This is a genomic window from Paenibacillus sp. SJS-P3, assembly GCF_056711585.1.
Genome location: NZ_CM160043.1, coordinates 4,265,686 through 4,727,058 on the forward strand (window position 1 = coordinate 4,265,686; position 461,373 = coordinate 4,727,058).

390 protein-coding genes, 1 tRNA gene, 5 pseudogenes and 4 riboswitches (2 of these 400 cut by a window edge) are annotated in these 461,373 nt (G+C 58.8%); of the genes and pseudogenes, 102 read left to right on the forward strand and 294 right to left on the reverse strand.

Annotated features, from left to right (window positions below):
* From AC06G8_RS19625 to AC06G8_RS19675, 11 genes and pseudogenes are all read right to left on the reverse strand, one after another.
* On the reverse strand, positions 1 to 1,502 hold the 5' portion of the coding sequence (locus AC06G8_RS19625; RefSeq protein WP_480283637.1) for a transglutaminase-like domain-containing protein. 1,483 nt of this gene lie to the left of the window's left edge; only the first 1,502 of its 2,985 coding nucleotides appear in the window; its start codon is at positions 1,500 to 1,502; the stop codon falls past the left edge of the window.
* Positions 1,489 to 2,967: a DUF58 domain-containing protein gene (locus AC06G8_RS19630; RefSeq protein WP_480283638.1), complete on the reverse strand. Its 1,479-nt coding sequence runs from the start codon at positions 2,965 to 2,967 to the stop codon at positions 1,489 to 1,491. Before AC06G8_RS19630 ends, AC06G8_RS19625 begins: the two co-directional genes overlap by 14 nt.
* A complete protein-coding gene (locus tag AC06G8_RS19635; RefSeq protein ID WP_480283639.1) occupies positions 2,964 to 3,992 on the reverse strand; it encodes an AAA family ATPase in 1,029 nt (342 codons plus the stop codon). Before AC06G8_RS19635 ends, AC06G8_RS19630 begins: the two co-directional genes overlap by 4 nt.
* A gap of 350 nt (positions 3,993 to 4,342) precedes the next feature.
* A complete protein-coding gene (locus AC06G8_RS19640; RefSeq protein ID WP_480283640.1) occupies positions 4,343 to 4,654 on the reverse strand; it encodes a peptidase G2 autoproteolytic cleavage domain-containing protein in 312 nt (103 codons plus the stop codon).
* A 16-nt stretch (positions 4,655 to 4,670) separates the two neighbouring features.
* Positions 4,671 to 5,072 carry a peptidase G2 autoproteolytic cleavage domain-containing protein gene (locus AC06G8_RS19645; protein WP_480283641.1) on the reverse strand — a complete coding sequence of 134 codons (402 nt, stop codon included), beginning with the start codon at positions 5,070 to 5,072 and terminating at the stop codon, positions 4,671 to 4,673.
* Between the two features lie 394 nt (positions 5,073 to 5,466).
* Positions 5,467 to 7,152 (reverse strand): polysaccharide deacetylase family protein, encoded by a 1,686-nt coding sequence (locus AC06G8_RS19650; RefSeq protein ID WP_480283642.1) that lies wholly within the window; start codon positions 7,150 to 7,152, stop codon positions 5,467 to 5,469.
* A gap of 108 nt (positions 7,153 to 7,260) precedes the next feature.
* Positions 7,261 to 8,211 (reverse strand): glycerophosphodiester phosphodiesterase, encoded by a 951-nt coding sequence (locus AC06G8_RS19655; protein WP_480283643.1) that lies wholly within the window; start codon positions 8,209 to 8,211, stop codon positions 7,261 to 7,263.
* A 157-nt stretch (positions 8,212 to 8,368) separates the two neighbouring features.
* Positions 8,369 to 8,851 (reverse strand): thioredoxin-dependent thiol peroxidase, encoded by a 483-nt coding sequence (gene bcp, locus AC06G8_RS19660; protein ID WP_447662761.1) that lies wholly within the window; start codon positions 8,849 to 8,851, stop codon positions 8,369 to 8,371.
* 97 nt (positions 8,852 to 8,948) lie between these two features.
* Entirely contained in the window at positions 8,949 to 9,749 is an 801-nt protein-coding gene (locus tag AC06G8_RS19665; RefSeq protein ID WP_447662762.1) for an ABC transporter permease, read from the reverse strand.
* A gap of 3 nt (positions 9,750 to 9,752) precedes the next feature.
* Positions 9,753 to 10,547 (reverse strand): ABC transporter permease, encoded by a 795-nt coding sequence (locus AC06G8_RS19670; protein WP_447662763.1) that lies wholly within the window; start codon positions 10,545 to 10,547, stop codon positions 9,753 to 9,755.
* A 280-nt stretch (positions 10,548 to 10,827) separates the two neighbouring features.
* A pseudogene (locus AC06G8_RS19675) lies at positions 10,828 to 11,865 on the reverse strand (ABC transporter ATP-binding protein); the annotation flags it as partial.
* A 322-nt stretch (positions 11,866 to 12,187) separates the two neighbouring features.
* Here AC06G8_RS19675 and AC06G8_RS19680 point away from each other — a divergent pair.
* Together AC06G8_RS19680 and AC06G8_RS19685 are read left to right on the forward strand one after the other, a co-directional pair.
* Entirely contained in the window at positions 12,188 to 13,261 is a 1,074-nt protein-coding gene (locus AC06G8_RS19680; protein WP_447662764.1) for an LCP family protein, read from the forward strand.
* Between the two features lie 392 nt (positions 13,262 to 13,653).
* A complete protein-coding gene (locus AC06G8_RS19685) occupies positions 13,654 to 15,000 on the forward strand; it encodes a glutamate-1-semialdehyde 2,1-aminomutase (protein ID WP_447662765.1) in 1,347 nt (448 codons plus the stop codon).
* A 1,430-nt stretch (positions 15,001 to 16,430) separates the two neighbouring features.
* Here AC06G8_RS19685 and AC06G8_RS19690 read toward each other — a convergent pair.
* Entirely contained in the window at positions 16,431 to 17,057 is a 627-nt protein-coding gene (locus AC06G8_RS19690; RefSeq protein ID WP_480283644.1) for a uridine kinase family protein, read from the reverse strand.
* Positions 17,058 to 17,581: 524 nt separating this feature from the next.
* Between AC06G8_RS19690 and AC06G8_RS19695 the strand changes: the two genes are divergently transcribed.
* Positions 17,582 to 17,959 (forward strand): DUF948 domain-containing protein, encoded by a 378-nt coding sequence (locus AC06G8_RS19695; RefSeq protein ID WP_447662767.1) that lies wholly within the window; start codon positions 17,582 to 17,584, stop codon positions 17,957 to 17,959.
* A 14-nt stretch (positions 17,960 to 17,973) separates the two neighbouring features.
* Complete coding sequence (locus tag AC06G8_RS19700; RefSeq protein ID WP_480283645.1) at positions 17,974 to 18,147, forward strand: hypothetical protein; 174 nt, start codon at positions 17,974 to 17,976, stop codon at positions 18,145 to 18,147.
* A 117-nt stretch (positions 18,148 to 18,264) separates the two neighbouring features.
* Here AC06G8_RS19700 and AC06G8_RS19705 read toward each other — a convergent pair whose 3' ends face one another.
* The 8 genes from AC06G8_RS19705 to AC06G8_RS19740 all read right to left on the reverse strand — a co-directional run bounded on the left by AC06G8_RS19705 (position 18,265) and on the right by AC06G8_RS19740 (position 27,387).
* Entirely contained in the window at positions 18,265 to 19,317 is a 1,053-nt protein-coding gene (locus AC06G8_RS19705) for an anti-sigma factor (protein WP_480283646.1), read from the reverse strand.
* Positions 19,295 to 19,807, reverse strand: a complete 513-nt coding sequence (locus tag AC06G8_RS19710; RefSeq protein ID WP_480283647.1) for an RNA polymerase sigma factor — start codon at positions 19,805 to 19,807, stop codon at positions 19,295 to 19,297. The genes AC06G8_RS19705 and AC06G8_RS19710 overlap by 23 nt, the downstream gene beginning before the upstream one ends.
* Before the next feature lie 220 nt (positions 19,808 to 20,027).
* Positions 20,028 to 20,729 carry an ECF transporter S component gene (locus tag AC06G8_RS19715; RefSeq protein ID WP_480283648.1) on the reverse strand — a complete coding sequence of 234 codons (702 nt, stop codon included), beginning with the start codon at positions 20,727 to 20,729 and terminating at the stop codon, positions 20,028 to 20,030.
* Positions 20,726 to 22,399 (reverse strand): ABC transporter ATP-binding protein, encoded by a 1,674-nt coding sequence (locus AC06G8_RS19720; RefSeq protein ID WP_480283649.1) that lies wholly within the window; start codon positions 22,397 to 22,399, stop codon positions 20,726 to 20,728. Before AC06G8_RS19720 ends, AC06G8_RS19715 begins: the two co-directional genes overlap by 4 nt.
* The gene (locus AC06G8_RS19725) at positions 22,372 to 23,265 is read right to left on the reverse strand and encodes an energy-coupling factor transporter transmembrane component T (protein ID WP_480283650.1); all 894 of its coding nucleotides are present in this window, start codon (positions 23,263 to 23,265) and stop codon (positions 22,372 to 22,374) included. Before AC06G8_RS19725 ends, AC06G8_RS19720 begins: the two co-directional genes overlap by 28 nt.
* Positions 23,258 to 24,244 (reverse strand): DUF4430 domain-containing protein, encoded by a 987-nt coding sequence (locus AC06G8_RS19730; RefSeq protein WP_480283651.1) that lies wholly within the window; start codon positions 24,242 to 24,244, stop codon positions 23,258 to 23,260. Before AC06G8_RS19730 ends, AC06G8_RS19725 begins: the two co-directional genes overlap by 8 nt.
* 162 nt (positions 24,245 to 24,406) lie before the next feature.
* Positions 24,407 to 24,604, reverse strand: a riboswitch (cobalamin riboswitch).
* A gap of 205 nt (positions 24,605 to 24,809) precedes the next feature.
* Complete coding sequence (locus AC06G8_RS19735; protein WP_480283652.1) at positions 24,810 to 26,672, reverse strand: LTA synthase family protein; 1,863 nt, start codon at positions 26,670 to 26,672, stop codon at positions 24,810 to 24,812.
* A 346-nt stretch (positions 26,673 to 27,018) separates the two neighbouring features.
* Complete coding sequence (locus AC06G8_RS19740; RefSeq protein WP_447662774.1) at positions 27,019 to 27,387, reverse strand: c-type cytochrome; 369 nt, start codon at positions 27,385 to 27,387, stop codon at positions 27,019 to 27,021.
* A gap of 205 nt (positions 27,388 to 27,592) precedes the next feature.
* Between AC06G8_RS19740 and tatC the strand changes: the two genes are divergently transcribed.
* Both tatC and AC06G8_RS19750 read left to right on the forward strand, forming a co-directional pair.
* Entirely contained in the window at positions 27,593 to 28,321 is a 729-nt protein-coding gene (gene tatC / locus AC06G8_RS19745; protein WP_480283653.1) for a twin-arginine translocase subunit TatC, read from the forward strand.
* A 52-nt stretch (positions 28,322 to 28,373) separates the two neighbouring features.
* Positions 28,374 to 28,568 (forward strand): twin-arginine translocase TatA/TatE family subunit, encoded by a 195-nt coding sequence (locus AC06G8_RS19750; protein ID WP_048744779.1) that lies wholly within the window; start codon positions 28,374 to 28,376, stop codon positions 28,566 to 28,568.
* A 433-nt stretch (positions 28,569 to 29,001) separates the two neighbouring features.
* On the opposite strand, the gene AC06G8_RS19755 is transcribed toward AC06G8_RS19750, so the two are convergent.
* Positions 29,002 to 30,720, reverse strand: a complete 1,719-nt coding sequence (locus tag AC06G8_RS19755; RefSeq protein ID WP_447662776.1) for a GMC family oxidoreductase — start codon at positions 30,718 to 30,720, stop codon at positions 29,002 to 29,004.
* An 18-nt stretch (positions 30,721 to 30,738) separates the two neighbouring features.
* Entirely contained in the window at positions 30,739 to 31,533 is a 795-nt protein-coding gene (locus AC06G8_RS19760; RefSeq protein WP_480283654.1) for a gluconate 2-dehydrogenase subunit 3 family protein, read from the reverse strand.
* Positions 31,534 to 31,663: 130 nt separating this feature from the next.
* Between AC06G8_RS19760 and AC06G8_RS19765 the strand changes: the two genes are divergently transcribed.
* A complete protein-coding gene (locus AC06G8_RS19765) occupies positions 31,664 to 32,728 on the forward strand; it encodes a hypothetical protein (protein ID WP_480283655.1) in 1,065 nt (354 codons plus the stop codon).
* A gap of 70 nt (positions 32,729 to 32,798) precedes the next feature.
* On the opposite strand, the gene AC06G8_RS19770 is transcribed toward AC06G8_RS19765, so the two are convergent.
* Positions 32,799 to 33,548: a MerR family transcriptional regulator gene (locus AC06G8_RS19770; protein WP_480283656.1), complete on the reverse strand. Its 750-nt coding sequence runs from the start codon at positions 33,546 to 33,548 to the stop codon at positions 32,799 to 32,801.
* A gap of 205 nt (positions 33,549 to 33,753) precedes the next feature.
* Between AC06G8_RS19770 and AC06G8_RS19775 the strand changes: the two genes are divergently transcribed.
* A complete protein-coding gene (locus AC06G8_RS19775; protein WP_480285470.1) occupies positions 33,754 to 34,260 on the forward strand; it encodes a PCYCGC motif-containing (lipo)protein in 507 nt (168 codons plus the stop codon).
* A gap of 133 nt (positions 34,261 to 34,393) precedes the next feature.
* On the opposite strand, the gene AC06G8_RS19780 is transcribed toward AC06G8_RS19775, so the two are convergent.
* The 7 genes and pseudogenes from AC06G8_RS19780 to AC06G8_RS19810 form a co-directional block, all read right to left on the reverse strand.
* Complete coding sequence (locus AC06G8_RS19780) at positions 34,394 to 34,981, reverse strand: YjgB family protein (RefSeq protein WP_447662780.1); 588 nt, start codon at positions 34,979 to 34,981, stop codon at positions 34,394 to 34,396.
* 294 nt (positions 34,982 to 35,275) lie between these two features.
* On the reverse strand, positions 35,276 to 36,946 hold the full coding sequence (locus tag AC06G8_RS19785) for a cellulase family glycosylhydrolase (protein ID WP_480283657.1): 1,671 nt from the start codon (positions 36,944 to 36,946) through the stop codon (positions 35,276 to 35,278).
* 178 nt (positions 36,947 to 37,124) lie between these two features.
* Complete coding sequence (locus AC06G8_RS19790) at positions 37,125 to 38,687, reverse strand: response regulator (RefSeq protein ID WP_480283658.1); 1,563 nt, start codon at positions 38,685 to 38,687, stop codon at positions 37,125 to 37,127.
* A gap of 40 nt (positions 38,688 to 38,727) precedes the next feature.
* Positions 38,728 to 40,575 (reverse strand): annotated as a pseudogene (locus tag AC06G8_RS19795) (sensor histidine kinase); the annotation flags it as partial.
* Positions 40,576 to 40,683: 108 nt separating this feature from the next.
* Complete coding sequence (locus AC06G8_RS19800) at positions 40,684 to 42,384, reverse strand: type 2 periplasmic-binding domain-containing protein (RefSeq protein WP_480283659.1); 1,701 nt, start codon at positions 42,382 to 42,384, stop codon at positions 40,684 to 40,686.
* Positions 42,385 to 42,468: 84 nt separating this feature from the next.
* Positions 42,469 to 43,356, reverse strand: coding sequence for a carbohydrate ABC transporter permease (locus AC06G8_RS19805; protein ID WP_447662785.1), 888 nt, complete (start codon positions 43,354 to 43,356; stop codon positions 42,469 to 42,471).
* 19 nt (positions 43,357 to 43,375) lie between these two features.
* Positions 43,376 to 44,293, reverse strand: coding sequence for an ABC transporter permease (locus AC06G8_RS19810; protein ID WP_447663092.1), 918 nt, complete (start codon positions 44,291 to 44,293; stop codon positions 43,376 to 43,378).
* Between the two features lie 354 nt (positions 44,294 to 44,647).
* On the opposite strand from AC06G8_RS19810, the gene AC06G8_RS19815 reads away from it, so the two are divergent.
* Complete coding sequence (locus tag AC06G8_RS19815; protein WP_447662786.1) at positions 44,648 to 45,262, forward strand: TetR/AcrR family transcriptional regulator; 615 nt, start codon at positions 44,648 to 44,650, stop codon at positions 45,260 to 45,262.
* A gap of 95 nt (positions 45,263 to 45,357) precedes the next feature.
* Positions 45,358 to 47,775, forward strand: coding sequence for an MMPL family transporter (locus AC06G8_RS19820; protein WP_480283660.1), 2,418 nt, complete (start codon positions 45,358 to 45,360; stop codon positions 47,773 to 47,775).
* A 225-nt stretch (positions 47,776 to 48,000) separates the two neighbouring features.
* Here AC06G8_RS19820 and udk read toward each other — a convergent pair whose 3' ends face one another.
* On the reverse strand, positions 48,001 to 48,624 hold the full coding sequence (gene udk / locus AC06G8_RS19825; RefSeq protein WP_447662788.1) for a uridine kinase: 624 nt from the start codon (positions 48,622 to 48,624) through the stop codon (positions 48,001 to 48,003).
* Between the two features lie 374 nt (positions 48,625 to 48,998).
* Positions 48,999 to 50,072 (reverse strand): DctP family TRAP transporter solute-binding subunit, encoded by a 1,074-nt coding sequence (locus AC06G8_RS19830; RefSeq protein WP_480283661.1) that lies wholly within the window; start codon positions 50,070 to 50,072, stop codon positions 48,999 to 49,001.
* Positions 50,073 to 50,297: 225 nt separating this feature from the next.
* On the opposite strand from AC06G8_RS19830, the gene AC06G8_RS19835 reads away from it, so the two are divergent.
* The 4 genes from AC06G8_RS19835 to AC06G8_RS19850 all read left to right on the forward strand — a co-directional run bounded on the left by AC06G8_RS19835 (position 50,298) and on the right by AC06G8_RS19850 (position 55,719).
* Positions 50,298 to 51,920 carry an ATP-binding protein gene (locus AC06G8_RS19835; protein ID WP_447662790.1) on the forward strand — a complete coding sequence of 541 codons (1,623 nt, stop codon included), beginning with the start codon at positions 50,298 to 50,300 and terminating at the stop codon, positions 51,918 to 51,920.
* Entirely contained in the window at positions 51,913 to 52,614 is a 702-nt protein-coding gene (locus AC06G8_RS19840; RefSeq protein WP_480285471.1) for a response regulator, read from the forward strand. Before AC06G8_RS19835 ends, AC06G8_RS19840 begins: the two co-directional genes overlap by 8 nt.
* Before the next feature lie 316 nt (positions 52,615 to 52,930).
* On the forward strand, positions 52,931 to 54,376 hold the full coding sequence (locus AC06G8_RS19845) for an NAD-dependent malic enzyme (protein WP_480283662.1): 1,446 nt from the start codon (positions 52,931 to 52,933) through the stop codon (positions 54,374 to 54,376).
* A gap of 56 nt (positions 54,377 to 54,432) precedes the next feature.
* Positions 54,433 to 55,719, forward strand: coding sequence for a dicarboxylate/amino acid:cation symporter (locus AC06G8_RS19850; RefSeq protein WP_447662792.1), 1,287 nt, complete (start codon positions 54,433 to 54,435; stop codon positions 55,717 to 55,719).
* Positions 55,720 to 55,805: 86 nt separating this feature from the next.
* Here AC06G8_RS19850 and AC06G8_RS19855 read toward each other — a convergent pair whose 3' ends face one another.
* The 13 genes from AC06G8_RS19855 to AC06G8_RS19915 form a co-directional block, all read right to left on the reverse strand.
* Positions 55,806 to 55,970: a hypothetical protein gene (locus tag AC06G8_RS19855; RefSeq protein ID WP_480283663.1), complete on the reverse strand. Its 165-nt coding sequence runs from the start codon at positions 55,968 to 55,970 to the stop codon at positions 55,806 to 55,808.
* 213 nt (positions 55,971 to 56,183) lie between these two features.
* Positions 56,184 to 57,803: a DHA2 family efflux MFS transporter permease subunit gene (locus AC06G8_RS19860; protein WP_447662794.1), complete on the reverse strand. Its 1,620-nt coding sequence runs from the start codon at positions 57,801 to 57,803 to the stop codon at positions 56,184 to 56,186.
* A 31-nt stretch (positions 57,804 to 57,834) separates the two neighbouring features.
* On the reverse strand, positions 57,835 to 58,254 hold the full coding sequence (locus AC06G8_RS19865; RefSeq protein WP_480283664.1) for a MarR family winged helix-turn-helix transcriptional regulator: 420 nt from the start codon (positions 58,252 to 58,254) through the stop codon (positions 57,835 to 57,837).
* A gap of 181 nt (positions 58,255 to 58,435) precedes the next feature.
* Positions 58,436 to 58,723, reverse strand: a complete 288-nt coding sequence (locus AC06G8_RS19870; protein ID WP_480283665.1) for a hypothetical protein — start codon at positions 58,721 to 58,723, stop codon at positions 58,436 to 58,438.
* A gap of 324 nt (positions 58,724 to 59,047) precedes the next feature.
* Positions 59,048 to 59,746, reverse strand: coding sequence for a sulfite oxidase-like oxidoreductase (locus AC06G8_RS19875; protein ID WP_480283666.1), 699 nt, complete (start codon positions 59,744 to 59,746; stop codon positions 59,048 to 59,050).
* A complete protein-coding gene (locus AC06G8_RS19880) occupies positions 59,746 to 59,979 on the reverse strand; it encodes a hypothetical protein (RefSeq protein ID WP_447662798.1) in 234 nt (77 codons plus the stop codon). Before AC06G8_RS19880 ends, AC06G8_RS19875 begins: the two co-directional genes overlap by 1 nt.
* A gap of 182 nt (positions 59,980 to 60,161) precedes the next feature.
* Complete coding sequence (locus AC06G8_RS19885; RefSeq protein WP_480283667.1) at positions 60,162 to 61,211, reverse strand: hypothetical protein; 1,050 nt, start codon at positions 61,209 to 61,211, stop codon at positions 60,162 to 60,164.
* 167 nt (positions 61,212 to 61,378) lie between these two features.
* A complete protein-coding gene (locus tag AC06G8_RS19890) occupies positions 61,379 to 62,206 on the reverse strand; it encodes an inositol monophosphatase family protein (protein ID WP_480283668.1) in 828 nt (275 codons plus the stop codon).
* 136 nt (positions 62,207 to 62,342) lie between these two features.
* On the reverse strand, positions 62,343 to 63,164 hold the full coding sequence (locus AC06G8_RS19895) for a sulfite exporter TauE/SafE family protein (RefSeq protein WP_447662801.1): 822 nt from the start codon (positions 63,162 to 63,164) through the stop codon (positions 62,343 to 62,345).
* 109 nt (positions 63,165 to 63,273) lie between these two features.
* Positions 63,274 to 64,293: a UV DNA damage repair endonuclease UvsE gene (uvsE, locus tag AC06G8_RS19900; RefSeq protein ID WP_480283669.1), complete on the reverse strand. Its 1,020-nt coding sequence runs from the start codon at positions 64,291 to 64,293 to the stop codon at positions 63,274 to 63,276.
* Positions 64,290 to 64,607: a hypothetical protein gene (locus AC06G8_RS19905; RefSeq protein ID WP_447662803.1), complete on the reverse strand. Its 318-nt coding sequence runs from the start codon at positions 64,605 to 64,607 to the stop codon at positions 64,290 to 64,292. The genes uvsE and AC06G8_RS19905 overlap by 4 nt, the downstream gene beginning before the upstream one ends.
* Before the next feature lie 129 nt (positions 64,608 to 64,736).
* A complete protein-coding gene (locus AC06G8_RS19910; protein ID WP_447662804.1) occupies positions 64,737 to 65,870 on the reverse strand; it encodes a D-alanine--D-alanine ligase in 1,134 nt (377 codons plus the stop codon).
* A gap of 68 nt (positions 65,871 to 65,938) precedes the next feature.
* Positions 65,939 to 67,057 carry an amidase domain-containing protein gene (locus AC06G8_RS19915; RefSeq protein ID WP_480283670.1) on the reverse strand — a complete coding sequence of 373 codons (1,119 nt, stop codon included), beginning with the start codon at positions 67,055 to 67,057 and terminating at the stop codon, positions 65,939 to 65,941.
* A gap of 214 nt (positions 67,058 to 67,271) precedes the next feature.
* Positions 67,272 to 67,461: riboswitch (cyclic di-AMP (ydaO/yuaA leader) on the forward strand.
* Positions 67,462 to 67,466: 5 nt separating this feature from the next.
* On the opposite strand from AC06G8_RS19915, the gene AC06G8_RS19920 reads away from it, so the two are divergent.
* On the forward strand, positions 67,467 to 68,090 hold the full coding sequence (locus AC06G8_RS19920) for a hypothetical protein (protein ID WP_447662806.1): 624 nt from the start codon (positions 67,467 to 67,469) through the stop codon (positions 68,088 to 68,090).
* Between the two features lie 227 nt (positions 68,091 to 68,317).
* On the opposite strand, the gene AC06G8_RS19925 is transcribed toward AC06G8_RS19920, so the two are convergent.
* Positions 68,318 to 69,679, reverse strand: a complete 1,362-nt coding sequence (locus AC06G8_RS19925; protein WP_447662807.1) for a dicarboxylate/amino acid:cation symporter — start codon at positions 69,677 to 69,679, stop codon at positions 68,318 to 68,320.
* Positions 69,680 to 69,934: 255 nt separating this feature from the next.
* Complete coding sequence (locus AC06G8_RS19930; protein WP_447662808.1) at positions 69,935 to 70,702, reverse strand: IclR family transcriptional regulator; 768 nt, start codon at positions 70,700 to 70,702, stop codon at positions 69,935 to 69,937.
* A 446-nt stretch (positions 70,703 to 71,148) separates the two neighbouring features.
* On the opposite strand from AC06G8_RS19930, the gene AC06G8_RS19935 reads away from it, so the two are divergent.
* Positions 71,149 to 72,171: an alpha/beta hydrolase gene (locus tag AC06G8_RS19935; RefSeq protein ID WP_480283671.1), complete on the forward strand. Its 1,023-nt coding sequence runs from the start codon at positions 71,149 to 71,151 to the stop codon at positions 72,169 to 72,171.
* 138 nt (positions 72,172 to 72,309) lie between these two features.
* A complete protein-coding gene (locus AC06G8_RS19940; protein ID WP_480283672.1) occupies positions 72,310 to 73,512 on the forward strand; it encodes a Fe-Mn family superoxide dismutase in 1,203 nt (400 codons plus the stop codon).
* A 190-nt stretch (positions 73,513 to 73,702) separates the two neighbouring features.
* On the opposite strand, the gene folE is transcribed toward AC06G8_RS19940, so the two are convergent.
* From folE to AC06G8_RS19975, 7 genes are all read right to left on the reverse strand, one after another.
* Positions 73,703 to 74,296, reverse strand: coding sequence for a GTP cyclohydrolase I FolE (folE, locus tag AC06G8_RS19945; RefSeq protein WP_480283673.1), 594 nt, complete (start codon positions 74,294 to 74,296; stop codon positions 73,703 to 73,705).
* A gap of 35 nt (positions 74,297 to 74,331) precedes the next feature.
* Positions 74,332 to 74,601 (reverse strand): YneF family protein, encoded by a 270-nt coding sequence (locus AC06G8_RS19950; RefSeq protein ID WP_021881158.1) that lies wholly within the window; start codon positions 74,599 to 74,601, stop codon positions 74,332 to 74,334.
* Between the two features lie 95 nt (positions 74,602 to 74,696).
* Complete coding sequence (queG, locus tag AC06G8_RS19955) at positions 74,697 to 75,893, reverse strand: tRNA epoxyqueuosine(34) reductase QueG (RefSeq protein ID WP_480283674.1); 1,197 nt, start codon at positions 75,891 to 75,893, stop codon at positions 74,697 to 74,699.
* A gap of 37 nt (positions 75,894 to 75,930) precedes the next feature.
* The gene (gene rnhA / locus AC06G8_RS19960) at positions 75,931 to 76,383 is read right to left on the reverse strand and encodes a ribonuclease HI (RefSeq protein ID WP_480283675.1); all 453 of its coding nucleotides are present in this window, start codon (positions 76,381 to 76,383) and stop codon (positions 75,931 to 75,933) included.
* A 49-nt stretch (positions 76,384 to 76,432) separates the two neighbouring features.
* Positions 76,433 to 77,065, reverse strand: coding sequence for a signal peptidase I (gene lepB, locus AC06G8_RS19965; RefSeq protein ID WP_480283676.1), 633 nt, complete (start codon positions 77,063 to 77,065; stop codon positions 76,433 to 76,435).
* Complete coding sequence (locus AC06G8_RS19970; protein WP_447662814.1) at positions 77,062 to 77,631, reverse strand: DUF402 domain-containing protein; 570 nt, start codon at positions 77,629 to 77,631, stop codon at positions 77,062 to 77,064. The genes lepB and AC06G8_RS19970 overlap by 4 nt, the downstream gene beginning before the upstream one ends.
* 141 nt (positions 77,632 to 77,772) lie before the next feature.
* Positions 77,773 to 78,195 carry a GNAT family N-acetyltransferase gene (locus tag AC06G8_RS19975; RefSeq protein WP_447662815.1) on the reverse strand — a complete coding sequence of 141 codons (423 nt, stop codon included), beginning with the start codon at positions 78,193 to 78,195 and terminating at the stop codon, positions 77,773 to 77,775.
* 462 nt (positions 78,196 to 78,657) lie between these two features.
* On the opposite strand from AC06G8_RS19975, the gene AC06G8_RS19980 reads away from it, so the two are divergent.
* Positions 78,658 to 79,272: a superoxide dismutase gene (locus tag AC06G8_RS19980; protein WP_447662816.1), complete on the forward strand. Its 615-nt coding sequence runs from the start codon at positions 78,658 to 78,660 to the stop codon at positions 79,270 to 79,272.
* A gap of 224 nt (positions 79,273 to 79,496) precedes the next feature.
* Entirely contained in the window at positions 79,497 to 80,609 is a 1,113-nt protein-coding gene (locus AC06G8_RS19985) for a hypothetical protein (protein WP_480283677.1), read from the forward strand.
* Positions 80,610 to 80,795: 186 nt separating this feature from the next.
* Here the strand turns inward: AC06G8_RS19985 and htpG are convergent, their stop codons facing one another.
* The 4 genes from htpG to galU (AC06G8_RS20005) all read right to left on the reverse strand — a co-directional run bounded on the left by htpG (position 80,796) and on the right by galU (AC06G8_RS20005) (position 86,499).
* Positions 80,796 to 82,676, reverse strand: coding sequence for a molecular chaperone HtpG (gene htpG / locus AC06G8_RS19990; protein WP_480283678.1), 1,881 nt, complete (start codon positions 82,674 to 82,676; stop codon positions 80,796 to 80,798).
* Positions 82,677 to 82,887: 211 nt separating this feature from the next.
* The gene (locus AC06G8_RS19995; protein ID WP_480283679.1) at positions 82,888 to 84,033 is read right to left on the reverse strand and encodes a S1C family serine protease; all 1,146 of its coding nucleotides are present in this window, start codon (positions 84,031 to 84,033) and stop codon (positions 82,888 to 82,890) included.
* A 31-nt stretch (positions 84,034 to 84,064) separates the two neighbouring features.
* Positions 84,065 to 85,462, reverse strand: a complete 1,398-nt coding sequence (locus AC06G8_RS20000) for a hypothetical protein (protein WP_480283680.1) — start codon at positions 85,460 to 85,462, stop codon at positions 84,065 to 84,067.
* Between the two features lie 161 nt (positions 85,463 to 85,623).
* Positions 85,624 to 86,499: a UTP--glucose-1-phosphate uridylyltransferase GalU gene (gene galU, locus AC06G8_RS20005; protein WP_083436264.1), complete on the reverse strand. Its 876-nt coding sequence runs from the start codon at positions 86,497 to 86,499 to the stop codon at positions 85,624 to 85,626.
* 231 nt (positions 86,500 to 86,730) lie between these two features.
* Between galU (AC06G8_RS20005) and AC06G8_RS20010 the strand changes: the two genes are divergently transcribed.
* From AC06G8_RS20010 to AC06G8_RS20020, 3 genes are all read left to right on the forward strand, one after another.
* Positions 86,731 to 86,880 (forward strand): YjbQ family protein, encoded by a 150-nt coding sequence (locus AC06G8_RS20010; RefSeq protein WP_447662821.1) that lies wholly within the window; start codon positions 86,731 to 86,733, stop codon positions 86,878 to 86,880.
* A 187-nt stretch (positions 86,881 to 87,067) separates the two neighbouring features.
* Positions 87,068 to 88,606, forward strand: coding sequence for an MDR family MFS transporter (locus tag AC06G8_RS20015; RefSeq protein ID WP_480283681.1), 1,539 nt, complete (start codon positions 87,068 to 87,070; stop codon positions 88,604 to 88,606).
* 157 nt (positions 88,607 to 88,763) lie between these two features.
* On the forward strand, positions 88,764 to 89,225 hold the full coding sequence (locus AC06G8_RS20020) for a Dps family protein (protein WP_480283682.1): 462 nt from the start codon (positions 88,764 to 88,766) through the stop codon (positions 89,223 to 89,225).
* Positions 89,226 to 89,506: 281 nt separating this feature from the next.
* Here the strand turns inward: AC06G8_RS20020 and AC06G8_RS20025 are convergent, their stop codons facing one another.
* From AC06G8_RS20025 to AC06G8_RS20035, 3 genes are all read right to left on the reverse strand, one after another.
* Positions 89,507 to 90,097: a ribonuclease H-like YkuK family protein gene (locus AC06G8_RS20025; protein ID WP_076357921.1), complete on the reverse strand. Its 591-nt coding sequence runs from the start codon at positions 90,095 to 90,097 to the stop codon at positions 89,507 to 89,509.
* Between the two features lie 354 nt (positions 90,098 to 90,451).
* On the reverse strand, positions 90,452 to 91,102 hold the full coding sequence (locus AC06G8_RS20030; RefSeq protein WP_480283683.1) for a fumarylacetoacetate hydrolase family protein: 651 nt from the start codon (positions 91,100 to 91,102) through the stop codon (positions 90,452 to 90,454).
* A 6-nt stretch (positions 91,103 to 91,108) separates the two neighbouring features.
* On the reverse strand, positions 91,109 to 93,049 hold the full coding sequence (locus AC06G8_RS20035; protein WP_480283684.1) for an ABC-F family ATP-binding cassette domain-containing protein: 1,941 nt from the start codon (positions 93,047 to 93,049) through the stop codon (positions 91,109 to 91,111).
* Between the two features lie 318 nt (positions 93,050 to 93,367).
* Between AC06G8_RS20035 and AC06G8_RS20040 the strand changes: the two genes are divergently transcribed.
* The 3 genes from AC06G8_RS20040 to AC06G8_RS20050 are packed head-to-tail and all read left to right on the forward strand — an operon-like array spanning position 93,368 to position 95,390.
* Complete coding sequence (locus AC06G8_RS20040; protein WP_480283685.1) at positions 93,368 to 93,721, forward strand: hypothetical protein; 354 nt, start codon at positions 93,368 to 93,370, stop codon at positions 93,719 to 93,721.
* A 2-nt stretch (positions 93,722 to 93,723) separates the two neighbouring features.
* Positions 93,724 to 94,773 (forward strand): FAD:protein FMN transferase, encoded by a 1,050-nt coding sequence (locus AC06G8_RS20045; protein WP_480283686.1) that lies wholly within the window; start codon positions 93,724 to 93,726, stop codon positions 94,771 to 94,773.
* Positions 94,770 to 95,390, forward strand: a complete 621-nt coding sequence (locus AC06G8_RS20050) for a ferric reductase-like transmembrane domain-containing protein (protein WP_480283687.1) — start codon at positions 94,770 to 94,772, stop codon at positions 95,388 to 95,390. The genes AC06G8_RS20045 and AC06G8_RS20050 overlap by 4 nt, the downstream gene beginning before the upstream one ends.
* A 430-nt stretch (positions 95,391 to 95,820) precedes the next feature.
* Here the strand turns inward: AC06G8_RS20050 and fumC are convergent, their stop codons facing one another.
* The 14 genes from fumC to yicI form a co-directional block, all read right to left on the reverse strand.
* Positions 95,821 to 97,206 carry a class II fumarate hydratase gene (fumC, locus tag AC06G8_RS20055; protein WP_480283688.1) on the reverse strand — a complete coding sequence of 462 codons (1,386 nt, stop codon included), beginning with the start codon at positions 97,204 to 97,206 and terminating at the stop codon, positions 95,821 to 95,823.
* A 102-nt stretch (positions 97,207 to 97,308) separates the two neighbouring features.
* A complete protein-coding gene (locus AC06G8_RS20060; RefSeq protein ID WP_447662832.1) occupies positions 97,309 to 97,977 on the reverse strand; it encodes a bifunctional 2-keto-4-hydroxyglutarate aldolase/2-keto-3-deoxy-6-phosphogluconate aldolase in 669 nt (222 codons plus the stop codon).
* Between the two features lie 406 nt (positions 97,978 to 98,383).
* On the reverse strand, positions 98,384 to 99,130 hold the full coding sequence (gene map / locus AC06G8_RS20065) for a type I methionyl aminopeptidase (RefSeq protein ID WP_480283689.1): 747 nt from the start codon (positions 99,128 to 99,130) through the stop codon (positions 98,384 to 98,386).
* A gap of 162 nt (positions 99,131 to 99,292) precedes the next feature.
* On the reverse strand, positions 99,293 to 99,481 hold the full coding sequence (locus AC06G8_RS20070; RefSeq protein ID WP_447662834.1) for a hypothetical protein: 189 nt from the start codon (positions 99,479 to 99,481) through the stop codon (positions 99,293 to 99,295).
* A 159-nt stretch (positions 99,482 to 99,640) separates the two neighbouring features.
* Positions 99,641 to 99,838: a hypothetical protein gene (locus AC06G8_RS20075; RefSeq protein WP_447662835.1), complete on the reverse strand. Its 198-nt coding sequence runs from the start codon at positions 99,836 to 99,838 to the stop codon at positions 99,641 to 99,643.
* Positions 99,839 to 100,222: 384 nt separating this feature from the next.
* A complete protein-coding gene (locus AC06G8_RS20080; protein ID WP_480283690.1) occupies positions 100,223 to 103,819 on the reverse strand; it encodes a chemotaxis protein CheB in 3,597 nt (1,198 codons plus the stop codon).
* 509 nt (positions 103,820 to 104,328) lie between these two features.
* Positions 104,329 to 105,003 (reverse strand): SOS response-associated peptidase, encoded by a 675-nt coding sequence (locus AC06G8_RS20085; RefSeq protein WP_447662837.1) that lies wholly within the window; start codon positions 105,001 to 105,003, stop codon positions 104,329 to 104,331.
* 266 nt (positions 105,004 to 105,269) lie between these two features.
* The gene (locus tag AC06G8_RS20090) at positions 105,270 to 106,124 is read right to left on the reverse strand and encodes a helix-turn-helix domain-containing protein (RefSeq protein ID WP_480283691.1); all 855 of its coding nucleotides are present in this window, start codon (positions 106,122 to 106,124) and stop codon (positions 105,270 to 105,272) included.
* Positions 106,125 to 106,312: 188 nt separating this feature from the next.
* Complete coding sequence (locus AC06G8_RS20095; RefSeq protein ID WP_480283692.1) at positions 106,313 to 107,932, reverse strand: response regulator transcription factor; 1,620 nt, start codon at positions 107,930 to 107,932, stop codon at positions 106,313 to 106,315.
* 3 nt (positions 107,933 to 107,935) lie between these two features.
* Complete coding sequence (locus AC06G8_RS20100; RefSeq protein ID WP_480283693.1) at positions 107,936 to 109,732, reverse strand: sensor histidine kinase; 1,797 nt, start codon at positions 109,730 to 109,732, stop codon at positions 107,936 to 107,938.
* A gap of 237 nt (positions 109,733 to 109,969) precedes the next feature.
* Positions 109,970 to 111,709, reverse strand: a complete 1,740-nt coding sequence (locus AC06G8_RS20105) for an ABC transporter substrate-binding protein (protein ID WP_480285472.1) — start codon at positions 111,707 to 111,709, stop codon at positions 109,970 to 109,972.
* 184 nt (positions 111,710 to 111,893) lie between these two features.
* Complete coding sequence (locus tag AC06G8_RS20110; protein ID WP_480283694.1) at positions 111,894 to 112,796, reverse strand: carbohydrate ABC transporter permease; 903 nt, start codon at positions 112,794 to 112,796, stop codon at positions 111,894 to 111,896.
* A gap of 14 nt (positions 112,797 to 112,810) precedes the next feature.
* On the reverse strand, positions 112,811 to 113,791 hold the full coding sequence (locus AC06G8_RS20115) for an ABC transporter permease (protein WP_480285473.1): 981 nt from the start codon (positions 113,789 to 113,791) through the stop codon (positions 112,811 to 112,813).
* Between the two features lie 427 nt (positions 113,792 to 114,218).
* Positions 114,219 to 116,618: an alpha-xylosidase gene (yicI, locus tag AC06G8_RS20120; protein ID WP_480283695.1), complete on the reverse strand. Its 2,400-nt coding sequence runs from the start codon at positions 116,616 to 116,618 to the stop codon at positions 114,219 to 114,221.
* Between the two features lie 142 nt (positions 116,619 to 116,760).
* Between yicI and AC06G8_RS20125 the strand changes: the two genes are divergently transcribed.
* Together AC06G8_RS20125 and AC06G8_RS20130 are read left to right on the forward strand one after the other, a co-directional pair.
* A complete protein-coding gene (locus tag AC06G8_RS20125) occupies positions 116,761 to 117,675 on the forward strand; it encodes a helix-turn-helix domain-containing protein (RefSeq protein WP_480283696.1) in 915 nt (304 codons plus the stop codon).
* Between the two features lie 128 nt (positions 117,676 to 117,803).
* A complete protein-coding gene (locus AC06G8_RS20130; protein WP_447662844.1) occupies positions 117,804 to 118,094 on the forward strand; it encodes a DUF3817 domain-containing protein in 291 nt (96 codons plus the stop codon).
* Between the two features lie 157 nt (positions 118,095 to 118,251).
* Here AC06G8_RS20130 and AC06G8_RS20135 read toward each other — a convergent pair whose 3' ends face one another.
* On the reverse strand, positions 118,252 to 119,064 hold the full coding sequence (locus tag AC06G8_RS20135) for an ABC transporter permease subunit (protein ID WP_480283697.1): 813 nt from the start codon (positions 119,062 to 119,064) through the stop codon (positions 118,252 to 118,254).
* Positions 119,061 to 119,951, reverse strand: coding sequence for an ABC transporter ATP-binding protein (locus tag AC06G8_RS20140; RefSeq protein WP_480283698.1), 891 nt, complete (start codon positions 119,949 to 119,951; stop codon positions 119,061 to 119,063). The genes AC06G8_RS20135 and AC06G8_RS20140 overlap by 4 nt, the downstream gene beginning before the upstream one ends.
* 141 nt (positions 119,952 to 120,092) lie before the next feature.
* On the opposite strand from AC06G8_RS20140, the gene AC06G8_RS20145 reads away from it, so the two are divergent.
* The gene (locus AC06G8_RS20145) at positions 120,093 to 120,707 is read left to right on the forward strand and encodes a TetR/AcrR family transcriptional regulator (protein WP_480283699.1); all 615 of its coding nucleotides are present in this window, start codon (positions 120,093 to 120,095) and stop codon (positions 120,705 to 120,707) included.
* A gap of 114 nt (positions 120,708 to 120,821) precedes the next feature.
* Here the strand turns inward: AC06G8_RS20145 and AC06G8_RS20150 are convergent, their stop codons facing one another.
* Together AC06G8_RS20150 and AC06G8_RS20155 are read right to left on the reverse strand one after the other, a co-directional pair.
* Positions 120,822 to 123,845: a glycoside hydrolase family 3 C-terminal domain-containing protein gene (locus tag AC06G8_RS20150; protein WP_480285474.1), complete on the reverse strand. Its 3,024-nt coding sequence runs from the start codon at positions 123,843 to 123,845 to the stop codon at positions 120,822 to 120,824.
* 729 nt (positions 123,846 to 124,574) lie between these two features.
* Positions 124,575 to 125,915, reverse strand: a complete 1,341-nt coding sequence (locus AC06G8_RS20155; protein ID WP_480283700.1) for a serine hydrolase domain-containing protein — start codon at positions 125,913 to 125,915, stop codon at positions 124,575 to 124,577.
* A gap of 704 nt (positions 125,916 to 126,619) precedes the next feature.
* Here AC06G8_RS20155 and rsgA point away from each other — a divergent pair.
* Together rsgA and AC06G8_RS20165 are read left to right on the forward strand one after the other, a co-directional pair.
* Positions 126,620 to 127,786, forward strand: a complete 1,167-nt coding sequence (gene rsgA, locus AC06G8_RS20160) for a ribosome small subunit-dependent GTPase A (RefSeq protein ID WP_480285475.1) — start codon at positions 126,620 to 126,622, stop codon at positions 127,784 to 127,786.
* A 338-nt stretch (positions 127,787 to 128,124) separates the two neighbouring features.
* Positions 128,125 to 128,508 carry a VOC family protein gene (locus AC06G8_RS20165; RefSeq protein WP_480283701.1) on the forward strand — a complete coding sequence of 128 codons (384 nt, stop codon included), beginning with the start codon at positions 128,125 to 128,127 and terminating at the stop codon, positions 128,506 to 128,508.
* 294 nt (positions 128,509 to 128,802) lie between these two features.
* Here AC06G8_RS20165 and AC06G8_RS20170 read toward each other — a convergent pair whose 3' ends face one another.
* From AC06G8_RS20170 to AC06G8_RS20190, 5 genes are all read right to left on the reverse strand, one after another.
* Positions 128,803 to 129,438, reverse strand: coding sequence for a deoxynucleoside kinase (locus AC06G8_RS20170; protein ID WP_447662850.1), 636 nt, complete (start codon positions 129,436 to 129,438; stop codon positions 128,803 to 128,805).
* Position 129,439: 1 nt separating this feature from the next.
* Positions 129,440 to 130,060: a deoxynucleoside kinase gene (locus AC06G8_RS20175; protein WP_480283702.1), complete on the reverse strand. Its 621-nt coding sequence runs from the start codon at positions 130,058 to 130,060 to the stop codon at positions 129,440 to 129,442.
* Between the two features lie 234 nt (positions 130,061 to 130,294).
* The gene (locus tag AC06G8_RS20180) at positions 130,295 to 130,786 is read right to left on the reverse strand and encodes an N-acetyltransferase family protein (RefSeq protein ID WP_480283703.1); all 492 of its coding nucleotides are present in this window, start codon (positions 130,784 to 130,786) and stop codon (positions 130,295 to 130,297) included.
* On the reverse strand, positions 130,783 to 131,562 hold the full coding sequence (locus AC06G8_RS20185) for a kanamycin nucleotidyltransferase C-terminal domain-containing protein (RefSeq protein WP_480283704.1): 780 nt from the start codon (positions 131,560 to 131,562) through the stop codon (positions 130,783 to 130,785). Before AC06G8_RS20185 ends, AC06G8_RS20180 begins: the two co-directional genes overlap by 4 nt.
* A 419-nt stretch (positions 131,563 to 131,981) precedes the next feature.
* Positions 131,982 to 132,521: a hypothetical protein gene (locus AC06G8_RS20190; RefSeq protein ID WP_480283705.1), complete on the reverse strand. Its 540-nt coding sequence runs from the start codon at positions 132,519 to 132,521 to the stop codon at positions 131,982 to 131,984.
* A gap of 336 nt (positions 132,522 to 132,857) precedes the next feature.
* On the opposite strand from AC06G8_RS20190, the gene ilvA reads away from it, so the two are divergent.
* Together ilvA and AC06G8_RS20200 are read left to right on the forward strand one after the other, a co-directional pair.
* Positions 132,858 to 134,168 carry a threonine ammonia-lyase IlvA gene (gene ilvA / locus AC06G8_RS20195; RefSeq protein WP_447662855.1) on the forward strand — a complete coding sequence of 437 codons (1,311 nt, stop codon included), beginning with the start codon at positions 132,858 to 132,860 and terminating at the stop codon, positions 134,166 to 134,168.
* Positions 134,169 to 134,344: 176 nt separating this feature from the next.
* Complete coding sequence (locus tag AC06G8_RS20200; RefSeq protein ID WP_480283706.1) at positions 134,345 to 134,851, forward strand: hypothetical protein; 507 nt, start codon at positions 134,345 to 134,347, stop codon at positions 134,849 to 134,851.
* Between the two features lie 868 nt (positions 134,852 to 135,719).
* Here the strand turns inward: AC06G8_RS20200 and AC06G8_RS20205 are convergent.
* The 8 genes from AC06G8_RS20205 to AC06G8_RS20240 all read right to left on the reverse strand — a co-directional run bounded on the left by AC06G8_RS20205 (position 135,720) and on the right by AC06G8_RS20240 (position 145,119).
* Positions 135,720 to 136,517 (reverse strand): pyruvate, water dikinase regulatory protein, encoded by a 798-nt coding sequence (locus tag AC06G8_RS20205; protein ID WP_480285476.1) that lies wholly within the window; start codon positions 136,515 to 136,517, stop codon positions 135,720 to 135,722.
* A 47-nt stretch (positions 136,518 to 136,564) separates the two neighbouring features.
* Positions 136,565 to 137,233: a helix-turn-helix transcriptional regulator gene (locus AC06G8_RS20210; RefSeq protein ID WP_447662857.1), complete on the reverse strand. Its 669-nt coding sequence runs from the start codon at positions 137,231 to 137,233 to the stop codon at positions 136,565 to 136,567.
* A gap of 556 nt (positions 137,234 to 137,789) precedes the next feature.
* On the reverse strand, positions 137,790 to 140,537 hold the full coding sequence (gene ppdK / locus AC06G8_RS20215) for a pyruvate, phosphate dikinase (RefSeq protein ID WP_480283707.1): 2,748 nt from the start codon (positions 140,535 to 140,537) through the stop codon (positions 137,790 to 137,792).
* A 4-nt stretch (positions 140,538 to 140,541) separates the two neighbouring features.
* On the reverse strand, positions 140,542 to 140,721 hold the full coding sequence (locus AC06G8_RS20220) for a GapA-binding peptide SR1P (protein WP_447662859.1): 180 nt from the start codon (positions 140,719 to 140,721) through the stop codon (positions 140,542 to 140,544).
* 27 nt (positions 140,722 to 140,748) lie between these two features.
* Positions 140,749 to 141,804, reverse strand: a complete 1,056-nt coding sequence (gene gap / locus AC06G8_RS20225) for a type I glyceraldehyde-3-phosphate dehydrogenase (protein ID WP_480283708.1) — start codon at positions 141,802 to 141,804, stop codon at positions 140,749 to 140,751.
* Positions 141,805 to 142,001: 197 nt separating this feature from the next.
* On the reverse strand, positions 142,002 to 142,982 hold the full coding sequence (glpX, locus tag AC06G8_RS20230) for a class II fructose-bisphosphatase (protein ID WP_447662861.1): 981 nt from the start codon (positions 142,980 to 142,982) through the stop codon (positions 142,002 to 142,004).
* Between the two features lie 788 nt (positions 142,983 to 143,770).
* Positions 143,771 to 143,971: a hypothetical protein gene (locus tag AC06G8_RS20235; protein WP_480283709.1), complete on the reverse strand. Its 201-nt coding sequence runs from the start codon at positions 143,969 to 143,971 to the stop codon at positions 143,771 to 143,773.
* Between the two features lie 173 nt (positions 143,972 to 144,144).
* The gene (locus AC06G8_RS20240) at positions 144,145 to 145,119 is read right to left on the reverse strand and encodes an aldo/keto reductase (protein WP_447662863.1); all 975 of its coding nucleotides are present in this window, start codon (positions 145,117 to 145,119) and stop codon (positions 144,145 to 144,147) included.
* Between the two features lie 250 nt (positions 145,120 to 145,369).
* On the opposite strand from AC06G8_RS20240, the gene AC06G8_RS20245 reads away from it, so the two are divergent.
* The 5 genes from AC06G8_RS20245 to AC06G8_RS20265 all read left to right on the forward strand — a co-directional run bounded on the left by AC06G8_RS20245 (position 145,370) and on the right by AC06G8_RS20265 (position 149,154).
* Entirely contained in the window at positions 145,370 to 146,527 is a 1,158-nt protein-coding gene (locus AC06G8_RS20245) for an MGDG synthase family glycosyltransferase (RefSeq protein ID WP_447663103.1), read from the forward strand.
* 41 nt (positions 146,528 to 146,568) lie between these two features.
* Positions 146,569 to 147,765, forward strand: a complete 1,197-nt coding sequence (locus tag AC06G8_RS20250) for an MFS transporter (protein ID WP_480283710.1) — start codon at positions 146,569 to 146,571, stop codon at positions 147,763 to 147,765.
* A 17-nt stretch (positions 147,766 to 147,782) separates the two neighbouring features.
* On the forward strand, positions 147,783 to 148,382 hold the full coding sequence (locus tag AC06G8_RS20255) for a TVP38/TMEM64 family protein (RefSeq protein WP_480283711.1): 600 nt from the start codon (positions 147,783 to 147,785) through the stop codon (positions 148,380 to 148,382).
* A 301-nt stretch (positions 148,383 to 148,683) separates the two neighbouring features.
* Positions 148,684 to 148,827: a hypothetical protein gene (locus AC06G8_RS20260; RefSeq protein WP_447662866.1), complete on the forward strand. Its 144-nt coding sequence runs from the start codon at positions 148,684 to 148,686 to the stop codon at positions 148,825 to 148,827.
* A gap of 30 nt (positions 148,828 to 148,857) precedes the next feature.
* Complete coding sequence (locus AC06G8_RS20265) at positions 148,858 to 149,154, forward strand: hypothetical protein (protein WP_021879326.1); 297 nt, start codon at positions 148,858 to 148,860, stop codon at positions 149,152 to 149,154.
* A gap of 82 nt (positions 149,155 to 149,236) precedes the next feature.
* Here AC06G8_RS20265 and AC06G8_RS20270 read toward each other — a convergent pair whose 3' ends face one another.
* Positions 149,237 to 150,322, reverse strand: a complete 1,086-nt coding sequence (locus AC06G8_RS20270; RefSeq protein WP_447662868.1) for an FUSC family protein — start codon at positions 150,320 to 150,322, stop codon at positions 149,237 to 149,239.
* A gap of 293 nt (positions 150,323 to 150,615) precedes the next feature.
* Entirely contained in the window at positions 150,616 to 152,400 is a 1,785-nt protein-coding gene (locus AC06G8_RS20275; RefSeq protein WP_480283712.1) for an ATP-binding protein, read from the reverse strand.
* A gap of 162 nt (positions 152,401 to 152,562) precedes the next feature.
* Here AC06G8_RS20275 and AC06G8_RS20280 point away from each other — a divergent pair, with 162 nt between their 5' ends.
* Positions 152,563 to 153,228, forward strand: a complete 666-nt coding sequence (locus AC06G8_RS20280; RefSeq protein ID WP_480283713.1) for an NUDIX hydrolase — start codon at positions 152,563 to 152,565, stop codon at positions 153,226 to 153,228.
* 71 nt (positions 153,229 to 153,299) lie between these two features.
* On the opposite strand, the gene AC06G8_RS20285 is transcribed toward AC06G8_RS20280, so the two are convergent.
* Both AC06G8_RS20285 and AC06G8_RS20290 read right to left on the reverse strand, forming a co-directional pair.
* Positions 153,300 to 154,106 (reverse strand): hypothetical protein, encoded by an 807-nt coding sequence (locus tag AC06G8_RS20285; RefSeq protein ID WP_480283714.1) that lies wholly within the window; start codon positions 154,104 to 154,106, stop codon positions 153,300 to 153,302.
* Positions 154,107 to 154,214: 108 nt separating this feature from the next.
* The gene (locus AC06G8_RS20290) at positions 154,215 to 154,718 is read right to left on the reverse strand and encodes a metallophosphoesterase family protein (RefSeq protein ID WP_447662872.1); all 504 of its coding nucleotides are present in this window, start codon (positions 154,716 to 154,718) and stop codon (positions 154,215 to 154,217) included.
* Positions 154,719 to 154,930: 212 nt separating this feature from the next.
* Between AC06G8_RS20290 and AC06G8_RS20295 the strand changes: the two genes are divergently transcribed.
* The 3 genes from AC06G8_RS20295 to AC06G8_RS20305 all read left to right on the forward strand — a co-directional run bounded on the left by AC06G8_RS20295 (position 154,931) and on the right by AC06G8_RS20305 (position 158,616).
* Positions 154,931 to 156,226: an AAA family ATPase gene (locus tag AC06G8_RS20295; protein ID WP_447662873.1), complete on the forward strand. Its 1,296-nt coding sequence runs from the start codon at positions 154,931 to 154,933 to the stop codon at positions 156,224 to 156,226.
* A 24-nt stretch (positions 156,227 to 156,250) separates the two neighbouring features.
* Complete coding sequence (locus tag AC06G8_RS20300; protein ID WP_480283715.1) at positions 156,251 to 158,002, forward strand: vWA domain-containing protein; 1,752 nt, start codon at positions 156,251 to 156,253, stop codon at positions 158,000 to 158,002.
* Positions 158,003 to 158,355: 353 nt separating this feature from the next.
* Positions 158,356 to 158,616 carry a YkgJ family cysteine cluster protein gene (locus AC06G8_RS20305; protein ID WP_447662875.1) on the forward strand — a complete coding sequence of 87 codons (261 nt, stop codon included), beginning with the start codon at positions 158,356 to 158,358 and terminating at the stop codon, positions 158,614 to 158,616.
* A 100-nt stretch (positions 158,617 to 158,716) separates the two neighbouring features.
* Here AC06G8_RS20305 and AC06G8_RS20310 read toward each other — a convergent pair.
* Positions 158,717 to 158,792, reverse strand: a tRNA-Thr gene (locus AC06G8_RS20310).
* 265 nt (positions 158,793 to 159,057) lie between these two features.
* Here AC06G8_RS20310 and AC06G8_RS20315 point away from each other — a divergent pair.
* Entirely contained in the window at positions 159,058 to 159,492 is a 435-nt protein-coding gene (locus AC06G8_RS20315; RefSeq protein ID WP_447662876.1) for a universal stress protein, read from the forward strand.
* Between the two features lie 168 nt (positions 159,493 to 159,660).
* Here the strand turns inward: AC06G8_RS20315 and AC06G8_RS20320 are convergent, their stop codons facing one another.
* Positions 159,661 to 161,193, reverse strand: coding sequence for an ATP-binding protein (locus AC06G8_RS20320; protein ID WP_480283716.1), 1,533 nt, complete (start codon positions 161,191 to 161,193; stop codon positions 159,661 to 159,663).
* Between the two features lie 217 nt (positions 161,194 to 161,410).
* On the opposite strand from AC06G8_RS20320, the gene AC06G8_RS20325 reads away from it, so the two are divergent.
* Positions 161,411 to 161,629, forward strand: coding sequence for a hypothetical protein (locus AC06G8_RS20325; RefSeq protein ID WP_048746503.1), 219 nt, complete (start codon positions 161,411 to 161,413; stop codon positions 161,627 to 161,629).
* Between the two features lie 193 nt (positions 161,630 to 161,822).
* On the opposite strand, the gene mgrA is transcribed toward AC06G8_RS20325, so the two are convergent.
* Both mgrA and AC06G8_RS20335 read right to left on the reverse strand, forming a co-directional pair.
* Complete coding sequence (mgrA, locus tag AC06G8_RS20330) at positions 161,823 to 162,821, reverse strand: L-glyceraldehyde 3-phosphate reductase (protein WP_480283717.1); 999 nt, start codon at positions 162,819 to 162,821, stop codon at positions 161,823 to 161,825.
* A gap of 115 nt (positions 162,822 to 162,936) precedes the next feature.
* Positions 162,937 to 164,379, reverse strand: coding sequence for an HD-GYP domain-containing protein (locus AC06G8_RS20335; RefSeq protein ID WP_480283718.1), 1,443 nt, complete (start codon positions 164,377 to 164,379; stop codon positions 162,937 to 162,939).
* Between the two features lie 255 nt (positions 164,380 to 164,634).
* Between AC06G8_RS20335 and AC06G8_RS20340 the strand changes: the two genes are divergently transcribed.
* Positions 164,635 to 165,510, forward strand: coding sequence for an aldose epimerase family protein (locus AC06G8_RS20340; RefSeq protein WP_480283719.1), 876 nt, complete (start codon positions 164,635 to 164,637; stop codon positions 165,508 to 165,510).
* A 125-nt stretch (positions 165,511 to 165,635) separates the two neighbouring features.
* Here AC06G8_RS20340 and AC06G8_RS20345 read toward each other — a convergent pair whose 3' ends face one another.
* Positions 165,636 to 166,193 carry a GNAT family N-acetyltransferase gene (locus AC06G8_RS20345; RefSeq protein WP_447662881.1) on the reverse strand — a complete coding sequence of 186 codons (558 nt, stop codon included), beginning with the start codon at positions 166,191 to 166,193 and terminating at the stop codon, positions 165,636 to 165,638.
* 227 nt (positions 166,194 to 166,420) lie between these two features.
* Between AC06G8_RS20345 and AC06G8_RS20350 the strand changes: the two genes are divergently transcribed.
* Together AC06G8_RS20350 and AC06G8_RS20355 are read left to right on the forward strand one after the other, a co-directional pair.
* Positions 166,421 to 167,611, forward strand: coding sequence for a winged helix-turn-helix domain-containing protein (locus AC06G8_RS20350; protein WP_480283720.1), 1,191 nt, complete (start codon positions 166,421 to 166,423; stop codon positions 167,609 to 167,611).
* A gap of 130 nt (positions 167,612 to 167,741) precedes the next feature.
* Positions 167,742 to 169,049, forward strand: coding sequence for an MFS transporter (locus AC06G8_RS20355; protein ID WP_480283721.1), 1,308 nt, complete (start codon positions 167,742 to 167,744; stop codon positions 169,047 to 169,049).
* Between the two features lie 1,150 nt (positions 169,050 to 170,199).
* On the opposite strand, the gene AC06G8_RS20360 is transcribed toward AC06G8_RS20355, so the two are convergent.
* Together AC06G8_RS20360 and AC06G8_RS20365 are read right to left on the reverse strand one after the other, a co-directional pair.
* Complete coding sequence (locus tag AC06G8_RS20360) at positions 170,200 to 171,114, reverse strand: NAD(P)/FAD-dependent oxidoreductase (RefSeq protein WP_480283722.1); 915 nt, start codon at positions 171,112 to 171,114, stop codon at positions 170,200 to 170,202.
* 218 nt (positions 171,115 to 171,332) lie between these two features.
* Positions 171,333 to 172,301 carry a M15 family metallopeptidase gene (locus tag AC06G8_RS20365; protein ID WP_480283723.1) on the reverse strand — a complete coding sequence of 323 codons (969 nt, stop codon included), beginning with the start codon at positions 172,299 to 172,301 and terminating at the stop codon, positions 171,333 to 171,335.
* Between the two features lie 391 nt (positions 172,302 to 172,692).
* Between AC06G8_RS20365 and AC06G8_RS20370 the strand changes: the two genes are divergently transcribed.
* Both AC06G8_RS20370 and AC06G8_RS20375 read left to right on the forward strand, forming a co-directional pair.
* Positions 172,693 to 173,529, forward strand: a complete 837-nt coding sequence (locus AC06G8_RS20370; RefSeq protein WP_480283724.1) for an alpha/beta hydrolase family protein — start codon at positions 172,693 to 172,695, stop codon at positions 173,527 to 173,529.
* 122 nt (positions 173,530 to 173,651) lie between these two features.
* A complete protein-coding gene (locus AC06G8_RS20375) occupies positions 173,652 to 174,950 on the forward strand; it encodes a foldase protein PrsA (RefSeq protein ID WP_480283725.1) in 1,299 nt (432 codons plus the stop codon).
* Between the two features lie 188 nt (positions 174,951 to 175,138).
* Here the strand turns inward: AC06G8_RS20375 and AC06G8_RS20380 are convergent, their stop codons facing one another.
* The 13 genes from AC06G8_RS20380 to AC06G8_RS20440 form a co-directional block, all read right to left on the reverse strand.
* Positions 175,139 to 176,425, reverse strand: a complete 1,287-nt coding sequence (locus tag AC06G8_RS20380; RefSeq protein WP_480283726.1) for a PDZ domain-containing protein — start codon at positions 176,423 to 176,425, stop codon at positions 175,139 to 175,141.
* Between the two features lie 167 nt (positions 176,426 to 176,592).
* On the reverse strand, positions 176,593 to 178,071 hold the full coding sequence (locus tag AC06G8_RS20385; RefSeq protein ID WP_480283727.1) for a S41 family peptidase: 1,479 nt from the start codon (positions 178,069 to 178,071) through the stop codon (positions 176,593 to 176,595).
* Positions 178,072 to 178,457: 386 nt separating this feature from the next.
* Entirely contained in the window at positions 178,458 to 179,633 is a 1,176-nt protein-coding gene (locus AC06G8_RS20390; RefSeq protein WP_480283728.1) for a murein hydrolase activator EnvC family protein, read from the reverse strand.
* 16 nt (positions 179,634 to 179,649) lie between these two features.
* Positions 179,650 to 180,567: a permease-like cell division protein FtsX gene (ftsX, locus tag AC06G8_RS20395; RefSeq protein WP_447662891.1), complete on the reverse strand. Its 918-nt coding sequence runs from the start codon at positions 180,565 to 180,567 to the stop codon at positions 179,650 to 179,652.
* Positions 180,557 to 181,243, reverse strand: a complete 687-nt coding sequence (gene ftsE, locus AC06G8_RS20400; RefSeq protein ID WP_049868334.1) for a cell division ATP-binding protein FtsE — start codon at positions 181,241 to 181,243, stop codon at positions 180,557 to 180,559. The genes ftsX and ftsE overlap by 11 nt, the downstream gene beginning before the upstream one ends.
* Positions 181,244 to 181,564: 321 nt before the next feature.
* Positions 181,565 to 182,938 (reverse strand): DUF4179 domain-containing protein, encoded by a 1,374-nt coding sequence (locus AC06G8_RS20405; protein ID WP_480283729.1) that lies wholly within the window; start codon positions 182,936 to 182,938, stop codon positions 181,565 to 181,567.
* The gene (locus AC06G8_RS20410; RefSeq protein ID WP_480283730.1) at positions 182,928 to 183,536 is read right to left on the reverse strand and encodes a sigma-70 family RNA polymerase sigma factor; all 609 of its coding nucleotides are present in this window, start codon (positions 183,534 to 183,536) and stop codon (positions 182,928 to 182,930) included. The genes AC06G8_RS20405 and AC06G8_RS20410 overlap by 11 nt, the downstream gene beginning before the upstream one ends.
* 317 nt (positions 183,537 to 183,853) lie before the next feature.
* A complete protein-coding gene (locus tag AC06G8_RS20415) occupies positions 183,854 to 185,416 on the reverse strand; it encodes an FAD-dependent oxidoreductase (RefSeq protein WP_480283731.1) in 1,563 nt (520 codons plus the stop codon).
* A gap of 590 nt (positions 185,417 to 186,006) precedes the next feature.
* A complete protein-coding gene (locus AC06G8_RS20420; protein ID WP_480283732.1) occupies positions 186,007 to 187,155 on the reverse strand; it encodes an ABC transporter permease in 1,149 nt (382 codons plus the stop codon).
* Between the two features lies 1 nt (position 187,156).
* Complete coding sequence (locus AC06G8_RS20425) at positions 187,157 to 188,281, reverse strand: ABC transporter permease (RefSeq protein WP_480283733.1); 1,125 nt, start codon at positions 188,279 to 188,281, stop codon at positions 187,157 to 187,159.
* Positions 188,282 to 188,292: 11 nt separating this feature from the next.
* Entirely contained in the window at positions 188,293 to 189,231 is a 939-nt protein-coding gene (locus AC06G8_RS20430) for an ABC transporter ATP-binding protein (protein ID WP_480283734.1), read from the reverse strand.
* Positions 189,232 to 189,390: 159 nt separating this feature from the next.
* Positions 189,391 to 190,515 (reverse strand): sensor histidine kinase, encoded by a 1,125-nt coding sequence (locus AC06G8_RS20435; protein WP_480283735.1) that lies wholly within the window; start codon positions 190,513 to 190,515, stop codon positions 189,391 to 189,393.
* Positions 190,516 to 190,519: 4 nt separating this feature from the next.
* A complete protein-coding gene (locus AC06G8_RS20440; protein WP_447662899.1) occupies positions 190,520 to 191,164 on the reverse strand; it encodes a response regulator in 645 nt (214 codons plus the stop codon).
* 142 nt (positions 191,165 to 191,306) lie between these two features.
* Here AC06G8_RS20440 and AC06G8_RS20445 point away from each other — a divergent pair, with 142 nt between their 5' ends.
* Positions 191,307 to 193,043 (forward strand): VanW family protein, encoded by a 1,737-nt coding sequence (locus tag AC06G8_RS20445; protein ID WP_480283736.1) that lies wholly within the window; start codon positions 191,307 to 191,309, stop codon positions 193,041 to 193,043.
* Positions 193,044 to 193,234: 191 nt separating this feature from the next.
* Here AC06G8_RS20445 and AC06G8_RS20450 read toward each other — a convergent pair whose 3' ends face one another.
* Positions 193,235 to 194,239 (reverse strand): EAL domain-containing protein, encoded by a 1,005-nt coding sequence (locus AC06G8_RS20450; protein WP_480285477.1) that lies wholly within the window; start codon positions 194,237 to 194,239, stop codon positions 193,235 to 193,237.
* Between the two features lie 298 nt (positions 194,240 to 194,537).
* On the opposite strand from AC06G8_RS20450, the gene AC06G8_RS20455 reads away from it, so the two are divergent.
* Positions 194,538 to 196,961 carry an EAL domain-containing protein gene (locus tag AC06G8_RS20455; protein ID WP_480283737.1) on the forward strand — a complete coding sequence of 808 codons (2,424 nt, stop codon included), beginning with the start codon at positions 194,538 to 194,540 and terminating at the stop codon, positions 196,959 to 196,961.
* 29 nt (positions 196,962 to 196,990) lie between these two features.
* Positions 196,991 to 197,359 carry a hypothetical protein gene (locus AC06G8_RS20460; RefSeq protein ID WP_480283738.1) on the forward strand — a complete coding sequence of 123 codons (369 nt, stop codon included), beginning with the start codon at positions 196,991 to 196,993 and terminating at the stop codon, positions 197,357 to 197,359.
* A gap of 19 nt (positions 197,360 to 197,378) precedes the next feature.
* Here the strand turns inward: AC06G8_RS20460 and AC06G8_RS20465 are convergent, their stop codons facing one another.
* The 47 genes from AC06G8_RS20465 to fabZ all read right to left on the reverse strand — a co-directional run bounded on the left by AC06G8_RS20465 (position 197,379) and on the right by fabZ (position 260,564).
* Positions 197,379 to 198,086 (reverse strand): TraX family protein, encoded by a 708-nt coding sequence (locus AC06G8_RS20465; protein WP_480283739.1) that lies wholly within the window; start codon positions 198,084 to 198,086, stop codon positions 197,379 to 197,381.
* Between the two features lie 144 nt (positions 198,087 to 198,230).
* Complete coding sequence (locus tag AC06G8_RS20470) at positions 198,231 to 198,491, reverse strand: hypothetical protein (protein WP_480283740.1); 261 nt, start codon at positions 198,489 to 198,491, stop codon at positions 198,231 to 198,233.
* A 114-nt stretch (positions 198,492 to 198,605) separates the two neighbouring features.
* Complete coding sequence (gene argH, locus AC06G8_RS20475; protein ID WP_480283741.1) at positions 198,606 to 200,021, reverse strand: argininosuccinate lyase; 1,416 nt, start codon at positions 200,019 to 200,021, stop codon at positions 198,606 to 198,608.
* A gap of 182 nt (positions 200,022 to 200,203) precedes the next feature.
* Positions 200,204 to 201,442, reverse strand: coding sequence for an argininosuccinate synthase (locus AC06G8_RS20480; protein ID WP_076358049.1), 1,239 nt, complete (start codon positions 201,440 to 201,442; stop codon positions 200,204 to 200,206).
* An 85-nt stretch (positions 201,443 to 201,527) separates the two neighbouring features.
* Complete coding sequence (gene argF, locus AC06G8_RS20485) at positions 201,528 to 202,502, reverse strand: ornithine carbamoyltransferase (protein WP_480283742.1); 975 nt, start codon at positions 202,500 to 202,502, stop codon at positions 201,528 to 201,530.
* A 99-nt stretch (positions 202,503 to 202,601) separates the two neighbouring features.
* Positions 202,602 to 203,789, reverse strand: a complete 1,188-nt coding sequence (locus AC06G8_RS20490) for an acetylornithine transaminase (protein ID WP_480283743.1) — start codon at positions 203,787 to 203,789, stop codon at positions 202,602 to 202,604.
* Between the two features lie 946 nt (positions 203,790 to 204,735).
* Positions 204,736 to 205,521, reverse strand: a complete 786-nt coding sequence (gene argB, locus AC06G8_RS20495; protein WP_480283744.1) for an acetylglutamate kinase — start codon at positions 205,519 to 205,521, stop codon at positions 204,736 to 204,738.
* 96 nt (positions 205,522 to 205,617) lie between these two features.
* Positions 205,618 to 206,859, reverse strand: coding sequence for a bifunctional ornithine acetyltransferase/N-acetylglutamate synthase (argJ, locus tag AC06G8_RS20500; RefSeq protein ID WP_480283745.1), 1,242 nt, complete (start codon positions 206,857 to 206,859; stop codon positions 205,618 to 205,620).
* A 42-nt stretch (positions 206,860 to 206,901) separates the two neighbouring features.
* Positions 206,902 to 207,951: an N-acetyl-gamma-glutamyl-phosphate reductase gene (argC, locus tag AC06G8_RS20505; protein ID WP_447663106.1), complete on the reverse strand. Its 1,050-nt coding sequence runs from the start codon at positions 207,949 to 207,951 to the stop codon at positions 206,902 to 206,904.
* 198 nt (positions 207,952 to 208,149) lie between these two features.
* A complete protein-coding gene (locus AC06G8_RS20510; protein WP_480283746.1) occupies positions 208,150 to 208,635 on the reverse strand; it encodes a hypothetical protein in 486 nt (161 codons plus the stop codon).
* A gap of 195 nt (positions 208,636 to 208,830) precedes the next feature.
* Positions 208,831 to 209,676 carry a YitT family protein gene (locus tag AC06G8_RS20515; protein ID WP_480285478.1) on the reverse strand — a complete coding sequence of 282 codons (846 nt, stop codon included), beginning with the start codon at positions 209,674 to 209,676 and terminating at the stop codon, positions 208,831 to 208,833.
* 271 nt (positions 209,677 to 209,947) lie between these two features.
* A protein-coding gene (gene prfB, locus AC06G8_RS20520; protein ID WP_480283747.1) for a peptide chain release factor 2 occupies positions 209,948 to 211,064 on the reverse strand; the annotation gives its coding sequence in 2 pieces (ribosomal slippage) (positions 209,948 to 210,991 and positions 210,993 to 211,064; 1,116 coding nt in all).
* Between the two features lie 255 nt (positions 211,065 to 211,319).
* Positions 211,320 to 213,830 carry a preprotein translocase subunit SecA gene (gene secA, locus AC06G8_RS20525; RefSeq protein WP_480283748.1) on the reverse strand — a complete coding sequence of 837 codons (2,511 nt, stop codon included), beginning with the start codon at positions 213,828 to 213,830 and terminating at the stop codon, positions 211,320 to 211,322.
* 305 nt (positions 213,831 to 214,135) lie between these two features.
* Positions 214,136 to 214,684 (reverse strand): ribosome hibernation-promoting factor, HPF/YfiA family, encoded by a 549-nt coding sequence (hpf, locus tag AC06G8_RS20530; RefSeq protein ID WP_480283749.1) that lies wholly within the window; start codon positions 214,682 to 214,684, stop codon positions 214,136 to 214,138.
* Positions 214,685 to 215,023: 339 nt separating this feature from the next.
* Positions 215,024 to 215,221 (reverse strand): cold-shock protein, encoded by a 198-nt coding sequence (locus AC06G8_RS20535; protein WP_028599014.1) that lies wholly within the window; start codon positions 215,219 to 215,221, stop codon positions 215,024 to 215,026.
* Between the two features lie 400 nt (positions 215,222 to 215,621).
* Positions 215,622 to 215,957, reverse strand: a complete 336-nt coding sequence (fliT, locus tag AC06G8_RS20540) for a flagellar protein FliT (RefSeq protein WP_480283750.1) — start codon at positions 215,955 to 215,957, stop codon at positions 215,622 to 215,624.
* Positions 215,950 to 216,342: a flagellar export chaperone FliS gene (gene fliS, locus AC06G8_RS20545; protein WP_480283751.1), complete on the reverse strand. Its 393-nt coding sequence runs from the start codon at positions 216,340 to 216,342 to the stop codon at positions 215,950 to 215,952. The genes fliT and fliS overlap by 8 nt, the downstream gene beginning before the upstream one ends.
* Positions 216,343 to 216,360: 18 nt before the next feature.
* Positions 216,361 to 217,845, reverse strand: a complete 1,485-nt coding sequence (gene fliD / locus AC06G8_RS20550; RefSeq protein WP_480283752.1) for a flagellar filament capping protein FliD — start codon at positions 217,843 to 217,845, stop codon at positions 216,361 to 216,363.
* Positions 217,846 to 217,856: 11 nt separating this feature from the next.
* Complete coding sequence (locus tag AC06G8_RS20555) at positions 217,857 to 218,252, reverse strand: flagellar protein FlaG (RefSeq protein WP_480283753.1); 396 nt, start codon at positions 218,250 to 218,252, stop codon at positions 217,857 to 217,859.
* 222 nt (positions 218,253 to 218,474) lie between these two features.
* Positions 218,475 to 219,821: a flagellin N-terminal helical domain-containing protein gene (locus AC06G8_RS20560; protein WP_480285479.1), complete on the reverse strand. Its 1,347-nt coding sequence runs from the start codon at positions 219,819 to 219,821 to the stop codon at positions 218,475 to 218,477.
* A 155-nt stretch (positions 219,822 to 219,976) separates the two neighbouring features.
* Positions 219,977 to 220,207: a carbon storage regulator CsrA gene (gene csrA / locus AC06G8_RS20565; RefSeq protein ID WP_480283754.1), complete on the reverse strand. Its 231-nt coding sequence runs from the start codon at positions 220,205 to 220,207 to the stop codon at positions 219,977 to 219,979.
* A 1-nt stretch (position 220,208) separates the two neighbouring features.
* The gene (locus AC06G8_RS20570; RefSeq protein ID WP_480283755.1) at positions 220,209 to 220,649 is read right to left on the reverse strand and encodes a flagellar assembly protein FliW; all 441 of its coding nucleotides are present in this window, start codon (positions 220,647 to 220,649) and stop codon (positions 220,209 to 220,211) included.
* A gap of 75 nt (positions 220,650 to 220,724) precedes the next feature.
* A complete protein-coding gene (locus tag AC06G8_RS20575) occupies positions 220,725 to 221,294 on the reverse strand; it encodes a DUF6470 family protein (protein ID WP_480283756.1) in 570 nt (189 codons plus the stop codon).
* Positions 221,295 to 221,309: 15 nt separating this feature from the next.
* Positions 221,310 to 222,230 (reverse strand): flagellar hook-associated protein FlgL, encoded by a 921-nt coding sequence (gene flgL / locus AC06G8_RS20580; RefSeq protein ID WP_480283757.1) that lies wholly within the window; start codon positions 222,228 to 222,230, stop codon positions 221,310 to 221,312.
* 20 nt (positions 222,231 to 222,250) lie between these two features.
* Positions 222,251 to 223,801, reverse strand: a complete 1,551-nt coding sequence (flgK, locus tag AC06G8_RS20585; RefSeq protein ID WP_480283758.1) for a flagellar hook-associated protein FlgK — start codon at positions 223,799 to 223,801, stop codon at positions 222,251 to 222,253.
* A gap of 10 nt (positions 223,802 to 223,811) precedes the next feature.
* Complete coding sequence (locus tag AC06G8_RS20590; RefSeq protein ID WP_480283759.1) at positions 223,812 to 224,306, reverse strand: flagellar protein FlgN; 495 nt, start codon at positions 224,304 to 224,306, stop codon at positions 223,812 to 223,814.
* A 13-nt stretch (positions 224,307 to 224,319) separates the two neighbouring features.
* Positions 224,320 to 224,589 (reverse strand): flagellar biosynthesis anti-sigma factor FlgM, encoded by a 270-nt coding sequence (gene flgM, locus AC06G8_RS20595; protein WP_021881530.1) that lies wholly within the window; start codon positions 224,587 to 224,589, stop codon positions 224,320 to 224,322.
* Between the two features lie 144 nt (positions 224,590 to 224,733).
* Positions 224,734 to 225,147, reverse strand: a complete 414-nt coding sequence (locus AC06G8_RS20600) for a TIGR03826 family flagellar region protein (RefSeq protein WP_480283760.1) — start codon at positions 225,145 to 225,147, stop codon at positions 224,734 to 224,736.
* Between the two features lie 258 nt (positions 225,148 to 225,405).
* On the reverse strand, positions 225,406 to 226,356 hold the full coding sequence (locus tag AC06G8_RS20605) for a ComF family protein (RefSeq protein ID WP_480283761.1): 951 nt from the start codon (positions 226,354 to 226,356) through the stop codon (positions 225,406 to 225,408).
* Positions 226,353 to 228,479 (reverse strand): helicase-related protein, encoded by a 2,127-nt coding sequence (locus AC06G8_RS20610; protein WP_480283762.1) that lies wholly within the window; start codon positions 228,477 to 228,479, stop codon positions 226,353 to 226,355. The genes AC06G8_RS20605 and AC06G8_RS20610 overlap by 4 nt, the downstream gene beginning before the upstream one ends.
* Before the next feature lie 192 nt (positions 228,480 to 228,671).
* A complete protein-coding gene (locus AC06G8_RS20615; RefSeq protein ID WP_480283763.1) occupies positions 228,672 to 229,358 on the reverse strand; it encodes a hypothetical protein in 687 nt (228 codons plus the stop codon).
* Between the two features lie 316 nt (positions 229,359 to 229,674).
* Positions 229,675 to 230,403, reverse strand: a complete 729-nt coding sequence (locus tag AC06G8_RS20620; protein ID WP_021880897.1) for a response regulator — start codon at positions 230,401 to 230,403, stop codon at positions 229,675 to 229,677.
* An 8-nt stretch (positions 230,404 to 230,411) separates the two neighbouring features.
* On the reverse strand, positions 230,412 to 231,578 hold the full coding sequence (locus AC06G8_RS20625; protein ID WP_480285480.1) for a sensor histidine kinase: 1,167 nt from the start codon (positions 231,576 to 231,578) through the stop codon (positions 230,412 to 230,414).
* A gap of 195 nt (positions 231,579 to 231,773) precedes the next feature.
* Positions 231,774 to 234,536 carry a stalk domain-containing protein gene (locus tag AC06G8_RS20630; RefSeq protein ID WP_480283764.1) on the reverse strand — a complete coding sequence of 921 codons (2,763 nt, stop codon included), beginning with the start codon at positions 234,534 to 234,536 and terminating at the stop codon, positions 231,774 to 231,776.
* Positions 234,537 to 234,901: 365 nt separating this feature from the next.
* Positions 234,902 to 239,260, reverse strand: coding sequence for an Ig-like domain-containing protein (locus tag AC06G8_RS20635; protein WP_480283765.1), 4,359 nt, complete (start codon positions 239,258 to 239,260; stop codon positions 234,902 to 234,904).
* 222 nt (positions 239,261 to 239,482) lie between these two features.
* Positions 239,483 to 240,688 carry a methionine adenosyltransferase gene (gene metK / locus AC06G8_RS20640; protein ID WP_447662937.1) on the reverse strand — a complete coding sequence of 402 codons (1,206 nt, stop codon included), beginning with the start codon at positions 240,686 to 240,688 and terminating at the stop codon, positions 239,483 to 239,485.
* Between the two features lie 189 nt (positions 240,689 to 240,877).
* Entirely contained in the window at positions 240,878 to 241,147 is a 270-nt protein-coding gene (locus tag AC06G8_RS20645; protein WP_480283766.1) for an alpha/beta-type small acid-soluble spore protein, read from the reverse strand.
* A 293-nt stretch (positions 241,148 to 241,440) separates the two neighbouring features.
* Positions 241,441 to 242,094 carry a hypothetical protein gene (locus tag AC06G8_RS20650; RefSeq protein ID WP_480283767.1) on the reverse strand — a complete coding sequence of 218 codons (654 nt, stop codon included), beginning with the start codon at positions 242,092 to 242,094 and terminating at the stop codon, positions 241,441 to 241,443.
* Between the two features lie 196 nt (positions 242,095 to 242,290).
* On the reverse strand, positions 242,291 to 244,825 hold the full coding sequence (locus tag AC06G8_RS20655; protein ID WP_480283768.1) for a hypothetical protein: 2,535 nt from the start codon (positions 244,823 to 244,825) through the stop codon (positions 242,291 to 242,293).
* 172 nt (positions 244,826 to 244,997) lie between these two features.
* Positions 244,998 to 247,787 carry an S-layer homology domain-containing protein gene (locus tag AC06G8_RS20660; RefSeq protein ID WP_480283769.1) on the reverse strand — a complete coding sequence of 930 codons (2,790 nt, stop codon included), beginning with the start codon at positions 247,785 to 247,787 and terminating at the stop codon, positions 244,998 to 245,000.
* A 618-nt stretch (positions 247,788 to 248,405) separates the two neighbouring features.
* Positions 248,406 to 252,458 carry an S-layer homology domain-containing protein gene (locus AC06G8_RS20665; protein ID WP_480283770.1) on the reverse strand — a complete coding sequence of 1,351 codons (4,053 nt, stop codon included), beginning with the start codon at positions 252,456 to 252,458 and terminating at the stop codon, positions 248,406 to 248,408.
* A 183-nt stretch (positions 252,459 to 252,641) separates the two neighbouring features.
* The gene (locus tag AC06G8_RS20670; RefSeq protein WP_048745211.1) at positions 252,642 to 253,763 is read right to left on the reverse strand and encodes a glycosyltransferase family 4 protein; all 1,122 of its coding nucleotides are present in this window, start codon (positions 253,761 to 253,763) and stop codon (positions 252,642 to 252,644) included.
* A gap of 123 nt (positions 253,764 to 253,886) precedes the next feature.
* On the reverse strand, positions 253,887 to 254,588 hold the full coding sequence (locus tag AC06G8_RS20675) for a WecB/TagA/CpsF family glycosyltransferase (RefSeq protein ID WP_480285481.1): 702 nt from the start codon (positions 254,586 to 254,588) through the stop codon (positions 253,887 to 253,889).
* 188 nt (positions 254,589 to 254,776) lie between these two features.
* On the reverse strand, positions 254,777 to 255,937 hold the full coding sequence (gene csaB, locus AC06G8_RS20680; protein ID WP_480283771.1) for a polysaccharide pyruvyl transferase CsaB: 1,161 nt from the start codon (positions 255,935 to 255,937) through the stop codon (positions 254,777 to 254,779).
* The gene (locus AC06G8_RS20685) at positions 255,930 to 258,077 is read right to left on the reverse strand and encodes a DUF5693 family protein (protein WP_480283772.1); all 2,148 of its coding nucleotides are present in this window, start codon (positions 258,075 to 258,077) and stop codon (positions 255,930 to 255,932) included. The genes csaB and AC06G8_RS20685 overlap by 8 nt, the downstream gene beginning before the upstream one ends.
* 205 nt (positions 258,078 to 258,282) lie before the next feature.
* On the reverse strand, positions 258,283 to 259,992 hold the full coding sequence (locus tag AC06G8_RS20690; RefSeq protein WP_480283773.1) for a phospho-sugar mutase: 1,710 nt from the start codon (positions 259,990 to 259,992) through the stop codon (positions 258,283 to 258,285).
* Between the two features lie 140 nt (positions 259,993 to 260,132).
* Positions 260,133 to 260,564: a 3-hydroxyacyl-ACP dehydratase FabZ gene (fabZ, locus tag AC06G8_RS20695; RefSeq protein WP_480283774.1), complete on the reverse strand. Its 432-nt coding sequence runs from the start codon at positions 260,562 to 260,564 to the stop codon at positions 260,133 to 260,135.
* Between the two features lie 358 nt (positions 260,565 to 260,922).
* Between fabZ and AC06G8_RS20700 the strand changes: the two genes are divergently transcribed.
* Positions 260,923 to 263,082 carry an Ig-like domain-containing protein gene (locus AC06G8_RS20700; RefSeq protein WP_480283775.1) on the forward strand — a complete coding sequence of 720 codons (2,160 nt, stop codon included), beginning with the start codon at positions 260,923 to 260,925 and terminating at the stop codon, positions 263,080 to 263,082.
* A gap of 121 nt (positions 263,083 to 263,203) precedes the next feature.
* Here the strand turns inward: AC06G8_RS20700 and AC06G8_RS20705 are convergent, their stop codons facing one another.
* From AC06G8_RS20705 to AC06G8_RS20780, 16 genes are all read right to left on the reverse strand, one after another.
* The gene (locus tag AC06G8_RS20705) at positions 263,204 to 263,563 is read right to left on the reverse strand and encodes a DNA-directed RNA polymerase subunit beta (RefSeq protein ID WP_480283776.1); all 360 of its coding nucleotides are present in this window, start codon (positions 263,561 to 263,563) and stop codon (positions 263,204 to 263,206) included.
* 81 nt (positions 263,564 to 263,644) lie between these two features.
* On the reverse strand, positions 263,645 to 264,472 hold the full coding sequence (locus AC06G8_RS20710) for a flagellar hook-basal body protein (protein ID WP_480283777.1): 828 nt from the start codon (positions 264,470 to 264,472) through the stop codon (positions 263,645 to 263,647).
* A 13-nt stretch (positions 264,473 to 264,485) separates the two neighbouring features.
* Entirely contained in the window at positions 264,486 to 265,346 is an 861-nt protein-coding gene (locus tag AC06G8_RS20715) for a flagellar hook-basal body protein (RefSeq protein WP_480283778.1), read from the reverse strand.
* Between the two features lie 158 nt (positions 265,347 to 265,504).
* Positions 265,505 to 266,509: a rod shape-determining protein MreB gene (gene mreB, locus AC06G8_RS20720; protein ID WP_480283779.1), complete on the reverse strand. Its 1,005-nt coding sequence runs from the start codon at positions 266,507 to 266,509 to the stop codon at positions 265,505 to 265,507.
* Between the two features lie 138 nt (positions 266,510 to 266,647).
* Positions 266,648 to 266,932 (reverse strand): sporulation transcriptional regulator SpoIIID, encoded by a 285-nt coding sequence (gene spoIIID / locus AC06G8_RS20725; protein ID WP_447662951.1) that lies wholly within the window; start codon positions 266,930 to 266,932, stop codon positions 266,648 to 266,650.
* Positions 266,933 to 267,206: 274 nt separating this feature from the next.
* A complete protein-coding gene (locus tag AC06G8_RS20730; RefSeq protein ID WP_480283780.1) occupies positions 267,207 to 267,980 on the reverse strand; it encodes a peptidoglycan DD-metalloendopeptidase family protein in 774 nt (257 codons plus the stop codon).
* Positions 267,981 to 268,072: 92 nt separating this feature from the next.
* On the reverse strand, positions 268,073 to 269,275 hold the full coding sequence (gene spoIID / locus AC06G8_RS20735; RefSeq protein ID WP_480283781.1) for a stage II sporulation protein D: 1,203 nt from the start codon (positions 269,273 to 269,275) through the stop codon (positions 268,073 to 268,075).
* A gap of 363 nt (positions 269,276 to 269,638) precedes the next feature.
* On the reverse strand, positions 269,639 to 271,168 hold the full coding sequence (locus tag AC06G8_RS20740) for a sensor histidine kinase (RefSeq protein ID WP_480283782.1): 1,530 nt from the start codon (positions 271,166 to 271,168) through the stop codon (positions 269,639 to 269,641).
* Complete coding sequence (locus AC06G8_RS20745) at positions 271,165 to 271,845, reverse strand: response regulator transcription factor (protein ID WP_447662957.1); 681 nt, start codon at positions 271,843 to 271,845, stop codon at positions 271,165 to 271,167. Before AC06G8_RS20745 ends, AC06G8_RS20740 begins: the two co-directional genes overlap by 4 nt.
* Positions 271,846 to 271,895: 50 nt before the next feature.
* The gene (locus tag AC06G8_RS20750; protein WP_480283783.1) at positions 271,896 to 273,080 is read right to left on the reverse strand and encodes an ABC transporter permease; all 1,185 of its coding nucleotides are present in this window, start codon (positions 273,078 to 273,080) and stop codon (positions 271,896 to 271,898) included.
* Entirely contained in the window at positions 273,031 to 273,858 is an 828-nt protein-coding gene (locus AC06G8_RS20755) for an ABC transporter ATP-binding protein (protein ID WP_480283784.1), read from the reverse strand. The genes AC06G8_RS20750 and AC06G8_RS20755 overlap by 50 nt, the downstream gene beginning before the upstream one ends.
* A complete protein-coding gene (locus AC06G8_RS20760) occupies positions 273,855 to 275,288 on the reverse strand; it encodes an efflux RND transporter periplasmic adaptor subunit (protein WP_480283785.1) in 1,434 nt (477 codons plus the stop codon). The genes AC06G8_RS20755 and AC06G8_RS20760 overlap by 4 nt, the downstream gene beginning before the upstream one ends.
* A 213-nt stretch (positions 275,289 to 275,501) precedes the next feature.
* Positions 275,502 to 276,932 carry a UDP-N-acetylglucosamine 1-carboxyvinyltransferase gene (gene murA / locus AC06G8_RS20765; RefSeq protein WP_480283786.1) on the reverse strand — a complete coding sequence of 477 codons (1,431 nt, stop codon included), beginning with the start codon at positions 276,930 to 276,932 and terminating at the stop codon, positions 275,502 to 275,504.
* 355 nt (positions 276,933 to 277,287) lie between these two features.
* Complete coding sequence (locus AC06G8_RS20770) at positions 277,288 to 277,533, reverse strand: DUF1146 domain-containing protein (RefSeq protein WP_447662962.1); 246 nt, start codon at positions 277,531 to 277,533, stop codon at positions 277,288 to 277,290.
* Positions 277,534 to 277,782: 249 nt separating this feature from the next.
* The gene (locus AC06G8_RS20775; RefSeq protein WP_480283787.1) at positions 277,783 to 279,555 is read right to left on the reverse strand and encodes a S8 family serine peptidase; all 1,773 of its coding nucleotides are present in this window, start codon (positions 279,553 to 279,555) and stop codon (positions 277,783 to 277,785) included.
* Positions 279,556 to 279,807: 252 nt separating this feature from the next.
* Positions 279,808 to 280,281 carry a Dps family protein gene (locus tag AC06G8_RS20780; protein ID WP_447662964.1) on the reverse strand — a complete coding sequence of 158 codons (474 nt, stop codon included), beginning with the start codon at positions 280,279 to 280,281 and terminating at the stop codon, positions 279,808 to 279,810.
* Positions 280,282 to 280,490: 209 nt separating this feature from the next.
* Between AC06G8_RS20780 and AC06G8_RS20785 the strand changes: the two genes are divergently transcribed.
* Together AC06G8_RS20785 and ymzB are read left to right on the forward strand one after the other, a co-directional pair.
* Positions 280,491 to 281,285 (forward strand): YheC/YheD family protein, encoded by a 795-nt coding sequence (locus tag AC06G8_RS20785; RefSeq protein WP_480283788.1) that lies wholly within the window; start codon positions 280,491 to 280,493, stop codon positions 281,283 to 281,285.
* A gap of 215 nt (positions 281,286 to 281,500) precedes the next feature.
* Positions 281,501 to 281,851 (forward strand): protein YmzB, encoded by a 351-nt coding sequence (gene ymzB / locus AC06G8_RS20790; protein WP_447662966.1) that lies wholly within the window; start codon positions 281,501 to 281,503, stop codon positions 281,849 to 281,851.
* A gap of 243 nt (positions 281,852 to 282,094) precedes the next feature.
* Here the strand turns inward: ymzB and AC06G8_RS20795 are convergent, their stop codons facing one another.
* The 17 genes from AC06G8_RS20795 to AC06G8_RS20875 all read right to left on the reverse strand — a co-directional run bounded on the left by AC06G8_RS20795 (position 282,095) and on the right by AC06G8_RS20875 (position 296,534).
* Complete coding sequence (locus AC06G8_RS20795; RefSeq protein ID WP_480283789.1) at positions 282,095 to 282,895, reverse strand: tyrosine-protein phosphatase; 801 nt, start codon at positions 282,893 to 282,895, stop codon at positions 282,095 to 282,097.
* Between the two features lie 386 nt (positions 282,896 to 283,281).
* On the reverse strand, positions 283,282 to 283,680 hold the full coding sequence (locus tag AC06G8_RS20800; RefSeq protein WP_076357782.1) for a F0F1 ATP synthase subunit epsilon: 399 nt from the start codon (positions 283,678 to 283,680) through the stop codon (positions 283,282 to 283,284).
* A gap of 24 nt (positions 283,681 to 283,704) precedes the next feature.
* The gene (gene atpD, locus AC06G8_RS20805; RefSeq protein WP_447662970.1) at positions 283,705 to 285,123 is read right to left on the reverse strand and encodes a F0F1 ATP synthase subunit beta; all 1,419 of its coding nucleotides are present in this window, start codon (positions 285,121 to 285,123) and stop codon (positions 283,705 to 283,707) included.
* A gap of 75 nt (positions 285,124 to 285,198) precedes the next feature.
* The gene (atpG, locus tag AC06G8_RS20810) at positions 285,199 to 286,059 is read right to left on the reverse strand and encodes an ATP synthase F1 subunit gamma (protein WP_480283790.1); all 861 of its coding nucleotides are present in this window, start codon (positions 286,057 to 286,059) and stop codon (positions 285,199 to 285,201) included.
* 74 nt (positions 286,060 to 286,133) lie between these two features.
* On the reverse strand, positions 286,134 to 287,648 hold the full coding sequence (gene atpA / locus AC06G8_RS20815; protein WP_480283791.1) for a F0F1 ATP synthase subunit alpha: 1,515 nt from the start codon (positions 287,646 to 287,648) through the stop codon (positions 286,134 to 286,136).
* A gap of 15 nt (positions 287,649 to 287,663) precedes the next feature.
* Positions 287,664 to 288,212, reverse strand: a complete 549-nt coding sequence (locus tag AC06G8_RS20820; RefSeq protein WP_049868380.1) for a F0F1 ATP synthase subunit delta — start codon at positions 288,210 to 288,212, stop codon at positions 287,664 to 287,666.
* Positions 288,209 to 288,691 (reverse strand): F0F1 ATP synthase subunit B, encoded by a 483-nt coding sequence (atpF, locus tag AC06G8_RS20825; RefSeq protein WP_480283792.1) that lies wholly within the window; start codon positions 288,689 to 288,691, stop codon positions 288,209 to 288,211. Before atpF ends, AC06G8_RS20820 begins: the two co-directional genes overlap by 4 nt.
* A gap of 205 nt (positions 288,692 to 288,896) precedes the next feature.
* Entirely contained in the window at positions 288,897 to 289,112 is a 216-nt protein-coding gene (gene atpE / locus AC06G8_RS20830; RefSeq protein ID WP_251561068.1) for a F0F1 ATP synthase subunit C, read from the reverse strand.
* Positions 289,113 to 289,212: 100 nt separating this feature from the next.
* Positions 289,213 to 289,965 carry a F0F1 ATP synthase subunit A gene (gene atpB / locus AC06G8_RS20835; protein ID WP_480283793.1) on the reverse strand — a complete coding sequence of 251 codons (753 nt, stop codon included), beginning with the start codon at positions 289,963 to 289,965 and terminating at the stop codon, positions 289,213 to 289,215.
* 11 nt (positions 289,966 to 289,976) lie between these two features.
* Entirely contained in the window at positions 289,977 to 290,357 is a 381-nt protein-coding gene (locus tag AC06G8_RS20840) for an ATP synthase subunit I (RefSeq protein WP_480283794.1), read from the reverse strand.
* Entirely contained in the window at positions 290,350 to 290,571 is a 222-nt protein-coding gene (locus AC06G8_RS20845) for an AtpZ/AtpI family protein (protein ID WP_480283795.1), read from the reverse strand. Before AC06G8_RS20845 ends, AC06G8_RS20840 begins: the two co-directional genes overlap by 8 nt.
* A 187-nt stretch (positions 290,572 to 290,758) precedes the next feature.
* Entirely contained in the window at positions 290,759 to 291,904 is a 1,146-nt protein-coding gene (gene wecB, locus AC06G8_RS20850; protein WP_480283796.1) for a non-hydrolyzing UDP-N-acetylglucosamine 2-epimerase, read from the reverse strand.
* A 13-nt stretch (positions 291,905 to 291,917) separates the two neighbouring features.
* The gene (gene upp / locus AC06G8_RS20855; RefSeq protein WP_447662981.1) at positions 291,918 to 292,547 is read right to left on the reverse strand and encodes a uracil phosphoribosyltransferase; all 630 of its coding nucleotides are present in this window, start codon (positions 292,545 to 292,547) and stop codon (positions 291,918 to 291,920) included.
* A 332-nt stretch (positions 292,548 to 292,879) separates the two neighbouring features.
* Complete coding sequence (locus AC06G8_RS20860; RefSeq protein ID WP_447662983.1) at positions 292,880 to 294,127, reverse strand: serine hydroxymethyltransferase; 1,248 nt, start codon at positions 294,125 to 294,127, stop codon at positions 292,880 to 292,882.
* A gap of 215 nt (positions 294,128 to 294,342) precedes the next feature.
* Positions 294,343 to 294,945, reverse strand: a complete 603-nt coding sequence (locus tag AC06G8_RS20865; protein ID WP_480283797.1) for a TIGR01440 family protein — start codon at positions 294,943 to 294,945, stop codon at positions 294,343 to 294,345.
* A gap of 167 nt (positions 294,946 to 295,112) precedes the next feature.
* Positions 295,113 to 295,194: riboswitch (ZMP/ZTP riboswitch) on the reverse strand.
* A 125-nt stretch (positions 295,195 to 295,319) separates the two neighbouring features.
* On the reverse strand, positions 295,320 to 295,916 hold the full coding sequence (locus AC06G8_RS20870) for a low molecular weight protein arginine phosphatase (RefSeq protein WP_480283798.1): 597 nt from the start codon (positions 295,914 to 295,916) through the stop codon (positions 295,320 to 295,322).
* Between the two features lie 51 nt (positions 295,917 to 295,967).
* Positions 295,968 to 296,534, reverse strand: a complete 567-nt coding sequence (locus AC06G8_RS20875) for a manganese efflux pump MntP (protein WP_480283799.1) — start codon at positions 296,532 to 296,534, stop codon at positions 295,968 to 295,970.
* A 29-nt stretch (positions 296,535 to 296,563) separates the two neighbouring features.
* Between AC06G8_RS20875 and AC06G8_RS20880 the strand changes: the two genes are divergently transcribed.
* Positions 296,564 to 296,887 (forward strand): hypothetical protein, encoded by a 324-nt coding sequence (locus AC06G8_RS20880; RefSeq protein ID WP_480283800.1) that lies wholly within the window; start codon positions 296,564 to 296,566, stop codon positions 296,885 to 296,887.
* 329 nt (positions 296,888 to 297,216) lie between these two features.
* Here AC06G8_RS20880 and AC06G8_RS20885 read toward each other — a convergent pair whose 3' ends face one another.
* The 7 genes from AC06G8_RS20885 to AC06G8_RS20915 form a co-directional block, all read right to left on the reverse strand.
* Positions 297,217 to 298,335, reverse strand: coding sequence for an L-threonylcarbamoyladenylate synthase (locus tag AC06G8_RS20885; protein WP_480283801.1), 1,119 nt, complete (start codon positions 298,333 to 298,335; stop codon positions 297,217 to 297,219).
* A gap of 325 nt (positions 298,336 to 298,660) precedes the next feature.
* On the reverse strand, positions 298,661 to 299,431 hold the full coding sequence (spoIIR, locus tag AC06G8_RS20890; protein WP_480283802.1) for a stage II sporulation protein R: 771 nt from the start codon (positions 299,429 to 299,431) through the stop codon (positions 298,661 to 298,663).
* A gap of 417 nt (positions 299,432 to 299,848) precedes the next feature.
* Positions 299,849 to 300,895 (reverse strand): peptide chain release factor N(5)-glutamine methyltransferase, encoded by a 1,047-nt coding sequence (gene prmC / locus AC06G8_RS20895; RefSeq protein WP_480283803.1) that lies wholly within the window; start codon positions 300,893 to 300,895, stop codon positions 299,849 to 299,851.
* 256 nt (positions 300,896 to 301,151) lie between these two features.
* Positions 301,152 to 302,225: a peptide chain release factor 1 gene (gene prfA / locus AC06G8_RS20900; protein WP_076357768.1), complete on the reverse strand. Its 1,074-nt coding sequence runs from the start codon at positions 302,223 to 302,225 to the stop codon at positions 301,152 to 301,154.
* Between the two features lie 219 nt (positions 302,226 to 302,444).
* Entirely contained in the window at positions 302,445 to 303,545 is a 1,101-nt protein-coding gene (ychF, locus tag AC06G8_RS20905) for a redox-regulated ATPase YchF (protein WP_480283804.1), read from the reverse strand.
* A 234-nt stretch (positions 303,546 to 303,779) separates the two neighbouring features.
* Entirely contained in the window at positions 303,780 to 303,980 is a 201-nt protein-coding gene (locus AC06G8_RS20910; RefSeq protein ID WP_076357767.1) for a hypothetical protein, read from the reverse strand.
* A gap of 441 nt (positions 303,981 to 304,421) precedes the next feature.
* Positions 304,422 to 305,393 carry a DUF6612 family protein gene (locus AC06G8_RS20915; protein ID WP_480283805.1) on the reverse strand — a complete coding sequence of 324 codons (972 nt, stop codon included), beginning with the start codon at positions 305,391 to 305,393 and terminating at the stop codon, positions 304,422 to 304,424.
* A gap of 95 nt (positions 305,394 to 305,488) precedes the next feature.
* Between AC06G8_RS20915 and AC06G8_RS20920 the strand changes: the two genes are divergently transcribed.
* Positions 305,489 to 305,632: a hypothetical protein gene (locus AC06G8_RS20920; protein ID WP_021881336.1), complete on the forward strand. Its 144-nt coding sequence runs from the start codon at positions 305,489 to 305,491 to the stop codon at positions 305,630 to 305,632.
* 205 nt (positions 305,633 to 305,837) lie between these two features.
* Here the strand turns inward: AC06G8_RS20920 and AC06G8_RS20925 are convergent, their stop codons facing one another.
* The 5 genes from AC06G8_RS20925 to AC06G8_RS20945 form a co-directional block, all read right to left on the reverse strand.
* Positions 305,838 to 306,305 (reverse strand): hypothetical protein, encoded by a 468-nt coding sequence (locus AC06G8_RS20925; protein ID WP_480283806.1) that lies wholly within the window; start codon positions 306,303 to 306,305, stop codon positions 305,838 to 305,840.
* Positions 306,292 to 307,524, reverse strand: coding sequence for a molybdopterin-dependent oxidoreductase (locus tag AC06G8_RS20930; RefSeq protein WP_480283807.1), 1,233 nt, complete (start codon positions 307,522 to 307,524; stop codon positions 306,292 to 306,294). Before AC06G8_RS20930 ends, AC06G8_RS20925 begins: the two co-directional genes overlap by 14 nt.
* Before the next feature lie 191 nt (positions 307,525 to 307,715).
* Positions 307,716 to 308,981 carry an SGNH/GDSL hydrolase family protein gene (locus tag AC06G8_RS20935; protein ID WP_480283808.1) on the reverse strand — a complete coding sequence of 422 codons (1,266 nt, stop codon included), beginning with the start codon at positions 308,979 to 308,981 and terminating at the stop codon, positions 307,716 to 307,718.
* Positions 308,982 to 309,175: 194 nt separating this feature from the next.
* The gene (locus tag AC06G8_RS20940; RefSeq protein WP_480283809.1) at positions 309,176 to 309,337 is read right to left on the reverse strand and encodes a hypothetical protein; all 162 of its coding nucleotides are present in this window, start codon (positions 309,335 to 309,337) and stop codon (positions 309,176 to 309,178) included.
* 84 nt (positions 309,338 to 309,421) lie between these two features.
* Positions 309,422 to 309,895, reverse strand: coding sequence for a DUF2569 family protein (locus AC06G8_RS20945; RefSeq protein ID WP_480283810.1), 474 nt, complete (start codon positions 309,893 to 309,895; stop codon positions 309,422 to 309,424).
* A 225-nt stretch (positions 309,896 to 310,120) separates the two neighbouring features.
* Positions 310,121 to 310,219: riboswitch (purine riboswitch) on the forward strand.
* Positions 310,220 to 310,267: 48 nt separating this feature from the next.
* On the opposite strand from AC06G8_RS20945, the gene AC06G8_RS20950 reads away from it, so the two are divergent.
* Entirely contained in the window at positions 310,268 to 311,608 is a 1,341-nt protein-coding gene (locus tag AC06G8_RS20950; protein WP_480283811.1) for a 5'-deoxyadenosine deaminase, read from the forward strand.
* 242 nt (positions 311,609 to 311,850) lie between these two features.
* On the opposite strand, the gene trxA is transcribed toward AC06G8_RS20950, so the two are convergent.
* From trxA to AC06G8_RS21010, 12 genes are all read right to left on the reverse strand, one after another.
* Complete coding sequence (gene trxA, locus AC06G8_RS20955) at positions 311,851 to 312,162, reverse strand: thioredoxin (RefSeq protein WP_447663001.1); 312 nt, start codon at positions 312,160 to 312,162, stop codon at positions 311,851 to 311,853.
* A 51-nt stretch (positions 312,163 to 312,213) separates the two neighbouring features.
* Positions 312,214 to 312,639: an Rrf2 family transcriptional regulator gene (locus AC06G8_RS20960; RefSeq protein WP_480283812.1), complete on the reverse strand. Its 426-nt coding sequence runs from the start codon at positions 312,637 to 312,639 to the stop codon at positions 312,214 to 312,216.
* A 116-nt stretch (positions 312,640 to 312,755) separates the two neighbouring features.
* Positions 312,756 to 313,592 carry an aldo/keto reductase gene (locus AC06G8_RS20965; RefSeq protein WP_480283813.1) on the reverse strand — a complete coding sequence of 279 codons (837 nt, stop codon included), beginning with the start codon at positions 313,590 to 313,592 and terminating at the stop codon, positions 312,756 to 312,758.
* A 244-nt stretch (positions 313,593 to 313,836) separates the two neighbouring features.
* Complete coding sequence (locus AC06G8_RS20970) at positions 313,837 to 315,168, reverse strand: ABC transporter substrate-binding protein (protein ID WP_480283814.1); 1,332 nt, start codon at positions 315,166 to 315,168, stop codon at positions 313,837 to 313,839.
* 155 nt (positions 315,169 to 315,323) lie between these two features.
* Entirely contained in the window at positions 315,324 to 316,541 is a 1,218-nt protein-coding gene (locus AC06G8_RS20975) for an AGE family epimerase/isomerase (RefSeq protein ID WP_480283815.1), read from the reverse strand.
* A 37-nt stretch (positions 316,542 to 316,578) separates the two neighbouring features.
* Positions 316,579 to 317,526 carry a glycoside hydrolase family 113 gene (locus AC06G8_RS20980; protein ID WP_480283816.1) on the reverse strand — a complete coding sequence of 316 codons (948 nt, stop codon included), beginning with the start codon at positions 317,524 to 317,526 and terminating at the stop codon, positions 316,579 to 316,581.
* A 1,347-nt stretch (positions 317,527 to 318,873) separates the two neighbouring features.
* On the reverse strand, positions 318,874 to 319,710 hold the full coding sequence (locus AC06G8_RS20985; protein ID WP_447663008.1) for a carbohydrate ABC transporter permease: 837 nt from the start codon (positions 319,708 to 319,710) through the stop codon (positions 318,874 to 318,876).
* 3 nt (positions 319,711 to 319,713) lie between these two features.
* Positions 319,714 to 320,592: a carbohydrate ABC transporter permease gene (locus AC06G8_RS20990; RefSeq protein WP_447663009.1), complete on the reverse strand. Its 879-nt coding sequence runs from the start codon at positions 320,590 to 320,592 to the stop codon at positions 319,714 to 319,716.
* A gap of 369 nt (positions 320,593 to 320,961) precedes the next feature.
* Positions 320,962 to 322,458: a response regulator gene (locus tag AC06G8_RS20995; protein ID WP_480283817.1), complete on the reverse strand. Its 1,497-nt coding sequence runs from the start codon at positions 322,456 to 322,458 to the stop codon at positions 320,962 to 320,964.
* Positions 322,455 to 324,362 (reverse strand): cache domain-containing sensor histidine kinase, encoded by a 1,908-nt coding sequence (locus tag AC06G8_RS21000; protein WP_480283818.1) that lies wholly within the window; start codon positions 324,360 to 324,362, stop codon positions 322,455 to 322,457. The genes AC06G8_RS20995 and AC06G8_RS21000 overlap by 4 nt, the downstream gene beginning before the upstream one ends.
* Complete coding sequence (locus AC06G8_RS21005) at positions 324,359 to 325,432, reverse strand: LacI family DNA-binding transcriptional regulator (RefSeq protein WP_480283819.1); 1,074 nt, start codon at positions 325,430 to 325,432, stop codon at positions 324,359 to 324,361. The genes AC06G8_RS21000 and AC06G8_RS21005 overlap by 4 nt, the downstream gene beginning before the upstream one ends.
* Positions 325,433 to 325,682: 250 nt before the next feature.
* Positions 325,683 to 326,558 (reverse strand): DUF72 domain-containing protein, encoded by an 876-nt coding sequence (locus tag AC06G8_RS21010; RefSeq protein ID WP_480283820.1) that lies wholly within the window; start codon positions 326,556 to 326,558, stop codon positions 325,683 to 325,685.
* 108 nt (positions 326,559 to 326,666) lie between these two features.
* On the opposite strand from AC06G8_RS21010, the gene AC06G8_RS21015 reads away from it, so the two are divergent.
* A complete protein-coding gene (locus AC06G8_RS21015; RefSeq protein ID WP_480283821.1) occupies positions 326,667 to 326,933 on the forward strand; it encodes a hypothetical protein in 267 nt (88 codons plus the stop codon).
* 49 nt (positions 326,934 to 326,982) lie between these two features.
* On the opposite strand, the gene AC06G8_RS21020 is transcribed toward AC06G8_RS21015, so the two are convergent.
* The 6 genes from AC06G8_RS21020 to AC06G8_RS21045 form a co-directional block, all read right to left on the reverse strand.
* Positions 326,983 to 327,705 carry a serine/threonine protein kinase gene (locus tag AC06G8_RS21020; RefSeq protein ID WP_480283822.1) on the reverse strand — a complete coding sequence of 241 codons (723 nt, stop codon included), beginning with the start codon at positions 327,703 to 327,705 and terminating at the stop codon, positions 326,983 to 326,985.
* A 50-nt stretch (positions 327,706 to 327,755) separates the two neighbouring features.
* Complete coding sequence (locus AC06G8_RS21025; protein ID WP_480283823.1) at positions 327,756 to 328,715, reverse strand: glycosyltransferase family 2 protein; 960 nt, start codon at positions 328,713 to 328,715, stop codon at positions 327,756 to 327,758.
* Positions 328,705 to 330,132 (reverse strand): undecaprenyl-phosphate glucose phosphotransferase, encoded by a 1,428-nt coding sequence (locus AC06G8_RS21030; RefSeq protein ID WP_480283824.1) that lies wholly within the window; start codon positions 330,130 to 330,132, stop codon positions 328,705 to 328,707. Before AC06G8_RS21030 ends, AC06G8_RS21025 begins: the two co-directional genes overlap by 11 nt.
* Positions 330,133 to 330,269: 137 nt before the next feature.
* Positions 330,270 to 331,574 (reverse strand): glycosyltransferase, encoded by a 1,305-nt coding sequence (locus AC06G8_RS21035; protein WP_480283825.1) that lies wholly within the window; start codon positions 331,572 to 331,574, stop codon positions 330,270 to 330,272.
* Complete coding sequence (locus AC06G8_RS21040; RefSeq protein WP_480283826.1) at positions 331,575 to 332,921, reverse strand: GH1 family beta-glucosidase; 1,347 nt, start codon at positions 332,919 to 332,921, stop codon at positions 331,575 to 331,577. It abuts the gene before it with no gap.
* Positions 332,922 to 333,080: 159 nt separating this feature from the next.
* Positions 333,081 to 334,478: a glycoside hydrolase family 30 protein gene (locus tag AC06G8_RS21045; RefSeq protein ID WP_480283827.1), complete on the reverse strand. Its 1,398-nt coding sequence runs from the start codon at positions 334,476 to 334,478 to the stop codon at positions 333,081 to 333,083.
* A 232-nt stretch (positions 334,479 to 334,710) separates the two neighbouring features.
* On the opposite strand from AC06G8_RS21045, the pseudogene AC06G8_RS21050 reads away from it, so the two are divergent.
* The 4 genes and pseudogenes from AC06G8_RS21050 to galU (AC06G8_RS21065) form a co-directional block, all read left to right on the forward strand.
* Positions 334,711 to 334,950, forward strand: a pseudogene (locus AC06G8_RS21050) (AraC family ligand binding domain-containing protein); the annotation flags it as partial.
* Positions 334,951 to 334,994: 44 nt separating this feature from the next.
* A complete protein-coding gene (locus tag AC06G8_RS21055) occupies positions 334,995 to 335,477 on the forward strand; it encodes a helix-turn-helix transcriptional regulator (protein WP_480283828.1) in 483 nt (160 codons plus the stop codon).
* A gap of 100 nt (positions 335,478 to 335,577) precedes the next feature.
* Complete coding sequence (locus tag AC06G8_RS21060) at positions 335,578 to 337,110, forward strand: hypothetical protein (RefSeq protein ID WP_480283829.1); 1,533 nt, start codon at positions 335,578 to 335,580, stop codon at positions 337,108 to 337,110.
* A 116-nt stretch (positions 337,111 to 337,226) separates the two neighbouring features.
* Positions 337,227 to 338,114 (forward strand): UTP--glucose-1-phosphate uridylyltransferase GalU, encoded by an 888-nt coding sequence (gene galU / locus AC06G8_RS21065; protein WP_480283830.1) that lies wholly within the window; start codon positions 337,227 to 337,229, stop codon positions 338,112 to 338,114.
* 252 nt (positions 338,115 to 338,366) lie between these two features.
* On the opposite strand, the gene AC06G8_RS21070 is transcribed toward galU (AC06G8_RS21065), so the two are convergent.
* From AC06G8_RS21070 to AC06G8_RS21125, 12 genes and pseudogenes are all read right to left on the reverse strand, one after another.
* On the reverse strand, positions 338,367 to 339,404 hold the full coding sequence (locus AC06G8_RS21070) for an acyltransferase family protein (RefSeq protein ID WP_480283831.1): 1,038 nt from the start codon (positions 339,402 to 339,404) through the stop codon (positions 338,367 to 338,369).
* 84 nt (positions 339,405 to 339,488) lie between these two features.
* Complete coding sequence (gene rfbD, locus AC06G8_RS21075) at positions 339,489 to 340,331, reverse strand: dTDP-4-dehydrorhamnose reductase (protein WP_480285482.1); 843 nt, start codon at positions 340,329 to 340,331, stop codon at positions 339,489 to 339,491.
* A gap of 29 nt (positions 340,332 to 340,360) precedes the next feature.
* Positions 340,361 to 341,392, reverse strand: a complete 1,032-nt coding sequence (rfbB, locus tag AC06G8_RS21080) for a dTDP-glucose 4,6-dehydratase (protein WP_480283832.1) — start codon at positions 341,390 to 341,392, stop codon at positions 340,361 to 340,363.
* A 101-nt stretch (positions 341,393 to 341,493) separates the two neighbouring features.
* On the reverse strand, positions 341,494 to 342,039 hold the full coding sequence (rfbC, locus tag AC06G8_RS21085; RefSeq protein ID WP_480283833.1) for a dTDP-4-dehydrorhamnose 3,5-epimerase: 546 nt from the start codon (positions 342,037 to 342,039) through the stop codon (positions 341,494 to 341,496).
* A gap of 29 nt (positions 342,040 to 342,068) precedes the next feature.
* Complete coding sequence (locus AC06G8_RS21090) at positions 342,069 to 342,812, reverse strand: sugar phosphate nucleotidyltransferase (RefSeq protein WP_480283834.1); 744 nt, start codon at positions 342,810 to 342,812, stop codon at positions 342,069 to 342,071.
* A gap of 2 nt (positions 342,813 to 342,814) precedes the next feature.
* Positions 342,815 to 343,786 carry a glycosyltransferase family 2 protein gene (locus AC06G8_RS21095; protein ID WP_480283835.1) on the reverse strand — a complete coding sequence of 324 codons (972 nt, stop codon included), beginning with the start codon at positions 343,784 to 343,786 and terminating at the stop codon, positions 342,815 to 342,817.
* Complete coding sequence (locus AC06G8_RS21100) at positions 343,783 to 344,715, reverse strand: NAD-dependent epimerase/dehydratase family protein (RefSeq protein ID WP_480283836.1); 933 nt, start codon at positions 344,713 to 344,715, stop codon at positions 343,783 to 343,785. The genes AC06G8_RS21095 and AC06G8_RS21100 overlap by 4 nt, the downstream gene beginning before the upstream one ends.
* On the reverse strand, positions 344,712 to 348,551 hold the full coding sequence (locus AC06G8_RS21105) for a glycosyltransferase (RefSeq protein ID WP_480283837.1): 3,840 nt from the start codon (positions 348,549 to 348,551) through the stop codon (positions 344,712 to 344,714). Before AC06G8_RS21105 ends, AC06G8_RS21100 begins: the two co-directional genes overlap by 4 nt.
* Positions 348,548 to 350,089: a class I SAM-dependent methyltransferase gene (locus AC06G8_RS21110; protein ID WP_480283838.1), complete on the reverse strand. Its 1,542-nt coding sequence runs from the start codon at positions 350,087 to 350,089 to the stop codon at positions 348,548 to 348,550. Before AC06G8_RS21110 ends, AC06G8_RS21105 begins: the two co-directional genes overlap by 4 nt.
* A gap of 14 nt (positions 350,090 to 350,103) precedes the next feature.
* The gene (locus tag AC06G8_RS21115; protein ID WP_480283839.1) at positions 350,104 to 351,321 is read right to left on the reverse strand and encodes an ABC transporter ATP-binding protein; all 1,218 of its coding nucleotides are present in this window, start codon (positions 351,319 to 351,321) and stop codon (positions 350,104 to 350,106) included.
* A gap of 12 nt (positions 351,322 to 351,333) precedes the next feature.
* Entirely contained in the window at positions 351,334 to 352,689 is a 1,356-nt protein-coding gene (locus tag AC06G8_RS21120) for an ABC transporter permease (protein WP_480283840.1), read from the reverse strand.
* A 291-nt stretch (positions 352,690 to 352,980) separates the two neighbouring features.
* Positions 352,981 to 354,338: pseudogene (locus AC06G8_RS21125) on the reverse strand (transposase).
* A 754-nt stretch (positions 354,339 to 355,092) separates the two neighbouring features.
* Here AC06G8_RS21125 and AC06G8_RS21130 point away from each other — a divergent pair.
* The 3 genes from AC06G8_RS21130 (at position 355,093) to AC06G8_RS21140 (ending at position 362,027) form a co-directional block, all read left to right on the forward strand.
* Positions 355,093 to 357,582 (forward strand): S-layer homology domain-containing protein, encoded by a 2,490-nt coding sequence (locus tag AC06G8_RS21130; RefSeq protein ID WP_480283841.1) that lies wholly within the window; start codon positions 355,093 to 355,095, stop codon positions 357,580 to 357,582.
* Between the two features lie 172 nt (positions 357,583 to 357,754).
* A complete protein-coding gene (locus tag AC06G8_RS21135) occupies positions 357,755 to 360,250 on the forward strand; it encodes an O-antigen ligase family protein (RefSeq protein ID WP_480283842.1) in 2,496 nt (831 codons plus the stop codon).
* Positions 360,251 to 360,437: 187 nt separating this feature from the next.
* Positions 360,438 to 362,027, forward strand: a complete 1,590-nt coding sequence (locus AC06G8_RS21140) for an S-layer homology domain-containing protein (protein WP_480283843.1) — start codon at positions 360,438 to 360,440, stop codon at positions 362,025 to 362,027.
* Between the two features lie 157 nt (positions 362,028 to 362,184).
* Here AC06G8_RS21140 and AC06G8_RS21145 read toward each other — a convergent pair whose 3' ends face one another.
* The 5 genes from AC06G8_RS21145 to AC06G8_RS21165 form a co-directional block, all read right to left on the reverse strand.
* Complete coding sequence (locus AC06G8_RS21145) at positions 362,185 to 363,849, reverse strand: glutamine--tRNA ligase/YqeY domain fusion protein (RefSeq protein WP_480283844.1); 1,665 nt, start codon at positions 363,847 to 363,849, stop codon at positions 362,185 to 362,187.
* Between the two features lie 195 nt (positions 363,850 to 364,044).
* Positions 364,045 to 364,581, reverse strand: coding sequence for a glutathione peroxidase (locus AC06G8_RS21150; RefSeq protein ID WP_480283845.1), 537 nt, complete (start codon positions 364,579 to 364,581; stop codon positions 364,045 to 364,047).
* The gene (locus AC06G8_RS21155) at positions 364,568 to 365,077 is read right to left on the reverse strand and encodes a MarR family winged helix-turn-helix transcriptional regulator (RefSeq protein ID WP_447663064.1); all 510 of its coding nucleotides are present in this window, start codon (positions 365,075 to 365,077) and stop codon (positions 364,568 to 364,570) included. The genes AC06G8_RS21150 and AC06G8_RS21155 overlap by 14 nt, the downstream gene beginning before the upstream one ends.
* Before the next feature lie 323 nt (positions 365,078 to 365,400).
* A complete protein-coding gene (locus tag AC06G8_RS21160) occupies positions 365,401 to 365,898 on the reverse strand; it encodes a CcdC family protein (protein ID WP_480283846.1) in 498 nt (165 codons plus the stop codon).
* 229 nt (positions 365,899 to 366,127) lie between these two features.
* Entirely contained in the window at positions 366,128 to 366,661 is a 534-nt protein-coding gene (locus tag AC06G8_RS21165; RefSeq protein ID WP_480285483.1) for a type 1 glutamine amidotransferase domain-containing protein, read from the reverse strand.
* A gap of 327 nt (positions 366,662 to 366,988) precedes the next feature.
* Between AC06G8_RS21165 and AC06G8_RS21170 the strand changes: the two genes are divergently transcribed.
* Entirely contained in the window at positions 366,989 to 368,776 is a 1,788-nt protein-coding gene (locus tag AC06G8_RS21170; RefSeq protein ID WP_480283847.1) for a PdaC/SigV domain-containing protein, read from the forward strand.
* 130 nt (positions 368,777 to 368,906) lie between these two features.
* Here AC06G8_RS21170 and AC06G8_RS21175 read toward each other — a convergent pair whose 3' ends face one another.
* From AC06G8_RS21175 to cls, 5 genes are all read right to left on the reverse strand, one after another.
* Entirely contained in the window at positions 368,907 to 369,368 is a 462-nt protein-coding gene (locus AC06G8_RS21175; protein ID WP_480283848.1) for a DUF2188 domain-containing protein, read from the reverse strand.
* A gap of 32 nt (positions 369,369 to 369,400) precedes the next feature.
* A complete protein-coding gene (locus tag AC06G8_RS21180) occupies positions 369,401 to 369,952 on the reverse strand; it encodes a general stress protein (protein ID WP_447663072.1) in 552 nt (183 codons plus the stop codon).
* A gap of 116 nt (positions 369,953 to 370,068) precedes the next feature.
* Positions 370,069 to 372,156: an ATP-binding protein gene (locus AC06G8_RS21185; protein ID WP_447663073.1), complete on the reverse strand. Its 2,088-nt coding sequence runs from the start codon at positions 372,154 to 372,156 to the stop codon at positions 370,069 to 370,071.
* A 13-nt stretch (positions 372,157 to 372,169) separates the two neighbouring features.
* Positions 372,170 to 373,228, reverse strand: a complete 1,059-nt coding sequence (locus AC06G8_RS21190) for a cobalamin B12-binding domain-containing protein (RefSeq protein ID WP_480283849.1) — start codon at positions 373,226 to 373,228, stop codon at positions 372,170 to 372,172.
* A gap of 101 nt (positions 373,229 to 373,329) precedes the next feature.
* On the reverse strand, positions 373,330 to 374,775 hold the full coding sequence (gene cls / locus AC06G8_RS21195; RefSeq protein ID WP_447663076.1) for a cardiolipin synthase: 1,446 nt from the start codon (positions 374,773 to 374,775) through the stop codon (positions 373,330 to 373,332).
* Positions 374,776 to 375,081: 306 nt separating this feature from the next.
* Here cls and rpiA point away from each other — a divergent pair, with 306 nt between their 5' ends.
* The gene (gene rpiA, locus AC06G8_RS21200) at positions 375,082 to 375,762 is read left to right on the forward strand and encodes a ribose 5-phosphate isomerase A (RefSeq protein WP_480283850.1); all 681 of its coding nucleotides are present in this window, start codon (positions 375,082 to 375,084) and stop codon (positions 375,760 to 375,762) included.
* A gap of 9 nt (positions 375,763 to 375,771) precedes the next feature.
* Positions 375,772 to 376,959, forward strand: a complete 1,188-nt coding sequence (locus AC06G8_RS21205; protein ID WP_480283851.1) for an undecaprenyldiphospho-muramoylpentapeptide beta-N-acetylglucosaminyltransferase — start codon at positions 375,772 to 375,774, stop codon at positions 376,957 to 376,959.
* Positions 376,960 to 377,186: 227 nt separating this feature from the next.
* Here the strand turns inward: AC06G8_RS21205 and AC06G8_RS21210 are convergent, their stop codons facing one another.
* Positions 377,187 to 377,465 carry a hypothetical protein gene (locus tag AC06G8_RS21210; protein WP_480283852.1) on the reverse strand — a complete coding sequence of 93 codons (279 nt, stop codon included), beginning with the start codon at positions 377,463 to 377,465 and terminating at the stop codon, positions 377,187 to 377,189.
* A gap of 448 nt (positions 377,466 to 377,913) precedes the next feature.
* Here AC06G8_RS21210 and AC06G8_RS21215 point away from each other — a divergent pair, with 448 nt between their 5' ends.
* Both AC06G8_RS21215 and AC06G8_RS21220 read left to right on the forward strand, forming a co-directional pair.
* Positions 377,914 to 378,867, forward strand: coding sequence for an L-lactate dehydrogenase (locus AC06G8_RS21215; protein WP_480283853.1), 954 nt, complete (start codon positions 377,914 to 377,916; stop codon positions 378,865 to 378,867).
* Positions 378,868 to 379,001: 134 nt separating this feature from the next.
* The gene (locus AC06G8_RS21220) at positions 379,002 to 380,312 is read left to right on the forward strand and encodes a deoxyguanosinetriphosphate triphosphohydrolase family protein (RefSeq protein ID WP_480283854.1); all 1,311 of its coding nucleotides are present in this window, start codon (positions 379,002 to 379,004) and stop codon (positions 380,310 to 380,312) included.
* A 964-nt stretch (positions 380,313 to 381,276) separates the two neighbouring features.
* Here the strand turns inward: AC06G8_RS21220 and AC06G8_RS21225 are convergent.
* On the reverse strand, positions 381,277 to 383,538 hold the full coding sequence (locus AC06G8_RS21225) for an MMPL family transporter (RefSeq protein ID WP_480283855.1): 2,262 nt from the start codon (positions 383,536 to 383,538) through the stop codon (positions 381,277 to 381,279).
* Between the two features lie 189 nt (positions 383,539 to 383,727).
* Between AC06G8_RS21225 and AC06G8_RS21230 the strand changes: the two genes are divergently transcribed.
* The 6 genes from AC06G8_RS21230 to AC06G8_RS21255 all read left to right on the forward strand — a co-directional run bounded on the left by AC06G8_RS21230 (position 383,728) and on the right by AC06G8_RS21255 (position 393,782).
* The gene (locus AC06G8_RS21230) at positions 383,728 to 384,390 is read left to right on the forward strand and encodes a TetR/AcrR family transcriptional regulator (RefSeq protein WP_480283856.1); all 663 of its coding nucleotides are present in this window, start codon (positions 383,728 to 383,730) and stop codon (positions 384,388 to 384,390) included.
* A gap of 71 nt (positions 384,391 to 384,461) precedes the next feature.
* The gene (locus AC06G8_RS21235) at positions 384,462 to 386,735 is read left to right on the forward strand and encodes an ATP-binding protein (RefSeq protein WP_480283857.1); all 2,274 of its coding nucleotides are present in this window, start codon (positions 384,462 to 384,464) and stop codon (positions 386,733 to 386,735) included.
* A gap of 66 nt (positions 386,736 to 386,801) precedes the next feature.
* The gene (locus AC06G8_RS21240) at positions 386,802 to 388,985 is read left to right on the forward strand and encodes a YhgE/Pip domain-containing protein (protein WP_480283858.1); all 2,184 of its coding nucleotides are present in this window, start codon (positions 386,802 to 386,804) and stop codon (positions 388,983 to 388,985) included.
* 58 nt (positions 388,986 to 389,043) lie between these two features.
* The gene (locus AC06G8_RS21245) at positions 389,044 to 390,825 is read left to right on the forward strand and encodes an ABC transporter ATP-binding protein (RefSeq protein ID WP_480283859.1); all 1,782 of its coding nucleotides are present in this window, start codon (positions 389,044 to 389,046) and stop codon (positions 390,823 to 390,825) included.
* A 116-nt stretch (positions 390,826 to 390,941) separates the two neighbouring features.
* Complete coding sequence (locus AC06G8_RS21250) at positions 390,942 to 392,258, forward strand: MFS transporter (RefSeq protein WP_480283860.1); 1,317 nt, start codon at positions 390,942 to 390,944, stop codon at positions 392,256 to 392,258.
* A 750-nt stretch (positions 392,259 to 393,008) separates the two neighbouring features.
* On the forward strand, positions 393,009 to 393,782 hold the full coding sequence (locus tag AC06G8_RS21255; protein WP_480283861.1) for a carbon-nitrogen hydrolase family protein: 774 nt from the start codon (positions 393,009 to 393,011) through the stop codon (positions 393,780 to 393,782).
* A 186-nt stretch (positions 393,783 to 393,968) separates the two neighbouring features.
* Here the strand turns inward: AC06G8_RS21255 and AC06G8_RS21260 are convergent, their stop codons facing one another.
* A complete protein-coding gene (locus AC06G8_RS21260) occupies positions 393,969 to 394,130 on the reverse strand; it encodes a hypothetical protein (RefSeq protein WP_480283862.1) in 162 nt (53 codons plus the stop codon).
* Between the two features lie 69 nt (positions 394,131 to 394,199).
* Here AC06G8_RS21260 and AC06G8_RS21265 point away from each other — a divergent pair, with 69 nt between their 5' ends.
* Entirely contained in the window at positions 394,200 to 395,270 is a 1,071-nt protein-coding gene (locus tag AC06G8_RS21265) for an LLM class flavin-dependent oxidoreductase (protein ID WP_447663127.1), read from the forward strand.
* A gap of 192 nt (positions 395,271 to 395,462) precedes the next feature.
* Here AC06G8_RS21265 and AC06G8_RS21270 read toward each other — a convergent pair whose 3' ends face one another.
* From AC06G8_RS21270 to AC06G8_RS21300, 7 genes are all read right to left on the reverse strand, one after another.
* Complete coding sequence (locus AC06G8_RS21270; RefSeq protein ID WP_480283863.1) at positions 395,463 to 396,128, reverse strand: hypothetical protein; 666 nt, start codon at positions 396,126 to 396,128, stop codon at positions 395,463 to 395,465.
* A gap of 108 nt (positions 396,129 to 396,236) precedes the next feature.
* Positions 396,237 to 396,956 (reverse strand): DeoR/GlpR family DNA-binding transcription regulator, encoded by a 720-nt coding sequence (locus AC06G8_RS21275; RefSeq protein ID WP_480283864.1) that lies wholly within the window; start codon positions 396,954 to 396,956, stop codon positions 396,237 to 396,239.
* Positions 396,913 to 397,986 carry an oxidoreductase gene (locus tag AC06G8_RS21280; protein ID WP_480283865.1) on the reverse strand — a complete coding sequence of 358 codons (1,074 nt, stop codon included), beginning with the start codon at positions 397,984 to 397,986 and terminating at the stop codon, positions 396,913 to 396,915. Before AC06G8_RS21280 ends, AC06G8_RS21275 begins: the two co-directional genes overlap by 44 nt.
* 472 nt (positions 397,987 to 398,458) lie before the next feature.
* A complete protein-coding gene (locus AC06G8_RS21285; RefSeq protein WP_480283866.1) occupies positions 398,459 to 399,274 on the reverse strand; it encodes a winged helix-turn-helix domain-containing protein in 816 nt (271 codons plus the stop codon).
* A gap of 178 nt (positions 399,275 to 399,452) precedes the next feature.
* Positions 399,453 to 401,192 (reverse strand): ABC transporter ATP-binding protein, encoded by a 1,740-nt coding sequence (locus tag AC06G8_RS21290; protein WP_480285484.1) that lies wholly within the window; start codon positions 401,190 to 401,192, stop codon positions 399,453 to 399,455.
* Between the two features lie 374 nt (positions 401,193 to 401,566).
* Entirely contained in the window at positions 401,567 to 402,331 is a 765-nt protein-coding gene (locus AC06G8_RS21295) for an AAA family ATPase (protein ID WP_480283867.1), read from the reverse strand.
* Positions 402,332 to 402,374: 43 nt separating this feature from the next.
* Complete coding sequence (locus AC06G8_RS21300) at positions 402,375 to 403,658, reverse strand: stalk domain-containing protein (protein WP_480283868.1); 1,284 nt, start codon at positions 403,656 to 403,658, stop codon at positions 402,375 to 402,377.
* A 336-nt stretch (positions 403,659 to 403,994) separates the two neighbouring features.
* On the opposite strand from AC06G8_RS21300, the gene AC06G8_RS21305 reads away from it, so the two are divergent.
* A complete protein-coding gene (locus AC06G8_RS21305) occupies positions 403,995 to 408,851 on the forward strand; it encodes a DEAD/DEAH box helicase (protein ID WP_480283869.1) in 4,857 nt (1,618 codons plus the stop codon).
* Positions 408,852 to 408,976: 125 nt separating this feature from the next.
* The gene (locus AC06G8_RS21310) at positions 408,977 to 409,762 is read left to right on the forward strand and encodes a helix-turn-helix domain-containing protein (protein WP_480283870.1); all 786 of its coding nucleotides are present in this window, start codon (positions 408,977 to 408,979) and stop codon (positions 409,760 to 409,762) included.
* Here the strand turns inward: AC06G8_RS21310 and AC06G8_RS21315 are convergent.
* The 4 genes and pseudogenes from AC06G8_RS21315 to AC06G8_RS21330 form a co-directional block, all read right to left on the reverse strand.
* Positions 409,759 to 410,138 (reverse strand): annotated as a pseudogene (locus tag AC06G8_RS21315) (sulfatase-like hydrolase/transferase); the annotation flags it as partial. The gene AC06G8_RS21310 and the pseudogene AC06G8_RS21315 overlap by 4 nt on opposite strands.
* A gap of 297 nt (positions 410,139 to 410,435) precedes the next feature.
* Positions 410,436 to 412,415, reverse strand: coding sequence for a choice-of-anchor I family protein (locus tag AC06G8_RS21320; protein ID WP_480283871.1), 1,980 nt, complete (start codon positions 412,413 to 412,415; stop codon positions 410,436 to 410,438).
* On the reverse strand, positions 412,379 to 413,158 hold the full coding sequence (locus AC06G8_RS21325; protein WP_480283872.1) for a choice-of-anchor I domain-containing protein: 780 nt from the start codon (positions 413,156 to 413,158) through the stop codon (positions 412,379 to 412,381). The genes AC06G8_RS21320 and AC06G8_RS21325 overlap by 37 nt, the downstream gene beginning before the upstream one ends.
* A gap of 135 nt (positions 413,159 to 413,293) precedes the next feature.
* Positions 413,294 to 413,401, reverse strand: a complete 108-nt coding sequence (locus tag AC06G8_RS21330; RefSeq protein WP_480283873.1) for a helix-turn-helix domain-containing protein — start codon at positions 413,399 to 413,401, stop codon at positions 413,294 to 413,296.
* Between the two features lie 174 nt (positions 413,402 to 413,575).
* On the opposite strand from AC06G8_RS21330, the gene AC06G8_RS21335 reads away from it, so the two are divergent.
* On the forward strand, positions 413,576 to 414,349 hold the full coding sequence (locus AC06G8_RS21335) for an ABC transporter ATP-binding protein (protein ID WP_480283874.1): 774 nt from the start codon (positions 413,576 to 413,578) through the stop codon (positions 414,347 to 414,349).
* Between the two features lie 117 nt (positions 414,350 to 414,466).
* Here AC06G8_RS21335 and AC06G8_RS21340 read toward each other — a convergent pair whose 3' ends face one another.
* Positions 414,467 to 414,595 (reverse strand): hypothetical protein, encoded by a 129-nt coding sequence (locus tag AC06G8_RS21340; protein WP_480283875.1) that lies wholly within the window; start codon positions 414,593 to 414,595, stop codon positions 414,467 to 414,469.
* A gap of 236 nt (positions 414,596 to 414,831) precedes the next feature.
* On the opposite strand from AC06G8_RS21340, the gene AC06G8_RS21345 reads away from it, so the two are divergent.
* Complete coding sequence (locus AC06G8_RS21345; RefSeq protein WP_480283876.1) at positions 414,832 to 415,287, forward strand: hypothetical protein; 456 nt, start codon at positions 414,832 to 414,834, stop codon at positions 415,285 to 415,287.
* Positions 415,288 to 415,317: 30 nt separating this feature from the next.
* Here the strand turns inward: AC06G8_RS21345 and yidC are convergent, their stop codons facing one another.
* Together yidC and AC06G8_RS21355 are read right to left on the reverse strand one after the other, a co-directional pair.
* Complete coding sequence (yidC, locus tag AC06G8_RS21350; RefSeq protein ID WP_480283877.1) at positions 415,318 to 416,469, reverse strand: membrane protein insertase YidC; 1,152 nt, start codon at positions 416,467 to 416,469, stop codon at positions 415,318 to 415,320.
* Positions 416,424 to 416,759 carry a hypothetical protein gene (locus AC06G8_RS21355; RefSeq protein ID WP_480283878.1) on the reverse strand — a complete coding sequence of 112 codons (336 nt, stop codon included), beginning with the start codon at positions 416,757 to 416,759 and terminating at the stop codon, positions 416,424 to 416,426. Before AC06G8_RS21355 ends, yidC begins: the two co-directional genes overlap by 46 nt.
* 164 nt (positions 416,760 to 416,923) lie before the next feature.
* Between AC06G8_RS21355 and AC06G8_RS21360 the strand changes: the two genes are divergently transcribed.
* Together AC06G8_RS21360 and AC06G8_RS21365 are read left to right on the forward strand one after the other, a co-directional pair.
* On the forward strand, positions 416,924 to 417,745 hold the full coding sequence (locus AC06G8_RS21360) for a phosphotransferase (RefSeq protein ID WP_480283879.1): 822 nt from the start codon (positions 416,924 to 416,926) through the stop codon (positions 417,743 to 417,745).
* Positions 417,746 to 417,995: 250 nt separating this feature from the next.
* Positions 417,996 to 418,187: a hypothetical protein gene (locus tag AC06G8_RS21365; protein WP_021882196.1), complete on the forward strand. Its 192-nt coding sequence runs from the start codon at positions 417,996 to 417,998 to the stop codon at positions 418,185 to 418,187.
* Between the two features lie 291 nt (positions 418,188 to 418,478).
* On the opposite strand, the gene AC06G8_RS21370 is transcribed toward AC06G8_RS21365, so the two are convergent.
* Both AC06G8_RS21370 and AC06G8_RS21375 read right to left on the reverse strand, forming a co-directional pair.
* On the reverse strand, positions 418,479 to 420,362 hold the full coding sequence (locus AC06G8_RS21370; RefSeq protein WP_480283880.1) for an ABC transporter ATP-binding protein: 1,884 nt from the start codon (positions 420,360 to 420,362) through the stop codon (positions 418,479 to 418,481).
* Positions 420,359 to 422,146: an ABC transporter ATP-binding protein gene (locus AC06G8_RS21375; protein WP_480283881.1), complete on the reverse strand. Its 1,788-nt coding sequence runs from the start codon at positions 422,144 to 422,146 to the stop codon at positions 420,359 to 420,361. Before AC06G8_RS21375 ends, AC06G8_RS21370 begins: the two co-directional genes overlap by 4 nt.
* Before the next feature lie 191 nt (positions 422,147 to 422,337).
* On the opposite strand from AC06G8_RS21375, the gene AC06G8_RS21380 reads away from it, so the two are divergent.
* Genes AC06G8_RS21380 through AC06G8_RS21390 form a run of 3 tightly spaced genes read left to right on the forward strand, consistent with a single transcriptional unit; the run spans position 422,338 to position 423,368 of the window.
* Positions 422,338 to 422,856, forward strand: coding sequence for a CcdC protein domain-containing protein (locus tag AC06G8_RS21380; protein WP_480283882.1), 519 nt, complete (start codon positions 422,338 to 422,340; stop codon positions 422,854 to 422,856).
* Positions 422,857 to 422,872: 16 nt separating this feature from the next.
* Positions 422,873 to 423,202: a hypothetical protein gene (locus tag AC06G8_RS21385; protein ID WP_480283883.1), complete on the forward strand. Its 330-nt coding sequence runs from the start codon at positions 422,873 to 422,875 to the stop codon at positions 423,200 to 423,202.
* A gap of 22 nt (positions 423,203 to 423,224) precedes the next feature.
* Positions 423,225 to 423,368: a hypothetical protein gene (locus tag AC06G8_RS21390; RefSeq protein ID WP_480283884.1), complete on the forward strand. Its 144-nt coding sequence runs from the start codon at positions 423,225 to 423,227 to the stop codon at positions 423,366 to 423,368.
* A gap of 253 nt (positions 423,369 to 423,621) precedes the next feature.
* Here the strand turns inward: AC06G8_RS21390 and AC06G8_RS21395 are convergent, their stop codons facing one another.
* Both AC06G8_RS21395 and AC06G8_RS21400 read right to left on the reverse strand, forming a co-directional pair.
* Positions 423,622 to 424,584, reverse strand: coding sequence for a transglycosylase SLT domain-containing protein (locus AC06G8_RS21395; RefSeq protein ID WP_480283885.1), 963 nt, complete (start codon positions 424,582 to 424,584; stop codon positions 423,622 to 423,624).
* A gap of 295 nt (positions 424,585 to 424,879) precedes the next feature.
* Positions 424,880 to 425,467 carry a TetR/AcrR family transcriptional regulator gene (locus AC06G8_RS21400; RefSeq protein WP_480283886.1) on the reverse strand — a complete coding sequence of 196 codons (588 nt, stop codon included), beginning with the start codon at positions 425,465 to 425,467 and terminating at the stop codon, positions 424,880 to 424,882.
* 148 nt (positions 425,468 to 425,615) lie between these two features.
* Between AC06G8_RS21400 and AC06G8_RS21405 the strand changes: the two genes are divergently transcribed.
* Positions 425,616 to 426,101 carry a GAF domain-containing protein gene (locus AC06G8_RS21405; protein WP_447663153.1) on the forward strand — a complete coding sequence of 162 codons (486 nt, stop codon included), beginning with the start codon at positions 425,616 to 425,618 and terminating at the stop codon, positions 426,099 to 426,101.
* Positions 426,102 to 426,222: 121 nt separating this feature from the next.
* Here the strand turns inward: AC06G8_RS21405 and AC06G8_RS21410 are convergent, their stop codons facing one another.
* The 3 genes from AC06G8_RS21410 to AC06G8_RS21420 all read right to left on the reverse strand — a co-directional run bounded on the left by AC06G8_RS21410 (position 426,223) and on the right by AC06G8_RS21420 (position 428,190).
* Complete coding sequence (locus AC06G8_RS21410; protein WP_447663154.1) at positions 426,223 to 426,741, reverse strand: DinB family protein; 519 nt, start codon at positions 426,739 to 426,741, stop codon at positions 426,223 to 426,225.
* A 161-nt stretch (positions 426,742 to 426,902) separates the two neighbouring features.
* The gene (locus tag AC06G8_RS21415) at positions 426,903 to 427,589 is read right to left on the reverse strand and encodes a queuosine precursor transporter (RefSeq protein WP_447663155.1); all 687 of its coding nucleotides are present in this window, start codon (positions 427,587 to 427,589) and stop codon (positions 426,903 to 426,905) included.
* A 439-nt stretch (positions 427,590 to 428,028) separates the two neighbouring features.
* Positions 428,029 to 428,190 carry a hypothetical protein gene (locus AC06G8_RS21420; protein WP_480283887.1) on the reverse strand — a complete coding sequence of 54 codons (162 nt, stop codon included), beginning with the start codon at positions 428,188 to 428,190 and terminating at the stop codon, positions 428,029 to 428,031.
* Positions 428,191 to 428,360: 170 nt separating this feature from the next.
* On the opposite strand from AC06G8_RS21420, the gene AC06G8_RS21425 reads away from it, so the two are divergent.
* Complete coding sequence (locus AC06G8_RS21425; RefSeq protein ID WP_447663156.1) at positions 428,361 to 428,837, forward strand: Lrp/AsnC family transcriptional regulator; 477 nt, start codon at positions 428,361 to 428,363, stop codon at positions 428,835 to 428,837.
* A gap of 61 nt (positions 428,838 to 428,898) precedes the next feature.
* On the opposite strand, the gene AC06G8_RS21430 is transcribed toward AC06G8_RS21425, so the two are convergent.
* Positions 428,899 to 430,035, reverse strand: a complete 1,137-nt coding sequence (locus AC06G8_RS21430) for a Leu/Phe/Val dehydrogenase (RefSeq protein WP_480283888.1) — start codon at positions 430,033 to 430,035, stop codon at positions 428,899 to 428,901.
* Between the two features lie 190 nt (positions 430,036 to 430,225).
* On the opposite strand from AC06G8_RS21430, the gene AC06G8_RS21435 reads away from it, so the two are divergent.
* Positions 430,226 to 430,366, forward strand: a complete 141-nt coding sequence (locus tag AC06G8_RS21435; protein WP_021881002.1) for a hypothetical protein — start codon at positions 430,226 to 430,228, stop codon at positions 430,364 to 430,366.
* An 18-nt stretch (positions 430,367 to 430,384) separates the two neighbouring features.
* Here the strand turns inward: AC06G8_RS21435 and AC06G8_RS21440 are convergent, their stop codons facing one another.
* Complete coding sequence (locus AC06G8_RS21440; protein WP_447663158.1) at positions 430,385 to 430,507, reverse strand: hypothetical protein; 123 nt, start codon at positions 430,505 to 430,507, stop codon at positions 430,385 to 430,387.
* A gap of 75 nt (positions 430,508 to 430,582) precedes the next feature.
* On the opposite strand from AC06G8_RS21440, the gene AC06G8_RS21445 reads away from it, so the two are divergent.
* From AC06G8_RS21445 to AC06G8_RS21455, 3 genes are all read left to right on the forward strand, one after another.
* Positions 430,583 to 430,708, forward strand: a complete 126-nt coding sequence (locus AC06G8_RS21445; RefSeq protein ID WP_447663159.1) for a hypothetical protein — start codon at positions 430,583 to 430,585, stop codon at positions 430,706 to 430,708.
* A 179-nt stretch (positions 430,709 to 430,887) separates the two neighbouring features.
* The gene (locus AC06G8_RS21450) at positions 430,888 to 431,019 is read left to right on the forward strand and encodes a hypothetical protein (protein ID WP_447663160.1); all 132 of its coding nucleotides are present in this window, start codon (positions 430,888 to 430,890) and stop codon (positions 431,017 to 431,019) included.
* Between the two features lie 110 nt (positions 431,020 to 431,129).
* On the forward strand, positions 431,130 to 431,270 hold the full coding sequence (locus tag AC06G8_RS21455; RefSeq protein ID WP_447663161.1) for a YjcZ family sporulation protein: 141 nt from the start codon (positions 431,130 to 431,132) through the stop codon (positions 431,268 to 431,270).
* Positions 431,271 to 432,505: 1,235 nt separating this feature from the next.
* Here AC06G8_RS21455 and AC06G8_RS21460 read toward each other — a convergent pair.
* The 6 genes from AC06G8_RS21460 to AC06G8_RS21485 form a co-directional block, all read right to left on the reverse strand.
* Positions 432,506 to 433,792, reverse strand: a complete 1,287-nt coding sequence (locus AC06G8_RS21460) for an MFS transporter (RefSeq protein WP_480283889.1) — start codon at positions 433,790 to 433,792, stop codon at positions 432,506 to 432,508.
* 347 nt (positions 433,793 to 434,139) lie between these two features.
* On the reverse strand, positions 434,140 to 434,313 hold the full coding sequence (locus AC06G8_RS21465; protein WP_447663165.1) for a CsbD family protein: 174 nt from the start codon (positions 434,311 to 434,313) through the stop codon (positions 434,140 to 434,142).
* A 262-nt stretch (positions 434,314 to 434,575) separates the two neighbouring features.
* Positions 434,576 to 435,754 carry an NAD(P)/FAD-dependent oxidoreductase gene (locus tag AC06G8_RS21470; RefSeq protein WP_048747571.1) on the reverse strand — a complete coding sequence of 393 codons (1,179 nt, stop codon included), beginning with the start codon at positions 435,752 to 435,754 and terminating at the stop codon, positions 434,576 to 434,578.
* A 51-nt stretch (positions 435,755 to 435,805) separates the two neighbouring features.
* Positions 435,806 to 436,246: a DUF1641 domain-containing protein gene (locus AC06G8_RS21475; protein WP_048747568.1), complete on the reverse strand. Its 441-nt coding sequence runs from the start codon at positions 436,244 to 436,246 to the stop codon at positions 435,806 to 435,808.
* Positions 436,247 to 436,819: 573 nt separating this feature from the next.
* On the reverse strand, positions 436,820 to 437,311 hold the full coding sequence (locus AC06G8_RS21480) for a hypothetical protein (protein WP_480283890.1): 492 nt from the start codon (positions 437,309 to 437,311) through the stop codon (positions 436,820 to 436,822).
* A 28-nt stretch (positions 437,312 to 437,339) separates the two neighbouring features.
* Complete coding sequence (locus tag AC06G8_RS21485) at positions 437,340 to 438,542, reverse strand: ParM/StbA family protein (protein ID WP_447663167.1); 1,203 nt, start codon at positions 438,540 to 438,542, stop codon at positions 437,340 to 437,342.
* 604 nt (positions 438,543 to 439,146) lie between these two features.
* Between AC06G8_RS21485 and AC06G8_RS21490 the strand changes: the two genes are divergently transcribed.
* Positions 439,147 to 440,430, forward strand: coding sequence for an NAD(P)/FAD-dependent oxidoreductase (locus AC06G8_RS21490; RefSeq protein WP_480283891.1), 1,284 nt, complete (start codon positions 439,147 to 439,149; stop codon positions 440,428 to 440,430).
* Positions 440,431 to 440,523: 93 nt separating this feature from the next.
* On the opposite strand, the gene AC06G8_RS21495 is transcribed toward AC06G8_RS21490, so the two are convergent.
* Positions 440,524 to 441,186, reverse strand: coding sequence for an AAA family ATPase (locus AC06G8_RS21495; RefSeq protein WP_480283892.1), 663 nt, complete (start codon positions 441,184 to 441,186; stop codon positions 440,524 to 440,526).
* A gap of 71 nt (positions 441,187 to 441,257) precedes the next feature.
* Between AC06G8_RS21495 and AC06G8_RS21500 the strand changes: the two genes are divergently transcribed.
* The 3 genes from AC06G8_RS21500 to dat are packed head-to-tail and all read left to right on the forward strand — an operon-like array spanning position 441,258 to position 442,878.
* Positions 441,258 to 441,404 carry a hypothetical protein gene (locus AC06G8_RS21500; RefSeq protein WP_480283893.1) on the forward strand — a complete coding sequence of 49 codons (147 nt, stop codon included), beginning with the start codon at positions 441,258 to 441,260 and terminating at the stop codon, positions 441,402 to 441,404.
* Positions 441,401 to 442,027 (forward strand): nucleotidyltransferase family protein, encoded by a 627-nt coding sequence (locus tag AC06G8_RS21505; RefSeq protein WP_480283894.1) that lies wholly within the window; start codon positions 441,401 to 441,403, stop codon positions 442,025 to 442,027. The genes AC06G8_RS21500 and AC06G8_RS21505 overlap by 4 nt, the downstream gene beginning before the upstream one ends.
* Positions 442,024 to 442,878 (forward strand): D-amino-acid transaminase, encoded by an 855-nt coding sequence (gene dat, locus AC06G8_RS21510; RefSeq protein ID WP_480283895.1) that lies wholly within the window; start codon positions 442,024 to 442,026, stop codon positions 442,876 to 442,878. The genes AC06G8_RS21505 and dat overlap by 4 nt, the downstream gene beginning before the upstream one ends.
* Before the next feature lie 193 nt (positions 442,879 to 443,071).
* Here the strand turns inward: dat and AC06G8_RS21515 are convergent, their stop codons facing one another.
* From AC06G8_RS21515 to AC06G8_RS21550, 8 genes are all read right to left on the reverse strand, one after another.
* A complete protein-coding gene (locus tag AC06G8_RS21515; protein ID WP_480283896.1) occupies positions 443,072 to 443,842 on the reverse strand; it encodes a sporulation protein in 771 nt (256 codons plus the stop codon).
* A 271-nt stretch (positions 443,843 to 444,113) separates the two neighbouring features.
* On the reverse strand, positions 444,114 to 445,628 hold the full coding sequence (locus AC06G8_RS21520; RefSeq protein WP_480283897.1) for a phytoene desaturase family protein: 1,515 nt from the start codon (positions 445,626 to 445,628) through the stop codon (positions 444,114 to 444,116).
* Complete coding sequence (locus AC06G8_RS21525) at positions 445,625 to 446,869, reverse strand: glycosyltransferase family 2 protein (protein WP_480283898.1); 1,245 nt, start codon at positions 446,867 to 446,869, stop codon at positions 445,625 to 445,627. Before AC06G8_RS21525 ends, AC06G8_RS21520 begins: the two co-directional genes overlap by 4 nt.
* Positions 446,845 to 447,624 carry a lysophospholipid acyltransferase family protein gene (locus AC06G8_RS21530; RefSeq protein WP_480283899.1) on the reverse strand — a complete coding sequence of 260 codons (780 nt, stop codon included), beginning with the start codon at positions 447,622 to 447,624 and terminating at the stop codon, positions 446,845 to 446,847. The genes AC06G8_RS21525 and AC06G8_RS21530 overlap by 25 nt, the downstream gene beginning before the upstream one ends.
* Positions 447,608 to 448,654, reverse strand: coding sequence for a carotenoid biosynthesis protein (locus AC06G8_RS21535; RefSeq protein WP_480283900.1), 1,047 nt, complete (start codon positions 448,652 to 448,654; stop codon positions 447,608 to 447,610). Before AC06G8_RS21535 ends, AC06G8_RS21530 begins: the two co-directional genes overlap by 17 nt.
* Positions 448,651 to 449,580 carry a phytoene/squalene synthase family protein gene (locus AC06G8_RS21540; RefSeq protein ID WP_480283901.1) on the reverse strand — a complete coding sequence of 310 codons (930 nt, stop codon included), beginning with the start codon at positions 449,578 to 449,580 and terminating at the stop codon, positions 448,651 to 448,653. Before AC06G8_RS21540 ends, AC06G8_RS21535 begins: the two co-directional genes overlap by 4 nt.
* Positions 449,574 to 451,031, reverse strand: coding sequence for a phytoene desaturase family protein (locus tag AC06G8_RS21545; RefSeq protein ID WP_480283902.1), 1,458 nt, complete (start codon positions 451,029 to 451,031; stop codon positions 449,574 to 449,576). The genes AC06G8_RS21540 and AC06G8_RS21545 overlap by 7 nt, the downstream gene beginning before the upstream one ends.
* Positions 451,028 to 452,566: a phytoene desaturase family protein gene (locus AC06G8_RS21550; protein WP_480283903.1), complete on the reverse strand. Its 1,539-nt coding sequence runs from the start codon at positions 452,564 to 452,566 to the stop codon at positions 451,028 to 451,030. Before AC06G8_RS21550 ends, AC06G8_RS21545 begins: the two co-directional genes overlap by 4 nt.
* A 227-nt stretch (positions 452,567 to 452,793) precedes the next feature.
* On the opposite strand from AC06G8_RS21550, the gene AC06G8_RS21555 reads away from it, so the two are divergent.
* From AC06G8_RS21555 to AC06G8_RS21565, 3 genes are all read left to right on the forward strand, one after another.
* Positions 452,794 to 453,162 (forward strand): AbrB/MazE/SpoVT family DNA-binding domain-containing protein, encoded by a 369-nt coding sequence (locus AC06G8_RS21555; RefSeq protein ID WP_480283904.1) that lies wholly within the window; start codon positions 452,794 to 452,796, stop codon positions 453,160 to 453,162.
* Positions 453,162 to 453,374, forward strand: coding sequence for a type II toxin-antitoxin system PemK/MazF family toxin (locus tag AC06G8_RS21560; RefSeq protein ID WP_480283905.1), 213 nt, complete (start codon positions 453,162 to 453,164; stop codon positions 453,372 to 453,374). The genes AC06G8_RS21555 and AC06G8_RS21560 overlap by 1 nt, the downstream gene beginning before the upstream one ends.
* A gap of 202 nt (positions 453,375 to 453,576) precedes the next feature.
* Positions 453,577 to 454,020 carry a GNAT family N-acetyltransferase gene (locus tag AC06G8_RS21565; protein WP_480283906.1) on the forward strand — a complete coding sequence of 148 codons (444 nt, stop codon included), beginning with the start codon at positions 453,577 to 453,579 and terminating at the stop codon, positions 454,018 to 454,020.
* Between the two features lie 255 nt (positions 454,021 to 454,275).
* On the opposite strand, the gene AC06G8_RS21570 is transcribed toward AC06G8_RS21565, so the two are convergent.
* Positions 454,276 to 456,879: a helicase C-terminal domain-containing protein gene (locus tag AC06G8_RS21570; protein WP_480283907.1), complete on the reverse strand. Its 2,604-nt coding sequence runs from the start codon at positions 456,877 to 456,879 to the stop codon at positions 454,276 to 454,278.
* Positions 456,866 to 457,081 carry a hypothetical protein gene (locus tag AC06G8_RS21575; RefSeq protein WP_480283908.1) on the reverse strand — a complete coding sequence of 72 codons (216 nt, stop codon included), beginning with the start codon at positions 457,079 to 457,081 and terminating at the stop codon, positions 456,866 to 456,868. The genes AC06G8_RS21570 and AC06G8_RS21575 overlap by 14 nt, the downstream gene beginning before the upstream one ends.
* A 79-nt stretch (positions 457,082 to 457,160) precedes the next feature.
* On the opposite strand from AC06G8_RS21575, the gene AC06G8_RS21580 reads away from it, so the two are divergent.
* The 3 genes from AC06G8_RS21580 (at position 457,161) to AC06G8_RS21590 (ending at position 460,324) form a co-directional block, all read left to right on the forward strand.
* Positions 457,161 to 458,000: an alpha/beta fold hydrolase gene (locus AC06G8_RS21580; protein ID WP_480283909.1), complete on the forward strand. Its 840-nt coding sequence runs from the start codon at positions 457,161 to 457,163 to the stop codon at positions 457,998 to 458,000.
* A gap of 204 nt (positions 458,001 to 458,204) precedes the next feature.
* Positions 458,205 to 459,806 (forward strand): histidine kinase N-terminal 7TM domain-containing diguanylate cyclase, encoded by a 1,602-nt coding sequence (locus AC06G8_RS21585; protein WP_480283910.1) that lies wholly within the window; start codon positions 458,205 to 458,207, stop codon positions 459,804 to 459,806.
* Positions 459,807 to 459,955: 149 nt separating this feature from the next.
* Positions 459,956 to 460,324 (forward strand): hypothetical protein, encoded by a 369-nt coding sequence (locus AC06G8_RS21590; protein ID WP_447663188.1) that lies wholly within the window; start codon positions 459,956 to 459,958, stop codon positions 460,322 to 460,324.
* A 52-nt stretch (positions 460,325 to 460,376) separates the two neighbouring features.
* Here AC06G8_RS21590 and AC06G8_RS21595 read toward each other — a convergent pair whose 3' ends face one another.
* Complete coding sequence (locus AC06G8_RS21595; protein WP_447663189.1) at positions 460,377 to 460,544, reverse strand: hypothetical protein; 168 nt, start codon at positions 460,542 to 460,544, stop codon at positions 460,377 to 460,379.
* Positions 460,545 to 460,828: 284 nt separating this feature from the next.
* Positions 460,829 to 461,373: the 3' portion of a hypothetical protein gene (locus tag AC06G8_RS21600; RefSeq protein WP_480283911.1), read on the reverse strand. 409 nt of this gene lie beyond the right edge of the window; only the last 545 of its 954 coding nucleotides appear in the window; its start codon lies off the right edge, out of view; the stop codon is at positions 460,829 to 460,831.

Consider the following 461,373-nt stretch of genomic DNA (forward strand, 5'->3'; position numbering starts at 1 on the left):
GATTGGAGCTGCCCGTAATCCTCCCTCCAGCCGCGGCCTTCATAGACGGACTTGGACTCTCCTCTCCAATAGAGCGGTGCGGGAGAAAGCGCCGTGAAGACTGGCGTCCTGGCCAGCGCGAGAGGCGCCCCCAAGACGGAATCGTCCTGGCTGTAGCCGGAAAAGGCCCCTTGCAGCGTGCCGCTTCCCACGACAAGCCGGGATGCGTTCCCTGCGCCCGCAGCCGCTGCGGAGGCGCCTTCCCGGATGCTGTGCTGGACCTCGAGCGCCCAAGACGCCGGGCCGTACAGGCGCGGCTTGCCGCTGGACAGCAGCAGGGCGCCGCCCAGCACGAGCAGGGCGGCGCCCGCCGCCGCAGCCCACCCGCCCAGCCGGACAGGATGCCCTCCGGACGGGAAGCCCCAAGCCCCGGCCGGAACCGGCGGAGGCGCTTCCCCTGCCCTCCGCCGCAGCCGATGTCCGGTCAGCAGCGCGGAGAGCAGCAGGCCCTCCGCCGCCGCCCGGGCCATGCCCGGCAGCAAGTCGAGGCCCATCCATTGATAGAGCAGGCCGAGATACAAGCCCGTCAGCACGGTCAGGCCCAGTCCCCATTGGCGGATCCAGACCAGTGTCTGGAGCGCGGACAGCAGCGCCGCGAGTCCGGCAAGCAGCAGGAGCGCCTGCGTTGGAGCGGACAGGCCGGAGATGCCCTGTGCGCCCACGCTGCGGATATCATCCGCAATTATGCCAGGCAAGCCGCCGATCCAATCCAGCAAGAGCCGCATGCCTCCGGCCATCCATCCCGCCCCGCCGATCAGCACCGCCGCCCTCAGCAGCGAAGCGGCCCAGCCAGGCAGCAAAATAGCGCCTGCAGCCAAAAAAGCCCCTCCGATAAGCAGCAGGCGCGCCAGCGGAAAGGAACTGTTCCAGCCCGGCAGCTGAGCGAGCGGGAGCAGCCACTCCGCCAGCAATCCAAGCAGCAGCAGGCTGGTGGCAAGACGAAGCGGCAGGCTCAGCGAATGTCCCGACAGATCGCTTCCCGAAGCGGCAGCAGCAATCTTTCCGCTGCCTCCTGCAGGACGGCCGAAATGTGAGCGCGCGCTCGTGCTCTTCAGCGGCTTATTCGCCGGAGCGGCTGTTCCTGCCGCCAGCAAGCCGGTTCCCGTTGGCGCCAGAAAGCCTCCTGCTGCCGGTTGTCCCGGCTGGCTTCCGGACGGAATGCCGCTTCCTGCCCCATGTGCGGCCAGCAAAGGCAAACCCGCATGACCGGCCTTGCCGGTCAGCGGGGCGGCAGGCGTTGCCGCCTTCAACATCAGCTCGGGGAGCGTTCCGCCCCTTGCGCTTTTTCCCTGCCTATCATCAGCTTGCGGAGGATATCCGGCCCCGTGAGCTCTCGATCCTATCCTCGCGCCGGCTCCTTGCTGCATTCCGGCTCCTTGCTGCATCCCGGTTCCTTGCCGCTTTCCCGCTCCTTGCTTTATTCCAGCTCCATGCTGCTTGCCGGCGCCTTTACCTCCCGTCATGGCGGCCACCCTCCTTTCCCTGATGAAGAGCCGGCTTGGCGGCCGGCGAAGATAGAGAGATCCAGGAGACGCGGTATCCTCTGGCTTGCGCCCAGCGCATCCGCTCCCGCATGGCGGCGGAAGGCACCGTCTGCAGCATCGGCACCCTGAATTCAAAGCGGCAGCCGGCCGCTTGGGCCGCCTCCGCCGCATGGCTCCATGCTTCTCCGTCCTGCCAGTCCGGCGTCACCATGACCAGGCTGCACCCGTGGGGCAGCAGCCTGTCCGAGCGCAGCCGGTCGAGCTGCTCCGCCAGCGTACCCATCGATGCCGGGCTGAGCCTCGCGAGCAGACGCGCCGCCGCCTCGACGGCTCCTTTGCCTTGACCGCCGACGCGGACAAGCACCGTGCCTGCCCCGGCTTGCAGCCGGACGGAGCGTCCGCTTCGCCGCTCTTCCAGCATCGCAGCCAGCGCGAGTCCCGCGCTGCGGTCGAGCAGCGCGTCGCCGCCGCCGGCTCCCGAGCCCAGAAGCACGACGGCTACGGCGCCGGGGCCGGCCTCGTCCGTCTTGGTCCGGAGCTCGCGTCCCTTGGCAGCCGCCCGCCAATCGATATGCCGGACGGAGTCTCCCTCCCGGTAAGGCCTCGTGCCTGGGCCGGCGCCGCCGGAACGCCGCTCCCGCCGCCCTTCGCCAGGCTCCTTGCCGCCGATTCCGCCTTGCGGCCTGTCCGCTCCGGCCGGAGGAAGGCTTTCCCGGTCTCCCTCAGGCTGGGGAAGGACGGTGAACTCACCGCCGCATTCCAGCTTCCGCCGGGAAGCGGCCAGTCCGAACGGCTCGACGGCTGTCACCGTCACGGCCCGGAACCGGTAGCAGCCCCGTCCCAGGTTCGCCGCCTCATACTTCAGCGTCCACTCCTTTTTCAGCCAGGGAAGAGACCAGCCAGCCATCGTCAAAGGCTGCGTGAGGCCCGCCGATTCATTGACCAGCTCCTCCCGTACCTGCAGCATCAGCAGCGGCAGCACCCGGCGCCCCCGAATCACAAGGGTCACCTCCAGCGAGCCGTCCTGTCTTCCCGGCACCAGCCGCCGCTCAGCCTGAAGCCCGCTGCCCGCCATCCATAATCCCGGCAAGGCGGCAAGCGCCAGTACGCCCCCAAGCACGGAAGCAGCGAGCCATTCCGCCGCCCCGCCGCGGACAGCTGCTGCGAACATAGCTGCAGCAGCCAGCATGGCAAGAACGGCAAGCGCCAGGCGGCGCGGCTTGATGGACGCAGGCAAGCTTGAAGCAGCCCGGACTGCCATGCTTCCCGCTCCGGGCGCCGCCATGCCGCCTTGCGCCGCAATTCCCGGCGAAGCCGCATAGCCGGCTCCGTTCAATGTCGGGCTTCCGGCGTCATGCATCATTCCGCTCCCCATTCCACCTGCCAGCGGAAGTCCCGCCGCATGCCGTCCCGGCCCTCCCGCTCCGCTGCCGGACGCGCTCACGGCTTTGCCCCCCGGGAACCGGGAACCGGCACGGAGCCCAGAATACGGAACAGCGCGCCTGCCGCGGCTGCCGGATCCGGCTGGCCATATCCGTCCCGGGCGCACAGCCTGTGGGCCAGCACCGCTGCGGCGACCGCCTTCAGATCATCCGGCAGCACGTAATCCCGGCCTGCCGCGTAAGCCATCGCCTGGCCTGCCCGCAGCCAATCCCGCGACGCCCTCGGGCTCGCGCCGAGCGTCAGCTCCGGGGCCATGCGCGTCGCCTGGACGACGCATACGATATAAGCGAGCAGCTCCGGACTGCAATGCACCGTCCGGCTCTCCTCCACCATGGCTTGCCACTGCCGAGCGGAGACGACCGGCCGCAGCAGCTCCGGCTGCCGCTGCTCGCCTGCCGCCATCATTTCCAGCATCCTCACCTCGTCCCGGCTGTCCGGGTAGCCGATCGACAGCCTCATCATGAAGCGGTCCATCTGCGCCTCCGGCAGCGGATGCGTTCCTTCGTCGTCAAGCGGATTCTGGGTAGCGATCAGCAGCCAAGGCTCCAGCAGCCGCCGGGTAGTCCCGTCCACGGTGACGGATCTCTCCTCCATCGCCTCCAGCAGCGCAGACTGCGTTCGAGGCGATGTGCGGTTGATCTCGTCGGCCAGGACGATATTGGCCATGATCGGACCTTCGCGATAGATGAATTCGCCGGCTCTGCCGTCCCATACCGAGCTTCCCGTCACATCCGCCGGCAGCAGGTCCGAAGTGAACTGGATGCGCTGGAAGCGGCCTCCTGTCAGCCGCGCGAGCGCGCGGGCCAGCAGCGTCTTGCCGACTCCCGGCACATCCTCAAGCAAAATATGGCCGCCCGCCAGCATCGCCGCGGCAGCCAGTCCGATCGTCTCCCTCTTGCCGAGCAGCACGCTCTCGGCGCGAGCCTCCAGGCGCGCAATGAGCGCCTGCTTCGGCTCCGGCCACTCCTCCGCCCCGTTCGGACGATGACCGGGCGTCTCCTGCTTCTGCGGTTCCCTGTTCAGCATTTCGATTCCTCCTGCTTTTCCGGATTCTATGAATCTTCCATGCTACCAGTCTCTCCACCGCAAGGAAGAAATAGACCCCGAAGCCTAGGATCGTGGATGATAACGGATCTTTCCCTCTTTCTGCCTGCCAGCTTCAGCTTGCATAACCGGGCTGAACGACGCCGAGCTCACTCTATGGGTTGATAAGTTCGATAAGTTGATGGAGCAATATTTTCAGTCGCTTCGGGAAGCGGAATCGTCTTGGAGCGGCTATGGCTTGAATCCGCCACAACAGCATCGACGCCCTGCCTCAGCTCCAAAGCCGGAACGGAATGAAAAAAAGGCCGGGACCGCCGCCGGTCTTGGCCTTTTTATCGAAACAATACGAGAATCTGATTGTCGCCCGTCCGCCTCATGACCCGGTACCCCGTCTCCGAGCTCGTCGCAATGCCCTGATCGTTCGGCAGGCAGTAGCCGTTGACCATGCAGGAGCCGTCGTACCCCACCAGCAGCCTGCCGAGCAGGCCGACGGACACCCATTCCGCTCTCAGCCTTCTGAGGACATAGCTCCGGGAAGGATCCCCGGCGGGATTGAAGACCGGGTCCGTCAGAATATAGGCGGGACGGATGACGGCGCCGTCCGCGTCCCTCTGCTCGGGAACGGTCACTTCCTGGACCTGCACCCTTCCCATTCATCCTTCACATACTTTCCCTCCGCCGGAGCTCCGCTGCATTTCCGACCATCGTCGGAACCGCGCTGGAGATGCCGATGATGTCGTCGCCGGCGGCCGCCGTCCGGATCCGGTCCCTGTCCAGAGCGATGAAATAACCCGGCTCGATGGCGCTGCCATCGATCGTCTCGTACATTTCGGCATAATCGGCCCCGCCGGAGAAATAGCTGCCGGCGATGTACTTGTTCCGGTAGAGCCCTGCAAGCACGGCGGCCAGCCCAGGCGCGCCCGCAGAGGTTCCATCCGCCACATGCCAGAAATACGTGTATAGCGTCGTCCCATACCGGCCCATGATGTGAGATCCGTTAAGGCTGGCGGTCGTCTGCAGCCCTTCCGCGTGGGGGAAGTCGCCGCTCTCGACCGTCAGCACCCCCCGTAATTTTTGGACGCCTCGGTCATATAGCCTTCCGCATGGGAGAAGTTTCCGGATGCCGTCGTATTGGATCCCGACGGAGCCGAAGTTCTTCCGCATGCGAATAGGTTCCGGAAGCCGTCGTTTCGGAGCCTTCCGAGTGGGAGTTCCCGCCTATCGACGCCGTGGTGTTGCGCTCCGCATGGGAGGCGAAGCCTTCGGCAGCCACACCGCCTTTTCTTTTGACCTCTGCTATTGGCTTCTGCTATTGACCTCTGCTATTGGCTTCTGCTATTGGCTTCTGCTATTTGCCTCTGCTATTGGCTTCTGCTGCTGGCCTCTACGATTTGCCTCTGCTTTTGGCCTCTATTGGCCTTGCAGTTGGCCTCTGCAACGGCTTCTGCGGCTGCTCTTAAGAGGCCGTCTTGCCGGAATCCAGAAGCGCCTCGACCGTCCACACCTCGACAAGCCCGGCCGAGCTGCTCATCTGCACGGCACGCTGGCCAATCAGCTCCAGCAGATCGGTCAGCGGCGCCCGCAGCCTGCCGGCCGGCTGCTGGAACACAAGCTCTTGCGGCAGGCTGCCGCTTGCTCCGTTGCCGGCGATGATGGCGGCGGTGCCTGACGCGGCGTCCCATTGCACCGAGCCTCCGAGCGCTTCAACGACGCGGCGGACCGGTACGGACAGCTTGTTTCCATGCAGCGAATAGTCGCCGTAAGCAAGCTTCAGATCTCCAAGCGGGGTATGAAGGAGAAGATCCGCATCGAGAGTGCCGTACGCCTTTCCATTTCCCGTTTTTCCGCTGCCCGCTGGATTTGCGGGAGGGCTGTGCGGCTGCGCCTGGCCGACAGGAGCCATCGCCGGCACGGAGATTTTGTCCCCGTCGTCTGCGGCCAGCCAGGACTGGCTCGCCCTCAGCTTGCCGCTCTCCGCCGCGAAGGCGGCCGCTTCGCCCGGAAGCGGCGCGGGCCGCTGCCACTTGATCTGCTTCGCCAGCGGGAACAACGGAACGTCGGCGGAAGGGGTGACGGCAGCGAAGCTGTAGCCCTTGTTTTTGTAGTAAGCGATAATGGCAGGAAGAGCCTTGACCGACTCGGCATGGCCGGTGCCGTCATGAAGCAGGATCGTCATCTCATGCTTCAGCGGCGCCGAAGTCGCGCCGGCGATGATTTCCTTGGCCGGCACTCCGACACGCTTGGAGTCGCCGCTGTCTACATTCCAGTCCACCATCCTGTAGCCCGCGTTTTTCATCGCTTCGAAATAACCCGAGTCAAAGTTGCTGTACGTGCCCCCTGGAGCCCGCACCAGATCCGTCGCCACTCCCGCTTCCAGCAGCGCTTTCTCCGTCCGTACCGTCTGTTCGGCATAAACGGCGAAGCTGCCGTAGATCTCGGAGTAGACATGATCGTAGGAATGGTTGCCGATGGAATGTCCGGCCGCCTTGACCTCGCGCACCAGATCCGGACGCTCCTCGACATGGCGGCCGACCATGAAGAAGGTCGCCTTGATTCCATTTTTCTTCAATATATCCAGCACTTGAGGCGTGTAAATGCTCGGTCCGTCGTCGAAGGTCAGGTAGACGGTCGGCTTGGCGGGACGCTCCGCAGCTGCGCTCTTGCCCGTGCCTGCAGCAGGAGCGGGGGCGCTGGTCCCGGCCGTTCCGGCAGCCTCTGCCGCCGCTCCCTGCACGTCCGCTTCAGGCGCCGTGCCGGAGGAATCAACCTGGCCTGCCTGAGCCGCGTCTGCCGTCCCCCCGTCCTGTCCGGCGCCGGAAGCCTGCTTCAATGCTGCGATCAGCTGCTTCTCCGTCATGCCGGACAAGGCGATGCTGTTCCATCCTACGGCCGCTCCGCCTTGATTTCCGGACCCGGCTTGTCCCGCGGCGGCAGACGCGGCTCCGAGCGGAGACGCGTGGCTCTTTGATCGGGCGGCGTCTGTCTGCGCGGCAGGCTGTTCGTAAGCTGCAGCCATCACTGCAGGCGGTTCCGCTGTCAGCGCCCTGTCTGGAGCGAGAGAAGTCCAATCGTTGCCGAACCCCGTCAATCCTGTCAGCAGCGCCGCAGCGGCTGCCATCATTCGAAGCGTACTTTTCCCCATGAATGGATGCACCCTTTCTATGAAAAACGAATCCTCTTTGCTAGATTCTATGAGAGAGGGTCCGGCTCTATGACAAGCTTGTCTCATCCATTCTCCGCCCGGCTGCCGTTACTTCTTCAAGCCCGGCTTCGGCCTTCTCTGCGACCAGAACGACCCCAAAGCCTCCGGATCGTCCGTGAGGATGCCGTCCGCCCCCGCCGCCGCGGCCTTGAGCGCCTGCCGCTTGCTGTCCACCGTCCAGATGAACGTATGCAGGCCGCTGTCGTGGATCATCTTCACCATGAGCGGCTTGGCCAGCTGCTTGCGGATATTGGCGTAATCGGCCCATTCCGCCATGGCATGCAGCGCCGCAGGAGTCAGCTCCTTGTCATCCGCGATCAGCACGCCAAGCGGGATCGACGGCAGCAGGCCGTGGAACTGCTTGAGCGCGGGAATGTGGAACGACTGGATCATGACGGGCTCTTTCTTCCATGGCGGGCCGTTCACCGCGTCCTGCAGGCGGATTTCTCCGTTGATGCCGCAGCGTCTCATCGCTTCCGCTACCGCCTGCACGAGGCCCGGCTGCCGCTCGGCATCCTTCAGCTCGATGAGAAGGCCGATGCGGTTGTAATAGCGCAGCAGCACGTCTTCGAGCAGCGGAATCCGCTGTCCGGCGAAGGGAGGAGAGAACCAGGCTCCGGCGTCCAGCCGATTCAGCTCGTCCGCCGTGCGGAGCGAGGCCATTCCCTTGCCGCCGGTCGTCCGCTCAAGGTTATCGTCGTGCAGCACGAACGGGATCCCGTCTGCGGACAGCTGAACATCCAGCTCGATAAAATCGGCCCCCTGGCGGACAGCTAGATCAAAAGCCGCCATCGTGTTCTCCGGCGCATAAGCCGAAGCTCCCCTGTGCGCGAGAATGAGCGGGCGGGCCGGCGCTTGGGCTGAAGCTGTCCGGACCGGCACCTTCGCTTGGAGGGCGTCTGCGCGCCCAGGCAGCGCCTGCAGAAGAAGCAGCGCCGCGCAGAGGCCGATCCCCATTTTTGCCGCGGCCGGTCCGTTTCTCTTCCATCCGCTCCTCATGCCTTATCCCCCCTGGAGTTCCCTTTATATCTACTATGTCCCAAATAGGTGTCATTTACCACTGCAATACAAAGGCCGCTTTTGCGGCAGACTGGGTCTGCCCGCAAAAGCGGCCGTATAAGTCTTCAAGAACAGAAGCTCCGATTATTCAATCCCTTCAGCCGGGAACCGGGGCAAGGCTTGCAAGCACGTCGGCTGCGTGGCCCTTCACCTTGACGCCCCGCCATTCCTTGACGAGACGGCCTTCCTCGTCGATGAGGAAGGTCGACCGCACAACGCCCATATATTCCCGGCCGTACAGCTTCTTGAGCTGCCAGACGCCATAGGCTTCGCAGGCGGCATGCTCCGGATCCGACAGCAGCGGGAACGTGAGCCCGTGCTTGTCCCGGAACCGATGATGGGACTTGACCGGATCCGGGCTGATGCCGAGGATGGCCGCCCCCTGGCCGTCAAAATCCGGCCAAGCATCGCGGAAATCGCAAGCCTCCTGCGTGCAGCTCGAAGTCAGATCCTTGGGATAGAAATACAGAATGACCTTTCGGCCGCGATATTGGCTCAGGGTTACGGTCTCCTGCTCCGCTCCTGCAGCGGGCAGCGTGAAATCAGGCGCCGGCTGTCCCGGCGCTAGCGTGGCTGACATGATGTTTCCTCCTCGGCGGACTCTCGGCCCTTGGCGTGCGGCATCCGCTCTACCTGCGTCAAGCCTGCCGCCTCATGCAGGCAGGCGGCTCTGAAGGCTATGAGCCTGCGCCCCGGTACCTCTTGACCCCGTGGTTCCATACGGCCATGCCGATCGTCATGAAGACGATGCCGACAACCGGCGTCAGCAGCGCCAGCTGCGATAATCCGTCCCCGTGGTCTCCGAGGAAATACGAAGCCGGGATGACGCCCACGAAGGCGAAAGGAATGAGCCAGGTGAGCAGGAAGCGGATGACTTTATTGTAGATATTGACAGGATAGCGTCCGTAGTTCTGGATATTGAACATCAGCGGCAGAATGCCGGTCGGCGCATCCGAGTAGAACGAGATGGCCGTCAAGGCCGTATAGATGCCTCCATACACGAGCACCGCCCCGAGCACCAGCACGATCATGACCGGAATATCCCACCATTCCAGCGGCAAGCCCAGCTTCAGCCAGCAGGAGATCATGATCGCGATGCCCGCCAGAGAACCGATGAGCGAAGGCGGATCCATATTCTCCAGCGTCACCTGGAACCAGTTGTGGGCTGGACGGGTCAGCACCCGGTCCATCTCGCCTTTGGTAATGTAGCGGTCGCTGAAATTCCACAGATTGAAGAAGGTGCCGAAGATTCCGAACGGGACCATGAAAAAGCCATAGACGAAAATGACTTCCGCCTCGCTCCAGCCGCCGAGCGTCGGCGTATGCTGGAAGACGACCAGGATGAAGATGAGGTTGGCCGCCTGGAAGCTGAGATCCGAAAGCACCTCGATCCAGAAGTCGGCCCGGTAGGTCAGCTTCGTTTTGGCGTAATTCTTGAAGTAGTCCATCAGCAGCGACAAATAGAAACGCAGCTTCATCGCTCAGCCCCCCTGTACGAACAGCCGGGTTCGCGCGGAACGCCATACGAGCGCGATCGGCAGCAGCAAAATGAGGAACCAGAGCAGCTGCAAGCCCAGGACGCCGCCGATCTCGCTGGCGGGAGTCCTTCCCGTGAACACCGAGCTCGGCAGATAGGTGATCGCCTGGAACGGCAGCCATTTCATGGCCCCCTCCAGCCAGCCGGGAAAGAAGCTGATCGGGACGATGACCCCCGAGAACAGATCGACCGCCACCCTCTTCAGCCGCATCATGCCTTCGCTGCTTTCGACGAAGAACGCCGCCAGGCCGGTCAGGATGTTGATCTGCGAGTTGATCAGGAAGCTGAAGAACAGCATGACCAGATACACCGCCCAGATGCCGGGATCGGACGGAAGCTTCACCGGGAACAGCAGGCAGGCCAGAGCCATGCCGGGAATCATGAACAGCAGGAAGCGGAAGATGCCTTCCCCGAAGCCCTGCATCATCTTGACGACCAGATAGTTGTAAGGCCGGATCATCTGGATCGCCACGCTCCCGTCGCGGATTTCGTTGCCGATCTCCCGGTCCAGATTATTGAAATAGAAGGCTCGGGCCATCCAGGACACGGCGACATAAGTGGTCATTTGGCTGACCGTGAATCCGCCAAGCGTTTCCTGCTCCCCGTAGATAGCCCCCCACAGAAAGTAATAGGCCCCGATGTTAATCGCATAAATAATGATGCCGCTGTAATAGTTAACGCGGTAAGCAAGCATCATCAGGAAGCGGATCCGGATCAGGTCCAGATAGGCGCTAGCCACGTTTCACCGGCCCCTTCCCTTCCGCCCCTGCGAGGACAGGCGTTCCGGCATCCGTCTCGGACAAGGCGTCCCCGCCGTCCCGGTCTTCCGGATCAAGGGCGTCACGCCCCGCCGGCTGCAGCGGTCCGGCTGCGGAAGCGGATGCCTCCGCCAGCTGCATGGACGGCGATTCCCCGCCCAAAGCTGCCGCTTCCCCGCTGTCCGTCGAAGCCGTCGCGAGCGGCGAGCCTGCCTCGCCGCCTGCATCGGAACCGTCCAGGGTTTCTACGGCAAGCTCCGCCGCCCTCGCCTTGCCCGGAGACTGGGCATCGCCGGACTGGTAGATTTCGCGCACGATCTCGTCGGTGTTCGTCTCGATAATCTTCATGTCGCGGATTTCCAGGCCGGCGTCGCCGACGACGCGGGCGAGCGCTTCCGACACGTTCACCTCATGCGGCAGCCACATCGCGGCCGTCACATCGTTGTCCAGCCTCCACTCCACGCCTTCCAGCCCGGAGGTCAGCGCCCGCAGACGCTCCGCCTGCACCCTCCCTGCGAATTGGAACACGATCTCGCGTCCGCGGCTCCAGCGGCTCTTCAGCTCTTCCAGGCCGCCGTCATAAATAATACGCCCGTCATCCAGCATAATGACTCTGGAGCAGAGCGCTTCGATATCCTGAAGATCATGGGTCGTGAGCAGAATGGTCGTGCCATGCTCGCGGTTCATCGTTTTCAGGAAATCCCGGATCTCCGTCTTGACGACGATATCGAGCCCGATCGTAGGCTCGTCCAGGAACAGGATGGACGGATTATGCAGCAGGCTGGCGACGATCTCGCAGCGCATCCGCTGGCCGAGGCTCAGCTTGCGCACGGGACGGTTCAGCAGCTCGCCCAGCTGCAGCCGCTCCACCAGTTCATCCAGCCGCTTGCGGTAGTCCGCTTCCGGCACCCGGTAAACCTTGTGCAGCAGCTGGAACGACTCGACGACGCCGATATCCCACCACAGCTGGGACCTTTGGCCGAACACGACGCCGATCCCTCCGACAAACTTCTCCCTATCCTTATGCGGCACATAGCCGTTGACCCTCAAATGGCCTGATGTCGGCACGAGGATGCCGGTAAGCATCTTGATCGTGGTCGATTTCCCAGCCCCGTTCTCTCCGATATATCCACAGATTTCCCCTTGGGGAATCTCGAAGGAGATGTCCTTCACAGCGGCTACCTCACGGTATTCGCGCTTGAATAGATCCTTGAGGGCCCCGGACAGCCCCTCGCGGTTTTTCTGCACGCGGAATTCCTTGCGCAGATCCCGCACCTCTATAGCCGGCTTCTTGCTCATGCGTAGCTCCTCTCGTAATTCCACTCGACATTTCCCGGGAAATTGGGAGTGAATTCCTCTCCCGCGGTTAAAACTTGCGTCCAACCGACCCCGGATTTATAATTTTATGATATGTTACGACAGCCAGGGGAAGCAAGCCGGACAGCATGCCCCAGGATCGGCCAGCAGAGCCCATAACCCGGCGACCGGCTGCATTGGCGCCTTCCAGTACGTCGGACAGGCTCCAATTGCAGCCCGGGGGTTCAATATCCCGACTTTTCTGCCGATTTGTTCCGTTAGAATCCATTTCAGCCTCAACATGCGAAGGGAGTTACACCGCCGAATGGAAAGCAGAAAAAGTCGGCAGCAGGGCTCATCCAAGCCGAAGCCGCCAAAACGAAAGCGACGGACCTGGTTATGGGCGCTCTTCAGCGTCCTGCTTATTATGGCCGCTGCCCTAGCCTATTATATTGTCGACAATGTCAGAGCGCTTGACGAGCTCCAGAAGCCGCCGGACAAGTCCAAGTTCACCCAGTTCGAGAACAATGCCTCGCTGGAGCAGCCTCCCGAGTGGGAAGGCAAGGAGCGCGTGAACATCCTGTTCATGGGAGGAGACGGACGCGAGAACAAGAGCGCGAACGAACCGGCCCGCTCCGATTCCATGATGGTGTTGTCGATCGATCCCGTCACGAAGAAAGCCCATCTATTCTCCCTGCTCCGCGACACGTACGTCAGCATTCCCGGCCACGGCAAAGGCCGCGCCAACGAAGCGATCGTGCAGGGCGGCTACAAGCTGTCGATGCAGATGATCAGCGAGCTGACGGGACTGGAGATCCAGTATTATATTTACACCGAATTCGAAGGCTTCAAATCGCTTGTCGACGCCATCGGCGGCATCGACATCGATGTCGAGAAGAGGATGAAATACACCGACAACGCCGACGGCAACCGTTACGACATCGACCTGCAGAAGGGCTACCAGCATCTGAACGGCGACCAGGCGCTCCAATACGTCCGGTTCCGCCACGATGCGACGAGCGACTTCACCCGCACCGAGCGCCAGCGCAAGTTCCTCAGCGCGGTCGCCGTCAAGATGCAGGATCTCGGCAACATCACCAAGCTGAGCTCGATCATCCGCAGCGTCAGCCCGTATGTCGAAACGAACATGTCGTCCGACGACATGTTCAAGCTCGGCCAGCTCGGCTTCGGCCTCCGCAACGCAGGTACCGCCCAGCTGCCGCCCAGCGATCTGCTGGCCGACGAGAAGATCGGCGGCGCATCCGTGCTCACCGTCCGCAACGAAGCCAAGCTTCGCGACTATGTGCAGGAGGTCCTGACGGAGGATGAATCCCAGCCGGATCCTGCCGCGAATTCCGGCGCGGACAATGCTTCGAATGCCGGGACAGGCAGTCCTTAGCCCGGAAGCTTGCGCAAGCGGCTTGAAGCCAGCCTGGATCGCCCCTTTGCCTGCAAGGCTGGGCGGCGGCAAATCTCCGCCCGACCGTCTGAACTGAAGCCTTGACCCATTAGGGCAGGACCATCCCCCATAGGATGCGTCTTGCCCTCCTTTTCTGACGGCTGCGCGGCAGGCAGCTCCCCTGCTCGATTGCTCGCTTCCTGCCATCCATTGCTTCCAGCCCGCTCTCTCCGCCACTCTTTCGCTGCAGAAGAACGCTATTTCCGACTTTCTAGGGCCGAAGCTGAACGCTGTTTCCGCACGTCTATCGCTGCAGCTGGCCGATTATTCCCAAAGTGTCGATCCGCCCATATCCCCCCTTATCCCAACCCTTATTTTCCAGGAGGCCTATCATGTCCCTTTCAACCGATCCCTTCGCCGTCCCCGGCTCTTCCCGCGCACGCTCAGAGGAGCTGTACGGCGAAGCTCTCCAGCATATCGTCGGCGGCGTCAACAGTCCGAGCCGTTCCTTCAAGGCGGTCGGCGGCGGTGCTCCCGTGTTCATGAAGCGCGCCGAAGGCCCTTATTTCTGGGATGTCGACGGCAATAAATATATCGATTACCTATGTGCTTACGGTCCGATCATTACGGGCCACGCCCATCCGCATATTACAGAAGCGATCAGCCGGGCAGCGGCCAACGGCACGCTCTACGGCACGCCGACGGAGCTTGAAATCAAGCTCGCGCGCATGCTGAAGGACGCCATTCCGTCCATGGACAAGGTCCGCTTCGTCAATTCCGGCACAGAGGCCGTCATGACGACGATCCGTGTCGCCCGGGCATACACAGGGCGCAACAAGATCATCAAGTTCGCCGGCTGTTACCACGGCCACTCCGATCTGGTGCTCGTGGCCGCCGGCTCCGGCCCGTCCACGCTCGGCATTCCGGACAGCGCGGGCATTCCGCAGAGCATCGCCAGCGAAGTCATCACGGTGCCGTTCAATGATATTCCGGCGCTGAAGGCGGCTTTGGAGCGCTGGGGCAGCGAGACGGCCGCCGTCATGGTGGAGCCGATCGTCGGCAACTTCGGCATGGTCATGCCTGAACCCGGCTTCCTCGAAGAGCTGTGCCGCTTGACGCGCGAAGCCGGAGCTCTCGTCATCTATGACGAGGTCATTACGGCGTTCCGCTTCCACTACGGCAGCGCCCAGACCTTCGCCGCATTCCCGGATCACGCCGCCATCGAGCCGGATCTGACCGCGCTGGGCAAAATCATCGGCGGCGGGCTGCCGATAGGCGCTTATGGCGGCCGCAAAATCATCATGGAGCAGGTCGCCCCGCTCGGCCCCGCCTATCAGGCGGGCACGATGGCCGGCAATCCGGCCTCCATCGCCTCCGGCATCGCCTGCCTGGAGGTTCTGCAGGAGCCTGGCGTCTATGAGCGCATGGACCGCCTCGCCGCAGGGCTGGCAGACGGCCTGGCCGATCTTGCGGCTCGCCACGGCATTCCACTGACGGTCAACCGGATCCGCGGCGCTTTCTCCACCCACTTCTGCGACCATCCGGTCACGAATTACGACCAGGCGCAGGATACGGACGGCGAGCAGTTCGCCCGCTTCTTCCGCCTCATGCTGGAGCGCGGCATCTGCCTCGCGCCATCCAAGTACGAAGCCTGGTTCCTGACGACGGCGCATGCGGAAGCCGACATCGCCCGGACTCTGGAGGCGGCGGAGGAATCGTTCGCGGCCATGTCGAGCTAAATATCGGCCATGTCGAGCTAAATATCAGCCATGTCGAGCTAGAAGCCCAAAGCATGCTGCCCAAAAAAGAGCGGTCTTCGAAAGTCATTTTTGACTTCCGGGACCGCTCTTTTATGGTGGAAAATCTGGATTCCGTTTATTTGCTCTTCCGGCTGCTTGAGCAGGCTCTAAGGTTTCGAAATGCACTAGAATAAAAAGTGAACACCCGATAACGGAAAGCCAATAATAACCGTAAATGGAAGTGTTCACATGAGTAAGTGAATTAGACGATTTTTCGTCTTATTCCTTGAATTCAGGGTAACTAGGAAACGAATTAGACGGTTTTTCCGTCTTATTCTTAGAGTTTAGGGTAACTAGGAGCGAATTAGACGGTTTTTCCGCCTTATTCTTTGAGTTTAGGGTAACTAGGAGCGAATTAGACGGTTTTTCCGTCTTATTCTTAGAGTTTAGGGTAACTAGGAGCGAATTAGACGGTTTTTCCGTCTTATTCAATGAGTTTAGGGTAACTAGGAGCGAATTAGACGGTTTTTCCGCCTTATTCCTTGAGTTTAGGGTAAATAGGAACGAATTAGACGGTTTTTCCGCCTTATTCCCTGAGTTTAGGGTAAATAGGAACGAATTAGACGGTTTTTCCGCCTTATTCCCTGAGTTTAGGGTAAACAGGAGCGAATCGTAGATGGAGGTGTTCACTCACATGAGTGAGCAACCGCAGCGGTGCAATCTCCCGCATGTTTAAAGCTATATCCCCTGTCGCGAGGAACGACTTTATCTAGCTAACGTCTGGATCTCTGTACCCATGAAATTGTAGGCTTGGAGCTGGCTCCTCAAATGAAAACGGATCTAGTGCTCGACGCGCTGAAGATGGCTCACGACCCCAAAACGCCCCCGACCGGAACTCTTGCACCACTCGGATCGAGGAAGCTGTGTACACTTCCCACCAATACCGCAGCCAACTCCCTCAGTACAACATGAAGGGCGAATATGAGCCGTGAGGAACTGCTATGACAACGCCAGCATGGGGAGTCTTTTCACAGCTAACCGGAAGCGAATCCACGCTTCTCTTGGGTATCTATCACCTGCTCGTTTGCAGCTGCGTTTAAGCAGATTTCCTAAAATTGTCCGTTACCTACTGTCTACTTTCTTGACGTAGGTCCAAAAGAAGCCTTATTGGCCCTCTTCGGGCTGCATGAGCTGGCTCTAAGGCTCAAAATAAGCCTTATCGGCCTCTTCGGGCTGCATGAGCTGGCTCTAAGGCTCAAAATAAGCCTTATCGGCCCTCTTCGGGCTGCATGAGCTGGCTCTAAGGCTCAAAAGAAGCCTTATTGGCCCTCTCCGGGCTGCATGAGCAGGCTCTAAGGCTCGAAACAAGCCACATTGCTTTTAGGGGTCAGCCTGATCCGTCCGTAGTAGGCATTCTTTCGATACGTGAATCAGGAGAATCCTCGGATTGCGGTGGGTCGGTTCGGAAAGCACGCATTCATTTTTACGCTCAAATGCTGCGCGGGCATCGGCTGAGCCGCCTTGAACCGGATCCATTCCAGCAGCATTTCCCCGCCTCTGGCGGTTGGAAGAGAGCCATTGAGCACGAGATCCGCTTGCCAGCGGGTCGGCTCCACGTAGCCATCATGCCGCGGCCGCACCAGCTCCAAATACTCCCTGACCGTCTCCTCCTGCGTGTACTTGCCGTTCTTGAACTTGCCGAGCCTGCGGGCCAGCCGCTCGTCGGAAGGACAATCGACGAAAATTTTATAATCCAGCCTATCCACCAATTCCTTGATGGCAAACAGCAGAAATCCCTCGATCAGGACGATGTCCTCTTCCTCCAGTGCCTCCCGAAGCTCCCGGCCGACCGCGTCCAGATCCAAGGCGTCCGGATGATTGAAGTCCTCGTACTCTTGGCCGCTGAGCGGGGCGATCGTCCGGGGACGCTGCTCTATGTAGAACTTGTCCATATGGATCACTCGGACGCGGAACTCCGCTAGATTCCCTGCCAAATAGCGGCTCAAGGTCGTTTTCCCGCTGCCCGTACCTCCCGCGATGCCAACGCATAAAGCCATTGCTTTCTCCTCCTGCCGATCTGCACCGTGACTAGCATCCTTCTTGTCTTTGCTCATCCTAACGCTGCTCATCCTGTCGCTGCTCATCCTGTCGTTGCTCTTCCTCAGAAATTTCTATCTTTCTGTTCCTCATCCTGCTGTCCTATCCTGCTGTTCCTCATCCTGCTGTCTTATCCTGCTGTCCTATCCTGCTGTCCTATCCTGCGTCCCTATTCTATAATCCGCCCCTACTATCCTATCCGGCTGATCCTGTTGTCCCATCCTGTTTTCCTGTTCTATACTCCGGCCCAGCCATTCTGTCCTTCTGTCGCCTTCCTCATGCTCTTCCTGACCTCAGGACCTCAGGACCTCCGCCTCGTCTTTCTCTATCCTAAGCCAGAATAGCTGCTAAGAATAGAGCTTTTGCAAGCAGCGCAAAAGCCCGTCTGCGCTCGTTCCTCCGCAACGTATAGGAGCAGCCGGGATCAAGAGAGAGGCATATCTGCCGGGCTTGCACATAGGCTACCTAGTAAGGAGGAGGAGACATGATCATACCGCTGAGCATAGCGGCCAGCGCCGCCGCTTTCGTCGTTCTGGTGTTCTTCGTCATCCGTATTCTCAATAAAGGCATGAGTACTCTCAGCGAGACCAACCGCACCCTCTCGGAAGTCCGCAACGCCATACACGGGCTGACCGACGAATCCAAGATGCTGATCCATACGGCCAATCTGATTACTGCCGACGTCAAAGGCAAAATCCGTACGGTAGAGCCGATCTTCGAATCCGCGCATGATGTCGGAGAAGCGCTTCACAGCGTAACGAGAACCGTCAAGCAGGCAGCTGCCGCGATCGGGGACGTGCTCCACCCTGCGGCGGAGACGGAAGCGCCGAAGAAAAAAGCGATCCAGATCAACTTGAAGTAAAGGGGGGATCCGCGATGCCCACGCTTCTAATTCAGCTTTCCTATCTGGTCATATTCATTTGGGCCGTCATCAGCCTCGTCCAGGATCTGCAGCTGCCGCGCAAAGCCTGGCTGCCCGTCCTGCTCCATCTGGCGGTAGCCATCATCACCTTGAACTGGTTCCTCCACTCCATCAACTATTCGCTTTAGCAGGCAGAACATCTATGCCTCTAATCGTTCACTGGTATACAACAAAAGGTCTAGGACGCTATCGTCCCGGACCTTTTTGCCCTAACGGCGGCTGGCTGGAAATGTCTACCCATCAGCCTAATACCGGTCCGCAATCGTCCCGAATACGGCGGCTTTCAAGTAAGGCTTTCCCTTCAGCGCCTTAAGATGCTCCGCCGTGCCCGTCACGACGACACCCCATATGCGCACATCGCTCGTCTGGGGAGCGGGCTTGTCCTTTCGCAAATAATCGTAAATCCGCTTGTATTCGCCCTCATACTTCCCCTTCTGGTCGAGACCGGCCTGAATCAGCTTCAGGAAATCCTCTTCGGTCGCCGTATTCGTCTCCTTATCGGGGTGTCGGCCAAAGCCATACACGCCGGTCTCGCTGTCCGGAAACGGGCTGACAGAGCTTCCATCCGGCATTTTTTTCGTTTCATACGGGAAGCGGTTCGAGTAGGTGTCCACCCAATACCATACGGGATGGGCATCGGGAGGCAGCATGGCCCTGATTTCCTTGACCGTGTAGGCTTTGTCGAATGAAACGGCAAGCTCGACAAGCTTGTCCGAATCCATGGCCTCCAGCTGCGGGAGCTCGTTCAACGTCCGCGGGTAGGAAATGTCAGGGAGATAGAAGAGCATCTCGCGCTCACCCGTCTGCGGATTGTAAGGGCGCATGTAGTCCAGCTTCGCTTCCTTCATGACCGCATCCTCCAGCCCCAGATTGTACCCTCCCGCCGGCTTGGAGAAATGGCCAAGCACATTGTATTCGTAAGGCTCGGCGCCTTGGACGACCGGCACGCCCTCGAGCAGCTTGTAGGTCTGGATGTCCAGCTTCCCTGTCAGCAGGCCGAAATCCACCCGGTAGCCCCCTTCATACGAATTGGGTCCGCTGATCTGCTTGATCAGGGAAATATCTCGCAGCGCGTTATCCGAGCTTCTGTAAAGCAGCTGAAGATTGGCAATCAACGCTCCTCCCAATACGATGACCGCGACAGACGCGGAGATGACCGCGCTGCGGAGCAGCGATCGCCTTTTCGCTTTGCGCATCAGTCCCGAGAGATCTCCATCTTCCCTCCAACCGTCGTTTTCCTGCCCCGTCTCGCCGCCATCAGGCTCCATTTCGCGATCATTCTTCGTTTCCTCCGTCATGTTCCATCCCTCCGTATAGCTTTTGGAATTGCTTTCGCGCCCGGAACAGATAGGTTTTCACCTTCTCCACGCGAATGCCGAGCAGACCGGCTATTTCCTGATAGCTGAGGTCCAGCTCATACTTCATGATCAGCAGCTGCTTATATACCGGATTCAGCCGGTCCAGCACGCGGTCGATCTCTTCCCGCTTTTCTTTGCGCAGCATGTTCAGCTCCGGGTCTCCTCCGGCATCATCCGCCGGGCTTTCCTCATAAGGAACCATAATGCGTTTCTGCCTGCGGCATATATCGTAATAATGATTCAAAGCAACCTTATACAGCCAAGCTGAAAACTTGTCCGGATGGATGGCGTCCATATGGACAAGCCCCTTGTAGACGGTTTCCTGAACGATATCCTCCGCGAGCGTCCGTTCGGCGCCAAGACGAATCAAATATCCTTGGATTTGCCTTGCTTTCCTACTAAGCGCTTCGCGCATCCTCTGCTCCACCATGCGCCTCCCTTCCTAGCCCTATAACGGATCTCCATGCCCGCTTGTATACAACGCCGCCTTCGATTCCGACATTTTTCCTCCCTTGGCCGGCACTCCAGCTCTTTTCCTTGGCTAAGGAAAAGGAAAAGGCGCAGAGCAGCTTGGCTGCCTTGCGCCTCGGGTCTTCTTGACGAAGGAATAGAAAAAGATCGGGGATTCATAATCCAGACTGTCCGGCATGCTATCCGGCCCGTCCGTTCTCCAGCAGGCCGTATTTTTGTTTGACCCGGCCCAATATTTTCAGCCAGATGCCGGAAAACAGCGTCAGGAAGAACACGTTGGAAAGCGCATGCGCGAGATCGAAATAAAAGCTGGCTGCATAGACCGAGGCGAAGGCCGGCCAGCTCAGCCGGTCGTAAAATCCGAGCAAGGACCACAGATTCATGATCCAGCCGAATAGAAAGCCCCAGCCGAAGCCGAACGCAGCGCGTCCCCAGCGGCTCGCCATGAAGCGGGTATGCCTCAGCAGGCCCGCTGTGAAGCCGATCATGCCCCAGCCGAACATCTGCCACGGCGTCCAAGGGCCCTGTCCGAGCATCAGGTTGGAGGCGACCGCAGCGATGCTTCCGACCAGGAAGCCCGTCTCCGCTCCAAAGACGAGCGCCGCCATGATGACGACGAACGAAACGGGCTGCACGCCCGGCAGCGCCGCGAACGGTACGCGGCTCACCGCAGCGATGGCGCCGAGCATGGCGATCAGCAGCAGCTCCTCGGCGCGCAGCCGCCTGCGCTCGAAGCGGATGAAGAACGGAAGCATGGCCAGCCCAATCATGATGAGGCTGAGCGGCAGATAGAGCTCTCTCCTCGACAGCACGAGCACGAGCAGCGCGGCGATTCCGCCGAAGCTGAGGACGTACAGTCCTTTGCGCAGAGGCCCGCTCATAACGGCACGTCCTCCAGGACGACGGCGTCCGGATAGAGGCTGCCGGCGGCTCGCTGCACGGCAGTCGTATAAAAGTAATTCTCCCGCATGAAAGAGCGGGTATCCTCGGCCGCCGCCATGCGGCCGTCGAACAGCAGCCCGCAGCGGTCCGCATGGGAAGCGGCGAATTCGACATCATGGCTGACCATCAGGATGGTCGTCCCCCGCCTCCGAAGATCGCCGAGCAGCTCGGCAAGCTTTCCCTTGAAGAGCGGATCAAGCCCCTTGGTCGGCTCGTCGAGCAGCAGCAGGCTGGGATTTCCGAGCAGCACGATCAGCAGGGCCAGCCTCTGCTGCTGGCCGCCGCTGAGATCGAACGGATGGCGGGACTGCAGCCCCTCCAGCTCGAACAGCTCCAGCAGCTCCTGGAGACGGCTCTCCCGCTTGTCCAGGCCGAGCCGCTCCAGCCTGTCGTCCAGCTGCGCCCCGATCGTATCGCGAGTGAAGTACAGCAGCGGGTTTTGGGCGACATATCCGATCGAGCCCGCGCGGCGCTTCTTGAGCAGGCTCTCGCCTTCCAGCGACAGGCTGCCCCGCAGCGGCCTGATGACCCCCGCGATGACCTGCAGCAGCGTCGACTTGCCGCTGCCGTTGCTGCCGAACAGGGCGAACAGCTCGCCTTCGCGAATGTCCAGATCAAGCCCTCCGAGCACCATGGGAGCATCCTTCTCATAGGCGAAATAAAGTCCTTTGCCCGTCAGCAGCGGCTTGCCGGGAGGCGCAACAGCCGATGCCGGCTTTCCTTCCGCCATGAACGTTCCGCCACGTTGACCGTCCGCCACGTCATGCTTGCCTGTCCGCGCCTGCAGCCATTGCTTGCCGTCCCTGACCGTCAGCGGCACAGCGCCGTCCTCTTCGCCCCCTCCGCCCTGCAGGTAGAGCCGGGTCGCCGAAGGCAGGAACGCCGCATATTCTCCGTCGCCGGAACGGCTGATCCGGCGGGCGACCTCTCCGGGAGAGCCCGCGTAGGCGACGCGGCCTTCCCTCAGGACGAGAGCCTTCGTCACGAGCGGGAACAGATCCTCGAGCCGGTGCTCGCTGATGATGACCGTGATCGACATTTCTTCGTTTATCCGGGCCAGCAGGCCGATGAATTCCCTCGCAGCGATTGGATCCAGCTGCGCCGTCGGCTCGTCGAGCAGCAGCGCCTTCGGCCGCAGCGACATGACCGACGCCAGGCTGAGCAGCTGCTTCTGGCCGCCGGACAGCTCATGCACTTGCCGATGCAGCCATCCCTCCATGCCGAAGAACGGCACGAGCTCGCCGATCCGGCGCTGGATCTGCTCCGCCGGATAACCGAGGTTCTCCATGGCGAAGACAAGCTCCTGCCAGACCGTGTTCATGACGATCTGGCTGTCGGGATGCTGGCACACCATGCCGATCTCTTCGACAGACCGCCGCGCCGGCAGCTCCTCGATCGACGCTCCGCCATAACGGATGCTGCCTTCCCGCTTGCCCGCCGGCCGCACCTCGTTCTTCAGCTGGCGCAGCAGCGTCGTCTTGCCGCAGCCGGACGGGCCGCATAGGAGGACAAAATCGCCCTCCTCGATATCGACTGAAATATCGTCCAATATCGGAGCGTCGCCGCCCGCATACCGGAAGCTTACATTCTCGATCTGATAATGCGCCAATGCAGACGCTCCTTTCCGTTCATGGCCGGCGGAATCGCCAGAAAGACCGCATAACAGCCCAAGTGGACCCATGCCGTGAGCGATCCGTCCAGCGGCTGAAGCCTGGGAAACACTTCGTAGTCGTGGACGCCGTACAGCCGTCCGATGACGACATTGCTTCCGGCAAGCACGATGAGCCAGAGGAAGGCCCAATCCCGCGTTTCTATCCGGTACCGGACGGCGCTGCTGCGCTTGCCGCTCCCGTACCCGCGCGAGCGCATCGAGGCGGCGGATTGCATCGCCTCCTCCAGCGACCAGGCGACAAGGGTGTGCATCGTCTCCATCCCTTCCCGCATCAGCAGCTTCTTGCGCATGCCGGGGTAGATGTAGCCGAATGCCCGCTGAACGGTCATGATCTGCTTCAGCCTGCGCGTCAGCAGCGGGATGAAGCGGAGCGTCACGGTGACGGCGAACGCCGTTTGGGGCGCAATCGGAGCGGCCAGCAGCAGGAATTTATCCGAGGTGATGACCAGGCTGTACGCAGCAAAGGCGAGCAGGACATTGACCAGAGAGAGAGCGAACAGAGCCCCGTAAACGACGGATTCCTGCGTAACCGGCCGGTCGCGGAAGTAGAACAGAATCGTGGCGCCTCTGCTGGAGAACAAGGGATTGGTGACGAAGATGAATAAAGCCAGGATGGCATAAACCTTCAAGCCGCGCTTCATGGCCTGTCCGCCGTCGAGAGTCAGATGCAGCGCGATGAGCGCCAGCAGCGTCAATCCCGACATGACGGGATCGGTGAACATCATGCAGGAGACGAGCAGCACCAGGAAATAAAGCATCGCCACGGCGGGATGGAGGCCGGCAAACCCCAGCCCCCTAATCATCGGAGCCCTTGCCGCTTCCAGCTCCGTCTCCGTCCGAGGCTCCGACATCCTTGCCGTAATCGGTCGTGTACACCCAGCGGACCTCATCGCCCGGCTTGAGTACCGACGTTCCGGCGCTGCGGCTCGAGAAGATGCCGTTCACGCTGAACAGCCAGCCGCTGCCCGCTCCCTCGTCGAATTCATACAGATTGCCGATTCCGCTCACATAGGCGGCCGCTCCCTTGCCGCTGTAATCGACGACCAATTTCTGGATGCGCGCTACTTTCTTCAGCACATCCAGCACCGTATCGCCTTCCTCGGCCTCGACCCGGGTCGACTTGAGAATGATGCCCGTCTTGGCCGAGCCGGCAACCGATATCGTGACGGCTTGATCCTGCGGCGGCTTGGCGGCCGGCGCGGAAGGCTTCGGCTTGACGGCGGGGGTTGCCGCCGGGGCTGTCGGCTTGGAAACAGGCGATGCAACACCGCTTGTCGCCTTCGGCTTGGATGCGCCCGCTCCCGCATCGGAAGGCGCCGGCTTGGCCGTAGTTGTCGCCGATTCCGTCGGCGCCGGCTTGGCCGTGCCTGCTTCAGAGCCCGGCGTCGCTTGCGGCTGGCCGGAACCGGAAGGCGGCGGGGTTCCCGCTCCTGCCGCTCCTTCTCCCCCGGTCCCGTTCCCGCCCGGCGCAGGCGTTGCCGATGCTGCTGCGCCGCTCGCCTGTGCCGACGCTTCCGGTCCGATGGACGGCTTCGCCGCTGCTCCCGGAGACGGAATGGGGCTTCCCGCAGCCTGCCCTTCCTCGGCCTGCGGCGGGACAAGCCCCTCTGCGGCTCCATCTCCCGAAGCCAGCGCCGCATCGGACTTGCCCGCCAGGGAGGCTTCCTGCCCTCCGGCCGGCTTCGCGAGCGGTCCGGCGCCGTACAGCCATGCGGTGCCTCCCAAAATCATCACTGCGGCGATAATGCCGATCGCTTTATTCAAACTGTTTCTTCCGTTCATTGCCCTGAAGCCTCCTCTATGCCCGAGCGCTCCCCGGAGCGGACAAGCCAAAAAAGACATCTTTCACGTGAAAGATGTCCGAAAGGGATGCCTCGCCGCGGGCAGGCGTACAGGCAAACAGCCGCTGCCCGCAGCTCTCCCTCCCATCCTCGCGGGAAGCTATGATTCAAGCTTTCTATGGCAGGTCTCCTGGCTTCGCTTCATCGCGCCGCCCTTCCTTCCCATCCCGGCAGGGACAGTGGATGCCTCGGGCAGCCGCTCGGCTTCACAGTGGCGGGACCGCGTCGAATTTCCATCGAACTTCCCTATTAAGCCCCGCAGGCGAAATACCCGCGCAGGCACCATAAAAGCAGCTATGCAATTGTAAAAAGTCATCCCTCATTGTAGCAGACTCCGCTTCAAAACACAGTACCCAGTTTGCGGCTCCAAGCGCCGCGACGACCCGGCAGCCGGTTCCCGGATATTCTCCGCCTCCTTCAATGCTTGGCGCACAGCCGCGAAAGAAAGAAAGAAAGAAAGACAGCCATGCTCGTGAGCAAGGCTGTCTTCAAAAATTCCGGCTGAATCAAGGCTCATCCCGCAGCGTCTGGCTGTAGCTGTCGGACAGCTTCAACAGCTCAAGGGTGCGGTTGAATTCATCCTCGGTCGTCTTGCGTCCGCCGGTGTCCTTGCCCACGAGAGGGTAGTTGGTGCCGTCCTCGAACGCATTGCCGGGAACGAACACGTCGGAATCCGTAATGACCGAGCCGGTAGGAAGGAAATGCCGCACCGGCAGCATGTTCGGACGTCCCTTGAGATTCAGCAGGTCGGTGCCGAAGTGGATCTGGTCCGCAAGCGGAATTCCCGCCAGATTCGCCACGGTCGGCATGATGTCGATCTGCCCGCCTGTCTCGGTAATGACGGAAGGTCCCGTAACGCCCGGAGCGTGAAGGATGAACGGAATGTTGAACATGTCGGCATAGCTGTATTCATGGCCGATCATCGCATCGATGGACGTCTTTTCATTCTTGTCGAGCGTATAGACGGGCAGCCCTTGATGGTCGCCGTAAAACATGACCATGCTGTTGTCCCACATCCCGCTGCTCTTCATCTCGTCGATGAATCGGCCAAGCGCTTGATCCGCGAAGTGCTGCGCCTGCAAATAACGCCCAAGCAGCGTGTCGTCCAAGTTGTCCGGCAAATCCAGCGTCATCTTGGATTCCGGGATATTGTACGGATGGTGGGCGCTCATCGTAATGATCTGAGCGTAGAACGGCTTGCCGGATGCGCTCATCTCCTCCAGCTTCGGCATCGTTTTGGAGAAGAGGACGCTGTCCGAGGCGCCGAACGCCACATGATCGCCGTCTCCGAAATAGCTTTTGTCATAAAAATGCTGCCATCCAAGAGCCGGGTACAGCTCGGAGCGGTTCCAGAACTGGACGTCGTTCGTATGGAATGTCGCCGTCTCGTAGCCGATCTTCTGGAGCAGCTTGGGCAGGCTCGGAAGGCCGTTCTTCGGAAGCGCCTGCACCGCCGGCTCATGCGCGGGAACGTACAGCGACGTGTTGACCACATACTCGGCGTCGGAGGTCGTGCCGGAGCCCGCAGAGCTGTAGAAGTTCTTGTAGTAGTAATTCTCATCGGCGAGCTTGTTGATATTCGGCGTGACTTCCCGGCCATCCACCTTGAGCCCGACCAGGAAGTTCTGGAACGATTCCATCTGGATGATGATGACGTTCTTGCCTTTCGCGGCGCCGAAGGCATCCGGATTCGGGCTGGCGGAAATACCCTTGAGCTCGTCGATCGCCGCCTGGGTGACCGGAACCGTCTCGGTCTCCTGCTTGTCGATGCCGTCCGACAGCAGCGTATAGAATTCGTAATTGAGGATGCCCATTTCCTCCGCCTGCTTGCTTTCGTTCATGCTGGCCCGGTTCGGCCAGATATCGAAGACGCAGAGAGCCACGGAAAGGACGAGAATGCCAAGCACCGCGGGCTTCCGGTACGGTAGCAGCCTGCTGGCGTCATATCCGGATTTCTTCTTTATCCGCAGCCGCACATGCAGGAACAGCAGAATGATGATGTCGGCGAAGACGAGCAGATAATAAGGATCCATCAAGGAATACGTGCTTTCCCCGACCTCGGTCACTTTGCCCGCCTGGTTGAGCTGATGGTAGGTGACGATGACGCCGTAATACTTGAAGTACATCAGAACCGCGAAATACAGGAAAGTGAACGCCAGATCCGCCAGAGTGTAATACAGCAGCTTGCGTTTGGAAGCCAGCCACTCAATCAGGCAGAATACGGCCCACATGAACGGAATCTCCGTCAGCAGCATGGTCCAGCTGGGACCGTCTTCGAACACGATATACCAGGCCAGAGCGCTCTTGGCCAGCAGAATAAGGGTAAACAGCAAAAAACGGAGGTTGCCCAGCCGTAAAATGATCTTCATTTCGACATGACTTCCTTACCTGTAGAATAATGGAATGAGAACGTGAAATCGGACGGATTCGCTTCGAACGCCGCCAACGCCATATATCATACATCCGGTTATTTAAGCAGTCAATCAAATCATGGCTCCTTGTCAGGAATCTTTTGGAAATGGGTATAGACCCATAAACTAGGAGGGCATGTCATGAAACAGGGGGCAGAGGCTGGCAAGATCCCGAACTCAAGAGCCGGGTTGGCAAGCAGCGTGCAGCCGCCTCCCGGCTCACAGGTTGCCCCTCGGACCGGCAAATCGGAACGCAAAAAATCCCCGCTCCTCATCTTGAGGCTGCGGGGATTTCCGCGGCTGTTTACTTCTTGGAGGCAAGCCAGTCGGTCAGCGCGGTGATATCCGCGTCGCTGAGCGTTCCTTTGTAGGCCGGCATGCCTCCGCCTCCATTCTCGATCTGATGGCGGATCTTCTCCGCCGACTCGCTGGCGCCGATCTTCTGCAGGTTCGGGCCGACGCCTCCCCCGAGATCAGCCGCATGGCAGCTGATGCAGTTGGACTTGTACACTTCCTCCGCATGAGCGGTCGTCGTGCCGCCATTGCCGGCCGGCGTCGCTTCACCGGCGTTTCCTGTCCCGCCGTTGTTCTTGTTGCCTCCGCCGCAGGCGGCAGCCGCAAGCACGAACAGAGCCAGCACGGCCGCGAGAAGCCATTTTTTCTTAGGATCCATCGGTACATGCCTCCTTCGATTATCCTTTCGGATACAAGTAGAATCCCCGAATTTTCCTTCCTCATGCTTGTTCTTCGCATGCTGCGAATTCCTTTTGTGCATAAGGCTTCCTTCATTCGGAGAATCTATTCCTGTACCTGGAAACCGCCGAGGCAAGAACTGCCATTCTGCCGGCGGCCCGAACCGGTGAAGGAGGTGCTGCCCAATGTCCGCGCAGGAGGAATGGATCCGCCATCTGGAGGAGCTGCGGCGGCGATTGATCGTGGTCGGAGCTTGCTTTGTCACCGCATTTTGCGGCGGCATGTACGCCTCCCCCCATTTGCTGAAGCTGATCCGCTCGCATGCCGGAACAGACGTTCAATGGAATGTGTTCGCCTACACGGATGGATTGTTCGTCTACTTGCGCTGCGCGACGCTTTTCGCCCTCGTGCTCGTGCTGCCGGTCGTTCTGTTCCAGCTGTGGGCTTTCGTGAAGCCCGGGCTCACCGACAGGGAGGCCAAGGGGACGCTGATGTACGTTCCGGCCTCCTTCCTGCTCTTCTTGACGGGTCTGGCCTTCAGCTACTTGGTCGTGTTCCCGATGATGCTGGAGTTCATGCAAAAAATGAACCGGACGGTAGGCGCCGTTGAAACGTACGGCATCGACCGCTACTTCTCTTTCCTGTTCAGCGTCGTGTTCCCGCTCGCGCTTGCTTTCGAGATGCCGCTCGTCATTCTGTTCCTCACCCGGATCGGCATGCTGACTCCGGCCAGGCTCAAGCAGACGCGCAAATACGCCTATCTCGGCCTGGCCGTCGTCGGCTCCTGCATCTCGCCGCCGGATTTCGTCTCCCATCTATCGGTGACGATTCCGCTCGTTGTGCTGTACGAGATCAGCGCGTTCCTGTCTGTCAGGCTCTATAACCGCCGAGCGCAGCCCGTCGCCTCCCCGTGAGGCGCCGAAGGCCCGTGCCGGCTGATATCTGATCGGAAAGGAGACCAACATCATGTTCAACAATATCGGCATTTCCGGGCTGGTCATCATTTTCGCCATTGCCCTGATCGTGTTCGGCCCGGCCAAGCTTCCTCAGCTTGGGCGCGCCTTCGGCGATACGCTGCGCGAGTTCCGCAACTCGACCAAAGGAATCGTCGACGACGATGTCATCGAACCGTCCAAGGAAGAGCGCAAGCAGCTGAACTAGCTTCTTGCTGCGAGCATTTGAATGGGGCTGTCTCAAGCGCCGCTTCGGCGAGAGACAGCCTCTTTGTTATGTTAAGGCTGGTCCTGGCTAAGGGCCGTTTCGGTCCTTATCCACCTCTGCATACCGCTGGAAGCATCATTAAGGCCCGTTTCGGTCCTTATCCACCTCTGCATACCGCTGGAAGCACCATTAAGGCCCGTTTCGGTCCTTATCCACCTCTGCATACCGCTGGAAGCACCATTAAGGGCCGTTTCGGTCCTTAATCCACCTCTGCATACCGCTGGAAGCACCATTAAGGCCCGTTTCGGTCCTTAATCTACCTCTTCATACCGCTGGAAGCACCATCAAGGCCCGTTTTCCGCCTTATCCTGCTTCTGCGTACCGCCATATGCGCAAGGAAAAGGGCCAATCGGTTCGGTTGGCCCTTGAAGTTTTATTTCGCCAGGCTGCCGCCTTTCTTGTGGTATTCCAGTATCCCCTCCGCGGCCCGGTAAGCGAGCGCCCCGACCGTGCCGGTCGGATTGTAGCCCGAGTTCATCGGGAACGAGCTTGCGCCCACGACGAACAGATTGTCGACATCCCAGCTTTGGGAATAGCTGTTCACCGCCGACGTTTCCGGGGAGTCGCCCATCACGACGCCGCCCGTATTATGCGTGGACTGATAGGTCACGATGTCGTACGGCCCCAGTTCCTTGAGCTGTTCGACATGGCTCGCGCCCATCTCCTTGACGATCTCGGCCGATTTGTTGGCCAGGAACACCGCCAGCTCGCGGTCCTGCTCCTCGAAGTCGAACGTGATCCGCACGAGCGGGTCGCCGAACGTGTCCTTGTAGGTCGGATCGAGATCGAGGAAGTGATGGCGGAACGGCATCGACGACCCTTGGCCTCCGACAGACAGCACCCGGTTGGCGTATTTCAGGGAATTCTTCTTGAATTCGGCTCCCCATGCCGGCGTTCCCGAAGGGACCGGGTTGTTCAGGATCGGGCGCTGGCCGGTCTGGCCGATGCTGATGGAGCCGCCGTGGATGAACTTCAGGTCGCTGTGGTCGAAGTTGTCTCCGTTGTAGTTGTCGAGATTGACGCCGAGAGCGCCTGCCCCCGCGAAGTTGTTGAATTCCTCGTTCTCGAAAAATCCCGCCGCGTTGCCCTTAAGGACCTGATAGGCATAGTTGCGGCCGATGACGCCCTTGCCGGTGGCGGGATCGTACGGCTTGCCGATGCCGGACATCAGCATCAAGCGCACATTGTTGAACACATAACTCGTGACGACGACGATGTCCGCCGGCTGCTCGATCTCCTCGCCGGTCGTGACGTCCGTATAGAGCACTCCTGTCGCCTTGCCCCCGGTATGTAAGATTCGGCGAACGTTGGAATGGGTCCTGATTTCGAATTTCCCCGTTTTTTTGGCGACCGGAATGACGGTGACGACAGGGTCCGCCTTGGCTCCGTACTCGCAGCCGAACCGTTCGCAATACCCGCAGTACTGGCAAGCCGCGCGCGACACCCCGTCCGGATTCGTATAGTTTTCCGACAGGTTGGCGGAAGGCTGCATATAGGGATTCAGGTTCAGCTTCTTGGCCGCTTCGATGAATTTCTGCATGGCGGGAGTCTTCTTCATCGGAGGCGTCGGATAAGGATTCGACCGCTTGCCTCCAAGCGGGTTCTCCTCGCCGGACAGCCCGATCAGCTTCTCGAACTTGTCGTAGTAAGGCTCCATCTCGTCGTACGTGACACCCCAATCCTGCAGCGTCATGCCGTCCGGAATTTTCGCCTTTCCGTAGCGCTCGATCGTTTTCGTCCGGATCTGGAAATCATAGGGCAAAAAGCGGAATGTCTGTCCGTTCCAGTGCACGCCGGCGCCGCCCAGCCCGTCGCCGAGCAGGAACGAGCCGTACTGCCGCATCGGCAGCGCCCTTACCTGCTCCTTGCTGCGGAACGTGATCGTTTCCTTGGACAGATCCTGCATCAAATCGTACCTCACGCCGTAGCGAAGCTCGTCATGGACCATGAAATAATCTTCGGTCTTGCGCTCTCTTCCGCGCTCCAGCCCAACGACGCCTAGACCTTGCTTGGTCAGCTCGGAGGCGATGATGCCCCCTGCCCAGCCGACCCCGACGACGACGACGTCGGTTTTGGGTAATTTCCTTGGCATGCTGACAGCTCCTTCCGGCTAATGGATCGCCATATGCTCCTGCAGGCTTTGCGGAGCGATCTTCGTGAAATCCTTCTCGATGATATTGGTGTAGCTCATCTGGTTGCCCGGGTAGTTCCTCATCTTCCAGCCGGCCATGTCGGCATTGCCGCCGTACAGCGGATCGCTGTAGGCGCCCTCGATCGTATTCGCGCGCAGCATATTGAAGAAGCCGCTGGCCGAGATTGTGGTCAGCTTCACCTCGTCGGCCTGGAACGCGGCCAGCACCTGGTCCTGCTGCGCGGGCTCGAGCGAGGCGAAGCCCTTCTGGTATTTCGTCTGGCTGTAATTGTCCATCTCCTGCAGCCCGATGAGATACATGTCCCGCCGCAGCAGCCTGCCCTGATAGCCTTGGACCTTTTCGCCCGCATAGAAAGGCGGGGACATGTAGTCGCGGGAGTTGAAGCCGTAATCGCCGGCGAGCTGATGATCGATGAAGAAGGCGGAGCCCAAGGAAGCGGCTCCGGGCCCGTGGTCGTCCTCGGGATAGATCCGCTCCATAGCGGCTTGCACGATCGCGAACTGGGACTGGGTGAAGAACATGAGCGCGCGGTTGAAGTTTCCGGGTACCTTGGTGGCGGCGGTGGCGGCGGTTCCTACCCCCTCCTTGCCCGTGTTCGCCTCTGCATGCTTGCGGGGAATGAGCGCGCCTACGGCTCCCCCGACGACAAGTCCTCCAAGCGCATACCCGGAACGAATGAGAAACCGCCTTCTTGACGGCTCCTGTACGGGATCCTTCCGGTCCGCGCCGGGGCCCTGCTTGTCTGTGTCCATGCGGATAGATTCCTCCCTGATTGCAAGATGGTAATGTCCGTATTATTTTCCAAGAAGAAAGCATTATACATTTGAAATCAAAAGGATACCCTATTTGCGCTTGTCAATATGCGGATGGAGGTTGCACTTGATGAAAAAAGCGATACGGTTTGCGGCCGCCAGCGTGCTAGTCGGCAGCATGGCGGCGCTGGGCGCATGCGCGGGCCCGGCCAAGGAAAATGGAAAGCAGATGCATGGAGCCGGTCATTCGGCCGTGCGAGGCCTGGAGAAAGCGGGCAATAACACGGTTAGAGGAATCGAAAACGTAGGCCGCGACGTGAGCCATTCGGCTCGCAGCGGCACGCGCGCGCTGGAGCGCACGGGTGAGCGGATTACCGGCTACGGCATGGGCATGGACGGCCACCATCCATACGGAGCTTCTGGGTATGGAATGGCGGACGGCACGACGGAAATTCCGAGCATCGACCGGAACAAAAAAACGACGACTTACGAGCATGCCGGAACGACGCATGGACTCGGAACGTCGACCTACAGCCTCATCGGCAGCTCCGGCCTGCACAGCGGCGGCTTCTCGTCGCATCTGCAATCCCGGCTCAAAGCCGACGGCATCGAAGGCGTGAAGGTATTCGTGTTTGACGACCACGTCATTCTCGCTTCCTCGAAGCGCGGCATGACGTCCGCAAGCTACGATCCGATGCAGAAGAAGCTGCTGAGCGGAACGGCGGGCTTCAGCGGCCACGGAGCCGAGAACACGAAATCCGCGGGCACTTACGGCGCCAAAAGCGTCGATTCCAGCAACCTGGAAGAGGCGAAGGCCAAGCTCAAGGAATATCTCGGCGATCAAGTCGACGTGGACAGCATCGAAAGCTCCCAAGCCATCAAGCTGATCGACAAGCTCCGGAGCCTGCTCGAGCAGAACGGCGCTGCCGGAGGCATGGCGGGAGGCACGGCGGGAGGCGCTGCGGGAGGCACGGCGGGAGGCACGGCGGGAGGCACGGCGGGAGGCACGGCGGGAGGCACGGCGGGAGGCACGGCGGGAGGCGCAGCCGGGACGGAAATGGCTCCCGAGGGGACGGTCAAGGGTACATCGGCAAGCGACAAAGCCGGGCCCATCGCTGTTTCCAACAAAGATGCGGCCAAGGCCGGCGATCTGCTCGGCGAGCTGCTGAAGCTGGTCGGAAAGCAGCAGCGTTAAGTTTCCGCAAAAAGGAAAAAGGCAGCCCGGACCTTGCTCCGGAGCTGCCTTTTCCTTGTTTCCTCATCCTTCAGTTCCCTCCGGCTTCCTCTTCCCGGGCTCGATCTGCGTACGCAGCCATCGCGTCGCGCATGAAGACAGCGAGACCGTCGCCGAACTTGTCGATGTTGGCTGTGAACCGCGCATCGTCGACGTACATCCGGCCGAGTCCCCGGAACATCTCCGGCGTGTACGTGCCGAACGTCTGAAGCACGCGGTACCACTCCCCGACCGCCTCCTGCGCCGGAGCGGAATCCGGCTGCAGATGCCGAACATCCGCCAGCCGGCGATAAACGTCGTTGAAGGCTTCCTGGTCCTGCTTCGTCATGCCCTTCGCTGCCGCCTCCGCCTCGTCAACCTTCCGGTCGCCCCAGCGTTCGCGCGCTTCCTTCTCGTAGGGATTGGACGAGAAATCGAATCCTTCAAACCTTTCCGTGCTGCTCATCTTCATCTCTCCTTCGGCATGCCGCAGCGTCTTGTCGACGGTGCGGATCATGGCATCTAGCCTCCTCCGCTTCTCCAGCAGCATATCCCGGTGCAGCCGCAGCGCTTCGGCTTCCGAGAAGCCCGGATCCTGGAGAATGGACTTGATCTGCTTCAAAGGGAATCCGAGCTCGCGAAAAAACAGGATCTGCTGGAGCATGGCGAGATCGCGGTCGGAATACAGCCGGTAGCCGGACTCCGTCGCTTCCTCCGGATGAAGCAGGCCGATCTCGTCGTAATGATGCAGCGTGCGCACGCTGATGCCGGCCAGCTCCGCTGCTTCCTTCACCTTGAGCATATTCGCGTCTCTCCCTTCTGCCTCAGAATAAGGCCTCACGCTGCGTGAGAGTCAACAGCATCTTCCTATGTTATAGTAAGAAAAAGAAAACGCGGGGACAAGCCAGCCCGCTTGGCGCCAGACAATGCGGGACAAGCCGCTCTGGGCTGGCGTCGGCAGGGCCGCATGCTCGCCTCAAGAGTTCCCGGAAAGGCTGTGCGACATGATGATGGCGTTAGGCGGAAGGATTCGAAGGATAACGCTGCTCGGCTCCCTGTCCCTGCTGCTGCTGACCGCTGCTTGCAGCAGCGGAGGAGCGGACAAGGCCGCGCAATCCGGGGGAGAAGGCCATGCCGGGCATGGAGACGGCGAGGTCCACACGGTCAGCGGCGATCTGCAGGAGACGACGGCATCGGCAGAGACGCTGCCGAAGTTCCTGGACGGACAGCCGGAGCAGGTGCGGCTCGTCTATCAGGCTGCCGGCCAGGCGACGGAGCTGCTGGCGGGTATGCCGTGTTATTGCGGCTGCATGGAAAGCTCCGCCGGACATAAGAGCAACATGAACTGCTTCGTCCATGAAATCAAGGAGGACGGCTCCGTCGTCTGGGACGATCACGGCACCCGCTGCGGCGTCTGCCTGCAGATCGCGGCCCAGTCCATCAGCATGCTGGCCGAAGGAAATACGCCCCAGCAGATCCGCGAGGCCATCGAGGAGCAGTACAAGGCTTCCTGAGCCAAGCAACCGAGCTCATGCAAGGCAGCGCAAAGAGGCTGTCGGGGGAATTACCCGACAGCCTCTTTTTCCATTCGCGGCATTGACGATCGCCCGCGTGAACCTTTCAGCCTATGAAGATTGATGCCAGACCTTATTTCAACGTCTTGGCCTTCAGATTGATATGCGCGCAGTCGGTTCCGTTGATGTTGTTGAAGATGAAGTCGAGCTGGTAATCCCCGCGCACGTAGCTGATCTTCTTCTGCTGCGTCTTGCCCGTCTTGAAAATGACGGATGCGTCGGGCGCTCCCCACTGCTGCACGAGCAGCTTGACCGTAATGCCGCCGATATTCGTCTGGCGCTCCACGTTCGTGCCGAAGTAGCGCATCTCGCGGATTTTGCCCAGCTTGTAGTTGAAGGCGTAGCCGGGTTGTCCCATGTCCGCCGTATACACGTCGAACCCGTCCGAGTCCTTCATCGGCATCATCGGCGCTCCGATCGTCTTGACGACGGTCTGGCGGGTAGTCTTTCCGACCGTGAAGGAGTTGAAATCAGGGAATTGGCCCTTGAGAGCCGGCTTATAAAAGCTGTTCAGCTTGGCTGCGGCCTGGTCATGCGCCGATACGGCAGCGGTCGAAGCGGCTGCATGAGCGGAAGAGTAAGGCAGCGCGGATCCGGATGTTGCCAGGACCCCGGCGGCGAGAACAGCGAAGGCGGTTTTTTTCGTCCATTGCAAGTTCATGTTGAAGACCTCCTGTAGATTGGGGTATGGAATCCTTACCCATTTTAGAGGTAAACTATTTACCTCGTAATGGATTCATATCTACCCGACGTCCCTGACAGGCGATTTGTTGCGCAGATTCTCCCGACAGGCGGACAGGAAATTAATCCCTCCGTTCTTTGAGCCTCCTCCCTTTGCCTAGTCCCTCAATCCGGATTTCCAGACCAAAAAAGCCCGGAAGGCTGCCGAGCAGCCTTCCGGGCTTTCCTTTTGCCATCCCTTTGATTCCGGCCGTCGCCACTCTTTTTCCGCCTCTCAGATCCGCTCGAACAGCAGGGATTCCACCCGCAGGGAGGCTCCCCGAGCCTTGACGACGATCCGATGCGCGCCTTCCTCCAGCGCCGGCAGCTCGGCCTCCTGTACTACCGCGTCCCAGCCTACTGCCGGAGACAGCTCCGCAAGCGGACGCCCGTCCAGCTCGACCGCCGCGGCTCCAGCCGGATCGAGAGCGATCGCGTGGAGCTTCAGCCGATACCTCGCAGCTTCAACCGGGTGCGCCTCGCCCGCCCTATCCGTCTCCGCAGCCCCGGACCCGCCGCGGACGGTAAAGTCATATGCCGCCCATTCGCCATCCTTCAGCTCAAGGCAAAGCCCTCCCTCGGTATCCCAGCGATGCCAGCCCGGCTCCGTCGGAGGCAGCTTGGGCCTGCCGTCGAGATAGCGGATCTCCATTCCGTCTTCCTTGCGGTAGCCGCTCTCCCATTCCTTGGCGCCCGTGCTTCCGAAGCTGCTGCCAGCTCCCTCATAACCGTAATGGATGGCCGGGATGCGGACCGGCAGCCTGCGGAACAATGCGTTGACGACTTCCGGATGATAGTCGCATGCCTCCAGCGGGAGGCCATCCAGGTAAGCGCCTAGAATGGCGCGGGCCTCGGACGCATCCGGCTTCTCTCCTCCGTCCAGATAGGCGCCGAGCTTCTCCCAGCCGACCGGCTTGGCCACCGAGCATGGGGAATTGATCGTGTCCATCTTCTTCCACGTCCAGAAATTCCAGCTGATGCCATGGTCCTCGAACAGCCGGAACGCTCCTGCATACCAGTCCAGGTCGTTCTCGCCGCCCTCTCCCATGAAGATCGGCACGTTCCACTCATCGCGGAATTCGAGGTACTTCCGGATGCTTTCCGTATCCGGGTTGTTCCAGTATTTATGGAATTGATAGAGCACGTTCCCGTCCAGCTTCTCGGTGAAGATCGACCAGTCGGTCGACCAATGGACGCCCTCCAGGATGATCATATGGCGCTCGTCGACCTCGCGGATAGCGGCGATCATGTCCCGATACAGCGGCTCGGCTTCTCCGTTGTATTGTCCGTGATACTCCGGCAGCGGCTCGTTCAAGAGATCGTAGCCCGCCACGATCCACTCGTCGCGGTAGCGCTCGGCCAGCATGCGCCACATGTCGATGGCTGCCTGCCGATGCTCCGGAGAGATATAGAGCTCGGGCAGATCCTTCTCGGAATCGTCGATATTGGCTCCCGTCTGGCCGCCCGGCGCTCCGTGCATGTCCAGAATGACGTACAGCTTCCATTTGCGGCACCAGCCGATGACGTCATCAAGCAGCTTCAGCGCTTCATCATTGTAGCCTTGGGCATTCCGTTCCCCTTCCAGCAGCATCCTCGCATTGAAGGGAACCCGCACGGAGTTGAATCCTTCCATCGCCATCTGCCGGATGTCTGACTCGGCCGTATAGCGTTCATGGTACGTCCGCCAGAAGGCTCGAGACTCCTCTTCCCCGATCAGATCCGACACCATGCGCTCGATGCGCCGCGGCCGGTCGCCGCCCTCGGGCAGCTTCCACATATATCCCTCCGGCAGCAGCCAGCTTCCAAGCCCTGTACCGCGCAGGATCAGATCCTCGCCTCTGCCGTTGACCAGCCGCTTTCCTTCCGCTCTTACCCAGCCTTCCACTTCCTGCTGACGGCTCTCCATTTCCGGTTCCTCCCTGGCATAAAGTAATCGGTTACATATGAAATCAATCGGATCCGTCTTTGTCCCGGCATCTTCAGGAGCGACGGCGAAATGGGTTCAACCGCCGCTGCCAGGTCAGATCCGCACTCAGACTCGTGCTTTTCAGGCGCATGCTTCCCAAGCTTCAGCCGCCGCAAGGTCAGGAGCGTCCCGCACCATGCGTCAGCTGGCGGCTGCGGTACTCCAGCGGGGTGATGCCCTCCACTTCCTTGAACACTCGCGTGAAATGCTTCACGTTGTCGAAGCCCGACATCGTGCTGATCTCGTACACCTTCCGGTCCGAGGTGCCCAGCAGCTCCTTGGCCTTGGCCAGCCGGAGCCTGCGGAGGTACACCGAGAAGCTCTCCCCCGTGTACTCCTTGAATGCCTGGCTGAAATAGGTGTAGTTGAGCGAAATATGATTGGACACCACGGCCATGTTCACGTCGCTGGCGAAATGCTCATGCAAATATTCGACCGCCTTCTGCATATCCTTGCGCTCGCCATGGGCGCCCCGGACGCCGGCGACATATTCGTCGAGGCGCTCCAGCAGCTGTTCCACCAGACGGTAGTAGTCGTCGAAGCGGTCGAAGTTCTCGATATGGCCAGCGCGGCGGTACAGCCTCAGAATCTCGATGGACTCCTCGCCGTAGTGGCGGAAGACGCGGTCGAACACCTCTTCGTTCAGGACGCGGCTGATCGCCTCCAAATAACCGATCTCGCAGCGGCTCACCGTCCGGATATCCAGAATCTGCTGCAGCAGCCGCTTCATCTCCTGCAGCTTGCCCGTTCCGAGAATGTTGGACAGTCTTCGGACAGCCTCGACAGGAACCGGACAGCCGGAGCTTCGGTCGCCAAGCCCGACATACGACAGCAGCTCCGACTCTGGATACAGCAGGAAGTATTTCAATACCTGCCTGGCCTGGCTGTAGGAGCGGCGCAGCTGGGCGATTCCCGAAGCGCGGGAGCTGAGCGCCATTCGGGCCGGAAGCAGCACGTTGCCGGACAGCTGCTCCGACAGCCGCCGCAGCAGTCCCTCGTCGGCCGCCGCAAGGACGAACAGCCCTTCCCGGTCCCGGCAGGCCGTCCAACGATCTCCTTCTCCTCCGAGCGTTTTCCCCGCCCTCACGATCAGGGACAGAGCATCAGCCCCGGCTGATTCCGGCATCTTCACCAAAGCCACGGAGAAGCCCGCCTCCAGCCAGCCGAGTCCGGCGCCAAGCAGCCTGCCGCGAATCTCATCGATGTCGATCCGCTCCTGGGACAGCACGTAGGCAAGCTGGCCGCCAGCATCCTCCTCCTGGCCCGGTGGAGGAGAAAAAGCTGCCGCCGCTTCCCGCTCCCTGCGGCGCTCGGCTTCCTCCTCCAGCCTCCCGAGAGCGGCGAACAGCTCCTCCCGAACGATCGGCTTCAGCAGGTATTCCTTCGCTTGATAGCGTATGGCTGCCCGGGCGTAAGGGAAATCGTCATGTCCGCTCAAAATGATGACTGCCGGAATCGAGGGAAGCTCCTGCATTTTCTCCAGCAGGGCGATGCCGTCCATGACGGGCATGCGGATATCGGTAATCATGATATCGATACTTTCCCTGCCGAGAAGCTCCAGAGCCTCGCGGCCGTTCTCGGCGAAGAAATACGTGAAGTTGCCCGCGGACTGGCGCTCGATCATGGCCTGCAGGCCGAGCCGGATATTTTTCTCGTCGTCGACGATGAGCAGACTTAGCATCAGATGTTCTCCCCCGTGTTAGAATCAGTTGCGGCAGCGTCATGACCACCTTCGTAAAGCTGCCCTCGATGCTCTCGATCCGGATGCCGTACTCCCGGCCATAGCTCATGACGAGCCTATGGTCCACATTCCGCAGCCCGATGCCGCTTCCTTCACGGCTGCCCGTCTGCACGCGGCTCCTCAGCTCCTGGTAATCAGCTTCATCCATTCGCAGCATGCCTGTAAGCATGCGCAGCTTCTCCTCCGGAATGCCCGCTCCCGAATCGGTCACTTCGATGACGCACTCGTTCATCCGGATCGACGCGGAGACGATAACGGTCAGCCTTCCGCTGCCGGAGTCGCTGTTCATTCCATGCTTGACGGCATTCTCCACGATTGGCTGGAGCGACATCTTGAGCACTTCCTGGTCCATGCATTCCGGCGGAATATCCAGCTTGAGCTCGAGCCGGCCGTCATAGCGGACGTTCATGATCGCCATGTAATTCTGGATATGCTGGATCTCGTCCCGCAGCCGCACATGCCCCCTCGTCCATTGGAGGCTGTACCGCATCATGCCGCCGAGCGATGTCAAGGAATCGGATATCGTGTACTGGCCTTCGATTTCCGCCAGCATCTTGAGGTTCTCCAGCGTGTTGTAGAGGAAATGCGAATCGATCTGGTTTTTGAGCGATCGCAGCTCCGCCTCCTTGGAGGCCGCCTGCCGGTTGACCTGGTCGACGATCAGCTCGTTGATCTTCTTCAGCAGCTGCCGGTAATGATGGCCGAGCTCGCCGACCTCGTCGCTGCCCGTCACGGGCACGTCCACGTGGAAGTCGCCGCTGCGCACCTTTTTCATGGAATCCCTCAGGACGCGCAGGCGCTTCAGAATGATCGACTGCATGAAATAGGACAGCAGGCTGAGGACGGCGACGAGCACCACGATCATGATGACGAGGTTGCCGCGCGTTCTCTGGATGTCGGCCAGCGTGTCCGTCCGGTTGACGAGATTGACGAGATGGACGTCCAGCATCGGGATGTACGTGTGCAGCGCCAGATAGGATTGGCCTCCCTCCGAGAAGGCCGAGATGACGTTGGCTTCCGAATCCGTCAGCTTCACATGCTTCAGCAGGCTCTCCGGCGTGCTGCTCCCATAGATCGGCGCTCCCCTGTCGGTGTACAAGACGCCGTTGCGCCCCACCACCAGCAGCCGCGAGGTCGGATCCTGGACGCTGCCGAACGTCTTGTTGAAGAAGTTCTCCAGCTCCATGCTGACTTCCAGGATGCCGTTGTGGGTCGTGTCGTCGGGGTATTTGAATTCCCGGAGAAGGGACACGTACGGAATTTCCACAAAGGGACCGGCAGTCGAATTGGTGAGGACGGAACGGTCCTTTTGCAGCTCCCACCAGACCATGCCCTTCTGCTGCTTGACCGTGTCGTACCAATACTTGGTTTTGATCCGGCTTTCATTGAGGATGACCGGCCAGAACTCATGCACGTACGGATTGTTGTTGAACAGCCGGATGTTGGCGATGCGCGGGTTGTTGAACAGGAAATTCTGGAACATGCTGAACGTCTTGGTCTTGAACTCCAGCAGCCAGGCGGTATCCATATCCTCCTGCGTCTGGAGATAGTCGACCATCTCCCGGTTGGACAAGGCCATCTGGCCCGTCCATTCCATCAGCTCCATATTGTTGCGGATATTCGTCTTCTCGATGTCAAGGATGCTCTCGTTCTTCTTGGTCAGCTCCCGAATCGAGTAGTCGGACACCCCGCGGAGCGTATACCAGGCGAACAGCACCACCGGCACGATAATGATGAGCACGAATGAAGCGATCAGCTTCACCTGCAGGGGCAGACTGCCCGCGTACTCCCGAACTTTTGCCGTCAACTGCCTTCCCGCTCTCGCCATGCTGCCTTCACATCCTGCCTCATGATGGTACAAGCCCGGTCATCCGCCTCGGAAGGAAGCGGACGGCCAGGCTTGATGGTCAACCTTTATCGGCCAGAGCCGGATGAATCATTTGCCGAAGGATTCAAGCTTTTTCAGGTTGGACTCGAATGCGGATTGACGGAAAGCATCGATCGCTTCCTGTTCGTTGCGGTCTTTCAGGTACTTGTTGAAGATCTCGTCGAACTCGGCATCGGACTTCGCCAGCAGCATCTTAGGCAGAGCCTTGCCCCATGCGCGGGCGTTCTTGCTTCCGGCGACGCCTTCCTTGCTCGTAGCTGCCGGGTCGAGGTTGTCGTATTCGGCCATGCTGATCGACTTGCCCTTCGTCCAGTCTTCCATCTGCTTGGAAGGCTCGACGCTAGGAGGCGCCCACTGCAGGTTCATGTTCGTGTCCATGAGCATCCAGTACGTGTACGAAGCGCCGTATTTCTGGTCGAACGCCGTGCGGTCCTTGTTGAGCAGGTCCAGCACTTCCGGCTTGAACTGGTCTTTGCCGTCGATTGTATCATAGGTTACGCCTTTCTCACCAAGATACATATCTTTATTGCCTTCTTCGCTCATCAGGTAGCTGAGGAAAGCGATGGCGCGTTTCTTGTCCTTGACGTTTTTGGAGATCAGCGTGACCGTCCAGCCGGAGATGCCAGGACCGGACAGCGTCGGCTGCTCGCCGGCTGCGTTCTTCGGTCCGTCCACGGCGATGTAGACCATGTTCGGATCCTTCTGGAACAGCTGCGTGTTCTGCGCCGCGAAGTCGGAGCGCTGGTACAGCATCGCGAAGTAGCGGCCTTGGGCGATCTTTTCTTCCATTTGCGGACGCTTGTCGATGAAGATGTCCTTCGCCAGCAGGCCGTCCTGGTTCGCCTGGCGGAATACTTTCAGCCATTTGAGGTATTCCGGATCCTGGCGGCGGTCATACAGCTTGCCGTCCTTCACCTGAGGAATGGCCAGGAAGTTCTGGAGGTAGCCTTCAAGCGAGTAGTTGCCCGTCTCCGTGAATTCATGCAGGCCGAGCGGAATGAGCGGCTGGCCGTTCACATCCGGGAATTTCTCCTTGGCCATTTTAAGCGCATTCAAGAATCCTTCCGGCGTGCTCATATCCGGCTTGCCGAGCGCCTCGTACATATCCTTGCGGACGGCGAAGGTCTGGTTGGACGTGAAGTTCTCTCCATATTTCTCGTAGTCGGCCGGGGACGACGATGCGTTCGGGTAGCCGTATATATTGCCGTCATCCTTCGTATACCAGCCCACCTTGGCCGGGTCCGCAACCTTGAAGAAGTATGGATCGTATTCCTTCGCCAGCTCGTTGAGCGGCAGCACCAGCTTGCCCTCGATCATCTTGCGGACGCCTTCCTCGTACCAGCCGAGCGTGATGAAGTCAGGCAGCGAGCCGGAAGCCATCAGCGTGTTCAGCTTCTCGTTCTCGTTGCCGGCCGGCACGATGAAGTTCAGCTTGACGCCGGTTTTCTTGGTGATGTACTCGGCTGTGGCGTCGCCGCCCCATTTCTTGTTGAACCAGCTGAAGTTCATGTACCAGTCGAACGTGATCGGCGAGGTGTCCTGCTTCCAGGCCGGCTCGTCGCTAGCTGCCGGAGCCGGGGATGTCGATGCTTCCGTGTTGGCTGCCGGTGCCGACGGTGCCGGCGATGCGGATCCGTCAGCTCCCTTGTTGTTGCTGCCGGCATTATTGCTGCCGCCGGAGCAGGCAGCGACGGAGAAGGTCATGGCCAGCGCCAGAAGCGTTGTTGCCACCTTACGCGTAGTTCCCATTGAAAGTTGCCCCTTTTCTATGGTTGATGAGTGCGATCTATATTATCAATCCCGCTCGGCGCGGAACGGATAATCCCGTTGACGTCAGCCCTTGAGGGAACCGACCATGAAGCCTTTGACGAAGTACTTCTGCAGGAACGGATACACGCATACGATCGGCGCGGTCGTGACGACCATCGTCGCCAGCTTCAGCGACTGGCTGGTCACGGTCTGCGTGACCCCGCTCGGCATGGCCCCCAGCATCTGGTTCGAGCTGGACTGGGCGACGACCCGGTACAGGAACGTCTGGATCGGCTGCAGGTCCATATTGTTCATGTAGATCATCCCCGTGAAGTAATCGTTCCACTGGTACACCCCGTGGAACAGGGCGATGGTGACGACGACCGGCATCGAGACCGGAATGACCACCTTCAGGAAGATCGTGAAGTCGTTGGCTCCGTCGATCCTCGCCGCCTCCTCCAGCCCGGCCGGAATTTCCCGGAAGAAGCTGAGGAAGATGATGAGGTCGAAAAAGCTGAACGCCGCCGGAATGATGTAGACAAGGAAGTTGTCCAGCATGTGGAGGTCGCGGATCAGCAGGTAGTATGGAATCAGGCCGCCTCCGAAGAACATCGTGATCGTGCCGATGATCATGTACACATTGCGGCCGATGAGTTCCCTTCGGCTTACGGCATAGGCGACCATTGCCGTGAACAGGACGTGGATGGGAACCCCGAGAAGCGTCTTGGCCACCGTGATGCCCATGGCGGTCATGATGCCCTGGCTGCGGAAGACGGCTCCGAAGCTGTCCAGGCTGAACTGCCGCGGCCACCAGTAGATGCCGCCGCGCATCCCGTCCGCTCCATCATTGAAGGCGTTGACCAGGACATACCAGATCGGATACAGCGTCAGGAAGCAGATGACGAGCATCAGGAAACCGTTGACGATGCCGAAGGCCGTTTCGCCGGGGCTTTGCCTTTTTAGGGTAAACATGGTAGTCACGGACCTCCTCTTAGAACAGCGAGTTGTTGTTGAGCTTCTTGGTGACGAAGTTCGCCCCGACGAGCAGAATGAGGGCGATGACGGACTTGATCAAGTTGACCGCCGTCGAGTAGGAGAAGCGGTTGTCGATCAGGCCGGTCTGGTACACGTAATAATCGATTACCGTACTCGCATCGGCGTTGAGCTGGTTGCGCAGCACGAGAATCTGGTCGAAGTTGGAGTTCAGGACGTTGCCGACCGCCAGGATGAACAGGATCGTGATCGTGCCCATGATGGAGGGCAGCGTGATGTTGCGCATTTTCTGGAACCGCCCCGCTCCGTCGATCGTCGCCGCCTCGTACAGCTCGGGAGACACGCTGCTGATGGCTGCGAGATAGATGATCGCCGACCAGCCGAGCTCCTTCCATATATCCGAGACGATGATGATGGACCAGAAATACTTCGGCTCGGCCAGATAAGTTATAGGTGAATCGATTACATTCAATGACAGCAATATCTTGTTGATGACGCCGACATCGGACAGCCAGGTGGCGAGGATGCCGCCGAGGATGACCCAGCTCAGAAAGTGCGGCAGGTAGGTGATCGTCTGGGTCCATTTCTTGAACAGGACGGACCTGACTTCATTGAGCAATAGGGCAAAAACGATCGGAAGCGGGAATCCTACGATCAGCTTGATCAAGCTGATGCCGAGCGTATTCTTGATGACGGTCAGCAGCATGTCGTCGTTCAGGAATTCCCTGAAATTGTCGAGACCGACCCAAGGCGCCATGGACATCGGGAAAATGATGTCGTATTCCTTGAAGGCAATGATGATTCCGTACATCGGAATGTAGTTGAACACGATCATCCAAGCGACGCCGAGCAGCGCCATGATCTGCAAATACCTTTGGCTGTACAGCCTTCTAAGCCATTTCTGCCCTCTACCCATGCCTGCGGCGGACCTTACGGTCGGGGCCTTCACCTGAGCTTCTGACTTCATTGCCTTGCACCTCCGTTGACTGTCCTCATTGTAAGCGCTTGAATTGAACATGAACAGGTGCCAGATTCTAGGTAAGGTTACTATTTTTCAGGTGGAATCCAGCCGAGAATCGGTTTCCAACCCATCCTTCACCCATTCGTCTGGCGCGATCCCTCTTTCCTCCCTTAATAAAAAAGACATGATTCTGCAACATCTTGCCCATTGTGCATGTTTGCCCGATGGGCAATACTATTTATATACGGTTTCCTCTTGGCGAGCCAGGACCGTCTCAGGAAAGCGAGGTGTGCGCATAAACGCATAGCCATGGACAAACCTACCCTACGGGACTTGAAGAAAGAAGCGACCGCCCACGCTCTGGCAGAATCGGCTTTCGAGCTGGCTCTGGAGCATGGACTGGACGGCTTTGTGGTCGATGATATCGCGCGCCGCGCCGGCTACTCCAGAAGAACGTTTGCGAATTATTTTGCCTGCAAGGAAGAAGCGGTCGTCATGGCGGCCTTCGCCTTCAAAGAGAAGCAAGAACCTATGGATATGCTGAAGACGCTGCCCGAAGGCTCTCATCCGCTCGACGTTCTTTTCCGGCTGATGAAGATGCGGCTTACGGCCGAGCTGATCCGGAAATTGCGTGCTCTCGTATCGCTGTCCAAGCGCTCGCCTACCCTGGAGCCCTATATCCTCAGCCTGCTTCGCCGATTGCAGCTGGAGGCGCAAACGACCTTGAACGGCATCTCTCGCGGAAGATATCCCGACGTCTACTCCCATCTCCTTGCCGGAGCTCTGTACGGAGCCGTTCTCCCTCTGATCGACGGGAGCATTGACGTCCTTCTGCCGGACGAGCCGGAGACCGGCGCGTCTGATGCGGTATCGTTCGAGCATTATTTGGACACGGCCTTCGGTTACTTGCGGGGCGGCTTCTAGTCTCCTTCATTCATCTCGTTCATCCACTTTGTTCACCTTGTTCATCCAGTCCGCGTCCTTCATCTCGTTCAACCAAAAGGAGAGATCTGCTACATATGTCCACTTTTCTTTATCAGGCGGGGAAGTCCGCCTACGACAAGCCATGGCGATTCATCCTGAGCTGGATCGCGATTCTCGGCGTCGTCCTCGCTCTGCTTGGAATCAACGGCATCCACGTCACCTCCGAGATGAAAATCGAAGGCACGGAATCGCAGAAGGTGCTGGATCAGCTGCAAAAGGAGCTGCCGGAGGCATCCGGCGGACAAGCCAGCGTCGTGTTCACCGCCCCCAAAGGCGAACGCCTCGATACACCGGAGCGGTCCGGCCAGATCCAAAAAGCAATCAACGACGTGTATCAGCTCGACTATGTCATCAATCCCGCCGAGCTGGCTGCGCAAGCAGCGGCCGCTGCTTCGGCGCAAGGCCAGGCAGGAGACTCTCCTGCGGCTGATGCCACGGGTGCGGCTGGTGCGGCGGACGCAGCTGGCGGCGGGCAGAGCCAGGCAGGAGACGCCGCCGCCGATACAGGCAGCGGGCAGACTCAGAGCGCCGCGCCCGCCTATGGTCCTATGATGATCGACGGCGCGCCGCTGCCCGGCGTCATGCTGTCCGCCGACGGCAGCGTGGCGATGTTCCAGTTCCAGTTCACCGTGCAGCAGACCTCGCTGCCCAAGTCGGTGACGGACAGCGTGATCGCAGCCATCGATACCGTCGAGCAGAACGGCTCCGGCATCACCGCCCTTCCCAGCGACTCTCTGACGGGCAAGCCTGCCATCGGCTCCACGGAAGCCATCGGCGTAGCGGTTGCCGCCGTCGTCCTGCTGATGACCCTCGGCTCGGTCGTCGCCGCCGGACTGCCGCTGCTGTCCGCCCTGCTCGGAGTAGGGATCAGCGTCGGCGCTGCGTTCGCCTTCTCCAAATTCATCCCGATGACCGATATTACGCCGGTGCTGGCGCTCATGGTCGGCCTGGCCGTCGGCATCGACTACTCGCTGTTCATCGTCAATCGCCAGCGGCGGATGATGCTCGATCAGGGCCTCAGCGCTCGCGAAGCGGCCAGCCGATCCGTCGGCACCGCCGGCAGCGCGGTCTTCTTCGCCGGCTTGACCGTCATCATCGCCTTGTGCGGCATGCTCGTCATCGGCATCGCCTTCCTGTCCGCGATGGCGCTGGTCGCCGCTGCGGCCGTCTTCGTCAACGTCCTGCTCTCCCTGACGCTGCTGCCTGCGCTGCTTGGCCTGATCGGCGAAAAGATCGTCTCGCCCAAGGCGCGTGCAAAAAATGCCGCTTCGTCCAAAAAGCGCCACGGCTTCGCGCATCGCTGGGCTAAAGGAGTCGTCAAGGCCCGTTGGCTCGTCGTGATTGGAGTCGTGGCCGTGCTCGGCGTTGCCGCGATTCCGGTCGCCAAGATGGAGATGGGCATTCCCTCCGGAGCGACCGCCAATCTGGACACCCCCGTCAGGCAGAGCTACGACGCCATCTCCGACGGCTTCGGGGAAGGCTACAACGGCCCGCTCCTTCTGGTCGCGGAGCCTGATTCCGATTCGGGACGCATCACGCCCGAGGGCTTGAACAAGCTGGTCCAAGGGCTTCAAGGCCAGGAGGGCGCCGCTCTCGTCTCTCCGATGGGCATCAACAAGACCGGCGACATCGGCATCATCAGCGTCATCCCGACCACGGGACCGACCGACGCGGCAACCCGGACTCTCGTCCAGGAGCTCCGCGCTCCCGACTCCGCCGTCGCGAAGGAGAACCATGTCACGATCGGCGTCACCGGCTTCACGGCCATCAACATCGACATGTCCTCCAAGCTGGCCGATGTATTCCCAACCTACATCCTCATTATCGTGATTCTGTCGGTGATCATTCTCCTGCTCGTGTTCCGTTCGATCATCGTTCCGATCAAAGCTACGGTCGGCTTCCTGCTCAGCGTGCTGGCCACGTTCGGCATCACCACCGCCGTCTACCAATGGGGCTGGCTACATTCCATCTTCGGCTTCGACACCGGCGGCCCGCTGCTCAGCTTCATGCCGATCATGGTGACCGGCATCCTGTACGGCCTCGCGATGGACTACCAGGTGTTCCTCGTCAGCTCCATGCGGGAATCGTATGTCCACGGACATAAAGGAACGGACAGCGTCATGCACGGCTACGAGCAGTCAAGCCGCGTCGTCGTGGCGGCCGCCGTCATCATGGTGTCCGTATTCGCCGGATTCATCTTCGCGCCGGATATCATGATCAAGCAGATCGGCTTTGCGCTCGCGGCAGGCATCCTGATCGACGCCTTCATCATCCGCATGACGCTCGTGCCCGCCGTCATGGCCATCTTCGGAGACGCGGCCTGGAAGCTTCCGAAGTGGCTCGACCGCATGCTGCCGAACCTCGACGTCGAGGGCGACAAGCTGATCGCCCGGCTGAACGCCAAGGAACAGGCTGCACACCATGCAGCCGTTCAAGGTCATGATCGCATTTGAGGTCGTAAAAAAGACAAAGGCACCTTCTGTAAAAGGACAAAGGCCAACACTCCGGTGTTGGCCTTTGAACCTTTAGGGGGTGCATTTTTAAAGGGCTTAAAAGATCAGGGCATGAAACAAAAAACCGATCGACGAGAATCGGTCTCAGGGCGCAAAAAAGCCTCCCGGCTGGGAGGCTTAAAGGGCAGAGCCGGTTCGCGCCGGCTGCCGGATCAGGCAGGATGATTACTTGCGGCTGCCGTGCAGGTATTTTTCGGTCAGCACCGAGAGCAGCTCGATGCCGACTTCGTTGTGGCCGCCTTCGGGAATGATGATGTCGGCGTACTTCTTGGACGGCTCGATGAACGCTTCATGCATCGGCTTGACCGTATTGAGATACTGATCGTGGATGGAGTGGATCGTCCGGCCCCGCTCCTCGATGTCGCGCAGCACGCGGCGCAGAATGCGGACGTCCGGATCGGTGTCCACGAACACCTTGATATCCAGCAGCTCGCGCAGATTCTCGTCGGAGAGCACATGCAGCCCCTCGATGATGACGATATTGCTCGGCTTCAGCTCGACGGACTTGTCCGTGCGGCGTGCGTGGACCGTGAAGTCGTAGACGGGAGCCTGGGCGCTCAGCCCCTGCTTCAGCGTTTTGAGATTCTCGATGAGCAGCTCGTTGTCGAACGCGAAGGGATGATCGTAATTGATCTTCTCCCTCTCGCTCATGCTGAGCTCCGAGTGATCCTTATAGTAGTTGTCCTGCGAGATGAATGTCACTTTGCCCGGTCCCATCCGGTCGATGACGGAGCGGGCGACGGTCGTTTTGCCCGAGCCTGTGCCGCCGGCGATTCCTATGATAAGCATAAAGCCTTGTTACCCCCCAAATTACATGCAATTCCGTTAGTTTAGCACAGCGGGAGGATTTTTTCATCCGTTGGAAATCATGTTTTGGAGCCTGGGAGCGGTAAGTTCTGGGATTGGACAAATCCGGTGCGATCCGCTTTTCCAACTTTTGATCACACAAGGATAAAGGAGGGGAAAACCTTCCTATTTAAACCCTATTTCTCATCTGGATATTCAATCCGTGCTCCCGCACGGGAAGCGGTCGCACACCTTAAAACTCCTTGTCCCGAGTAGGCTTTCAAACCAAAAAATGTAAACCTCATAAACAAGGATACCATGTCAAATATGACTAAGCCGCTGCCCATTATTTTACTCTAAACCAGCAAGCTGAATTCTCATCCCTCCCCGCCCCCATACTTGCTCCGCAGCCGCCGCACCGCATCCATCAGCTCCCGTCCCGCGAGCTTCTCCGCCTGTCCGTACAGCGGCTCCCACAGAGCCATCCACTCCCGTCGCTCCGGCTCCTGCAGATCGACGATGTTCATCCAGCGGCCGCTCCGCATTTCCGCGAGCTCCTTGCGGCTCATCTCACGCGCGCTCTTGTTGGCCCAGCCGGTCGTCTCCCGCATCGCCTCCTGAATGATGGCCTGCACATCCGGCGGCAGGCTTTCCCAGAAGGAGCGGTTCATCAGCACGGCGTACCCGAGATAGGCGTGGTTGCTGACCGTCATGTATTTCTGCACCTGGTAGAACTTCTTGCTGTAAATATTCGTGATCGTGTTCTCCCCGCCGTCGACGCTGCCGCTCTCGTAAGCCTTGTACACGCTGTTGAACGGAATGTCCGCCGTCGAGGCGCCCAAAGCCCGGAACTGGGCATCAACGATCGGGCCCGGCAGGATGCGGAACTTCATGCCGCTGAAATCCTCGGGATGCGCAAGGGGCTTATCGCTCGCCGTCATCTGCTTGAACCCGTTGCCCCAGAAGGCAAGGCCGATCATGCCCCTGCTCTCCAGCCGCTTGAACAGCAGCGAGCCGACCTCGCCGCTGAATGCCTCCTCCACCGCTTCTTCCGTGCGGAAGGCGAAGGGCAAGTCCATGACGCTCCACTCCGGCATCCGGGTCGACAGATTGGAAAAGGCAGGCGCGATCATCTGCACATCCCCGCGAGCCAGAGCGGCCTGCTCGTCCGGCTCCGTGAACAGCGTTCCGTTCGGGAACAACTGCACCTGCACCTTGCCGCCGGACTTCTCCTCCACCAGATCCGCGAACCGCTGCGCGGCCAGTCCCTTGGGCGTATTCTCCGCCACGACGTAGCTGAACTTGATGACATGCCTGCCGCTGAAGCCCGTCTGCTCGTCGTCCACCGGCAGCGGGCCGGGCAGCTTGTACCCTCCAAGCCAGAACATGGACAGCACGGCAGCCGCCGCCAGCAGCAGACCGCCGCCCCACAGCCTGAACCTTCTGCTCATTCCTCCCCGCCTCCCGTCCTCATTTCGTCCTCATCTCGTCCTCATCTCAGCCTTGTCCTCAGCCCTAATCCACATCTTCATGAACCTCATCTTATCCTACCTGACGGCTGTTGGAGAAGCCCGCCCTCGGTATCGCCGCAGGTTTGCAGGCCTCTTGCTCTGGTGTATGATGAGGGGAAATTGCTTATAGACCCTATTCCATCCCGCAAGGAGACAGGCCCGACCATGCTCAAGCAGCTCAAAATCAACTGGAAAATCGCCCTGCTCTCCTTCGGCGTCGTGCTGTTCGCGCTCATAGCCGGCGGCGGCGTAGCGGTCGGCAGCATCCTCCATCTGCAGGAGGAGGAGCTCGGCAGACGGCTGCTCGTCACAGCCAGGACGGCGGCTCGGCTGCCCGAGATCGCCGCCGGGCTGGAGGAGGAAGCCCGGCAGCCCCAGCTGCGGGAGGCCGCCGAACGGATCGGCATCATCCATGACGCCACCTATGTGGTGGTCATGGACATGCAGCATAAGCGGCTGTCGCATCCGGTACCGGACCGTGTCGGCACCTATTCCCGGGGAACAGACGAAGGGCCGGCATTCGCCGAGCACAGCTATGTCTCCAAGGCGAAGGGCGAGCTCGGAACCGCGCTGCGCGCTTTTGTCCCGGTCATGGACAACTCGCATATGCAGATCGGCACCGTGCTCGCAGGACGCGTCCTCCCCTCTCCCGGAGAGGTCATTCTGCCCTTCGCCGGGCAGATCTCCGCCATTCTGCTGCTGTCGCTGCTGGTCGGCCTCGCCGGCTCATGGGCGCTGGCTAGGCAGATCAAGAAGGATATGTTCGACATGGAGCCGCTGGAGATCGCCCGGCTGCTGGTGGAGCGGGATGCGACCTTCCATGCGATGCACGAGGGCGTCATCGCCATCCACAACGACGAGCGGATCGCCGTCTTCAACGAGCGGGCGCGCCAGATCTTCCATATCGACGGCGAAGTGGTCGGACGTCCTATCCGCGAGGTTCTCCCCGATACCCGGCTGCCGGAGATTCTGGAGCTTGATGCTCCGGTCTACCAGCAGGAAATCTTCATCGGCGGCAAGCATATTGTCAGCAACCGCGTACCGATCCGTGTGCAGGGACATACCGTCGGCGCCGTAGCCATCTTCCAGGACCGGACCGAGGTGGCCCGGATGGCGGAGGAGCTGACTGGGGTAAAGGCGTTCGTGGACACGGTGAGGGTCCAGAACCACGAGTATATGAACCGGCTGCATACGATCGGAGGGCTGATCCAGCTCGGGCAGGGCGAGCAGGCGCTCGACTATCTGTTCCGCATGTCGGGCGAGCGCGAAGAGCTGAACCGGTTCCTCGGCACCCGGTTTTTCCATGACAGCCTGACCGGATTGCTGCTCGGCAAAATCAGCCGCGGCCAGGAGCTCGGCATCGACGTGCAGATCGATCCCCACAGCCGGCTGCAGCGTTTCCCGGAGCATCTCGACCATCATGATTTCGTCGTCCTGCTTGGCAATCTGATCGAGAATGCCTTCGATTCGCTGGCGGAGGCTCCTGAGCCCAGGCGCGTGCTCGTCAGCCTGGAGCAGGACGACGAGCAGCTGTCTCTGCTCGTAGAGGACAACGGCTGCGGCATGGATGAGCATGTCCGCCGCCGCATGTTCGAGCGCGGCTTCAGCACCAAGCCGGGAGACGGCCGGGGCATCGGCATGCATCTGATCGCAGGCATCGCGGAGAAGGGCGGCGGAACGATCCAGGTCGAATCCGCGCCCGGAGCAGGCACGTCCATCACGCTGTTCTTCCCCATGGCGGAGGAGAGGCAGCTGGAAACAGGAAGGAGCGAACATGAAGATGGTTGAAGTCATCCTAATCGAAGACGATCCCATGGTCCGCGAGGTCAACCGGCAGTTCGTGGAATCGGTGGAAGGCTTCCGCGTCGTCGGCACCGCTTCCGGCGGACTGGAAGGCATGGAGCTGATCCGCCGAATGAATCCGGACATGGTCATCCTCGACATTTACATGCCCGGACTGGACGGCATCCAGACGCTTCGGCAGCTGCGCAGCGAAGGCCATGCGGCCGGAGTCATCGTCATCAGCGCCGCCAACGACCGGGACACGATCCGCTCCATGGTGCAGGGCGGAGCGGACGACTACATCATGAAGCCGTTCAAGGCGGAGCGCGTGCGGGAAGCTCTCCTGCGCTGGCTCCAGCGCCGCGAGCAGCTTGGCTCCGGCGGGGAGCTGGATCAGGGCGAGCTGGATCGGTATCTGCACGGCTCAGGCTCGGACCTTGCGGCTTCAGCCCCTCCTTCCAGTACTGGGGACAGCCTTCCCAAGGGGCTCCAGGCAGCGACGCTGGCGCAGATTATCCGCTATCTCGGGCTTCAGCCGGAAGCCGTATCGGCCGAGAGCGTCGCTGAAAACGTTGGCATTGCCCGTGTCACGGCCAGACGGTATTTGGAGCATCTGGCCAAGAGCGGCCAGGTCACCCTCCAGCTTCAATACGGCGTCGGCAGGCCGGTCAACCTTTATTCTCTGAACACAATTCGCTGAACAAAATCTGATATTCATGCGACCCGCAGCCAACCCTGGCTGCGGGTTTTTTATCGTGATGCCATAGCGGCACAGCAGCAAAGTTCCGCTCTCCGCCTTCTCTCTTCCCCTCCTCCACGCCCCATCCCCTTCATGACCATAAAGACCAAAACAACCATTATGACCGTATGCTAGCGCTTTCAAATGAAAGCGGTATCATGAAAACAGAAGTGTGGCGCGAACACTAGAACGAGCTTGCGAGCACATAACGGCCAGTATCCCTGTCACAGAAAGAACCCATGAACCGAACCTTCAGATGCAAAGGATGTGCAGTCCCATGTCCATACCTACAGGCGCTTCAACACCGATCATTCTCCGGCTGGAGCTCAGCCGGGCCACCGCTTCGTTCGCCCAGATCGCCACGGTCATCGGGGATACCGGCGGCGATATCGTCGCGATCGACGTCACGCGCTCCGATTCCGCCTCCACGGTGCGCGACCTGACCGTCAACGTGTACGACCAGAGCCATGCCGACCGGATCGCGTCCGCTGTCGGCCAGCTTCCCGGCGTCCGCGTGCTGCAGGTGTCCGACCAGACGTTCCTGCTTCATATCGGAGGCAAGATCGAGACGACGCCCAAGACGCCGATCAAAAACCGCGACGATCTGTCCCGCGTCTACACGCCCGGAGTCGCTAGAGTATGCATGGCCATCCATGAGAAGCCGTCCCGCGCCCATACGCTGACGATCAAGCGCAACACGATCGCGGTCGTCTCCGACGGCTCCGCCGTGCTCGGCCTCGGCAACATCGGGCCGGAAGCCGCAATGCCGGTCATGGAAGGCAAGGCCGTCCTGTTCAAGCAGTTCGCCGGGGTGGATGCGTTCCCGATCTGCCTGAAAACCCAGGATACCGAAGAAATCATCGCGATCGTCAAGGCTCTCTCCCCGACCTTCGGCGGCATCAATCTGGAGGACATCTCCGCCCCCCGCTGCTTCGAGATCGAGCGGCGCCTGGCCGAGGAGCTCGATATCCCCGTCTTCCATGACGACCAGCACGGCACGGCCGTCGTGCTGCTGGCCGGCTTGCTGAATGCCGTCAAGCTCATCGGCAAGACGCTGCAGTCATGCAAGGTCGTCGTTTGCGGCATCGGCGCCGCCGGCACAGCCTGCTCCAAAATGCTTATGGCCGCCGGCGTCGCCAACATCGTCGGCGTGGACCGCGAAGGCGCCCTTGTCCCCGGTAAGAGCTACGCCAACGAATACTGGCAATGGTATGCCGACAACACGAACCCTGGCCGTCTCGAAGGCAGCCTCTCCGATGTCATTGAAGGCGCGGACATCTTCATCGGCGTCTCCGGGCCCGGCGTGCTGAAGACGGACGACTTGAAAAAAATGGCCGCCGACCCGATCGTCTTCGCGATGGCGAACCCGACTCCTGAGATTCTGCCGGAGGAGGCCGAGCCTTACGTCCGCGTCATGGCGACGGGCCGCTCCGACTATCCGAACCAGATCAACAACGTGCTCTGCTTCCCGGGCATCTTCCGCGGCATCCTCGACTGCCGCGCCTCCCGCGTGACGGAGGAGATGAAGCTGGCCGCCGCCAAGGCGATCGCTTCTGTCGTGACGGACGAGGAGCTGAACGAGCAGTACATCATTCCGAGCGTATTCAACCATCAGGTCGTGGAGAAGGTGCGCGAGGCGGTCATCGAAGCCGCATACGCCTCCGGCGTCGCCCGCAAGGAGACCCCCTCCAAGCCGAAAGCTTCGGCTCCAACGCCTATTTGAAGGGAACCGTCCGTATCCAAGCCTGACAACCGACCAGACAAGAAAGAGGGGTTCCGATGAAAATCAACTTCAGAAACCTGACTGTCCAGGTGCTGACCGCCATCGTGATCGGCATCGCCATCGGGTATTTCTTCCCGAGCTTCGGGGCTTCGCTCAAGGTGCTCGCCGACATCTTCATCAAGCTGATCAAGATGGTCATCACGCCGATCGTGTTCTTCACGATCGTCATCGGCTTCGCGGGCATGGGCAGCATGAAAAAGATCGGCCGGATCGGCGGCAAGGCGCTGCTCTACTTCGAGCTCGTGACCACCTTCGCCATGGCGATCGGCATCGCCATCGCCTACCTGATCCGTCCCGGCGACGGCATCGACACCTCGGGCGTCGGCAGCAAGGCCGACGCGGTCGCCGGCTATGCGCAGCAGGCGTCCGAAACCTCGCATGGCTTCAAGGACTTCCTGCTCGGCATCATTCCCGACAACGCGATCGCCGCGATGGCGAGCGGCCAGATGCTGCCGGTGCTCTTCTTCTCCGTCCTGTTCGGCCTCGCGCTGTCCATGCTCGGCGACAAGGGCCGTCCGGTTACGGAATTTTTCGAGAAGCTGAATGAGATCTTCTTCAAGATCGTCGGCATCATCATGAAGTTCTCCCCGTACGCAGCGGGTGGAGCGATGGCCTATACGATCGGCAAGTTCGGTCTCGGCTCCCTTCTCTCGCTGGGCAAAATGATGCTCGCGACGTACATGACGATGTTCCTGTTCATCATCGTCGTGCTCGGCCTGATCGCCCGCTACTACAAATTCAGCATCTTCGGCCTGATCCGCCACATCAAGGACGAGATCCTGCTCGTGCTCGGCACCTCCTCCTCGGAGTCCGCCCTGCCGCGCCTCATGAACAAGATGGAATCATACGGCTGCTCCAAGCCCGTCGTCGGCCTCGTCGTCCCGACCGGCTATTCCTTCAATCTGGACGGCACCAGCATCTACCTCTCGATGGCGGCGCTCTTCATTGCGCAGGCTTACGGCATCGAGCTGACTCTGCTCCAGATCGTGACCTTCCTCGGCGTGCTCATGCTCACCTCCAAGGGAGCGGCTGGCGTGACCGGCTCCGGCTTCATCACTCTTGCGGCCACCTTGGCCGCACTGCCCGGCACGCCGATCCCGCTTGAAGGCATCGCGCTGCTGATCGGCGTCGACCGCTTCATGTCGGAGGCACGCGCCATCACGAACCTGATCGGCAACTCCGTCGCTACCGTCGTCATCGCCAAGAGCGAAAACCAGTTCCAGCCTCTGAAGGAAGCCAGTCCTGAAATCGACCCTTCGTCCAGCCGCGCCGTCTCTGCCTGAAGCTTGCTCCACGGCTAGTCGGAAGCAACGGTCGATCCGCGCCAAAAACCGCAGCCCCGAGGGGTTGCGGTTTTTGGCATGCTTTTTCATCCGGCAGCCTGCAGCATTTCTATTCGACGATGACTTTTGGGCATCGCGATGCCGAAGCCGCCGCTGCAAGCCTGATCGGCTCTCGTCGGACGGACGACGCCCTTGCGGATGAGCAGGATGCAGACCGCCGATACGAGGAAGCTCGCCGCATTGATGCCCATGACGTTCCGTCTGCTCCAGCGTTCCGGACTTCGCCGGCCATGCGGAACTCGTTTCGTTTCTCGGGCTGGAGGAGCGGCTGGGACAGTAAGGCCGCGCCGGTGCCTGCGCATCAAAAAAGGGAAGCCCTCTGCAACGAGGCTTCCCTTTTTGATCATCGCAAAAAAATCCCCGCGGAAAGGAATTCCGCGGGGACAGCTGTTTACCAGCAACGGTCAATTCGTGCCGGGCTCCGGCTTCGAGCCTGCCTCGGCTGCGACCACGGCATCCTGCGCCTGGTTCGTCGTCCGCAGCGGAAGCTCCTTCAGGAAGAACACCAGCACCAGCGAGATGCAGAGAACGCCTGTGCCGGTCGCGAACACGAGCGACAGCGTGTCTCCGAGCGCGTCGCGGATACGGTCGATCATCTGTACGAAGATGACCCTCGCCTCTTCCGGGAGACTCTTTTCGGTCGCTTCGATCAGCGGCCTGTTCATGAGCGTCTGCGGATTCGCGAACTCGACCATCTTCTTGGCGACTTCCGGATCCAGCTTGCTGAGATCCGGCGCATCCGAGGATGTCAGCGCCTGCTTCAGATGACGGGCCAGGTTGTTGGACATGACCGTTCCCATGACGGCGATGCCGATCGTGCCGCCCAGGTTCCGGAACAGCTGCGAGGAGGCTGTAGCGACGCCAAGCTCCTTGTGGGATACGGCGTTCTGCGTCGCCAGCGAGAATACCGGCATGCCCATCCCGAGGCCGACGCCGAAGATGCACATGCTGAGCACGGCCATCCAGACGCTGTTCATGATGATCATGATGCCCATGCCGATGATCATGATCGGCACGCCGATGAGCGCGTAGCGCTTGTACTTGCCGCTCTTGGAGATGCGCTGGCCGATCAGGGCGCTGGTTACGACCATGAAGATCGACATCGGCATCGTGACATAGCCTGCGTAGGTGGCGGAAATGCCGAGCACGCCCTGAACGAAGAAGCTCAGATAGATCATCGCGCCCATCAGGCCGAAGTTCATGAAGAAGCCGATGATGTTCGATACGGTCACAACGCCGTTCTTGAACAGATGTAGCGGCAGGATCGGATTTTTGGCGCGCCGCTCAATGAAGACGAAGATAACCCCCGATAGGATGGCTCCTCCGATCAGGCTGAGGATTTCAAGCGAGCCCCACTCGTACTTCGTGCCTGCCCAAGAGAAGGCGAGCAGCAGCGGCACGATGGTCGTCGTCATGAACAGGGAGCCGAGATAGTCGACTTTCTCCCCCGGCTTCCGCTCCACCTTCGGGAACAGCATCAGGATCATGACGAAGGCCACGATGCCTAGCGGCAGGAAGATCCAGAACAGCCAGTGCCAATCCATATGGTCGACGAGATAGCCGCCGAGTGTCGGGCCGATGACGCTGGAGAAGCCGAATACGGCTGTCATCAGTCCCATCCATTTGCTCCGCTCCCGCGGAGGGAACAGGTCGCCTACCGCCATGAATGCGGTGGATTGGATGATGCCGGCGCCGATGCCTTGAATACCGCGGTAAATGATGAACTGGAACACATCGCTCGAGGTTCCCGTCAGGAACGCCCCGATAATGAACAACAAGATACCGATCAGTATGAACGGCTTGCGGCCGAACATATCGGACAGCTTGCCGACGAGAATCGTGGCGATGGTGGACGTCAGCAGGTAGATGTTGATCGTCCAGGTGTAGTAGTCCATACCTTCCAGGATGGAGATGATTCTCGGCATCGCTGTACTGGTGATGGTCTGGTTGATGGCAGCGAAGAACATGGCCGCCATGACAGCGATCATGATCGATAGCTTCCGCTTATGGGATAAATGCTCCATGATGTCTCTCTCTTCTCCCTTTAAATGTAGGTTAGGATTCCGATGTCAGCTTCTCCATCAGCTCCGTAATCGTGACGACCTCTTCCGGCGTCAGCCGCGTGAGATAACGGCCAAGCAATTGTTCCCTCACCCGGTGTCCTTCCTCGAGCGCCTCCTTTCCCCTTGGCGTTATCTCCACCAGAACCGATCTGCGATCGACCGTGTCATGGTGCCGAAGCACATAACCGCCGTTCTCGAGACGGTCGATCATAACCGTGACCGCGCTCGGCTTGACCTCCATCTTCTCCGCGATCGCTGCCAGCTTGCATGGACCCTTGAGCTGAACCTGCTTGAGCATGAACATCTGGGGCAACGTCAGCGGGCTGTCCCTGAATGCATCCGCCAGCGCGTTCTGGAGCTTGTGCATGAAGGTCTGTACGGCTTCCTGGAAACGTTTGACCTCTGTCTCCATGATGGCCTCCCCTTTATTAAACAATAATATATTTATACAGTTTAACAATTATAATGTCAAATGAATTTGGATGCCACCTGGACATATCATTCCCAGCTGTGAAACAAATAAAAAGCCTTTCCTTGGCAAAGGAAAAGCTCGCTTTTGGGGCTTGGCCCCGTACTGCGCTCACGGCAGCCGCTTACTTCTGAAGACGGCGCTGTGCGGACATCTGCCAGACCGTCCATTTGAGCCCGGCGAACAGCGCCGCGATCCCCGCGAGCAACGCGGCGGCCGCCGCGATCCACAGAACCGGGCTGCCGTGAACGACGAAGAAGCGGCTGTCGCTGTCGCGATACTGAAAATCATCGGGCACGAAATACATCTCCCTCAGCCAGAACCAAGCGAGATAAGCCAAACCTGCCGCCATCGCGGCCAAAGCGATCGCAGCTCCCTGCCACAGGGATCTTTTCCAGGAAAACACCGGCATGAACAACGGCTCCATTCAGGCATTCAGCCCGTGTAATAGTAATGGAATAAATAGTCAAAATGCTTGAAGACCAAGCCGGTATGGCCGAAATCCAACGCTCCTCCCGAGGCTCGTCTACAGGTTACTTTAGCAGATTAAGGAAAATTTCATAAGAGCTTTATTGGACGGGGCGCGGGCTGCACGAAAAGCAAATGGCCCCGCCTCTTCCGGCTGTCGCTCCAGCAGAGGGTTGCTGCCGGGGCTCCTCCTGGGCTCCATCTATGAACGCAAAGAGAAGACCGGAGGCTCATGCCTCCGGTCTTCTCCATCCCTTGGCGGGAAGCTTCAGTCATAATCCTTGTGGACCCATTCATCCTCCGGCAGCTCGAAGCCGGGCTCGGAATACCGCTGCTCGAGGAAGGGATCAGCCGTGTTGTGGAAGCCGTTGCGCTCCCAGAACCCGGGCCTGTCCTCGGTCATGAATTCGAAGCCGCGCAGCCATTTGGCGCTCTTCCAGAAGTACAGATGAGGCACGACGAGGCGCAGCGGTCCGCCGTGCTTGGCCGTGAGCGGCTCCCCTGCGAACTTGAAGGCCAGCAGGATATCGTCGCCCATAAGATCGGCCAGCGGCATGTTGGTCTCATAATCATGATCGCCGTAGACCATGACATGGCGGGCATCCGGCGAAGGCTCGATTCCGGCGAGGCTAAGAAAATCCCGGAACAGAATGCCTTCCCACTCGGTATCCATCTTGGACCAGCGGGTCACGCAGTGGATATCCCGCGTCACGCTGACGCGGGGCAAAGCCTCGAGCTCCGCGAAGCTGAAGCTTCTCTCTCCGCCTTCTACCGCTCCGGTAACCCGCAGCTCCCACTTGTCCATATCATAGACGGGAATCTCTCCCTCATGGAGAATCGGGAACCGGTCGGTCACCGTCTGCCCCGGGGGCACGCGGTCGCCGTACCGGGCGTCGGGCTTGATCTTGTTCATGATCGCCGCTGCGTTCCGCTTCAGCCGCTCGGCCTTGTCGCTCTCATATGACATCAGACACCCATCCGCCTGCGCTGATTGTTCGGCTTCTTGTTCAGCTGGCTGCGCAGCTCCTTGGCGCCGCCTTGGGCTCCGCCTGCTTGTCCCTGCTTGCCGACCGCCTGGGCTTGCTTCTTCTGCTGCATCTTCAGCTTGGCGGCTTCGGCCAGCGTCATCTTCTTGGGCTGCTCGGCCGCTTCCTGGTCCTGGGCCGCTTCCGCGCCTGCTTGCTCGTGTGCTTCCGTCATGTGTATTCCTCCCATGCGAACTGTCATGTTTTCCTGATTGTAGTGTAGCCTATTTCGGCCTTGAAAGCCATGCGCAAAACAAGTTGACAATCGACCGTCCGCCGCAAGCAGCAAGGAAATCAGTCCTTGTCGAGACAGCCTCATTCGAGGTTTTCCCCATGCGAAGACAGTCTATGCCGCCATCAGGCCCTTATGGATCCGGAAATGTCAGGGTTCCGCTCCATGATGGCCGCAGCAATCTCCTCCAGCCTCGGCAAGTAGGCCAGCGTCCGCCGCGCCCTCAGCTCCAGATCCGCCTGCGAGCGTATTCCGAGGTCTTCCAGAAGCTCGTCGAAATCCGGAGCGAGCGGCTTCAGCAGCTCCGGCGCGTCGGCGGCCAGAATTTTGCGGCAACGGGCGTAAGTAGCGGCGATCCAGAAGGCAGCTTCCCGGTGATTGCCGGCTCGGATCAGCTCCAGGCTGGCCTGGATCGCGATCGGCCTTGCTTCGGGGGTGATGTCGGAGCTGAAGGGGAACGGCGTCCGCGCAGCTGCTGCGGCCGCGTCGAAGGTTCGGGAAAGTCCGGCCAGATGGTGCTCGACGCGCGCCTGCCGCAGCTTGGCGCTGCCCAGCTGCTGAAGCAGCTCGTCATAACAATCGCTCAAGCCGTATTCCTCCAGCACGCCACGCGCCGCCAGATAGCGCAGCCGGATCGTCGGATTGCGAAGAGCCGCGGTCAGAATGACATGGGTCGCGACGCCGGTCGGGAACAGCCAAGCCGTCACGCGGTCATGCCACGGCAGATCCGGCTCCGTCCGACTCAGGCCGTCCTTCACCCTCTGCAGCGCATCCCGGCAGCGCCGCTCGACCCAGAAGCGTTCCGGGAAGCTGCGGACCGTCTCCCGCTGGATGGCGCCAAGCCGTCCCGACGGATCCGCTGACATCCGGCCGTTCCGGAAGCCTCCCGCCAGGTGATAGGAGCCGAGCACCTTGTCCGCCGAATCCAGCTCGCTCCAGGACAGATACGTCACCTCCAGCAAAGCTCCTCCATATAAGAACTTCCCGAGCTTGGGAGGCGCCGCCTCTCCTTCCAGCACGACGAACACATCGATATCGGAGCCGGCAGGCAGCTGGGCCTCCTCCGGCATCGATGCCGTCGATCCTCCCAGATAGGCTCCGACGAATCCTTCTCCAGGCGCTGCCTGCTTCCTGACCCATTCATCCGCCAGCTTCCTCGCATCTCCGATAAGCATTCCCCTCGTCCTCCCTTCTACTCCTGCCGCGCCGTACCGAAAGGAACCTGCCGCACGGCCTCGGTGACAGGGCCGCGCCGCTAGACAAGACAGAGCCGGACCTGCCGCATCTTCCGCATGCAAGGTCCGGCTCTTCCGTATTGATTCTATGCCGCAGGGGTCGGCCTTCAGTCGGCCAGCTCCGCCAGCAGCTCCTCATGGATCCGCCCGTTGGTCGCGGCGACGTCGCGCACGCCGAGATGATACGGCGTCCCGTCGATATCGCCGACGGCTCCCCCCGACTCCTGCACGAGCAGAGCGCCCGCCGCGATGTCCCAGCTGTTCAGCCCGATCTCCCAGAAGCCGCTCAGCCGGCCTGCCGCCACATAAGCGAGATGCAGCGCGGCAGAGCCCGAGGAGCGGATGTTGCGCACCTTCGGCGCGATCCGCTGGAGCTGTTCGAGATTCCGCGGCAGGGCCGCCCTGTGCTCGGCCGGAAAGCCGGTGGCGACGAGGCTGCTCCGCAGCGTTTCCTCTCCCGATACGCTCATCCGCTTCCCGTGCACGTAGGCGCCTTTCCCCTTCTCCGCGATGAACAGCTCGTCGGCCGACGGGTCGTAGACGACGCCCAGGATAATCTCTCCCTTGTGCGCCAGCGCGATGGAGACGACGAAGAACGGGAAGCCGTGCACGAAGTTCGTCGTTCCGTCCACCGGATCCACGATCCAGAGATACTCCGCGTCGCGCACGCTCTCAAGAGCTCTTGTCGACGCTTCCGGCCCCGGCTCCACTCCTTCTTCCCCAAGAAACGAATGGGAAGGGAAATTCATCATGATGAGGCTGCGGATCAGCTTCTCCGAGCCTTTATCCACCTCGGTGACGAGATCATGAGGCGACATCTTCTCGTCGAGCCTCTGATAGTTCCCGAGCTTCGTCTTGATCCACTCGCCCGCCTTGGAGGCACAGTTGATGGCCACGGCGGCAAAACTTTTGCTCCCGACTACCGGTTCGTTCATCCTGCTCACTTCTTTCTGTTTGTCTCTATGGCAATAATCCTCCGGCTGCAGCCGGTTGTCTACCAGGTATACGATCACCATCCGGATTCTGTTGCGCATGGGGATCGGTCGCAGGGCATTCACATCGCGCGCCCGCTCAAAGAGCGGACCAGCCCTGCCAGATGAGCCGCGCGGCCAGCACGAGCAGCGTCGCGCGCAGCAGCCACATGATGCTGCGTCCGCTCATGCGGGTTGCGATCCAGGCGCCGGCCTTGCCCCCCGCCCAGGCTCCCGGAGCGAGGGCGAGCACGAGCAGCCAGTCGATCTCCCCCATGGCGCCATGCACGCCGCTGCCCAGAATGGAGGACAGGAAGATGACGAACATGGACGTCGCCGTCGCCACATGAGGCGGGAAGCGGAACAGAATGACCATGACGGGAACGAACAGCGAGCCTCCTCCGATGCCGAACAATCCCGACACGAGGCCGACGAGCAAGCCGATTCCGAGCAGCAGCGGCAGGCTGTAGCCGTATTCGTACGTCGCGCCTGTGCCGTCGGTCAGCTTGCGGGAGACCGGCCATTCAATTGTAAGCGGATTCATTCGGTCACGCAAGATGAGCAGCACGGCCATAAGCAGCATGAACAGGCCGAAGCTGAGCTGAAAGGCGCCTCCATGGAATCGGGAGGTCAGCGCCGAGCCGAGCATCGCTCCCGGGCCGCTGGCGATGAAGAGCATCCACGCGCTGCGGAAATCCACCTTGCGCTGCTTGGCGTACGTCATCGACGACGCCAGCGCGGTTACGATCAGCACGGCAAGCGAAGTGCCGACGGCAGTCGCCTCCGGAATCGGCGCTCCTGTCAGGCGCTCGCCGAGCAGCAGCAGGACAGGCACGATGATGATGCCGCCGCCAAGACCGACAATGCTGCCGAATATGGAAGCGACAACGCCTGTAAGTACGATCAGAACCCATTCCAGCATAGGTATTCCCTCCTTCGGCATCCTTCAGACGCCGCTTGCGCGGCAAAGGCACGGATCCCCCCTCCGCCGGAGCGGATGGCGATTCGTGCCCGTACCGTGTTCCCCGCCTTCACAAGACTTCGATCGTGCCGCCGTCCAGGACACGGATTCCCTCTCCCGCCGCCTCGAGCCCGCGGAAATGCTCCATCAGCCTCACCAGAGCCTGGTCCTTCGCCTTGGATTCCATCATGCAGTCGAGCAGCTCCACGGAGCCGTTCACGCCGCGCAGGAATTCCAGCAGCGGGCCCGGCTCCACGAAGTCCGCATGTCCTCTCGGATCGCTGAGGCTCTTCGGACTGGAGACGTGGATCTTCGGCGGCAGGCCTGACGGCCCCCCATCCAGTCCAAGCCGCCGCTGCTCCCGGTTCCAGGTGGCGGCGATGCGCGGCCACAGCTCCCCGTACAGAGCTTCCTTCGTCTCGCCGCCGTCGTTGACCGCATGATGATGGATATCCAGCACGACCGGATTGCCGACCTTCTCGGCAATGTCGAGCGTCTCGCGGGCGTTGAACGTCTTGTCGTCGTTCTCCAGCGTCACCCGGCCGCGCAGCCTGGCATCCTGGGCTCCGAATTGCGCGATGAACCGCTCGGCGGAGACGGGCTTGTCCCCGTACGCGCCGCCCACATGGATATTGCATTTGTATTTCTCGTCCAGCCCCATCGCCTCGAGCATCCGCACATGGTACTCCATATCCCTGACCGAGCTCTTCAGCACCTCGGGACGAGGCGTGCTGAACACGCAGAAGTGATCGGGATGGAAGCTGACCCTCATGCCGGTCTCCCGCGCGAAGGCTCCGACCTCGCTGAAGGACGCAGCCAGCGCAGGGTAAGGGTCCCAGTCCGCAAGCGCGTCATGCGTCGCAAGCGGAATGATTTTCGAGGAGAACCGATAGACGTGGATGCCGGCATAGCGGTTGTTGCGCATGATGCGCAGGGCGCTGTGCAGATTTTCCTCGGCGATCCGCTCCAGCTTGCGCAGCGCCGCCTCGCGATCCTCCAGCTTGGAGAAGTTCTTATAGGTCATGGTGCGCGATGATGAAGAGTTCTCCACCAGCAGGCTCATGGCGACGAAGCCGAAGCGGACAATCATCCCCGGCCGCCGAAAAACATTTCATGGGCGAGCGCCGTCTGCACGCGCGACTCTTCCTCCGTCAGCTTGCGGACGAGCTCCATCTCCACCTGCGTCACTTCATCGCCCTGGAAGTTGATCTCCGCAATGGAAGCGAGGATCTTCACGATGGCGATCGCCTGGTTGCCTGGCGTGTAGGCGATGACCTTCTGTCCGGCCGGGAATACCCGGAACCCCGATTTCATCATCTTTCCTTTGCCGTATTCCAGAAGCTCGTACAGCTCCTGCTCCGACTTGAACTTGCATACCGAATTGAATTCCGTTGCGAATCCCATTGTCTTCACCCTCCTGATCGTTACTGCGGCAAGCGCGGCTGCTTGTCCGGATGCTGCGGATGAAAAAACGAGCTTCCCTCCCGCCAAGGCGAAGGAAGCGCGAATGTGTGCGAAACGTATGGAAACCGGTCAGCCGCCGTACTCCAGCTTCTGCTTCTCCGCATGGCGGGAGATCGCCAAGCCGATGAGGCTGTCGAGCAGCTCCTTGTAAGGAACGCCCGATTCCTTCCAGAGCAGCGGGTACATGCTGTAAGGCGTGAAGCCCGGCATCGTGTTCACTTCGTTGATCAGAATCTTGCCGTCGCTCCTGCGAAGGAAGAAGTCGACGCGGGAGAGGCCGGATCCGTCGATGGCCAGATAGGCCCGGATCGCCATCTCGCGCACCGCTTCAGCCGTCTCTTCCGGAAGATCGGCGGGAATGTGCATGACGGATGTGCCGTCCACATACTTGGCGTTGTAATCGTAGAAGTCCGTTCCGCTGACGATCTCGCCGACGACCGATGCGCGCGGCTCGTCATTGCCGAGCACGCCGACTTCGATCTCGCGCCCGTCGATGAACTCCTCGATGACGACCTTGCGGTCGTAACGCAGCGCGAGCTCGATGGCCGCGATGAGCTCCTCCCGGTTGCGGGCTTTGGAGATGCCGACGCTGCTGCCGAGATTGGCGGGCTTGACGAAGCAAGGATAGCCGAGAGCGACCTCCGTTTCCATGACGAAGAACGCGCGGTCCTTCTCCCACTGCGTCCGGTTGAAGTAGCGGTAGACGCATTGCTCGAGCCCCTCGTGGGCGAACACCTTCTTCATGAAAATCTTGTCCATGCCTACTGCCGAAGCAAGGACCCCCGCTCCGACATAAGGAATATTGGCCATTTCCATCAAACCCTGGACCGTGCCGTCCTCGCCGAACGTTCCGTGCAGCAGCGGGAACATGACGTCGATCGTCCCTCCCGGAGCTCCCGCCGAAGCGGCAGCCGCCTGCAGGGCGCCCTCTCCGGCCGCAGCCGTCGCCAGTCCGCCGAATACCGGCGCCAGCGCCATGCCGCCGTCCTCTGCCGGAGACAGCTTCAGCTGCTCGACGCTGTGCGGGGCTTCCAGCAGCACTCCTCCGGAGCGCCATTCGCCTTGGCCCGTAATATAGAAGGGCTGTACCTCGTATTTATCGAAATCGAAGGCGCCCATAACGGCCAGCGCCGTCTGCAGCGATACCTGATGCTCGCCCGACTTGCCTCCGTAGATGAGTCCGACGCGAATTTTGTCTCCCATGTTAGCTCCTCCGGTAACCTTCTTGAATTAGAATGCCAATCGCTGCATGGACCGATGCGGCTCCCGCATCAGAAATAGTCCTGCAGATGATAAAATCGATAGCGCGTCCGGTCCGTCCAGGCGTAGGAATCCTTGTAGTCCCAATAGCGGTGCCGGCTCGGCACGGTGTTGGCGTTGACCAGCGGCATGCCGTCGGCATCGAATGCCGTCACGACTGTCGTATGCTGGAACCGCCCGTCCCCGCCCCAATCGTAGGTGATGACGTCCCCGAGGGACAGCTCGGATGCGCTCTCCACCGTCGTCGCCCGCATGCCCGTGCTGCGCGGGAACGACAGATACAGCTGCAGCGCGTTCGACACCGCCCAGCTGTAGCTCCAGGATTCCTGGCCGCCTGTACGGCCTTTGTACCACCATCCCGATTCTCTTTTACCAGTATAGTTCATCGGTGCTTCGCCTGCAAAGACACATTGCGACACGTAATTCGTGCAGTTGACCTCGAACAGCTCGTAGGCCGGATTCGCTTCGTTCCACCACCGGTCGGCGTAGGCGGCGACCAGCTCGCGCCTGTACTCGACGGCGCGGTCGCGTGTATTCAGGCGGGACAAGACGCCGTAATTAAGGAAAGGGCGCGGCGAGCCCGGACGCTGGATTCCGCTGCCGCCGCCGTCGCCGTAGGAGCGATGCTCGGCCAGCGCGCTGTCCGCCGCGGCGTGGCCGTATCTGGGCCTGCGCTCGCCGACGATCGGCTCCACCCGGGTCAGGCGCCATGCTCCGCCTTCCTCGGCCAGCCACAGTCGCTCCTGCTCGAGACGCTCCTCGGTGTAGGAGCGGCCGCGATGCTCGACATGCCGCTTCACATGCAGCTTCAGGACGACCGACACTTCGGTCGCGGACTCGTTGATCCTCAGCAGCGTCGCTCTCGTCTCGCTCTGCGGCGACAGAATGCCGCGCTCCTCGTCCCTGAGGCGCAGCCGGCGCAGCCTTTCCTCCAGGCGGCGGCGGTGATCCCTGTCTTCCAGCAAGGCTCCGAGCACCTCATGCCTCCGCTCCACTTCGGCTTCGTTGTACCCGTGCACGTATTCCTGCACGGCTCCTCTCCAGCCTTCCAGCGCAGCCTGCTTGCCGGAGGACGGCTGCGAGCGCTGAGCCTCCGATCGTTTGACTCCCCGGGTACCGGTACGCGGCATTCCTTTCCCCATCCCTTCTGGTCGGTATTCGCCCATCATCAAGATGATCTTATGTCTGCTCTCCACTAAAATATGCGGACCCATCCCGGATAGAGCGCTTAAACGCCGTTATCCGGCGTTTCAACGAGAATGCGGCAGATATATATCGAAATTTCAGTCAATATCGAATTTTACAAAACAAGCCCGGCTGGCTTATGATATGATGTACCACTCTATCACCATATTGCTGAATTCCACGTACTGTGGAAGCGGGGGAACCAATACGCGGGCGTCTGTCGACGCTTGCCGGGGTGAATCCGAAAGGAAGAGGCCGGGCTGCCGAAGCCGCGTCTCTTGCCTTTTGGTAGGGCTACTCTCTGGCCCGAATCCGTCAGCTAACCCCGTAAGCGCACAAAGGAGAGATGTCAGGATGTCACTGAAAGACAACCGCGCGGCTTCTTCCGCGCAGGAGGGCTTCATTGCGCCTTCCGTCTGTTCTGCGTCTGCGGTCGAGGCCTTCTTGGCGCCGCCGCCGTTTCCGGGCTTGGACGCGCCGATCGCGCTGGACATGGCGGTCGCGGAGGCTTATTCCCCGCCGGCCCCGGCTGCTGAGACGGCGAACAGGCCGTCCTTCCGTCCCGAGGCGCTTGAAGAAGAGCGCTCAGCATCAAGCCGCCGCATCCGCTGCATCGACTTGTTCATCACCCGCACGGGACCGCTCGTCGATCCCGAGCGCGGAGATTACCGCGTCGTGCTGCATCTGTGCTTCGGCTCCTCCATCCGTCAGGCTTCCGTGCTCATTCCTTACGCCAAGGCGCCGAGAAGCTGGGACGCGTGGAGCCGTTGGTTCCAGCCGTTCGTCGGGGTCCGCTCCGACGAGGCGATGTCCGTGCTCTATTACGACGCGGAATGGATCAGCGACCACAGGGATCGCCTGCTGCGCAAGACGCTGGAGCCGTCCTCCCAGGAAGGCACGCTGTTCCCGGCGACCGCTTTCTGGAGACGCAACGCCCTTATCGAAACATCCGACATCCATATCCGGCTGTCTCTGTAGCCGGATGGCGCTCTGTCCTTCATCCCTTCAAGAGGCATCCCCTATCCGCTTTGCGGCCGGGGGATGCCTCTTGGCCTTTGGCGGCCTTGAGCGGACATTTGGCGCATGATTTGAAAGTGCTGGCCGTATTCACTTACAGAGATCCATCCGCCGTTCAGGAAGCATACATAGACAATAAAAAAGACTGCCAGCCGCAATAACGGCTGGCAGTCTTTCTATTCCGGAATTTATGCGTGGCTCAATTCGAGCTCGTCTTCCTCATCCCGCTCGTAGGACTCCCGATCGAATTCCCCTTCCGATACGGCGACCAGCAGGGTCGACACGGTCGTGCCGGAGGCGTTCAGCGCCGTGCGGCCCATGTCGACGACAGCGTCGATCGCAAGCACCAGGCCCAGTCCTTCCAGAGGCAGGCCAAGCGCGGTAAGCACGACGGTCGTCGAGATGGATGCCGGACCCGGCACTCCGGCGACGCCGATCGACGAGATCATGCTGACCAGCACGATGAGCACGTAATCCGATACGCCCAGCGGCACGTTGTACACCTGGGCGACGAATACCGCCACGACGGCAGGCCATACGCCGCCGCAGCCGTTCATGTTCATCGTCGCGCCCAGCGGAGCGACGAAGCTGGCGATGCGCGGCGATACGCGCAGCCTCTTGGTGATGACCTCAAGGTTGACCGGCAGCGTCGCGTAGCTGCTGCGAGTCGTGAAGGCGACCGCGATCGTCGGATAGATTTTGCGGAGGAACTTGAACGGATTCAGCCTCGCGCCGAAGGTCACCAGCGCTCCGAAGGTCAGGATGAAGTGCAGCAGAAGCGCGATATAAGTCGCGATGATGAGCGTGATAAGCGGCTTGAGCGTCTCTGCGCCGTACTTGGCGGCCATGGAGCCGATCAGCGCGTACACGCCGTACGGCGTCAAGCGGATGATGTACTTGGTCACCTGATTCATGACCTGCTTCAGCGATTCGATGACCTGGCGCACCGGCTCGACCGCTTCCGGCTTGCGGGAGCTGAGATGCACGATCGCCACCGCGACGAAAATGGAGAAGATCAGCACCGGCACGACTTTGCCGTCCGCCATATCCCCGATCGGGTTCGACGGAACCAGGTTCAGGATGACTTCCGAGAAAGTCGGAATGGAACGCGATTCGTAGCCTTCCGGCACGCTTTGGGCGATGCCCGTTCCCGGGTTCGCGACCAGAGCGACGACAAGCCCGATAAGCGCTGCGATCCCGGTCGTAGCCAGGAACAGCAGGATGGTCTTCGTCCCGATCTTGCGCAGCTGCCCGAGATTCGAGATCGAGGTGATGCTTGAAATGACAAGCACGGCGACGAGCGGAATGACGAGCATCTTGATCAGGTTGACATAGATGGACCCGATCGTGCCGATGCTGGTCGCATCCAGCTCAAGGGCGTTCAGCGTAATGCCGACGACCAGCCCGATGCCGAGCGCGATCAGAACGCGATAGCCGAAGCTTACACGGCGGCGTGCCAGATAGACGAGCAGACCGATGACAACGATGGAAACGAGCAAGCTGATCCAGTTCGTTTGTATAGCATGGATCAGATTATTATTTGGGACCAAGCGACTCAACTCCTTATTCCTATCTTTTTACTCTGGAATAGTATATTAGTAATATTATTGTTATATGTCAACTATATTTAACCTCTCGAGCCTCTTCCTTATCATGGAAAAGAAAAAAACGAAGACCTCGAGGTCTCCGGATGTTTGAGCGATCCTATGATTGACAGGGCTTTTCTCCGGCCAGGCGGAATTCCTTCTATCCGCCCGGCTTCTCGACCGGCAGCGCTGCTGGAAAGCGGACCCTGCTCAATCCGATCAGACGGACAGCATGGCGCCCATGCGCTGAGCCGACTGGATGATGAGAGCGGATTGTTCCCGGATGATCTCCGGGGTGAATCGGGCCGAAGGTCCCGAGACGGACAACGCGGCCGCCAGCCGGCCGGACCGGTCGAAGACCGGAGCCGACACAGCGGCGGCGCCCGGCTCCCGCTCCTCTTGGCTCGTCGCGTAGCCCATGCGGCGGATTTCCTCCAGCTGCTCGCGGAACGCAGCCGGATCGAGGCCCGGAGGCATCGCCTCGTCGGACATGAGCCGATCGGCCAAGGACGGCTCCGCAAAGGCGATCAGCACTTTGCTCGAAGCTCCCACATAGAGCGGCAGCCTGAGGCCGACCGGCGCGACTCTGCGGATCGCCTGGTTGCTTTGGACGGCCTGGATGCGGATCCGCTCCCGTCCGTCCTGCACATACAGGCTTACCGTCTCGCCGATCGTGTCGCGAAGCCGTTCCATCTCCGGCAGGCAGATCGCAGCGGGATCGCCGGAGCGCGATATATGCGCGGCGAGCTCCCAGATCTTCATCCCGAGCCGGTACCTCTCCGAGCTGCGGTCGCGCTCCAGGAAGCCCTTGTCCTCCAGCGTCGCCAGCATTCGGTGGACGGTGCTCTTATGGAGGCCGACGCGCTCCGCGATCTCCGTCATCGGCAGATCGCTTTCGGTCGTGAAGCACAGCAATATATCCAGCGCGCGTTCGACAGCTCGCACATTCGACTTGCCTTCATCCGCACGGGCTCCTCTTGGCTCCACGCTCTTCATCTCCTTCCGGCACCGGATGCGATGCCTCTTCATTCCCCGCTTCTGTTGCCGGGATGCTGCTTATCGGTTCACTCCGAACCCGAAACCTCGGGCAGAATGGTTTGTACATCAGTCAGCCGGCCTTGCAAGCGAGCTGTTGATATCGACTGAGAACCGTTATCATTATAGAGAAGCATTTCCCGTACGTTCTATGTTTTTCAGGCCTGTAAGGTTTCATACAATGAAACCGAGATTCTTCTAGTATAACCGCATTCCCGAATTCCGTAAAGAAACAGGCTCTTCTTCCCCTGTCCTCTGCCGCTGCATGCATTGTTTTACAAGCAGATTACAAGAGCTTAACAATTCACCAATATCAATTGACAGCCCGGACCAAAGACACATAAAGTAGTAGTACATCAGATCTATACCGCTTACATTGCAAGGGAGGGGAAGACGATATGAGCAGCACCGCCCTGTCGACGCCGCTTAACCTCGAGGGAAACCGGTCATCCGTCGCTCCCCGCCGGGATACGCGCCGCAACGCGCTGATCGCTTCCGTGTCCGCCCTGGCCGCGCTCGTCCTGCTCGCGGCTGCCGCTTTCCACGGCTACATCGCCTGGATGGTCGCTTATCCTTATGTGGCTCCGGTCTATTCCAATCCCATGGAAGCCAAGCAGCTGAGCTACAACGACATCACTTTTCCCAGCCAGAGCGGCCGTACGACGGTCAGCGGCTGGTATATCCCCGCCGGGTCCGGCCATTCCGTCAAGGAAGCATCCGATCGGACCGTCATCCTCAGCCACGGCTACGGAGCGAACCGCGAAGAAACCTGGGTGCCTATGTATGATTTGGCGAGCCTGCTCCACAGGCTTCATTATAACGTGCTGATGTTCGATTACGGCTATGCCTCCAAGCAATACCGCGCCCCGGCAACGGGAGGCTGGGAGGAGTCCCAGCAGCTGCTCGGCGCCGTGAATTACGCCCGCAGCCACGGCTCCGGCGAGGTCGTCGTCTGGGGCTTCAGCATGGGAGCCGGAACCGCGCTGCAGGCCGCGCTGCAAACGAAGGATATCGACGCCATGATCCTCGACAGCACGTTCGTGCCGAGCCCCGACACGCTGTTCGAGAACGTCCGGCAGATCATCGATCTCCCCCGCTTTCCTTCGCTGCCTCTGATCGAGGCTCTCCTGCCGCTCTGGACAGGGGTGGATTTCAACAAGATTCCCGCCGAGAAGGTCATGAGCACCGATTATGATATTCCCATCTATATGATCCACGGAACGATGGATGTCAAAGCCTCCTATCAATCGGCCGAAACGATCGCGAGCCGGCAGACGAATCCGCTGTCGCGGGAATGGATCGTGAACGGCGGCTATCACGAGATGCTGTTCCGCGAGCATCCCAAGGAATATATCCAGCGCGTCGCCTTGTTTCTCAGCCAGGTCAACCAGTCGCTCGAGAACGAAGGCATGACCGCCTGACCTCATGAACATCCCAAGCTTGTGGCCGGACCCCCGTGGGTCCGGTTTTTTTGGGCTTCAAGCCCGAACATAGCTGTCCCCGAGCCCGAATACATCTAGAAGAGGATGAAAACTACATGCTCGAGGGGGCGGCCACATATGGCGGAAGCGGACCGAAGCGCCAGGCAGCTTAAGCTGCTGGAGGATATCAAGCAATGGAAGATGCAGGAACAAAGCCACGCGGAGCTTATCCGGCTCGTCTCTCCCGGCCTGGAGCCGGCTTACAAGGGATTGCTGCAGCAGTGGGAGCCTCTGTTCCGGCTGACCGGGCAGCAGGCCGAGGAGCTTCTGGGAGAAGAGGCTCGAATAGACGGAGGCGGTCAGAGAAGCGAGGAGGCCGAGCACTCTCTGGCCATGATCGACCAGCGCACCGCAGGCTTGCTGGAGGCATCCGCGCTCCAGAGCAAAACCTTTATCGAGCAGCTGGCGCAAATGCTGCAAGCGAGCCCCGCATTGGCTCGAGATCAGGTTGGGCGCTCCGCCGTCGACCATGCGCTGCGGGAATCCAGCTACTGCCTTGGGAAGGCCGAGGCTTACAGCCAAGCCCGCAGCCGCGCCGACGAAGCTGCCCGCTCCGCCAGCGACGGCTCGGAGAAGGAGCAGCCAGCCTCGGCTACCCGCGATGGCGAGTCAGGCAGACCGCACGCCAAAGGCCATCCGGCCGGGGAGCTGAAGCAGGTTCCCATCGGAGGCCATACGCTTCCGCCGCTCCCGTATGCCTATGATGCCCTGGAGCCGTACATCGACGCGAAGACGATGGAAATCCATCACGACAAGCATCATCGAGCTTACGTCACGGATCTCAACAAGGCGGAGAAAGAGCTTCAGGCTTCCAGGAAGAGCGGGAATTTCGACCTGGTGAAGCACTGGGAGCGCGAGCTCGCTTTCAACGGCGCCGGCCACTATTTGCACACGCTGTTCTGGACCGTCATGTCGCCTCAAGGCGGCGGCCGGCCTGTAGGCGCGATCGGGGATGCCATCGACCATGATTTCGGCGGCTTCGACGCGTTCAAAAAACAGTTCAGCGAGGCTGCCGGCAAAGTCGAGGGCGGCGGCTGGGCGATCCTCGTCTGGAGTCCCCGCAGCCGCAGGCTTGAAATCCTTCAGGCGGAGAAGCATCAGAACCTGTCCCAATGGGACGCCATCCCCCTGCTGCCGCTGGACGTCTGGGAGCATGCCTATTACTTGAAGCATCAGAACAAACGTCCCGATTACGTCAAGGACTGGTGGAACGTCGTCTACTGGCCCTATGTGAACCAGCGCTTCGAAATAGCGAGGACGATTGCCTGGGAGCCATACTGAGCCTGGCGAGTGGCCCCGGCTTGCGGACTGCCCGCCCCTTGCGTCAGCTCCCGATGCCTGGACTTCCGCTAGGATTCCCTGAGCTCCCTCGTCATGCTGAGCTTGATCAGCGAGCCATGTCCGCCTTCGAATGCCGCTGGATGACGCGCAAAAAACCCGCTTGCCTAAGGCAAGCGGGTTCTGCGTGCTGCTATTGCTTCAGCAGCGAGAGGAATTCGGAACGCAGCGCGCTGCTGGTCCGGAACTCTCCCCGCACGCCGGAGGTGATCGTCTTGCTGCCCGGCTTCTTGACGCCCCGGGAGCACATGCACAGATGCTCGCCCTCCACGACGACCATGACGCCCTGCGGCGCCAGCGCATCCATCAGGATGTCGGCGATCTGAGCCGTGATCCGCTCCTGCACCTGCAGCTTGCGGGTGACGGCTTCAACGAGCCGGGCCAGCTTGCTGAGGCCGACGATGTGGCCGTTCGGCAGGTAGCCGATATGGATCTTGCCGAAGAACGGGGCCATATGATGCTCGCACTGGCTGTAATACACGATATCCTTCACGATGACGAGCTCCTCGTGGTTCTCGTCGAACGTGACGCCGAGCACTTCCGCCGGATTGACTTCGTAGCCGGCGAAAATCTCCTCGTACATCCGCGTCACGCGGGCAGGCGTATCCTGCAGCCCTTCGCGCTCCACGTCCTCTCCGACGAGCCTCAGAATCTCGCGGAGATGATATTCGATCTGCTCCCGGTTGCGGGAGACATGGGAATTGCTATAGTCCTTCAAGCCTGCCATAGGCGGGTTTCTTCCCTTCTGGCTTCAGCAGGGGCTTACTTGCGCTTGCCGCCGCGCTGGTTCGGAATGAACTTCTGGTTTTGAGGGGCGCCGGCGCCGCCCTGGTTCTTCATCATCTGCTGGGCGCGCTGCATCTGCTTGCCGTTCAGATTGTAGCCCATCTGCTTGGCCATCTTCTGCAGCATCTCCGGATCGGACTGCATCTTCTCCAGCTGCTTGCGGAGATAGAAGACCCCGATGAAAAATCCGCCGACCCCTCCGACGATAAGGGTAACGATGGGGATGACGTAGTTGTACCATTCCATATTGGCTCACCTATCCTTCATGGGTGTTCATAGACTTGTCCATGATAGCATTATCGGGTATCGCGCGCAATCCGGAAACAGCCGCTGCGGACCGTTCAGGAATGCGGAGATACCGGCTCTTGCCCGGCTTCCAATGCTTCCGCTGAAGCCGTTGCCCGGACGATGACATCCCGCGCTTCCGGATCTTCCTCCGTGCCGAGCGCATCCCGCAGAGCCTGGAGCGCCGCCTCGCCGCCGATGCGGCCGAGCGACCAGGCTGCCGTGCCGCGCAGCACCGGACGGGGATCGTCGCGCAGCACCTTGATCAGGGCGGGCACGGCGCCCTTCTCGCGGAAGTTGCCGAGCGCGATGACCGCGTTGCGCTGGATCGGCTTTTTGCCCCGCCAGGAGGAGGAGTTGGAGCCGTAGCGCTCCTTGTACTCGCGGCCCGAGATGTCCAGCAGCGGCTCCAGCAGGGGCTTGACCTGCTCGGGGTCTGCCTCGAACTCCGGATGGCGCGTGACGTTGATGCCTTTGTTGACGGGGCAGACGATCTGGCAGGTGTCGCAGCCGTACAGCCGGTTGCCGATCTTGCGCATGAGCTCGTCGGAGACCATTTCCTTGGTCTGGGTGACGAAGGACACGCAGCGCTGCGCGTTCAGCTGCCCGGGACCGACAAGCGCGCCCGTCGGGCAAGCGTCGATGCACTTGGTGCAGCTGCCGCAGCTGTCCTCGATCGGGGAGTCCGGCTCCAGCGGCAGGTTGGTGATCATCTCCGCAAGGTAGATCCACGTGCCGTGCTTGCGGTTCATGATGAAGCTGTTCTTGCCGCTCCACCCGATCCCTGCGCGCTCTGCGACCGCCCGGTCCGACAGCTCGCCGGTATCGACCATGGACTCCGCCCGCAGCTCCGGCACCCGCTCCCGCAGCCATTCCTCCAGCCGCGCGAGCCGGCTCCGCAGCACCGTGTGATAATCCTCCCCCCAGGAAGAGCGCGACAGGATTCCTCTTCTCGCCCCCGGCTCCGACTTGGGCGGATCGTGCAGCTTGCTGGGGTAGCCGACCGAGATCGCGATGATCGACAGCGGCTCGTCGAAGAGGAGGGCAGGATCGGTGCGCCGATCGATGTCCTTGGCCTCGAAGCCGGATTCGTACCCGAGCTCCCGGTGCCGGATCAGACGTCCCTTGAGCTCGGTGAACGGCTCGGGTGAAGCGACTCCGATGTCGTCGATGCCGAGGCCGTAAGCGGCTTCCTTCATATCCGCCTTCAGACGGGTCCAAAAGGCCGCATCCCTGATCATTTCCTCCATCATTCTCCCCTCCTTCATCCGTCCGATTCCGGTCCGTCGCTCACACCTTGCCTGACGCCCTCATCGTCTTGATCGCTGCGACGGCAAGCTCGTCGCAGCGGTTGTTCCATTCGTTGTCGCTATGGCCCTTCACCTTGACGTAGGAAACCTCATGGATGCCCATCAGCTCCCACAGGCGCTGCCACAGCTCCTTGTTCTCGACCGGCTGTCCCTTGCTGTTCTTCCAGCCGTTGCGCAGCCAGCCCTTGATCCAGTTGTTCTGGAAGCAGTTCACCACATAGGCCGAGTCGCTGTGTACGGTCGCCTTGCAAGGAACCTTGAGCAGCGACAGCGCTTCGATGACCGCCTGGATCTCCATGCGGTTGTTCGTCGTATGCGGCTCCGCGCCGGATATCTCCTTGCGCTTGTCCCCGTAGAACAGGACGGCTCCCCAGCCGCCCGGACCGGGGTTGCCGGAGCAGGCTCCATCCGTATAGATCGATACTTCTTTCATATAAAGGGCCAACTCCTTCTGCTTGATCCTTCAGCAAAACGCTCCACCGCTACAGCTTGTCGATATGGCCGGCCGGCCAAAGGACGAACTCCGCCCTGCCCCGGACATCATCCTCGTCGACGAGCCCGAAGGCGCGGCTGTCCCGGCTGGCCAGCGGCAGACGGTTGTCTCCCATGACGAACAGCTTGCCCTTGCCGACGGTCAGAAGCGGGAAAATCCCTTCCGTGCGGTCTCCGCCCGCATAGGATTCCTCCAGCTTCTCCCCGTTCAGGTACAAGCTGCCGTCGCGGATCTCGATCACATCGCCGGGCAGTCCGATGACGCGCTTGACGAGATATTCGGAACTTCCGTCCGGCCGCTGCGGATCCCGGATAATCATGACGTCGCCATGTTGCGGAGAAGACATCGACATGGCCATCTTGTTGACCAGCAGCCAATCGCCCTCCGACAAGGTCGGCTGCATGGACTGTCCTTCCACGATCGAGAGGTTGAAGACGAATCGCTGCAGCAAGGCGACCACCGCCAGCGCCAGGACGGCCGTGCGGACAAGCCGAAACAGCTCCCTGGCATGCGAGGCTGCGCCTGCGCGGGCCGGATGCCCGTCAGCGGTCATGCCGACGCCCTCCGGGCTGCCTTCCGCCAGCGGCAGCGCATCCTTCTCCCCGCTCGGCGTCCCTTTCATTCCGGCTCACCCTCCGTGCCGTTCGCTATGCTCGCCCGCCAGGCTTCATAATAGGCCTTTACGACCTCGTCCTCGAAAGGAGGCTGGCCTCCGCGGATCCGATGGGTAACTTCCCGCAGCCCTTCGCTTACTTTGGCGTCGACGACCGGCGGATAGCGATACTCCGCCTTATGCCTTTCGTACTCGTCCCGATCCACGACAGCCAGATCGCCGCCCGCAGTGCGGATCACATCAAGGTCGTAATCGATATAGGTCAGCACATCTCCCGTCAGGTATGGCGGCGATGCCAGATTGCAGTAATAACGGATGCCGAAGTCCTCGATCATCGCGACGACGTTGAACCATTTGCCCGGAATAAAAAAAGAGACCGCTGGAACGCGGCTGACCCACATGGATCCGTCCGCTTCCTTGATCGGCGTCTGGTTGTTGAGGAGCACATGCATCCCCTCCGCGGCGTGCTGCGGCAGAAGCAGCTCTTGCGGCACGATCCAGTTCCGCTGCCATTGCCGGTGCAGATGGCCGTCATGCTTGAAGCTTTTGATGTAACAGCGCCGATAGTTGTTCACTTACGCACTCCCTGACATTCACATCTTACTAATAAGAAAAGCACATCCGGACGTCAAAAGCAATTGACGAAGGATATGCCTCGGGATGACGACCATATTTTGAAAGGAAGGATTGCGGGAAACAAAGCTTGGTTCTTCGGTTCAGCCAGCCACGATGCTCAGCTTCTGGAACGAATGATAGAAATCGGAAGGCTCGAAGCCCAGGGAGCTGTAAAGCGGAAGCACGGGTTCATTGTGCTCGTCCGCCGTAACCATGATCTTGGAAACCTTGCGCTGCTCGAACCGGCCGCGGAGGCTGGAAATGAGGTTCTTGGCGATCCCTTGGCCGCGGTGATCCGGATGAACGGCCACACGGTAATAATAGCCTCGGTTGTTGTCGATCGTTCCGATGATGATGCCAGTCATCTTGTCGCCCGCCGAAGCGATGAGCACAAGATCGCTGTCCCATGAAAGCTGGCGCGTGAGCGCTTCGATTGTCAGCTCGTAACACTCTTCCGACAACACCGACTGCAGCAAGGACGTCACGGCATGGTAGTCTGAAAGCTGGAAAGAACGAAGATGCATGAATGCTTGTCTCCCTTACATTCAATGTCATTGTAAAAGCTAACTCTGATTATACGTCAAAAGTTAACGAAATCCAGCCATTTTGCTCAAAAACCTTAATTAAATTTAACATTGCGCTTACATTCTTATGTAAGCGCTATCCTACAAGCGCTTACATCGCGATTCGGAAAAGTTCATGTGGGTAATGGAATAAATATGCTTTTTCGTGAGAGGATAAGATGCGTTGCCGCTCTGGAGTCGTCTGGCCTGGACAGGCTCCGGAACCGCCAGTTTTTGCACCCCGAAAGACTTCCGCCCCTCTCCCGGAGGCTGGAACGATCTGCCATCGAAGGGATTCCCTCTTTATCGCATCGGATAGAGCGGAATAACGGTCGACTTTTGAAACTAAAATGTTGATTTATTAGGCTGATTGAGGGATAATGAACTTGAATCGCTACATATTATCTGAGGAGGTAATTGATTATGGCACATGAACTTCCAGCACTTCCGTATGCCAACGACGCTCTGGAGCCGCATATCGATGCAATGACGATGGAGATCCACCACGACCGTCACCACAACACGTATGTGACCAACCTGAACGCCGCTCTGGAATCCGCTCCTGAACTGGCAAGTAAGTCCCTTGAGGATCTTATCTCCGACCTGAACAGCGTTCCTGAATCCATCCGCACCGCTGTACGCAACAACGGCGGCGGCCATGCGAACCACAGCCTGTTCTGGACGACGATCGGCCCTAACGCCGGCGGCGCGCCTACAGGCAAGCTGGCAGAAGCGATCGACAGCGAGCTGGGCGGTTTCGAGAAATTCAAGGAAGACTTCGCCAAAGCAGCAACGACGCGCTTCGGCAGCGGCTGGGCTTTCCTCGCAGCCGACAAAGAAGGCAAGCTGAAAGTATACAGCCTTCCAAACCAGGACAGCCCGATCTTCGAAGGCGAAACGCCTTTGCTCGGCCTGGACGTATGGGAGCATGCCTACTACCTGAACTACCAAAACAAACGCCCTGACTACATCAAAGCGTTCTGGAACGTCGTGAACTGGGATGAAGTCGGCAAGCGTTACGAAGCAGCCGTAAAATAAATTTTTTCAATGGAAGACCGGGCTATCGGGCCCGGTCTTTTTTTGTTTTCCGGGATAGCCTTTTTCCTCCGCCCGTCGCTTAAGCTCTGGCACGGGAGGATGCTGGGATTCGGACATATAAGGCGTTCGGGACTTTTTTTTCAAGATTCGCGGAAAGAGGATAGGCATATGCCGCATAGGATAGTGTATTCAAGGCAATGTCCGAAAGGAGCTGCATGTCCGGAATGAACTCTTACTATCCTTACTATGCTCCAGCCTATCCGGCCGCTTATCAGCCCGCCTATCAGCCTGTCCAAGCCGGAGGAGATTGCGGCTGCAGCGGAAGCCAGCGCAGGTTCCATTTCGTGCCGGCCGCTCAGCCGGCCCCCGGCATCTTCCCGCCTCTCTCCGGTTACGACCCAGGGATATTCCCGCCGATTCAAGGGCCGGATCGCGGGATCTTCCCGCCGATTGGCGGCGGCTTCCCCGGCGGACCAGGCTTCCCCGGCGGCGGGCCGGGATTCCCTGGCGGGCCGGGATTCCCCGGCGGCGGCTTCCCTGGCGGGCCGGGCTTTCCCGGGGGGCCGGGATTCCCCGGCGGCGGCTTCCCCGGCGGGCCGGGATTCCCTGGCGGGCCGGGATTCCCCGGCGGCGGCTTCCCCGGCGGACCAGGCTTCCCTGGCGGCGGACCGGGCTTCCCCGGCGGACCGGGCTTTCCCGGGGGGCCGGGCTTCCCTGGCGGCGGCTTCCCCGGCGGGCCGGGCTTCCCTGGCGGCGGACCGGGCTTTCCCGACGGGCCGGGCTTCCCTGGTGGCGGGCCGGGCTTCCCCGGCAGCGGCTTTCCCGGGGGGCCGGGCTTCCCTGGCGGCGGCTTCCCCGGCGGGCCGGGCTTCCCCGGCGGACCAGGCTTCCCTGGCGGTGGACCGGGCTCCCCCGGCGGACCGGGCTTTCCCGGCGGCGGCTTCCCCGGCGGACCAGGCTTCCCTGTACCTTTTACAGGACCCGGTGCCCCCGGCACCAGTCCTACAGGAACGCCCAACATGCCTGCGCCGGTTACCGTCCGTATTGAAGGCGGCGAATCCTTTTCTTACGTGACGGAGGATTACCAAATTCCTTATTATGACGGGATGAGCATTGCCCAGGCTCTCGAATACACCGGTGTCGTCCGAATTTCCCCCGGTGGCGGCGTGCAATCCGTCGGCGGCGTTCGCAACGACATTTCGGACGATATCCGCATCGGCGACAACGTCCAGTATACCCTTCGTCTGAACGGACGGCAGATACCGCATACTCTCCTTACATTCCCCGTTCACCAGAAAGATGTCATCGGCATCGATCTTATCCACATCGGAACCTGAACAGCCGGCTCTTTCATGGCTCGCATCTGATTAATGGAAGCGGCTTTCTGCAGCGAGCGGCAAGCATGCCATAGAGGGATAAACGCGAGTACGTTTCACACATCCTTCTTGCTTAAGGATCATCGTAAATCCAAAAAAAGAGGGCAGCCCCCAAGTCAATGACTTTGGGGGCTGCCTTTTGTGGATTTACACCATGACCTGGCAGATCTGGTTCGTGAACTCCACCGGATCCTCGATCGGCAAGCCCTCGATCAGCATCGCCTGATTGTAGAGCAGAGACGTGAACAAGCCCAGCTTGCTCTTGTCGCTCTCATAGGCTTCCTTCAGCGAGCGGAAGACATCGTGGCCGACGTTCAGCTCCAGCACCTTCTGGGCTTTGACGTCGCCGCTGTTAGGCATCGCCTTCAGGATCTTCTCCATCTCGATCGTCACTTCGCCATCCGTGGCGAAGCAGACCGGATGCTTGCGCAGGCGTCTGGAAGCCCGCACGCCGCTGACCTTGTCGCCGAGAAGCGCCTTCATCTCCTCGAAGAGAGCCTTGTTCTCCTCATCGGCCTTCTCGTCCTCAGCCGTCTTCTCGTCCTCCTCGATGCCGAGATCGCCGCTGGAGACGGAGCGGAATTCCTTCTCCTTGTAGCCGGCAAGCATCTTCACAGCGAACTCGTCGATGTCGTCGGTGAAATACAGGATCTCGAAGCCCTTGTCGAGCACGAGCTCGGTCTGCGGGAGCTTCTCGATGCGCTCGGCCGATTCGCCGGAAGCGTAGTAGATATACTTCTGGTCCTCAGGCATGCGGGATACGTATTCAGCCAAGGTAACAAGCGCCTTGTCCTTGGAGGACGTGAACAGCAGCAGATCCTGCAGCGCGTCCTTATGCATGCCGTAGTCGCTGTAGACGCCGAATTTCAGCTGGCGGCCGAACGACTTGAAGAACTGCTCGTACTTCTCGCGCTCGTCCTTCAGCATGCTCTGCAGAGCGCTCTTGATCTTGGATTCAATGTTCTTGGCGATCAGCTTCAGCTGGCGGTCATGCTGCAGCATCTCGCGGGAGATGTTGAGCGAGAGGCTCTCGGAGTCCACCATGCCCTTGACGAAGCTGAAGTAGTCGGGAAGCAGGTCGGCGCATTTGTTCATGATCAGCACGCCGCTGGAATACAGCTCCAGACCCTTCTCGAACTCCTTGGTGTAATAATCGAACGGGATCGTCTCCGGAATGTACAGGATCGCCTGATAGACGACCGCGCCGTCGGCGCTCACATGCACATGCTTGAGCGGCTTGTCGAAGCCGTAATGCTTCTCGTGGTAGAACGCCTCGTAGTCCTCGGCCGTCAGCTCGCTCTTGTTCTTGCGCCAGATCGGAACCATGCTGTTGACCTGCTGCTCTTCCGTGTACGTCTCGAACTCATCCTCGCTGCCTTCCTTGAGACGGCTGGAGGAAACCTCCATCCGAATCGGATAGCGGATGAAATCGGAGTATTTCTTGATCAGCGCCTTGAGCCGGTAATCGTTCAAATACTCGTCGTAGTTGTCATCCTCGGTATTCGGCTTGATCTCCAAAATGATCTCGGTGCCGACCGAATCCTTGTGCGCGCTCTCGATCGTGTAGCCTTCCGCACCTTCGGAAACCCATTTCCACGCCTCTTGTCCATCCAGCGGCTTCGTGATGACCGTCACGCGGTCGGCGACCATGAAGGCGGAGTAGAAACCGACGCCGAACTGCCCGATGATGTCGCGGCCGTCCTTGGCTTCGTTTTCCTGCTTGAAGGCGAGGGAGCCGCTCTTCGCGATAATGCCGAGATGGCTCTCGAGCTCCTCGCGGTTCATGCCGATGCCGGTGTCCCGAATCGTCAGGGTGCGCGCAGCCTGGTCGGGTATGATTTGGATGAAATAGCTGTCCGGATTGAACGTCAGCTTCTCGTCCGTCAGCGCTTTATAGTAGATTTTATCGATGGCGTCACTGCTGTTGGAGATCAGCTCGCGAAGAAAAATTTCCTTTTGGGTATAGATGGAATTGATCATCATTTCCAAAAGACGTTTGGATTCAGCTTGGAACTGCTTTTTTTCCACTTTGAAATCTCTCCTCTTGGATCGGGTAGATTAGCACTCCGGAATGAAGAGTGCTAAAACTTTATATACCACTCCGCAAATTGGCTTGTCAAGGATTCCCTCTGCTTCTAAGAGGGATCCGATGTTTCAACCGGCTCGACAGAGAGTCCGATATAGGTTGCCCCTGCAAGAGCTCAGCCGCTTGCGCCATAGGCAAGAAGCTCCGCAAAATCTATTCCCCGTCTCCGGTCCCCAGCTCCTTGCCCTTGCCGCTGATCAGCTTGAGCTGATCGTTCTCGTATCCGACTTCGTAGGAAACCTCGAAGCTGCGGGTGGACGTCTTGCCGTCCTGACCATGCTCTTCGGCCGTAATCACGGCTTTGACCACCGCGGAGCGCTCCCCGTCCTTGTCGACCTTGATGCTTTTGATGACGACATTTTTGGTCGGCAGGTAGCCTCGACGGAAATCCTCGTAAGGATCCTGCTTCTTCCAGTTGATTCCCAGCAACGAGTACGCATAGACGTAATCGCCGTTGCTGAGGCTCTCATAGAAACGGGACACAAGATAACCGGCGTAGTCCGTAATGGATTTCTTGCCGGTCAGGGCATTGGTCGCGCTCCCCGGAACGCCGGGCAGCTCCTTCATCGGAGTCTGCGACCATCCCTCGGCCGCGGACAGGATATCGGAGATCGGGATGCTGAAGCCGATTTCTCCGTCCTGCATTTCCGCCGAGTTGATGCCGAGCACCATTCCCGTCCGCTGGTCGATGAGCGGCCCGCCGCTGTTGCCGGGAGCGATCGCGGCCGAGATCTGAACCATGTTCCGGTAGGTGTACGGCTTCATCGAGAACGTGCGTCCAAGCCCGCTGATGATGCCCGGAGTCACGGTATTCTGCAATCCGAGCGGGCTGCCGACGGCAATGATGGCATCCCCGACTTCCACCCGCCCGCTGCGCTCCAGGCGCAGCGGCTCCGTTCCCTCCAGATCGGGCACGCGCACGACGGCAATATCGGTATCCGTGCCGATGCCGATCACCTCTCCCGTCAGTTCACGGGCATCGGAAGTCGTGACTCTCACCGTTCTCGATCCCGCCACGACGTGGGCGTTGGTGATTATATCTCCCTTGGCGTTGTACAGAAATCCCGATCCAAGTCCGCTTTCGCTCTGGATGGTGACGGTTTTTTTCTGGATGCGGAAAATAATGTCCTTCAGCGCGGCTGCGTTGCCTGCAGCCGTTCCCTCCGGCGGCGAAACCGCGAGCAGCGGCTCCATGCCCATCTGGCGGGGAATGTACCCGTGCAGCGCCCAGGCCGTCCCCGCTCCCGCAAGCAGCACGGCTGCTGCCGCAGCGGCCGCAAGGGACTTGCTCAGCCTCATGGCGGTCCCTCCTTTCTTATCCACGCGACAATTAATCGATATACCAAGTCGCGCTAGTAATCGCAACGGACGCCTCGCTCTTGACCGAAGCGTTCTTCTCGGTGAAGGCGGCGCTTCCTCCCGGCTCGATGACCCCGCCGCTCGAAACGGATATCGTGCCGGAGCCGATCTGCACCCCTTCCGAATCCTTCAGGACATAGAAGAGCCGGATGGCGCGGATGCTTCGGGTCGCCTTGCTCTTCAGCCGGCCGGTAATGACGGAGCTGCCTTCCTCGCCTATGGAAACGTTCAGCTCGACGATGTCGAATGCATCCGTCTGATTTTGCCGCTGCTCCAGATTGGCCATCTGCATGGCCGCATTCAGGCGCTTGCGCTCCTGCTCCTCGTATTCTTCCTTCTCTTTGTCGATCCGGGCAGACATATCTTGAAGCTTCGACGTGTTTCCCGCATGGCTGATTGTCTCGTCCACAGCGGCGCGGGCGGCAGAGAAGTCCTTCTTCCTCAGCAGCTGCAGCGCCTGGTTGATGCCCATTTCGACCATGCTGTCCAAAATGCGCTGACGCAGCTCAGGCGCCCCGGGAGCCTGGAGTCCGCGCAGCCTCTGGAGCCTCTCCGCCATTTCCCGGATCGTTCCCAGACCGTCCAGCTCGCTCGATACTTGCTGCACGGCCAGCCTTGCCCCCGCTCCTGCCAGCTTGTCGCGGATCGGATCGAACAGCTCTTCGTGTCGGCTGCTCAGCGTCGCCTGCGCTTGGCGCAGCCCGCTTTCCGCCTTCTCCAGGCTGCCCTGGTCGAGCAGCAGCCCCGCCGCCTTGATATCATCGTCGAGCTTGGCGGCCTGACGGACGATGTCGATATCCTTGGCAATGCCGGGATTGCCGGGCCGGGAAGCCGCAGCGAGCTTCAGCAGCTCCTCGGCGTTCCGGTACTGCCCGGCCTTCGCTTCTTTTTCCGCCTGTACATGCCAGGAACGCACCTTGGCGTTGACCTTCCCGTCATGGACGAAGACGACAAGCACGGCCAGACAGCTGATCAGCATAGCAGCAGCCGGCAGCATCCATATCCGGAAGCAGCCTGCCGCCGGTACGCCCTCCGCAGAGATATCAGGACGTTCGCCCAGAGCCCGCTCAGCCCGCCCGCTTCCTCCGTCCGCCTTGCGGCCGGACTCGCCATCGCGCGACATGCGATTCCATATTTCCTGGGCTTCGCGGTCCTGAAGAGGCTGTGCGCTTGCACCTGCGCCGACATCCTTGATTTTTTCCAGCCATTCCGCCCGTTCGAGGCGGCGCGCCAAAATGGCCGCAGTATGGAGCGGCTTGCCGCAGCGGCTGCAGAACGAAGCTTCGTCGTCCATCGTCGCAAAACCGCAATAAGGACATGCCGTCCGCACTACTCGGCCGCGCTCTCCTTTACTGGTTTCCCTGCTCATCTTCCCAAGCCTCCACCATGTCAACCTGTTCCTATCGGTTTCTCTATCTATTACTAACGGATGAAGTACCGTAAAAGCAATCGAAAACCAAAAAACCGCCCAGACAAATTCCTGTGCCCCGGACGGTTCATGATTCGGATGACTGCCCTGCTAGCGCAAGCCTACAATAACTCCGTCTCCAGCTTGCTTCTCATATAATCACGTACTGCCTGAGACAAATCCTCGCGTTCCAGCGCCATGTCGATCGTTGCCTGTACGAATCCCAGCTTATCACCGACGTCATGCCGGCGTCCCTGGAACTTAAAGGCATGCATCGGCAGCACGGAATTCAGCTTCTGCAAGCTGTCCGTCAGCTGGATCTCGCCGTTCTTGCCCGGCTCAGCTCTTTCGAGCAGGCGGAATACAGCAGGGTCGAGCACGTAACGCCCGACGACAGCCCAATTGGAAGGCGCTTCGCCGGGAGCCGGCTTTTCTACCAGGTTCCGGATGCGGGGAAACATGCCTTCCCCTTCCAGATCCGCGATGCCGTATTTGTGGGTCTGATCCCATGGAACTTCCATGACCGAGACGACCGAAGATCCGGTTTCCCGGTAGAAGTTCATCATCTCGCCCAGGCATGGCTGCGGCGAGCGCAGAATGTCGTCTCCCAGCAGCACCGCAAAAGGCTCGTTGCCGATGAAGCTGCGGGCGCAGAGCACTGCATGGCCGAGGCCAAGCGGCTCCCGCTGGCGGACGTAGACGATGTCGGCCAGCTTGGAAATGCTGCGGACGACCTTCAGCGTCTCCTCGTCGCCTCTTGCTTCCAGCTCGTTCTCCAGCTCGACCGATTTGTCGAAGTGGTCTTCGATCGCACGCTTGCTGCGGCCGCTGACGATCATGATGCTCTCGATGCCGGATGCGGCGGCTTCTTCCACGATATATTGAATGGCCGGCTTGTCGATGAGCGGCATCATTTCCTTTGGCTGGGCTTTCGTTGCGGGCAGGAAACGGGTTCCAAGACCTCCTGCAGGTATGATTGCTTTGCGGATATGAGTCAAGTAGGGTCCAACTCCTTCGTCATGATAGGAACATGGCCGGAACCGGCCAAGAAAATGCGATATGTAAACAATCGTTCAGATTCAATTCCGTTGCTTCCAGTTTACCAATTCTTGTCGGAAGGCGCCAGCGGACGTATGAGAGAGCCGCCAAGGGACACCATTCAGGTATATGCAAGGAGGCGTTCTGCATGATCATAACCGATAATTTAAGCATCTGCAGGCGAAAGCTTGATGAGCGGCATGGCAGAGACGATTCTGCTGCATGTGAAGCAGGCCCGCATCCTTGAAGGACAGGCATTTGTATACTGTATCCATACGACGGCGGGAATAACCATTCCATACGACGGCGGGAATAACTATTCCAGCCATAGCCGATCCTGACGCAACCCCGATGTCCTCGTCCGGCAGGACGCAATCTGTCCCGTGGTTCTGCCAATTCGACCGCCGCGCGAAGAATCCATCCTATCCGGCTTTCTCCGGAATGATTCAGCCCTAAAACAAATCCGTTGCCTTATACTCAAATTTGAATATAATAAGAAAGGATCTTAATTTGCAGGAGAAAGAAGGAATGAATTCCATGTCGGAGACAGGCTCGCGCCAGACCCGATTCGTCGTAGCCGGCCTCATGCTGGCTATTCTGATGTCAGCCATGGACAACACGATCGTCGCTACCGCCATGGGGCGGATCGTCGATGATCTCGGCGGGTACGACCAGTTCGTATGGGTGACATCCGCTTATATGATCGCCCTCATGGCAGGCACGCCGATTTTCGGCAAGCTGTCGGACATGTACGGCCGCAAGCGGTTCTTCATTTTCGGCATCATCGTGTTCCTGCTCGGCTCCGCGCTGTGCGGCACGGCGGGCAGCATTACCCAGCTGAGCGTGTACCGGGCCATCCAGGGCATCGGCGGCGGAGCACTCATGCCGATCGCGTTCACGATCGTATTCGATCTTTTCCCTCCGGAGAAGCGCGGCAAGATGTCCGGACTGTTCGGAGCCGTATTCGGCATCTCGAGCATTTTCGGACCGCTGCTCGGCGCGGTCATCACCGATCATATCGGCTGGGAGTGGGTGTTCTACATCAATATCCCGCTCGGCATTCTCGCTCTGATCTTCATCGGGACCTATTACAAGGAATCCCTCTCCCATTCCAAGCAGCGCATCGACTGGGTTGGCGCGTTCACTCTCGTCGGAGCCATCGTCTGCCTCATGTTCGCCTTGGAGCTGGGAGGCCAGAAATACGCTTGGGATTCCGGCATGATTCTCGGCCTGTTCGCCGGATTCGTCGTGCTGCTGGCGGTGTTCCTGTATACGGAAACGAAAGTCGCCGAGCCGATCATCTCGTTCAAAATGTTCCGCAAGCGGCTGTTTGCCAGCAGCGTGCTGACTTCCTTGTTCTACGGCTCGACTTTCATCATCGCCACGATCTATATTCCGATCTTCATCCAAGGGGTGTACGGCGGCTCGGCGACCAACTCCGGCCTGCTGCTCATGCCGATGATGATCGGCTCCGTCGTCGGCAGCCAGGTCGGCGGCTTCCTGACCACCAAGCTGAGCTTCCGCTCCATCATGATGATATCGGCGGTGTTCTTCCTGGCCGGTGTCGTCTCTCTCGGCTTCATCAGCCCGGATACCGCCCGCTTCGTCGTGACGCTGGAGATGATCCTGCTCGGCTTCGGCGTCGGCTACTCCTTCTCCGTGCTGAACATGGCCGCCATCGACGGCTTCGACATGCGCCAGCGCGGGGCGGCTACCGCTACGACGACGTTCATGCGCTCCCTCGGCATGACGCTCGGCATTACGATCTTCGGCATCATTCAGCGCAACATCTTCACCTCGCGCCTGGAAACCGCGTTCGGAGGCAAGGCGCCGATCGGCGGCGGAGGCGGCGGCAACCAGCAGTTCCTTACGCCTGAAGGCCGCAAGGAAATCCCGGCCGAGGTGCTGAACAAAATCGAAGCCGCGCTCGCGACTTCCATCTCCCACACCTTCCTGTGGGCGCTTATCCCGGCCGTAGCCGCCGTCGTCATGGTCCTGCTCATGCCGGGCACCCGCATGACGATGACCCGCAAGCCTGAGGCCAAGCAAGAGCTCCGCACGGAGTAGCCCCGGCGCGGCCGCGTTTCCCAGCCAGCCAAAAGGGTCCCTGAGAAGGGGCCTTTTTTTATTTCGGCCTCCTTTGGGAGCAGTCCTTGACAGTCGATCGCGAATTCATTATATTTAATACTAGATAATAATTATTATAAATAAGGAGCTGATCTGCATGACCGCCACATCCGCTGCAGCCGTCCCGTCCGTTGCTCAAGTCCTCAATCTCCAACTGGCCAATTGGAGCATCTTGTATGTGAAGCTTCACCAATACCACTGGTATGTGAAAGGCCCCCAATTTTTCACCCTGCACGAGAAGTTCCAGGCTCTCTACGAAGAGGCCGCCATTCATGTCGACGAGCTCGCGGAGCGTCTGCTGGCGGTCGGAGGCAAGCCGCTGGCCAGCATGAAGGCTTATTTGGAGACGGCTACCGTCCAGGAAGCGGCCGGCAGCGAATCCGCCATCGCTATGGTCCGGTCGGTCTCGGCCGACTTCAGGAGCATGATCGGCGAGCTCAAGGAAGGAATGGCCGCCGCTCAAAGCCACCAGGACGAAACGACGGCCGATATGCTGCTGGCCATCCATACGTCGCTGGAGAAGCATGTCTGGATGCTGGATGCCTTCGCAGCCGAATAAACGCGGCCGATGAAATGATGGGTGCCTTCGAAGCCGAATTAGCGCGGCATTGGGTGCCGGATGCCTTCGAAGCCGAATTAGCGCAAAAGCTGCCATGCCTGTCGCCAGTATGAAAAAGCAGGCGTTCGCCGCAGCCAAAGCGGTAAATCAAGTTGAAATCAGCAAAAAAAGGTTCGCGCAGCCATCTCCAGATGGCTTCCGGACCTTTTCGAGCTTTTCTGCCTGATTGTCTTTCCATGCTTCCTTGAGTTCATTTCCCTTCTGCTCTCCATACTCCTGCTTCACATGACGATCCTTGCCGGCCGCTTGGTGTAGCGGTTCGCATAGCTCGAAGCGCAGTAAGCCTCCGGCTTGACGCGGGGCACATAGCTGCCGATCGTCTCCACGCGGGCGATCATCTCCTGGACGTACAGATGGGTCGGATTGAGGCAAGGCTCCGTCCCCGCATCGATATCGATGAACGTCCGGAGCTCGGCTCCCTGGTATACGTAAGGCAGAATCAGATCTTCCATCCCGGGCACGATTCGATGCTCCTCCAGATAAGCGGCCATCTCCTGGGAGAGAGAAGTCTCGAAGGCCAGCTTCTCGCGGATCGAGGCCAGCTCTCTGTTCAGCACGAAGGGCCTGTAGCACGCCCAGGCTCCTTTGCCCACCCGTCTCAGAACGAGGCCCGTAATGAATTTGGTGTGGCTAGGATGAACCTGGGAGTCCGTTCCGATGGCAAAATGATACGCTGCCCGCGGATCCTCCCTTATGAAAGACATCATCCGCTCGGCGACCTCGCCCAAGGTCAGATGCTGCTCCTTGACGTTGTGAAATCGAAGCCTGTTGCGGCAATCATGGGATTCCGGCTGTCTCTTGGACTTCGTCACGCTTGCTCTCACCCGCCCTCGCTGTCTTACCGTCAGCTTATGCTTGGATAGCGGCGCCTATGAACCGGCCCGAGCAGCAGGCGCTCCTCCGTCCGGCGTTGCGGCAAGGCGTCGTCCGGCCTGCAGTGCTGCTCGGCGAGCCGACGCCGGCAATCTCAACCATAGTAGAGGGCTGTCCAATCGCGGGAGCCGGCTGGAATAGGCGCCGTTCCCGGCCTCCCATTGTTTCCTGTCGAGGCCAAGCCGGCTCCCCCTTGCTCGCTGCGTTCGACAGACCGCTGCATCGGATAAAAAAACGGCCGCATCCAAGCCTCGCCGAAACGAGGGCAGGATGCGGCTGTTCGATGCATGCCGTCAAACGAGGGAAATAAGGGAGGAAGCGACCTTCTCCCCGTTCCAGAGGGCGCTCAGCTCCTCGCCGTCCCGAAGCGCGGCGACGCCGGCCGGCGTGCCGGTGAAGATGATGTCTCCCCGGCGCAGGCCGTAACGGCTGCCGATATGCTCCGCGAGCACATCCGGCTTGAAGATCATATCCCGGGCGTTGCCCAGCTGGGCGACCTCGGTGCCGCGCAGCAAGGCGAAGTCGGCGGCCTCCAAGCCGGCCATGCCCGGATAAGGCTGCCACGGGCCGATCGGGGCCGAGTTCCGGAAGCCTTTGGCGGCGAGCCATGGATGGCCTTTCTCCTTGAGCCTGCTCTGCACGTCGCGCAGCGTCAGGTCGAGGCCGAGCGCCATCGCGTCGAACAGCTCGTCGGCTCCGACTCCCGGCTCCCAGTCGCGTCCCGCGCGAAGCACGATCTCCAGCTCGAAATGCACCTCGCCTTCTCCGCCTGGCAGTTCGACGGCGCTTCCGTCCATCGGGATCAGCGAATGGGTCGGCTTGGTGAACACCATCGGGGATTTCGGCACTTCGTTGCCGAGCTCAAGGGCATGCAGCCGGTAGTTGCGGCCGATGCAATAGATGTTGCGTACGGACTCCAGGCTGTAGTCTTCATAGGCACTCATGCAAGGTCAGCTCCTGTTCTTCGCTTTTTGGGCTTCGATTTGTTCCGCAAGCTCGTTCAGATAGGTCCAGCGCTCCATCAATTCCTCCAGCTTCGCCTCCAGGCTCTCCTGGCGGGCCATGAGTTCCTGCAGGCGAACCGAATCGCTTCCCGAGACGCCCATATCCTCTTGGACACGCTCCAGCTCGGATTCCGCCTCCGCGATGCGGCCGTCGATCGCCTCGAAATCCTTCTGCTCCTGGTAAGACATGCGCAGCTTGGATTCCTTGCGCGGAGCTTCGGCCATCCCTCCCGCCTGGGCGGCGGACGGAGATGGAGCAGCCGGCTTGGTGGACGCGTCCTGGGGACTTCCCTTCTTCTGCGCCTGCTCCTCGTAATCCGAATAATTGCCGGTATGCTCGGTGATGGCGCCGTCCTCGAACGCGAAGATCCGGTCCACCGTCCGATCCAGGAAGTACCGGTCATGGGAGACGACCAGCACGACGCCGGGGAAGTCGTCGAGGTAATCCTCGAGCACGCCGAGCGTCGCGATATCGAGATCGTTGGTCGGCTCGTCGAGCAGCAGCACGTTCGGAGCGCCGCTCAGGATGCGCAGCAGCTGCAGGCGGCGCTTCTCCCCGCCCGACAGCTTGGAGATCGGCGACCATTGCATCGCCGGAGGGAACAGGAACCGCTCCAGCAGCTGCCCGGCGCTGATCGTCGTGCCGTCGCCGGTGCGGACCTGCTCCGCCTGCTCGCGGATGTATTCGATGACGCGCATCGACTCGTCCATTTCCTCATGCTCCTGCGAGAAATAACCGAGCTTGACGGTCGGGCCGAGCACGACCTGTCCGCTGTCCGGCTCCATCCGGCCGGCGATCAGCTTCAGCAGCGTCGACTTGCCGCTGCCGTTGCGCCCGATGATGCCGACTCTGTCTTCCGGCACGGCGATGTAGCTGAAGCTTTTGATCAGCGACCGGTCTCCATAACCTTTGCTCACGTCCTCCAGCTCGATGATCTTGCGCCCCAGCCTGGAGGATGCGACGGACAAGTCCAGCTTGCCGGAAGCCTTGCCCGGCCCCGCCTCCTTGAGCGCCTCGAAGCGCTCGATCCGCGCCTTCTGCTTCGTCGAGCGCGCCTTGGCGCCGCGGCGGATCCAGGCGAGCTCGTTGCGCAGCAGATTCTGGCGCTTGGACTCGCTCGCCGCCTCCCGCTCCTCGCGCTCCAGCTTCAGCTCCAGGAACCGGCTGTAGTTGGCCGTATAGAAGAAAGCCCGGCCCTGGTCCAGCTCGACGACGCGGTTGCTGACCCGATCAAGGAAGTAGCGGTCATGCGTCACCATGAGCAGCGCGCCGCGCCGCTTTTGCAGCATGCTTTCCAGCCACGCGACAGACTCGTTGTCGATATGGTTGGTAGGCTCGTCCAGAATGAGCACGTCGGATGGCGACAGCAGCGCGGCGGCCATCGCCACCCGCTTGCGCTGGCCTCCGGACAGCGTGCCGAGCTTCGCCTCGTAGCTCGTTATGCCGAGCTTGGAGAGAGCCGTGCGGGCATCGCTTTCCAGCTGCCAAGCATCCTGCTCGTCCATGGCCGCGTTGGCCCGGAGCAGGCGTTCCTGCAGCGCCGCATCCGAGCTGCTGCGCTCAAGAGCCTCCAGCGCCGCCGCGTAGTCACGCACGGCCCGCAGCTGCGGCGAATCCCCGCTGAGCACATGCTCAAGCACGGTTTCCTCCGGATCGAACTCCAAGTTCTGGAGCAGCATCCGCACGCTGACTCGCGGCGGAATGACGACGCTGCCGCTGTCGGCGGGCTCGATACCCGCAATCGCCTTCAAAAACGTCGACTTCCCTGTTCCATTCACTCCGATGATGCCGATTTTATCGCCGTCGGATATTCCGAAGCTTACGTCTTCAAACAGTTTTTTCTCCCCGTAGGTTTTGGAAAGATGCTCTACCGATAACAGATGCATATCAGGCCCCGACTTTCTTGTTTTCTCGTACTTCCATCATACCACAACTTGGCTGCTGCGCAGCCGCCGTCCGATTCCGGAAGCGGAGGACGGGAAGCCCAAAAGCCGGCTCGGTCCGTACATTCCCCTCGGCCGCCTCCGGTCCAAAGGCCGGCTCCTGTAAGGAAGCTGCGCGGCGAAGCCCTCTCCCTACGCCTTTGCCGAACCCGCGCTTGTTTAGAAAAAATCATTTCCATGTCAGCTCTATCTTCATTTTCTGTTCATTTTGACAAAGTAGGATAAGACGTAAGACGTAATCCTTGAAGCGAGGTGGATTCGATGAAGCGGCGAATCGGCAAATGGAGAAAGTGGCAAATCGGCGCCGGCGGAGCGGCAGCCCTGTTCGTTTTGTTCAGTACCGTGCATAACAGCTCGGCTTTTCAGGAAAAGATCCTGTCCGGGGGAACGACATCCGGCGGTTCGGATTCCACCTTCGCCAATCCGGACAAGCTCATGGAGGATTGGCAATCGGGAAGCCCGGACGGCAGCGGCTCTGCCGATGGATCAGCCGGAAGGCCCGCGGGCAGGCATGGCATGAGAGGCGGCTCCTTCCCGTCCGATGGAGCGGCAGGCGGCGGCTGGAGCCAATCCGACAGCGGCGGGGGCATGGGCTCCCGCTCCGGAGGGTCATGACCATGCCGGCCGAATCCCGAATCACGTTGAGAGCGATGAACACGGACATATCGGCCATTCTCCGCTGGCCTGACGAACGGACTCCCGATACGCCGTCCTATCATGCGCTGGTCGGCCGCTGGTTCCGCGATGTCGAGGCGAGGTTCAGCCGTTTTTTGCCCGGCAGCGAGCTCAGCGCCCTCAACCGGACTGCCGGCTCCTGGCAGTTCGTATCGCCGATGATGGAGGAGGTGCTGTCACTGGCGCTCGAATGCAACCGGCAGACGGGCGGCGCCTTCCACCCCGGCCTGCTCCGCCAACTGCAGCGGGAGGGCTATCGCCGCTCCTTCGAGCATGCTGACACCTTCACCGAAGCCTTCGCGAAAGCGGAAGCCTTCGAATCTGCCAAAGCCTCCGGGCAAGCGGGAATCCACCCGGATACGGGCCGTCATGCCGCAGCTATTGCCGACGCCGAGCCGTTCGAGCTGGACGGACGCATGGGCGCGGTTCGGCTCGCACCCGGCTGCGAGCTCGATCTCGGCGGCATCGTCAAAGGCTGGGCCGCCGACCGGCTCGCCGGCTGGCTGCGCCGGCGGCACGGCTTTCCCGCCGGCATCGTCAACGCCGGAGGAGACCTCAGCGTATGGCAGGAAGACAAGGACGCCCCTTTCTCTACGATCGCCATCGAGGATCCCTGGGACACCGGCAGGGATGCGGCGCGCCTGTCGCTGAAGCACGGAGCCGCAGCAACCTCCTCGACCTTGAAGCGGCGCTGGGGGGAAGACGAATCCGGCCTTCATCATCTCATCGATCCCCTTACCGGGCGCAGCGCGGCCAGCGGCATCGTCCAGGCGACTGTCGCCGGAGCGGAGGCGGCCGAATGCGAAGCCTGGGCCAAAACCTTCTGCATCTGCGGATTGGAAGAAGGCACGGCCCGGATGAAGCTCGGCGCTCCCGGCTGCGAGGCCGCCGTCATCACGGATAAGCGCCAGCTGATCCTGATCCCTTCCCGGAATCCCGGACGCTTCGTCTGGGAGCCCGGCACACTGGCAATCCAGGAGGCGACGATATGATCCAATGGATGGTGGAATGGCCGACTTGGCAGCTGACGAGAATCGCCGGCATCACGGCTTACCTCGCCCTGTTCGGAGGCATGTCGCTGGGCATCTTGTACGGCTATCCCTTTTTGAAGGGAGCGTCGAAAATCTCGGTCTACCGCTGGCACAGCCGGCTGACGGTCGCCGGCACGGCGATCGCCCTGCTCCATGCCGCCGTGCTCGTCATTGATACGTACACGCCGTTCACCTGGGGAGAGCTGCTCATTCCGTTCACTGCGCATGACCATCCTGTTCTGTACGGCATCGGAAGCATCGCCCTGTACGGCATGCTGCTCCTCATCCTCACGACGGATCTGCGCCCTCGCCTCAAGCGGCCTCTATGGCTCGCGATCCATATGCTCGCGTATCCTATGTTCGCCGCCGCCCTGCTGCATGGACTGCTGGCCGGAACGGACAGCTCGCTTGGCGTCGTTCAAGGGATGTACGCCGTGACCGGGGGAGCGACGCTTCTCCTGTTCTGCGGACGCCTCATCCCCCGCAAGCCCGGAGCCCGTGCGGAAGTCCTTCCCGGTCCGCTCAGGCCGGATGGAAGCCGCCGACATCAAGCTTCACGCGACTCCGATGCAAGCTGAGGAAGTTTCAGCAGCCGGACTGCGGCAACAGTTTCGGCTGCACATTTTTCCGTTATTCCTGTCCATTCACTTCGGCTGTGAAACTACCCGTACGCAATCTCTTCCATATCTTCGGCTTCATCCGCACGCTCGCCTCCCATATCCGCATCGGCAGGCGCTGAGCGCCGCGCAAGAAGGTGCTTCGTTTGACCCTATGAAAAAAGGGACTGTCCCCGGTCATTTTCATGACTTACGGGACAGTCCTTTTTGAATTCCTATCGCATCACGCCCGACCCTTGAAAGAAGAGCTTGGAACTGGATATCTGCTCAAATCCATGTATCGGCCCTGATTTGTTTAGGTGTCGAACAATTCCTCATCCTTTTCCCCTATCAAAAAAAAACGCCCCGTCACGTTCCTATGACGGGGCGGAGCCACCTGCCTATTTCTTTCTCAGCGCTTGCCCGTCATCTTCTCCGGACGGACCCACTCGTCGAACTGCTCGGAAGTGAGCAGGCCGCTCTTGATCGCGCTCTCCTTGAGCGTCGTGCCTTCCTTATGCGCCTGCTTGGCGATCTTGGCCGCGTTCTCGTAGCCGATATGCGGGTTGAGCGCCGTCACGAGCATCAAGGACTGATCCAGGTTGTGCTTCAGCGTGTCGAGGTTCGGCTCGATGCCGACGGCGCAATGCTCGTTGAACGAGAGCATGGAGTCGGAGAGCAGCACGACGGATTGCAGGAAGTTGTAGGCGATGACCGGCTTGAACACATTCAGCTCGAAGTTGCCTTGGCTGGCCGCGAAGCCGATCGCCGCATCGTTGCCCATGACCTGGCAGGCGACCATCGTAATGGCTTCGCACTGCGTCGGGTTGACCTTGCCCGGCATGATGGAGCTGCCCGGCTCGTTCTCAGGGATCGTGATCTCGCCGATGCCGCTGCGAGGGCCGCTGGCGAGCCAGCGCACGTCGTTGGCGATCTTCATCAGATCGGCCGCGAGGCCCTTGATCGCGCCATGCACCCAGACGATCTGGTCGTGGGACGTCAGGGAATGGAACTTGTTCGATGCCGTCACGAAGTTATGGCCGGTAATCTCGGCCACCTCGGCTGCCACCTGCACCGCGAAGTCCGGATGCGCGTTGATGCCGGTGCCGACCGCCGTGCCGCCGAGCGCGAGCTCGCGGATGGCGTCGACGCTGCTCGTCAGCATCCAGGACGATTTCTCCAGCATCGCTTCCCAGCCGCTGATTTCCTGGCCGAGCGTGATCGGCGTCGCATCCTGCAGATGCGTGCGGCCGATTTTGACGATGTCGTCGAATTTGACGCTCTTCTCGTGCAAGGTCGCCTTGAGCACCTCGAGCGCCGGCAGCAGGGAGGTCGATACCGCGATGACCGCCGCGATATGCATCGCCGCCGGGAACGTGTCGTTGGAGCTCTGCGAACGGTTCACGTCGTCGTTCGGATGGATGCGCACGGAGGAGCCTTCCGCCTCCAGCAGCTGGTTCGCGCGGCGGGCGATGACCTCGTTGCAGTTCATATTGGTCTGCGTGCCGCTGCCCGTCTGCCATACGACGAGCGGGAACTCCCCGTCATGCTTGCCTTCGAGGATCTCGTCGGCAGCGCGGCAGATCGCGTCGGCTTTCTCCGGCTCGAGAACGCCAAGCTTCCGATTGGCCTGAGCCGCCGCTTTCTTCACATATGTCATCGCTTTGACGACTTCAAGCGGCATCTTCTCCCAGCCGATCTTGAAGTTCTCGCGGCTGCGCTGTGTCTGCGCGCCCCACAGCTTGTCCGCGGGAACCTTGATTTCGCCCATCGTGTCCTTCTCAATCCGGTATTCCATGATTCCATTCCGCCTCTCTCAAGTCGATAAACCGCTTACCTTCACTCACCCATTTTACCCAATCCGAGCGTCTGCCGCCAGCGGGCCTGCCCCGCGGCGCGCTCAGGCCTTGGCGTCCCGGTAGGCTTGGACGTAAGCCTGGGCCTGCCGCTCGATAAGCGAGTAATCCCCCTGCTTGACCGCTTCCTTGGTCAGATCTCCGCCGATGCCGACCGCGACCGCGCCAGCCTTCACCCACAACGCCAGATTGGCCAGCGACACGCCGCCCGTCGGCATGATGTTCGCTTGCGGAAGCGGGCCTTTGACGGCCGTAATCATATCCGGACCGAACGCGCTTCCCGGGAACAGCTTGACGATGTCGACTCCAAGCTCCATCGCGGTCTGGATGTCCCGGATCGTCATCGTTCCCGGCATGACCGGCACCGCATAGCGGTTGCACAGAGTGATCGTGTCGGGATTGACAGCCGGCGCAACGACGAATTCCGCGCCGCTCAGAATGGCCGCGCGGGCCGTCTCCGGATCCAGCACGGTTCCAACGCCGATGATCGCGTAAGTATCCGATGCGGGATCCGCCTTGCTGGAATACTCTGCGGCCAGCTGCTGGATCGCCTGCAGCGCCATCGGCACGGTCATCGTAATCTCGATCGCCTTGATTCCCCCGCGGATGGCATGCCTCGCCATGCGGGCGACCTCCTCCGCCGAATCCGCGCGCAGCACGGCCACGACGCCCGCTTCCGCGATTGCTTGAGTCACTCTCAGTTTGTTAAGCATGTCAGCTTCCTCCCCGATTCTTATGCTCTTAGAGCCTCGGCGGCCGGCCTCGTCATGCTGCCGGCCGTGCGGCGATCGCCGCACGGCTGCTTCCCCGCCTCCGGATCCTACAGCCGCCTGGAACAGGCAACTGTAGGAATCGCTTTCTTCCATTGTCTCACTAGCCCGTCGCCACCGTCAATCATCGAAGCTATCCACAGAAAAGCCTCTTCCAGATGGAAGAGGCCGAATCATTTTTTATCCACAAGGGGACAATCACCATCGAAAAAGCCTTTATGGATCCATATTTTCAGCATTGCAAGCTAACCGGTCAAGTTATCCCTACAACCCTGTGGATATTGTGGATATCAATTGTGCATATGTGCATAGTTTGGGGGATAACTTTTTTCGAGCCCGCATCCCCGCTTTACAAACAAGTAAGGATAACCGGTCCCTGCTCGGTTATTGCCACCGTATGCTCGTATTGCGCCGACCAGGAACGGTCGCTCGTCCGGGCCGTCCAGCCGTCATGGGCAATCCATACTTCCGACCCGCCTGCCGTCAGGATCGGCTCGACGGTCAGCACCATGCCGGGCTGCAGAACCGCTCCGCTGCCGCCTCTGCTGACATGGCTCACCTCCGGCGGCTCGTGGATGGAACGTCCGATCCCATGCCCCGCGAAGCTGGACACGACCGAATGCCCCGTCTCCTTCGCCGACTGGACAACCGCGGCGCCGATGTCGCCGATCCTGCGCCCGACCCGGCATTGGCCGATCCCCCTCAGCATCGCCTGCCGGGCGCCCGCCATAAGCGACTGCACGCCGGGACCGCCCTTTCCGATCGCATAGGTCCAAGCCGAGTCGGCCTTCCAGCCGTCCACATCCGCAACCATGTCGATCGTCACGATATCCCCCTCCTGAAGCGGCTCCGCATCCGGGAATCCGTGGCAGACGACCTCTCCTACCGACGCGCAGGTCGCATAAGGATAGCCTCTGTATCCCTTCTGAGCCGGGTAAGCCCCATGCTCCGCCATCAGCCGTTCAACGAAACGGTCGATCTCAAGCGTCGTGACGCCGGGCGCGATCCGCTTCGCGATCGCATCGTGGCATAACGCGACGACTCGTCCCGCGCGGCGGATCCTGCCGATTTCCTCATCCGATTTCCATTCCGCCATGGCTGATGCCTCCGCTCTTCGTCCAAGATCGCCATCCAAGCTCCCTCGATCTATGCTATTCGGAAGAGCCGCGCCTCATTCCGCAGCCTCATGCCACGCAAAAAAGACCCGGAACTCCGCAGGGGGAGTATCCAGGCCGGGTATATGATAGGCTCGCTTGTTCTAGCTCACGGAGGAATTCATTCTGTCCATTTCATGCTCAACCAGTGACGTCAGCTCATCCTCATATCCGCCGGTGATGCGGTATTTGCGGATGTAATCCTTAACGAACTTCCGCGGATCCTTGGGCTGAAAAATTCTCGTGAGTTCCTTGAGGCTTTCCTTGACTTCATTCTGGCTGTGCTTGGCCATGAAATCTCCTCCTCTAACGCTGGATGTCCATCCGAAACCTCGGATTCGAGAACGTGCAGGTATCCCTATGGTGCAGATACTCCATGGCAGTTAAGCGAATGTTTGTATTTTTCACACTATTATATCACTTCATGCATCAGGTTGGAAGCAAATTCCCATTCATTCCTGCGGAGGGACTTCTTTATCGTTCGGTTCCTCCTGAAATTTCCGGCTGTCCCGCAAGGACGCCTCGGCCTTGCTCAGGCCCTGGTCCGGATTCTGGCGGCGGTACAAGCGCAGGTAGGCAGCGACGCCGACGACAGCTGCCACGACGCCGAATGCAAGCGTCAGAGCCGTCACCCATCCTTCAATCACCATGCCGCCGCCCCCGCTTCTCCAGTAAATGTCATTACGGAAAAGTATATCGGAAAGGAAAGGCGCTTACAACAGCGGCACCCCGTGCCGTTCCCTCATCTCCCTCTGCGGCCGGCGATCGCCGAAACCGCATCAATTCCCCATCCTTCAAGGATTATCGACAGGAACGGACAAGCTTTTCAGTTTTTTTACCCTGCGTGTCCGCCAATCAAACGCTAAATGACGAACGGAATGAAGATCATCGGCTTTGCATCGCTCTCCTTTCCTTCATCCGTCGCCAGAGGGATGGGTTGGCCCATCTTCGAGCGTCTATCCCATTGTATGAGCGGAGGAATGGAAAAAAACCGGAAGACGCGCTTCCGGCTTGGATGACGGCTCTGCCGCGGGTCAGCTGCTGCGGATGATCGGAAGGCCGACGAAGCCCGTCGTTCCTTTACCGAGCTCGCTTTCGTAATACATTTTGCCATGATGGTTCTCGACGATCTTGTACGTCATGACAAGGCCCAGTCCGGTTCCTCTCGCTTTGGTGGAGAAGAACGGCTCGCCCAGCTTGGCCAGCTTCTCCGGAGGGATGCCGGAGCCCTGGTCGATGATTCGGGTCCAGGCCATGTTGTCCTCGCCGACAGAAGCCTTCACCTGAATGATGCCTCCGGAGCCCATGGCTTCGATGCTGTTCTTGATCAGATTGATGAACACCTGCTTCAGCTGGTTGTCCACCCCTTGCACGAGCATGTCGTTCTCCGGCATTTCCAGCTCCAGCTGCACATTGTTCATGGTCGCCTGAGCCTCGATCAGCATCACGACATCCCGGAGCACGGCTCCCAGCGCGACGGGATGGAAGTCGACCGCCTGCGGCTTGGAGAGGACGAGCAGCTCGCTGACGATCTGCTCGATCCGCTCCAGCTCCATCGCCATGATGGAGATGTAATTGCGCCGGTTGTCTTCCTGCATCAGCTTCGTGAACCCTTTGAGAGAGGTGAGCGGATTGCGGATTTCGTGGGCGATGCCGGCCGCCAGCTGGCCGACGGCTCCGAGCATCTCCGACTTGCGGAGCATCTCCTCCGTCGTCTTGCGGTCGGTGATGTTCTCGGAGATCTTCATGTAGTGGATCGTCTCGCCGAGCTTCACGATCGGCACCAGCCTCGCTTGCTCCCAGTAGACCGCTCCATCCTTGCCGATGCCGGCCAGCTCGCCCTCCCAGATCTCGCCGCGCTTGAGCTTTTCCCAGATGTCCGCGAAGCTGCAGCCGCTCGCCTGCCAGTCATCGAGAGACTCCAGATGCCTGCCATAGATGCTCTCCGACGTCTCGCCCGTCAGGTCCTGGAACTGCCTGTTGGCGTAGAGGATGCCTCCTTCAAGGTCGGAGATGACGACGAGGATCGGGCTTTGCTCGATCGCATACGAGAGGCGCAGCAGCTCCTCGTTGGCTTCCTTCAGCTCGGTGATGTCCACCAGCGTGATGATGACGCCTTTGGTCAGATGCTCCAGCGTCCGGTAAGGCATCATCCGCATCTTGTACCAGCGCCCGCTGCGGCTTTTGATTTCCTTCTCCAGCGAACGGAGCGACTGCAGCACCCTGGAGGCGTCCTCCACGAACTGGCCATAGTAGAATTGATGCGAAATATGGTGGAACGGCCGCCCGATGTCCACATCGAGAAGATGGATCTCCTTGGTCACAGCGGGAGTGAAGCGGCGGATGCAGAACTGAGTGTCCAGGAAGATCGTGCCGATCTTGGTGCTGACAAGGAACAGGTCCATGTCGTTGTTCAGCTCCGTCAGCTCCTGGATTTTGAACTGATACTCGGTGTTGATCGTCACCAGCTCTTCATTGACCGCCTGCAGCTCCTCGTTCGTGCTCTGCAGCTCCTCGTTGGAGGCGATCAGCTCCTCGTTCGTGCTCTGCAGCTCTTCATTGGAAGCCTCCAGCTCCTCGATCGCCGACTGGAGCTTGTCCTCGGTAGAGTGGAGCTGCTGCTCCAGCCATACCATCTGCCGGCGGACGCTGTCGTTCAGATCGATGGAAGCGGCCGGAACTTCATCCAGCTCGGGGGCGATCTCCAGGATGATCAGCATGCTGCCGGGGAACGCAGCTCCGCTCTTCGAGAACGGACGCACGGTCACGTTGATCCGCTGTTCTCCCGACGCCGTCTGCACGACCAGATGGCGGAACACGACCTCATCCAGCCCGGAGCGGATCTGCTGGACGGCGGTCATGACCGCGACGGCAAGCCCCGGCTCCAGCATCTTCTGCAGGTTCCATGAAGGCCTGCCTTCCATCGGGGACAGGAACGGCTGCACATTGCCGGTCAAATGCTGGATGTCCAGCTTCTCGTCCACCAGCAGGGAAGGAGGCATATGCTCGTTCACGTATGTACTGTAGAACTGGCTCTGGCGGCGGTTCTCCTGCGCATTCGCCCCAGCCTGCTGCTTGCGCCGCTCCCTCATCTCGCTCGGCGTGGACAGCCTCCTGGCTCCGTCCATGAGCAGCGCAGCGCCGGACGCGCTGCTTTTGCGCTGGCTCTTGTGCCGAAATATGTTCCACTTGCCGTTGGAGGACTCGAACAGATGGTCCTGCCTGCCGACTGTCTCGCTCGGCCCCAGGAACAGAAAGCCACCGGGAGTCAGCGCGAAGTTGAACAGCGACAGCACCTTCTGCTGCATCTCCGGCTGCAGGTAGATGAGCATATTGCGGCAGCTGATGAGATCGAGATTGCTGAACGGCGGATCCTTCGTCAGGTTATGGGGTGCGAACACGATCAGCCGCCTCAGCTCGCGCGTGACCTGATACGTGTCGCCATGGCGGACGAAGTATTTGTCGAGCCTCGCCTTGGACACCGAGGTCCCGATCGACAGCGGATAGACGCCATGGTTGGCGTAATCGATGGACTGCTTGTCCACATCGGTGGCGAAGATGCGGATGCTGAACCGGTTCTGCGCGCCTTCCTGCTCCAGCACTTCGAGGGCGAGCATCCCGATGGAGTACGCCTCCTCGCCCGTCGAGCAGCCGGCCGTCCAGATCCGCAGCTCGGTGCTCTTGTTCTGCAGCTTGGCGCGGACCAGCTTGGGCAGCACCTTTTCCCGGATGATGTCGAACGCTTCGGGATCGCGGAAAAAGTGGGTGACGTGGATGAGCAGATCCTGCCTCAGCGCCAGCACCTCTTCCTCCCTCGTCTCCAGCAGAAGCTCATAGTCGGCCAGAGTTCCCGTCCCTGCCTCGGCCATCCGCTTCTCGATCCTCCGCAGCAGGCTGTTCCTCTTGTAAAAGCTGAAATCGATGTTCGTCCGCTCCCTCACCCTCTCCAAAATCTTGGCGAGCAGCGCCTCCGAATCGTTCAAGGCGGCGGCCTGAACAGCATAGCCGGCGCTAGGAATCAAGGAAGAGGGGAATTTGAGCTTGGATGCGATCTTATCCGGAGCGAGCACGAAATCGACATGTCCGCTGTCAATGGCGCTGCGAGGCATGCCGTCGAACTTCGCCGACTCCTCGTTCTGGGCGAACACGATCCCGCCGCTGCGTTTTACAGCTGAAATGCCCCTCGTTCCGTCCGTACCCGTACCGGACAGCACGACGGCAATCGCCTGCTGGCCCTGATCGGCCGCAAGCGAATGGAAGAAATAGTCGATCGGGTAATGGATCTCGTCGGGATGCGGATCCGAAAGCCATAGATGGTTCTTTTTCAAGGAAAGCGATTTGCGCGGAGGAACGAGATAGATCGTGTTCGGCTCCACCTCCATGCCGTCGCGGGCGAGTTGGATCTCCATCCGCGTATATAAAGAGAGAATCTCGTTCATGAGGCTCTTGTGATCGGGCGACAAATGCTGAATGACGACAAAGGCAAGACCGGTCTCCGGACTTGCCTGCTGGAAGAAATGCTTCAAGCCTTCCAGTCCTCCCGCCGAGGCGCCGATGCCGACGATTCGGACCGGTTCGGCGTTGCAGAGCGGGATTTCGGAATGCTGGCTGTCGGAAGGTATCTTGGTCATGTCGTCCCTCCTTGGTTGAGCGCTTGGACGGAAATGGGGCTGCGAAGGATAAAAGCCGGCCCTATCAGTCGGCCTGTCCGGAGATAAATAGCTTATAGTGTATTCTCCGCAAGACTTCTGTTTCCTCTTGTCCAGCAAAAAGTCCAAATGATTCCGTTTATTCGGCATTAATATCGGATATTCGTCTTTATTTGCGATGGAAAGGCTCGTCCGGCTTGAGGTAAACTTCAACAAGGATTGGATCTTCTGCTATGCAGGCATGAGCCTGGAGGCAATCGTGCGCAGCCTGCTTGAGCTGGATCTTTGGCTCGTCGAGGCCGAGCGGTTGAAAGACTTCCGGCAGCCATCGGAGGACCGGACCAGGCTGAAGCATGCCCTGGCCCGGATCCATCCGTTTTCGGCGTCCGCGGAAGACAAAGAAGGCCGATCTCCCCGGAGATCGGCTTTCTTGTCTATGCTGCCTACGCCTAATGCCTAAGCACCTACCTAATGCCTCTGCATATGCCTGTTCAAGCCATCCGAATTTCCGCGATGCAATCCGCCGCTTCGTACAACTCGTCATCCACGGCGTTGCTGACGGGATAGGCCCGCAGCTGGAAAGGCTCGAGCGGCTGCAGATGCCGGCGCAGGAACGAAAACTCGCGGATCGACGGATTGAGCCAGTCTTCCAGCCCTTCCTCGTCCAGCACGATCGGCATCCGATCCTGCAGCAGGGACAACGGGCCTGATGCCGATACGGTCACGATCGTCGCCGCACGCATCAGCGAACCCTCTGGCGTTCTCCACTCGTCATACAAGCCAGCCATGGCGAACAGCGGCTGTCCCTGGACCATGATCCGCATGGCGCGAGGCTGCTTCGGTCCGTTCTCCTCCGCTCCCCTTTGCCAGCCGTACATTCCGCTGCAAGGAATGATGCAGCGGCCGCTGATCAGCATCTGCTTGAAGCATGGCTTGGATTCCAGCATCGAGACATCGGCATTGACGGCATCCTTGGCCCAGAACGGAAACAGTCCCCATCTGGCATCGTCCATGATTCTCACGCCGTGGCGGTTGTTGCGGATGACAGGGACGTTCTGCGTCGGAGCGATATTGTAGCGCATCGTCGGAATTCGGACGGCATCGCGGATCGCGAACCGGTGTTCAAGCTCCTCGATGTCAGACGTAAGCGAAAAACGCACGCACATAGTTGTTGGCCACCTTCCCGGTTGTTCGTCTCGCTTCCAGTATCTGCAACCGGAGGGAAGTTATGCGCGTGCCGGGAAGGAGATGACGGAAAGGAGATCCCGCAAACCTCTCCTCTCTCTCCTATCGCCTGTGGATGGAGCCGGCGGCCGGTTATCGGCGGCGACGCTCCCGGAGGCCGAAGCCTCTAGGGATATCGATCATTTCAGCCTGCGAATCATGGACAAGGTTGATGGTATGCGGGCTTGATCCTTGGCTTCATTAACAGTCAGGGCGTGAACCGTTTGCGGAAGCGATGCGGCGGTATGCCCGCATGGGCGGCGAACAGCCGCGAGAAATGCGGCGTTTGCCTGAAGCCGCTCTCCTCGGCGACGCGGGCAATCGGCCAGTCGGTCGTCAGCAGCAGCAGCTTGGCCCTGTCCAGCCGGTAATAGAGCAGATATTGCTGCGGAGTGCAGCCGAATGTCTCCACCATGCAGCGGGCGATATAGACGGCGTGGTAGCCGAGCGCGCTGGCCAGCTCCGCGTTCGTGACCGATTCCCGGTAGCTTTCCTTCATATAAGCTGCAGCCTGCTCGGCGACCGCAGAGGCGGATGCCCGGTAGACGCCTGTCCGGCCTGCAGCCTCGAGCTGCCGCAGCAGGTCGAGAAAGCTCATCTGCCGGGTCCAGAAAGCCCCGTGGTCCGGGCTTGACGCCGCCTCGTTCAGCAAGGCGAAGGCTGCGGCGGCAGGCTGGCCGGATATGCCTGCGATCAGCTTGGGCAGCCTGACCGTATGCGTGTAATGGTCCCCGACCAGCGTGGACTCGTCCCCTTCGGCCGTTTCTTCCCACTCCCCTTGGAACTGGAAATGAACCCAGTCGAACTCCGTCTCCCCGGTGCATGCTCCAGCGCCAAGCCGGGGGCGGTCGGGACGCAGAATGAGCACTTGTCCCGCCTCCACCGTCCAGGTGCTGTCTCCTTCTGTCACGGAAAGGGCTCCCCGCCGGACGTGAATCAGCTCGAACATGCCCAGATCGGTCCGGCTCGGGTGCTCCTCTCCCGCATCGTATGACGCTCTCCTGGCCTCGACCAGGAAGGGCAGCGGCGGGCAGCGGAAGGTCAACAGTCTCGTATCAGGCATTTCTTCATCTCTCCCAAATCTCTAGAAAACCGGCAGCCGCTTCCGGCGGCTGCGGCTGTTTGTCCATGGCTTCGGCGCATCTGCCGGATCGGCGTGCGCCAAGGCCGTTGCATCGGCAGAAGCCGGGCACCCTCTGGAGGGGCCCGGCTTCCCGGATGCATCTATTGTAGCAAATCGATCGGACTCCATCAGCTTTCGCCCGGTTTTTTGTAGAAGGAAGGGGATTTTCCCGTGTATTTCTTGAATTTGGCGTGAAAATAATCGACGTTGGCGTAGCCGACCTTCTCCGCGGCCTGGCGCACCTTCATGCCGCCTTCCAGCAAGGCGATCGCCCGCTCGATGCGCAGACGGTCGAGATAGGCGTTGAAGGAGACGCCGGTATGGCTTTTGAACAGCTTGCCTAAGTAGCCGCTGTTGTACCCGAACAGCTCGGCAAGCGTCTCCAGCCTCAGCGGCTCGCCGTAGTGGCGCTCGATGAAGCCGGTCATGCGCCGCAGGACACTGCCGCTGTCCGACGCGTCCAGCGACTGCTGCACGGCGGAGAGTCCGGCGGCCAGCTCCGCGCGCATGGAGCTCCATTTGGCGTGCCGGTAGACGCTCGCCGCGAGGGCGCCGTGGCGCCCATCTGCAGGAGCGCCGCCATGGCGCCCAAGCTCGGCCATGACCAGCGTCATCAGCTCGGCCATCGCCGAGGAGAACGCCGGGCGCGACGCATTCCCGGCCGCCAGCGAGGCCGCCGCCTCGTCCAGTGAGGCGACGATGCCGGACATGCCGCCCGTCTCCACGGCGCGGCTGAGCGCCAGGGCGAGCTCGGCCAGGCGTGCAGCATCATCTTTTCCTTCCGCCGCGCGAGCCGCTGATGATCCGGTATGGCCGGGAGCTCCCGCCGCCGCAAGCATCGCAGGCCGCTCGGTATGGATGCGGCCCGGCTCCAGCAGGAAGCGCAAGGCCATCAGCTCCTGCGCCTCCAGCAGCGAACGCGCGGCTGCCGGCGGCTCCTCCGCGCATGACCCCGCGGCGGCGGTGAAGCCTCCTTCGCCTGCGCTTTCCTCCAGCAGCTTCGCGGCGGACCGCAGCGCCGATTCCCCGCTTGGAATCAGCAGCCCCAGAGAGGTCCCGGCCTCGAAGACCGGTCCAAGCCCTCGGGCTGCGGCTCCCGCCTCCAGCCTCCGCCTGAATTCCGCCTGCTCCAGGCCGTCTTCCTGTCCGGCCTCCGCCAGCAGCACGCGGCCGCCGGGAGCGCCTCCATGGAGCAGCCGCCACAGATCCGCACCGGAGGCGTCCCGCCCGCCGGCTTCTGCATGGACCCCTGGAAGCATGCCGGCTCTTCCGGCATCTGCGGCGATCGACAGCGCCCCCTCCGCATCTCCCGCCAGCAGCGCCAGCAGCGCTTCTTCCCGCCGTTTGGCCGGATCGGCCGCCTTCCCGCGCTCCTCATCCAGCGAGCGGGCGATCCGCGCCGCATACTGCTCCAGCTCATCCTCGTCGACCGGCTTCAGCAGGTAGCCCTCGATGCCGTAGCGGATCGCCTGCTGCGCATAAGAAAAGTCGGCATGGCCGCTCAGCACCATAATCCGGCAGGCGGAATCCTGCCTCCTGATCTCCTCGACCAGCTCGAGGCCGTTCATCTTGGGCATCCGGATGTCGACCAGGATCAGATCCGGGGACAGCTCCCGGTACAGTCGCAGCCCCTCCATGCCGTCCGCCGCCAGCCCGGCGACCCGGAATCCCAGCCGCTCCCATTCGATCAGCGTCTGCATGCCTTCCCGAATCGCCGGCTCGTCATCGACAATCAACAAGCTGTACATCCGCTATCCCTCCTTCATCCGGGGAATGAGGAGCCTGATCTCCGTCCCTTCCCCCTCCTTGCTCTCGAGCCTCAGGCCGCTGCCCGGGCCGTAATTCAGCACCAGCCTCTGATGCACGTTGCGCAGCCCGATCCGATGCCCCTTGTCCTCGCTAGGATCGTCCAGGGCATCCCGGTTGTCCCGCAGCCGCTCCGGCGTCATGCCGACGCCGTTGTCGGCGACGGCCAGCTCCAGGCCTCCGTCCTGCAATCTTCTTCCCGCAATCGATATGCGCCCGCCTTCCCCGATGCCCTCCAAGCCGTGCACGACGGCATTTTCCACCAGAGGCTGCAAAATCAGCGGCGGGATGAGCGTCAGCGACATCTCCTCCTCGACATCGATGACGAATTCCAGGCGGTCCTCGCCGTATCGGAATTTCTGGATTTCCAAGTAGTACCGGACGATCTCCAGCTCCTCGCCGAGAGGAATATGACGCTGCCCGATCTCGATGTTGTTGCGGATCAGCCTTCCGAGCATGCGCACGACGGAAGCGATCTCTTTCTCGCCCTTCATATGGATCCTCATCCGGATCGATTCCAGCGCGTTGAACAGGAAATGCGGGTTGATCTGGCTGGCCATCATCTTGAGCTTGATGTCCCGCTGCCTCACCTCAAGCTCAGTCCGCTGCCGGTGCGAATCCTCCACCTCAGCCATCAGCCCGCGTATGCTCGCCACCATATTGTTGAACTGCCGGGACAGCAGTCCGATCTCGTCGTTGCCCTGGATGTCCGAATACACCTGCAGATCGCCCTTGCCGACCCGGCTCAGGTTGCGGTACAGCACGAGCGTGCGCTTGGTCAGCACCGAGGCCACGATGTAGATGAGCACAAGCGCGATCGCCATGCTCACGGCCAGCACGCCCATGCCGAGGCGGGCGACGCGGTTCGCTTCCCCGACGATGCTCTCCACCGCGAACACGGATACGATGCGCAGCCCGTTGACGCTCGAGGCAGGGTTCAGCTTCTCGATGACGACCCGGTATTCCTCGCCGCCGAAGGTCATGTTGTACGTCCCTTCGGCTTTGCCGCCGAGGCCGGGGAACTCAAGCTCGGACAGGTTCTTGCCGATCCATGAGCCGTTCTTCGCCGCGGCGACCGTGTCCGAAGCGTCCACGATCATCGTATCGTAGGGCTCCTGCCGCAACATCGTGTCGAACAGCTTCGGGTTGACGTCGATGACGAGGACGCCGCTTGTCTTATAAGTAGGAAAGGGGATCAGGCGCACGAGGCTGAGCGATTTCGCTCCTTTCCTCGTCTCGTTGGACGTGTACATCCAATGGATGCCGTCCTTGGCGTTGGCGGCCCGGTACCAGTCCGTCCTGCGGACGGCGTCCGTCAGATGAAGGAACTCCCAATTCTCCAGCAGCGTATCGTTGTCCGCGTACAGCCGGATATAGTCCACCTCGCGGTACAGCTTCACGGCGCTGCGGAAATCGTTGAACTCCCACAGCGCATGCGTAGAGTCGAACACGGTCGCGTACCGGGTATTGACCAGATTGCTCAGGTCCGTGCTGACCATGTAATCGTCCGAGAGCTCCATCGGAATGCGCAGGATGTCCGCTGTCTGCGTGACGATCTTGTCCACGTTGTTCGTCGTCTGCCGCGTCGCCTGCTCAAGCACGTTGTTCCGGTACTGGGCCGTCAGGAAAATGCCCACGATCAGCACCGGGATCAGCACGACGATCAGGAAGGCGATGAACAGCTGGCTCTTGAGCCGAAGGTTGTTGAAGCGGAATCCGATATGCCGGATGACTTGTCTCACTTGCGGATGCCTCTCTTTCGATCCATGAAGAAGATAGTCTTAGACCGTATCGTAAGGCAACCGCTTACAAAGGTAAACGGAAACTTCCGCCGCCGCTCAAGCGGCGCAGGCAGCTGCTCCAGCCCGGCAAGAACGGCTCCTGCATGAATACGAGCCTGGATTCCCCTTCTTCCCGGATAAAAAGACCCGAAGGCAGCCCTCCCCGATTCGGGACGGCTGCCTCGGACGCGGCCGGGATTACTTGGCCGACCACTGCTCCACGCGGTCTTTGACCGCTTGGGTATAGATTTTTTCGATCTTGCTCAGGTTGACGTCGTCCAGCTGCTTCAGCATGGAATCATACACTTTGTCGAAGTCGGCCGGCTTGGCGAGCACCGCTTCCGGAATCTTCTTCCAGATGATGTCCTCCGCCTTCTTGAAGATGACATTGTAGTCTGAATCGGAAGGAGCCGGGATGTTCCAGGCTGCGCCGTAAGGACGCTCCTTGAACTCGCTCTCGTTCGGGAACAAGTCCTTCCACGTCGTCGCGCCGTATGCCTTGAGCGTTTCCTTCTCGGCATTCGTGTAGCCCGCCACGATCTGATCCGGGAAGTTCGTCGTGTAGTAGCTGCCGCTCGGATCCTTCACGCCGTCGCCGTAGTGAGGCCCGAAGACGAAGTACAGCCCGACGCCCGTATTTTTGGTGAAGTTCGTGTTGTCCTCGGTTTTCTGCTTCTGGATATCGGCCGGAATGACGCGGATGCCGTTCTCCACGTTGTACTGCTTGCCTTCGATCCCCCAGTTGCGCAGCACTTGGCCTTCGTCGGAAGCCATCCAGTCGAGGAACTGGATCGCGCGGACGGGATCCTTGCAGTCCTTCGTGATGGCGATGCCGTAACCCGCCATGAAGCCGGTCGGCGCGAAGCTGTGGTCTTTGACATCCGAGGAGATCGTGACCGGGAAGTGGGCGTACGTATACGCTCCGTCATCCTTGCTCTTGACCGCGTTCTCGGCGTCTCCGTAGCCCCATTCCTGGTCGATCAGGCCGAGCACGCGTCCGCTGGCGATCTTGGACTTGTACTGGTCGCTCTTCTGCACGAACGCTTCCTTGTCCAGCAGCCCTTCGTTGAACATCTTGTTCAGCCAGCGGAAGTATTCCTTCTCTTCCGGACGGCGGATATGGAAGGATGCCTCGTACGTGTCCGGATTGATGTAGTATTCGCCGTCGTCGGGCAGGCCCGTAGCGAGGAAGGCCGGGTTGGTGCCGGTAATCATGATGCGCCAGTCGTCCGTGTCCAGCGTGAGTGGAATGGTCGGCTTGCCGTCGGTCGTCGGGTGCTTGGCGTAGTAGGTTTTGAGGGCGTTCTCGTAGTCCTCGAGCGTCTTGATCTCCGGATAGCCGAGCTCCTTCAGCACGCGCTGCTGCAGCTCGAAGCCGCCGCCGGCGTCGAAGTAGGTCTGATCGATGGAGTCGTTGCTCGGAAGCACGTAGATCGACGTGTCTTCTTTGCTGTACTTGAGGCGCTGCATGTATTTGCCGTATACCTTCTTGAGGTTCGGGGCGTGTTTCTCGATGAGGTCGGTGAGGTCGATCAGCGCTCCGGCGTCGACCAGCTTGTCGACGTCGCCCTTGGCGAACACCATGTCGGGGTACTGGCCGCTCGCCGCCATCAGCGAGATTTTGTCCGTCCCTCCGCCGGATACCGCGTACTCGGCCTTGATCGTGACGCCAGTCTTCTCGGTGATGGCTTTGCCGACTTCATCCTGCATGTTGTTCCAGTTCGGGCTGGCGTCGGCTCCGAAGAAGCTGAACGTGACCGGCTTGAGATCCTGCTGGCCGGCATCCGCGTTGGCCGCGCCGCCCTGGGTATTCGAGGACACGGCTGCGTTCGTATTGCCTCCGCCGCTGTTGTTGCTGCCCGAGCAGCCTGCAGTCACGGCGAGCACGCCGGCGAGCACCAGCACAGCCGTCGCTCTTGGTTGTCTCATCTTAAGCATCTTCAAGCTCATAACCTCCCTAGTGGTCTGAAAAAGCCGTCTGGAAAACGATTCGAAGCAAACGCATTCATTTGGCTCTATTTAAAACAGGCTCCCCGAAAGACGATAGGCGCTGCGCGGCCGGCCATTCTTCCCTGTCTTTCGGAAGAGCCGGCCCGCCTTGCAGGGAAGGCCCGGCGAAGCCTTACGCCTTGACGGCTCCAAGGGTCATGCCGCCGACAAAATACCGCTGCAGGAACGGATAGACCGCCAGGATCGGCACCGTCACCACGATCGTGATCGCCATCTTGATCGATTCCGGCGACACCTGGTTCATCAGCTTCGTCATGTCCTCGTTGCTGGTCCGCATGTTCGCTCCGCCCTGCTGCGTGCTCTGGAGCACCTTCATCAGCTCGTACTGCAGCGTCGTCCAGGTTTCGCTAGAGCCGTTGTACAGATAGGTGTCGAGCCAGGCGTTCCACTGCCCGACCGCCAGGAAGAGCGCGATCGTCGCGAGCGCCGGCTTGGCGAGAGGCAGAATGATGCGCCAGTAGATCGTGAAGTCGTTCGCCCCGTCCAGCTTGGCCGACTCCTGCAGCGCGAACGGCAGGCCGTCGATGAAGGAGCGGATGACGAAGACGTTGAACGCCCCTACCATTCCCGGCAGGACGTACACCCAGAAGGTGCCGATCAGATGCAGGTCGCGCATCAGGATGTAGACCGGAATCAGCCCGCCGGAGAAGTACATCGTCAGCGCCAGGAACACCGAGACGAAGCGGCGCGCCTGGAAGTCGGGGCGGCTGAGCGTGAAGGCCAGCATCGAGGCGCTCAGCAGCCCCAGCACGGTGCCGACGAGCGTCCTGAGGATGGAGATTTTAAACCCTTGCATGAGCCCCTCGTAGGCAAAGATCACCTTGTAGTTCTCCAGCGTGAACTGCCGGGGCCAGAGGCTGATGCCGCCCCGGACCGTATCCTGCGAATTGTTCAGCGAGATCGCCAGCACGTTCAGGAAGGGATACAGCGTGACGGTGACGAGCAGCAGCATGATGACAATATTGATGACGTCGAATACCCGTTCGCCGCGGGTGGCGTTGAAAGCCTTGTTCATCGTTGGTCCCCCCTTTACATGATGCTTTCCTTCGTGACCTTCTTCAGCACGCCGTTCGCCAGGAACAGGAGGAAGATGCTCACGACGGAGTTGAAGATGCCGATCGCGGTGCCGAAGGAGAACCTCGCCAGGCTGAGCCCGTAATTGAGGGCGTACAGATCCAGCACCTCCGAGTAATCCTTGACCAGGTTGTTGCCGAGCAGGAACTGCTTCTCGAAGCCGATGCTGATGAGATGCCCGATGCTCATGATGAGCAGCACCGAGATCGTCGTGCGGATGCCCGGCAGCGTAATATGCCACATCTGCCGCAGCCGGTTCGCTCCGTCCACTCTAGAAGCCTCATACAGCTCCGGGTCGATGCCGGCGATGGCCGCAAGATAGATGATCGCGCTCCAGCCGAGCTCCTTCCACAGGTCGGAGGCGGTCACGATGCTCCAGAACCAGCTTCCTTTGGCCATGAACTGAATCGGCTCGTCCGTGATATGCAGCCACATGAGCAGGTTGTTGACGGCTCCGCTGTCGGTCGACAGCATTTTGGTCACGATGCCCGCTACGACGACCCAGGAGACGAAGTGAGGCAGATAAGAGATCGTCTGCACCGTCCGCTTGAACATCCGGCCCTTCACCTCGTTCAGCAGCACCGCGAACAGGATCGGGACGACGAAGCCTACGATCAGGCCCATAAGGCTCATCGCCAAGGTGTTGCGCAGCACGAGGTAGAAGCGCTCGTCGGTGAACAGCTCCTGGAAATGCTTGAAGCCGACCCATTTCTGCTCGCCGAACGACTTGCCCGCCTTGAAATCCTGGAACGCCATCGTCCATCCCCAGAGGGGCATGTAGCTGAACACGAACACCCAGATCACGAACGGAATCGACATGAAATACAAGTACTTCTGGGACTTCATTACTTTCCAGAACCGGGCCGGGCCCGAGCTTGCGGCTAGTGCGGCTCCATCCGGACCGGCGGCAGGATGCTTTTCTGTCAGCGCTTTCACAAGCTCCATCATTCCTTTCTTCCGCGGCATTCCGGGCAGCTGCGCCCGGGCATGTCCACGCTTGCTTGTGTTTCCCTATGCCATCCATGGTAACGCATTCACCCGGGCCTTCCTACCGGAGGGATCGGAGCGAAAATCAGGTCAAAATTAGAGATTTCTGAAAGCGCATTCCTGCTCTTCCGCAAGCATGTCTATGTGCTCGACGGGCAAAAAGGCTCGTCTACTCCTCCCTCGGCCATAAAATGGCGCTGGGCGACGCCGGTAAGCTGTTCGCGGAATAAACGAAAGGCCCTTTAAGTGTGCTGCTGCGCTTAAAGGGCCTTTTTCTCATTCAGGGTCATAGAAGATGAACTCAGGATTCCAATCGATGATCGCTGCGCAGCCGGACTGTTCTTCCGATCGCCGGTCATCGGTCATCGGTCAGCGGTCAGCGCAAGATGATGACGACTGACGCTTCTCCAGCGAAGCCGTCCAGGACGACGGCTCCATCCGCAAGCCGCGCTCCTTCTCCGGCAACCTCTGCGATCTCGCCTGTTCCTCCGTGCAGCGAGAGGCGCAGCGGCTTGCCGGCTCCGCTCGCGCGCAGCTCGAGACGATTGCCCGAGCGGCTGACCTGCGCCATCAGCTGCACCGCTCCGGACGTATCGCATACGACCGCGCTCGCGCTCGCGCCGTCCTCCAGCGCGTACAGCGCCAGCTCTACGGAATCGGCGTAGTCGTAGTCCGGACGGCTGTCGACCGCGCCGAGCGCAAGCAGCGTGTTCGGCCGCACGAGCAGCGGCAGGCTGAGGAAGCCGTGGCGTTCCTTGCGCCAGCGTCCGCCCTCGACGGCTTCGCCGGTGAGCAGCGAGGTCCAGCGGCCTTCCGGCACGTAGTAGCTGACGTCGCCGGACTCCGAGAATACCGGCGCGACCAGCAGCGAGCCGCCGAGCATGTACTGGCGGTCCAGCGTTTCCGCCGCCGGATCTTCCGGGAACTCCAGCAGCATGGCGCGCATGCCGGGCACGCCTTGCTCCTTCGCTTCGACGGCAACGCTGTAGAGGTAAGGCATCAGCTTCATTTTCAGCTTGGTGAACGTCCGCGTCACTTCGACGGATTCCTCGTCATAAGCCCAAGGCACCCGGTACGACGTGCTGCCGTGCAGCCTGCTGTGGGTGGACAGCAGGCCGAACTGCAGCCAGCGCTTGAATACATGCGCCGGGGCGGTGTTCTCGAAGCCTCCGATGTCGTGGCTCCAGAAGCCGAAGCCGCTCAGCCCGAGCGACAGGCCGCCCCGCAGGCTCTCCGCCATCGACTCGTAATCCGCGTAGCAGTCTCCGCCCCAGTGGACCGGGAACTGCTGGCCGCCCGCCGTCGCCGAACGGGCGAATACAGCGGCCTCGCCGCGGCCGAGCTTGCGCTCCAGCGCCTCGAATACGACCTTGTTGTAGAGGAAGGTGTAGTAGTTGTGCATTCCCTCGGGATGGGATCCGTCATGGTAGGCGACATCCGTCGGGATGCGCTCGCCGAAGTCCGTCTTGAAGCTGTCCACGCCCATGTCCATCAGCTCGTCGAGGTACCCGGCGTACCAGGCGCAGGCATCCGGATTCGTGAAGTCGACCAGCGCCATGCCCGGCTGCCACAGATTGGTCTGCCAGACGTCGCCGTTCGGCTTGCGCACCAGGTAGCCCCTGCTCCGCCCTTCCTCGAACAGCCGCGAGCGCTGCCCGATGTACGGGTTGATCCAGACGCAGATCTTGAGCCCCTTCTCCTTGAGGCGCGCCAGCATGCCGGCCGGATCCGGGAATACCCTCTCGTCCCATTTGAAGTCCGTCCAGTGGAATTCCTTCATCCAGAAGCAGTCGAAATGGAAGACCGACAGCGGCAGATCCCGCTCCGCCATGCCGTCCACAAAGGCGTTCACCGTCGCCTCGTCATACTCCGTCGTGAACGAGGTCGACAGCCACAGCCCGAACGTCCAGGCCGGCGGCAGCGCCGGCTTGCCGGTCAGGTCGGTGTAGCGGCCGAGCACCTCCTTCGGCGTCGGTCCGTCGATGACAAAGTATTCCAGCGCTTCGCCGGGAATGCTGAACTGCACCTTCTTCACCTTTTCCGAGGCGACCTCCAGCGAGACCGCGCCCGGATCGTTGATGAACACTCCATAACCTTTGCTCGTCAAGTAAAAAGGAATGTTCTTGTACGCCTGCTCCGAGCTCGTGCCTCCATCCTTGTTCCAGATGTCGACGGCCTGGCCGTTCTTCACGAAGGCAGTGAAGCGCTCGCCGAGCCCGTATACGAGCTCGCCGACCGACAGGTCCAGCTCCTCGCGCATGTAGGCTTCTCCGTCCGGACCCGTCACATGGGCGATCGACTTGAAGCCGCTGCCCGTCAATCGTTCCCCGCTGCGGAAGAACGATACCGAGCACTGCCCGCCCTTGTCGATCCGCACGCTCAGATTCCCGCTCTTCAGCTCCGCGTAGGCGTCCGTCTCCGCGATCTCGGCATGTCCGGCAGCGGCGGCACTGGCTCCTGTTGTATTTTCGGCTCCGGCTTCATGTCCGGCTCCGGTTATAGCTCCTGCCAGATGTCCGCCACGAAGCTCGAAATGCGGCCCCCGGTCGACGGCACCCTCGAAATGCGTCAGCTTGACCCCGATCACTCCCGGCAGCGGGGAGTGGAAGCGGATCGTCAGCAGCTGGGTATTGATCATGCTGCCCCGTCCCCTCAGCGGCGTCGTGGAGGCATACGCCGTCAGCACTCCGTCTTCAGCCCGGCAATCGTGAACCTGCATGGCGCTCTCTACGGAGTAGCCCTCCCGGATCAGCCAGTTTCCGTCCGTGAATTTCACTTCGCATCCATCCTTTATCCTGTGAATTGTAAGCGTTATAATAACAGTATACGGCGGCATTAAGGATGAATCTTGCATATAATCGCGCATGTTATTGCACGATTCTGATATCTTGCCCATGACCTTCAAAGGGGCGGGGAACATGGAAGAGCTCGACCGGAGCTTATTCAAGGAAGAGAACGTCCGGGACGGAGCCGGGAGGCTGTTCGGAAGCTATGAATACCGGTACGGTCCCGGCGAGCATGTCGTCGACGCGCACTGGCATAACGAGATGGAATGGTTCTATGTGGCGGAGGGCGAGGTGCGGTTCCAGGTCGGGGTGGACACGCTCGTGCTCCAGGCCGGCGAGGCTGCGTTCGTGGACGCCGGGGAGCTGCATGCCGGGCATGCCAGCGGCTCCGCAGGCTGCAGCTTCTATGCGCTCGTATTCGATCCCGCCCTGCTGTCCGGGGCTGTCTATGATGCCGTAGAAGAGAAGCTGATCCAGCCGCTGCGGGACCGCTCCGCGACGTTCCCCCGCCGCGCGCTGCCCGATTCCGGGCTCGGAAGCAGCCTGCTGGAGGAGCTCGCGGCCATCCGCAAGGCTTGCCGGGAGCAGAGGCCCGGATACGAAGCCGAGGTGAAGGGCCGGCTGCTGCTCATGCTCGCCGTCCTGCATGCGGACGGGGAAGCGGCGGACCGGCGGATCCGTCACGAAGGTGCCCGCCCGCCCGAGGGCGACGCGCTCAAGGTCGAGCGGCTGAAACGGGTCATCGAGTTTATCCGGGTCCACTACGGCCAGCCGATCCGGATCGCGGAGCTTGCCGCGCTCATCCCGCTCAGCGAAGGCCAGTTCATCCGCTTTTTCCGCGGCATGACCGGCCAGACCCCGATCGGGTACATCAAGGCGTACCGGATCAGGCAGGCCGCGCTGCTGCTCCGGGAGACGGACCGCCGGATTGCCGATATCGCGCTGGAGACCGGCTTCGACAACGTCAGCTACTTCATCCGCTGCTTCCAAGCGGCGATGAAAAGCACGCCGTCGGATTTCCGCCGCCGGCGGGATCCGGCGCGGTAAGCCGCGCTTGCGATGCCTCCCGACCCACAGTTGTCACATTTGCTGCCGATTGGAGCGAAACCAAGCCTCCCTCCGAGCGTGTTACCTAGGGACGACTTACGTCCAAGAAACCGCCTAGGAGGCTCTCTATGCTTACCAATCCCGTCGGTCGCTTCCGTCTCATCAGCCTGCTCGAAGGCTCTTCCTTCCTGATCCTGCTCTTCATCGCCATGCCTCTGAAATATTGGGGAGACTGGCATGCGGGAGTTACGATCGTAGGAGGAGCGCACGGAGCCCTGTTCGTCCTCTATATGTTCGCCCTGCTGCATGCCGTCATCGCCGCCCGCTGGAAGCTGATGCGCGTCGCCGGAGCGGTCGCAGCCGCCTTCATCCCTTTCGGCACGTTCGTGCTGGACTCGCGCATCCGGAAGGACGGCTGACAACCGCCCCCACGCAGAAATGCGAAGAAGCCGCTTGCGGCGCAGCCCGGCTGCGCCTGCAAGCGGCTTGTTCAGATGATGGCGGGCCCATAAATCGGCTGGCTGCAAATGCTGCTCGGATTGCGCCCGCAGAAAGGCTGCCCCGCCAACCGCCCCTTTACAAGGGGAGATCGCGCCGATGGAAGAGCCAGATTGCCGCTGCAAAAGCAACCGCCCCGATCACGGCCAAAATCGGCCAAGCCAAGCCGGGATTCCCCCGGCCGGCGATGACGCCGCTCGGGTCGTATAGAGAGAAATACGTCAGCTTGCGCAGCCATTCGATCTGGCTGCTCAATTTGCCTAGAAAGTCGAAGCTGTACATGCCGAACGTCAGCACGGCCGACAGCCCCGCGGCCCGCTTCTCATCGTTGGCCGAGGAGGAAATGAGGAAGCAGATGCCTCCGGCTGCGAAAAACAGCAGGAATGCCGCCAAGTTCATCCTCGCGAAAGCCGCGCCGCCGAAAGAGGACAAATTCCCGATAAAGAGGACATATCCCGCAAAACCGCTCAGCGTCGCCACGGTCATGATCGCCAGCAATCCCGTCACGAACACGGCTGCCTGGGTCGCCGCCGCACGGGCCCGGGTGACCGGAACGGACAGCAGGTACGCCATCGATCCGCGGTCCACCAGCCGCGCCATCAGCCGGGTCGAGAACGAGACACTGTAAACGGAGAGGATCAGCACCAGCAGCAGGCCATAGAATTCCCCGGAGACAAAAGCCTCTACCGTGCCGAAACCCGCGCTAAGGTTGAGAGCCTCGGCCATGCCTTTCGGCAGGGAGTCGATCATCCCCTCGACAGCCTTGCTGCTGTTGGCGAAGGAGGGGAAGAGCCAGAATATGAGCAGCATGTAGAAGGCCGCGCCGATCGCATAATTGAGCATGCCTTTGCCGTGTGATTTCATCATATGCCTGTAAAGCGCGATGCTCATAGCCCATTCTCCCTCCTGTCGTAGAAGTCCATGAACACATCCTCCAGACTCTGCCTGTGGATCTCCATATTGACGACCCGATAGCGGGACGCCGCAGCCAAAAACCGGTCGTATCCGCCCTGCACGGCCAGCCTGACGCGGCAGCCGCCGAGCAGCTCCGCTCCTGGCCCGGCTTCCTCAGCGAAGGCCCGGGCGTCCGCATCGCTCTCGAAGCCAAGCTCGAACAGCTTGCGCTGCATCGATTGGAGGTCTCGGATATTTTTCACGGCGAGCAGGATGCCGTCCTTGATGATCGCGGCCCGGTCGCAGGTCTGCTCGATTTCCGCGAAGCTGTGGGAAGACATAAGAATGGCGGCTCCTCTCGCTTTCTCCTCCAGCACCAGGTCGATGAACACCTTCTGCATGAGCGGGTCCAGGCCCGAGGTCGGCTCGTCGAGAACGACAACCTCCGGCCGGTGCATGAACGCAGCTACGATGCCGACCTTCTGCTTCATTCCTTTGGACATTTTGCGGATCGGCGTGCGCTCGTCGAACTGGAAGCGTTCAGTCAGCTCTTCCCTTCTCCCCGAATCGTTGACGCCCTGCATATCGGCCATGAAGTCGAGAAAAGAGCGGCCCGTCATCCCTTCGACAAACGAGATCTCCCCGGGCAGATACCCCATCATCCGCTGGACGCGGCCCCGGCCTGCCCAGGCATCCCTTCCTCCTACAGAAGCCGAACCACGATCCGGCTTCATGAATCCCATGATGTGCCGGATCGTGGTCGACTTCCCGGAACCGTTCGGGCCGAGAAAGCCGAATGCCTCTCCTTTCGCTACCGAAAAGGACAGATCGAAAATGCCCTTCCCTCCGGGAAATGTTTTGGACATATGCTCGACGGCCAGCATCGACATCGCCTCCCGCTTCGAATTTATGAAATATGGAAAGACCTAGATTACAAAACTATCCTATTCCTGAAATCGGGATCCGTCAACACTTTTGAACTATGAGTATGCTATAATTTCATTATTCCGAACGGGAGGATCGCCATGAACGGATTCGAAAAGAGAGCTCTTCAAAAAAAAGCGCAAATCGTCCGATCGGCCTTGGAGCTTCTCCGCGGGTCGGATCCCTCCGGGCTGCGCATCGCCGACATCGCCCGGAAAGCCGGCGTCTCCCAGGTCACGATCTACAACTACTACGGGAGCAAGGAAGCCCTCTTGCGCGAAGCGTTCCGGGCCTTCATGCAGGACGCGCTACAGAATTTCGAGGCCTACCTGGCCGAAGAGCATACGCTGAAGGAAAAGATCGAGTACATCCTCCTTCAGAAGAAAGCTTCCCACCGCACATTCGATACGGAAACCCTTAGAAAGCTGTGGAGCCAGGATCCGGAGATGGAGCACTATGTCATGGAAGAATACATGGCCAGAGGCACGGAGCTGGTTGTGAAGCTCGTCGAAGACGGCAAGAAAGCGGGCGAAATATCTTCGGAGGTATCGACTTCAACGATCGTTCTCTACCTGCAGATGTGGTCGCAAATGTGGATCAGCCGCATGGACGAGGTGCTGGCCTATGCCGAGCAGCGCGGCGATGCGGAGACGTTCATCGAGGAGATGGTGAAGCTGTTCTTCTTCGGGATCGGCTCTGCCGGAGCGAAGGCCTGAATGACGGAGAGCTTGTAAAATACATGGCGGCCCCGCCTTCTATAAGCATGACTGGTCAAAGAAAAGGTCGTCCAAGTGAAGTTTGGACGGCCTTTTTATTCATTTGCTTTGCAGCTATGCCAAGCGGAACCGGGACAACCCGATCTTGCCTGTCAGCACGATCGCCATAGCCCGATCCTTCATGCCGGAGGGCAGCGCAGGCAGCTCCGCCCGGCCTTCGATTCGCGTCCAGGCCTGCGGCCCTCCGGTGCGAGGCACCGGGCAGCGGCCGACGAGCAGCCCCTGCGGGCCGTCCAGGCGAAGCTCGATCATGCCGGCTTCGGCTCCGGTGACATGCGCCACGAATACGGCCTCTCCTGCCGGCAGCAGACAGTCGCGGTACAGCAGCCAGCCGCTCCCGCCGGCAGGTGCCGCGCTGTCTCCGCCGTCTGTGCAAGCATCGATGCGGATAGCGCCGCAATCATCGTATTGGACGGCCGGGGTCCACAGGTTCAGACTCCGCGGCGGAATCTCTTCCCCGGCGATGCCCAGCTCCGCCGTGCAGCGGATATCGGCCGAGCTCGCTCCAGCCATCAGCACGCAGCTGCCGCGCTCCAGCGCGAAGCGGCTGCGGGTCACGTCCCACACCTCCAGCTCCCGGCTGTCGAGCGCGAACGGAACCGTCGCCGTCTCTCCCGGCTGCAGCGTCACTCGCTTGAACCCGGCCAGCTTGCGAAGCGGCCGCTTGACGCGGGAGCCTTCCACCCTGACGTACAGCTGGACGACCTCGTCCGCTTCGGACTCACCCGCATTGGTTACCTCAAGCGAGACTTGGACACTCTCTCCGGAAGCGACCGATCGACGGTCGACGGTCAGCTCGCCGTACCGGAATTCGGAATAGGACAGTCCGTGCCCGAACGGATACAGCACCTCGCCCGGCCAGTATTGATACGTGCGTCCCTGTCGGATTACATCGTAATCGAAGAGCGGCGGCAGACCTTCCTCCGACCGGTACCAGGTCATCGGCAGGCGGCCCGCCGGGCTGTAATCCCCGAACAAAGCCCCAGCCACCGCGCTTCCGAGCTCCTGTCCCGCATGGCAGACTTGAAGAATTGAAGGAACGGCTTCCTCCGTCCCTTGCAGCGCGAACGGATAGCTGCTGACGAGCACGACGGCCGTCCGCGGATTGGCGTCCGCGACCGCCCGGATGAGCGCTTGCTGGGATTCCGCCAGCGCCAGGCCCGGACGGTCGGCATCCTCCTTGCCCCCGATGAACGGCTGGTTGCCGACGACGACGACGGCGGCCACCGCGGCCGCTGCAGCCGCTGCAGCCGTCTCCAGACCGCGGCTCACGATCTCGATCGCGAACCGCTCCGGCTCGGACGGCTTCTGCCGCCGCCTCATGCGCTCGGCCCTTGCTGCCTCCTCGGCTGCACCAGGGTTGGCGGCATCGGCAGCGTCGAATGCCTCTGGACCTTCTTGCGAGACCGGCATCAGCCTGCCTTCGGCAGCCATGCCGACCGGCGCGCCGTTCCAGGTCAGCAGCAGAACGCCTTCTTCTTCCTCCCTCACGGAGAATACTTCCTTCACGAACCAGCCGCGTGCTTCTGCAGCCGCAGCTTCCAGCCCTTCTTCCCCTTCCGTGACGAGCAGGCCGCTGGAAAGGGCGCGAAGAGTGAGATTGCCGCAGCCCCAATCCGTCAGCTCGAAGATCTCGGCCGACTCGCTGCTCCCTGCGTCCGCCGTCAAAGCCCGGGCTTGACCGATATAACGGCCGCTCGACAGGCTGCGCAGCCGGATGATGTCGCTCCCCGTTAGAAAGTCCGCTTCGCCCGCAGAGCCGAGCCGTTCGCGGATGCCCGCCAGCGGTGTTACCCGGTATGGCGGGGTGCCGCTGTACCAATCGACGAACGCCTCGTCCGCCAGCGGCCCGATGACCGCGATGGAGCCCTTCGCCGGCAGCGGCAGCAATGGAGCTCCGCCTTGAGCCTCGTTGCGCGGAAGTTCCGGAGTCCCGCCTTGAGCCTCGCTGGACAGCACCGCCGGAGTTCCGCCTTGAGCCTCGTTGCGCAGCAGCGCCGGAGCTCCGCCCGGAGCCTCGTTGCGCAGCAGCACGACCGACTCGCTGGCCGCGCGGCGGGCCAGCGCCGCGTGCTCCGGAGCGCACAGCCGCGATTCCGGCACGTCCGCGTATGGATTTTCCGCATCCCATTCGCCCAGCCGAATCCGCACCGAGAACGTATGGACGAGCGCGCGATCGAGGTCGCCCTCCTCCAGCAGCCCTCGCTCCAGCGCGTCCCGCACAGCCCGGTGCACCGTCTCGGAGTCGTCGGTGATGCTGTCGATGCCGCTGCGGATGGACTGCGCCACCGCCTCGGCATACGAGGCCAGGAAGCCGTGATCGTTCACGGTGCCGAGCACGTCGCCTGCGTCGCTGACGACAAAGCCGTCCATGCCCCATTCGTCCCGAACGATGCCGTTGATGTCCTCGAGCAGATTGCAGGGTATTCCGTTCACGCTGTTGTAAGCCGTCATCATGGAGACCGCTCCGCCCTCGCGGAACGCCGGCTCGAACGCCTTGAGGTAATACTCCCGCTTGTTGCGGGGATCGATGCTCGCGGAGAAGAAGCCGCGCTCCTTCTCGTTGTTGTTGGCGTAGAAATGCTTCAGCGTCGCCGCAGCCCGCAGGTAGAACGGGTCGTCTCCCTGCATGCCCCGTACCAGCGCAGCCGTCAGCTTGCCCGTCAAATAAGGATCCTCTCCATAAGCTTCCTCCGTGCGTCCCCAGCGCGGGTCCCGCTCCATGTCGACCGTAGGAGCCCAGATGGTCAAGCCGTTGCGCTCCGGATCGCGGCCGTAATACACCCTCGCCTCCTCGGAAATGACTTGTCCGATCTCTTTCATGAGCTCGTCATTCCAGGTGGCGGCAAGCCCGATCGGCTGCGGGAACACGGTCGCTTCCCCGAGCCAGGCGATACCGTGCGCCCCCTCGGTTCCATGCTTGTATTTGGCGATGCCGAGGCGCGGAATCTCTTCCTGATACTGGCTCATCAGAGAGATCTTCTCCTCTAGCGTCAGCAGGGCTACGAGGCTCTGCGCCCGCTCCTTGAGCGGCAAGCCAGGGTTAAGAAAGGGATACGCGTACGTTCCGGTGCTCATGGTCGGCAGCTCCTTGTCTCGTCTCGATTTCACTCTGCCCTTCCCGGGCAAAAGAGGACTGAGACTAGCATAAGATCGAACGGCCGCTTCCGGTACCCCGCAAATTGATGGCGTTTTCATGTTGGATTTAGTGCTGAGAGGGATAGAATACCTACCTTCATCCTTGTGCCTTTTCCAGCTTCAATATCGAACGCCTGCACGGCGGCTCGATCCGGATTTTATCGATAATGTGAATGGATTCTATCCCTCCCTTTTTCTGCTATCGGACATAGGTTCCGCTATTCTACTAATTATTGGCCTATTTAAACTTTATCGGACATACGATCCGCTATTCCGTTGTTAATATCATTATAGCAATAGTATTTTGTGAAATAAGGGATCGTATGTCCGATACAGCTGTCCAAATGCGATTTGCGCCGGAATAGCGGATCCTATGTCCGATAAGCGATTCAATTAGGGGTTCGATCGGCGGTTCGATAGACAGTTCGATCGGTACACTCCGATCACCGCTCCGATCGACGGTTCGATCGGCACACTCCGATCAGCGCTCCGATCGACGGTTCGATCGGCACACTCCGATCGGCGCTCCGACAGCGCTCGATCGGCATTCCTATCGGCAGTCCGATTAAAATTCTGTTTCCACTCCAATCAGCACTTTGATCCGGGCGATATTGAACGCTACAGAAAAGAAAAAAGACCGCCAGAATCAGGCGGCCTTGGTACTCTTGCTTACGGGTTCACTTTTTGCACGGAATCCCTTAGCCGCTCGCGCAGATGTTCCGATTCCGGGAACAGGCGGAGGCCGAGCTCAAGAGCTTTCAGCGCTTCGCCGGCATACCCGTTCTCCTCCAGCGGATAGGCGATATAGCTGAAATCGTCGGCCGAGACGGCATACCGTTCCAATCCTTCATCAAGAATCTTCAGGTACTCGTCCCATGCCGCATCGATTCCGCCGGACAAGGCGATGCCGGTCAAATGATGGGCCAGATTGCGCTGGACTTCGCCTGTTCCTTCACCGAGCAGCAGGTCCAGAATGCCTTTCATCAGCACCTTGAGACCGACATAGTCGTCGTTCATCATGAGGGTGACGCCGAAGCCTGCCTCCGGCAAGAGCACCAGATAACTGCGGAAGCCGGTATCTTGCCCGGTATGGGATACGGCTCTGCGTCCGCGGTACGAACCCGTGAACCAGCCGAGGGCGATTCCATCCATCCAATCTCCATAGCCTATGTCGACCCGGGTGCTCCACATCTCCCCTTGGCTGGCTTCCTCAAGCAGACTCTTCCCCTCTGCAGCCTGCTCCGGCCTCAGATAAGCCAGCATGAGCCGGCAGCTGTCTACCGCGTTCATATACAAGGTCGAGCTCGGTCCATGGGCCCGGTGATAAGGAAAAACACGGCTTTTCTGCGGTCCGTAGCGTCCTTCGGAAGCTCCGAGAATATGCGGGGCGGCCAGCTGTGCCGACGGCACCTCCGCCAATAGGAACGTGCTTTCTTCCATCCCGGCAGGCCGCAACACATGCTCCTGCATGTACGCCTCGAAGGACATTCCGCTGACCTTGGCGATGACGTCTCCCAGCAGCTCGAAACCGATATTGCTGTATGCATGCTCCTCCCCGGGATTCCGCTCCAGGCTGCGTGCGGCGAGGCCGCGGATATACCGCTCCAGACTGCCCTCGTCATCCTCCGGCCGGTCCCACTGGAAGTCGTCCTCGTCGGGCATGCCGGAGGTATGACTGAGCAGGTCGCGGATCGTCACCTCGCGTTCCCGGCCGTCGGCGAGCTTGAAGTAAGGGACGTAGCCGCTCGCGGGAGCGTCCAGATTCAATCGGCCTTGCTCCGCCAGCTGCATGACGGCCGTAGCCACCAGCGGCTTGGATACCGATGCCAGGTGAAAAAGAGTGTGCTCGTCCACGGGCTCGCCCGTTCCAGCATCGCGGACTCCGTATCCGCGGGCAAAAACTCCATCTGCGGTGACGATGCCCACCGCAAGTCCGGGCAGCGGCTCCTGCGCCGCAAAGCCGGCCAGCAAAGAGTCCAGGCGCTCCATGGCGCAATCATGTCGACTCATGATGATTCCTCCCATTCATATTCGGTTTTTATAGAGAGTTAGGAACATCGATGAGTCATACCAATGGATTCACGCCCTTCCGTATTGGTTTCATTTTAAACGGTTTCCGGCCAGAATGGCGGGTAGAAAACAGGTAGAGAATGGACTGCGGCCATCCCGTTCCGAAACAACTGTCTGACGCCGCAAGAGCCTTAGCCAGGCTGCTGGTGCTATTCGCCTTTATTTGTTCTCGCCCTTGATAAAAATGACCAAAAAAGGCTATGCTAAAACCACTTATTTCAACAGAGGAGGCCGATGTCAAATGACGACTGCATATGCGACTTACAAGCTGATTGTCCCGACGCCGGTCCCTGACGGAGCAAGCCGACTCTGATCCGCAGCCCGCTTCTGCCATGATGGCAGAGGCGGGCGCCGATCGTCGGCGCCGCAGGAGACCATTGGTCTCCTGCGGTTTTTTAATGCCCGCGGGATCCACAGAGATCGCGGGCCTGTTATAGGCCCGCATGCCATCTTGGCCCGCGGTGCCATGCCTGACAAGGCAAGCCCGCATGTTCGCTGCGGGCTTTTTGCTTTTTCCATCCAACCCACGAAAAGAGGAACCAGCCTTGACCTTAAATGCAAACGAGCCGGACGAGATGAACAACCGGAATAAAACCTGGACAGAAACGGACTATACCCTGCGAAATGAGGAATCTGACTTGAGCCTGAAACCAAATGAATGGAATGAACCAACCGAAACGAAGGATCCGATCGAAGGCCATGGGCTCCGCAGCTACGGCTGGAACGACTCCTGGCAGGAACGGCTGGAGAAGAGCCGGGAGCAAACGGGCATCGCCGGCCTGGAGCCCGCCCGCATCGTCGCCCAGTTCTCCCATCTGTACCGTCTGGCTGCCGAATCCGGCGAGCATCTGGCAGAAGTGACCGGGCGCTACTCGTTCGACGCTTCCCGCAAGACCGACTACCCCGCTGTCGGCGACTGGGTGCTGGCCTCCGTGCCGAAGCCCGGCGACAGCTCCCGCGCCAGCATCCACGCCCTGCTCGAGCGGAGCTCCGCGCTGATCCGCAAGGAAGCCGGGCAGGTGCAGGACGGACAGGTCGTCGCAGCCAACATGGACTATCTGTTCCTCACGACGGCGATGAACCACGATTTCAATCTGCGCCGCATCGAGCGGTATCTGGTGGCGGCCTGGGAAAGCGGCTCGACGCCGGTCGTCCTGCTCACCAAGGCCGATCTCGCCGACGATCCGGATGATCTGGTGCGGCAGGTCGAGGACGCCGCTCCCGGCGTGCCGGTCCACGCCGTCAGCGCGCAGGAGAATGAAGGCCTGGAGCAGCTCCGGCCGTACATGCGGCCGGGGGCGACAATCGCGGTTGCCGGCTCCTCCGGCGTCGGCAAGTCCACGCTGCTCAACTGGCTGGCCGGCAGCGAGGAGCAGCGCGTGCAGGGCGTCAGAGGCGGGGACGACCGGGGACGGCATACGACGACTCACCGCGAGCTGTTCCGGCTCCCCGGCGGCGCGCTGCTGATGGATACCCCCGGCATGCGCGAGCTGCAGCTGTGGGACAGCGAAGGCTCCCCCGACGGCCATGCAGGCGCCTTCTCCGATATCGAGGAGCTCGCCTCCCGCTGCCGCTACACCGACTGCACCCATAGCAAGCGCGAGCAGGGCTGCGCCGTGAAGTCGGCGCTTGCCGACGGCACGCTGGATGCCGGACGGTATGAAAACTATTTGAAAACTGGACGCGAGCTCGCCCGCGTCGCCCGCAAGGAGCAGTCCGCCGCGCGCAAGACGATCACGCCCGCCGAGAACCGGCTGCGCAACAAGCAGGAGCGCCGCAGCGCCAAGAAGGCGACCAGCGATTGGGATTGACCCGCGCCAAGGGAGGAATGACGCTGTCGTACTGACTTTCGCCAATTGAAGCGCCTGACGCTGCGTACTGACTTTCGCCAATTGAAGCGCCTGACGCTGCGTACTGCCTCTCGCCAAAAGTACACACCTGACGCTGCTGTTGGCTGCTCGCCTAGCAACGCCGTCTTAGCCGAGTTTCTTCATGTGGCATGCCTCGGATTGAAGCGCAGCGATCCGTAAGAAACGGTCCCGTCGAAGTCGTGGTATTCTGATCGTACTTGCCGCCCCTTGAAGCCTGGCGCAGCTGAAGCCGGAAGCGGATGCAGGCAGGAATATGAAAGCACGCGGAGGGAATGTCATTGAAAATCTCCCATATACGCTTGTTCGTGCCCAGTGTCCGGGACAGCTTTTTGTTCTACCGGGACATTCTCGGCCTCCAGGTGCTCCACGGCACCGAAAATACTCCTTATGCCGAGTTCCTCACGGGGGACATCCGCCTCGCGCTGGAACCGCCGCTCGCCGGCGACGGGCTGGCGCCGATGGACCGCACGCATGAATTGTGCGCGAGCGACCGGATGGCCGTCATCATCAAGGTGGACGACGTCGACGCGGCATACAGAGAGCTGCGGGGCAAGCAAATCGATTTTGTCAAAGAGCCGCATGATACCCCCGAATGGGGACATCGGGTCGCTTACCTCCGCGATCCGGCCGGCAATTTGATCGAGCTGAACGCAGGGCTCTGAGCGGGCATCTGAGCAAGGCTCTTAGCAGGGCTCTGAGCAGGGCCCTGAGCAGGCATCGGGCTTGGACGGCTTGCCGGCCAGCTCTCCATTCCCGGCCTCTGACGATGAGACCGGCTTTGGGTGGTCCGGCTTCGGATCGGCAGAAAGCCAAAAAAAGCTGTTCCTCGGCCGGACTTCGGCTTTCGGAACAGCTTTTTCGTCATGCATCCACTGTCATCCACTGTCCAATTTCACAGCCTTGGATGGGTTCAACCCGCGTAATGACTGTCACGGCCTTGCAGCAGCAAGCCTCCGTCAGCCGATGATCCTCGCCACCCGCGTCAGGATCTCCTGCGTGGAAGCCTCGTCGTTCACGTCGTACTCGTCGATGTTCAGCCGAAGCACCGGACAGGCGTTGAATTCGCCGATCCACTTGGCGTAGCGGGCATGCATATGCTCCCAGTACGACACCTCGGTCTGTATCTCCATCTCCCGTCCCCGCTCCGCGATCCGCGCCAGAATGGACGGAAGGCTGCCTTCGATATAGATCAGCACATCCGGATGAGGGAAGTACGGCGTCATCACCATCGCCTCGTAAAGGCTCGTATAAGTCTGATAATCCGTTGGGGACATCGTGCCTTGATCGGCGTGCATCTTGGCGAAGATGCCGGTGTCCTCGTAGATGGAGCGGTCCTGCACGAAACCGCCGCCCATCTCGAACATCTTCTTCTGCTCCTTGAAGCGCTCGGCCAGGAAGTAGATCTGCAGATGGAAGCTCCATCTCTCGAAGTCATGGTAGAACTTGTCCAGATAAGGGTTGAAATCGACCTGCTCCAGCGAGGTGCGGAAGCCGAGGCTTCTCGCCAGGGCGGAGGTCAGAGTGGATTTGCCGACCCCGACGGTGCCGGCAACGGTAATGACAGACTTCTCGGGAATGCCGAATGGATTCATTTTATAAGTGCTCCTTTAAACGGGCGACGATCTCGTCGAACTGCCCGCGGTCGGCGACAAAGTCGACCGTATTGCCGTCGATCGGAATGATGACGGTACCCGGCTCGCGCTCCGCCAGGGAAGCCATCGCCGTATCGTAATCCTCGATCAGCTGCTGCAGATAATCGGAGGACATCTCCTCCTCGAACGAACGGCCCCGCTTGGCGATTCTCGCAAGCAGCACATCCAGATCGGCCCGGATGTACAGAATGACGTCCGGCTTGGGCAGATCGTCGGTCAGCACATGATAGATATGGCGGTACTTGTCCTTCTTGATTCCTTTGAGCGTACGCTCGCTGAAGATCAGGTTCTTGTAGATATGATAATCGGCGATGACCTGCTCGCCGGCTTCGAGACGGGGAATGACGGTGTCCTCCAGCTGCTTGTAGCGGTTGCAGAGGAAGAACATCTCCAGCTGGAAGCTCCAATCGTCCATATCCTGATAGAACTTGTCCAGGAACGGATTCTCCTCCACGATTTCCTTGACCAGCGGAAGCTGCCACTCTCCGGCCAGCATCGTGGCGAGCGTCGTCTTGCCGGCTCCGATCGGGCCTTCGACGGCTATATACGGTGCGCGTTTCATCGTTGCTTATATCCCCCTTGATTACGGTCTTACGGTCGATGCACAAAAACAGACTTCCCCATTATATCTGCTGCGAGGCCACAGGAGAACCACTTCCCGCCCAAAATTATTGCCAACTGCTGCAAGTAGAAGAGAAATCAGACAGAGTCCCTCTTCCTATCCCCTGCTGCTCTTCTATCTTCCCCTATTGGGAGCGGGCCCTTATGGCATCCTGCGCCTGCTAGCCGCGAACCGTCAGGATCCGATGATCTTCTGATAGCTCGCAATGTCGAGCCAGCGGCCGAACTTGCGGCCGACCTGCTTGAAATGCGCGCATTTCTCGTAGCCGAGCCGCTCGAACAGGGCGATGCTGCGCTCGTTCTCCGTGCAGACGGTCGCCACCAGCGCATGGAAGCCGAGCTCGGCCGCCTTCTCCTCCAGAGAAGCTACGGCCCGGCTGCCCGTCCCTTTGCCCCGGCGGTCCGGGTCCAGATAAATCGTGATTTCGGCGGTCGTATCGTAGGCCTGCTTGTTTTTGTGCCGGGTCAGCAGGGCGTAGCCGGCATAAACCCCTTCTTCTTCGATGACATAGGTCCGGTAGCGCGGATCGCCGCCCATGACATTGGCGCGCATTTCTTCCAGGCTCAGCGCCTCGGTATGGAACGAGATCGTCGTATTCAGGACATAGTGGTTGTAAGTCTGGAGCACTTGCGGCAGATGCCGCTCTTCGACCGGAGCCATGATCATGAGCCGTTCTCCCCCTTCCACCGGAATGTCTCCGATCGGTAATCGATGCCCATGGTATGGAACCATTCGTTCAAGCCGGTCCACAACCGCTCGCAGCGGGCATGGACCTCCAATACATCCCGCAGGTCGCCGTCCATGATCATAGCCGCCAGCTCCAGGAAGCCGTCCGGACGCGAGGGCATCGCCGAAGCTTCCTCGAAGCTGCTGGCCCTCGTCGTGAAATAACGGCGGTTCGCCAGCCCGATCAGCTTGGCCGCCTGCCAGGAGAGATCGTAAGCCGCGCGGCGCGCATACGCCCCGTCTCCGGTCGAGACGGCGTTGCGGATTTTCCCCATCGTCTCATAGGGCTCCCATACCATGAACTCCCTCATGACCTCGCGGAAGGCGGAGTCGGGAGCGCTTCCGACGGCGAGCCTGGCTTCCTCAAAGAGACGGCCCGGATCGTGAAGGGCTACCACATCGGCGTAGGAGCCCGCCTTGACCGCCCAGCTGTCGTCGACGGAAGAAGCTCCTTGCAGCCAGGCCGATCGCTGCATCGCTCCGATCTCCAGCTTGAAGGGAAGAATGATCTCCTCCTGTCCGGGGAGATCGACGCCGTCCGGCGTCAAAATCCGGATTTCAATATCCGAATAGGGTCCGTCGCTCCCACGGGCCAGCGAGCCGTAAACGCCGACCGCCAACATGCTTCCGCCGTCCCGCTGCAGGACCTCTTCTTTCACCTGATGGATGAACTTCCATTTATCTTCCCTTGAAGTCGCAGCCGGATAAGGCAGCATCGCTTCAACCTCCTTGAACGGACAGCCCTGTTATCGTCCTCTTGCGTTCTTTCCTAATTCGACAAAAGATTCGCTCCCCCCTTCTCCCTTGTCCGTTGTGCAAGACTGAAACCTCCATACACTCTATAGTTATTGCAGCACATTCTATAGTTTGATGGGTGCCGCCCTGAGGCTGGCCTCGGTATTCTGAAATTGGTAAGCGTTTTCATTTATTCTTGAAAGCCAAGGAGGATTCCAGTGAGAAGATCTCTGTCAGCCATCTTGTCCATGCTTATCGCATCCATGCAAAAAAAGCCGTACCGCCATTCATGGCGATACGGCTAAAAGCAAGACAGTTAAGCAAGACAGTTGTCTCCATCCGATGCAGACTTAAAAAATCGGACAGATTCAAGCCCACGACCGAAATAGGCCTCGGCGGCTTAGAGCTGAAGCTTCAGCCCGACAGCGGCGCCATGATCCCGGAACGTTACGGAGCGAATGCCGACAAGAGGCGGCAGCTGGCTGCCTACCGGGATGACGATTTCGTCCAGCATCGTCTCCGGCAGCTCCAGAGAGCGGATGGAAAGCGACTGCGGAGTAAGGATGAGATCGGGACTTCTCCATTCCAGCTTGTAGCCCGCCTTGGCGCCTACCGTCAGCAGGTTTTTGTACTTGGCGCTTATATCCGCAGCCATGCGGTCTCCGTCCAGTTGAATCCGCACGCCCTCGATCTTCAGCTCCGGCCTGACCTGCGGGTTTTCCGCGAGCTGGGCGCGGACAAGATTGGTGATATCCTCCTGGGAGAGAAACACCTCGGCTTTGCCGGATTGGATCATCTCGGCGGCTTTGCTTCTGAAATCAAGCGGAGCGTGGTCCAGCGTCAGCTTCTCCGCCGGCCTGACGTACCAGATCGCCGCTCCTCCCGCCAGCAGCGCCACGACCAGCAGCGAAACAATGAATCCCCATATGATTTTGCGCATTTCAGATGCACCTCCGTTCGGCCGAAACCGTTTTTATCCTGCGCAGGCCTGCTGCGGCCTGTCCTGCCAGCCGCTTGGCTTCCATTGACAAAGGATCGTGCGGGGAGTATAACAAAACTACCCATCGAATGCCGCCAAGCCGCGCCGACGCTGCAAGCGGCGGCAGAGCCTTCGCTCTCGGCCGGCACTCCCTTGCAGGGCTGCGCCTCCAAGACGATCCCAGGATGGACAGGCAGCCGCACAAACGTGATCAGGACACACGTCCCGCACAGGGACGTTTTTTCTTATTTTAGCCCTCCCCCATCATCTTGCCAAACGGAAAGGAAGAGAACGCGTATGAATTCCAGCACGCCCCAGTCCCCCGGTCCGCTGCCCGAAGCGGGCAAAGCCAAGGAGGAAGCGGTACGCATCCCTCTCGAGGAGATCATGCATGCCCAGCTGACGCTGAATGAAGTCATTACCCGCACCCCGCTGCAGCCGAACCGCGTCCTCTCCAGCCGTTACAACTGCAACGTGCTGCTCAAGCGGGAGGATCTGCAGGTCGTGCGCTCGTTCAAAATCCGCGGGGCCTACTACCGCATCCGCACGCTGCCGCCGCAGGACCTGGAGAAGGGCGTCGTCTGCGCCAGCGCGGGCAATCACGCTCAGGGCGTCGCTTACTCCTGTCAGACGCTCGGCATCCGCGGAAAGATTTACATGCCCAGCACGACTCCCCGCCAAAAGGTGACGCAGGTCCAGTTCTTCGGCGGCGACCAGGTCGAGATCGTGCTGACCGGCGACACCTACGACGACGCCTATGACGAAGCGATGAAGGAATGCGCCCGCACCGGAGCCGCCTTCATCCATCCGTTCGACGACCGGGCCATCATCGCGGGCAACGGCACGGTCGGCAAGGAAATCATGGATGCGGCCGAGGCGATGCCGGACTACATCTTCGTCACCGTCGGAGGCGGCGGGCTTGCGGCCGGAGTCGCTTCCTACATCAAGGCGGTCTCGCCCCGCACGCGCATCATCGGCGTCGAGCCCAAGGGCGCGCCTTCCCTTGATGCCTCGCTGCGCAGCGGGCAGGTCACGCCGCTCGACTCCATCGACAAGTTCGTCGACGGAGCCGCCGTCAAGCGGATCGGCGACCTCACCTTCGCGATCTGCCGCGACCTGCTCGACGATGTCGTGCTCGTGCCGGAGGGCAAGGCCTGCACGACGCTGCTGAGCCTGTACAACGAGAACGCCATCGTCGCCGAGCCGGCCGGCGCGCTGCCTGTAGCCGCGCTGGACATGTACCGGGACGAGCTGGAGGGCAAGACGGTCGTCTGCATCATCAGCGGCGGCAACAACGACGTCGACCGGATGCAGGAGATGAAAGAGCGCTCCCTGATGTACGAGGGGCTCAAGCATTATTTCACCGTCAACTTCCCGCAGCGCGCCGGAGCCCTGCGCGAATTCCTCGACGAGGTGCTCGGACCGGACGACGACATCGTGAGATTCGAGTACACCAAGACGCATAACAAGGAGAACGGCCCCGCCCTCGTCGGCATCGAGCTGAAGAACCGCGAGGACTATGGCAGCCTGGTCAGCCGGATGAACGCCAGAGGCTACCAGTTCATGGAGCTCAACAAGGATCCGGTGCTGTTCGATCTGCTCATCTGAGCCTGCTTGAGGCCGGACATGCAAGGCCGCTGCGATTGCGCAGCGGCCTTTTCGGCTTTCTTTGATGTCTTTTCAAGCCCGGGCTTGAGGAGGGTTCTATAAAAGAAGGGCCTGACGCAGCGGCGGCGGATGCGGCACACTGGACTCATCCCATACCTGATCGAGGAGATGATTCCATGAAAAGATTTCCTGCTTCTGCTGCGGCTGCCGGAATTGCTGGAGAGAACACAGCGCGGAGCGGCGCGATGAGAAGTTTTCTTCTCCGCTTGGGCGCGGCGTTTCTGTCCGCTGCAGCGACGGGCATCGTCATGGCGGGCCTGTGGGCAGCAGAATCCCATTCTATTCAAGGAGCCTGGATGCAGCGGCTATTCGGAGCCGTTCTGGTCTTCATCTATGCCCTGCCCTTCCATCTCTTCTACGGCATTCCCGCCTCCTGGGCCATCGGCCGCTTCAGCGCCAGAACTCTCCCCTCCTCCATACGGCTCATCTCGGAACTGCTCCTTCTGTATCCTGCAGCCGGGCTGCTTCCGGCCATCGCCGTCGGGGAGGAGGCACATGGAGTCTACTGGATCTTCGCCGCTTCGGCCCTGCTCTATCGCCTCATGCTTCTCCTGTTGGACATGATTTGGAAAAACCGAAGGCGAATGGCGGCTCTCGCAGCTTTCTGTTTCAAAAGGAATTGAAATCATCATTAAGCTAGATAAGAAACGGTGCGAGAAGAGGTCTTCATCGCATGTTTCCAAATAAACGCGTAAATCAAGCAGACCATGCTGAAATGCATGGGCCTTTGATGAATCGCCTTGGAAACCGAAGGCTTGAATCTACGGCTGCAGTAACATCATCCTGATGGGCGATTCCAATTCACGCATGCCAGGCTTCTTTCCGCTCTTATTCTCCCCCTTCGCTCATTTGGATGGCCCTTCTTGGTTAACCGAATGACCTAATGTTTCCGATGCATGCCGAGCACAAAAACAGTCTTCATTCCAGGAAATCGAGTGAATGTTTAAATCTTATCGGACATACGTTCCGCTATTCGAGCGATTTGGATCGATTTCCAACTTTATCGGACATACGTTCCGCTATTTTGGATTTTACATCTTTATAACAATAGGATTCATATAAATAACGGATCCTATGTCCGATCCACCACCAATAACCTCGATATTCGATAAATAACGGATCTCATGTCCGATCAACTTGTTCCCTTGCTCTGGTTCTGGCTCTGGATCTGGCTCTAGCTCTAGCTCTGGCTTTGCTCTGACTCTTGCTCCTGCTCTTGCTCCTGCTCCTGCTTCTGTTCCTGCTCCTGCTCCTGCTCCTGATCCTGCTCCTGCTCCTAAATGGTAGTCCCTAACGCAATCTCACTCTGTTTTGACGAGTCCTATTCGCTTAAAGGGCTTATGCTTGCAGATCCGCCGTCTCACTCAGGCAGAACAAAAAGCCAAAAAGCCCCCGAAGTTATCTTCGGGGGCTTACCGCTATCCACAAGCTGAATCTCAATCCGTCTACAATGGGATCCGCATCATCAGGCTTGTCGACATTGCTTTAAGGCTAGCTCCGATGCTTGCGCGCATCGAGAATGATGCCGGCCGTCTCCTCAATTGCCCGGTCCGTCACGTCGACGACGAGGCAGCCGAGCCGGCGGAACAGGCTGCGGGCATGCTCCAGCTCCTCAGCCACCCGCTCGAGGCTGGCATAGCTGACGCTGGACGGGAGCCCCATCGTCTTGAGGCGCTCGATGCGGATATTGATCAGCTTTTCCGGGTCCATCGTGAGGCCGACAAAGACGCTGCGCGGAAGCTCGAACAGCTCCTCCGGGGGCTTCACCTCGGGCACAAGCGGATAGTTGGCCACCTTGTAGCCTTTGTGCGCCAAATAGATGCCGAGCGGAGTTTTGGAGGTGCGGGAGACGCCCAGCAGGATGAGATCAGCCTGGTTCCAGCCGGCTATATGTTGCCCGTCGTCGGCTTTGACCGTGTACTCAACGGCTTCGACGCGGTCGAAGTAGGCCTGATCCATCCGGTGCAGGCCGGCTTCTCCCTTCGGCAAGGAATCGAAGGTCTGCACGAACCCTTCCATCGCAGGGCCCATCACATCCACCGCGCGCACGCTCAACCGGACGGACTCCTGGCGAAGCATTTCGCGCAGCTCCGGGAGCACGAGCGTATACACGACGAGGCTGCCGGTCGCGGCAGCGCGCTCCATCAGCTCCCGGACCTCATCCTCCGACTTGATGTTCGCCCAGCGCTCCGTCCGGACCTTCTGCGCCTCGAATTGCCGAATCACGGCCCGCGCGACAGCCTCCGCCGTCTCTCCGGCCGAATCCGATGCGACCATGATCGTTTTCATTTCATCATCCAAGCTTCATCCTGCCCCCTAACCGCCCGTGCCGGGCTTCAGCCTCTCGACGAAGCCTCGTAGAATAGCCGCGTGACCGTTGTTTTCGTAATTCTCCCGATGACCTCAACCTTGTCGGCCGAATCGCCCGCATGCGGCTGGACGACGGGCAGGCCGTCGATCTCGGAAGCAATCATCTTGCCCATGGCGTCACGGACGGTATCGTCGGGCGACACCGTTACGAGGTTGGGATATCTCGTCATGACGAACCCGAGCGGCATGGCGGAAGCCTGCGGGTTGCCCAGGGCAACCTTGAGCAGATCCTTGCGCGAGACAATGCCGGCCAGACAGCCGGATCCATCGATGACGGTCAAGCTCCCTACGTTCTCCAGAAAGAGCGTCACGACGGCGTCGCTCACGGTCGCCGTCTCCCGCAGCGCCACAGGCACGCCCATCACCTCGCGGACCGGCAGCAGCGAAGCGTCGGCTGCGGCGCCAGGCCGGGAGAGGCTCTCCTCGGCCTCGCCGAGAAAGTAGCCTACCTTGGGCTTGGCGTCAAGATGGCCCAGCATGACGAGCAGTCCCAGGTCGGAACGGATCGCCGGGCGGGTGACCCCGAGCAGCTCTGCGATCTGCTCGCCCGTGATCGGAGCGCGCCTGCGCACCGTCTCCACGATTTTCTGTTGCCGGGTTGAAAGTTTGATCGCCGTTCCCTCCGCTCGCTTCATTTCTTTTCTCATTGTAACCGATGCCGATATTTTTTCACACCGGGAGCGTGGAAGGCTGGCTGACGGGGAGCGCCTGGCTTGGCTTGAGCAAGTACCCTGCATCCTGGCTTCGCGCGGCTGTGCCGGCTGTCTTGTTTCTGCCGCCTAATCGGATGGAGATACCTATCTTACCTATAATGCTGTTAGCCTGTATGACCTCGTATTGCTCGTATTGCTCGTATTGCTCGTATTGCTCGTTTTGCTTGTATTGCTTGTATTGCTTGTATGGCCCTATTGCCTTTACTGCCCCTATTACTTCTACTGCCTCTAATGTCTTTATTGCGAGTTTTACCTGGTTTACCTGGTTTACCTGTTTTACCTGTTTACCTGTTTACCTGTTTTACCTGGTTTACCTGTTTTGCCTGTTTGCCTCTACTACGAGTTTTACCTGTTTTGCCTCTATTGCCTCTATTACGAGTATTACCTGGTTTGCATGTTTGCCTCTACTACCTGTTTTGCCTGTTTGCCTATCTACTACGAGTTGCTTGTTTTACCTATTGCCTGTTTGCCTGCTTATCTATATCGCCTGTATGGCCGGTGCTGGCTCCGCTGATCGAATCTCTTTCTTAGATGGTGCCGACTCAGGCACTTCTGCCGACTCCATGGCTCGCGCAGCCTGCGTCTTCTGCGCTTCCTCTGCCGCCAGCGCCGCCTGCGCGGCCGCGATCCGGGCCATCGGAATACGGTAAGGCGAGCAGCTGACGTAATCGAGGCCGATGGAGTGGCAGAAAAAGATGGAATCCCGGTCTCCCCCATGCTCCCCGCAAATGCCGGTCTTGAGCCCAGGACGAGCTTCCCGCCCTGCTTTTGCGGCCATGGCGACCAGCTGCCCCACCCCTTCCGCGTCCAGCACCTGGAATGGATTATGGGGCAGCAGACGCCGCTCGACGTAGTTGGCCAGGAATTTGCCCTCGGCATCGTCGCGGCTGTAGCCGTAGGTCATCTGTGTCAAATCGTTCGTGCCGAAAGAGAAGAAATCTGCATGAGCCGCGATGGAACGAGCAGTCAGCGCCGCCCGCGGCACCTCGATCATCGTGCCGATGGGAATGGGGCAAGCTTGACGCTGCTCTGGCGTGAGCAAGCGGACGATGACCTCTTCGATATCGGCGCGCAGCAGGCTCAGCTCCGCAGCAGTCCCGACGAGCGGCACCATGATCTCCGCCTTCACGTCCACGCCGCGCGCGAGGCAGGCGGCGGCAGCCAGACAGACGGCTTCCGCCTGCATGCGGTAGATTTCCGGATGAACGATGCCGAGCCGGCAGCCTCGCTGCCCCAGCATCGGGTTGCTCTCGCGCAGCGAATCCGACATGCGCAGCAGCCTCTGCAGCCGGCTGCGCTCCGCCTCCTCCGGATCGGCTTCCAGCTTGCGCTGCAGCTCCTCTTTTCCCGGGAGGAACTCATGCAGCGGCGGATCCAGCAGGCGAATCGTCGATGGAAGGCCGTCGATCGCCTCGAATATCGCCTCGAAGTCCTGCTGCTGCATCGGCAGCAGCTCGGCAAGAGCCGCCTCCCGCTCCGCCGTCGTCTCAGCCGCGATCATGCGCTGCATGACCTTCAGTCTCTCGGGGGCGAAAAACATATGCTCCGTTCGGCACAGCCCGATGCCTTCGGCTCCGAAGCCGCGAGCCGTCCGGACATCCTCCGGCGTATCGGCATTGGCGTACACAGCGAGTCTGCGGATTCCGTCGGCCCAGCCGAGCACTTCCAGCAGCTCCTCCGTGGCAGCAGGCTCCCGCAGGGGCACTTTGCCCGCGATGACGCGTCCGGTACCTCCATCGAGAGTGATCCAATCCCCTTCCCGAATGATCTGCCCGCCCGCCTTCATCTGCCTGGCCTCCAGATCGACGGCCATATCCTCGCAGCCGCATACAGCGGGCTTGCCCATGCCTCGCGCGACGACCGCCGCATGGCTTGTCATCCCGCCCCGGCTCGTCAGAATGCCCTCGGCCGCCAGAACGCCGTGAATATCGTCAGGCGTCGTCTCCGGCCGCACGAGAACGACCGGCTTCCCTTCGCGAACCCAGGCGTCGGCGCGGTCTGCATCGAATACAGCCATCCCGATCGCCGCTCCGGGAGATGCCGGCAATCCGCAGGCCAGCGGCTGTACCCCTGCGGATTCATCGATGCCCCGGTGCAGCAGCTGCTCCAGATGAGAGATGTCCATCCTGCGCACCGCTTCCTCTCGGGCAATCCGGCCTTCGCGGACCAGATCGACGGCAATCTTCAAAGCAGCCTGGGCATTGCGCTTGCCCGTCCGGGTCTGGAGCAGGAAGAGGCGTCCGTGTTCGACGGTGAACTCGATGTCCTGCATATCCCCATGGCGCTTCTCCAGCTTGGCGCACCAGCCGGCGAGCTCCTCATATATGCCCGGCATGGCGGCGGCAAGCTCGCTGATCGGCCGCGGCGTCCGCACGCCGGCGACGACATCCTCGCCCTGAGCGTTCACGAGAAACTCCCCGTACAGGCCGGCGTCGCCCGTGGACGGATCGCGGGTGAAGACGACTCCCGTCCCGCAATCCTCTCCCCCGTTGCCGAACACCATGCTCTGTATCGTCACTGCCGTACCTTGCGTATCGGAAATCCGATTGATGCGCCGATAGACCCGGGCCCGCTGATTGTTCCACGAGCGGAACACAGCCTCGACCGCCATTCGCAGCTGCTCCCTCACATCCTGCGGAAAAGGCCTGCCCGACTCTTGCTGAATGCACGCTTTATAGGAGGAAATCAGCTCTTTCCAGGCATCCGCGCCCAGCTGCTGATCCTCCTCGCAGCCTTTCTCCCGCTTCAGCTTCTCCAGCAGCTGCTCGAAGCGCCAGCTGTCCAAGCCGAGCACAACCTCGCCGAACATCTGGATCAGCCGGCGGTAGCAATCGTACGCGAATCGCTCGTTGCCGGTCGATTCGGCCAGCGCCTCCACCGTATCGTCGCTCAGCCCCAGATTGAGAATCGTATCCATCATCCCGGGCATGGAGGCGACCGCGCCCGAGCGCACCGATACGAGCAGGGGATTCATGCGGTCCCCGAATTTCTGCCCGATCTTATTTTCCAGCGCAAGGAGGGCATCCGAGATCTGCGCCCACATTTCTTCGGTCAAATGCTCGCCGAGGCGGAAATAATCCCGGCAAGCCTCGGTCGTCACCGTAAATCCTTGCGGCACCGGAACGCCGGCAGCCGTCATCTCGGCCAGATTGGCCCCTTTCCCTCCGAGCAGCTCCTTCATCCCGATATTTCCTTCTTCGAAAAAATAGGCATACTTGATCGCCATCGCTTTACTCGCTCCCTTCCGGACGGCCGGCTGCCTGCTCGCGGCAATTCAAGGATTCGCACACGCCGTAGAAAGTTTTGACTCCGTTCGTGGGAAGGGTATACATGATTTCATTGCAATGCTTGCACAAAACAAATCCGTATTCGAGCGGGGCTGCGGAAGCGGCTTTCGGCTGAGCGTTCATCCTATCCATCTCCTGTCGTAAATTGGATTACCAGGTGATGCCGGCTTCTTGAGCTTGCTTGCTGCGCGGCTGCCCGCCGCAGCTTCGGGCGATCAGCGCCGCCAGGTCGATGACACGGCAGGCATAGCCCCATTCGTTGTCGTACCAGGCCATGAGCTGGATGCTCCGGTCGCGGACCATCACGCTGAGTCCATCCATGACGGCCGACTTGGAGCAGCCGATATAGTCTGCCGACACAAGCGGCAGCTCGCTGTATCCGACATAGCCGGCCAGCTCGCCTGCGGCTGCATCCCGAAAAACAGCCTTTACTGCCTCTTCGCCGGCATTCGTCTCCAGTCCGAGCTGCAGCTGCAGCAGAGAGACGTCGGCCACCGGCACTCGGACCGCCGTGCCCTGAATGCGGGAGGCCAGCTCCGGCAGCACCTCTTTCAGCGCCTTCGACATGCCCGTCGCGGCCGGCACGATCGAGGAGCCGCAGGCTCGGGCACGGCGCAGGTCGCGATGCGGATTGTCCATAAGGTTCTGGTCGTTCGTGAACGCATGAATGGAAGTCGCCCATCCCTCGCGAACGCCAAAGGCTTCATGAACAACTTTCAGCACAGGCGCCAGGCAGTTCGTCGTGCAGGAGGCGGCGGATACGATCCGATGCTTCATAGGATTGAAATCCGCCTCGTTGACTCCCATAACCGCCGTCAAATCGGCTTCGCCGGGAGAAGTGAGCAGCACTCTGGAAGCGCCTGCGCTTAGATGGAGATCCAGCATCGCTCTTGCCGCAAACGCTCCTGTGGCGTCGATGACAAGCCCGATCTCCAGCTGTCTCCACGGAAGACGGGAAGGGTCCCTCTCCGATACGAGCGCCAGCCGGCTGCCATTGATCAGCAGCTCTTGCTCGCTGACAACGGCGATATCCGCTTTCCAGCGGCCGTGCACCGTGTCGTATTCCAGGAGATGGGCCAGCGTGGCGGCCGTGCAGGTCGTATTGACTGCCCCGAGCTCGATTCCGTCCGTCTCCAGGTCGATCAGGCGCCTGATGCACAGCCTGCCGATTCTTCCGGTTCCGCTGATCGCAACTCTCATTCCCATTCCTCCATTTCCTGCAAATATGATGCCTATTATTTAAATATGACGCCTCATAGGGCATGAAGAGCCCTTCCCGCCGCGTTCAATCCGACGCAGATGATGGAGAGCCGTCCTTCCCGCTGGCTTCTTTAATACGCAAAAATCCCTCGCCGCCGCCGCTTGATAGGCAGATGCTCTAGGCGGAAAACAACCGGATTCGGTCAGACTGCCGCCTCCCGGCCCCCGTCGATGACCTTGAGAGATAAATCATGTCGCGTCTGGATATGGCGAAGCGTGCGGGTTTCGGCGCGCATCACGACCGAGTGGGTCCAAACCGTTCCGTCCGGGCGATAGCGGACTCCGTCGAGGAAGTCTCCCTGCGTGATGCCCGTAGCCGCGAAAATAACGTCGCCGGTCCCTACCATATCGTCCATGCTCAGGACGCGGCTGGCGTCGACGATTCCCATTGCGGCGCAGCGTCCGGCCTGCTCCTCGTCCTCGGGCAGCAGCCTTCCTTGCAGCTCGCCTCCAAGACATCTCAGCGCCGCCGCTGCCAGCACGCCTTCCGGCGCCCCGCCGGAGCCCGCATAGATATCAACGCCGGATTCGGGATAACAAGTCGCCATCGCTCCCGCCACGTCACCGCCAGGCAGCAGTCGAATTCGAACGCCAAGCTTCCGCAGCTCGCTGATCGCCGCTTCGTGCCGTTCCCTGTCGAGGATGGCGACCGTGATCTCGGCAAGCGGCTTGCCAAGCTCCCTGGCCGCTTTGCGCATGGTGACGGACAGCGGGTCAAGCAGGCTGAGCTTGCCCGAGAGCGCGGGTCCGACAGCGAGCTTCTCCATGTACATATCCGGAGCGTGGAGCAGGCTCCCCCTCGGCGCCATCGCCAGCACGGACAAAGCCCCGTTCAAGCCGCGAGCCGCCAGCTCCGTCCCTTCCAGAGGATCGACGGCCACGTCGACTTCCGGACCGCTGCCGCGGCCGACGCTCTCGCCGATGTACAGCATCGGAGCCTCATCCATCTCGCCTTCGCCGATGACCACCGTGCCGCGGACAGGAACCGAACCGAACATCCTCCTCATCGCTTCCGTCGCGCTGAGGTCCGCCTGATTTTTGCTGCCCCTCCCAACCCAGGGCGCCGATGCCAACGCGGCCAGCTCCGTTACGCGCACAACTTCCAATGCCAGTTCCCGTTCCATGTCCTCATCCCTTCTTCTTTCCTTCTGCCAGATCGCATCCGACTCTTTCCGGAATTAATGTATCATATTTTATATATGACGCACAATAGGCTAATTCAGCATCAATAATGACTCCTAATTGAGTCTGGCCTACCATGGAATTATGGGAGGATAGGCTGTTAAGCCTACCCAGGAGATCGCCTCGTTCCTTTGGCAAAAAAATAGACCGCCTGTTTCAAGGCGGCCTAGCGAGATTCTTGTGAATCGATCTGTTCTTTATCCGAAAACCATCATACTCCTATGCGGGTCCTACACAACGATCCGTTATATTCAAAAACTATCCCATCCCAATGCGTTTCGGACATACGATCCGTAAGTTACTCGAAACCTTCAATTGCCTTTGCTTTTCGGACATACGATCCGTAAGTTACTCGAAACCTTCAATTGCGTTTGCGTTTCGGACATACGATCCGTTATTTAGCCGAAAACCATCACATTCCTATGCGGATCGGACATACGATCCGTTATTTGTGAACAATTAGCTATATAACAATATAAACTGTAGAAATAGCGGATCCTATGTCCGATAAATGCGTCCATGAGCGAAAACCTCGAAAATAAGGGATCCTATGTCCGATAGGCTAATGAGGTTGCTTGAGCATGAGCATTCTCAGGGATTGAAGTTGCCGAAACCATCTCTCCCTCTTACCTCTTACCTCTTACCTCTTACCTCTTACCTCTTACCTCTTACCTCTTCTCTCTTCTCTCTTCTCTACATTTCTCTCACTTCCCCTCCCTTTCTCTCCTCATCACTCCTTTTTCTTTTGCTCATCAGTCATTATCCTGTCGGATATGTGTACCATGGGCGCTGTTTCACTTCGCCACCTTTTTCTTCTCACCGTCCTCTCCATCCCATTCCTCTCCTCTCCTCTCCTCTCCTCTCCTCTCCTCTCCTCTCCCTCTCCCTCTCCCTCTCCCTCTCCCTCTCCTTCTCTCTTCTTCTTTTCCATTCCCCTCTCTCCTCCCCCCCCTGCACTCACGCCGCCCCCGCTTAAAAACTCCCCCTAAACACAAAAAGGCCGTCCGCAAGGGACGGCCTGACGGCCTCTGGCCTCTTAAAACGATCTAGTTCTCGCTTCTATATCTTCCATCCACACAAGCACTTGCCTCCGCGAAACGCCTCCTACCAGGCGTATGCGTTTGGAGCTTCCCCGCCCGGTCCGGGGAAGATTTCGTCGATCCGCTGCAGGACGGACTCGTCCAGTTTCAGCTCGACCGCGCGCAGCGAGCGCTCGAACTGCTCCAGCGTCCGCACGCCGATGATCGGAGCCGTCACAGCCGGCTGATGCAGCAGCCAGGCCAGCGACACCAGGTCTTCCGTCTCGCCAAGCTCGTCGCACAGGCGGCCGTACTGCTCCAGCTGGTCCTTGTGCTTCTCCCAGCGCTTGTCGCCGCTGCGCTGGCCGGCGTCGCCGCGGCGGATGTTGCCGGAGAGCAGGCCGCCGTCGAGCGGGCTCCACGGAATGACGCCGATGCCGAGCGCCTTGGCGGCCGGCAGCACCTCGAGCTCCGGCAGGCGGGTCAGCAGGTTGTACTTGTGCTGCTCCGAGACGAGCCCGAGGAAGCCGCGGGCTTTGGCCTCTCCCTGCGCGACCGCGAGATCCCAGCCGGCGAAGTTGCTGGAGCCGACGTAGCCGATCTTGCCTTGGGCGACAGCCGTCTCGAAGGAGCCCCACAGCTCGTCCCAACGGACGCTGCGGTCGATATGATGCATCTGGTACAGCTCGATATGGTCCGTCTGCAGGCGGGTCAGCGAGCCTTCCAGATGGCGGCGGATCTTATAGGCGGACAGTCCGGCTTGCCTGTTGGGGCCGTCATGGCTGTCATGCATGTCGCCGTAGGCTTTCGTCGCGAGCACGGTCCGTTCCCTGCGGCCGCCTCCCTGGGCGAACCAGCGTCCGATGATCTCTTCCGTCCGGCCGGAATTCTCGCCCCAGCCGTAAACATTGGCGGTATCGAAAAAGTTGATTCCGGCATCCAGCGCCGCATCCATGATGGCAAAGGCATCCTTCTCTTCCGTGCCGACGCCGAAATTCATCGTTCCCAGGCACAGGCGGCTGACCTTGAGCCCCGTTCGTCCAAGCGTAGTGTATTCCATCGCTTTCCAACTCCTTTTTCAACAGAAATGAGGATCTATGGCAAGATGGCGGGCAGACTATTCCTTTATACCATAATTTAACGCCGCATATAATCCGCCATGCGAATCAGTCGGAGGCCGTCGTCCGGCAACGCCACATACAACCTCCGGCAAATTTCAAAATCTCCATCTCCTTCTGACCTTACGTTTACAAGAGGCCCGTATACTGGAAGACAGACTTATCCACGCCCCAGGAGGTGCCACCGTGACCATGCAGCACGCAGAGCTTCCGCACCGGCAGCCCAAGCTGATGATCCTGTACGCTTCGTATGGAGAAGGCCATCTTCAAGCCGCTCTGGCCGTGAAGGAATCGCTCGCCCGCAAGGGCAACGACCGGACGGTGCTGATCGATCTGATGGCCGAAGCCCATCCGCTTCTGAATGAAATGACCCGTCTCGCCTACCGATCGAGCTATACGGTCATGCCCGGCTTATACGGCTGGCTCTACGACCGCACCCGGCCGATGAAGCCGGATTCCAGGCTCGCGGCATGGCTGCATTCTTTCGGGCGAAGCAAGCTGCGCCAGGTGCTCCTGCGCGAGCGTCCCGACGCGGTGCTTCATACCTTCCCTTTGTTCGCCGGCCTCGCCCTCAAGCAGACGCTTCTTCCCGGAATGCTCACCGCCGCCGTCGTCACCGACTACGATCTTCACTGCCGCTGGGTGCATCCCGGCATCGACCGCTACTATGTGCCTACCGAGGACTTCGGCCGCGAGCTGAATGCTCTTGGCATCGCCGGCTCGCGCATCTGCGTCAGCGGCATTCCCGTCAAAAAGGGCTTCCGCATGCCGGAGAGCTCCGAGCGGGCAGCGGAGCCGTTCGCCCGCTACGGCCTCGACCCCCGTCTGCCGCTCGTGCTGATCATGGGCGGAGGCAGCGGCGTCATGAGCGGAATCCTCGACGCCTGCAGCCGCCTGCTGCGGATGGACAATCTTCAGATCGCCGTCATCTGCGGACGGAATGAAGCTCTCCGGGCATCGGCTGCCCGAAGGTTCGAGCGGCATCCGGAACGGTCGAGGCTGCATCTGTTCGGCTATGTGGAGACGATGCCCGAGCTCATGCCGCTGGCCTCCTGCCTCGTCACCAAGCCTGGCGGCCTCACGCTGGCCGAAGGCCTTGCCGCCGGGGTTCCGCTGTTCGTCTATCGCCCGGTGCCGGGACAAGAGCTCGGCAACGCCTCCTATCTCGCTTCCAAGGGAGCCGTGGAAATCGTCCGCTCCCCGGCCCGGCTCGCGGAAGAAATCATGAAACTCTTTGCCAGTCCTGAACGTCTTACCGAAAGAAGGTTCGCCAGCTCCTCTCTGGGCCTCCCCGGCGGCGCGGATGCTGTCGCCGAGGATTTGCTCTGGCGTCTGGGCGGGTATACTTAATGGCAACAGGCCTTACCAGCCGAGCAAGGAGGAACCCGTCCATGAATCGATTCCTGAACCGCTCCCTTGGCATCGGAGGAACCGAGCTCCCCCTCTATGCCGTCATTCTTCTGCTCGTGGAATTCGCGCGCGGCGCCGTCCTGATCAGCTTCCTGCCCTTGTACGGCAAGCATGAGCTCGGACTTACGCTGGATGCGGTAGGTGCCGCCATCACGGCGCATTATCTCACCGACACCGTGCTCAAGATGGCCATCGGGTATTTGCTTGACCGGTTCTCCATCCGTTTCGTCGTCATGGCGGGCATGATCGCTTCGGTTACAGGAGTCGTTCTTCTCCCCTTCGCGGACGTTCCCTGGCTGTTCATTCTCGCGGCCGCCATTTACGGAGTCGGGATCTCGCCGATCTGGATCGTCTGCCTGACCCAGGTGACGGAGGAGCGAAGAGCAGCCCAGATGGGTTTTTTATATATGATCTGGCTCGGGGGGCTTGGCGCAGGTCCGATTGTGTGTAATATAGTAATGGACCACAGCAGCCGCGCGGCTTATCTGATGATCCTCTCCAGCGTCGTGCTGGCGTCTGTGCTGTCGCTCTTCATCAGCGGACAGCAGCGCTCGGCCGTCGAGCGGGTGCCGCTGCGGGAGCAGCTGCCCGATATGAAGCAGCGCTTGTCCCAGATCAAGCTGCTGCTTCCGGGCATGGTGCTGCAGACGGCTGGCGCAGGCATGCTCGTGACCGTGCTTCCAACGCTGGCCACCGGCCGACTGGGCCTGACCGGCGCCCAATACTCCCTCCTGCTGACAGCCGGAGGCGTATTCACGCTCGCCGGGCTTGTCCCGTTCGGCAAGCTGTCGGACCGGCTGCGATCGTTCCGCCGCTGGTTTCTCGTCATCGGCTTTTTCGCCGTTGCGGCCGCGCTCTATGCTCTCGCCTACGCTTCGGGCCTATGGCTGTGCATCGTCATCGCCGCTCTGCTGGGCTTGTCCTATGCAGCCGTACTGCCGGCATGGAACGCCTTGCTCGCAGCCTATGTCCCTCCCGGCCAGCAAGGACTCGGCTGGGGTCTGCTCAGCACCGTGGAGGGCATCGGCGGCATGATCGGCCCGGTCCTCGGAGGGCTGATCGCCTCCTGGAGAGGAGAGCCCTTCGTCGTCTGGATCAGCGCCCTGCTGTTCGGACTGATCGGCATCTGCTATTGTCTTCTTCCGCTGGCCGAACCCGGCAAGCTTGATCCCAAATAGAACAGGTTGTGTGAAGCATGAGCATCGTCCAGGACTGGATTCGCGAGATCAAAACCATGAACCCCCAGCAGCTGGAGCATACGCTGCAGCAATTTTCCTCCTATGGCCCTTTGCCGGGAATTGTGCTGCCGCTCGCCGAGGCCTTCCTGCCTTTTTTGCCGCTTTTCCTGTTCATTGCGGCGAACGCCAATATTTACGGATTGGGCTGGGGCTTCCTCTATTCCTGGATCGGCGTCTCTGCGGGCTCCATCTGCGTATTCTGGATCGCCCGCTCTATAGGCGGAGGCCTCGGGATGTGGCTGGAGCGCCGCTTTCCGCGCGTGCGCGTATTCTTCGACTGGCTGGAGCGCCGGGGCTTCACGCCGATCTTCCTGCTCGCCTGCTTCCCGTTCTCCCCTTCGGTGCTCGTCAATATCGCATCGGGCCTCAGCAGCGTCCCGTTCCGCACCTTCTTCGTCGCGGTCGTTCTCGGCAAGGCGGTCATGATCTTCATCATCTCCCTGCTGAGCTTCAATATCGGCGATCTGGCGCCATGGCGCATCGTGCTTGCCGTATGCGTCATTGTCATCATGTGGCTGGGCGGAAAAAGACTCGAAACGCGTTACTTGGCTAAATAAGACAAGCCCTGTCCAGCGGGAGGCCGCTGAAAAGGTGTCGCTGCAGACGGAAATCATTCTTCCGATCGATTTCGCGCCTTACGCTATTTTTTAAGTGGCCTCGTCCGGCGGACGGGGCTTTTTTTGGCGTTCGTTCCGGCTTGCCGCCGCCTTGCGGCAGTCAGGCAAGGAAAGTCCGGCCTCCCTGTCAGGCATCTCTTTGCCGGCTATGGTCGATATTGGCCGCTTCAACGCCGATTAGGGGCCGCTTCGCCTACACACACTGTAAAGGCAAGGCATCTCCCGCGAAAGGAGGATGGCCATGTCCGGCGAACAGCCTTCATTCAAGCAGACCTTCGCGCGCAAAGCCCAGTCGGAAGCAGACCGCACCGGCAAGGGCAAAGCCGCGGCCAGCGCCAAGCAGTCCGATGCGGATGCCGCCGCTGTCCGCAAGCACGGCGTCTAACCAGCATCCTATACACTTAGGAGGGATCGCATGAGCGAGAAGCCTAGCCATAACGAAATGGAGCCGATCTCGGGGGAGCATGTCGAGGTCGACGGCGTTTATACGAACCAGTGGGGCCGTCAGGAAAAGCTGCAGCGCGGCGATGCTTTTCCGGCGGATCCGATGTGGGGAACGACGGAGTGGAAGCTGGCCGAGCTGGAATTCAGCAACCATCATGCCGGCCATACCGATCCGCGTGAAATCCCGCATGACAGCGCGAACGACCCCGAGAACCACTTGCAGCATCCGCGCCGCCACAAGCACAAAGAGCATCGCGGAGACGAATAAGCGACGCGCAAAAGGCGTACCCTCTTGATGGAGGGTACGCCTTTTTTACGGTGCGGGGCCGAGCGGAATCCAAGCCGATGGATCAATTCTTGATCTGCCTCGGCTCTGCTTCTTCGGAGGCGGCAAGCGCCGAACGGCCGTCCTCCGCCTCCCTGTCCCTGCTGTGCACCTGATCGATGATCTTCTCCAGCCGACGGAGATGATAGCCGTATTCGAACAGAGCGGCGGCGACGAACACGAGCCGCCGGTGCTGATCCGGATCCTCCCGCAGGTAATCCGTCAGCTGCTGGGCCAGCCGTGTTCCGGTAATCGCTTCCGAAGGCACGCAGGCATGCGGCTTGATTTTTCCGTCCAGCTTGAGCAGCAGATGCTCGTGGTACTTGGTCAGCTCCTCGATCTGGGCATCCAGCTTGACCGCCCAATCCTCCGCTCCTGGAGAGGCGAAGTAATGCTCCTCCACGACGTCCAGCAGATCGGCTCCCTTGGTGACCGCCTTGATGAGCTGCTTGGAAAGCAGCAGCTGGCGCGCCCGCTCGGCGCGGCTCGAAGCCCGCAGGGAGCGCTCGTCCGCGAGCACCAAGTAGCGTTCGTCCAGCTTGCCGATCGTGCCGTGCAGCTTGGCCTTCTCGTCGTTGTACACCTGCTCTTTCATCTCGTCGGAGATGGAGGTGCGCAGGAGCAGCGACAGCTGCTGGTAGGAGCGGTGCACGTCGCTGTGGAACTGCTTGCGCGGCCTCGGCGGGAAGACGAGCACGTTGACGGCGAACGCCGCCCCCATGCCGGTCAATACCTGGAGGAAACGCTCCACGGCGAACATCCAGCCGGTCGCGTTCGCTTCCATGACAGCCACGACGGTCACGAGCGTCAGCCCCACCGTCGATTCCATTTTCAAGCGGATGCTGACGAGTATGACGGCTATGATGACAATGCCGACCGCGATCGGATTGTTGCCGATCAGCTGCACGGCTCCCAGCGCGATCATTGCGCCGAGCAGATTGGTCTGGAATTGGTCGCTCACCTGCTGCCAGGAGCGGAAAATGGACGGCTGCAAGGTGAATATGGCTGAAACAGCAGCCAGAATCGGAGAGCTGAATTGGAAGAGCTCGCTCAGGTAAATGGCCAGCGCAACGGCAATGCCGGTTTTAACCACTCGGGCCCCGATTGTCATAAGGGTTGAAATCCTCCTTCTCAGGCAGCGAATGGGTATGCTTCTTCACCTCTTATACCCTGTTGCTCCATTGCCTGTAACGTATGCCATGCCCGCTCGTTCTCGATTTCCGAATTCGGGCAACTGCTATATTGTACATTTTTTTCATTTCAATTTATACCTGGCCCCGGCATACCTTTCTTTTTGAAACCAGACCGACGTTCCTTGGATCAAAAAAGAAGCGCCGACCAGGCATGAATCCCGATTCGCGCTCCTATCTGCAGGTCTTGCTCCTCGCTGCTCCGCTTCCGCTGTCACGAGCCCAGGCTGCCCAGCGAGCTTCTTCTCGCAACCGCGCAGTAGGGCAGATAGATCTGGAACGAAGTCCCTTCTCCCAGCTCGCTCGTCACCCGGATCCTTCCCTTGTGGTTGTCCACGATCTTGTAGGACACCATCAGGCCAAGCCCCGTTCCTTTATCCTTGGTCGTATAAAAAGGCTGGCCCATCTTGGACAGCTGCTCCTCGTCGATGCCGGGTCCCTCGTCCTTGACGGTGACGAGCACGTCTTCCTCGCAGAGCTCGGTGGCGATGATGATCTTGCCTCCTTCGGCCATGACCTCGATCGCATTTTTGAGCACGTTGATGAACACTTGCTTCACCTGGGGCTCGACGCCGTATATCCAGAGCGGCTCGGATCCGTAATCGGCCCCGATCTCGATGCCGTACAGGGAAGCCTGAGACTCCAGAAGCAGCACGGTGTCGAGCATGATTTCGCGCACGTCGGTATAATCCATCTCATATACCTGCGGTTTGGACAGCATCAGCAGCTCGCTGACGATGTTCTCGATACGGTTGAGCTCGGATTTCATGATGTCGAAGTAGGGGCTGCCGGACGTGCGGCCGCTTGCGATCAGCTGGAGAAATCCTTTCAGCGAGGTGAGCGGATTGCGGATCTCGTGCGCGATTCCGGCTGCGAGCTGACCGGCCACATAGAGTTTCTCGGAGTTGATCAGAAGCTCTTCGTTTTTCTTGCGCTCGGATATGTCGCGGATGATGACGATCGCCACCTGCTGGCCGGAGAAGGTCGATTCCGAATGGATCAGCTCCGTGCTGATCGGCCTCCCGCCCAATGTGAGCCAGTCCAGCTCGATCGCGACCGCAGGAGCTTGGGGGGACGGCCTGCCTGAAGGCTTGCCTCCGCGCGGGTGGCGGGCCAGATGGCTGCGCAGACGCTCGTGGGAGTCCGGACACAGGAACCGGTAGACCGACTTGCCGACCATATCGGATTCATCCGAAGCTTCGAACATCCTCAGTCCGGAACAGTTCACGAATTCCCACTTGCCTCCGCTGATGACGGCAATCATATCGATGGAATTCTCCACAAGCAGCTTGTAGCGCTCATTGATCAGTCCGTAGCGGCGGTCTGCAACCCAGGCGACGATGCTGAAGCTGAAGATGATGACGGTAGCAAGGGCAAGCAGCAGCCCCATGAACATCAGGTACTGGTCAATCCGGAAGGTCGGCTGCTCCGACGAGCCGCGGCCGTAGGAGAGGGACTCCAGGGCGAGCAGATGGAAGGCGATCGCCCCTGTTCCGAAGATGAAGCTGGCCGGTAAACGGCGTTTTCCCCCATGTTTCATGTAGACCTGCAAGGAAGTGTAGGTGCCGGCCAGCAAGACGGCCAAACCCGCGGCCAGCAGCGATGGACTCAAGTCGAGAAGCCGGACACGATGCATCAAGACGCTCATATAGTGCATGAAAGCGACAGAAGAGGTGATGATCAGGGAAGAAGCGCCCAGTCGAAGCTTGCTCGTCTCCCCGTCTCCAAGCAGCAGAAAGGCGGAATAAGCCGCTCCTCCCAGCAGGAACAATGCCAGGAAGGATTCCGCCGTAATCGATACCAGGTAATGGGAAGCCAGCATGGCGACGAAATGCATGGACCATGCGCCGAGGGCGAATACGGCTGAAGATCCGAGAAACCAGTAATGGCGGAACGGACGGCGGCTGTTCAAATTACCAACCATGCTGAACATCGTATAGGCGGAGAAGACGATGATCGTATAAGCTAAGGGAATGTAGAAGGCATGGTCAGGCTGCATCGTCGAGATCATCCCGTTCTGTATAAGAAATGGGCTGCAAAAAAATGGATTTTTCCTTGAAATTCGACGTACCCGCGAAAAATCCTTTTGGAATGAGGAATCGTCTTTCTGACAATGCCGTTCTATCTGTTCACCGCAGCAGTAGATGAAAGGAATCAACCGATGAAAAAAGAAATGTTCGATATTTACGATGACAGCTGGACCCGCATCGGAACGGCCACCCGCGCCGAAACGCACCGGCTCGGCCTGCGCCACCGCTCCTTCCATTGCTGGCTCGTCCGAGGCTCCGGCGACGGCACCCTCATCCGCTTTCAGAAGCGGCAGGAAAGCAAGGACACCTATCCCGGCTTGTACGATATTACGGCCGCCGGCCATTTGTCCGCAGGGGAAGATATCCGCGATGCCGTCCGCGAGCTGGAGGAAGAGCTTGGAATCTCCGCTGCCTATGAGGATCTGCTGCCGCTCGGCTACTCGGTCGAAAGGTCGGAGGGGATAGCGGGAGGCGTTCCTTTCGTAGATCACGAACGATCGGAGGAGTTCGCCCTTCGCTGCGCCCTCCCCCTTTTAGAGCACCGGCTTCAGCACGAGGAGGTAGCCGGGATCTACGAGGCTCCGGCCGAGGGACTGATCGGCTTGTTCGAAGGCAGGCTGGATGCGCTGTCCGTTCAGGGAGCCGAATGGCCGGAGATCGCAGGCGCGGGAGCGGATAAGGCCATATCCGAATCCGGGCTTGTCCCGGTCACCCGGAAAATACGCCCTGATGACTTCGTTCCTCGTCCGGCCGGTTACTACTCCTCGCTGTTCAGGCGTCTCAGCGAGCTTCCTTGAACCAAAGAGCCTTGCCTTCTCCATCGGGAGCCGGCAAGGCTTTTTGAACAAGGCGCCGCCGGGCAATCACCTTAATGCAGAGCTTTGACAGCTTTGGCGGATTTTGCGGCTTTGGCGGTTTTGCCAGCCCTGGCGGCTTTGCGGGCTGCTCCTGGAGCAGCCTTTCGGGCGGATCCCGTACCTGCTTTGCGGGCTCCTCCGCGCCTGGAAGCTTTCTTGCGGACATTGCCTGCCGGAACGACGCTGCTCAGCAGGCCAGGAATCGGTCCCGGAGCTCCCGGTCCGGGTACTCCGCCTCCGAAGCCGCTCAAGTCAGGCATGCCGGGCATGGTTCCCGTTCCGGGCATTGTTCCCATACCTTGCATGCCGGGCATGAAGCCGGGCTGCGGCGATAGGCCGCCCGGGAATCCGCCCGCCCCCTGGCTCCGTTGCCAGTTGGAGTACCAGTTGTCGATCAGTCCGTGAATCTGGTAGAAGTAGGTCGAGCGGGGAGCGATGTCCAGATCCCGCAGGATAGGCTCGCCCAGCACCTCGGAGCCGGCATCGTGGATGCAGGCGTGGATATGCTCGATGAAGCGCCCCAGATCATCCGCCGTCGCAAAGGATTGCGGCTGGTAGCGGACCCGCATCTCGCCGTTCCCGTCGTAACAGGAGGACATGCGGATGCCTTGCGGAACTTCGCTCCACGGAGCCACCAGCGACATGTCGAGCCCTTGGCCGCGGTACCAGTCGAGCACCTTGCGGATATATTGCCGGTGGAAGTTCAGGAACTTGTCTCCCCATCCAATCGGGGGATTGTCGTTGTTCATGATATGGTTGGCATGATGCCACCGGCGGTGTTCTTCAAGCAGATCGCTTGGAAAATCGGGAATAATCATCGTGGAAGGCCCTCCCTGGTCCATAGGTTGCTACCACAGGATATGCAGCCGCCCTCGGGCTAGTGCCTTCCGCTCCGGTCAGCTCCGGTCAGCTCCGGTCAGCTCCGGTCAGCTCCGGTCGTCGTAATAATGATGCTCCGCGTGCATCCGTCCGCCCGAAATGTTCAGAATGCCGTAAGAGTAGCGGGGCTGGCGCCTCTTCTGGACCGGAGATCCCGGGTTGAACAGCAGCAGGTCTCCCTCCCGCTTGCTGTAAGGGGCATGGGAGTGGCCGAACAGGATCAGGCCGACCCCGTCGTCAGGAAAATTCGACCGCGCCTTCTGCTCCGTCCATCGTCCTTGGCCCAGATCGCCGTGCACGATGCCGATCCGGCAGCCTGCGAGCTCGATCAGCTTGCGCCTGCCGTAGCGGCGTACGAGCTCGGGACCGTCATTGTTGCCCGCCACTCCATCTACCGGCGCGATGTCTTCCAGCAGGCCGGCGACGCGGGGATGCGTCCAGTCTCCGGCATGCAGGATGTAATCCACTCCCCGCAGCCCTTTCACAAGCGCATCCGGCAGCTTGGATGCCGAAGCGCCAAGATGCGTATCCGACACGAGTCCAATCCGCATGAGTCCATCCCCTTTCTTCTCGCAGCTTTGGTTCAAGCTTAGCACAAATAGATTCTGTCCCGATACCTTCAGGAACGGTTTCCGCGCCGGCAGCGATTCGTATTCGGCGGGGCCGCTCTGGTACAATAAGAAGACCGCTACCGCGGCATCCGACAAGAACAAGGGGGATCGAGCAGACCCGCCGCTGCTTCGGCAAGAGGGCTGCATTCGCCATGAGCCATAACATACCCAATAAGCTTCGCGAAGCCGCCGCCCATCTGGAGAACCGCTTCCAGGAACGCGAGGAGCTGATCCGCGTTCTCCTGCTGGCGCTGATGAGCGGCGAACATCTGATGCTGGTCGGGCCTCCAGGCTCCGCCAAGTCCCAGCTCGCCCGGAGCGCTGCCGCCCTGTTCGGCGGCAGCCGCAGCTTCGATTATCTGCTGACCCGGTTCACGACGCCCGACGAGCTGTTCGGCCCCGTCTCCCTGCAGCAGCTCAAGCAGGACCGCTACGTCCGCCAGACGCAGGGTTATCTGCCCGAGGCCCGCTTCGCCTTTCTCGATGAGATCTTCAAGGCGAGCAGCGCCATCCTGAACTCGCTGCTCTCGATTCTGAACGAGCGGATTTTCTACAATGGAGCGGAAGCCAGGGAAGTGCCTCTGCTCTCGCTCATAGCTGCGTCCAACGAGCTGCCGGAGGAGCAGGAAGGGCTCGCCGCCCTCTACGACCGCTTCCTCTTCCGCTACGAAACCCGCTATCTCCAGCAGATCGCCAGCTTCGAGCGGATGTTCCAGGGACCGGATACGCCGCCTCCCGCCCTGCTCGATTCCGGCGATGTCCAGCGCATCCAGGATGCCGCCTCCGGTGTCGCCCTGCCGGAGCCGGTGCTCGTCATGCTGTTCCGGCTCAAGACTTTGATGGAAGAAAAGGAATATATCCTGTCGGACCGCCGCTGGCGCCGGATCGGCCGCACTTGGCAGATAAGCGCCGCAATCCATGGCCGCGATGCCGTCAGCGTCTGGGATACGGTGCTGACTCCGCATCTGCTCTGGGACTTCCCCGAGGACCTCGAGGAGCTGCGGGGCATTTTTGCCGGCGTCTGGCAGGAGCTGCTCGCCAAGGAAATGGACAAGGAGCTGCCATTGGCCTCCTACCGCGACACGCTCCAGAAATGGCTGTCCCGCGAGGAAGAGCTGAGCGGCTTCCAATTCCGCAAGGAGGTCGGGTCTTCCCTCGGCCGCACGCAAGCGGAACGGCTCGCTTCGATGACGGACGAGGCGAGGAGCGAGCTCGAGGAAACAGCCCGTTCCTTGCAGGGACGTCTAGTCGCCTGGCAGGAGAAGGAGAAGCAGCTGCCCGCATGGATCGAGTCGCAATCGGTGTTCATCCTGCATGCCGACGAATATGCTGTCCGCTTCACGCATCTGCGCATCGGAGGAGAGAAGGTTCTCCAGCAGCTCCAGGGGCTGTACCGCACTTTGTTCGACAAGGATATGCCCGGCGTTTCCTATGACTATACCCTTTGACGTCAACCGGAAGGAGGCAGGCCGATGCTGATTCGCAGCGCCAGGGTAGACCGCTATCAGTTCGATGCGTTCGTCCGCTCCTCGCGGACCGCCCGCGAATGGATGAAGGAAGCCGAAAGGCAAGTACCATGGTTCGATCTGGAGCTGTTCGCCGATTTCTTCATGAGCTTTTACCTGGCGGAGCCCGTATTCGAGCATCCCGTCGGAGGCGATCCGTTCCATCGCTGGATGCTTGCCTCCCTGCGGCGGCAGCATTTCTACCGCCTCATCCATCCGCGGACGATCGGCGAAGTGAATGCTTCGTTCAAGACGGCGCTCAAGGCGCTGTCATGGCTGACGGAATCCTACGAGGAGGAGGCGAAGCGGCGGGAAAGGGAGAAAAGGCCGATCCTTTCTGCCGGCGAGCAGGATAAGGGCCCCGGAGGCAGCGAGGCTGCCGGGGAGCTGAAGGAGCGGCTCAGCGAGCGCCAGCTGGAGCAGCTGCAGCTCGTCGGCTACCGGCTGCAGCAGGGCCGGCGCACGGTAGAGGACAAGCAGAGCGAGCAGGACAGCCGCCCGCTGGATCTGGAGGAGCGCCGCGGCTTGCGGCAGCGGGTCGAGGAGCTGCGAGAGGCGATGCGAACCGACTTCCTGCGCCGCGACAAGCTGCGGGCCAAGCTGACGAAGGCCGAAGCCGAGCTGCAGCAGCTGGAACGACGCCTATCCCGCGTCAGTGCCCGCGAGGCGGCAGCCATGCAGCGCATCGAGGATGAGCTCGGCGATTGGCTCGGGCAGTCGCTGCGGGGCTCGCTGGAGCGGGAGAGCAAGGACAGCGGCGACATCTTCGGGCTCATGCAGGCGAGCCAGCGGCTGGCCAACCGGCGCTGGGGAAGCGAGCTCGGCCGCCTGCGGCGCCAGACGTTCGAGGAGTACAGCCGCTGGGTCGAGCAGCTGCAGAGCCGCAAGGATCTGCTCGCTTTTCTGGAGGATGTCGGCCGCAGCGTGCACTCGCTGAAAGCCATGCGCAAGAAAGCCTCATCGCTGCGCGTCCATGAAGCTTACGGAGGACTGGAGCTCGCCGGCGACATCGCCCGCATGCTTCCGGGAGAAGCAAGCCTGCTTGCCGATCCCGACTTCGAGCCCTATTTCCTGATGAAGCTGCTCGATCGCAAGCTGCTGGCCTACTCTCCGGAAGGAGAGGCCGAGGAATCCCAGCGCGGCCCGGTCATATGCATGATGGATACTTCCCATTCGATGCGCGGATCCAAGCTCCGTCTCGTCCAGGTGTTCACGGCCGCGTTCGCCGCATTCGCGCTGGCGGAACGCAGAGACTTCACGCTGCTGCTGTTCGGCGCGAAGGGCGAGGTCATCGAGCATCGCCTCTATCATCAGCGGCCCGACTGGGACCGTTTCTACGGCATGGCTTCCCTCGCTTATGGCGGCGGTACGAACTTCGACGCTCCCCTCGCGAGAGGCATCGACATCGTGGAGCATGTCCGCGGGTTTGCCGCCGCCGATTTCGTCATGCTGACCGACGGTGTCGGAGAGATCACTCCCCCGCTGCGGGAGCGCCTCGCACGGCTCTCCGCACGCAGGAGCGTGCGCCTCCATACGCTGATCGTCGGCTCGGCAAGGCAGCATCTTGCCGCGGAATATGATATCCTGGGAGTCTCTCACCGGGTCCGCTTCGCGCAGGCCTGGGATTCCCGCGATGCCGAAGCAGGGAGCCTCCTGCTCGACGTGTTCGCTGCAGCGGGCGAAGAACAGGAGAGCCGCCGGCGGAAACTGCGCTTATGATCCCAAAATAAAGAGGCCGCGCCTTTCGCGCAGCCTCTGCTTTCTTTTCTTCTCGCAGCCCTTGCCGACCGTCGCCTTGACAGCGTTCAGCGGGTCGCCAGCCATGCCGCGCAGGCCGCCCAAAACGGCAGCGACAGAGCCAGTCCGTTCAACAATCCGGTCAGCAAATGGCCTTCCCGTCGAATCATGAGACATCTCTCCCTGTTTTCCGTAATGGATTCATTATGGCCCTTGCGGCCGCCATTTAGACGGAGCTTGGTTGACTTGTTTTTAACCCGTGAAGCGTTTTCACAAACTTCGTGTCCGGTCTGCCGGGTGATTTGAATCTATTCTATGCAAAGAGGTGACTGGTTATGATCTGCCGAAGCGGCTGCGCCGCCTGCTGCATCGCCCCTTCGATCTCGTCTCCGATTCCAGGCATGCCCCACGGCAAGCCCGCCGGAGTTCCCTGCGTGCAGCTGCTGCCGGATCTGCGCTGCGCCCTGTTCGGCAAGCCCGAGCGGCCCGCCGTATGCGGCGAGCTTCATGCAGCCGCCGATATGTGCGGCGATTCCCGCGACGATGCCCTCGCCTATCTGGAATGGCTTGAAAAAGCGACCGCTCCCGGCGCGTGACGATCGGGAGCTTTTGTCATGAAAAATAAAAAAACGCCGCTCCCGACAGATGTCGAAAACAACGTTTTTGCGAAGGGAATGAATCCTGAAAAGTTGAAAATGGTGCTGATGAAGGGATTCGAACCCCCGACCTACGCATTACGAATGCGTTGCTCTACCAGCTGAGCTACATCAGCAAATCATTGGTTGTCGAGACACCTGCTTGTCCTTGTTTACAACAAGTTTTCGTCAGCGGCGACTTTTATAGAATACGCATTTTCGCGAATATTGTCAAGCATTTGTCGACGCGTTTGTGCGGCTGCACATGTGACGAATTTATGTCCGCCGTTTCCGCTTTGCGAGCCACGGGTAATGTAACGACAAGTAAGACTCGCGCTGCATAAGGATGCTGGAATGGATCCGGACCGGAAGCGAGCATAACAGAACGGAGGCGCATCGAACATGCCCTATTCCAAAATCATTGTCGGATACGACGGCTCGGAGCAGTCCGTCCGTGCCCTGAGATCGGCGCTCGAGCTTTCTTCTACCTTCAAAGCGCTGATTGAAGTCGTCCATGTCTATAATCTGACGCCGATCGTCGTTGGCGAGACGGTCGCAGGCTCGCCGCCCGCGGCAACGGAATCCATGAAGCTCGAGGCCGAGACGGTAGCTGCGGAAGCCCGCACCATCATCTCCTCGGTAACGGATACTCCGATCGAGGTGCTGGTCGCCGAAGGCGATCCCGGCAAGACGATCACGTCGATGGCGGCGGACCGCGGCTCCGATCTTATCGTTGTGGGAAGCCACGGCAAAGGCGGCTTCAAGGAGCTGTTCACGGGCAGCGTCAGCCATTACGTGACCCAGCATGCCAAAGTGCCGGTGCTCATCGTCAAATAGGAATAAGGCCAGGCAAACGTGTTCCATACTAGCTTCTTCAAAGGAAAAATGCGGATAAAAGCGGAAAAGAGCCGGGCGGTTCTTTTCCGCTTTTGCATGCCAATGGCTGCCCATATGCCGCTCAGGATGTAGAATAGTCCCTCGTCTGCGGGGACGAAGGGCTCTCGCTCATATCCGCTGCGGCATATCGCCTTCCTCTCCAGGCCCGGCGAAGCTGCTGTCGGCAGGCATGCGGAAGATGAACGTGCTGCCTTCTCCCTTGTCGCTCTGCAGCTCGAGCATGCCCCCAAGCAGCTTGGACAGCTGCAGGCTGATGGACAAGCCGAGGCCGGTTCCGCCGTATTGGCGGGTAATGCTGCCGTCTTCCTGCTGGAAGGCCTCGAAGATGAGGTTCTGCTTCTCCTTGTCGATGCCGATGCCGGTGTCCTTGACCGCGAACACGATCCAGTCCACGTCGGGCGGAGCCGGCACGGGCTTTCGGGACTTCTCCCTGCTCCGCAAGCGTGCGGACGCGCGGGTTCCGAGCAGATTCTCCTCCAGTGACGGGAGCAGCGCTCTGCGTTCTCCGGACACCTTGAGCTCCACGAACCCGGACTCGGTGAACTTGAACGCGTTCGTCAGCAGATTGCGGAGCACCTGATTGACGCGCAGAGCGTCGGTCAAGAGCAGCTGCGGGGAATCCGGCTCGACCTTGATCCGGAACGGAAGTCCCTTTCGGTCGGCGACCGGCTGGAACTGCGCCTGGACGGAATGCAGCAGCTCGATGGCCGGAACATTCTCCAGGGTAAGCTGCAGCTTGCCGGCTTCGACCTTCGACAGATCGAGGATATCGTCGATCAGATGCAGCAGATCCACTCCCGCTGCTTTTAGGATGCCCGCATAACGCTTGTCCTCTTCGCCGTACGCCTCGTCATCGCTCTCCTGGATCAGCTGCGAGATCAGCAGCATGCTGTTCAGAGGCGTTTTGAGCTCATGCGACATGTTGGCCAGAAATTCCGACTTGTAGCGCGACGAGAGCAGCAGCTGGCGAGCCTTCTCCTCCAGATCCCGCTTGGCTTCCCTCATCTCCTTGGTCTGCCTGCGCAAGATCAGGTTCATATTCTTGAGATCGACCATCCGCTGCTGATCGAGGCTGAAGTCACGGATCATGTACACGAAGAAGGCGCTGAGAAGAAGCGAGAGCAGCAGCGTCAGCGGCGCGTATTCGCTCCAATACACGGACAATGGAAGTACGCCGAGCCAGGAAATATTTATGCAGTTGAGCATGTTGATGGCGAGTATGACCACAACAGCCTTCCGGAAAAATGTCCAGCGGCTCCGGCCGAGGAAGAAGGCGAGCAGCGCTCCGGCGGCGCCCAGGATGAACATGTTGCCCATTCCGGCGAGAGAGGCTGCATTGATGCCGAAAAAAAGCCTGCCCATGCCGATCCCGACCCCGATGGCGATGATCTGCCAAGGCTTGCTGAGAATCAGGACTGCCATGATCAGCGGCACATAACGGAGATCGAACAGAATATGGTCGTTCACCCGAAGGCCGAAAACCATCGTCAGCCAGCCGGATGCGATAAAGATGAAGGAGGCCAGCGCCTCCTGTATGCCGGGCCGCAGCCATTGGAAAGCGGTTTTATAGCCGAGATTGAACAAATAGGCGATCGTGATAAGCAGGCTGATGTTCATGAAGAAAACTTTGGATAGTGCCATGCCAGCCTCCGTCAGTTTCATTTTATGCCTTCATTCTACATCAATTTCGCAGTCTTCATCATCCATCGACTGTCATTTCCCTCCTGACTTCACGCGAATAGCAGGCGCCGAATCGAAACTTGTTGAATAATGTTCCTATTTCGTTCATATTCCTTTAATGCGTTTAATGTAAAATAAGGCAAGGAAAGATAAATTTCACAAGGGGGTGCTGTCCGATATGATGCAGCCGATCACGTTCAAAAACCGTTCTGTCCCCGTCTACTACCCCCCGGGACAGGAGGAAGCGCTGAAGGCGCTCCCGGGCAAGCTGAGGGAGCTTGAGCTCAACTTCGATTTTCGCAAACGATGGAAAGAGATCGCCTCCGTCGAGATGTCGCGCGACGTGGCGATCTTCCAATATCATGACGGAACGAAGCTCTATCTGGAAGTAGGCTAGGCTCTGCCCCTCGGCAGCTTGGTCCGGTCAGTCCTCCAGGCGAGTCCTCCCTGCTCCGGCAGAAGTCGTGGACTTCGTCCGGCCTCTCAACGAATTCGGTACCAGCACAAGCAGGCGCAAGGGAGTCGGTCTCCCTTGCGCCTGCTTGGCGTTCATTCGTGATTGTCCGGACAGGCCGGGTCCGATCCGCGGCTTAAGCCTCGCGGCGCAAAATGCTCTCGATCTTCTCCAGCTCTTCTCCGCTGAATTCCAGGTTGTCGAGCGCGCGGACATTGTCCTCGATCTGCGATACCCGGCTTGCGCCGATGAGAGCGGAGGTGACCCGCCCGCCGCGCAGCGTCCAGGCAAGCGCCATCGCTGCCAGCGACTGGCCGCGCTCCTGGGCAAGAGCGTCCAGCTCGCGGATCTGTGCCAGCCGGCCCTCGGTAATCTGGCTGCCGCTCAAGAATACGCTTGGTCCGCCGGCCCGGGAATCCGCGGGTATGCCCTGCAGATAACGGTCGGACAGCATGCCGCCCGCAAGCGGGGAAAAGACGATCGAGCCGATGCCCTCTTCCTCCAGCACATCCTGAAGCCCGTCCTCGATCCAGCGGTTGAACATGGAGTAGGACGGCTGATGGATCAGGCACGGAGTGCCGAGCTGCTTCAGGATGTACGCCGCTTCCCTGGCCTGCTCGGCGCTGTAGTTCGAGATGCCGGCGTAGAGCGCCTTGCCGGAACGGACCGCATGGTCCAGGGCTAACATCGTTTCTTCGAGCGGCGTATCCGGATCCGGACGGTGGTGATAGAAGATGTCGACGTATTCCAGGCCCATCCGCTTCAGGCTCTGGTCGAGGCTCGAGAGGATGTATTTGCGCGAGCCCCACTCGCCGTAAGGCCCCTCCCACATGTAATAGCCCGCCTTGGTCGAGATCACGAGCTCGTCCCGGTAAGGGGCCAGATCATCCTTCAGCATCCGGCCGAAGTTCACTTCCGCGGAACCTGGCGGAGGCCCGTAATTGTTCGCCAGATCGAAATGGGTGATGCCCAGGTCGAATGCCCTGCGCGCCATTTCCCTGCCGTTCTCGTAGCGGTCGTTCCCTCCGAAGTTATGCCACAGTCCGAGCGATATTGCCGGCAGCTTCAGCCCGCTGCGTCCGACGCGGTTGTACTTCATCGATTCGTACCGCCCGGAATAAGCTTGATATCCCATCGCCTTTGTCCTCCTTGAACCTCTATAATCGCCGTCCTCGATCAGGTTGAATACGGCGTCCAGCTATGCTGCTCATTATACCTCAGAAAGATGGCTTGGCCGATCCTGGACCGGCTCAGACGGTCAGCGTCCGCGGCAGGACGATATGCATGTCGGTAGCCGTTTCCGCGAAAAATCCGGGTTCTTCCTCCGCCAGGCTCAGCCAGGCATCGACGCAAGCCGGATCGAATTGCCGGCTGCGCTGAGCCGAGATGATCCCGAGCGCCTGCTCATGGGTCATCGCCTTGCGGTAGGACCTGGACGAGGTAAGCGCGTCGTACACGTCCGCGACGGCCGTAATGCGCGCCAACAGCGGAATCTCCTTCTCCCGCAGCTGGTCCGGGTAGCCGGTGCCGTCCCACCGTTCATGGTGGGACCGGATGACAGCAAGCTCTTCCCGCATGAAGCCGAGCTTGCGGCACAGCTCGTAGCCGTGCACGGGATGAAGCTCGACGACCGCCCGCTCCTCCTGGGTAAGCACATCGGGCTTGTTCAGGATCGACTGCGGAATCTGCAGCTTGCCCACATCATGGATGATCCCGCCTTGGCCGATCGCCATGAGGTCGGATGAAGCCAGCCCCATGCGCTCGGCCAGCTTCAGGGCATACAGGGCGACCCGATAGTTATGGCCCGCCGTGTAGCCGTCCTTCTCTTCCGTCGCCTGGATCAGTGCCTGGACGCTTGGCGAAATGCATTTCTGCAGCCATTCCTTAGGATCCGAGCGGAACAGGGCTCTCATGGAATCCAGCAAGGAATGGGAGCTGGCATATTGGAGCAGGATGCCCGCCGCCACAGCCAGCAAGGACAGCAGCAGCAGCACATGGTACATCCACCAGCTGAGACGCCACGGCTCGCCAAGAACCATCATGAGCTGACCCACGCCGAGCCAACCGCAGCTGTAGACGATGGAGAGCTGCAGCGGCATCCTGGCGGCCTTGTAGCCTTTCCAATAACTCCTGGCGGCGCTGGCGAGCAGGATAAGCACGATCGCCGTCGATACCGTTCTCGTCGATTCCCTCTCCGACCACCCCGCGAGAATATGGGGATGGTTCATTGCAGAGAAGAAACAAAGCACCAGAATGCCTGTCCAGGCAGGGACGAGCCACCGGTGGAAACGCCCCAGGAACAGGACGAGCGGACGAGCCGCGGTCACGCCGGACAGCGCCAGCCATACGGATGCGATGAGGATGCCCAGCTCCGAGGAAATGCCCTGGACGGAGTTGTGCTCCATGATAAATCCCGGCGTGGCGAGCCCGTGCAGCATGATCAGCGCCGTCATGGAGATGTAGGCCAGCGCCAGGAACGAGACGCCGATGTTGCGCAGCTTCATCCCGGTATAGCCCATCGCCCCCGCAAGCAGCAAGGAGAAGACGGAGACGATCGTCACGATATAAAAATGTCCGACTGGGGAATGCCAATAGATGTCCAGAGTCCCGGACCATCTCAAGGCTTGGAACAGAATCAGGGGCAGCAGTATGAATACAGCAGCCGTAAGCAGCTTCCGGTGAGGAGCGCGCATGGGACTGAAGATCACCTCGTATGACCGCAACGGGACGAATGATGGAATGAAAGCCAGGACTTATGGATGCCTATACAAATAGCGGCCGCTGCATTAATATGGGAAAAATAAGCTTTATGCGTAGCATACCTTATCCTAGAAAGCTTTGAACAGAGTCAATATTCAAATTCTTGACCTTTTGGTCCCTTTTGAAGGACGAACGATGGAAGATGCTGTCTTCTTAAAAAGAATTATTTTCACAGGAGTTGAGACCTATTGTCATATCAATATGAAGTCAAAACATACAAAGAAAAATACGAAATGGTCGAGCTGACGGAGGCGACTACCCGCTCCCGCGTGCTGATCTGTCCGGAACGCGGCGGCATCGCTCTGCAATGCCGGCTGAACGGCTATGAGCTGTTCTATCTCGACGAGGCCACGTTCCTGGATCGAGATGCGAACATACGCGGGGGCAATCCCGTGCTCTTCCCGATCAGCGGCCAGCTGGCCAACGGAGAGTACGAGTGGAACGGCCGCAAATACCGCATGCGCAACCACGGAGTCGCCCGCACCGAAGCTTGGGAAATCGCCGGCATCTCCGATGACCGGGCAGCCACCGTCACCCTCCGCCTGCGCAGCAGCGAGCGGACGCGGGAGCAGTTCCCGTTCGATTTCGAGCTGTTGTTCACGTACACCCTCAAGAACGGCGAGCTGTCCATCTCCCAGCAATACCGCAATTTGTCGGATTCGCCGATGCCGATGTATCCCGGCTTCCATCCCTACTTTGCCGCGGATGCCAAAAACATTTCCTACCGAACGGACGCGACCCGGTACCTGGATTACAACGACGGAGCGGAAAAGCCGTACGAAGGCTCCCTCGATCTCGGGAGCATGAAGGAATCGGCCGCCTTGCTGGATCCGGCGGCTCCGGAGATTGCCTTCAAGCCTTCCGGAAACCTTGCGGTCCGGATGCGCTACAGCAGCAGCTTCCGCTACGTCGTCCTGTGGAGCGTAGAGGACAAGCCGTTCGTCTGCGTGGAGCCCTGGATGGCTCTGAACGGCGAGCTCAACCGCCAGGAGGAGCTCGTGCTCGTCCAGCCGGGCGAAACCGTCGAGGCCGAGCTGGTCATCGGCGCGTCCCATACGCTGTAATACATTGATGCCGCTGCGGCATGGCCGCTGTGCCCGGCCGCTGTGCCCGGCCGCTGTGCCCAAACCAAAAACGGGCCTGTCCCCCTCTCCAAGGGAAATCAGGTCCGTTTTTGGCTGCATGTCCATTATCGGATTTCTTTTTCGTAAAGACAGAAGCCGTTGTCCGATCTGCCCATGAACGTATATCCGAAACCGCTGTAAAAAGCGTTGAGCTTGTCGTTGCTGCCGATGCAGTCGAGCCGTATCGCCGACTTTCCTTCGCAAGCTACGCCCGTCTCCGCCCATGACAGGATGGCCCCGCCGATGCCTTGACCGGCATAGTCGCGGTTGACGGCCAGCCGGTGCAGATACAGATAGGGCTCGTGTCCCTGCTCTCCCCACAGCTCCTTGTCCCACTCGCCGGGCTGCTGAAGCAGGATGACCATTCCGGCAAGCGGCAGCCTCTCCTCCGCCGAGGCTTTCGGGCCTGCCCGGAACAGGAACGCCTCTCCTCTGGCCGCCGCTTCTTCCAAGCCGTGGCTGTCCTCTCCTCGAAGCAAGCCGTTCCACTGCAGGGAGCCGCTGGATTCCAGCCAGCCGGCGATGCCCCGGAGCATGTCCATCGCTTCCGCCGTTCCTTCCGGACGCAGCCTCTCGACCGTCAATCCGCCCGCTTCCGCGCGCATCATCGTGATTCCATTCATAGCGATCCCGTCCCTTCCAGCGGTTTGCCCGCGCTTCCTCATCCAGACCGCATCCTGAGGAAGCATCTTACGCAAGCGGGCCTTGTACTCCCATTGTAGCGCGGCGGCCTCTTCCGCGCGAGCCCCCGGATTCTTCCTGGGCTCCTGTATCCGGCTGCTTCTGCCTATCCTCCGCTTGGATGCGCCTATTGCCATGTCCGCGCCGGATTTCCCCAGGAAATGCTATAATGACCCGAAGGAAAAAAAAGGGGATCGGGATGATGCTGGAATTCAGCGAAAACGGATATACGGTATCCTCTAACGGGGTATCGGTCGAGCTGTTCGCCAAGGAATACGCCCTGCTGCGATTTCTTTACCGCAATCAAGGAAGCGCCTTCAGCCGGGAACAGCTGCTCGATCGGGTATGGCCTCTCGAATATCCGGTCGAGCGCACCGTAGACGACCATATCTATAGGCTCCGCAAAAAGCTGGCTCCAATCGAAGGGCTGGCGATTCGAACCGTGCGCAGCTTCGGCTACTGCCTGACCGTACGTTCCCAGCCGGCGGGAATCCATGCCGTCCCTTCGGCCGGCGACGGAGAGCTGCGGGAGCAGATGCGCGATATTTTCGCCAAATATCACCGCTACGGCCAAGGGGCTTCGATGCTGGCGCTTGCCCGGCAGCAGGATATCCTCGGTTATGAGCTGGACCCGTTCTACTCCGTTTACGTTCATTTCGTCCAGGGAGACGTGCAATGGCTGCTTGACGGAGGAGGTTTGTCTGCTTCCGAACGGGTCTACTGGCTGCTTTTGTTCTACCTGTTCGCCGGGGAGCCCAAGGCCAGCCTGGACTACTGCGAGCGGGTGCTCGCGACGGGGAAGCTTCCTCCTGCCCAGCACCGCGAAATCGAGATGCTCAACATTCTGGATCTGTATACGCTGGCCGGAGCGCCGCACAAGGCTCTTGAGCGGATCGAGCTGACCCGCAGCTTGATTTTGGAGGACCCGGGCTACGAAAGCTTCGAAGCACCGGCGGCCACATCCGGGATGTACGCCCATCTCCTGAGCGGCACGGGCGACCGGGAGCTGCAGGCCATATCCGCAGCCATCGAGCAGCTCCTTGCGGCCAAGCCTTATCTGCGGGAAATCGGCAGCTACTCCATCGTGAGCGGGCTGTGGCGGCTGAGAAAGAACGAGCGGCGCTCCGGCGAAGCGCTGCTCGACGAGGGACTTGGCGTGCTGGAGCTGTCCGGATTCGTCCCGATCCGGCTGTTCGGGCTTTACCGAATCGTCCAATTTTGCAGAAGAACCGCCTTCAAGGGCAGTCCCGAGGTGACACGCAAATACGAGGAGCTGTTCGCGGAGGCGCAAGCCCGCTGCGGACTTCCAGGCCTCATGCCGAACATAGAAGCCGTGCTGAACGACTGCTTGGCGGACTGACATCGGAAGGCTGACGGCACTGGAATCGCAATGGCCTTCAAGACGTTCCTCCTCCTGATATTTCTCTGACAATCCGGCGGTATACTCGGCTCAACAAACGGCTGAAGCCAACGGACAGGGGAAGATCACCATGGGAATTGAAATGCCGATCGATCATAAACGCGTCGAAAAAGGCCTGCTCGGCAACAAGCTGTACAGGCGCACCTTCACCGCTTACGCAGCGGCATCCTTCGGCGACTGGTTCGATATGCTCGCCATTCAAGTGCTGGTCGCCTATCGCTGGGAAGCCGGCCCGCTTATGCTGGCGCTTATTCCCGTCAGCCTGGCGCTGCCGGGCATCCTGCTCGGTTCCGTTGCGGGAGTGGCCGCCGACCGACTGAACAAGCTGCAGCTGATGCGATGGTGCGATTTGCTAACCGCTGCGCTGACCGCCGCCCTGCTGCTCGTTCCGAACATGTTCTGGCTGCTGCCCGTGCTCGGGCTGCGTTCTGCCGTTTCCGCGCTCAATGTGCCTGCCCAGCAGTCCTTGACCCGCAGCCTTGTGCGGGAGGATCAGCTGCTGCAGGCAGCCTCGTTGAACGGCCTCGTCAACCAGAGCTCCAAAATCGCCGGCCCCTTGCTGGGCGGATTGGCCTTGACGGCCCTTTCCCCCGCATGGTGCATCGGATTCAACGTCTGCATGCGGCTATTCTCTTATGCCATGCTTTTGTTGATCAGGAACGATGCCGTTGCCGGTACAGCTGCGGCCGTCAGAGGCTCTGGCCGTAATGGCAGCGAGTCTTCTGAGGGCGGCGAACCGCTGCCGTTCCGCCAGATGTGGAAAGAAGGCTGGAGCTTCATCCTCCGGAACAGGCTGCTGCGCAATACGATGCTGTTCGGCCTGATCGGCGCGTTGTCGATCCAGATCGTCGATTTCCAGTTCGCCAGCCTGTTCCTCGTGCTTGCGCCCGACAAGGAATTCATGCTCGGCTGGCTGGTTGCGGCTGCTGGAGCCGGCGCGGTGGGAGCGATCGCTCTCCTGAACAAGATCGGGCGCAGCCTGGGATACGGCTTGCGTCTCGGCGGAGGATACGCGATGATCGGCGCGTCGATCGGGGGACTGGGCCTCCTGCCTTCCGGCGCCGCTGCGCTGCCGGTCCTTTTGCTCGGCCTGCTCCTCGGAGCCGGCAACGGCATGTTCATCATTGCCTTCAATTATTGCCTTCAGAAGGAGACGCCTCCGCGCATGACCGGCCGGGTGTTCGGCATTCAGAGCATGGTCCTCGGCACGGTCATGATCGCCGCTCCGCTGCTCGGCGGATTCCTGGTCGAGCTGGCCGGCCCTCGGGAAATCTTCGGCCGGTTCGGGGTCGTCATCGCTCTGCTCGGCGCGGCCGGAATCCTTCTCAACCGCTGGCTTTGGCCGGTGGAGCCGGAACGCTTGGATGCGGAGGCCTGATGCCTGAGCCGCTTCGCAGCCGTTGGCCCTGTGAGGGTGAACCACAAATTCGCTTCGCAGCCGGATGGCCCTGTGAGGGTGAACCCAAGTTCGCTTCGCAGCCGGATGGCCCTGTGCAGGTGAACCCAAGTTCGCTTCGCAGCCGGATGGCCCTGTGCAGGTGAACCCAAGTTCGCTTCGCAGCCGGATGGCCCTGTGAGGGTGAACCCAAGTTCGCTTCGCAGCAGGATGGCCCTGTGCAGGTGAACCCAAGTTCGCTTCGCAGCCGGATGGCCCTGTGCAGGTGAACCCAAGTTCGCTTCGCAGCCGGATGGCCCTGTGAGGGTGAACCCAAATTTCGCTTCGCAGCCGGATGGCCCTGTGAGGGTAACCCAAATTTCGCTTCGCAGCCGGATGGCCCTGTGAGGGTGAACCCAAGTTCGCTTCGCAGCCGGATGGCCCTTCCGATCGCTGTTGCCGCCGGATTTCCCGATTCGATGGTTTCAAAGGTGGAAATCCGGCGGCAAAGGCGACCATTCTCATTTCTCCAGGGCCATTCCGGATGCTTCGCTTCCGGGTTCAATCCTCAGGTGCCGTTTCGGAGGCTTCGCTTCCGGCTCAACCCTCAGGAACCTTTCCGGATGCTTCGCTTACGGGCTCAACCCGCAGGAGCCATTTCGGGGGCTTCGCTTTCGGGCTTAACCCCCAGGAGCCATTCCGGAAGCTTCGCCTGCGAGCTTAACCCCTAAGGAGCCATTCCGGAGGCTTCGCTTACGGGCTCAACCCGCAGAAGCCATTTCGGGGGCTTCGCTTCCGGCTCAACCCTCAGGAGCCTTTCCGGGGGCTTCGTTTCCGGGCTCAACCCTCAGAAGTCATTCCGGAGGCTTCGCTTACGGGCTCAACCCTCAGGAGCCACTCCAGATGCTTTGCTTCCGGGTTTAACCCTCAGGAGCCATTCCGGAGGCTTCGCTTCCGGGCTAAACTCCAGGAGCCGTTCCGGACCCCTCGCTCCCGGGCTCAACCTCAAGAAGCCTATATAAGCTTGCGACCAAGCTTCCAGGCAAAGACCAAGCGGCAAGCCAAAAAGATCCCGTCCCGGCAGGAAACGGCATGTTTGCCGCCAATGTCGCCATGGAAGGGATCTTTCTTTTTGAACAGGAACGAAGGCTGCTTATCCGCCCATCCGCATAAAATCGATCTCGGCCAGGTCGCCGATGATGCCGACTGCGGCGCGGGTGCCGCTGGCCGCCGCGACGACGATCTGCGACGGCGAGAACCCCGCCGTATCCCCCGCCGCATAGACGCCGGGGACGCTTGTGCGGCCGGAGCCGTCGGCCGAAACGGAGCCGTATGCGTCATGCGCGCATCCGAGCTGGCTCCCGAGCGGGGTGCCGAGCATCCCGTCCGGCGTGGCGAACCCGCCGCTGCGGGCTATCCGGCTGCCGTCCTCGAAGACGACCTCGCGCAGCATGCCGCCGCTTCCTTCAAGAGCAGCGATCCGAAGGGAGCTGACCTTCACTCCCCGGCTCTCCAGCGCATGCCGCTGCTGCATGGTCAGATTGGACGACCCATGGCTGCATACGAGCAGATCGCGGCTCCACCCGAGCAGAAGTCTGGCCTGCCGGAACAAGCCGGATCCCGTCGACAACGCCAGCAGCGGCTGCCCGCGAAGCTCCCAGCCGTCGCAGTAGGGACAGCTGAACAGGCTTTTGCCGTACATTTCCCGCAGTCCGGGAATATCCGGGAACCGCTCCTGCAATCCCGCGGCGAGCAGCACCGTGCGGGCTGTTGCGGAGCCCCCGGCTGCGGTATAGACACGGAAACCTCCATTCACCTTTTCCACCGACACGACCCGGCTCTTGCTCAGCCGCACCGAGGGATATTGCGCCAGTTCATTGCTGGCGAGGGAGCGGAATTCCGCAGGCGCAATCCCGTCTCTCGTCAGATAGCCGTGGCTGGCCTCCGCAACGGAGTTGCGCGGCTGATGATCGTCGAGCAAAAGGACCGATCTTTGCGAGCGGCCCAGCATCAAGGCGGCGCTCAAGCCCGCAGGCCCGCCGCCGATGATTGCGCAGTCCCAATCCATCCCCCGAGGCCCCCTTCCTTGCTACTCTAACTTTATTAGGAAAATAGCACGCCTAGAAGAGGAACGACCCGGACAAAAAGGCGGAGACAAAAGGCGGAGACAAAAGGCGGAGACAAAAAGCGGAGAAAAAAAGGCGGAGACGAAAACGGGCTCCCCCGCATTTCATCTCCGCCTTGGCGGATGTGCTTCTAACTCCGTGGATGCCTTTGTCCCGGCGCTTACTTCCGTCCCGTAACCGGCACCGCGGCTCCGTAGTACTCCTCCAGCGTGTCGCCGCTTGCAGCAAGCTTGCCGGCCAGTTCCACGCCTACGAAGCGGATATGCCACGGCTCGTATTTATAACCCGTAATGGATTCCTTGCCTTCGGGATAGCGGATGATGAAGCCGTAATCCGCCGCATGCGCCGCCAGCCACTCCGCTTCCGGCGTACCGCCGAAGCAGCTTTCCGCCGCGCATTTGCCGTCCGTCCCGGACATGTCGATCGCAAGTCCGGTCTGGTGCTCGCTATGCCCCGGCCGTGCGCTGTATTTGTCCGCAGCAGCGACTCCGTCTTTTTTGGCATAGTTGTCGAACAGCGTTTTTTGTCTCGTTTCCGAGCGGTAGCCCGAGACCCCGGCAAGCGAGATTCCGTCTTTCTTTGCTCCTGCCACCAGCTTCTCCAGCGCCCCTGCAGCCTCCTTGCGGAGCTTGCGCTTGTCGATCTTCTCGCTGAAGGTGAACGGAATGTCCGGGTAGACGAGGTCATCCGGCACATAGCCCTCCGGCAGGCGGAACTCCTTGTTGATCAAAGCCGCGACCGTATCGGCCTGTGCAGCAACCTGTTCGGACGGCTGCCCGGATACTGCGGTTCCTTGTCCGTCCTTGTCCCCGGCCGGCTTGTCTGTGCTGCCTGTGTTGCCGGCCGGCTTGTCTGTGCCGCCCTTGGAGCCGGATGGATCATTCGTTCCGCCTGCATTGGCTGCGCCCCCTGCATTCGTTGCCGCTCCGCCTCCCACAGCTTCGCTGCCGTTTCCGTCATTTGCTGCCGGCTCCTGCGACGGCGACGGAGAGGCCGTCTGCACATTTCCAGCAGCCTCGTTGACTGCCGCAACCGTTCCCGGAGCGGAGTTGTCGGAGCAGGCTGCTGCCGCCCAAGCGGTAAGGGCAAGCAGAAGCGCTGCTGCAATTCGTTTGTTTCGGTTTTTCATGATCGTCGTTCCCCTTTGCTGTATGAAAGATCCGCCTGCTGGCGGCCTGCTGGCGATATCTTGCAAATCCCCGGAGAGCTCTTCGTCTCCATTGAAGCTTAAAGTTTTGCTGATCTTTGAAGCGGGGTTAACCTTGCGTCCTATATCCGATGTCTGACGGCCAGCCCTGTCCATGATGCACAATGATTGATTGTTAACCTTGTGAACGATCCCGGAGCAGGAAATGTTTCAGCCTCCAGGCCCGTCCTCCATCGTACCAAACCACAGCCGGGGATGGAACAGGTGGCGCAGGCGCTGCTCCAGGAATATGCCGCAAGTTCCATTTGAACGAAACGGCAAGGAAGTTTATGCTTAGTTTTGGAAATGCTATAGCTTGAGAGGAGTATGTTTCATGTCCCATCTATTCGTGTCGCCCTTCGAAATCAGGCTTGGCGACGGCGGCATTATCCGCGGCGAAGTGCGTGCGGCCAAAAAGCCGGGAGATCGCCCGGCCCTGTTCCTGGCCCATGGCTTCAAGGGCTTCAAGGATTGGGCTTTCATGCCCTATGCGGCCGAGAAGCTGGCCGAAGCCGGCTTTGTCGCCATCACCTTCAATTTCTCGCGCAACGGAGTCGGCGAGCAGGATTTCGACGAGCTGTCCAAATTCGGCTACAACACCTACACCCGGGAGCAGGCTGACCTGGAGGAAGTCCTCAAAGCCGCGATCGGAGGCAATCTGCCCCACGCGAGCTTGATCCAGCGGGCCAAGCTCGGCATGATCGGCCACAGCAGAGGCGGAGGCAACGCCCTCATCTTCGCCGCCGAGCATCCGCTCATCCGGGCAGCCGCTACCTGGAACGGCATCGACAGCGCCAACTTGTTCGACGACGCCTTCGAAGCCAAGGCTCGCGAGGAAGGCGTCGCCTACGTGACCAATTCCCGGACGCAGCAGGAAATGCCTGTGCGGCGCGAGTTTTTCGAGGATCTGGACGCCAATAAAGATCGCTTCGACATTCCCGCCCGCCTCGCCGGTCTCCGGATTCCGGTCTTGATGATCCAAGGAAGCGCGGATGCTCCTCGTCTGGTCGAAGGCTTCCGCCGCCTGCAGGAAGCGGCGCCCCATCAGCAAGCGCTCGAGCTGGAAGGAACCGGCCATACGTTCGGCGCCGTTCATCCTTTTGCCGGCACGACGGAGGCTCTGGAGCAGGCTCTGGATGTCACGATTGATTTTTTCAAAACCAATTTGTAGAAATTTCATGTTCCGTTAAGGTAACCCGGCATGGATTTTGCTATTATTCTCGCAGCAAGTACTATGCAGAATCTATTCCATTCACCACTCTTTGAAGGATACAGAAGGGAGTCAATCGTTTCATGGCAGATAAGGACAAGGATCCCAAGGATCATCTCGATCCGGTCGATCCGAAACAGGACGAGCATCTTACGATGGAAGATACGGCAACGAACGAGGGCGTCGAATTCGCTGGCCGCAGCGGCGACGAGCATCGCGAAGAAACGCTCCAAGCCGAGGATATTGTCGAGGAGGAGCGCGCCGAGGAATCCCTGCGCCAGGCCGAGAACGACGCCGAGATCCATACGGCGGATCCCGAGCGCGCGTTCGGATCGGTGCCGGTCACGGAAGGAAGCGTGGTCAACACCTCCGCAGGAGCGGCTGATCTGCCGCTGACGGACGGCAACGGATCGGGTCCTCGCCGCAGCGGGGCCGCTACCGGCTGGATGATTGCTTCGCTCGTGCTGGCAGTCGCGCTCGTCATCGCGCTTGTCAGTCTCTTCAACGGCAACGGCGGCGCAGCATCGGGCGGTACGGTTGCCAGCGTCAACGGCGAGAAGATCTCGAAGGACGAGCTGTACGAGGCGATGGTTCCTTCCGCCGGCACGACTGCTCTGGACAGCCTCATCACGATGAAGCTCGTCGACCAGGAAGCCAGCAACAAGAAGATCGAGGTCACCGAAGATGAAATGGCCAAGGAGCTTGCCGACGTCAAGAAGAACTTCGGCAGCGAAAGCGCGTTTGTGGACGCTCTGAAGCAGGCCGGCTTGTCGGAGGACGTTCTCAACAACCAGCTGCAGATGCAGGTGCAGCTTCGCAAGCTGCTCAAGGATAAAGTCAAGGTAACCGATGCGGATATCCAGAAGTATTACGATGAGAACAAAGCTTCCTTCGCGACCGAAGAGCAGGTGAAGGCCTCCCATATTCTCGTCAAGACGAAGGAAGAAGCCGACGCCATCGAGAAGCAGCTCAAGGACGGCGGCGACTTCGCTGCGATCGCCAAGGAAAAATCGACCGACACAGGCAGCGCGGCCAATGGCGGCGACCTCGGCTACTTCGGCAAAGGCGCCATGGTTCCGGAATTCGAGAAGGCGGCCTTCGACCTCAAGGTCGGCGAAATCTCCGCACCGATCAAATCCGACTACGGCTACCATATCATCAAAGTCATCGACCACAAGCAAGCCTCGACGCCAACGCTGGAAGAGAAAAAAGCGGAGATCACGGAAACGCTTGAATATCAGCAGCTGGGCACCTTGTCCCAGACGCTCATCACCGACCTCCGCGGCAAGGCGACGATTACGAATTCGTTCGAAGAAAATGCTGCCGCCAAGGCAGCAGAAAACAGCGCCGGCACGGAAAACGCGGCAGCGAACAACAGCTAGGCAAGCACGCTGGAAAGCAATAAAAAGGCTTCCGGAGCCATCCATGAGGATGGGCTCCGGAAGCCTTTTTTGATGGCACGCATGCGGACTGAAGGGGCGGCCCGTTCAAAGCTTGATTGCATCGGAGCGGAAGCGGAACGGATTCGCCCCGCTCAAGCCCGATCAGCCTGCGTCCCGGCATGCCGACGCTACATCGTCGTATCCTTGCGGACACGGCGCCGCGCAGCGCGGCTCCGCCTCAGCAGGCCCAGCACGGACACATGCGCCGGAGCAGCATAATAGCCCGCATCCTCATCGGGAGCCAGCAGCACTCCGAGCTGGTGATGTTCGCCGGCGTACCTGGCCCGCTGCAAGAACTTGAGCTGCCCGTCGGCATTGAACACCTCCATCCGGCAAAAGGCGGAGTTCATATGCAGCGCCGCATGCAGATCTTCCTTGGTCCTTACCTTCTGCCCGTTCACCTTGTGGAGCACTTCGCCCGCTTCAAGGCCCATCTCCTCTGCCGGCGTTCCCGGCACGACCCCGAGAATGCACAATCCCCGCTCGTCATGGACGAAGCGCGGCTGACGCTGGCGCTCCCGCATCGATCCCAGCAGGATGAGGGCTTCATGAAGCCCGAGGGAAAGCAGCGCGGCAACCGGTACGAGCGGCTCCGCATATGCGGCCCCGAGCGCGGCCGCAGCCAGCACGGCACTGTAGGCAAGCAGCCGGCGCGACGTAAGGCGGGACTGGAGCTTCGGGAGCTCCGAGCGCGTCAGGTCGGTGAAGCCGATGATGGCCGGCAGCGCGATGACCGTCCAGCCGCCGTCCCATGCGGAGCCGCCGAGCAGAGGCGTCCATGGCAGCGAGGCCGCCGCCGAAGCGGACGGCACCAGCAGAAGCAGGGGCACCGGCCAGTAGCCCTGCAAGGCGTAACCTCCGATCAGCTTCCCGCGCTTGCCCTCGAGGAACAGCGGCGAGGAGAAGCGGGCGCCATCCCGGCGGACGAGCAAAGCCTCGGCCGCATGCAGGCCGGCTACGAGCAGCAGCAGGCCGGGAATGTCGAGATTGTCCAGCGAGAGAGCGGCTCGTCCGAGCCAGCCGCCCGGCCCGTCTGTCAGGCCGAGCAGGCCGCTGAGCCATTGCATCAGCCCGAGCACGCCGACACTGTAAGCAAAACAGAGATATCGGACGCGGACGAGCATGAGCAGGGCGGCCGTCCCCCACAGCCAGAGCGCGGCGGAAGGCGTCAAGCTCATGCCGATGAAGGCTGCGCCGATCGAGAGGGCAGCGCCAGCGATCAGGCCGCTCAAGACGGCGCGGCCGAGCAGCTTGGGCCAGGCATGCAGGCGCACATGGAACAGCTTGCGTTCCGTCCGGGTCTGCCGGATATAAGAGAGGATGATCAGCAGCAGCGCCAAATAATAAAACGGCTGGGACAACAGCCTGACGGCCGCTGTCCCGTAGTGACGGAGTATCTCCAAGGCCGTGTCCACAGCAAGCACCTCATTTTCAAAAGAATGACTCCCAAAGTGTAACATCCAGTCGTATTGTTTTCGACAACGAAAGGCCGAAATCCTCCCCATGGAAGATTTCGGCCTTGATTTGCGCGGCGACTTCGCGGCGGCTGAAAAGGGGGCTTCTTGTGCCCTGCCGCAAGGGCTTATTGCTTCCGGGCTCCCTTGCCGGAGCGGAGCGCCTGCGCCGCAGCCTCCAGCTGGGTGTCGTGGCTGCCGCTGAGCACCCACTCGCGAACAGTCTTCTCCAGCTTTTCCTGCGTAGCCGGATCGGCCGTTCCGGTCTCCTGGAGACCGCATTGCCGCTGGAACGCCTTCACCGCGGCAGCCGTCCCCTCGTTGTAATAACCGTCTGTGCGTCCCGGATTGTATCCCAGGCCGACGAGCATCGCCTGCAGCGTCTTCGTGTCCTCGCTGATGGCATCCCTCCGCGGCTCTCCCGACCGCGACAATCGGGATACCGTATATAAAGCCGGGGGCTTCACCTGAATATCAGGACGGATGCCTTCATGATGAATCCAGACGCCGTCCGGCGTCAGCCATTTGGCGATCGTCATCTTGACGAGCCCGCCTTCCAGGTTGCGGTCATAGCTGACCTGGACCGTTCCTTTGCCGAAGGAAGTCTGGCCGACGAGCACGGCGTCCGCCGACTCCTTCAAGGCGCCCGCCAATATTTCCGATGCGCTGGCGCTTCCCTTGTTGATCAGCACAGCGACGGGATACGGCTTGCCTTTTCCATTGGAGAGGATCTTCTCGGCGCGCTGTCCGCGCTGCTGGACTTGCAGGATCGGCTTTCCTGCCGGGATGAACGGCTCGGATATCTTTTCCACGACCGGCAGAATGCCTCCCGGATTGTTGCGGACGTCGATCACGAGCCCTTTCAGCTTCCGCTTCTCGAGCTTGTTCAGCTCCTCTGCGAAGCGGTCGGCCGTGTTCAGCGAGAACTGCCGAATCTCGATCAAGCCGATGCTCCCTGGAAGCAGGCGGGCTTCCACGGTCTCCACGCCGATCTCGTCCCGCACGACGGTAACGGTCATCGGCTTGCCGCTGCCGGCGCGCTGGATGACGAGGACGGCCTTGGAGCCCTTTGGACCGCGCAGCTTGGCTACCGCCTCCGAGATCGGCAGGCCTCCCAGGCTGATGCCGTTGACGGATAGGATGACATCCTTCGCCTGCAAGCCCGCCCGCTCCGCCGGCGACCCCTTCATCGGCGAGACGACGGTCAGCTTGCCCTCTTCCAGGGACACCTCCGCGCCGACGCCTCCGAACGCCCCTTCCACCGTCTCCGAAAACTGCTTGGCTGTAGGAACATCCATATAGGTGGAGTAAGGATCTCCAAGGGATTCCATCATCCCGCTGAGCGCCCCGCTCACGAGCTTGGCGCGGTCAACGGGCTCATAATACTGCTTCTGGATCAAATCGAGCACCGTATTGATTCTCTGCAGCTCTTCCTTGCTCAGGCCGCTGGACTGCGGTTCCGCGGCTTCCGCCGGCTTGGCCGGCGCATGGACCGGCGCCGGCGCCCGGGCGGCCGCCCCGGCTGCTTGAGGCAGCGCCAGGGCGATCGCCGCCGCCGCGCCCAATGCGGCTGTCCGCCGGACCATCCGCAGTGACAATGACTTCATACCGTTCTCCTCCTCGGTTGCTGTTTCGTTCCAGACCTGCATGAGAATTCTAGTATGCGACAACGGTCCGGGTTTTATTTGGCAGCAGCCGGAAAAGCACAGATCCTCCCCGGCCTGCGGCTTCGAAGCCGAATCATGCACAGAACGTCCAACAGAAGCAGCAGGCAAGCCGCTTCGACACCAGGAAGCAAAAACAGCTTCACGGATCGAAAAGCAAGCCGCTTCCGGCGTCATGCATGTCGGGATGCGTCTGCGACAGGAGCAGATCGCATCGGACCGCAACAAAAAAGCTCCCCGCAAAAGCGGGAAGCCTTCAGACTTCACAATCGTCCATATCGACCGGGAGAGGAGACCCTCGCAAACGGCGGGTCTTCGTCCATTATCCATTATTTCAAATAAGGCAGCGGATTGACCGGCGTTCCGTCCTTGCGCACTTCGAAGTGGAGATGATTGCCGGTCGAGTTGCCGGTCGAACCGACTTCGGCGATGAGCTGGCCGCGCTTCACGGTCTCGCCCTTCTCCACCTTGATGCCGCCATTGCGGATATGCCCGTATATCGTCCACAAGCCGCCGCCATGATCGATGACGACGCAGTTGCCGTATCCGGTCCACCACTGCGCGATGAGAACGACCCCGGATTCAGCCGCGTAGATGCTCGTTCCTTCCGGAGCCGCCATATCCGCGCCGGCATGCAGCTTGCGCTTGCCGGTGATGGGATGGATCCTATAGCCGAACGGCGAACTGAGGCGGTAGCTGGCCTTCAGCGGAACGGCAAGCTTGCCTCCGGTGTAATACGTCTTGAGCGCGTTCTTCTTTTTGATCAGCGCGGATTCCTTGGCCGCCAGGTCCAGCAGAAGCTGCTCCTGCTCCTCGCTGATCTCGCCAAGCTCCTCCAGCTTGTCGTCGTACGTGGCGATCAGCTGCTGCTTCTCCGATTCCTTTTCCGAGAGAACTTGCTGGTAATCGGCTATCTTCGCGTACAGCCCCTTGACCTCGGCGAGCTGGGATTCCACTTCCTTCTTCTTCTCCTCGACCAGCTCCTTGTCGTGCCGGCGCTCCTGCAGGATGACCTTGTCCTGGCTCATCATCGTATGAAGCGAGTCGAGGCGGCTGAGGAAATCCGCGAAGCTCGCCGCATTGAGCAGAACCTCCAGGTAGCTGACCCTGCCGTTCATATATGTCATCAGGATCCGGGACTGCAGGCGGTCATCCTGCTTGCCGATCCGCTTCTCGGCATCGTCGAGCTCCTGTGCCGTCTTCTGCAGATTTTCAGTCGTGTCGCGAACCTCGCTCTGGACCTGGCTGAGGCGAGTGCCGACGGTGTCGATCTCCGTCATGACGGCTTTGAGCGATTCCGCCGTCTGGACCTTCTGCACCTCCACGGTCTTGGCATCCTTCTCGGCCTGGTTGCGGTTATGGGAAGCGGCCTGCATCTGATCGCGGACCTGCTTGATTTCCTTGTTGATCTTGTCCACCTGCGAGGCCGCCTCTCCGCCCGCCGGAAAGACGGTCAGAGCCAGGACAGCCGCAAGACAGGCAAGAATAACCCTGTTCTTCTTCATCTGCGCTTGCATCCTCCTACACTTTCAAATAACGGCGGACCGATAATACGCTGCCCCACACGCCAAGCAGCGTGCCGATGCCGATCGTAAGCAGCGCGATGATCGGAGCGGCCTCCTGTATGGTGACAAGCCTGATGCTCATGAGGCCCAGCTCGAACTCGGACTGCTTGAACAGCTCCTGGTATCCGAGCAGAATGACGGCGGCCGTCAAGGCAGAGGAGAAAAATCCGATGAGCGCGCCTTCAACGAAAAAGGGCCAGCGGATAAACGCATTGGTCGCCCCTACCAGCTTCATGATTCCGATTTCCCGCTGGCGGTTGATGATCGTCGTCTTGATCGTCGTTGCAATGAGGAACATGGCCGTGACAGCCAGTCCCGCGACGAGGATCAGGCCAATGTTGCGCACGGCGTTGGTCACCTTGAACAGCGTCTCCACCTGTCCCTGGCCGTACTTGACCCGCAGGAACGGGGAAGGATCCTGCCCCGCGCCGAGCGCTTCGATCTGGCCGGCGGCGGACGCGATCGTCTGCGGATCGTACACTTCGATGACGAAGGACGCGGGAAGCGGATTGTCCTCGCCCTGATAGTCCTGCAGCAGCTGCTTTCCGTCGCTGCCCATCATCTGGCTCATTTCCTCCAGGTTCTGCTGCTTGGTCCGGAACTCGACGCTCTTGACCTCGGGGATATTGCGGATCTTGGTCTCCAGCGAATCGATCTGCTGCTGCGTCGTGTCGAGCTGCAGGAAGGCGCGGATCTCCACCGTGCTCTCCAGCTGGTCGGCCAGCTTGTTGACGTTGAGCGCGAGCAGGACGAAGACGCTGAGGATGAACAGGGAAATGAAGATCGAGCTGATGGAGGCGAAGCTCATCCAGCCGTTGCGGAAGATGTTCCGCACGCCTTCGCGCATGTGGCGCAGGAGGGTTCTAGCCTTCATAGCCGTAGTCCCCTCTCAGCTGGTCGCGCGCGATGACGCCGTTCTCGATGGCGATGACGCGCTTGCGAAGAGAGTTCACGATCTCGCGGTTATGCGTCGCCATCACGATTGTCGTGCCCCTGAAGTTGATTTCCTCCAGCAGGTTCATGATGCCCCAGCTCGTCTCGGGATCGAGATTGCCCGTCGGCTCGTCGGCCACGATGACGCTGGGATTGTTGACGATCGCGCGGGCGATCGCCACGCGCTGCTGCTCGCCGCCGGAGAGCTGCGCCGGCAAGTGGCCATGCTTGCCGCCGAGGCCGACAAGCTCCAGAACTTCCATCGTGCGCTTCTTCATCAGCTTGCGGGGAGCTTCGATGACCTCCATCGCGAATGAGACGTTCTCGTAGGCGGTAAGCTTCGGAAGGAGGCGGTAATCCTGGAAGATGACGCCGATGTTGCGCCGTACATACGGTATCTTGCGCGGCTTGAGCTTGCCTATATTGAAGCCGTTCACGAAGAGCTGCCCCTTGGTCGGGTACTCTTCCCGGTAGATCAGCTTCATGAACGTGGACTTGCCGGCGCCCGAGGGCCCGACGATGTACACGAAGTCATTGCGGTCGATGACGACCGAGATCCCGCGCAGCGCATGCGCGCCGTTGGGGTAGGTCTTCCAGATGTCCATCATTTCAATCACGGGTGTTCTCACATCCTGTCTGTTTTCCGCTTATGAATGTTCGACAGAAAAGGCGTATTTCCTCTCCTGCAAGAAGGGATTTCCTTAATTTTCACAATTCTCATCTGCATGTCCGGTCCGCAGTTCCGGATTCGACAAGCGTCCCTTCGCCGCCTTGTCGAACAAGGGAGAGAAACTCCCTCTCATTACATCGGTAGATTGGCAACGATTTGTAGATAAATGTCGAAAAAACCTTGTCTGTCCCGCCGAAAAAGAACATCAAAAAGACACGGTGCGCCTGAACGGCGTTCCGTGCCCCGCAATTCCGCTGCTGTCTCGCAGTCAATCCTGATCCCAAACCCCGGACAATGATATCGGGATCCGATACTGGCGCTCGATATAATTTGGATAGTTGCCGATCGGGAACGTGAGCGGCTGCTTGTAGGCGCCCCCTTTGTACTTGAACGCAATAGTCTGGTTCATCTCATCGGAATCAGCGCTAACCGAGGATCCCAGCAGCTTGCCTTCATGCCAGCTTCCGCTCCCGTCCATGAACGATCCGTCCAATAGATTGTAGCTCATGTTGTCGTCCTTGCGGCCCGTATCAAGGTTGAACCGCAGCTGCAGTTCGCCGCCGCTCTCCGTCGATCCCAGCAAGGACACCTTGTCGTCCGGAGCCTTGAGCAGCAAGCCCTTCTCCGTATCGATGACGATCTCATCCTTGCCCTTATCCAGAGCCCGGAACCAGGTTCCCGTCAAATACAGAGCCTGCGGCTTGCGGAAGTAGCTGCTCTGGAAGGTGAAGACCGTCCGGTCGGGATCGTTCGTCCCGGAGCTCATGGAGGGAACGGACCATTCCTTGCCGGTATCGTCCACCAGCTTCATGTCGCCTCCGCCGAAAATCTTCATCGTATTGCTCTTCGCATAGCGCGCTTCGATTTTAATCGTAAGAGGAGAGATGACGGCCCGCTCGAAGATGATCTTCTGTCCGGCGGCTTCCAGCGTATAGTCCATCGGGACGGAGCGGGAATGCCCCGCGAACTTCCCGGTGTCCACCGCGAACGCCACTTTGTACTCCTGGCTGCGGAGCGTGAGCACGACGCCCAGCTTATCCGGCAACGGCTCCTCCTTGCTGAACAGAACGGAGATGTTCTCCATATTCTTGGCTCCGCCCGCTTGGCCCGTGACGTGCCCGGATGAGCCGTAGCCGACTTGCAGCCGCCGGTCCGTCCCGTCAGTCAGACTCAAATCATGCAGCTCGACCTGTTCATCGGGGCGCAGCCCTTCGATGCTGTACAGCAGATTCATCCGGAACTCGTCCGCGACGATGCCTTCCACGGTGAACCTCAGCCCGCCATGCTCATCCGACAGCCCTACCTTCTGCATGTAGTCGTTATCCACCGCGTCCAGGATGGATTGGTCGTTGGCGTACTCCTGGCGGATCGCGTCCACCAGCGAGGCCATTCCCGGAATCTGCCTGACGGCAGACGCGAATGCCGGGGATACGCGGATGGTCACCAGGCAGACGAGGAGCAGGAGGCAAGCGGCCGAAGCGGCATAGATTCTCCGGCTTACCGTCCTTCGCCTTCCCCGCTTCCTTTCCTTGCCGGCCGCAAGTCCCGCCCTAATCGCTGCGTCCGCCCGTCCTGCGAGAACAGGATCAATCCCCCTGTCTTCGGCCAGAACGGACAAATCCGGTTGCTGATCATCCTTCATCCCGCGCCTCCCCCTCTCTCATCCATGCTCTCAGCTTCGCCAGCGCCTTGTTCAGCCAGGTCTTCACCGTGCCCTCCGGCTTCTCCAGCAGCTTGGCGATTTCCGTCAGCGTCATATCGTCGTAATATTTGAGAATGACAACCTGCCTGAGCTTTGGCTCCAGCTCGGCAATGGCCTCCTCCATCCGCAGCCTGTCATCGATTCCAAGCATTCCGAATTCCGCAGCGGGAGCTTCGGGCAGCCTTTCGGCCGGTCTCTGTCTGCGGCGCCGCTTCTGTTCGTCGATGCAGACGTTCATCAGAATCCGGATCAGCCAGGTTTGGAAATAAGCCGGTTCCTTGAGCTTGCCCAGCTTCATGTACGCACGCAAGGTCGTCTCCTGAATGGCTTCCAGCGCCGCTTCCTCGCTGCGCAGGTAGGCAAGGGCGATCCGCAGCAGCCGATCCCGCGAATCGCCCATCAGCTGCAGGAAGGCGCCTTCGTCGCCCGCGCGGGCTTGGGCGGCCAACGCCGCGGAGCCGTCCTTTGCTTGTGCTTCCGACAAGGAAGCGGCCGGTTCAGGAACCTGGCAGGCCGTTGTCGTCGTTTCGTTGTCCAAGCCCTTCCCTCCCCTTCTCCGCATTAGACTTCGAACGCCGTCAAACGGTTTTGGCCGCAGCAAAAAAAGCCGGCCCGAGGCTGGCTTGAGGTACGCAGGACAAGGATGAGACTGCTACTTGAGCCTTATTTTCCAGCAATGCGCTGGCTAAAGCAAATAGGGCTCGTTCCGAGCCCCACTCCTCTCCTATGAAACCGGATGCGCATAAAAAACGAAGAAGCTGCCCCTGGCCATCTCCACGACCCAGGGGACAGCCTCTTGAATTCCCGCCCTCTTCCGAGCATCCGGCCGCCAGGGGCCGGACGCTTGCCCGAAAATCAGCCCTGCTCGACCTCTAGCTGCTTCAGCGGCTGCGTCGCCGGTCCCTCCAGCACGGTGCCGTCATAGCCGAAGCGCGAGCCGTGGCACGGGCAGTCCCAGGAGCGGTCGCCGGAATTCCACTTGCACTCGCAGCCCATATGCGTGCAGGTCGTATCCACGACATGCAGCGCTCCTTGCGAGTCGCGATAGGCGCCGGCGCGCTTGCCCTTGACCTTGACGACGGCGCCCTCGTCCGGCTCCAGCGAATCCGGCGTCCGGGACGGAGCGTCCAGCTTGCCGGAGATAAACTCTCCGGCGACGTTGGCGTTCTGGGCCACGAACGTCTTGAGCGACGGGTCGGCCTTGAAGCGCGAAGGCTTGAACAGCTCCAGATGCTTGCTCTGGCCGTTCGCGACGAGATCGTTCACGATCAGCGCGGCGAGCGTGCCGGTCGTCATTCCCCATTTGTTGTAGCCGGTGGCGATGAGCAGGTTGGGATGCTTGCCCGTGATCGGCCCGATGTAGGGCACTTCGTCGAGGGTGACGAGATCCTGCGCGGACCATCGGTAAGGAATGCTCTTGGCGCCGAGCAGGGAATCTCCGAATTGCTCCAGCGCCTCGAAATGCTGGATCATCGGAATGCCCTGGCCCGTCTTGTGGTTGTCTCCGCCGACGAGCACGACCCGCTTGTCTCCCAGCTGAGCCGAGCGCAGCGAGCGGACGGTGCTGCCCGCGCTGATGTACATGCCGCCCGGGAAAGGCTTCTCCGGCTCGACCGCGACGATGTAGGAGCGCATCGCATGCAGCCGGGAGAAGAACATGCCGCCGCCGTCCGTGAATGGAAAATGCGAGGCCGAAACCGCCCAGCTGCAGGAAATGGTGCCGCCCGCTTCCGTCTCCACCTGCAGGCGCCCGTTGTCGTCATCCTTCACCTTTCCGCTCGCGGTCGTATTCTCGTACACCTTGAGACCGTGGCGCTGCGCTTCGGCCAACAGCTTCTTCAGGTATTGCAGCGGATGGAACTGCGCCTGGCCCGGCAGCTTGATCGCGCCTTTCTCCGACAAACCGTCCAGCGGAAGCTTGTCCGTCCATTCTCCCGGTATGCCGATAGTCTGGTAGGCTTTCCACTCCGTATGCAGCTGCTTCAAGTCGGCATCGTTATCGGCATAAATATAGGCATCCTGAGTTTCCAGACCGCAGTCGATGCCGAGCTCCGCCACGATTTGCGTCATCCATTTCAACGCCTCGTCGTTGGCATCGTAATACTGCTTGGCCTGCTCCTTGCCGAAATGCTGCAGCAGCTTGTCGTAGATCATGCCGTGCTGGGCTGTGATTTTGGCGGTCGTATGTCCGGTCGTTCCGTCCAGAAGCCGGCCCGCCTCCGCAAGCACGACCTTGAGCCCCTGCTTGCTGAGCAGGTAAGCCGCCGTTATCCCCGTGATGCCGCCTCCGATAACGGCCACATCGGCTTCCACGGTGCCGCGCAGAGATTCGAATTGCGGCAGCTCCTCCGTTGCCCTCCACATCGATTCCGGGTAGCGGGGAAGCTTGCTGGATGAAGAAGGATTGCTGTTGTCCATGATTGAACCTCCCATATGCTGGATTTCCTATTTCTGTTATTCCCACAACCTGACGGAATCAAAACCAGGCGTCGAATCTCGGCATCACCCTCCAGGCCCGGCTGCCGCGCTCGCTCGGCGACCTCTCGCTGCTGAAGGACGCGCGCTAACTGGAGCTGGTCGGCCTGGCTCTGCAGCAGGGCAAGCAGACATCCATCGCCACGCATGGCCGGGATTTGATCCAGGAGGCGGACGCTCGCGGGTATGTCCGGCATCCTCTGGCAAGCTCGAGATGCGGTACGGAATCGCCCCGGAGTCGGCGCGGGACTGGAAGGAATCCGGCGTCCCGACCCGGATCTACGTCACGTATGGCGAGGAATGGTACTTGTGCCTGCCACCGGATCGCCGAGCATCCTCCCAACCTGTATGACGCCGTCACCGACATGATCCGGGGCGGGAGCCCCGTATTGGACGTTTACTGAATGCAAAAACAACCGGGGGGATGCCCGCCGGTTGTTTTCGCTTTGCCCTATTGCACCATTTGCACATTTGCCCTATTTGCACCAATTGCCTCATATGCCCTATTTGCCTTGTTTTGGCGGCAAGACTGCCTACACGAACGTTTTCGTGTCGTTGTTGCGGCCGAATTTGTAAGCCGCGACGAGGAAGAACACAAGAGCGAAGGCAGCCAGCACGGCTAGGTTGATCGCGATCCGGCTCGTATCTCCGGTCTGCAGCTCGTCGATCGATTGGAGCACCCAGCGCTGCGGCATGAAGTCGCCGATCTTGCGGATCGTGTCCGGCATGATCGAGATCGGGAAGAAACATCCGGCCAGCAAGCAGCTCGGCGTAATGATGAAGTTCGACATCGCCCCGGATACCGCCGAGTTTTTGGAGAAGGCGACGATGACGAGCGAGAGGCTGACGGAGACGAGGGCGAACAGGATCAGCATGCCCCCGAGCTGGGCGATCGGAAGGCCCGGGTCGACGCCGAAGACGTAGCGGAGCGCGACGAGAGCGACGGCCACCTGCACGACCATGACGGCGATGTTGACCAGGACGTTGGCGAGCACGTACGAGCGGGCGCTGATGGGAGAAGACAGAATGCGGTAATACGTCCGGTCTTCGCGGCTCTTCAGGATGATTTCCGACAGATTGACGGCCGCGGTCATCATGAACAGGATCAGGAACCCGATGGACTGGACCGACATCGCCTTCGTCAGGGATGTATCGGCGACTTGCTGCGTCTCGAGCTTGAACTCTCCGCCGCGGTAATCGGCATACAGCTTGTCGAAGGCCGCCCGGTCCCCGCCGGCTGTGCGGCTTATGGCCGCCGTATTGTCCAGGTATGCGTTCAGCATGCCTTTGATATATGCCGTCACGGTCTGGCCTTTGACGGATTGAATGGCGATTCCTTCCGGCTTGCCTGCCGCCACGCTGTCGGAATAGCCCCTCTCCATAATCAGGCCCGAGTCCAGGTCCGCCGACGCCAGCTTCTTCTTCAGCTCCTCCCGCGTCAGCAGCGTCGTCTTCACATGCTGCAGGCTGCCGACGTAGGCCGCCGTATCGGCGGCGATGACGGCGCTGCCGTCCTCATTGGCGATGCCGACGCGCAGCACCTGCTGTCCCGAGCTGCCGTAGAGCATGATCGAGCCGACGACTCCGATGATCGGCAGCCCCAGGTAGACGAGCAGGCTGCTCCTTTTGCGGAAGGTGTTCTTCAAGGTATGGACGGCCACCCACCATATATCTCTCCACATGTTACAATCCCTCCCGCTTGCTCATCATATAGGCCGAGGCTGCCAGCAGCAGCGCGGCAAGACCGGCGTTGAGCCCGATGGTCTGAAACACTTGGGTGTTGTCGCCGAGGTAGATCATATTGTTCAAGGCCATGTTCGCCCACCGGATCGGGGACAGGCTGGCGGCGATGCCCAGCAGGCTGTTCTTCTCGACCACTCCGATCGGGAAGTACGCGCCGCCGAAGAAGGAGGCCGCCTGCACCGCCAGGGAGATCAGACCGCCCGATGCGCTCGACTTCAGGAGATAGCTGACCGCAAGCCCCAGGCTGGTCGACAGCACGACGACGGAGAGCAGGACGAGCAGGACGAGAGGCAGGTTGTCGCCCCAGTAGGCATGGTAGACGACCTTGCTGAACGTAATGACGACAAGCACGCAGAGCATGTTGACCGCCAGATTGCCGAGCACCTTGCCGGCAAAAATCTCTCCCTTGCGCACCGGAGCGGCCACCAGGCGCGCCGCCGTGCCCTGCCTGATCTCGCTCTTGACGAGGTTGGCCGCCGACATCGCGCCCCACAGGGCGATCATGACGGTCAGCGCGACCGCGTAGTAATCCATCGAGCCCGGCATGCGGTCCAGATCCAGCGACAGCTCCTTCACGTACCCGCCGGAAGGCGCCGGCTGGAACGCGGAGGCAGCCTTGGCCGGATCGGCCGCCGCGATGGCGGCTGCGGCATTGTAGCGGTCGGCATAGGCCGAGAGCATGCCTTGGGTCATGTTGCTCGCGACGGCGTTGCGGTCGCTTCCATACAGCTTGATGCCGCTGTTCGCCACGATTGCATAGTCGTCATAGTTGTTTTTCTCCACTTCCGCCGCCCCGTCCATGCCGGGCTTCAAGTCCGTGAAAGCAAAGCCGGATTTCTCCATCTCCGCCCGGAATCCCGCAAATCCCTGCTGCGCGGCGCCGCTGCTCTGATCCTGCACCAGCACGCGGATCGTATCCATGGAAGCTGTCGTGCTGAACGCATTGGCAAGGGCCGTGCCGAGCACCAGCATCAGGACAAGCGGAAAGGCGAGCATGAAGAACAGCGTGCGCCGGTTCCGGAAGCTCAGGAGCATTTCCTTGAGCGCGATTTTGATCACATTCATCTCGACCCCTCCTATTGGTCCCGCAGGCTGCGGCCCGTCAGCGTCAGGAAGACCGTCTCGAGATTCGGCTCTTCTTCCTGCAATGCCTTCACTTCGGCGCCGCCGTCCATCAGCGACTTCAGAATCCGGTTCAGATTGTCCACGGCCGCGTCGCTCTGAATGCTCAGACGCCCTTCCTTCTCGTTCACCGCGCGCACGCCGGGAATCCGGCTGAGGCTCTGAAGGCTGTAAGCCGAGCCCGGCTTCAGCTCGATCGACAGATCCTTGACATCCGTAATGATCGCCTTGAGCTGCTCCTTGGTGCCGTCCGCGATGATCTTGCCATGGTCGACGATGGCGACCCGGGAGCAGATCTCTTCGACCTCCTCCATGTAGTGGCTCGTGTAGATGACCGTGCAGCCGGATTCGTTGAGCTTCTTCACCGACTCCAGAATGTAGTTCCGGGACTGGGGATCGATGCCGACGGTCGGTTCGTCCATGATGATCAGGCTCGGCTTGTGCGCGATGGCGCAGGCGATGTTCAGCCGGCGCTTCATGCCGCCGGAGAAGGTGGAGGGACGGCTCTTGGCGCGGTCGCCGAGGCCGACGAATTCAAGCGCTTCTTCGGTCCGCTCCTTCAGCAGCTTGCCCCGCAGGCCGTAGAGGCCGGCGAAGAAGGCCACATTCTCATAAGCGGTCATGTCGTCGTAGATAGCCAGATCCTGAGGCACGATGCCCAGGTTCGTCTTGGCGTGGCGGCTATGCTTGCGGCTGTCCTTGCCGAGGATGCGGATCTCTCCCGCGCTCGGCTGCAGCAGCGAGGAGATCATGTTGATCGTCGTGCTCTTGCCCGCTCCGTTGGACCCGAGGAAGCCGAAGATCTCGCCTTCCTTCACGTTCAGAGTCATATTGTCCACCGCGACGAAATTTCCGAATTTTTTGGTCAGACCTTGAATTTCCAACACGTTCATTGATCCCCACTCCGTTTCCCTCATCCATTTGATGCTCTCAGTATAAGAAAAAAGGATGCCCCTATGTCAGTGCATAAGTTCACCCTTCGGATATGAGAAATCTCATGTTCTTGTAGAGGGCAGCCGTCCGGGGGACCATGAATTTCTTCATGTATCCCTTCATTCTCCAGGCTTGTCCCCGGATGGCAGCAGCGTCGTGACGCTGAAGCCGCGGCTGCCGTCCGCGACGACGGTGCCTCCGACCGAAGCCGCCCGCTCCTCCATGCCCTTGAGTCCAAGCCCTTTGACGATCTTGTCCTTGCCCCGCCCGTTGTCCGTCACGACCGCCTTGATGTAGCGCTTCAGCACGCTGACCTCGACATGGACGGCCGTCGCGCCGCTATATTTGAGAGCATTGGTGAGCGATTCCGTCACGTTGTCCTGGATGATCTTCCAATAAAGAGGCCCGATGGACTCCAGATCGCCGCTCCCGCTGACGCCCGCCTGCAGGCCGCTGCTCATCCCGAAGCTCTCGACCTTCTCGCGCAGCCGGCTCATCCCGAGCTGCTCCGTCGGAGGCTTGAGGCGATGCAGCGTCAGCCGGATCTCCTCGATAGCCCCCTTGGAGATGCCGATCGCATTGTCCAGCAGCTGCCCCGCCCGCTCCGGATCCCGCGCCAGGAGCATTTTCGCCGCCTCCATCTGGATGAGGGCGCCGGTCATGGAATGGCCGACGCCGTCATGGATTTCCTGCGACAGCCGGTTGCGCTCCTCCAGCTTGTGCGTGTACTCGGAGTTCCGCTGCAGCTCCTGCCCGTCGCTCAGGCGGCGGGCCAGCCTCTCCTGCTTCATGCGCAGCCGGTCCAGCTCCTCCTCGAGGCCGATGGCCTTCATGAGCTGCGCCGAGTACAGCAGATAATGGAACCAGGCCGCAACGGCTACGAAAACATAGCCGACAAGCAGCCCGTCACGGAGAAAGAGCAGGGGCAGGAGCGATCCCGCCTGCAGCATGGCTCTCCGCCTGCCGTGCAGAAAGGCCAGCTCGCAGGCGCTGAAAGGCAGCAGCAGCACGAACAAGGGGCTGCCGTATGCGCTCGCGGCGAGCACGAACAGGATGACCGCCGCAATGGCGCCGGTTTTGGCGTTGATGTGGCCAAGCAGGCGAACCGACATGCTTAGCGCGATGTAGAGAAGCGCGAGCAGCATGAGCAGCGACGAATGCGCCGCGGTCCCGTCGGCGAAGTAGGCTGATGCCATGATGAAGGCCAGCGCAAGCAGCTTGTTGCCCATCGTCCACAGCTGCATGGCGTCAGGAAAGCTTGCCCGTGAGATAGTAGATCGCGATCTGCGTCCGGTGCTCCAGGGCTGTCTTGTTCAAAATGGAGGTGATGTAGTTGGCGATCGTGCCTTCGGAGATGAACAGCTCGCGGGAAATTTCCTTGTTGGACCGCCCCTTCGCGATCCGGGCCATGACTTCGAGCTCCCGCTCCGTAAACAGGCTGCGGTCGATCGCCGGCTCCGGAGCCGCCGGGGCGGCGGGAGCGGTCAGGCCGGCTCTCAGCTTCTCCAGCACGGCGTCCTGCAGCACGCTGTGGCCGCCATGGACGCTGCGGATCGCAGCCGCGATCTGCTCCGGATCGTTGTTCTTGAGCAGATATCCCTTGGCGCCGCTGCGCACCGCATCGAGAATATAGGCGTCATCGTCGAAAGTCGTCAGGATGAGCGGTTTCGCCTGCGACCCCTCCGAGATGAGCCGGGCGGCTTCCACCCCGTTCATGTTCGGCATCCGCACGTCCAGCAGCGCTACGTCCACCTCATTCGCCTTGCAGTAGTCGACGGCCTGGAGGCCGTCCTCGACCGCGGCGACGATCTCGAACTCGCCGAAGCTGGCGAGGATGATGCGCATTCCTTCCCTGATGAATGAATTGTCGTCGGCAATCAGCACCCTGATCATCGGTATTCCTCCCTATGGCGTCCGGGGCCTGTTTCCACAGGCTTTAAGTGGTAGTTTACCATGAAAAGGAAAGCCGCGAAGAGACTAATTGCCCCAGGCCGGGCATATACATGACGAACGATGCCTGATGGGAGGACTGCCCGTGAAAAGGCTGCATCTGATGCTGATCATTCTCCTTGCCCTGCTGCTCGCCGCTTGCGCCGCATGGGGAGCTCTATGGATATACGGCTCCAAAACGACCGTTCCCTCCGGCACCGCGGCGGGAGGGCTGCCTGTCGGAGGCTTGCCGAGGCAGGAGGCGCTGCGGCTGCTGCAGGCGTACGGAGAAGCGATGGATGGCCGCGCGGTCATCCTGCAGGATGGAGGAGGCCTCGCCTCCTTCAACGCGGACAAGCCCCCGGCCTCAGCCGGCGGGGGCATTGCGGCAAGCCGTATTCCGAACGAAACCGGCAGCGCCGAAGGAATTGCCGGCGGCATCCCTGCGGCCGATGCGCCCGGCAGCCTGGCGGCCGTGGCGTCCCGCAACGCGCCTGGCGGCCTGGAAGCTGAAGCGTCCCGCCACGCCTCCTGGACGCTGCGGGCGCTCGGGTTCCGGCTCCGGCTGGAGGAAGCGGAGGCTGCGATCCGCCGGCTGGCCACAGGCTCCGCATGGAGCCGGGCCAAGTACCGCTGGCATTGGGACCAGCGGCTGCACGCGAAGCTCGAGTCCCGCCGCGGGACGTTCGATGCCGCGCTGCGCCGGGAATGGGGCTTCTACGACGAGCGGCAGCCCGTCGACGCGATGCGGACGATTGCCCCGGATGACCGAGTCGTGTACACGCCGGGGCGGAGCGTCCTCCACCTGGATCTGGACCGGCAGTACGCCCAGGTCAGAGCTTGGGCGATGCTTGGCGGGATTGCCGCGTCAGAGCTGCAGGATTCGCGCCTGCCCTCGGCTCGTTCCCTGACAGGGCTCAAAGGCAAAGCGCTGCTGAAGCAGCTGGGCGTCAGCCCCGTTCTGGAAGGAAGGCTTCAAATGAAAGCGATGCTCCCCAAGGTCACGCTGGCGTCGCTGCGGGAGGAAGGAATCGATCGGCTGATCGCGAGCTTCACGACCGACTACAGCGCCAGCTCCCAGGGAAGGGCGTTCAATGTCTCGGAGACGGCCCGAACTCTGAGCGGCTGGATCATGAAGCCGGGCGACGTCTTCGATTATGGAGAGATCATCCGAATCACGGAGCGCGAGACCGGCTACCGGGAAGCGCCCGTCATTCTGAACGGCCAGCTCGCCCCCGGCATCGGGGGCGGCATCTGCCAGGTGTCCAGCACGCTCTACAATGCCGTGCTGCTGGCCGGCCTCGACATCGTGGAGCGGCGCAACCATTCGCTTCCCGTCTCCTATCTCCCTCTGGGGCGGGACGCTACCTTTGCCGATGGCGTCATCAACTTCCGCTTCCGCAATTCCACCGGCAAGCATATTCTCATCCAGACAAGCTCGGGCGATGGAAAGCTGACGGTCAAGCTGTACGGCACCCTCTCCCCCGACGTCAAGTATGAGATCCGATCCGAGACCGTCCGATCCCTCTCCCCTGCCGTTCAGCTGGAGCCGACCTCGCTGCTTGCTCCCGGCGAGAGCCGGGTTTTGACGCCGGGCAAAAGAGGTTATGTAGTCGATACGTATCGGATCCGTTATGTAAAGGGCAAAGAGACCTCGCGCCTCCGCATTTCCCGGGATACGTACAAAGCCCAGCCGGAAATCGTCGGCATCGGGCGGCAGCCGGAGCGCGCGGCATCCCCGTCACCCGACGGCTTGGACTCCGGTCCGGCAATTGGCGGCACGGACCTGCCGGAAGTTCCATCGGCAGGCTTGCTGGAGGACGGCATCCGGTTGCTGCCATAGCAGCCGATGCCAATGCTCCTCGTCTTCAGCCGATGAGCGCGTGCTTGTCATCGGCGCGGCGGGGATATTGGCCTTCAGCCGATGACGATAGCTGCCGCATGGAGGAGATGGAGGCGTTCGCCTTCAGTCCATGACTGTGCAGTAGTCCATGACTGCGCAGCCGGCCGCTGCGAGGCCAGAATTCCGCGCCTTCAAGCGATGACCGCAGCCGCCGCATCGCTGCCGCCGGGATAATAACGGTCCACCGGGGCCGGCTTGCCGAACAGATAGCCCTGGAACAGCTGGTAGCCATTCCGCTTCAGCCATTCGAAATCTTCTTGCTGCTCGACTCCTTCTGCAAGCGGGACGGCGCCGGCCTGCAAGGCCGCTTCCAGAAACGAAAGCGCGGAGCGCTGCTTGTCCGCATCCTGAGCGACGCCTTGCACATTCTGCATATCCAGCTTCATGTAATGGGGGCTCAGCTCCTCCAACAGATCTGCCGTGCTGTATCCCGCACCCGTATCGTCCAGGGCGCACTGGAATCCCCGCTCGCGGTAGTAGGCCAGAATCCGCTTCAAATGCTCCGTGTCCTCGACCTTGTCCGTCTCCACCACTTCGAAGACGAACAGGGAAGGATCCGCTCCAAGCTTCGCCGCAAGATTCACGGTCGTCCGGAGGCAATATTCGGGAGCGTAGATGGATGTCGGGACAAAATTAATGAAAGCTCTTGTTTTCAAAGGAGCCGCATGCCTGACCGCAGCCATTCGGCAAGCTTTGTCCAGCGCGTACAGACGCCCCCGCTCCCGGGCCGCCTGGAACATTTCGCCCGGGTAGATCAAGGTCCCGTCCTCCCGAATGAACCTCGCCAGGAACTCATAGGCGTACAGCTCCCCGCTCCCGTCGACGATCGGCTGGATATGGCAGATGATCCGCTCCTCTCGGATCAGGTCATCGACCCACTTCGTGCCGGCGATCGAGCCGGCTTCGGCCAAGGGCCTCCATCCTCCTTCGGCAGCAATCCGAAATGTAATCATCTCGGCGTCGGCATGGTCCCGGCAAAAATCCAGCATGCCCGGCAACTCCGTTTCCGATATCCTCAGTATGTTGTCCTCGAAAACCGCGCCTTTTCCTTGACTACTCAGATGATCTGCCGCTTCGCGGACGGCGAGCAGACTTTCCTCTCCGCCGCAGCGAAGCTCGATTCCCAACGGTTCCATCCTGCAGCTTGAGCATTCCACCCTTACCCGCTCCTAATCTTATAATCCAGCCTCGGCCAAGAGGCCAGTCTCCCCAAATTATTTTCATTTCGATAAATATATTCTTTTTCCAGATATATCCGAAAAGGGAATGGCAACTTTTTCTATACCCGTTTCTCCCCATGTTGAAACAATCGAAGAGAAGAAATTTTTTTCCTTCTTCAAAAAAAGCTTACCAACCATCTGCACTTTGCCGTTATATACAAAAAGGAAACCGGCTTGCCGCCGTCCGCCGATTGTCTAAGGAGATCAACCGCCGATGCCTATCCTTCACAGCTCCTATAACATGCCGCTTGCTGTCCTATCCATCCTGATCGCCGTGATCTCATCGTTCACGGTTCTTGATCTTGCCATATTGATCGACAAGGCCAAAAAACGCACGCGCTACATCTGGACCCTTTCCGGCGCCGTCGCGATGGGGCTCGGCATCTGGTCGATGCATTTCGTCGCCATGCTGGCCATGCATCTGCCCGTCCGGGTCACCTATCATCCGATGCTGGTCCTGGTATCCATCGTACCGGCGATATTCGCCTCCGGCCTTGCCTTGATCACCGTGAGCGGCTCGTCTCTTCCTGTCCTGCGCTCATGCTCGGGCGCCGTGCTGATGGGAACCGGGATCGTTTCCATGCATTATATCGGCATGAATGCCATTGTCGTCGAGGCGCATGTGACCTACAACGTCCCTCTGGTAGCGGCATCATGCGCCATCTCCGTCCTGGCTTCCCTGGCCGCCCTTCATCTGATCTTCGCCATCAAGCAGCGCTCCGGCACTCCCGGCGTGTGGAGATTCAAATCCGCCGGAGCGGTCCTGATGGGCCTGGCTGTCGCCGGCATGCACTATACGGGCATGGCTGCCGCTTCCTTCCACCATACGGGCGGCGCTCCCGCCGGCCACCACTCTTCGATGGACAACACGCTTCTCGCTTATGCGATTTTCATCGGCATGCTCGTCATCCTGGGCCTCGTCTTCATCAGCACCTACTTGAACCGGCGCTTCGAATCCCAGTCGATGGAGTCCGAACGCAAATTCAAATCCGTCGTCGAATCCGCCAGCGACGCCATCATCCTCGCCGACAGCCGGACGATCATCCAGTCCTGGAACAAGGGAGCCGAGCGCATCTTCGGCTACTCCGAAGCCGAGGCGGCCGGCAAGCCGCTGGAGATGATCATTCCCGACCGCCTGCGCGACGAGCACCGCAAGGAAATCGCTCCCTATGCTTCGACGCTTGCTCCCGACGGGTCCGGAAGCGTGCTGGAGCTGTCCGGGCTGGGCAAGGACGGAGTGGAATTCCCGATTGAAATGTCTCTGGCATCATGGACCGAAGACGGAAAGAAGTACTTCAGCAGCATTATCCGGGACATCACCGAACGGAAAAAAGCCGAGCAAAAAATCAACCAGATGGTTTATCTCGACGCTCTCACCGGATTGCCCAATCGCCTGCTGCTCGGAGACCGGCTCAAGCAATCGCTTGAATTCGCCAAGGAGACAGGCCACCAGGTCGGCATCCTGTTCATCGACCTGGACCGGTTCAAATATGTCAACGACACGCTCGGACACTCTACAGGCGATCTGCTGCTAATCCAGGTATCGAAGCGGCTGCGGGACTGCGTCGACAGCGGCGATACCGTATCGCGTCTGGGAGGAGACGAGTTCATCATCCTGCTGCCGGGCACGACCTCGGATGAGATCAGCCGCAAAGCCCGCCTCATCGTCAAAAGCTTCACCAAGCCGATCCTGATCTCCGGGAACGAAATGTTCGTCACCCCTTCAATCGGAATCAGCGTGTACCCCGGCGACGGCCAGACCCAGGAGACGCTCATCCAGAACGCCGATACGGCCATGTACCGCGTCAAGGAGCAGGGCAAGAACCACTTCCAGTTCTACACGCCGGAAATGAACGAAGCGGTCACCCACAGGATGAAGCTGGAGCACGGCCTGCGCAAAGGTCTCCAGAGAGGCGAGTTCAAGGTTCACTATCAGCCTCAGGTCGACATCATGTCGGGCATGATCGTCGGTCTCGAGGCGCTCGTCCGCTGGAAGCATCCGCAGTGGGGCCTTATCTCGCCGGCCGATTTCATTCCTCTGGCCGAAGAAACCGGCCTCATCATCCCGATCGGGGAATGGGTGCTGCAGGAATCGTGCCGCCAGAACAAAGCCTGGCAGGACGAGGGCTACGAGCCGATTCGGATCGCCGTCAACATTTCCTCCCGCCAATTCCAGCAGAACGACTTTGCCGAGATGGTCAGCGCGACGCTGGAGGCGACCGGCATGGATCCTCAGTACCTTGAGCTCGAGCTGACCGAAAGCATCGTCCAGAACTCGGAGAAAGCGATCTCGATCATGCACAGGCTCAAAGCGATGGGCATCTGCCTGTCGATCGACGATTTCGGCACCGGCTATTCCTCGCTGAGCTACCTGAAGCTGTTCCCGATCGACAGCCTCAAAATCGATCGCTCCTTCACGCGCAACCTCCTCCAGGATGCCAAGGACGAAGCGCTCGTCCATACGATCATCAACATGGCCCATAACCTCGGGCTCAAGGTCATCGCCGAAGGCGTGGAAACCGACGAGCAGCTGCAGTATTTGCAGCAGCGCCAATGCCATGAAGCCCAAGGGTATTTCTTCAGCCAGCCGATCCCGGCCGAAGAGCTTCCAGGCTTGCTGAATGCGACAAGCGCCTAATTCGGGCGAGCAGGAGCGACCTCGCTTCAATGGAGGGAACTCCCCTGCAGCAAGGATGGAAACCAACCAAAGCCTGCATCCGCAAGACAAAGAGCGCCTGCGTCCGTCGACGCCCGGCGCTCTTTTTTTATGCTGCACTATGCCGGCTCGCGCATCCAGCCGCAGACTTCAGAGCCCCATCTTACCGTGAAGAAAGAGCGCTCAAAGGAATTATGTTCAAACAGGCTTCACTCGGAGTTGCTCCGGTGCTCTTTAGTGCTCCGATACTCTTTGGTGATTGGGTGCTCTTTGGTGATTGGGTGCTCTTTGGTGATTGGGTGCTCTTTGGTGATTGGGTGCTCTTTGGTGATTGGGTGCTCTTTGGTGATTGGGTGCTCTCTGTGCTCGGGTGCCTTTGATGCTCGGGTGCTCGAATGCTCAGCTGCGAAGCATGAAGTCCAATACCGCCAGAGCCGCCAGATGGGCAGGATAGAAAGATCTCCACAGCCAGCGGGGAACTTTCAGCTTGTCGAGCCCCTCGCGCCAGTCTTCTCCATAGGCGAGCAGCAGCGTCGGGGCGATGCTGAACAGCTGAAGCACCCAAGATGATCCATATGCGGCGATGATCGCTACGTTCAGCAGCAGATGCAGCACCACCATCCTCTTCGGCCCTGCATACCGGAAGATCAGGATCAGCAGCAAGCCGTAGGCATTGTAGTCGAAAGGAAGCTCCTGCATGATGATGCAGGCTGCTGCCACCAGGAAGGCCGCGGCAGTCCCGCCGGCAATGCGCCGGCCTCTGCTCGGGCCGCTGCGTTCGCTGCCGGGAATGCCGGCTGGGCGGGCGCTCCATTCGAGTAGGCCATCGAGGGCGAAGATGACGAGCGCCGCGGCAAGCAGAGTAAAGATGACGTTGTAATGGCTCGTTCCGAACGCAAGCATGTAAGGAACCTGCGCGATGGCCGCGAGCAGCGCGAGCCTGCCGATGTATCGTTTTCGGGAGCGGGTCATCAGGCAGCCGACGGCGATTCCATAGGCGTAAATGGGAAATGCGATCCGCCCGACGATGCGCCAGCCTGTGGAGTCGGGGAAGAAAATGACGCCGATATGGTCGATGAGCATCGAGAAAATCGCCAGCAGCTGCATGAACGTCACCTCTTTCTCGAACTAGGCGTGAGTACGGTTAATGACATGGCCTGCCTTTGCTATAGATGATAAAGAATTCAATCCCCAAAATCCACCCCGCCGATGTTAGAGCGCCTCTCCTGTCCTCTCTGACCAATTCTCCCCTTACCGTCCCCCTCTTTCCCCCTCTTTTTCAACCCAAATACCTCCATCTATTTCCTTGTTCTCTTCTCTCCTCTCCTCTCCTCTCCTCTCCTCTCCTCTCCTCTCCTGTCCTCTCCTGTCCTCTCCTGTCCTTTCCTGTCCTATCCTGTCCTCCCCTGTGGATCTCCTCCCTCTCCTCTCTTTCCCTGCCCTTTTCTCTCCTTGCTTTCTCCCTGCCCTCCGCCGAGCCTGTCTTGCCCGCTCCTCTGACCCTAGCCGCACGATGGCTTGTCCTGGAACGACAAGGAGCCCCATCCGCGCAAGGCGGACAGAGCCCTCTTCCCTTCGCTCCGATCGCAAGGCATCGCTTGCGGAGCTGTGCAGGCATGCAGCCTGCTAATTCTGCTTGGCGGAATACGCCTCTACCCAGCCAGCCGTCTCCGCGAGCGCGGCTTCCGCGCGCCCGATGGCGGCTTCGACCTGCGGACGGGCTGTGCCGCCGTAGACGTTGCGCGCATTGACGACCGTCTCCGGCTGCAGCACCTCGTAGATGCGCTCGTCGAACAGCTCCGAGAACCCCTTGAATTCATCCAGCGTAAGATCCAGCAGGAATTTGCCGTTCTCGATGCAGTACAGCACCGTCTTGCCGATCACCTCATGCGCCTGGCGGAAAGGCAGTCCTTTGCCGACTAGGAAATCGGCGATATCGGTCGCGTTGGAGAAGTCCTTGTTGACCGCCTCGCGCATCTGTCTGCCGTTCACCTTCATCGTGGCGATCATCGGGGCGAACAGGCGCAGCGCGCCGGAGAGCGTCTTCACCGTATCGAACATGCCTTCCTTGTCCTCCTGCATGTCCTTGTTGTAGGCGAGCGGCAGCGACTTCAGCACCGTCAGAAGGCCCGTAAGGTTGCCGTACACGCGGCCCGTCTTGCCCCGCACAAGCTCCGGCACGTCCGGATTCTTCTTCTGCGGCATGATGCTGCTGCCCGTACAGAAGGCGTCGTCCAGCTCCACGAAACGGAACTCCGTGCTCGACCAGAGAATCAGCTCCTCCGACAGGCGGGACAGATGCATCATGATCATGGAAGCGTGGGAGAGGAACTCCAGGATGAAATCGCGGTCGCTGACTGCGTCAAGGCTGTTCTCGTATACACGGCCGAAGCCGAGCTGCTCCGCTACGTAATGGCGGTCGATCGGGAACGTCGTACCCGCCAGCGCGCCGGCTCCGAGCGGCAGCGTGTCGATGCGCTTGTAGCTGTCCTGCAGCCGCTCGGCGTCGCGGCCGAACATGCTGACGTAGGCCATCAGATGGTGGGCGAACAGGATCGGCTGGGCGCGCTGCAGATGCGTGTAGCCGGGCACGATCGTGTCCAGGTTCTCCTTGGCCTGGCCGATGAGCGCTTCCTGCAGGCTGAGCAGCAGACCGACGAACTCGACGACGCGCCGGCGCAGGTACAGATGCATGTCCGTCGCCACCTGGTCGTTGCGGCTGCGGCCGGTATGCAGCTTGCCACCTACAGGGCCGATATCGTCGATCAGCGCTTTTTCGATGTTCATATGGATATCTTCGTCGGAGACGCTGTACTCCAGCTCACCCTTGCGGATGCGCTCCAGCACGCGGTTCAGCCCGCTCTTGATCTTCTCGACGTCCTCGGCCGGCAGGATGCCCTGCTTCCCGAGCATCGACACATGCGCCAGGCTGCCGCGCACGTCCTCCTCCGCCAATTCCTTGTCGAACGTAATCGACGCCGTGTATTCCTCGACCAGCTGGTCGGTCTGCTTCGTGAACCTTCCGCCCCACAGTTTGCTCATCGCCCTGCTCCCCCTTCGGATATGACAACGGGCTTGCGCGCCGGACCGGCGCAGCAAGCCCTTATGCTTGTTTTGGATTCATCGCCCGCCCCGCAAAGGCTCAGGCGCGTCGATCGGCTTTCGGCCACATTCAGGCAGCCCTTCGGGCCTGCTTGTCAGGACCGAAATCCTATTTCGCCAGGTCAGTCCTTGCGGCTTTGCTCCACGCCGGAGGAAACCTTCAGGCGCAGCGCGTTCAGCCGGATGAAGCCCGTCGCGTCGCCTTGGTCGTAAGCCTGCGACGGATCGGCCTCCATCGTAGCGATGTCCGGGTTGTACAGGCTGACCGGGCTTTTGACGCCGGCGCCGATGACATTGCCTTTGTACAGCTTGAGGCGGACGGTTCCGCTGACATTCTTCTGGCTTTCATTGACGAGCGCCTGCAGCGCAAGCCGCTCCGGCGCGAACCAGAAGCCGTTGTAGACAAGCGTCGCGTACTTGGCGATGAGCGAGTCGCGCAGATGCATGACGTCGCGGTCCATCGTCAGCGACTCCATTTTGCGGTGGGCGCTGAACAGGATCGTGCCTCCCGGAGTCTCGTATACGCCGCGGCTCTTCATGCCGACGAAACGGTTCTCGACCATGTCGACACGGCCGATGCCATGCTTGCCGCCCAGCTCGTTGAGCTTGTCCATCACCTGCAGCGGGCTCAGCTCTTCGCCGTTGATCGCGGTGCAGTTGCCTTGGTCGAAGGTCAGCTCCACGTATTCGGCCTTGTCCGGGGCGCGCTCCGGAGACACGCTGAGCACGTACATGCCCTCGTTCTCCTCCGAGCTCGGATCGAACCAAGGATCCTCCAGCATGCCGCTCTCGAAGCTGATGTGCAGCAGGTTGCGGTCCATGGAATAAGGCTTCGCTGCGGATGCCTGAACCGGAATGCCGTGCTTCTCGGCGTAAGCGATCATCTCGGCGCGTCCCGGGAACTGCGCCCGGAATTCCTCGCTGCGCCAAGGCGCGATGACCTTGATGTCCGGCGCCAGCGCAGCGGCCGTCAGCTCGAAGCGCACCTGGTCATTGCCTTTGCCCGTCGCGCCGTGGGCGATCGCGGTCGCTCCTTCGGCGCGGGCGATGTCGACCATGCGCTTGGCGATCAGCGGCCGCGCGATGGACGTTCCGAGCAGGTACTGCCCCTCATAGAGAGCTCCGGACTGGAACATCGGATAGATGAAGTCCTTGGCGAACTCGTCCTGCAGGTCGTCGATATAGACCTTGGAGGCGCCGGTCGCCAGAGCTTTTTCCTCCAGGCCGTCGAGTTCTTCCTTCTGGCCGATGTCGGCCGTGAAGGCGATGATTTCCGCGTCATACGTTTCCTTGAGCCACTTCAGGATGACGGATGTATCCAAGCCGCCCGAATAGGCCAGCACGATTTTTTCCTTTGCCATGTCGCTGTTATCGTCCTTTCCCTGTCCCTTCCGGAAGCTTCATGCCATGAGGCAGGCCCGGATCTGGATATAGTCGGAGCCGCCTCTACATGAGTGCGGCCATGATCGCTTTCTGCGCGTGCAGGCGGTTCTCCGCCTCGTCGAATACGATGGAATGCTTGCCGTCGATGACGCCCTCGCTCACCTCTTCGCCGCGGTGCGCGGGCAGGCAGTGCATGAACAGATAGTCGGCCTTGGCATGCTTCGTCAAGTCTTCATTGACCTGATAGCCGGCAAATGCCCGCTCGCGCTCCGCCTGCTCGGCCTCCTGGCCCATGCTCGCCCATACGTCGGTGTAGACGATGTCCGCTCCCTCGATCGCTTCGCGCGGATCGCGGCAGACGTGAATGACGGATCCCGTGCCCGCAGCGACGGCCTGGGTCTGCTTCACGATAGAGGCGTCCGGCTCATAGCCCTCCGGAGTCGCCACACTCATGTGCAGACCGAGCTTGGCCGCGCCCATGAGCAGCGAATGCGCCATATTGTTGCCGTCTCCGATGTAGGCGACCTTGAGGCCTTCCAGCCTGCCCTTATGCTCCAGGGCGGTCTGGTAATCGGCCATGACCTGGCATGGGTGCTCCGAATCGGTCAGGCCGTTGATGACCGGCACGGTGGAAGCGCGCGCCAGCTCGATGACGGTGCGGTGCGCGAACGTGCGGATCATGATGCCGTCCAGATAGCGGGACAGCACCTGCGCCGTGTCCGAGATCGGCTCGCCGCGTCCGATCTGAAGATCGTTGCCGCTCAGGAACAGCGCATGTCCTCCGAGCTGATACATGCCGACTTCAAAGCTGACCCGCGTGCGGGTGGACGCCTTTTCGAAAATCATGCCGAGGGTTTTGCCCTTGAGCTGATGATAGGCCTCTCCGGATTTCTGGACGCGCTTCAGCTCGATCGCCAAATCGATGAGGTAGCGGAGCTCCTCCGGCGTGTAGTCCGCCAGCGCGAGGAAATCGCGCCCTTTGAGGCCTGCCGCCAGCTCCTCGCTGCGGGCTCCGGCCAAGATAAGAGGTTGCTGCATCAATGGAACACCTGCTCTTTCTATGCTCGCCGCCGGTCGTCCGGCGGCGCTTGGATTCGTGGGGATCGGGAACCTGTATCCCTTCTCGTTCCGGGATGTCTAGTTCTGGGATGCCGTGACCGTCTTCTCCTTGAGGACGGCGGCGATGATGCCGACCGCCTGATCGATCTCGTCATTGGAAACGAGCAGGTTCGGCAGCAGGCGGATGACGGTCGGGCCGGCAGGCACGACCAGCAGTCCGCTCTCGTGGATCGTCGCGATCACGTCGGCGACCGGTCCTGCGCATTCGATGCCGATCAGCAGGCCGAGCCCGCGGATCTGCGTCACCCACGGATTGCCGGCGAGCTTCTCGCGCAGCTGTCCGGTCAGGTAGCTGGCCGCGCCTGCCGCGCGGTCATACACTCGGTTGCCGGCGATTTCCTCGACCGTGGCCTTGACGACGGCGGAAGCGATCGGCGTTCCCCCGAAGGTCGTCGCATGGGAGCCCGGAGTGAACGCTTCGCGGAGGAATTCCTTCGCGAGGACGGCGCCTACCGGGAAGCCGCTTCCCAGCCCTTTTGCCGAGGTGAAAATATCCGGCTGCACGCCGTAATGCTCGTGGGCGAACAGCTTGCCCGTGCGTCCCATCCCGGTCTGCACCTCGTCGATGATCAGCAGAATGCCGTTATCCTTGCACAGCTTGACGATGTCGTGCAGGAACTCCGCCCGGACAGGCAGGACGCCGCCCTCGGCTTGGACGAGCTCCAGCATGATCGCAGCGGTCCGTTCGTTCACGGCAGCCTTGAGCGCGCCGAGATCGTCCATCGGCACGGTGGTGAAGCCTTCCGGCAGCGGCAGAAAGCCTTCCTTGACCTTGTCCTGGCCCGTTGCCGTCAGCGTCGCGAGCGTCCGTCCATGGAAGGACTGGGAGAAGGTGATGATCTCGTACCGGTGCTCTCCCTTGATCTTCTGGAAGTACCGGCGGGCCAGCTTGATCGCGCCTTCGTTCGCCTCCGCTCCGGAGTTGCAGAAGAAGACCGCATCCGCGCATGTATGCTTCACGAGCAGCTCCGCTGCCGCTTCCTGCCCCGGAATATGGAACAGATTCGACACATGCCAGACTTCATCCAGCTGCTTCACGAGGGCATCCTTGATCACTTTCGGAGCATGGCCGAGGTTCGTGACGGCGAGGCCGCTCATGAAATCGAGATATTTCTTGCCGGCATCGTCCCAGAGCCAGCTTCCCTCGCCTTTGACGAGCGCGATCGGATATCTTGCGTAGGTTGGAAACAGTGCGCTGTTGCTCATTGCAGATCCACCTCTCCCTATCGTTATATGGACTCGCAGCCGGATGGCTGTTGTTGCGCTGAACCTTGGAGTCGCTTCGCCGCCGGATGGCCCTTGGTGCGTCGAATCCTAGAGTCGCTCCGCCGCCGGATGGCCCTTCCGGCTGTTGAATCCTAGAGTTGCTCCGCTGCCGGATGGCCTTCCTGCTGTTGAATCCTAGAGTCGCTCCGCTGCTGGATGGCCCTTGCGGTTGTTGAATCCTGAATTCGCTCCGCGGCCGGATGGCCCTTCCGATCGCTGTTGCCGCCAGATTTCATGAATAGATGAATTCAATGGTAGAAATCCGGCGGCAAAGGCGACCATTGTCATTTCTCCAGGGCCATTCCGGCCACTCCGCTCCGGGATTCAACCCCAAGGGCCACCCCGAATGCTTCGCTCCAGGCTTCAACCCAAGGTGCCTTCCCGGTTGCTTCGCTCCGGGCTTCAGCACCTAGGCGCCAATTCGGATGCTCCGCTCCGGGAGTCAACCCAAGGGCCACCCCGGGTGCTTCGCTCCGGGATTTAACCCCAAGGCGCCACTCCGGCCGCTTCGCTCCGGGCTTCAGCTCCAAGGCGCCAATTCGGATGCTTCGCTCCGGGTTCTGGCTCCAAGGCGCTACTCCGGATGCTTCGCTCCGGATCAGCCTCAAGCTGCCGCTACAGGCAGGCTCCGCAGGAGCGGATTTCTGACTCTGCTGATGGGGGCCAGCCAGCAGGCAGAGCTTCTTCTTCCATCCGAGCAAGGCGCAAGGACGAAGAAAGACGGAGGGACTCTGAAGAAGCGGAGCGTTCGCATTTGAAGACCGGATTCCCCCATTCATGGGGTAAGTTCAAGGAATTCGGGCTTCAACAGCGATCGGAAGAGCCCTCCGTTTTCGGAGTCTGCTCCATCGGAAGAGCCCTCCGTTTTCGGAGTCCACTTCCCGCTTCAGCATGTGATGACTGTGCCGACGCCGCCCTCGAGGACCGCCCGGCTGAGAATGTCCGGCTCGGTGCCGCTGACAATGGTCACCTCGCGGACATTGCCGTGCAGGCAGGCGAGCGCCGCCCGCACCTTCGGGATCATGCCGCCATAGATTTCGCCGCTGGCGATCATCTCCTCGATATCGGCCGCGCTCACGCTAGGCAGGACCGTCTTGGCTCCATCTACGGAGCGAATGATGCCCGGCACGTCGGTCACGACGATCATCCGCTCCACGCCCAGATGGGAAGCGACGGCTCCAGCCGCCGTATCGGCATTGATGTTGTAACGCTGTCCGGCCGCATCGATGCCGACCGGCGCGATGACCGGGATGTAGCCCATTCCCATCACGCCTTCGATGATTTCCGCGTTGACGTCCGTCACTTCGCCGACATGGCCGACCTTGTCGGCATTGCCGACAGGCCTGGCCTGGATGAGCATGCCGTCGACGCCGGAGAGCCCGAGCGCCCGCGCTCCCGCGCCTTGGATGCGCCTGACGATCTCCTTGTTGATCGTTCCCGAGAGCACCATCTCGACGACGTCGAGCACTTCCTCCGTCGTCCGCCTGAGCCCGTCGACGAACTCGGTCTCGATGCCGAGCTTCTCCAGCGTCCCGGAGATGGCGGGGCCGCCGCCATGCACGATGACCGGCTTCACGCCCTGCTCCTGCAGGTGCCGGAGATCTTCGAAGAACGCGGCGGGAAGAGCCGCAAGCGTGCTTCCCCCGCATTTCATCACAAACCGCTGTTCCATCCGCCTCATGCTCCTTCATCCGCTTCATGCCGCTTATGCTCAAGCCGGTTGAAGCTTTATGCCGCTTATATTTTCGCCTGTTAACGGTTCCTGCTGTTAAGTGCGGTAAGCCGCGTTGATCCTGACGTAGTCATAGGTCAGGTCGCAGCCCCAGGCTACGGCCGCGCCGCCGCCGATATGGAGGTCGACGATGATTTCCACCGTGTCGCCCTTCAAGTATTCCAGCGCCGCTTCTTCGTCGAAGGCGACCGGCCGGGATTCCTTGAGCGTCAGGATCGGTCCGAGCGAAATATCGACGGTATCCGGATCGAGCGGCTCGCCGGCCCGGCCAGCGGCCGCGATGATGCGGCCCCAGTTGGCGTCGGCGCCGAAGACGGCCGACTTCACGAGCGAAGAGCCGACGATCGTCTTCGCGATGGCAGCCGCCGACCGGTCGCTCTGCGCTCCGTTGACGCGGACCTCGACGAGCTTGGTGGCGCCTTCGCCGTCGCGGGCGATCGCCTTGGCCAGCACCTCGCATACATATCTCAGCGCATCGCCGAACGAATTCCAATCCGGATGCAGCGGCGTCAGCTCCTCACCTCCGGCAAGGCCGCTCGCCATCGCGACCAGCATGTCGTTGGTGCTCGTGTCCCCGTCTACCGTAATCATGTTGAAGGTGCGGTCCGTAGCGGTGCTCAGCAGGCTTTGGAGAGCTTCGCTGCCGATATTGGCATCCGTCGTGACGAAGCCGAGCATCGTCGCCATGTTGGGATGGATCATGCCGGAGCCTTTGGCGGCGCCTGCCACATGAATCGTCCTTCCGCCGGCCTCGACGGCAACGCAGATCGATTTTTTCACAAGATCCGTCGTCAGGATCGCCTGGCAGAACTCACCCGCGCTCTGCTCGTCGCCCGCAAGCTGCTGCGGCAGACGGCTGATGCCTTCGCGCACGCGATCCATCTTGAGAAGCTCGCCGATGACGCCGGTAGAGGCCACCGCGATCTGCTCGGCCGGAATTCCGGCCGCTGCCGCGAAGGCGGAGCGCATCTCGTACGCATCGGCCTCGCCTTGCTTGCCCGTGCAGGCATTGGCGTTGCCGCTGTTCACAAGCAGCGCGCGCAGCCGTCCTCCCGCCGCCAGGCTTTCCCGGGTCACCTTGATCGGGGCCGCCTGCACCTTGTTGGTCGTATATACCGCCGCAGCCGCCGCAGGAACCTCGCATACGATCGCTCCCAGATCGTTGCGGCTCGTTTTTTTCAGTCCGCAGTGAAGCCCGCCCGCCCGAAAGCCTGCCGGTGTCGTAACGGAGCCGTCCTCGACGATCGTGAACGCCTTGCCTGCTGTCTCTTGTGTCATCGCGTAAATCGCATCTCCTTCTAGTGGGGTTCCGCCAGGGAATTAAGGATACATCGGGATGAACTGCAGGCCGGCATTCTCTTCCCAGCCCATCATCAGGTTGAGGTTCTGGATCGCTTGGCCGGCTGCGCCTTTGACGAGATTGTCGATGACCGACACGATCGTCACACGTCCCGTGCGGTTGTCGACGGCAAAGCCGATGTCGCAGAAGTTCGAGCCCGCGACTTCCTTCGTCGCCGGCATGACGCCTTCCGGCCGAATGCGCACGAACGGGCGGCCCTCATAGAACTGCCGATACAGCTCGATGAATTCCTGCTCGGTCCGCTTTTCCGCAAGCGTAGCGTACATCGTCGCCATGATGCCCCGCGTCATCGGAACGAGATGGGTCGTGAAGGTGGTGACGATATTCCTGCCTGCCGCATCGGACAGGACGCGCTCGATCTCCGGGATATGCTGATGCTTGTTGACCTTGTAGGCCTTGAAGTTCTCGTTCAGCTCCGAATAATGGGTGCCGAGGCTCGCTCCCCTGCCCGCGCCGGATACGCCGCTCTTGGCGTCGACGATCAGAGTGGACGGATCGATCCAGCCCGCCTTGATAGCCGGCACCGCACCCAGCAGCGTCGCTGTCGGATAGCAGCCCGGATTGGACAGCAGCTCCGCCCCGCGCACCTGTTCTCCGTAGATCTCCGAAAGGCCGAACACCGCCTTCTCCAAGTAGGCCGGGTCTGCCGCCGGCTTGCCGTACCACTGCTCATATACATCCGGCTGAGGCAGGCGGAAGTCTCCCGACAGGTCGATGACCTTCAGCCCTTCCTCCAGCAGCTGCGGCGCCATCCGGCTCGCCACTCCGGCCGGAGCGGCCAGGAAGACGACATCCGCCTTGCTCTTGATCTCTTTGGGGTCTACGCCATCCAGAACCCCGGGGAAAATATCCGACAGATGCGGATATCCGTCCGCAATCGGCGTTCCTGCGCTGGAAGAGGAAATGACCGAACTGACCTCCGCATACGGATGCGCCTGAAGCAGCCGGATCAATTCAACGCCTCCGTAGCCGGTTGAGCCTACAATGGCAGCTCTTATTTTTGTCCCCATCATTCAGCACTCCCCTTCTTCGCCCTGATTCCTGAGAGAAGCCGTCGCAGGCCTCTTATACCTGAATCATTATACGTTTATATTAATAATAATACAACCGGAAATATGACTATCCTTTCCTTCTAGACCCGGCTTCCGCCTTCCTTCAAGAGAGCAAAAAAAGACCGGAAAGAATCCGCGTCTTCTCGGCATGAATGTTCAGTTCCTAACGGACGGCGGCGACAGCAGCAGGCAGAACAGAAGATTGCTTCCGGCAGCTGGAGAGATCCAAATCTCTACGGACTCCTCGCTCGCGCCCGTCCGGTAGAGGACGCTGTTCGGATCGGTTGCCGCTGCTGATCCCAGATGGGAGAACGTGACGACCGATCTGTTGACCAACGCCGAGCCGCGGAACAGGCCTCCGCGCGGATTGAAGGTGAGCAGCGAATGGGGAGCCACGTGCTCCAGAACGATCTTGCACAGCACCCCGTAATTGCCGGAGTTCGTCGCCGGCGGCAGCTTCCGTCGTGTCCGGTAAGCGAGGAGCTGGACATAAACGTACAGCACCAATAGAAAAGCGGCCAGCGTCTCCGTCAGGATGCCTCCTGTCGTCCAAATGAAGGAGGGATACACGGCGCCAATAAAGGCGGCCAGCAAACCGGCCCATCTGCCCGCAAGCATCGCGCCGAGCCGGTACATGAGCACGAGCGTCGCTGCTGAGCAGCGCCTGGATGCAACGGATCCACCGGTACGGATCGTGAACCCGGTAATCCGCCGCCTTGTATTAATTGAATCCGGGAAATAAAAAAACACTTTCCCTAGCAGGCGGCGATTCCGGTTGGATTCAGCCGCTGCTCGGGAAAGTGCTGGATATCGATTCCATTCCTTATATGAGCCGGATTACTCCAGCTTGAACCCGCGCCCCAGCACCTCCGCCGTATGGCTGATGATGACAAAGGCTTCGGGATCGACCGTCTGCACGAGCCGCTTCAGCTCGGAAACCTCGTTCTGGCTGACGACGACCATCAGCACCGTGCGCGCATCCCCCGTGTAGCCTCCATGCGCGTCCAGGCGCGTCAGTCCCCGGTCGAGATCATGCAGCACGGCGTCTGCCAGCTCTTCCGCGCGGGAACTGATGATGAACGCGACCTTGGACAGGGCGAGTCCCGTCTGCACGATGTCGATCGTCTTCGTCGTCACGAACAAGCCGATCAGCGCGTACAGCGCATTCTCCGGCGAGAGGAACACTCCGGCAGCGGCGATGACAAGTCCGTCCAGGCAGGCGACGGACAAGCCGAGCGTAAGCCCCGAGTACCGGTGCAGGATTTGAGCCGCGAGATCCGTGCCGCCGGTAGAGCCGCGTCCTCTGAATACGAGTCCGAGGCCGAGGCCGACGCCGATTCCTCCATAGATCGATCCGAGCAGCGGATTGTCCGTCGGAGCGCCCCAGTGGGCCGTCAGCAGCACGAACAGCGGCATAATGGCAGAGCCGAACAGAGTCTGCAGGGCAAAGCGGCGTCCGAGCAGCAGCAGTCCCGCGAAGAACAGCGGAATATTGAGCGCCCACTGCGTATATGCGGGCGTGATGCCGTATAAATGCTGGATAATGACCGATATCCCCGATACGCCTCCGGAAGCGACCCCGTTGGGGAGCAGGAAGCAGTTGAAGCTGATGGCGATGATAAACGCTCCTGCGAGCAGCAGCAGCGTATTTGTGACGGGATGATTGATGACCGATTTAGTCATGCGGCGGGGCTTGCGGCTTTTGCCGCGTTCCGCGCCTATCTGCTTTTCCCTCGATGACCCTTCGTTCCTGTTGCTCACGAGTTTTCCCCTCTCTATCTCCGCTGGCCGCGTGGAGAGCCCGGTTTCCCAGAAGCCGGCTCCCCCTGCTCTGCCGCGGTAACGCAGAGAATGATTTCATTCCGCGCGAAAAAGAGTTCCACACTGTATACAGTGTCGGAACTCTTCCGTGCTTCTATTCGCTGCGTGCCGAAGCGCCGTTCCTTGCTTGCCCTCAGGCTTCCGGCTGATGCCTGATCTGGTGGCGCAGATAGCCGTTGATGAAAGGATCGAGATCGCCGTCCATGACGGCGCCGACGTTGCCTGTCTCCACCGAGGTGCGATGGTCCTTGACCATGCTGTACGGATGGAAGACATAAGAGCGGATCTGGCTGCCCCAGGCGATCTCCGACTGCTCCCCGCGGATTTCGGCCAGATGCTTCTGCTGCTCCTCGATCTTGCGCTCGTAGAGCTTGGAGCGAAGCATCTTCATCGCCTGCTCGCGGTTCTGGATCTGGGAGCGCTGCGTCTGGCAAGCCACGACGATTCCGCTCGGAAGGTGGGTGATCCGGATCGCCGATTCCGTCTTGTTGACGTGCTGGCCGCCGGCGCCGCTGGAGCGGTACGTGTCGACCTTGAGGTCGTCCGGACGGATCTCGATCTCGATATCATCCTCGATCTCCGGCATGACGTCGCAGGAGACGAAGGAGGTGTGGCGGCGGCCCGAAGCATCGAACGGAGAAATCCGCACGAGCCGGTGAACGCCTTTCTCCGCCTTCAGGTATCCGTATGCATTGTAGCCCTTGATGGAGATGGTGACGCTCTTGATGCCGGCTTCGTCGCCGGGCAAATAGTCCAGCAGCTCCACCTTGTAGCCGTGCTTCTCCGCCCAGCGCGTGTACATGCGGTACAGCATCTGGCCCCAGTCCTGGGACTCCGTGCCGCCGGCTCCCGGATGCAGCTCCAGAATCGCATCCAGCCTGTCATACGGCTGGTTGAGCAGCAGCTGCAGCTCGAAGTCGCCGATCTTGCCCATCAGGTCGGCCACGCCGTCCGTCAGCTCGGCATCGAGAGATTCATCCTCTTCCTCGCCGGCCAGCTCCAGCAGCGTTTCCAGATCCTCCTGCTGGGAAGCGAGCCTGTCGTACAGCTCTACGACGGACTTGACTGCATTCATTTCGGCGATGACCTTCTGCGCCTTCTCGTTGTCGTCCCAGAAATCGGGAGCGGTCATCTTCTCTTCATAGTTGGCTATGATCTCCTGCTTGAGATCTAAGTCAAAGAGACCCCCTGAGAGCTTGGAGCCGCTTTGCCGCCTCACGCAGGTCTTGCTTAACCGTTACGTCGATCATGACAATGCTTCACCTCAAATTTTCGTCTATTCATGACAGGAGCCGGGAGCAGGCGCGTACGACGCGTCTCTCCCGGCCTCTCATGCTGTTGGGACTGCTGGCCGTCAGGCAGTCATCCTGCCTTGCGGTTCACAGCCATCATGCGTTCCAAGTCAGCCTGGACATGTTGCGGACTCAGCTGCTTGCCGTGGCAGAGCCTGAACAGCTGCGGAATCCTTACTTGCCGGGGCAGAGCTTGAACAACTGCGGAGTTCCTTACTTGCCGTGGCAGAGCTTGTATTTCTTGCCGCTGCCGCATGGGCAAGGATCGTTGCGTCCGATGCGCTCCTCGCGCTTGGCCGGACGCTGCTCGCGGCCTTCGCTGCTGCCGCCCATTTCCACGACCTGGCCTTTGACGACTTCCTGGCGCTCCAGGTTCTGCTCGACTTGGGCCTTCATGATGTACTTCGTGACTTCTTCCTGGATGGTGTCGATCATTTCCTTGAACATCTCGAAGCCTTCAAACTGGTACTCGCGAAGCGGGTCCGTGCCGCCGTAAGCGCGAAGATGGATGCCCTGACGCAGCTGGTCCATGGCGTCGATGTGATCCATCCACTTGCTGTCCACGGCGCGCAGCACGATGACCTTCTCGAATTCGCGCATCGTCTCGCTGCCCATGGCTTCCTCGCGCTCGTCGTAGAGCGCCGTCAGCTTGCCGAACAGGAATTCGGACATTTCCTCCGGCTCCTTGCCCCACAGATCTTCCTTCGTGACGGCTCCCTCGTTGAGGAAGGTCGCTTCGGCATAATCCACGATGGCTTGCAGATCCCAGTTCTCCGGAACCTCGTCCTTCGGACAATGGGCTTCGATGATGCGGTCGATGACCGGCTTGACCATATCCATGACGATATCGCGGATGTTCTCCGAGAACAGCACCTCGCGGCGCTGCTTGTAGATGATCTCGCGCTGCTGGTTCATGACGTCGTCATACTGCAGGACGACTTTGCGTGTGTCGAAGTTGTTGCCCTCGACGCGCTTCTGGGCGGATTCGATCGCCTTCGTGATGAGGCGGCTTTCGATCGGCTGGTCTTCCTCGAAGCCGAGACGCTCCATCATGCCCATGATATTTTCCGAGCCGAAGCGGCGCATCAGATCGTCTTCGAGCGACAGGTAGAAGCTCGAGGAGCCCGGATCGCCTTGACGTCCCGCGCGTCCGCGCAGCTGGTTGTCGATGCGGCGGCTCTCATGACGCTCCGTGCCGATGATATGAAGGCCGCCGATGTCATGCACCGTATCGCCGAGCAGGATGTCCGTACCGCGGCCGGCCATGTTCGTCGCGATCGTGACGGAGCCGGCTTGTCCGGCGCGGGAGATGATCTCCGCTTCCTCGGCGTGGTACTTGGCGTTGAGGACCTTGTGCGTGATGCCGCGCTTCTTGAGCATTTCCGACAGCTTCTCTGAGTTCTCGATCGATACCGTGCCGACGAGCACAGGCTGGTTCTTGCCGTGCCGCTCCACGATCTCCTCTACGACCGCCTTGAACTTGCCCATCTCGGTCTTGTAGACCACGTCCGCGCTGTCTTGACGGATCATCGTACGGTTCGTCGGCACTTGCAGCACCTCGAGTCCGTAGATCTTCTTGAACTCTTCTTCCTCCGTCTTGGCCGTACCGGTCATGCCGGCCAGCTTGCGGTACATCCGGAAGTAGTTCTGGAACGTGATCGTCGCGAGCGTCATGCTCTCGTTCTGGACCTTGAGGTCTTCCTTCGCTTCGATGGCCTGGTGGAGGCCGTCGCTGTAGCGGCGTCCGGACATGATCCGGCCCGTGAACTCGTCGACGATAAGCACTTCTTCTTCTTGCACGACATAGTCTACGTCGCGCTTCATGATCGCATGCGCCTTGAGCGCCTGCTGGATATGATGGTTGAGCGTCACGTTCGCATGGTCGAACAGGTTCTCGACGCCGAACGCCTTCTCCGCCTTCTCGACGCCGGCTTCCGTCAGCATGACGGAGCGCAGCTTGATGTCGACGGTGTAGTCGTCTTCATGCTTCAGGCGGCTGACGAACTTGTCCGCCGAATGGTACAGCTCCGTCGACTTGGCCGCTTGTCCCGAAATGATGAGCGGCGTACGGGCCTCATCGATGAGAATGGAGTCCACTTCGTCGATGATGGCGAAGTAGAGCGGCTTCTGAACCATTTGTTCTTTATAGAGGACCATGTTGTCGCGGAGATAGTCGAAGCCGAATTCGTTGTTCGTTCCGTATGTGATGTCGCAGGCATAAGCTTCCTGCTTCTCCTCATGGGAGAGGGAATGCAGGTTGCAGCCGACCGTCATGCCGAGGAACTCGTACAGCGGACGCATGATCTCGCTGTCGCGCGAGGCCAGATAGTCATTGACCGTGACGACATGCACGCCTTTGCCGAGAAGGGCGTTCAAATAAACAGGCAATGTTCCGACCAGCGTTTTGCCCTCGCCTGTTTTCATCTCCGCAATCTTGCCTTCATGCAGCGCCATGCCGCCGATCAGCTGCACATCGAAATGCCGCATGCCGAGAACGCGCTTGCCCGCTTCGCGGACCGTCGCGTAAGCTTCCGGCAGCAGGTCGTCGAGCTCCTCGCCGTTCTCGAGGCGGTCGCGGAATTCCTGAGTCTTGGCCCGCAGCTGCTCATCCGTCAATGCCGCAAACTCCGGCTCGATTCCATTTATCGCTTCGACCGTTCGCAAGAGCCGTTTTACTTCCCGCTCATTCGCGTCGCCGAAAATCTTCTTCACCAGTCCGAGCATGGTTTTCCCCTTTCGTAAACCCACTTTGCCTTAATTTTAACAGTTAGCCGACCCTGTAGCAATGAGAGGCAAATCATTTCCAATAAGTAATGGGGCTTCTTCTTCATTTGGGCGATAAAAAGCTTGCGTACTAAACAAATGACATCTTAGCTGCTCAATATACTTCATCCATTATACGCGCTTACCCGCCTTCTAGTTGCCAGGCAACGGCTGGAATGGACGCAGAAAGCCCTCTCCGGCAAAGGAAAGGGCGAGGTTGGATTCGTTATGGGATGCGACTTCAACGATCGGCCACGAGCTGTGGTTCAGCCCTGCTCGATCAAGCCGTACTTGCCGTCATTGCGGCGATAGACCACGTTCACTTCCTTGGTCTCGATGTTGGAGAAGACATAAAAGCTGTGTCCGACCATATCCATCTGGAGTATGGCTTCCTCTACATCCATCGGCTTCAGTTGGAATTTCTTCATTCGTACAACTTCAAGGTCGTCTTCAGGATCCTGCAGCTGAACAGAGCTCACGTCGTCCTCGCGGAACAGCGTCTTGATGCTTTCATTCTGCCGGAATTTGCGGTTGACCTTCGTTTTGTACTTCCGGATCTGGCGCTCCAGCTTGTCGACGACCGTATCCACCGAGGCGTACATGTCAGGGCTTTTCTCTTCGGCCCGGAGAATGACTCCCGTCATCGGAATCGTCACCTCGACGCCGTGGCGTCCCTTGTGGACAGCCATCGTCACATTGGAGTCTGTGTTGAGGGGGGCATCAAAATACTTTTCCAGTCGGTTCAACTTCTTCTCGACGTAATCGCGCATGGCGTCCGTAACCTGAATGTTTTGACCTCGAATGTTGTAGTTCATTGAGCACTCCTCCTTTGCATGGTCCCATTATAACATGGGTTGCGCTTTCAAATCAAAAGACTTATTGAGCAATTGTGAATATTCTGATTACTATTTATGCTGGCATTGTTCCGCAGATTCGATATTGTTCTTCCTAATTAAATACCGAAGAAAAAACCGGATCCGATTTTCTCCCTCCCTCTTTGATTCGGGTATAGTGTCTTACTAACCGCTTTCAATCGATAAAAATCATGGATTTCCGAAAAAGAAAACAAAAAAAGAGGCCCTGCAATTGCAGGGCCTCGTACAGGCACTTGTCATTCTCGTCAATCATCTATGCATGGCCGATCGGCCGGATGATTACAGTTTGACTACGTTGGCAGCTTGTGGACCGCGAGCGCCTTCTACGATGTCGAACTCGACGGATTGGCCTTCTTCCAGGGTTTTGAAGCCCTCGGATTGGATTGCGGAGAAGTGAACAAATACGTCGCCGCCTTGCTCAGTCTCGATGAATCCGTAGCCTTTTTCTGCATTGAACCATTTCACTTTACCTTGCATTCAGAACATTCCCTTCATCTTCAAATGCTGTGAGACGCCTTGTATGCATAGCCCACATTTTGACTATAGCACCGGATTAAAACAGTTGTCAATAGAATATGAAAGCGGATTCATGTAGAATTATTAGAGAAGTCTGTCTTCATATTAGCGCCTTTTGTCATAACTTATCTAAGATTGTATTTATAAAAGACCTTTTGTAGAATAATCCCATATTTTATATGACCAAGCAGGGTGAAAGGTTCAACACTTCATCCAAAAAGATTTAACAGCTCAAGCGTGGATCTCTCCGGTCTACAAAAGAAATCGAACAACCTTAGTCCCGTGGAGCACCGGACTAAGGCTGCCTGTTGTGCTTCTTTTATACCTGTCTACATGACAGGGGTAACTTCATGGCTCTATCCTATCTTTTTTTATCCATTAAAATAGCATCCGCATCATAAGGATTCTCGTATGCATTCAATTGAACCTTTGCCCTGTTCCTTTGTGCGAGCCATTCGGAGGCTTCGTCAAGACGGCTTTGGATGGCGCCTTGGAAATCCGGATCAAGACCCAGAAGCTGCTTGACCCGTTGCTTCTCTTCTTCTGACGGGTTCCTTCGCGCTGCAGCTTCTACAAGCTGCTCCACCAATTGGCCTCTTTTTTGTACAAAGTCGTACAGTTCCTCGTAGCCATTCGAATTCAGCGCGGGGAGGCAATCTCGCGTAAGCTCCTCCAGTTCCTCAATCAGCTTATCCATTGGTTACCAGCTGCTGGCCGGCCATTTGCCTGTTGGCCTCCGCCCAGGTCTGGCGAAGGTCCGTCAGGTATCCCAGAGCTTCTTCAGCCAGATTTCGGTCTTTCTTTATATTCGCTTCCAGCAGAAGATATTTGATGTACTCGTATAACATCTCCAGTGGCTTGGATATTTCATAGGAAGGATCAAGGCTTACGCTCAGTTCGCTGACGATAGACTGCGCTTTTCCCAGGTTCAGATTAGCATTTTCAATATTTCTCTCTTCAATGCCTTGAATAGCGATCTTAATGAAGCGGATAGCTCCATCATAGAGCGACAATAGAAGCTGCCCTGGTGTCGCGGTCTGCACGGATGACTGTCGGTATTTATCGTAGGCTGCCATATTCATAGCATTAGCCTCCCGCCGTTATTTAAAGTAGTTTGCCAGACTGGATGACTGGGCGTTATAGGAGTTCATGGCCTGTTCCATGGCGCTGAACTGCTTGTAGTATTGGCTCTCCCAAGCGGACATTTTAGAATTAAGGTTGGATATTCGAGTGGTATAATCCTTAAGTTGCTTGCCGATCGCGCTGTCTTCCTTGAGCGTAACATTGAGGCTGGTCGAATATTTGCTGGTACCGGCCTTCTGGACGAACTTGTCCAGGACCGTGTCCATGACTCCCTTGAGCTTGCCGATGATCCCATCCTCCGGCTTGCCGTTTGGGCCTTGAAACAATTCCATCACTTTTTGAGGATCGTTCTGGATGGCTTGCTTGAGCTTTTCATCATCGACATATATTTTTCCGTTCTCGTAATACTGTCCGGCTGTAATTCCCATTTTGCTGAGCTCGCCCATTTGCGAGGAAAGGATGGAACGCATGGAAGCGATTGCGGAGCTTAGAGATTCATCGTTCCGCAGGAGTCCGCTTTTCGCTTTCTCCTCCCATTTCTTGATTTCGTCCTCTTTCATGGATTCTTTTTGCGCATCGGTCAGCGGAAGGAAGTCCCTGTACTTCACTTCTCTGACTTTTTTATTAAAGGTATCGAGAAGCTCATTGTAATCGCTGATCAAGGATTTAATAGTGGCAAGGGCGGTATCTGCATTCACTTCGGTTGAAACATTTGTCGAGGCTCCTTCTGCTGTCGGAGCAAGCAGAGTCAGCTGCACCCCATTGACTACAAAGATGTTGCTGGATTTCTTCATCGATTGGCCATTTATGACTACATTCGCATCATCACCTGGTGATTTCTGAAGAACACCATCTCCAAAAACTTCAAATAAAGATCCGGTATTATCTGCCTTACCTGAAGTTCCATAAATTTTAGCCTGAACAATCAGCTTTCCTGTCGATTCGTCATAGGAGGCTTTAACCTCCGATGAAGCCGTACTGTTTATTTTTGAAAGCATTGAGGAGATGCTGGTATCCGCTTTAAATTCCAGTTCTTCGGAATCATTGATTTTAATCTGATAGACTTTACCTGAATAATCAGCAGCCGCTCCTCCTTTATTGGCAGCCATGACCTGAGCAAGAGTAGACTGGGATGTAATGGACTTCATAGCAGCCGTATTAATCCCGTTCGTTTGAATGGTGGCCTGGGTAGCCAGATTTACCACTTTCACTTCCATCTTGACTCCGTTGGCCATGGCCGTTGCTTCTGCTTTAACAGATGCCGTATCTCCGGTCAGAACCGCCTTCTGGGAATTGAAGGCAGCTGAGATACCATATTTACCAAGTTTATTGGTTTTGAAGTCGACGATTTTGCTGTTAAGCTCCAAAATGCTGTCTCTCTGCCACTGAACCTGCTGCTTGCTCTGATTCAGTTTATCGAGAGGGACACGCTTGGCTGTCATCAATTGCTTGACTAAAGAATCGACATCAATGCCGGAACTTCCGCTGATACGAATGGTCATAATGAACCTCCTTACACTTTGGTATCGATAATGATTCCTGCGAGCTCCATCATTTTGGCTACGAGTTCAAGGGTTTTCTCCTGAGGAACTTCCCGGATGAGATCTCCCGTTTCCTTGTCGATCACTTTCACGAGCAATTGGTGGGTCTTATCGTGGATACTTATATCCAGCATAGTCTCCGGTCCCTGAAGAGATTTGACAGCACGGTCGATATTTTTAATCAGTTGCGCTGAACCAGGAGGTATCGGCACTCCTTGCTGCAGGAGCGCATCCATTTCCTTCACACTCGAAATGGATCCGATCTTGTCTTCGGCGAATTGGAGTGAACCGCCGTCAGTAATTGAAGCAACGTTAGCAGTAGAATTGGTAGAAGCAGCTGAAGCAGATAAGGTCAATTGAACTTTCATCCAGACAACCCCTTAGCGACGTGAATAGTTACCCTTTATATCGGCCCGCTTCCCTCAATCAGTTAGAGACTTCAGACTCAAATCACAAAAACAAGCCCTTCCTTTGTTGTTGTTAAGGGCGCCGGTTTTGATCGTCCGATCGCACGCCCAGATGAGGTGCGCATCGCTCCATAACAAAAAAAGACCCTAGATAGACTAGGGTCTCTTGATCGATCATGAAGATTAACGGAGCAATTGAAGTACGCCTTGTGGCTGTTGGTTAGCTTGTGCAAGCATAGCTTGTGCAGCTTGAGCCAGGATGCTGTTCTTGGTTTGGTTCATCATTTCTTTAGCCATGTCTACGTCGCGTACACGGGACTCAGCAGCCGTCAAGTTCTCGGAAGAAGTGTTCAGGTTGTTGATTGTGTGCTCAAGACGGTTTTGGTAAGCACCAAGTTTTGAACGCTCGCCAGAAACTTTCTCGATAGCGTTGTTGATTGTTGTAATTGCAGTATTAGCGGATGCAGAGTTAGACACATCAACTTGGTTAACTCCCAAAGCTGATGCACGCATGTCACCTACGGATACATACATGTTTTGGCCTTCGTTAGCACCAATTTGGAAATTCAAGCCACCGTTTGCAGTAACCGCTACAGTAGTAGAAGTAGTTGTTGCGCTATTCACCTGTAACTGCAGCCCTTCTTGAGCACCAGATACTATAGTAATTGTATTCCCATCTGCAGTGTAAGTAGCACCACCAGTTATTGTAGCATTTACGCCTTGAACGGTATTAGCAGTTAATTCTAAACCAGCAAAATTACCTGTTGCAGCAGAAATATTCATGTCAGACTTGCTACCAACTGTTGAAGAGGTAAGTTCCAACTTTCCGCCATTGAACGCAGCTTTTACACCAATATTAGCAGCGTTAATTTTATCAAGTACATTCTGACCATTATCAGTAGTTCCGAATGAGAATGTAACCCCATTAACTGTCAATGAACTTGCAGCAGATAATACCCCACTTGCTGTAAAGGTAGCACCAGTAGATAGTGCAGTATCAGCCGTTGCAACAGTAACCGCCGTTATTGCAGCTAACGAACCGACTTTAGTATCACCACTACCACCAATAATACTAACCGCAGAAGAGCCAGTTACAGTTCCTGTTACCGCTGCTCCGCCATCCAACAATTTCTTTGTATTGAACTCAGTAGTGCTACCAATACGATCGATTTCAGCTGTAAGCTGGTTGATCTCTTTTTGAAGCTCGCCACGGTCGGATGCAGTGTTTGTATCATTGGAAGATTGAACTGCCAATTCACGCATACGTTGCAAGATGGAGTGAGTTTCATTCAAAGCGCCTTCAGCTGTTTGAATTAGAGAAATACCATCTTGTCCGTTTTTGGAAGCCATGTCCAAACCACGGATTTGTCCGCGCATTTTTTCGGAGATTGCCAGACCAGCAGCGTCATCGCCTGCACGGTTGATACGAAGGCCAGAAGACAATTTCTCGATGGACTTGCTGGTTGCTGCCGTGTTGGTGGACAACTGACGGTGAGTGTTCAATGCTGCGATGTTGTGATTGATAATCATGATTAATTTCCTCCCTGAAATGGTATGTCCCACATCCATGTGGTCCGCCGCCGCCTTAAGGTCGGCCGCCCTATGGCAACGGCGATATACCTTTTATCGGCAGACCCTATACAAGTTTGTATAGTCCCTTCGTCATAACAGGGAGATTTTTAGCCTTATTTTTTCAGTCTCGCAGCCAGCAGGCCTACTTCATCCATGGAAGGCATGAGAGAGGCTTCAAGATTGCTCTGTTTGATGGCCTCATACACTTCCTTGCGATAGACATCAACCTCCCGAGGAGCAGAGATGCCAAGCTTGACTGTATCTCCTTCCACGCCGACGACAATGATTTCAATATGATCCTGAATAATGATGGCTTCGCCTTTTCGCCGGGACAGCACCAGCATGTCAGACCTCCTCCTTTGCACGGTCGGAAGCAAATAAAGGATGTCTGGCGGAGTATTCGCTGTGATGAAGCACAATCTGTTTTGCAATTCCTGCAGCAGGACTTAAAACAAGTGGGGCTAGTAAGTTGATCGTAGATTCCTCCATTGGGGTCCGGAGAGTCACGATGCCGTACACTCGCACTTGGTCATGCAGGTCAAGCTCGGCTTTATCCGCTTCCGAGAGCTTGAATTCGTAATCGGACAATGCGGAGAACGGGTCCGCCAGCACGAAGGCAAGCTCCTTCTGAGTAAGGGATTGCAGGAGACAAAAATCCGAATCCTCTACCGGAATGACGGCAAAACGCAATTCGTCCTCGAATCCTGGTAGACCTTTGGGGAACAGGTAGATCTGATCAGGCTTGATTTCCAGACAGCCCATGGCCGCCGTATCGATCCGCATCATTATGTTTCCTCCTAATCGATAAAAAAAGCCGCAGGGAAACGCGCTCAAACGACGTTTCTGCAGCTGTTCTCGATTTTATTTTAGCACATCGATCTCCGGAGGGATAAACTGCACTCCGGGGTATTGCTTCATGTATATATCCAGTTTGCCGCGCGCATAGCTGATTTCGGGACGATGAACCTCCACATTCAGCTCGCTGGAAGCCCGGGAGACGGAGATCTCTGGAGGTTTTATCGTAAAGCTTATGTCCACATTATCAATCGAAGCCGGTCCTCTCGTTTCCGGAAATGGGGCCGGCTGGTTATCGGTTCCGATAATATCGGCTATCGTATTGGAAGGATTGTATATAGCAGCCATACGGCTGCCCTGCTCCATTCGATTGGCTATGCCCTCCAAATAGAGTTGCTGGATTCCCGAGTAAATCCGGTTCAGTACGGCTGGCAGGCCACCGCCTGTTATCGCCTCTCGCGCCGCAGTAGAATCTACTTGCAGTTCAGGCGCGAACTGCCGGATGGACAGCTCTCCCGGAGTTGTCTTCATCTGAAGGTCAGCCGGCTTCTGCTCGATTGAATATTGACCCAGGTCGGCATCAATTCCAATAAGAGCTGGAGTCTGTCGGATTTGTACAATTGGGGCTATGCTCATACGCGCACATCCTTCCTACCGCAGGAAATCAACCAGGGAAGGAGTAATTATTTTGGCGCCGGCCGAGAGGGAGGCGTTGTAGATGTTCTCCTGGATCTTGGATTTCATCAGAAGCTCCGCATAATCAGCATCCTCGGTTTTAGACTGGAGCTCCGTCAAGTTGGAGTTTAGATCAGCTAAGCGGTTTTGCATGAGCTCAACGCGGTTCGAGCGCGCGCCAAGCTCGGCGCGGTTCTTCAACAGCGTGTCATGACGACTGTCGATGCCAGCAAGCTCGGAGGAAATCTGACTGTAGTTTCCTGTCTGAAGGGCATCGGAAATACGATTCATAAGAGCAAATAGATTGTCAGGATCGGATGGGCTGCCGAAGATGGAATTGCCTGTTATATTGACCGGAAGCTGGATGCCGTCTCCGACAACATAGCTGACCGGGAAGTTATCCGTCTTCACAAGCGCAGCCGCAGAAGTGTCAACGCTGCCGTCCGCTCCTAGAGGAAGGTCGTACGGCTTGACGTCGTACTGCTGGCCGTTGAACACGTACTTGCCGTTGAGCTGGCTGTTCGCCACGTCCACCAGCTGGCCCTTGAGCTGCTGGACTTCTTGGCTGATGCTGTCCAGCGCCGATTGGGGATTGCTTCCTGTGGAAGCCTGTACAACCAGTTCCCGCAGCCTTTGGACGATCTCTCCGGTCTGTCCCAACACCGTATCGCTGAAATCAAGCCAGGAAACGGCACTGTCAACATTGGACTGATACTGTTCGTTGTATGCAAGCTCAGAACGGTAACGGAGTGCGTAAGTGATTCCGACAGGGTTGTCGGAGGGCTTGTTGATCTGGCGTCCAGTCGACAGCTGGTTCTGCAGCTCGGTCATCCGGCTGTTGTTCCGGTTCAGGTTAAGCAGCAATTGGGAACTCAGCATGTTGTTCGTTACTCTCATCGATGATCTCCTTCCTCGCCTTAGCGGCCTACGGTTCCGGTTCCGTTAATCAACTTGTCCAGCAACTCGTCGAAGGTTGTCATGAACCTCGCGGCGGCATTGTATGCATGCTGGAACTTGAGCAGCTCGCTCATTTCCTCATCCAGCGAGACGCCGCTCACCGATTGCCTGCGCAGGTCCACCTGCGTCAACATCGAATTGGCGTTGTCCGCCTGCCTGGCGGCCTCCTGCGTCTGAACTCCGAGTTGACCGATAACGGCAGCATAGATGGAGTCGAGAGTGTTGCTGGCGCCGTTGCCCATGTCGAACTTGCCGATATTGAGCTGGGACATCAACATCGCCAGAGAGTTGTTTCCTTTTACCAGATCCCCGTTTTCCGTCAATTTCATTGAGGACGCAATCAGGGAAGGATCGGCGGCAATCTTCTGATTTAGGATGATATTTCCTGCCGTGAGCTCGCCCCCGCCCGCCGCTGTAAAAAATGGTTCTCCCGGGAGAGGCTTGCCGTCTGTCCCTGTCTGAAGGGAATATCCGAGCTGATGGAGGCCGTTAATGCCTTTGACGACAACCATCAAATCCGATGCAAGCGTACGGCCAGCGCCGCTGTAAGTGACGCCGTTCAATACCGTGCCCTCCGGAAGGACGGATCCCTTCGGTATCGTGACCTGAGTGTCCCCTTCCGCTATCGTCCGTACAAGTCCGTTGAGCTGATTTTTGTAATCCGCCACATAACCGTCTCTCGACTTGAGCATCCCGTAGACTTCTCCTCCAGTGATGCCTCCGGATGAGTAAGCCTCGCTCAGCCAGGCTCCGTTCACAGGAATGGGATCCGAATAGCCCTCGACCAGGTTCTGCCCGCCGCTGCTGATCGTATAGCCCTGCTCTCCTTGAGTTACGGTGATATTCATGATTTTGGAGAGCTTGTCCGTCAGAAGATCCCGCTGATCACGGAGATCGTTGGCTTTATCTCCCAGACCTTCGATCTTGACGATGGAACGGTTCAGGTCCCTTATAGAAGAGAGATACCCTTGAATCTCCCTCCCTTTCACGTCCACGTTCGCAGTCAAATCGCTTTGCAGATTATCCAGCTGCTTGCTGATTTGATTGAAAGCATCGGTAAGGGCCAACGCATTTTCTTTGACAATTGTTCGGGCGGTGACGTTCTGGGGGTCTTTGCTGAGGTCCGACCATGATTTCCAGAAATTCTGCATCACGGTGCGGATACCCGAATCTGAAGGCTCATTGAAGATGGTCTGGAGCTTGTCCAGGGTTTCCAGCTGGGTGTCCCATCCCGCCTTGGCGGCATTCTCCTCGCGGAACTGCGCGTCAAGGAAAGCTTCGCGAATCCGCTCGATGTTAGAGAACTCAACACCGGTTCCAAGCTGTCCGGGCGTGTTCGAACGGTTGACGCCGAAAGCTTCGATCGGACTGGCGGCCTTCATATTCACGGCCTGGCGAGAATAACCTTCCGTATTGGCGTTGGCGATGTTATGGCCGGTCGTATTCAACGCTGTCGTCTGAGTGAATAGGCTCCTTTTGGCAGTTTCTATAGAGTGAAACGTGGATGCCATATGGTTCCCCCTATCCTTTCGTGTTGAATGTCATGAATTTGCCTTCCCCGTACGAGTTCATCGGGTGCTTGTAGATGTAATCCTGCTCCGGCTCCATCGACAGGAGTTCAATGGAATAGTTGACAAAGGAGACAGCCTGCTCGGCCAACTGCTGATTATGGTCGTTTTTCATTTTCAATTGCTCAAGCTTGACGCTCAAAGCATTCTGGATTTCAGCCAGTCTCTGCTTGTCCTCCGGGTTGCTGATAGTTCGGATCAAATCGGAAAGCCTTCCTGTTCTCAGTCTAAGCTGCAAACGGGAAAAATGAATGTTGACCTGGGTCATCCGCCGTGTTTCGAGCTCCTCAGCGGTCTTTGTCAGCTTGCGCTCTTTCATAAGAATCTTATTAAGAACGTCGAGGTCTCCCTTTACGAGCGCAGGCGTCTTTTCTTCGGCAAGCTCATTCAATTGGGAATAGAGAGCTTGTTGATCCTCCAAGGTGGCGATAATATCTTCAATGCGCATAACGGCTCGCTCCTCAAGAGTTCAAATGATCCCATAGCTTGTCGGCGATCTTGCGGGCGTCTACGCGGTAATTGCCGGAAGCCACTTCGTTCTTCAGCTCCTGGATGCGCTGCTTGCGCTCGGCGCTTTCCGGCTGGCGGCTGGCTAGCATTTCCTTGGCCTCCTCGGAAATTTCCACTTGGTCGGTCTTGCGGGGACGGGCGCTTTCCTGCACCCGGTTCTCGGCGCCTGTCTTCTGATAAGCGCTGACAGGAAGGATCCTGCCGGTTTCATTTATTTTCATTGCCATTCACCTCGTTATTGGGCTTTCTGATCGGCCTTGGCTTCTACACGTATTATCGGCCTGCCCAAAAGCTTTCTGAATAGAGCGGCCGGACTAATTGTCAAGTCCTATATTTATCGTATAAACAAGAATTTCATCCCGTACTCAAGTATGATCTTTGCCCAAATCCTTGCTCTGATAGGCCCTTAAGGCCGAGGTGTTGCGGAGCGATTCCTCTTCAGCCGACTTCATTCGACGCACGTCGTTCTTGAGGCGGGCCCGGCAGGAGTCGCACATATGGTCTTCGCGGATCAAAATTCCGCAGGATTCGCACGGATAACTCAGATTAGGGGAATCGATAAGCGAAATACGGCCTTCCTTGATGAACTTCGTGATCTGCCGGATGCTGACGCCGGTCATGTCGGACAGCTCGTTGATGGCCGTGCCCCGGTTCTTGCGGAGATAGTCGGAGCAGAGCACGTATTCATGATCGATATCCCGGATGCATTGGGGACAAACCTCACGGAAGTTTTTGGCGAACAGCCTGCCGCAGCGCGGGCAATTGTCGAGATTGTTCATCGGATGGGCCAAGCCCCTTTCATTATACTGACTGTGTAGTTCTATTATCGGCGGAGAGCTCGTCACATTGGAGTCCAGGATTTCAGGAATGTATTGGGATTTGTAAAGATCCACCCTTGTATAGAGAATGCGGGAGCTTGCGGAGGTGGAGAAGAGGTGCAAGCGTTTTGCAGGCAACCTCTGCTAGACATGCAAAACAGCTCCGCCGCCTCTCGAGGGCGGGGAGCGATTGCACGGGAGAAAAAAGGGAGGACGCTCTCAAGCCCGCGCCCAAGCAAGGGACCGGATATCGAGCGGTACAGGCGAAGCTGCATGCAGCGCGTTGGCGCAGCCGTCGAGCGTCCCTCCCGTCGTATAAATATCATCCACGATGAGAAGGCTCAGTGGCTGGCTGGAAGGAGGCGGATCGCCCGGCATCGAAGCGCGGCTTAGAGCGGCTGCCCGCAGAAGCGCCTTCGCTTCCGCTGAGGCCGCGAACAAGGACTCGGAAGCTTGCAGACGCTCGCTCCGGGATTTGGAGCTCATTTTGCCCCGTTCCTCCTGGCGCCGGAGCAGGTCAGCCACGGGCAAGCCCGCATGCATGCCGAGCTGATGCGCCAGTCGCTCCGCCTGATTGAAACCGCGTTCGCGCAGCCGTTCCGGACTGACCGGCACATACGTAATCAAATCAAAAGCCGAACGAGAGCTGCCTTGCTCCGCCCGCATGCGGAGGGCATCCGAGGCCAACTGCTCGTAAGCGGGCAGCAGCATGGCGCCGAGCAGGGGGAGCAGCGCTTCGTCTCCTTTGTATTTGTATCTCGCGAGAAGCTCCTTCATGAAGGGATCATAACGGACGGAGCTCCGGTTGCGAAGCAGCCCCCCGTTCGTCCGCCTCGGGCAGTCCCCGCATTGCTCCGGGCGTCCGCACACCGGACAGACCGTCTTCCGGATCCATGGAATGCCTCCCTTGCATGGCCGGCATAGGGAATCCTGCCAGGCTCTAGGGAATGAATCCGGGGGAAGAGACGTCGTCGCATAGATGCCCTGGGAGTTGGGAGCTCCCGGCCGGAAAGGCTTTCCGCACATGATGCAGCGCGCCGGCGCCGGCGAGAGGAGGTCCAGAAGACGGCGCAGCAGCGAGGATACAAAGGACGGCTTCTCTCCTCCCGGCAGGAATGGACCTGTTCTCCCTGCGGTTCCCGCAGCGAGGCGATTGTGCTGCGCCATCATGATCGGCTCCCCGGCTCCGGCCGGCAGGTCGAGCCCGGCCTTCCGAGCGCTCCGCTGCCGGCCAGACGGTTCATCGAATGGATTTGGCGGATAGCGCCCGCCTGCGAACCCGTATATTCCGGCGCCGCGAAATATACCTTGCCTCCGGGGTCATCAGACGATCTGCCCGCTCTGCCTGCGATCTGCACCAGCGATGCTTCCCCGAAAATACGGTCATTGGCGTCCAGGACGAAAACATCGCTCTTCGGAACCGTCACTCCCCTCTCGAGAATAGTTGTGGTGACCAGCAGCCGGATGCCTCGTTCACGGAACCGCAGCACCTTGTCGCCGCGTTCGGGATCCTGGGAATGGGTGCCCGCCACCTCCGTACCGGGAAACCAATCTGCCAGACGGGCAGCCAGGGGCTCCACCTGCCGGATTCGGCTGACGAATACGAAGATCTGGGCATCTCTCGCCAGAGAAATCCGGATTGCCTTCGCCAGGCTGCGGGGAAGGCTCCTCGCTTCGATCAGACGCGCTGCTGGCGGACAGGCAAGACGCTGGGGAACCGGCAGCGCATGGCCGTGGTAGCGAACCGGGACCTTGGCATGCGGCAGCCGGCCGCTTCGGGCGAGCCGCCGGAGAGTCCGGCCGGGAGTCGCCGTGAGCAGGATGACCGGCGCGCCGCGGCGGCAGACGGCTGCGGCGGCACGGGCCAACAGCGGATCGCCCGCATAAGGAAAGGCATCGATCTCGTCCATTACCACAAGATCGAAGGCCTCCCGGAAGCGGAGCAGCTGATGCGTCGTCGCCAGCGTGATGGAGCCGCTCTCCCAACGCTGGGAGCTTCCTCCGTAGAGAGCGATTACCTGCTGATCCGGGAAGGCGCGGCGGACGCGGGGCTCCAGCTCCAGGACGACATCCCGGCGGGGCGCCGCCACCAGCACCCGGCCTCCCCTGGAGAGCACCGACTCCAGCAGCGGAAACACCATCTCCGTCTTGCCTGCTCCGGTCACCGCCCAGATCAGGAATGCCGGAAGAGGGGCAGCCGGGCTGCAAAAGCGGGAACGGAAAGCTCCGGCCAAATCGGACAACAGAGCTGGAACCCTTGCCATCACGGAACTCCTTCGGCCGAGCTCGGATTGTACCCGTTCCGCCGCTGCGGAACCGTCCGAACGAGTGTCCGGGGGGACAGCAGCGATGACAGATGGCCGGGATAATGCCGCTGCAGGCATTGCGCAATGAGCCGAACCGGGCTGATCCGGCCGCTCGATGAACTGCAGCGCGGCTGCGGCCGCGGCGCTCTGCGCGGGGCTCAGCCGCCAGCGGCGCAGCCTGTCCGCCGCTGGCGGCAATGTATGCGGCGGGGCGGGAGCTGCCGCCCGCCGGCTAGGCTGCGGCATGCCAAGCACGAGCAGCCCGCATTCGCGGCTGCGGCCCATGGCGAGGCATGCCTCGCAGTAGGCGCAGCTGCGGCGCCCGCACGACGCGCATTCCGCGCGCCGCAGCTGCGCCTTGCCGCTGCCGCAGCGCCGGCAGCGGAGGGCGGCGAAGCCGCCGGGCCGCCCGCGCCCCGCTGGGGCGGCAACGGCGCTGCCGAGGCGCAGCCGGCCTAGCAGCGCCGCCAGCTGCAGCGCGGCGTCGCAGCTGCCGGCGGCTCCGGCACCGCCGCCGAGCAGCGCATGCGCCTCGCCGCGAAGCAGCGCGCGGCCTTGCAGCGCGGCTGCGGCTGCGCAGGCCGCGCGCGCCAGCTCGGCCGCTCCGCCCGGCGCTGCAGCCGGAGCGGCGGCCAAGTCCGCCTCCCAGCGGACTACCTGCCGCTGTGGAGCCGGCTCCCTTTCTCCGCGCAGGCGTTCCGCTTCGGCTGCGCAGCTTGCCAGCATCTCTGCAGCCGGCCGATGGCCTGTGCTCCTCAAGCCGGCTTCTTCCCACAGCTCCGAAACCCGGACGGCAATATCCAGCGGAAGCATGCCGCATGCCAGCACTTCCTCGGCGCCAGGACGAACATCCTCTCCAGCAGCGCTGCAAGCCTCCCTCCTCCATTTCGCGTTCAATAACCACAGCCGGTCGATCTCTGGAAAGATGGTCAAACCTGTCTGCCAATTCCCTGACGACGATCGGCTGATATATACCGCTGCCTCCATTTGCTCAACCTCCCTGAGGGAACCGCATGCCCGCGGCAGGAGGACGCAAAAAAAGCACACCCCTGCGGCTCGCCGCCGACGGGTGTGCTTCACCTGTTCCGCTCCTAATGAATACAGCATTAGTATAACCGAGCTGCCGCCTCTTGGCTATGCGATCTTTCAGCGACACGACAGCGCAGGCTCCATTCCTTCTCAGAACGGCAGCTTGAACCAATCCTCGGGAAGATCCAGATCCACCAGCACCGGCTGATCCTGCTCTCTCACGATTCCATGGCTGCGCAGGCTCCACAACAGCCTATCGCGTCCGCCTTTTTCGGACCCCCCGAGGGATTGCCGCTTCGAGGAGGCCGAAGCCTCGTCGCTTTCCGTCCATGCCGCTCCAAGCTCACCCTCGTCGCTTCCGGTCCATGCCGATCCAAGCTCACCCGTTTCTTCGCTTCCGATCCATGCTGCTCCAAGCTCACGCACATCGCTTTCGGTCCATACCGATCCAAGCTCACCCGCCTCGCTTCCGACCGTTCCCATCCGGCTTCTCTCCGAATCGGATTCCGGCTGTTCTTCCGTTCTCTCACGATTGTTCCCGCTGTCCATGTCGGAAACGGTCACCAGCCGAATCCCGTCTCGGAAGCGCATAGCGATAAAGGCGGTATCGTCTGTCGAGCCTCGATCCCATACGGTGATCCGGACAGACGTCCCCGTCAGCTTGGAGAACCGGTGAAGCGAACGGATGCATCCTTCCAATCGCAATTCATCGTTCCGGGTCATCAGAATGTAATGCTTATCGGCATGGGGAACCTTGGCCATGACGTAAGAAGCCATATGCACCGCCGCCGCCGCAACACCGTAACAACCAATGACGCCGAGCAAAATATCTATCATGGGCGCTTCTCCTCTCACGCGGCATCGAATCCCTCGAACCCGGCTGGCCTTGAGTCCTGGCCGTTGCCGCGCCCGCGGAACGGCTCGAAGGGGGAATGCCGTGACGGATACTGTACCATATGCCTTTTTCGCTCTGGGCGTTACGGCGGCCGGGATGCATCTGTGATAAAAAAGAAGAATATGCGGGGGCGATCCCGCGAAGCACCGTCCGCCTGGAAAGCGGAAAAGCCAACCCCCCCGGAGAGGCATCTCCGGGGGGGTTGGCTTATTATGTACCGTCCAGGTCAAGCTGCAAGCTCAGGCGGCTTCGCAAGCTTTAGAGAGTCACCCATCCGTATTTGATGGAGTTGATGACAGCCTGGGTGCGATCGTCCACTTCCATCTTCTGCAGAATGCTGGACACATGGTTTTTGACCGTCTTTTCGCTGATGAACAGGAATTCGCCGATCATCTTGTTGCTCTTGCCCTCCGCCATGAGGCGAAGCACTTCCGCTTCGCGGCGCGTAAGCGGATTGTTCTCGCCGGCGACGAACTTCACGCCCGTCTCGCGGCTTGCCGCCGCTCCGGAGTTCGCGCCCATCTCATCGAGGTAAGTCATGCGGCGCAGCTGGTTGATCAGCTTGCCCGTCACCTTCGGATGGATGTAAGCATGTCCCTGCACAACCGAACGGATCGCATTGATCAGCGACTCCGCCTCCATGTCCTTCAGAAGATACCCCGACGCGCCCTTGCGCAGAGTTTCGAACACGTAGCTCTCGTCGTCATGCAGAGAGAGGATGATGACCTTGATATGCGGAAACATGTCCCGGAGCCGCTCCGTTGCCACAACCCCGTTCTCGATCGGCATATTGATGTCCATAAGCACGACTTCCGGCTGGTGCTGATTGCAGAACTCCAGAACCTGAATTCCGTCGCTGCATTCCCCGATCACTTCCAGGTCCTCTTCCATGTTCAGGATGCGCTTCAAGCCTTCCCGGAAAAGCTGGTGATCGTCGGCAATCAGCAATTTGATCTTGCGCTTGCCTCCTGCTGCCTTCAGGTCCATACGTTATGTTACTCCTTTCTTTGATCCACTCCTGTAGGGATATGAATCGTAATCCTGGTGCCTTGGCCGCTGGCGGACTCAAGTTCCATTCTTCCCTCAAGCAGCTCCACTCGCTCCCGCATTCCCATAAGTCCGAAATGCTGATTGATCTTGGCCCTCGATTGAATCAGCTCCGTGTCGAATCCGCTCCCGTTGTCCTGTACCGAGATTTTCACCATTTGCGACTGATAGGTCAGCTCCAGCGAGACGAAGCTCGCGCTCGCATGCTTCAGCGCATTCGTGAACGCCTCCTGGACCAAGCGGTAGATGCCTGCCTCCATGGCGGAGGGAAGCCGGATTTCGCGGCCGATTGTCTCGAACACCGTATGAATTCGTGTTTTTTCCTCAAAATCCTGCACATACTTACGCAAAGTGGGAACAAGTCCTAAATCATCTAATGCCATAGGTCGCAAATTGAATATTATCTTCCGAATTTCTTCCAATCCGGAGCGTACCTGTGCCTTTAAGTCTATTAATTCGTGCTGGACCATTTGGAATTCCTGCTTGGCGAGCATTCTTTCTGCAATTTCCGTCCTAAGCACTAGATTGGCGAGCGACTGCGCAGGACCGTCATGAATCTCGCGCGCGATCCGCTTGCGCTCCTCCTCCTGGGCCAAAATGATTTTGAGGCCGATCAGCTGGCGGTTTTTGGCCGATTCCAGAATACGTGTCACTTGCGTCAGATCGCCGGCAAGGTATTCGAGCACGACATTGATCTGCGAATGGATCGTCTCCGCTCTCTCAACCGAATTCTCGACATTTTTGACCCGCTTCTGCAGATCGTCCCTGCGCGCCTTGAGATAGGTCTCCTTCTCGCGGAAGACCATCAGCTCCAGCTGCAGGCTGGTAGCCTTCTCATAGGCGTTCTTGATGTCTTCTTCCTTATAGCGAACGAAATCCCGGCTTACCTCCGTAAGCCGAATACGCGCAAGGCGGTACTCCATTTCCAGCTTGTCGACCTTGTCGATCGTCTGGATCGTTTCCTGGAGCACCTGATTCAGCTCATGTTCGAGCGTGACCAGTTCCTTGCGCGCGGATTCGCAGATTTCATAGATTTGGTATTTGCTTTCTTCCATGACTTGAATCGCGTTTTTGATAACGCGGTCGATGTCCACAATCCGGTGATCCACAGTCATCACGGCTGCCTTTCTGATGCTGGAGATTCCCGCCGCTCCACAAGTTTCAAGCCGCAAGGGTCCATCGCCTCGAAAGGACGGTGAACGAGTGCGGGGAAACGAGAAGAAGGTATCCGTAAGAGATACCTTCCTTCTCTGATTATGAAAGGGACAGGTCCCCTCTATCATACCACAGCAGTCGTGCTCAGATTTGTATCATTCGACGGTAATCCTCTTGGTTGTTCCGTCCCATTTTACCGTTAGGCCCATCTGCTCAGATACGAGGCGGATAGGGACTAAAGTCCTGCCATTCTGCTCAATCGGCGCGGTGTCAACGGCCACTCGCTTGCCGCTCGAGACGAGTTCTTTGCTGCCGATCACCATTTCCAGCAGCTGGCCTCCCCGCAGCACGGATACGCGTTTAGCGGCCGCTTCGTAGTTCACCGTGCTGCCGAGCGAGCTGGCGACAAAGCGGAGAGGCAGATACGTGGTGCCATCCTTGATATAAGGAGCGGAATCCAGAGCTGTCGTTTTGCCGTCCACCATGGCGGTCTTGCTGCCGGCTTTCATCTCGATCTTCACGGAGGCGGGAGCCGGCAAGGCTGCCGGAGCATCCACCTTCACGTTGTCGAAAGCCATCTGTCCGCTTGCGGCGCGCTCGTCGGCGCCTTCCTTCAGGCTTGCGATATACAAGCGCGTCAGCTTGACCGGATATTTGACGGCTTTTCCGGAATCCGCGAGATTCACCTTCAACGTTCTCCAGCCGCTCCAGTCGACCGTTTTGGCCAGCGTGAGCAGATGAGTCGCTCCTGCGGCATCCGTCAGCTCCGCCCTCGCCCAGTTGAGGCTCGCGTCGCCATAGACGTCGACGCTGATGCCCGAAGGCGTGCCGGCGATCGGAACGCCGCCGCTGCCCATCATCGCGTATGCGGCTCTCGTATCCGTCGATCCTGCGGTGAAATCATAGGACAAGGACAGCGCGCTGGTGGCATTGGAGGCATCAAGTCCGCTCAGGAGGGACGTGCTGCCGGTTACGCCTGCAGTAGAGGAGAACGATGCCGCCGGAGAAGCCGTATCGAAGTCGGCGACTACGCTGCTGCCGCCGCTTTTCGCAAAGGGAAGCACGGCGGAGAAGCCGTCGTATCGGGCGATGGCATATCCGATGGCCGCCCCGTCGGCGACGGACTGAACGGTCAGCTTCTCGCCGTCGCGGGCTGCCGTAAGCCCTTGGAATTCCCATTTCAAGGATTCTGGCGGAACGGTATACTGCTGCCCGCTGCGCAGCGTAGCCGTCACGGGCACGGATACCGTCGCGCCGGCTTCCAGCGAAGCCTGGGCGCTGCCGATGCTCATAGCGGCGATGTCGTCCGCTCCAACCACCGTCACGGGAAGCGTATCCTCAGCCGAGCCCGACTTCACGGTAATGCTGCCTAGTCCCGCCTTCGTCGGGGTGAAGGCGTTGCCGTTCCAGCTGCCGCCGATTTTGGACGAGCTCCACTTGGCGCTGAAGCCGCCCGGCTCCATCGGGTTGTAGTACTGATCATAGGCTTTAAGCGAATAGGTGCTGGACTGGCCCAGGAAGAGCACTCCGGAGCCGCTTGCCTTGATGCCCTTGATTGCGCCTTGAGGCGCGATGCTGAAGACGCCGAGCCCGTTGGAAACCTGCCGCATCGTCGTGCCGTACTCCGTCGGATGGGCAAGCTGCAGGCCGAAGTCGCCGAGCGGACGCGCGACCATCGTCGTCGAGCCGCCGCCGTCCAGGTTGACCCCTTTGTAGACGCCGATGCTGACCATGGCCTGCTGGAGCTCGGCAAGCGTCAAGCCCGAGCTGCTGCCGTTCGTCTCCGACGTGATGATGAAGACAGATTTGCCATCGGCGGAATATCCGACAGCCGTGCGGGAGCGCGCGGAAGTGCCGCTGATCGACGAGACGCTTCGCGAGAACGTCGCCGCCTTGCCGCCGTCCACGAGAATCGTATGCCCGCCGACCATCATCTCGAAGCTGGCAGGATCGGCTTGCTGCTGGGTCGTCAGGGACTGAAGGGAGCAGTTCGCATTCACAGCCGTTCCCGGCTGCAAATGATCGCGCACGAATGCGGCCGCCTTGCCATGCGCCCGCAAAATATATCCGTCTGCCGGAGGCTTGGAGGAGAAGGCTGCGCCTTCCGATATTTGCTGCACGACTCCGTTCTGGACGAGCACTTCCGTAGGCGTCGCATAGCTCGCTCCAGCCGGGCGGTCCGCATCCATCCAGGCGCTCGTATACATGAACAGCGAATCGGAGTGGGAGCTCGTCTTGGCCGGATATTCCGTCGTATAAGAGGACTGGTTGAGTCCCGCCAGCGTGAACGTGGAGCCGTCGGCGGCTGTGACGCTTCCTTGGAACTGGTAGCGGTCGATGACCGGCTTCTTGTCCTTCGTGACGCCGAACATGTACATGCCCGTCAGCTGCATCGGGCTCGTCAGCAGGCTGCCGCCGAGAATTTCCGCGCCCATCGGAGCGCCGTCCGTGGAAGAGGTCTGGAAGTAATCGGCGTTGACGCCGGCAACGGCGCCGGAATTCTTGGCCATGCTCATGACGCTGCCGCGGTCGGTGACGACGCCCTGCGTATTGTTGATGGCGTTCAGCTTGACGTATGGATTGGTCAGATCGACCTTGATGACGTGGATATTGGCCTGCACGGCCTTGCCGCTGCGCGTGCCCTTCCACAGATAGTCGATGCGCTGGGCGCCGGAGGTGACCATCTCCTGGTTCGTGACCGTCAGCTTCGGAGCGCTCTCGGCCGCATAAGCGACGGATGGAGACAGAATGGACGGAGCGCCTGGCAGCGCAGGCGCAAGCGCCAGCAGCGGCTGCACGATGAGGGCAGCGCCGAGCACGGTAACGAGCACCCTGCGGCCGCCGCCGAGCGGGCGAGGATGCTTATATGTAGGGGCCGAAGGGGCATGGACAGCCGTTTGGTTCTTTTCATTGGACATAAAAATTGACAACTCTCCTATCTGGATGGCAATCATTCTGCGAGTCTGAAACTCTGTCATTACGAATGAATAGACTTCCAGAATCGAAAAAAGTTACGACCAAAGAGGGTCTGATAGAATAGTCCTTTCAACCTTTCGACAATGATTGACTTTTTCTATGTTAATAATCTCTTAGAATCGAAGGAAGGAAATACCGTGTCCGCCCTGCGATCAAGAATCTTTGCCCGAAAAAAAGGACCATTCCCGCCGGCATGGTCCTTTTCATGCTTTCCATCGATTTCGGATCGACTCCAGCTTAAGCATGTTCAAGAAAAAGAAGCCGCCCGGCCGCATCCATGATGCCGGCAGGACAGCTCCCGTTCTTTTTACACGTCGATCATGCCGAGGTACAGCAGCATCCTCTTCAGCATGACGGCCGCCTCTGCGCGGGTCGCCTGACCCAGCGGAGCGAACGCGGTGGCGGTTTGGCCGTTCGCGATGCCCGCAAAGACGGCTTTGGCCGCATACGGCTGCGCCCAGGCGCTGATCTTGCCCTTATCCTTGAAATTCGCCAGGTAAGAGGCATTATCCTTGGCCGGAATGATTTTCATCTCGGAGGCTTCGATGGCGCGGACCATCATCGCCGCCATCTCCTGGCGGGAGATGGCCGCATTCGGACGGAATTGCCCTCCGCTTCCCTGCACGATGCCGGCCGCCGAAGCCGCTCCGATATAAGAAGCGGTCGCCGACCCTGACGTTATGTCGCTATAGGCCGAAGCCGAGGCGCGGTCTCCTTTGAGGCCAAGGGCCCTTGCGATGTACTCCGCGAATTCAGCCCTGGTGATGTTGGCTTTGGGCATGAAGGAATTGGCGCTTCTGCCCCTGACGATCGATTTGGATGCCAGAGCGACGATATCGTTCTTCGCCCAATGTCCGTTCACGTCGCTGAGCACGGGCGTGCCTCTCACGACGACGAAGACGCCGCCGGACTTATGCTTGAACGTCACGGACAGCCCGCTGATCCGGGTCGGCACATAGCTGAGCATGGCCGTCTCATCGTCGAGGAACACCGTGGACGCAGATGCCGGCACCAGGCTTGATGCCGTCTGCAAGGTGGTGGAGGCATAACGGCTGAGACCGCTCAGCTTCTTCCGGTCGACCGACGTCGCCGACGTGCCGATGACCGATATGTCGAGGCCGATGACGCTGGAGGCTGCCTGCAAGCCGCCCTTCGTGACGGCATTCTGCAAGCCCCCCGCCAGAGTCGCCGGATTGTCGTCGATCGACAGCAAGAGATAGCCGGTCGGACCTCCTGCATTGAGCAGGGAAGCCGTTTTGGCGAAGTCGATTCCTTGGAGAGGAATCACCGTGGAGATGCCATTGTACTGAAGCTCGAAGGAGGCTGTCGCCGAGGCGGCGAGCACCTGCTGCAGAGCTAAGACCGGCAAGGCGACCATGCCTGCCTTTTGGCCGTCCGGCACCTTGAAGATGACTTTATCCGTACCCGAACCCGCGCTGCGAGCTTTCTGGTAAGCGAGAATCAGACTGTCGCTCAGAACCGAATAACGGCTGGCCGCCCTTCCGGCCGGGGATACGTCCTGATTGACGGTTACGTCCGCCAAGGTCAGCTGGCCGACCGCTGCCGGCTGCGAGCCGCCGGACGAAGAGCCTTCTTGCTGACCTGTAGCATTGGTTGCGGATGCCAACAATAGCGATGCGGCGCTGTCCCCTCCTACCTGTCGCAACGGGTTGTAGGTCGGGGGCGTGTAGGTCACGGTAACTGCCTGTCCCGAAGCCACCGCACGGCTCAGCTTCAGAATGACCGAGGAACCGGCAATGCCGACGCTGTTGACAGGGATGAGCACGCCGTCCGCACGAATGGAATATTGGCTTGGAGCCGGCGCGGATGCCGGGTCCAGAACTCCGGAATATACCAGCGTCAGCGTGTCCCCGTCCGCCCTGCCGGAAAGATAGGTAGGCGTCGTGCTTGCCGTGAACATCGATGCCGGCACGCCGCTGAACGAGTCCGCTTCGTTTCCAGCCAGATCCGCCAAGGCTGGACTGCCCTTGGTGTAGCTGACGGTAAGGCCGAAGGATGCATTCAGGCTGCCGCTCAGCTTGAGCGTCACCTTGCTGCCTTCGATGCTTACTCCTGTGACTCCGATGGAAGACGTCCCGTTCATGACGGCGAAGCGGCTGGATGAAGGCACCTTCGCCGTGTGGAGGCCTTCGTTGTAATTCAGCGTAACGGTATTCCCTCCCGCGATGATGCTGCTGAGCACCGGCTTCGTCGTATCCAGCATGTTCTGGACATAATAGGTGCTGAATGCCCCAAGCGGATTGCCCGCTTGGTCGACGACGGGAGCCGTGCCCGGAGAGTAGTTGACGTATGCGCTCCCCCCGCTCGTGGACGGGCTGCTCAGGCGAAGCAGAAGGGTCGAGCCCGACGCTGCCGCCTCCGTCAGCTGGACATAGGAGCCGTTGACGTAAAGGCCGAACTGGGACAAGGCTCCCGCCTGCAGGGCCTGAACCGGCTTGTTGAGCTGGAGGGTGACGTAGCTTCCGTTCAGAACGCCGCTTGTCACCTTGGGCAGCGAGGAAGTCTCGTCATATTGGATCTCCTTGCCGGTAAAGCCCGATGCGCGGACACCCGACAGGCTCCGGAGCGCGGGCATGCCTTCTCCCGGGATCGAATAAGAGACCGTTATTTTCTGGCCGCTGAGCACCGGGGACCGCAAAATAAGCGTTGCCGTGCTGCCGCTTACTTCGACTCCTGCCAGCTCACGGGCCGCTGGCGAATCGTTGACCGTGACATAAAAGCTTGCCGGGTAAGGAATCGAACCGCTGTCAAGCTCCATGCTGAAGATCAGCTGAATTCTGGTCGAGCTGGCGGCTGCCAAGCTGCTAAGCGAAGGCGTGCCGCTGCCGCTCGCCATCGTCGTGAACTTCCACTGGTATTCGTTCAGAATGCCGCTGAAGCCGTTGCCGGCCAAGTCGGTCACGCTGTTCACGCCGAGCTCCACATACAGCTGCGTCGATCCTGGCAGCGCGGCATCCGGTTTAATGAGAAGAGCATTGGCATTATCTGTTGCGATGGACAGGGAAACCGGATAAGTCTGGGTGGAGCTTCCGCTCCGGTGAAGCAAGGCTTTGGCGCCCGGCGCCAGCCGGATGGCTTCGTTGAATACGAGCCTGAGCGGCGAGACCGTCGACACGGACGTTGCTCCGCTCACCGGAAGCATGGATACGATGGACGGCGGCGTCGAATCCCTGTTGACCGTGAAAGGCCAAGCGCTGCTTCCGCTCAGTCCCGCATATCGGTTGCCGCTCTCGTCCAGGAAGGCTTGGTTGCCGATCTCGACATAATATTTGGTTCCTTCGGAAAACGTGAAGCCCGGATTGATCGTGATGACGTTGCTTCCGAACCCGGACAGCAGCTCCGAGGTAACCGGGATCGTAGCCGCTGCCGCGCCGCTTCCCGCATTCCTTATCGTCACATAGCCGGTTCCCGGGAATACGTTTTTGTCGAAGGTAATCCGCAGCTTGCCGTCCAGCGCGCCAAGGACGCCTCCAGAGGCCGGCTCAAGCTTGACCATGGCAGGCGGCTGCCCTATAGACGGACGGGTCGTGAACGTCCATTCCGCCGCGCTGCCGATGCCTGCGAACAGCATGTCTCCGCTGCGGAAGGCTCCCGGATCGACAAGCACATAGTATGCCGTGCTTCCAGCCAGCTGCCTGTCCAAACCGGTTTCGACCGTTCCGTCCGGCTTGTATGTCATTCCCGACGTGTTCAGGCTTGTGACGGTTACGTTGTCTGCGACGCGTTTCACCGTCACATATTTCGGAGCATTCGGCGTGCTTCCTGACGTCACCGTCTTGTCGAATCTCAGTCTCAGGCCCGTATCCAGCGCAACGCCTGCGGCTCCTGGCGAAGGCTGCTTCTCCACGATGCTGACCGGAGAGCTTCCCGTCGTGAAGCTCCACGAGTAGGCAGCACTCTTGTTGCCTGCGGCATCCTGCACCCAGCCTGCGGGAACATCGATCCGGTATTCTTGTCCGGGAACGAGGACGGAAGGGGGAACGATCGTCAGCGACTGGCTTCCACCGCCCGTAACGGATGGGGACACAGCGCTGACGGACAAGGCATCGCCTGTCGTCCGGTTGACCAGCTGCAGCGAGCCTTCCGATGGAAAGACGATTTCCCCGTAGTTCAGCTGGAGGGTAGAGAATACCGGCACGCTTCCGCCCTGCGGAGCTGCGGCCGCAACGTCGGGCGGAATTGTATCCGGCTCCGCCGCGCTGAAGTTCCATTCCGAGGCGCTCGAAATCCCAGCGAAAGGAGCTCCGTTCGACGCATTCGAAAATACCCCTGCATCCAGCAGCACATAATAGGATTCGCCTGAAGCGAACGGCTTATCCGGCTGGATCGAAACCCGGGTTCCTTCCACCTGGACTCTTCCGTCGTCGGCATTGAACCTTGCCCATTCCGTGTTGTCGGATACTTTGCGGATGCTTATGCCCGCGCTGCCGCTTCCTTTCACGACCGCCTCGTCGAAGGTCATCAGCAATCTCGAGTTGGCAGGCACCCGTACCGCGTCGTCCGCCGGCAGCTTGGCCGACAGCAGCGGTCCCCCCGCCGCGGCAGCTGCTAGCCTCAGCCACCCGCCTGCAGGCAGGCAGGCATTCGCAAGCATGAGCAAGGTCGCTGCGCCAATCATGATCGTTCTGCTTTTTCTTCCAGCCAACTGAATTCACTCCCCGATTTGTAACCCATTGTAGTTTCTTTGTCGGTATCCAAATAAGGAATGTTTAGAATTCACTGGAAGTTGGCATGCTACGGGCAACCATCCTCTACGTCCATATTCAGGTGCCTGCGTGGATCAAGTAGGTTGCTCATCGAGAACTGAACCAATGCTGAAACGCAAAAAACCCCCGCTCAGGCTGAGCGGAGGTGGTCGGAAACACGATTATACCAGAGCAGCTTCCTGCTGAAGCAGAGCGGCTTTGTCGACGCGCTCCCAAGGCAGATCGATGTCCGTACGGCCGAAGTGGCCGTATGCAGCCGTCTTTCCGTAGATCGGACGGCGCAGGTCGAGCATCTTGATGATGCCGGCAGGGCGCAGGTCGAAGTTGGAGCGGATCAGCTCGACGAGCTTTTCCTCTTCCACCTTGCCGGTGCCGTACGTGTCCACGTTGATGGAGACCGGATTGGCTACGCCGATAGCGTAAGCAAGCTGGATCTCGCATTTGTCGGCCAGGCCGGCCGCTACGATGTTCTTCGCCACGTAACGGGCAGCGTATGCCGCGGAACGGTCGACTTTCGTCGGATCCTTGCCGGAGAACGCGCCGCCGCCATGGCGAGCGTAGCCGCCGTAAGTGTCGACGATGATTTTGCGGCCTGTGAGGCCTGCATCGCCTTGAGGTCCGCCGATAACGAAGCGGCCCGTCGGGTTGATGAAATATTTCGTATCTCCATCGATCAGTTCCTGAGGAACAACTGGAGCGATGACATGCTCGCGGATATCTTTTTGGATCTGCTCCAGGGAGATCGCTTCGTCATGCTGCGTCGAGACCACGATCGTATCTACGCGGACCGGCTTGCCGTCCTGGTATTCGATCGTTACTTGCGTTTTGCCGTCCGGACGAAGGTATTCCAGCGTGCCGTTCTTGCGCACTTCCGCCAGACGGCGGGCAATGCGGTGGGACAGCGCGATCGGAAGCGGCATCAGCTCAGGCGTTTCGTTCGTTGCAAAGCCGAACATGAGGCCTTGGTCGCCTGCTCCGATGTCTTCGTTTTCCTGCTGGATGTCTTTGCCTTCGCGGGTTTCGATCGCGGCGTTGACGCCTTGGGCGATATCGGCCGACTGCTCGTTGAGAGAAGTCAGAACCGCGCAGGTGCTGGAGTCAAAGCCGTACTTGGCGCGCGTATATCCAATTTCCTTGATGGTGCGGCGCGCGATTGCGGAGATATCCACGTAGTCGGCACGGCTGCTGATTTCGCCGATGACGAGCACAAGGCCCGTCGCTACGGATACTTCACAGGCAACGCGGGCATAGGGATCCACTTCAAGGAAAGCGTCGAGAACTGCGTCAGAAATCTGGTCGCATATTTTATCGGGATGGCCTTCCGTTACGGATTCCGAAGTAAACAGGTGTCTTCCTTTAAGGGACAAGCTGATCGACCTCCTAGAACCATATAATGAGAAAAGTCCTGAACAAAAAATCAACCTTTTCCCATTGGAAAAGGTCGTTAGACAACTCTTCTAGGACACTATAATAGCGGAACTGTCGCATAGTGTCAATGGACGGCAATCCTTGGAAGTTTTTGGAGAATCTCCTTTGGACTGCGTCCTCATGCGATTTTAGAGTCCATAGAGGGATTGCTCGGCCTTGGCGACGAGACGCTTCGTAATCTCGCCTCCCACCGATCCCGCCTGGCGTGTTGCCAGGGAAGACCAATGCACCGTCGGCTGTGAGCTGTGCCCTGCCTCTCCAAGCTCTCCGGCGAACTCTGTATCCCCTGCTCCGGGAGCTGGAGCGGAGTACAAGCCAAGCTCTCCGGCAATTTCGTATTTCATCTGATTGAGGATTTCCTTGCTTGCAGGCACGACAATGCGGTTGGATCTAGCCATGATCTAAGCACCTCCAGTAGGATTGGATAAGGATGTGCATATAGAATGTCCCCGTCTTGGAGGCGTTAAGCGTCGAACTTATTGTCACCACGGGAAAAAAATAACTATTTGCGAAAAGCCGCAAATAGTTAAAGGGGAATTCGGAGATTACTATCGATTCGAATTGGATTTCAATTCTATCGAATTTCTAAAATTAAGCAATTGTTCAATCTAATTCCAATAGGTCGGCTAAGCCTATCTTTTCAACTGATCCGCTCATATTCCTTAATGCATCCATTTTGAATATGGCATGGCTATGGCTGCATCTTGATTTCATAACTGCCTTTGACCATGACCGTAAGGCCTGTCTTCATGCCCGGAGCGCTCGAAACGCCTCTACCTCCTCGAGGGAAGAGGATCAAGTGGTTTTGCGGCACAGCAGCCCCCGATTTGATGTCGATGCCGTCCGTTACGTCCGCGATGCCGTTGCTGTCCGGGCTGTAGGCGACCGCCTTGCCTGCCCGCACCACCACTTCTGCTCCATCGGCGGCAATCAGCGTTTTGCCTACCGGCACGTTGATGACCTTGATCGCGCCATCGTCCTCCGTGCCGCCATCCGTGCTGCCTCCGCTTGGTGTCGCCGTCGGCTTCGGAGTCGCTGTCGCCGTTGCGGCTGGCGTTGCTGTCTGGGCAGGCGTTGCCGTAGGCGTGCTTCCTCCGGAACCTCCGGAGCCGAGACCCAGCTCGGCCAGCCTTTGGTCCACATAACTCTTCGTGACGACCGGATCTTCAGCCGTACCGGGAACTGCTGCTGCAGACGAACCGGCGGCGCTGGTCGATGCGGCCGCAGATGCGTCTCCTCCGAGTGAGTTGGCCAAGGTGGTCCAGTGCGTCCCCATCCATACGCCGGCCGCAAGCGTCAAGGTCAGCGTTGTCCACTTCAAGCCTTTCGTCCCTTTGTTGCCCATGCCTGTTTTGTCTCCTTCCATCTCTTCTTTTTTATATGTAGTCGTTCGCCTTCGTGCAAGACCCCTTCAATAATCTACCACTCTACTATAATTCAACTTTTATGTCCAGAATTGCTCCTCAGTTGGGGGCCCTTGATGTTTCTTACATTCAAAAAGAACAGCCGCACCGCATTTTGCCGGTACGGCCTAAATACTTCTATTCGCTAATAATGAACCAAGGATATTCTTTTGAAGCAATTCGAATCTGAGAGCCCTGGAATACATCGTATATATTAAGTCTGTATTTGCTGTTGGATTGAAGCTTAGACTGAATATCCGGATCGCTGAAGAAAATCTTGAAGTCGATATCTTGCCCCTCCTTCAGAATATCGTCCGTTGAACCTTGCACTCCGGCACCAATCTGGAAGGTTTTGCTGACCGTAGTTTTGTTGTTGTCTTGATTGACAACCTCAACCACTAGCTTATGGGTTCCCGCAATCGCTTCATATTGAGAATCACGCTGGAGGCTGTACATCGTTTGTAATCTAAGTCCGTCTACCGTGTACAAATCCTTTGCATTGAGGAAGAGAGCAGTCTTTGTCAACGACAGAGTATACCCGCCTATTTTAAGATCCTTCAACGAACTTGCCGTTTCATCCCCCGCAGAGCCTATAAAAGTATATGCTGTCGGTTTTGCCAGGACGGTAGCAGTTGTCGGTGTCGAAGGATTTGCTGTGCCGGTCGAACCGGTGCTGCCCCCGCTTGAAGGCTGCTCAGTCGATGGCGGGGCCACAGATCCGGCAGAGCCTACCGTTTGTCCGAGAACAAGTTGATAGGAATCGCCGCTGAACGCCCGCGGGAGCTGCGCCCATGCTGCGAGAAGCGCTTTTCCTTCTGGACTGATCCGATCCTTCAACTCTGCGAACTGAATAGGTACTGACAGTCCATTCTTATCCACCAGGTAACCGCCAACCGATGCGATTTGCGCCGATCTCGCTTCCTTATTGACGGCCTCCAGCTCCGTGTAGAAAGTCTGGGCGGCATCGGATTTGTAGATTGCTGTCCTCTTAATGGTAATCGATGATTTCTGCCCTGTTCCGTCAATAACATAAGGCGTTCCAATCGTGCTGGTCTTGATCTCCGACAGCTGCTGGCCAGTGAACTGATAAAGCATTTTGCCTGGCTTGTCTGCCGCAGGCTCCGTGCTCACGAAGGAGATCTGCTGAATAGTCGTGCTGTACGGAATTTCGGCAGATACGATTGCTTCAAGTGTAGCTCCTGGAGCCAACGTAACGCTCTGATCAAGCGAAACCGCCTTTTGTTCCGTTCCGATGCGGACACCGTTGACCATGAAGTAACCCCCGAGCGCCGGAATTTGCTTCGCCACGCTGCTGGTGTTGGTAATGCTCATATTCGCTACGAGCATATCGTTGTCCTGGTTCGGCATCCGGTTGATGCTCTTAAGTTGGACACTATAGTCGTTGTAGCTGAAGGCCGAACCCAATCCTCCCTCTTGCGATGCTGCCTGCAGCGAATAAGCACCGATAACATAGGACTTTATTTTTTCCGTTGCGGTCGATTTCATTAGAAGCTGCGAGTCGGCTATTGTTACACTGGAGGGGACATTTCCGCTAAGGCTAAGTGTTTTGGATATCCCTGGAAGCAACGATGCATTTTCTTCTTTTGTATACGTCAGAGCGTAACTGGCTCCTGCCTTCGTCACAAGAAAGAAATCAAAGGCGCCCGCGGCAGCCGAAGAGGTCCCGGTATTGGATAAGCTGAAGTCAATGGATAAAGCTTGGCCTCCCGAGCTTTGATTTAGAAACGCTTGACCAGCTGTTGTTGTCACCGGTTGTCCATCCATGTAGACGACACGAGGCTGTCCTGCTTCGGACGGAGCTTGCGTCTTTAGGGACGGCAGTGAAAATACTCCTGTCGGCAGGCTGACTTTGCTGGCCTCATCATTTATGGACACGACCATCGACAGCGGTTTGGATACAACTGAAGCCGGGATTGTGGATCGAAGCGTGATAACCTTCCGCTCTCTCGGCTGTATAGTCAAGCCTTCCATCCCTACTGCTGAGACATTGTACACGGAAAGGCTCTGGGTTTGGAGGTTGAATACCGTCTTTGATAAATCAATGACCTGCTGACCAACATTTTCCAGAAGATAGTTTATCGTCACATATCCATTTTCTTTATCCTTGGTAATAAAAGCCTGCTTGACGGCACCTTTCAATTTACCACTGCCATAAAGCATCGTTCCTGGCTGGTATGCGGTGATTTGATCCGAAGCTTGGGCCGGGTAGGAAATCTTGCCCAAATTGCGTTCGTAATTAGCTGCAGAGAAATCCCACTTTACGACCTCAAACACCAAGTCATTCAGCTTGGTTGCTGAATCGATGACAGCATAATAAGTTATGTACTGGCTCGTGTTGGCCGGGACGGAGGTTTTCTCCTTATCGCCTTCAATAACTGTGGATTTGAACGATTTTCCCGATTTGCTCTTTACTCTCAGCCAATAATCGGAAAGATCCAGAGACTTGGAGGCTGTATTCGTAATCATAATGGTGTAAGCAAGTACCTTCCCTTTATCCTGCATAAGAAAATGAGCATCCCGTATACTTAACCGACTGGCAGCATTCAAGGATACAGCTTGTCCAGACAGTGTGACGGATTTGGCCGCAGCCGCTTGAGCTTGATGAACCATGAATATACTTTCCCCGCCTTGCAGCATCAGCCCGGCTGCCATAACGCTGGCGACCCCTGACTTGATCCATATCGAACGCCGCACTTTCATTCCTCCTATTGCCATATATGGTTTTAGACGCAGACACTACATCGATTGTTTCGTCGAATGGGTTACAAAGGAAAAATAAAAAGAGCAAGCAGGAAATCCTGCTTGCTCTGAGATGAGGCAGATATTAGCCTACGAGAACTGTTGCAGTTGCCGTAACGCCTGCGGAGTTAACGTAAGTGATCGTTACCGATCCTTTTGCTACGCCATGAACCGTAGTTCCGGATACCGTAGCAATATCTTCATTGCTGGAACCAATTTTAGCGGAAGGAGAAACTTCAACGCCATATTGGTCTTTAACCGTCAGGGCAACCTGTACGTTGCCACCGATAGCTACTTTGTACTCGGATTGCTTGAACTCAGCCGTTTTCGCAACTGGAGCTTCCTCGGAAACCGTTACTTCTTGAGTAGCGATGGATTTGCTGTTGGATTTGTAAGCCGTCAGCGTTACTTTACCAGCTTTTTGACCCGTTACTTGGTTGTCGCTGGATACCGACAGAACCGAAGGATCAGAGCTCGATACGAATGGAGCTGCGTCGGATTTCAGGGCTACTTCTACGCCGCTGGAAGTTTTGCCGACCAATTTAACACCCTTCGTGTACGCTCCAACCGCTTTAGCTGCATATACAGTACCTACGGATTTGATGCTGTACGAGCTGATGTCGGAGGATTCTACGACATCAACCGTGAAGCTGTAGGCTTCTGCGCCAGCCGTCGTGGACGTTACTTTTACAGTAGCGGATCCTGGAGCCAGAGCTACCAGCTTGCCGCCTTCGTATTTCACAACGTCATTGCCATCCGTAACTTCTACGCCGTACGTGTTGGCAGCAGCCGTGTCCGTACCGCCGTAGCTGTCAACGAGAACGATGTTGTCGCCATTGAAAGTAACGGCTGCACCATCTTCAAGCGTCGTTACTACGTCTTTGATGCCGTTAACGCCGACCGTCGAAGCTGCTTTCACAACTTGAACGTTCAGGGTCGTAGGAGCGACAGCTACGTTAGGAATGCTGCTTACAACGTAAGCATAGCCTTCCGATGCGAAGGTAAGCTCCAGCTCGCCTTTAGCGTTGACGTTTTTCGTAACCGGGATGTTGGAAGAGATGTTCAGGGATCCGTTATCCAGGTATTTTTGAAGGTCAGTGCCTTTGATTTCGTTGCCGAATTGATCAGCGGCTACGAACGGGAACACTGCTGCTTTGCCAGCTTGAACGATGCTAGCGGAAGCTCCGATTTGGAAGCTCTTGATGGAGCCTGCACCATTAACGACAACGTTGATGGATTTGGATACGCCAGCTTTAGGGTTGCTGATAACGATCGTAGCCGTGCCAGCAACGCCAGCGTTGAACTTGATGACGCCGTCTTTGTCAACGATCAGCGAGTCGATGATGCGGTAGTCGCTAATGGAGATGAACAGGCCGTCTTTTACAACGTAGTTGCTGTAAACGCCAGCAGTTGCTTCAACTGGTTTCAGGTTGACCGTGCCAGCCGTCAGCTTGATCGTTTGACCAGTTGCGTCTTTCAGCGTCAGAGGAAGCACAAGACCTTTGTCTCCAGCGGAGATGCGGGTTTTGTCTTTAAGCGGTTGAACTTCGCCGAGCTCGATGCTCGTAGCGGAGCTGCCCGTTACGACTTTCAGAGCTTTCGTCGTTGTCAGGCCGCCAGCTGGGTAGACAGCCGATACGTTGATCGTGTCGCCCTCTTGCGTTTTCGTCAGGCTGCCTGCAGCCTGGCCGTCGGTGACGAGGTTGATTTTGCCGTTGGCAACGTTGTAAACCGTACCGCGGGTGCTATTAACAGCCGTGATGTAGTTGTACGTACCGGAAGTAGCCGTGATGTCTTCGTTGAATTGATTGAGGACTTTCACGCCGAGATCGACATTATCGGCCAGTTGAAGAGCTGGAGTTGTGATGTCGATTTTGGAAGCTACGCTTGCAGCGACTTTAACGGTGAACGGAGCATCCGTACCTTTGACCGTTACGGTGTAGTCGCCAGCTGGCAGGTATACAGCGGACAGGACAACGGATTTGTTGTCATCTGCGAATTTAGCCGTAACAGGATAAGAAGTCAGAGTCGATTTCACGCTGAATCCGCCGTCCAGGTACGTTTTTTCCGTAGCGGACAGAGCGCGGTTGAATTTAACCGTGATCGCTTTAGCGCCGGATTGAGCTGCTTCAGTAGCTTTAACAGCTTGAAGCGTAACTTCTACGGAGTAAGTTTTGCCGTTGTACGTAACGTCTACTTTCGTCGCTTGACCAGCTACGAGTGCAGTCGTCAGAGCTTGTTTTACCACTTGACCGTCGGAGAAAGTAACCTCGATGTTCTTCTCGTCGACAGCAACAGCGGATTTAACGGAAACAGCGGATGCGTTGGAAAGTTCATAAGCTGCTTCGAATACTTGGGCGCGGGTAGCTGCTACTTTGTAAGAAGCTTGTTGGTCGATCAGACCAGCTTCGATAGCTGCTGCCACGTAGCCTTTTGCCCATGCGCTTACGGCGCCGGATACGGCAGCGTCGGCTTTAGCAGTCAGGCCAGCGGATTCAACGATGATTTTAGCAACTTGCTCAACCGTTACGTTTTGCGTAGGTCCGAACAGGTTGTTGCCGAGACCGTTAACGATGCCGGCTTTCGTTACAGCGCCGATGTAGCCTTTAGCCCAGTAGTTGGTAGCTACGTCTTTGTATTTCGAGGAAGCAGCGTCTTCGCCAAGGCCTTGAAGCAGCGCTACGACTTTGGAAATTTCTGCACGCGTGATGTTTTTGTCGAGGCCAGCGGAACCGCCTGGATAGCCTTCAACGATACCTGCTGCTTTGAGTGCGTCGAACTTCTGTTGCGTCGTCAGTTCAGCCGCGAATGCGGAGCTTGCGAATACGGAAGTTACGAGTGCGCCTGTAACGACCAGAGATAAACTTTTCTTCATAACCTTTTGTTCTCCTCCTCTAACTTGCTTAAGTAAATGAGAGTGTTCTGTGGAACTATGAGTGCTCTTCTTACTCATCTGTTGTGTCACCCCCTTCCCAGAGTGTGGGAGCCATATAATATAGAAAAAGGTCTGCTTCATGTATAGACACGTGTAGGAACATGCCGCAGAAACTCGTAAAAACAAGTAGAAAAAAATGGAAAGCTGTCAAACCACTAAATCATTATACAATGGCCTGATAGAACCAGTAAAGAGAAACATGTGAATATGTTTCCATATCAATAGAAACCATTCGGCATTGGATATATCCAGCATCACCGCATCGACCCAGGTCACAAGCCTTTGCTCTTTGCGACTCCAGATACTTAAACGCAGGGCTTTCGCAAAAGTTGCGACTTCCGGGAAATTTTTTGAAAATAACCTTGTCTTGCTGTTATGTATTGCCTTTGTTCGTAAGTTTTGGCTGCAAGCCTAGTATAACTTGGATAACCCCTCGTCGTCGACTCGAAACTTTTTCCATCTCTCGATTTTTGTCGAATCCGGATAAGTCTGTCATTTTAGACAGAAGTGCCTGGAAATCCATATTTCCAGGCACATTCCATCCAATTTCATTGAAGATCAATTGATCTTTGGAAGACGTTTCAGGCTGACCAATACTTTACCCAGAATAATGGAGGAATCGGAACGAAGCAGATTCGCTTGCGGTTCGAATACGCTGCCTTTCTTCGGATCGCTGGAATCGACCGGCGAGCCCTGGATATAGCCTTTCTGGTAAATAGCCAGAACCGAAGCTCGGGCGTAGTAGTCGATCTTGCTATAATCCTTGAAAGCCTTTTGGAGTGCTTTCTCGATTTTTGCCGGATCCGTCTCCAGCTTGAGCTTGAGCGCACGGGCGAGGATAACCGAGGCGTCCTCGCGCGTCAGATTCCCCGTAGGCTCGAATACCTTCGGCGCCTTGCCGCGGATATAGCCTTCGTTGAAGGCCGTTTCGATATAGCGGTAATCCCACAGTGCGGTGCTCTCGACTCCCACGTCATTGAAGAGCCGCTTGCTTGGATCGGTATTGTAGTTCAGACGGATGGACATCGCCTTCACCATCATCGTAGCGAATTCGCCGCGCGACGTGTACAGGCTGGCTCCGAACTCGTCGTTGCCGGCGGCATTGATGAAGCCTTTGGCATACATCGCTTCCATATAGTTGCGCGCATACGGATGGGACGTAACGTCCAGATAGGAATATTTCATCTGTCCGACCACGTAATAGCCGAACTCCGAGAACGGCACGGTGACCGTGTGCTTCTTGGTGTCGACGACGCCGCCGAGGTTCACCCATTCCGGCTTCTTCGGATCAAAGTGGAAGACCGTAATGAACGTTCCGTTGGCGTCTACAATGTTGGAATCATAGCTCAGAGTCAGCGTCGCTTCCTTGGATGTAATCAGCTCGCGGTTCGCAGGACGGTCCGTGTAGGAAGGCACGTCGGCGGTCGGATACTGGTACGGGTCGATGCCGTACTTAAGAGGATCATAGACGTTGTCGGTCTGCGGATTGTCCGCAAGTCCCGCATCGATCCAGAACACCTTGCCCGCTTTGTTGAAGTTGGGGGAGAAGGTATTGTCGAACATGTTGCCCAGGCTCTCCAGGATCAGGTCGAAATTGGCTGGAGCCTGCTCGAATTCATGCCTATCGATGACGCCGTCGGTTGGATTGGCGATGCCGAACAGCAGGCGGTTCCCGGTGAATACTTGGTTCTTGAGCTTCGCCGGCACGTTGTAGTCGCGGCGGATGAGCGTCGTCGACTTAGGGAAGGCAAGCGTCAGTTCGCCTTCGAATACTTTGTGGGAGCTCTTCATTTCTTCCATATAGCCGGCGCCCGGAATATTGGTCGGAGCATATGTCACCACGATCGTATCGCTGGTCGTATCGTTGTCGTTGGCGATCGTGAACTTGAGCTTGTTCTCGCCAGCCTTGAGTCCGGACACCATGACCCGATATGCGGTCGTATAATCGATGGTCCCGTCATTGTCGGCGTCGAAGGCGATCTTTTCGGCGACCTGCTTGCCTACCGTTACGGTCTTGGCATTAGGAGCGTCGATGACGATCTCCACGTAGTTCTGGTTGACGATACGCTTGGATGTGAGCGGACGCAGAATCTTGTACGGCAGAGCCGTAGGGTCTACCTCCAGGCGGTAGCTGGCGCGAGCGCCGGCTTCGCCGTTGTTGTAGACATAGAAGTTGTAGACGCTCGATGTGCCGTCCTTGCTGAGGTATTGGTCGGTCAGAACCCATGAAAGGCTCTGCGTCTTCAAGTCATAGGTGACGGTAAGCTTCGGCTGCTTGTCCCCTTGCTTGTCGATGGCCCCGATCGTCTTGTTTTCGTTGAGGACGCTCACTGTCTGCTGGTCCTTCGGCAATGTCGCATCGTTGACGACACGCAGCTCGTTGCTGAGCGTCCAGACAATCGGATTGGACAGCGTACTGCCGTCAATCTTCAAAATATAGTTGGAGCTGGTGTTGTCTTTAACAATGTTTTCAAGATTGCTTTCGGCTTCGTAGATCGTTGTCCCCAAATCAATAAAGTCGAAGGTGCCGTAAATGTTCATGTACGGTTCCTTGGTCGTGTAGACGCTGCCTTGTTTGGGGAAATTAGGGTCATTCGCAAGCGGCGAAACCAATTCGCTGCTGTATGGATAGATGCTGTCCGGAGAGTAAGGAATCTTCGGCAAATTGATTTGTCTCAATAAAATGGTGATGGAATTCTCATAGTTGTTTTTGCCGCCCTTGTATACGAAGCGAAGTGTGAACGCCCCTCCCGCCTTCATAACGGATGCGGCTGTCGCGATGCCGTTTTGGGTAGCAACGAAATTGTTGTCGCTAGCATTTTTAGCGATTTCGATTGGCGTATTGTTGATATACAGAAACATCGTTTGAGCTTTGCCGCCAACCGGACTGTAGCGTATCTCCGACATGTCGTTCAGATTGCCCAACGTCGCATCGAAGTTTTTGAGTTTATTCTGGATGATATCGTCCAATTGGGTGGACTTGGTCGTGTCATAGGGAATATCCATCGTATCGTAAATGCTCGAGTATTGCAGGAACGGTCCAAAAAGCATATTGAAGGTGACCGAGCCGGCGTCGTTGCCGCCCAGCTTGAAAAACAGCGTCTGAGTGCCTTCGAAAGGCAGCTTCTTGACCGCGAGCACGATGCGTGTAAAGGTTTTGTTCACTCCACCGATCGTGCGGGTCACCGTGGAGGTGTCGACTATATTCATGTCAGCGGTGTTGATTGTGCCGCTTATTCCATTGATATCAAGTACCTTACTGATAGTCAAGGATTCCTGCGAGTAGTTGCCGATCAGCAATTCCATGGCGACAGGAGTGTCGTACAGGCTCGCTCCCGAGAGCGGCTTGCTCGCGAGGTTGAGGTCGGCCGTCGTTTTATAACCCGGAATATAGTTGAATTCGCTGATAAACGGGGCTGTGGCATTCCGAAGCGTGAACTTCAGGTTGTAGACTCCCTGCGTCTCTCCCGCCACCGTATTCATGGCTTCCAGATTGAGATTGTAGGCGCGGTCGAACGAGTAATCACCGGACTTCAGCTTGTCCAGGCCGATGCTGAAGGTATAAGTGTAGAACGCATCTTCCGGAGAATAAGCGTCTTTCGTTACCGTAGGAGTGGCATCAAAGCCGCCTGCAGGAAGCTTCGCTCCGTCCAGACTCGGGAAAATCTTAATTGCTTCCGATGGATTCGGATTGGGAACGGTTTTGCCGTCCACGATCTTTTTGTTGTTCGGAACGATGAGCGTACCTGTAATGGTAGCGGATTTTACGTCCGTCTCGGTTGTGGAGAAGTTCGGAGAATACTCCAGAGCCGCGCTGCTATTGCCATCGTTCAGGTTGACGTCGTAGAACGTCACATCTCCGTTGTAGAACGCGATCTCGCGTGTCGTCTCGATCGTCTGGTTGTTGTTCGTCACTTTGATGGTAGCCAGGTTTTTTCCTTTTTTGATCGTCAAAGGAGATATCGTGAATTCGTAGTTGTTGGAAGCTGACACATTATAAGACCGGCTGGAGCCGTTGACCTCGATCGTCACTTTGGATGCATTCGGCGCGTTGCCCGTAATCGCGATGTCAGCGGAAGTTCTGCCGCGTGAAGCGCCGGATTGAACGACGGTCGTTCCGTTCTCTTTCATCGGGAAAGTGCTGCCATCCAAGCGGGCGGTAAGGTTATAGAAGACCGGACCGTCATGGTACATGACATAGATGGACGTCGAAACCTCGGCGCCGCCCTGGAGGCCTTTGAATGTAATCCGGTTCAGCCCGGAGTAGAGCTGCACATTGTTCACCGCAAGGTTGTAGCCGGACAGGTAGATGCCGCCCTTTACTCCTTCGGTCTTGGCGCCCGTATCATCGTCCGTCGGGTCGTCGGTGCCTTTGAAGTTGACGACTTGAATGACGCTGTACGTAATGCTGGAAGGATCGATGTTGCTGATCGAGCCTTCCAGGCTGATCTTGCCATTCGTCGTGATGCGGGGGGTTTTGGGACTGCTGCTTTCCTTTGCAAACGTGAAGTACCCCGTCGCGGCGGCGCTGGCCGTCTGCGCGGGAAGAGCCGGCATCAGCTGCAGGACCAGGGCCAGCAGCAGGAACATTGCGCTGAATCGTTTTAACACGGGAAGCCTCCTCCATACTCTTTCAGTGTTAGTTGGTGTAGGTAGTTTATCGGAAGAAAGCTGGTAAATTGTTAGGATATCTAGCCCTCACGGAAAAGTATTATTATAATGTAGATAAATTTTTGGCAAATAAAAAAGAGCTTGTCCTTCCGGAGAAGGACAAGCTCTTTGATTGCGGAGTGTTTATTTGCCGCGCTCGTGATGCGGCTTCATGCGCATGCGCGCCAGCAGGTTCAGCAGCGGCCGCTTCGTCTTGTCGACGATGCCGATCAGCTCGGCGCCGATCTGCATCGCGAACACCAGCAGGCTGATGACGACGAAGGTGACCCAGTTGGCTGCGTGGGACTGCACCACGATGGACTGCACGATCGCGCAGGCGCCGAAGAAAGCCGCTACGCCGTAAATGATCAGCACCGTTTTGCGGTGGCTGAAGCCAAGCTCCCGCAGGCAGTGGTGCAGATGCCCCTTGTCGGGAGCGAAGATCGGCCGCTTGTTGACCCAGCGGCGGATAATGGCGAAGAATGTGTCCGCCATCGGCACCCCGATGATCAGGAGCGGCGTCACGAAGGATACGATCGTGACTTGCTTGAAGCCGATCATGGAGAGCGTCGCCAGGCTGAAGCCGAGGAACAGCGAGCCGGAGTCGCCCATGAATATTTTAGCCGGATGGAAGTTGAACACCAGGAAGCCCAGGATGCCTCCGAGCAGCAGGCTGCTCATCAGGATGATCGGCTCGAAGCCGAGGAAGCAGGCCATGATGAGGATCGTGCCGATCGCGATGCCCGACACTCCCGCCGCCAGACCGTCGAGGCCGTCGATCAGGTTGATTGCATTGGTCACGCCGACGATCCAGAAGATCGTCAGCGGGATGCTGAGCCAAGAGGAGATCTCCTGCATGTCCTGGCCGAACGGAATGTTCAGCAGGTCGATCTTCACGTCGAAGCCGAAGACGACGACGCAAGCCGCCACGAGCTGGAACATCAGCTTCACCTTGGCCGACAGCTCGAACCGGTCGTCGAGAGCGCCGGTCAGCACGATGATCGTGCCTCCCGCCAGCATCGCGCGGATCAGATTCGTATCGTAGGCGCTCAGCAGCCCTTCCGGAATGAACGGAAGCAGCAGGAAGAACGAACCGATAAAGGCGAGATAGATCGCCAGGCCTCCCAGCCGCGGCATGATGCGCGTATGGACCTTGCGGGCATTCGGCTTGTCGATGGCGCCGATCTTGAACGCGAAGCGCTTGACGAGCGGCGTCAGCGAGACGGCCAGGATCAGAGCGACTGCGAAACCGACGATATAAGTCATTGTGGCATTCACTGGAAATTCAACTCCCCTTCATTACACCGGAATGAATTATAACTCGTTCGAAAAAGAAACTCCAACCCCAATATCAGGGCATTTCGCGCAAATTACGGCGAATTGACGCTTCTAGTAAGGTTTTGTCACCTTTTCCTTCTCCCGAATCACTCTCAGAGCGAATTGCGGCAGAACGAGCATTCTCCGGAACCGCGAAGGCTGCTGCAGAAGGCGGTAAAACCATTCCAGGCGCAGCTTTTGCATGAATACCGGAGCTCTCTTCAAACGACCGGCGATAATATCGAAGCTTCCTCCGACTCCCATGATGAGAGGAACTCCAAGCTCCTGCTTGTAGCGGGCGATCCAGGGCTCCTGGGTAGAGGCGGAACGGGCCACGTACAGCATATCCGGAGAAAGCGCCTTGATTCGGGCGATGACCTCCGCGTCCTCCTGCTCCCCGAAATAGCCATGATGCGTTCCCGCGATGGTCACGCCCGGATATTGCGCCTTCAGGCGTGCTGCGGCCTCGTCGATGACTTCCTGCGTCGTACCGAGCAGGTAGGCGGACCAGCCGCGCTCCTTGCCTTCCAGGAACAGGCGGTGCATCAGATCGAAGCCCGGCACCCTTTCCCGAACCGGCTGCCCGACATACCCGGCGGCCCAGACGACGCCCGCGCCGTCCGGAACGACAAGCTCGGCTTCCCGCAGCATCCGATGGAAGGCGGGATCCTCGAGCCCCATCATGACCATGATCGGATTCGCCGTGACAACCTGGCAAGGCTGCCCTCTTTCAATAATGTTCGTAAGGTACTCCACGGTTTCGTCCATACCCATGCGGGAAAATGGAACTCCATAAATCGAAACCTTCGGAACGGTCCGCGCCTCCAGCCAGGCTGAAGCCTGGGAGGCGTCCCCGATCGCGTCCGCCAGCGCTTCGGCGGCATCTTCCGGCGCATTCGCGGCCTCGGCCGCTTGCTTGGACGGGTCTATAAAGTTTTTTGTAGTCGACATGGGTCGAACGGTCACCTCTTCGTTTCCTGACGCAGGTACTGGACAATATGTTGCGCCGGCTTGCGGGCCTCCTGCTGAAGCTTGTCGATCGCAGCCGCCTTCTCCGCTCTCCATCCGTCTCCGTGGTCCAGAAGCCGCTCGGCGGCGTCCGCGAAGGCGGCGGCATCCATGGCTTCCGTCGTAGCGATCGGGCGATCGCCGAGGCGGGCCAGAAACTGGTCGATCTTCGGATCATAGCTGAGGCCGAGCATCGGCACGCGGCGGCCGGCCGCGTAGATGAGAGCGTGCAGGCGCATGCCGAGCAGCATGTCGCAGCGGCTGACCTCCAGCAGCATCGCCTGGGGGTCGTCGCCCGGGGCGGCGAGCTCGGCGGAGCTGCCGGCGCCGAGCGTCCCGAGCCGCTCCATGACCTGGCGGGATGCTTCCGCATCCGCCGGGGTATGGAACGGGAGGAAGCGCAGGCGCACGGGCCGGCGCCGGGCGAGCTCCGCCAGCGCCTCGGCGGCGCGGGCCAGGTCGGCTCCGTCCTTGCGCCAATGGCGCAAAGAGACGCCGACGACCGGCGCGCCGGCCGCAGCGGCGGAGCCGCCGCCTGCCGCTGCCTGCGAGCCTTGCGGCAGCGGCAGGCCCATGACCGGATCGGGCACGACATCGATCCGCTCATGCGGCACGCCCATCCGCGCGAGCAGCGCCGCGGATTCGTCGTCGCGCACGGATACGTACGCGCTGCGGGTCATCACATGCCGGATCAGGCCGTCCATCCGGCGGTTCAGCACAGGGCCGATGCCCTGCGCGTAGATGAATACCGGCTTGCCGAGCAGCTGGGCCAGCTTGACGATTCCCGTATAGTAGGGAATCGTCTTGCCGCCCGTCACGTCCTGCAGCAGGCTGCCGCCGCCGCTGATGAGGCCGTCGCAGCCGGCGATGACCTTCATCAGCTCAAGCGGCTTCATGCGATGCGCGGCCTTGACGCCGTACATCTCCGTCGTCCAGGCCGGGTCTCCGGAGAGCACGACAGGATCGATCTCCACGCCCTGGGCTTCCCCCTCGGCGCGAAGAGCGAGCAGGATCGACTTCAGAACCGCTTCGTCGCCGCTGTTGCGGAAGCCGTAGTAGCCGGAGATGACGATCTTCTTGCGGATCGGGGGGAGAGAACCTCCGGTGTTAGCCATTGGCAGCTCTCTCCCGCGGCCAGAATTTTCGTACGAGCCATTCCCCGATTTGCCATACGGCAATCAGGATCAGGCCGATGACGACTCCGATGCCGAGGCCGAGCAGGATGCGGATCAAGGAAATGTGGATAGGCGTATGGATATGCGCGAACGTGTCGACCATGGACAGCTGGCCCATGGAACCTACAATTAGCAATACCCAGGCGGCGCGGTAGCGAAGCGCCAGGAACAAACCCAGCAGCATGAGCGGGTGCGCGAGGAGAAACTCCTTCGTGCGCGGACGAACGCCGAACGTCGTCTCCAGCACGTTGCGGAACATCAGCTCCAGCGAAGAAGCCGTTCCGGCATTGCCCGTGCGCGAAAGATAGTACAGCCCAGCCGCGCCGATGACGGCGACTGCGACGCACCACAGAATCGTGATCTGCAGCCCGAGCACCCGCCGCAGGCTGATCCAGGCCGATTGGCCTGTGAACAGGAACAGGTAGACGGCGGTCAAGCCGATCGGCGCCAGATGGAGCAGGCTTACGCCGCGGAACTGCTCCAGCACGAGGCTGTACGTCATGCTGTTGAGCAGCCCGATCACGATCGGGATGGCCAGCATGCTGATCAGCGAGGTCACGGCCAGGATGCTCAGCGCCATCGTCAGGCGCCGGCCGGCCGAGAGGCCGTGGAACACCCAGCGCGTGCCGGCTTGTCCGAGCCCTCCCAGCATGCCGCTCCAAGGCGACGCCTGGAACGAGCGATCCGTGCCTTCGCCGGCCGCGGAAGCCCATTCGCCTCCGACCGGACGCCGCTGCCCTTCCGTATGGGAGCGGATCCGGTTGATCGCCCAGATCATCGCCAGCGTCGGAGCGCTGATCGCGGCGCCGAGCGCCAATCCCTGCTCCATGAGCGAGCTGTTCAGGACGTAAAGTCCGGCGCTGCCGACGAGGCCGAGCAGGAAGACGATCAAGGCCAGGCTGTTGAAGAAGGCTCCGGCAAGCAGCGCGATCAGGCTGACCGCCCCGAGGGCGACGACCGCTTTGAGGGCTTTCATCCAGCTTGGATAGGAACGCTCGAACGCATGGGCTTCGCCGGAAGGGAATCCGAACGAATCCAGCTTGGCGATTGCTCCGTCCGGCCCGTCAAGCGACTTGTAGAGATTGTCCATCGGATCGGTGACAGCCCCTTTGTCCAGGTTGGCGGAAGGAGCCGCATTCAGATAGAACATGCGGATGTTGCGGTCTTTGGCCGCAAGCAGGAAGCGGTCGGCGATGACGTCCGGCTTCAGGGCGGCAGCGTCTTTGTCCGAGAGGGAGTAAAGCCGCGTAACGTTATAGTGCGTCAGATAGGCCAGCGTATTCAGGCCCGACTGGGGTTTTTTGAGATTTTCGATGGCGGTGATGCCGATTCCGTACTCATTCAGCTTCTGGGCAAAATGAGTCAAAGTCTTGTCGGCCGCCTGATCGGCGAAGCCGGTGACAGCACCGCCGTCGAACAGGATACGGGTGACGCCGAGATTCTTGAACTCGGCAAGCAGCGCATCCACGCGCTCCGGATTGTAAGGAATCCGGTCCGAAAGCCGCGGCAGCAGGCGGAAGCCGGCGTCATGCAGCTCCGTCAGCGCCAGCGGATCGGGAGCCATCGACTTCAGCACCGCCCCGGCCATCGGCGTCTCCAGCACGAGGCCGCGCTTGCCTTCCAGCTCCCACGGACGCACGGCGATGCCGTCGCTTTCGAAGCGGTTGCGGATCATCGGCTCCAGAGCCGCCTGCTCCCTGGCTCCTTCAAACAGCAGGTACGTATAGTTCTGTCCGGCAGGCGAAGGCTTGCCCTGCAGCAGAGCCGCCTCCGCCTCGCTGTACAAGCCCAGCCTTCCCGCGTTCTCGAGCTCGTCCAGCCGGCTCTCGAACACCGAAAGCGTACCGACTCCGTGAGACTTCAGCTTCTGAAGCTCGCTTTTGATATAGTCGACCGGACGACTTTGATAGGACGCCACCAGCACGAGATCCGAATAGTCGAACACGTACTCGACCTGCTTGGAGGTCTTCTCCATCTGCCACCGGTTAGCCCCGATGGGTATTGCCGCGATGACGCCGATCAGCGCCAGCGCCCACATGATCCTGCGGGCCGCGCGGTTCCACTGCTGCCACTTCAACACGTTCAAGTTCGCCCCTTATCCACTCATACTTGAAAAGCCGGGCAGGGCGGGTAGACATCACCCGCCCTGCGGCCCTTCACTGAACTTTCCGAGCCGGCTCCCTGCGGGGCCCCGGCTGCTCGCTCAATCCCTATACTCTGTGCGGATGCGTCGTCAATTCCGCCCCGCCTCTCCCATCCCTGACGCCTGCTGGAGACCGTTCAGGTCAGGCCATGTCGTCCACGCGCTGCATGACAGAGCTGCGCAGCGCGTTGAGCGCATCCTCCGCAGACTGCAGGGAGTCCCCGCGGACCGCGAAGTAAACTTTGATCTTAGGCTCCGTGCCGGATGGACGGAGCGTGAACCATGAGCCGTCCTCAAGAATGTACTTGAGCACGTTCTCCTGCGGCAGGCCGTCCAGGCCGAGGCTGTAATCGAGCACCTTGGACACCTTGATGCCGCCGGCTTCGGCCGGGGCTTCCGAACGGAAGCTGTCCATGATCGCCCCGATCTTCTGGACGCCGTCCAGTCCCTTGAGCGTGCGGGACTCCAGACCCTCCAGATAATAGCCGTACTCGCCGTACAGCTCGAGCAGCACGTCATACAGCGTCTTGCCCTGCTGCTTGTAGAAGGCAGCAGCTTCGGCGATCAGCATCGCCGCCACGACGGCATCCTTGTCCCTGGCGTAGGTGCCCGTCAGGTACCCGTAGCTTTCCTCGTAGCCGAACAGGAACGTATGCGAGCCCGTCCGTTCGAATTCGGTCATTTTCTCGCCGATGTATTTGAAGCCGGTCAGCGTATTGATGACCTCTGCGCCGTTGGCCTTGGCGATGTCCGCGCCCATCTCGCTCGTCACGATCGTCTTGATGACGGCCCCGTTGGCAGGCAGCTCGCCTCTTTCCCTCAGCTGGCTGAGCACGTAGTGGACCATGATCGCGCCGGACTGGTTGCCGGAGAGAACGACGTATTCGCCTTCGTTGTTCTTCACGACCGCGCCCATCCGGTCGGCGTCCGGGTCGGTGCCGATGATGATGTCCGCGCCTTGCTCCTGCGCCTGCTTGATCGCCAGCGCGAACGCCTCGCGCTCCTCCGGATTCGGACTCTTCACCGTGCTGAAGTAGCCGTCCGGCTGCTCCTGCGACGGCACGACGGCGACCGACTCGATGCCGATCTCCTTGAGCGCGCCGCGGACCGGATGGTTGCCGCTTCCGTGCAGAGGCGTGTAGATCACCTTGATGTCGCGTCCTGCGCCGCGCTTGAGCAGGTCGCGGTTCAGGCTCTGCGCCGCCACAGCTTCGATGAAGTCCCGATCCGCATCCTCGCCGAGCCACACGAGCAGTCCTTGCTGCTCCGCGTCTTCGCGGGCCATGCGCTTGATCTCGCCGAAGCTCGCCACCTTCTGGATCGCCGCGATCGCCTGCTCGGCCTCATGCGGCACGAGCTGGCAGCCTTCTGGCCCGTAAGCCTTGTAGCCGTTGTACTCCGGAGGATTGTGGCTGGCCGTGATGACGACGCCGCCGCTCGCCCCCAGCGCGCGCACCGCGAAGCTCAGCTGCGGGGTCGGACGCAGCGAAGGGAACAAGTACGTCTTGATGCCGTTGCCGGCCAGGACGAGCGCGGCCTCCAGCGTGAATTCCGGAGAATTGTTGCGGGAATCGTGCGCGATCACGACCGAAGGCTTGTCTGTCTGCCCAAGCAGCCAGTTCGCAAGTCCCTGCGTCGCCTTGCCTACCGTATAGGCGTTGAGGCGGTTCGTGCCGGCTCCCATGACGCCGCGAAGGCCGCCGGTGCCGAACTCGAGATCACGATAGAACCGGTCGGTAATCTCCTTTTCGTCACCCGCGATTCCCCTCAGCTCTTCTTTGGTCGCCTCGTCGATCGTCGGATCCTCGAGCCAGGACTGATAGCGTTGTTGCGCAAGTATCGTTACGGACATGGACTCATCTCTCCCTTGATCTCTGCGTGATCTCATTTAATAAGGCAGGCCCGGTCCGAATATCTTCGTTTTGTTGACGAATTCGGGCTGCATTTTGTTTTGGCATTTTGTTTTGGCATTGTGCTTTCAGCGATAGAAGCCTACTTCGGATCCGTAAGCGCGAACATGATCTCGCCTTCGGCCACGACCTTGTCCCCTACCTTCGCCGTCGCCTGGCCTTTGCCGATGATGCCTTTCAGCCGGGTGATGGTCACCTCAAGCGTCAGCGTATCTCCCGGCACGACCTGGCCGCGGAAGCGTAAGCCGTCGATGCCGGCGAACATGGCGATTTTGCCGCGGTTCGCCTCTACCTTGAGGATGGCGACCGCGCCGACCTGAGCCAGCGCCTCGACGATCAGGACGCCCGGCATGACAGGGAATCCCGGGAAATGCCCGGCGAAGAAAGGCTCGTTCATCGTGACGTTCTTGAGTCCGACGGCCCGTACGCCTTCCTCGACCTCAAGAATGCGGTCGATCAGCAGAAACGGCTGGCGGTGAGGAATAATCTCCATGATTTCATTGATATCCAGCAAAAAAAATACCCCTTCCGCGGGCGAAAGCGCCCTTGTTCGTCAATCGCCGCCCGGGCTGCATGGAACCGGGGCCGGCGGGCTACACTATGCATGTCCTGAGCGAGCCTGCAGGTCGCAAAGGTTGAGATAGGAGGGCAGGAAGCGGACTGAAGCGCCGCCGACTGTCCTTTTTATTGAGCAAAAAAAGGGACGGATTATCTCTTTCTGCACCTAAATGCCTATGTATATCTTCGTTATTATACCTCCGCAGTGGCAAAAAAAAAACCGCCGCCCTTCCTATTTTCCACCATTTGCCTACATATTTCACATCGATATGCCGTTAAAGGAAATATCATGGTTTGCAAAGGAGTGTCTTTCGTTGTCCTACCGCGTTACCAATCGTTCGCTGCTGTCCCTGCTGCTCGCGGCCGTCCTGGCGCTTGCGCTGCTCGCGCCTGCCGCGCATGCCGAAGATACGGTCACCTCGGTCGCGCTGACCGAAGGCTCCAAGCTTTCCCTCACGTACGGGGACGACCCTTACGCGCTCGCGCTGTGGGCGTCCTACTCGGGCTCTTCCGCGACCAAGGATGTCAGCGCTTCGGCCGTATGGTCGACCTCCAGCTCATCCGTCCTGAAGGTCACGGGCGGCGTGCTGACGCCCGCAGCGGCCGGAACCGCGACGATTACCGGCAAGTACAGCGGCTATTCCGCATCGATCTCCGTTACGGTCACCTATCCCTATGCCAAACTCCAGCTTCTGACGGAGGACGGCAGCGCCGCTCCATCCACCCTCAAAGTAAAGCTTGGGGACGACCTGACATTCGGCGTTGCCGGCAAAAACGGGGATGAATCCAAGGATCTCGCCGACGAAGCCGCCTGGAGCAGCTCCAACTCGGCAGCCGCTACGGTCGAGGACGGCCAGGTCACCCTCGTCGCGGCAGGCACGTCCGTCATCAAGGCTTCCTACAGAGGCGTGTCCGCCTCCATTTCGTTAACCGTGTCTTCCCCCTATCAATCGCTCGCGCTGTCGCCAAATTCTCTCATTGATCTTACGGCAGGCGAAGAGGCCAAGTCCTTGACCGCGACAGCTTCGCCGGCAGGCGGCGGCACGCCGGTCGATGTGACCGAGGATGCTTCCTGGACGACCTCGGCGGCAGCTGTAGCCAAAGTGGATAAAGGCATCGTGACGCCCGTCGGTCCCGGAACCGCGACGATAACCGCTTCTCTCTACGGATCCTCGGCCACTGTCAGAATCGTCGTGCGCGCAGCCCACGAAGCGCTGAAGCTGAGCGCCTCGGCGGAGCTGAATCTGCTGCTCTCCGACAACCCGCATCAAGTAACCGCGTCGGCGCTCGATCCGAACAAGGAGCCGGCCGATGTGACGAAGACCGCCGAATGGAGCTCCAGCGACGTCTTCACCGCTACCGTGGCTGACGGACTCGTCACGCCGAAGGCAGCCGGATCCTCCGTCATCAAGGTGGAGTACAAGGGCCTCTCCAGAACCTTGAACGTCACCGTCTACCCGACGATCCTTTCGATCGAGGCCGGCTCCGAATCGCTGACAAGCATTGCGGGCGACAGCGGCCAGCTGCCGACGGTCACCGGAAAGACGCTTGACGACTCCACGATCGCTGTCGACAAGCTCGTCAGCTGGACATCCGGCGATTCCGATATCATTGTAATCAAGGATGGCAAATGGTCAGCCAAAAAAGCCGGCAAAGCCGTTCTGAAGGCTGCGGTCGGCGGCCTCTCGGCCGAAGTGGAAATGATCGTGAGCCTGAAGCCGCTGGCGCTTCTCCCGGAGCAGCAGACGATCAGCCTCGTCATCGGCAAGGACACTCCGATTCCGTCTCTGAACGTAACGTATACGGATGGGACGGAAGAAGACGTCACGGCCAAGACTGAATGGAAAACGACCGGCAGCTCCTTGCTTGTAAAAGGAACGACGCTGCGCGGACTGACCGCTGCGCGGACGTCGCTGACGGCCTCGTACCAAGGCAAGACCGTCTCGCTGCCTGTCGTGATCGAAGAAGAGCTGACCAAGCTCACGGTGGAGGAATCCTCGCTCGTGCTGAATCCCGGCAAAAGCAAGACCGTCAAAGTCACCGGCACGTTCAAAAGCGGCTCGACGAGCTCGCTCGCCTCGAAAATGACATGGACCGTCGACAATGACGACATCGCGAGCTTCAAAGGCAGTTCCGTCAAAGGCCTCAAGCTCGGAACGGCCAAGCTCACAGGCACCTATCAAGGCAAGAGCATCACCTTGACGATCGCAGTCAAGCCGAAGCTGAAGAGCCTCGTCCTGTCGGACAAAACCTTGCAGCTTGCTCCCGGAGCTTCCGCGCCGCTGAAGCTCAAGGCATTCTACGACAACGGCACGCAGGCGGAAGTCACCGCGGCGGCTGTCTGGACTTCCAGCAAGGAAGCCGCGGCGACCGTTTCCGCAGGCGGAGCCGTCACCGCCACCGCCAAAGGCACGGCTACGATCAAGGCCGCTTTTGAAGGCAAGACCGTAAGCGTAAGGGTCACCGTAAAATAAAGCCTCATGTACGAAAGCCGGAGCGAAGGCACGCAAATGCCTTTGCTCCGGCTTTTTTTTGCCATGGCTTTGAATCGATGGCCATAAAAAAATCCGGCCCCCGATAGGAGGCCGGATACATTTAGGAATCAGCGAAGATAAGGTCGTAAATATGCCTGTAGACGCCAAAGTCGAATGCATCGTCCATGCTACCATTGCCCAGGACGACGAATCCCAGATAAAGGCCGCCTGTCAAGGCGCCGACGAACAGCGCCAGCACGATGACCTTGCGGGCGAACCACCATGCGGTGAACCGGCTGCGCCGCTTCGGCTTTGCCTTGGATTTGGTCTTGGCTGCTGCCGGAGCGTCCGGCGAAGAGGGTTCTGTCTCCCGGTCCCGCGAAGCTTGGCTGCCGCTCGGACGGGAACTCTCTGCCGGACGGGACGCCGCCCCGCCTCCCGACATTCGGGTCTGGGATTCATTCTGCACCATGGTCATCATCCTATTCCTCCGGAAGAGAATCCTTCCGTAATCTATTGCGCGGCAGATCCCCACCGCGCCGCAGCATGGAGGAACAGGAATCTAGCCGCGCATGTTGTTGGCCATGCCCAGCATCGAATCGGCGGAGGTCAGCGCTCTGGCGCTCAGCTGATAAGCCCTCTGCACGTTAAGAAGCTCGGTCATCTCATCCACGACGTTGACGTTGGATTGCTCGACATACCCTTGGCGGACAGCGATTCCGCTGTCGGGACCGGCTGCGGCGTCGGTCAACACGTCGCCTGCCGCAAGTCCGTCCGGGACGACAAATAGGTTGTCCTCCACCGGGGTAAGCAGTTCTGGGCGAGCTGGAGATACAAGGCTCAGCTGCCCGAGATTCTCGCGGGTTCCATCTGCATGCACGCCTTCCACGACGCCTTCGCCGCTGATCTGCAGCGTGACGCCGGCTGGAACGACGATCGGTCCAGGCTGGCCTGCGCCTCCCCGAGTGCCGAGAACAGGATACCCCGCTTCTGTCGCCAGTATCGTATCACCGTTGCCTCTCACCGTCAACTGGAAGGCGCCGCTGCGGGTATAGGCCGTTTTGCCGTCCGCCTCCACCTGGAAGAGCGCATTTCCTTCGATGGCCAGATCCGTAGCGGTGCCGGTCTCCTTGAGCGAGCCTTGGGTCATGTCAGGTCCGAGCTGCAGGAAACGGGCGCCCCAGCCCTGGTTGAAGCCCATCGGTCCGATGCGGCCGTCCTTGCGGAACGCCTCGGGCTGCTGCTTGGCGTTCGTGAGCAGATCCTCGAACGTGCCTTGCTTGCGTTTATAGCCTGCCGTATTCACGTTGGCGATATTCTCGGCCAGCAGGTCAAGCCGCTGCTGCAGAGCATTCATCGTCACCGACGCATTGATTATCGATCCGTTCATCTACCGTTCCTCCTCACACCTTGCCGACTTCGTTGACGGCCTTCTCCAGGCTCTTGTCGTAATACTGGACGACCTTCTGATTCGCCTCGTAGGCCCTCAGAGCGCCCATCATATCCACCATCGCCTGGGTGGCGTCGACGTTGGACCGCTCCGTATATCCCTGACGGACTTCCACTCCGTCCGCCGCCGTCGCCGGACCCGCGCCGCCCTGCCCGTCAAGACGGAACTTGCCGTCTCCTTCGCGGATCAGGTCCTGGACGCGGTCGACTCTCGTAATCAGCAGCGATCTGCCTGTAGCCGCTCCGTCAGCATCCGTGAAATCGTAGGCGCCGTTCAGCTTGAGAGACTCCATGGAAGTACCGGCCGGGAATGTCACCGGACGGCTGTTCTTGCCGAGCACGGCCGAGCCGTCCGCAGTAAGCAGGGAACCGTCGGCGCCCAAGTGGAATTGTCCGCCTCTCGTGTATCGGGTTTGTCCGTCCGCATCCTGCACGGTGAAGTAGGCCTGCGGCCTGTACGTCACCGTTCCGTCTTCGGCGATGGATTTGCCGGAGGCGTCGAACACGGTTCCTGCCACCTCGATATTGGAGGCGATGGCGAAGTCGGATGCCCGATCAGTCTTGTTGAGATCGCCCTGCACCTGCAGCGCGATGCTTTCCTCTGCCAGCACTCCGGTGCTGAGGCGTCCGATCCGGCGCGACGGCTCATCGTTCTTGCCGGTCATGGACAGCAGCATGTCCGGAAAGGAACGGTTCAGCGCATTGCTCTGCTTATATCCCGTCGTGTTGAGATTGGCGATATTCGTCGTTACCGTGTCATGCACGCGCTGCTGGGCTACCATGCCTGCCGCTGCCGTGTACAATCCTCTGAGCATCCGGTTCTCCCCTTGCCTGTATGATGAAAGATTGAAAGGATGAAAGTCTTATTGTTATATCGGCAGCAGCTGCCCATCCATGAAGAGCGGCCCGCCCTTCGCGCTCCGCAGCTCCGGGAGGAGCGGCTCGCGAGGGGCGGGCCTTCAGTCGCCGGACACTAGAAGCGCGACTTCTTGCGCGACATCCGGTCCAGATGGTCCAGCATGAATCCGGTGCCTTTCACGACGCAGTGCATCGGGTCTTCGGCGACGAGCACCGGCACCTTGAGCTCGTCCGCCATGAGCAGGTCCAGCCCGTCAAGCAGGGCGCCTCCGCCGGTCAGAATGACGCCGCGGTCGATGATGTCCGCCGACAATTCGGGAGGCGTGTGCTCCAGCACAGACTTGGCGGCAGCCACGATGGAGGCGACGGAATCGTGCAGCGCTTCCCGGACCTCCTCCGAGTGGATGGAGATTGTCCGCGGAAGCCCTGTCACCATATCGCGGCCCCGGATATCGATGGCCTCGCTGCGTCCGCCTGCGTATACCGATCCGATGCGCTTTTTGATGTTCTCGCTTGTCCGTTCTCCGACCAGGAGCTTGTACTTCGCCTTGATGTAGCGGGCGATATCGGAATCGAACGTATCGCCGGCTACCTTGATCGAGGAGGAAGTCACGATGTCGCCCATGGACAGGACGGCCACATCCGTCGTGCCCCCGCCGATATCGACGACCATATTGCCGCTAGGCTGATAAATGTCCATTCCGGCTCCGATCGCGGCCGCCTTGGGTTCTTCTTCCATATAGACTTCTTTGGCACCGCAGCGCTCGGCCGCTTCCCGAATCGCCTTCTGCTCCACCGACGTAATATTGGTAGGAGCGCAAATGAGAATACGCGGACGGCTGTACCAGCTCCGTCCGCCGATGCGGTCAATGAAAGCCTTGAGCATCATTTCCGTAATTTCGAAGTCCGCGATGACTCCATCCCGAAGCGGGCGGATGGCGACGATATTTCCCGGTGTCCGGCCGACCATCCGGTACGCCTCGTCCCCGACGGCCAGCACCCGCTTGGTGCCGGTTTCAACGGCGACTACGGACGGCTCGTCGAGCACGACACCTCTGCCTTTTACATGAATGGACACGTTGGCGGTGCCCAGATCGATTCCGATATCCTTGCTCAGCATACGTCCGAAGTCCCCTAACGAATAATGTGGAAGTTCATACCCCCATTATTCGCTAATAACCTCGTTTTTCCTCTGATTTTGTCAAAAAATTTTACCAAAAGGCCTCCCTTGGAAGAGGAGGCCGGAATGCGGCCGTTTTTACCGTTTTCCTGCGGCCAGCACCTCGCGGCGCTTGGTGCTTTTCTTGTACTTGATCTTGGTCGCCTCGCCGCCCCTGAGATGGCGGATCGACTTATGGTATTCCAGGATGTGCTTCACTTGATCGGCCAGATCGGGATTGATTTCCGGCAGCCGCTCGGTGAGGTCCTTGTGCACCGTGCTCTTCGATACCCCGAACTCCTTGGCGATCGTGCGCACCGTATGCCTGGTCTCCACGATGCACCGGCCAATCTTGATGGTCCGCTCTTTGATGTAATCGTGCACGTTCCCGCCTCCCTAACTCGTTTTAAGATTGGTACATTATATGAGAGGGGCGGGTAGATATTCTTTGTGGCCAAGCACTAGGTACTAAAACCGTCCAATTTGTTCGCAAATGACCTCGCGGCGGGCAGCCCGAGTCCTGCAAACAGCCCCGGCGTCCGCATGGCGAAGAATGCTTGGACAAAGGAGCTGCGGAGAAAAAAACGATGTCGCAGCCGTCTTTTTTCTTCCAAGCAAAAAAATCCCCGAAGCCGAGGCTTCAGGGATGAGGAACCGCTTATTCGGAATCGTCGCCCGATGCGGCGCTGCTGTCCTGACTCGCTGCCGGAGCGAGTTCGGGCAGGACCGAGTTCGGATTGACATGCTCGTTGTTCTTGAGGAGCGCGAAATGCAGGTGTACGCCCAGATCTTTCTGCAGCTCGTTCTTGCCTGCCTTGCCGATCACCGTGCTTTGCTTGACGTCGTCGCCTTGCTTGACCGTCACGTCCGTCAGGCTTTGGTAGACGGAGACGTATCCGTCCGAATGAGTGATCTCCACGACCGTGCCGTTGGTCGGCTGATCCTGCACCAGCGTCACTTTGCCGCTCAGCACGGCCTGCACGTCGAACGGCTGGTCATCGCTGCGGGCCAGATCGATGCCGGTGTTGGCGGAGAACGTGTTGCCCTGCTCCACCATCGCGGCATCCTGCTCGGCAGGAGTCGCGGCGGCATCGAAGTAGCCGCGCTTCACCGTGACGTCAGCCGTGCTGGCTACCGGCCATTTTGCCGTCTCGCCAGGCACCGGCTTCACTATCACCGGCTCCGGCTGCTGCTCTCCGCCTTGCGCCACTGCAGTCGTATCGGGGGTCTCGGCCGTCGAAGCCTTCTTGTCGTCTCCCTGATAGAGCCACATGACGGTTACGATGATTGCTGCCGCGGCGACGAACAGTGCCGGAGAGATCCACTTGCGCGACAGGGTCTTCTTGTAAGCTGAAGATGGAGCGGAGTTTCTTCCTCCCAGATTTGGTTTAGGAGGCTCTTGCTTTTGGTTTTTTTGATCTTGTTCATTCATTTTCTATCACCTCACTAGCCATTGTTGCCGGATCAGCTAGGTTTATACGTAGGGCGATAGAGAATTTGCGAGGAGCGAGGAAGACTCGCTTCCTAGCTGCTCATGCGGGGGAGATCGTTCTCCCTCACGACCGCGGTTCCGGTATAGTAGTGGGACAGAATCTGGTAGGCAGTGCTGCCCTTCTTCGCCATGCCGTCGGCGCCCCACTGGCTCATCCCGACTCCATGCCCGTAGCCATAGGTCGTGATCTCGATATTTTTGCCGCTTATCTTCCAGGTGAATTGGGAGGATGCGAGTCCCAGCTTCTCCCGGGCTTCGCGGCCTGTGAACGTGGCGTCTCCCGCTGCCAGCTCACGGATCCTTCTGCCGTCCGTCGTATCGAGCACCCGCAAGCTGCGAGCCGGCGTGCTGCCGCTGAGGCCGAGCTTCCGGTAGAAGGTCGCCAGCGGCATCGTCGTCGTCTCCTTGTACTCCGGAGACAGGGACTTATCCCAAGGGCTGGCCACGCTGCGGAGATAGGGAAGGCTGGCATCCCAGTAATCCTCTGAATTTTCGGTATAACCGTTGCTGGTGGAAAAGAACAGAGCCTGAATCGGGCTTCCCTGATAGGTGACGATTTCCCCCCTCGTCCCTCGGACAGCTTCGTTCAGCTTCGTCAGATTCGCCTCCCGCTCCTTGCCGCTCCAGCGGGCAAGCAGCTGCTTCATCGGAACGTAGACCTGATGGGCGGTCGTGTCCGTGACATCCGCCCCCTCCACCGGCATGCCGCTATCGTCGCCGGAAGCGAGCCGCCGGACGATATACGTGCGGGCGGCGATCGCCTGCGCCTTGAGCGCTTCCGGCTCGAAGGAGATCGGCATCTCGCCGGCGATGACGCCGCGGATATACGTCTCCATCGGCACCTTCTCAATGCGCTTCTCCTTCGTCACATAGACGCGCACCTGGGTCAGATCCAGCGCCGTCAGCTTCTTCGGCCCGGAAGAAGGCTGCGGCGCCGATTCCTCCGTTCGGGCCGGAGAACCGCCGCCAGCGGATCCGCCGGCGCCGATTCCGGGTGCTTGTCCCCCATCTGCCGACCCCGCAGCCACGCCAGCCGCTTCGTTGGCGGCTGCCTGCCCGGCCTGCCGCTCGGGAGCGTTGCCGCCCGGCAGCTCCGGGCCGGCTGCTTCCGGCCCCGGAATCAATGCTTGCTCCTGCTGCCGGACATTCGGCTGGCCATCATGCGACTTGGCGACGATAAGTCCCGGAATCAGGATCGCCGCCGCCGTAAGGACGCTTACCGAAGCCATCGCCATTCCCGACATCCCCTGTCCTTCCGCTCCTCTACCGAAAGGCTTTCCTCGCAGACTCGTCCTCCTCGTTCCTATCGCGTGCTTCTTCATCCTCGATGGTTTCCCTCCTCTATTTCCCTGCCAAGGCAAATGCTCATGACCCGTCTCTAAAGACTATGAGCCGAGAAGCATAGAATAGAACCGCCGATAGGCCGCTTGAGAGGCGTCCCGCGAGAAACGAAAAAGCGATGCCGGATGGCATCGCTGCTGAAAGCCCTGCTGCCGGGCCGGGCCTGACGGCGCTTGGACATGCTGACATGCAGCCGGCAGATCAAGGCTTCCAGGTGAAGAAATAACGGAATGCCCTGCTCTTGCCGGCTCAAGGCTTCAATCCTGCGGCTCGGTAGTTGCCGCTGCATATACCCTTCCGCCAGCCGCGCGCTGGAGGCAGAAGGAGAAGGAGCTGCCCCGACCCTGCTCGCTGCGGACCGCGATGCGGGATCCGTGCGCATCCAGGATATGCTTGACGATCGACAGCCCGATGCCCGTGCCGCCGCGTCCGGAGCGGGCTTCATCCGTCTTGTAGAACCGCTCCCAGATGCGCTCCGTCTCCTCCGGCGACATGCCGATTCCTTCATCCCTTACCGTCAGGCAGGCTTGTTCCTCCTGCGCGTCAAGCGTCACATAGACCGTGGACCCTTGCGGAGAGAACGCCATGGCGTTCTGAACCAGATTGACCATCACCTGCTCCAGGCGGTGGGCGTCGCCTACGACCATCACCTTGCCGCTGCCGATGACAAGCTCATCGCCGGCTTCCTCGACTCCCTGCCTGCTCCATTCCTCCGCAGCCTGACCAGGCTCGGAATCGACCCGGCCCTTGATCTCGTACCGGACCCCGTGGTGCCGGAAGGTGGATTCCATCCGCGCCAGCAGCAGCCTCACCGTCTCGGCCAGATCGAACTCCACGGGCTGCACGTCGAATTGGCCGGACTCGATCTTGGACATGTCGAGCAGATCGTTCACGAGCTTCATCAGCCGGACGGTCTGCTCCTGGGTGATCTGCAAATAGCGGTCCGCCTTCTCCCCCGGTATCGTCCCGTCCAGAATCGCCTCCACATAACCGTGGATGGACGTCAGCGGAGAGCGGAGATCATGCGAGACGTTGGCGAGAAAGTCGCGACGGGTCTGTTCCAGCGCTCCGAGGTCTTCCGCCATGCGGTTGAGCGAGCCGGCCAATCGGCCGAGCTCGTCGGGGGAGGCATCGCGGATCGGCGTCTCGAAGTCTCCCTTGGCGAAGCGCTCCGCGCCGAGGCTCATGCGGCGGATCCGCGTCGTCATGTAGCGGGAGAACAGCCAGGAGAATACCGCCGATACGGCCAGCGCGACGGCGATGGCCAGCCAGCTCAGATTCTGCCAGCGGCGGAAGTCCCGCTGAAAGCCGGTCGAGAGCGAGACGACATAGCGGTCGATCGATGGCACGTACTGGGAGCTCACGATCCATTTGCCGGACTCGTTCTCGATCATCTGGGAACGGAACTGGCCGCTGGAGCCGATATCGGCCTCGCTGATGATGGACTTGATTGCGCTGCCGGGCAGCGGCACGTCTCCGACCTGCATATAGCGGCCGCTGCTGTCGATGACGAGAATGCTCTTCATCTGCGGAGGCACGACGACCTTGAGCGCCGTGCTGACCATGCTCTCGGTCCATCTCTCGGATGCGGCCGTTTCCAGCAGCTTGACCGTCCGCCGCAGCTCCGCCCCTTCCATGCCCTGCTGCCGGTCGAACATATCGCGCCGGACCAGCTGCGTCGAAACGAGGTTGTACACGAGGAACGTCACGCCGAGGATGGAGAGCGAGATGATCAGCACTTTGGCGAATATCGTATTCAGCCCGAGCCTCGCGGCCAGACGGCTCATGGCTGGACCTCGAACTTGTAGCCGACGCCGCGCACGGTGGCGATGCGCCAGGACCGATGCTCGCCGATCTTGTCCCGGATGCGCTTGATATGCACGTCGACCGTATTGGAATCGCCGAAATAATCCATGCCCCAGATCTGCTGGAGCAGCTCCTCGCGGGTGAACACCTTGCCCGGCCGGGAAGCCATGCAGTAGAGCAGCTCGACCTCCTTCGGAGCGCTCCCGACATCCTGCCCGCGCACCGTCACGCGGTATTCGTTCACGTCGACGACGAGATCCGGGAATGCCGCCTGTTCCTTGTACAAGGTCGGATGCGTCCGCTTCAGGACGGCCCGGATCCGGGCCAGCAGCTCCTTCGGATCGAAGGGCTTGACGAGGTAATCGTCCGCTCCCATGGAAAAGCCCTTCAGCTTGTCGTAGCCGTCCCCTTTGCCTGTCAGGAAAATGATCGGCACCGTGCTGGTCTGCCGGATCTCCTCGCATACACTCCAGCCGTCGCGGCCCGGCATCATGATATCCAGGACGACGAGATCGGGGATCTGCTCGTAGAACTTTCGGAGCCCGGCAGCGCCGTCGCCCGCCGTCGCGTACTGGAAGCCGTATCGCTGCAAGTACAGCTCCAGCAGATCGCTGATCAGGGAATCGTCTTCTATGATCAAGATATAAGGCATTTTCATCTGGCTACCTCCGAGAGCGGAATCTGACTGTCTATCTGTTGAAATATGAATCAATCATGCCGGAGCGCGTCCACCGGCCGCAGCGACGCGGCTTTGTTGGCCGGGAACAGCCCGAACAGCACCCCGACCGCCGCCGAGAACAAAAACGCGTAGAGGACGACCTGAAGCTCGATCTGCGTCGCGGTAGCGAAATAGGCCGTCATGATCAGGCAGGCTCCGTAGGCGCAGGCGATGCCGAGCAGCCCTCCGAGGCTGCTGATGGTCACCGCTTCGACGAGGAACTGGAACAGCACGTCGCGCCGCTTGGCGCCGAGGGACTTGCGGATGCCGATCTCCCTCGTCCGCTCGGTGACGGATACGAGCATGATATTCATAATGCCGATGCCCCCGACGACGAGTGATATGCAGGCGACCCCCGCCATCATCGTGGACATCGTCTTCGACACGGAGGTGACCGTCTCCTTTAGATCCTCCTGATTCGTCACGCGGTAGGCGTTCGTATTGCCGCGGAAGATCTCGGTCAGCTTCGTTTCCAGCTGCGCGGTCACGGCGCTCATCTGGTCCACCGTGGCGACCTTGAGGGAGACGGTGCGGACACCGGCGGACTGGAACATGCGCTGCGCCGTCGTAATCGGAATGATGATCTTCTCGTCGTTGGAGCCCGTCAGGGAAGTGCCTTTCGGCTCCAGCAAACCCACGACCTTGTACTTCACGCCATTCAGCAGGATCGTCTCGCCGACCGGGCTGACCCCCGCTCCGAACAGCTCTTCCGAAGTATCGACCCCGAGCAGGGCGACCTTGTTGTACGCCGTCAGATCGATAGGGGCAATGAAGCGCCCGCTCTGGGGATGGAAGTTCTGCACATCCTCATAATCGGGAGTGACGCCCTCGACCGTCACCGCAGACTCGGTCTGCTTGCTGCCGTAGCGGGCCGTTACGCTGCCGCTGACGGTGGGAGACAAGCCTTCGATGCCGCTGACGCCGTCGCCGAGCGTCTCGGCTTGCGGCAAGGAGAGGGTCGTGTCGCTTCCCCTTCCGGTAATGTTGACCGACAGCATGTTGGTGCCGAGCCCCTTGAGCTGGCTGCTCACCTCGTTCGCCGAGCCCTGGCCCATCGCCACAAGCGCGATGACCGTCGCGACCCCGATCAGGATGCCGAGCATGGACAGCACGGTGCGCAGCTTGTTAGCCAGTATGCTCTTCCAGGCCATGCGAATTCCTTGCGAAAACTTCACGTCCGCCCCCCCTTTCCTCGCTCAGCAGTCCGTCCTTCATGAACACGGTCCGCTTCGCCCTGGCAGCCACATCGAGATCATGCGTGATGAGGACGATCGTATGGCCCTGGGAGTTGAGCTGCTCCATGAGGCCGAGCACATCCGCGCCCGTCTTCGTATCCAGCGCTCCCGTAGGCTCGTCGGCAAGCAGGATCGGCGGCTCTCCCGCCAGCGCGCGGGCGATCGCGACCCGCTGCATCTGGCCCCCGGACAGCTGGTTCGGCCGGTGATGCATCCGGTCCTGCAGGCCGACCTTGGCCAGCGCGGTCTCCGCCGCCGCCTTCCTCTCCTTCGCGGCGAGCCCGCGATAGACGAGCGGCAGCTCGACGTTCTCGAACGCGCTGAGACGCGGGAGGAGATGAAAGCTTTGGAAAATGAAGCCGATCTTGCGGTTGCGCACCTCCGCCAGCCGGTTGTCCGACAAGCCCTTCACCTCGATGCCGTCCAGCCTGTAGCTGCCGGAGGTCGGCGTATCGAGGCATCCGATCATGTTCATGAGCGTGGACTTGCCGGAGCCGGACGGGCCGATGATGGCAACGAAGTCTCCGCGGGGAATGTACAGATCCACTCCATTCAAGATCTGCACTTCCTCTCCGGCCATCCGGTAGGATTTCCGGACGTCGCGGATGGACAGGAGCGCCTCTTCATGCCGTTCAGAAGAAGCGGCCTCGGCCCTGATGCCGTCGCCTATCCGCTCCTCCAAGGCTTCGTCTCCGGCCTTCCGTTTGTCCCGCTTCATCGGGTTCCCCCTCCTCCGGTACGGGTCGCTCCGGCTCCGCCCATATTGCCGCCGAAGCCGCCCGTTCCCATTCCGCCTCCGAAGCCGCCCGCTCCCATTCCGCCGAACTGGCGGGCTCGGGTCGTGCTGTTCTGGCCGGTGGATCCTCCGACGGTGCCGGTCGGCAACGCTATCAGCACCGTATCGCCTGCGGACAGTCCCGACTTGATCTGCACGTAAGTGTCATTGGCAAGCCCGGTCGCCACTTCCTTCAGCTGGCCGCCCAGCGTCATCCGGCTCATCCGGGATTCGGAACCGGCTCCAGCACCAGCACCCGCGCCGGCTCCGACGCCAACTCCTGCAGCAGCTCCCGCACGGGCTCCGGCGCCCGTTCCCGACCAGCCGCCCTGCCCGGCGCCTTCCGCCGTCCATTGGCCGCCGGAGCCGTTCCTTCCGCCTGTCCCGGACTGGCTGCCCGGAACGCTCCCGGCGCCTTGGCCGCCTTCGGTTCCGGCTCCTATCGCCAATGCCCCTTCCGTTCCTTGAGGCACACGCACATAGGATTTCCCTCCGAAGGTGACGACCGCATCGACCGGGACCAAGACGGCATTGTCAGCGGATTCCGTTACGATCTCGGCCGAGCCGGACATTCCGGCCAGCACGCCAGCCGCCTCCGTCATGGACAGCGTGACCGGGTACGTAGCGACTCCGTTGCTGCTCACGCCTTCTTTGGCAATGGAAGTAATTTTGCCCGTGAAGGTTTTATCGGTCAGGGCATTGAGCGTAATTTCGGCGGTTTGCCCGACCTTCAGCTTCGGAACGTCCAGCTCGTCGGCGTTCACCGCGAAAGTCAGCTGCGAGTAATCCGTAATGACAGCCGCATCTGCGCCGGCATTCGTGTTGTCCCCAGCCGTCAGCGATACGGTGGTGACGGTTCCGCCGATCGGCGCCTGGATATCATGGTTCTCGGCATCCGCTTTCTGAAGATCGGCGATCTCGTTCTCCGTCTGCTGCAGGCTCAGCCTGGCCGAGTCGAGATCAAGCTTCGTCTGCGCCTGCTTCGATTCGTCGCTTTCGCTCCAATACTGCTCCTTCAGGTTCTGGATCTGCAGCTCCTGCTTCTGCTTGTCCAATTGCTTTTGCCGGATCTCCAACGAATTATCGATCGTCTCGAACTGAGCCAGCACTTGTCCTTTCTTCACGACGTCGCCGACCGAGACCAGCACTTTGCTTACCGTCCCCTGATAGCCGGCTTTCACGGTCGCCGTATTTGCTGCGGCTACCGTTCCCGTCCCCGACACCTTCACTTCCAGATTCCCCTGCGAAGCTTGCACGCTGCGGGCTGCCGCAGCGGATGCCGTGCTTTCGGCTCCCTTCGACTGCAGGAAATAATATACCGCTCCGCCGCCGGCAATGACCATGAATCCCAATATGAGCAGCCACTTTCTCATTGTTCCCCTCGCCTCTCCTCCGGATCATTTTCCATCCGAATCTTAGCATTCCAGAATGAACCCAGAATGAACGTCTTCTCGGAGAAGGCCAAGCTGCTGATCCGCCAAGGACCGGCCCAAATAAAAAAAGAGCCCCGATAGCCGGCGCTCCACTCCCTGTCTCTATGTGGGACGGCTGCTGAGGCAAGCCCTCCCGATGTTGCCGATTGAATCTCAGGCCATGGTCGCCTCGACGTCCTCGACCTGAACCTGCCGCTTGCTGCTGTAGCTGTCCTCGTCCTCGGATGCGGCGGCAGCTGCCACCTGGACCTCTCCGACTTCGCGCTCCGCGGTCTTGCGGATGGAAGCGAGCACGACCGGCTCCAGCACTTCCTCGGCGGCTTCTTCCTCAGACGTCCGGTAGATGTCGGCGCCCAAGGCGGCGAGCTTGCCCGCGATGTCCACATAGCCGCGGTCGACATGATGCAATCCGCCGACCTCGGTCTCCCCGTCGGCTACGAGGCCGGCACAGATCAGCGCAGCTCCGGCACGAAGGTCCGTCGCCGTCACTTTGGCGCCCGACAGCGGCACTCCGCCAGTGATGATGGCCGTACGGCCATCCACTTTGATGCTGGCGTTCATCTTGCGGAATTCCTCCACATGCATGAAGCGGTTCTCGAACACCGTCTCGGTCACGACGGAAGTTCCTTCCGTGACAAGCAGCAGAGCCATCATCTGGGACTGCACGTCGGTCGGGAAGCCCGGGTGAGGCAGCGTCTTGATGTCGGCGCCCTTCAGCGGACGATCCGCACGGACGCGGATGCCGTTGTCCTCTTCGATGATTTGGACGCCCATCTCCTGCAGCTTGGCGATTACGGGTCCGAGGTGGTCGCCGATGGCGCCTTCCACGAATACATTGCCTCCGGTAATCGCGCCGGCGATCAGGAACGTGCCCGCTTCGATGCGATCGGGAATGACCGTATGCTGGGCGCCGGTCAGCTTCTCGACGCCTTCGATCCGGATGACTCCCGTACCGGCTCCGCGGATGCGGGCGCCCATGGCGTTGAGATAATTCGCGAGATCGACGATCTCGGGCTCTTTGGCCGCGTTCTCAAGGGTAGTCGTTCCTTCGGCGAGCGCCGCGGCCGCGATGATGTTCTCCGTCGCGCCTACGCTGGCGACGTCCAGATAGATCTTCGCGCCTTTGAGCCGGCCTGGGGCAACGGCTTCGATGAAGCCTTGGCCCATCGTGATCTCGGCGCCCATCGCTTCGAATCCCTTGAGATGCTGCTCGATCGGGCGGGTGCCGATGGCGCAGCCTCCTGGAAGGGAAATGCGTACACGGCCCAGTCGGGCAAGCAGCGGACCCATGACTTGGATCGATGCCCGCATCTTGCTGACCCATTCGTAAGGAGCTTCGTAGGATGTCAGGTTCTCCGCCGAGATCGTCATGGTTTCGCCGGAGAGGTCCAGCTTGGCTCCGAGCGTCTCCAGCAGCTGGCGAATGATAAGGACGTCATCTAGGAGGGGAACGTCGTTAATGACGCTTTCTCCTTCCGTTGCGAGTAGCGAAGCGGCCAGAATGGGAAGGACGGCGTTTTTCGCCCCGTGCACACGCACGGTTCCTTCCAGTCTGCGGCCTCCGCGAACGACAATTTTACTCATAATTCCGTTCCCTCCGGACGCTGCAATTTCATTTGCGCATATCATGTATTTGGTAAGGATCATATCTGACGGCAACGAGTGTCTGGCATGGATGGCTTGAAAAGTGTGAAAGGTCAAAAAAGGTGAATAAGGCAGGAATAAGCCAGATTACCACAGACCATATTAACACTCGTCTACAGAAATCGACAAGCGTTATTTTTATCCCGATTATTCGTCAAAATAAAGGGACTTTAGCCCGGGTCTCTTCCCTCGTGCATGATCGCTCATAGGATATCATTCGCAGCATGTCTCCGGATTGGTTCCGTCTTATGCGTTATTGTCTGCAAATGTCCGATTCGTTATTCGACTGGATGGCTTAGAGCAGCTTCAGCATGGATGTCCAGGACCAGTAATCCAGGATGAAGCGGGCGAACGAGTGCCCGACCACAACGGCGAGAACCGCAATAAGAACGCGCGCTCTCGGGCTTCTCGGCTGCTTGAACCAAGTATCAAGCTTGAGCTCCTGCAGCAGGTACCATGCAAGCAAGATGCTCCCGATCGTCACGACAATGGAGAACAGCCCGTTCCATCCAAGCGATGACCATACTTGATTACTGTTCATTAATAACCCCCTTTCTTTGCCCGTAAACGACAATAAATTCTTCGGCACGATTCTATCGGCATTGCAATGTATCTTTCGCCATTTTTCGCCTTCATGCGACGGAAGCGGACCTAATCGATCGTTCGGGTAAGGAATTCGGTGGAAATGCATCTCCTTTATCCATCGGAAACGGAGCGCTCCATTAAAAGTCCCTTGCTCTTCCGTCTATGTATTCGCGGCTTTCCTCTTTTGCCGCCGCAAGCGGCATGTTCAGCCGCCGCGCGTCACCTTGAGCGTATAGTAGCCCGTTGCCGGCGCTGCCGCGTCTTCCCCCGCATCCCATACCTTGATTTCGTAGGTGCCCGGGGTGACTGGAATGAGCGGACTTGTTTCCGCTACACCTTCCCCGTTGCTGTCCACAGCCAGAGCTTCTCCTCCGGCCCTGCGGTAGGCGAAGGCCGGATCCATCCGCATCGTGCCTGCTTCCACCTGCAGCCTCATCGTGCCTTTCTTGGCTACCCGGATCGAATACCAGTCCACATCCGCCGCTTGATGGAAGGTTCCTTGAAACTCGAGGGAACGGTCTGCCAAAGGATAGGCTTTGCTTGCCGCATCATTGCTCTCTCCCTTGTCGGGCAGCATGCGCAGTCGCGTCGAGAGCAGATAGGGAACCTGCTTCGCACCGCTTCCGGGCTCGAGTCGCAGCATCAGCCGGTTCGTTCCTTTTCTGACGTGCCATTCAAGCCTATGGTTGCGGAGCTTCAGCGGCATTTTCTTGACGCTCCCCGCTTCCTCCAGCTCGATCCGGACGGCGGCCGCACTGGCGCCGGGAGATGTGAGCTGGGTATAGTCCAGGCTGACGTTGCCGTCGTACGGGCTTTCCAGACGGTACCAATCCTGATCCCCGGATCCGGAAAGCTGTCCCGACAGCTGCTTGCCCAGAGGAAGCACCGCGGCTGCCTTGGCCGAGTCGTCCGGCTCATGCGGATCATCCTTATAGCGCCCGGCAAGAGCGGAATCGATTCTCAGAAGGCCGTAACCGGCTCCATAGTCGAATCCCTTTCCTCCTTCGTCTTTGGCCGTCTGGCGCAGCATGGAACGAATCTGATAAGGCTTGAGCGACGGATATTTCGCCCATAGCAGCGCTGCTGCTGCGGCCGCCTGGGGAGCAGCCATGGAGGTGCCCTCCACGTAATGGTATCCGCCGCCCGCAGCCGTCGTATACACCTTCCACGGAGCAGCGATGTCCAGCTCCGGCCCCTGGTTGGAGCGCGGGTCCGGAAGTCCGTCGGGACCGACTCCTCCTACGGCCAGCACAGTCGGGTAGGCAGCCGGATATTTCACGGCGGCGCGGCGGCCGAAGCGGCGGCCGTCATTCCCAGCGGCGGCAACAAGAAGCACGCCCTTCTGTTCGGCCAGGGCGGCGATATCCCTCATGTATGGCGATGAATGGTATAGACCTACGGACAATACGACGATGCGGGCTCCTTCCGAGATTGCCTTGCGGATGCCTTCGCCAAGCTGGCGTTCGTCGCCATAGCCGTTATGGTCGAGAGCCTTGATCGGAAGAATGCGGGCTTTCCAGATGACTCCCGCCACTCCCTTGCCGTTGTTGCCCGCTGCCGCAACGACGCCCGCGACGCTCGTGCCGTGGCCGTTGTCGTCCCGCGGAGGCTCATCCGGCCTCAGCAGATTGATGCCCGGAAGCAGATTGGGCTGAAGATCGGGATGATCCAGATCAACGCCTGTATCTACGACCGCGATCGTAATGGATGTCTGCTCCGTAACCAGCTTCCAGGCCTTGTTGGCTCCGATCTGATTGAGGAAAGCTTGCTTCGCCAAGCCAGGATCGTTCGCCTTGGGAGCTGCCGGCCCTTCTTGCTGGATCCGGGCCTCGCCGTCCGGCTTCGCCGCCATGCCGCTCGCACTGCCGGGCGGAAGGGACGGGGCTGCTGCCAGGGTGACGGCCGCAAGAAGAGCCGCGGCATGGCCGCATCTGAGCGCGCGGCTATGGGCGGCGTGAGCTTGAATCCTTGCTTTCATAAGTCTCAAATCCTTTGCTCGTATCTATCCTATGACGCCCGCGCGCATCTATCCCTGCTTTTCAGCAGTTAATTGAGGGGGCAGCGCGAAGCGCATGATGTGCAGAAGGAATTAACTCGCTTATCCATTCTATCAATAATTCGGGCCGGAAGGCGTTATTCCTGTATCGTTCACAAAATGGATACAACAACAGGCCCTCCGGAAATCCGAAGGGCCTACTTGCACATGTTCGCATTCCGTAAGGCGCGGCGGCTACGCCAAAAACTTCTCCAGCATCCAGCGGTGCTGGTCAAGCTGCTCCACCATGCCGGTCAGAATATCGCCCGTCGCCGCATCGTCTTCTTCTTCGGCCGTTTCGGCAGCTACCTTCATGTCCTCGGCAAGGGTATTGAAGTCGTCGATCAGATTCCGCACCATCGTTTCGGCATCTTCTTTTTCCGTCGCCTCCTTAATGGAAGACAAATCCAGCATGCCCTTCATTGTGGATACCGGCTTGCCGCCGATTCCGATCAGGCGCTCCGCCGCTTCGTCGAACATGAGCGTGACGGCATTATAGAACTCCTCGAACTTGACGTGGAGAGTATAGAAATTAGGGCCGGCCACATTCCAGTGGAAGGAATGGAGCTTCATGTACAGCACGCCCATCGAAGCTACTTGACGGTTCAGCGCATCCTGCGTCTTCGTATTCTTTGCCGCTTTGCCGCGGCTGGCGGTTTGAGTTGCCATTTTTACATTCCCCTTCCAAATTTCGTTTCCTTAAAATCAGGCTTCATGTCTTCTCATTACCCGATCCGGGCCGGGACAAACAGGCCCGCCTGAAATCAGCTTGCGCAGCATGCCTGTTCCTTATCCGCCTTTTGAGCCAGGAGCATGTCATCCGCACACGTCCGTCCAAGCCTGCAGGCATAAGGTAGGGGGAGAGGTGATCAAGCAGTATGCCAACAATAAAAAAGTACGTCAAAACCTATAATTCCCGTACCCTTTGGGGAAAACTTCGAGTGTGCCGGATGCTGCGCAAAGATCCGGCTACGGCGCACTTTGTTCCCCGGACGGCCGCCTTTTCCCGCAAGCAGCTGAAAAAAATGGCTTCGCGCTATGAAATTCTGTATATCAAGCCGAATATAGGCTCTTTGGGCATCGGAATCCATAAGCTCCGCCGCAAACGGGGAGGGTATAAGCTCACCTCCGTGATTTCCCGCAAGCAGATTTCCCGCTTGTTCAGGAATCTCGACCAAGTGTACGAACATATCCGGAAAACCCGAAAATCCGGAAAGCTGATCATCCAGCGCGGCATTCAGCTCGATCAAGTCGACGGCAAGCCATACGATATCCGCGCCATGGTGCAGCGCAAGCCCAAAGGACCCTGGACCTGCACGGCTCTGATAGCCAAAGTGGCCTTGCCCCATCGCATCGTGACCAACGCCCATCAGGGTGCCAAGCTTCACTCGCTGTCCAGACTCTGGGAAATGCAAGGAATGGGAGCCGCCCGTGCCCGCGCCAAAAACGAGTTCATCGAGGAGTCGGCACTGACGATATCCAAGTCGCTGTCCCGCCGTTACGGCGGCATGCGCGAGATGGGAATCGATTTCGCGATCGATCGGCGCAAAAGGCTGTGGGTGCTGGAGGTCAATACGAACCATCCCCAGTACGGGGCTTTCAAAAAGATCAACCGAGCCGTCTACAACCGGATGAAAAGCTTCGCCCGCAGCTATGGACGCAAGGACGACTGAGTGCGCCAGTCCGCTATCCGCGTGCCCGCGCCTGCCTTGACGGTCGTTCGGCTGCTTCATTTCAAGGCATTTGCTGTAAATAAAGAACAGAAGAGCCTCTACGAATAAACCGCAATCAGGCGGCTTGTTGTCAGACTCGGCGATCTGCGGCGCGTCATGCAGCCGATCGCAGGATGTCCCAGCCGTACATTTCACCAGAAAGGTGGAGATGGTCCATGTCGGATGCCATGAATGTCAGCCGGCTGCTGGAGCTGCTGGAAGCCCGCAAGGGCGAGGATGTCGATATCGTCAAGCAGGAAGACGGAGATTGGGATAAGGTCCGCATGACGTTCAGCGGAGCGGAGCTGCTGCATAATCCTTCTCCGGATGATTATGTGTCGGGAACCATCCTGCTGCTGCACGGTTCCGCCAGCATCGTCACCGACAAGGGCCGTGAGCCCGTGCCGGGCGACTCCTATGAAATTCCACTCCAAGCGGATGATTCCCTCATTGAACAGGACGGAGAAATCCGGGTGCAGACGAAGCGGGCTACCTATTCCATCCAGCCGTCCGTTTCGGCCGACTGAACCACAAAAAGCTTTGGGCTGCTGGCGGCCCAAAGCTTTTTGCCTATTCAAAGGGCTGCGCCCGCTTTGCCCTCCATTCCCGCTGCCCGCCCGGCGTGTCTTCTCAGGCGCGGCATATGGAGAGAGAGCGGCAGACACGGCGAGTGAGCCCGCGGCGACAAGCACCCCGTCTACGCCGACCAGCTTGGCAGCAGGCTGCTATTCGAATCAAAGGTTCGTTTCATGCAAAATCGAACTTTCCATTCAGCGCCCCCGCCGGCTGAACAAGCTTCGCAGCAATCCTTGGGGCCTTCCGCCCGAAGCCTCCGCCGCCTGCAGCTGCTCCGCCCCAAGCAGGTCGTCTCCTGCGAGCAGGCAGGCAGCATTTTGCATGAAATAAGCTTTCCAGTCTTCCCCGAGCCGTTCGGCGATGGCGGCATAGGCCGCCGCCAAGCGAAATCCGCGGCGCTCCGCATGATGCGCATCCGAGGAGACGAGATGGATGAGACCGGAACGCATCATCGACCAGGAAGCTTTCTCGATCGATCTTCCGTACAGTCCCAGCAGCGAATGCGTCGTCACTTGTCCCCAAGCCCCCAGCGAGATGAGCTCTTCCAGAAGAGCAGGCTCGCGCATGGCCTGCTCATTGCGTTCGGGATGGGCAATGACAGGCCGCACCCCTTGAAGCGTCAGCTCATAGACCAATTCGGCCATTCCGGAAGGAATTTCCGCGGTCGGCATTTCAAGCAGCATATAGGGGGTATCCGCAAGCGTCAGCAGCTCCCGCTTCTCCCAATTGTCGAGCAGCTCCGCATGGACACGGATCTCTTGGCCCGGATGCAAAGCAATCGGAATGCCATGCTGCTGCAGCAGCTCTCCGGTCCGCCGCGTCAGCTCTCGCACGTCGGCTGCCGTATTCCAATAAGCTCCGTTGGCGTGATGAGGAGTAGCGACGATATCGGTGATCCCTTCAAGCTGCGCAGCTCTCGCCAAGGCGAGCACTTGCTCCTCGTTCCTGGCCCCATCGTCGATGCCGGGAAGGATGTGGGTATGGATATCAATCATTCCTTGAGCACTCTCCCCGCTGTCATGATGTAAAGAATGTAAACTGTTCGTGATATAGGCAATTGGTGCTCGGTGCATGGAATAAAGCTGCTGCTTATGTCATTATCATACTTGATTACAGAGACGATCGTCATCCACCCTTGGCTTCATTGTCATCCGACTTTCGGTCATACATCACTTGCGGCAATCCTCAATTCTCTTGTTATCTCTATTTGGCATCATTCTTAAGAAGGCTGAATATCCCGGTCCACATACCGGTCAGGATGAACAATCTAGCCATGAACGGAGCCCGATTCCATTTAAGTTCCACTATTTTCCATTCAACCAAGCAAAAAAGCCCCTCCCCGTTATCGGTAGATAACGGGGAGGGGCTTCTGATGACGGGATCAACCTCTGGTGTTCAGACGGTTGAGCGCACGTTGAAGCGCAAGCTCCGCACGATGATGATCGACGGTTTCCTTGTTGCGGTTGCGAATGCGCTCTTCAGCGCGCTTCTTGGCCAGCTCAGCACGGTCAACATCGATTTCGCCCGGAAGCTCGGCGCTTTCGGCCAGAATGACGACTTTCTCGTGACGAACTTCGGCAAAGCCTCCGCTCACCGCGATGTTTTCATAATTGCTGCCGATTTTCGCCGTAACGGCGGATATCTTCAGAGGCGTAACCGTAGGAACGTGATTAGGCAGGATGCCCATCTCGCCCTCTACTCCGCGGATGATGACCATGTTCACATCTTTGGAATATACGGTACGCTCCGGCGTAACGATTTCAAGCAGTAAGGTGCTCATACGATAACCTCCATCCGCCGAGGATTAAACCTCTTGAGCGAGCTTCTTCGCTTTGGCAACGGCGTCTTCAATCGTTCCGACGTTATGGAACGCTGGTTCCGGAAGATCATCATGCTTGCCTTCAAGAATTTCCTTGAAGCCCCGGACCGTATCCTTGATCCGTACGGACAGACCAGGCATGCCGTTGAACGCTGCTGCAACGTGAAGCGGCTGCGACAGGAACAGCTGGACGCGGCGTGCGCGAAGCACGACGAGCTTGTCTTCCTCGGACAGTTCGTCCATGCCGAGGATGGCGATGATATCGAGCAGCTCTTTGTAGCGCTGAAGAAGCTTCTTCACGCTTTGAGCTACTTGATAGTGCTCTTCGCCGACGATTTCCGGAGTCAGGACGCGCGAGGACGATGCCAGCGGGTCGACAGCCGGGAAAATACCCATAGCGGCGATGTTACGCTCCAGGTTGGTCGTGGAGTCCAAGTGGGCAAACGCCGTGGCAGGAGCCGGGTCGGTGTAGTCATCGGCAGGAACGTAGATCGCCTGAATCGACGTAACCGAGCCGTTCTTGGTGGAAGTGATGCGCTCTTGCAGCTGGCCCATCTCGGTTGCCAGCGTCGGCTGGTAACCTACCGCGGACGGCATGCGGCCGAGCAGCGCGGATACTTCGGAGCCCGCCTGCGTGAAGCGGAAGATGTTGTCGACAAACAGAAGCACGTCGCGGTTTTCTTGATCGCGGAAGTATTCCGCCATCGTCAGACCGGTCAGGGCTACGCGAAGGCGCGCGCCTGGAGGCTCGTTCATCTGGCCGAATACCATGGCCGTTTTCTCGATAACGCCGGATTCGCTCATCTCGTGGTAAAGGTCGTTGCCTTCACGAGTACGCTCGCCTACGCCGGCGAATACGGAAATACCGCCGTGCTCGGAAGCGATGTTGTGGATAAGCTCCTGCATCGTTACCGTTTTGCCTACGCCGGCGCCGCCGAACAGGCCGACTTTGCCGCCCTTGGCGTACGGAGCCATCAGGTCGATGACCTTGATGCCGGTTTCCAGAACTTCCTGCTGCGTGGACAGATCCTCGAATACCGGAGCTTGACGGTGGATCGGCAGCGTGATGCTGCGGTCTACGTCTCCGTTGTTGTCGATCGGATCGCCGACAACGCTGAATACGCGGCCGAGCGTAGCCGGTCCGACCGGCACGGTGATTGGCGCGCCGGTATCAACAGCAGCCGTACCGCGCACGAGGCCGTCCGTGGAGGACATCGCGACGCAGCGAACTGTGTTGTTTCCGAGGTGGGTGGCCACTTCGAGAGTCAGCTTCACGTCTTTTTCGGAAGAGTTCTGGGCCTTTTGTTCAATCTTAATTGCGTTCAGGATTTCTGGCAGATGGCCGTTGTCGAATTCAACGTCGACAACCGGTCCCAGTACCTGGACAACGCGACCGTTGCTCATGGGGGTCCCTCCTGTAGTAAAGATAGTTGCACGTGCATCTATGAAGCAGGCCGCAGCCTGCTCTTCTGCGTGTGATTATTGCTGGGCGCTTGCTCCGCCGACGATCTCCGCGATTTCTTGGGTGATCGCGGCCTGACGCGCGCGGTTGTAAGAGAGCGTAAGCTCGCCGATGAGCTTCGTCGCATTCTTCGTAGCATTGCCCATTGCCGTCATCCGGGCACCGAATTCGCTCGCCTTGCCTTCGAGAATCGCGCTGTACACGACCGTCTCGGCATACTTGGGCAGCAGGACGCTGAGCACGGATTCCGCATCCGGCTCGTACTCGTACTGCGCCGCAGAACCGGTGAACTCATCGGTGCTCAACGGCAGCAGCTTCTTCATCGTCGGAATCTGGGAAATGGCATTGATGAAGCGGTTGTAGACGATATAGACCTCGTCATAACGGCCTTCCTCAAAGCCTTGAACGGCTTTGTAGGCAACCGGCTTGATATCGCCGTATTTCGGGGAGTCGGAGATTCCCGTCACTTCCTCGGCGATGTTCATGCTGCGGCGCGTCAAGTAGGCGCTGCCCTTGCGGCCGACAACGAGGATTTCGTACTCGTCCTTGGACCGGTGCTTCTCGGCGATCGTATTGGACAGCTTGCGCAGTACGTTGATGTTGTAACCGCCAGCGAGTCCGCGGTCCGACGTCACGATCAGGTAAGCTGTGCGCTTCACCTCGCGCGACTGCAGCATAGGATGACGAATGCTGCCTGCGCCGGCGGCGATGCTGGAGACGACTTCGCGGATTTTGTCCGTGTAAGGACGGGCCGACAATGCCGCCTCCTGCGCGCGGCGAAGCTTCGCCGCAGCGACCATTTCCATCGCTTTGGTGATCTGCTTCATATTCTGCTTGCTCTTGAGCGAGCGCTTGATCTCCCGCATGCCTTTTGCCATTAGTACTCACCACCTTACTTATCGGCCCCATGCCCATAATCAGGCACGGGGACCGGCATCATCGTTCCTTGCTATTAAACCGAACGGGAGAAGCCTTTCTTGAAGTCCTGGATGGCAGCTACAAGAGCTTTCTCGTTGTCGGAGGAGAGGTCTTTGGTATCGCGGATGGAAGTCAGAATCTCCGGCTTGTTGGCATCCACGAAGCTCAGCAGCTCGCCCTCGAAGCGGCGGACGTCCTGAACCGGGATATCATCCACATGGCCGCGCGTTACCGCGAACAGGGAGACCACCTGGCGCTCCAGAGGCATAGGCTGGTTGATGCCTTGCTTCAGGATTTCCAGCGTGCGCTCGCCGCGGTCGAGGCGGGACTTGGTTACTTTGTCCAGATCGGAGCCGAATTGGGCGAATGCCGCCAGCTCGCGGTACTGGGCAAGGTCAAGCTTCAGCGTGCCGGCTACCTTTTTCATCGCCTTCGTTTGAGCGGAGGAGCCTACGCGGGATACGGAGTTACCGACGTTGACAGCCGGACGCTGGCCGGAGTAGAACAGGTCGGCCTCCAGGAAGATCTGTCCGTCCGTGATGGAGATGACGTTCGTCGGGATGTAAGCGGAGATATCCCCGGCTTGCGTCTCGATGAACGGAAGCGCCGTAAGGGATCCGCCGCCGAGCTCGTCGTTCAGCTTGGCCGCGCGCTCCAGCAGACGGGAGTGCAGGTAGAAGACGTCGCCCGGATATGCTTCCCGGCCCGGTGGGCGGCGAAGCAGCAGGGACAGCTCGCGGTAAGCGGCGGCTTGCTTGGACAGGTCATCGTAGATGACGAGAACATGCTTGCCGTTGTACATGAAGTACTCGCCCATGGAGCAGCCTGTGTAAGGAGCGATGTAAAGCAGCGGGGACGGCTCGGAAGCGCTCGCCGTTACGACGATCGTGTAATCCAGCGCGCCTTGGCGGCGGAGGGATTCGACAACCGTACGAACCGTGGATTGCTTTTGACCGATAGCGACGTAGATGCAGACCACGCCGTTGCCCTTTTGGTTGACGATCGTGTCGATCGCGATTTGCGTTTTACCCGTTTGGCGGTCGCCGATGATGAGCTCGCGCTGGCCGCGGCCGATCGGAATCATGGCGTCGATCGCCTTGATGCCCGTCTGCATGGGCTCGAATACGGATTTACGGGCCATGACGCCCGGTGCCGGCGATTCGATTGGACGGCTAGCCGTCGTCGCGATCGGACCGTTGCCGTCAAGCGGCTGGCCCAGAGCGTTGACAACGCGGCCCAGAAGGGCGTCGCCCACAGGTACTTCCATGATGCGGCCCGTGCGCTTCACTTGGTCGCCTTCACGGATATCCGTGTAAGGTCCAAGGATAACGACACCGACATTGCTCTCCTCAAGGTTGAGCGCCATGCCTACAACGCCGTTGGAGAACTCGAGCAGCTCGCCGGCCATAGCGTTCTCAAGGCCGTGCACGCGAGCGATGCCGTCGCCGACTTGGATAACCGTTCCGACCTCGTCGACTTGGATCTCGGATTTATATTGTTCAATCTGCTGCTTAATCAGCGTGCTGATTTCATCAGGTCTGATGCTCAACTTCTTCACCCCTGTCTACAGTGCTTGGGAATTGATTTGCTTGCTCAGGCGATCCAGCTTGGTGGAGAGGGATCCGTCATAGATCTTGTCTCCGATGCGGACCTTGATGCCGCCCAGAAGGGAAGGCTCGACGACCTGTTCGCCGATGATGCGCCGCCCCGAGATAACTCCGAATTGCTGGAGCACCTTCGCGAGCTCGGCTTCGCTGAGCGCGACCGCCGTATAAACGGTCGCGCGCGATTCGCCGGAGGCTTCGTCGGCAATTCGGCCATAGGCTTCACTGACGCTGCCGACCGCCGACTGACGGCCCCGTTCGATCAGGAGCGTGACCGTATTCAGAACAATAGAGGACACGCGGTCCCCGATTGCTTTTTTGATGATGTCCAGCTTGACCGACGGCTCGATTCCAGGCGTCGACAGGAAACGGGATACGTCTCCGTCGGATGCCAAGGCTCCGGCAATCAGCTCAAGCTGCTGGCGCACTTCCGCCACCAGGTTTTGCGTGCTCGCAACATCGTACAGCGCCTGCGCGTAACGTTTTGCGATTACCGTGTCGCGGCTCATTTGCTTCCTACCTCTTTGAGGTAGTTGTCAACAATTTGCTCCTGCGATTTCTCGTCGATTTGCTTCTCGACGATCTTGGATGCAATCGCGACGGACATGCTGCCGACTTCGCTGCGCAGGGAAGCGATGGCTTTGTTCTTCTCGCTCTCGATGTCGCGGACGGCATCGTCTTTGAGGCGGGATGCTTCGGAACGGGCCGTGTCGATGATGCTGTCGGCCTGCTTCGTGCTCGTGATCCGAGCCTTTTCGATGATATCGTTTGCTTCTTGGCGCGCTTGCGCCAGAGCTTGCTTCTGGGCTTCCATTTCGGCGGAAGCTTCCTTGCGGCTGTTCTCGGCCGCATTCATCTGCTCAAGTACCATTTGGCGGCGCTGTTCCATGACCGCGAACAGTGGCTTGAAGGCGTACCTGTTCAGCAGCCAGTATAGAATGAGGAACGCGCCCATTGCGATAACAAAAGACGTCCATTTAAAATCCATAACGGCACTCCTTTCCCACATCCAAATCGCGTTCGAACCTGCATGGACGCATGCTGCCGACTCTAGCAGGCAGCTGCAATCCACAGGCTAAGCAGAAGGCGGCGCAAGCCCAGAGGCCTGCCCGCTGCATCGGCTTGGTTAAAACGATGGCGTGGAGGGCAACGGCCTTCCCCGCCATATCGAATTCAGCAAAAATTTGCTGGTATTAGGCGCTGAAGAATGCGAGGAAGCCGATAACGACGCCGATGATCGGCACGACTTCGACGATACCTACGCCGATGAACATTGTTGTTTGAAGCTTGCTTGCTGCTTCTGGCTGACGGGAGATGCCTTCTACCGTTTTGCTGACGATAAGACCGTTACCTACGCCTGCGCCTACTGCGCCGAGACCAACTGCGATAGCTGCTGCCAATACTTCCATTGTTTAAAATCCTCCTCTAAATTGGGTGATTGATGTAATTATTTCAATACCTACCAGGGCCGTGCGGGACGTCCTCGGAATCAGTATGGACTGCTGTGGATCAATGCGCACCATCTTCGTCATGAATGGAGGCTTGCGAAATGTACACCATGGTGAGGATCGTGAACAGGAACGCCTGGATGGCGCCTACGAAAATGCTGAAGCCCTGCCAGACGATCATGAACGGCGTACCGATAAAGCCCAGCATGATGATCGTGGAGATCAGAACCTCGCCCGCGAAGATGTTCGCAAAGAGTCGAAGAGCCAGAGTAACCGGCTTGGCGATCGTCTCGATGATGTTCAGCGGGAAGAAGATCGGGTAAGGCTTGAAGTAATGTTGGAAATAATGCTTGGTGTTCAGCTTCATGCCCAGGAAATGGACCAGCAGGAAGACAATGAGCGCGAGCCCAGCTGTCACGGAGAGATCCGCCGTAGGCGACTTCCACCAGGCCAACTCTGCATGTCCGTGCGCGATGTCGTCAGCCGTGATGCCGAACATCGGCTCATGGACATGGGTCACGATGTTGAGCGGCAGTCCCAGCAGGTTGGAGATGAAGATGAACAGGATGAGCGTCAAGCCGAGGCTCAGAAAGGGGCGGACCCGATTCAGCGGCATCGTGCTGGCGATCGTGGAGTGGACGAAATCAACTGCCCATTCCATAAAGTTCTGTGCCTTCGATGGATTGGCGACCGACAGCTTACGGGTCAATAGCTTGACCAACACAAAGGTGACGAGAACGGAGATGGCGATCGCCATGATGGCCGCGATGTCGAATTCAATTCCATTCCAGGTGTAGACCGGAAATTTATGCATACCTTATTGTTTCACCCCTTTCCACGGCTTTGCCGGCGATTGACTAAGAAAGCGCATACCAGTATAACAAAGGGCACCGCAAAGCATGAAGCCAGGGCTGAAGGCAGATTGAAAACCTCCGGCTTGCGATAGCAGATCATGACGACGAGCAGCACCATCGCGAGCCGTCCTGCCATACCGGTGCCTGCTCTTCGGGGAGACTCCCCGGAAGCCATGACCCCGATCCACGCGACCCGCCTGCGCAGAAGGAAGGCGTTGAACGATCCTGCTGCGATGCCAAGCAGGCAGCCTGCGGCAATCGCGCGCCAATCCGGCAGAAGCGCCCAGATCAGCAGAAGCGCGGCTGCGAGCAGCATGACCACAGACTTGGTCATCTTGAGCACTTCATTCATTGCTGTCCTCCAGAACCTTTTTGACGATAAAGATGACGGAAACAATACCTGCCGCCAGTCCGGCGAACACTCCGATGCTGATCCAGCCTGGAGTTCCTCCGTAACGGGCTGCCAGCCAATAACCGATGTACGTGCATACCGCCATATCGATGCCGAGCGCGCCTACTAGAGCAAGCGCCTTCAGCGGGTCTTCTCCCTTGCCCTTTTTGGCCATGGTTCGTCCCCAATCAACCCTCATTATTTTATCCAAGCGATAGAAGGTTTGTCAATTTTGATAATAGCAAACTTTCCGTGAACTTGGGCAAAAAAACCTTGAAATGACGGGATTTTTCGCTTTGGCAAACCATACAGTTGAACTGTATGCTGTGCCGTTGTTGGAGTTGACGCTCTTCCCCCGAAAACTATGAACGTTGTGTGAACGGATCAGGTCTTTCGCCTCTGCCAAAATGATGCAGGATTGCGGCGACGATTCTCTCCGACGCAGCCCCGTCTCCGTACGGATTGGCCGCTTGGCTCATGCGCTCATACGTTCCCTGGTCGGTAAGCAGCACGCGAGTCCGCTCGTAGACGCGGGTCTCGTCCGTGCCGACCAGCTCCAGCGTTCCGGCCTCGATCCCTTCCGGCCGCTCGGTCGTGTCGCGCAGCACCAGCGTCGGAATGCCGAAGGAAGGAGCTTCCTCCTGCATGCCGCCGGAGTCGGTGAGCAGCAGATACGTATGCGGGAAGAAATTGTGAATCTCGAACACGTCCAGCGGCTCGATCAGCTTGATCCGCGGATGATTGCCCAGAAGCTCCTGCGCCGGCTCGCGCACGGCGGGATTCGGGTGCACGGCGTACACGATGGCGATGTCGTCGAACTCATCAGCGATGCGCTTGACGGCGCGGAAGATGTTGCGATGCGGCTCGCCTAGCGATTCGCGCCGGTGGGCGGTCATCAGAATGAGGCGCTTGCCTGCAGCCCAGTCCAGCATCGGGTGGGTGAATTCCGGATCCACCGTATACTGGAAGACGTCCGTCGCCGTATTGCCGGTCACATAGATCGCGGATTCCGGCTTGCTCTCCCGGCGCAGATTGCCTGCGGACCAGTCCGTCGGCGCGAAGTGCACGTCCGACAGAACGCCGGCCAGCTGGCGGTTCATCTCCTCCGGATACGGGGACATCTTGTTCCAGGTGCGCAGGCCCGCTTCGACATGGCCCACCTGGATCTGCTGCAGGAACGAAGCGTAGCTGGCCAGGAACGTCGTCTGCGTGTCTCCGTGCACGAGCACGATATCCGGACGGGCTTCCTTCAGCACGGGCTCGATTCCCTCCAGCACGCGGACGGTCGTCTCCGTCAGCGTCTGGCGGTCCTTCATGACGTTGAGATCATAGTCCGGCTTGATGCGGAACAGCTCCAACACCTGGTCCAGAATCTGGCGGTGCTGGGCCGTCACGCAGACGATCGGCTCGATCTGCTCCGAATGCTTCTGCAGCTCCAGCACAAGCGGAGCCATCTTGACCGCCTCCGGCCTCGTGCCGAAGACGGTCATCACTTTCAGTTTCTCCATGCGGTTTTCCCCCTTACTTCGTTCCGAACATCCGGTCGCCGGCGTCGCCCAGGCCCGGAATGATGTAGCCCTTCTCGTTGAGCTTCTCGTCCACGGCCGCGGCGTAAATGTCGATCTCGGGATGCGCTTCCTGAATGGCGCGAATCCCTTCCGGAGAAGCGATCAGCACCATCAGCTTGAGCTGGGTGCAGCCGCGCTTCTTGAGCGCTTCGATGGCGGCGTTGGCCGAGCCGCCGGTCGCCAGCATCGGGTCGACGACGATGAGCAGCCGCTCCGTCGCGTCTGTAGGAAGATTGATGTAATATTCCGTCGGCAGCAGCGTGTCATGGTCGCGTGAGAGGCCGATATGCCCTACCTTGGCGGCCGGAATCAGCTTGAGGATGCCGTCGACCATGCCCAGGCCGGCGCGCAGAATAGGCACGATGCCGAGCATCCTGCCGGACAGTACTTTGGATTCGGCCACGGCGACGGGAGTCTCCACCCGGATCGTGTCCAGGGGCATTTCCCTCGTGATCTCATAGGCCATCAGCGTGGCTACTTCGTCGACAAGCTCGCGGAAGTCTTTGGTCTTGGTGTCTTTGTCCCGAATATACGTCAGCTTGTGCTGGATAAGCGGATGGTCGCATATGACCAGATTGCCCATGGGGGTTGCCCTCCTGAATTTCGCTAAAATTTGCTTTTCTCCGACAGCATCGGAGCATAATCCCAACTATTATAGCATTCCCCAAGAGCGAGCGCATCAAGCATTGTAGAAGGCTAAATATCGCTGCGGAAGCAGATGGCTCCAGGCAGGCTTAGTCCCCGTCTCCTTGCTTCCGTATTTCCAAGGCTGGCCGGCCGGATCCGCACCCGGTTCCATCGCAGGCATACGGAGGATAAACTACGTTCGGCTCTCAGGGCAAGGCGGCTGAACGGCTGTCCACGCAAAGAAACCCCCGTTCAGCGGAGAATCGCCGGACGGGGGTTTCTTGCCTATTAATACTTGATATCGGTATAGAGCGGGAAGCGGCCCGTAAGCTCGCGTACGATGGCGCTGGCCTTGGCCAGGACGGCCTCGTCCTTCGGACTGCGGAGGGTCATGTCGATGACGTCTGCGATCGTGCGCATCGCGTCCGCGTCCATGCCGCGCGAAGTCGCGGCCGGCGTTCCGATCCGGATGCCGCTCGTAACGAACGGGCTGGTCGGATCGAACGGGATGGCGTTTTTGTTCACCGTGATGCCGACGGAATCAAGCACATGCTCGGCTTCCTTGCCCGTGATGTTCAGGTTGCGGGTGTCGAGCAGCATGAGGTGGTTGTCCGTGCCGCCGGAGACGATGTTCAGGCCTTTGCCAGACAGGGAATCGGCCAGCACCTTCGCGTTGTCGATGACGTTTTTGGCGTAGGTTTTGAATTCAGGCTGCAGAGCCTCGCCCAATGCCACGGCTTTGGCCGCGATGATGTGCATCAGAGGACCGCCCTGCGATCCCGGGAAGACCGCCTTGTCGATGGCGGCCGCCCAGGCTTTGGTCGTGAGGATCAGGCCGCCGCGCGGTCCGCGCAGCGTCTTGTGCGTCGTTGTCGTCACGAAATGCGCGTGCGGCACCGGGCTCGGGTGCAGGCCGGCGGCCACCATGCCGGCGATATGCGCCATGTCGACGAAGAAGAGCGCGCCGACATCCTTGGCGATCTGGCCGATCTTCTCGAAGTCGATGATGCGCGGATAAGCGCTCGCTCCGGCTACGATCATGCGCGGACGATGCTTGAAGGCCGCCTTGCGGAGGTTGTCGTAGTCGATCGTGAACGTGTCTTCCTCGACGCCGTATGCGACGAAGTTATAGTAAAGGCCGGATGCGTTGACTGGGCTGCCGTGCGTCAGATGGCCGCCATGGGCCAGGTTCATGCCGAGAACCGTGTCGCCAGGCTTAAGGGCAGCCAGGTAAACCGCCATGTTGGCCTGAGCGCCGGAATGCGGCTGGACGTTGGCGTGCTCGGCGCCGAATAGCTCCTTCGCGCGGTCGCGCGCGATGTCTTCCACGATGTCGACATGCTCGCAGCCGCCATAGTAGCGCTTGCCCGGATAGCCTTCAGCGTATTTGTTCGTCAGAACGCTGCCCATCGCTTCAAGGACGGCTTCGCTGACGATGTTTTCCGATGCGATCAGCTCGATGTTGTCGCGTTGGCGCTGCAGCTCGAGCCCCATTGCCTTCAATACTTCAGGATCCTGCTTGCGGAGATTTTCCATGTTGGATCAAGTCCTCCCTCATAATGGATGCATCAGTGATTAGAACATCAGTGATTGGAACATCAGTGATTGGAACATCAATGATTAGAACATCAGTGATTAAAACATCAATGATTAGAACATCAGTGATTAGAACATCAGTGTTTAGAACATCAGTGTTTAAACCATTCGTTCTTCAGAGCTTAGAACATCAGTGCTTAAGATAGGCTCGCCTTTCAGTCGCAGCTTCCGGCAGAGCCGGACAAATCATCCCGAGGCGGCAGCTCGTAGACGGCGCGGGAGCCTCCGATCAGCTTCGGCCGAGTGAACGCCATCGTCACACGCGCTTCGCCGATCTGCTTCAGGGAAGGACGCAGAGGCACGGCGACCCGGCGCAAATGCATGCCGATGAGCGTTTCGCCGATATCGATGCCGGCATGAGCCTGCACCGTCTCCACGAGGCAAGCATCCGCCAGGTGACGGTAGGCATAAGCGGCCATCGAGCCGCCGGCGCCAGGCACCGGCACGGCGGCGACTTGCTCCAGTCCGAGCCTCTCGGCAACGGCACGCTCCAGAACGAGCGCCCGGTTCAAATGCTCGCAGCACTGGTACACCGGCGTGAAGCCGATCTCCTTGCGCGCCGCCTCCACGCCGGCAAATATCGCCGCTGCCGCATCCGTGCTGCCCGAGGTGCCGATATGCCTGCCGAGCACCTCGCTCGTGCTGACTCCGATAACGAGCAGCTGTCCTTCCCGCAGGCATCCGCCGCCAGCGAGCTCGCGCACAAGCGTTTCGACCCCGGCGGTTATTGCCGCCTCCGGCTTCGATCCATTCGTCATCCCAGCATCCTCCTGTCTCAGCCCCTTTTCCGTCTCCGCTGCAAGCGGCTCCCGGAAGAAAGGACAAGTTCACCGTTTCGGTTCTATTATACCGGACCGAAGGCCTTTTAGACGAGACTACCCAAAATGACAAAGAGAGCAACGCGCGCAAAAAAGATTGCGTGCTTGCTCTCTGCCCAGGCGACCGGCCGTATGTTCCGATGCTCCATCGTGGTTATTCCCACTTCGTCGCCAGTTACACCGGAAACCGTGTTTCTTGCTTTCATCATAGCTTACACGAAAAGGGAAAGTCAATGATGGATAAGCCTTCTGCAAGGCCTCTTTTTCCCAATGAATGCGATCCGAAAAAAAGGCGCGCTGCCGCGCCGATCCCGCTATCCTTCATTCCTTTCGGATGATCCGGATTGGAATTCCGGACGCTCCAGCAAGCTCAACAGCGCCTCGCGGATTTCCTCCGCGCAGCGGGCGTAATCCTCGTAGGAGCCTCCGTACGGATCGGCGATGTCCGGAAGGGGAAGCTGCCGTTCCAGCTCCCGGATCCGCCGTTCCACAGCGTCGTCGGGACGGCGGCCAAGCGACTGGGCGATCATTCGTTCGCTATAGTGCCTGTCCAGCTCTCCGGCCGCTCCAACCTGTCCCGGTGAGGCGTATTCTTTCAAGGTATGGACTTTTCCGGAAGCTCCCGGCCAATACCTCAGAAGCGCTTGCTTATGGGAGGAAGTCATCGTCAGCACGAGATCGGCCCATTCAAGCAGGCTTTCGCTCGCAGGCGTCGATGCGCCCTTATGAGCGATGCCGTTATTCTCCAGCACCTGAAGCGCATAGCGCGATACAGGCAATCCGTCCACGGTCGATACTCCCGCTGAGCGGACTTCAAGCCGCAGCCCCCTCTCAACCGAGAGCTCCCTCAGGAATGCCTCTGCCATCGGGGAACGGCAAGTGTTTCCGGTACAGACAAACAAGATGCGCATGGACTCCCTCTCCTTTTCCCTTGAGCGGCTTCCCCTGCCGCCGGGATATCCCTACAGCAGGAAGAGGATGCCGAAAGTAAGTAAAATCGCCCCGCCCGCCGCTTCCCCGTAGCTCCCCATGCTTCTCCCGATGCGCCGGCCGGCCAGCAGTCCGGCTACCGACATCAGCCCTCCGGCCATTCCGAACAGCAGGATGGTGAGAATCAGGTCGGCCGCGAACATCCCCAGCGAAATTCCGACGGAGAAGGAATCGACACTGACGCTCAGAGCGAACAGCAGCATGCCTCCCGCGGTCCGGTGGTCCGTGAAGGACGGCGATTCGCCATCGCCTCTCCAAGCGGCGAGAAGCATATGGCTGCCGAGCAGAATGAGCAGGATTCCCGCCGCGGCCGTCGCCACGTGACCAAGCAGAAAGCTCATGTAATGGCCCGTGTACAAGCCCAGAAGCGGCATGACGACATGGAAAATGCCGATAATCAGACTCAGCTTCAAGATGTCCCGGATCCGGATGCCTCTCATTCCGATGCCGACTCCCAGCGAAAAGGCATCCATCCCGAGAGCTAGCGCCATGATCAATAAAGTGAGCAGCTGTCCTTCATGCAGTCCCGCTTCCAACATTTGCGCAATCTCTCCTTACCTACGCTGGCTTGTTCTATCCAGCTTATGCGGACAAGGAGAGAGAATATGACCTGTCCCGGAGAGCGGGACGAGCAGACGAGCAGGACCTGGCTCGCAGAGCGGGGGACGAGCAGACGCGCAGGACCTGGCTCGCAGAGCGGGACGAGCAGACGCGCAGGACCTGGCTCGCAGAGCGGGACGAGCAGACGCGCAGGACCTGGCTCGCAGAGCGGGACGAGCAGACGCGCAGGACCTGGCTCGCAGAGCGGGACGAGCAGACGCGCAGGACCTGGCTCGCAGAGCGGGACGAGCAGACGCGCAGGACCTGGCTCGCAGAGCGGGACGAGGTCTGACGCATGGACTGCAGCCATACGAGCAGCAGGGATTATTGCGTTGGTAGCCCTTCGATTTCAGCACATAGCGGGGAACCCACCGTTTTATCGGACATACGTTCCGCTATTTCGCCCCAAAGCCGGTTTCCTTGCAATTATCGGACATACGTTCCGCTATTTGTGCAGAAACCCGCTGTTTCCTATGTCTTTCCTTGAAATAGCGGATCCTATGTCCGTTAAAATTATTTTAACGCACGATTTGCACGAAATAACGGATCCTATGTCCGATAGCCGATGAAGAATCAGGAAAAGTAGGTGAAGCTGAGGTCGGCCCGCAGATGGAGCTGCCTTTAGCCCGCATCGACCTGCCTGCCGCCGGCGGCCTTGGCCAGCCGGTTAAGCAGAGCAAGACCGATGCCTTCCGACGGGCAGGCTTCGGCCCAAATCCGCTCGGCGCCAAGCTCGTCGAACTCTCGCAGAACGGAATAGAGCGATCGGGCGGCGCTTTCCAGCTTCCCGAGAGAGCCGCAGGCTAGGACAGCATCGGCCCGGTAGGAAGCCGCCGTCTCCTCGTAGGCGAGAATGCCGGTGCGAAGCCCCAGCGCAGACGCCGCATCGGCCTCGGCTTGGATATATGCGCTCACCGCTTCCGGCGAACCGGATACGAGGGTCATCTCCCCGCGCGGCGCATAGTGGGCGTATTTCATGCCGGGCGAGCGGGGCGCCGTCGGCTGGGAAGCAGCGGTCTCGGAGACCGCCATCCGGGACGCCGGCTGCCCAAGGGCCGGGATGCCGGCTCCGGCATCGAACTCGACGGCGTACCCCGCCGCCCGCAGCTGCTCCGGCGTTACGCCGCCGGGCCGCAGGATGCGGACCGACCGCTCTCCGATAGCCTCGACAACTGTCGACTCCAGCCCGACTCCGGTCGCTCCGCCGTCCAGCACGCCGCCGATCCGTCCGGCCAGATCCTCCAGCACATGCGAGGCAGCAGTCGGGCTTGGACGGCCCGAGCGGTTCGCGCTCGGCGCCGCGACGGGACAGCCCGCTTCGCGGATCAGAGCCAGCGCCAGCGGGTGGTCCGGCATGCGGACCGCGACGGTATCCAGCCCCGCCGTCACGCGCGGCGATACGGCATCCGGAAGCGCCGGGAGCACGAGAGTCAGCGGACCGGGCCAGAAGGACCTCATCAAGCCGCGCTCCGTCTCCGTCAGGCTTGCAGCGAGCCCTTCCAGCTGCCGCTCATCGGCGATATGGACGATCAGCGGATTGTCGGATGGCCTCCCTTTCGCTTGAAACACGCTTTCTACCGCCGCCGTGCTGCGGGCATCCGCGCCGAGGCCGTACACCGTTTCCGTCGGAAAGGCCACCGTTCCGCCGGAACGCAGCAGATCGGCAGCTTCCTGCAATTCTTTTGCCGAAACAGCTCCCGCCGCTCCGCTTCTCCAATAAATCGTGCTTGTCGTCGTCATTCGGTTCCATTCCTTCTCATCCGGGATTGCCGCGGAAGCCCCCGGCGATATAGCTACAGTATACCTCTCGCGCCGCCGCGTTACCAACCTTCCGATGCCTTCCGTCCATGCGGGCAGGAAATGAAAACACCCCTTGCAAAGACTGCTCGCGTCCGCCGGCAGGCAGATCCCATCGTCATTGATAAGGGGTGAACGTAGATATCAAGCCGCTTGGATGGCGCGCCATCCGGCAGCAGAGACGGACTCCGGCTGAACGGACATCGTTGTCCGCCAAAGGCGCCTCTTTCATTCTTTCTCGGACGCCGAGTAGCTCCCGCCCGGCCCATCAGGCAAAGAGTCCGCGCAGGAAGGAGAAGAACGACTCGATCAGCTCCCAGATGAAAAACTTCGCTTCTGGGGCTTGTCCTGCCTCTGCAGGAGCATTGGCCGAGGCTGATTTGCCGGCATCGGCCTTCGACAGCCGGTCCGGCTTGCTGTCCGCGACCGCAGCAGCAGCCTCTGCCTTCGGAGCCGCGTCGCCGGACGATGAGTCCAGGAAGCATAGCGGAGGGAAAAGGACGCACCACCAGTTCTGGCCTTTTCCTTCGCCAAGGGTGATAAGGAGCGCTTCATAGTCGCCTGCCGGATAAACCTGCTCGCCGTAGACTTTAGTGGGGAAAGCCACTTGGCCGAGCTCGGCTTTGTAGCTGTAGTAGAATCCGCGATCCTGCAGCGTGCGGGCTACGACGCCTTCGATTTCCCCCATGCGGGAATGCAGCGTGGCACGGGCTTCTTCGATCGTCTGAGGCCCTGCGGCCCAGCCGTTCATCGCCTGCACGACGGCATCGCGCACGACGCGCTTCGTAGCCTGGTCGACGGCGGAATCCGAGTTGGCGAGGATGCGCAGCCGGATGGCCTCGCTTGGAATGGAGCTTTGCGCCAGAGCGGCGTCGTTGCGGACATTTTCCCAGCTCATCATCAGAAAGGCGACACAGACGATGAGGTACAGGTAGGACAGGCGGAACGGGAACCGGTACGAATGGGCTGATGCCGAATAAGGACGGGAAGCTGCGGACGGATAAGGGCGGGACACCGAAGTATAGGAATGAACGGACATTGCACAAGCTCCTCTCGGGCACCCGTCGGCACCGCCGCTTGCGTTCCGGAACGTCTCTATGCTCCAGTATGTCCGCTCTCTGCTCTTCTATACCTTGCCTGCGAATCTGAATTTCGAAGATTGCGAGATTAAAAGGGCTTGAATCGGGGAAGGCTGGCCTGTAACGAGGAGGCAAGGTGCCGAAGACAGCCCGAGCCGCCCTTTCCTAGCCATTTATAACCTAAGCCTCGGTTGCGAAGGCCGTTCTCTGCAACCAAGCATTCTGTCCGGATTGCCATCTCCCCGTGCGGCAGCACCCTCCTGCATCAGCCGCAGGATCGGCGTCATGATCAGCGCTCGACTCCCGCAGCACCGGACGCAAGGCAGAGCTGCAGCGCGGCAGCTCCGTCCCTGATCGCATGGAAATGGCATCGGCTTCTACATTTCAGAGCCTATCGTCCTGACTGCAACGACATGGCGCTCGATGCCGCCATAATCGGTCACGATCGAGATGTCGTCCCAATGCCCGATTTCCTCAAGCAGCGCAGCGACCTGCCGGGCTTGTCCGATGCCCAGCTCGAAGCCCACGACCGACGGAAGCCGCGTCAAAGATTTGAGCTGCTCCGCCATCGCGCGATACGGATTGAGGCCGTCCTCCCCGCCGTCGAGGGCAAGCCTCGGCTCGAACTCCCTCACTTCCCGCTGCAGTCCCGGCAAATCGCCGGCCGGAATATAGGGGGGATTAGACACAAGAACGTCGACTTCGAGTCCCTCCATGCTTCCCCCGCCGGAAGCCAGAAACGGCTGGAGCAGGTCTCCCTCTATAAACGCGCTCAGCGCAGCTCCGAGACGGAGAGCGTTGCACTCGGCTGTACGCAGCGCCTCCGGAGACAGATCGGAGGCGTGCACCCGCCATGCCGGGCGCTCCGCGGCCAACGTGACGGCGATCGCGCCGCTGCCCGTGCCGACGTCGAGGACGACAGGCGCAGCAGCGGCGGCCGTCGCTTCCAGGCCGGCAGACCGCAAAGTGGATGCGGCAGGCTTGGCGCTGCCCGGCAATGCCCCGGCCGCGGCAGCCGAACCTGCCGCATGCGGCCACAGCCGGTCCGCCGCCTCCAGCACCGCCTCCACGAGCAGCTCCGTCTCGGGGCGCGGAATCAGCACGGCCGGCGTGACGGCGAACGGCCGGCCGTAGAACCACTGCTCCCCGGCTATATACTGTGCGGGTTCTCCCCGCCCCTTGCGGGTGATGGCTTCCTCCCAAGCCGCCAGCCGCTCCGGCGGGAACGCCTCCCGGCCGTCGCGCAGCAGCTCCGCCCGGTTCAAGCCGAGCAGATGCTGAAGCAAAAGGGAGGCGTTGTCCCCCGCTTCCTCCACGCCGCAGCGGTCCAGATAGGCTTCAGCCAGCTTGCGGGCGGCCTGGATCGAAGTCCCTGCTTCTTGGCGGAAAAGCTCCGCTGCCCGGCCTTGATCGTTATCGCTCATGTTTTCGAGCCTCCTGAAGGGTGATGACCTGCGCATTGATGAAAAAAAGCCCCATCCCGATCGGCGGGCTTGGGGCGTATGTTGGCCACTGTGCATGCTGCGATGCCATGTACACTGCGATGCGCTGTGTGCCACGATGCGCTGTGCATGCTGCGATGCCATGTGCACTGCGCTTTGTGCCGCGATGCGCTTTGCACTGCAATTCCGATGCTAAAGCTGCAATTGCAATCCGCAGCCAAAGCCGCCTCAATCCCGCTTAGGCGAGATTTTCGCGCTCCAGCAGCTCGGCCTGCTCGGCGAGCGACAGGGAATTGACGATGTCGCCCATGTCGCCGTTCATGACGGAATCCAGGCGATGCAGCGTGAGGCCGATACGGTGATCGGTCACGCGGCTTTGCGGGAAGTTGTACGTGCGGATCCGCTCGCTGCGGTCGCCCGTGCCGACTTTGCTCTTGCGCTCGCCGGCGATCTTGGCTTCTTCTTCCTGACGGTGAATATCATAGATGCGGGCGCGCAGAACCTGCAGCGCCTTGGCCTTGTTGTCGTTCTGCGACTTGCCGTCCTGGCAGGTGGCGACGATGCCGGTAGGCACATGCGTCACGCGCACGGCGGACTTGGTCGTGTTGACCGACTGGCCGCCCGCTCCGCTGGAGCAGAACGTGTCGACGCGGATATCCTTGTCGTGGATCTCGATCTCGACTTCCTCGACTTCCGGCATGACGGCCACGGTGGACGTGGACGTATGGATCCGGCCGCCGGATTCCGTCACCGGGATGCGCTGCACGCGGTGCGCGCCGCTCTCGAACTTCAGCTTGCTGAACGCGCCCTTGCCGGTGATCTTGAAGATGACTTCCTTGAAGCCGCCAAGATCGTTCTCGCTCGCATCCATCAGCTCGACGCGCCAGCCTTGAGTCTCCGCGAAGCGGGTGTACATGCGATACAAATCGGAAGCGAACAGCGCCGCCTCGTCTCCGCCTGCAGCGCCGCGGATCTCCACAATGACGTTCTTGTCGTCGTTGGGATCCTTGGGCAGCAAGAGGACGCGAACCTGCTCCTCAAGCCCGGCGAGCCGCTCGCCCAGCTCCTCGAGCTCCATCTTGACCATCTCGCGCATCTCGTCGTCGAGCTTCTCGCCTTGCATCGCTTTGGCGTCCTCGTACTGGGCATGCACTTCTTTATATTCCGTATAAGCGCTGTAAGCGCCTTGAAGATCCGATTGTTCCTTCGACAAATCCCGGAGCCGCTTGGGATCGCTGGCTACATCAGGATCGCACAGCAGCTCGCTCAGTTTTTCGTACCGGTCCGCAAGCGCTTGTAAACGGTCCAACACCTGACTTCACCCCTAGTGATATTCTGTAAAAAAAGTCCTGACATCCATTATACCATATGTGAGACTTATTCATAAATGGTTAAGCCGTGGAAAAACGCGCGGCGATTCCAAATTCCCGGTGCACCGCAAAACGCCCTGCGCGCCGATAATCGGCGGCAGGGCTGGCTGCGCCAAGGGCGTGGCCGGACGAATCGGCTTCCCTCGGTTCTTGAATCCGCGCTAGACGTTGAAGCGGAAATGCATGACGTCGCCGTCCTTGACGACGTACTCCTTGCCTTCGAGGCGCAACTGGCCGCGCTCGCGGGCGGTGTTCATGGAGCCTGCGGCGACGAGATCGTCATAGGACACGACCTCGGCGCGGATGAAGCCGCGCTCGAAGTCCGTGTGGATGACGCCGGCAGCCTGAGGCGCCTTCATGCCCTTGCGGATCGTCCAGGCGCGGACTTCCTGCACGCCGGCCGTGAAGTACGTGTACAGGCCGAGCAGCTTGTACGCGGACTTGATGAGGCGGTTCAGGCCGGATTCCTCCATGCCGAGCTCCTCCAGGAACATCGCCTTGTCTTCCCCTTCGAGCTCCGCGATCTCGGCTTCGACCTTCGCGCTGATCGGCACGACTTCGGCATTTTCCGCCAAGGCGAATTCGCGCACGATTTTCACATACGGATTGCCTTCGGCATCGGCGACTTCTTCCTCGCTCACGTTGGCCGCATAGAGCACGGGCTTCATCGTCAGCAGGTGAAGGTCGCGGATCAACGTCTTCTCTTCGTCGCTCAGCTCGACGCTGCGCGCCGGCTGGTCGTTGTAGAGAGCTTCCTTGATTCGCTCCAGCACTTCGACTTCCTGGGCGTATTGCTTGTTGCCGCCCTTCATGTTCTTGCGGGAGCGGTCGATGCGGCGGTCGACGGAGTCGATGTCCGCGAGGATCAGCTCCAGGTTGATCGTCTGGATGTCGCCCAGCGGATCGACCTTGCCCGATACATGGGTGATGTTCTCGTCCTGGAAGCAGCGCACGACATGGCAGATAGCGTCCACTTCGCGGATATGGGCGAGGAATTTGTTGCCGAGGCCTTCGCCTTTGCTGGCGCCGGCGACGAGGCCCGCGATGTCCACGAATTCGAATGCGGTCGGCACGGTCTGCTTCGGCACGACGAGCTCGGTCAATTTATCCAGCCGCTCGTCGGGAACTTCCACGACGCCGACGTTAGGGTCGATCGTGCAGAACGGATAGTTGGCGGATTCCGCTCCAGCCTGAGTAATTGCGTTGAAAAGCGTCGATTTGCCCACGTTGGGAAGACCGACGATGCCACATGAGAGCGCCAATGAAAACAACTCCTTCAAAGTCTTGTCCGATAAGAAAGGGTATCAAGCGCGCATCCCTTCTTCTCTTCTCTACGCGAACGTTCTCCGCCGCATAAGGCGGCGAAGCCGTTAGGCTTGATCTCTAGGAGCCATTATACATGACATCGTGCAATTTAAAAAGAAAAGCCGCGGCTTGGGCGGCCCCTCGGACTTGCAGAAATGGAAGCGAAAGGAGGCGGGCCATGGACGCCCTGCTCAGACCGCGCGGCGGGCGGCCGGCATCAGCGCCAGAATTCCATCCGTACGGAACGTGCGCGGCTGCCGCTTGGCCAGATCGAAAGCCTTCAAATGCTTGCCGCTAAGCCCTTCCACACGCACGAGCCGGCGGCTCAGGCTGCCCTTCGCATCCTCGTAAATCATCTCCACTTCACGTCCGATCCACTTCCGGAATTCCATGCCTTGACCCCCTCGATATAGGAACGTATATTCTTATTTTATTATAAACGAGAATGTATGTTCTTATGCAATGAAAATTATTTCCAACCCCAGGATGGCCGCCGGCTCGGCAGGAGATGCAAAAAAGCTTCCGGGCAGAAGCGCCGGAAGCTTGAGGACAACAAACAGGAATCATGGATGTTGTCCGTCTTGGATAGGGTCCATCAATGGATATGATTCATCTTGGATATGATTCACCTTGTATATGATTCATCTTGTATATGACTCACATGGATATGATCATCTTGGATAGGGTCCATCTTGGATATGATCCATCAAGAATTCCAACAATGAATGTTACGGTTTATCGGATGCCGGGCCGGCCTGCGTTGTGAAGGCCTCTTCATCCGCTGGATCCGGCATCGAATGCCGTGCCGAAACAAAACTCCACTGCCGTCTGATCTAAGGCTGCTCGCCTTCCTCCACGCCAAGCGCATCCAGAAGTCCCTGGTCGGCAGGCATGACCTCCGGAGCGGTCAGAGCTTCCTTCGGCACCTGCACGGCCTTCGCCTCGTTCCAGCTGCCGTAATCCAAAGCCAGCTCCTGATGGAGCTTGGAGGGATTGCCTTCATCATATTCAATCGTGACATCCGCATCGGCCTTCAGCCGCTTCAGCAGTCCCGTCTTCTCATCGAATTCAAGCGTATACGCAAGCGAGGCGACCTGGATGGAATCCCGGATCGCTGCATCCATCTCGTCGGTTCCCATCGTGCTGCGGAGCAGATCGCGCACGAGCGCCTCGGCGGCCGCGTCCTTGCCGTCGCCGCTGTAGGCCAGCGTTATGACGCCTTCCTTGGAGGAAGCCTTGAAGCTCGCTGCATGCGGCTTGATCTTGTCGAGCTCCTTGGAGGGTGCGATCTGGAAGTCCGACAGCGTCGCCTTGATCTTCGGCACTTCGGAGGCCAGCATCCGGCTCCAGGACGCATTGGAGTGATCGTACATATAGTAGCCGTCCTTGTTCAGGTACGAGTCGATGGTCGACTGGTCGCCCATGAAATCATTGACCGTCACTTGCTTCAGAACGAGCGGCTCCAGGAAAATAGAGCCTTTATTGCTCATGGACATGGACGTCGTCTCCCCGTCCGTCACCATCTCCTGCTTGAGCTCCATGTCCAGATCGAAATTCCGGACTTCCGCCAGCGCCTTGCCGCCGCGCTCCAGCATGGAGGCGGGCGACGGACCCGCGTCATTCTGCCCGACGGGCGATGGAGACGGCGCCCCGGTCGTCTGAGCGGCTGGCGACGCCGCCCCCCCTTGGTCCTGTGGTCCCGCGCAGCCGGCGGCGATGAGCAGGGAGCCGAGCATCAAGCCGGCTATCAGATGCCGCTGCCGCCGCTCCGGGCGGCTGCGGAATGGATTCGAGATTAGATTCATGCTGTCATGCTCCTTTCCGGATGGGCTGTCCGCGGCCCTCTGCCGTATCGGCAGCCCCGTCCCGAACCATACTAATGGCGGGAGGTGAACCGCTCATGGAGAACAAGTCCCATCAAGGTAACTATAAAGGAACGTCGCACAGCCATGCAAAGAACCAAAATATGGAATTCGTCAACGACGTGGTGGAGGATGTCAAATCCGTCACTAATTTTACGGGCAAAAAGAAGAAAACCGACTGAAGCCGGCATCGTCTTCCGACCATCCGCAATCAGCCGCGATTCCAATTGCCGAGCAAGGAAACCCGTCTCAAAGCGAAAAGCCGCCGAAAGGCGGCTTTTCGCTGAATCCATAAAGAGAACGAAAGCTCATGCGATGGCAAGACAATGCAATCCCCCTATGCACCCAGAGCAAAATGGCAGGAGAGGACAGGCATCTTTATCGCTGTCATTTGCCAACCGGCGCAGCTGTCAGCACAACACCCTCCAAGCCGACGGCGATGAAGCGTGTTCCATCCCAGATTACGGAAAATAACCGTTGGAACCGTCTATGGTCGCGCGCTCGTTTTTTTCCATGCTGCCCCATCGATGGATGTATAATAATCGGCTTGCCCTTTGAAGCCGAGCTCAGGATATTTCTCCCAATAGCGACAAGCCATTTTTGATTGAATTTATAAATAAGGACATTATCGCCTCTTGCAGAGGTTTCGATGGGCTTCAGCGACCATTGGGTCCCTTCCTTGGATATGGCAGCGACAGGAAACGTGTACGAATAGGAGGCTATCTTGAAATGGGTCATGCCTGCCGCAACGAATTGCTGCCCATCCCAAACGAAATCTTGCCAATCGAAATCGGATGGCTTGAGCGGATATTTCCCTATATCTTTATATTCGGCGCTCCCGTCACACCCAGGCATCCTTGCTGTAGCCCCGCTCCTCCCAGTACCCCGTATGATCGCCTTTGATCAGCTCGATGCGATTGAGCCACTTCACCGATTTGTAGGCGTACATGCGCGGCACGATGAGCCGGACAGGACCGCCGAGATCGCTCGGGATCGGCTTGCCGTCATGAAGGACGGCCACCATGACATCGTCCATGACCGCCTGCTCGAGAGTCAGCGAGTCGGTGTAGACCCCGTCGCCAGAGTAGAACTTCGCCGTCGCCGCCCCTGCCTTCACGCCTGCCTGCTCCAGAAGCAGCTTCAGCGGAATGCCTTCCCACGTATTGCCGTACACCGACCAGCCCGTCACGCAGTGGAAGTCGCTGACCTGGACGGTCCGCTTCAGCTCGACGAACTGCTCCCAGTTCCAGATGAAGCTATTCTCCACCAGCCCGTCTACCGTGAACGACCAGTCCGCATTCGTGAAGGACGGAATCGGCGTGACCGTGTAGACGCGGAAATTCCCCTTGGCCCCGCCGCCTTGCGGAGGCAGCGATGCCGGCAGCGGCTGCGGAGCGGGGATGAGCCGGTTGGCATCGCGGCTCGCCAGCTCTTCCGAGGTCGCTCCGCCGGCGCTGCCGAGCGCCCTCCCCGCCCATTGCAGGAAGGAAGGTCCGACCGCCAGCGCAATGCCCGCCCCTACGGCTGTGCGTATGAACGTCCGTCTGGATATGAGCGCTTCCGGAGAGGCGGCCGGATGCAGTCCGTCCTCCTTGCCAGTGCGGACCGTGCGGCGGCCAGCCTGCTTGAGCCATTTCAACCGGGTGATGGAATGGTACAGCACATAGGGCAGGCCGATCCAGGTCAGCAAGTCATGCCAGGTCAGAGCCGGATTCGCCCAGCCGGGACCAAGCTGCCGGTGCAGCCAGAGCACGATTCCCGACAGCAGCCAGCCGGCGAGCAGAGCCAGCACGACGATTACGTTCGCTCGCTGCCAAGGCTTGCCTCGCAGCTGCTTCCAGTGCTTCGGAGCGAGCAGCGCATAGGCCGCCATCGGCAGCAAGGATGCAAGGCCGAGCACGATATGGATTCCTTTCAGCCAGACGCGGCCTTCTCCGAGCACGCCTCTCCAGTAGCCTCCGAACAGCATGAGCCCCGACACCGCCAGCAGAAAGACGATCCATCCGTTCAGCGAATGGATCCCGGCGAGCTTGCGGCCGTAGCCTTTGCGGAGCGTTGCCAGCCAGTTCCCCATTCCTCGTCCTCCTTTCAGCAATTGCTTCTCTTCAGGTAAACGTCCGAAATTCTCGGTTGGATGACGCATCCGCGCCATCGTTGGAATCCTGTTCCTTGATATGGACATCATTCTTCAAGCCAAACGGCCCGCCGCAGGGCGCTTCCGGAAGGAAAACACGCTGGACGGGCCGCAGAATGGCCGAAAAAAAGCTATGGATTGATAAATACCGTTTTGAGATGAGCAATATAGGTCACTCCGAAGCCAAGCCCTTTGGCCACAGTAGCCAGCGGCACATACGTCTTGGACTCCTTGCCTACCTGCTGCAGGTAGGCCGGAGAATCGACCGGCACGGCGACTCCGTTCACGGTCACGGTCGTGGCGCCGATCTTCACGCCGACCGTCAAGCTGCCGTACTTGATGTTGGCCGTCGACGTTTTGGCATCCCATACGGTTTTCGCGCCTACGGCCTGCACGATATCCTGGATGGCGATGTAGTTGACGCCTTTTTTGAGCACCGGCTTATAGGGGGTGTCGAGCTTCTTGCCGACGGCATAGATGTTCATCGGCGAACCGGCCGCGGGAGCAGCCAGATCGATGCCGGCTCCCCATACCGCCGCCGCAAAGCTGCTGGCGATGACTGCATACCCTTGCTGGGTCGGATGGAAATCCCGGTCCTTGATCATATGGGTGAGGACGCCTTCGCGCCCGACGAATTCCTTGGCGACATGGGCGACCTTGACGTCCGCGCCTTTGGCGGAGTAGCCCGCCGCGAGCTTGTCCAGATTGGCCGTGAAAGCATCCGTCGCGCCCGTCAGCTTGGCGTACAGCTCCTTGCCCCCGATGACCGGAAGCGGCTGGTACTGATCGGCGATGACGATGGCCGCATCGGGATTGATTTCGTGAAGAGCGTCGATCACAGCCGTCATGTTGCCGGTGTATTCGATCAGAAGGGAGGCGACCTGCGCCGCCAGATCGGCATCCGACAAGGCGGACGCGCTCGTCAGCAGCGCGGAGACATCGTTGCCGCCGATCGTGATGGCGACGAGATCGGCGGACGCAAGCTCCTGGCGGATCGTTGCGGCAGCCGCTCCGAACTCGTTCGTCCTCGGATCGGGAAGGCTCGGTTGTATGGCATCGGCCGTTATCGGCGTCCCCGAACCGATGGCGCTTACAAACGCCTTCAGTCCGGAGCTTTTCAAGCCGGCGATTCCGTAATTGGACAGCGAGGCGCGTCCGTGCAGCAGCGCTTGCTCGTACAGGCGCTCGGCGTAGCCGTAAGGAGGAGAAGCGACCGTGTACTCCACCTTGGGCTCGTACCCGACGGTAATGGAATCTCCCAGGGCGACGATATGATAGTCATCGGGCTGAACCGCTGTCTCTGCGCCATAAGCGGCGCCCGCGCCGCCGCTGAAAAGCAGCAGGAAAGCGAGGGCGAAGGCGAGGCGGCCCTTCATCGATAGATGGTTTTTTTTCATGAGAAACGCTCCTCTCTAGTAAATCCCCTCTATTCTACCATTTGGATTTGCCTCTGAATATATGGGTAAACGATATATTTACCGCCTTGATCCGACAGGCCGGACGGCGTTTCGGCAACCGGAAAGCAAAAAAGAAACGAAGCCGTCGATCGGCCTCGTTTCTTCGGAAAGCCGCGATCTCCGGAATCGCGGGGTCAGGACTTGATCCTTCTGAACATCATTCCGATGCCTCCGATGAGGAGCAGGACGGCCAGAATGTAGAAGACGAATTTGACCGAGTTGACGACGAGATCGAACAGCCCGGATATGCCGAAAATAAGGCCCGCGATAATGAGGATGACGGCTAGGATGCGCATAAGGAAATTCCTCCTTCGTTCGAATCGTTCTTATAGCTCTATATACCCCGGGCAATGGCATCCGACGCTCTCGGCAAGGGCTGTTCAATGGACGAACGTGTTCCTCACCCGGAGAGACCGCCTGAAGTAGGGAATCCAGGCCGCGGCCAGGACGGCCGTCCGCAGCAGGGCCGGGAGCGAATTCTGCAGGCCGCTTTCCCTCGTGGAAGGGATGAGCAGGATGAACCCGCATTCCAGCACGACCGCGGCCAGGCAGGCGAGCAGATACAGGGCGATCCAGGCGGGGAAGGCCTGCAGCCTCCGATAGAAGCCGGCCAGCATCATCGCCGTGGCCAGGAGCAGCACGGCCAGCTCTGCCAGCTCGTAGACGGCAAGCGGAGCCATCAGCGGATGATAGTCGGCCGCCTGGCTGTCGGCGATCGCGGGCCATCCTCCATCCGCGAACAAATAGCGGATCAGCCCGGCGAGCTGCTCCGCGAACACAGCCAGCTGAAGAGCGAGGCCGAGCTGGACGAGCCATAGCCACCCTCCCAGTCCCGACAAGGGAGGCTCCGTCAATGCGCCTCCCGCCTTTCTTGCTCCTTCGTTCGACCGCCCTCGCCGTCCGACATTCAGCCATCGGCTTGTCCTTTGGCTATGGTTCGCCTTGCGCCTGCTTTCCCCCATGCCGCCGCCCCTCTCCGGTACTCGATGTCCTGCCTGGACCTTGCCGATCCGTAAGCGCCGATCGGGCCTCACATGATTTGACATTGAAGCTGACATTGCAGTATTCTGATCCTACAACCGCATAAATACGTCTCATTTCGTATATCCTGGACGATAGGGTTCAGGGTTTCTACCGGAAACCGTAAATTTCTAGCTACGAAAAAAATATGCCCCTCGGCGTATTTTATTCGCGGCTATTTTTAGTTTTGAAGGAGTGGAGATTCCATGCCCCACACGATTTTGATCCGGAACGCCCAGATCGTCACGATGAATGCGGGCGAAGAGATTCTGCACGGCGATATCCGGATCGAGGACGACCGGATCGCCGCGATCGGCCCGGATCTCGACGCCGGCGGCGCCGACCGCATCATCGACGCTTCCGGCCGCACCGTCATCCCCGGCTTCGTCCAGACCCATATCCATCTGTGCCAGACTTTGTTCCGCGGCAAGGCGGACGATCTGGAGCTGCTGGACTGGCTGCGCAAGCGCATCTGGCCGCTGGAAGCAGCCCATGACGAGGAGTCCATCTATTACTCCGCCATGCTCGGCATCGGCGAGCTGCTGCAGAGCGGCACGACGACGATCGTAGACATGGAGACCGTCCATCATACGGACTCGGCCTTCCAGGCCATCGCTGCGAGCGGCATCCGCGCGCTGTCCGGCAAGGTCATGATGGACCGCAAAGGAAGCGACATCCCGCTGCCGCTGCAGGAAGAGACGAAAGCCTCTCTGCAGGAGAGCGTCGACTTGCTGGAGAAATGGCATCAGCACGACAACGGCCGGATCCGCTACGCCTTCTCCCCGCGCTTCGTCGTGTCCTGCACGGATGAGCTGCTCCGCGAGGTTGCCAGCCTCTCGGATCGCTATCAGGTGAACGTCCATACCCATGCCTCCGAAAATCTCGGCGAGATCGAGCTGGTGGAGCAGATGACCGGCATGCGCAACATCGCCTACCTCGATCATATCGGGCTTGCCACGGACCGGCTGATCCTGGCCCACTGCATCTGGCTGGATGACAACGAGAAGCGGATCATCCGCGAGCGCGGCGTCCATGTCAGCCATTGCCCCGGCTCCAACCTCAAGCTGGCTTCCGGCATCGCCGAGGTTCCCGATATGCTCGATACGAGCATCAGCGTGAGCCTTGGAGCAGACGGCGCGCCATGCAACAACAATCTCGACATGTTCAATGAGATGCGCCTGGCGGCCCTCATTCAGAAGCCCGTCCATGGACCGACGGCAATGGATGCGCGCAGCGTCTTCCGCATGGCGACGATCGGAGGAGCCAAGGCGGTCGGCATGAGCTCGGATATCGGAAGTGTGGAAGTCGGCAAAAAAGCCGATCTGGCCATCCTCAACCTGAACCAGTTCCACACGTTCCCTTCCTTCGATGTGGACATCATCTCCCGCATCGTTTACTCCGCGACCCGTGCGGATGTCGAGACGACGATCGTCGACGGCAAGGTGCTTATGGACCGAGGCGTCATGCTGACTGTCGACAAGGACGTGACGCTCCGCGAGGCGGACCGCTCCATCCGCCGCCTGCTGCAGCGCAGCCCTCTGGCCTAGACCGACGCATGCCAAAAAGCCTTGCCCTCCTTCAGCGGAGGAGCAAGGCTTTTTGGCGAGCTTATGCGGCAGATGAAGGAGCGATATCTTCAAGCACGAAAAGAAGCCCAAGGTGAAAAAGACAGCAAAAAACCCCGGTCTTCGCCGCGAGGCGCTGGACCTGGGTTGTTTTGCGCTGATGCCGCCGCATCGCGGCTGGTTGCCGAAGAGAGCGGCGGCGGCGCAAGTCGCAAGGCGGAAGCTTACAGCTGGCCTTGGATTTTATTTTTCAGGGCGTCTTTGCTTTGCACGCCGACCATTTTGTCGACCGGCTGGCCGTCCTTGAACAGGATCAGCGTCGGAATGCTCATGACGCCGAATTGGGAAGCCAGTTCAGGCTGTTCGTCGACGTTGATCTTGGCGATCGTTGCCGTGCCGGCAAGCTCCGTGGAGAGCTCTTCGACGATCGGAAGCTGCATTTTGCAAGGTCCGCACCAAGGAGCCCAGAAGTCTACCAGGGCTACGCCGGATTGCACGGATTCATTGAAGTTTTCTTTCGTCAGTGCTACTGCCATGTTCAATCATCCTCTCGGTTAAATAGTTAAATCCATCTGACCCGATGCCGCTCAACATGAATCGCAGCTATGGATGTCCTTGAGCACGCCGGCAATGGTCAGGCCGGAGAAGTAATCCTCCAGCTGCTGCTCGGCCGTGCAGAAGATACGATTCATGACCTCGTTCATGTTGGATCCGACGAGACAATCGCAATCCGGATCGCCCGAGCACCAGTTCGGCATCAGCGACCCTTGCGCAATCGTCCGGTACACGTCCTTCAGCGTCACCTCTGCTGGATCCATCAGAAGCCGGTAGCCTCCTCCGGAGCCCTCGCGCGTGGCGACATAGCCGCTGCGCTTGAGATGACCCATGACCTTGCGGACGCGGGCCGGATTGGTGCACACGTTCTCGGCGATCGTTTCGCTGGAGGCGCTGCCTTCCGGCAAGTAAGCCAGCAGCACCAGGCTGTGGACGGCAATCGTAAACTCACTGTTCATGCGAGACGGCCACCCCGTTTCGTACTGTAATAATACCAGTTACAGTTGCGAGTGTCAAGAGGGGCCTCCTTAGTGTGCGCCTCGGATTTGCCCGTTATCCGCCGTCCCGACTTGGATCAGAAGTCGAAGTTGTCAGGATCGGCGCCGAAGCGCTTGTTCTGGTTCAGCCCTTCGATAAGCGCCATGTCCTCATGCGACAGCTCAAAGTCGAATACGTCCGCGTTCTCGCGAATCCGCTTCTCGTTCGTCGACTTCGGAATCGTAATGACGCCGTTCTGCAAGTCCCAGCGGAGCACGATCTGCGCCGGCGTCTTGCCATACTTGACCGCCAGCTCGTTCAGCTGCGGCAGGTCAAGGTTGCCCTGCATCAGCGGGCTCCATGCTTCCAGCACGATGCCTTGATCCTGGCAGAACTGGCGAAGCTCGGTCTGGGTGAGCAGCGGATGGTATTCCACCTGGTTGATCATCGGCTTGATCTCCGCATCCTGGAGGAGATCCTCCAAGTGATGCACATGGAAGTTGCAGACGCCGATCGCGCGGACTTTGCCGTCCTTGTACAGCTGCTCCAGGGCGCGCCAGGTTTCCTTATACTTGCCTTTGACCGGCCAATGGATCAAATACAAATCGATGATTTCGAGGCCGAGCTTGCGGCGGCTCTCTTCAAAAGCGGCAAGGGTGCTGTCGTAACCCTGCTCCGCGTTCCAAACCTTGGTCGTGATGAAGAGCTCTTCGCGCGGCACGGAAACATCAGCGATCGCATGGCCGACGCCTTCTTCATTGCCGTAGATCTTCGCGGTGTCGATGCTGCGGTAGCCGGCGTTCACGGCATCCTTGATCGCCTGCTCGACCTGGCCTTCCTCCGTGACTTTCCAGACGCCAAGTCCCAGGCGCGGCATGCGTACGCCGTTATGCAGCTCGGCCGTATCTTGAAGTCCCTGCAGTTGTACCGTCATTACGAACATCGCCTCCACATCGAATGTTTGCTTTTCAACCCTTTACACTACTTATTTTACCACTCGGCCCCCCCGTCAAACAAACAAGCCTTGCCAGGGCTGATCCGCCGATTGTATCGTCGCCGGTTGAACACCGGGGAAATACAGCAAGACAGGCGCATCCGGCTCGGGCAGAACCGGCGAGCGAAGATGACGGAAAAAAAGCAGGCTCCCGAAAAGGGAGCCTGCTTGGCGGGATCCGGTTTTAGTAGCCCAGATCCGTTTTGGCTTTCGCCCATTTTTTGTTGAGGTCGTCCAGGCCGGCTTTCAGATCCTTGGAGATCAGCAGATCCTGGATGTAGTTGCCCGTGCCGATGCCGATTTGCGCTTTGTTCGCGATTTCCGCGAATTTCGGATCGTTAGGCAGGCCTTCGATGAACGTCGGGTTCGCCGCTTGGAACTCGGCCAGCTGCGGGGATTCCGCTTTTTCCGATTTGATGATCGGCATGAAGCCGGAGTCTTTCACATAACCGGATTCTTTGACGAAGAAGTCGACCCATGCGGCAGCGAGCTCTTTGTTCTTGCTGTTTTTGCTGACGGCGATCATGTAGTCGGAGCCCAGAGGCGCGTTCAGCTTGCCGCTGTTGTCGTAAGGGAACGGCACGAAGCCGATGTCGTCGGAGGAAGCGCCGGCTGCCACGACTTGCGGAATGACCCAGTTGCCGAGGAAGTACATGGCGGCTTTGCCGCTGGCCACTTCGCCTTTGGACATTTCCCAGTTGTTCGTGTACAGGTCTTTCTCGACCCAGCCCTTGCTGATGAATTCGCGGCCGATTTGAGCCAGCTGGCCCCAGGCGTTGTCCATTTGGAACGGAGCCGGATCGGCAGCCATTTTGGTCGAGAGGTCCGCTTCTCCCGCAACATAGAACGCGGAGCCGTCGCCCCATGCGCCCATCGGCCATTGAGCGCCGAAGTTCATGTAGAGCGGGATGATGCCGGCGTCTTTCAGCTTCTGCGCGTCAGCGTACAGCTCGTCGAGAGTCGTTGGCGCCTTGTCGATGCCGGCTTTCTTGAACGCCTGCTTGTTGTACACGAGGCCTTGCGTATTGACGCCTGTCGTGATGCCGTAGCGCTTGCCTTCGAAAGCGTTGTTGTCCGCGAAGTAGACGTCATCGAACATCGAGTCCGGAAGCGGCTCGAAATATTTCGGATAGTCCGTAGCCGGCATGCCCGCAGGCACCATCAGCACGTCGCCCGTTTCGCCTGTCGTCAGGCGCGTCTTGATGTCGGTCGCGTAGTTCGTCAGGCCTTCGAATTCAACCTTCGCGTCCGGGTTTTTCTCTTGGAACTTCTGGACGTATTTGTCCATCGTGCCGTCGTTGATGTAGTCGGTGCGGTGCGTCAGCACTTTGAGCGTGCCCTTAAGCCCGCTTGATTCGCCCGTGCCGCCGGCATTCGTATTGGATGCCGTTCCCGTATTGGCTGCGCCCGTGTCGCCTGTGTTGCCGGCGTTGCCACTGTTGTTGTTGTTGCCGCATGCAGCAAGCATGGACAGGGAGAGGACGGCTGTCATTGTGACCAAAAGCGGTTTTTTCATGTTTTTTTGCCCCCTAAAATATTGTGTGCGGAATTATGCGGGTTTTGCGGTCTTTGTCTCGGAATCGTTTTCTGTTATCGCTTACATGACCTATTCTAGCCCTTGCGGTCCTGCAAAAAAATGAACTGCGTTTGTTTTTATTGTCATCTCTTATGCTAACGAGATCTTTTTGTTAGCGATTCCAAACGCTCTACCGCTTCCAGGCAGGCGCGGCTGTTATGGTAAGGACATTTCCAGGCTCCCACCTTTTGCTGCACGGGATTCGGCACGCCCTCGCGGGTAACCTGCCAGTGCCACTCGCCGCCTTCGCGGTCGCTGATCTTCTCCTGGATGAACCGCCAGCTGCGCCACGAAGCCTCCAAATACCGCTCTTCGCCGGAGAGCTGGTAAGCGTTCAGATACCCGACCATCGCCTCGGCCTGCGGCCACCAATCCTTGCTGTCGTCCAGCTTTCCATTTCCATGCAGCTCGTTGAAAATAGCTCCGTCCGCATCCGTTCCTTCCTCGAGCGTCGCATGCGCCATCGCCAGCGCGGCCTTATGGACGCGGGCTTCAAGCTCCGGATCTCCGAGAACTTCCGCCGCTTCCCACAGCAGCCAGCTGCCTTCGATGTCATGGCCGTAGGAGACGTCGGCGGCCTGCGAATTCCATTCGTCGTCGAAGAACAGCAGGAAATGGCTGCCGCTGCTGTCCAAGATCCGGTCCAAATGCACCTCGATCAGCTCTTTGAGCTTCAAGCGAAGCCCTTCCGGCTTCCAGATCCGGTACAAGTTCGTATAGGCTTCCAACACATGCAGATGGGTATTCATGGATTTGCGCTCATTGAGGTCCTTGCCGCTCAGGCTGAGATCGTCCGTTTCGCTCCAATCCCGGGCAAGAGCCTCGATGTAGCCGGTATGGACCGGATCATAGGCGTAACGCTCCAGAAGGCGGTAAATCTCCTCGGCGAGTCCGAGCGGCTCGCGATTGCCCGTCGCACGGACATATTCCGCCAGCGCATAGATGACGAAGGCCTGGCCGTATACCTGCTTTTTGTCCTCGGAAGGGCTTCCTTCGGGATGAATCATCCAGTAGAAGCCGCCATGCTCCTCGTCCTTGAAGCGGGTCTTCAGCTGCTCGAGCGCGCGCTCCGCCATGCGCAGATCGTCCTCCTGGCCGTAGCGGCGATAGGCAGCCGCGAACGTCCATAGAATGCGGGCGTTCAGCACGAGCGACTTGTGCGCCCCGGGCACGATTTCACCGGCTCCATTCATCTCGCCGATGAAGCCCCCGTTCGTTTCGTCGAGCGTATGCGTCTTCCAAAAGCCGAGGATGTTCTCCTTCAGCTCCTTCTCCAGCTCAGCTCGCCATTCGGCGTTCATGGATTCGATCATCGTATATATCCTCCTTCGTGAAAATAGAAGCCTGCGCTTATACCCGTCCGTAGTAATCCCTCACGACCGCCGCGGCAGGCTTGGCGTACATGCAGTAATCGTCGTTGGCAGCAGCATCCTCTTCGCTGTACAGCCTTGCCGGCCAATCCCAAAGCATGAAGCCCCGCACCCACCCGCGCTTCTCGCAGGCGCTGAACATCGCCTCGTAATAGTTCTTCTGCGCATCGCCGGACGGAGCTCCGGGGAGCGACCAGTCATTCGGCCGCAGCGGGGAGCCTTCGCGGCTCGGACAGCCGGCTTCCATGAAGAAGAACGGCTTGCCGTAAGGAGAAACGGCTTCGTGGATCCGGTCCAGATGCTGCTCCCATTCGCCGATCGGATAGTAGCCGCTGGAGGAAATGATGTCGACCGCATCCCACCATTTCACATTGCCCTCCTGGTACTTGTCGCAGTTGTAGGTGATCAGGCCGCCATACACCTTGCGGACTTCGGCGATCAGCGCCCTCCATTCGGCTTCGCGCTTGTCGGTCTGCACCATCTCGCAGCCGATGCAGAGCATCTCGCAGCCTTCCTGCTCGGCGATCTCCGCGTAGTGGAGGATGAACTTCCCGTAGGAAGCGAACCACTGGCTCCAGGTCGGCTCGCCGGGGATGTCCATGTCGAAGAAGTTGATATGCGCCCTCCAGGTGCCGTCCGCGCAGTTGACTACCGGCTTCATGACCGCCTTCATGCCCAGTTCCTTCGCCCGGCGGATCGCGGCGCGGACCTCTCCGTCCGTGACGGTCGGCTCCTGCCAGTAAGTGATTTCGGTCGACTGCGCCGTCGCCTGCATCGCTCCCAGCGTGATGCCGGCCCAGCCGACGTTCAGCTTGGCCATTTCGTTCATGGAATGCTCGGCTTCGGGGCCTTCCCAGGTTCCTCTTACTCCGGTCCATCCCCAGGTCATGCCGGTAATCATTTCAAGTTCGAGTTCGGGTTTGCTCATTGTGTTGTTCCTCCTCGTGTAGGCTTCAAAAAAACAAATCCGTTTTGCCATCGCTGGGCCTCGGCAAGGTTTTCCCATGCCTGCCTCGTATTTGTAAGCAGCTTTCGACTTGCTCGCTTGGCTCCAGAAACAGCATTTATTCTGGGCTATTGTCGCTGCGCGACCATGAACATCCAACACAGATTGGACTATTCTCGCCGGGCGTTTACGTGAACCATCCAACTAATTCCGGACTATTTCGCTGCGCGATCATGAACATCCATCACAGATTGGCGCTATCCTCGCTGGGCGTTTACGTGAACCATCCAACTAATTCTGCACTATTCTCGCTGCGCGATCATGAACACCCAACACAGATTGGCGCTATCCTCGCCGAGTGTTATGTGATCCATCCAACTATTCATGAACTATTCTCGCTGGGCGTTACATGAACCGAACCATCCAACTAATTGTGAACTTTTCTGGATGGGTTCTCGGCGTTTTCGGCCCCTACTGCGCTCGTTTTAATTGCTTTCTTATCATGTGATCTCAATCCTGGCAGCTTGGCCCAGTGTAATTCCTGTGCGCCCGAGCGTCGCTAGTTATCGGACATACGATCCGTTATTTTGTCATTTTTACTGCCTAGACAGCTTAGTATCGGACATGAGATCCGTTATTTCGCCAAAATGAGACCGTATGAGGGCTAAAATCGCTGAATAACGGATCGTATGTCCGATAAATGAGGAAATCCTTGATTTTGAGCCGAATAGCGGATCGTATGTCCGATAAATTCAAAACAGAGACGACCGTTTTGGCTCCAAGACTTCATCGGTGATACTTCCTCCAACTCTCCTCCAAGCGGAGCGGAGGCGACCCTACCTTGTGTTCTCCCTCCAAGCGGGGCGGAGGAGGCCCTACCTCGTCGTTCTCCCTCCAAGCGGAGCGGAGGAGGCCCTACCTCGTTGTTCTCCCTCCAAGCGGAGCGGAGGTGACCCTCCCTTGTTGTTCTCCCTCCAAGCGGAGCGGAGGAGGACCTACCTCGTTGTTCTCCCTCCAAGCAGGGCGGAGGCGACCTTACCTGTTGTTCTCCCTCAAGCGGAGCGGAGGAGACCCTACCTCGTTGTTCTCCCTCCAAGCGGAGCGGAGGAGGCCATCCGAATCCGGAAAAGCGGCAGCGTTCGCCTTTGAAGACGGATTGCAACCCTGTAAGGGGGTGTAAATCAGAGCAATCCGGCTTCAACAGCGATTGGAGGATCGGATGGTCTTCGCAGCGCAGCGCGATTGGAGGATCCTATGGTCTCCGCAGCGCAGCCTGTTCACCCTCTACGGAAACAGCAAAGGCGGCCCTCAAACCGCCTCTGCGATTTTTTACTTGACCGCTCCGTTCGTAACCCCCGCAAAAATGTAGCGCTGGAGGAAGAGGAACAAGACGACCGTCGGAATGAAGATGATCAGGATGCCGGCCGAGATGACGTTGAGCTGGGCGGCATTCGGCCCCACGAACGAGTAGATCGCGGTGGAGACGACCTTGAGCTTTTGGCTCGGCATGTACAGATAAGGCGTGTAGAAGTCGTTGTAGATAGAAATCGTCTTCAGGATGATGAGCGTTGCCGTGGCCGGGGCCAGCAGCGGGAAGATGATGGAGCGGTATATCTTGAACAGCGAAGCCCCTTCCATCATTGCGCTCTCGTCCAGGTCTTTCGGAATGCTGTTGACGAACTGGAGATAGATGACGATCTGCAACACGTCGGCGCCGATGTACAGAATGATCGGAGCGCCCATTGTGTTGTACAGGCCGAGCTTCTGGATGATCGAGAACGTGGCGACCTGGGTCGTCACCATCGGGATGACCTGGGCGACGAGGTACATGCCCATGATCGGCTTTTTCAGCTTGAAGTCGAAGCGGCCCAGGGCGTACGCGACCATCGTGCCGAGCACGACGTTGCCGGCGACAGCCGCCACGAGGATAATCAGCGTGTTCTTGAAGCCGAGGCCGAGATCTCCGACATCGTATACTTTCTTGAAGTTGTCGAAGTTGAAGAAGTCATGCGGCAGCGCCAGGGAGGAGGACTGGTAGTACTCCATCTGGGTTTTGAATGCGCCGACGAATACCGAGTAGATCGGGAAGAACACGACGAACAGGGCGAGCACGATCGTGAGATATTTGAAAGCCGCGAACAGCGGCGAGCTTTTCTCTTGATCCATGATTTATTTCCCCTCCCTGAACAAGACTTTGCGCTGGATGACGATGAAGATCAGTACGATGATGAGCAGCACGACCGCCATTGCCGATGCGAGGCCGAAGCTCTGATACTTGAAGGCCGTGTCCACGGTCTGGATGACGAAGGTCTGCGTTCCGTTGGCTCCAAGCATCATGACGTAAGGAATATCGAAGGCCTCGAGGGCGCCCGTCAGCGTCAGCAGCAGCATGAGCGAGAGGACGCTTTTGATGCTTGGCGCGGTAATGAAGCGGAACTTCTGCCAGCCGGACGCGCCGTCGATCGATGCCGCCTCGTAGATGTCCCCGGGAATGGATTGCAGGGCGCCGATGAAGATCACCATGTTGAGGCCCATGTATTTCCACATCGAGATGAACGCCAGAGAGACGTTGACCAGATGCGGATTGCCGAGCCAGCTCTGCTGCCAGGAATCCAGTCCGACTGCGCGCAGAAGGCCGTTCAAGGCTCCATAGTCGAGATGGTACACGTTCTTGAACATAATGACCGTCGCGACGCTGTGCAGCACATACGGCAGGAACAGCGCGACGCGGAAGCCGTATTTCCCCTTCAGGCGTCCGGTCAGGATAACGGCGAACCACAAGGAGAAGGCCACCTGGATCAAGCCGCCCACGAAATAATAGGCGTTGTTCTTGAGGGCGTTGAACACCTCGGGCTCGGAGAAGATCTGCTTGTAGTTGTCCAGGCCCACCCAGTTCATGTCCCAGCCGGTGCCGGTCCAGTCCGTAAAGCTGTAGTAAATCAGGGAAACGGCCGGATAGTACGAGAATGTAAGGCTGAGCAAGACCGGTATGGTCAGAAAGCCGAACAAGATCAGTAATCGCTGCGTTTTGTAGTTGAGCCGATTCACGAAGTTTCCCTCACTTTCATTTGCCGGGATTGATACCGCTTTCAGTATAGCTAATTATAGGCCCTTCCCTGGACTTTGCGAATGGACGGTGTTTGGTTTTGTTGTCTTCTATTGTGCTAACTCTGTTAGCTGCGTTAGCTTATGCAGCAAACAGGCATCTGCACGGATGCAGATGCCTGTTCCACTCGCCTGCCGGTATTGGATTCCCTCATCCGGCCGATGTCCTCTGCCATGCCTTGCGGCATGAAGCCCTCAAAGCCCATGAGCCCCGCGATGACGATGATTCCGGATTATGCTGCTGATGCTGATGCGCCGAAAGCAACGGCTGCCAACCGAGGGCAGCAACGAAGCGGCAGATGCTTCTTCCCGCTATCTGGCGCTGTCCCTGTATTCCTTGGGCGTTTTCCCCGTGGCCCGCTTGAATGCCTTGGTGAAATAGGCGGGATCCGTGTAGCCCGACAGCTCGCCGACCTCGTAGTTTTTCAGCTCCGGGCGTTCCTTCAGCAGTTTCTTGGCCTGCTCGATCCGCACCGATATCGCATAATCGGTTATGGTTTCTCCCGTTTCGCTCTTGAACAGCTTGCTGAGATAACTCGGCGTCAGATGCACCAGATCGGCAAGCTTCTGCAGGTCGAGCTCCTCGCTATAATGCTCATGCAAATAAGCTTTGACGGTTTCGACCGACCGGCTTTCATGCCGCTGGTCCTTGACCAGGCGCAGCCCTTCCTGGAAAATCTCCCGCAGCGCCGCCGCGTAGCGCTGCCACTCGGGGAAGCTGCCGGGCTGCGGCATGGAATGGCTCGCGGATTCCTTCCGTTCCGTCAGCCCCTCCTCCATGGAGGCGGCAGCTTCCGCAGCGGCATCCACAAGGAAGCTCCATGCCATGCGCAGCTTTCCAGCCTCCCGGATCCATTCGTCCAGCGCTGCGGACGCTCCGTCGAGATCGCCTGCTTTGACGGCTCCTTTGGCATTGTCCAGCCACCTGCGGAGCGGCTCCGGATCGGCCTGCCGCTGAGGCGCGGGGCCGTAAGCGGCAACGGGCTGCCCGGACGGAGCATACCAGGCGGTATGGCAGGCGGCCTCCGCTTCCCTGTACGCTTGGCCCAAGCCGGATCCGCCGTTGTAGACGCCTCCCGTCCCGATGCGGGCTTCCAGCGAGATCGGCAGCCTGCCCAGCAGCGTCACCGCAAGCTCTCTGGCCGTATCAGCATGGTCGCCCTTGCGCAGGCCGATCAGCAGAGCGACGCTTCCTCCCTCCCGCACGAGGGCGAGGCTGTCCCGGCGCAGCTCGGCCGCGGCTCGGCGCAGCTCCTCCCCGTCCAGCTCAGGAAGGACATGCAGCACCATGAACGCATACAGGCCCCGGATCAGCGGCAGCTCGTCGAGCTGGTCGCATGCAGACTGCCATACCGGACGCGGAATCCGCGACGAGTCTGCGGACAGCATCAGCTCCAGCAGCGATTCCGGCTGGACAGGCTGCCGTCCGCGCTGCTCGCCGACCTTTCCCTCCACCCTTTCCAGCAGCCGCTCCAGCTCCTCCTGATTGACGGGCTTGAGCAGATAGTCCTCCACGCCGCAGCGAAGAGCCTCGCGGGCATAATTGAAGTCGTTATGGCCGCTCAGGATGGCGATATGAACGGCGCTTCCCCGGCTGCGCAGCTCCGCGGCCAGCTGGAGGCCGTCCATCTGCGGCATGCGGATGTCGGTGATGAGCAGGTCCGCTCCTGATTCCTCCAGCCTGCTGAGCGCTTCCCTCGCGCTTCCCCAGACGCCGACAATGCTGTAAGCGGAGTTGGTCCGCTCGATGATCTTCGCCAAGCCAAGACGGATCTTCTCCTCGTCGTCTACGACGGCTACTTTGATCATGGTTCTTCCTCCCCTCTTCCGGCTCCGCTTTCCGGCGCCAGATGCGCCGTATCCGGAATTCTCATGGTGACGCAGGTTCCATTGGACGGCTCTCCGTCCACTTTAAGTCCGCTGGATGGTCCGTAACGCAGCTGCAGCCGCTCCTGCACGTTGCGCAGGCCGATTCCACCCGCGTACGGGTCAGGCTCGCCTTCCGGCTCCCCCGGCTGCAGCCGGCTGCGTACAAGCGCCAGCTCCTCCTCCGTGAGACCCCGTCCGTCATCGCAGATGATGAACAGGCGGTCGGCTCCCTCCATGCGCGTCTCGATCTTGATGTTCAGCCATTCCCGCTCGTCGTCGAAGCCGTGCAGCAACGCATTTTCCACGATCGGCTGGAAGATCAGCTTCATGACGTTCGTGTCGGCATGCCGGGAATCCGGCGTGATGTACAGCCGGAACCGGGCTCCGTAGCGGTGGTTCATCAGCTCGATATACTGCTCGAGATGCTCCCACTCCCTGGCGACGGATACCAGGCTGTCCCCCGCATGGAGACTGTACCGCAGCTGCTCCCCGAGCAGCTGCACCATGCGGCTTACTTCCGCATCGTCGTTGAGAATCGCCGTCATGCGGATCGACTCCAGCGTATTGTAGATGAAATGCGGATTGATCTGCCGCTGCAGGTTCTCCAGTTGCGCCTCCGTCCGGCGCTTCTCGATCCGGTAGATGTTGTCGATCAGCTCGCGGATTCTCGCGACCATGCGGTTGAAGGCGTGTCCGACCATGCCGGCTTCGTCGCGGCGCCTGACCGGGAACTGGACGTCGAAGTTGCCTCCCTGCACTTGCCGCATCAGGTCGATGATGGAACGAAGCGGCTTGGTCAGAGCCAGAATCAGAACCAGCGTGATGACCAGCGCAGCGGCCATGGACAGCCCGGCTGCTGCCAAGCTGTACATGCGGTTGCGCGCCGCGTCCTCCACCAGATGCTTTTGCGGCACGGTAATGAGCAGCTTCCAGCCCGTCTCGGGAGACTGCCGGTAAATGACGAGGTTCTCCTCCCCGGCCACTTCCGTCCGGAAGCTTCCCGATGCCCCCTTGGCTTGCTTCAGCAGCGGCGTCTGCCCGAGGTTCTGGGCCAGGAACTGGCGCTCGCTGTCGTAGATGATGTTGCCCTCTTCATCGGCGATGATCGTCGTGCCCCGGGTCGCTTCGTCGAGATCCGTCACCATGTTTTCGATGACCCCGATGTTCGCGTCGACGGCGATGAGGCCGACCGAATTGAAGGAAGTCGTGATGATGTCGCGGACGACCGTGAACACATATTGCTTGTTGTGCGAATTGCTCGTCACCGCCTGCGTGCTGACCAGCACAGGAGTTCCGTTCCGTGCCTGCGCAAGCTGCTTCCAGCGGGAGTAGGTCTCGCGCAGATCGTTGCGTACGCCGCCGCTCTTGACCGCGGTGTAGGGATTTCCCAGCTTGTCGAACAGATACACGTTGCTGGACCCTTCCTTGAGATTGTTCATGAAATAGATGCTGCTTTCGATTTCGCGCTGGATCTTCAGCTTGAAGCTCCGTTCTTCCCACTGATAGGAAGGATCGCTGTCCGGATTTTCCCCCCGGTGATGTTCATAAAAAAGATTGGACTGTTCGAGTCCGCTCTGAATTTCGTCGAGATAGGCCGGGATGATGGAAATCTGCTTCATATCGTGGATGTAGTCGTCCAACGAGTTCATCATTTTGCCGGAAATCTGGGACGCGAACGTAATCGTATTGTTCTCGATCGTGCGGAAATTATGGGATGCGGATACATACGTAATGACCGCGATCGGCAAAAGCACGACGAAAACATAGACGATGAACAGCCTTGCCTCCATCCGATGCCAAAGGGGATCGAGCCAGAGCTTCAAGCGGCTCAGCAAGCCGCTCATAGCCTCGGAGAGGCCGCCGTCGAGCGGCGGATGACCAGCTCGCCGGTCAGCAGCACCTTCTCAACGGGGTTTGCCGGCTGCTCCGCGCGGCGCAGGAGCGCCTCCACAGCCCGCCGTCCCATCCCGTGCTTGTGCACATGGACCGTCGTCAGCGTCGGGCTCGAGAGCGCTGCATCCTGGATGTCGTCGAACCCGGTGACGGAGACGTCTCCCGGCACGGAAATCCCCATCCGGGCAAGCAGCGTCATGACGCACATGGCGATGGAGTCGTTGGCGCAGGAAAATGCAGTCGGCATCCTGCCTTCCCTCGCCAGCTCCTGCAGCATCGGCTCCAGCGCTTCCGTCATTTCCGAACGGTTATGTCCCCGTACGGTCAGCAGCCCGTCATGCTGGTCCGAGACGTCCAGCCCATGCTCCTCCAGCATGGAGCGGAAGCCGAACCAGCGGTCGTAGAAGCTGCGCGAATACGACAGATTGCCGACAAACTGCAGATTGCGGTGGCCGAGACCGATCACATAATGGACGATGCGCCTCATCCATTCGAAGTTGTTCATCGACAGCACATCCGTCGGAATAAGCGGCTCCTCATGGTCGATCAGCACCATCGGAATGCCGAGATTGCGGATCTCCAGCAGGCTTGGATAGGAGATGAGACCGACCCCGATCAGCCCCATCACCCCTCTGGGATTGATCATCGTGGAGAACTGGCTCGTAATCTGTTCCGTCACCAGCATCGTGCCGATCCCGCGCTCGTCCAGCTCCTCCTGGGCGCCTTCGATGATGCGTCCCCAGTAGAACGACTGCCGGGTCTGAAAGCGGACGTTCGGGACGAGGATGATCACTTGCTTGTTGATGCTGACGGACTTGCCCTCATAGGCCGGCGCCTGGATGACGTCCGCGGCCGCCGCGTCTCGCGCGGGGAACTTGTACCCGAGCTGGATGGCCGCCTGTACGATCCGGTCCCTCGTCTCGGGCTTGACGCCCCCCTTGCCGGACAGGGCTTTGGATACGGCGAACTTCGACATCCCGACATGGTCGGCGATATCCTGCATCGTCACTTTGGCATTCATATCGAATCCACCCATCTGTTAGGTTGTTAGGCTGATTTCCATTCTGCAAGCTAACAGCTATGATACCACAAAACTTCTTCCCGATTTCTACCTATAGAATTTCAATCGTTGTCGAAATCATCGGGCAATGTGGTTCAGCCTCCTGCCATCTTCATCAACGGACAGCCCCCGTCGGGAACTCGAGCTTAAAAAAAACCGATCCTGCAATCCCCAAAGGGAATCAGAATCGGCATCGTTCCTTATCCGCCCTTCAAAACAGCTCCAGTTGCTCCACGTCCGGCGCAGCTTCCTTGGGAGCATCGGCGGGAAGAGCAGGAATCGGCTGCCCCAGCAGGGTCATGAGCTCCCTGGCGTTATCCGCCGCGTCGCCGCCGGAGTTGTTGTTGAAGATGACGACAACCCGCTCCGACTGCTTCTCCAGCCTCATCAGCCGTTCGGCCCATTCTTCCAGCTCCTCCGTGCTGTACCGGTACAAATAGCGGACCTCCCGCCAGTTCGGACGCCCGGATGCATGCCAGCCGGACACGTTGCGCCCGTGCAGCCGCACGAGCGTGAAGCCGCTGTCCGTCGCTTCCTCGACGATCGGCACCGAGCCTTCGCCCGCCTGCGGCTCGTCGCAGACGGAATGATGCCAGCCATGCTCCCGCATGAATGCCAGCGTCTTCTCCCTCATCCCCGGAACGAACCAGCTCTGATGCCGGAATTCGAGCGCGCAAGGCAATCCGTCCATGCGGGCTTTGGCCTCGCGAAGCAGGGCGACGTTCTCCCTCGTGCAATCGAACCAGGGCGGATACTGGAACAAGACACAGCCGAGCTTGCCTGCTTCTATCATCGGCGTCAGAGCAAGCTTGAAATCGGCGAACATCGCGTCTTCGTCCGGATACGGAATCTTTCCGCGGGAATGGCCCGTCATGCCCTGGTAAGCCTTGACGATGAAGCGGAACGCATCCGGAGTGTCTGCCGTCCATTTCTCCATGTTCCGCTTGGGCTGCACCGCATAAAAGCTGCTGTCCACTTCCACGGCTCCGAAAAGCGTTCCGTAGGTATGGAGCTTGTTCCGGGCGCTTTCCTTGGTCGGATACAGCTTGTCGTGATCCCCCCAGCCCGCGAGTCCTATCGTGATCATCGCTTTCCTTCTCCTTTCCGCAAGCCTTGCATTTCCTGTCATGCCCGACAGCCGCATAGGAATAGAATAACCACGAAAGCATCCTAACTTAACGAGGGTGGTGTCGGGATGACATTCGTATGGGCTGCAATCGTCGTGCTGGTTGTGGGAGCAATCATTTTCATCAGCATCAAGGCAGGCAAAGGGTGGGTTCTGGCCAAGTCGGAGAGCAGCGTCCGGGCTGACCGGCTGTATCGCCTGCAGGCCTATCTCAGGGATCATGGAATCAAGACGAAGCTGAGCGAGGAAGCCGGCAGCCTGCGCCTGCTTGTCCGCCGCGACGAAGCTGAGCGGGTCCGCCAGCTGACGGGCGCCTTCGGAGACGAAGGCCCTTGATGCCGGCTCAGGGCCGGCTCCCGCCAGAGTCCGCAAGGTCATGCCCTCCCTATTCGGGCGGCGTCCCTTGTGGGGACCGTCTGGTCGGAGCTCCCTTCGGGCGGCGGCCCGACTGCCGCCTGACCAAGCGATAGCCGAGGCGGATTCCGTTCATCATCCAGGGCGGAATGCGCAGCGAGCGATCCGGCTTGGACAACAAAGGCCGATAAAGACCGTAGTAGGCTCTTTTCAAATCTCTCCACATGCTGCAGGGCTCCGGCTTCAAGAAATCGGATACATCTACGACGATTCCCCTTCCGTCGCTGACCATCACATTTTTTCCATGGACATCATGAGGGCTCAGTCCTCTCGAGGCTGCGTAGGCGAGCGCTTCGTCTACGTCGGCAATCGCCTGCTCCGGAATGACAAGCCCTTCCAGCAGACAGCGGTACAGCGTCATTCCGCGCAGCCGCTTCAGGAGCAAATACCGGGTTCCTTCATGCTGGCCGGATGCATAACATCGGCCATAAGCCGGATGCTCCCCCAGCTTGCGATAAACCTCGACTTCATCTTCCCAGCCTTCCCGGTCCGGGGCATAGACCTTGACCGCCAGCCCCTCGAGCTCCGGATGAGCCAGCACAGCGGCATAGTTGCCGCAGCCGAGCAGCTCCCAGCCCTGAGGAATATCCAGCGCTTGAACCGGATGGCGCAAGCTCCCGCTCTCGAGCCTCAGCCCAGGCAGCAGCTCCGTGCGTATTCTTTCCTCTGCATGCCTTACTGCCTGCTGTTCCATTCAATGTCCCTCCAAAATAAGAGAAGGCCCGCAAGCGGACAGTAGTCCGGCTACGGGCGATACATGCTGAACTTGCGCTGAAGCTTGAGCGGCAGCCGCTTGTGGTGGATGCCCAGCTTATAACCGATCAGCTTGGCCGCATTTTCTGCCGCAAGACGGGGAATCCGCAGCCACTTGCCTGCTCCCGCCAGCGACTTGAGCTGGGCCTTGACCAGTCCGGCACCCTCCTTGCCGACGGAAGCATAAGGGAGTATCCAGGATTGCTCCGCCATGGAGACGCCATTGTCGTAAAACCGCTTGAACTGCTGCAGCGGCGTATAGTCATGGGAATGAACGACGCGGGCTTCGGCATTGTAAGCGATCCGATAGCCCTTGAGCACGAGCTTCGCCGCCATGAAAAGGTCTTCGTTGAAATGCGTCGGCTCCTGGAATCCGCCCATCTCCGTGAACATGCCCCGGCGGATCGCCGAGCAGACGTTGGAGCAGAAGAAGGTTTTGATGCCGAGCGCGCCCAGATCCTCCCTCCCCTTCTGCCGGGATTCCGGAGGATAGTTGTATTCCCTCGACATGCGCTCCAGCTGATCGGCTTCGGGCCTAGCCAGCTGACGGGCGTAAGCATACCCGATGCCATCCTCATGAAGCGATACGGTCAGCTGTTCCAGCAGCCGGTCGTCGCATGGCATGGCGTCCTGGGTCATGAACAGCAGGATGCAGCCCGTTGCTTCCGCGGCAGCTCGATTCCTGGCGCCTCCGTGATCGAATTCCGAGCGCTGGATGGTCAGGACATGGGCTCCTGAACGACGGGCCGTCTCGGGCGTTCCGTCCGACGATTCCGTATCGATGACGATGATTTCGCAAGGGGGAAGGGTCTGGCGCTTGAGGCGATCCAGCAGCTCGCCGAATCCGGGGCCGGCATTGCGCGTCGGAATGATGACCGAGACCCTGTCACTCAGACTCCGTGAATGCGGAAGGCCGGCAGCCGGGGAATCGGCCCTGCTGTTAATAGGCATTTTTATGAATGAGTCCTTTCACGACGGTTTTGAAAATGATGCGGATATCGAAGAAGAAGCTCCAGTTCTCGATGTAGAACAGGTCATGCCTTATCCGCTCGTCGATGGACGTATCTCCTCGCAGGCCGTTCGTCTGAGCCCAGCCGGTGATTCCCGGCCGGATATGATGCTTGACCATGTAGCGCGGCACTTCTTCCTTGAACTGCTCCACGAAGAAGGGGCGTTCCGGACGAGGGCCGACCACGCTCATTTCTCCCCGGAGCACATTGAAGAACTGAGGGAGCTCGTCAAGGCTCGTGCTGCGCAGGAACGTGCCGAAGCGGGTGCGGCGCGGGTCGTTCTTGACCGTCCAGGTGACATCGGAAGCGACTCCGGCGCTGACCTTCATGGATCTGAACTTCAGCATGTGGAAGCTGCGGCGGTTGAGCCCCACCCGCTCTTGCCGGAACAACACGGGTCCAGGGGAAGTCAGCTTGATGCCGGCGGCGATCCCGAGCAGGATCGGGGACAGTAGAATGATGGCGATAAGGGAAAACAGGATATCAAAGGTTCGTTTGGCGATCCGGTTGCCCATCTCGTCCAGCGGCACGTCGCGGATGTTGATCAGCGGCACGCCGGCGAAATTGTCGAAAAACGGCTTTGCCGGCAGCAAATCGAAGTAATCGGGAATGATCAGCGTTTTGACGCCGGCCTTCTCGCAGATCTTGATGATGGGGCCGTACTTGGAGTGGGCATCCAGCGGGAGCGCCATGATGACCTCGTCGATCGTCGGATTGTCCGCCAGCATCCGCTCCAGATCCTGAAGCTTGCCGACGATCGGGCTGAGCGGCTCCGCATTATAGCTCGCCGTCACCTCGGATTCGTGCCGCACCTGGAAATCATCCAGAAAGCCGTACACTTCATAACCGAGATCCGGGTAGAGACTCAGATGGTCGTGGAAGCTCCGGCCGACGCTGCCCGCCCCCAAAATAAGCACGTAGCGCTTGTTGAATCCGCGCCGGCGGAACACGGTAAGCAGACGTTTGACCGCGAACCGGTACACGATCATCGCGAACAGGTTGAAGGCGAAGAAGATGGCCAGGAATTCCCTGGAAATATGTACTTCCTTGCTGATGAACAAGAGGCTCAAAAGAAGCAGCAGGCTCAGGCACTGCACCTGGAAGATCTTGAGCACGTCGTGCGAGAAGTTCATCCGGCGCTTGGGCTGATAGAAGCTCGTATAGAACCCGATCAGCACGGCGGCGAAAGCATAGACCGTGCTCCAGACCAGATAGGTCTTGAACGGAATCGTCTCGTAGGACGGCAGCAGTCCGCTATGGAACTTGATCCAGTAGGCGATCAGAAATACGCCCAGCATGCAGACCAGATCCGCCAAAATGTATATTTGCGTCAAAAAACGCTGGTTTCTTCTCAACATATTCATCACCGCAAATCTATAAGTCTAGCTATCTCACCTTATTGTACCAAAAAAGGAGAAAGCCAGCTATCTATTCGGACGCTTCATGCGGCAAAATGTTGCTGGCAATGAGAAAGCACCTTATTGCAGGCCGGTAGTTAATCGCGCCGCGGCTTGGAATGAAGCTCGCGCCGCTTGCGCCGCATCTCCGGAATCCGGTTCCAGATGGATTTCCAGCAAAGAATCAAATCTCTCTCTTTCACTATGATATACCCCGCTTTGAGGATTTCTATCGCTATAACAGCAGGAATATTCAAAAGGCTTCTCTCGTTTTTAATCAGGGCATAGAACCGGTTCTCGTAAGAATGCCTCCGCACGAACAGAGAGATTCCCGAGCGCCCGCCTTCCTTCCAGCCTCGCGCATGCAAAGCTCTCGCCTCCGGCGCGTAGAGGGACTTCCAGCCGAGAAGCTCTGCCCTCCATGCCGCATCGACATCCTCCTTGTACGCGAAAAAGGTTTCGTCGAAAAATTCGCCCTCGATGGAGACATGCTCCATCATTCGGCGGCGGTACATGGCGGCGGCGCCGGATACGCCGAACGCCTCTCCGCCGACCAGCCAACGGGAGGCCGGCTCCCCGGCTCCGCGGTCGCGGGCCTGCCGCGCGGCATCCATCGACAGGCCTGTGCTGTCGATGACCGCCTCCGGCGGCAGGCGGTCCAGCCAGGCTCGGACCGCCTGCGGCAGCGCGCGGCGCGGCGATGGCATGCTGGCAGCCGGAGCTCCGGCGGTGGCCATGCCGCCCGCTCCTGGAGCTTTGGCTGCCGCCATGCTGCCGGGTGCTCCTGGAGCTTCGGCAGCAGGCATGCCGACGCCTCCTTCCGGCTGGCGGACCAGCATGCCTGCGGCGCTGCCGGCTGCCGGCATGCGGTCCAGCCGCTCCGCCAGCTCGCGCACATAATCCGGATGCAGCCTGACATCCGGATTGAGGACGAGCGCGTAATCGCTGCCCGCCGCCGCAAGCGCTCGGTTCTGGCCGCCGGCGAAGCCGGTATTCACCACGCTCTCGATGATGACGAGCTGTGCGCGGGTGCCGCCTGACGGCAGCAGGGCTGCTCCAGCTCCGGATTGGCTGTCTTCATCCGCCTGCTCTTGTCTGCCGGCTTGCCGCTCCCGGTCCGCTCGGAGGTCCGTTTCCCGCTCACGCGCAAGCCCTGCCTCATAACGGCGGAGCCGCTCCACCGTGCTGTCGCCCGACGCATTGTCCAGCACGACGATCTTCTCGATCGGATACGACTGCGCCAGGACGCAGTCCAGACAGCCCTCGATATCCTCTTCACTGTTGTAAGTCACGATATGGACGCTCACCGTCCCCCGGACAGGAGCGGCAGCGAAGCCTGCCGCCCCGCTGCCGCCCTTGTCCGGAGACAGCGACGAATGCGCCGCTGGATCCTGGTTGTTCATTTATACTTCGAACCCGCCTTCCGAAATGACCTTCTGAATAAAATAATAACTGTCTTTCGGCGTGCGTTCCAGTGTTTCATAGTTCGTGTATACAATTCCGAAGCGCTTGGCGTAGCCTTCAGCCCATTCGAAGTTGTCGAGCAGCGACCAGGCGAAGTAGCCCGCAAGCGGCACGCCGGAGTCGACGAGGCGCTGGCACTGAATGAAATGCTTGCGGTAGTAGTCGACCCGATCAGCGTCATGGACGCTGCCGTCGGCGTCCAGCTGATCATCGCAGCAAGCCCCGTTCTCCGTGATGTAGATCGGAGTATCGCCGTATTCCTCATGCAGCCAGCTGAGCACCTTGTAGAGCGCCTCCGGATAGACGTTCCAGCCGATATGCGTCTGCTCGAAGCCGACCTGGACATCCTCGCTGTCGAACAGCCCGCTGTTCTCCTTGTAGCGCGTGTAGCCTCCCGTGTAGAAGTTCACGCCGATGAAGTCGATCGGCTGCGCGATCGTCTCCATGTCTCCCGGCAGGATCGGCACTTCGACACCTTTGCCGCGGAACCACTCCACCAGGAACTGCGGATACGTGCCCTTGAACGTCGGCTCGAGGAACCACTCGTTGCCCCAGGCGCGCGAGCGGCGGGCCGCCTCCACGTCCTCCGGCTTCGTCGTGTAAGGCTCCGACCAGCTCAGGTTATGCGTCGTTCCGATTTCTCCGGGCAGCCCCAGGCTGCGGTACAGCTGGACCGTCCTGCCATGAGCGACCATGCAGTGATGGGCGACGTTCGTCGCCAACTGCAGATCCGTGTGGCCGGGAGCGTGTACGCCGATGAAGTTCGAGAGGAAGGAAACGCACCACGTTTCGTTGAACGTGATCCACTGCTTCACTTTGCCTCCGAAAGCCTTGAATACGACCTCTGCATACTTCACGAACGCATCGATCGTCTCGCGGTTGTCCCAGCCGCCCTGATCCTGCAGCGCCTGCGGCAGATCCCAGTGGTACAGCGTGACGGCCGGCTCGATGCCGGCTTCGATCAAGCCGTTGATGACGCGGCCGTAATAGTCCAGTCCCTTTTCATTGACCTCTCCCGTGCCCTGCGGGAATATCCGCGGCCATGCGATGGAGAAGCGGTACGAAGACACGCCCAGCTTCTTGAGCAGGGCAATGTCTTCCTCGTAGCGGTGGTAGCTGTCGCATGCCACGTCTCCCGTGTCGCCGTTCACGACCTTGCCGGGCGTGCGGGAAAATGTATCCCAGATGGACAAGCCGCGGCCGTCCTCGTTCCAGGCGCCCTCGATTTGATAGGATGCGGTAGCGGTGCCCCAGACGAAGTCTTTGGGGAAAGTAATTTTAGCCAATATAAGTCCCTCCGATTAAGTAGAATGCTAGCAGTTGAGGTTGGTTCCTCCGGTCGCAAAGCCGTCTGCCTCGGCCCCTCTAGCCAAACTCTGTCCAACGATTCGCGTTCCCTAGCCGCTTGCTGCATCAAGACATGCACCAAGCGCTTGCCGCCCGAATCAGCGGAACAGCAGCGTCTGGATGCCGTGCGCCGGGATGCTGCTGTCCGCCAGCTCTCCGCGATGCCTTACCACATAAGGCAGCTCCGCATCCGTGCGGTTCATCACGACGAGCGCGATCGTGCCGTCCGGATTGCGGAACGCTGTCTGCTCCAGCTTGTCCGTGTATCGGGAGCTGCCGATGCGGACGGCGCCTGGGCGGATATAACGGCTGAAATGAGCGATATAGTAGAACGAGCTTTCATAGATGACTTCGTCCTTCACTGTGTCGGCAATGATGGGAGCATCGCAGAAGTTGCCCACATGGTTCGGGCCGCCCTGCTCGTCGAGCACGATATTCCAATCCGTCCAGCCGGTCGTCCAATTGTTCAGGTTGCCGAGAATGTCATGGCCGTAGCGCTCGCCCGTATTCCAGGAGCCGAGATGGACGCCGCCTTCCTGACAGCCTTCGCTGAAGAACAGAGCCTTGTCCGGGAAACGGTCATGCACGGCCGACAGAGCTTCGAAATGATCGCCCGAGTACCAATGGAAGCAGATGCCCCAGATGTACTTGGACGCCTCCGCGTCCTCGAACGCTGTCCGTGCCCGCTCGTACACGCGCTCCTTGTTATGGTCCCAGATCATAACCTTGATGTGGCCGTATCCGGCTTTCTCCAGCGCAGGTCCGAGGTAGTCGCGCACGAAATCCTTTTCCTCATCCGCGGTGTAGACGCAGGAATCCCAGGACTGGACGGCCTTCGCTTCATTCTGCACGCTCAGCGCCCAGATCTCTATGCCTTCCTGCTTGTAAGCCTCCACGTACTTCACGAACATGTCGGCCCATGCCTGGCGGTATTCCGGCTTGAGCCGGCCGCCGCGGTTCATCTCGCCGTTCGTCTTCATGAAGGCCGGCGGGCTCCACGGGGAGGAGAACAGCCGGAAGCCGCTGCCCGCTTTGCCGGCTGCGCGCTTGATCAGCGGCAGGATCGACATGCGGTCGCGGTCGACGTTGAAACTTTCCAGCCCCTCGTCCCCGTCTGTTACATAGGCGTAATTGCCGAGCGAGAAATCGCAGCTCTGGATATGGGAGCGGCACAGCGTATAGCCGATTCCCTGCTCCGGATCGAAATACGCGTCGATGATCTCCTGCTGCTTGGCCGGACTCAGCTTGGCGATTGTAACGGCAGATGCCTCCGTAAGCGCGCCGCCGAAGCCTTCGATCGTCTGGTAGGCCACATCGTCGTAGATGTTGATCAGCTGGTTCTCATGGCCATTATCGTCGGCACGGAACTTCAGCTGCGGCTTCTCCCGCAGCCTGTCTCCGGTGTCTCTAGCCGTCTGCAGCACCCTTGCCGTGCCGGCTTCCAGGGCAGCGTATGCGCTTACAGCACTTTGGGTCGAATTAGTCCCTTCGCTCATGCTCCTCATCCTTTCCTGTACAATTGACTCTATTATAGAAGGAAAGGCCTTTCGGGATGAAGAAACAATATGGCTATGAACATCAACGATCTGGTCGTCGTATTGATGTTCTCTTCCTCCCTCCCGATTTCGAGCAAGCTGTTGTAGAATTTCAAGATTTGCTAACATCCCGTTCATTCAAGCTTCATGTTTTTGTATTAAGCTAGATAGATAGGAGAGGCGGTGCTTTCAAATGGATCCTCATCCCCTTGCGCTGACCTTATGCGACTTCTCCAGGCATCTGCAGCCTTTTCGCCAATCGTTCCGGACCCTGGATACCTACCTCCTCCGCTTGCAGACGGAAGGCGAGGCCCGCGCGCTCATCGGCGGCTCCATGACGACCGTATTGCCAGGAGACCTGCTGCTCTATCGTCCAGGCGATGCCTACGACCTGCAGATCGAGGCTCCCGGCCCCGGCAGCCGCTACGGTCCAAGCGCCGATTATTACGTCATGGCCACGGGACCTTGGCTGGATGAATGGTGGCGGATGACGGGAAGATCGACAGCGTCTGGCAACAGCTCATGCTGGAGCGGCGCAGGCTCGACGGGGGCAGTCCGGCCATCCTGGCCGCTCTGCTGCAGGCGCTCTGCCTGCTGCTGGACCGTGCCATCACGGAGGCGCCTGCCTCGAAAAGCGGAGCGACCGCGTTGCAGGCGCTGAAAATCAAGCATTTTGTCGAAGCCAATGCCACCGGATCCTTCACTCTGGATGAAACGGCCGCTCATGCCGGCATCAGCAAAACTCGCGCCGTGCATCTGTTCAAGCAGCAGATCGGCTGCTCCATCATGCAGTATGCTCAGCAGGTCCGTCTCGCTATGGCGCTCAGGCTCATGGACAACAGCCAGCTGACGCTGGAGCAGATCGCGGACGAGTCGGGCTTCGGAACCTACACCTATTTCCATCGGGTATTCCGCGAGCGCTATGGCCTATCGCCAGGCAGCTACCGCAAGCGGGATTAATGACTGGCTGACAGAGTTGAATAAGAAGAGATCTCGGACATGCATGTTACGAGCAGGATAGACGGGGCAATAAAGAGGTAACGGAGAGGAGAGCCGAAGGATGAAGAGCGACAACCTGCCGCAGAACAGGGAAGTCAATTTCAAGAGAGACAGGACCGGGGTTCCAACAGAGGGAATGCGGTCTGGGCAATTCTATGCAGCGGTTGCCGCCCTTCTTGCTGGGGGGCTTGCCATCAGGGTTCTGCTGGGGATCTACACTCAAGGGTATGTCGGAGACCAGATGTATTTCATCCGTTGGATGGAAGCCGCCATGCAGCATGGAGTGCGCGGATCGTACCTCAACTCCGACATGCAGAATTACCCGCCGGTATTCATCGCTATTCTGGAAGGGTACGGGCATGTCCTGAACTTCCTCGGCATCGAGATCCGGACCGCCCATCTGAGCAGCAAAATGCTTCCGATCCTGTTCGATCTCGGCACCATGGCAGCGCTGCTGCTGATATTCCGACGCTGGTCCTACAAGCGCCGTCTGGCGCTTCTCGCCTGTCTCGCCTTCAATCCTGCCTTGCTCGCAGATGGAGCGGTTTGGGGACAGATCGACGTCTTCCATAGCGCTCTGATGGTCATATCCGTGCTGCTCGTGCTGACCCAGCCGCTAGCCGCCGGTGTTCTCATTGCGGTCGCTTTGCTTAGCAAGTTCCAAGCGATCGTCGTTGCACCCTTCCTGGGGGCGCTGCTGCTACGACAGCTGCTGCGGCGCGACTGGCGCCGTCCGCTGCTCTTCATCGCCGGCTTCGCCATCCCTGCGGCTATGACCGCAGGCTGGTTCGCTATGAAGGGCGCTCTGGACGACATGATCCGCATGGCGTACCTCAGTGCGACGGATATGTATCCCCAGCTATCGCTGAACGCCTTCAATTTGTGGTACCACCTCTTTACGAATCCGTCCGTCCACGACGATACGATCTTCTTTGGCAGCGTCACGTACAAGACCTTCGGATTCATCCTGCTTGGGATTGCCTGCCTGTTCGTGGCGGCCTATATCCTGCTTTTGCGCGATCTCAAAACCATGCATCTCCTGAAAGCGGCCGCCTTGGTCAATCTCGCCTTCTTCCTGCTGCCGACGGAAATCCACGAGCGCTATGGTGTTCCTGCGATGCTGTTCCTGCTACTGATCCCGTTCCTGCTGGTACGCGGGAGGGAACGTGTCCGCTGGGGAATTCCGGCTGGACTGTTCACGCTCTCTACCGCGCTCAATATTTGGCTGGTGCTGAATGGAGGGTTTGGGGGGAAGTGGCTTCGGGGCGGCATTGCAGGCTTGACTCAAGGTAATACCCGGAATCGTTTAGGAAGTGGAGGCGGACATGAGAACGAAGGTTTTTTCCCCAAGGGAGGATTTCGAACTCTTCGGGACGGGAAAGGAGGGCAGATGGGCCACGGGACGGCAGAAGCACCTCTCGGCAGATCTGACAGAGGCTTCTCCGGTCAAGGAGATAGCCGCTTCGGCAACGGCTACTTAACGGGTTGGGAGCATCATTTCGCTGTTGGTCTGGCCTATGTTCAGTTAATCTGCTTGGCCTGGCTCGCTTGGGTAATGTTATTGGATATCAGATTTAATCAAGAACCGAAATAAGATTTAAAATCAAGGACAAAATCCCACTCTCCCACTTTTTCCCCAATAAGGAAATGCACTTATATGATATGTTATACTTAAATACACTAACTTACAGATGAAAGTAGGATTTCATAATGCCGGTACGTAAAGCCATCATACCCGCTGCTGGTCTCGGAACGCGTTTCCTTCCTGCGACCAAGGCCATGCCAAAAGAGATGCTCCCTATTGTCGATAAACCGACGATTCAATACATAATTGAAGAAGCTGTGGCTTCGGGGATCGAAGATATCATTATCGTCACTGGCAAAGGAAAGCGAGCGATCGAAGATCATTTTGATTTCTCCTTTGAGCTGGAGCACCATCTCGCGTCCAAAAAGAAATGGGATTTACTTGATTCTGTAACGAAACCATCCAATATTGCAGATATCCATTATATCCGCCAGAAGGAACCTAAAGGACTCGGGCACGCCATTTGGTGTGCGCGCAAGTTCATCGGAAACGAGCCGTTCGCTGTTCTCCTTGGGGACGATATCGTCGAATCGGATGCTCCATGTCTCCGCCAGCTCATGGACGTATTCGATGAACAAGAGGCATCCGTCATAGGAGTTCAAGAAGTACCTTGGGAGGACGTAAGCCGCTATGGCATCATTGAAGGAGCTCCGATATCCAATCGGCTGACCCGAGCTAATGGCTTGATTGAAAAACCGGAACGCTCCGAGGCACCCTCAAATCTCGCTATCATGGGCCGTTATATTTTGACTCCAGACATTTTTCATATTCTTGGAGAACAAGAAGTCGGGGTTGGAGGAGAGATTCAATTAACAGATGCTTTGTCTTTGCTCAACAAGAACCAGCCGATTTACGCTTATAACTTTGAGGGACGCCGACATGATGTAGGAGAAAAGAGTGGATTTATTAAAACAACTATTCACTATGCCCTTAAGCACCCGGAACTAAGAAATGACACCTTAAACTATATTCACCAAATCTTAAAGGAGTTTCAGATGTCTGAGTCACACTAATATTTAGTGGAAAATATGTCCAGAAAATACAACAATTATAGGGCATGAATGATTACGCATGACCGAACATGTCCTCAATGAAGCATGCGTCGTTCGTAGGGACCGCCAGCCTCAAAACGAGCTCGGTTCCTTTCACGGGCATGCTCCAAGCCAAAAGCTGAGCCTAACGGACAATCGGTTATGACTTAGGATGATTCTACAAGCGGCGCCCCCTAATACTTTCCCTGCCGAATTCTTAATAAGATCTTCTCGTTACTTCGTAGTCATGATTTTACGCATCTTCTTTACTATGTAATCAAACAACAAGCAGCTTAAAATTAAGCTGAAAAAATAAACGACAAATTGTAAATACTTGTTCATCTCGTAATTATTAATTATTAATAATTTTAAAAAATAACCAACAGGAAGGTTGAGGAAGAATATTTGCATGGAAAATGAACCAATTCTCTTAAGAATATTGAGGGAGAATATTCTTTTTATCCAGTAGACATTTTCTAAGATTAGAATCACACACGGTATAATTACTATATCAGTAACGATAATAAAATCCAAAGTGTCAGTATATTGTTCGCGATAAATAACACTTAAATAACCAAACAAAATCAATAATATAACAATTATAATTAACTTAGAAACTCCAAATCCAAATTTCTTTACTATCAAACTAAACATGCACCCTGCAAAAAAACCCAATAAACCTCGCAACATATACCCATTTAAAATAGGATAATTCCAATTACCTTTCAATGCTATCATTCCAACAATAACTATGACAGTGAATATACCAAAAGATATCTCTTTACTCTTATATTTAAAAATATAAAAAAATATAAAGTACGATAAAAATAACGGCGCCAAGAACCATGTTCCACCCCCAGCAACATCAATGCGAAAATTCCCAGCCCCTGAAAAATATCCGCTTTGAAGAAATAGAATATTATAGATTATTTGATATACACCGACATATTCACCACTAATTCCTAAGTATAAAGAGCACAATATTATATTGATGATTAAGAAAGGATAGACTGATTTAAATCTCTTGTTTATGTAATCAAAAAAATCGATATCTCTAATTTTGTCATAATAACTATAAACCATAAGATAACCTGAAAAGAAAAAAAACATTTCTACCGGGATATATCCTATTGCTGAAAAAGTATTCATTATTTTATTCAGAAAGCTTATTGAACTATTTGGTACTCCAATAATTCCGCTTATATGATAGAATGCTATTATAATAGCACCGATGCCTTTTAATGATTCAATATAATCGATGTTTTTTCTCATTGATTTCGCCTTTCTAAAATCATATAATAAACAATCTTTTAATATGAAAATAGCCGACTATGATGAATAAGCCGGCTCCAACCATTAATCTCCAAGCTCTTTAAGAAACCTTCCAAGCGAATCTTTCCAATTATCCATTTCCTTGAGGCCAATGTCTCTATTCTTGCTCTGATCCATCACAGAATAAAGAGGACGAGGAGCTGGACGAGGGAAATCACTCGTTGTGCAGGGTTCAACCTTCACTTGCAATCCAGATTCCTTGAAAATCTCTACAGCAAATTCATACCAAGTACAGCTTCCGCTATTGGAGGAATGATAGATGCCGAAGGATTCTGTTGTAGCTAATCCCAGTAGAAAATGTGCGAGGTCCTTAGTATAAGTCGGAGAGCCAGTCTGGTCGTTAACGACCTTAATGCTGCTCCTTTCCTGGCCAAGTTTCAACATCGTCTTGACAAAATTATTCCCATATTTGCCGTACACCCATGATGTACGGACAATGAATGTACGCTTACATAGATTTAAGGCAGCCAATTCTCCTGCAAATTTGGATTTTCCATATACCGACTTCGGGTCAATGGAATCATCTGTAGAATAGGGTCTTGTTCCGTTTCCGTCAAAGACATAATCCGTACTGACATAAATAAATTTGGCTCCAATTTCCTGAGCGACTTTTGCCACATGTGCTGTTCCGGTTTCATTAATCAAGAAAGCACCTTCAGGATCGGACTCGGCCTGGTCTACAGAAGTATAAGCCGCACAATGAATAATTGCATCGGGCTTTAGTTTCCAAAGAACTTCTTGGCATTGTTTAGAAGAGGTAATGTCCAGACTGCTTCTATCCAGGCCGATAATCTCCATTTCATTCGAAGGCCAAAGCGAAAGTTCTCTTCCGAGTTGGCCACCTGCCCCTGTTACAACTACCTTCATTTTTTGTCCCGTTTCATTAGTTTGATGGCTCATTCCGCGTTTGCCATTCCGCTTAAACGTTCTCCATACTGGGTTTCAAAATAATGTTGGTAATTGCCGCTTAAAACATCCTTCATCCACTGTTCATTGTCGAGATACCAGCGAATAGTGGCACGGATTCCCGACTCGTAATCATGTTTAGGGCTCCACCCCAACTCATTCCTGATTTTGTCCGCATCAATAGCATACCGGCGGTCATGGCCAGGGCGATCCTTGACATATTGAATAAGGGATTCTGGTTTGCCTAGTTCTTCAAGAATTGTTTTAATGACGTGAAGGTTCGTTCTCTCATTTCTGCCACCAACATTGTAGATTTCGCCATTCACACCTTTATGAATGACAAGATTAATGGCGCTGCAATGGTCTTCAACATACAACCAATCCCGAACGTTGAGGCCGTCCCCATAAACAGGCATAGGTTTATCCTGAAGGGCATTCTGAATCATGAGAGGAATTAGCTTTTCAGGGAACTGGTAGGGACCGTAATTATTGGAGCAACGGGTTATATTTACGGGGAGCCCGAAAGTTTCGTGGTAAGCTCTGACGAGCAGATCTGCTCCGGCTTTGCTAGCTGAGTAGGGACTGTTAGCAGCAAGCGGAGTCTGTTCCGTGAAAAGACCTGTATCTCCGAGCGTGCCGTAAACCTCATCCGTGGAAACCTGAACGAATTTCTTTACTCCATATTGCTTGGACAGTTCAAGCAAAACCTGAGTGCCGAGCACATTCGTCTTGATAAAAACCTCTGGTTCCAAAATACTTCTATCCACATGGGATTCAGCGGCAAAATTGACTACCACGTCGACCCCTTCTTGAAAGATCGACTTCATCTCTTCGCTTTTTGTAATATCCGCTTTTACGAAGTGATAATTCGGAGCATTTTCTACCGCTCTCAAGTTTTCCAAATTACCCGCATAGGTCAAGGAGTCCACATTAATAATTTGGTATTGAGGGTAGTTGGCAATAATGTAGAGAACAAAGTTGCTTCCAATAAATCCAGCACCGCCAGTAACGAGAAGTTTCATAGAATCTACGCACCTTTCTAAGTTTTAATGAAGACACATGAATAAAGCGAGCAAGTATAGAGAAAGAGAGGAGAATTCATCTTCCTTAAATTTTCGGTTAGCTAAAAGTTGTATTCAGCATCGACAAGAAGAGGATGCTTTTGATCTTTTTCAGAGAGAATGGGATGCGTGGTCGGCCAATCAATTGCAATTGCTGGATCGTTCCAGGCAATTCCTCTGTCATGCTCGGAAGAATAAAGCTGATTGACTTTATACTGTACCTCGGAGTTAGGCACCAAAGTACAGAAACCATGTGCAAACCCCTGAGGAACAAAGAGTTGATGGTGATTTGAAGCACTCAAAATAAAGCCTTGCCACTTCCCGAAGGTCGGTGATGATTTACGTATATCAATGACTACATCATATATTGCTCCTGCAGTACAACGAACAAGTTTGCTTTGTGCCTTTGGCTGGAGCTGGTAATGCATGCCTCTGATAACGCCAGATTCTACTGATAAGGAATGGTTGTCCTGCATGAATTTTTCCTGAATCCCATTTTCGCGATAGCGTTCCTCATTGTAACTCTCAACAAAAAAACCTCGATGATCTCGATGAACGACCGGCTGAATCAGCTTTAAACCCGGCAGCTTTGTTTCATGTACCTTCATGAGTGCACCTGCCTTTAACAAAAATTGATTTACAGCTTCAACTTGCCAAACTCATTACCTAGAATAAGGTCCTTAGCAAGCTCATTGGCATGGGTGAGGGAGGAATGGGTTCCTGCATCCGTCCACCAACCTTCTAAAATATCATATGTCAATGTTTTCAAAGAGATATAGGCATTGTTGACATCCGTTATTTCAAGTTCTCCTCGACCTGATGGTTTCAGGGTTCTAACGACATCAAATACACTACTGTCATACATGTAAATTCCTGTTACAGCATAATTGCTCTTCGGTGCCGCGGGCTTTTCTTCAATGGAAACGATAAGATCTCCATCCAATTCGGGAACGCCGTATCGCTGAGGATCGTGTACCTCTTGTAAAAGAATTTTTGCCCCATCCTTTTGAATTTTGAAGTTATGGACGTAAGATTGAATAGAATCGGAGAAGACGTTATCACCAAGAATGACGACCATTTGATCGTCTCCCACAAACTGCTCTGCCAACCCAAGAGCTTGTGCGATACCACCTGCTTGATCCTGTACCTTATATGTCAGGGATACGCCGTATTCATGCCCGCTTCCAAGCAAATTCACGACATCCCCCATATGTTCCTTACCGGTCACGATGAGAATATCCGTAACGTCAGCCTGTTTGAGTTTTGCAATCGAGTGATAGATCATAGGATATTTGCCCACAGGCAACAGATGTTTGTTCGTGACTTTAGTCAGCGGATAGAGCCGAGATCCCGTTCCGCCTGCCAATACGATACCTTTCATTTTCAGGTCCTCCTAGAAAGTAATTTATATTGCACGTATATCCAGCTGCTGGAAAGGAGTCTGAATTCAATTCGAAGCCATCTGAGAGCAAATAGAGAGTTTCTAGTCTTCTCAAAAGTCTTGCGATTCTTCCATCCTTCTAATATGCCTTCCATATAAGCTTTCCTGCGAGGCTTGTCTCTGAGCATCAGAAGTCGGAGCAAGCTCCCGGCAACAATAAAGGGGGCGTTTAATCCAAGCAATAACGGCGGCATATTTTTAAGGAGCAGGTATACCGTGTTTCTCCCTGTCAGCCTTAATTTAAAGCTATTGATCCCCCCGCCGCTTGTAGCGCTGCCGACATGATATATAATGGCCGTTGGGCAGTAGATGTTTTCATAATCAAGGATCATGGCCCTGAACCCGATATCTACATCTTCCATATAGGCAAAGAATCGTTCATCGAATAAACCAATTTTATCAAACAATTCTCGTTTATAGATGGCCGCCCCTGCACATGAACTGAACACTTTCCTGCTATTTGGATAATAATTTACAGGTTGTCCGTGACCGGTTTGATAAGCAAATCCAAAGACTGTGAATTCATCTCCAGCATCATCGATCAAGTCAGGACGATGAAACTGAAGCATTTTACTCGAACAAGAAAAAGCGTTTGGATGAAGCTCTATTTCTGATACTAGCTCTTCAAGCCAGTTGTCAGTTGCTTTTGTATCCGTATTTAGAAGGACTACATATTTTCTTTGCGCTTGTCGGATACCCATGTTTACGGCTGCACTGAAGCCCAAATTTCTTTCAAGTTTGATTATTCTAACCTCGCTGTAGTTATTCGCAACCATAGCGACGCTTTGATCCGATGAACCGTTATCCACGAATACAATGTCAAAGTCGGTATAACTTTGATTCCTGAGCGAATTTAAGCACTCCTGGATATATTGCTCACCATTGTAATTGGGAATGACAATCGTTACGCTCATGAGTAGCCTGTCTTGGAGATATACTCCGATACGCAAAGCTTAATGCCTTCGTCAATCTCTACGCTTGGCGTGAACCCAAGCTCCTCTTCAGTTTTGGAAATATCAAGCACGTTGTAATCGACATCAAACGGTCGATTTTCCAAATATTGAATCTTAGCCTTTACATTTGTTTGTTCCTCAATTTTTTCGATAATCTCTTTAATGCTAGTCCCTTTTCCAGTCCCCACATTAAAAACCGGAAGAACATCGCTGCGTACCTGATAGGCGACAGCAAGTGATATCGACTGGCATACGTCTTTGATCTCAATATAATCTCTGACTGTCGAGCCATCTCCAAAGATCATAATGGTTTTTCCCATCAAGATATGATCGATGAAAACAGATATAGCGCCGATTCGCTTAGTTGGGATCTGTCCTTTGCCGTAAGGATTCGCCACCCGCAATACAATGTTTTCCATTTGGTAGAGATCATTGTACATCAGTAACATCTTTTCAATCGCAAGCTTCATGTTTCCGTAGTGATTAACTGGATATGTCATCGCCTCTTCTTTAATCGGAGAGGAATGCTGCCTTCCGTAAACAGTCCCTCCGGAAGAGATGAATATGACTTTTTTGGATTGGCTCCGACAAATCTCGATCAGTTCCAAGGTCTTCAAGAGATCTTTTTCATATCCGATTCGAGGGTGTTCCATTGAGCTTGCTGGGGCAATACTACTAATAAGATGAATGACGACTTGATGGTTGCTTACAATCTTTTCAAAATCCTGCTCCTCGAAGAAATTTCCTTCAATGAGATCAAACACAGAAGAATGAACCTTATCCTCTACATTTCGGTCATAGATAGTAACTCGATGCCCTTGCGAATGGAGAAGCTCAGCCAGGTTGGAGCCAATGAATCCTGCACCCCCGAGAAGCAAAAATGAACTCATATCGCAACTCCCTGTTTTGTGTCTTCGGTGTATAAGCTAAAGTAATTAGACGCGAACGTTTCCATTTGGAATTGCTCGAACAGCATTGGAACGTTGAGAGTCAACTGTTCTCGAAGTTCCTGGTCCAAATATAAGGAACGCATCGCTTGATACAGGAGCATCCAATCCAGGTGTCGGTTCTCATTGAGCTCCAATAGCAAGCCCGCATTGCCTTCCGGAGCTGTAATCATATATTTGATGTCTCCAATATCAGTCGAGATTACAGGTTTTCCATATGCCAAATACTCAATGACCGTATTAGGCAAACTTTCGGAAACAAAATAAGATGGCAGAAGACCAACATCAAACATCTTCACCCAGCCAATCCATCCGGATGGTTCCGTAATCGGAGGAATAAAGTGAATATACGGGTAATCGGAGTATTGAAGCTTCAAAGCCACCACATAGTCGCTTGCTCCGATAAGAATTAAGTGAGCATTCAGGCCCTCTTCCTGCATCCTTACGACAGATTGGATGCTTTCTTCCCATCCCTTTTCTTTGATTCCTCTTGATACCAGACCAAAGATAAATGAATCAGGAGAAATACCGAGATCGCTCATATGTTTAGTTGGAATGTTCTGCAGCTTGTATCCGTAGTATATTTTGCTTCTCTTTTCCTCAGGAACCGATACTTGCTCAAATATCTGCTTATTCTTATCCGTGGCATATATGATGTGATCAGCACGCTTGAACATTTTATCGACCAATTTAGCGAACTCCCTATCGATAGAAGGCTGCTCGCTGATGGCTTCGTAACATCCATGCATCGAAATAATCCATTTAACTCCAAAATTATTTTTGAGGGCCTGATAACAAAGCTTATCCGACCACCAAATATGGGAGTTGACGATTTGAATCCCTTCCATTTCGATATAAATATTCATTTCTTCCGCCGTTGTAAAAGAAGGAGTAATGGTAATGGACGGTGAAAGCATTGAGACTAATTGCTCCTGACTTAGGCCAGGACGAGCATTGCAAACATAAACGTCATGGTACGCCGTAAAAAAGTTAGCCATCCTCATAACCAACATCTGCCCGCCACCGATTTCAAAATCTGGAGCAACAAGAAGAATTTTTTGACGAGAGCCCAAATAATTGCGCTGCTGAAGCTGAGCGTCGTAATTCCCCTTCAATTCATTAAACGCTGGCGACAGAAACGGGTTTTCTTCCAGAATATCTGAGGCAGCCCCTTTGCATCCAAGACGCTTGTACTCGGATCTGAGATGATCTAAAAACCGTTCCTTCATCGATGCAGGAAGTTCAAACGCGTCAAGAATGATCTTTTTCACTTCGATTAGTTCTTGATAAAGCTTGACGGATTGTTCCTGAACACTAATAATGCTTTTGGAATGTCTGCGGTGGAAGTTTAAAATTTCTGGCTGGAATGAGATCTTCCCTTCCTTTAGTACGTAGAGGTAAGTAAGCCAATCTCCGCAAATTTCAAAGCGAGACAAAACTTCTTCAATGGAAGACAACGCCGATTTTCTCATAATAACCGCGCTTGCGTTTGGAATCGTGTTTTTGATTGCCAGGCCCTGAACAACCTCTTCCTGACCGGAAAGCACGTATTTGGACAACCACTTTTCTTTAGACAAATCATTGGTATAATCGGTATAAGAAAACGGAACACGCTCTGAAAATTCGTTAATGATTTGAGATTGGGAGTAAGAGAGACTGACCTCATGATTGTCAAAAGCAGGGATGAGGCTTTCGATCAAATGAAGTTCACATACGTCGTCTGCTTCCGCAATCCATATCAAATCACCAGATGCTTCCTTGATCCCTTTAATCCATTGCCTAAAACATCCGTTATTCGTTTGGTTTTCAATGATTTTAAATGGAATTCCGCTGACCTCCAGCAGGGATCTAGCTTTTTTCACGCTATTATCCTTCGAACAATCATCAAGAAATATAATTTCATAAGGTTTTACTGTCTGACGAGTAATAGAGAGAATTCTTTCTTCCAAAAATGTCTCATAATTGTAATTGGGAATAACAACAGATACTTTATAGGATGATGAATGAGCTTTTTTAAGGATGAGGTCAACATCCTTCTCTTCAAGAATTGATAAGAGAGTAGCCACATATTTCTCATGGTTATACTTTTCATCAATAATGGCTTTACCCCTATCCAACATGGCTACGTTATCATGGGATGGAAGAAGGATATTCCTTACTGCCTCAGCCATTTGGCCCGTATTGCAGTAGTCTACGCTTACGCCACCAATTTCTTCCAACAATTCCGGAATGCCGCCTGCATCCTTAAAGGCGACAACTGGTGTCCGGCTATCCAGCGCCTCAAGTACGACTGTCGGAAATGGATCCTCCCTCGATGTAAGAAGGAACAGATCTGAAGCTTGGAAATACAATTGCGGTTTGTCAGTGAAACCTACAAAATGAAAATTCTTATCCATTCCAATTTTCTCGGCATCATGTTGAAGCCAGAGCTTAAGGATTTGATCCGTGTTTCCGACCCACAGAAAATGAACCTTTTTAAGAGACAATTCCATGACCACCGATTTAGCCACTTCAAAAAACAAATCTATCCCTTTCCTCATATCAGCATATCCGCAATTTATGACCAATTGGCTGTCTTCAGGAAGGTTAAGTTCCTTACAGATCTTCCTTCTGGCGTCTTCTTTAGACATCGAAAGATGGTTTCGTGCATAGGCACCTTGTGGTTGAACAATGATTTTATCCTCTTCAACCTCGAACAAACCTTTGAACTCGTTTTTAACAAAGTAATTGGGAAAGACGATATAGTCCGAGTAATTACTGGTTTTTTTCGCGCCTTCGGAGAAATGATATGTTTTTATGGAGGTAGGTAACTCATGCACAAGATTGACCGTTTTTATTCCGGCTTTTTTAAGCGCCTCGGTCAGACTTCCAGTCACGACCGTGTTTGCAATACAATATTTGATGCCTAAAGATGCGATTTCCCTTAATAGTGACATCACCGAATTCTCATTTTCAAGATAGGACAAGGAAGATTGATGAAGGTTGTAAACAGTCCCATACTTCTCGAATTCTTTTTCATTCGGCCCGCCTTGCATCAATATAATATGGACCTGTTTTTTATAATCGTATTTCAAAGTTCTGCAAATATTGAGAGCGAGAATTGCGGCTCCTGCACGTTGAGCGTCATGAGAAATAACCAACACACCGTTATCAACCTTAACTGACACATGATGGGGCTCTGAGGTAGTGATTACATTTGTTTCAGCAAGGTTGCTGGATTGAGCTTTGTTCTTAATAAGCCACAAGGCTTGTTTCCAACCGTTTGCTTTCATCTCTTCGAAAAACCGCTTTTTCAAATGAGGCTGCTGCTTAATAAGCTTCAGAACTTTTTTGGAGTATTGCTCTGCTTTTCTCAGTATATATTCTGACTCTGTAATTCCTAATATTTCAATCTGGCCCAATGAAAAGAATGATGTATCTGCTAGCTGGAACGAAATACGATTCGTTTCTTTTTCAAATCGGGAATAATAGACAACGGTGGTCGTCCCCGTCTTACCAATATCAAATTTTTGTCCCTCATCGCTCTCTATGCTGACAGAAGCATCCGCTTCAATGCTTTCGAATCGATAAATAATTTTAAAATAGCGATGTCTTTTATCCATCTTAAACGTAATGGAGAACTTTTCTTTGATATTATCCAAAAGAAATAACGAACCGTCTTTACCACCCACATTAGCGACTTCAACTACTTCAAGTCCTAGATTGCTTCTACCCATAGAATTCTTAGGCTTGTTTCGAGCAACAATCTGGTTTAATTCCATAATCGCCAAGCTAATCATTTGAAATTCTCCTCAGTCGAACGATATTCACGTCTAAGCTTAAGGTATCGACTTGGACGTTTGTAAGGCGATGTATAGAGCATTTTTAATAATCTATCTCTTAGAAATTTATTATTGTTTTCTACGTTTGCCACAGATTGCTCAAGTTCATTGATACGAATGGTCTTGTTTTGATTTTCGTCTTTCTCGTCTTTAAGAAACGCTTTAATCGTATTATTCTTTCGATTTGCTTCAATAAGCAGATCATTCAGCTTTGAGCGTTCAGCCTTCAACTCTTCGAGTGCAGCGGCAGCTTCATTCATTTGTAATTGAACTGCTTTCATTTGAGCTTTGAGTGCATTTAATTCTTCTAAGTGTGTATTTGAATCAATTTCCATTCTAAGTATATTTTGATGTTGTTCGTCAATAGTGTACTTTTGATCGGTAATAGCTTGATAAACCGCATCGTGTATATAAAAGTCTACCTGTAAAAATTCTAGTTCGATTACTATTTCAGTTATTTCTTTATCTGGTAGTTTATCGAAAATAAGATATGGATCTTCTGTGCTATATATAAAAAGTTCATCTCTATTAAAGTGATGATTGGATTCATTCCATAGTAATGGGTGTGATAGGGAATCCTTGTCGACCGCGTAGATTTTCTGCATTTTAAGAATAGCGTTTGAATTTATAAAGTCGAACCTGAGCCTTTGTAAAGGCTGGCTCCGGAATTCCCTCTTAATTTCCAAACGAATTGCTCGATTGGTAACAGACAAAGGCTTTTTGAGGCTCCGCTCTTCAGAGAAACCTTCACCAGTATCAAAATACAATTGAGAAAAATACATATCCGCATAGGTTTCAAGGCGATTATCCGTCTCTGCTGAGCTTGTTTCTTTATTTTTTATTTCGTAGACGAACTGGTATACATTTCCGTAAGCTCTGTTTTTAAAATCATATTGAAGTGCCTTAGGCAATTGATCGAAATAAACGTTAAATTCTGTTTCTTCCAAATATTTATAAACAGCATTTTTATATATACTTTTGTAACCCGCTTCATCAATCATCATTTCGAGATTTTCTTTTGTAAAAAACTTTAAATGCGTCTCGTCCAATAATCCGATTTTCTGATATTCAAATTTATTGTTAAATAAATTGATCACGATGCTGCTATGACCTACATTCGGGATTGAGATGAGGACGGACCCATTTTCTTTCAAAAGCTTATTACAATTTTGGAGCACTTTTCTTGGCTGTATGAGATGCTCAAGTACGTCAGCAAAAACAATATAATCAAACGATACATGGGCAAATTCGGTAAGCCATTCGTAATTTTCAATATTTCCAACCAACGTTTTTTCTGCAAATAATGAGGCTTGCGCAGCAGAATCAGGGTCTAATTCGACAATATATACTATGCATCCTAGATATTGCTTTAAATATTTTGTAAACCGCCCTGAAGCTGGCCCAAACTCCAACACCGTGCTCCCTGGTTTAATACGGCTCGCAAGGATGGAAAGTGAATTAGCCGTGGACAAATCCAATTCAAAATTGTATTTCATTTGTCTGTCTCCCCTCACTTCCAATTGTGATCCATAGCAATTAATCCTTCGGCCACATAAGGAGATTTCACGAAAAATGTTTTTACTTTAGCCTTGTAGTCGATTGGCACATGTGCATTAGCTTCAAAAAGGGCTACATCAAAAGAATAAGAACCACCTAACAAAATGATCTTGTCATAGACTAACTTCACTTTATTTAAACCAAGTTTATATTCAATTCTATGATTATCCAACAATGTATTTAAGCCGCTTACGTAGATATTGTCGATTGTATGGATCGCAACTCCCACTACAATGGATTGAAGATCAGATTTATTCATCACAAATTCGATTTCAACATTCAAAGGTTCTCCGTAGACTACTTCTTCCACTTCTGCGCCCAACGCGCTTTTGACGATAAACGATTCGATGTAACCGATAGTATCAGCGCTCAAAACTCGTTCACCCGGTATTATGTTGATTATTTCCTCTGAAGCGGCCGCAGTGTCAAGCGTTCCATATTTTAGGTAGTCGGTATATTTGTCACATATGGTTTCGGTATGGCCTTGAGCCACGACCACCCCTTCGTTAATCCAGATGACTCGGTGACAATACCGTTTGATGCTATTAATGTCATGAGAAACAAAGAGAATAGTTTTCCCTCTCGAACGAAGCTCGTTAAATTTCTCCATGCATTTAATTTGAAATTTCAGATCACCTACAGCTAGAGCCTCATCAACGATCAAGATGTCAGGATCGACATTTATAGCAACTGAAAAAGCAAGCCTAGCAAACATTCCACTCGAATATGATTTCACCGGCTGGTGAATAAAATCCCCAATATCCGCAAACTCCAAAATGTCATTCAACTTTTGGTTCATTTCTTCTTTTGAAAAACCGAGCATCAATCCGTTTAAATAAATATTATCCAAACCGGTATATTCTAAATTAAATCCCGCTCCCAGTTCCAATAGGGCTGAGATTTTCCCATTAACTTCAATGGAACCGGAAGAAGGAGATACCACGCCCGTAATGATTTTGAGCAACGTCGATTTACCCGATCCATTTTTTCCAATAATGCCAACAATTTCACCTTTATCGATTTCAACACTGATATTGGAGAGCGCATTAAACTCCCGATTATATTTTTTCCGTGTCAAACTCGCAGCTTCCTTCAGTCGATCAACCGGCTTACCGTAGAGTTTATATGTTTTACTTATATTTTTCGCATCTATTAGAATAGCCAAATTCATTACCTCCAAGCTTTAAAGAACATCAGCAAAATGGGGTCTTAATCGCTTAAAAACAACCGTTCCGATCCAAAGCACCACCAAGGTAAATGTCCAAAAATATAGTGTTTGATAATAATGATCTGCCAACCAGACGTGGCCGATTAGGGCATCTCTATAACCTTCTACAACGTAAAACATTGGATTAATTTTCATCAACCATTGGAATTTATGAGGCATTATTGTAATATTCCACAGGATTGGCGTTAGCCACATTCCGAATTGCATAACGATGCTGATAAATTGTCCGATATCCTTTAAAAACAGAATTAAAGACGAAGTCAAAAGCGATAAAGCATATGCAAGAACGATCATACAAAATGAATAGTATATAATTTGAACATAGTACATATCAGGATAATATCCATATATCCCAAATACGACCAAGGACAAACTCACAAAGAAAATGTGAACAAATGAACTTGAGACTAATTTGACTATAGGAAGAATATTGATATTAAAGACAATTTTTTTGACTAAATAATTATACTCAAGCAAACTATAACAACCATTCGTGACGGCATCCGAGAAGAAAAACCAAGGCACGAGACCCGCTATCAACCACAAAATATAAGGAGCATCCTGCACCGGCCCAGCTCTGAACCCAATTTGAAAAACAAACCAGTATATTAAAACAGTCATAGCGGGTTGGATAAACGCCCAAATAAAACCAAGGTAGGACCCAGCATACTTGGTTTTGAAATCATTTTTGGAAAGATTGCCTATTAAATGCCTCTGAGCATAAAACTCCCTTATCCAAGATACAATCAATTTCCTTCTTTGTATGACAAAGGCGAACAAAATTGCTGGAATAATAGAAACCAGAAAATTTTTTAAAAGATTTTGTTTTTTGAAATCCTCTTTCATAGAATTAAGTATGGAATTAGGAACATTCACTTCAAGATAAGGGTCATGGCCATCTGCCCCTATTTTAGCCTTCTCTGAAATATATTCAATCGATGAAATTTGATTTTTCTTTTTGACAATATTCTCTGACCAAACTATTTTGTAATTGTTAAAACGAGTTGAAAGAACTAAGGGGCTAAGTTCCCATTTCCCTCCGTCTTCTCCTAAATCAATACGCAAAAAAGATCCCTGAACTTTACCATCTATACGAGCGCTTTTTTGAATATCTTGTTTAAATGATTGATTTTCCATGAAATTATCGTCAATTCCATAATACAATTGAATGTATGTATCTGCCTTGTTACTCGCTTCAAATTTTATGTCATACATCCCATCAGAGGATGAGATGAAGTATAACAAGCCATTAATTAAAAGCAAACTGGCAAGAAAAAGCAAGAACCATTTAAATTTTTTGAAAGCAAACACAGCACAATCTCCTTTATCCGACAATCTTTTGCACTTTCTAAGCAACTTTTCGGGATATATATTTCGAATGCATATTACTGAATCCACTAAAAAGGAGTTTACCATGAATCGACAACCTTCACCACCTAAAAAGGGAGAATTTTACTAACTATTTCAAATCGGTAGCGATTCTGATGATTGAGATATTTTCCTAGATCCTGAGATGGCAGTTCATCTCTACAAGGATTGAAAGGACGATACCTGATATACATCCTATATTTCGCTCCCTCCCTTTAGCACCTTGCCATGTCCTCAAGCTGCTGGCTGGTTTTGTTTTAATATAGAGCCTATCCCAAAATAAATATTAGTGAACATGAACACACCGACCATTTTCTCCAGACAATGAGTGCGCAGGCGAAACGAAGAATACCGCCGAATTTTTGAGCTCGCTGTTTTTGCTTCTATTTTATAGCGTTCTTTCGCTTTTTCTTTAAAGGACTCTGTTTCCTGAAAAGCCATTTGCTCCGCGTGTTCTCCTGAATTCTTGGCTCCTTCTTTGTAGCATCCCTCTTGCCGTGCTTTATGAATCGCCATATGGCCTGCCATACGTACATGCCTGCGTCCTTGTTAATCTCGAACTCATCTTCCTTCTTGCATGCCCCTTGTGTAATCAGCGGGTTGAGCTTCGAAACCAGTTCAATGTTAATTTCCTTGTTGTATATTAGGTTATTCTTCTCGAATAGGCCGTATCGCCAATCACAGTCTGCACGTCCATTCCTGCTGCTTTGCTTTTCTCGATGAGGGATTGCAGTTGCTTGCCGTCGGTTTTCTCTCCCGTCGTCACATCAGCCGCCGTAATAATCCGTTCCTCGCTCATGGCGATATGTGTCTTGTAGCCGAGAAATGAAGTGCCCGCGCTCTTGTTGCCCACTGGGGCTTCCTGATCTTTTGAGATGCGCAGTTGCTCAACGTCATCTTCAACCGTTTCTTTGAGTAGGTTCAACGGCTGTGTGATCTTGGGTAGCAACGGAATTCCCAGCTTGGTTTCGGTCCTCTCAATGAGCCTTTGACAATAGTCGATCTCGGCTTCGAGGGTATCTACCGTGTTCTTGATGGGCAGCTTGGACTTCAGTGATTCGTCGATGGTGTAAATGCCTTTTCGCAATATTCGGGAACGGTCCTGTAAAATCTCCCGCGTCTGGTTGTACCGTGCTTTCGTGTGGGTCGCATCTACGATGATGGAGGTGCTTTTTAGGATGCCTTGTGCACGAGCCAGTTCGACGGTTTTGCCAATGAGCAAGTCCAGCAGATTCAGGTCCTTCAGCCGTAATTTACGGAACTTGGTTAAAGAACTCTAATCATGACAGGCTCTTCCGGTGTCATTTGATGAAACTACTTGATGGACATGTAGTACTGGGAACGCTCAACCAGATCCGCATCCGACAGCTCGAAAATGGCTTTCAAAAGCAAATATTTAAACATCCGCACGGGTCGATGGCCTTACGTCGTTTCTTCAGGCATTAGTTTGCTTTCAATTCGTCGTAGACGAAAGAGAAGTCCACCAGCTCGTTGATCTGACGCAGCATGTTGTTCTTCGGCACAATGAGGTCGTATAGTCTGTAAAAGGGCTGAACGCAAATGAGATTTGAGGCTGGAACAAGAGGCTTCACACCTTTCGTTACAATACGCTCATTATACAGCAAAGAAGGTACTGCTCCCGAAAAAAAAGTAACGTGACTTAATATGAGGGATGTAACCGTGGTCTACGACGTGCTGAAGGGCATCCTGCACCCGCACATAAATGGGGCTGTCGACGTTTGTGGCTCAAGGACAAGGTTTATCCAGGGTTTCTTCGAGCAGTTTGACATCATGCGGGTTGGCCCCGTCGATGACGATAGCTAGTGGAAGCCCACTCTTGTCGACCAGCACGCTTCTCTTGGTTCTTTTTTCTCGATCCGTCGGGTTTTCCCCAACAGCTTCAGAGCAAGCGGTGCTTTAACCAAACTGCCATCTATACTCTGCCATTCTCAGCCGAGGAGCCACAGTCGCTCAAAGAACCTTCCTCGCTCCAGCATTAAAAGTATCGATGGAGGGTGCTGGAATTCCCATTTCACACGGAACGGCGTTCCATTAACATCCGGTAGGGATCATTCCAGCATTTTTCTTGGATCGGTTGATTTTCGATCACCGCCCGGCTTTCGCTTATTGGTTAGGTTAGAATCTCGTTTAATAGGTTCCGGAAGTCTATCTTTATTCATTTCCCAGAATTTATCGGACAGGATCCACGTTTTGATTCTCATCCTTCATCACCTCGTACCCTTTAGTTCTTTATGATCTATCATAGAAAAGACACCTCTTCTGTGTGGTAGTGGAAGCTCGACATCCTCACTTTACCAAACCAAACGAAGGGGTGTTTTTCTATTTTTGTCAACATGCCTTTCCAAAACCGTTTCCTTCCTTGCTGTAACTGCTTTTAATGCGATTTTAGCTCTGCGAAAGTTGAGTAAAAAAAATTCAGTAGATATAAAGCCTTCCCCTCCAGTATCAATTTGGTTCCATATCAAGAATTTCCCTTTACAAGGTCTCGAGTCCTATGTTTTAATCTTTCTATCGTCAAAATATTTCCAGCGCCTTATATTGTCGACAGATTATGAGAATTTTCTAAGACATGAAGAACTGGAGATAACTTCTAGAAAGGACGTGTTAAATATCTTGTCTGGTTTAGTCAGAAACAAAATTGCTTCGTCGTTGGTCTTCCTTTTGCTCTTGTCCGTTTTATCTCCGATTCTCGCTTTTGCTGCTTCCGGCTTCAAGGACATCTCCACTCCTCAAAATTGTGTAGTGACTGGATCGATTTACGTTGATGATGAAACCTATGGCGCTTATAAATTAGAAGATGGTACAATTGCCATCTCTGTTTATGGCGACAATGCTAAAGTGATTGACGTTGTATATGCGACATATCGTACTTACGACAATGACTTCGGCGGAATTTTTGATTTTGATACTACAGAAGTAACGCGCGCGGCTTATTCGACTTACTACAATCTTCAGTTTGCCGATGGAGCCGTTTCCTATGATGTCTACAAACAAGGCACTGGAACATGTACTTCTGATGAGAATTCCCAAGAGAATCAACTTACAGGATCCGGCTTTTTAAATGTTACAGCTGCAGGCCGTACAGTAACGGGATCGATTTACGTTGATCAAGCTACATACAGTATCTATAATGTTTCTAACAAAGGTATTGCGATTAACGTATATGCAGCTAACTCTAATGTAGCTCAAACTATCTACGCCACCTTTGAAACATATGATACTGGTCATAGACGTGTATTCAGTTTCAATGCAACTGATGTCACTTATTCAACCTATTATGTCCTCCAGTTCGCAGATGGAGCAATATCTTATCGTGTCGATAATACTGGAACAGATCCAAGCAACCAGGATCCAGGCACTCCAGATCCGGGCACCCCAGATCCGGGCACTCCAGATCCGGGCACTCCAGATCCGGGCACTCCAGATCCGGGCACCCAAGATCCAGGCACCCCAGATCCGGGCACCCCAGATCCGGGCACCCAAGATCCAGGCACCCCAGATCCGGGCACCCAAGATCCAGGCACCCCAGATCCGGGCACCCAAGATCCAGGCACTCAAAATCCAGGCACTCAAAATCCAGGCACCCAAGATCCAGGCACCCAAGATCCAGGCACTCAAAATCCAGACAACGGAATTCCTGGATTCCCAATCATTGTCATCGCACCTCCTGCAAGTGGCAACAACAATCAAGTAGTAGACCGCAATCAATTGACCAGCGTGCTGGAAGCCGGTTCCAATGCCGTGCTCAAGATTTCCGGTAATTCTGTGGACCTTCCTGCTGATGTTCTTGTCAACGGAAAGTCGCTGACAATCAGCAATGAAGCAGGCGTATCGGTCACACTGCCACTGTCTACTATGAATTTGGCCGCTCTTGCCAAATCCATGGGAATCGATCTTAAGGACCTGGTCATCCGCGTAGAAATGAAACAGCTGGAAGGTAGCGCTGCAACGGCGGTATCCGAAGCCGTTAAAGCTACCGGAGCAACCCAACTGGCTGAAGCTTACGACTTCAAAGTTACGGCTGTTGGCGGAGGCAAGGAAATTGCAATCGAGAAATTCGGGCAATTCGTATCCCGGACCATTCCAATGATTGGATCTTCGACGAATGCGATCGGCGTCATGTTCAATCCGACCACCAAAGAGCTGAGCTTTGTGCCTTCCACGTTTGGATCGGAGAATGGCAAGACGATTGCGACTCTCAAGCGCAACGGCATGTCCATCTACACAGTGATTCAAAGCAAATCGACTCGCTTCAATGACGCTTTGCCGTTCTGGTCCAAGGACGCCATTGAATCGCTTTCCGCAAAAATGATACTTGAAGGCACGGGTAAAAATCAGTTTGAACCAAACCGCAGCATTACCCGTGCTGAATTCGCCGCACTGGTTATCCGTTCGCTTGGAGTACAGCCTGCTGCATCGTCGACTACAGCGTTCAACGATGTGCTTTCCACCAAATGGTATGCTGGTACAGTAGCTGCTGCTGCTGAAATCGGACTGATCATCGGTGATGACAAAGGCAACTTCAATCCGAACGCGCCTATTACGCGGAAAGAAGTAGCAGCCATTGTGGCTCGTGCCGCGGAATATGCCGGAAAATCCATCAAGCTGACGGATGCGGAAGCAAACGCGGCTCTGGCTGGATTCAAGGACACCGCCGCTCTGGGATGGGCGAAAGCTGAAGTTGCTTCCGCTATTAAAGCGGGTATCGTAAACGGCCAATCCACGAATACGATTGCTGGCAACGCTTCTGCAAATCGTGCCGAAGCAGCAACCATGATTGCACGCTACCTTCCTATCGCTGGTCTTTCGAACTAATATCCCGCTCAATTGCCACAACAAAAAATGTCCCTACAGCTAAGCTGTAGGGACATTTTTTTGTCGTGATTTGTAAAAAAAGGTACTCCCAACATCTCTAAACTCTTTGTATTGAAAGGAAATCCGGATTAAAATAGAAACTAGCTTGTACTCGACAAAAAGGGAGTTTACCATGAATCCACACTCTTCAGTACCCAAGTATATCAAAAAGGAAGAAGCTGACTTTTCCCTCATCAAATGGGCAGCAATTATCATGGCGGGAATATTCTTTTTTCTCTATTCTTTCCGCACAGGCCTTTTCAATGGATACGGCTTTTCCTTTGAAAAGAAGCTTGTCGGCGCCTCGCTGTTCTCGCTCGTTTTCATTCTGGTCATGTCCTTACATCTCTTCAAAGTCTGGAAGGATAAGAGCTGGAAATCCATTTTATCCATTGTTGTTTGGCTCCTGCCTATGTCATTTGGACTTTCTTCCATAAACGCAGCATCCGACAACTATTCCCATATTATGACGATGATCAGCTTCTTGCTGGCCGGTTTTTTCGTATTTGGACTCTATTTTAACGACACCAAATATTCCAGAGCTGCGTTGGAGTTCATTCTTATGGGTTCATCATATATACTCGTATGGTTTGGAATTATCAACCTCTTTGGACAACACTGGTACCCGGACGCCCTCTGGTTTCAATTGGGCAATTACCGGATGACCTCCGTATTCCAATACCCCAATACATACGCCGCTCTGCTTATTGCCGTCATGCTGGCATCAACTTATTATGCGACTCATGCCAGAGCCTGGTGGTGGAGGGCCATCCACGCCTTCATGCTGGTACCTGCGTTCATCTCCTTTATGTTGACCTACTCGCGCGCCGCTCTTGTCATTATTCCGCTGGCGGTGCTGGTCACGCTTCCTTTCATGAGATTGGCCAGACAGATCTCTTTTTTGCTTCATCTGGCAGTGACGGTGATCGTTTCCTTCAGCATCCTAAGCGTCATTGAAACCAAATCTGCCGCCATCCTGCAGCGAGTGCTTCGCTTCAACGAGGCAGGCAGCCAGGTCCCCCCCGAGAAAGTCCTCTCCTTCTGGAGTTCGGAAGCATTGGCCGTCTGGGGCATCCTGATCAGCGCTTCCCTTGCTGCCACCGCTTTGAGCCTGATTGTTTCCCGGTGGATAGAGCCTTGGCTCCAAGACAAGCTGCGGACCTTCTCAAAGCGCCGTATTTCTTTCGTCGTCACTCCCGTCGCCATGATTGTTCTGGCCGCTGCAGCGGCTGCTATCGTCCTCACGAGCAATGCGGTGCGCGGCCTGCTGCCACCCAATTTGGCTGACCGTCTCGAGAACATTAGCTTCAAGCAGCACAGCGTTCTGGAACGGGGCACCTTCTATGAAAACGGCTTTAAAATTGCCGCTGACTACCCGATTCTGGGCGGCGGCGGGGGCGCCTGGAATGCGCTTTACCAGAAATATCAGAGCAATCCGTACACCAGCAATCAGGCTCACAGCTACCTTGTTCAAACGCTGGTGGAAACCGGTTATCTCGGGCTGCTGATCCATTTCGGCTTCTTTGTCTTGATTTTTGTCCTCTTCATCCGCCTGTGGATTCGTCATCCAGAAAGACGCGGCAGCCAGCTTGTTTACTTTATTTTTGCTATCTCGCTTCTACTGCACAGCCTTTTCGATTTCGACATGAGCTATATCACGTTCGCCTCCATGTTTTTCTTTGCTCTCGGCGGCATGATCGGAAGCTACGGTAAAGAGACTGCCCTTACGTCGTTCCGCTTCAAGAAGCCGGCGCTGACCCGTATCTACCCCGCGGCTCTAATCGTTTTGGCGTTAGGAGTCGGCATCATAACCTGTCGAAGCTACGCTTCCTATCTTCAATTCGACAAAGCCCTGACTATGGGCAAGGAGCAGCGGTCCATCGAAGAAATCTTCCCTCCGTTGGATCGCGCAATCGAGCTTTCTCCTTCCAACACTCAGTATCTTTTGGTAAAGGTTGACTGGCTCACGCAGGTGTTCAATCAGACGAAAAATGTCGATTATTTAACCCAAGCCGAAAAATCTCTTCAAAAAGCGCAACTTCATGAGCCTTACTCGCGTCAAATATTGCAGGCGCGTTACCAAAACGCAGCCATTAAAGGAAAGGACGACCAGGTCCTCGCTCTGATTGATGAAGGCTTGAAGAACTTCCCTTGGGATATCACCCTCTATGAAATGGGAATCCAGCAGTACACCGACATCGGGCTGAGCGAAAAAGAAGCCGGAAACAGCGGCTTCGAGGCTAAATGGAACCGAGCGCAGGAGATCTATCAGGGCATTCTATCTGGCATGGACAAGCTCAAGAACTTGCCCGCGGAGCAGCTTCAAGGCAAGAGGTTTGATATCGCGCCCATGACAAGACAGAAAATTGGCTTGATTCTCTATCAATCCCGACGCTACCAAGAGGCTGCCAATATTCTTCAACCGATCTCCGGGGACTCTCTTGAGGCGGATCCGGCCCAAGATGCTCAAGTTGAATCCAATCGAGTCGCTACCGCTCGCCAAGCTGTGCGCTATTATCTGGCGTCATTGTCGAAGCAGGGTCAAAACGATGACTCTTTGAAAGAAAAATTGATTCAATCTGATTCAAACGAAGCCAATTTGCTTAATGAATTAATGGCAGTTCAATAAAGTTGGTTTTCAACAACATATTTAAATACCAATAATTTCTTAATTATCACATTTAACCTTTACTTTTTTTTAACACTATGATTTAATACCTATTACGCCTTCAAAAATTCCCAAAAACCTACAAGTTCAGACAATACTTAAACTAGAGTATTTTAGATCTTAATTTTGAAAGGAGGTGAAATAGAAAATGAAAAAACTTATTTCTAAGAAAACAGCGACTTTACTCGTTTTCATGATGGTAGTATCGGCGCTGTCGCCGATTCTGGCCTTCGCAGCTTCTGGATTCCAATCCGCTTCCTCGTATTACAACCAAGTTACGGCTTCGGTATACGTAGATGCGGACACATATGCGGCTAAGAGTGTCTATATCGACGGTCAAAACCGTATCGCCATCCAGGTCTACGCTGCAGGCTCGACGGTACCTACAACGGTATATGCAACTTACAGTACATACACCGACGGTAAGTACTACTACAATCTGGACGAATCCGTGGCCTACTCCACTTACTACACTCTGCAGTACTCCGACAAGAGCGCTGATAATGGTGTTGTAAGCAAACTGGTCTACAACGGCTACACTCCAGGCGGCGGTTTCCCGGGAGGATTCTTCCCTCCGGTAACTGGCGGTGACCTGGTAGGTGCTGACGGTAAAGTCAACCGTGAACAGCTGATCGCTCTTCTTGCGGCAAATGCCGATGCCAAGATCAAAACGAATCTTGACACCGTGTACCTGCCTGCTGACGCTCTGCTGAACGGCAAAACGCTGACCATCTACAACGATGCAGGCGTTTCCATCACGCTTCCTCTTTCCGCTCTGAAACTGGCTGATCTCGCTAAATCCCTCGGGGTTGAGCTGAAGGATCTGGTTATCCGCGTGGAAATGAAGAAGCTGACGGGTGAAGCAGCTGACGCTGTTTCGAATGCCGTGAAAGCAATCGGAGCTACGCAACTGGCCGATGCTTACGACTTCCGTGTCGTAGCAATGGGCGGTGGCAAAGAAGTGGCTATCGAGAAGTTCGGACAACTCGTATCCCGTACGATTCCTCTGACTTCCGCAGCTACCGCAACGGCAGCGGGCGTTATGTTCAACCCGACTGCGAAAGAGCTGAGCTTCGTGCCTAGCACCTTCGCAACGGCTGACAACAAAACGATCGCAACGCTGAAGCGTGACGGTGCTTCCATCTACACCGTCATTCAAGGCAAAACAGTTCGTTTCAACGACACGTTGACTCACTGGGCCAAGAACGACATCGCGACTCTGTCCGAGATGCTGGTTGTTGAAGGCACAGGCAAAAACCTGTTCGAGCCTAAACGCAGTATCACCCGTGCAGAATTCGCAGCGCTGGTAGTTCGTTCGCTGGGAGCAGTTCCTGCAACGTCTGCAACTTACAAGTTCAACGACGTTCAATCTTCCAAATGGTACGCTGGTACGGTAGCTGCGGCTGCTGAGCTGGGTCTGGTCATGGGAGATGAAAAAGGAAACTTCAACCCGAACAGCCCTATCACTCGCAAAGAACTCGCTGCTATCGTCGTTCGCGCGGCGGAGTACGCCGGTAAATCCCTGAAGCTGACAGATGCGCAAGCAAACGCAGCTCTGGCTGGATTCTCCGACACTGCGAATCTCCAATGGGCTAAAGCTGAGGTTGCTGCAGCTGTCAAAGCCGGTGTGGTAAAAGGACAATCCGCGACAAAAATCGCTGGAAATTCCTTCGCCAACCGTGCCGAGGCAACTACAATGATCGCACGCTACCTGCCTATCTCTGGTCTTTCGAACTAATCCTTCTTGATTCCAGTAGAAAGAGCGGTCCTCCGGGGCCGCTCTTTTTGTTTTCTGAATGGTTGTCGGAGAGTTGGTCGGCAAGCAAAAAGAGTCGTCTGCAAGTGTCCAAGGACGTACATGCAAACGACTCTTTTATTAGAAGCAACTAATCCCATCAGCCCTTAGCAGGATCAAACGAACTCTTCAGCGACACGACGCGGTTGAATACCGGCTTGCCTGGATCGGACAGCTTCGGATCCACATTGTAGTAGCCATGGCGGAAAAATTGGAATTTGTCGCCCGCTGCGGCTTCCTTCATTCCCGGCTCGACGAAGCCGTTCAGAATGTCCAGCGAGTTCGGGTTCAAGCATTCCATGAACGGCTTGCCGGTTTCCTCGGCTTCGCTTGTAATCAGCGGCTCGAAGTGGCGGAACTCGGTCGCCATAGCATGGGAAGCTTCAACCCAGTGCAGCGTGCCTTTGACTTTACGTCCGGTAAATCCGGTTCCGCTCTTGGTCTCCGGATCGTAGGTGCAGCGGAGCTCGACCACGTTGCCGGCTTCATCCTTGACGACCTCTTCGCACTTGATGAAGTAGGCATGCTTCAAGCGAACTTCATTGCCCGGGAAGAGACGGAAGTACTTGCTTGGAGGGTTTTCCATGAAGTCGTCTTGCTCGATATAGATTTCCCGCGAGAACGGAATTTGCCGGGTTCCCATTTCTTCGTTCTCGTTGTTGTTCTCGGCCTCGAGCCATTCCACCTGGCCCTCGGGATAGTTGGTAATCGTCACCTTGAGAGGGCGAATGACCGCCATCGTACGAGGAACCTTCAGCTTGAGATCCTCACGAATGAAATGATCCAGCATTTGCTCGTCAACCATGCTGTTGGCTTTGGATACGCCAATTTCGCGGCAGAACGTGCGGATGGCTTCTGGCGTGAAGCCTTTGCGGCGGAGCGCGCTGATCGTCGGCATCCGGGGATCGTCCCAGCCGTCAACGGCGCCTTCTTCTACGAGCTGCTTGAGCTTGCGCTTGCTCATGACGGTGTTGGTCAGGTTGAGGCGGCCGAATTCGTACTGGCGAGGGCGGGCTTCCATTTCACAGTTCTCGATGGTCCAGTCATACAGCGGACGATGATCCTCGAACTCAAGCGTACAGATCGAATGCGTAATGCCCTCGATCGCGTCACCCAGCGGATGAGCATAGTCATACATCGGGTAAATGCACCAAGCATCCCCTGTCCGGTGATGATGGGAATGGGAGATGCGGTACAGGACAGGATCGCGAAGCGTAATGTTCGGCGAGCTCATATCGATCTTGGCACGCAGCACGCGAGCTCCGTTAGGGAATTCTCCCGCACGCATCCTGGCGAACAAATCCAGGTTCTCCTCGACGCTTCGATCGCGGTACGGACTGTTCTTGCCAGGCTCTGTCAAAGTTCCGCGAAGCTCGCGCATTTGCTCCGGAGTGGAGTCGTCCACATACGCCAGCCCTTTGCGGATCAGGAGGACAGCGCGTTCATAGAACTCCTCGAAATAATCGGATGCGAATCGCAGTTCTTCCCATTCAAAGCCTAGCCAGCGCACATCCTCCTGAATGGATTCCACGAATTCCGTATCTTCCTTGACCGGATTCGTATCGTCGAAACGAAGATTCGTGCGGCCCTTGAATTCATCCGCGAGCTCGAAGTTCAGACAGATCGACTTGGCATGTCCGATATGCAAATAGCCGTTCGGCTCGGGAGGAAAACGGGTTGCGACTTGCTGCGTGCGGCCGCTCTCCACGTCGTCGACGACAATAGCGCGAATGAAATTAGAAACCGGAGGATTCTTAAGATCCATGCGACCACAACCTCTCTGATAAATTGTATCCTACCATTCTACACAAAATACGGCTTGAATATAAGGGGGAGCTTGCAAGAAAAGCCGACAGCCCGGCGCAGTCCTGCTGCATCGTTCTGTCAGCTTATGAGTGGAGCGTAGGCTTGTTACAATTGCAGCCATATCTGGACTGAAGAGCTCTGCCCCAGCCAGCCTCTAGAGAAGCTTCTCGATGTCCGCCGCGATATCTTGTGGAAGCACATTCGGCTCGAAGCGCTTTACGATCGATCCATCCCTGGCTACCAGGAACTTGGTGAAGTTCCATTTCACGTCGTTGCTTTCGAGCTGTTCCGGCTGGAACATTCCCTGAAACTTCTGGCCGCTCGGGGACGCGTCGAAACCTTGGAATGGCGCGTCGGAGATGAGCTGCTTGAACAGCGGATGCGCAGCGTCGCCATTGACGTCAGTCTTCGCAAACAGCGGGAAGCTGACGCCGTAGTTCAGCTGGCAGAAGCTATCGATTTCTTCGCTGCTGCCTGGTTCCTGGCCCGCGAATTGGTTGCTCGGGAAGCCGAGAATTTCCAAGCCTTGATCCTTGTACTCGTTATATAAAGCCTGAAGCCCTTCATATTGCGGCGTAAGGCCGCATTTGCTGGCCGTGTTTACGATCAGGAGCACCTTGCCCGTGTAGTCGGAAAGCTCACTCGTCTCCCCTTTGATCGTCTCAAGCGTGTAGTTGTCAATCTTCGCCATGTTCCGAATCCTCCTCATAATGGTGTTGGATAACGGCGTTCAGCTGCTGAAGCTGCAGCCTGAGCGCTTCAAGATCGCGAAGCTCCATGCCTGTGACCTCGCATAGCTTCCGCGGAATGCTGCCGGCCCTTGACCGCATGGCTTGTCCTGCCTCTGTCAGATTTACCCGCAGCATCCGCTCGTCGGCTCGATCGCGCACCCGGTTCACCAGACCCATCGATTCGAGCTTCTTGAGCAGCGGAGTCAGTGTGCCGGAGTCCAGGTACAACCGGCTTCCCAGCGATTTGACAGGTTCCCCGTCCCTTTCCCATAGAGCCAACAGCGTGACATACTGCGTATACGTGAGGCCGAGTTCTTGCAGGAGAGGACGGTACAGCCGGGTCACTTCTTTGGAGCAGGCGTATAGCGCAAAACAAAGCTGATTATCCAATTGGAGAAGCGAATGATCGCCCTGCTCGTCGGGCAACGCGGTCTGGTCATGGTGGGAATCCAGCAAGGGATCTACTCCTTCCGTTCAATTATATTGTATACAATTAAATTGGATAATACTAACTTAACATATCCCCACTCGCTCTGTCAAACGATCACGACCGCATCTCTTCCCCATGTAGACCCGCCTTGGTTTTAAATGAGTGGAGGCGTACATCCGATTTATGCTTACTGAACAAGCAGCGCCGTTACGGTATAGAAGGAGCAGCCTACAATTGCGAGATGAATCATCCCCTGAACACGCGCAGGAACAAAACTCCCCCGCCGGAAACCCGGCGAGGGAGAGATGCGCAGAAGCCGCCTTATGCGGAAGGCTCGATTGATCCTGCTTCAGGACTGAAGCGAGGAAGCTCGGCTTCGCTGCAGCCGTCTGAACTTCGAGGCCATCGCAAGCCGCCATGGCACCAGCATGCCGAATGCCAGCAGGAAGAACAAGGACGCCGTCTGCATGACCGTCACATACTGCTCCACGAAATCATGAAGGACCAGACGGATGGCGAGCAAAATCAGAATAATGAAGAAAAAGGCTTTCGAGCGGCGAAGATAGACGTCATCTCCGACAAACTCCATCTTGGAGGTGGTGATCAGCGGCACTGCGAAAAACAGCGCTCCTGACGCGAAGGCAGCCAACCCCCACAGCCACGGAATATGAGTCTGCGGCACGATGAACATGAGGAAGCCAGTGGACATGCCTAGCGGTGGAATCAATATTTTGCGCATGGTCGTCGGCTTGCGGGTAGAACGCACCCGCAGGGCGATAACGGCGAGTCCGCCGATCAGCGGAATCAGCAGCGACCATAGCGGCGATGGTTGGATATTCAGGTTCATCGGGGATCGACACTCCCAAGGAGAAGATGCCAGCTAGTTGCCGGCGGGGCTTTCCATACTATGGACGAAGCCGCTTTCTTCATCCTACTTGAATTCGGATGTGAACGCAAATTCGCGAACTCGCCAAAAAACCGCCGGCTGAGCAGTTCAAACTGCGCAATCGGCGGCATGGCGTTGGATGCCGGAAACCATGCGTTTCCGCATCATTCCTGTGCGCCATTTCCATCCATTATCGGGATGCCTGGGGCAATCCTTTTTTAATCTGCTCCAGCGTTTCCCGGATGAAGGCAGGCTCGTCCTTCGGCGTTCGGGAAGAAATGAAGTTACGGTCCACGACAACCTCTTGGTCCACGTAATGAGCGCCTGCATTGGCTAAATCATCACGCAGCGGCGGGTAGCAGGTCAGCGTGCGCCCTTTGGCCAGACCCGCGCTGATCAGGATCTGAGGTCCATGGCAGATCGCGGCGATTGTCTTGCCTTCCTCATCGAACTTCTGCACGAAGACTTGAATATCGTGATCGTTGCGAAGAGCTTCCGGGGAAGATCCTCCTGGAATCACAACGGCCTGGTAGTCGGAAGCATCGGCGTCTTGAATGCCCAGATCCGTCGTATACTCCGCTTTTTTCTGCTTGCCCACAAGCTTCTCGCCGGCCTTGAGGCCGATTATCACCGTCTCGTGACCATCCGCGCGGATAGCGTCATACGGTGCTTTCATCTCGCTGTCCTCGAATTGCGGTCCAAGCAGGAATGCGATTTTCGCCATCATAATCCTCTCCTTTGCTGTCGGTCAGTTGAACGCATGCTTATATTACCCGCTGGCCCGGATGCTCAACCTGGACTTCGAGCAGCGAAGCGACGACGGCTTGTCCTCATTGGATCATGACTTGTCGGGACTTTTCTCTCAACGATGGTTCGACAGATCCCTCCAGCATTTGATTCCCTTTTGCCCCATTCGAGAAGGAATTCCACGCTTCGCCATGGAATGTGAAGAGAACGTTACCCGTTTGTAACCTTCACGTCGTCAGAACGGTCTAGTATACAGAATGAAATCGGACCTCTGCTGCCAGAGGCTATAGATGGAGGAAACATCATGACGAATCGCAACGAATCGAAAAAACGAATCCAAGCGCTATTCCTCGGCTTGACCGGCGCGGCCTTGCTCAGCACGGCCTCCTTGCCTTCCGCGTATGCAGCTGCATTATCGGCTCCAGCGCCTGGACAAGCTCCTGCCTCCTCTGGTCCGGCTGCGTATGCCTCCCTGCCTGCTTCAGCGCAGGAAAAAGCGGCAAGCGTCTCCGTCACGGCCAAAAAAATCGTTCAGTCGACATCGGCTTTGAAAGCCGTTCTGTTCATTCCCGTCGTCTCCGGGCTCAAGGATGCCTCCTACCAGAAATCGCTCAATGATAAGATGGAGCGCGCGGCAATGGCAGACCTGGATGCCGTGAAGAAGCAGTCCGCCTCCGGCCTGGCCGCAGCGAAAAAAGCCGGCAATGAGTTCCATCCTTATGAAATCAAGCTGCAATATTCCGCTGGACTATCCGGAACGAGTACGGACAGCCCCCTTCTTTCCCTCAAACTGAATACGTACATCTATACGGGAGGAGCGCACGGCATTTCCAGGATCGACACCTACAACGTCAAGAACGCCGGCTCCGCTTCAGCCGTTACCTTGAAGACGCTGTTCGGAGACTCTTACCCGGCGGCGATCAACGCGGAGATCAAGCGGCAGATCGCCCGGAACGCGGATGGTTATTTCAAGGATGCCTTCACCGGCGTGGCGGCGGATCAGCCCTTCTACATCAAGGACGGCAGCGTGCAGATCGTCTTCCAGCCTTACGAAATCGCTCCTTATGCGGCCGGAATTCCCGTGTTCGCGATCCCGCTTCCGGCCTCATCCAATCCGACCCCTGCCGTCTCCGTCAAAATAGATGCCAAGCCCATCCGTACGGAGGACGATTTGTACAAAGCCGACATCGATATTCCCGTCCTAAGCGGGCTGCTCGATGCCAAGTTCCAGGACGAATGGAATGCGAAAATGGAGCAGGCCGCCTCCAATGAGCTGGATTCGCTGAAAAAGGCTGCAGCAGAGCGCAAAAAAGCGAGCCCAACGAGCTTCATCCCTTCCGAGATCAAGACGACCTTCGAAGTCGCCTCGGATGGTTCTCCAGCTGCCGGGGGAATTGTCTCCATTAAAATGACCACGTACACCTACGAAGGCGGAGCGAACAGGGATACGCATATAAGCGCGTCGACATTCCGCAATGCCTCCCAAGCTTCGCCCGTGACGCTGGCGGCATTGTTCGGCAATCATTACGAGAGCGAGGTCGGGGCAGCCGTTCAGGCTGCGATCTCCAAGGACAAAGAGAATTACTTTGCCGGAGATGACGGCTTTAGAGGCGTGACAGCGGACAGCGTGTTCTACGTGAAAGCCCAGGACGCCTACGTCGTCTTCCAGCAAGGAGAGATCGCTCCGCGCGCGAGCGGCAATCCGGAGTTCAAGATCCCTCTTCCCGTCCATGGAGCCGATTCCAAACCTCTGCAGGTCATCATCGGAAGCAAGGCTTTGAGCGGCGTCCAGGCCGTCCCCAATAAGGACGGGGTCGCGATCGTGCCGGTAAGGGATGCGGCAGAAGAGCTCGGCTATAAGCTGAAATGGGATGCGCGCACCTCGACGCTCGAGCTTAGCAAAGGCAGCCAATGGACGGCTGTTACGATCGGCAGCGACTCCTATACGTACAACAAGATGGCCCCGGTCGCGCTCGGAGCCGCTCCAGCCTACGACAGCAAAGGCCGGATGACGGTGCCGCTGGCCTTCTTCACGGAAATCCTCCATGCCAAAGCAAGCTACGGGGACGACAGCGTCACCCTGCAGAATTAACAAAATCCCCCTTTGCGGACCGCTAGGTCCGCAAAGGGGGATTGGCATTTCAATCAGCTTCAGCGCTAGGTCCGCAAAGGGGGATTTGCATTCAATCAGCTTCAGCGGGATGATCTATAGTCCCACGATCTCAGGAGTAATTATGGGATGTCTCCACCGTTCCGTCGGCCCGATGGACGATGGCGCTGCCGCCGCGGTCGGAAGCCGACTTCCTGGCGGCCTCCACCGCCTCGGCCTTGGTGGAATAGCTGTCGCCTTTGTCCGCTCCGGCGTCCTTCACCATCCATTCCCCGTCATGAGGAACGACATGCTGGATGGAGCCTCCGGTTCCGCTGCCGCGCTGTCCGGAACCGCCTTTCGCATCCGAATCCTTCTTCCCGCCGTCATGGTCCTCGGCATTTCCCTCATGTCCGCCTCCGCCGCCGGGATGCTCCTCCGCCCATTTCTCCGCCTGAGAAGTGGCGATGGCAATCGCACGGCCCTCCTCGTATCCATCCTTCAGCAGCGCGTTGGCGATCTCCACCGCTTTGTCCCGCACCCGCTTGTCGAGATTTTTCATCGACGGCGGATAATCGTTTTTAGCCCATGGCATCATCATGCACCTCCGCTTGAAAAATAGTGGATCTAGACGATCGTGACATCTCCCGCGCCCGGCCGTCCCGGATCGTTGCCGGAGGAATCAAGCTTATGTGTGCGGATCGCTCCGGCGCGCTCCATGATGCCGAGGATATCTCTTGCATCATGCCGGTCGGCTTCCGCCAGCACGAGAATGCGACCGTCCTTCACTTCGTTCTGGAACCGCTCCGCTTCGTTCTCCGGGAATCCCATCCCGACCAGTCCGCCCGCGATGCCGAGCGTGCTCGCTCCGACGGCAGCGCCGCTGATCGCGGCGACGATCGGTCCGGCAGCAAGCAGCGGCCCGATGCCCGGAATCGCCAGCGCTCCTAGGCCCGCGAGCAGGCCGACCGCCCCACCCGCCAGCCCTCCCGTCGTCACGCCGGCAGCAATGCCTTCTGGAGCCATCGTTCCCGATTCGTCCATCATGCCCTCGTAGCGTTCCTTGTCCTGGGTCAGCACCGACAGCTCGTCCCGCTTGAAGCCGGTCGCCTGGAGCTCCTCTATCGCCCGAAGAGCATGATCGTCATCGCGAAATACTCCCGCATATCTTATCGTCACGTCGCTCGCCTCCAATTTTTCTGCCCGGGTCCGTATCGGCCGGACGGGAATTAGGATGTCTTCTTCGTCCCTTCTTACCCGATGAGGAGGAGGCGGAATCGGGTCCGGGCGGAAAATCAGGCTTCGAGCAGCTGGCGGATCTCCCGGCACGAAGCCTCCAGCAGCCCTTCAAGGCGCTCCGCCTCATGTCCGTAACTGCCGGCGGAATACCTCGCCTTCTGCTCCAGATCGCCTGCAAGGCGGGCAAGCGCGCTAAAGCCGATGCTCAGCGAAGCGGATTTGATATGGTGGGACAGGAGCTCCACCTGCCCATGATCTTCTTCAGCGGCAGCGCGCCTCAGCTGCCCGACCTTGGCGGGGGTGTCCTGCTCGAACAGAAGCACGAGCTCCAGCAGCAGGCCGACATCGTCGCCGCTCCATGGAAGAGGAGCGATGTCGGCCAGAGTCTCCATGCTGACGAGCTTCGGTTCGTCCGGCTCCGCGTTCGGCGCGGCGAGCTCTCGATGTCCCATGGCGTCGGGCAGCCAGCGGAGCAGAATGCCCGCCAGCTTCTCCAGCGTCACCGGCTTGGCCAGGTAATCGTTCATTCCTGCGCTGATCGAGCGGTCGCGGTCGCCGATCATGGCGTTCGCCGTGAGCGCGATGATCGGCACTGCCTCCATCTCCTCGCGGGCTTCGAGCTTGCGGATTCGGCCTGCCGCCTGGAAGCCGTCCAGCAGCGGCATCTGGTTGTCCATGAGAATGAGGCGCGGCTCATGCTTCTTCCACAGCTCCACCGCTTCCTCGCCGTTGCCTGCCGCAATGACGTTGCTGAAGCCGAGCTTGCGCAGCTGCAGCATCGTCACATGCTGATTGACCGGATTGTCCTCCGCCAGCAGGATCACGGTCGCGGCGTCCTTGCCGGCAAGCCCGTCGACGGCTGTCGGCCGTCCCGCCGACTCCGCAGAGCCGCGCTGCTGCTCCTGCTGCTGGAGCTCGACCTCGATCCAGAACTCCGAGCCTTCGCCCAGACGGCTGTCGACCCCGATCTGGCCTCCCATCATTTCAACGAGATGCTTCGAGATCGATAGGCCGAGGCCCGTGCTGGAGAACTTGTTCGTCAAGGAGTTGTCGATTTGGTAGAAGGGCGTGAACAATCTCTTGGCATTCTCCTCCGAAATGCCGATTCCGGTATCCCGGATCTCGATGCGGATCTTCTGGCGCCCGCCGCTGCGGGAAAGCAGGTAGAAACGCACTTCGATTTCCCCGTCCTGGGTGAACTTGACGGCATTGCCGACCAGATTGATCAACACCTGCCGGAAGCGGCCGGCGTCTCCGACGACAGGCGTATGGATGCGCGGATCGATATAACAACGCAGGGAGTCCTTTTGCAGCTGGGCTCTGGATTGCAGCAGCTTCATCGTATGCTCCAGCGAGGCACGCAGGTCGAACGGCGCCGCATCGAGCTTCATTTCTCCCGCCTCGATCTTGGACAGATCCAGGATGTCGTTGATGATCGTGAGCAGCAGCTGGCCGGAGTCCATGATGATGGATACCGACTCCCGCTGCTGATCGGAGAGGTCCGACTGGGAAAGCAGCTCGCTCATGGCGATGATCCCGTTCATCGGAGAGCGGATCTCATGGCTCATCGTAGCCAGGAACACGCTCTTCGAGCGGTCGGCGTTCTCGGCGTTCTCCTTGGCCAGCTTGAGCTCGATGTTCGTCTTGGCCAGCTGCCGCTGCAGGGAGACGAGCTCATTGTTCAGGGCGGAGAACTCGTCGAACGTTCTCATCTCCTGCTCCATCTTCTCCACGATCTGATTGGAGAGCTTCTTGATCGTGTCGCGAAGCGTCACCATCTGCTGGTTGTTGATCTTCATCAGCTCGTCGTAAAAAAACGAATAGCCCGGGTTGTACGTGGAGCCGACGACGAGCAGATGGTCGTCGAAAACGCCCCCGTTGAAATAAAAAAGAACCGGCCTGTCTTCCAGGGTCAGGTTCAATTCCCAATTGAAAATCGCCTTTTCCTGTTCAAGCCGGTTCAGAAAGTCGTGAAATTTGAGAGCGTTCATTTCGTCCATTACGGAAAACACATGACCGCCCCCGCTCAAGCGAGCGGAAACGCCATAGTCGTCTCTGATGATGGTAGAAATTCGCCCTGTGCGGCTGCAGAGAAGGGAGATGACCTTCTGGTCCGTTCTCGGAGCTGCTTTGATGCTTTCCATGAATTCACCGCCTTCATCGTTTCGTCAGCTCGCCTGCCTTGCGCACGGATTCCTCCGCGTCGCGTCCATGTCCGTCCGCGCCTACTTTCTCCCATAATTCAGGGTCGATATTGAATGGAAATCCTCCGACTATGATTCGGATCCGGTCGCATTCCGGATCGAGCCGCACCTCGGCGATCAGTTCTTTGACCAGCCCGACGTGATAAGTCATCGTGCAGGAGATGGCCAGCACATCGGCTCCGTACTCCTTGAGAGAGCGGATCAGAGGCCCTCTGGGCATGTTGGCGCCGACGTAGTACGTATCCCATCCGTTCAGCTCGAAGATATCCGTCACCATGCGCAGTCCGATCTCGTGCAGCTCTCCGCCGACACAGGCCCCGACCAGCTTCTTGCCCTTGCGGGTATGGTTGAACAGATAGGGAAACAATTGCGACATGATCAGCTGGGTGGCGGCGCTGCAGTAATGCTCCTGCGCAACCGTCAGCCGGCCGAGCTGCCATAGCCTCCCGATCTCGTATTGCGATTTCTGGAAAATCTCCAGGTAGATCGTCTGCAGCGGCATTCCGCCGTCGACAAGGCCCATGATGAGGCGGCTGGCTCCGCTCCGGTCTCCTTGCAAAAGCATGGACAAGTAAGCCCGCGCCTCGTCGGCCGCCGCGCTGCTGTCCAGATGGGAGACCGTCAGCTCAGCATCGGTGTCCAGCTGCCTCAGAGCCGCCTCTATATAGGGAGTGACGTGCTTGTAGTCGCGTTCTTCCAGATGCTTGCCCAGAACGTTTTGAAGACAAAGAATATTGATGTACAGGTCCTCCGTGGAAACCTTGTATTGAATCAGCAGCACCCGAAGCCAGGTCATATAGCTGGAGAACAGCAGCGGACTTTGGAGGCTCACGCTTTCGACCAGATACTTCAGGCTGTAGCGGGTGTCCTCAAGCGTCTTCTCTTGGCCGATCCGGCCGAAGCGCTCCGCCAGACCGGGCTGCCTCTCGTACTGAAGCTTTACTATTTCCTCCGCCAAAAAGCTCTCGCCATCGAGGATGGCTCTGCTCGCTTGCGCAGCGTCAACGGACATCAGTCATCACTCTCCTTGGGTATGGATAGGGTCGGAGCGGCGGGCCAACGACCTCTATTATACCATACTCGGCTGGATGGCTTTTTCAGAGGATCCAGTTTCTACAAAATAGGAGAGAGCAGCCGGCTGACCGACTCCTTGAATTTGTGCCAGGCGGAGCGGGAATCATAGTCTTCCAAGGAGAGCTCCTTGCAGTGCAGCAGATCGTCCTGGAAAATGCGCTGAAGCCGCTGCGCCGTCGCGGAATCATAGATGAAGGCGTTGACCTCGAAGTTGAGCTTGAAGCTGCGGATATCGATGTTGGCCGTCCCGACTGAAGCGATATTGCCGTCTACGACAAGGGTTTTGGCATGCAGGAAGCCGTTGCCGTACTGATAGCATTTCACCCCGGCGGACAGCAGCTCACCGAAGTAGGAATGCGACGCCCAGTAGACGAAGAAGTGGTCCGGCTTGTTCGGCAGCATGACCTTGACGTCCACGCCGGATATCGCGGCCATCTTGAGGGCGTTGAGCAGGCTGTCGTCCGGGACGAAATACGGAGTCTGGAGCATGACCGATATCTTCGCCGCGTTGATCATCTTGATGTAGCCGTTCTTGATATGCTGCCACTCCGAGTCCGGGCCGCTGGAGACGATCTGCATGCCGACGGAGCCCCCCGATGCCGGGGCCGGATAGTAGCGGGCGTCGGTCATGAAAGGCTTGGAGGAAGCGAGGCTCCAGTCCAGCAGGAACCGGCCTTGCAGCTGGGCGACGACGCTGCCTTCCAGGCGCAGATGGGTATCCCGCCAGAAGCCGAATTTCTTCACCTTGCCGACATACTCGTCGCCGATGTTGAAGCCGCCGATGTAGCCGATTTTGCCGTCGATGACGACAATCTTCCGGTGGTTGCGGTAGTTCAGCCTCGGATTGATGAAGAAGATGCGGGACGGGAAAAACGCTCCGACCTGCCCTCCGGCCTTCACGAGCATGCGGAGGTACTTCTTGTTGAGGCGGATGCTCCCGATATCGTCGTAGATCAGCCTTACCTCCACCCCTTGCTCCGCCTTGCGGATCAGCGTGTGCAGGATGCGCTTGCCGAGCTTGTCGGCCCGGATGATGTAATACATCAGATGGATATGCTCCTGCGCCGCTTCCAAGTCCCGCAGCAGGGCATCGAATTTGGTCTCCCCGTCCGTGAATACCTCGACCTCGTTGTCCTGCGTGTACAGCGAATCGCTGGACATCAGATTCATGTAGATCATGTCCTGGTAATAGGTCATGAGCGGGTCATTGAACGAATAAAGCCCGTTCTCGACGATCCGCTGCTGCGTCTTGAGCCTCTGGCGGGCCGCTTTCAGCTGGCTCAGCTTGAACTTGTAGATTTTGCGGCGGCTCAGGTTCTGTCCGAGAAGCAGATACAGGACGAATCCGACACCCGGCAGGAAATAGAGAATCATCAGCCAAGCCCATGTGGCCGCGATATTGCGCCGCTCGAGGAAGATGACGGTGACGGCCAGAATGAGGTTGAGAATATAAAATACGGAGTAGGCTTGTTGAAAATAATGCAACTCAGCACCTGCCCATCTATGAAATCGCTTTGCTTGTCAGCTTCAGTATACCAGACTTTCCGCATCCTTTTTCCATAGATTAGGGCGATCTCCATGCAAGGGCCGCCTTTCATTGACAACGCCGGGCATACGGTCTATTGTGCGGAGAAGAGCACAAGCATCTCCCCTGCTGCCCTTGCCGGGGCGGCGAATGACGGCGCCGAACAGGTCGACGCCGTATCTGGGAATGCGGTGGATGGCACCTTTAAGCCAGCGAATATGAAAACGATGCCGCAGCGGCGGCATCCAGCCATGGGAGGCAGGATCATGAACCACAAGCAGGCAGCCGGGGAAAAAGCGGCCGGGGAAGTAAACAGCGGCATGAAGGTCGGGCTCGGCACGGGCTCGACCGTCTACTACGCGATTATGGAGCTCGGACGCCGCGTCAAGGACGAGGGCTTGGAGATCGTCGGCGTGCCGACCTCCGAAGCGACGGACAAGCTCGCCCGCGAGCTCGGCATTCCGCTCGGCGAGTTGTCCGAGCTCGAGCCGCTCGACCTGACGATCGACGGCGCCGACGAGGTGAACGGAACGCTCGATCTCATCAAGGGCGGGGGCGGAGCCCATTTCCGCGAGAAGATGGTGGCGGCTGCCTCCAAAAGGCTCGTCATCGTCGCCGACGAGTCGAAGATCGTACCGGAGCTCGGACCTTTCCGGCTGCCCGTGGAGATCATGCCCTACGGCTGGAAGTCCACCTGGAAGCGTGTCGAGGGTGCCGGCTGCTCGGCCGTGCGCCGGGAACGCGGCGGCGAGCCCGTCCTGACGGACAACGGCAACTACATTCTGGATTGCGACTTCGGCGACATCACGGATCCGGGCGCCCTGGACGGCAAGCTGAAAAGCCTGCTCGGCGTCGTCGAGACCGGCCTTTTCGTCGGCATGGCGGATTCGGTCTATGTAGCCGGTCCGGACGGCGTCCGCGTTCTTCGGCGCGGAACGCCGGCATAAGGATTTCTTATGAAGATCATTATTGACAACGATGCCCGTACCTCTACGAAACCAACGGCGGACACAGCCATCTCTGGGCCGGAAAAGCGTTCGGAACCGCTCCGGACGGCACTCTCCAGCAAGAAGATCGTTCTCACCGGAGGCGGCTCTACCGGCCATGTCAGCGTCAATCTCGCGCTTATCCCCGGCCTGCTCGCCGACGGCTGGAAGATCGACTATATCGGATCCGCATCCGGAATCGAGCGGGAGCTGATCGAGCCGCTGGACGGCGTCGCCTATCATGCCGTATCCACCGGCAAGCTGCGCCGCTACATCGACATGAAGAACATGACGGATGCCTTCCGGGTCGTCAAAGGCCTCGCCCAGGCCGCCGCGCTGCTGCGCAAGCTGCGCCCGGACATCGTCTTCTCCAAGGGCGGATTCGTCTCCGTACCCGTCGTCATCGGCGCCAAGCTGAACCGAATTCCCGTCATCATCCACGAATCTGATGTCACCCCGGGGCTGGCGAACCGGATCGCGATGCCGTTCGCCTCGGCGGTCTGCACGACCTTCCCGGAGACGGCGGCCTATATCCGCAAAGGCCCGGAGATCCTGCAGGCCGGAGCTCTCGTCCGGCCGGAGCTGCTGCAGGGCGATGCCGCCCGGGGCAGGCGGCTGTGCGGCTTCTCCACCGCCAAGCCGGTGCTGCTCGTCATGGGCGGCAGCCTGGGCTCCAGGCGCATCAACGAAGCCGTCCGGGAGGCATTGCCGCAGCTGCTGAAGCAGTACCAGGTGGTGCACCTATGCGGCAAAGGACAGCTGCCTGAGGGAAATCCTGTGAACGACGGCGTGGGCTACCGGGCATTCGAGTATTTGTCGGAGGAGCTTCCGGATGTGCTGGCGATGGCGGATCTCGTCCTCTCCCGCGCCGGCTCCAACGCGATCTTCGAGCTGCTGGCGCTGCAGAAGCCGATGCTTCTGGTTCCGCTGACGCTCGCCCAGAGCCGCGGGGACCAGCTGCGCAACGCCGCGTCCTTCGAGCAGGCGGGCCTATGCCGAGTGCTGCAGGAGGAGAAGCTGACGGCCGCATCCTTGCTGGAGCATCTGTCCGTCTTGGAAGAGCAAAAAGCGGATTACCGCAGGCGGATGGCCGACGCCGCTCCGGCCGACCCCCTGCCTCTCCTTCGCCGCATCATCGACCAAAAAGCGCGGAAATAGGCCTCGTCCAGAGCGCGGCCTGCAGCTGTTCCATGAACGCAGCCATATTAAAGAGCCCGCTCTTAGTTCGCGGGCTCTTTGCCATGCTGATCGGCTTGCTTGCAGCCGGGGCTTATAGGCGTGCTTAACGCTTGCAGGCTTGTTTACAGGCTTGTTTACAGGCTTGTCTATAGACTTGCTTAAAGGCGTGCTTAAAGGCTTGTTTATAGCGTGGCAATAGGCTTGCTTCAGCTCTCTTCGAGACTTTTGCACAAGGCATGAATGGCGAATAAGAGCAGCCCGGCGGCAAGCGAGAACTGGAAGATGTGGTCACGCTGCTGCTCGCTCGAAAGGTGGAATAGGAACAAATACGTGCTTGAGCCCGACCCGGCGGCATAGACCGCGTTGAATAAAAGCAAATGATAAGAAATCGATAAAGCGGCCATCCCTTTATGCCGGCTTTTGCCGAAAGCGAACATGATCAAAAAGATCGACCCGACAAACATCAGCCCGTATAAAAACCCCACTATGCATCTCTCTCCCCTTCGGCATCCTGCTCGAACGATCTGACAGGCTGCATACCGTCAACAGGTTCGGGAAAAAGCCCGCTCCTTTCTAAATAAACGCCCGTACAGCCGTTTGGTTGTTTTTCTATACCTGATTTTTTTCTTGCAAGGATAGCAGGACTATCTCAACTGATCAGACAGGCAGGCTGACCCGCCTTCTTCTCGGCGATCCAGCCAATCCGGTCCGGACTTTCGTCAAAATGGAATCGTCTCGGTTAGGGCAAAATATATGTTGAAAGGAAGCGGCGCCTCGCAGCCCTAAAGCGAAGGCTCATTTCCAGAAAAGAGACTCGCCGCTTTTTCGTGTTATTTTTTCTAACATATCATTGACACAGAAGCCGGGTATCCATCATATTGTGATTCATAGCGGTTATGGTTATCGTTCAGGCAAGCGGGAGGAGCGGCGGGTATGGTCAACAAGCTCAGGAAAGCAGCCATTGTCGGAGTGGGCCATGTAGGGGCGAGCTGCGCATACGCGATGGTGAATCAGTCGGTGTGCGACGAAATCATGCTGATCGGCCGAAATCCGAAGCGAACGCGGGCCCAGGCGCTCGATCTGTCCCATTGCGTGGACTTCAGCCACTCGCGGACCAAGGTGTATGACGGCACCTGCGAGCAATGCGGCGATATGGATATCATCCTTCTGTGCGCAGGGGGCAATCCGATTCCGGGCGGAACCCGTCTCGACCTGCTTGAATCGGCCTATGAGCTGCATGCGGATATCATCGGCAAAATCATGCGGAGCGGCTTCGACGGCATCTTCATCGCTGCCACCAATCCGGTCGACATCGTCACCTATATCGTCTGGAAGCTGTCCGGCCTGCCGCGGGAGCGGATCATCGGCAGCGGCACGTCCATCGATACGGCCAGGCTCAAGACGCTGCTCTCCGAGGACCTGCCGGTCGACCCTCGCAGCGTGCAGGGATACATCATGGGGGAGCACGGCGAGTCACAGTTCCCGGTATGGTCGCATGTCACGGTCGGCGGCAAGCCGCTGGCCGATATCATCGGCCAGCACCCCGGACGCTTCGGCCATATGGACATGGAGGAAATCGCCCTGCGCACGCGCAATGCGGGATGGGAAATCCTGCATGGCAAGGGCTCCACGCATTACGGCATTGCCGCGGCCCTCACCTCGATCGCCCGCTCCGTGCTCAATAACGACCACCGCATCATGGCGGTATCGGCCGTGCTAGACGGCGAATACGGGCAGCGGGATATCGGCATCGGCGTACCGGCCATACTCGGGCGGAGCGGCATCCAGGAAGTGCTGGAGCTCCGGCTCAGCGCCCAGGAGCAGGAGCGCTTCGAGCGCTCCTGCTCCATTATCCGGGCCGCCATGGATACGCTGCCTCCATGGTAGGAGCAAGCATGCCCTGATGCCCCTACCTTCCTCCGCTTCCGCTATGCTACAATTTTCGCAATACCGCAATCAGCAAGCGGGATCCGGCAAACGCCGAATCCCGCTGGACATGGCAGCCAAGGGGGAGCATGAGCATGGATATCAGGCATATGAGGCTGGACGAACCGGCCCCGGTCACCTTCAGCGAAGAAAGAGAAGAATACGAGCGTGACTACGCCCGCCTTATCCAGTCCCCGGCGTTTCGCCGTCTGCAAGGGAAATCGCAGGTATTCGGCGCCGGCTCCGGGGACTACTACCGGACACGCCTTACCCATTCCCTGGAGGTGTCCCAGATTGCCCGCGAAGCCGCGCGCCGGCTGGCCAAGCATTACCCCTTCGTCGAACGGGGAGAGCATCCCGGACTCGTTGTCAGTCCCGCTGTCGTGGAATGCGCGGCCCTGGCCCATGATCTGGGGCACCCCCCTTTCGGCCATCGGGGAGAAGAAGTGCTCAACCGCCTGCTGCAGGAGCAGTACGGCATGAAATATGAAGGCAATGCCCAGAACTTCCGCATTCTCATGTTCCTGGAGAAACGCGCCGGCAGCGGCAGCGGGCTCGACCTGACCGCCGCGGTGCTGCTTGCCGTCAACAAATACCCTTTCTGCCTCGATGAGCCCGGCCGCCTCAAGGGAGTGTACGCCCCGGAATGGGAAATCATTTCCGAGCTGCGCCGCAAGTGGGACATGCCGACAGGCGAGACGACGCTTGAGACGCAGCTGATGGATCTGTGCGACGATATCGCCTACTCCACCCATGATATCGAGGACGGCATCCGCGCAGGCAAAATCGGCATGAACCGGACCTTCTTCGAAAATGACCGGCTCCATGAGCATCTCGTTCAGGAGATCGCCCATGACGAAGGGAATCGGGGCTTTCGCTGGGATGAAGTGGACATCCCCGTCATGGTTCGCCGGGTGCTGGACGATTTCCTGACCCAATGGGAAGAAATCTACCAGTCTACCGGCCGCGAGTCCTCGCGCACGCGCAGGGAGATCAAGGCCAGATGGGTAAGCACTTTCGCAGGCCGGATCGGCATCATCGACGATGGAGGCTGGAAGCGCGTCACCTTCGTCCGCGACGGCGCGCAGGATCTAGACCTGCTCCGCACGATGGAGATCCTGAAGAAGCTCGCCTGGGTAACGCTCGTCAAGGACTTCCGCGTCCAGCGGCTGCAGCTGCGCAGCGAAATCATGATCCAGCGGTTATGGGAAAGCTTTGTCCATCCCGACATGGGCCGCTTGATCATACCTCCCGACTGGCTTGAGAACTATGAGCGCCACTCGGGCAAATGGAGCTGGCCGCGTTTTGTGGCCGATTATATATCGGGCATGACGGACGCTTACGCCGAAAAGGTGTACGCCGAGCTGTTCGCCAGCAAGTCCGGCTCCATCTATGAAATGGATTGACCGGTAGAGATGGCCGCGAGTTCGACATGGTCGGTCGTGAGCGCGGGCGTGGCGGGCTTCTATGCCTCCCTTTCTGACCGCGGGTCCAATTTTTATCTCAACAACACAGTATCCTCGCTAAGACGTAGCTGTTATACGACTCCCGGCTAGTGTCAACGGTCATCACTATCATGATCCGTGGGACCCGTGGTCCCTTACTACCTAGGCGCATGATGAGCGTCCGACGAACTGGATGCTCATAGATCCACCAACTAACTAGGCGCACGTAGGACTTCCGACGAACTGGATGCTCATGAATGTTCAACTAACTGGGTACACATAGATGTCCAACTAACTAATGCTCTTAGATCCACCAACTAACTTGGCGCACGTTGAACGTCCGACTAGTCCGATTTGACATTCTGCCTCCAGGCTGACAAATCGATGTTCAATACCCATATTGGCCGCGCCGAGCTCAGGCTGCACTTAGAGGCCCGGCTAATGTCCAAAATGGCCGAACATTGATATATCGGACATAGAATCCAGTATTCGATCCAATATCGCCCACTCTCGAAGCTATCGGACATCAGATCCGTTATTTGCTCGAATTTAGCCAATTCTCGGATTTATCGGACATCAGATCCGTTATTTGCTCGAAATTCGCTCCATAAGGCGATAAATGGCCGAAATAGCGGATCCTATGTCCGATAAATAAGCAAAAGACCTCTTTGCAGGAAAATAACGGATCCTATGTCCGATACTTGCTGGCAAGAGGTCTTTTGTCTTGTGGGCGGCATGCATCTGTGTCTGAACAAAACCGGTAAAAAGAGCGACGCCAAAGGTCACATGGATCGCCCTCTGCGGCATTTCCCTGCTCAAGGAAATGGCCGCCATGGCCGGCCCAGCCGGTTCGGAGGACTGCCAGAGCGCTCCCGGTCTCTACCCCTGCCTGCTTCGGCTCCCATGCCTTAAGCCTCGCCTTCGGCTACTCCTGCTGCCTAGCTTCGGCCGCTCCGGCTTCCGGAACCTGCTCCGCAGCAATCCGGTGCAAGCCCGAAGGCCAGAACGCCCAGCGCCCCAATAGCGCTGTCAGTGCAGGAACGAGGAACGGACGCACGATGAACGTATCGAGCAGGACGCCCAGCGCGGTGATCAAGCCGAACTGGAGGAGCACTTGGATCGGCAGCGTTGCCAGCACGGCGAACGTGCCCGCCAGGATGAGGCCGGCTGACGTGATGACCGGCCCGCTTTCGTTGACGCCCTCGGATATGGCTTGGCGGAGCGGCATATGCCGCCTCTTTTTCCAGATGCCCGACACCATGAAGATGTTGTAATCCTCGCCCAGCGCGACCAGGAACACAAAGGCGTAGAGCGGAATTGCGCCCTGAATGGCGTCGATTCCGATCGCCTGCAGGACGAGCCACCCGAGGCCGAGGGCGGAGAAGTAGCTGAGAATGACGGTTCCGATCAGATACAGCATCGCGGTCGCCGAACGCAGGTAAACGAGCAGCAGCAGCGCGATGAGGCCGATGACGACAGGGATGATCAGCTTCGTGTCCGAGTCTTGCGTCGCCCGGGTATCATATTGGACCGCAGTTTGGCCGGCAATCCATACATGGCCTGCCGGATCGGCGGCTCCTGCGCCGGCGAGCGCTCCTTCGGCCAGCCTCCGCATCTCCGGAATCCGGTCCATCGCCTCGAGGGAATACGGATTCAGGCTCAGCTCCACCGTCCACGCCCGGATGTTCGGATTGACAGCTCCCTGCTGCGGCTGGGACACCGAAGCCACGTAAGGCTGGCTCTTGAGTTCATTCGGGAAGCCGTCCATGTCCCCTCGCCCTTCCGTGTCCGCGATGATGGTCACAGGAGCCAGCTTTCCTTCGGAGAACTGTTCTCCGATGAGACGGAAGCCTTCCCTGGACTCCATATCCGACGGGAAGGAAGAAAGGATGTCGTACGTGAACTTCACCTGCGAGCTGACGGCCGCCAGGGAACCGAGCAGCAGCAGGGAGACTCCGGCTACTTTCCACGGATGCCGGACGACGAGCCGGCCGGTGAAGCCGGATCGCCGGCTGCTGCGCGGAGCGGGCGCGGGCTTGCCGCGGCGGGCTGCCCGTTCCGCCGCCATCGCCGGCGTACGCGGCACGAACGGCCAGAAGGAGCCCCGGCCGAGAATCGCGAGCAGCGCGGGGACAAGCGTCAGGCTGGCCAGCGCCATGACGAGAATCGAAAGGCTGAACGGCACGGCGAACCGGTGCACGCCGCCGAACCGGGCAAGCAGCAGCGTCAGCAGCGCGATGACGACCGTCAGGCCGCTCATCGCGATTGCCCCGCCCGAGTCGGATACGGCCCTGCGCAGCGCGGCCGGCTTGCTCTCCTCCTCCGTCAGCAGATGGCGGTAACGGCTGATCAGGAACAGGCAGTAGTCCGTCCCTGCGCCGAACAGCAGCACCGTCATGATGGAGACGGCTTGCGAGTCGACATCGATCCAGCCTTGCGAGGCCATATACCCGAGGATCGGCCCCGTCACTCCGTAGGCGAAGCCGACAGCCAGCAGAGGGATGAGAGCCAGCACGGGGGAACGGTAGATGACCAGCAGGAAAACGAGCACCAGCAGCACCGTCGCGATCAGCAGAGAGACATCGGCGCTGCTGAACAAGGCGGTCGCATCGACCGCGATGCCTGCAGGCCCGGTCAGCCTGGCGCTCGGCGCCGGGGAGTCCGCAGCCGAGTATGATGCCGCGAATACATCCTCGCCTCCGGCCAGGGCGTTGATCCGCTCCCGCAGCTCCTGCGTGCCTTCCTTGAGCTCAGGCGTGCCGGCCTCCGGCTTGAACGTCACCGCCCAGACGAGCGTGCTGCCGTCCTTCGACAGCTGCGCTTTCAAGGCAGGCTCCGGCAGCTTGTCGAGCGGCACAGCAGCCTGCTGATGAGCAACGGGCCGCGCCGTCACGTCTGCTGATGCTTGCCGGATCAGCTCGAGATCCCCGTCCCCGAGTCCCCCATCCCGATGCCATACAATCAGAGCCGGCGTCCCGTCATTCGATGCTAACTCCCGGCTGAGCACCTCCTCCGCTTGGACGGAAGCGACCTGTTCGCCGAAGTTAGGCGCGTTCTCATCCACCTCGGCCCTTACTCCCGGAAGCAGCATGCTGAGCAGGGCGGCCATCACGATCCATGCGGCCAGCGTAACCCACTTGCTCCGCCGGCCGGCGATGGCTCCCATCCATCGGTTCATAACCCTCATCCTTTCGTTTCCGCATTCCGTCACCGGTATGACCCCCGAGCACGAAATCATGATAAAATAAGCTAGTCCGACGCGAAACGCATGCTCGGGCAGGCAAGTTAACATCCAACGGAAAATCCTGTCCCCATTATATATACCGTAGGGTTAATTTTCAACGGATTCCGATTTTACATAGAAGGAGAGCTTCTTTTGTCAAAATTTCCCCAATGTGATTCCGATAAAGAAGGAACGCGCCGCGCGCCGGGCCGGCCAAAGGCGGAAGACCGCGGAACTCCCGTCCGGGACCTCGTGCTGCAGGCCGCTTCCGTCCTGTTCATGGAGCAAGGCTACGAGGCCGTATCGCTGAACCAGATCGCCGAGCAATGCGGCGTCACCAAAGCGTCGGTCTATTATCATTTTACGAGCAAGCCTGTCCTGTTCACCGCCTCCGTCACCGATATGCTGCGCAAGGCCAAAGCTGGAACAGAAAGGCTGCTGGAGAGCGGCGGAACCTTGCGGGAGAGGCTGCTCCGCATCGCTCAGGTCCGGCTGGCCCGAAGCCAGCATGCCGAATTCGAAACGCTGATGCGGGAAGCCTCTCACTGGCTGACGGCGGAGCAGAAAAATGAGATCCGCGAAGCCGAGGACCATCTCCACCAGCTGCTTGCCGTCCATTTCCGCAAAGCTCTGGATTCTGGAGAAGTGAAGAAGGGCAACCCTCTCTTGATGGCTCATCTCTATACCGCCCTGCTGATGATCGGCAATCGGGAAGCGGCGCAAGGGATGTACGGCTCCATCGACGAGCTGGCCGATCAGATGATGGATCTGTTCTGGTCCGGCATCGACTCCGGACGTACGCGAGAGGAAGCGTGATGGCCCCTATCGTCTGTCAGCACCCGGTCCTGAAGGTCATCTTGGCTATGTGAGGAGAGAAAAAGCAGGACATGTCGATCAAACTGAAGCTATCCGCCCTCATTTCGTCAGTCGTTGTCCTGATCCTGGCATTGAACCTGCTCGTTTTCTCCCTGTATTCGACCGGGCAGCAGGAAAGAGCGGTCGAGCAGCAGATCCGTACGGCCGCCGATCAGATCCGCTTCTCCATGTCGCCGACGCTGCGGACGGCTTATTACATCGATGCAACCGTCTCGGAGCGGATGCGTGTCGCATCCATTGCCGCGATCGGCCTGCTTGGGCCCCGACTTGCCGACGTCGCCGAAGCCAGCCTGCTGGAGAGCGCGGGCAAGCTCAACCTGGATTCCCTGTCGCTCGTCCAGCGCGGATACGACGGCAAGATTACGATCGCGGCCTCATCCGATTCCGACCTGACAGGCAAGGCGATCGGCTCCGGAAGCCTCAACGGCAAGGTCGTCAGCGATCTGATCAGCCACGGATATGCATACACCGAACGGGGAACGAGCCTCCAGAATTACTGGTGCGATTCGCTGTTCTACTCCGAGAGCGGCTACAAATCCAAGCTGAGCTTCTATTACGACGGAACCTCCGACTACGTCGTGCGGGTTTCCTACAACGTGCAGCCGATGGTCGACAAGCTGACTCCGATCCAGGACCACAGCAATATCGACGATATGATCCGTGATTTTCCGGGCCTGGTCGAGATTACAGGCATCAATGCGGATCTGGTGCCCCGTTCGGACAGCGGCGAGCCTTCCGAGCTGCGGCAAGGATTTCCGGACAACGCCATGGAATTCGGAGCCTACCGCTACGTCGATAGGGAGAACGACTATGCCTTGATGGAGAAGGCCAGCCGGACAGGCCAGCCGGTGTACAACAAGACCGAGCTGCTGGGCAAAAAGCTGCTGCGAGGATACATCCCCTTCAACGTCGACTCGATCCGCAGCTACGTCGTCATCGTTTCCCTGGACACCTCCTTGTACGGCGAGTCGCAGAACAAGCAGTTCTTCCTGCTGCTCGCCATATCGATCACGCTGCTGATCGTCGCCATATCGGCCAGCTACCTGATCTCCGGGGTCGCCTTGCGGAAGCTGAAGCTCGTCATTCAAAGGGTGAACGCGGTGGCCAAGGGAGACTTCAACAAGCCGATCTGCCTCAGCAGCAACGACGAGATCGGCGAGCTGGCTCAAAGCGTCAACCTCATGGCGTCCAATATGAGCGCTTATACGAGCCGTCTGAAGGAGTCGGCGGAAGAGCTCCGCCACACGAAGGAGCATCTGGAATCGCTCGTCAGCCATACGAAGGACGCCATCCATACGTACGGTCTCGACGGGCGGCTCATGAGCGCGAACCGCGCCTTCGAGACGATGCTCGGGTGGTCGGAGCAGGAACTCATGGATCCGGACTCGCCAGCCTCTTTCCCGCCCAGAAACGAGGAGGAAATCCGCCAAATGATCAACAGCGTGCTGAACGGGGTCGCCTATATCGACGCGGAGACCACGCTCGAGACCAAATTCGGAGCCCGCATCGACGTGAGCACGACGGCCTCGCCGATTCGAGACCATGACGGGTCGATCGTCGCGGTATCCTGCATTTCCCGCAACGTGACGAACCGCAAGCATACCGAAGAGCTGCTGCGGCGGACGGAGAAGCTCTCCGTCGTCGGACAGCTGGCAGCCGGCGTCGCCCACGAGATCCGCAATCCGCTGACGACGCTGCGAGGCTTCGTGCAAATGCAGATGGAGGGCAAGGAGCTGAGTCCGTACTTCCTGTCGATCATGCTCTCGGAGCTGGACCGGATCAACTTCATCGTGAGCGAGTTTCTTGTGCTGTCCAAGCCACAGGCCAATCATTACCATAGGCAGCGCATCGCGCCGATGCTGGAGGATATGGCGCTCCTCCTGGAGCCGGAAGCCAATCTGTCCGGAGTCGCCATCGAGCTCGATCTGGATAGCGGCATCGCCCCGATCCTATGCGAGCCGAACCAGATGAAGCAGGTATTCGTCAACGTCATCAAAAACGGCATCGAGTCCATGGCGGCGACGGGCGGCGTGCTGAAGATCGGCTTGCATCGGGATGATGCCGGATTTGCCGTCGTCACGGTCGAGGACCAGGGAAGCGGCATTTCCGAGGAAGACCTGCTTCGCCTGGGCGAGCCGTTCTTCACCAGCAAGGAAGGCGGCAACGGACTCGGGCTCATGGTCAGCCAGCGCATCGTCAGCAATCACAAAGGCATATTCGTCATCCGCAGCCGCGTCGGCAAAGGAACTGTCGTCCGCATCAGCCTGCCCGTCCTCTCCGAATGATCCTCCTGCTCTCCCGGGATACTAGGCAGACAAGCTGCTGCCACAGCATCTGGGAGGGCGGATCTCATGAAAACGATACTCAGCATTGCCGCAGAGGATTGGCGGCGGATCGGACGGAACTGGACCGCCTGCGTCATCCTGGGAGGCCTCGCCCTGCTCCCTTCCTTGTACGCCTGGTTCAATATTCTCGCCTCGTGGGACCCGTACGGCCGCACTTCCGAGATTCCGTTCGCCGTCGTCAACGAGGATGCCGGATACCGCCTCAGTCCGGCGCTGGGCGCTGCAGCGGGAGAAGAAGCCGGCGGCGGCATGCTCCGAGCCGGCGACGAAATCGTCAAGGCGCTGCGCGCCAATCCTTCGATCGGCTGGCATTTTGTCGGCGGGAAGGAAGCGCTGGACGGCGTTCGGGACGGCACTTACTATGCCAGCATCCTCATACCGGCGAACTTCTCCGAGCGGATGGCCAGCATCCTCTCGCCCAAGCCGCTTCGGGCGGAGATTACGTACACCGTCAATGAAAAGATCAATGCGATCGCTCCAAAGATAACCTCTTCCGGAACGAATACGATCATCAAGAACTTCACCGAGCAATTCTCCGAAACGGTGAACGGCACGATCTTCCGCCTGTTCAACGAGCTCGGCACCGAGCTCGAGCGGGAACGGCCGGCGATCGAGCATGCGGAGCAGCTCGTCTACCGGCTGGAGAAGGAGCTGCCCGAGGTGAACCGGATCGCAGCCGTCGCCCGGAAGGATCTGGGCAAGACCGCGCAGCTCACGGCGGAGGCGCAAAAAGCGCTCCCGTTCGCCGAGAAGCTGACCCGTGAAGGCTCCCACTTCGCAGACGGAGCCGGAACGTTCCTGCAGCACGGCAGCGAGGCGCTTCAGGCGGTCTCTCCCGCCGTGAAGCAGAATTTGCTGCTCGTGCAGCAGGCTGCCGCGGCGCTGGAAGCTGCCGCCGCAGCGCTTGGCGAAGGCGGGGCGGACAATTCCGCCCGCGCCGCCGAAGCTCTGGCCGCAGCGGCCGCCCGCATCGAGGCGGGCCGCGCGGCGGCAGGCGCCTTGGCCGCGCTGCTGCCGCGGCTGGGCGCCTACGGCGATGCCGGCGGCGCGCTCGCCGCCGCCGGCAAGCGCCTTGGCGGGCTCGAGCGCAGCCTCGCCCGCCAGGCGGAGCTGGCCCGCGCCGCAGGCGAGGCGCTGGCGGCCGGGCGGCAGCCGGCCGCCGGGCTTGCCGAGCATCTGCGGCAAGGGGCTGAGGAGGCGGGGCGCATCGCCGCCGACCTCCTCGGCCGCTACGACAGCGAGCTCGCGCCGCGCGTCGCAGCAGGAGTGAAGGCGGCGCAAAAGGCCGCCGCAGAAGCCGGCGACGCCCTGAAGCGGGCGCATGCCCAGCTGCCCGCCGTGACCGGCCTGCTCCATGATGCCGCCAAAGGCATCGCATTCGGCCAGAGCAAGCTCGACGCCTTCCAGAGCGAGCTGCCGGAGGCCGAAAAGCGGATACGAGACCTCGCGGCCAAGCTGCGGGAGCTGCGCAAGAAAGGCAATCTCGGCGAGGCCATCGATCTGCTCAAGAGCAATTACGTCCAAAAGGCCGAATTCCTGGCCCGCCCGATCGAGCTGAAGCAGCATTCCCTGTTCCCGATCGCGAATTACGGGACGGCGATGACGCCGTTCTTCACCGTACTCTCGCTGTGGGTCGGCGCGCTGCTGCTCGTCTCCATGCTCAGCCTGGATGTCCATCGAGAGGCGGAGGTCCAGCATGCCTATCTCGGCCGCTTCCTCACCTTCTGGGCAATCGGCCTGCTGCAGTCGCTGCTCGTCACGCTCGGAGACATCCTGCTGCTCGGCGTACGCCCCGCGTCGCCGGTCTTGTTCGTGCTGTCGGCTCTGCTCATCAGCACCGTGTTCATGCTCATCGTCTATACGCTCGTATCCGTTCTCGGGAATGTCGGCAAGGCTGCCGCCATCGTCCTGCTCGTGCTGCAGCTCGCCGGCTCCGGCGGCACGTTCCCGGTGCAGGTCACAGCTCCGATCTTCCGGGCCCTCTATCCTTTTCTGCCTTTCACCTATGCCGTCGGCCTCTTGCGCGAAACGGTCGGAGGCATTCTCCCCGAAGCCGCGCGCAGGGATTTGTCGATGCTGCTGCTCTTCGGCGTCATCGCGCTGCTCGCCGGCCTGCTGCTCAAGAAGCCGCTCGGAAGAGCCGCAGGGAGCCTTGCGGCAAAAGCCCGCGAAAGCGGCATTATCCATTGACCGTTGATCGAAATCGAACGACTACGCAGAATTTTCTTCTGTCGCCCGGAGGAATCCAATGAAAATGAGATCCCATGCCGCGCCCGAACCTCATAAAGCTCCGCTGTGGCCGATGTTCAAGCGCCTGTTCCTGCATGTCAAAGGACAATGGCCGCTGCTTCTGGCCGCATGGCTGTCCATGGGCGGCGTCGCCGCCCTGCAATTCGTCATTCCGAAGCTGACCCAATATGCGGTCGACCATGTCATTCCCGGCAAGCTGTACGGCCAGCTGCTACCGATCGCAGGCGCCGTCTTGGGGACAGCGGTGCTGCTCGGCGTTTTCGGCTATATCAGCAGCTATACGTTCAGCAAAGCCGGCCAGCAGACCGTCTTCGAGATCCGCAACCGCCTGTACCGCCATTTGCAGAGCCTCGATCTCGGCTTCTACGACCGCCGCCGCACGGGCGACCTGATGTCCCGCATGACGAGCGATGTCAACCAGCTGCAGCAGATGGTCAGCTCCGGAACGATGGGGATTCTGACTGACGCCGTCACGTTCATCGCTATTGCCGGTTACATGCTGCTGGAGAATGCTCAGATGACCGTCGCACTCCTGGCCTTGTTTCCCGTCATGTTCCTTACGGCCCGCCGCTATGGCGGACGGATGCGCCGCACCTTCCGACGGGTCCAGGAAACCGTGGCGGAGATGAGCAGCCATCTGCAGGACACGCTCTCTTCCATCCGGCTCGTCAAGTCGTTCTCCGCCGAAGAACGCGAAAGCGCTGTATTCGCCCGCTGGAGCGCCGACAACCGGGACGCCAATCTCCGCTCCACCCGCTTCAGCGCGATTTTCGGCCCCATGATCGACCTGCTTCAATACGCAGGCATGGCTTTCGTGCTCGCCTTCGGCTCCTGGCAAGCGATGCGCGGCGATATGACCGCCGGCTCCGTCATCGCCTACCTCAGCTACTTGCGGCTGCTCCAAAACCCGGTCCGGCGCTTCAGCCGCCTCATGAGCACCGTGCAGCAGTCCGCGGCGGCCTACGACCGCATCATGGAGACGATGTCGGCCGTTCCCGACGTCAAGGACCGGCCTGATGCGGGCGAGCTTAGGCTCGCTGGCGGAGAGATCGTGTTCGAGCAGGTTTCGTTCCGCTACTCCTCCTCCGCGGCTGATGTGCTGCATGAGTTCAACCTGACCTTGGCCCCGGGCAAAACGACCGCCCTTGTCGGCTCTTCGGGCGCGGGCAAAACGACGGCCGCCCATCTCGTCATGCGCTATTACGACGCGACCCGAGGCCGGATCACGGTCGACGGAATCGACATCCGCGACGTGACCCAGGCTTCCCTGCGCCGTCAGATCGCGATCGTCTCGCAGGATGTCATGCTCCGCAACGGCACCGTACGGGCCAATCTGGCTTACGGCAAGCCCGGAGCCACCGAGGAGGAAATGATCGGCGCCGCGCAGGCGGCCTACGCGCATCCGTTCATCGAGGAGCTTCCGGACGGTTACGATACGGAAGTCGGAGAGAGAGGCGTCCGCCTCTCCGGCGGGCAGAAGCAGCGGCTTTCCATCGCAAGAGCGCTGCTTGCCGATCCCAAAGTCATCATCCTCGACGAAGCGACGGCTGCTCTGGACACGGAATCCGAACAGCTCATCCAAGCAGCGTTGGAAACCCTTCTGGCCGGAAGGACCAGCCTTGTCATCGCTCACCGCCTCTCCACCGTCCGCAGAGCCGATCTCATCGTCGTCATGGAGCAGGGCCGCATCGTCCAAAGCGGCACCCACGAGGAGCTCATGGAGCAAGGAGGCCGATATCGCCGCCTGTACGAGCTCCAGTTTCCGCAGCAGGCAGGATGATGCGGCTCTGATTTCTCTTCTTTGCCGGGTATGAAACTCCAGCCCGGGGCGAATCCTACCCAAGGACGCTTTTCCAGCGCTCGAGTACATTACGCGAGAGAAGGGTGACGGCAGGAGTGAAACCAGATAAACGCGGCGGTTCCGCCGCCATATCGGGCGGAGGGATGAAATGGCCGCGCGGGAAGTTCGTCGGCAGGGAGCCTCAGCCCTCCCACAAGAAAGCCGACGACAGCCGCACAGCCGCCCTTCTCGCCCTATCATCCGTTCCCTTGATCATGACGCTGGGCAATTCCATGCTTATTCCCGTGCTGCCCGCCATCGAAACGGCGCTCAGAATCACGCCTTTGCAGGCGAGCCTCATCATTACGGTCTACTCCGTCATGGCCATCATTCTGATCCCGATCGCCGGTTATCTGTCCGACCGCATCGGCCGCAAGAAGGTCATCATTCCCTCGCTGATCCTGGCTGGAGCGGGAGGCGCGGTATGCGGCTGGGCGGGCAGTCTCGAGCCAGGGGGATACGGCATCATTCTGGCGGGGAGAGTGCTGCAGGGAATCGGCGCTGCCGGCGCCATGCCGATCGTCCTCCCTCTAGTAGGAGACATGTTCCGGAGCGAGCAGCAGGTCAGCGCGGGACTCGGACTGATTGAAACCTCCAACACTTTCGGCAAGGTGCTCAGCCCGATTCTCGGATCGGCTCTCGCTCTTCTTGCCTGGCAGGCGCCGTTCTGGTCCGTGCCGGTTCTTTGCGCGCTCTCCATTATCCTTGTGCTGCTCCTGGTCAAGGTGCCGCCCAAGCAAGGCAAGGAAGCAGCCGCCACTCAGCCTCCAGGCCAATTCTTGAGCGGCGTTTGGAATCTTTACCGCAGCAAGGCGAGATGGCTGACGGCTTTGTTCGTCGTAGGCTGCTTTTCGATGTTCATTTTATTCGGACTGCTGTTCTACCTGTCGGAAACGCTGGAAAAAAGCCATCACATGAAGGGCATCCTGAAAGGGCTTGTGCTCGCGATTCCTTTGGCCGTTCTGTGCGCAGCTTCCTATGCAGCGGGAAAATGGATCGGAGAGCATAAAAAAGTGATGAAATGGACCGTCACAGGGGGATTCCTCCTCTGCGCGGCCAGCATTGGAGCCTGCCTATTCTGGGAAGCGACCTCCATCCGCATCGCCCTGCTGTCCGGCGCAGGCCTTGGCATCGGTGCCGGCTTGCCCTGCCTCGATGCCTTCATTACCGAAGGCATCGACAAGGAGGAGCGAGGGACGATCAGCTCGCTTTACAGCAGCATGAGATTCATCGGCGTGGCCGCAGGCCCGCCCGTCGCTTCGCTGCTGATGAAGCAGTCCGCGCCTTTGCTCCTGGGAGTAATGGCTGCCGTGGCTGCCGCCGCCTTCATACTCGCGCTTGCCGGGATTCGCCCTCGCAATGACAAAGGCTGAGCCGTTCAAGCGGCTCAGCTTTTGTTTGTCTCTTGTTTTTCACGTTCCGGAACCTCTTGAGGGCGTGCATCGTTTTGTTTCCGGTCGCCATTCCGACTTTATCGGACATACGATCCGCTATTTGGCCAATTTGAAGGCTATTTCAGATTTATCGGACATACGATCCGCTATTACCAAATTTTTATCAACATAGAGGTAGATTTCAAAGAAATAACGGATCTGATGTCCGATAATCACCCATAAAGGCTCATTCTCGCTCAATAACGGTTCCTATGTCCGATACGGTTAATTGGGCATTCCCAGTTTGAATTTATAAGCACTACCGAGGCGCGCAGGCAGCATTGGGATGCATCATATTTGATATCATAGGCGTTTTTCTTGTTTCATTTCTTGTTTCATTTTCGTGTTTCGAACTTCTCTTCTGTTTCTGATACCATTCGTAAACTGTGATTTCGTGTTTCGCTTTTGGCTTCTGTACCTATCTCCGGTTTTGTGCTGCATTCGTTAACTTTCCGGCTTCGTGTTCCTTGCTTTTTACTTGACTTGCTTTCGATTTCTCCCGTTCCTGTTCTCAAAGCTCTCTCCCCGTTCCTGTTCTCGAAGCCCTCCCCAATTCCATCCACAGTTTCCACCCCCTTTCGCTCCGTTTTTCTACTCCCCATTGATTTTCTTCCCGAATTCTTTTCCAGAAAAGCCTTTGCAGGCTGCTTGGAGACATCTTAGAATGGAAAAAAAGGGGATGAACGCCGAATGGAAAAGAATCTCGTCCGAATCGCACTCGCCCAAACCCGCTTTCCGAAGTCGCTTGCGGATGGAGAAGATCTCATAGCCCGAGGAATAAGCCAGGCTGCTGAGCAGGGAAGCGCCATCGTCTGTTTTCCGGAGGCAGTCCTTCCGGGGCTGAGAGGGGTCGGCTTCGAAGTTGAGCCCTATGATCACGAGGCCATGCAGGCTGTTCTGAAGCGCGTCTGCGAGCTGGCCGCCAGCCGCCGGATCGCGGTTGTGCTGCCTACGGAATGGAGGGGCGAGGGAGGCATGGAGCTCGCGGCATTTGTCATCTCTGCCGATGGCGAGCTGCTTGGACGCCAGACCAAAAATCAGCTCGATCCGGACGAAGAGCCATTCGGTTATAATCCCGGCGTTGGAAGAACGCTGTTCGAGATTGAAGGGCTGAAGTTCGGCATCGTCATCTGCCATGAGGGGTGGAGGTATCCCGAGACCGTCCGCTGGGCCGCGCGCCGAGGAGCGGATATCGTCTTTCATCCCCAGTTCACTCCCGCGGTGCCCAACCCCGAATTCTACAAAGGCGCCATGGCTTGCCGCAGCGGCGAGAACCAAATTTATTTCGCGAGCGTCAACTTCGCCCTGGAAGGACAGCAGGTCGTCACCAGCCTGATCTCACCCGCCAGCGAAAGACTGGCTTCGGCTTCTCCTTCCGTCGAGGAGCTGATCGTCTATGATATCGAGCCTGCCTTGGCGACTCGCCGTCTGGCAGGAAGGCTGCTTCCGGATCTGCTTGGCTGAGCAGCATTCAAATAGAAAATAAAACGGGGATGGCCGGCAGGCCATCCCCGTTTTCAATGTTCAGCTTTTCGGCTCGCTGTTCAGCTTTTCGGCTCGCTGTTCAGCTTTCGGCTCGCTGTTCAGCTTTTCGGCTCGCTGTTCAGCTTTTCGGCTCGCTGTTCAGCTTTCGGCTCGCCCTTCAGCCCTTCAGCTCTTCGGCTCGCTTTTGCCGTCGTAGCGCTTGGTCCATTCCGTCAAAATCGCGTCGCGGTCTTTGGCAGCAGCCTGCAGGTCGTACTTGATGAGCTGGTCGACCGGATTTTGGGATAACCGGCCAGGAGCTCGATATCGCCTCCAAAGCTCCGCCATTTTGCTTACTAAAGTTGAGAAACAATAGTTAATTTAGTACAATGAATAGACTTAAAGGAGGCTATTCTTATGTCCGCTTCACCGAGAAAGATGGAACTTGGAATCAGCACGTTTTTGGAGGCCATGCCGGCCTCGACCGCAGGTCCGACGATCAGCCACGCCCAGCGTCTGCGCAACGCGGTCGAGGAGATCGTCGTCGCCGAGCAGGCCGGTCTGGACGTCTACGGCATCGGAGAGCATCATCGGCCTGATTATGCGGGAAGCGCTCCAGCCGTCGTGCTTGCCGCCGCGGCGCCCTTGACCAAGAAGATCCGCCTGACGAGCGCCGTCACGGTGCTGTCCTCGGATGATCCTGTCCGCGTCTACCAGCAGTTCTCCACCCTCGACGGCCTCTCGGACGGACGTGCCGAGATCATGGCGGGACGGGGCTCGTTCATCGAGTCTTTCCCCCTGTTCGGATACAGCCTGGACGATTACAATGAGCTGTTCGACGAGAAGCTGGAGCTGCTGCTCAACATCCGGCAGTCGGAAAAAGTAAGCTGGCCAGGCGGCCATCGGCCGGCCATCGACAATCAAGGCGTATACCCGCGGGCGGTGCAGGAGCCGCTGCCGGTCTGGATCGCTACGGGAGGCAATCCGGAATCCGCCATTCGCGCCGGCGTGCTCGGCCTTCCCGTCGTATTCGCGATCATCGGGGGCATGCCGGAGAGATTCGCCCCGCTGGTGGATCTGTACCGCCGCGCCGCCGCACAGGCCGGCCACGACCTCTCGAAGCTACGGGTCGCTACGCACTCGCACGGCTTTGTCGGCGATACGACTCAGGGAGCCGCCGATGCCTTCTTCCCTCATAACCAGGCACAGATGAGCGCCATCGGCAAAGAGCGCGGATGGGCCGGATACGACCGCGCCGCCTACGACCAGTCCCGTACTCTGAGGGGCGCTCTCTACGTCGGCGATCCCGAATTCGTCGCAGAGAAAATCGTGCTGCTGCGCCAGAACCTCGGCCTCGACCGCTTCTTCCTGCATGTGGACGTCAGCACGATGCCGCATCGCGAGGTGCTGAAGGCCATCGAGCTGCTCGGTACGAAGGTCGCCCCGATCGTGCACAAGGAGCTGGAGCGCATCGAAGGCGGCAAGTAACCTCACCGGGCGATTGCTGAGCAGTTTGGGGAGATTGGAAGAAACGTCTGCTCCTAGCGGATGGACCCTCCGCGTCAAGCAGAGGAATGCAGCGACGCCGGAAAATGAAAAAAGCCCCTTCGGGCCAAGCAGCTCCGCCCGACCCGTTGAGGATCGAGACGCCGCTTGTCCCGGCAGGGGCTTTCTCTTTTTTCAAATCGAAGCCAAAAGCTCCAGCGCTCTTGCCAGCGAGCGGAGAGGATGGCCGATCTGCCTGCCCGTCTCCCGCCCGGCCCGTTCGGCCGCTCCGGCCATCGACAGCTGGGCGACGGATACAGCCAGCCCCGGGTCGGACTCTGCCGCCCGGAGAAGATGAGCGGTTACCGCGTCCTCATACTCCTCTTTCCTGCCCGCCATGACCAGGGGGAACAGATCCGGGATGACTTCGGCGCGGACTTCCGGCGCCCGACAGCCGGATGCTTCCGCATAAGCATGCAGTCTGGCCATCGTTCCTTCTACCGTGGCCGGATTGCTGAACAGCAGCAGTTGCGGCTGTCCGCTGCGGCATACCTCCTGGAAGAAAGGCTCGTCGATCTTGAGAATCGCCGGCATTCCGGCTGCCAGACGAGACTCGTCAAGCAGCGCGATATAGTTGGTGCAGGTGATCAGGATGACGTCCGCTCCCGCCGCAGCCATCCATTCCAGCTGCTTCAGCACCCTATCGCCGCCTCCGGCGCTCGCGAAGCCGGGATCGTTGCCGATCCGGGCGATCAGGCCGGGATCGACGTAATGCTCCAAGACGAATTCCCGGGGCGCGATCTCCTGGATGAATCCGATATTGGATTCATGCGCGTGCAGGCAAGCCAGTTTTCGAGCCATTGCAATCCCCCGCCCGTTTTTCCCCCTATCTTACCAGCAGATTCACCTCTTGTCCGGACAGGCGCTGCAAAGGCGAAAAACCCGGCTGTTCCCAGCCAGGCTTCGCTCTTAGTCGGCCACGATCCAGTGGACATCCTTCTCCTCCAGAGACGGCGCCCATTCAGGAGGAGGCGCAATGTCGCTGACGACGATGTCGATCTCCTCCAGTCCGCAGGTGCGGCAGTAATAGATGCTGCCGACCTTGGCATGGTCCGCCAGCACGATGCTCTGCTTCGCCTGCTTGAGGAAGACCCGTCCCAGCATCGCGCGATCGTCCTCGAAGCAGGTGACGCCGCCGTCCAGCTGCAAGCCGTCGGCTACGATGAAAGCTTTGTCCACATGGAAGTTGGACATGAAATGCATCGCCAGCGTTCCGCTCGTGCGGTAATGCCGGCTGTTGACGCGGCCGCCGACAAAGACGATCTCCCCGTCGAAGACGCCGCGGTTCTTGTAGCTGTGCAGCAGATTCAGCGCATGGATGGACGTCACGAGCACCGTCAGCTGTTTTTTCTGCACCAGCATGTCGATCATCTGCACGGTCGTCGTGCCGTCATCGAGGATGATGACGTCCTTGTCCTGGATAAGCGCCGCCGCGGCATGGCCGATCCGAGCCTTCTCCTCCGCCTGCAGCACCTCGCGCTTGACGTACGCCGGCTCCTCCCGCTCCACGTTCACCTTCACGGCGCCGCCGTACACCCGCTTGAGCCGGTTCTCCTGCTCCAGCTCCTCCAGATAGCGGCGGACCTTAGTCTTTTTGAACGGCCTCGTCGAGTGCCGGAGCCAGATCAATGACCCGTCGCTCCCGAGCGCTGCGCTGCGCCGCCTCGATCAGCCTAATGACCTCCAGCGCTTCCTCCACGTCGACCGGGGGCTTGCCGCCGCCGGAGATCGCCTCCGCGATGCCCCGGTAATAGTCCTGATAGCTGCCGGGCAGCGTATCGATCTTGGTGCGCATGGTGAGGTCGCCGACGGCCGTCGTCAGCTCGCCGTAGCATTCCTCCTTGTCCGCGCCCCAGTCGGCGTCGCCTGGCCGCAGGCCGGCCTTCAGCTGATCCTCCTGCGGATCCAGCCCGTATTTGATATAGCTCCCGAGATCTCCATGGACCATGAAGCGCGGCCCCGCCTGCCGGACCAGCGTGCCGGCCCGCAGAATCGCCCGCGACTGGGGATAGGATAGCACCAGGTGGAAGTAGTCCACCGTCTCCGCTTCATCCCGGTCGAGCCGCAGATCGGCCCAAATGGAATCCGGGCTGCCTAGAACCTGCACAGCCTGGTCGATGAGATGCGCTCCGAGGTCATACAGAATGCCGGAGCCCGGCAGCGGCTGATCCCGCCATCTCGCCTCGACCTCCACCTCCGGCGAATACCGGTCGTAATGCGCCTCGTAGACGGAAACCCGTCCGATCGTGCCGGAATCCAGCACCTGCCGCACGGTAAGGAAGTCGTTGTCCCAGCGGCGGTTGTGGAAAACGCTGAGCATGACGCCCTTGGTCCGCGCCAGCTCGATCAGCTCCTCCGCCTCGCGCACCGTATTGGTGAACGGCTTCTCCACCACGACATGCTTGCCCGCGAGAATGGCGCTCTTGGCATGCTCGTAGTGCAGCGTATTCGGGCTTGCCACGACGACCAGCTCCACTCCGCTGCCGAGCAGCGCCTCCACGTCTTCGTACACGTCGACATTCTCGTAATCCTCCCGGACTTTATCCGTCTGGGAGGTGACGACTCCAGTCAGCTGCAAGCCTTCCTCGGCTGCGATGAGGGGGGCGTGGAATACCGAGCCTGACAGGCCGTATCCGATCAATCCCGTTCGTATGCCCATGATGATTGCCTCCGTTTCGGTAGGATCAAGGTACTTATCCTTACCCTCAGGCCGCCTCACGGAACCAAGGCCAAGCTCCGAAGTTCCGGCCCGGACGGATCGGCCGCTCGGTTCTCTTGCCCGGCCAAGCCTGCATGCCGGTCAGACGGGCGTACAATCCTCCCCGGGATACGAGCTCCTCATACTTGTTTCAAAAAGGACGATAGGACCAACGGCAGGTCATTGTTCTCGCAGTAAAAGGTTTGACCTTCTCATCAATAAAGGAGCAGGAACATAGGCTCCGCAAAATTAATACCTACATTTTCATAATGAAGTTATTGAGCATAAAGAAGGCTGTCGAGACTTTCTCGACAGCCTAGAGCTTCATTGTAGAACTCCTTAAATACAAACCTGATTTCAAAAGCCTCGTAACAACAGAGACTTCTCAACAGCCTGAGCGTTCGCACGGGCGCTCCTTCTTGCCTGGCATTCTTCAATCCGCGAGCCGGTAGCCGACTCCGCGCACGGTCTCGATGTACACCGGAGCCAGGGCGTTGTCGCCCAGCTTGCGCCGCAGGCTCTTCACATGGACGTCGACGACGTTGCTGTTGCCGAAAAACGGCGCATCCCAGATCGTCGCCATGAGATGGTCGCGCGTCTGGACGGCCCCCTCCGCGCCGATGAAGCTGAGCAGCAGCTCATACTCCGTCTTGGTCAGATCGATCGGGCTGCCGCCGCGGAACACCGCCATGCGCTTCGTGTCCAGAATCAGATCCTTGAAGCCCAGAATGCCTGGATCAGCCTCGTCTGCGGCAGGATGCCGAAGCAGCCAATCCTCGACGAGATCCAAAGCGTCCGCAGGGGAAACCGTCTGCAGGGCTCCCGTTTCCATGCTGCCGCAGAATTCCTTTCCTTGCTTGTCCCGGTCTCCCAGAAGAATGGCGCGGCTCCGCTTGGACGGATCCGCCATGAAGGTGCGGAAGCCGGGATCGCTGCCCAGCATGTCGGCCGCGCTGCCGTCGATCAGGTACAGGTCGGCCTGCAGGCTGTGCAGAACGTAATCGTCCACGCGGTGGAAGACCATCACATCGTAGCAGGCGGCGGACAAATCCCGGATCAGCTCATGCAGCAGGTTGGGATACGGGCTGATCAGCACGATCCGCCGCGTCGAGGCGCATAGGATGGGCGGTGCGGCTTCGGCCGTCGAGACGGCGGATGCATATGCATCCGCCTTTGTTCCGTAGCCATAGCCCGGCAGATGAAGCTGCGCGAGCTTGACCAAGTCTTCTTCAGAATGGATGCTGTTCACTCCACAATCTCCTCCTATCCGTTGCCAGCTGCGAGAGGATCGGTTCTCGTTCTATCTCTGTCTCTATTTCTCTATCTGTCTGAGACTCTATCTGTGTGCAACCCCGTGACATTCAGTACAGAGAGCAGGCAGGCGTGGATCCGCCTCTCATTTCCTGTGGCGGCATGCCGCCCTGCTTCTAGTATAATTCCGGCTGCGAGCGGGGGTCAACCGCCGCCGCCTCGTCTTCCTTCGGAGAGCGCAGCTGGCGCAGCGCGAACTCGCGGTACAGCTCATGCGTCTCCAGCAGCTCCTCATGGGTGCCCCGTCCGGTGATGCGTCCCTTGTCCACGAACAGGATCTGGTCGGCGTCCACGACGGTCGACAACCGGTGGGCGATGACGACCGTCGTGCGCCCCTCCATCAGATTGCCGAGCGCCTGCTGCACGATCACCTCCGACTGGCTGTCGAGCGCCGAGGTCGCCTCGTCGAGCAGCAGGATGTCCGGATTGCGCAGCAGGGCCCGCGCGATCCCGATGCGCTGCCGCTGCCCCCCGGACAGCTTGATGCCGCGCTCGCCGACCTCGGTGTCGTATTTTTGCGGCAGCTCGTTGATGAAGACGTCGGCGTAGGCCAACCGCGCCGCTCTCTCCAGCTCCTCCGGCTCCGGCGCGCGGTCGATGCCATACGTCAGATTGTCGCGGATCGTGCCCGCCATCAGCGGGCTTTCCTGCGCCACATAACCGATCCGGCTGCGCCAGCTGGCGAGCGAATAGTCCGCGAGCGGCACGCCGCCGATCAGCAGCCTCCCTGCCGTAGGAGCGTAATATCGCTCCAGAAGCGAGAAGAGCGTTGTTTTGCCGCCCCCGCTTGGACCGACGATCGCCGTAACCTGTCCCGGCTGGATCACGAAATCGATGCCCCGAAGGATCGGCTCGCTGCCGGCATAGGCGAACTCCAGTCCCTCGGCCGTGACGGGAGCCGACGCGCTGCGGAGCTCCCCGCCTGCGGCGAAGTCCTCCTCGGTCTCCTCCAGCGTCGCGCTGATCCGCTCCGTCGCTCCCATCGCCTTGTTGAATTGGGAGAAAAAGACCGCGATCTGGCTGACCGGCATGATGATCTGCATGAGGTACAGGATGAAGGCGACGAGGTCGCCGGCTGTCATCGCCCCGGACGACACGCGCACGCCGCCGTAGCCGATGATGATGACGAGCAGCATCATGATCGTGAAGGAGACGGCGGGGCCGATCCATGCCCCGACCCTGCCTTCACGGACGCCGAGCCGGTACAAGGCGCGGATGCCCTTGAAGCCGTGCTCCAGCTCACGCCGCTCCGCGCCAGACGCCTTGACGAGGCGGACCTCCGACAGCACGTTGTTGATGCCGCCGGAGAAGGAAGCCGTCTCGTCCTGCGTTTCCTTGGCGATGCGGTGCATCATGATGCCGAGCGGCACCATGATGCCGGCCAGCACCGGAATCGCGATCAGCAGGATGAGCGTCATGCGCCAATCCAACGTCAGCAGCAGGATGAACGCTCCGATCGCCGAGATGATGCTGGTGACGAAGCCGACCAGATGATCGGTGATGAGTCCGCGCACGACGCCCGTGTCGTTGGTCATGCGGCTGACCGTTTCTCCCGTCTGGTGGCGGTCGTAATAAGCGACCGGCAGCGCCATCAGCTTGCGCCACAGCCGCTCGCGCAGGCTTGCAACGACATGCTGCCCGAGCCGGGCGAGCAAGTAGCTGGAATAAGCTCCGGCCAGCGCTTGGATGACGAAGAACCCGGCCAGCATGATGATATGGACCGGCTTCAGGGCGCTCAGGCTGAAGCCGTCGATGAACTGCTTGGTCACCATCGGCACGACGAGCCCTGCCGCCGTAGAAGCCAGGCTCAGCAGCAGCGCGACGGCGATCAGCTTTTTGGGCGGCTTGGACGCCATGATGAGCCTGACGAAGGAACGCCAGCCCGCCCGCTTGCCGCCGGCTTGTCCAGCGGATGAAGGGGCATCGCTCCGTTCGCGGTAGGATGAGGTTTCGGTTGAAGATGCCATGCGTTTTGCAGCCCCCTTTCCCTCTATCCGTCCCAAGGGAATCTGTTTCCTTTATTATAGGTCTCGCTCAAGTGCCTTTGCCACTCGGCCGGCGGCCAGTCGGCTGCTGCCGATCCGGAGCGAAAGGTCGGCAAAGCCTGGCCTGAAGCCTCCCGGGATGAACAAAAAGAGGCATGAGAACTTCTCACGCCTCTTTGTCTTTCTCCATGCCTCTTCCCAATGCGCCTTCAGACCCGTCGATCCATGAGCGGAAGGATTCGAGCCTATTCCTCCGAGAACAGCTCCTCCAGCATCGGGCTCCGGTTGTTCAGGAACTGCCTCGTCACCCGGAAATGCTCCGTCTCCTCCAGCGCGACCTCTTCGATGCCGCTCCCGCTGAACTGATAAATGACTGCGTCCGGATAAGCCATCAGAATCGGCGAATGCGTGGAGATGATGAATTGGGAGCCTTGGCGGACGAGCTCGTGGATCCGGGTCAGCATCGACAGCTGCCTCGTCGGCGACAGCGCCGCCTCCGGCTCGTCCATGATGTAGAGCCCGCCGCCCCCCAGCCGGTTAATGAAGGAAGCAAAAAAGGACTCTCCATGCGACTGCTCATGCAGAGAACGGCCTCCATAGCTTTCGATGATTCTAGGTCCCCGACCATCGGGGTCCCGATCCATCTCCTCGATATTGCTCGCCAGATTGTAATAGCTCTCTGCCCGGAAGAAGAACCCGTCCCGAGGCTTGCGGATTCCGCGCGCCAGCCTCAAATGCCGGTGAAGCTCCGAATGGGAAGCATAGGTGGAGAACGTGAAGTTCAGGCTGCCTCCCTCGGCATTGAAGCCCCATGACACCGCAACACCTTCGAGCAGGGTGGATTTGCCCATGCCGTTCTCCCCGACGATGTACGTCACCTTGGGATGCAGCGTGAGCCGGTCCATCTCCCGGATGACGGGGAGCGAGAAGGGATACTCTGCGAAGGAAGGCACGCTGTCCCGCAGCAGCTGCACGCTTCTCAGATAAGCTTCCGGTTGCATTCCGGCCATATCCCCCTTCCTCTATGCTGCGGTTGAAATCGGATCGACGGCATCAGCCTACAGCAGGACCTCTGAGCTTGACCGTCCGTTCCAGAGCCGTCAAGGAATCGGCGTCGACCAGGCCGGGGCCGAGCCGCCACAGCGCGATGCCCTTGAGGCCGTACCGCTTGGCCAGTCCAGCCGGTCCGGACAGCGTCTGCGCCGTTTCGCTGTTGAAGTTGATGCCGAGCAGCAGCTTGCTGCGGTCGGTCTCCTTCAGCGCAAGCCGGATGGCCTCGTCCACCTTGGCCAGAGGTTCCGGCTTGCCGCCCTGCTCATAATCGTACGCCATGATCGCGATCTCGTCGGACAGCTGCGCCAGCGTTTTGTAATCATAGCCTTTGTAGGAGCCGTTCAGCGGATGCAGCGACAGCGACAGGCCGAGTCCGGCCGCCTTGGAAGCCGTCCGAAGCTCCTTGACGAACACGTTGAACGACTGTGCGGCCGCCGCCTTGTCTCCGGTCAGTCCAAGCCCTTCAAAGTCCAGATCGATGGATTTGAAGCCTCCCTGCGAAGCGGCATCCACGATTCCTTTGACCGTATCGGCTCTCAGCGAGGAATCCCCGAGCATTTTGGTCAGCTCGCCTTTGACATCCCCGGAGAAAACCATGAATTCCGTCAGGCCGCCCGCCGCTCCCGCGCCCGCTACGATCGATTCGGGAGTGACGTCTCCGTCGGCTTGGGGCCAGTAGAAGTCTTTGCCCTTGAGCGTCAGCCTGCCGTCCTCCCCGATCCGGCCCCAGCCGAAGGCGACCGCGTCGAAGCGGCCCAGCTGCTTCACTTGGGAATAGGACTTGATGGCGTAATAAGCTTTTGTGTACAGCTTCTCCGGAGGAGAAACGATCGATACGGTGCGGGCCGCCCCGTCCCAGCTCACCTGCGCTCCGAACGCGCTGCTGAAAAAGCTCAGCGGAACGAGGACCGTTCCGCTCTTCTGCACGGGGGCGGCCCCGAGCTGAGCCGCCGCGCCGTCGACCGTCGCCTGCTTGCTGCCTTGGCGCAGCACGACCTTGCGCTGGCCTTCATCCGTGGTCTTGACGGCCGTAACCGTCTTGCCCGCGGCATTCCACTCGACGGGAATCTGCAGCGCTTCGGCAATGGCCCGGAAAGGAACCATCGTCGTCCCGTTCTGGATGATCGGCTGGGCCGGGAAAGTCAGCGGATACCCGTCCAGCAGAATGGTCGCGGACGGAGCCGAGCCGGCCGCGGCAGCCGTGCCGGCCCCCATGCCGCCTGCGGCCAGGACGGTTGCCGCCAGCACAGCGAGAGCGGGGCGGCGGATGGATGTTAAGATCATATGAAGACAGCCTCCTTGAGTCGAAATCGATGACTATTCGTCGGTTCTCAAACGGATATTTCCACTAGAGTAGACGCATACCAGTCCCGAATGTTTCAAAGGTCCGATGCATTCCGTCGTTACGGGGACCATCTGCCCCGGTTTCAAGTGCCTGGTTTAAACTTTCCAAACGGAAACCAAGGCGAATAGCTGTCAACGGCAAGCCGTGCTTCCGATTAGGACGGCAAAGCGAAGTATAGTATTCTTAGAAGACAACGCTGCAGCCGCTAGATCGCAGCCCTGCAGGCTCCATAGAGCCGATTTTTCCCTTCTATGACAAGGAGGCTTGGTGATTCCATGACGACCCATCGTCAGCCCGATCCATCGCTGAACCGGTTCCACCCCGTTCTCGCGCAATGGTTTGCGGGCTCTTTCGGCAGCCCTACCGATATCCAGCGCCGGGCCTGGGCATCCATCGGAGAGGGAGAGCATACGCTGCTGGCCGCTCCGACCGGCTCCGGCAAGACGCTGGCGGCCTTGCTGCCCTGCCTCGACCGGGTGCTCCGCTCCAAGGAAGAGACGGGTGAAAGCCTGGACGGCAGCATGGCGCCGTCCGGAGTCCGGGTCATCTACGTGACGCCGCTCAAGGCGCTGAACAATGATATTTACGACCATGTCACCGGATTCGTCGAGGAGATAGGGCGACAGTATGAACAATGGCTTGCCCATGAACATCCTGCCGGGCATGACCCGGCATCACAAAGAATTACTTGCGCAGTCCGGACCGGCGATACGCCGGCCTCCAAGCGAGCCTCCATGCTGCGCAAGCCGCCCGACGTGCTGGTGACCACCCCCGAATCGCTCTATATCCTGCTCGGCTCGGCGAAGGGAAGAACGATGCTTCGGACGACCCGCCAAGTCATCGTCGACGAGATCCACGATCTGGCGGCGGACAAGCGCGGTTCCCATCTCTCCTTGACGCTGGAGCGGCTCGAGGCTTGGTGCGGCCGTCCGCTGCAGCGCATCGGCTTATCGGCGACCGTAAGGCCGATGGAGCGCGTCGCCCGCTTCCTCGGGGGATGGTCGCCCGAAGCAGGCGGGTTGACGGAGGCTTCAGATTCAGCTGCCCCTCTTCTCACGTCTGATCAGGACGGCGACGGGTTCCCGGCTCATCCGCTCGGCTATCTCCCCCGCCCCGTGGCCATCGTGGAAAGCGCGATGCCCAAAACGATGCAGGTATCGGTCACGATGCCTGACCACAGCCGGCTGCACCGGACCCGGGAATCCGTCTGGTTCCCGATCATGGACCGGCTGCTCCAGCTCATGGAAGGGAGCCGCTCGACGCTTGTCTTCGTGAACAGCCGAAGGCTGGCCGAACGGCTCTGCCTGCGGCTGAACGATTACACCGGCCACGAGATGTGCCGCGCCCATCACGGGAGCATGGACCGGACGCGGCGGCTCGAGGTCGAGCGGCTGCTGAAGGCGGGCGAGCTGCGCTGCATCGTCGCCACCTCGTCGCTGGAGCTCGGCATCGATGTCGGCCACGTCGACCTCGTCATCCAAGTCGACTCGCCCTTGTCCGCCGCCTCCGGCATCCAGCGGATCGGCCGCGCCGGACACGGAGTCGGCGAGGCGAGCCGCGGCGTCATCCTCTCCCGCCAGCGCGGCGCGCTGCCCGAAATCGCGGTGCTCAGCCGCATGATCGCGGAGCGCGATATCGAGCCGATCGAGATTCCGCGCGACGCGCTTGACGTGCTGTCGCAGCAGGCTGTCGCCATGGCTTCCGGCGGCGAGTGGACCGTGGAGGCCATGCACCGCTTGATTGCGGGAAGCGACAGCTATCAGGCTTTCCCGCGCGGCAGGCTGGAATCGATGCTGGCGGTGCTGGCCGGCTTCTATCCGTTTTCCCGGCCGCTGCTGGAGTGGGACCGGGGCTCCGGCACGGTCGGACCTCGCAGCAACAGCTCCATGGCAGCGGTCACGGGAGCAGGCACGATCCCGCAGAGCAGCGCTTATCCCGTCCATCATTCCGACAGCCGCGCCCATATCGGCGAGCTGGATGAGGAATTCGTCCAGGAGAGCCGGGTCGGAGATGTGTTCCAGCTCGGCACGAATTCCTGGATGATCCGCCAGATCAGCAAGGACCGCGTTTATGTGACCGAGACGTCGAACAGCTTCAGCGAGATTCCGTTCTGGCGCAACGAAGCCGGCTCCCGCTCCTATCTGCTTGGCCGGAGGGTGGCGGAGCTGTGGACGGAGCTGCTGGAGAGGCTGGAGCAGGGAGATGAAGAAGCTCTTCAGGCGGGAAATCACAACGATCACCAGCCCGGGCGCCCTCCCGAGGCGGCCCTTTCCGGGATGGACGGCCTTGAAGAGGGCTCGTCCTTGCCGGACGAGCCCGTCCATCCCGGAGACGAAGCCGTCATCGCCGAGCTCCGGGAGCGCAGCGGCATGGATGACCGCTCCGCGCGGCAGCTGGCCGCCCTCGTCCGCGCCCAGGCCGCCTCCGGCGTCAGGCCGACCCGCAAGCGGATCGCCGTCGAGGTGTACAAGGATATATCGAACCAGACCCACATCGTCATCCACAATGCCTGGGGACGCCGCGTGAACCGGACGTGGCAGCTCGCCATCGAGCGCAGATTCGAGGAGACGCTGCCCTATCGCCTGTACGGCAACGCCAAGGACAACGGGATCGAGTTCGTGCTGCCGGAATGGGAGCCCTCCTGGCTCCAGGCCGTCCATTCCGTCTCCTCGGACAACCTGGCGGAGCTGCTGCTCGCGGCCATTCCCGGCTCCCCGCTGCTTGCCGTCGCCTTCCGGCGCATCGCCGAGACGTCGCTGCTGCTGTCCCGAAGCTTCACCCGCACGCCGATGTGGCAGATGAGGCTGCGCAGCGAGGAGCTGCTGCGCGCCGCCCTTCCCTATGGAGATCGCTTCCCCTATCTCGCCGAGGCGATGCGGGAGTGCATGAACGTCTACCTCGACCTCGGGCGGCTGCGGGAACTGCTGCGGGAAATCGAGAGCGGCGGCATCTCGCTTGAGGTGGTGCATACGTCCCGCCCGTCGCCACTCGCCTCCCAGTTCGCGGCGGATTACGTGAACATGCGAATCTACGAGGGCGACGGCCTGGACGGCGCCGTCCGCGCCCAGCTGCTGCAGATGAGCCGCGAGCTCGCCGGCGAGCTGTTCGGCGCCGAGGCTCTGCGCGGCGCGGTCGCTCCCGAGGTGCTGGAGGCGGAGCACGAGCGGCTCGAACGGCCAGCCGGCAGCGTTCGCAGCGAGGACGATCTGTACCAGCTGCTCAAGCGGCGGGGCGATCTGGAGCCAGAAGAGCTGCTGCGGCTGGCATCGTCCGCTGCCGGCTCGGACGAGCCCGCCTCAGCCGAGCCTGTCGGCCGGGCCGAGGCGGATGGCTGGCTGGCCGCGCTGCGGCGCCAGGGACGAGTCGCCGCCTACACGCCCGGCGGCCCAGCCCTGGAGCGGCTCATTTGCGCGGACGAGGCCGGCGTATATGCGGCTTTTCCGGAGGACGAGGACTCCGTCTCGTTCATTATTGAGCGGTACATCTCCCATCGGCTTTCCTTCACGGAGCAAGAGCTGGCGGAACGCTATCCGGCCCTCGGCACCGACGGGTCGGGCAGGCTGATCTCCCGTCTGCTGGAGGCCGACCGGATCCAGGCGGCCCCGTTCGCCGAGGAGGGAGAGCGCCTGTATGCCTCGAGCCTGATTGCGGCGCGGGTCGTCCGGCTCTCCGTCCAGCATGCGCGCAGCCGCAGCAAGGCGGCCGACGCCGTCCGCTGGTGCAGCCAGATGGCGCTCCGCCAGCACGCTCTGCAGGGCAGCCAGCTGCGGGGCGAGCACGGCTTGCTGCAGGTGCTGCAGTCGCTGCAAGGCTTCTATTTCCCGCTGTCGCACTGGGAAAGCTTCATTCTGCCCTCGCGCCTCGCCGCCTACCGGCCCGAGGAGCTCGACCTGCTCTGCGCCTCCGGCGAGGTGCTTTGGCTCGGGCGCAAGGAGCCAGGTGAAAAGGAAGGCAAAATCGCCTTTTTCCTGCCGGATTCCCGGGAGCTGTACGCGCCTTATTTGCCCCAGGACGACGGCAGCTCCGCCCATCCCGCCCTGCTTCAAGCGCTCAAAGCCGGCGGCGCTTCCTTTCTGACCCGGATCGCGCGCGATGTGGGCCTGCCTCCTTCGGAGGCGCAGGAGCAGCTGCTGGAGCTGGTCTGGGAAGGGCTGGTGTCGAACGACCAGTTCGCTCCGCTCAGGGCCGTCTCCTCCGCCAAGCCCCGCTCGCCCAAGGGCCGGCCGGGAGCCTGGGGAGGCTCCGGTCTCGGCCGCTGGTTCTGGACCGGCTCCCTGGAGGCCGGGACGGGGAATTCAGGCTCAGGTCCGGCCGGGCGCCCAGCTGTGGCTGACGGCGCTGCCGCTCCAGGCGGCTCGCCATCAGCCATCGCGGCATCCGCCCGCCAGGGCGCAGCCGGTATCGCTGCCGCTCCAGGCAGCTCCCTGTCTAATTCCGGGACATCCAGCCATGAGGCGGCTCATTCTCCTGCCGCAGATGCCGGCCGGCATCTCGCCTCGCCAGCCGAGGATTCGCCCGCGCTGCGCTGGATCAACCATCTGCTGGAATCGTACGGGATCCTCTCGCGAGATCTGGTCTCCGCCGTCTCTCCCTTCTCCTGGGACGAGCTGCTGCCGCTGTTGAAACGTCTGGAGGAATGGGGCGTGCTCGTCCGCGGATTCCTGATCGCCGGCATGCCGTCCATGCAATTCGCGACCCGCGAGATGGCCGAGGCGGTCCGCCGTCCCCTCCCGCAGGACACGGACCGCAGCCTGACCGTCCTGTCGGCGGCGGATCCCGCCAACCCGTTCGGACTGGTCGCCGACTGGCCGCAGGAAGGCAAGGGCGTCTTCGCCCGGAAGCCCGGCAACTACCTGGTCCTGGAGAACGGCCGCTGGCTGTACTGGATCGAGAACAACGCGCGCAAGATCCATCCGCTGTCGACTTCGGAGGGAGATCACGCGAGAGAGGTGGGGGTTCTGCAGGAAATCCTGCGCACGATCGCAATCCGGCAAGGCCTCTCGCGCGTCATCGTCGAGCAGTGGAACGGAAGCCCCGTCGACGATACGCCAGGAGCCGGCCTGCTCCGGGATCTGGGAGCCGAGAAGGACCGCCACCGCTTCGTATTATGGAAGAGCCAGCTGAAGGTGTGAACGGGGCCGTAAGGAGGCCAAAAAAAGATCTTTTCCCATTCTGTTCCACATGATAGAATGAGAACAAATGTTCGAATCACGTGCTGTCGCTGGCTTGACGCCGGCGGGCGGAGGAGGATCCTTCCATGGTGCCTTACAGTGAAATCGACCAGGTCATCGCCTACATTCACCGACACCTTTTCGACCCGATGCCGCTTGCCCGGCTGGCCAGGCACATTTCCTACAGCCCCTCGCATTTCGCCCGGCTGTTCAAGGAACGCACGGGGCTGACGCCCTTGTATTACGTGTCCTCCATCCGTCTTGAGCGGTCCAAGGACATGCTGCTCCGCACCCATCTGAGCGTCCGAGACATCGGCCTCGAGATCCGGCAGCAGAGCCTCGGCACGTTCACGACCCGCTTCACGCAGCGTGTAGGGGTATCCCCCGCCGAATTCCGCCAGTCGACCCGCAGCGCGGATCGGGATTTCGAGTCTCTTCGGCGGCTGAGAGAATGGCAGCAGCCTGCCGCCCCGATCTTCCGGGAGGGATGCGTGAGCGGCACCATCGAGGCCGCCGTTCCGTTCGAAGGCTTCGTCCTCATCGGCTTGTTCTCCAAGCCGATTCCGGAAGGCCTCCCTTTATACGGTACGCTGGTCCGCTACCCCGGCAGCTTCCGCTTTGACGGCGTGAAGCCGGGCATCTACTACCTGATGGCCACCTCTATTTCCTGGACGATGGGGAGGATGGACATGCTGCTGCCGAAGACGACTCTTCGCACCCGCAGCAAGTCCCCGCTGGCCGTCCTTCCGGGCGTCCCCCTCCCGCCTCAGGAGGTGCTGCTGCAAGAGCCCCGGCTGGATGATCCGCCGATCCTAGTCTCTCTGCCTCTGCTCATGAACAACTTCCTGAGCAAGGTTCGGCAAGGACTCTGAAGAGCCGGATAAGCTTGCAAGGAAGGATAGTTATCACTTCCGCGCAAAGGCTGGAAATGGGCTTTGCCGATGAGTCCCGTCCTGTATCCGGGCTCCGAGAATTCCTGCGCCACGGTATGGCGGTCCTCCAGCAGCTTGGTGCCCAGCGTCCAGGCTCCGTGCTGGCTCGGGTACCGCCCGGTCAGGATGGAAGCTCTCGTCGCGTACAGGTGGGGTTCGGGCAGTATGCCCGCGTGAAAGCCGTCCCTTCTCTGGCGAGCCGGTCCAGGTTCGGGGTGAGCGGCTCCCCGCCCAGCGCTCCGATCGTATTCCAATGCTGCTGGTCGCTGGTGATGAGCAGAATATTGGGACCTTTCAAGCCGCCTTCCTCCTTCATTCCGGAGTTGGAAAATGGCATCTTGAGCGCTTCAGCTCAGCTCACAGCTGCCTGAATCCAATCCAGCCCATCATCTTATTCCAATGTCTTATTCAGATGCCTGATTCCAATGCCGTTTCCTTTGTATTCTACCGCTGCCTTATCCTCGCCAGCTGCGGCAGCTCCGATGACGTCCTCATGAAGAGAACAGCCGCAGATCCCGCAGGGATGAAAAAAAGCGTCTCCCCCGCTTGTCGGGTGAGACGCTTGGATTGAGGGCGTGATGACGCTGCGCGGAGGGCGTGGCCTGCCTGCGGCTCAGCGCCCTTGCGACGGCAACTGAAGCAGGCGAAGAAGCACGACCGCCGCTTCGGCGCGGGTCGTCTGCGCTGCCGGCGCGAAGCGCCCGCCTTCGCGGCCCTGGAGCAGGCCGGCCGCTTGGGCGGACGCGGCTGCAGTCCGCGCCCAGGCCGGAATGAGCGCCGCATCGGAGAAGCCGGACGGCGCATTCTTGGCCGCTTCAAGGCCGGCGGCGCGGCTCAGCAGCACGGCCAGCTCGGCGCGGGTGACGCGCTGATCCGGACGGAAGCTGCCGTCCTCGTAGCCGGACACAAGCCCGCGCTCGGCAGCCTCGGCTGCGAATGCCCGGCCCCAGGCCGGAATGGAGGCGCCGTCGGAGAAGCGGGAAGCCACGGTCTCGCCGGGCTGCTTCACTCCCATGGCGCGAAGCAGCATGACCGTAAGCTCCAGTCGGGTAACGGGCGCGTTCGGACGGAAGCTGCCGTCGACATAACCGGTCAGCAGCCCTTGAGCGGAAGCCTCGCGAATGGAATCCGCAGCCCAGTGGCCGCCGATATCGCCGAACAGCGGAGCTGAAGGGGACGGCGTCGGTGCCGGGCTGGCTGTCGGAGCGGCGGAAGGGCTTGGAGACGCTGATGGCGTTGGCGTCGCCGATGGCGCCGGAGTTGCCGTCGACGTTGGCGCGCCGCTTGGCGCCGGCGTGCTGCTCGGCGTCGGCGTGCCGCTCGGCGTCGGCGTGCTGCTTGGCGTCGGCGTCGGGCTGGTGGACGGCGTCGGCGTCGGATCCGATACTTTCGCCGCAGCCTCGGCAGCGCCGTAGCCGTCGGCGCTCACGGCGCGGATGACGGCTGTGCCGGCTTTATGCCCGGTCACCTTGCCGGAAGCATCGACGGAGGCGATGCCTGGCGCGGAGGAAGTCCACGTCACTGCTGCGTTGTTCGAGCCGTATGTGCCTGCTGTCACTGTTGCCGTCAGCGATTCCGCCTCGCCGCCTGCCGTCAGGGCGATCTCGCTCCGGTCCAGCTTCACCTGGGTCGTGTTGAGCTGGAGAACGCCGACTGTGCCGCTGACCTCGAAGGCGACGAGCAGCAGCGGCTGCCCGGTCGGGCTGTCCGCGGCAGAGATGAACTCGATGCCTTCCGGAGCCGTATCCGAGGCAAGAGGATCGCTCGCACCAAAGTCGCGGGTATTGATGTAGTTGACGAACCGGGCCGCTTCCGGATCCGTCACGTCGTAAGTCATGACGCCGCCGACGCGTTCAAGGCCGATGAAGGCCAAGGTCCGGTCGCCGACATGTCCGATTTTGACGTCTTCGGGCTCCGGCCCTTTTTTCGGGCTGCGGGAATCCATGTCCGGCTTGTCGTTGGAGGCATTGAAGTTGTTCGGGAGGCGCTCGGCCGTAATCCGCTCGAAGCTGCTGCCGCTGTCATACACCTGCTTCATCGAAGCAGCGTCCCAAACGGAGAAGGAGCGTCCTCCGTACATGTAAATGCCGTCCTTGGCCATGTCGCTCGACGCCTCGACCTTGTCGTAGACAGTCGTTCCTTGGAGGAACTTCGCCGCCGCCGACTCCGGATCCAGAACCGCCTTCAGATCCTTGACGGTCGAGCCGTTCTTGCGGCCGGGGAAGTCGGTGGCGTCGCCTTCATTGCCGGTGATCAGATAGGTTTTGCCACCGGCCTGGAAGGATGCGATGCCGTCCGGCATGTATTGCCCGAAGAACGGGACGTTCTCCAGCGAGATATTGCCGTCCTTGAGCAGGTCGAGCGCGTTTTCCGGCTTGCTGAAGTCCTTGAAGCCCAGCCCCTTCACCGATATGAACTTGCCGGATGCGATGTCCAGCTCCGCAACGGCATTGTTCTCCTGCAGCGTCACATAAGCCGTGGCCGCATCTCCGGACAAGGCGATATATTCCGGCTCCAGATCCGTGAGCGCCCGTCCCTTCGTTCCTGGCCCCGTAATCAGCCCCTTTGCGTCCGCATCGCCGCGAATATGCACGAGATCGTGATGATGGAGGGATCATCGAACTTCGCTTGGCGCACCGACTGCGATTGGCGGTCGACGATGGTGACGCTGCCTTCGGGATCGATGCCGGCCTCGCGCGGCTCGCCTTCGTTGGCCGTCAGCACGTAACGCCCGTCCGGCGTCGACTTCGCCATATCCGGCTGGGAGCCCGTCTCATAAGCGCGGATCAGGTTGCCCTCGTAATCAAGTTCCAGAATTCGGCCCGGATCCCCGGCACCCTTGGCCTGCACGGCGGCGAATACGCGGCCCGCGGCCGTATTGATATCCACGCTCGTCAAGTCGCCGTACAGGAATCCGCTCTCCTGCTCGGCAAGCGCCCGGATGTCGATCTGCTTCTCCTTGACCATCTGTCCCGCGGCCAGCTTGACGATATCGAGGCTCGGCGGGTTGCCCGAGCCGTTGACGAGGTAGAACCTTCCGTTGTCGCGGTTGTATTTGACGATCTCGGCTACGCCGCCGTCCTTGTTCGTAGCGCCTTCGCTGTAGGAGCCGATCTTCGTGACGCTTATCTGGTCCTGATACACGGCAGCCGATGCCGTCATTTCAGCGGAAGCGTCGGCTGCCGGCGCGACCAAGGCTTGTCCGACGATAGAAGCCGGCTCCGCGCCGCCCTCCTGTGCTGTACCGATGCCGGCGGGCAGCAGCGCCATCGCCGCTGCCGACAAGCTGAGCGTAAGCCCCAGCGTACGGCTCATTTTGCGTTTGTAACGGTTCATCTTCCGTTTCCCCCTCTGATGCGGACAAGCTGGCACAGGCCTGTTGCCCGCTTTCTTCCTGCTTGTCAGCATATCAAGGAGATGTAAAGAAGGAATCATGGCCATGTTAAGAATTCATGAAGGCCGCACGCCCTGTCACCAGCGACTTCGGTAAGCTTGCGGCGTCGTGCCCGCGAGCTTATGGAACGAGCGGTAGAACTGGCTGAGGCTGGAGAAGCCGAGCTCCCCGCTGATATGGGCCACGGAACCCGAAGAGCTGCCCTTCGCCCCCTGCAGCGATTATTGCGGCCGGCAGCTCCGCATCATTCGCGGGTGACGTCCCTGGCCTTTTAGGGTTACGATAGGAGGATAGGTGGCGCTTGTCAATGGACGGGGGACGGGCGGCAGAGAAGAACCGGAAAGGAAGTCTGAACCACCATGATCATCGAATTGAACCATGTGTCGTGGCGAAGGGAGCAGCGCATGCTGCTTCAGGACATCAGCTGGCAAGTGAAGCCGGGAGAGCATTGGGCGCTGCTTGGCCTCAACGGGTCGGGCAAAACGACGCTGCTCAACATCATTTGCGGCTACATCTGGCCCTCGGAGGGTTCGGTCGAGGTGCTCGGAGAGCGGTACGGCGAAGTGGATCTGCGGGAGCTGCGCAAATCCATCGGGTGGGTCAGCAACTCGCTGCAAGAGAAGCTGTACAAGACCGACCGCGCCCAGCTGGTCGTCATCAGCGGCAAGCATGCGACGATCGGGCTCTATGATAAGGTTCAGGAGGAAGACGTCGAGACGGCGCGGGAGCTGATGGCGACGCTCGGCTGCGCCCATTTGTGGGACCGGGAATACGGCACCTGCTCGCAGGGCGAGAAGCAGAAGCTGCTCATCGCCCGCGCCCTGATGGCGCGCCCGCGCATCCTCATCCTGGACGAGCCTTGCAACGGCCTCGATCTGTTCTCCCGCGAGCGGCTGCTGGAGAGCATCGGCGGGCTGGCGCGGCAGCACGACGCCCCTTCGCTGATCTACGTCACGCATCATACGGAGGAGATCCTGCCTGTCTTCGGCCATGCCCTGCTGCTTCGCAGGGGAGAGGTGTTCCGCAGCGGCAGCACGGGCGACGTGCTGACAGACGGAATCCTAAGCCGGTTTTTCGAGGCTCCCGTGGCCGTGGAGCGGCATGGCGATCGATATTTTGTCCGAGCGGAGTAGAGAAGGGGACTTGCCGAGCAGGTTGCGGCCAACGTATGATCTGTTTCCTGACCCTATGCAGATGAATCCGCTTCTCCGATAGAAAGCAAAACTAAGCCCGGCATGCCGGGCTTTTTGTCATTGAGCTCCGGAGTCTTCCTTGCCTCGCTCCGCTGCGGCCAGATCCTCTTGCCTCTGGGGATTTCCACAGAGATGCAGCAAAGCGGCGATTGCGACCAGCCCCAAGCCGATTGCCCTGCGTTTCATTCCATCCCTCCGGCTAATTAATTTACTACAACCTGAACAATGAGCAAATATTATCATGATCTTCACAAAATAGACGCATCCGCCGGATGAGCGGCATCTGTCACATTCCGTCCTTTGCATCGCCAGCGGCGCAGCCTTTACACTGGAATCAATACGCAAGCATCTTTTCGCACATGCTCCCATGCGATTCCTTTGAAGCCCATTCATGTTCAACCTACGATAAAGGAGCTGCCGCCATGTACCGCTCGAACCTAATATGGCCTGCTGGCCGCCTGTTCACGCTTCTAGTCCTTTGCGCCATCCTGCCCTCCCTCCTGCTGGCGGGCTGCAACTTCTCCTCCCCCGTGTCGGGAGGGTGGAAAACCCGTAGCGCCACCGAAGGACTGGAAATCATGGCGAACAAGGACAATTGGAAGAAGTTCACCTACCGGGTCACGCTCGAGAATGTCAGCGAGGGGCCGTTTGAAGTCGAATGGGTCGAGCCCGTGCTGAAAGGCAATCTGCTGCTGAACGATCCTGGACGCTCGCTGCGCAAGGAGATCGCCCATACGGTAGACAAAGGACAGCGCATTACGCTCGAGGACAGCTTCGAATTCAATGCAAAAAACGTCAACCTCGGCGAGTCGCAGAACGTGAAGGCGATGCTGGTAAAAGTAAAAGGCGCCGACGAGCCTGTCGAGGTCCAGGTATAGCCTGCAGGCACGCGCGATCCCTAACGGTTTTCATGCATCGACGCACCAAAAAAAGCCTCCATTCCGCCCGCGGGCGGAATGGAGGCTTTTCCTGTTTTCGCGGCAAGCCCCGTCTAGCGCTTGCCCGGCTTGCGCCCTTGGCGGGATCCGCCGCTGCCACAGGTCGCCGCCGGAGCTGCCGCGCGGCTTGGAGCCGCCGCCGTTGCCATTGGCCCGGGCAGCTTGGCGCTGCTGGGCAACGCCCGTTCCGGCGGCCGCCGGGACCGACGCTCCGCCGCCCGCCAGCGCGAGCCCGCCGGGAGCAGCCGGACCGCTGTCCGCCGCCTCCGGCTGCCCGGGCTCCGCCAGATGGCGGAACAGCCGCTGCCCAAGCAGCGTCTGCAGAATGACGAGGATGCCGCCGACGGCCCAGTAGAGCGGCAGCGCTGCTGGAGCCGTGAAGGAGAAGAAGCCCATCATGATCGGCGAAAGGTACATGATCCAGCTCATCTGCCGCTGCATGTCCGTCTGCTCGACGCCTCTCTGGGATACTTTGGCCTGCACGAAGTAAACGGCGGCCGCCAGGAAAGGCAGAATGATGTCCGGCTTGCCCAGCTGGAACCACAGAAACGTATGGCTGGCCAGATCGGGGCTCATCCGGATGGCGTAATACAGCCCGGTCAGAATCGGCAGCTGGATCAGCATCGGCAGGCAGCCGATGGCGAGCGGATTGTAGCCGTGCTTTTTGTACAGCTCCATCATTTCCCGCTGCTGCTTCTGCATCGTCTCCGGCGACTTGTCCGTATGGCGCGCCTTGAGGTCGTCGAGCTCCGGCTGCATCCTCTTCATCTTGCCCTTCATGATCTGCTGGCTCCGGTACTGCCGGAGCATGAGCGGCATGAGCACGAGACGCACGAGCAGCGTGACGGCGATCAGGGCGAGGCCATAGTTGTCGCTGAAGAAAGCAGCGAGGTGCTCAAGCACCCAAGACAGCGGATAAACGACGTAATGGTTGAAAAATCCCGGTGTATCCGAGTCGATGGTTCCTTTGGCCCCGCATCCGGCGAGCAGCAGCAGGCTGCCCGCGGCGGCGATCGCCTTGGCCGGACGGCTCCAGAATTTGCGCCTGCGCGGAGCTTCCTTCCGGCGGCCGTTCGTTATCTCATCCGCAACCGCGGATCGGCGGTCCTTGTTCGTGTCCATGAATAATATCCTCCCCATTCGTTGGCTGAGCGGCCTTGGAAGAGGGAGAGGCAATCCGCCCCGTCATCATCGGGGGAATCTTTGCGTTTGGACAGGCGGACCAGCCGCAGCCGCAGCGGGCTTGAACTCGCGGCGCTCTTCGGCGCGGCCGGAGGCGCGAAGCGCACTCCGGAGGGGCGCCAGCCGCCATCCTGGACTGCATCATGGAGCCAGGCGAAATAATAATAAGCCGCGGAGCAGACGATGCCGATGGACCAGATCCACGACAGCAATTCATGAAGCTCGAACAATAAACTCACCTCCCGGTTCAAGTACCTTGAGCGTACCATAATCGGCCTCTCACACGCTACTGAGGCCCGATTCCCTGTCTGGGAGAAGAAGGATTATGGAATCGTTTCCAGAATAGGTATTTTGTACGAGAACCTCGCATCTAGGATCGGAGATGAAAATACCCATGGAGCATGCACCCGGAGCGGTGCTGGCACAAGGCCGTACCGCGCAAATCCGTCTTTATGGGCAGAACCGCTTGTTGAAAATCTTCAAGGAAGGCATGCCGCGCGCCTATGCCGAGTTCGAATTCAAGGCTGGACGCTTCGCGGTCAAAGCCGGCCTGCCCACTCCCAAGCCCGAGCAGCTGCTGGAATGGGAAGACCGCCCCGCCATCGTCTACGAGCGCCTGTCCGGCAGCACGATGCTGCGCCGGCTCGCTCAGAAGCCGTGGTATCTTTTCCGCGATGCGGCCCATATGGCCCGTCTGCATGTAGCCGTGCACCGCACGGGCGCCGGACCGGACTCGGGGCTGCCCTGCCTCAAGGAAGTGTTGCGGGAGAAGATCGAAGCGGCTCCTATTTTGTCCCCCGAAGAGAAGGCAGGCGTTCTCGCCGGCCTGGACAAGCTGCCCGTCGGCCGCCAGCTTCTCCACGGCGACCTTCATCCCGACAACATCATGATCGACGGCCGCAAAGGCTGGATCATCGACTGGATGTCCGCCAGCTACGGCCACCCTGCCGCGGATGCCGCCCGCACCGTGCTCATGCTGCGCACGGGCTCGCTCCCGGAGGAGTCCTCTCGCGCCTTCGAGCTTATTCTGACCTCCGTCCGCAGATTGCTGCTCTCCCGCTATCTGCGCACCTATCTGCGGCTGAGCGGCTTGGAACGCGGAGAACTCGAAGCCTGGATGCCGGCGCTTGCCGCCGCGAGGCTCACGGAATGGCTTCCTCCCGACGAGAAGCTGTCCCTTGCGGGCATCGTCCGCGACAGCCTGCGGCCGGCATGACCGTGAGGCCGATGGCGATTCCGTCCCTCGCGGCGCGCCCGCAGGCATATCCCAAGCATGCTGACCGCCGATGTCGATTTCGTCCCTCAAGGCGCAGTCTGCTGCCCGGTCCCAAGATGCTGCCCGGCACAGCCCGCAAGACATTTTTACGGTTGCAGGACATCCGGTTTCACGGATTGGGATTAGGTTGAATGATTGTGGGAGAAACTGAATCTATCTGAGTTCACTGTAAGAGATGGAGGATCCGCCTATGTCTACCTGGACGCTGCGGTATGCGGATGGGCAGGATGAGCAGCAGCCGGAGCTCGTGTTCCAGCGCCAATCCGAGCTGAATGACTATATCCAGTCGCTGACGGTCAGCGACGTGCTTCGAATCCGCGTCTACGATGCGGATATGCGCAATATGTGCGGAAAAACGTATGTGTATCATTATTTGCTCTGAATCGGCATCCAGACGTTGCAATTGCCAGGTCCTGCCAGATGGCAGGACTTTTTTGCCTAAGCTTCCAGCATGCCCCTCGACCTGCTGCTGTAGGCACCGCAGAGATGCGATCCGCATGAATACAGTGATGGTCCCGATTGATTGCAGCCGCTATACCTTATCCCTGCCCCATTGGAACCGACGCGCCAAAAAAGCAAAGAGGCTGCCCTAGTCATGTTCATGACTTGCGGGCAGCCTCTTCTTTTGCTTTTGAAGCTTGCGCGATTCCGCTCTGCACGACCAATCGGCCATTCAGCCGGTTTCTTCGCCGTACCACAGCTGGCGGAAGCTGTCGCTGGATTTCAGCAGCTCCTCGGCCGTGCCTTCCGCCTCGACCTTGCCGCCGTTCATCACAATGATGTGGTCGGCATGGGACAAGGCCGCCTTGCGATGGGAGACGACGAGGCAGGCCGCATCCCCTTTCTCGGTGAGCAGACGCTCCCAGAGCCGGCGTTCCGTCTCCACGTCGAGCGCGCTCGACAAGTCGTCGAACACGTACAGCTGCGCGTCGCGCACCAGCATGCGAGCGGCAGCCGTGCGCTGCGCCTGGCCGCCGGAGAGCTTGACGCCGCGCGGGCCGACCATCGTGCTGAGGCCATGCTCCAGATTGCTCATGTCCTCTTCCATCACGGCTGCATACAGGGCGCGCTCCACGCCGCCCGGTCGATCCTCGGCCCCAAGCAGGATGTTGTGCCGCAACTGGTCGCTGTACAGGCGCGGAATCTGGGCCGTATACGCGCTCTGCGGAGGGACGAAGAAATCGGCCGGCTGCTCGATCCGTTCGCCGTTCCAGCGGATATCCCCGGTTTCGGCCGGCAGGAGGCCCAGCAGCGAGCGCACGAGCGTCGTTTTGCCGCTGCCGATCATGCCCGTGACGACGGTGAAGGAGCCCCGCCTGATCTGCAGATTGATGCCTTCGATGCCGCGCCCCGTCTCCGGATATCGGTACGTCAGGCCGGTAGCCTCCAGCATCTCCAGCGGAGGCGCCTGGAAGTACGGCAGCTCGTCGTCCAGGTTCCGGCTTCTCCGCACGGAAGCCTGCCGGCCCGCCGCTCCGGCCTCCGGTCCGCCTGCGCCCGGCGCCGCTTGCGCAGCCGGATGGGAAGCCGGGGATGCTGCCCTGTCCGGCCTTCCCCCGACGCGCTTGCCGAGCCCGATATATCGGGCCGCTGTCAGAACAGAAGCCGGGGCTCCCTGCAGCATCGCCTTGATGCGCTCGAAGCTGACCGCCATCTGCTTGTAGTAGGTCATGAAGTTGCCGACGTTCGACGTCAGCTGCGTCACGAACGTGAGGTAGTAGACGAACAGCGACAGATCGCCGACGGTGAAGCCTCCGTCCCGCATTTTATAGCCGGCGAGCACGAGAATGAGGCCCGTCCCCAGATTGACGGAGTTGGTGAACACGGACGACAGCGTTTCGGTCAGCAGCTTGTCCTTGACCATATTCTGGCGGCGGTTCTCGCTCAGGGTTACGAACCGGTCCACGATGCGCTTCTCTGCGCCGGCCACCTGGATGGCCTGCACGTTGGAGAACATCTCGCTGATCGCGCCCGTCACCTTGGCCGTCGATTCCCGGCTGGCGGCGCGGAACTTGTGGATGCGTGCCGTCGCGACCTGGGCCGCCGTGACGACGAGGATGAGCGGCACGAACACGAATACGGTCAGCTGGGCGTCGATCGAGACGAGAATCCAGCTGGCGACGACGACGAAGCCGATGAGCCCGAGCGAGTCGACCGACCAGCTCATCGCTTCTTCCGTGTGATCAACATCGTCGCGGAAGTTGCTGATCGCCTCGCCAGGCGAAGTCGGAATCGCCCGCGCGCCCGGCTGTCTCAGCACATGGGAGAGCATATTGCGCCGGATCAGCATCGCCATCCGGAAGCGGAAGTTGACGTCGGCCAGGAAGCCGCCGAAGATCAGGGCGATCCGGGCCAGCGCCGCGGCGACGAGCAGAGCTGCGATCGCCCAGACGCCGTAAGGGAACTCGTACGTTCCTTCCAGATGGTCGAAATAAGCTTTGGTCAGCAGGCCCGGCACGAGAGGAGCCATATGGATAAGCGACCATGTAACCAGGGTGAGCACATACAAGCCGGGCCGGTAGCCGATAAGCCGCCAGAAGAAATGTCTTGTCTTCATGCCAGCACCTCCTCCATCCCTACAGCCAGCATGCGGCTGAACCGGGACTTCGGATCGGCTGCAAGCTCCTCGCGGCGTCCGCTCTCCAGCATCCGTCCGTTCTCCAGGATCAGGATCCGGTCGGCTCGCTGGATCGTCGCCAGCCGGTGGGCGATGATGATGCAGGTCTTCTCCTCCAGCAGCCGGTCGACCGCGGCTTCGATGCGCGCTTCCGTCAACGGATCCAGACGCGAGCTGGCTTCGTCGAGAATGACAAGGCCGGGATTCGTCAGGAAGACGCGGGCGAACGCCAGCAGCTGCGCCTCTCCGGCCGACAGGCTGCCGCCGCCGGAGGCGAGCATCGTATCCAGTCCGTCGGGCAGCGCCTCATACCAGGCGCCGAGACCCAGATCATGCAGCACCTCGGCGATCCTCTCGTCCCGGATGCCGTCGTCGAACAGCGTCAGATTATCGCGGACGCTTCCTTCCAGAATCTCGATGTTCTGCGTCACCATCGCCACCTTGCGGCGCAGCTCGTGGAGCTTGCATTGGCGGATGTCCGTTCCTGCCAGCTCGATGGCGCCCGACTGCGGGTCATAGAAGCGCAGCAGCAGGCGCGCGATCGTCGTCTTGCCGCTGCCGGTCCGTCCCAGCAGGCCGAGCGTCTGCCCCGGCTCGAGCCTAAGCTGCAGATGGTCGAGCGTGGCGCGGCCGCCTTCCTCGTAGGCGAATTCCAGATCGCGGAATTCCACCGCAAGCGGCCCCGCCGGCAGCGGAGCTCCCGGCCCGTCCTGGATCAGCGGCTTCGTCGCCAGCAGGTCGCGCACGCGCATCAGGCTGGCATCCGCTTTTTGCAGATCCTCAAGCTGGGTGCGGATCTTCTCGATCGGCTTCGCCAACTGCTCCGTGTAATAGAACACCAGATAGATGGAACCGATCGTCAGGCCGCTCTGGCCGTTCTTCCACAGAATCGCGCAGACGATGAAGGCCGCCGCGTTGCCCAGCGCGAACACCAGGATCGTCGTGCTCCACATCATGCAGAATCCGAGGAAGGCCCGTATGCGGATGGGCAGCATGCGGCGCGTCATCTCGTAGAAGCGGTTCATGACGTACCCCGCCGCTCCGTTGGCCCGGGTGTCCTCGGTGCCCTCCAGATGCTCCCCGATGAAGCCGTAGAACTCGGCGTTGATCTGCCTCCAGTTCTTCCACACGGGGACGTTGAACTTGCGGATCCACTGGATGACGTACACAGCCCCGATGACGAACGCCGTCATGACGAGCCCGATCCAGAAGTTCTCGCGGAACAGCAGCGCCAGGATGCCGAGCATCAGGACGACGTTGCCGGCCAGGTGGATGATGAAGCTGGAGAAGAAATTCGCCAGCGCGTTGACGTCGCCGTCCACCCGCTCGATCAGGGAGCCCGACGTCTGCGTCTTGTGGAAGCTCATGTCCAGCGACAGGCAATGCTCGGCGAGCTCCGCGCGCAGCTTGTTCGTCGTCGTCCAGCCGAGATTCTCGCTGAAGTAGGCCGCCGCTACCGAAACCCCCTGCTGAAGCAAAGAAAAAGCGATGAACAGCCCCGCCGCGTAGTAAAGCGCCGTGATGCTCCCTTGGCCCTGGGCGCTGTCGATGAAATAGCGGATGATCTGCGGATTGACCAGCTGCAGCCCGATCGAGACGAGCAGCAGCGCCGCCAGGCTCCACAGCAGCCGGCGCTGCGGAAAAACGTAGCGGGCCAGCATCTCGCGGTAGACTCCCCAGCCCTTGGCAGGCTTGACGGCGCCCGCCGTTTGTTCCCCTGACATACGAACACTTCCTTCCATTCCGTTACTGTACTTCAGCCCCCTCACGATCGTCAATGGCGAATTCGGCCTAAACCAAACTAGTCGATTGAATCCAATTTCGAGCCTATTCGCTATTGTATGAAATTGGGAATCCGCTTACACTTATCCTATACAGCAGGCCCGCCCCAGCGGCCGCTCAAGGAGTGAACGATTTGAATTCGCAGATGCTCGGCACCTATGGCTTCATCCTGCTCGTCCTGCTTCTCGTATACTGGCGCCGTTCCGTGCGCTCCTCCCAGGCCCGTCCGATCCGTGCCGGCGGATGGCTCATGATGCTGCCGATCCTCTTCGTGCTGCTCGGCTTTTTCGCCAGCGTATCGTCCTTGTCCGCAACCGGCCAAGCCGTGCAATACCCTCCCCTGTGGGAGGAGCTGTGCGCCGTGCTGATCGGAATCGCGCTTGGCGCGGTGATGCTGTACCATACCGGGTACGAGCTGAATGCGGACGGCCGCGTGTATACGAAGCCGAACGCATATTTCAAGTATGTAATTCTCGCCGTCATCGTGCTCAGGCTCGCCTTGTCCCAGTATCTGAGGGAATTGCAGCCAGGCCAATTCATCTTCCTCACGATGTCGATCGCCGTCTGCTACATCGCCGTGTGGAGGATAGGAAGCTTCTTCAAATACAGGAAAGCGATGAGCCCTCTAAGGGACGGTTCCATCGAGAGATAGAAAGGAGATCATACCTATGGAGCGTTACCTGCTCAAAACGGCCTTGTACACGTTTCTGCTCGGCCTGGCCTTGGGGCTGCTCCTCGTGCCCGACTCCTTCACGCAGATCTCCGGCCGAGTAAAGTCCGTCGTCGAGCTTCCATTGCGGGATTACATCCTGAACCTTCTCCGCTTTGCCGTCCGGATCGCGCTGGCCGGTCTCGCGCTTGGAGCCATCTGGAAGTGGTCCGGCCGCGAGCGGCAGGAAGGGCCGTCCTTCGCCCGCAGCTATGTCAAGGGATTCGCCTTGACTGCTGTCGCTATGGCGATTCTCTTCGCCTTGGCAACCGTATTTTCAATCTTATAAGAAGGGGAATGGCCAGGAAGCGGTGAGCTTCACCATCTTCAATGCCGAAGGGCTGGAGCTGCCCGCCGGGCAGTTCGATGGACCTCCGGAGAGAAAGACGATCAAGCTGAAGCAAGGACAAGACCTCGATGCCGGGATCGTCCGCCGGGCAGCCTCGGCACTATAGCTCCTTGCAAGCGGCCCAAGCCGGCCTCTGCCCCAGCGGGAGATGCCCGCTTTCGTATGAGCAGAAAGCGCGAGGAGCCGTTCCTACCGATACCGGCGCTAGCGGACTCCCCTTCACAACGGAAGGGGAGTCCGCTAGCCTTGGCCTATAGAGCCGCCCTTTATAGTCAGCATGCGGAAAGGAAGAAAAGGGGCCAATTGTTATGAAAAGCAACGTTGCTTTTCATGGGTGCCCTATTTCAGATTCGTTCGTCTCAGTTCAAACCGCCGTAGCTGCGATAGGTTGCATAGACCTCGTCAGCGTATTGTTCGGCATGAATGACACGGCCGTAGGAATCCGTCGCTCCCGGATACCAGTTGGGTCCCCCGTTGTACAACGCCAGCCCTTTCCAGATGTATCCTCCCCTATTGATCATATCATTTAGAATCATGGCTCCCATATACACTTGGTCCTGCTGATCGCCGTGGTTGTAGGCATGCCCGAATGTTGAGAGGAACTGGCTGGAATAGCCGTTTCTTGTGTTCGGTTCCACCTGCATCAGTCCATCCGCACCGGATGGACCGGATGTATAGGTGCCATAGTTCGTTTCTTTTTTGATCACGGCACAAAGGAGCAAAGCGAAATCGCCGTTTTTGCCAAACCGATTGTCCGCATTCACCGCATAGTTCCAAATATAGCCGGGGGCTTCGGCAGGTTTGGATACGCCCGTGCCCGTAGAGCCGGTGCTGACAAGGTTATATGCTTCCCATGAGCCGCCTACGGCAGCTCTGTTCGCCACCAGAACCGCGCCGTTGTTCAAATCGGTCGATACATACTGATTGTTGGCCAAGGCTCTTAGCGCGATGGTTCCGTCCGCCAAGACGACCTTCGTAAATTTCTCCCATTGCTGGATGCTGGCGCTTCTGGCAATCAGCTTCGCTCCTTGATTAAGATCGGCCGCCACGTAGCTGTTGTTGGCCATGGACAGGAGAGAGATGGTGCCATCCGAATTATTGATCACCTGGAATTGTTCCCATGCGCTGGCCGAAGTCCGATTGGCAACTAAAGGATTGCTGCCATAATTGTCGGCACTGACATAACTGTTGTTGGCTCGTGCTTGGAGGCTGTATAAAGTCGCTGCGGATGCTTTGGCTGGCGGAAATGCGATCATCAAAACTCCGACCAGAAGCGCTAACGTAAAGGCCATCTTTTTTTGGAGGGAAGAAGGAAGACTCATCAGGAACACAACCTTTCTTCGAAATAAAATCGATTACATTTTGCGAAGCCAAAACTGGATGATCATTCTATCGTTGGCTATTCCTCCTTTCTGAACTAGCGGCGACCCATGGGAAGGCGGTTCATCAAACTATAATATGTATTTCTATTTTATTCAGAACTACTATGGCTGCCGGCTTGCAGCGCTCGACGATGTTGATGATGAGGATGCCGAGCATTCTTTTCATTCGAGACACTCCCCTTTCGTTGGACAGGTTATTGGAACGATCGTTCAAAAAAGAGCGCACAAACGCCGCTCAAAATACGGCATTCACGGCCATCCGGCATACATCCTCCAGCATGCTCCGTCCCGCTTCCGTGCGTGCGGTGACATGGATTCCCTGCTTGAGGGCAAGCAGGAAGCGCGCCGCCTCGCGAGGCTGCAAGCCTTCCTTGGTCCATCCGCGCCTTGACGCGTCCTCCAGAAAACGCAGCAGCACGTCTTCGGTATAGAGCTGATAATCCTCCACCCGCTGCGCGATCGAGGGGAGACGGACCGACGAGCCGAGCGTCGTGTTCGTCATGAAGCAGCCTCTGCCCCGGGAAAAGTTCACCAGCGAAGACTCGACGACCGCATCGAAGAACAGCCGCAGCTGCTCCCGCGGATCTTCATCGCGGCGTTCCAGAATCTTGTAGATGCCTTGCTCCTGCATCGCGCGGAAACGATCCATGCAGGCGGTGAAGAGCGTCTCCTTGTCTCCGAACGTGTCGTAGAGGCTTCCGCGGTTGATGCCCATGGCGGAGCACAGCCCCTGCACGGATGCGGCTTCGTAGCCTTGATCCCAAAATGCTTCCAGCGCCTGATCCAGCGCCTTCGCAGGGTCGAACTCCTTCGGTCTGGCCATCCTGCACCTCCATTTTGTTCTTATCGGCTTCAAATTTAATCCAGTATATTCGTTTCAGAACGATCGGTCAATAACTGGACGTCCATGCCATTTACCGCAGTGCCGCAGATATGATATTGTAAGTCCACGAAGAAAGGGGAAGAGACAAATGTTCCATACAGTAACTTACGACGGAACCCGCGAAGAGCAGTACGGGACGGTCATCCGCCAGCTCGAAGCGCTGATCGAGGACGAGCCGAACGCCATCGCCAACCTGGCCAACGCCTCGGCGCTGCTCGCGCAGTTCCTCACGGATATCAACTGGGCCGGATTCTACCTGCTCGACGAGCAGGGACTCGTGCTCGGCCCTTTCCAAGGGCTTCCGGCCTGCGTCCGCATCCCGGTCGGGCGCGGCGTCTGCGGCACGGCGGCGGAGCGCAAGGAAACGATGCTCGTCCCTGACGTGCATGCCTTTCCGGGCCATATCGCCTGCGACGCCGCCTCGCAGTCGGAGATCGTCGTGCCCCTGCTCGCCGCAGACGGCCGCCTGATCGGCGTGCTCGACATCGACAGTCCGAGCCTGAACCGCTTCGACGAGACCGACCGCGTGCAGCTGGAGCGCTTCGCATCCGTGCTCTCGGCACGGCTCGGCTAGTCGGCGCCCGGCTTTTTCTGCCGGCATCGCAAGGAGATCGGAGCATGGCTTTTGGAGACGGTTAGGATGAAATCCGCGCAAAAGAGAGCCGGGGACCCCTGTCCCCGGCTCTCTCCCGTTCTCATTCCTTTAAATAACGTTCCCGAAGAATATTAAGATGATGCTTCTCGTGCCCGGCAATGACGCAGGCCAGCAGCAGCACCGAATGCTTCAAGCCGTTGGCCATGCCTTCGCGCTGCCAATCTTCGGGCCGCAGACCGCTCAGCAGCGTCAATGTCGCCTGCCGTACGGCGGAATAGTCGGCCGAAGTCTGAGCCCTCGTCCAGCTAGTGAACGGCCCCTCGGCGACCAGGAGATTCTCGTCGTAGCCCGGCAGCTCCGTGGCATCGCCGCGTGCGAAACGCAGCAGCCGGTAGGCTAGAATCCGTTCGTTGTCGGCCACATGGCCGATGACTTGGCGGATGCTCCATTTGCCCGGCGCATAGCGGAATTCCAGCTGTTCCTCCGCAAGCGAATCCAGCAAGCCCAGCATGTCGGCTTGCTGCTCTTTCAGAATGGCGAGCAAGTCTCCATCGGGAACGGCCCCGACATAAGGCTTCTCATAATCGGGCACTTCTTGGTCCTGCGGTCTCTCCTGCATGGCTGTCCACCCCTCCTTGTCTTGGAAGGAATGAATTCGACATCCAAAGTTGCTTTCCCTTCCGAATTCATCCGCTTCCGCAGCGAATCCAGCCCTTCTAAAACGCAGCAGCCCGGCCGCATTCAAGCGGGCCGGGCTGCTGCGTTTGCCGCCGAGCGGCTTTATTCGTCCTTGAACCGGAACGTCCGCGCCAGATAGAGAACCGGCGTCGAAGCGATGGAGATGACGAACTTCATCACGTACGTGGTCAGGAAGATCTGGATCCAGATATTCCATGTGTAGCCGCTGACTCCCGCAAACGCGATCGTGCAGAAGACGAGCGAGTCCACGAACTGGCTCAAGATCGTGCTTCCGTTGATGCGGATCCAAAACTGGTTGCGTCCGCCGAAGCGCCGTTTCAGCACCGAGAAGACGCGTACGTCCAGGAACTGGCTGATGAAGTAAGCGCTCAGGCTGGCCAGTGCAAGACGCGGCATCAGGCCGAAGATGGTCGACAGCGATTCATGGGCGAAATCGGTCTCCGCCGGATGAAACTTGAGCACCATCTGCATGAGGATCGTTGTGGCGATGAGAATGAAGAAGCCGAACCATACCGCCTGACGGGCCTCCTTGCCGCCGTAGCGCTCGTTGATCAAGTCCGTCGTCATGTAGAGCGACGCGTAGATCGTGTTGCCGAGCGTCATGACGATGCCGAACATGGAGATCGTCTCCGTCACCTGGATATTCGCCACAACCGTCGCGAAGCCGATCCAGGCATAGAGGCCTTTTTTGCCGAAGAAACGATAGCACGCCAGGAACAGCGCGAAGTTGACCAGGACGAAGAACACGCCCCAGGTGAAATTGAACATGAAAATAATACCCCCTAGTTTTGGTGGCGCGGGATGGTTACGAACCGCGTGCGGCAAATGGATGCGGCCTGAAGCTTGGAGCTCCCGGCGCGTCCTCCTCCGAAAAACCTGTATCAGCATAGCATAAAGCGGCTTCCGTGTCTTGACTTGGAATCCATTGCCGCCTCAGAGGGTCCAACGGTCGTGAACGACCGCTCTCAGCCTGGCTTCACTCCGTCTGCCGCAAGAAGTGAAGAAAGCCCGTTTGATTCCTGCCCCGCGGAGATATGCAAAAGACGAGAACGGTGCCGAGCAGTTCGATCGCCAACGCTTGAAGAGTGACAATCAGCAGCGCATCGCTTTCGCCCCGATTCTCCCGATTGGATTCTTAATCCATTTTTGCGCAAAAAAAGACCCGCTCGCGGGCCTTCTCCTTTCCATGCGCCGGGGACAATTCTGCTCATGCCATCCGCTTGACGGCCATCAGCGCATCGACCGGCTCGTGATCCCTGCCGTAGGCGTTCACAAATGCCGGGTTGGACGTATCATGGAACCCTTTCATGACCGTAACCTCGTATCCGAGAGCCGCAAGCTCCTCGGGCTCCCATCCGCTGCGGTGCATTTGATACTGTTCGCCGTAGAGTGGTGAAGCTCCGTTAATGCCGCCTTGAAAATTCCATATAATGGATTAAAGTCTTGTAATGGGGATCTGAACCCGATATAGTGATTTTAGCAAAAATTCCAGGCACTTCCGTTCCAGCGATGATCAGCCTGCCAAAGGAGACGATTGAAATGTCCGCCCAACCTCCCAGGCCGCCTTCCTATACGATTCCCTCTACCAAGCTGGATGCTCTGGACCGCCGGATCATCGAGCTTCTCCGCATTAACTCGCGGATGTCCTATACGGACATCAGCAAGGAAGTAGGCATCTCCAGGGTCGGCGTCCAAGCACGGGTCAATGCCTTGATCGAAAACGGCACCCTGGAGAGGTTCACTGTCTTGGTCAATCCCGAGAAGATCGGCATGAACGTATCTGCCTTTTTTCATGTCGAAGTCGAGCCTCATCGTCTCAGCGAAGTGGCGCGGCGGCTGTCGGACGAGCCTGCCGTAACCGCGCTTCACCATATGACCGGGCCGAGCAAGCTGCATATGCACGCCGTATTCGCCACGATGCAGGAGATGGAAGCTTTTCTCCAGGAGCGCTTGTACAATCTGCCAGGCATAGCTGGCGTCGAGAGCCAGCTCCTGATCAAGAAATACAAATACTAGACGGGTCTTGCCCCGCCAAGCCGACTTGCCGGATCCCCGGTCCAAGCCGGCTTTCTTCTGCTCATCGTTCTTTCAACCGTTCCAGATTTTGTTCCGCCAACCGCTTTGCCGCCTTGGAAGGAGGTATGCCGTATTTTTCCGCCAGATGGAAAACCTCCTTTGCCGTTTCAGCGACGGCCTTTACGCTTTCCTGAAGCTCCGCTCGCCCCAGCCCCTGCAGTTCTCCAGCGGTGATGATGATTCCGCCGGCATTCAGGATGTAATCCGGGACATAGAGAATTCCCCTCTCCTCGATCAATTCCCCGTGACGGTCCATGGACAGCTGATTGTTGGCTGCGCCGGCGACAATCGAACAACGCAGCTGGGGAATGGTCACATCGTTCAGAATGCCGCCCAGCGCGCAAGGCGCAAACAAATCGCACTTCGTCTTGTACACGTTCTCCGGCTTCACCCGCTTCGCCCCGTAATATCTCACCGCCTCCAATGCAGCGGTATCATTGGGGTCGGAGACGATCAGCCTGGCCCCATCCTCATATAAATACCGGCACAGCCTGAAGCCTACTTTACCCAGTCCCTGAACGAGCACCTTGAGATCATAGAGAGACGGCAGGCCAAGACGATGGCCGACGGCAGCCTTCATTCCCTGATAAACGCCGTATGCCGTCATCTCGGCCGTAAAATCATCCTGCGCCATGATGCTTCCCGATGTATCCGTTACATAGGAAGTCTGAGTTTGAATCGCGTCCATGTCCTGGATGCAGGTGCCCAGGTCAAGTCCGGTTATATAACGGCCGCCCAAGCCTTCGATGAACCGTCCCAGGGACTGGAACAGCCGCCGCCTCCCGTACTCTTCGCCCGGCAGCTCTCCTGTTCCGGTTCTCCCTGCTCTCAGCTGCGTCCATGACGCTTCCGGGACGGACTTCTCCAACCGCGCGGCGGGATCCCGCCAGACGACAGCCTTCCCTCCCCCGTAAGGGAGCTTGTAGGCGGCGTTTTTATACGTCATGCCCCGTGCGAGACGCATCGCATCCTGCAGGGCGTCTTCCTCATCACCGTATGTCATGTACCGGCATCCGCCAAGGGAAGGTCCTGCCGCCGTGCTATGAATGGCGACAATGGCTCTCAGACCGCTCTCCGCATCGTGGCAGAAGGCGATCTGCTCGAAACCGCCGCCGATTATTTCCCGGAAAATAGTCATGCGCTGTTCCTCCTCGCCCCTGAAAGGACTACATTTCTATGCGAGGATCATTTCCGATATGCCCAGTCGAGGCTTGTACCGCATGGGCAGCACCCTTAAATCAGCATATGCACAATTGCACCTCCCGCCCAAACATCACGGGTGCACACGCCGTATGATGTGGCATACCACAAGAAAGGGGATTTGACACATGTCTTACGGAGTTGGCGGAGCAGTTGGCGGCGTAGGCGCAGGCTGCGGCTATGGCGGCGGCTGGGGTTACTCGAGCACGGGCGCCATTCTGGTTCTCTTCATCCTGCTGGTTATCATCAGCCGCGCATTCTTGTATTAGTCTAGGCCTGGGCAGGTTTCACGCATAATTGAACTGGAACCAGAGACCAAAAGCCTCCTGAAGGCTGCCTTCAGGAGGCTTTTTCTTCTCGATCTGATTCGGCTTGAAGCCGGATTCGACCGCGAACGTAACCAAGCGCACATTTGTCCTTCCCGTCCAATCGGCATGCAGCCGCAGCTCATACAATGTATCATTCTACTGCAAAGGAGTTTTGACATGTCTGAATATGTAGAAGGCGCGGAAGTAAAAGTTGAAGCCGCTCGCTATGGCGTAAACAACACCGGAATCATTCTGGTTCTCTTCATTCTGCTGGTCATCATCAGCAGCATTTTCTGCTACTAAGCAATTCCTGGGCAGACGCCGGATCGCTCGCGATCCGGCGTCTGCCCATGGTCTCATGAATGCCGCCGAAGGTTTCATTGGCGTGCATGCCCATTTCTCGTCGAATGACCTTCTTGCCCAAACATCCCGGTCCGCTCCCACGTATGATGTGTTATCTAAAGCGAAAGGGGATTTGACAAATGTCTTACGGCGTTGGCGAAGCAGGAGCAGGCTGCGGAGGAGTCGGATACGGTGGTGTGTGGACGAACACAGGAGCCATCCTTGTTCTCTTCATTCTGCTGGTTATCATCAGCCGGGCTTTCCTCTATTAGCATAGCATGAGGAAGGTGCAGCTGGGCTCGCGCATAATTGTACCTCCCTCTCAAACATCACGATGGCAACAATCATAAAATAGCTTTTTAAACCAAAGGGGGATTTGCACATGTCTTACGGAGTTGGCGGAGCAGTTGGCGGCGTAGGCGCAGGCTGCGGCTATGGCGGCGGCTGGGGTTACTCGAGTATGGGCGCCATTCTGGTTCTCTTCATCCTGCTGGTCATCATCAGCCGCGCATTCCTTTGCTAGTCGCCCCTTATCCCCCATAAGCAATCAATGTTCTGCGGAACAAAACCAACCCTTTCCGCCATGCGGGAAGGGTTGGAAATTGCACCATTTAAACTTTTAGATTAATCTGAAATTAATCGATTCAATCCCTGGCCATAAAGCATGGCTTATAATCGCCGATACATAGATGGAATCATCGATCCGAAAAATGAAAGCCGCATTCTGAATGCAAGTATAAATTCGATATGGATAATACAGGCTGAAAATCGGGGCATTTCAACAAAAAGCGCATAAAAAAACGAAAAACGGCAGGAATGAACGGCAAAACGACCGTAATTGGGCTTTATTGGCTCGATATGATTTCAAAAAGAGGGAGAGAACCAGATAAATACGAACATTAATTACTGAAGAGAGATTTTCCGATCGGATTCAGCTCCCCATATCCCTCTCCCAGAGACTTTTCCCCCTTGGTCGCCCCTCCCTCCCGAATGATTGCATTCCACGTCCGGATTGGATCGTCCATGGACAGCAGCGATTGATCACCATGAGAATGCATTGGTCCCACGGATGCACCCGCCAGATCGACCAGACGACCAAACTCCACCAATCTTCCAGCGGCCAGACGACAAACGATCAGCGGACATATCCATCGCTCTATCCTTGCATCCAGAGCCAAGTCCAAAGCACCCATATTCCATGTTTTAAAGTTTAATGTGTATAAATCAATTCTATTTAAAAATCGGATCCTCAAAGGCCGAGTGCCTTTTATCGTCATTTAGTACATGTTCAATTTAGACACTTTAATTCCTTGGATCGGATTTTGAACTTGACGAAACAAAAAGACCCGTCGCAGGGAACGGGCCGATCTCGACGAAAACCAATTCGGTCGAGGCGAAGGAAGAAAACGGCGGCAGCGGACAAATCGAATGAAAACCGACGACGAGGTGACGATGAGGCTGCTCAGCAAATCTCAGCAAATCGGCCATGAATGCCGATCAGGCAAAGGGAAGATCGCAGAAAACCGCGCATAAGCGTCATCATTCAACAAAAACCGCACAAACGAACGAATATCGGAGAAATTGAACGGGGAAACAAGGTCATTTAGGCTTTTTTGGCAAATATAGCGGGGAAAAAGAGGGAGAGACTGTGAATATTCCGAACATTAAACTCTTACCTGCACTTCAACGAACGGATTCAAGAGCCTTCCAAGCTGCCATTTGCCATTAAACCGCCGAAATGCCTCTCCCTCCCGAAGATTAGAGCCCGGTTTCAACAGCCGTCCCCTTCCTGTCGTTGCGGGCAGCCCCTTCTTCTTCGCGGACAAAGCGGGGAAGCGTGAAGATATAGATGACGAAGGTCAGCAGCAGCAGCACAGCTATGAACAGGTACAGCCCCAGCAGCGTGAAATGCGAGGGGTACAGCCAAGCGATGAGGCCGAGCATCAGCGTCTGTCCGGCCATCATGATGGGATCGATCCAGGCGCTCACGCGCCCCATCTTGGAAGGCTCCACCAGCTTGGGCAGCCAGCCGCCGATGACGATGTTAAGCGGGGCAAGGATGATTCCCATCACCAGAATTAGAGTGAGGTATATCCAAGGAGAAGATACAAAGCCCAGAACCAAGGCGATCAGACCGGATGCCAGGACGCATGCGATGAGGACTTGATGCATGTTGAATTTATCGATCAGCATGGAGCCCAGCGCGCTCCCTGCCAGGAAGCCGATGCCGAGAAATACGGAGAATAGCGAGGCATACAGCTGATAGTTGTCCGGGGCCAGATGGTATTTCATCGTCAGCATGGGCAGGATCGCGAAGGAACCGTTGATCAATCCGAACAATGCAAAGCCGGATATCAAAGCGATCAGAAGCTTGCGGCTGAAAATATACCGGAAGCCGATGCTGAAATCACTCCATACCGATCTCATATTGAGGGAGGAGAGCGGCTGCTTGCCGTTCGGCAGCGTCACCTCGACGGGCAGCTTCAGCGAGCGGACAAGGAGAGCCGTAAGCAGGAAACCGACCGTATCGATAATGACCGCGCCCATAATGCCGACGGTATGGTACACAAAGGCTCCTATACCCGTTCCGAAAAGCATGAACACTCCGAATACGGATTGGTTCAGTCCCGAGGCCTTCACGTACTGGTCTTCCTTCAGGATGCCTTGAATCATCGCTGTTTCGGCAGGGGCATAGAACTTGGTCACACCGGCCCGAACGAATAGGATCAGGAAGATGATCGGCAGCCACACCCCAGCAGCCAAAGCCCCCAGCATGCAGAGCGACAATCCGGTGCGGATCCATCCGGTATTCTCTGCGATCTTCTTGCGGTCAAAGCGGTCTGCGAGCACTCCGATAAACAGAAAAACGAAGACGGTAGGCGCGGAGTAGAGCATTTCAGCGATGGAAGCATAAGCGGGCTGGGAGGAAAACCGATCGAGCATATAAAAGGCGAACGCCATCGCTCCGATTGTAGAGGCCAGCTGAGAGCAGACCGTAGCGAGAAACAGGCGCATGAACACCCCGTTGCGAATCAAGTCCTTCAAGGCAGGTCATCCTTTCGGTTCCATAATTTAGTTGTCAATTGACCTCATTATAGAACCCGGCAGAGGCGTCTCCCAGCGGCGTGAGATGGAACTGCGCCTCCTCCCGCAGACGGAGCGCCTGCTCCTCCTGCGGATCTCCCAAGCGACGGCAAGTCCATAATAGCGGCTGTTTCTCCTAGGATCCGTTCAAGAAGTCAGGATGCTCTGCATGAGCCGGCCTGGAATTCCAGCTCAACCCCACGCCTAACTCCATGCATAATAAATTAATCTTAGGCGAGAAAGGTTGTCTGCATGCAAAAAAAGACCCCTGCTCCATTTGGAGGCAAGGATCTTTGCTCGCTTCATCTTCAATGCCGGTCTTTGAACTCTCCGACCTTTTCCTGGACTTCGCCTTTGGCTTTATCCAGCTTCCCTTCCGCTTGAAGCTTATGGTTGTCGGTAGCGTTGCCCCATTGGTCCTTGGCTTCGCCTTTCACCTTGTTGACTGTGCCCTTCACTTTATCGCTAAGTCCGTCTGCCATGGTTATCGCTCCTTTTCCTGTTGTAGCGGTTATAGTGCTCTTTACCCGCCATCACCCCAGGTTAAACGGAGATAAAAATCCGTGGCGGCCTGCAAGGAAGATAACAAGCTCCCGACTTGGCGCTGCATCCCGGTGCTCCTCACATTGGGATGGGCATGCATTCGGGAGCGATCTTCCCGGGAATGAAAAAGAACCGCATGGAGGGTATCCATGCGGTTCTTCCATGCGGCATTATCCGGGTCGGCCCCGGATGCGGCACGGATCAGTAAGCCAGGGAGAACAGGCCGTTGATATGCGACAGGTAGCGGATGTTGGAAGCTTCCTTCATCAGCGTTGCCGGCAAGCCTTTGAGGCGGGTCTGGTTGCCGCCGATCGTGCCGATCGCGTCCTTGCGGCCGAGCGAACCGAGCGTGCCGGAGAAGACCGGGGAGAACGAGTCCAGCTGATGGCCGTTGAAGTAAGCATAGATGTTGGCGCCGATGAGCTCGCCCATCTGCCAAGCCAGCTGAGCCGTAGGAGGGAACGGACGTCCTTCCGGACCCATGACGACAGCGCTGTCTCCGGCGATGAATACATCCGGATGCGAGGTGGACTGCAGGCCTTCCGTAACCGTGGCGCGGCCGCGGTTGACTTCGATGCCGGAGTTGGCCACGACTGCCGTGCCTTGCACGCCGCCCGTCCAGATGACCGTGCTCGATTCGATCGTGCTGCCGTCCTTCAAGGAAACGGTCGTGCCTTTCATTTCCGTGATCGGCAGGCCGGTTTTGAACACGACGCCGCGCTTCTCGAGGGAAGTCGTCGCACGCTCGACCAGCTCGGCCGGGAAGCCAGGCAGGATCGTAGGAGCTGCCTCGACGCAGTACAGGGATACTTCGTCATAGCTGATGCCGTGTTTTTTCACGAGGCCGGGCAGCATGTCGGCGAATTCGCCCACAAGCTCGATGCCCGTCAGGCCGCCGCCGCCGACGACGAACGTCAGGTCGGCTTTGTTGCCGGACTGCTTGTACTTCGCCACGGAAGCTTCGACATGGGCTTTCAGCTTGTTCGCGTCTGCAACGGATTTCAGCGTGAAGCTGTGCTCCTGCAGGCCTGGAATGCCGAAGAATGCCGTCTCGCTGCCCAGTGCGACAACAAGCGCATCGTAGGAAAGAGTCGTGCCGGTAGACAGCTTCACTTGCTTCTCGTCCGGCTTGATTTCTGCGACTTCGCCGATTTTCAGGTCGATGTCTTTGCCGCGCAGCAGCTTGTCCAGCGGAAGCGCCACATTGCCTTCGGACAGGTTGCCGACGGCAAGACGGTGCAGCTCGGTGATGATTTGGTGCGCGTTGATCCGGTTGACAACGGTAATCTGGGCTTCCTGCGGCGTAAAGTGCGTGCGTGCCGTCGTAGCGGCCAGCAGGCCGCCGTAGCCGCCGCCCAGGATAAGAATATGCTTCGCCATGTTCATCCTCCGTTCACGTTCTATGCAGCCTCCCCGCGGGGAGTGCGCGGGTTAGTTTTGGTTCTTCTGCTTTTCGCCGAGATTGTCCAGGAATGCCTGCGTGAAGCGCAGCGTGCGCTGGACGTTCGGGTCCTTAAGCATGCGCAGCAGGCCGAAGAGGCCTACGCTGGAAGACTCGTGGCTGACTTGGTCGCCGGCTTCGATAGCCGCTTGAGCGACGGTCTTGGTCTTGTCGACGATCGGCTTCACCATCTCGCCGAGACCGCCTCCGAAGTCGTTGATGAGCACTTTGTCCGTCGCGAGCGACTTGGCTACATCGTAGGATTTGGTCATGAGCGTGACGATTTCGGCCAGCTTCGGAAGATTATCCACAAGTACCGTAAGGGACTCCTGAACTTCCGGCTTCATGAGCTGGTCGAGGATATCGCGCTGCTGTACCGCCGCGGATGGCTCTTGAGTCGCCACCGCTTGAGTTGGTTGGTTTTCGGACATGGAATTACTTCCTCCTTTGCTCTGGAAATGCGGTTCCGTCCCTCGGTTGTCCGCGATTCCTTGCGTCCGCTGCTGTCAACTTCCGCAGGGTCGCGGCCGAGGGCGGGGACGTTGTCATCATGCGCACAGCGAATGGGAGCAGCCTCGTTGCGGAATAATACGATCTCAGGCAAGTCTGAGTTTGTACCAAAATTCACATATCAGTCCAAGCCATGAAAAATGTTATTGCGCAAAAAAACGGCCGCTTCCAGCCTGGGCACCGAGAAAACGTCGAGTGAGTCAAAGACTACCTTATCGTTGTCGGCCAGGCGGTCGGCACGGAACTTCTACCGATAGTTTACAACTTAACGGCTGCAACTGCAAAAGAAAATTACGGGTACACTCTTATTATGGCGCAATATTGCCTACTCATGTCTGAATTACCAACAAGGGCCGGTCGTTGTGCCTGATCAATCCGCGGAGCACGGCCGGATTGGATGGAATCTGCGGATTTCAGTCCATAAGGAAATCATTCCTATGGGCAAAAAAATCCCCGGGACCGCTCCGCTGATGGGAGCTGCCCCGGGGACCTGCTTACATCCAGCTGTCGATATCGTCGTCGTCGATATCGTCTTCCGCCGCCGCGGCTTGCTCGGCGCCGGGCTCCTCCTCGGCCGGGCTCGGCTCCGGCTGCGGTGCTTCGCCGACGGCCGCCGGCTCCTCCGCCTCCGATGCCGGCTCTTCCGCCTCCGTTGCCGGAAGCTCTCCGGCAACGGGCGCTTCGGCTTCGGCCGCCGCTGCGCTCTCGCGTCGACCTGCGCCGGCTTCCTCGGCTGCCGCCGGAACAACCGCCAGCGCGGCCGCCGTGCCGATGCCCGCTCCGCTTCCGGCGACCAAGGTTCCCCTCTCGGCCGGAATGAGCAGCTGCAGATTCCGCACGCCATGCTCGCGGATCTCGTTTTCAACCAGATAACGGATCGAATCCATCAGATTGGACTGGCCGTTGATCCATTCCATCACATCGGGGGATTCGTTCTTTTTCGTTTTCAGGCTGATATTCTCTCCGGGCTGCTTGATCTTCTTCACCCGGCTTCACCCCCTGTACCCTTCTCGCCTATGCCGGCTGCTTAGGACCTTTCGACTTGAGCGCTTCGAAGATCTTGCCGCGCACGAAGGCGTCCAATCCCTCGGCATTCATCGTGACGGCATGCTCGGCCGGTATGTACAGAAGCTTGATCTCGCGCTCCTCGCACAGCTCCTCAAGCATCGGCTGCAGAATCGGCTTCATCAGGACGCTGCCGCCGCCGTACACGCAGATGACGTCGATCTCGTTGCGTGCCTTGGTCAGCTGCTTGCGGATGTTCTGCACGATGTGGCGGGCTTGTCCTTCCAGCGGACGGCGCAGCGTCTGGATGGCCCGGCTATGGTACTTGTGCGCCGGGTTTTTGATGACGTCGCTGAAGAACTGGCGCGGGCTGTCCGGCAGATGCACGAGGCGGTTGAAGTCGTCCAGCGCTTCCTCGATCGCATAGCCGGCGCCATGATGGCTGCCGTGCACGAATTGGCGCAGGAACTTGTTGCCCTCGGTAATCGGATATTCCGTCGATCCGTCGCCGATATCCGTATGGAGGACTCGCTTGTCCTTGAAATAAGCCCCCGTGAACTTCTCTCCGAGCTCGTACCGGTCCACGAATTCCTGGAAGATATCGCCGGAGCGCCAGTTGCCTTCGCGGTCCTTCTGCAGGGCGAACACGACCGGCGTCGCTTCCGGAATCGCCTTGACGTATTCGAAGTCGATGGAAACCGGAACGCGAACCTTGTTCAGGTGAACGGTAACGCGATGGGTCCCTTCCATGAACTTCGCTTCGAACTTGGCTGCCGTCTCGTCGGTATGCTGAGTGACCGGCAGAGCCGTAGCCATGTCGACCGTCGCCTCTACAGGCTCCGTCGGAACGCCCTTCGCTTCGTCATAGGCACGCTGAACCGCTACGGCCGCTACCTGTGCCAATGTATTGATGATCGGCAGATCCATGTCGCTCTTGTTGTCGATGCCGATCTGCAGGTTCTCCAGCAGCTCGCCGCTCATCAAGGCGAACTTGCCGATATAGTACATCCCGGGGCGAGCCGCGGGCGAATCGATGGTGACGATCAGCTGGTCCTGCAGGTTGCGGATGAAGCTTTCCGGCGGAAGCTCATCGCTCCATGGAAGCTTGTCCACCCGGCAGCACACGTTCGGCTGGCGGATCATTTTGCCGTCGACGAACAGGTCATGCTCGCTGTTGCCGTTGTCGTTGCCTACTTGAAAATGTACCTTCATCTTGTCTCCTCCTTCGCTCTCCGCAATGCCGCGGAGGCTGTGCTAGCATGGGATGATTCCTTCACCAAAAACGCAGGATTCCCGCCACTTCGAGGCTGATTGACGCTGATTCTCCAAATCAAAATTACGAAGAATTGCCAAAAACAAATGCGGCTCGTGATGGTGATACCCAGTAATATAGTTCGACGCGTCGTGGAGCATTTCCTTCCGTCGTCCAATAATTACCTTTGTTGCACCTGCGTCCTCCGGGAGGCTGCCCCGTAAAAGATATCCTACTCCCTCTACCGGACCCGCAAAATGAAAACAAGAAGGACAAGCACATAAAGAAAGCCAACCAGCACACCGGCAACGTTCTCCATGCTCCCGTCCTCCAATTCCGCCATCCCGGCCGGTAGTCGCACGCTCGGAGCTCGTCCTTATCCCAGGCTTACCAAGTATAACCTACCTGCTGTGTCGAAGTAAGGGGAACGATGGCCCTGGGACGGAATATCCGGCTTCGCCGGAAGCGAAGAGCAGACGGCGCCGCAGGTTCCAAATCCCTGGTTCAACTCCTCGCGGGGCAGGTTAAGCCAATACTAACAAAGCCTCACGGGAGGAAATACAGATGGACAAGCAGCCTGCGCGCAAGCTACATGACGGTACTCTTTACTGGCCTTCGACGCTGGATCGGCGGGATGAGCTGGGACAGTATCCTTCGTTGTCGGAAAAGCTCGTTACCCGGGTTGCCGTCATCGGCGGCGGAATTACCGGGGCAATCATCGGAGCTTCCCTTGCGGAAGCCGGCATCCCGGCCGTCATCCTCGAGGGCAGGCGCGCCGCCGCGGCGAGCACCGCCGCGAGCACCGGGCTGCTTCAGTTTTCCAACGATATCATGATGAGCGAGCTGGCGGACCGGTATGGCGGCCAGGCGGCGGTCCGGTTCTATGAGCAGTGCCGGGGCGCGGTAGGCTCGCTCGGCCGGCTGGCCGCCGCTGCAGGCCAATGGAACGACGGATTCCGGCCGGCTTCGAGCCTCTACGCCGCATCATCGGAGACAGATGAAGCCAAGCTGATGCGGGAGTTCCGGATGCTGGAGAAAAACGGATTTCCCGTCGTCTGGGGCGCTCCTGCAGCCATTCCTTCCAGCGTCGCGGAGGCTTTTCCCGCCAGCATGACGACCTATGGCGACGCTCTTGCCAATCCGCCCCGGCTCGCGAGGGCGCTGCTGAGGATGGCGTCGGACAATGGCGTCCCCATATTCGAAGAGTCTCCTGTCCGCGAGGTTCGGCGGCGCGGCGGCAGCTGGGTCATCAGCGCGGGGGACGGTGAAGTCACGGCCAGCCATATTGTCGTGGCCACCGGTTATATCCCGGGCATCAGCGCAGCCTCGGAGCTGAAGCCGATCCTTCGCCGGACCTACGCCCTGGCTACCCGGCCGGGCAGCGTCCCCCCGGGCTGGCCGGAAGACAGCATGGTATGGGAAACGGCGCGGCCTTACTTTTACTTCCGGACGACGCCCGACGGGCGGATCGTAGCCAGGGGCCTGGACGAGGACCGTCCGGACCCCGCCGGGGACGAGACGTTCCTGCGCGACCGCTCCGACAAGCTGATCGCCGACCTGAAGCGCTATTTCCCGGAAGCCGAATTCGAAGCGGAATACGCCTGGTGCGGCACATTCGGCGAGTCGGCGGACGATCTTCCGTTCATCGGGGAAGACAAGGAGCAGCCGGGCATCTTCCACTCGATGGGCTGCGGCGGCAACGGCACGGTCTACAGCTCGCTGGCGGCCTCGATGCTGCAGGCCGCCCTGTCCGGGGAGAAGCATCCGCTGGCGGAGATGCTGAATCCGCGCCGCCTGATCCGTCAGGGCGATGACAGCGGCAAGGGCGGGCGCTCGCTGCTCGCTTAAAGGAAGCAAAGGACTGCGGCCCCGTCGGGGATGCGGTCCTTTTTTGCCGCTTGCAGCGCCGGCTCTCCACTCTGCCCGGGCATGGTCAAGCGGTCATTTCTTGCCCATCCCCTTCTGCCATCGGAGATGGCGCAGCTGTGTCCGCAGCCGGCTCCAAGCCCCGGACGCTCCGCTGCTGCGCGGAAGCAGCTCAAGGCCGGCGAGCGCCGCGATCCCCTCCGCCGTCTCGGCTACGCTCCAATGCTCGGTATCCAGCTGCTCGGCGAAAGCATCCTGCTTCAGATCGCGCACGCAGCGTCCGATCTGCGCCGCAGCCCAGGAACGGCGGCCTTCGCCCCGGGAGCGCAGCCGGCGAAGCAGCTCTCCTTCGGAAGCGAGCAGCGCATAGTGGCGCAGATCCCTCCCGTCGCTTCGCAGCCTGCCCGCGATCTCTGCGAATTTGAGCGGATCCGTCACCGTCATCGGCACGAGCAGCACGCCGTCGTGGCGATCGGCCAGATAGGACAGCATGTCGAAATTGATGCTTCTCCATAGCGCGAACTCCTGGAAGTCCCCCTTTTGCAGGGAATCGGGCATGTTGGCCCTGATGTAATAGCCGGCATTTTCCGGATCGAAGACGTAGGAGCCCGGAATTCTGCGATGCAGCTCCCAGGCGGTCTGCGTCTTGCCGGACCCGAAAGCCCCGTTGATCCAGACGATCCGGCAGCCGCGGAACCCGCTATGGTCAACTCCCATTTTTTCCGGCTCATTCTCCATCCTTCAACCCTTCCTTTATTCTCCAATTGTGATAGTCTTGAAGCTATAAGACGAAGGAGGCTTCCCTTTAGTTGCTGGCACACAAAGTAATGATGTATATCGAGTGGACGGTTCTGACCGTCTCCGCCGCCATGCTGCTCCTCCTGCTCATCCCTTCGCTCGGTGTGTTCTTCCCTGCGCAGGAGCTAACACCTGAAAGAAGGGAGGTACGGGGATGAACAGCTTCCAAGGGGGCTTCCGGCGGACAGATGGAGCCGGGCGCAAGCAGCTGCTTGAACAACAGCTTGTTGCGCTGCTCCTTACCGATCCGCAAGCTCCCGATCATCTCAGGCATTTGAGAGATCATGGCCCGCCAGGAGCCTGGCTGTCCGCCGGCTATATCCGCAATCTGGTCTGGGACCGCCTGCATGACTACCGGGAGCGCACGCCGCTTGATGATGCGGACATCATCTATTATGATCAGGAGCATCCGGACGAAGCAGAGGAGAAGGTCTGGGAGCGACAGCTGGCCTTGGGCCTGCCGGATCTGCGCTGGTCCTGCAAAAACCAGGCGCGCATGCATGTCGTCAGCGGCCTTCCGCCTTATGAAGACGTGGCGGATGCGATGAGCTGCTGGCCGGAGACGGCGACGGCCGTCGCCGCCGCCATGAGGGAGGACGGAACGATCGCCGTGCTCGCCCCGCATGGCCTGGAGGACTTGTTCGGCCTTCTGCTGCGGCCAAGCCCCCGGCTCGCCGATGCCGGGTTGTTCCTGCGCAGGGCGGGCTCCAAGCAGTGGCTGGCCAAATGGCCCCGGCTGCAGCTGATTTCGGAGAATGACAAGAAGGAGGAGCCAACATGAGTCTGGCTTATTACAACGGCCGGTTCGTTCCGCTGGACGAGGCGGTCGTTCCGGTAGAGGAGCGCGGCCATCAATTCGGCGACGGCGTCTACGAGTACATGCGGTTCTACGACGGAAAGGGCTTCATGCTGGAGGAGCATCTCGACCGGTTCTACCGCAGCGCGGAGCTGATCCGATTGAATCCCGGCATCTCCCGCGCCGAGCTTCTGGCTGTCATGGTCCAGCTGCTGGAACGGAGCGGGCTGCGCCATGCCGATATCTACATGCAGCTGACGAGGGGCATCGCTCCCCGCAACCATCCGTTCCCGGATGTCCCTGCCTCCCTGTCCATGACTGTGAAGCCTTCCAGGGAAGTGAATCCCGAGCTGCGCAAGCAGGGCGTATCCGTCCTGCTGCATCCTGACGAGCGCTGGATGAACTGCCATATCAAGTCGCTCAATCTGCTCCCCAACGTGCTGGCCAAGCAGGCGGCCGTCGATGCGGGCTGCTTCGAGGCCGTGCTCGTGCGGGAGGACGGATATATCACCGAGGGCTCCAGCTCCAACATGTACCTCGTCAAGGACGGCGCCATCCGCACCGCGCCGCTGTCCAATCGGATCCTGCCCGGCATCAAGCGCGAAGCGGTCCGCCGCATCGCGCTGGAAGCCGCCATCCCGTTCATCGAGGAGCCGTTCACGCCGGCCGAGCTTGCGGATGCCGATGAAGCGTTCCTGACCAGCACCGGCATCGAGATCATTCCGGTCGTGCAGATCCACGGCCAGGGGCCGATCGGCTCCGGCGCGCCGGGCGAGACGGTCCGCGAGCTGCATCGCCTGTTCCTGGAGAAGACCTCGCTGTCGGCTTCGGTCTGATCCTGATTGTCAGTAGCAAAATGAAGGCCGTCCCTGCAAGATGCAGAGGACGGCCTTCTTTGCTTATTCGATGCTATATTTATTGCTCTGCCGATCCCCCTCGCATGCTTTGCATTGGTCCTTGCCAAAGGAAATCGGGAGGAACATTCAAGGAAAGAGCCTTTGCAGACTGCGGAAGACGCCCGGACAGCTCTTACATGAAGCTGTGGATGCGGGAGGACAGGTTCTCGGCCAGGGCAGCCCTGCCGCGCTGGATATCCTCCTCGTAGAGACGGAAGGAAATGCGGGATTCATCCGTTCCCAGCCACTCGGCAAAGCCGCCCGAACGGCGGTCGACCTCCATCAGCACATCCACGTACGCAGCCGAAGGGATGAAGACGATCTCAAGCTCGTCGAGTTTGCCAAAGCCTGATGCCCTGCCCGGAACCAGCTCGAATTCCTGCAGGAGAGACGTCCCGTAACGGCTGTGGGGGGCATATTTGCATTCGACCTCGCGGGTGCGGAAGCCGAGCGAGGACAACGCTTCCAGCACCTCTCCCACCAAAGGATGGGGGAGCACCTTGATGTAATCCTCATCCGACGCGTCGAGCGAACTCGCGATATCCAGCGCGGTCTTCACCCAGATCCGCGTGCCGCCGGCGGTAATCGGCGCCGTCACCGGCAGCTGCCAGCGGAACGGAATCTCTTCCTTGCCTCCGGCTTTGACCTCGAACGCCGCGCGCAGGGGCAATCTGGCAATCGCTGCATTTTCCCGAATCTTCTGGTCATTCACTTCCTTGATGAAGGAAGTCATGAGCAGCAGCTCGATGCCGTTGATCTGCTGGGGAACCGCCCCTCCCGTCACGATGACCCGTCCGTTGATCTCATCCCCTGGACGAATGCCGCTGTAGGATACTTCCAGAACCGTATCGACCTTGGCGGCCCCGATTCCGATTGAAGCCATCATATTCTTGAAAAAAGACATCCCGTCCACGCTCCTGCATCTGAATTCCCAGGATCCTCTCGGCTTCACCGGGAACAGCTGGCGGTATGGCGGCCGTCAGATCATGGATTGACAGGTAGTACGGCTCATGCCGCTCCAGGTTTCAGACCGGCGGCCGGCTTGCTGCCGGTGCCCGCATGCATGCCAAGGACCCGGCGGAAGGTGCTTCCCCGGGTCCTGCCGCCGCTTGCTGCTGGGCTGGGGCCGCATCGTGATCATGCCCATCTCGTTTATGTCCGTCTCGAGACCCGCGTCATGCCCATCCCGCTCGCACCCCTTCTTTCGCGATGCGCTCCGCCACCAGCCTCCCGCCGATCGTCACGATCGGGGTGCCTCCGCCCGGATGGGTCGAGCCTCCGACATACCACAATCTCCCAAGGCGGGAATCCTTGCTCGGGTACCGGAAGAAGGACTGGCGGAAGCCGTTGGACGACATGCCATAGATGCTCCCCCTCCAAGCTCCGGTCCGGCGCTGCAGGTCATCCGGCGTCTGGATCCGAAGCAAGCCTCCTTCCCGCCGGACAGCCGCGCCGATGCCTTGCAGGCCCCGGTCTTCCAGCAAGCCCAGAATGCGTGCGGCATATTCTTCCTTCCTATTTTCCATGGAATAACCGTCGCGCTGCGCAGGAGCGTTGACCAGCACGAACAGGCTCGACCTCGCGCCTTCGCCCGCACCGGCCCCTCCGCCGGAGCGGCAGACGTAGACGGCCGGCTTCTCCGGCAGAATTCCTTTGCGGAACAGGTCGTCGAATTCGAGATGGTACCGCTCGGGGAAAAAGACATTGTGATGCAAAAGCTGCGGGTAGTCCCTCTCGACTCCTGCCAGCAGAACGAATCCGCTGACGGACGGCTCCAGCTTATGCAGCCGGCCGCTCATCCGGGAAGCCCCCGGATGGTCCGGGATCAGACGGGGCACGGCCGCCAGCGCATCGGCGTTGACCACGACGGCGTCGGCCTCCCACAGGTTGCCGCCTTCGGTTTCTACGCCGGCCGCTTTCCCTCCGGCAATAAGAATCTCCTTGGCCGCATCGCCGGCCGCGATGGCGACTCCAAGCTCTCCGGCCAGCTTCGCGAAAGCCGCCACAATGGAGTACGTGCCTCCCTTGACTCCGAACACCCCTTGGCCGGCTTCCACATGGGCCATCATATTGAAGATGGATGGAGCGCGCTGCGGGGATGCGCCGACATAGGTCGCATAACGCCCGAACATCGCCAATGTATGAGGGTGGCGGAAGTAGTTCCGGATGGTCCGGCTCATCGGGGTGAACGGACGAATCCGTCCAAAGCCGGCCAGCAGCGAAGGCTGCAGCTTGTCCCGCCAATCCAGCACGAGGCGGCTGAGAAACTCTTTGGAAGCCAGCTCATACAAGCGGGCGCTTTCCCTCATGAACGGCCGGTACTTCAGCGCATCCTCCGGACTGTAGCGGGCGATCTGCTCCTCCATGAGCCCGATGTCGCCGGTGACGTCCACGATCGTTCCGTCATGGAAGGCATTGCGTGCGACGGGATCGAGCGGATAGAACTCGACATAATCCTCTCTGCGCCGTCCGGCAGCCTCGAACACCGCATCGAATACGGGCTGCATCGTCATTGTGCTCGGGCCGTTGTCGAACCGATAGCCGGCTTTCTCCACGCGTTGCAGCTTGCCGCCGGGAAGGGGCTCCTTCTCCACGACCGTCACGCCCCATCCCTGCAGGGCCAGATGGATCGCGCAGCTGAGCCCTCCCAGGCCGGCGCCGACGACGACGGCTTTTCGGCCTCCTTTCATGCGTACCGCCTGCCTTTCCATTCGTAGCCGCTTCCGGCATAATGGATCCGCGCCGAATCCAGGCCGATGAGAATCGTCAAGACGATGCTGGCGGGCACGAAGATTCCGTACCATGCCGAAAGTCCGCTGGATACGTCGACTGCCGTCTTCACCGCCATGCCGAGCGCCGCCGCGGACGCGGCCCATCCCAGCCAAAGAGGAGCCGCTCCAGAGACGGCCCATGCCGTCATGCCGCCCAGCAGGGCGGCCGGAGGCGCCAGATAGAGCAGCGCATAGGCCAAGAAAACGAATCCCATCAAAGGAAAGCTTCTCCCGAGGCCCGGAAACAGGTTTTTGCGGTAGCCGTTCCATACTTCACCGGGGCTGCGGTACATCCGCATGGAAGCCACCCGGTCGATCCGGGCCAGCCGTACCGGCTCGCCCCGGCGCTTCGCCTGGCGGATCAGATCCATATCGTCCAATAGAGATTCCCGGACGGCCTCATGCCCGCCTATTCGATCGTAGCTCCCGGCTTCAACGAGAATGAAAGCGCCGTTGGCGGCGGCGAATCGCGGATCGTCCGAGCGGGAAACAAGCCTCAGCGGCAGATGGCTCAAAATCGTGAACATCATCATCGATACGACGAGCCGCTCCATCCAGCCCCCTGTCTCCTGCCGGGGAAATCCGCTGACGAGTCCGCTCCGCTGGAGCGAGGCTTCCGCCGCGGCTGCCTCCAGCGCGTCCGGACCAAGCCGGACATCCGCGTCCACGAACAGCAGCCACCGGCCCGAAGCGGCTTGCGCCAGCTGGGAGCAAGCATGGGACTTGCCCATCCAGCCTTCCGGCAGCGGTCCGCCTTGCAGAAGCTTGACGCCCATGTCCGGATCGCCGGCAATGCTGCTCACGATGCTCGCCGTCCCATCCTCCGAATGGTCGTCCAGCACCAGAATTTCATGCGGCCGTCCGCGCAGCGCCAGCAGCGCTTGCAGGCAATCTCCGATATTCCTTTCTTCATTGCGGGCCGGTACGAGAATAGAGATATCACTCGGCATTACTTCGTAATCCTCAGAGTACGTGTCTGCTCTGGCTTCGGCGCTTCCGACCCGGCTCACGGCGTCCTTCTTGTTCCGGCCTCCAGCCTCTTGCCCGCTCCCCCTGTGCTTGTCCGGCTCTCCAAGCTCGACATGGTAGCGGCGGTTCCACAGCACGAACAGCAGCTGGACTACGAGCGCGCCCGTCAATGCCGCGAGAAAGGCTGCCATGGCCCGATCCCCTCCTTCAGCTTCCGGTACCGTTCCGCTGTCGTCCGCCTGCCGCCTTCCCAGACTGCCTCGTATCCGTTCCCGGTCCCAGGCAGCGGGCATTCCGCAAGAATCCGCCGCTGCTCGGCCGCCTGATCCCGGAGCAGAGCCTCGACCTCGGAAGCGGCCTCGCTGCGGTCCATGCCGCCCCAATCCCGCCGGATCGGCTCGCCGAAGCGGACCGCCGCAAGGGGCTTCTGGTGATCGCCGAGCAAATAGCGGAGCGTGACCGGCCTGAGCTCGGCTTGCCCGGCCCGGCGCATCAGATGGCCGATTCCGCTTGCGGCCCGGATGTCCGCGTCCGGAGACATGATGGCTCCCTGCGGGAAGACCCACACCGGCGCCCCCGCCTGCAGAAGGCTCTCCGCATAGCCCAACGATTCCAGCATGTCCCGCGGGCGGCTGCGGTTGACCGAGAATGCCCCGATCTTCCGGAAGAAAGGATAGTTTCGGAGGCCTTGCTCGTCCATCATGATGTAATGGTCCTGCCGGGACAGCTGCTCCGTCAGCTGGAACAGCACAAGCCCGTCCCACCAGGACACATGGTTGCAAACATAGAGAACGGGGACGGCAGCGCCGCTGCCGTTTGTTCCCTCCCTGTCGCCTTCCATGTCGCCCGATACATACAGGCCATGCAGGTATCGCGGGAACAGGTAATGCTTCTGATAGCGGAAAAACAACCGCCGGAACCATGTCTTCTTATCGGCTTGAATCAAAGCGGACCCTCCCTTCGGCTGCTGCCATGACCGCCAGCGACAGCAGAAGCACAGGCAGCATGCCTGCCTTGGCCGCGAGCAGCCCGAACAGCAGCAGCATTCCCTGCATGACCCGCAGCGCGGCAAAACGGGCTGAAGCGAGCACCTTGCCGGACGGAAGCAGCAGGGACAGGAGCGCCCCGACGACGAACCAGCCGGCAAAATTAGCGGCCGGAATGCCGTAGTAGACTCCTCCGTCCTGCCAATGCCAGAATCCCCGCGCCTCCGCGACAGGATCGAGCACGAGATCGAGCAGCACGACCCAAGCCCCCGTCTCCAGGGCGCGGACCAGCCTGCCCCCCAAGGCCGACAGGAGGGCGCCGTTCAGAATGACTCCGACCCATGCCGGCCCCATCGTCCACGGAACGCCGCCGAGCAGCGATCCCAGCGTATTTTCGTAGCGGTAGGAGCCGAATGGAAACCCGGTATGCACGCCCGCATACTCGACCGCGAAGGTGCCTGCCGCGATGCCGGCAGCGGACAGAGCGAGACGGCTCCAGCCGACCGGCCGGGCAAGAGCTTCGTCCCGATGCTTCCGGGCTGCGCCTATTCCGGTCGCAGCCAGCTCGCACAGACAGAGCGCGTAGAGGACCAGGAACACGCCATTGGAGAACTCAAGCGGCTTCGGCACCTCGGCGAACACCATGAGCAGGAAACCGACGGAGTACCAGACGGCGAACAGAGCGGTAACGGGATAAGCGGACGCAAGCCGCCAAAGAGCGGCCCACTGCCACCCCCCCGATGCCCGTTCTTGCCGCTCTTGCCGCTCTCGCCACTCTTGCCGCCCTCGCCGTTCTTGCCGTTCTTGCCGCTCTTGCCGTTCTTGCCGTTCTTGCCGTTCTTGCCGTTCTTGCCGTTCTTGGCTTCCTTGCCGTTCTTGGCTTCCTTGCCTTCCCTGGCGATCCTGCAGGCCGTTGTCCGTCGGCTCCTCCCGTTCCGTTCTCCGGGAAGGATGGACGGGGAATGTCTCCTCCTGCGCGGGGCGGCTCATTGAGCCAGCCTCTCCGGAGATGAGTGCTGCATCCCGGCTTCCTCCCCTGCCGTAAAGCCTTCCCCCGGATCGGCGGCTTCCCGTTCCGCCTCGGCCATATCGGCCATCACGGCCCGGAGAATCGTCTTCTTGGCCTCGTCGCTCACATACGCCCGCTTGCCGTAGACATCGTATCCGTTCTCCTCCACCGCGTGGAGAATGGCAAAATAGTAATGAGCGGCCAGGCGGATAGCGAACGCGCTCTCCTGGGGATACGAGGACAGATGGGCGAGGCCGCGCCCGAACCATTGCCGGGCCGTCCCGGCAAGCTCGCCGAGCAGCCGGCGGAACGCTGCGTCCACCTCTCCGGCTGCGAACCGCTCCTCCGAATACCCGCAGCGCTTCATCAGTTCGAGCGGGATGTACCGCCTTCCAAGACTGCGGTCTTCTCCGACGTCCCGGATGATGTTGACGATCTGCATGCCTTTGCCGAGCCATATGCCCGCCTCGACGATCTCCCTGTCCGGGCTCTCGTGGAGGACGGGAAGCAGCATTTCGCCGACGGAGCCGGCTACGCGGTAGCAGTAATCCTCCAGCTGCGCCAGCGTATCGTAATGGGTCTGGACACGGTCCAGCCGTTGTCCGCTCATCTGGGTCAGGAACGGCTCCTTGGCGATCGGGAAGCTGGCCATCAGCCAGCGCAGGGAAGGCCAGATGAAGTGGCCTTCGGCTTCGTCCAGCTTGCCGAACAGCGCCTCCAGCTCATCCAGGCTGTAGTCCGCCTTGTCCGGCTCGTCCACGGAATCGTCGATCATCCGGCAGAAGGCATAGATGACGAAGACAGCCTCGCGGCGTGGAGAGGACAACAAGCGGAAGGCTTCGTAAAAGCTGGCCGAGCTTCTTTTCATGACCTCCTCGCATGAGGCGGCCAGCCGCGGATTCAACATGGTTCCAGCTCCTTTGCGATTTGCTGGGCGAGCAGGCGCGCGCCTTGCATGACGATCGGAATGCCGCCGCCGGGATGAACCGAAGCTCCGACCGCATACAGTCCCTCGATCGGAAGCGGCTTGACCTGGGGACGGAAGTTGCCGGACTGAGTCAGCACCGGGGCGATGCCGAAGCTGCCTCCCCGGTAAAGGCCGTCGCGGGCCGCATCGCGCGGCGTCCGGATGCGGCGCCAGCGGATGCTGTCCCGCAAGCCGGGGAGCAGCAGCCTCTCGGCCCGCTCCAGCACGCGCCCGGCCAGCTCCTCGCCGGCACCGTCCCAATCCAGAGCCTCGTCGGCCGGCACGGGGACGAGGAAGTAGAGCGCGCTATGTCCCTCGGGAGCGGCATCCGGGTCGACTGCAGCAGGGTTGAACATGTAGAAGGAGGGCTCCTCGGACAGGCGTCCGCGGCGGAACAGATCCTTCATATGGTCTCCGTGGCGCTCGCCCAGGAAGAACTGATGGACGCCGGCATGGTCCCATCGCCTCGCCGCCCCGGCATAGATGAGCAGGCAGCCGGAGGATGGGCGGAAGCGGCGCGGCTTGCCGCGCCATCCTTCCAGCAGCCCGGCCAGCGCCGGATAGTCTCCATTGAACACGACCGCATCATAGTTGAGCTCCTCCCCGCCGGTCCGTATGCCCGTGCAGCGTCCGCCCGACACGACAACCTTGTCCACCGGAGCCGAGCAACGGATGGGAATGCCCTGTTCGGCGCAGGCCTGCCCAAGCACAGGCGCCAATCCGGCATATCCGCCTTTTAGATACCAGATTCCGTGCTTGTGCTCGCTGTAAGGAATCAAGCCGTACAGAGCCGGGGTCTCCTGCGGCGATCCTCCTATGTACAGCGACTGCAGGGAGTACGCCTCGCGGATCCGGCGGCTGCGGAAGTAGGAGCCGGCCCAAGGATCGATAGCCCGGTAGGCTCGCGAGCGAAGCAGGAATTTCAGGTTGGCGGGCGTCAGGAAGGAACGGATGCCGGGGAATGAACGGGATAGGAACGCATCGAAGCCGTATTCGAACAGCTCCTCCATATCCTCCATGTACCGCCGGAAGTCAGCCCCTCCGCCGGAATACGTTCTCTCCAGATTGGCCTCTTGCTGTCCCCTATCCTGCCACTTGGTCCAGCGCGTTCCGTCCGGGTAGTAGAAATCGTACAGCGGATCGCAGCGAAGCAGCTGCAAGGCATCGTCCGGCACTCCGGCTTCGGCGAGAATCTCCCTCAGCAGATCCGGCAGCAGGACGATCGTCGGCCCCCGGTCGATCCGGTACATGCCCGACTCGTCGGCTTCGTAGGCCAGCCGTCCTCCCGGCACCGCCTCCTTCTCGTAGACGTCGATGTCATGCCCCTGCCGGCGCAGCAGCAGCGCCGAGACCAGCCCGCCGACTCCGGCTCCGATGACGGCAATCCTCATCGCTCCGCCCTCCTCGCCTGCAGCGGCGCATGAGCATCCGTACGCGCCTGCCGTTCGTATTGCCTCAGCAGAAGCTCCGAGCTGATCATCGCCGACTGCATGATCGTCGGCAGGCCGCTGCCGGGATGGGTGCCTCCGCCGACGAGGAAGCAATGCTCCGCATCCTGGAATTTGTTATGCGGCCGCATATACATCATCTGATCCAGGCTGTGGGCGAGATTGAAGGTTGCTCCCCGGTAGACGAACGACTCCCGCTCCCAGTCCGCAGGCGTATGCATCCTTTCCTCCTCGATGAGGCTGTCGACCTCCGCCAGGCCGCTCTCCCGGGCGAGAACGTCCAGCATCCTTCTGCGGATGCCGGGGGCTTCCCTCTCCCAATCGATTCCCGACCGGTTGTTGGGCACCGGCATCAGCAGATACACGGCCGATTTCCCTTCCGGAGCCAACGTTGGATCCAGCCGCGACGGATTATGGATGTAGACGGACGGGTTTTCCGACAGCCGGAGCCGCTTGGTCATGTCATCCACATTGAGGCGGTAATCTTCGGCGAATACGATCTTGTGGTGGGGAAGCCGGAGCGGAGCCCCTATGCCCAGATACAGCATGAACGTGGAAAGGCTCAGCTTCTTCTTCACCAGCTTGGCCGGCGCATGACGGCGGAGCTCCCCCGGCTCGAACAGAGTGCTGACGGCATGTCCGTAATCGGCGCCGATGACGACATCGTCGGCTTCCACGACCGTCCCGTCCTCCAGGAGGACGCCGACGGCTCGGCCATCTCTCAGCAGGACCCGTTCGGCCCCGATTCCGGTGCGGATGACGCCTCCATGCTCGCGCGCCACCTGCGCCATCGCCTCGCAGATCCGGTGCAGGCCTCCGACAGGATGGTAGAGCCCGTATTCATGCTCCAGGAAGCTCAGCATCGTGAAGGCTCCGGGACATTCCCAAGGCGACATGCCGAGGTATTTGGACTGGAACGAGAACGCCCAGCGCAGCCGCTCATCCGTAAAATACTTGGACAATCGGCTGTGGACGGTGTCCAGCACATCCATCTTCGGAAGCGCGCGCAGCATCCTTCCCGACAGATAGTCGGACCGCCGCGAGAACGGCTGCCGCAGCAGCGGCATGAGCCCGGCGAGCTTTTTGCGCTCGCGCTCCATGAACCTAAGGTAGTTCGCCCCATTGCCCGGGAACAGCTCCTCGACATGCTCCGCGATGTCCTCGTGGCTGCCGCCGGGAGAAAACTCCTTCTCTCCGAACTTCAGCGTGTACAGCGGGTCGACGCGCTTCAGCTCCACATAATCCTGCAGCCTGCGCCCGCTGCGCTGGAACAGCTCCTCCATGACGGGAAGCATCATGAGGAACGTCGGCCCGCGGTCGAAGCTGTACGCTCCCAGACGCAGTCCCGAGGTTCTCCCTCCTACATAGGGCTGCTTCTCCACGACAGTCACGTCCACACCCTGGGCGGCCAGCAGCATCGCTGCCGCCAGCCCGCCCGGTCCGGCGCCGATTACGGCAGCCCTTTTCCCCACAACCATCCCATCACCGCTCCCATTATCCGATCTCCCAGGCCCCAAATAGACATAGAGGAAGGTTTAACCATGATCAATAATTAACCATACGGTATAATTATTGATCAGGACTATTTCTCTTTCCATCCGGATTTTCCTGCTTGTCCGCAGGCGGGCATGAAGATAAGTTTTCAAAGCTTGTACTTGCAGGATATGAGCCGTAAGAACAATTGAGAACGAAGGGACCGGGGAACATGCCCGTGGCGGGGCCGCAGGACGTCAGGGAACAAGGACAAAAAAATCTGGATGAAAGCAAGGTGATTCATCTGAAGCTGGCAGCAGAACCATTGGCTCGAGGTGTGATCAAGACTTGGGGAAATAGCTTGGCATTGCGGATCCCCGCCGATGTGGCGAAAATGTACAAATTCGCTGATGGTGTTGAGATCGAATTCCTCCCCTCCGACGCAGGTTTCTTCGTTCAGCCACATGTTTATCCCGCAGCTGATGACCAAGAGAGTCTGAGAGCGTTTTATTTGTCTTTAGTTTCCCAAGTCACCGATGAAATGGAGGGATATGAAGACGAAGAGGAGCGCTGGGAACCCGTGGGGGATGAGATCGATTAATGGGCATTACCGGTGACGTGAAGCGCGGAAGCATTGTATATTTAAGCCTGAATCCTACTAAGGGACAGGAACAAGCCTCGTATCGTCCGGTACTTGTTGTCTCGGATGGAATCATAATGGCTAACGCGTCAACGGGAAGCTCGTGGGAAAGTCGGATTGGACGGAACTCTGTGGTGGGGCAATTCCGAATCATGCTCGATCGGTCGATCTAGACGCTCGAAACGCAGTTGTGATTGGCGAGATTGATCCACAAAGTGATTTTTACAATAGAACGATTACAATTCTCCGGTCCATACTTGCATAAAAATAGAGCCCGTATGCAGATCAACATCGCTGCTGCGGGCTCTCTATTCATCGACCGAAGGAGCACCCTTGATCTTGTGTCAACAACATCGTTTGAAGGGGAGTGATTCCATGCGCATCGGAGAACTGACGGAATTCCATCCGGAGCTGCTGGAGCTGGCGAGGCTGGCCAATAAAGAAGGCCACCGCCATATGGAAAGGCTCGCGAATGACTACTTGAACGGCGCCAACCGGTTCGCGGAGCCGGGGGAAATGCTGCTTGCCGCATGGGAAGGCACGTCGATCATCGGCATTGGCGGCTTGAATCGGGATCCGTATGCGGAATGCGGCCGGATAGGCAGGGTAAGGCGGGTGTATGTGCGTCCTGAATACCGCAGGAACGGAGTCGCGAAGCAGCTCATGTCGGCCCTCATTGCGGCAGCGCAAAAGAACTACGACAAGCTGACCTTGTACACGGAACACGAGCCGGCGGCAAGTCTGTACCGTTCCCTTGGATTCAAGGAGAGCCCCGAGGGGGGCCGCAACAGCCATTCGCTGGAACTGGCGGGGTCGTAGAAAAAAGAAAGCAGGCTTCTTCTGAGTGGAACCAGCCTTGATCACCGGCTTGCTCCGCCTTGTCCCTTTTCTTAGTCCGCCCCTTCGCTTCGCCATTCTTCCGGCAGCAGCCGCTGGTAGCGGGGCTGCTTGATCACCGGCTTACTCCGCCTCGTCCCTTTTCTTAGTCCGCCCCTTCGCTTCGCCATTCTTCCGGCAGCAGCCGCTGGTAGCGGGGCTGCTTGATCACCGGCTTGCTCCGCCTCGTCCCTTTTCTTAGTCCGCCCCTTCGCTTCGCCATTCTTCCGGCAGCAGCCGCTGGTAGCGAGGCTGGAGATAGCGGTCGTCCACGAGCAGCAGGACGCCGGTGTCGCTCTCGGAGCGGATGAGGCGCCCGCCGGCCTGCAGCACCTTGCTGATGCCGGGATAGACATAGGCGTAGTCGAAGCCGCTCCGTCCTTGCTTCTTCTCGTAGGCGGCAAGCAGATCGCGTTCGGGGCCGAGCTGGGGAAGCCCGACTCCGATGACCGCGACACCCTCCAGCCTCTCGCCGGCGAGATCCACGCCCTCGGAGAAGATGCCGCCCATGACAGCCATGCCGAGCAAGGCATCGCTCCCGGGCTCCGGAGGCTGGTAAGCGGCGAGGAAGCGGTCCCTCGCCTCCTCGTCCATGTCGGGCCTCTGAAGGCGCAGCCGCAAGCCCCGCTTCTCGCCTTGGTTCCCCGCATGCGCAGGGAACAGCATTTCTTCCGCAGGCTCTCCGGCATCGGCAGCCTCTTCTGATGCATGCAGCGCGTCGAAGCTGCCGGAATTCAATTCCAGCAGAAGCTGTCCGTATACGGCGTTCATATAAGCATAGGAGGGAAAGAAGGCGAGCCAGTTGCCTCCCTTCTCCCGTACGGCGTCAAGCAGCAGGCGGGCGAGCGGCTGGAGCGTGGCGCCGCGGTCGGCATAACGCGTGGACAGCGGCACGAGGCGGACCTCAAGCTGCTCCCGTCCGAACGGGGACGGCAGCGTCAAGGAACGGTCTTCCTCCATGGCGCCGAGCTGATCCATATAGAAGGGCAGCGGCGACAGAGTCGCGGAGAAAAACACGCGTCCTCCGTAAGCCTTGCCCGTCTGCTGCAGCAGATGGGATGGATCGAGGCACATGATTCTCGCCTTCACGCCGCCCCTTGCCAGCTCGGCCATCGCAACGAACCGCTCGTCCATCCACTCCCCGGCAGCTGCGAACGCTTTGGCTGCCCAGTAGGCTTCGAGCAGCATCGCCGCGTTCTCCGCTCCGCTCTCATCCCCGCCTGCCGCCAAATGCGGCTCCGCCTGCGCGATGAACGCATGGACCGATTCCAGCAGCTGCTGCGGAGGAGCTTCCGATACATAGGCGCCCGGACCTGCCGGACGCAGCCCTCCGCCGCCCGCGGCAGCTCCAGCCTCCGCTTCCTTGCGCAGAGCGATGAACGCCGCGTTGACGCCCTTGGCAGCGGCGGACAGTCCGGCGGACAAGCCCTTGTAAGCCCGCTGAAGCGCCAGGAAAGGCGCCTTATCCAGCTCCGCGCTGTACATGGAGCGGGCGCGGTCGGGCAGATTATGGGCCTCGTCGACGAGCAGCGCGGTTCCCTTGGCCTGCTCGGCCAAAAACCGCTTCAGCGATACCTTGGGATCATAGATGTAGTTGTAGTCGCAGATGACGGCATCGGAGGCATAGGCCGCCTCAAGGGAAAATTCGAACGGGCACACCCGGTGCTTGAGCGCGTACCGCTCGATGGCCTCGCGCGTCATCAGCGTCTCATGCTCCATCAAATCCAGCATCGCGCCGTTGATCCGGTCGTAGTATCCGTCCGCGAACGGGCAGTCTTCCTTGCGGCAGCTGACGGTCTCCTGCAGGCAGATCTTCTCCTTTGCCGTCAGCGTGACGGCATGGAGCTTCAATCCTTGCTCTTCCATGCGGCGGACCGCATCCTCGGCTGCAGCCCGCGTCGTCGTACGCGCCGTCAGATAGAACAGCCGTGAAGCCGCACCCGTTCCGAGGGCGCGCACAGCGGGCCAGAGCACCGACATCGTCTTGCCGATGCCGGTAGGGGCTTTGGCGAAAAGCCCTCCCTTATCCTCCAGCGTCTTGTATACGGCGGCGGACAGCTTGCGCTGACCGGGACGGAAGCCTCGGAACGGGAACTCCAGCCGCTCCAGGCTGGCATTCCGTTCCAGACGATGCCGGCGCAGCATCCGGGCGAAAGGAGCGTACTGCTCCAGCATCCAGACCATTCCCTCCCGCAGCTCGTCCAGCGCGAAACTCCGCCGGATCCGGGATACCGCCCCCGAGTCGACCTGCACGTAGGTGAGCTGAACGTCCATCCGTTCCAGGCCTTGCTGAACGGCATAGATATAAGCGTAGCCCCTGGCTTGCATCCAGTGGACCCGGTGGCCTTCCTCTCCCAGATCCTCCAGCCTCCCGGAGGTAGACTTGATCTCGTCGATGACGGGACCGCCTTCTTCGGCGAGCAAGCCGTCGCAGCGTCCCTCCACGGTCCAATCCACGCCGCCCAGGGCCATCTCCATGCGCAGAAACACCTCGCGCTCGCTGCCTTCTCCATATTCGGCCTGAACCTCTTTGTGGATCCGGGTCCCTTCCGTCAAGGACGTCAGGCTGCGGAAGCCGGCCTCGATGCTGCCGCTGCGGCATGCATATTCGGCCAGCGCCCTCACCGCGATTCGAACCGCCGGCGCGGTTTGTGCCTCTTCCGGTTTCCCCAGCGCTTCCGGCATTTCTGCCGCTTCCGGCGCCTCTGCCGCATCTGCAGCTTTCGGGTCTGCCGGCGCTTCCGCAGCCTGCTTCGGTCCGCCTGCATCCGTTCCGCTTTCCTCCGCTTCAAGCCGTTCCATCCGCGCCGTCCCCTCTCCGTCTTCTTCTGCGAACACTCGTTCCTCCATTGTAGCACGAATCGGCATCCTGCACGATCCCGCCGGCCAGTCCCGGATCGACGCCCGCTCCGGAATTGCCTCCACCGTTCAGGCGGACTCGATCTCCCGCCGGGAACCGGAGCCGGCGCGTCGCCATGCGCCCAGCCGGGTAAGAAGGGGACATGCAAGCTCACTTCGCATCCTTCCCGACCCTGCAAGATACAGCCCGACTAAAACACAAGATCTCAAGGAGGTTTTTACCAATGGGAATCTATATCGAAGCGGAGCCGAACGTCCGCTTGTACGTCGAGGATCTCGGCCAAGGACATCCGGTCGTGTTCCTGCACGGCTGGCAGGCCAGCCAGCGCATGTTCGAGACCCAATCCGTGCTTCTCCCGAAAAACGGCTACCGCTACATCGGCATCGATTTCCGCGGCTTCGGCAAATCCGACTCCCCATGGGAAGGCTATGATTATGACCGCATGGCGGATGACGTGAGGGCCGTCGTGGACAAGCTCGGCCTCGCGTCGTTCACCCTGCTCGGCTTCTCGATGGGCGGAGCCATTGCCGTACGGTACATGAGCCGCCACCGGCAGCATGGCGTGGAGCGCCTCATTCTGGCGGGCGCCGCCGCGCCGCGCTTCACGCAATCCGAGAGTTTCCCTTACGGCACGCCGCCGGAGATGGTCGACGAGATGATCGACAACACTTACCGCGACCGCCCGGCCATGATCAGCGACCTCGGCACCAAGTTCACGCACAAGAAGCCCTCGCCTCCATTCGAGGCCTATATGATGATGCTTTGCCTGGAAGCGACCGCGCATGGCACGATACGGGCCATGGAATCGCTCCGCGACGAAGACCTGCGGCATGATCTTTCGAACATCAGCGTGCCGACGACGATCTTCCATGGAGTCAAGGACGAGATCTGCCCGTTCGAGCTGGCCGAGGAGACCAAGGCGCGCATCCACGGCTCCACCATGATCCGCTTCGAGGAAAGCGGCCATGCGATGCTCTACGATGAGCCGGCCCTGTTCAACGAGTCTTTGCTGAATCTGCTGAGCGCCAGCAGCGGAACGGCAGCGGCGGGACGCGCGCTCTAGCCCTGGCGCCCCTCTCCTCTCCCTTCCCGGCTATCGGGCAGGAAGACGAATCCAGACGCTCTTGGAGATCAAAAGCCCCTTTTCGGGGCTGTTTTCCTTCCTTTTCCATAAATATTGCGGCTTATCGTCACATTCGCTGTTCCATCGAGCCTGCGGCTGTGCTACGCTGAGGAAACTAGATTCCACTGGAACGGGATGTATGACGTGACAGCCTTTACCTCTACCTATATCGTTCTGACGGCACTGGCCGGCGTCATGAACGTTTTTGTCGCCCTCTATGCCCTGATGGGCAGGGCTTTGTTCTCGGGCAAGCGCGTCTTCATCCTGATGGCGCTGGCCAATTCCCTCTATACGTTCGGAGCCGCATTGGAGAAGACGTCCGAGACTCTTGACGGCATGATGCTCTGGACGACCGTCCAGTATGCCGGGATGCCTTTCTCCGCGGTACTCACCTTGCTGCTCGCGCTCCACTTTCTCGGCAAGGCCGACCTGATCCCCGCTTGGGGACGCTGGCTTCTGTTCGTCATACCCTCCATCACCTTTCTCCTTGTTCTGACCAACAGCAATCACCATCTCTTCTACCATGACATCTACTTCCAAAGGGGCCCGTCCACGCCGACGATGGATTTCACGATGGGCGAATGGTACGTGGTCCATGGCTGCTACACCTCCGGCATCCTTTTCGCGGCTCTCTCCCTCGTGTTCCAGGCGCTGATCCGTCCCGGGAACGATTCTTACCGCCGCCAGCTGATCGCTTTGTTCGCGGGCATCCTGCTTCCGATTGCAGCCTCGCTCCTCTACTTGCTGGGCTTCAGTCCGAACGGAGTCGATCCCGTGCCGGTCGTGCTCTGCTTCACGAGCCTTCTGTTCGTCTATGCCTTCCTGTCCACGGACAAGATGGCCTTGCTTCCCGTCGCGCGGGAAAACGTCATGGAGAGCATGGGAGAAGGCGTGCTCGTGCTGGACGCTTCCTGGCGCCTGCTCGACAGCAACCGTTCCGCCCGCGTTCTGCTGCCCGCGCTGGCACGCTCCGCCCTGGGACAGAGCCTGAGCAGCCTCGAGCTTCCGGACGGAGCCGCCGCAGCCCTCCGCAGCGCCTGGGAGCAGCCGGGCAAGCCCTATTCGTTCGCAAGCCCTGCGCTGCCGGGCGAAGAGCCTCGCTGGTGCGAGGTCTACGCGGCTCCCATCTCAAGAGGCGGGGGACATGCCGGCGGCTGCCTGCTCGTGCTGAGCGACATCACGGAGAGGCGAAGCATGCAGGAGGAGCTCAAGCGGCTGGCCTCCCACGACCCGCTGACGGGAATTCTCAACCGCGGCGCCTTCATGCGCGAAGCGGAGGAAGCGCTTGTCCGCTGCTCCGGCGACGGACTCCCCGTCTCGATGATCCTGTTCGACATCGACCACTTCAAAGGCATCAACGACTCGCTCGGCCATGAAGCCGGCGATTCCGCCTTGCTGCACGCCGTCTCCGTGTGCAGCGCTCTGCTCGGTCCAGGCGACCTGTTCGCGCGCTACGGCGGCGAAGAATTCGTGCTGCTGCTGTCCGGCATCGACAGCTTCACGGCCGAACAGCTGGCGGAATCCATTCGCATGGCGCTGGAGAATACTCCTGCCCTCGACCCGGACGGACGGCCTCTCGGCATCCGGGCGAGCTTCGGCGTCGCCAGCTTCGGCGTCGCCGGCTTCGGCAGCGCGGCACTGCCCGTGCAGGATGCCTGCCGAGCGTTGTTCCGCTCCGCCGACCAGGCCCTTTATGCAGCCAAAGAGCAGGGAAGGAACCGCGTCATCTCCGCACCGTCTTCATGAAATCCTCTGTCCCGAAGCCGAATCTCTCTTCTGGCAGCGGCTGGCAAGCGCTCCTCCGCGCTTGCCCAACAGCGGAGGAAGGGTTGCGCTTCCTTTATAACCGAGTATAATAGTCGGTATAAATGGGTTGGAGAACAGGAGAGACGCCGATGACGAATGCGCAAAAGTATGCTCAGTGGATGGATGACCAGCTGGATCTGTACAATTACGCCGTACGGATCGGCGACGATCCATGGCGGCGCGAGCTGCTGCAGCAGCTGCAGGACAAAGAAAGCTTCTACGAGCAGCTGCTCCGAGATCAGGCCCGTTCGCAGCTGTGGAGCGAATTCGAGGAAATCAACCGCAGACTGGAAGGCCTTTACGGCCGCCTGAAGGAAGCGGAGAACGACGAGATCCGCGCCCGGCTATGGGAAGCGGCCTGGAAGCTCCGCAAGGAACGCTCGCGACTTGCCGCCCGCCTCCGCGAGAGCGCAGCTGAAGAGAGCCGGCAGCCAGGCAGGAGCAGCTTGAAAGGGTAGTATAAAAAAGGGTATCCAGCCGCAGCCGGCCGGATACCCTTTTGCTGTCGTTCTAGGCGTTCAGCCCGGATTGCCCGCTTGCCTTGCCGCCTTCCGGCTCGGGATCGTCCTGCTGCTCGACCGTCTTGCTCGGCACTTCGGCGCCTCCCTTGCCGACTTCGGCCTCCTCGCTCTCGACTTCATCGCGCACCGACTTGTCCTTCTCCGCGAATGATTCCATGTCCTCATCCCTTTCTCGTATAATAAGCCTCATGTTCTCATGTTCTTCCTTCAACGGTTTCCCGGGTTTAGAAACGCCTTCCCTGCCTCACTGTTAATAGAGCCTTCCCGAGCGATAGCAGTCCATACCTGAATCATCGACGCAAAAGGACTCACGGCTGGACGGGGCGACGGCATCGCTTGCCGCGAGCCTGGACATGGGGCCGAGGCGCCGCCAGCCATAAAACAAAGCCGGCCCGGAAAATCCGGCCGGCTGTCGATTGCTTCAGGGAGGATTCAGTCGCACTAAATCGGAATTTGCTTGCTTCTCCAGAGACTCAGCTCATCGGTCAGCTTGCCGCCATTGCGGTCAGAGACCTTGAGGAAGTTGGACAGCTTGAGCAGCAGCGGGCTCTTGGAGACATCTCCGTCCGCCACGGCTTTCTTGTAGGCTTCAACCGCCTTGGCATCGATGGCTTTGCTCTCGTAATCGAACAAAAGCGTATTGTTGCTGCCATAAAAGACGTTCCACTTGGTCTGGAGGTACATGGACTCCACCTTGGCCTTGCGGTTCGAGGACGGATAGCTGCGCAGGAATTTCTCCTGGGCCAGGTTGCGCTGCAGCAGCTCTCCCCATCCGATCATGATCGCCGCATCTCTAAGCGTCGGCTCCGACGTCTCGAGGGACATCATCGCGATATAAGCGGCGATATCCGCCCCGACATGGGACTTGTAGGCTTCATAGGACACATAGTCGATTTCGGGGAAGTACATCCCTTCCGCCGTGGAGATGCGGTAGCCTTGGCTGCCGGCTTCGCCGAGCAGCTTCTTCGTCTTCTCGTCAGCCGCGT

Coding starts and splice junctions, on each gene's coding strand:
- AC06G8_RS19635 (WP_480283639.1), bottom strand. CDS start 3,992: ATGCTGAACAGGGAACCGCAGAAGCAGGAGACGCCCGGTCATCGTCCG.
- AC06G8_RS19650 (WP_480283642.1), bottom strand. CDS start 7,152: ATGGGGAAAAGTACGCTTCGAATGATGGCAGCCGCTGCGGCGCTGCTG.
- AC06G8_RS19655 (WP_480283643.1), bottom strand. CDS start 8,211: ATGAGGAGCGGATGGAAGAGAAACGGACCGGCCGCGGCAAAAATGGGG.
- bcp (WP_447662761.1), bottom strand. CDS start 8,851: ATGTCAGCCACGCTAGCGCCGGGACAGCCGGCGCCTGATTTCACGCTG.
- AC06G8_RS19665 (WP_447662762.1), bottom strand. CDS start 9,749: ATGAAGCTGCGTTTCTATTTGTCGCTGCTGATGGACTACTTCAAGAAT.
- AC06G8_RS19680 (WP_447662764.1), top strand. CDS start 12,188: ATGGAAAGCAGAAAAAGTCGGCAGCAGGGCTCATCCAAGCCGAAGCCG.
- AC06G8_RS19685 (WP_447662765.1), top strand. CDS start 13,654: ATGTCCCTTTCAACCGATCCCTTCGCCGTCCCCGGCTCTTCCCGCGCA.
- AC06G8_RS19690 (WP_480283644.1), bottom strand. CDS start 17,057: ATGGCTTTATGCGTTGGCATCGCGGGAGGTACGGGCAGCGGGAAAACG.
- AC06G8_RS19695 (WP_447662767.1), top strand. CDS start 17,582: ATGATCATACCGCTGAGCATAGCGGCCAGCGCCGCCGCTTTCGTCGTT.
- AC06G8_RS19700 (WP_480283645.1), top strand. CDS start 17,974: ATGCCCACGCTTCTAATTCAGCTTTCCTATCTGGTCATATTCATTTGG.
- AC06G8_RS19705 (WP_480283646.1), bottom strand. CDS start 19,317: ATGACGGAGGAAACGAAGAATGATCGCGAAATGGAGCCTGATGGCGGC.
- AC06G8_RS19710 (WP_480283647.1), bottom strand. CDS start 19,807: ATGGTGGAGCAGAGGATGCGCGAAGCGCTTAGTAGGAAAGCAAGGCAA.
- AC06G8_RS19715 (WP_480283648.1), bottom strand. CDS start 20,729: ATGAGCGGGCCTCTGCGCAAAGGACTGTACGTCCTCAGCTTCGGCGGA.
- AC06G8_RS19725 (WP_480283650.1), bottom strand. CDS start 23,265: ATGATTAGGGGGCTGGGGTTTGCCGGCCTCCATCCCGCCGTGGCGATG.
- AC06G8_RS19730 (WP_480283651.1), bottom strand. CDS start 24,244: ATGAACGGAAGAAACAGTTTGAATAAAGCGATCGGCATTATCGCCGCA.
- AC06G8_RS19735 (WP_480283652.1), bottom strand. CDS start 26,672: ATGAAGATCATTTTACGGCTGGGCAACCTCCGTTTTTTGCTGTTTACC.
- AC06G8_RS19740 (WP_447662774.1), bottom strand. CDS start 27,387: ATGGATCCTAAGAAAAAATGGCTTCTCGCGGCCGTGCTGGCTCTGTTC.
- tatC (WP_480283653.1), top strand. CDS start 27,593: ATGTCCGCGCAGGAGGAATGGATCCGCCATCTGGAGGAGCTGCGGCGG.
- AC06G8_RS19750 (WP_048744779.1), top strand. CDS start 28,374: ATGTTCAACAATATCGGCATTTCCGGGCTGGTCATCATTTTCGCCATT.
- AC06G8_RS19755 (WP_447662776.1), bottom strand. CDS start 30,720: ATGCCAAGGAAATTACCCAAAACCGACGTCGTCGTCGTCGGGGTCGGC.
- AC06G8_RS19760 (WP_480283654.1), bottom strand. CDS start 31,533: ATGGACACAGACAAGCAGGGCCCCGGCGCGGACCGGAAGGATCCCGTA.
- AC06G8_RS19765 (WP_480283655.1), top strand. CDS start 31,664: ATGAAAAAAGCGATACGGTTTGCGGCCGCCAGCGTGCTAGTCGGCAGC.
- AC06G8_RS19770 (WP_480283656.1), bottom strand. CDS start 33,548: ATGCTCAAGGTGAAGGAAGCAGCGGAGCTGGCCGGCATCAGCGTGCGC.
- AC06G8_RS19775 (WP_480285470.1), top strand. CDS start 33,754: ATGATGGCGTTAGGCGGAAGGATTCGAAGGATAACGCTGCTCGGCTCC.
- AC06G8_RS19780 (WP_447662780.1), bottom strand. CDS start 34,981: ATGAACTTGCAATGGACGAAAAAAACCGCCTTCGCTGTTCTCGCCGCC.
- AC06G8_RS19785 (WP_480283657.1), bottom strand. CDS start 36,946: ATGGAGAGCCGTCAGCAGGAAGTGGAAGGCTGGGTAAGAGCGGAAGGA.
- AC06G8_RS19790 (WP_480283658.1), bottom strand. CDS start 38,687: ATGCTAAGTCTGCTCATCGTCGACGACGAGAAAAATATCCGGCTCGGC.
- AC06G8_RS19800 (WP_480283659.1), bottom strand. CDS start 42,384: ATGGGAACTACGCGTAAGGTGGCAACAACGCTTCTGGCGCTGGCCATG.
- AC06G8_RS19805 (WP_447662785.1), bottom strand. CDS start 43,356: ATGTTTACCCTAAAAAGGCAAAGCCCCGGCGAAACGGCCTTCGGCATC.
- AC06G8_RS19810 (WP_447663092.1), bottom strand. CDS start 44,293: ATGGGTAGAGGGCAGAAATGGCTTAGAAGGCTGTACAGCCAAAGGTAT.
- AC06G8_RS19815 (WP_447662786.1), top strand. CDS start 44,648: ATGGACAAACCTACCCTACGGGACTTGAAGAAAGAAGCGACCGCCCAC.
- AC06G8_RS19820 (WP_480283660.1), top strand. CDS start 45,358: ATGTCCACTTTTCTTTATCAGGCGGGGAAGTCCGCCTACGACAAGCCA.
- udk (WP_447662788.1), bottom strand. CDS start 48,624: ATGCTTATCATAGGAATCGCCGGCGGCACAGGCTCGGGCAAAACGACC.
- AC06G8_RS19830 (WP_480283661.1), bottom strand. CDS start 50,072: ATGAGCAGAAGGTTCAGGCTGTGGGGCGGCGGTCTGCTGCTGGCGGCG.
- AC06G8_RS19835 (WP_447662790.1), top strand. CDS start 50,298: ATGCTCAAGCAGCTCAAAATCAACTGGAAAATCGCCCTGCTCTCCTTC.
- AC06G8_RS19840 (WP_480285471.1), top strand. CDS start 51,913: ATGGTTGAAGTCATCCTAATCGAAGACGATCCCATGGTCCGCGAGGTC.
- AC06G8_RS19845 (WP_480283662.1), top strand. CDS start 52,931: ATGTCCATACCTACAGGCGCTTCAACACCGATCATTCTCCGGCTGGAG.
- AC06G8_RS19850 (WP_447662792.1), top strand. CDS start 54,433: ATGAAAATCAACTTCAGAAACCTGACTGTCCAGGTGCTGACCGCCATC.
- AC06G8_RS19855 (WP_480283663.1), bottom strand. CDS start 55,970: ATGGGCATCAATGCGGCGAGCTTCCTCGTATCGGCGGTCTGCATCCTG.
- AC06G8_RS19860 (WP_447662794.1), bottom strand. CDS start 57,803: ATGGAGCATTTATCCCATAAGCGGAAGCTATCGATCATGATCGCTGTC.
- AC06G8_RS19865 (WP_480283664.1), bottom strand. CDS start 58,254: ATGGAGACAGAGGTCAAACGTTTCCAGGAAGCCGTACAGACCTTCATG.
- AC06G8_RS19870 (WP_480283665.1), bottom strand. CDS start 58,723: ATGCCGGTGTTTTCCTGGAAAAGATCCCTGTGGCAGGGAGCTGCGATC.
- AC06G8_RS19875 (WP_480283666.1), bottom strand. CDS start 59,746: ATGTCATATGAGAGCGACAAGGCCGAGCGGCTGAAGCGGAACGCAGCG.
- AC06G8_RS19880 (WP_447662798.1), bottom strand. CDS start 59,979: ATGACGGAAGCACACGAGCAAGCAGGCGCGGAAGCGGCCCAGGACCAG.
- AC06G8_RS19885 (WP_480283667.1), bottom strand. CDS start 61,211: ATGCTTATCGGAGATGCGAGGAAGCTGGCGGATGAATGGGTCAGGAAG.
- AC06G8_RS19890 (WP_480283668.1), bottom strand. CDS start 62,206: ATGAACGAACCGGTAGTCGGGAGCAAAAGTTTTGCCGCCGTGGCCATC.
- AC06G8_RS19895 (WP_447662801.1), bottom strand. CDS start 63,164: ATGCTGGAATGGGTTCTGATCGTACTTACAGGCGTTGTCGCTTCCATA.
- uvsE (WP_480283669.1), bottom strand. CDS start 64,293: ATGATTGTCCGCTTCGGCTTCGTCGCCATGAGCCTGCTGGTGGAGAAC.
- AC06G8_RS19905 (WP_447662803.1), bottom strand. CDS start 64,607: ATGGGATTCGCAACGGAATTCAATTCGGTATGCAAGTTCAAGTCGGAG.
- AC06G8_RS19910 (WP_447662804.1), bottom strand. CDS start 65,870: ATGGGAGACAAAATTCGCGTCGGACTCATCTACGGAGGCAAGTCGGGC.
- AC06G8_RS19915 (WP_480283670.1), bottom strand. CDS start 67,057: ATGCCGCGTACCGGTACCCGGGGAGTCAAACGATCGGAGGCTCAGCGC.
- AC06G8_RS19920 (WP_447662806.1), top strand. CDS start 67,467: ATGTCACTGAAAGACAACCGCGCGGCTTCTTCCGCGCAGGAGGGCTTC.
- AC06G8_RS19935 (WP_480283671.1), top strand. CDS start 71,149: ATGAGCAGCACCGCCCTGTCGACGCCGCTTAACCTCGAGGGAAACCGG.
- AC06G8_RS19940 (WP_480283672.1), top strand. CDS start 72,310: ATGGCGGAAGCGGACCGAAGCGCCAGGCAGCTTAAGCTGCTGGAGGAT.
- folE (WP_480283673.1), bottom strand. CDS start 74,296: ATGGCAGGCTTGAAGGACTATAGCAATTCCCATGTCTCCCGCAACCGG.
- AC06G8_RS19950 (WP_021881158.1), bottom strand. CDS start 74,601: ATGGAATGGTACAACTACGTCATCCCCATCGTTACCCTTATCGTCGGA.
- queG (WP_480283674.1), bottom strand. CDS start 75,893: ATGATGGAGGAAATGATCAGGGATGCGGCCTTTTGGACCCGTCTGAAG.
- rnhA (WP_480283675.1), bottom strand. CDS start 76,383: ATGAAAGAAGTATCGATCTATACGGATGGAGCCTGCTCCGGCAACCCC.
- lepB (WP_480283676.1), bottom strand. CDS start 77,065: ATGAAAGGGACGCCGAGCGGGGAGAAGGATGCGCTGCCGCTGGCGGAA.
- AC06G8_RS19975 (WP_447662815.1), bottom strand. CDS start 78,195: ATGCATCTTCGTTCTTTCCAGCTTTCAGACTACCATGCCGTGACGTCC.
- AC06G8_RS19980 (WP_447662816.1), top strand. CDS start 78,658: ATGGCACATGAACTTCCAGCACTTCCGTATGCCAACGACGCTCTGGAG.
- AC06G8_RS19985 (WP_480283677.1), top strand. CDS start 79,497: ATGAACTCTTACTATCCTTACTATGCTCCAGCCTATCCGGCCGCTTAT.
- AC06G8_RS19995 (WP_480283679.1), bottom strand. CDS start 84,033: ATGAGGCTGAGCAAGTCCCTTGCGGCCGCTGCGGCAGCAGCCGTGCTG.
- AC06G8_RS20000 (WP_480283680.1), bottom strand. CDS start 85,462: ATGAGCAGGGAAACCAGTAAAGGAGAGCGCGGCCGAGTAGTGCGGACG.
- AC06G8_RS20010 (WP_447662821.1), top strand. CDS start 86,731: ATGAGCGGCATGGCAGAGACGATTCTGCTGCATGTGAAGCAGGCCCGC.
- AC06G8_RS20015 (WP_480283681.1), top strand. CDS start 87,068: ATGAATTCCATGTCGGAGACAGGCTCGCGCCAGACCCGATTCGTCGTA.
- AC06G8_RS20020 (WP_480283682.1), top strand. CDS start 88,764: ATGACCGCCACATCCGCTGCAGCCGTCCCGTCCGTTGCTCAAGTCCTC.
- AC06G8_RS20030 (WP_480283683.1), bottom strand. CDS start 91,102: ATGAGTGCCTATGAAGACTACAGCCTGGAGTCCGTACGCAACATCTAT.
- AC06G8_RS20035 (WP_480283684.1), bottom strand. CDS start 93,049: ATGCATCTGTTATCGGTAGAGCATCTTTCCAAAACCTACGGGGAGAAA.
- AC06G8_RS20040 (WP_480283685.1), top strand. CDS start 93,368: ATGAAGCGGCGAATCGGCAAATGGAGAAAGTGGCAAATCGGCGCCGGC.
- AC06G8_RS20045 (WP_480283686.1), top strand. CDS start 93,724: ATGCCGGCCGAATCCCGAATCACGTTGAGAGCGATGAACACGGACATA.
- AC06G8_RS20050 (WP_480283687.1), top strand. CDS start 94,770: ATGATCCAATGGATGGTGGAATGGCCGACTTGGCAGCTGACGAGAATC.
- fumC (WP_480283688.1), bottom strand. CDS start 97,206: ATGGAATACCGGATTGAGAAGGACACGATGGGCGAAATCAAGGTTCCC.
- AC06G8_RS20060 (WP_447662832.1), bottom strand. CDS start 97,977: ATGCTTAACAAACTGAGAGTGACTCAAGCAATCGCGGAAGCGGGCGTC.
- map (WP_480283689.1), bottom strand. CDS start 99,130: ATGGCGGAATGGAAATCGGATGAGGAAATCGGCAGGATCCGCCGCGCG.
- AC06G8_RS20070 (WP_447662834.1), bottom strand. CDS start 99,481: ATGGCCAAGCACAGCCAGAATGAAGTCAAGGAAAGCCTCAAGGAACTC.
- AC06G8_RS20075 (WP_447662835.1), bottom strand. CDS start 99,838: ATGGTGATTGAAGGATGGGTGACGGCTCTGACGCTTGCATTCGGCGTC.
- AC06G8_RS20080 (WP_480283690.1), bottom strand. CDS start 103,819: ATGACCAAGATACCTTCCGACAGCCAGCATTCCGAAATCCCGCTCTGC.
- AC06G8_RS20085 (WP_447662837.1), bottom strand. CDS start 105,003: ATGTGCGTGCGTTTTTCGCTTACGTCTGACATCGAGGAGCTTGAACAC.
- AC06G8_RS20090 (WP_480283691.1), bottom strand. CDS start 106,124: ATGCCTGATACGAGACTGTTGACCTTCCGCTGCCCGCCGCTGCCCTTC.
- AC06G8_RS20095 (WP_480283692.1), bottom strand. CDS start 107,932: ATGTACAGCTTGTTGATTGTCGATGACGAGCCGGCGATTCGGGAAGGC.
- AC06G8_RS20105 (WP_480285472.1), bottom strand. CDS start 111,709: ATGCTTAAGATGAGACAACCAAGAGCGACGGCTGTGCTGGTGCTCGCC.
- AC06G8_RS20110 (WP_480283694.1), bottom strand. CDS start 112,796: ATGAACAAGGCTTTCAACGCCACCCGCGGCGAACGGGTATTCGACGTC.
- AC06G8_RS20125 (WP_480283696.1), top strand. CDS start 116,761: ATGGAAGAGCTCGACCGGAGCTTATTCAAGGAAGAGAACGTCCGGGAC.
- AC06G8_RS20130 (WP_447662844.1), top strand. CDS start 117,804: ATGCTTACCAATCCCGTCGGTCGCTTCCGTCTCATCAGCCTGCTCGAA.
- AC06G8_RS20135 (WP_480283697.1), bottom strand. CDS start 119,064: ATGAGCATCGCGCTTTACAGGCATATGATGAAATCACACGGCAAAGGC.
- AC06G8_RS20140 (WP_480283698.1), bottom strand. CDS start 119,951: ATGCTGGCCGTCGAGCATATGTCCAAAACATTTCCCGGAGGGAAGGGC.
- AC06G8_RS20145 (WP_480283699.1), top strand. CDS start 120,093: ATGAACGGATTCGAAAAGAGAGCTCTTCAAAAAAAAGCGCAAATCGTC.
- AC06G8_RS20150 (WP_480285474.1), bottom strand. CDS start 123,845: ATGAGCACCGGAACGTACGCGTATCCCTTTCTTAACCCTGGCTTGCCG.
- AC06G8_RS20155 (WP_480283700.1), bottom strand. CDS start 125,915: ATGAGTCGACATGATTGCGCCATGGAGCGCCTGGACTCTTTGCTGGCC.
- AC06G8_RS20170 (WP_447662850.1), bottom strand. CDS start 129,438: ATGAATCCATTCGGCATTCCCGAGAAGTCTGTCATTACCGTTGCCGGC.
- AC06G8_RS20175 (WP_480283702.1), bottom strand. CDS start 130,060: ATGAAACGCGCACCGTATATAGCCGTCGAAGGCCCGATCGGAGCCGGC.
- AC06G8_RS20180 (WP_480283703.1), bottom strand. CDS start 130,786: ATGATCATGGCTCCGGTCGAAGAGCGGCATCTGCCGCAAGTGCTCCAG.
- AC06G8_RS20185 (WP_480283704.1), bottom strand. CDS start 131,562: ATGCTGCCTTATCCGGCTGCGACTTCAAGGGAAGATAAATGGAAGTTC.
- AC06G8_RS20190 (WP_480283705.1), bottom strand. CDS start 132,521: ATGCGCAAAATCATATGGGGATTCATTGTTTCGCTGCTGGTCGTGGCG.
- ilvA (WP_447662855.1), top strand. CDS start 132,858: ATGAATTCCAGCACGCCCCAGTCCCCCGGTCCGCTGCCCGAAGCGGGC.
- AC06G8_RS20200 (WP_480283706.1), top strand. CDS start 134,345: ATGAAAAGATTTCCTGCTTCTGCTGCGGCTGCCGGAATTGCTGGAGAG.
- AC06G8_RS20205 (WP_480285476.1), bottom strand. CDS start 136,517: ATGAAAACGATCATGGTCGCATCGGATTCGGCCGGAGAGACGGCGGAG.
- AC06G8_RS20210 (WP_447662857.1), bottom strand. CDS start 137,233: ATGAAGCGAGCGGAGGGAACGGCGATCAAACTTTCAACCCGGCAACAG.
- ppdK (WP_480283707.1), bottom strand. CDS start 140,537: ATGGCGATCAAGTATGCCTATTTTTTCGAAGAAGGAAATATCGGGATG.
- AC06G8_RS20220 (WP_447662859.1), bottom strand. CDS start 140,721: ATGAACGCTCAGCCGAAAGCCGCTTCCGCAGCCCCGCTCGAATACGGA.
- gap (WP_480283708.1), bottom strand. CDS start 141,804: ATGGGAATGAGAGTTGCGATCAGCGGAACCGGAAGAATCGGCAGGCTG.
- glpX (WP_447662861.1), bottom strand. CDS start 142,982: ATGGAACGGGAACTGGCATTGGAAGTTGTGCGCGTAACGGAGCTGGCC.
- AC06G8_RS20235 (WP_480283709.1), bottom strand. CDS start 143,971: ATGGAAAAGAAGAAGAGAGAAGGAGAGGGAGAGGGAGAGGGAGAGGGA.
- AC06G8_RS20240 (WP_447662863.1), bottom strand. CDS start 145,119: ATGGAATACACTACGCTTGGACGAACGGGGCTCAAGGTCAGCCGCCTG.
- AC06G8_RS20245 (WP_447663103.1), top strand. CDS start 145,370: ATGCAGCACGCAGAGCTTCCGCACCGGCAGCCCAAGCTGATGATCCTG.
- AC06G8_RS20250 (WP_480283710.1), top strand. CDS start 146,569: ATGAATCGATTCCTGAACCGCTCCCTTGGCATCGGAGGAACCGAGCTC.
- AC06G8_RS20255 (WP_480283711.1), top strand. CDS start 147,783: ATGAGCATCGTCCAGGACTGGATTCGCGAGATCAAAACCATGAACCCC.
- AC06G8_RS20260 (WP_447662866.1), top strand. CDS start 148,684: ATGTCCGGCGAACAGCCTTCATTCAAGCAGACCTTCGCGCGCAAAGCC.
- AC06G8_RS20265 (WP_021879326.1), top strand. CDS start 148,858: ATGAGCGAGAAGCCTAGCCATAACGAAATGGAGCCGATCTCGGGGGAG.
- AC06G8_RS20270 (WP_447662868.1), bottom strand. CDS start 150,322: ATGACAATCGGGGCCCGAGTGGTTAAAACCGGCATTGCCGTTGCGCTG.
- AC06G8_RS20275 (WP_480283712.1), bottom strand. CDS start 152,400: ATGCAGCCTGACCATGCCTTCTACATTCCCTTAGCTTATACGATCATC.
- AC06G8_RS20280 (WP_480283713.1), top strand. CDS start 152,563: ATGAAAAAAGAAATGTTCGATATTTACGATGACAGCTGGACCCGCATC.
- AC06G8_RS20285 (WP_480283714.1), bottom strand. CDS start 154,106: ATGATTATTCCCGATTTTCCAAGCGATCTGCTTGAAGAACACCGCCGG.
- AC06G8_RS20290 (WP_447662872.1), bottom strand. CDS start 154,718: ATGCGGATTGGACTCGTGTCGGATACGCATCTTGGCGCTTCGGCATCC.
- AC06G8_RS20295 (WP_447662873.1), top strand. CDS start 154,931: ATGAGCCATAACATACCCAATAAGCTTCGCGAAGCCGCCGCCCATCTG.
- AC06G8_RS20300 (WP_480283715.1), top strand. CDS start 156,251: ATGCTGATTCGCAGCGCCAGGGTAGACCGCTATCAGTTCGATGCGTTC.
- AC06G8_RS20305 (WP_447662875.1), top strand. CDS start 158,356: ATGATCTGCCGAAGCGGCTGCGCCGCCTGCTGCATCGCCCCTTCGATC.
- AC06G8_RS20315 (WP_447662876.1), top strand. CDS start 159,058: ATGCCCTATTCCAAAATCATTGTCGGATACGACGGCTCGGAGCAGTCC.
- AC06G8_RS20320 (WP_480283716.1), bottom strand. CDS start 161,193: ATGGCACTATCCAAAGTTTTCTTCATGAACATCAGCCTGCTTATCACG.
- AC06G8_RS20325 (WP_048746503.1), top strand. CDS start 161,411: ATGATGCAGCCGATCACGTTCAAAAACCGTTCTGTCCCCGTCTACTAC.
- mgrA (WP_480283717.1), bottom strand. CDS start 162,821: ATGGGATATCAAGCTTATTCCGGGCGGTACGAATCGATGAAGTACAAC.
- AC06G8_RS20335 (WP_480283718.1), bottom strand. CDS start 164,379: ATGCGCGCTCCTCACCGGAAGCTGCTTACGGCTGCTGTATTCATACTG.
- AC06G8_RS20345 (WP_447662881.1), bottom strand. CDS start 166,193: ATGAATGGAATCACGATGATGCGCGCGGAAGCGGGCGGATTGACGGTC.
- AC06G8_RS20350 (WP_480283720.1), top strand. CDS start 166,421: ATGACCCGAAGGAAAAAAAAGGGGATCGGGATGATGCTGGAATTCAGC.
- AC06G8_RS20355 (WP_480283721.1), top strand. CDS start 167,742: ATGGGAATTGAAATGCCGATCGATCATAAACGCGTCGAAAAAGGCCTG.
- AC06G8_RS20360 (WP_480283722.1), bottom strand. CDS start 171,114: ATGGATTGGGACTGCGCAATCATCGGCGGCGGGCCTGCGGGCTTGAGC.
- AC06G8_RS20365 (WP_480283723.1), bottom strand. CDS start 172,301: ATGAAAAACCGAAACAAACGAATTGCAGCAGCGCTTCTGCTTGCCCTT.
- AC06G8_RS20370 (WP_480283724.1), top strand. CDS start 172,693: ATGTCCCATCTATTCGTGTCGCCCTTCGAAATCAGGCTTGGCGACGGC.
- AC06G8_RS20375 (WP_480283725.1), top strand. CDS start 173,652: ATGGCAGATAAGGACAAGGATCCCAAGGATCATCTCGATCCGGTCGAT.
- AC06G8_RS20385 (WP_480283727.1), bottom strand. CDS start 178,071: ATGAAGTCATTGTCACTGCGGATGGTCCGGCGGACAGCCGCATTGGGC.
- AC06G8_RS20390 (WP_480283728.1), bottom strand. CDS start 179,633: ATGAAGAAGAACAGGGTTATTCTTGCCTGTCTTGCGGCTGTCCTGGCT.
- ftsX (WP_447662891.1), bottom strand. CDS start 180,567: ATGAAGGCTAGAACCCTCCTGCGCCACATGCGCGAAGGCGTGCGGAAC.
- AC06G8_RS20405 (WP_480283729.1), bottom strand. CDS start 182,938: ATGAAGGATGATCAGCAACCGGATTTGTCCGTTCTGGCCGAAGACAGG.
- AC06G8_RS20415 (WP_480283731.1), bottom strand. CDS start 185,416: ATGGACAACAGCAATCCTTCTTCATCCAGCAAGCTTCCCCGCTACCCG.
- AC06G8_RS20420 (WP_480283732.1), bottom strand. CDS start 187,155: ATGTGGAGAGATATATGGTGGGTGGCCGTCCATACCTTGAAGAACACC.
- AC06G8_RS20425 (WP_480283733.1), bottom strand. CDS start 188,281: ATGAATGTGATCAAAATCGCGCTCAAGGAAATGCTCCTGAGCTTCCGG.
- AC06G8_RS20430 (WP_480283734.1), bottom strand. CDS start 189,231: ATGAACGTGTTGGAAATTCAAGGTCTGACCAAAAAATTCGGAAATTTC.
- AC06G8_RS20435 (WP_480283735.1), bottom strand. CDS start 190,515: ATGCAGCTGTGGACGATGGGCAACAAGCTGCTTGCGCTGGCCTTCATC.
- AC06G8_RS20440 (WP_447662899.1), bottom strand. CDS start 191,164: ATGATCAGGGTGCTGATTGCCGACGACAATTCATTCATCAGGGAAGGA.
- AC06G8_RS20450 (WP_480285477.1), bottom strand. CDS start 194,239: ATGGAACCGTTGGGAATCGAGCTTCGCTGCGGCGGAGAGGAAAGTCTG.
- AC06G8_RS20455 (WP_480283737.1), top strand. CDS start 194,538: ATGCCTATCCTTCACAGCTCCTATAACATGCCGCTTGCTGTCCTATCC.
- AC06G8_RS20460 (WP_480283738.1), top strand. CDS start 196,991: ATGGAGGGAACTCCCCTGCAGCAAGGATGGAAACCAACCAAAGCCTGC.
- AC06G8_RS20465 (WP_480283739.1), bottom strand. CDS start 198,086: ATGCAGCTGCTGGCGATTTTCTCGATGCTCATCGACCATATCGGCGTC.
- argH (WP_480283741.1), bottom strand. CDS start 200,021: ATGAGCAAACTGTGGGGCGGAAGGTTCACGAAGCAGACCGACCAGCTG.
- AC06G8_RS20480 (WP_076358049.1), bottom strand. CDS start 201,442: ATGGCAAAGGAAAAAATCGTGCTGGCCTATTCGGGCGGCTTGGATACA.
- argF (WP_480283742.1), bottom strand. CDS start 202,502: ATGCAGCAACCTCTTATCTTGGCCGGAGCCCGCAGCGAGGAGCTGGCG.
- AC06G8_RS20490 (WP_480283743.1), bottom strand. CDS start 203,789: ATGAGCAACAGCGCACTGTTTCCAACCTACGCAAGATATCCGATCGCG.
- argB (WP_480283744.1), bottom strand. CDS start 205,521: ATGGAACAGCGGTTTGTGATGAAATGCGGGGGAAGCACGCTTGCGGCT.
- argJ (WP_480283745.1), bottom strand. CDS start 206,859: ATGACACAAGAGACAGCAGGCAAGGCGTTCACGATCGTCGAGGACGGC.
- argC (WP_447663106.1), bottom strand. CDS start 207,951: ATGGGGACAAAAATAAGAGCTGCCATTGTAGGCTCAACCGGCTACGGA.
- AC06G8_RS20515 (WP_480285478.1), bottom strand. CDS start 209,676: ATGACTAAATCGGTCATCAATCATCCCGTCACAAATACGCTGCTGCTG.
- secA (WP_480283748.1), bottom strand. CDS start 213,830: ATGCTCGGACTGGTGAAGAAGATTTTCGGCGACGCGAATGAGCGGGAA.
- hpf (WP_480283749.1), bottom strand. CDS start 214,684: ATGAACTACAACATTCGAGGTCAAAACATTCAGGTTACGGACGCCATG.
- AC06G8_RS20535 (WP_028599014.1), bottom strand. CDS start 215,221: ATGCAAGGTAAAGTGAAATGGTTCAATGCAGAAAAAGGCTACGGATTC.
- fliT (WP_480283750.1), bottom strand. CDS start 215,957: ATGGATAAGCTGATTGAGGAACTGGAGGAGCTTACGCGAGATTGCCTC.
- fliS (WP_480283751.1), bottom strand. CDS start 216,342: ATGAATATGGCAGCCTACGATAAATACCGACAGTCATCCGTGCAGACC.
- fliD (WP_480283752.1), bottom strand. CDS start 217,845: ATGACCATTCGTATCAGCGGAAGTTCCGGCATTGATGTCGATTCTTTA.
- AC06G8_RS20555 (WP_480283753.1), bottom strand. CDS start 218,252: ATGAAAGTTCAATTGACCTTATCTGCTTCAGCTGCTTCTACCAATTCT.
- AC06G8_RS20560 (WP_480285479.1), bottom strand. CDS start 219,821: ATGATTATCAATCACAACATCGCAGCATTGAACACTCACCGTCAGTTG.
- csrA (WP_480283754.1), bottom strand. CDS start 220,207: ATGCTGGTGCTGTCCCGGCGAAAAGGCGAAGCCATCATTATTCAGGAT.
- AC06G8_RS20570 (WP_480283755.1), bottom strand. CDS start 220,649: ATGATGCGGATCGATACGGCGGCCATGGGCTGTCTGGAAATCAAGCCT.
- AC06G8_RS20575 (WP_480283756.1), bottom strand. CDS start 221,294: ATGAGCATAGCCCCAATTGTACAAATCCGACAGACTCCAGCTCTTATT.
- flgL (WP_480283757.1), bottom strand. CDS start 222,230: ATGAGAGTAACGAACAACATGCTGAGTTCCCAATTGCTGCTTAACCTG.
- flgK (WP_480283758.1), bottom strand. CDS start 223,801: ATGGCATCCACGTTTCACTCTATAGAAACTGCCAAAAGGAGCCTATTC.
- AC06G8_RS20590 (WP_480283759.1), bottom strand. CDS start 224,306: ATGCGCATTGAAGATATTATCGCCACCTTGGAGGATCAACAAGCTCTC.
- flgM (WP_021881530.1), bottom strand. CDS start 224,589: ATGAAAATAAATGAAACCGGCAGGATCCTTCCTGTCAGCGCTTATCAG.
- AC06G8_RS20600 (WP_480283760.1), bottom strand. CDS start 225,147: ATGAACAATCTCGACAATTGCCCGCGCTGCGGCAGGCTGTTCGCCAAA.
- AC06G8_RS20605 (WP_480283761.1), bottom strand. CDS start 226,356: ATGATGGCGCAGCACAATCGCCTCGCTGCGGGAACCGCAGGGAGAACA.
- AC06G8_RS20610 (WP_480283762.1), bottom strand. CDS start 228,479: ATGGAGGCAGCGGTATATATCAGCCGATCGTCGTCAGGGAATTGGCAG.
- AC06G8_RS20615 (WP_480283763.1), bottom strand. CDS start 229,358: ATGATAGATATTTTGCTCGGCGTCATTGGTTGTTACGGTGTTGCGGCG.
- AC06G8_RS20620 (WP_021880897.1), bottom strand. CDS start 230,403: ATGGACCTGAAGGCAGCAGGAGGCAAGCGCAAGATCAAATTGCTGATT.
- AC06G8_RS20625 (WP_480285480.1), bottom strand. CDS start 231,578: ATGACTGTGGATCACCGGATTGTGGACATCGACCGCGTTATCAAAAAC.
- AC06G8_RS20630 (WP_480283764.1), bottom strand. CDS start 234,536: ATGTCCAATGAAAAGAACCAAACGGCTGTCCATGCCCCTTCGGCCCCT.
- AC06G8_RS20645 (WP_480283766.1), bottom strand. CDS start 241,147: ATGGCTAGATCCAACCGCATTGTCGTGCCTGCAAGCAAGGAAATCCTC.
- AC06G8_RS20650 (WP_480283767.1), bottom strand. CDS start 242,094: ATGGGCAACAAAGGGACGAAAGGCTTGAAGTGGACAACGCTGACCTTG.
- AC06G8_RS20655 (WP_480283768.1), bottom strand. CDS start 244,825: ATGGCAGCCGGGCTGATGCTGCAAGGCGGGGAAAGTATATTCATGGTT.
- AC06G8_RS20660 (WP_480283769.1), bottom strand. CDS start 247,787: ATGAAGAAAAGTTTATCTCTGGTCGTTACAGGCGCACTCGTAACTTCC.
- AC06G8_RS20670 (WP_048745211.1), bottom strand. CDS start 253,763: ATGACTTATATCGTCGGTTTCGCAGTCGCTCTGATCCTGGCCGTCTCG.
- AC06G8_RS20675 (WP_480285481.1), bottom strand. CDS start 254,588: ATGGGTATGGACGAAACCGTGGAGTACCTTACGAACATTATTGAAAGA.
- csaB (WP_480283771.1), bottom strand. CDS start 255,937: ATGGCTAACACCGGAGGTTCTCTCCCCCCGATCCGCAAGAAGATCGTC.
- AC06G8_RS20690 (WP_480283773.1), bottom strand. CDS start 259,992: ATGTCCGTAACGATACTTGCGCAACAACGCTATCAGTCCTGGCTCGAG.
- AC06G8_RS20705 (WP_480283776.1), bottom strand. CDS start 263,563: ATGATGACCATGGTGCAGAATGAATCCCAGACCCGAATGTCGGGAGGC.
- AC06G8_RS20710 (WP_480283777.1), bottom strand. CDS start 264,472: ATGAACGGATCGATAATCAATGCGTCGGTGACGATGAATGCTCTGCAG.
- AC06G8_RS20715 (WP_480283778.1), bottom strand. CDS start 265,346: ATGCTCAGAGGATTGTACACGGCAGCGGCAGGCATGGTAGCCCAGCAG.
- mreB (WP_480283779.1), bottom strand. CDS start 266,509: ATGCTGAGCAAGGATATCGGAATCGATCTGGGCACCGCCAACGTGTCC.
- AC06G8_RS20730 (WP_480283780.1), bottom strand. CDS start 267,980: ATGAATGAACAAGATCAAAAAAACCAAAAGCAAGAGCCTCCTAAACCA.
- spoIID (WP_480283781.1), bottom strand. CDS start 269,275: ATGGCGATGGCTTCGGTAAGCGTCCTTACGGCGGCGGCGATCCTGATT.
- AC06G8_RS20740 (WP_480283782.1), bottom strand. CDS start 271,168: ATGAGCCGTCTGGCCGCGAGGCTCGGGCTGAATACGATATTCGCCAAA.
- AC06G8_RS20745 (WP_447662957.1), bottom strand. CDS start 271,845: ATGAAAATGCCTTATATCTTGATCATAGAAGACGATTCCCTGATCAGC.
- AC06G8_RS20755 (WP_480283784.1), bottom strand. CDS start 273,858: ATGAAGCGGGACAAACGGAAGGCCGGAGACGAAGCCTTGGAGGAGCGG.
- AC06G8_RS20760 (WP_480283785.1), bottom strand. CDS start 275,288: ATGAGAAAGTGGCTGCTCATATTGGGATTCATGGTCATTGCCGGCGGC.
- murA (WP_480283786.1), bottom strand. CDS start 276,932: ATGAGTAAAATTGTCGTTCGCGGAGGCCGCAGACTGGAAGGAACCGTG.
- AC06G8_RS20770 (WP_447662962.1), bottom strand. CDS start 277,533: ATGAACAGTAATCAAGTATGGTCATCGCTTGGATGGAACGGGCTGTTC.
- AC06G8_RS20775 (WP_480283787.1), bottom strand. CDS start 279,555: ATGAAAGCAAGGATTCAAGCTCACGCCGCCCATAGCCGCGCGCTCAGA.
- AC06G8_RS20780 (WP_447662964.1), bottom strand. CDS start 280,281: ATGGCAACTCAAACCGCCAGCCGCGGCAAAGCGGCAAAGAATACGAAG.
- AC06G8_RS20785 (WP_480283788.1), top strand. CDS start 280,491: ATGCCAACAATAAAAAAGTACGTCAAAACCTATAATTCCCGTACCCTT.
- ymzB (WP_447662966.1), top strand. CDS start 281,501: ATGTCGGATGCCATGAATGTCAGCCGGCTGCTGGAGCTGCTGGAAGCC.
- AC06G8_RS20795 (WP_480283789.1), bottom strand. CDS start 282,895: ATGATTGATATCCATACCCACATCCTTCCCGGCATCGACGATGGGGCC.
- AC06G8_RS20800 (WP_076357782.1), bottom strand. CDS start 283,680: ATGAGCACCTTACTGCTTGAAATCGTTACGCCGGAGCGTACCGTATAT.
- atpD (WP_447662970.1), bottom strand. CDS start 285,123: ATGAGCAACGGTCGCGTTGTCCAGGTACTGGGACCGGTTGTCGACGTT.
- atpG (WP_480283790.1), bottom strand. CDS start 286,059: ATGGCAAAAGGCATGCGGGAGATCAAGCGCTCGCTCAAGAGCAAGCAG.
- AC06G8_RS20820 (WP_049868380.1), bottom strand. CDS start 288,212: ATGAGCCGCGACACGGTAATCGCAAAACGTTACGCGCAGGCGCTGTAC.
- atpF (WP_480283792.1), bottom strand. CDS start 288,691: ATGGATTTTAAATGGACGTCTTTTGTTATCGCAATGGGCGCGTTCCTC.
- atpE (WP_251561068.1), bottom strand. CDS start 289,112: ATGGAAGTATTGGCAGCAGCTATCGCAGTTGGTCTCGGCGCAGTAGGC.
- atpB (WP_480283793.1), bottom strand. CDS start 289,965: ATGCATAAATTTCCGGTCTACACCTGGAATGGAATTGAATTCGACATC.
- AC06G8_RS20840 (WP_480283794.1), bottom strand. CDS start 290,357: ATGAATGAAGTGCTCAAGATGACCAAGTCTGTGGTCATGCTGCTCGCA.
- AC06G8_RS20845 (WP_480283795.1), bottom strand. CDS start 290,571: ATGGCCAAAAAGGGCAAGGGAGAAGACCCGCTGAAGGCGCTTGCTCTA.
- wecB (WP_480283796.1), bottom strand. CDS start 291,904: ATGGAGAAACTGAAAGTGATGACCGTCTTCGGCACGAGGCCGGAGGCG.
- upp (WP_447662981.1), bottom strand. CDS start 292,547: ATGGGCAATCTGGTCATATGCGACCATCCGCTTATCCAGCACAAGCTG.
- AC06G8_RS20860 (WP_447662983.1), bottom strand. CDS start 294,127: ATGGAAAATCTCCGCAAGCAGGATCCTGAAGTATTGAAGGCAATGGGG.
- AC06G8_RS20865 (WP_480283797.1), bottom strand. CDS start 294,945: ATGACGAATGGATCGAAGCCGGAGGCGGCAATAACCGCCGGGGTCGAA.
- AC06G8_RS20870 (WP_480283798.1), bottom strand. CDS start 295,916: ATGCGCATCTTGTTTGTCTGTACCGGAAACACTTGCCGTTCCCCGATG.
- AC06G8_RS20875 (WP_480283799.1), bottom strand. CDS start 296,534: ATGTTGGAAGCGGGACTGCATGAAGGACAGCTGCTCACTTTATTGATC.
- AC06G8_RS20885 (WP_480283801.1), bottom strand. CDS start 298,335: ATGACGACGACAAGCACGATTTATTGGAGAAGCGGAGCGGCGGGAGCT.
- spoIIR (WP_480283802.1), bottom strand. CDS start 299,431: ATGTCCGTTCATTCCTATACTTCGGTGTCCCGCCCTTATCCGTCCGCA.
- prmC (WP_480283803.1), bottom strand. CDS start 300,895: ATGAGCGATAACGATCAAGGCCGGGCAGCGGAGCTTTTCCGCCAAGAA.
- AC06G8_RS20910 (WP_076357767.1), bottom strand. CDS start 303,980: ATGGAATTCCGGAAGTGGATCGGACGTGAAGTGGAGATGATTTACGAG.
- AC06G8_RS20915 (WP_480283805.1), bottom strand. CDS start 305,393: ATGAATCTAATCTCGAATCCATTCCGCAGCCGCCCGGAGCGGCGGCAG.
- AC06G8_RS20920 (WP_021881336.1), top strand. CDS start 305,489: ATGGAGAACAAGTCCCATCAAGGTAACTATAAAGGAACGTCGCACAGC.
- AC06G8_RS20925 (WP_480283806.1), bottom strand. CDS start 306,305: ATGCCTGGGTGTGACGGGAGCGCCGAATATAAAGATATAGGGAAATAT.
- AC06G8_RS20930 (WP_480283807.1), bottom strand. CDS start 307,524: ATGGGGAACTGGCTGGCAACGCTCCGCAAAGGCTACGGCCGCAAGCTC.
- AC06G8_RS20935 (WP_480283808.1), bottom strand. CDS start 308,981: ATGAAAAAAAACCATCTATCGATGAAGGGCCGCCTCGCCTTCGCCCTC.
- AC06G8_RS20940 (WP_480283809.1), bottom strand. CDS start 309,337: ATGCGCATCCTAGCCGTCATCCTCATTATCGCGGGCCTTATTTTCGGC.
- AC06G8_RS20950 (WP_480283811.1), top strand. CDS start 310,268: ATGCCCCACACGATTTTGATCCGGAACGCCCAGATCGTCACGATGAAT.
- trxA (WP_447663001.1), bottom strand. CDS start 312,162: ATGGCAGTAGCACTGACGAAAGAAAACTTCAATGAATCCGTGCAATCC.
- AC06G8_RS20960 (WP_480283812.1), bottom strand. CDS start 312,639: ATGAACAGTGAGTTTACGATTGCCGTCCACAGCCTGGTGCTGCTGGCT.
- AC06G8_RS20965 (WP_480283813.1), bottom strand. CDS start 313,592: ATGACGGTACAACTGCAGGGACTTCAAGATACGGCCGAGCTGCATAAC.
- AC06G8_RS20970 (WP_480283814.1), bottom strand. CDS start 315,168: ATGAAAAAACCGCTTTTGGTCACAATGACAGCCGTCCTCTCCCTGTCC.
- AC06G8_RS20975 (WP_480283815.1), bottom strand. CDS start 316,541: ATGATCGAATCCATGAACGCCGAATGGCGAGCTGAGCTGGAGAAGGAG.
- AC06G8_RS20980 (WP_480283816.1), bottom strand. CDS start 317,526: ATGAGCAAACCCGAACTCGAACTTGAAATGATTACCGGCATGACCTGG.
- AC06G8_RS20985 (WP_447663008.1), bottom strand. CDS start 319,710: ATGGATCAAGAGAAAAGCTCGCCGCTGTTCGCGGCTTTCAAATATCTC.
- AC06G8_RS20995 (WP_480283817.1), bottom strand. CDS start 322,458: ATGATCAAAGTAGCCGTCGTAGACGACGAGGAGAAGATCCGTCTTGGC.
- AC06G8_RS21000 (WP_480283818.1), bottom strand. CDS start 324,362: ATGAGCGGCTTGCTGAGCCGCTTGAAGCTCTGGCTCGATCCCCTTTGG.
- AC06G8_RS21005 (WP_480283819.1), bottom strand. CDS start 325,432: ATGAATGCCAAAGTGACGATGCAGGATATCGCCGACCATGTCGGGATG.
- AC06G8_RS21010 (WP_480283820.1), bottom strand. CDS start 326,558: ATGATCACGATAGGACTCGCGGGCTGGGGGGATCACGACAAGCTGTAT.
- AC06G8_RS21015 (WP_480283821.1), top strand. CDS start 326,667: ATGACATTCGTATGGGCTGCAATCGTCGTGCTGGTTGTGGGAGCAATC.
- AC06G8_RS21020 (WP_480283822.1), bottom strand. CDS start 327,705: ATGGAACAGCAGGCAGTAAGGCATGCAGAGGAAAGAATACGCACGGAG.
- AC06G8_RS21025 (WP_480283823.1), bottom strand. CDS start 328,715: ATGCCTATTAACAGCAGGGCCGATTCCCCGGCTGCCGGCCTTCCGCAT.
- AC06G8_RS21030 (WP_480283824.1), bottom strand. CDS start 330,132: ATGTTGAGAAGAAACCAGCGTTTTTTGACGCAAATATACATTTTGGCG.
- AC06G8_RS21035 (WP_480283825.1), bottom strand. CDS start 331,574: ATGAACAACCAGGATCCAGCGGCGCATTCGTCGCTGTCTCCGGACAAG.
- AC06G8_RS21045 (WP_480283827.1), bottom strand. CDS start 334,478: ATGAGCGAAGGGACTAATTCGACCCAAAGTGCTGTAAGCGCATACGCT.
- AC06G8_RS21055 (WP_480283828.1), top strand. CDS start 334,995: ATGGTGGCGGATGACGGGAAGATCGACAGCGTCTGGCAACAGCTCATG.
- AC06G8_RS21060 (WP_480283829.1), top strand. CDS start 335,578: ATGAAGAGCGACAACCTGCCGCAGAACAGGGAAGTCAATTTCAAGAGA.
- galU (WP_480283830.1), top strand. CDS start 337,227: ATGCCGGTACGTAAAGCCATCATACCCGCTGCTGGTCTCGGAACGCGT.
- AC06G8_RS21070 (WP_480283831.1), bottom strand. CDS start 339,404: ATGAGAAAAAACATCGATTATATTGAATCATTAAAAGGCATCGGTGCT.
- rfbD (WP_480285482.1), bottom strand. CDS start 340,331: ATGAAGGTAGTTGTAACAGGGGCAGGTGGCCAACTCGGAAGAGAACTT.
- rfbB (WP_480283832.1), bottom strand. CDS start 341,392: ATGAAACTTCTCGTTACTGGCGGTGCTGGATTTATTGGAAGCAACTTT.
- rfbC (WP_480283833.1), bottom strand. CDS start 342,039: ATGAAGGTACATGAAACAAAGCTGCCGGGTTTAAAGCTGATTCAGCCG.
- AC06G8_RS21090 (WP_480283834.1), bottom strand. CDS start 342,812: ATGAAAGGTATCGTATTGGCAGGCGGAACGGGATCTCGGCTCTATCCG.
- AC06G8_RS21095 (WP_480283835.1), bottom strand. CDS start 343,786: ATGAGCGTAACGATTGTCATTCCCAATTACAATGGTGAGCAATATATC.
- AC06G8_RS21100 (WP_480283836.1), bottom strand. CDS start 344,715: ATGAGTTCATTTTTGCTTCTCGGGGGTGCAGGATTCATTGGCTCCAAC.
- AC06G8_RS21105 (WP_480283837.1), bottom strand. CDS start 348,551: ATGATTAGCTTGGCGATTATGGAATTAAACCAGATTGTTGCTCGAAAC.
- AC06G8_RS21110 (WP_480283838.1), bottom strand. CDS start 350,089: ATGAAATACAATTTTGAATTGGATTTGTCCACGGCTAATTCACTTTCC.
- AC06G8_RS21115 (WP_480283839.1), bottom strand. CDS start 351,321: ATGAATTTGGCTATTCTAATAGATGCGAAAAATATAAGTAAAACATAT.
- AC06G8_RS21135 (WP_480283842.1), top strand. CDS start 357,755: ATGAATCCACACTCTTCAGTACCCAAGTATATCAAAAAGGAAGAAGCT.
- AC06G8_RS21140 (WP_480283843.1), top strand. CDS start 360,438: ATGAAAAAACTTATTTCTAAGAAAACAGCGACTTTACTCGTTTTCATG.
- AC06G8_RS21145 (WP_480283844.1), bottom strand. CDS start 363,849: ATGGATCTTAAGAATCCTCCGGTTTCTAATTTCATTCGCGCTATTGTC.
- AC06G8_RS21150 (WP_480283845.1), bottom strand. CDS start 364,581: ATGGCGAAGATTGACAACTACACGCTTGAGACGATCAAAGGGGAGACG.
- AC06G8_RS21160 (WP_480283846.1), bottom strand. CDS start 365,898: ATGAACCTGAATATCCAACCATCGCCGCTATGGTCGCTGCTGATTCCG.
- AC06G8_RS21165 (WP_480285483.1), bottom strand. CDS start 366,661: ATGGCGAAAATCGCATTCCTGCTTGGACCGCAATTCGAGGACAGCGAG.
- AC06G8_RS21170 (WP_480283847.1), top strand. CDS start 366,989: ATGACGAATCGCAACGAATCGAAAAAACGAATCCAAGCGCTATTCCTC.
- AC06G8_RS21175 (WP_480283848.1), bottom strand. CDS start 369,368: ATGCCATGGGCTAAAAACGATTATCCGCCGTCGATGAAAAATCTCGAC.
- AC06G8_RS21185 (WP_447663073.1), bottom strand. CDS start 372,156: ATGGAAAGCATCAAAGCAGCTCCGAGAACGGACCAGAAGGTCATCTCC.
- AC06G8_RS21190 (WP_480283849.1), bottom strand. CDS start 373,228: ATGTCCGTTGACGCTGCGCAAGCGAGCAGAGCCATCCTCGATGGCGAG.
- rpiA (WP_480283850.1), top strand. CDS start 375,082: ATGAACCACAAGCAGGCAGCCGGGGAAAAAGCGGCCGGGGAAGTAAAC.
- AC06G8_RS21205 (WP_480283851.1), top strand. CDS start 375,772: ATGAAGATCATTATTGACAACGATGCCCGTACCTCTACGAAACCAACG.
- AC06G8_RS21215 (WP_480283853.1), top strand. CDS start 377,914: ATGGTCAACAAGCTCAGGAAAGCAGCCATTGTCGGAGTGGGCCATGTA.
- AC06G8_RS21220 (WP_480283854.1), top strand. CDS start 379,002: ATGGATATCAGGCATATGAGGCTGGACGAACCGGCCCCGGTCACCTTC.
- AC06G8_RS21225 (WP_480283855.1), bottom strand. CDS start 383,538: ATGAGGGTTATGAACCGATGGATGGGAGCCATCGCCGGCCGGCGGAGC.
- AC06G8_RS21235 (WP_480283857.1), top strand. CDS start 384,462: ATGTCGATCAAACTGAAGCTATCCGCCCTCATTTCGTCAGTCGTTGTC.
- AC06G8_RS21240 (WP_480283858.1), top strand. CDS start 386,802: ATGAAAACGATACTCAGCATTGCCGCAGAGGATTGGCGGCGGATCGGA.
- AC06G8_RS21245 (WP_480283859.1), top strand. CDS start 389,044: ATGAAAATGAGATCCCATGCCGCGCCCGAACCTCATAAAGCTCCGCTG.
- AC06G8_RS21255 (WP_480283861.1), top strand. CDS start 393,009: ATGGAAAAGAATCTCGTCCGAATCGCACTCGCCCAAACCCGCTTTCCG.
- AC06G8_RS21260 (WP_480283862.1), bottom strand. CDS start 394,130: ATGGCGGAGCTTTGGAGGCGATATCGAGCTCCTGGCCGGTTATCCCAA.
- AC06G8_RS21265 (WP_447663127.1), top strand. CDS start 394,200: ATGTCCGCTTCACCGAGAAAGATGGAACTTGGAATCAGCACGTTTTTG.
- AC06G8_RS21270 (WP_480283863.1), bottom strand. CDS start 396,128: ATGGCTCGAAAACTGGCTTGCCTGCACGCGCATGAATCCAATATCGGA.
- AC06G8_RS21280 (WP_480283865.1), bottom strand. CDS start 397,986: ATGGGCATACGAACGGGATTGATCGGATACGGCCTGTCAGGCTCGGTA.
- AC06G8_RS21290 (WP_480285484.1), bottom strand. CDS start 401,192: ATGGCGTCCAAGCCGCCCAAAAAGCTGATCGCCGTCGCGCTGCTGCTG.
- AC06G8_RS21295 (WP_480283867.1), bottom strand. CDS start 402,331: ATGGCCGGAATGCAACCGGAAGCTTATCTGAGAAGCGTGCAGCTGCTG.
- AC06G8_RS21300 (WP_480283868.1), bottom strand. CDS start 403,658: ATGATCTTAACATCCATCCGCCGCCCCGCTCTCGCTGTGCTGGCGGCA.
- AC06G8_RS21305 (WP_480283869.1), top strand. CDS start 403,995: ATGACGACCCATCGTCAGCCCGATCCATCGCTGAACCGGTTCCACCCC.
- AC06G8_RS21310 (WP_480283870.1), top strand. CDS start 408,977: ATGGTGCCTTACAGTGAAATCGACCAGGTCATCGCCTACATTCACCGA.
- AC06G8_RS21325 (WP_480283872.1), bottom strand. CDS start 413,158: ATGAACCGTTACAAACGCAAAATGAGCCGTACGCTGGGGCTTACGCTC.
- AC06G8_RS21335 (WP_480283874.1), top strand. CDS start 413,576: ATGATCATCGAATTGAACCATGTGTCGTGGCGAAGGGAGCAGCGCATG.
- AC06G8_RS21340 (WP_480283875.1), bottom strand. CDS start 414,595: ATGAAACGCAGGGCAATCGGCTTGGGGCTGGTCGCAATCGCCGCTTTG.
- AC06G8_RS21345 (WP_480283876.1), top strand. CDS start 414,832: ATGTACCGCTCGAACCTAATATGGCCTGCTGGCCGCCTGTTCACGCTT.
- yidC (WP_480283877.1), bottom strand. CDS start 416,469: ATGGACACGAACAAGGACCGCCGATCCGCGGTTGCGGATGAGATAACG.
- AC06G8_RS21360 (WP_480283879.1), top strand. CDS start 416,924: ATGGAGCATGCACCCGGAGCGGTGCTGGCACAAGGCCGTACCGCGCAA.
- AC06G8_RS21365 (WP_021882196.1), top strand. CDS start 417,996: ATGTCTACCTGGACGCTGCGGTATGCGGATGGGCAGGATGAGCAGCAG.
- AC06G8_RS21370 (WP_480283880.1), bottom strand. CDS start 420,362: ATGAAGACAAGACATTTCTTCTGGCGGCTTATCGGCTACCGGCCCGGC.
- AC06G8_RS21375 (WP_480283881.1), bottom strand. CDS start 422,146: ATGTCAGGGGAACAAACGGCGGGCGCCGTCAAGCCTGCCAAGGGCTGG.
- AC06G8_RS21385 (WP_480283883.1), top strand. CDS start 422,873: ATGGAGCGTTACCTGCTCAAAACGGCCTTGTACACGTTTCTGCTCGGC.
- AC06G8_RS21395 (WP_480283885.1), bottom strand. CDS start 424,584: ATGAGTCTTCCTTCTTCCCTCCAAAAAAAGATGGCCTTTACGTTAGCG.
- AC06G8_RS21400 (WP_480283886.1), bottom strand. CDS start 425,467: ATGGCCAGACCGAAGGAGTTCGACCCTGCGAAGGCGCTGGATCAGGCG.
- AC06G8_RS21405 (WP_447663153.1), top strand. CDS start 425,616: ATGTTCCATACAGTAACTTACGACGGAACCCGCGAAGAGCAGTACGGG.
- AC06G8_RS21410 (WP_447663154.1), bottom strand. CDS start 426,741: ATGCAGGAGAGACCGCAGGACCAAGAAGTGCCCGATTATGAGAAGCCT.
- AC06G8_RS21415 (WP_447663155.1), bottom strand. CDS start 427,589: ATGTTCAATTTCACCTGGGGCGTGTTCTTCGTCCTGGTCAACTTCGCG.
- AC06G8_RS21420 (WP_480283887.1), bottom strand. CDS start 428,190: ATGCACCGCAGCGGATGGGAGCCCGAGGAGCTTGCGGCTCTCGGATAC.
- AC06G8_RS21425 (WP_447663156.1), top strand. CDS start 428,361: ATGTCCGCCCAACCTCCCAGGCCGCCTTCCTATACGATTCCCTCTACC.
- AC06G8_RS21430 (WP_480283888.1), bottom strand. CDS start 430,035: ATGACTATTTTCCGGGAAATAATCGGCGGCGGTTTCGAGCAGATCGCC.
- AC06G8_RS21435 (WP_021881002.1), top strand. CDS start 430,226: ATGTCTTACGGAGTTGGCGGAGCAGTTGGCGGCGTAGGCGCAGGCTGC.
- AC06G8_RS21445 (WP_447663159.1), top strand. CDS start 430,583: ATGTCTGAATATGTAGAAGGCGCGGAAGTAAAAGTTGAAGCCGCTCGC.
- AC06G8_RS21450 (WP_447663160.1), top strand. CDS start 430,888: ATGTCTTACGGCGTTGGCGAAGCAGGAGCAGGCTGCGGAGGAGTCGGA.
- AC06G8_RS21455 (WP_447663161.1), top strand. CDS start 431,130: ATGTCTTACGGAGTTGGCGGAGCAGTTGGCGGCGTAGGCGCAGGCTGC.
- AC06G8_RS21465 (WP_447663165.1), bottom strand. CDS start 434,313: ATGGCAGACGGACTTAGCGATAAAGTGAAGGGCACAGTCAACAAGGTG.
- AC06G8_RS21470 (WP_048747571.1), bottom strand. CDS start 435,754: ATGGCGAAGCATATTCTTATCCTGGGCGGCGGCTACGGCGGCCTGCTG.
- AC06G8_RS21475 (WP_048747568.1), bottom strand. CDS start 436,246: ATGTCCGAAAACCAACCAACTCAAGCGGTGGCGACTCAAGAGCCATCC.
- AC06G8_RS21485 (WP_447663167.1), bottom strand. CDS start 438,542: ATGAAGGTACATTTTCAAGTAGGCAACGACAACGGCAACAGCGAGCAT.
- AC06G8_RS21490 (WP_480283891.1), top strand. CDS start 439,147: ATGGACAAGCAGCCTGCGCGCAAGCTACATGACGGTACTCTTTACTGG.
- AC06G8_RS21495 (WP_480283892.1), bottom strand. CDS start 441,186: ATGGAGAATGAGCCGGAAAAAATGGGAGTTGACCATAGCGGGTTCCGC.
- AC06G8_RS21505 (WP_480283894.1), top strand. CDS start 441,401: ATGAACAGCTTCCAAGGGGGCTTCCGGCGGACAGATGGAGCCGGGCGC.
- dat (WP_480283895.1), top strand. CDS start 442,024: ATGAGTCTGGCTTATTACAACGGCCGGTTCGTTCCGCTGGACGAGGCG.
- AC06G8_RS21515 (WP_480283896.1), bottom strand. CDS start 443,842: ATGTCTTTTTTCAAGAATATGATGGCTTCAATCGGAATCGGGGCCGCC.
- AC06G8_RS21520 (WP_480283897.1), bottom strand. CDS start 445,628: ATGAAAGGAGGCCGAAAAGCCGTCGTCGTCGGCGCCGGCCTGGGAGGG.
- AC06G8_RS21525 (WP_480283898.1), bottom strand. CDS start 446,869: ATGGCAGCCTTTCTCGCGGCATTGACGGGCGCGCTCGTAGTCCAGCTG.
- AC06G8_RS21535 (WP_480283900.1), bottom strand. CDS start 448,654: ATGAGCCGCCCCGCGCAGGAGGAGACATTCCCCGTCCATCCTTCCCGG.
- AC06G8_RS21540 (WP_480283901.1), bottom strand. CDS start 449,580: ATGTTGAATCCGCGGCTGGCCGCCTCATGCGAGGAGGTCATGAAAAGA.
- AC06G8_RS21545 (WP_480283902.1), bottom strand. CDS start 451,031: ATGAGGATTGCCGTCATCGGAGCCGGAGTCGGCGGGCTGGTCTCGGCG.
- AC06G8_RS21550 (WP_480283903.1), bottom strand. CDS start 452,566: ATGGTTGTGGGGAAAAGGGCTGCCGTAATCGGCGCCGGACCGGGCGGG.
- AC06G8_RS21555 (WP_480283904.1), top strand. CDS start 452,794: ATGCCCGTGGCGGGGCCGCAGGACGTCAGGGAACAAGGACAAAAAAAT.
- AC06G8_RS21560 (WP_480283905.1), top strand. CDS start 453,162: ATGGGCATTACCGGTGACGTGAAGCGCGGAAGCATTGTATATTTAAGC.
- AC06G8_RS21565 (WP_480283906.1), top strand. CDS start 453,577: ATGCGCATCGGAGAACTGACGGAATTCCATCCGGAGCTGCTGGAGCTG.
- AC06G8_RS21570 (WP_480283907.1), bottom strand. CDS start 456,879: ATGGAACGGCTTGAAGCGGAGGAAAGCGGAACGGATGCAGGCGGACCG.
- AC06G8_RS21575 (WP_480283908.1), bottom strand. CDS start 457,081: ATGTCCCCTTCTTACCCGGCTGGGCGCATGGCGACGCGCCGGCTCCGG.
- AC06G8_RS21580 (WP_480283909.1), top strand. CDS start 457,161: ATGGGAATCTATATCGAAGCGGAGCCGAACGTCCGCTTGTACGTCGAG.
- AC06G8_RS21590 (WP_447663188.1), top strand. CDS start 459,956: ATGACGAATGCGCAAAAGTATGCTCAGTGGATGGATGACCAGCTGGAT.
- AC06G8_RS21595 (WP_447663189.1), bottom strand. CDS start 460,544: ATGGAATCATTCGCGGAGAAGGACAAGTCGGTGCGCGATGAAGTCGAG.